The organism is Nonomuraea sp. NPDC003804 (genome assembly GCF_040610675.1).
Taxonomy (GTDB): domain Bacteria; phylum Actinomycetota; class Actinomycetes; order Streptosporangiales; family Streptosporangiaceae; genus Nonomuraea.
The window spans coordinates 1-453,699 of the sequence record NZ_JBEXMT010000001.1; the positions used below are offsets into that span (position 1 = coordinate 1).

The 453,699-nt window shown below is 71.8% G+C and carries 415 protein-coding genes, 1 tRNA gene, 1 other RNA gene and 4 pseudogenes (1 of these 421 only partly in view); 204 read left to right on the forward strand and 217 right to left on the reverse strand.

Annotated elements, in window-relative coordinates; translation table 11 throughout:
• Window positions 1–101 precede the first annotated feature (101 nt).
• Window positions 102–752, forward strand: a complete 651-nt coding sequence (locus tag ABZX22_RS00005; RefSeq protein ID WP_354904190.1) for a thymidine kinase — start codon at window positions 102–104, stop codon at window positions 750–752.
• 118 nt (window positions 753–870) lie between these two features.
• Here ABZX22_RS00005 and ABZX22_RS00010 read toward each other — a convergent pair whose 3' ends face one another.
• Both ABZX22_RS00010 and ABZX22_RS00015 read right to left on the reverse strand, forming a co-directional pair.
• Complete coding sequence (locus tag ABZX22_RS00010; RefSeq protein WP_354904193.1) at window positions 871–2,568, reverse strand: hypothetical protein; 1,698 nt, start codon at window positions 2,566–2,568, stop codon at window positions 871–873.
• Window positions 2,569–2,601: 33 nt separating this feature from the next.
• On the reverse strand, window positions 2,602–3,252 hold the full coding sequence (locus tag ABZX22_RS00015) for a DivIVA domain-containing protein (protein ID WP_354904196.1): 651 nt from the start codon (window positions 3,250–3,252) through the stop codon (window positions 2,602–2,604).
• A gap of 526 nt (window positions 3,253–3,778) precedes the next feature.
• Here ABZX22_RS00015 and ABZX22_RS00020 point away from each other — a divergent pair.
• Window positions 3,779–4,006: a helix-turn-helix transcriptional regulator gene (locus ABZX22_RS00020; RefSeq protein WP_354904198.1), complete on the forward strand. Its 228-nt coding sequence runs from the start codon at window positions 3,779–3,781 to the stop codon at window positions 4,004–4,006.
• A gap of 106 nt (window positions 4,007–4,112) precedes the next feature.
• Here the strand turns inward: ABZX22_RS00020 and ABZX22_RS00025 are convergent, their stop codons facing one another.
• Together ABZX22_RS00025 and ABZX22_RS00030 are read right to left on the reverse strand one after the other, a co-directional pair.
• Window positions 4,113–4,712 carry a DsbA family oxidoreductase gene (locus tag ABZX22_RS00025; protein WP_354904201.1) on the reverse strand — a complete coding sequence of 200 codons (600 nt, stop codon included), beginning with the start codon at window positions 4,710–4,712 and terminating at the stop codon, window positions 4,113–4,115.
• A 15-nt stretch (window positions 4,713–4,727) separates the two neighbouring features.
• On the reverse strand, window positions 4,728–5,624 hold the full coding sequence (locus ABZX22_RS00030) for a hypothetical protein (RefSeq protein WP_354904203.1): 897 nt from the start codon (window positions 5,622–5,624) through the stop codon (window positions 4,728–4,730).
• Window positions 5,625–5,764: 140 nt separating this feature from the next.
• Here ABZX22_RS00030 and ureA point away from each other — a divergent pair, with 140 nt between their 5' ends.
• From ureA to ABZX22_RS00045, 3 genes are read left to right on the forward strand one after another with little or no spacing between them, the layout of a single operon-like run.
• Complete coding sequence (ureA, locus tag ABZX22_RS00035) at window positions 5,765–6,442, forward strand: urease subunit gamma (protein WP_354904206.1); 678 nt, start codon at window positions 5,765–5,767, stop codon at window positions 6,440–6,442.
• On the forward strand, window positions 6,443–8,077 hold the full coding sequence (locus ABZX22_RS00040; RefSeq protein ID WP_354904209.1) for an urease subunit alpha: 1,635 nt from the start codon (window positions 6,443–6,445) through the stop codon (window positions 8,075–8,077).
• Between the two features lie 15 nt (window positions 8,078–8,092).
• Window positions 8,093–9,130, forward strand: coding sequence for an agmatine deiminase family protein (locus ABZX22_RS00045; protein ID WP_354904211.1), 1,038 nt, complete (start codon window positions 8,093–8,095; stop codon window positions 9,128–9,130).
• Window positions 9,131–9,195: 65 nt separating this feature from the next.
• On the opposite strand, the gene ABZX22_RS00050 is transcribed toward ABZX22_RS00045, so the two are convergent.
• From ABZX22_RS00050 to ABZX22_RS00065, 4 genes and pseudogenes are all read right to left on the reverse strand, one after another.
• On the reverse strand, window positions 9,196–9,768 hold the full coding sequence (locus ABZX22_RS00050) for a TetR/AcrR family transcriptional regulator (RefSeq protein ID WP_354904214.1): 573 nt from the start codon (window positions 9,766–9,768) through the stop codon (window positions 9,196–9,198).
• Window positions 9,769–9,825: 57 nt separating this feature from the next.
• Entirely contained in the window at window positions 9,826–10,140 is a 315-nt protein-coding gene (locus tag ABZX22_RS00055) for a metalloregulator ArsR/SmtB family transcription factor (RefSeq protein ID WP_354904216.1), read from the reverse strand.
• Window positions 10,141–10,174: 34 nt separating this feature from the next.
• On the reverse strand, window positions 10,175–10,573 hold the full coding sequence (locus ABZX22_RS00060) for a hypothetical protein (protein WP_354904219.1): 399 nt from the start codon (window positions 10,571–10,573) through the stop codon (window positions 10,175–10,177).
• Between the two features lie 122 nt (window positions 10,574–10,695).
• Window positions 10,696–11,646 (reverse strand): annotated as a pseudogene (locus ABZX22_RS00065) (PLP-dependent aminotransferase family protein); the annotation flags it as partial.
• Between the two features lie 28 nt (window positions 11,647–11,674).
• Between ABZX22_RS00065 and ABZX22_RS00070 the strand changes: the two are divergent.
• Window positions 11,675–12,064, forward strand: coding sequence for a LysE family transporter (locus ABZX22_RS00070; RefSeq protein ID WP_354904222.1), 390 nt, complete (start codon window positions 11,675–11,677; stop codon window positions 12,062–12,064).
• A gap of 8 nt (window positions 12,065–12,072) precedes the next feature.
• Complete coding sequence (locus ABZX22_RS00075) at window positions 12,073–12,738, forward strand: phenylalanine--tRNA ligase beta subunit-related protein (RefSeq protein WP_354904224.1); 666 nt, start codon at window positions 12,073–12,075, stop codon at window positions 12,736–12,738.
• Between the two features lie 10 nt (window positions 12,739–12,748).
• On the opposite strand, the gene ABZX22_RS00080 is transcribed toward ABZX22_RS00075, so the two are convergent.
• Window positions 12,749–13,501 carry a carbon monoxide dehydrogenase subunit G gene (locus tag ABZX22_RS00080; protein ID WP_354904226.1) on the reverse strand — a complete coding sequence of 251 codons (753 nt, stop codon included), beginning with the start codon at window positions 13,499–13,501 and terminating at the stop codon, window positions 12,749–12,751.
• A gap of 502 nt (window positions 13,502–14,003) precedes the next feature.
• Here ABZX22_RS00080 and ABZX22_RS00085 point away from each other — a divergent pair.
• The 3 genes from ABZX22_RS00085 to ABZX22_RS00095 all read left to right on the forward strand — a co-directional run bounded on the left by ABZX22_RS00085 (window position 14,004) and on the right by ABZX22_RS00095 (window position 17,643).
• Complete coding sequence (locus ABZX22_RS00085; RefSeq protein ID WP_354904228.1) at window positions 14,004–15,344, forward strand: cytochrome ubiquinol oxidase subunit I; 1,341 nt, start codon at window positions 14,004–14,006, stop codon at window positions 15,342–15,344.
• Between the two features lie 10 nt (window positions 15,345–15,354).
• A complete protein-coding gene (gene cydB, locus ABZX22_RS00090; RefSeq protein WP_354904230.1) occupies window positions 15,355–16,305 on the forward strand; it encodes a cytochrome d ubiquinol oxidase subunit II in 951 nt (316 codons plus the stop codon).
• 105 nt (window positions 16,306–16,410) lie between these two features.
• Window positions 16,411–17,643 (forward strand): MFS transporter, encoded by a 1,233-nt coding sequence (locus ABZX22_RS00095; protein ID WP_354904233.1) that lies wholly within the window; start codon window positions 16,411–16,413, stop codon window positions 17,641–17,643.
• A gap of 62 nt (window positions 17,644–17,705) precedes the next feature.
• On the opposite strand, the gene ABZX22_RS00100 is transcribed toward ABZX22_RS00095, so the two are convergent.
• The 8 genes from ABZX22_RS00100 to ABZX22_RS00135 all read right to left on the reverse strand — a co-directional run bounded on the left by ABZX22_RS00100 (window position 17,706) and on the right by ABZX22_RS00135 (window position 27,200).
• Window positions 17,706–18,716, reverse strand: a complete 1,011-nt coding sequence (locus ABZX22_RS00100; RefSeq protein WP_354904235.1) for a leucine-rich repeat domain-containing protein — start codon at window positions 18,714–18,716, stop codon at window positions 17,706–17,708.
• Window positions 18,713–21,067, reverse strand: coding sequence for an aerobic carbon-monoxide dehydrogenase large subunit (gene cutA, locus ABZX22_RS00105; RefSeq protein WP_354904238.1), 2,355 nt, complete (start codon window positions 21,065–21,067; stop codon window positions 18,713–18,715). Before cutA ends, ABZX22_RS00100 begins: the two co-directional genes overlap by 4 nt.
• On the reverse strand, window positions 21,064–21,546 hold the full coding sequence (locus tag ABZX22_RS00110) for a (2Fe-2S)-binding protein (RefSeq protein ID WP_354904241.1): 483 nt from the start codon (window positions 21,544–21,546) through the stop codon (window positions 21,064–21,066). Before ABZX22_RS00110 ends, cutA begins: the two co-directional genes overlap by 4 nt.
• Window positions 21,536–22,399 (reverse strand): FAD binding domain-containing protein, encoded by an 864-nt coding sequence (locus tag ABZX22_RS00115; RefSeq protein ID WP_354904244.1) that lies wholly within the window; start codon window positions 22,397–22,399, stop codon window positions 21,536–21,538. Before ABZX22_RS00115 ends, ABZX22_RS00110 begins: the two co-directional genes overlap by 11 nt.
• Window positions 22,396–23,748 (reverse strand): solute carrier family 23 protein, encoded by a 1,353-nt coding sequence (locus ABZX22_RS00120; RefSeq protein ID WP_354904247.1) that lies wholly within the window; start codon window positions 23,746–23,748, stop codon window positions 22,396–22,398. Before ABZX22_RS00120 ends, ABZX22_RS00115 begins: the two co-directional genes overlap by 4 nt.
• A 208-nt stretch (window positions 23,749–23,956) precedes the next feature.
• On the reverse strand, window positions 23,957–25,267 hold the full coding sequence (locus ABZX22_RS00125) for a solute carrier family 23 protein (RefSeq protein WP_354904248.1): 1,311 nt from the start codon (window positions 25,265–25,267) through the stop codon (window positions 23,957–23,959).
• Window positions 25,268–25,348: 81 nt separating this feature from the next.
• Window positions 25,349–25,558 carry an RNA-binding S4 domain-containing protein gene (locus tag ABZX22_RS00130; protein ID WP_354904251.1) on the reverse strand — a complete coding sequence of 70 codons (210 nt, stop codon included), beginning with the start codon at window positions 25,556–25,558 and terminating at the stop codon, window positions 25,349–25,351.
• A gap of 10 nt (window positions 25,559–25,568) precedes the next feature.
• Entirely contained in the window at window positions 25,569–27,200 is a 1,632-nt protein-coding gene (locus ABZX22_RS00135) for a PucR family transcriptional regulator ligand-binding domain-containing protein (protein ID WP_354904253.1), read from the reverse strand.
• Between the two features lie 110 nt (window positions 27,201–27,310).
• On the opposite strand from ABZX22_RS00135, the gene ABZX22_RS00140 reads away from it, so the two are divergent.
• From ABZX22_RS00140 to ABZX22_RS00165, 6 genes are all read left to right on the forward strand, one after another.
• Entirely contained in the window at window positions 27,311–28,174 is an 864-nt protein-coding gene (locus tag ABZX22_RS00140; RefSeq protein ID WP_354904256.1) for a DUF2877 domain-containing protein, read from the forward strand.
• Window positions 28,171–29,523 carry an FdrA family protein gene (locus ABZX22_RS00145; protein WP_354904258.1) on the forward strand — a complete coding sequence of 451 codons (1,353 nt, stop codon included), beginning with the start codon at window positions 28,171–28,173 and terminating at the stop codon, window positions 29,521–29,523. Before ABZX22_RS00140 ends, ABZX22_RS00145 begins: the two co-directional genes overlap by 4 nt.
• On the forward strand, window positions 29,520–30,899 hold the full coding sequence (locus ABZX22_RS00150; RefSeq protein WP_354904261.1) for a DUF1116 domain-containing protein: 1,380 nt from the start codon (window positions 29,520–29,522) through the stop codon (window positions 30,897–30,899). The genes ABZX22_RS00145 and ABZX22_RS00150 overlap by 4 nt, the downstream gene beginning before the upstream one ends.
• Before the next feature lie 153 nt (window positions 30,900–31,052).
• Window positions 31,053–33,746 carry a protein kinase gene (locus tag ABZX22_RS00155; protein ID WP_354904264.1) on the forward strand — a complete coding sequence of 898 codons (2,694 nt, stop codon included), beginning with the start codon at window positions 31,053–31,055 and terminating at the stop codon, window positions 33,744–33,746.
• Between the two features lie 253 nt (window positions 33,747–33,999).
• Window positions 34,000–34,815, forward strand: coding sequence for an MOSC N-terminal beta barrel domain-containing protein (locus tag ABZX22_RS00160; protein ID WP_354904266.1), 816 nt, complete (start codon window positions 34,000–34,002; stop codon window positions 34,813–34,815).
• A 180-nt stretch (window positions 34,816–34,995) separates the two neighbouring features.
• Window positions 34,996–36,243: an MFS transporter gene (locus tag ABZX22_RS00165; RefSeq protein ID WP_354904269.1), complete on the forward strand. Its 1,248-nt coding sequence runs from the start codon at window positions 34,996–34,998 to the stop codon at window positions 36,241–36,243.
• Window positions 36,244–36,247: 4 nt separating this feature from the next.
• Here the strand turns inward: ABZX22_RS00165 and ABZX22_RS00170 are convergent, their stop codons facing one another.
• Both ABZX22_RS00170 and ABZX22_RS00175 read right to left on the reverse strand, forming a co-directional pair.
• A complete protein-coding gene (locus tag ABZX22_RS00170; RefSeq protein ID WP_354904272.1) occupies window positions 36,248–37,843 on the reverse strand; it encodes a bifunctional 3'-5' exonuclease/DNA polymerase in 1,596 nt (531 codons plus the stop codon).
• Between the two features lie 158 nt (window positions 37,844–38,001).
• Window positions 38,002–39,498, reverse strand: coding sequence for a metallophosphoesterase (locus tag ABZX22_RS00175; RefSeq protein ID WP_354904275.1), 1,497 nt, complete (start codon window positions 39,496–39,498; stop codon window positions 38,002–38,004).
• A 95-nt stretch (window positions 39,499–39,593) separates the two neighbouring features.
• Here ABZX22_RS00175 and ABZX22_RS00180 point away from each other — a divergent pair, with 95 nt between their 5' ends.
• Window positions 39,594–39,977 (forward strand): hypothetical protein, encoded by a 384-nt coding sequence (locus ABZX22_RS00180; protein ID WP_354904276.1) that lies wholly within the window; start codon window positions 39,594–39,596, stop codon window positions 39,975–39,977.
• Here ABZX22_RS00180 and ABZX22_RS00185 read toward each other — a convergent pair.
• Window positions 39,946–41,493, reverse strand: a complete 1,548-nt coding sequence (locus ABZX22_RS00185) for an FAD-binding oxidoreductase (RefSeq protein WP_354905214.1) — start codon at window positions 41,491–41,493, stop codon at window positions 39,946–39,948. The genes ABZX22_RS00180 and ABZX22_RS00185 overlap by 32 nt on opposite strands.
• Window positions 41,494–41,525: 32 nt before the next feature.
• Here ABZX22_RS00185 and ABZX22_RS00190 point away from each other — a divergent pair, with 32 nt between their 5' ends.
• From ABZX22_RS00190 to ABZX22_RS00205, 4 genes are all read left to right on the forward strand, one after another.
• Window positions 41,526–42,023: a TetR/AcrR family transcriptional regulator gene (locus ABZX22_RS00190; protein ID WP_354904278.1), complete on the forward strand. Its 498-nt coding sequence runs from the start codon at window positions 41,526–41,528 to the stop codon at window positions 42,021–42,023.
• Entirely contained in the window at window positions 42,020–43,513 is a 1,494-nt protein-coding gene (locus ABZX22_RS00195; RefSeq protein ID WP_354904281.1) for a glycerol-3-phosphate dehydrogenase/oxidase, read from the forward strand. Before ABZX22_RS00190 ends, ABZX22_RS00195 begins: the two co-directional genes overlap by 4 nt.
• 80 nt (window positions 43,514–43,593) lie before the next feature.
• Window positions 43,594–44,508 (forward strand): sucrase ferredoxin, encoded by a 915-nt coding sequence (locus tag ABZX22_RS00200; protein WP_354905216.1) that lies wholly within the window; start codon window positions 43,594–43,596, stop codon window positions 44,506–44,508.
• A 101-nt stretch (window positions 44,509–44,609) separates the two neighbouring features.
• The gene (locus ABZX22_RS00205) at window positions 44,610–44,921 is read left to right on the forward strand and encodes a WhiB family transcriptional regulator (RefSeq protein ID WP_192773819.1); all 312 of its coding nucleotides are present in this window, start codon (window positions 44,610–44,612) and stop codon (window positions 44,919–44,921) included.
• Window positions 44,922–45,110: 189 nt separating this feature from the next.
• Here the strand turns inward: ABZX22_RS00205 and ABZX22_RS00210 are convergent, their stop codons facing one another.
• On the reverse strand, window positions 45,111–45,344 hold the full coding sequence (locus ABZX22_RS00210) for a DUF397 domain-containing protein (protein WP_354904284.1): 234 nt from the start codon (window positions 45,342–45,344) through the stop codon (window positions 45,111–45,113).
• A 63-nt stretch (window positions 45,345–45,407) separates the two neighbouring features.
• Complete coding sequence (locus ABZX22_RS00215) at window positions 45,408–46,298, reverse strand: helix-turn-helix transcriptional regulator (protein WP_354904286.1); 891 nt, start codon at window positions 46,296–46,298, stop codon at window positions 45,408–45,410.
• Window positions 46,299–46,477: 179 nt separating this feature from the next.
• On the opposite strand from ABZX22_RS00215, the gene ABZX22_RS00220 reads away from it, so the two are divergent.
• The gene (locus ABZX22_RS00220; RefSeq protein WP_354904288.1) at window positions 46,478–46,951 is read left to right on the forward strand and encodes an ATP-binding protein; all 474 of its coding nucleotides are present in this window, start codon (window positions 46,478–46,480) and stop codon (window positions 46,949–46,951) included.
• Window positions 46,952–46,962: 11 nt separating this feature from the next.
• Here the strand turns inward: ABZX22_RS00220 and ABZX22_RS00225 are convergent, their stop codons facing one another.
• From ABZX22_RS00225 to ABZX22_RS00250, 6 genes are all read right to left on the reverse strand, one after another.
• Window positions 46,963–47,592 carry a phosphoribosyltransferase family protein gene (locus tag ABZX22_RS00225; RefSeq protein ID WP_354904290.1) on the reverse strand — a complete coding sequence of 210 codons (630 nt, stop codon included), beginning with the start codon at window positions 47,590–47,592 and terminating at the stop codon, window positions 46,963–46,965.
• A 43-nt stretch (window positions 47,593–47,635) separates the two neighbouring features.
• Window positions 47,636–48,736: a ribosome small subunit-dependent GTPase A gene (rsgA, locus tag ABZX22_RS00230; protein WP_354904292.1), complete on the reverse strand. Its 1,101-nt coding sequence runs from the start codon at window positions 48,734–48,736 to the stop codon at window positions 47,636–47,638.
• 175 nt (window positions 48,737–48,911) lie between these two features.
• Window positions 48,912–49,619 (reverse strand): type 1 glutamine amidotransferase, encoded by a 708-nt coding sequence (locus ABZX22_RS00235; protein ID WP_354904294.1) that lies wholly within the window; start codon window positions 49,617–49,619, stop codon window positions 48,912–48,914.
• Window positions 49,616–50,359: an amino acid ABC transporter ATP-binding protein gene (locus tag ABZX22_RS00240; protein ID WP_354904296.1), complete on the reverse strand. Its 744-nt coding sequence runs from the start codon at window positions 50,357–50,359 to the stop codon at window positions 49,616–49,618. The genes ABZX22_RS00235 and ABZX22_RS00240 overlap by 4 nt, the downstream gene beginning before the upstream one ends.
• Window positions 50,359–51,459: an amino acid ABC transporter permease gene (locus ABZX22_RS00245; protein WP_354904299.1), complete on the reverse strand. Its 1,101-nt coding sequence runs from the start codon at window positions 51,457–51,459 to the stop codon at window positions 50,359–50,361. Before ABZX22_RS00245 ends, ABZX22_RS00240 begins: the two co-directional genes overlap by 1 nt.
• Window positions 51,456–52,331: an ABC transporter substrate-binding protein gene (locus tag ABZX22_RS00250; protein WP_354904301.1), complete on the reverse strand. Its 876-nt coding sequence runs from the start codon at window positions 52,329–52,331 to the stop codon at window positions 51,456–51,458. The genes ABZX22_RS00245 and ABZX22_RS00250 overlap by 4 nt, the downstream gene beginning before the upstream one ends.
• 106 nt (window positions 52,332–52,437) lie before the next feature.
• Here ABZX22_RS00250 and ABZX22_RS00255 point away from each other — a divergent pair, with 106 nt between their 5' ends.
• Entirely contained in the window at window positions 52,438–53,430 is a 993-nt protein-coding gene (locus ABZX22_RS00255; RefSeq protein WP_354904303.1) for a LacI family DNA-binding transcriptional regulator, read from the forward strand.
• A gap of 69 nt (window positions 53,431–53,499) precedes the next feature.
• Here ABZX22_RS00255 and glyA read toward each other — a convergent pair whose 3' ends face one another.
• The 4 genes from glyA to ABZX22_RS00275 all read right to left on the reverse strand — a co-directional run bounded on the left by glyA (window position 53,500) and on the right by ABZX22_RS00275 (window position 57,099).
• Window positions 53,500–54,753 carry a serine hydroxymethyltransferase gene (glyA, locus tag ABZX22_RS00260; RefSeq protein ID WP_354904305.1) on the reverse strand — a complete coding sequence of 418 codons (1,254 nt, stop codon included), beginning with the start codon at window positions 54,751–54,753 and terminating at the stop codon, window positions 53,500–53,502.
• A gap of 130 nt (window positions 54,754–54,883) precedes the next feature.
• Window positions 54,884–55,846 carry a YihY/virulence factor BrkB family protein gene (locus ABZX22_RS00265; RefSeq protein ID WP_354904307.1) on the reverse strand — a complete coding sequence of 321 codons (963 nt, stop codon included), beginning with the start codon at window positions 55,844–55,846 and terminating at the stop codon, window positions 54,884–54,886.
• A gap of 66 nt (window positions 55,847–55,912) precedes the next feature.
• Complete coding sequence (locus ABZX22_RS00270; RefSeq protein ID WP_354904310.1) at window positions 55,913–56,284, reverse strand: YccF domain-containing protein; 372 nt, start codon at window positions 56,282–56,284, stop codon at window positions 55,913–55,915.
• A gap of 32 nt (window positions 56,285–56,316) precedes the next feature.
• Complete coding sequence (locus ABZX22_RS00275) at window positions 56,317–57,099, reverse strand: TIGR03084 family metal-binding protein (RefSeq protein WP_354904312.1); 783 nt, start codon at window positions 57,097–57,099, stop codon at window positions 56,317–56,319.
• 1 nt (window position 57,100) lies between these two features.
• Here ABZX22_RS00275 and ABZX22_RS00280 point away from each other — a divergent pair, with 1 nt between their 5' ends.
• The 6 genes from ABZX22_RS00280 to ABZX22_RS00305 all read left to right on the forward strand — a co-directional run bounded on the left by ABZX22_RS00280 (window position 57,101) and on the right by ABZX22_RS00305 (window position 60,839).
• Window positions 57,101–57,241 (forward strand): hypothetical protein, encoded by a 141-nt coding sequence (locus ABZX22_RS00280; protein ID WP_354904315.1) that lies wholly within the window; start codon window positions 57,101–57,103, stop codon window positions 57,239–57,241.
• A 61-nt stretch (window positions 57,242–57,302) separates the two neighbouring features.
• The gene (locus tag ABZX22_RS00285; RefSeq protein WP_354905218.1) at window positions 57,303–57,374 is read left to right on the forward strand and encodes a putative leader peptide; all 72 of its coding nucleotides are present in this window, start codon (window positions 57,303–57,305) and stop codon (window positions 57,372–57,374) included.
• A 123-nt stretch (window positions 57,375–57,497) separates the two neighbouring features.
• Entirely contained in the window at window positions 57,498–59,171 is a 1,674-nt protein-coding gene (locus ABZX22_RS00290; protein ID WP_354904318.1) for a nitrite/sulfite reductase, read from the forward strand.
• Entirely contained in the window at window positions 59,168–59,311 is a 144-nt protein-coding gene (locus ABZX22_RS00295; protein ID WP_354904319.1) for an Insertion element protein, read from the forward strand. The genes ABZX22_RS00290 and ABZX22_RS00295 overlap by 4 nt, the downstream gene beginning before the upstream one ends.
• Entirely contained in the window at window positions 59,308–60,036 is a 729-nt protein-coding gene (locus ABZX22_RS00300) for a phosphoadenylyl-sulfate reductase (protein ID WP_354904321.1), read from the forward strand. The genes ABZX22_RS00295 and ABZX22_RS00300 overlap by 4 nt, the downstream gene beginning before the upstream one ends.
• A gap of 98 nt (window positions 60,037–60,134) precedes the next feature.
• Window positions 60,135–60,839: a CbiX/SirB N-terminal domain-containing protein gene (locus ABZX22_RS00305; RefSeq protein WP_354904323.1), complete on the forward strand. Its 705-nt coding sequence runs from the start codon at window positions 60,135–60,137 to the stop codon at window positions 60,837–60,839.
• A 117-nt stretch (window positions 60,840–60,956) separates the two neighbouring features.
• Here the strand turns inward: ABZX22_RS00305 and ABZX22_RS00310 are convergent, their stop codons facing one another.
• Window positions 60,957–61,619 carry a DUF1707 domain-containing protein gene (locus ABZX22_RS00310; protein ID WP_354904325.1) on the reverse strand — a complete coding sequence of 221 codons (663 nt, stop codon included), beginning with the start codon at window positions 61,617–61,619 and terminating at the stop codon, window positions 60,957–60,959.
• A 94-nt stretch (window positions 61,620–61,713) separates the two neighbouring features.
• Between ABZX22_RS00310 and ABZX22_RS00315 the strand changes: the two genes are divergently transcribed.
• From ABZX22_RS00315 to glgX, 4 genes are all read left to right on the forward strand, one after another.
• Window positions 61,714–63,105, forward strand: a complete 1,392-nt coding sequence (locus ABZX22_RS00315) for an ankyrin repeat domain-containing protein (protein ID WP_354904327.1) — start codon at window positions 61,714–61,716, stop codon at window positions 63,103–63,105.
• Window positions 63,106–63,237: 132 nt separating this feature from the next.
• Window positions 63,238–63,771 carry a peptidase inhibitor family I36 protein gene (locus ABZX22_RS00320; RefSeq protein WP_354904329.1) on the forward strand — a complete coding sequence of 178 codons (534 nt, stop codon included), beginning with the start codon at window positions 63,238–63,240 and terminating at the stop codon, window positions 63,769–63,771.
• Between the two features lie 104 nt (window positions 63,772–63,875).
• Entirely contained in the window at window positions 63,876–64,301 is a 426-nt protein-coding gene (locus tag ABZX22_RS00325) for an OsmC family peroxiredoxin (RefSeq protein ID WP_354904330.1), read from the forward strand.
• A gap of 170 nt (window positions 64,302–64,471) precedes the next feature.
• Window positions 64,472–66,601, forward strand: coding sequence for a glycogen debranching protein GlgX (gene glgX / locus ABZX22_RS00330; protein WP_354904332.1), 2,130 nt, complete (start codon window positions 64,472–64,474; stop codon window positions 66,599–66,601).
• 124 nt (window positions 66,602–66,725) lie between these two features.
• On the opposite strand, the gene ABZX22_RS00335 is transcribed toward glgX, so the two are convergent.
• Window positions 66,726–67,115: a RidA family protein gene (locus ABZX22_RS00335; RefSeq protein WP_354904334.1), complete on the reverse strand. Its 390-nt coding sequence runs from the start codon at window positions 67,113–67,115 to the stop codon at window positions 66,726–66,728.
• Between the two features lie 73 nt (window positions 67,116–67,188).
• Here ABZX22_RS00335 and ABZX22_RS00340 point away from each other — a divergent pair, with 73 nt between their 5' ends.
• The gene (locus tag ABZX22_RS00340; protein ID WP_354904335.1) at window positions 67,189–68,109 is read left to right on the forward strand and encodes a LysR family transcriptional regulator; all 921 of its coding nucleotides are present in this window, start codon (window positions 67,189–67,191) and stop codon (window positions 68,107–68,109) included.
• Between the two features lie 32 nt (window positions 68,110–68,141).
• Here ABZX22_RS00340 and ABZX22_RS00345 read toward each other — a convergent pair whose 3' ends face one another.
• Window positions 68,142–68,540, reverse strand: a complete 399-nt coding sequence (locus ABZX22_RS00345) for a hypothetical protein (protein ID WP_354904337.1) — start codon at window positions 68,538–68,540, stop codon at window positions 68,142–68,144.
• A 130-nt stretch (window positions 68,541–68,670) separates the two neighbouring features.
• Here ABZX22_RS00345 and ABZX22_RS00350 point away from each other — a divergent pair, with 130 nt between their 5' ends.
• The 4 genes from ABZX22_RS00350 to ABZX22_RS00365 are packed head-to-tail and all read left to right on the forward strand — an operon-like array spanning window position 68,671 to window position 72,364.
• Window positions 68,671–69,390, forward strand: coding sequence for a pyrimidine reductase family protein (locus tag ABZX22_RS00350; RefSeq protein ID WP_354904339.1), 720 nt, complete (start codon window positions 68,671–68,673; stop codon window positions 69,388–69,390).
• A gap of 2 nt (window positions 69,391–69,392) precedes the next feature.
• Window positions 69,393–70,517: an ATP-dependent DNA ligase gene (locus ABZX22_RS00355; protein ID WP_354904341.1), complete on the forward strand. Its 1,125-nt coding sequence runs from the start codon at window positions 69,393–69,395 to the stop codon at window positions 70,515–70,517.
• Window positions 70,518–70,543: 26 nt separating this feature from the next.
• Window positions 70,544–70,897: a hypothetical protein gene (locus ABZX22_RS00360; protein ID WP_354904343.1), complete on the forward strand. Its 354-nt coding sequence runs from the start codon at window positions 70,544–70,546 to the stop codon at window positions 70,895–70,897.
• 36 nt (window positions 70,898–70,933) lie between these two features.
• Complete coding sequence (locus ABZX22_RS00365; protein ID WP_354905221.1) at window positions 70,934–72,364, forward strand: aldehyde dehydrogenase family protein; 1,431 nt, start codon at window positions 70,934–70,936, stop codon at window positions 72,362–72,364.
• An 89-nt stretch (window positions 72,365–72,453) separates the two neighbouring features.
• Here the strand turns inward: ABZX22_RS00365 and ABZX22_RS00370 are convergent, their stop codons facing one another.
• The 3 genes from ABZX22_RS00370 to ligD form a co-directional block, all read right to left on the reverse strand.
• Window positions 72,454–73,101, reverse strand: a complete 648-nt coding sequence (locus ABZX22_RS00370) for a class F sortase (protein WP_354904346.1) — start codon at window positions 73,099–73,101, stop codon at window positions 72,454–72,456.
• 34 nt (window positions 73,102–73,135) lie between these two features.
• A complete protein-coding gene (locus ABZX22_RS00375) occupies window positions 73,136–73,669 on the reverse strand; it encodes a hypothetical protein (protein ID WP_354904349.1) in 534 nt (177 codons plus the stop codon).
• 62 nt (window positions 73,670–73,731) lie between these two features.
• Window positions 73,732–74,730, reverse strand: coding sequence for a non-homologous end-joining DNA ligase (gene ligD / locus ABZX22_RS00380; protein WP_354904352.1), 999 nt, complete (start codon window positions 74,728–74,730; stop codon window positions 73,732–73,734).
• 346 nt (window positions 74,731–75,076) lie between these two features.
• On the opposite strand from ligD, the gene msrB reads away from it, so the two are divergent.
• Window positions 75,077–75,478, forward strand: coding sequence for a peptide-methionine (R)-S-oxide reductase MsrB (gene msrB / locus ABZX22_RS00385; RefSeq protein WP_354904354.1), 402 nt, complete (start codon window positions 75,077–75,079; stop codon window positions 75,476–75,478).
• 2 nt (window positions 75,479–75,480) lie between these two features.
• Here the strand turns inward: msrB and ABZX22_RS00390 are convergent, their stop codons facing one another.
• From ABZX22_RS00390 to ABZX22_RS00405, 4 genes are all read right to left on the reverse strand, one after another.
• On the reverse strand, window positions 75,481–76,119 hold the full coding sequence (locus tag ABZX22_RS00390) for a hypothetical protein (protein ID WP_354904356.1): 639 nt from the start codon (window positions 76,117–76,119) through the stop codon (window positions 75,481–75,483).
• 88 nt (window positions 76,120–76,207) lie between these two features.
• A complete protein-coding gene (gene hemQ / locus ABZX22_RS00395; RefSeq protein WP_354904359.1) occupies window positions 76,208–76,912 on the reverse strand; it encodes a hydrogen peroxide-dependent heme synthase in 705 nt (234 codons plus the stop codon).
• A gap of 4 nt (window positions 76,913–76,916) precedes the next feature.
• Complete coding sequence (gene hemG, locus ABZX22_RS00400) at window positions 76,917–78,329, reverse strand: protoporphyrinogen oxidase (protein ID WP_354904362.1); 1,413 nt, start codon at window positions 78,327–78,329, stop codon at window positions 76,917–76,919.
• 19 nt (window positions 78,330–78,348) lie between these two features.
• Window positions 78,349–78,990: a class I SAM-dependent methyltransferase gene (locus tag ABZX22_RS00405; protein WP_354904365.1), complete on the reverse strand. Its 642-nt coding sequence runs from the start codon at window positions 78,988–78,990 to the stop codon at window positions 78,349–78,351.
• 145 nt (window positions 78,991–79,135) lie between these two features.
• On the opposite strand from ABZX22_RS00405, the gene ABZX22_RS00410 reads away from it, so the two are divergent.
• Window positions 79,136–80,245 (forward strand): DUF4349 domain-containing protein, encoded by a 1,110-nt coding sequence (locus tag ABZX22_RS00410; protein WP_354904368.1) that lies wholly within the window; start codon window positions 79,136–79,138, stop codon window positions 80,243–80,245.
• Window positions 80,246–80,365: 120 nt separating this feature from the next.
• Here ABZX22_RS00410 and hemE read toward each other — a convergent pair whose 3' ends face one another.
• Window positions 80,366–81,400 carry a uroporphyrinogen decarboxylase gene (hemE, locus tag ABZX22_RS00415; protein WP_354904371.1) on the reverse strand — a complete coding sequence of 345 codons (1,035 nt, stop codon included), beginning with the start codon at window positions 81,398–81,400 and terminating at the stop codon, window positions 80,366–80,368.
• A gap of 345 nt (window positions 81,401–81,745) precedes the next feature.
• Here hemE and ABZX22_RS00420 point away from each other — a divergent pair, with 345 nt between their 5' ends.
• The 6 genes from ABZX22_RS00420 to ABZX22_RS00445 all read left to right on the forward strand — a co-directional run bounded on the left by ABZX22_RS00420 (window position 81,746) and on the right by ABZX22_RS00445 (window position 87,204).
• Window positions 81,746–81,949 (forward strand): hypothetical protein, encoded by a 204-nt coding sequence (locus tag ABZX22_RS00420; protein ID WP_354904373.1) that lies wholly within the window; start codon window positions 81,746–81,748, stop codon window positions 81,947–81,949.
• A 60-nt stretch (window positions 81,950–82,009) separates the two neighbouring features.
• Window positions 82,010–82,603 (forward strand): DUF3000 domain-containing protein, encoded by a 594-nt coding sequence (locus ABZX22_RS00425; RefSeq protein WP_354904375.1) that lies wholly within the window; start codon window positions 82,010–82,012, stop codon window positions 82,601–82,603.
• Window positions 82,604–82,668: 65 nt separating this feature from the next.
• Window positions 82,669–83,895 carry a ribonuclease D gene (locus ABZX22_RS00430; protein WP_354905223.1) on the forward strand — a complete coding sequence of 409 codons (1,227 nt, stop codon included), beginning with the start codon at window positions 82,669–82,671 and terminating at the stop codon, window positions 83,893–83,895.
• A 176-nt stretch (window positions 83,896–84,071) separates the two neighbouring features.
• Window positions 84,072–85,211, forward strand: a complete 1,140-nt coding sequence (locus ABZX22_RS00435) for a Gfo/Idh/MocA family oxidoreductase (RefSeq protein ID WP_354904378.1) — start codon at window positions 84,072–84,074, stop codon at window positions 85,209–85,211.
• A gap of 29 nt (window positions 85,212–85,240) precedes the next feature.
• Window positions 85,241–86,371 carry a dihydrodipicolinate synthase family protein gene (locus ABZX22_RS00440; RefSeq protein ID WP_354905224.1) on the forward strand — a complete coding sequence of 377 codons (1,131 nt, stop codon included), beginning with the start codon at window positions 85,241–85,243 and terminating at the stop codon, window positions 86,369–86,371.
• On the forward strand, window positions 86,368–87,204 hold the full coding sequence (locus ABZX22_RS00445) for a sugar phosphate isomerase/epimerase (protein ID WP_354904379.1): 837 nt from the start codon (window positions 86,368–86,370) through the stop codon (window positions 87,202–87,204). Before ABZX22_RS00440 ends, ABZX22_RS00445 begins: the two co-directional genes overlap by 4 nt.
• 146 nt (window positions 87,205–87,350) lie before the next feature.
• Here the strand turns inward: ABZX22_RS00445 and ABZX22_RS00450 are convergent, their stop codons facing one another.
• The 7 genes from ABZX22_RS00450 to ABZX22_RS00480 form a co-directional block, all read right to left on the reverse strand.
• On the reverse strand, window positions 87,351–90,005 hold the full coding sequence (locus ABZX22_RS00450; protein WP_354904381.1) for a PEP/pyruvate-binding domain-containing protein: 2,655 nt from the start codon (window positions 90,003–90,005) through the stop codon (window positions 87,351–87,353).
• Between the two features lie 716 nt (window positions 90,006–90,721).
• A complete protein-coding gene (locus ABZX22_RS00455) occupies window positions 90,722–90,937 on the reverse strand; it encodes a hypothetical protein (RefSeq protein WP_354904383.1) in 216 nt (71 codons plus the stop codon).
• Window positions 90,934–91,212 carry a hypothetical protein gene (locus ABZX22_RS00460; protein WP_354904384.1) on the reverse strand — a complete coding sequence of 93 codons (279 nt, stop codon included), beginning with the start codon at window positions 91,210–91,212 and terminating at the stop codon, window positions 90,934–90,936. The genes ABZX22_RS00455 and ABZX22_RS00460 overlap by 4 nt, the downstream gene beginning before the upstream one ends.
• Complete coding sequence (locus ABZX22_RS00465) at window positions 91,209–91,997, reverse strand: sugar phosphate isomerase/epimerase family protein (RefSeq protein ID WP_354904387.1); 789 nt, start codon at window positions 91,995–91,997, stop codon at window positions 91,209–91,211. Before ABZX22_RS00465 ends, ABZX22_RS00460 begins: the two co-directional genes overlap by 4 nt.
• On the reverse strand, window positions 91,994–92,986 hold the full coding sequence (locus ABZX22_RS00470; RefSeq protein WP_354904389.1) for a LacI family DNA-binding transcriptional regulator: 993 nt from the start codon (window positions 92,984–92,986) through the stop codon (window positions 91,994–91,996). The genes ABZX22_RS00465 and ABZX22_RS00470 overlap by 4 nt, the downstream gene beginning before the upstream one ends.
• A 113-nt stretch (window positions 92,987–93,099) precedes the next feature.
• Entirely contained in the window at window positions 93,100–94,014 is a 915-nt protein-coding gene (locus ABZX22_RS00475; RefSeq protein ID WP_354904390.1) for a hypothetical protein, read from the reverse strand.
• 72 nt (window positions 94,015–94,086) lie between these two features.
• Complete coding sequence (locus tag ABZX22_RS00480; RefSeq protein WP_354904392.1) at window positions 94,087–95,472, reverse strand: FAD-dependent monooxygenase; 1,386 nt, start codon at window positions 95,470–95,472, stop codon at window positions 94,087–94,089.
• 157 nt (window positions 95,473–95,629) lie between these two features.
• Here ABZX22_RS00480 and ABZX22_RS00485 point away from each other — a divergent pair, with 157 nt between their 5' ends.
• From ABZX22_RS00485 to ABZX22_RS00500, 4 genes are read left to right on the forward strand one after another with little or no spacing between them, the layout of a single operon-like run.
• Entirely contained in the window at window positions 95,630–95,944 is a 315-nt protein-coding gene (locus ABZX22_RS00485) for a helix-turn-helix domain-containing protein (protein ID WP_354904395.1), read from the forward strand.
• Window positions 95,945–95,979: 35 nt separating this feature from the next.
• The gene (locus ABZX22_RS00490; RefSeq protein ID WP_354904397.1) at window positions 95,980–96,696 is read left to right on the forward strand and encodes a hypothetical protein; all 717 of its coding nucleotides are present in this window, start codon (window positions 95,980–95,982) and stop codon (window positions 96,694–96,696) included.
• 40 nt (window positions 96,697–96,736) lie between these two features.
• Window positions 96,737–97,921 (forward strand): thiolase family protein, encoded by a 1,185-nt coding sequence (locus ABZX22_RS00495; protein ID WP_354904399.1) that lies wholly within the window; start codon window positions 96,737–96,739, stop codon window positions 97,919–97,921.
• The gene (locus tag ABZX22_RS00500; RefSeq protein WP_354904400.1) at window positions 97,918–99,978 is read left to right on the forward strand and encodes a 3-hydroxyacyl-CoA dehydrogenase NAD-binding domain-containing protein; all 2,061 of its coding nucleotides are present in this window, start codon (window positions 97,918–97,920) and stop codon (window positions 99,976–99,978) included. Before ABZX22_RS00495 ends, ABZX22_RS00500 begins: the two co-directional genes overlap by 4 nt.
• A 24-nt stretch (window positions 99,979–100,002) precedes the next feature.
• Here the strand turns inward: ABZX22_RS00500 and ABZX22_RS00505 are convergent, their stop codons facing one another.
• From ABZX22_RS00505 to ABZX22_RS00515, 3 genes are all read right to left on the reverse strand, one after another.
• Complete coding sequence (locus ABZX22_RS00505; RefSeq protein ID WP_354904402.1) at window positions 100,003–100,707, reverse strand: hypothetical protein; 705 nt, start codon at window positions 100,705–100,707, stop codon at window positions 100,003–100,005.
• 101 nt (window positions 100,708–100,808) lie between these two features.
• Window positions 100,809–104,420, reverse strand: a complete 3,612-nt coding sequence (locus tag ABZX22_RS00510) for an NPCBM/NEW2 domain-containing protein (RefSeq protein WP_354904405.1) — start codon at window positions 104,418–104,420, stop codon at window positions 100,809–100,811.
• 130 nt (window positions 104,421–104,550) lie between these two features.
• Entirely contained in the window at window positions 104,551–106,020 is a 1,470-nt protein-coding gene (locus ABZX22_RS00515; protein ID WP_354904408.1) for an amino acid permease, read from the reverse strand.
• 205 nt (window positions 106,021–106,225) lie between these two features.
• Between ABZX22_RS00515 and ABZX22_RS00520 the strand changes: the two genes are divergently transcribed.
• Window positions 106,226–106,867, forward strand: a complete 642-nt coding sequence (locus tag ABZX22_RS00520; RefSeq protein WP_354904411.1) for a VTT domain-containing protein — start codon at window positions 106,226–106,228, stop codon at window positions 106,865–106,867.
• On the opposite strand, the gene dxs is transcribed toward ABZX22_RS00520, so the two are convergent.
• On the reverse strand, window positions 106,809–108,689 hold the full coding sequence (dxs, locus tag ABZX22_RS00525) for a 1-deoxy-D-xylulose-5-phosphate synthase (protein WP_354905227.1): 1,881 nt from the start codon (window positions 108,687–108,689) through the stop codon (window positions 106,809–106,811). The two genes, ABZX22_RS00520 and dxs, sit on opposite strands and share 59 nt — an antisense overlap.
• 190 nt (window positions 108,690–108,879) lie before the next feature.
• On the opposite strand from dxs, the gene ABZX22_RS00530 reads away from it, so the two are divergent.
• Window positions 108,880–109,659, forward strand: coding sequence for a neutral zinc metallopeptidase (locus tag ABZX22_RS00530; protein WP_354905229.1), 780 nt, complete (start codon window positions 108,880–108,882; stop codon window positions 109,657–109,659).
• Between the two features lie 69 nt (window positions 109,660–109,728).
• Window positions 109,729–110,499 carry a neutral zinc metallopeptidase gene (locus tag ABZX22_RS00535; protein ID WP_354904413.1) on the forward strand — a complete coding sequence of 257 codons (771 nt, stop codon included), beginning with the start codon at window positions 109,729–109,731 and terminating at the stop codon, window positions 110,497–110,499.
• A 113-nt stretch (window positions 110,500–110,612) separates the two neighbouring features.
• Here the strand turns inward: ABZX22_RS00535 and ABZX22_RS00540 are convergent, their stop codons facing one another.
• The 5 genes from ABZX22_RS00540 to ABZX22_RS00560 all read right to left on the reverse strand — a co-directional run bounded on the left by ABZX22_RS00540 (window position 110,613) and on the right by ABZX22_RS00560 (window position 116,003).
• Entirely contained in the window at window positions 110,613–111,830 is a 1,218-nt protein-coding gene (locus tag ABZX22_RS00540; protein WP_354904416.1) for an ROK family transcriptional regulator, read from the reverse strand.
• 35 nt (window positions 111,831–111,865) lie between these two features.
• On the reverse strand, window positions 111,866–113,140 hold the full coding sequence (locus ABZX22_RS00545) for an ABC transporter permease (RefSeq protein WP_354904418.1): 1,275 nt from the start codon (window positions 113,138–113,140) through the stop codon (window positions 111,866–111,868).
• A complete protein-coding gene (locus tag ABZX22_RS00550; RefSeq protein ID WP_354904420.1) occupies window positions 113,137–113,901 on the reverse strand; it encodes an ATP-binding cassette domain-containing protein in 765 nt (254 codons plus the stop codon). The genes ABZX22_RS00545 and ABZX22_RS00550 overlap by 4 nt, the downstream gene beginning before the upstream one ends.
• Before the next feature lie 71 nt (window positions 113,902–113,972).
• Entirely contained in the window at window positions 113,973–115,100 is a 1,128-nt protein-coding gene (locus ABZX22_RS00555) for a substrate-binding domain-containing protein (protein WP_354904423.1), read from the reverse strand.
• 177 nt (window positions 115,101–115,277) lie between these two features.
• The gene (locus ABZX22_RS00560; protein WP_354904425.1) at window positions 115,278–116,003 is read right to left on the reverse strand and encodes a sulfite exporter TauE/SafE family protein; all 726 of its coding nucleotides are present in this window, start codon (window positions 116,001–116,003) and stop codon (window positions 115,278–115,280) included.
• 419 nt (window positions 116,004–116,422) lie between these two features.
• Between ABZX22_RS00560 and ABZX22_RS00565 the strand changes: the two genes are divergently transcribed.
• The gene (locus ABZX22_RS00565; RefSeq protein ID WP_354904428.1) at window positions 116,423–117,148 is read left to right on the forward strand and encodes a neutral zinc metallopeptidase; all 726 of its coding nucleotides are present in this window, start codon (window positions 116,423–116,425) and stop codon (window positions 117,146–117,148) included.
• A gap of 444 nt (window positions 117,149–117,592) precedes the next feature.
• Here the strand turns inward: ABZX22_RS00565 and acnA are convergent, their stop codons facing one another.
• Window positions 117,593–120,370, reverse strand: coding sequence for an aconitate hydratase AcnA (gene acnA / locus ABZX22_RS00570; RefSeq protein WP_354905232.1), 2,778 nt, complete (start codon window positions 120,368–120,370; stop codon window positions 117,593–117,595).
• Window positions 120,371–120,516: 146 nt separating this feature from the next.
• Window positions 120,517–121,242 (reverse strand): metal-dependent hydrolase, encoded by a 726-nt coding sequence (locus ABZX22_RS00575; RefSeq protein WP_354904430.1) that lies wholly within the window; start codon window positions 121,240–121,242, stop codon window positions 120,517–120,519.
• A 399-nt stretch (window positions 121,243–121,641) separates the two neighbouring features.
• Here ABZX22_RS00575 and ABZX22_RS00580 point away from each other — a divergent pair, with 399 nt between their 5' ends.
• The 3 genes from ABZX22_RS00580 (at window position 121,642) to ABZX22_RS00590 (ending at window position 124,727) form a co-directional block, all read left to right on the forward strand.
• Window positions 121,642–122,376: a PadR family transcriptional regulator gene (locus ABZX22_RS00580; protein ID WP_354904432.1), complete on the forward strand. Its 735-nt coding sequence runs from the start codon at window positions 121,642–121,644 to the stop codon at window positions 122,374–122,376.
• Window positions 122,377–122,657: 281 nt separating this feature from the next.
• Window positions 122,658–123,254, forward strand: coding sequence for a DUF1707 domain-containing protein (locus tag ABZX22_RS00585; RefSeq protein ID WP_354904435.1), 597 nt, complete (start codon window positions 122,658–122,660; stop codon window positions 123,252–123,254).
• A gap of 276 nt (window positions 123,255–123,530) precedes the next feature.
• The gene (locus ABZX22_RS00590; protein WP_354904436.1) at window positions 123,531–124,727 is read left to right on the forward strand and encodes a cytochrome P450; all 1,197 of its coding nucleotides are present in this window, start codon (window positions 123,531–123,533) and stop codon (window positions 124,725–124,727) included.
• 230 nt (window positions 124,728–124,957) lie between these two features.
• Here ABZX22_RS00590 and ABZX22_RS00595 read toward each other — a convergent pair whose 3' ends face one another.
• The 3 genes from ABZX22_RS00595 to ABZX22_RS00605 are packed head-to-tail and all read right to left on the reverse strand — an operon-like array spanning window position 124,958 to window position 126,766.
• Window positions 124,958–125,581: a DJ-1/PfpI family protein gene (locus ABZX22_RS00595; RefSeq protein WP_354904439.1), complete on the reverse strand. Its 624-nt coding sequence runs from the start codon at window positions 125,579–125,581 to the stop codon at window positions 124,958–124,960.
• Window positions 125,582–125,583: 2 nt separating this feature from the next.
• Complete coding sequence (locus ABZX22_RS00600; RefSeq protein ID WP_354904441.1) at window positions 125,584–126,549, reverse strand: DJ-1/PfpI family protein; 966 nt, start codon at window positions 126,547–126,549, stop codon at window positions 125,584–125,586.
• A gap of 19 nt (window positions 126,550–126,568) precedes the next feature.
• Window positions 126,569–126,766: a hypothetical protein gene (locus ABZX22_RS00605; RefSeq protein ID WP_354904444.1), complete on the reverse strand. Its 198-nt coding sequence runs from the start codon at window positions 126,764–126,766 to the stop codon at window positions 126,569–126,571.
• Between the two features lie 519 nt (window positions 126,767–127,285).
• Between ABZX22_RS00605 and ABZX22_RS00610 the strand changes: the two genes are divergently transcribed.
• Both ABZX22_RS00610 and ABZX22_RS00615 read left to right on the forward strand, forming a co-directional pair.
• The gene (locus ABZX22_RS00610; protein WP_354904446.1) at window positions 127,286–127,633 is read left to right on the forward strand and encodes a hypothetical protein; all 348 of its coding nucleotides are present in this window, start codon (window positions 127,286–127,288) and stop codon (window positions 127,631–127,633) included.
• 360 nt (window positions 127,634–127,993) lie between these two features.
• On the forward strand, window positions 127,994–128,209 hold the full coding sequence (locus tag ABZX22_RS00615) for a hypothetical protein (RefSeq protein WP_354904448.1): 216 nt from the start codon (window positions 127,994–127,996) through the stop codon (window positions 128,207–128,209).
• A 26-nt stretch (window positions 128,210–128,235) separates the two neighbouring features.
• Here ABZX22_RS00615 and ABZX22_RS00620 read toward each other — a convergent pair whose 3' ends face one another.
• From ABZX22_RS00620 to ABZX22_RS00650, 7 genes are all read right to left on the reverse strand, one after another.
• A complete protein-coding gene (locus tag ABZX22_RS00620; protein ID WP_354904450.1) occupies window positions 128,236–128,625 on the reverse strand; it encodes a hypothetical protein in 390 nt (129 codons plus the stop codon).
• A gap of 173 nt (window positions 128,626–128,798) precedes the next feature.
• On the reverse strand, window positions 128,799–129,275 hold the full coding sequence (locus tag ABZX22_RS00625; RefSeq protein WP_354904452.1) for a hypothetical protein: 477 nt from the start codon (window positions 129,273–129,275) through the stop codon (window positions 128,799–128,801).
• Between the two features lie 4 nt (window positions 129,276–129,279).
• Window positions 129,280–129,939, reverse strand: coding sequence for a hypothetical protein (locus ABZX22_RS00630; protein WP_354904454.1), 660 nt, complete (start codon window positions 129,937–129,939; stop codon window positions 129,280–129,282).
• 63 nt (window positions 129,940–130,002) lie between these two features.
• The gene (locus ABZX22_RS00635) at window positions 130,003–131,406 is read right to left on the reverse strand and encodes a sugar porter family MFS transporter (RefSeq protein WP_354904456.1); all 1,404 of its coding nucleotides are present in this window, start codon (window positions 131,404–131,406) and stop codon (window positions 130,003–130,005) included.
• An 80-nt stretch (window positions 131,407–131,486) separates the two neighbouring features.
• Window positions 131,487–133,985 carry a polynucleotide kinase-phosphatase gene (locus ABZX22_RS00640; protein ID WP_354904458.1) on the reverse strand — a complete coding sequence of 833 codons (2,499 nt, stop codon included), beginning with the start codon at window positions 133,983–133,985 and terminating at the stop codon, window positions 131,487–131,489.
• Entirely contained in the window at window positions 133,975–135,378 is a 1,404-nt protein-coding gene (locus ABZX22_RS00645; protein WP_354904461.1) for a 3' terminal RNA ribose 2'-O-methyltransferase Hen1, read from the reverse strand. The genes ABZX22_RS00640 and ABZX22_RS00645 overlap by 11 nt, the downstream gene beginning before the upstream one ends.
• Window positions 135,379–135,463: 85 nt before the next feature.
• Entirely contained in the window at window positions 135,464–136,369 is a 906-nt protein-coding gene (locus ABZX22_RS00650; protein ID WP_354904463.1) for an LLM class F420-dependent oxidoreductase, read from the reverse strand.
• Between the two features lie 78 nt (window positions 136,370–136,447).
• Here ABZX22_RS00650 and ABZX22_RS00655 point away from each other — a divergent pair, with 78 nt between their 5' ends.
• Window positions 136,448–137,464 carry a hypothetical protein gene (locus ABZX22_RS00655; protein WP_354904465.1) on the forward strand — a complete coding sequence of 339 codons (1,017 nt, stop codon included), beginning with the start codon at window positions 136,448–136,450 and terminating at the stop codon, window positions 137,462–137,464.
• Between the two features lie 133 nt (window positions 137,465–137,597).
• Window positions 137,598–139,661, forward strand: a complete 2,064-nt coding sequence (locus ABZX22_RS00660) for a phosphocholine-specific phospholipase C (protein ID WP_354904467.1) — start codon at window positions 137,598–137,600, stop codon at window positions 139,659–139,661.
• Between the two features lie 71 nt (window positions 139,662–139,732).
• Here ABZX22_RS00660 and ABZX22_RS00665 read toward each other — a convergent pair whose 3' ends face one another.
• The 3 genes from ABZX22_RS00665 to ABZX22_RS00675 all read right to left on the reverse strand — a co-directional run bounded on the left by ABZX22_RS00665 (window position 139,733) and on the right by ABZX22_RS00675 (window position 143,625).
• Complete coding sequence (locus tag ABZX22_RS00665) at window positions 139,733–140,032, reverse strand: hypothetical protein (RefSeq protein WP_354904470.1); 300 nt, start codon at window positions 140,030–140,032, stop codon at window positions 139,733–139,735.
• Between the two features lie 304 nt (window positions 140,033–140,336).
• Entirely contained in the window at window positions 140,337–141,575 is a 1,239-nt protein-coding gene (locus ABZX22_RS00670) for a class I SAM-dependent RNA methyltransferase (RefSeq protein WP_354904472.1), read from the reverse strand.
• A gap of 7 nt (window positions 141,576–141,582) precedes the next feature.
• Window positions 141,583–143,625, reverse strand: coding sequence for an APC family permease (locus ABZX22_RS00675; protein ID WP_354904475.1), 2,043 nt, complete (start codon window positions 143,623–143,625; stop codon window positions 141,583–141,585).
• 89 nt (window positions 143,626–143,714) lie between these two features.
• Here ABZX22_RS00675 and ABZX22_RS00680 point away from each other — a divergent pair, with 89 nt between their 5' ends.
• The gene (locus ABZX22_RS00680) at window positions 143,715–144,380 is read left to right on the forward strand and encodes a TrkA family potassium uptake protein (protein ID WP_354904477.1); all 666 of its coding nucleotides are present in this window, start codon (window positions 143,715–143,717) and stop codon (window positions 144,378–144,380) included.
• Window positions 144,380–145,039, forward strand: coding sequence for a TrkA family potassium uptake protein (locus ABZX22_RS00685; protein WP_354904480.1), 660 nt, complete (start codon window positions 144,380–144,382; stop codon window positions 145,037–145,039). The genes ABZX22_RS00680 and ABZX22_RS00685 overlap by 1 nt, the downstream gene beginning before the upstream one ends.
• Before the next feature lie 716 nt (window positions 145,040–145,755).
• Here ABZX22_RS00685 and ABZX22_RS00690 read toward each other — a convergent pair.
• Complete coding sequence (locus tag ABZX22_RS00690; RefSeq protein ID WP_354904483.1) at window positions 145,756–146,148, reverse strand: ricin-type beta-trefoil lectin domain protein; 393 nt, start codon at window positions 146,146–146,148, stop codon at window positions 145,756–145,758.
• Between the two features lie 266 nt (window positions 146,149–146,414).
• Between ABZX22_RS00690 and ABZX22_RS00695 the strand changes: the two genes are divergently transcribed.
• Window positions 146,415–146,957: an RICIN domain-containing protein gene (locus tag ABZX22_RS00695; protein ID WP_354904486.1), complete on the forward strand. Its 543-nt coding sequence runs from the start codon at window positions 146,415–146,417 to the stop codon at window positions 146,955–146,957.
• Window positions 146,958–147,075: 118 nt separating this feature from the next.
• Complete coding sequence (locus ABZX22_RS00700; RefSeq protein WP_354904489.1) at window positions 147,076–148,443, forward strand: ISNCY family transposase; 1,368 nt, start codon at window positions 147,076–147,078, stop codon at window positions 148,441–148,443.
• A 109-nt stretch (window positions 148,444–148,552) separates the two neighbouring features.
• Here ABZX22_RS00700 and ABZX22_RS00705 read toward each other — a convergent pair whose 3' ends face one another.
• Both ABZX22_RS00705 and ABZX22_RS00710 read right to left on the reverse strand, forming a co-directional pair.
• The gene (locus ABZX22_RS00705) at window positions 148,553–151,159 is read right to left on the reverse strand and encodes a protein kinase (RefSeq protein WP_354904491.1); all 2,607 of its coding nucleotides are present in this window, start codon (window positions 151,157–151,159) and stop codon (window positions 148,553–148,555) included.
• A 345-nt stretch (window positions 151,160–151,504) separates the two neighbouring features.
• Entirely contained in the window at window positions 151,505–152,392 is an 888-nt protein-coding gene (locus ABZX22_RS00710; protein WP_354904494.1) for a LysR family transcriptional regulator, read from the reverse strand.
• Between the two features lie 153 nt (window positions 152,393–152,545).
• On the opposite strand from ABZX22_RS00710, the gene ABZX22_RS00715 reads away from it, so the two are divergent.
• A complete protein-coding gene (locus tag ABZX22_RS00715) occupies window positions 152,546–152,908 on the forward strand; it encodes a DoxX family protein (RefSeq protein ID WP_354904496.1) in 363 nt (120 codons plus the stop codon).
• Between the two features lie 173 nt (window positions 152,909–153,081).
• Here ABZX22_RS00715 and ABZX22_RS00720 read toward each other — a convergent pair whose 3' ends face one another.
• From ABZX22_RS00720 to valS, 6 genes are all read right to left on the reverse strand, one after another.
• Window positions 153,082–153,738 carry a DUF3159 domain-containing protein gene (locus ABZX22_RS00720; RefSeq protein WP_354904499.1) on the reverse strand — a complete coding sequence of 219 codons (657 nt, stop codon included), beginning with the start codon at window positions 153,736–153,738 and terminating at the stop codon, window positions 153,082–153,084.
• An 18-nt stretch (window positions 153,739–153,756) separates the two neighbouring features.
• The gene (locus tag ABZX22_RS00725; protein ID WP_354904501.1) at window positions 153,757–154,146 is read right to left on the reverse strand and encodes an OB-fold nucleic acid binding domain-containing protein; all 390 of its coding nucleotides are present in this window, start codon (window positions 154,144–154,146) and stop codon (window positions 153,757–153,759) included.
• A 27-nt stretch (window positions 154,147–154,173) separates the two neighbouring features.
• Window positions 154,174–154,833, reverse strand: coding sequence for a DUF3710 domain-containing protein (locus ABZX22_RS00730; RefSeq protein WP_354904503.1), 660 nt, complete (start codon window positions 154,831–154,833; stop codon window positions 154,174–154,176).
• Window positions 154,834–154,846: 13 nt separating this feature from the next.
• Window positions 154,847–155,284, reverse strand: coding sequence for a dUTP diphosphatase (gene dut, locus ABZX22_RS00735; RefSeq protein WP_354904506.1), 438 nt, complete (start codon window positions 155,282–155,284; stop codon window positions 154,847–154,849).
• Between the two features lie 46 nt (window positions 155,285–155,330).
• A complete protein-coding gene (locus ABZX22_RS00740) occupies window positions 155,331–156,482 on the reverse strand; it encodes an AI-2E family transporter (RefSeq protein ID WP_354904508.1) in 1,152 nt (383 codons plus the stop codon).
• 94 nt (window positions 156,483–156,576) lie between these two features.
• A complete protein-coding gene (gene valS, locus ABZX22_RS00745) occupies window positions 156,577–159,060 on the reverse strand; it encodes a valine--tRNA ligase (protein ID WP_354904510.1) in 2,484 nt (827 codons plus the stop codon).
• Between the two features lie 42 nt (window positions 159,061–159,102).
• On the opposite strand from valS, the gene ABZX22_RS00750 reads away from it, so the two are divergent.
• Complete coding sequence (locus ABZX22_RS00750) at window positions 159,103–159,384, forward strand: DUF4235 domain-containing protein (RefSeq protein ID WP_354904512.1); 282 nt, start codon at window positions 159,103–159,105, stop codon at window positions 159,382–159,384.
• Here the strand turns inward: ABZX22_RS00750 and ABZX22_RS00755 are convergent.
• The 3 genes from ABZX22_RS00755 to paaN form a co-directional block, all read right to left on the reverse strand.
• A complete protein-coding gene (locus tag ABZX22_RS00755) occupies window positions 159,365–160,750 on the reverse strand; it encodes a trehalose-6-phosphate synthase (RefSeq protein ID WP_354904514.1) in 1,386 nt (461 codons plus the stop codon). The two genes, ABZX22_RS00750 and ABZX22_RS00755, sit on opposite strands and share 20 nt — an antisense overlap.
• A 69-nt stretch (window positions 160,751–160,819) precedes the next feature.
• Window positions 160,820–161,653, reverse strand: coding sequence for a 3-hydroxyacyl-CoA dehydrogenase family protein (locus ABZX22_RS00760; protein ID WP_354904516.1), 834 nt, complete (start codon window positions 161,651–161,653; stop codon window positions 160,820–160,822).
• Between the two features lie 14 nt (window positions 161,654–161,667).
• The gene (gene paaN, locus ABZX22_RS00765) at window positions 161,668–163,314 is read right to left on the reverse strand and encodes a phenylacetic acid degradation protein PaaN (RefSeq protein ID WP_354904518.1); all 1,647 of its coding nucleotides are present in this window, start codon (window positions 163,312–163,314) and stop codon (window positions 161,668–161,670) included.
• A gap of 118 nt (window positions 163,315–163,432) precedes the next feature.
• On the opposite strand from paaN, the gene paaK reads away from it, so the two are divergent.
• Window positions 163,433–164,662, forward strand: coding sequence for a phenylacetate--CoA ligase PaaK (gene paaK / locus ABZX22_RS00770; protein WP_354904520.1), 1,230 nt, complete (start codon window positions 163,433–163,435; stop codon window positions 164,660–164,662).
• Between the two features lie 3 nt (window positions 164,663–164,665).
• On the forward strand, window positions 164,666–165,262 hold the full coding sequence (locus ABZX22_RS00775) for a TetR/AcrR family transcriptional regulator (protein ID WP_354904522.1): 597 nt from the start codon (window positions 164,666–164,668) through the stop codon (window positions 165,260–165,262).
• Between the two features lie 50 nt (window positions 165,263–165,312).
• Here ABZX22_RS00775 and ABZX22_RS00780 read toward each other — a convergent pair whose 3' ends face one another.
• The 4 genes from ABZX22_RS00780 to ABZX22_RS00795 all read right to left on the reverse strand — a co-directional run bounded on the left by ABZX22_RS00780 (window position 165,313) and on the right by ABZX22_RS00795 (window position 168,781).
• On the reverse strand, window positions 165,313–166,146 hold the full coding sequence (locus tag ABZX22_RS00780) for a hypothetical protein (RefSeq protein ID WP_354904524.1): 834 nt from the start codon (window positions 166,144–166,146) through the stop codon (window positions 165,313–165,315).
• A gap of 51 nt (window positions 166,147–166,197) precedes the next feature.
• Window positions 166,198–166,497, reverse strand: a complete 300-nt coding sequence (locus ABZX22_RS00785; protein ID WP_354904527.1) for a DUF4193 domain-containing protein — start codon at window positions 166,495–166,497, stop codon at window positions 166,198–166,200.
• A 284-nt stretch (window positions 166,498–166,781) separates the two neighbouring features.
• Window positions 166,782–168,131 (reverse strand): HAMP domain-containing sensor histidine kinase, encoded by a 1,350-nt coding sequence (locus tag ABZX22_RS00790; RefSeq protein ID WP_354904529.1) that lies wholly within the window; start codon window positions 168,129–168,131, stop codon window positions 166,782–166,784.
• Window positions 168,128–168,781 (reverse strand): response regulator transcription factor, encoded by a 654-nt coding sequence (locus ABZX22_RS00795; protein WP_354904531.1) that lies wholly within the window; start codon window positions 168,779–168,781, stop codon window positions 168,128–168,130. The genes ABZX22_RS00790 and ABZX22_RS00795 overlap by 4 nt, the downstream gene beginning before the upstream one ends.
• Window positions 168,782–169,009: 228 nt before the next feature.
• Between ABZX22_RS00795 and ABZX22_RS00800 the strand changes: the two genes are divergently transcribed.
• Window positions 169,010–169,174 (forward strand): hypothetical protein, encoded by a 165-nt coding sequence (locus ABZX22_RS00800; RefSeq protein ID WP_354904533.1) that lies wholly within the window; start codon window positions 169,010–169,012, stop codon window positions 169,172–169,174.
• A 79-nt stretch (window positions 169,175–169,253) separates the two neighbouring features.
• Here the strand turns inward: ABZX22_RS00800 and ABZX22_RS00805 are convergent, their stop codons facing one another.
• Together ABZX22_RS00805 and ABZX22_RS00810 are read right to left on the reverse strand one after the other, a co-directional pair.
• Complete coding sequence (locus ABZX22_RS00805; protein ID WP_354904535.1) at window positions 169,254–170,057, reverse strand: inositol monophosphatase family protein; 804 nt, start codon at window positions 170,055–170,057, stop codon at window positions 169,254–169,256.
• Entirely contained in the window at window positions 170,058–172,037 is a 1,980-nt protein-coding gene (locus ABZX22_RS00810; protein WP_354904537.1) for a S9 family peptidase, read from the reverse strand.
• Between the two features lie 39 nt (window positions 172,038–172,076).
• Here ABZX22_RS00810 and ABZX22_RS00815 point away from each other — a divergent pair, with 39 nt between their 5' ends.
• A complete protein-coding gene (locus ABZX22_RS00815; protein ID WP_354904539.1) occupies window positions 172,077–173,024 on the forward strand; it encodes a ferrochelatase in 948 nt (315 codons plus the stop codon).
• Between the two features lie 31 nt (window positions 173,025–173,055).
• Here the strand turns inward: ABZX22_RS00815 and ABZX22_RS00820 are convergent, their stop codons facing one another.
• The gene (locus ABZX22_RS00820; RefSeq protein ID WP_354904541.1) at window positions 173,056–174,153 is read right to left on the reverse strand and encodes a lytic transglycosylase domain-containing protein; all 1,098 of its coding nucleotides are present in this window, start codon (window positions 174,151–174,153) and stop codon (window positions 173,056–173,058) included.
• A 101-nt stretch (window positions 174,154–174,254) separates the two neighbouring features.
• Between ABZX22_RS00820 and ABZX22_RS00825 the strand changes: the two genes are divergently transcribed.
• The 4 genes from ABZX22_RS00825 (at window position 174,255) to ABZX22_RS00840 (ending at window position 177,819) form a co-directional block, all read left to right on the forward strand.
• The gene (locus ABZX22_RS00825; RefSeq protein WP_354904544.1) at window positions 174,255–175,478 is read left to right on the forward strand and encodes an MFS transporter; all 1,224 of its coding nucleotides are present in this window, start codon (window positions 174,255–174,257) and stop codon (window positions 175,476–175,478) included.
• A gap of 55 nt (window positions 175,479–175,533) precedes the next feature.
• A complete protein-coding gene (locus tag ABZX22_RS00830) occupies window positions 175,534–176,253 on the forward strand; it encodes a polysaccharide deacetylase family protein (protein ID WP_354904546.1) in 720 nt (239 codons plus the stop codon).
• A gap of 43 nt (window positions 176,254–176,296) precedes the next feature.
• Window positions 176,297–177,589, forward strand: a complete 1,293-nt coding sequence (locus ABZX22_RS00835; protein WP_354904548.1) for a D-arabinono-1,4-lactone oxidase — start codon at window positions 176,297–176,299, stop codon at window positions 177,587–177,589.
• A 71-nt stretch (window positions 177,590–177,660) separates the two neighbouring features.
• Entirely contained in the window at window positions 177,661–177,819 is a 159-nt protein-coding gene (locus tag ABZX22_RS00840; protein WP_354904551.1) for a hypothetical protein, read from the forward strand.
• Here the strand turns inward: ABZX22_RS00840 and ABZX22_RS00845 are convergent.
• Entirely contained in the window at window positions 177,816–178,619 is an 804-nt protein-coding gene (locus ABZX22_RS00845; protein ID WP_354904554.1) for a hypothetical protein, read from the reverse strand. The genes ABZX22_RS00840 and ABZX22_RS00845 overlap by 4 nt on opposite strands.
• A 112-nt stretch (window positions 178,620–178,731) precedes the next feature.
• On the opposite strand from ABZX22_RS00845, the gene ABZX22_RS00850 reads away from it, so the two are divergent.
• Both ABZX22_RS00850 and sepH read left to right on the forward strand, forming a co-directional pair.
• Window positions 178,732–179,697, forward strand: coding sequence for a S8 family serine peptidase (locus ABZX22_RS00850; protein ID WP_354904556.1), 966 nt, complete (start codon window positions 178,732–178,734; stop codon window positions 179,695–179,697).
• A 165-nt stretch (window positions 179,698–179,862) separates the two neighbouring features.
• Entirely contained in the window at window positions 179,863–182,856 is a 2,994-nt protein-coding gene (sepH, locus tag ABZX22_RS00855) for a septation protein SepH (RefSeq protein WP_354904558.1), read from the forward strand.
• A gap of 464 nt (window positions 182,857–183,320) precedes the next feature.
• Here sepH and ABZX22_RS00860 read toward each other — a convergent pair whose 3' ends face one another.
• Window positions 183,321–184,829, reverse strand: a complete 1,509-nt coding sequence (locus tag ABZX22_RS00860; protein WP_354904560.1) for a PH domain-containing protein — start codon at window positions 184,827–184,829, stop codon at window positions 183,321–183,323.
• Entirely contained in the window at window positions 184,826–185,356 is a 531-nt protein-coding gene (locus ABZX22_RS00865; protein ID WP_354904562.1) for a PH domain-containing protein, read from the reverse strand. The genes ABZX22_RS00860 and ABZX22_RS00865 overlap by 4 nt, the downstream gene beginning before the upstream one ends.
• A 240-nt stretch (window positions 185,357–185,596) precedes the next feature.
• On the opposite strand from ABZX22_RS00865, the gene ABZX22_RS00870 reads away from it, so the two are divergent.
• The 4 genes from ABZX22_RS00870 to ABZX22_RS00885 all read left to right on the forward strand — a co-directional run bounded on the left by ABZX22_RS00870 (window position 185,597) and on the right by ABZX22_RS00885 (window position 191,213).
• Window positions 185,597–186,160 (forward strand): YbhB/YbcL family Raf kinase inhibitor-like protein, encoded by a 564-nt coding sequence (locus ABZX22_RS00870; RefSeq protein WP_354904565.1) that lies wholly within the window; start codon window positions 185,597–185,599, stop codon window positions 186,158–186,160.
• A 183-nt stretch (window positions 186,161–186,343) separates the two neighbouring features.
• Window positions 186,344–187,870: a hypothetical protein gene (locus ABZX22_RS00875; RefSeq protein ID WP_354904568.1), complete on the forward strand. Its 1,527-nt coding sequence runs from the start codon at window positions 186,344–186,346 to the stop codon at window positions 187,868–187,870.
• Window positions 187,871–187,970: 100 nt separating this feature from the next.
• Complete coding sequence (locus tag ABZX22_RS00880; protein ID WP_354904570.1) at window positions 187,971–190,142, forward strand: bifunctional SulP family inorganic anion transporter/carbonic anhydrase; 2,172 nt, start codon at window positions 187,971–187,973, stop codon at window positions 190,140–190,142.
• 63 nt (window positions 190,143–190,205) lie between these two features.
• Entirely contained in the window at window positions 190,206–191,213 is a 1,008-nt protein-coding gene (locus tag ABZX22_RS00885; protein WP_354904572.1) for an NAD-dependent epimerase/dehydratase family protein, read from the forward strand.
• Between the two features lie 88 nt (window positions 191,214–191,301).
• On the opposite strand, the gene ABZX22_RS00890 is transcribed toward ABZX22_RS00885, so the two are convergent.
• On the reverse strand, window positions 191,302–192,045 hold the full coding sequence (locus ABZX22_RS00890) for a GNAT family N-acetyltransferase (RefSeq protein WP_354904574.1): 744 nt from the start codon (window positions 192,043–192,045) through the stop codon (window positions 191,302–191,304).
• Window positions 192,046–192,187: 142 nt separating this feature from the next.
• On the opposite strand from ABZX22_RS00890, the gene ABZX22_RS00895 reads away from it, so the two are divergent.
• From ABZX22_RS00895 to ABZX22_RS00920, 6 genes are all read left to right on the forward strand, one after another.
• The gene (locus ABZX22_RS00895; RefSeq protein ID WP_354904576.1) at window positions 192,188–192,466 is read left to right on the forward strand and encodes a hypothetical protein; all 279 of its coding nucleotides are present in this window, start codon (window positions 192,188–192,190) and stop codon (window positions 192,464–192,466) included.
• Between the two features lie 254 nt (window positions 192,467–192,720).
• Window positions 192,721–194,115 carry a glutamate decarboxylase gene (locus tag ABZX22_RS00900; protein ID WP_354904578.1) on the forward strand — a complete coding sequence of 465 codons (1,395 nt, stop codon included), beginning with the start codon at window positions 192,721–192,723 and terminating at the stop codon, window positions 194,113–194,115.
• Window positions 194,116–194,196: 81 nt separating this feature from the next.
• Window positions 194,197–195,372 carry a cytochrome P450 gene (locus ABZX22_RS00905; RefSeq protein WP_354904581.1) on the forward strand — a complete coding sequence of 392 codons (1,176 nt, stop codon included), beginning with the start codon at window positions 194,197–194,199 and terminating at the stop codon, window positions 195,370–195,372.
• A 7-nt stretch (window positions 195,373–195,379) separates the two neighbouring features.
• Window positions 195,380–195,781, forward strand: coding sequence for a carboxymuconolactone decarboxylase family protein (locus tag ABZX22_RS00910; protein WP_354904584.1), 402 nt, complete (start codon window positions 195,380–195,382; stop codon window positions 195,779–195,781).
• Window positions 195,782–197,524: 1,743 nt separating this feature from the next.
• On the forward strand, window positions 197,525–198,091 hold the full coding sequence (locus tag ABZX22_RS00915) for a DUF6461 domain-containing protein (RefSeq protein ID WP_354904586.1): 567 nt from the start codon (window positions 197,525–197,527) through the stop codon (window positions 198,089–198,091).
• A gap of 15 nt (window positions 198,092–198,106) precedes the next feature.
• A complete protein-coding gene (locus ABZX22_RS00920) occupies window positions 198,107–198,529 on the forward strand; it encodes a site-specific integrase (RefSeq protein WP_354904589.1) in 423 nt (140 codons plus the stop codon).
• A gap of 33 nt (window positions 198,530–198,562) precedes the next feature.
• Here the strand turns inward: ABZX22_RS00920 and rnpB are convergent.
• The 4 genes from rnpB to ABZX22_RS00940 form a co-directional block, all read right to left on the reverse strand.
• An RNA gene (gene rnpB / locus ABZX22_RS00925) (RNase P RNA component class A) lies at window positions 198,563–198,960 on the reverse strand.
• Between the two features lie 605 nt (window positions 198,961–199,565).
• A complete protein-coding gene (locus tag ABZX22_RS00930; RefSeq protein ID WP_354904592.1) occupies window positions 199,566–200,906 on the reverse strand; it encodes a bifunctional RNase H/acid phosphatase in 1,341 nt (446 codons plus the stop codon).
• A 41-nt stretch (window positions 200,907–200,947) separates the two neighbouring features.
• Window positions 200,948–201,688, reverse strand: coding sequence for a C4-type zinc ribbon domain-containing protein (locus ABZX22_RS00935; protein ID WP_354904595.1), 741 nt, complete (start codon window positions 201,686–201,688; stop codon window positions 200,948–200,950).
• Window positions 201,689–201,690: 2 nt separating this feature from the next.
• A complete protein-coding gene (locus ABZX22_RS00940) occupies window positions 201,691–202,491 on the reverse strand; it encodes a Nif3-like dinuclear metal center hexameric protein (protein WP_354904597.1) in 801 nt (266 codons plus the stop codon).
• An 85-nt stretch (window positions 202,492–202,576) separates the two neighbouring features.
• Here ABZX22_RS00940 and ABZX22_RS00945 point away from each other — a divergent pair, with 85 nt between their 5' ends.
• The 7 genes from ABZX22_RS00945 (at window position 202,577) to ABZX22_RS00975 (ending at window position 211,007) form a co-directional block, all read left to right on the forward strand.
• Window positions 202,577–204,010, forward strand: coding sequence for an NAD(P)/FAD-dependent oxidoreductase (locus ABZX22_RS00945; RefSeq protein WP_354904600.1), 1,434 nt, complete (start codon window positions 202,577–202,579; stop codon window positions 204,008–204,010).
• Window positions 204,007–205,020, forward strand: coding sequence for a membrane dipeptidase (locus ABZX22_RS00950; RefSeq protein WP_354904603.1), 1,014 nt, complete (start codon window positions 204,007–204,009; stop codon window positions 205,018–205,020). Before ABZX22_RS00945 ends, ABZX22_RS00950 begins: the two co-directional genes overlap by 4 nt.
• Window positions 205,017–206,189, forward strand: a complete 1,173-nt coding sequence (locus ABZX22_RS00955; RefSeq protein ID WP_354904605.1) for a M20 family metallopeptidase — start codon at window positions 205,017–205,019, stop codon at window positions 206,187–206,189. Before ABZX22_RS00950 ends, ABZX22_RS00955 begins: the two co-directional genes overlap by 4 nt.
• 109 nt (window positions 206,190–206,298) lie before the next feature.
• A complete protein-coding gene (locus ABZX22_RS00960; RefSeq protein ID WP_354904608.1) occupies window positions 206,299–207,054 on the forward strand; it encodes a GNAT family N-acetyltransferase in 756 nt (251 codons plus the stop codon).
• Window positions 207,055–207,083: 29 nt separating this feature from the next.
• Complete coding sequence (locus ABZX22_RS00965; protein ID WP_354904610.1) at window positions 207,084–208,886, forward strand: zinc-binding dehydrogenase; 1,803 nt, start codon at window positions 207,084–207,086, stop codon at window positions 208,884–208,886.
• A gap of 16 nt (window positions 208,887–208,902) precedes the next feature.
• On the forward strand, window positions 208,903–209,853 hold the full coding sequence (locus ABZX22_RS00970; RefSeq protein ID WP_354904613.1) for a YafY family protein: 951 nt from the start codon (window positions 208,903–208,905) through the stop codon (window positions 209,851–209,853).
• Between the two features lie 35 nt (window positions 209,854–209,888).
• The gene (locus tag ABZX22_RS00975; protein ID WP_354904615.1) at window positions 209,889–211,007 is read left to right on the forward strand and encodes a C45 family peptidase; all 1,119 of its coding nucleotides are present in this window, start codon (window positions 209,889–209,891) and stop codon (window positions 211,005–211,007) included.
• On the opposite strand, the gene ABZX22_RS00980 is transcribed toward ABZX22_RS00975, so the two are convergent.
• Both ABZX22_RS00980 and ABZX22_RS00985 read right to left on the reverse strand, forming a co-directional pair.
• Window positions 210,932–211,630 carry a response regulator transcription factor gene (locus tag ABZX22_RS00980; protein WP_354904618.1) on the reverse strand — a complete coding sequence of 233 codons (699 nt, stop codon included), beginning with the start codon at window positions 211,628–211,630 and terminating at the stop codon, window positions 210,932–210,934. The two genes, ABZX22_RS00975 and ABZX22_RS00980, sit on opposite strands and share 76 nt — an antisense overlap.
• Window positions 211,627–212,736, reverse strand: a complete 1,110-nt coding sequence (locus tag ABZX22_RS00985; RefSeq protein ID WP_354904620.1) for a sensor histidine kinase — start codon at window positions 212,734–212,736, stop codon at window positions 211,627–211,629. Before ABZX22_RS00985 ends, ABZX22_RS00980 begins: the two co-directional genes overlap by 4 nt.
• 99 nt (window positions 212,737–212,835) lie before the next feature.
• Here ABZX22_RS00985 and ABZX22_RS00990 point away from each other — a divergent pair, with 99 nt between their 5' ends.
• Entirely contained in the window at window positions 212,836–213,867 is a 1,032-nt protein-coding gene (locus tag ABZX22_RS00990) for a carboxymuconolactone decarboxylase family protein (protein ID WP_354904623.1), read from the forward strand.
• On the opposite strand, the gene ABZX22_RS00995 is transcribed toward ABZX22_RS00990, so the two are convergent.
• Genes ABZX22_RS00995 through ABZX22_RS01005 form a run of 3 tightly spaced genes read right to left on the reverse strand, consistent with a single transcriptional unit; the run spans window position 213,776 to window position 217,376 of the window.
• Complete coding sequence (locus tag ABZX22_RS00995; RefSeq protein ID WP_354904626.1) at window positions 213,776–215,203, reverse strand: AMP-binding protein; 1,428 nt, start codon at window positions 215,201–215,203, stop codon at window positions 213,776–213,778. The genes ABZX22_RS00990 and ABZX22_RS00995 overlap by 92 nt on opposite strands.
• Window positions 215,203–216,249 carry an acyl-CoA dehydrogenase family protein gene (locus ABZX22_RS01000; RefSeq protein WP_354904629.1) on the reverse strand — a complete coding sequence of 349 codons (1,047 nt, stop codon included), beginning with the start codon at window positions 216,247–216,249 and terminating at the stop codon, window positions 215,203–215,205. The genes ABZX22_RS00995 and ABZX22_RS01000 overlap by 1 nt, the downstream gene beginning before the upstream one ends.
• Window positions 216,246–217,376 (reverse strand): acyl-CoA dehydrogenase family protein, encoded by a 1,131-nt coding sequence (locus ABZX22_RS01005; RefSeq protein ID WP_354904632.1) that lies wholly within the window; start codon window positions 217,374–217,376, stop codon window positions 216,246–216,248. Before ABZX22_RS01005 ends, ABZX22_RS01000 begins: the two co-directional genes overlap by 4 nt.
• 148 nt (window positions 217,377–217,524) lie before the next feature.
• On the opposite strand from ABZX22_RS01005, the gene ABZX22_RS01010 reads away from it, so the two are divergent.
• From ABZX22_RS01010 to ABZX22_RS01035, 6 genes are read left to right on the forward strand one after another with little or no spacing between them, the layout of a single operon-like run.
• Complete coding sequence (locus ABZX22_RS01010) at window positions 217,525–218,868, forward strand: HAMP domain-containing sensor histidine kinase (RefSeq protein ID WP_354904633.1); 1,344 nt, start codon at window positions 217,525–217,527, stop codon at window positions 218,866–218,868.
• 2 nt (window positions 218,869–218,870) lie between these two features.
• The gene (locus ABZX22_RS01015; protein ID WP_354904635.1) at window positions 218,871–220,226 is read left to right on the forward strand and encodes a HAMP domain-containing sensor histidine kinase; all 1,356 of its coding nucleotides are present in this window, start codon (window positions 218,871–218,873) and stop codon (window positions 220,224–220,226) included.
• Window positions 220,227–220,240: 14 nt separating this feature from the next.
• Window positions 220,241–220,843 (forward strand): TetR/AcrR family transcriptional regulator, encoded by a 603-nt coding sequence (locus ABZX22_RS01020; RefSeq protein WP_354904637.1) that lies wholly within the window; start codon window positions 220,241–220,243, stop codon window positions 220,841–220,843.
• Window positions 220,844–220,871: 28 nt separating this feature from the next.
• Entirely contained in the window at window positions 220,872–221,849 is a 978-nt protein-coding gene (locus ABZX22_RS01025) for a diiron oxygenase (RefSeq protein WP_354904640.1), read from the forward strand.
• On the forward strand, window positions 221,846–222,637 hold the full coding sequence (locus ABZX22_RS01030) for an SDR family oxidoreductase (protein ID WP_354904642.1): 792 nt from the start codon (window positions 221,846–221,848) through the stop codon (window positions 222,635–222,637). Before ABZX22_RS01025 ends, ABZX22_RS01030 begins: the two co-directional genes overlap by 4 nt.
• Before the next feature lie 24 nt (window positions 222,638–222,661).
• Window positions 222,662–222,856 carry a hypothetical protein gene (locus ABZX22_RS01035; protein ID WP_354904644.1) on the forward strand — a complete coding sequence of 65 codons (195 nt, stop codon included), beginning with the start codon at window positions 222,662–222,664 and terminating at the stop codon, window positions 222,854–222,856.
• Window positions 222,857–222,946: 90 nt separating this feature from the next.
• On the opposite strand, the gene ABZX22_RS01040 is transcribed toward ABZX22_RS01035, so the two are convergent.
• The 6 genes from ABZX22_RS01040 to ABZX22_RS01065 are packed head-to-tail and all read right to left on the reverse strand — an operon-like array spanning window position 222,947 to window position 228,346.
• Window positions 222,947–223,657 (reverse strand): NAD(P)-dependent oxidoreductase, encoded by a 711-nt coding sequence (locus tag ABZX22_RS01040; RefSeq protein WP_354904646.1) that lies wholly within the window; start codon window positions 223,655–223,657, stop codon window positions 222,947–222,949.
• Window positions 223,654–224,406: a creatininase family protein gene (locus ABZX22_RS01045; RefSeq protein WP_354904649.1), complete on the reverse strand. Its 753-nt coding sequence runs from the start codon at window positions 224,404–224,406 to the stop codon at window positions 223,654–223,656. Before ABZX22_RS01045 ends, ABZX22_RS01040 begins: the two co-directional genes overlap by 4 nt.
• Window positions 224,403–225,365 carry a Gfo/Idh/MocA family oxidoreductase gene (locus ABZX22_RS01050; protein ID WP_354904651.1) on the reverse strand — a complete coding sequence of 321 codons (963 nt, stop codon included), beginning with the start codon at window positions 225,363–225,365 and terminating at the stop codon, window positions 224,403–224,405. The genes ABZX22_RS01045 and ABZX22_RS01050 overlap by 4 nt, the downstream gene beginning before the upstream one ends.
• Window positions 225,362–226,129: an amidohydrolase family protein gene (locus ABZX22_RS01055; protein WP_354904653.1), complete on the reverse strand. Its 768-nt coding sequence runs from the start codon at window positions 226,127–226,129 to the stop codon at window positions 225,362–225,364. Before ABZX22_RS01055 ends, ABZX22_RS01050 begins: the two co-directional genes overlap by 4 nt.
• Window positions 226,126–226,956 carry an NAD(P)-dependent oxidoreductase gene (locus tag ABZX22_RS01060; RefSeq protein WP_354904655.1) on the reverse strand — a complete coding sequence of 277 codons (831 nt, stop codon included), beginning with the start codon at window positions 226,954–226,956 and terminating at the stop codon, window positions 226,126–226,128. The genes ABZX22_RS01055 and ABZX22_RS01060 overlap by 4 nt, the downstream gene beginning before the upstream one ends.
• A gap of 13 nt (window positions 226,957–226,969) precedes the next feature.
• The gene (locus ABZX22_RS01065; protein ID WP_354904658.1) at window positions 226,970–228,346 is read right to left on the reverse strand and encodes an enolase C-terminal domain-like protein; all 1,377 of its coding nucleotides are present in this window, start codon (window positions 228,344–228,346) and stop codon (window positions 226,970–226,972) included.
• Between the two features lie 62 nt (window positions 228,347–228,408).
• Here ABZX22_RS01065 and ABZX22_RS01070 point away from each other — a divergent pair, with 62 nt between their 5' ends.
• Window positions 228,409–229,305, forward strand: a complete 897-nt coding sequence (locus ABZX22_RS01070; RefSeq protein WP_354904661.1) for an alpha/beta hydrolase — start codon at window positions 228,409–228,411, stop codon at window positions 229,303–229,305.
• 356 nt (window positions 229,306–229,661) lie between these two features.
• Here ABZX22_RS01070 and ABZX22_RS01075 read toward each other — a convergent pair.
• Window positions 229,662–229,997, reverse strand: a pseudogene (locus ABZX22_RS01075) (Gfo/Idh/MocA family oxidoreductase); the annotation flags it as partial.
• 130 nt (window positions 229,998–230,127) lie between these two features.
• Between ABZX22_RS01075 and ABZX22_RS01080 the strand changes: the two are divergent.
• Window positions 230,128–231,120, forward strand: coding sequence for a Gfo/Idh/MocA family oxidoreductase (locus tag ABZX22_RS01080; RefSeq protein WP_354904663.1), 993 nt, complete (start codon window positions 230,128–230,130; stop codon window positions 231,118–231,120).
• A 90-nt stretch (window positions 231,121–231,210) separates the two neighbouring features.
• Here the strand turns inward: ABZX22_RS01080 and ABZX22_RS01085 are convergent, their stop codons facing one another.
• Both ABZX22_RS01085 and ABZX22_RS01090 read right to left on the reverse strand, forming a co-directional pair.
• Window positions 231,211–232,230 (reverse strand): hypothetical protein, encoded by a 1,020-nt coding sequence (locus ABZX22_RS01085; protein ID WP_354904665.1) that lies wholly within the window; start codon window positions 232,228–232,230, stop codon window positions 231,211–231,213.
• Window positions 232,227–233,882, reverse strand: coding sequence for a right-handed parallel beta-helix repeat-containing protein (locus tag ABZX22_RS01090; RefSeq protein WP_354904667.1), 1,656 nt, complete (start codon window positions 233,880–233,882; stop codon window positions 232,227–232,229). The genes ABZX22_RS01085 and ABZX22_RS01090 overlap by 4 nt, the downstream gene beginning before the upstream one ends.
• A gap of 168 nt (window positions 233,883–234,050) precedes the next feature.
• Here ABZX22_RS01090 and ABZX22_RS01095 point away from each other — a divergent pair, with 168 nt between their 5' ends.
• Genes ABZX22_RS01095 through ABZX22_RS01110 form a run of 4 tightly spaced genes read left to right on the forward strand, consistent with a single transcriptional unit; the run spans window position 234,051 to window position 238,390 of the window.
• Window positions 234,051–235,319, forward strand: coding sequence for an ABC transporter substrate-binding protein (locus tag ABZX22_RS01095; protein WP_354904669.1), 1,269 nt, complete (start codon window positions 234,051–234,053; stop codon window positions 235,317–235,319).
• Window positions 235,319–236,269 carry a sugar ABC transporter permease gene (locus ABZX22_RS01100; protein WP_354904671.1) on the forward strand — a complete coding sequence of 317 codons (951 nt, stop codon included), beginning with the start codon at window positions 235,319–235,321 and terminating at the stop codon, window positions 236,267–236,269. The genes ABZX22_RS01095 and ABZX22_RS01100 overlap by 1 nt, the downstream gene beginning before the upstream one ends.
• A gap of 8 nt (window positions 236,270–236,277) precedes the next feature.
• Window positions 236,278–237,123, forward strand: a complete 846-nt coding sequence (locus ABZX22_RS01105) for a carbohydrate ABC transporter permease (RefSeq protein ID WP_354904674.1) — start codon at window positions 236,278–236,280, stop codon at window positions 237,121–237,123.
• A 7-nt stretch (window positions 237,124–237,130) separates the two neighbouring features.
• On the forward strand, window positions 237,131–238,390 hold the full coding sequence (locus ABZX22_RS01110; protein ID WP_354904676.1) for a mandelate racemase/muconate lactonizing enzyme family protein: 1,260 nt from the start codon (window positions 237,131–237,133) through the stop codon (window positions 238,388–238,390).
• Window positions 238,391–238,594: 204 nt separating this feature from the next.
• Here the strand turns inward: ABZX22_RS01110 and ABZX22_RS01115 are convergent, their stop codons facing one another.
• Entirely contained in the window at window positions 238,595–239,302 is a 708-nt protein-coding gene (locus tag ABZX22_RS01115; protein WP_354904678.1) for an FCD domain-containing protein, read from the reverse strand.
• A 149-nt stretch (window positions 239,303–239,451) separates the two neighbouring features.
• Here ABZX22_RS01115 and ABZX22_RS01120 point away from each other — a divergent pair, with 149 nt between their 5' ends.
• On the forward strand, window positions 239,452–240,627 hold the full coding sequence (locus ABZX22_RS01120; protein WP_354904680.1) for a mandelate racemase/muconate lactonizing enzyme family protein: 1,176 nt from the start codon (window positions 239,452–239,454) through the stop codon (window positions 240,625–240,627).
• Window positions 240,624–241,559: a dihydrodipicolinate synthase family protein gene (locus ABZX22_RS01125; RefSeq protein ID WP_354904682.1), complete on the forward strand. Its 936-nt coding sequence runs from the start codon at window positions 240,624–240,626 to the stop codon at window positions 241,557–241,559. Before ABZX22_RS01120 ends, ABZX22_RS01125 begins: the two co-directional genes overlap by 4 nt.
• A gap of 79 nt (window positions 241,560–241,638) precedes the next feature.
• On the opposite strand, the gene hisD is transcribed toward ABZX22_RS01125, so the two are convergent.
• Together hisD and ABZX22_RS01135 are read right to left on the reverse strand one after the other, a co-directional pair.
• Window positions 241,639–242,934, reverse strand: coding sequence for a histidinol dehydrogenase (gene hisD / locus ABZX22_RS01130; RefSeq protein ID WP_354904685.1), 1,296 nt, complete (start codon window positions 242,932–242,934; stop codon window positions 241,639–241,641).
• Between the two features lie 121 nt (window positions 242,935–243,055).
• Window positions 243,056–243,592 (reverse strand): helix-turn-helix domain-containing protein, encoded by a 537-nt coding sequence (locus ABZX22_RS01135; RefSeq protein WP_354904688.1) that lies wholly within the window; start codon window positions 243,590–243,592, stop codon window positions 243,056–243,058.
• Between the two features lie 86 nt (window positions 243,593–243,678).
• On the opposite strand from ABZX22_RS01135, the gene ABZX22_RS01140 reads away from it, so the two are divergent.
• Window positions 243,679–244,503 (forward strand): NAD(P)H-binding protein, encoded by an 825-nt coding sequence (locus ABZX22_RS01140; protein ID WP_354904691.1) that lies wholly within the window; start codon window positions 243,679–243,681, stop codon window positions 244,501–244,503.
• Window positions 244,504–244,540: 37 nt separating this feature from the next.
• On the opposite strand, the gene ABZX22_RS01145 is transcribed toward ABZX22_RS01140, so the two are convergent.
• Window positions 244,541–245,785: an MFS transporter gene (locus ABZX22_RS01145; RefSeq protein ID WP_354904693.1), complete on the reverse strand. Its 1,245-nt coding sequence runs from the start codon at window positions 245,783–245,785 to the stop codon at window positions 244,541–244,543.
• Between the two features lie 231 nt (window positions 245,786–246,016).
• Here ABZX22_RS01145 and ABZX22_RS01150 point away from each other — a divergent pair, with 231 nt between their 5' ends.
• Both ABZX22_RS01150 and ABZX22_RS01155 read left to right on the forward strand, forming a co-directional pair.
• A complete protein-coding gene (locus tag ABZX22_RS01150) occupies window positions 246,017–246,766 on the forward strand; it encodes a copper resistance CopC family protein (protein WP_354904696.1) in 750 nt (249 codons plus the stop codon).
• Complete coding sequence (locus ABZX22_RS01155) at window positions 246,763–247,800, forward strand: CopD family protein (protein ID WP_354904698.1); 1,038 nt, start codon at window positions 246,763–246,765, stop codon at window positions 247,798–247,800. Before ABZX22_RS01150 ends, ABZX22_RS01155 begins: the two co-directional genes overlap by 4 nt.
• Here the strand turns inward: ABZX22_RS01155 and ABZX22_RS01160 are convergent.
• On the reverse strand, window positions 247,758–248,882 hold the full coding sequence (locus tag ABZX22_RS01160; RefSeq protein ID WP_354904701.1) for a hypothetical protein: 1,125 nt from the start codon (window positions 248,880–248,882) through the stop codon (window positions 247,758–247,760). The genes ABZX22_RS01155 and ABZX22_RS01160 overlap by 43 nt on opposite strands.
• A gap of 205 nt (window positions 248,883–249,087) precedes the next feature.
• On the opposite strand from ABZX22_RS01160, the gene ABZX22_RS01165 reads away from it, so the two are divergent.
• Complete coding sequence (locus tag ABZX22_RS01165) at window positions 249,088–249,582, forward strand: GNAT family N-acetyltransferase (protein WP_354904702.1); 495 nt, start codon at window positions 249,088–249,090, stop codon at window positions 249,580–249,582.
• Here ABZX22_RS01165 and ABZX22_RS01170 read toward each other — a convergent pair.
• Together ABZX22_RS01170 and ABZX22_RS01175 are read right to left on the reverse strand one after the other, a co-directional pair.
• The gene (locus ABZX22_RS01170; RefSeq protein WP_354904705.1) at window positions 249,555–250,346 is read right to left on the reverse strand and encodes a class I SAM-dependent methyltransferase; all 792 of its coding nucleotides are present in this window, start codon (window positions 250,344–250,346) and stop codon (window positions 249,555–249,557) included. The two genes, ABZX22_RS01165 and ABZX22_RS01170, sit on opposite strands and share 28 nt — an antisense overlap.
• Window positions 250,343–251,596 carry a cytochrome P450 gene (locus ABZX22_RS01175; protein ID WP_354904707.1) on the reverse strand — a complete coding sequence of 418 codons (1,254 nt, stop codon included), beginning with the start codon at window positions 251,594–251,596 and terminating at the stop codon, window positions 250,343–250,345. The genes ABZX22_RS01170 and ABZX22_RS01175 overlap by 4 nt, the downstream gene beginning before the upstream one ends.
• Window positions 251,597–251,620: 24 nt before the next feature.
• Between ABZX22_RS01175 and ABZX22_RS01180 the strand changes: the two genes are divergently transcribed.
• From ABZX22_RS01180 to ABZX22_RS01195, 4 genes are all read left to right on the forward strand, one after another.
• Window positions 251,621–252,028 carry a PaaI family thioesterase gene (locus tag ABZX22_RS01180; RefSeq protein WP_354904709.1) on the forward strand — a complete coding sequence of 136 codons (408 nt, stop codon included), beginning with the start codon at window positions 251,621–251,623 and terminating at the stop codon, window positions 252,026–252,028.
• A 44-nt stretch (window positions 252,029–252,072) separates the two neighbouring features.
• Window positions 252,073–254,880, forward strand: a complete 2,808-nt coding sequence (locus ABZX22_RS01185) for an alpha/beta fold hydrolase (RefSeq protein ID WP_354904712.1) — start codon at window positions 252,073–252,075, stop codon at window positions 254,878–254,880.
• On the forward strand, window positions 254,877–255,734 hold the full coding sequence (locus tag ABZX22_RS01190; protein WP_354904714.1) for an ABC transporter permease subunit: 858 nt from the start codon (window positions 254,877–254,879) through the stop codon (window positions 255,732–255,734). Before ABZX22_RS01185 ends, ABZX22_RS01190 begins: the two co-directional genes overlap by 4 nt.
• Window positions 255,735–256,267: 533 nt before the next feature.
• Entirely contained in the window at window positions 256,268–258,274 is a 2,007-nt protein-coding gene (locus tag ABZX22_RS01195) for an ATPase (protein WP_354904716.1), read from the forward strand.
• On the opposite strand, the gene ABZX22_RS01200 is transcribed toward ABZX22_RS01195, so the two are convergent.
• A complete protein-coding gene (locus ABZX22_RS01200) occupies window positions 258,275–259,141 on the reverse strand; it encodes a hypothetical protein (protein ID WP_354904718.1) in 867 nt (288 codons plus the stop codon).
• Window positions 259,142–259,885: 744 nt separating this feature from the next.
• On the opposite strand from ABZX22_RS01200, the gene ABZX22_RS01205 reads away from it, so the two are divergent.
• Complete coding sequence (locus ABZX22_RS01205; RefSeq protein ID WP_354904721.1) at window positions 259,886–260,791, forward strand: PAC2 family protein; 906 nt, start codon at window positions 259,886–259,888, stop codon at window positions 260,789–260,791.
• On the opposite strand, the gene ABZX22_RS01210 is transcribed toward ABZX22_RS01205, so the two are convergent.
• On the reverse strand, window positions 260,788–261,726 hold the full coding sequence (locus ABZX22_RS01210) for a cation diffusion facilitator family transporter (protein WP_354904723.1): 939 nt from the start codon (window positions 261,724–261,726) through the stop codon (window positions 260,788–260,790). The genes ABZX22_RS01205 and ABZX22_RS01210 overlap by 4 nt on opposite strands.
• 82 nt (window positions 261,727–261,808) lie before the next feature.
• On the opposite strand from ABZX22_RS01210, the gene ABZX22_RS01215 reads away from it, so the two are divergent.
• Together ABZX22_RS01215 and ABZX22_RS01220 are read left to right on the forward strand one after the other, a co-directional pair.
• Window positions 261,809–262,114: a metalloregulator ArsR/SmtB family transcription factor gene (locus ABZX22_RS01215; RefSeq protein WP_354904725.1), complete on the forward strand. Its 306-nt coding sequence runs from the start codon at window positions 261,809–261,811 to the stop codon at window positions 262,112–262,114.
• Window positions 262,115–262,198: 84 nt separating this feature from the next.
• A complete protein-coding gene (locus tag ABZX22_RS01220; protein WP_354904728.1) occupies window positions 262,199–263,239 on the forward strand; it encodes a Gfo/Idh/MocA family oxidoreductase in 1,041 nt (346 codons plus the stop codon).
• A gap of 307 nt (window positions 263,240–263,546) precedes the next feature.
• Here ABZX22_RS01220 and ABZX22_RS01225 read toward each other — a convergent pair whose 3' ends face one another.
• Window positions 263,547–264,323, reverse strand: coding sequence for a tyrosine-protein phosphatase (locus tag ABZX22_RS01225; protein WP_354904730.1), 777 nt, complete (start codon window positions 264,321–264,323; stop codon window positions 263,547–263,549).
• 66 nt (window positions 264,324–264,389) lie between these two features.
• Here ABZX22_RS01225 and ABZX22_RS01230 point away from each other — a divergent pair, with 66 nt between their 5' ends.
• Window positions 264,390–265,262 carry a hypothetical protein gene (locus tag ABZX22_RS01230; RefSeq protein WP_354904732.1) on the forward strand — a complete coding sequence of 291 codons (873 nt, stop codon included), beginning with the start codon at window positions 264,390–264,392 and terminating at the stop codon, window positions 265,260–265,262.
• Here the strand turns inward: ABZX22_RS01230 and ABZX22_RS01235 are convergent.
• Window positions 265,243–267,717 carry a tetratricopeptide repeat protein gene (locus tag ABZX22_RS01235; protein ID WP_354904735.1) on the reverse strand — a complete coding sequence of 825 codons (2,475 nt, stop codon included), beginning with the start codon at window positions 267,715–267,717 and terminating at the stop codon, window positions 265,243–265,245. The genes ABZX22_RS01230 and ABZX22_RS01235 overlap by 20 nt on opposite strands.
• A gap of 125 nt (window positions 267,718–267,842) precedes the next feature.
• Here ABZX22_RS01235 and ABZX22_RS01240 point away from each other — a divergent pair, with 125 nt between their 5' ends.
• A complete protein-coding gene (locus tag ABZX22_RS01240; protein ID WP_354904737.1) occupies window positions 267,843–268,625 on the forward strand; it encodes a hypothetical protein in 783 nt (260 codons plus the stop codon).
• 142 nt (window positions 268,626–268,767) lie between these two features.
• Here ABZX22_RS01240 and ABZX22_RS01245 read toward each other — a convergent pair whose 3' ends face one another.
• Complete coding sequence (locus tag ABZX22_RS01245) at window positions 268,768–270,876, reverse strand: M6 family metalloprotease domain-containing protein (protein WP_354904739.1); 2,109 nt, start codon at window positions 270,874–270,876, stop codon at window positions 268,768–268,770.
• 97 nt (window positions 270,877–270,973) lie between these two features.
• On the opposite strand from ABZX22_RS01245, the gene ABZX22_RS01250 reads away from it, so the two are divergent.
• Both ABZX22_RS01250 and ABZX22_RS01255 read left to right on the forward strand, forming a co-directional pair.
• Window positions 270,974–272,095, forward strand: coding sequence for a helix-turn-helix domain-containing protein (locus ABZX22_RS01250; protein ID WP_354904741.1), 1,122 nt, complete (start codon window positions 270,974–270,976; stop codon window positions 272,093–272,095).
• A gap of 380 nt (window positions 272,096–272,475) precedes the next feature.
• Window positions 272,476–273,549: a hypothetical protein gene (locus tag ABZX22_RS01255; RefSeq protein ID WP_354904744.1), complete on the forward strand. Its 1,074-nt coding sequence runs from the start codon at window positions 272,476–272,478 to the stop codon at window positions 273,547–273,549.
• Window positions 273,550–273,567: 18 nt separating this feature from the next.
• Here ABZX22_RS01255 and ABZX22_RS01260 read toward each other — a convergent pair whose 3' ends face one another.
• Window positions 273,568–273,984, reverse strand: a complete 417-nt coding sequence (locus tag ABZX22_RS01260; protein ID WP_354904746.1) for a MarR family transcriptional regulator — start codon at window positions 273,982–273,984, stop codon at window positions 273,568–273,570.
• A gap of 69 nt (window positions 273,985–274,053) precedes the next feature.
• On the opposite strand from ABZX22_RS01260, the gene ABZX22_RS01265 reads away from it, so the two are divergent.
• From ABZX22_RS01265 to ABZX22_RS01280, 4 genes are all read left to right on the forward strand, one after another.
• Window positions 274,054–275,787: an ABC transporter ATP-binding protein gene (locus ABZX22_RS01265; RefSeq protein WP_354904748.1), complete on the forward strand. Its 1,734-nt coding sequence runs from the start codon at window positions 274,054–274,056 to the stop codon at window positions 275,785–275,787.
• A gap of 84 nt (window positions 275,788–275,871) precedes the next feature.
• A complete protein-coding gene (locus ABZX22_RS01270; protein WP_354904751.1) occupies window positions 275,872–277,089 on the forward strand; it encodes an MFS transporter in 1,218 nt (405 codons plus the stop codon).
• 10 nt (window positions 277,090–277,099) lie between these two features.
• Window positions 277,100–278,662, forward strand: a complete 1,563-nt coding sequence (locus ABZX22_RS01275) for a gamma-glutamyltransferase (RefSeq protein ID WP_354904752.1) — start codon at window positions 277,100–277,102, stop codon at window positions 278,660–278,662.
• Window positions 278,663–278,884: 222 nt separating this feature from the next.
• Window positions 278,885–279,202 carry a DUF5709 domain-containing protein gene (locus ABZX22_RS01280; protein ID WP_354904755.1) on the forward strand — a complete coding sequence of 106 codons (318 nt, stop codon included), beginning with the start codon at window positions 278,885–278,887 and terminating at the stop codon, window positions 279,200–279,202.
• A 56-nt stretch (window positions 279,203–279,258) separates the two neighbouring features.
• Here ABZX22_RS01280 and ABZX22_RS01285 read toward each other — a convergent pair whose 3' ends face one another.
• The 3 genes from ABZX22_RS01285 to ABZX22_RS01295 form a co-directional block, all read right to left on the reverse strand.
• Window positions 279,259–279,921, reverse strand: a complete 663-nt coding sequence (locus tag ABZX22_RS01285; protein WP_354904757.1) for an HAD-IA family hydrolase — start codon at window positions 279,919–279,921, stop codon at window positions 279,259–279,261.
• A gap of 148 nt (window positions 279,922–280,069) precedes the next feature.
• Window positions 280,070–280,480 (reverse strand): DUF5360 family protein, encoded by a 411-nt coding sequence (locus ABZX22_RS01290; RefSeq protein ID WP_354904759.1) that lies wholly within the window; start codon window positions 280,478–280,480, stop codon window positions 280,070–280,072.
• Complete coding sequence (locus tag ABZX22_RS01295; protein WP_354904761.1) at window positions 280,464–281,156, reverse strand: TetR/AcrR family transcriptional regulator; 693 nt, start codon at window positions 281,154–281,156, stop codon at window positions 280,464–280,466. Before ABZX22_RS01295 ends, ABZX22_RS01290 begins: the two co-directional genes overlap by 17 nt.
• A 92-nt stretch (window positions 281,157–281,248) precedes the next feature.
• On the opposite strand from ABZX22_RS01295, the gene ABZX22_RS01300 reads away from it, so the two are divergent.
• A complete protein-coding gene (locus ABZX22_RS01300) occupies window positions 281,249–283,147 on the forward strand; it encodes a Xaa-Pro dipeptidyl-peptidase (protein WP_354904764.1) in 1,899 nt (632 codons plus the stop codon).
• Between the two features lie 37 nt (window positions 283,148–283,184).
• On the opposite strand, the gene ABZX22_RS01305 is transcribed toward ABZX22_RS01300, so the two are convergent.
• Window positions 283,185–283,985 carry a DUF4253 domain-containing protein gene (locus ABZX22_RS01305; protein WP_354904766.1) on the reverse strand — a complete coding sequence of 267 codons (801 nt, stop codon included), beginning with the start codon at window positions 283,983–283,985 and terminating at the stop codon, window positions 283,185–283,187.
• 217 nt (window positions 283,986–284,202) lie between these two features.
• Here ABZX22_RS01305 and ABZX22_RS01310 point away from each other — a divergent pair, with 217 nt between their 5' ends.
• Genes ABZX22_RS01310 through ABZX22_RS01320 form a run of 3 tightly spaced genes read left to right on the forward strand, consistent with a single transcriptional unit; the run spans window position 284,203 to window position 286,360 of the window.
• Entirely contained in the window at window positions 284,203–285,183 is a 981-nt protein-coding gene (locus ABZX22_RS01310) for a histidine kinase (RefSeq protein WP_354904768.1), read from the forward strand.
• Window positions 285,180–285,779, forward strand: coding sequence for a response regulator transcription factor (locus tag ABZX22_RS01315; protein WP_354904772.1), 600 nt, complete (start codon window positions 285,180–285,182; stop codon window positions 285,777–285,779). The genes ABZX22_RS01310 and ABZX22_RS01315 overlap by 4 nt, the downstream gene beginning before the upstream one ends.
• Window positions 285,776–286,360, forward strand: coding sequence for an HAD-IA family hydrolase (locus ABZX22_RS01320; RefSeq protein WP_354904774.1), 585 nt, complete (start codon window positions 285,776–285,778; stop codon window positions 286,358–286,360). The genes ABZX22_RS01315 and ABZX22_RS01320 overlap by 4 nt, the downstream gene beginning before the upstream one ends.
• Window positions 286,361–286,465: 105 nt before the next feature.
• Here ABZX22_RS01320 and ABZX22_RS01325 read toward each other — a convergent pair whose 3' ends face one another.
• Window positions 286,466–287,113, reverse strand: coding sequence for a TenA family protein (locus ABZX22_RS01325; RefSeq protein WP_354904777.1), 648 nt, complete (start codon window positions 287,111–287,113; stop codon window positions 286,466–286,468).
• A 128-nt stretch (window positions 287,114–287,241) separates the two neighbouring features.
• Window positions 287,242–288,402, reverse strand: coding sequence for a TIGR03118 family protein (locus ABZX22_RS01330; RefSeq protein ID WP_354904779.1), 1,161 nt, complete (start codon window positions 288,400–288,402; stop codon window positions 287,242–287,244).
• A gap of 91 nt (window positions 288,403–288,493) precedes the next feature.
• Here ABZX22_RS01330 and ppgK point away from each other — a divergent pair, with 91 nt between their 5' ends.
• Together ppgK and hrpA are read left to right on the forward strand one after the other, a co-directional pair.
• Window positions 288,494–289,237, forward strand: coding sequence for a polyphosphate--glucose phosphotransferase (gene ppgK / locus ABZX22_RS01335; protein WP_354904781.1), 744 nt, complete (start codon window positions 288,494–288,496; stop codon window positions 289,235–289,237).
• Window positions 289,238–289,496: 259 nt separating this feature from the next.
• A complete protein-coding gene (hrpA, locus tag ABZX22_RS01340; protein ID WP_354904783.1) occupies window positions 289,497–293,360 on the forward strand; it encodes an ATP-dependent RNA helicase HrpA in 3,864 nt (1,287 codons plus the stop codon).
• A 119-nt stretch (window positions 293,361–293,479) separates the two neighbouring features.
• Here the strand turns inward: hrpA and ABZX22_RS01345 are convergent, their stop codons facing one another.
• From ABZX22_RS01345 to ABZX22_RS01400, 12 genes are all read right to left on the reverse strand, one after another.
• A complete protein-coding gene (locus ABZX22_RS01345) occupies window positions 293,480–294,628 on the reverse strand; it encodes a hypothetical protein (protein ID WP_354904785.1) in 1,149 nt (382 codons plus the stop codon).
• Window positions 294,629–294,935: 307 nt separating this feature from the next.
• Entirely contained in the window at window positions 294,936–295,235 is a 300-nt protein-coding gene (locus ABZX22_RS01350; protein ID WP_354904787.1) for a helix-turn-helix transcriptional regulator, read from the reverse strand.
• Complete coding sequence (locus ABZX22_RS01355) at window positions 295,232–295,510, reverse strand: type II toxin-antitoxin system RelE/ParE family toxin (protein WP_354904789.1); 279 nt, start codon at window positions 295,508–295,510, stop codon at window positions 295,232–295,234. The genes ABZX22_RS01350 and ABZX22_RS01355 overlap by 4 nt, the downstream gene beginning before the upstream one ends.
• Window positions 295,511–295,979: 469 nt before the next feature.
• The gene (locus ABZX22_RS01360) at window positions 295,980–299,570 is read right to left on the reverse strand and encodes an AAA family ATPase (protein WP_354904792.1); all 3,591 of its coding nucleotides are present in this window, start codon (window positions 299,568–299,570) and stop codon (window positions 295,980–295,982) included.
• Between the two features lie 172 nt (window positions 299,571–299,742).
• Complete coding sequence (locus ABZX22_RS01365; RefSeq protein WP_354904795.1) at window positions 299,743–301,674, reverse strand: endo-1,3-alpha-glucanase family glycosylhydrolase; 1,932 nt, start codon at window positions 301,672–301,674, stop codon at window positions 299,743–299,745.
• Between the two features lie 113 nt (window positions 301,675–301,787).
• A complete protein-coding gene (locus ABZX22_RS01370) occupies window positions 301,788–303,233 on the reverse strand; it encodes an amidohydrolase family protein (protein WP_354904797.1) in 1,446 nt (481 codons plus the stop codon).
• Window positions 303,230–304,018: an ATP-binding cassette domain-containing protein gene (locus tag ABZX22_RS01375; RefSeq protein WP_354904799.1), complete on the reverse strand. Its 789-nt coding sequence runs from the start codon at window positions 304,016–304,018 to the stop codon at window positions 303,230–303,232. Before ABZX22_RS01375 ends, ABZX22_RS01370 begins: the two co-directional genes overlap by 4 nt.
• 64 nt (window positions 304,019–304,082) lie before the next feature.
• Window positions 304,083–305,042 (reverse strand): ABC transporter ATP-binding protein, encoded by a 960-nt coding sequence (locus tag ABZX22_RS01380; RefSeq protein WP_354904802.1) that lies wholly within the window; start codon window positions 305,040–305,042, stop codon window positions 304,083–304,085.
• Window positions 305,039–305,836: an ABC transporter permease gene (locus ABZX22_RS01385; RefSeq protein WP_354904804.1), complete on the reverse strand. Its 798-nt coding sequence runs from the start codon at window positions 305,834–305,836 to the stop codon at window positions 305,039–305,041. Before ABZX22_RS01385 ends, ABZX22_RS01380 begins: the two co-directional genes overlap by 4 nt.
• Window positions 305,833–306,762, reverse strand: a complete 930-nt coding sequence (locus ABZX22_RS01390) for an ABC transporter permease (RefSeq protein WP_354904807.1) — start codon at window positions 306,760–306,762, stop codon at window positions 305,833–305,835. The genes ABZX22_RS01385 and ABZX22_RS01390 overlap by 4 nt, the downstream gene beginning before the upstream one ends.
• Window positions 306,759–308,381 carry an ABC transporter substrate-binding protein gene (locus ABZX22_RS01395; RefSeq protein ID WP_354904810.1) on the reverse strand — a complete coding sequence of 541 codons (1,623 nt, stop codon included), beginning with the start codon at window positions 308,379–308,381 and terminating at the stop codon, window positions 306,759–306,761. Before ABZX22_RS01395 ends, ABZX22_RS01390 begins: the two co-directional genes overlap by 4 nt.
• A complete protein-coding gene (locus tag ABZX22_RS01400; RefSeq protein ID WP_354904813.1) occupies window positions 308,378–309,538 on the reverse strand; it encodes an amidohydrolase in 1,161 nt (386 codons plus the stop codon). The genes ABZX22_RS01395 and ABZX22_RS01400 overlap by 4 nt, the downstream gene beginning before the upstream one ends.
• 76 nt (window positions 309,539–309,614) lie before the next feature.
• Here ABZX22_RS01400 and ABZX22_RS01405 point away from each other — a divergent pair, with 76 nt between their 5' ends.
• Both ABZX22_RS01405 and ABZX22_RS01410 read left to right on the forward strand, forming a co-directional pair.
• On the forward strand, window positions 309,615–310,283 hold the full coding sequence (locus ABZX22_RS01405; protein ID WP_354904816.1) for a FadR/GntR family transcriptional regulator: 669 nt from the start codon (window positions 309,615–309,617) through the stop codon (window positions 310,281–310,283).
• Between the two features lie 88 nt (window positions 310,284–310,371).
• A complete protein-coding gene (locus ABZX22_RS01410) occupies window positions 310,372–310,899 on the forward strand; it encodes a hypothetical protein (protein WP_354904819.1) in 528 nt (175 codons plus the stop codon).
• 141 nt (window positions 310,900–311,040) lie between these two features.
• On the opposite strand, the gene ABZX22_RS01415 is transcribed toward ABZX22_RS01410, so the two are convergent.
• The 3 genes from ABZX22_RS01415 to ABZX22_RS01425 all read right to left on the reverse strand — a co-directional run bounded on the left by ABZX22_RS01415 (window position 311,041) and on the right by ABZX22_RS01425 (window position 313,244).
• Window positions 311,041–312,252, reverse strand: coding sequence for an alpha/beta hydrolase (locus ABZX22_RS01415; protein ID WP_354904821.1), 1,212 nt, complete (start codon window positions 312,250–312,252; stop codon window positions 311,041–311,043).
• Window positions 312,253–312,423: 171 nt separating this feature from the next.
• The gene (locus ABZX22_RS01420; protein WP_354904824.1) at window positions 312,424–312,771 is read right to left on the reverse strand and encodes a transcriptional regulator; all 348 of its coding nucleotides are present in this window, start codon (window positions 312,769–312,771) and stop codon (window positions 312,424–312,426) included.
• Window positions 312,771–313,244 carry a hypothetical protein gene (locus ABZX22_RS01425; RefSeq protein ID WP_354904826.1) on the reverse strand — a complete coding sequence of 158 codons (474 nt, stop codon included), beginning with the start codon at window positions 313,242–313,244 and terminating at the stop codon, window positions 312,771–312,773. The genes ABZX22_RS01420 and ABZX22_RS01425 overlap by 1 nt, the downstream gene beginning before the upstream one ends.
• A 212-nt stretch (window positions 313,245–313,456) precedes the next feature.
• On the opposite strand from ABZX22_RS01425, the gene ABZX22_RS01430 reads away from it, so the two are divergent.
• Window positions 313,457–313,948, forward strand: a complete 492-nt coding sequence (locus ABZX22_RS01430) for a DUF2867 domain-containing protein (protein ID WP_354904828.1) — start codon at window positions 313,457–313,459, stop codon at window positions 313,946–313,948.
• Here ABZX22_RS01430 and ABZX22_RS01435 read toward each other — a convergent pair.
• Complete coding sequence (locus ABZX22_RS01435) at window positions 313,928–314,401, reverse strand: cupin domain-containing protein (RefSeq protein ID WP_354904830.1); 474 nt, start codon at window positions 314,399–314,401, stop codon at window positions 313,928–313,930. The genes ABZX22_RS01430 and ABZX22_RS01435 overlap by 21 nt on opposite strands.
• 890 nt (window positions 314,402–315,291) lie before the next feature.
• On the reverse strand, window positions 315,292–315,795 hold the full coding sequence (locus ABZX22_RS01440) for a heme-binding protein (RefSeq protein ID WP_354904832.1): 504 nt from the start codon (window positions 315,793–315,795) through the stop codon (window positions 315,292–315,294).
• Between the two features lie 271 nt (window positions 315,796–316,066).
• On the opposite strand from ABZX22_RS01440, the gene ABZX22_RS01445 reads away from it, so the two are divergent.
• Complete coding sequence (locus tag ABZX22_RS01445; protein ID WP_354904833.1) at window positions 316,067–316,345, forward strand: DUF4031 domain-containing protein; 279 nt, start codon at window positions 316,067–316,069, stop codon at window positions 316,343–316,345.
• Window positions 316,346–316,645: 300 nt separating this feature from the next.
• Here the strand turns inward: ABZX22_RS01445 and ABZX22_RS01450 are convergent, their stop codons facing one another.
• Together ABZX22_RS01450 and ABZX22_RS01455 are read right to left on the reverse strand one after the other, a co-directional pair.
• Entirely contained in the window at window positions 316,646–317,293 is a 648-nt protein-coding gene (locus ABZX22_RS01450; protein WP_354904836.1) for a metal-dependent phosphohydrolase, read from the reverse strand.
• A gap of 97 nt (window positions 317,294–317,390) precedes the next feature.
• The gene (locus ABZX22_RS01455; protein WP_354904837.1) at window positions 317,391–318,014 is read right to left on the reverse strand and encodes an alpha-ketoglutarate-dependent dioxygenase AlkB; all 624 of its coding nucleotides are present in this window, start codon (window positions 318,012–318,014) and stop codon (window positions 317,391–317,393) included.
• 120 nt (window positions 318,015–318,134) lie between these two features.
• Between ABZX22_RS01455 and ABZX22_RS01460 the strand changes: the two genes are divergently transcribed.
• The 8 genes from ABZX22_RS01460 (at window position 318,135) to ABZX22_RS01495 (ending at window position 326,719) form a co-directional block, all read left to right on the forward strand.
• Window positions 318,135–318,404, forward strand: coding sequence for a PPC domain-containing protein (locus tag ABZX22_RS01460; RefSeq protein ID WP_354904840.1), 270 nt, complete (start codon window positions 318,135–318,137; stop codon window positions 318,402–318,404).
• A 109-nt stretch (window positions 318,405–318,513) separates the two neighbouring features.
• A complete protein-coding gene (locus ABZX22_RS01465) occupies window positions 318,514–319,656 on the forward strand; it encodes an aminotransferase class V-fold PLP-dependent enzyme (RefSeq protein ID WP_354904843.1) in 1,143 nt (380 codons plus the stop codon).
• Between the two features lie 18 nt (window positions 319,657–319,674).
• Entirely contained in the window at window positions 319,675–320,982 is a 1,308-nt protein-coding gene (locus ABZX22_RS01470; RefSeq protein WP_354904845.1) for a sugar ABC transporter substrate-binding protein, read from the forward strand.
• Window positions 320,979–321,881 (forward strand): sugar ABC transporter permease, encoded by a 903-nt coding sequence (locus tag ABZX22_RS01475; RefSeq protein ID WP_354904847.1) that lies wholly within the window; start codon window positions 320,979–320,981, stop codon window positions 321,879–321,881. Before ABZX22_RS01470 ends, ABZX22_RS01475 begins: the two co-directional genes overlap by 4 nt.
• Window positions 321,878–322,687, forward strand: coding sequence for a carbohydrate ABC transporter permease (locus tag ABZX22_RS01480; protein WP_354904849.1), 810 nt, complete (start codon window positions 321,878–321,880; stop codon window positions 322,685–322,687). The genes ABZX22_RS01475 and ABZX22_RS01480 overlap by 4 nt, the downstream gene beginning before the upstream one ends.
• A gap of 2 nt (window positions 322,688–322,689) precedes the next feature.
• Window positions 322,690–324,396, forward strand: coding sequence for a glycoside hydrolase family 36 protein (locus ABZX22_RS01485; protein ID WP_354904851.1), 1,707 nt, complete (start codon window positions 322,690–322,692; stop codon window positions 324,394–324,396).
• Window positions 324,397–325,425 (forward strand): LacI family DNA-binding transcriptional regulator, encoded by a 1,029-nt coding sequence (locus tag ABZX22_RS01490; protein ID WP_354904854.1) that lies wholly within the window; start codon window positions 324,397–324,399, stop codon window positions 325,423–325,425.
• 13 nt (window positions 325,426–325,438) lie between these two features.
• The gene (locus ABZX22_RS01495; protein ID WP_354904857.1) at window positions 325,439–326,719 is read left to right on the forward strand and encodes a hypothetical protein; all 1,281 of its coding nucleotides are present in this window, start codon (window positions 325,439–325,441) and stop codon (window positions 326,717–326,719) included.
• Here the strand turns inward: ABZX22_RS01495 and ABZX22_RS01500 are convergent.
• The 11 genes and pseudogenes from ABZX22_RS01500 to ABZX22_RS01550 form a co-directional block, all read right to left on the reverse strand.
• A pseudogene (locus ABZX22_RS01500) lies at window positions 326,691–327,014 on the reverse strand (ATP-binding cassette domain-containing protein); the annotation flags it as partial. The gene ABZX22_RS01495 and the pseudogene ABZX22_RS01500 sit on opposite strands and share 29 nt — an antisense overlap.
• Window positions 327,015–327,086: 72 nt before the next feature.
• Window positions 327,087–327,431, reverse strand: coding sequence for a cupin domain-containing protein (locus ABZX22_RS01505; protein WP_354904858.1), 345 nt, complete (start codon window positions 327,429–327,431; stop codon window positions 327,087–327,089).
• Window positions 327,431–328,822 (reverse strand): FAD-binding oxidoreductase, encoded by a 1,392-nt coding sequence (locus ABZX22_RS01510; RefSeq protein WP_354904859.1) that lies wholly within the window; start codon window positions 328,820–328,822, stop codon window positions 327,431–327,433. The genes ABZX22_RS01505 and ABZX22_RS01510 overlap by 1 nt, the downstream gene beginning before the upstream one ends.
• Window positions 328,819–329,901, reverse strand: a complete 1,083-nt coding sequence (locus tag ABZX22_RS01515) for an ABC transporter ATP-binding protein (protein WP_354904862.1) — start codon at window positions 329,899–329,901, stop codon at window positions 328,819–328,821. Before ABZX22_RS01515 ends, ABZX22_RS01510 begins: the two co-directional genes overlap by 4 nt.
• Complete coding sequence (locus ABZX22_RS01520; protein WP_354904864.1) at window positions 329,891–330,673, reverse strand: ABC transporter permease; 783 nt, start codon at window positions 330,671–330,673, stop codon at window positions 329,891–329,893. Before ABZX22_RS01520 ends, ABZX22_RS01515 begins: the two co-directional genes overlap by 11 nt.
• Window positions 330,670–331,497 carry an ABC transporter permease gene (locus tag ABZX22_RS01525; protein ID WP_354904867.1) on the reverse strand — a complete coding sequence of 276 codons (828 nt, stop codon included), beginning with the start codon at window positions 331,495–331,497 and terminating at the stop codon, window positions 330,670–330,672. Before ABZX22_RS01525 ends, ABZX22_RS01520 begins: the two co-directional genes overlap by 4 nt.
• Before the next feature lie 7 nt (window positions 331,498–331,504).
• Window positions 331,505–332,623 carry an ABC transporter substrate-binding protein gene (locus tag ABZX22_RS01530; RefSeq protein WP_354904869.1) on the reverse strand — a complete coding sequence of 373 codons (1,119 nt, stop codon included), beginning with the start codon at window positions 332,621–332,623 and terminating at the stop codon, window positions 331,505–331,507.
• A 33-nt stretch (window positions 332,624–332,656) separates the two neighbouring features.
• Window positions 332,657–333,214, reverse strand: a complete 558-nt coding sequence (locus ABZX22_RS01535) for a cupin domain-containing protein (protein ID WP_354904871.1) — start codon at window positions 333,212–333,214, stop codon at window positions 332,657–332,659.
• Between the two features lie 232 nt (window positions 333,215–333,446).
• Window positions 333,447–334,379 (reverse strand): D-2-hydroxyacid dehydrogenase, encoded by a 933-nt coding sequence (locus tag ABZX22_RS01540; RefSeq protein WP_354904874.1) that lies wholly within the window; start codon window positions 334,377–334,379, stop codon window positions 333,447–333,449.
• A gap of 152 nt (window positions 334,380–334,531) precedes the next feature.
• On the reverse strand, window positions 334,532–334,729 hold the full coding sequence (locus ABZX22_RS01545; protein WP_354904877.1) for a hypothetical protein: 198 nt from the start codon (window positions 334,727–334,729) through the stop codon (window positions 334,532–334,534).
• A 51-nt stretch (window positions 334,730–334,780) separates the two neighbouring features.
• Window positions 334,781–335,023 (reverse strand): hypothetical protein, encoded by a 243-nt coding sequence (locus tag ABZX22_RS01550; RefSeq protein WP_354904879.1) that lies wholly within the window; start codon window positions 335,021–335,023, stop codon window positions 334,781–334,783.
• Window positions 335,024–335,218: 195 nt separating this feature from the next.
• Here ABZX22_RS01550 and ABZX22_RS01555 point away from each other — a divergent pair, with 195 nt between their 5' ends.
• Window positions 335,219–335,395 carry a hypothetical protein gene (locus ABZX22_RS01555; RefSeq protein WP_354904881.1) on the forward strand — a complete coding sequence of 59 codons (177 nt, stop codon included), beginning with the start codon at window positions 335,219–335,221 and terminating at the stop codon, window positions 335,393–335,395.
• A gap of 22 nt (window positions 335,396–335,417) precedes the next feature.
• Here the strand turns inward: ABZX22_RS01555 and ABZX22_RS01560 are convergent, their stop codons facing one another.
• Together ABZX22_RS01560 and ABZX22_RS01565 are read right to left on the reverse strand one after the other, a co-directional pair.
• The gene (locus tag ABZX22_RS01560; protein WP_354904883.1) at window positions 335,418–335,711 is read right to left on the reverse strand and encodes a hypothetical protein; all 294 of its coding nucleotides are present in this window, start codon (window positions 335,709–335,711) and stop codon (window positions 335,418–335,420) included.
• A complete protein-coding gene (locus ABZX22_RS01565; protein WP_354904885.1) occupies window positions 335,696–335,818 on the reverse strand; it encodes a hypothetical protein in 123 nt (40 codons plus the stop codon). Before ABZX22_RS01565 ends, ABZX22_RS01560 begins: the two co-directional genes overlap by 16 nt.
• Before the next feature lie 311 nt (window positions 335,819–336,129).
• Here ABZX22_RS01565 and ABZX22_RS01570 point away from each other — a divergent pair, with 311 nt between their 5' ends.
• From ABZX22_RS01570 to blaOXA, 3 genes are all read left to right on the forward strand, one after another.
• A complete protein-coding gene (locus tag ABZX22_RS01570; protein ID WP_354904888.1) occupies window positions 336,130–336,417 on the forward strand; it encodes a hypothetical protein in 288 nt (95 codons plus the stop codon).
• A 1,110-nt stretch (window positions 336,418–337,527) separates the two neighbouring features.
• Window positions 337,528–339,366: an ABC transporter ATP-binding protein gene (locus ABZX22_RS01575; protein ID WP_354904889.1), complete on the forward strand. Its 1,839-nt coding sequence runs from the start codon at window positions 337,528–337,530 to the stop codon at window positions 339,364–339,366.
• A gap of 226 nt (window positions 339,367–339,592) precedes the next feature.
• Window positions 339,593–340,441, forward strand: coding sequence for a class D beta-lactamase (gene blaOXA, locus ABZX22_RS01580; protein ID WP_354904892.1), 849 nt, complete (start codon window positions 339,593–339,595; stop codon window positions 340,439–340,441).
• A 149-nt stretch (window positions 340,442–340,590) separates the two neighbouring features.
• On the opposite strand, the gene ABZX22_RS01585 is transcribed toward blaOXA, so the two are convergent.
• Window positions 340,591–340,755 carry a hypothetical protein gene (locus ABZX22_RS01585; RefSeq protein ID WP_354904894.1) on the reverse strand — a complete coding sequence of 55 codons (165 nt, stop codon included), beginning with the start codon at window positions 340,753–340,755 and terminating at the stop codon, window positions 340,591–340,593.
• A 254-nt stretch (window positions 340,756–341,009) separates the two neighbouring features.
• Here ABZX22_RS01585 and ABZX22_RS01590 point away from each other — a divergent pair, with 254 nt between their 5' ends.
• A complete protein-coding gene (locus ABZX22_RS01590) occupies window positions 341,010–341,330 on the forward strand; it encodes a GYD domain-containing protein (protein ID WP_354904896.1) in 321 nt (106 codons plus the stop codon).
• A 71-nt stretch (window positions 341,331–341,401) separates the two neighbouring features.
• Window positions 341,402–343,498, forward strand: a complete 2,097-nt coding sequence (locus ABZX22_RS01595) for a hypothetical protein (RefSeq protein ID WP_354904898.1) — start codon at window positions 341,402–341,404, stop codon at window positions 343,496–343,498.
• Between the two features lie 322 nt (window positions 343,499–343,820).
• On the opposite strand, the gene ABZX22_RS01600 is transcribed toward ABZX22_RS01595, so the two are convergent.
• Both ABZX22_RS01600 and ABZX22_RS01605 read right to left on the reverse strand, forming a co-directional pair.
• Complete coding sequence (locus tag ABZX22_RS01600) at window positions 343,821–344,489, reverse strand: restriction endonuclease (protein ID WP_354904900.1); 669 nt, start codon at window positions 344,487–344,489, stop codon at window positions 343,821–343,823.
• A gap of 675 nt (window positions 344,490–345,164) precedes the next feature.
• A complete protein-coding gene (locus ABZX22_RS01605) occupies window positions 345,165–345,536 on the reverse strand; it encodes a DUF5997 family protein (RefSeq protein WP_354904903.1) in 372 nt (123 codons plus the stop codon).
• Between the two features lie 55 nt (window positions 345,537–345,591).
• Here ABZX22_RS01605 and ABZX22_RS01610 point away from each other — a divergent pair, with 55 nt between their 5' ends.
• Complete coding sequence (locus ABZX22_RS01610) at window positions 345,592–346,320, forward strand: LysR family substrate-binding domain-containing protein (protein ID WP_354904906.1); 729 nt, start codon at window positions 345,592–345,594, stop codon at window positions 346,318–346,320.
• Window positions 346,321–346,662: 342 nt separating this feature from the next.
• Here the strand turns inward: ABZX22_RS01610 and ABZX22_RS01615 are convergent, their stop codons facing one another.
• The 3 genes from ABZX22_RS01615 to ABZX22_RS01625 all read right to left on the reverse strand — a co-directional run bounded on the left by ABZX22_RS01615 (window position 346,663) and on the right by ABZX22_RS01625 (window position 348,724).
• Window positions 346,663–347,007: a DUF6247 family protein gene (locus ABZX22_RS01615; RefSeq protein WP_354904909.1), complete on the reverse strand. Its 345-nt coding sequence runs from the start codon at window positions 347,005–347,007 to the stop codon at window positions 346,663–346,665.
• Between the two features lie 149 nt (window positions 347,008–347,156).
• Window positions 347,157–347,987 (reverse strand): sugar nucleotide-binding protein, encoded by an 831-nt coding sequence (locus ABZX22_RS01620; RefSeq protein ID WP_354904912.1) that lies wholly within the window; start codon window positions 347,985–347,987, stop codon window positions 347,157–347,159.
• Between the two features lie 254 nt (window positions 347,988–348,241).
• Window positions 348,242–348,724, reverse strand: a complete 483-nt coding sequence (locus ABZX22_RS01625; protein WP_354904914.1) for a CHRD domain-containing protein — start codon at window positions 348,722–348,724, stop codon at window positions 348,242–348,244.
• Window positions 348,725–348,999: 275 nt separating this feature from the next.
• Between ABZX22_RS01625 and ABZX22_RS01630 the strand changes: the two genes are divergently transcribed.
• A complete protein-coding gene (locus tag ABZX22_RS01630; protein WP_354904917.1) occupies window positions 349,000–349,794 on the forward strand; it encodes a class I SAM-dependent methyltransferase in 795 nt (264 codons plus the stop codon).
• Window positions 349,795–350,066: 272 nt separating this feature from the next.
• Here ABZX22_RS01630 and ABZX22_RS01635 read toward each other — a convergent pair whose 3' ends face one another.
• Entirely contained in the window at window positions 350,067–350,213 is a 147-nt protein-coding gene (locus ABZX22_RS01635; protein WP_354904920.1) for a hypothetical protein, read from the reverse strand.
• The gene (locus ABZX22_RS01640) at window positions 350,206–350,874 is read right to left on the reverse strand and encodes a helix-turn-helix domain-containing protein (protein ID WP_354904922.1); all 669 of its coding nucleotides are present in this window, start codon (window positions 350,872–350,874) and stop codon (window positions 350,206–350,208) included. Before ABZX22_RS01640 ends, ABZX22_RS01635 begins: the two co-directional genes overlap by 8 nt.
• Window positions 350,875–350,959: 85 nt before the next feature.
• On the opposite strand from ABZX22_RS01640, the gene ABZX22_RS01645 reads away from it, so the two are divergent.
• The 3 genes from ABZX22_RS01645 (at window position 350,960) to ABZX22_RS01655 (ending at window position 352,395) form a co-directional block, all read left to right on the forward strand.
• Window positions 350,960–351,466, forward strand: a complete 507-nt coding sequence (locus ABZX22_RS01645; RefSeq protein WP_354904925.1) for a DUF1772 domain-containing protein — start codon at window positions 350,960–350,962, stop codon at window positions 351,464–351,466.
• Window positions 351,467–351,598: 132 nt separating this feature from the next.
• Window positions 351,599–352,138, forward strand: coding sequence for a hypothetical protein (locus ABZX22_RS01650; RefSeq protein ID WP_354904928.1), 540 nt, complete (start codon window positions 351,599–351,601; stop codon window positions 352,136–352,138).
• Between the two features lie 110 nt (window positions 352,139–352,248).
• Window positions 352,249–352,395: a hypothetical protein gene (locus tag ABZX22_RS01655; protein ID WP_354904931.1), complete on the forward strand. Its 147-nt coding sequence runs from the start codon at window positions 352,249–352,251 to the stop codon at window positions 352,393–352,395.
• 395 nt (window positions 352,396–352,790) lie between these two features.
• Here ABZX22_RS01655 and ABZX22_RS01660 read toward each other — a convergent pair whose 3' ends face one another.
• Entirely contained in the window at window positions 352,791–353,099 is a 309-nt protein-coding gene (locus ABZX22_RS01660) for a hypothetical protein (protein ID WP_354904933.1), read from the reverse strand.
• Between the two features lie 18 nt (window positions 353,100–353,117).
• Between ABZX22_RS01660 and ABZX22_RS01665 the strand changes: the two genes are divergently transcribed.
• Entirely contained in the window at window positions 353,118–353,723 is a 606-nt protein-coding gene (locus tag ABZX22_RS01665) for a DUF6461 domain-containing protein (RefSeq protein ID WP_354904935.1), read from the forward strand.
• Window positions 353,724–353,830: 107 nt separating this feature from the next.
• On the opposite strand, the gene ABZX22_RS01670 is transcribed toward ABZX22_RS01665, so the two are convergent.
• Window positions 353,831–354,031: a hypothetical protein gene (locus ABZX22_RS01670; protein WP_354904937.1), complete on the reverse strand. Its 201-nt coding sequence runs from the start codon at window positions 354,029–354,031 to the stop codon at window positions 353,831–353,833.
• A 285-nt stretch (window positions 354,032–354,316) separates the two neighbouring features.
• Here ABZX22_RS01670 and ABZX22_RS01675 point away from each other — a divergent pair, with 285 nt between their 5' ends.
• The 4 genes from ABZX22_RS01675 (at window position 354,317) to ABZX22_RS01690 (ending at window position 357,386) form a co-directional block, all read left to right on the forward strand.
• The gene (locus ABZX22_RS01675) at window positions 354,317–354,466 is read left to right on the forward strand and encodes a hypothetical protein (protein ID WP_354904939.1); all 150 of its coding nucleotides are present in this window, start codon (window positions 354,317–354,319) and stop codon (window positions 354,464–354,466) included.
• Window positions 354,463–354,870, forward strand: coding sequence for a hypothetical protein (locus ABZX22_RS01680; RefSeq protein ID WP_354904941.1), 408 nt, complete (start codon window positions 354,463–354,465; stop codon window positions 354,868–354,870). Before ABZX22_RS01675 ends, ABZX22_RS01680 begins: the two co-directional genes overlap by 4 nt.
• Window positions 354,870–355,295: a DUF6193 family natural product biosynthesis protein gene (locus tag ABZX22_RS01685; RefSeq protein ID WP_354904944.1), complete on the forward strand. Its 426-nt coding sequence runs from the start codon at window positions 354,870–354,872 to the stop codon at window positions 355,293–355,295. Before ABZX22_RS01680 ends, ABZX22_RS01685 begins: the two co-directional genes overlap by 1 nt.
• 660 nt (window positions 355,296–355,955) lie before the next feature.
• On the forward strand, window positions 355,956–357,386 hold the full coding sequence (locus ABZX22_RS01690; RefSeq protein WP_354904947.1) for an ATP-binding protein: 1,431 nt from the start codon (window positions 355,956–355,958) through the stop codon (window positions 357,384–357,386).
• A gap of 339 nt (window positions 357,387–357,725) precedes the next feature.
• On the opposite strand, the gene ABZX22_RS01695 is transcribed toward ABZX22_RS01690, so the two are convergent.
• Window positions 357,726–358,247, reverse strand: a complete 522-nt coding sequence (locus tag ABZX22_RS01695) for a UTRA domain-containing protein (RefSeq protein ID WP_354904950.1) — start codon at window positions 358,245–358,247, stop codon at window positions 357,726–357,728.
• A gap of 532 nt (window positions 358,248–358,779) precedes the next feature.
• Here ABZX22_RS01695 and ABZX22_RS01700 point away from each other — a divergent pair.
• Window positions 358,780–359,091 (forward strand): hypothetical protein, encoded by a 312-nt coding sequence (locus ABZX22_RS01700; protein WP_354904952.1) that lies wholly within the window; start codon window positions 358,780–358,782, stop codon window positions 359,089–359,091.
• A 973-nt stretch (window positions 359,092–360,064) separates the two neighbouring features.
• On the opposite strand, the gene ABZX22_RS01705 is transcribed toward ABZX22_RS01700, so the two are convergent.
• On the reverse strand, window positions 360,065–360,979 hold the full coding sequence (locus tag ABZX22_RS01705; RefSeq protein WP_354904955.1) for a GntR family transcriptional regulator: 915 nt from the start codon (window positions 360,977–360,979) through the stop codon (window positions 360,065–360,067).
• 122 nt (window positions 360,980–361,101) lie between these two features.
• Here ABZX22_RS01705 and ABZX22_RS01710 point away from each other — a divergent pair, with 122 nt between their 5' ends.
• From ABZX22_RS01710 to ABZX22_RS01720, 3 genes are read left to right on the forward strand one after another with little or no spacing between them, the layout of a single operon-like run.
• Complete coding sequence (locus tag ABZX22_RS01710) at window positions 361,102–362,559, forward strand: replication initiator (RefSeq protein WP_354904958.1); 1,458 nt, start codon at window positions 361,102–361,104, stop codon at window positions 362,557–362,559.
• Window positions 362,556–362,756, forward strand: coding sequence for a helix-turn-helix domain-containing protein (locus ABZX22_RS01715; protein ID WP_354904961.1), 201 nt, complete (start codon window positions 362,556–362,558; stop codon window positions 362,754–362,756). Before ABZX22_RS01710 ends, ABZX22_RS01715 begins: the two co-directional genes overlap by 4 nt.
• Window positions 362,753–363,937, forward strand: a complete 1,185-nt coding sequence (locus ABZX22_RS01720) for a site-specific integrase (protein ID WP_354904963.1) — start codon at window positions 362,753–362,755, stop codon at window positions 363,935–363,937. Before ABZX22_RS01715 ends, ABZX22_RS01720 begins: the two co-directional genes overlap by 4 nt.
• 59 nt (window positions 363,938–363,996) lie before the next feature.
• Here the strand turns inward: ABZX22_RS01720 and ABZX22_RS01725 are convergent.
• From ABZX22_RS01725 to ABZX22_RS01760, 8 genes are all read right to left on the reverse strand, one after another.
• Window positions 363,997–364,068, reverse strand: a tRNA-Val gene (locus tag ABZX22_RS01725).
• A gap of 17 nt (window positions 364,069–364,085) precedes the next feature.
• Window positions 364,086–365,027 (reverse strand): ROK family protein, encoded by a 942-nt coding sequence (locus ABZX22_RS01730; RefSeq protein WP_354904966.1) that lies wholly within the window; start codon window positions 365,025–365,027, stop codon window positions 364,086–364,088.
• Window positions 365,028–365,081: 54 nt separating this feature from the next.
• Window positions 365,082–365,411: a hypothetical protein gene (locus ABZX22_RS01735; protein WP_354904969.1), complete on the reverse strand. Its 330-nt coding sequence runs from the start codon at window positions 365,409–365,411 to the stop codon at window positions 365,082–365,084.
• Between the two features lie 19 nt (window positions 365,412–365,430).
• On the reverse strand, window positions 365,431–365,859 hold the full coding sequence (locus ABZX22_RS01740) for a peroxiredoxin (RefSeq protein WP_354904971.1): 429 nt from the start codon (window positions 365,857–365,859) through the stop codon (window positions 365,431–365,433).
• Window positions 365,860–365,914: 55 nt separating this feature from the next.
• Window positions 365,915–366,343: a DUF3052 domain-containing protein gene (locus ABZX22_RS01745; protein ID WP_354904973.1), complete on the reverse strand. Its 429-nt coding sequence runs from the start codon at window positions 366,341–366,343 to the stop codon at window positions 365,915–365,917.
• A 101-nt stretch (window positions 366,344–366,444) separates the two neighbouring features.
• Window positions 366,445–366,852: a secondary thiamine-phosphate synthase enzyme YjbQ gene (locus ABZX22_RS01750; RefSeq protein ID WP_354904976.1), complete on the reverse strand. Its 408-nt coding sequence runs from the start codon at window positions 366,850–366,852 to the stop codon at window positions 366,445–366,447.
• 9 nt (window positions 366,853–366,861) lie between these two features.
• Window positions 366,862–367,044, reverse strand: coding sequence for a DUF1918 domain-containing protein (locus ABZX22_RS01755; protein ID WP_354904978.1), 183 nt, complete (start codon window positions 367,042–367,044; stop codon window positions 366,862–366,864).
• 154 nt (window positions 367,045–367,198) lie between these two features.
• Window positions 367,199–368,056 carry an alpha/beta hydrolase gene (locus tag ABZX22_RS01760; protein WP_354904981.1) on the reverse strand — a complete coding sequence of 286 codons (858 nt, stop codon included), beginning with the start codon at window positions 368,054–368,056 and terminating at the stop codon, window positions 367,199–367,201.
• A gap of 55 nt (window positions 368,057–368,111) precedes the next feature.
• On the opposite strand from ABZX22_RS01760, the gene ABZX22_RS01765 reads away from it, so the two are divergent.
• The 3 genes from ABZX22_RS01765 to ABZX22_RS01775 all read left to right on the forward strand — a co-directional run bounded on the left by ABZX22_RS01765 (window position 368,112) and on the right by ABZX22_RS01775 (window position 373,816).
• Window positions 368,112–368,708, forward strand: a complete 597-nt coding sequence (locus ABZX22_RS01765) for a TetR/AcrR family transcriptional regulator (protein ID WP_354904983.1) — start codon at window positions 368,112–368,114, stop codon at window positions 368,706–368,708.
• 557 nt (window positions 368,709–369,265) lie between these two features.
• The gene (gene aceE / locus ABZX22_RS01770) at window positions 369,266–372,013 is read left to right on the forward strand and encodes a pyruvate dehydrogenase (acetyl-transferring), homodimeric type (RefSeq protein ID WP_354904986.1); all 2,748 of its coding nucleotides are present in this window, start codon (window positions 369,266–369,268) and stop codon (window positions 372,011–372,013) included.
• Window positions 372,014–372,298: 285 nt separating this feature from the next.
• Entirely contained in the window at window positions 372,299–373,816 is a 1,518-nt protein-coding gene (locus ABZX22_RS01775) for an alpha/beta fold hydrolase (protein ID WP_354904989.1), read from the forward strand.
• A gap of 275 nt (window positions 373,817–374,091) precedes the next feature.
• On the opposite strand, the gene ABZX22_RS01780 is transcribed toward ABZX22_RS01775, so the two are convergent.
• From ABZX22_RS01780 to ABZX22_RS01820, 9 genes are all read right to left on the reverse strand, one after another.
• A complete protein-coding gene (locus ABZX22_RS01780; RefSeq protein ID WP_354904990.1) occupies window positions 374,092–374,457 on the reverse strand; it encodes a VOC family protein in 366 nt (121 codons plus the stop codon).
• Between the two features lie 95 nt (window positions 374,458–374,552).
• Window positions 374,553–375,278 carry a YafY family protein gene (locus ABZX22_RS01785; protein ID WP_354904993.1) on the reverse strand — a complete coding sequence of 242 codons (726 nt, stop codon included), beginning with the start codon at window positions 375,276–375,278 and terminating at the stop codon, window positions 374,553–374,555.
• A 257-nt stretch (window positions 375,279–375,535) separates the two neighbouring features.
• Window positions 375,536–377,431 carry a hypothetical protein gene (locus ABZX22_RS01790; protein WP_354904995.1) on the reverse strand — a complete coding sequence of 632 codons (1,896 nt, stop codon included), beginning with the start codon at window positions 377,429–377,431 and terminating at the stop codon, window positions 375,536–375,538.
• 67 nt (window positions 377,432–377,498) lie between these two features.
• The gene (locus ABZX22_RS01795; RefSeq protein WP_354904997.1) at window positions 377,499–378,488 is read right to left on the reverse strand and encodes a LacI family DNA-binding transcriptional regulator; all 990 of its coding nucleotides are present in this window, start codon (window positions 378,486–378,488) and stop codon (window positions 377,499–377,501) included.
• Entirely contained in the window at window positions 378,485–380,215 is a 1,731-nt protein-coding gene (locus ABZX22_RS01800; RefSeq protein ID WP_354905000.1) for a glycoside hydrolase family 36 protein, read from the reverse strand. The genes ABZX22_RS01795 and ABZX22_RS01800 overlap by 4 nt, the downstream gene beginning before the upstream one ends.
• The gene (locus tag ABZX22_RS01805; protein ID WP_354905002.1) at window positions 380,212–381,024 is read right to left on the reverse strand and encodes a carbohydrate ABC transporter permease; all 813 of its coding nucleotides are present in this window, start codon (window positions 381,022–381,024) and stop codon (window positions 380,212–380,214) included. Before ABZX22_RS01805 ends, ABZX22_RS01800 begins: the two co-directional genes overlap by 4 nt.
• Entirely contained in the window at window positions 381,021–381,932 is a 912-nt protein-coding gene (locus tag ABZX22_RS01810) for a sugar ABC transporter permease (RefSeq protein WP_354905004.1), read from the reverse strand. Before ABZX22_RS01810 ends, ABZX22_RS01805 begins: the two co-directional genes overlap by 4 nt.
• On the reverse strand, window positions 381,929–383,251 hold the full coding sequence (locus tag ABZX22_RS01815; protein WP_354905007.1) for a sugar ABC transporter substrate-binding protein: 1,323 nt from the start codon (window positions 383,249–383,251) through the stop codon (window positions 381,929–381,931). Before ABZX22_RS01815 ends, ABZX22_RS01810 begins: the two co-directional genes overlap by 4 nt.
• Window positions 383,252–383,391: 140 nt before the next feature.
• Window positions 383,392–384,414, reverse strand: coding sequence for a PHP domain-containing protein (locus ABZX22_RS01820; RefSeq protein ID WP_354905009.1), 1,023 nt, complete (start codon window positions 384,412–384,414; stop codon window positions 383,392–383,394).
• A gap of 83 nt (window positions 384,415–384,497) precedes the next feature.
• Between ABZX22_RS01820 and ABZX22_RS01825 the strand changes: the two genes are divergently transcribed.
• From ABZX22_RS01825 to ABZX22_RS01875, 11 genes are all read left to right on the forward strand, one after another.
• Window positions 384,498–384,869, forward strand: a complete 372-nt coding sequence (locus tag ABZX22_RS01825; RefSeq protein ID WP_354905011.1) for a hypothetical protein — start codon at window positions 384,498–384,500, stop codon at window positions 384,867–384,869.
• A complete protein-coding gene (locus ABZX22_RS01830; RefSeq protein WP_354905014.1) occupies window positions 384,869–385,351 on the forward strand; it encodes a hypothetical protein in 483 nt (160 codons plus the stop codon). The genes ABZX22_RS01825 and ABZX22_RS01830 overlap by 1 nt, the downstream gene beginning before the upstream one ends.
• Window positions 385,351–386,505, forward strand: a complete 1,155-nt coding sequence (locus ABZX22_RS01835) for a glutathionylspermidine synthase family protein (protein WP_354905016.1) — start codon at window positions 385,351–385,353, stop codon at window positions 386,503–386,505. Before ABZX22_RS01830 ends, ABZX22_RS01835 begins: the two co-directional genes overlap by 1 nt.
• 129 nt (window positions 386,506–386,634) lie before the next feature.
• Window positions 386,635–387,066 (forward strand): DUF350 domain-containing protein, encoded by a 432-nt coding sequence (locus ABZX22_RS01840; RefSeq protein ID WP_354905018.1) that lies wholly within the window; start codon window positions 386,635–386,637, stop codon window positions 387,064–387,066.
• A gap of 246 nt (window positions 387,067–387,312) precedes the next feature.
• On the forward strand, window positions 387,313–388,437 hold the full coding sequence (locus ABZX22_RS01845) for a helix-turn-helix domain-containing protein (protein WP_354905235.1): 1,125 nt from the start codon (window positions 387,313–387,315) through the stop codon (window positions 388,435–388,437).
• Between the two features lie 103 nt (window positions 388,438–388,540).
• A complete protein-coding gene (locus ABZX22_RS01850) occupies window positions 388,541–389,437 on the forward strand; it encodes an ACP S-malonyltransferase (protein WP_354905020.1) in 897 nt (298 codons plus the stop codon).
• Entirely contained in the window at window positions 389,434–390,390 is a 957-nt protein-coding gene (locus ABZX22_RS01855) for a beta-ketoacyl-ACP synthase III (protein ID WP_354905022.1), read from the forward strand. Before ABZX22_RS01850 ends, ABZX22_RS01855 begins: the two co-directional genes overlap by 4 nt.
• Before the next feature lie 74 nt (window positions 390,391–390,464).
• The gene (locus ABZX22_RS01860) at window positions 390,465–390,704 is read left to right on the forward strand and encodes an acyl carrier protein (protein WP_183646883.1); all 240 of its coding nucleotides are present in this window, start codon (window positions 390,465–390,467) and stop codon (window positions 390,702–390,704) included.
• Between the two features lie 34 nt (window positions 390,705–390,738).
• Window positions 390,739–391,971 carry a beta-ketoacyl-ACP synthase II gene (fabF, locus tag ABZX22_RS01865; RefSeq protein ID WP_354905024.1) on the forward strand — a complete coding sequence of 411 codons (1,233 nt, stop codon included), beginning with the start codon at window positions 390,739–390,741 and terminating at the stop codon, window positions 391,969–391,971.
• 11 nt (window positions 391,972–391,982) lie between these two features.
• On the forward strand, window positions 391,983–393,407 hold the full coding sequence (locus tag ABZX22_RS01870) for a carboxyl transferase domain-containing protein (RefSeq protein WP_354905027.1): 1,425 nt from the start codon (window positions 391,983–391,985) through the stop codon (window positions 393,405–393,407).
• A 401-nt stretch (window positions 393,408–393,808) separates the two neighbouring features.
• Window positions 393,809–394,513, forward strand: a complete 705-nt coding sequence (locus ABZX22_RS01875; RefSeq protein ID WP_354905029.1) for a sulfotransferase family protein — start codon at window positions 393,809–393,811, stop codon at window positions 394,511–394,513.
• Window positions 394,514–395,045: 532 nt separating this feature from the next.
• Here the strand turns inward: ABZX22_RS01875 and ABZX22_RS01880 are convergent.
• On the reverse strand, window positions 395,046–395,540 hold the full coding sequence (locus ABZX22_RS01880) for a DUF3145 domain-containing protein (RefSeq protein ID WP_354905031.1): 495 nt from the start codon (window positions 395,538–395,540) through the stop codon (window positions 395,046–395,048).
• 175 nt (window positions 395,541–395,715) lie between these two features.
• Here ABZX22_RS01880 and ABZX22_RS01885 point away from each other — a divergent pair, with 175 nt between their 5' ends.
• The 4 genes from ABZX22_RS01885 to ABZX22_RS01900 are packed head-to-tail and all read left to right on the forward strand — an operon-like array spanning window position 395,716 to window position 400,684.
• Entirely contained in the window at window positions 395,716–396,738 is a 1,023-nt protein-coding gene (locus ABZX22_RS01885) for a S8/S53 family peptidase (RefSeq protein ID WP_354905033.1), read from the forward strand.
• Between the two features lie 39 nt (window positions 396,739–396,777).
• On the forward strand, window positions 396,778–397,332 hold the full coding sequence (locus tag ABZX22_RS01890; RefSeq protein WP_354905035.1) for a sigma-70 family RNA polymerase sigma factor: 555 nt from the start codon (window positions 396,778–396,780) through the stop codon (window positions 397,330–397,332).
• Entirely contained in the window at window positions 397,329–397,775 is a 447-nt protein-coding gene (locus ABZX22_RS01895) for a hypothetical protein (RefSeq protein WP_354905037.1), read from the forward strand. Before ABZX22_RS01890 ends, ABZX22_RS01895 begins: the two co-directional genes overlap by 4 nt.
• Window positions 397,772–400,684: a CHAT domain-containing tetratricopeptide repeat protein gene (locus ABZX22_RS01900; protein WP_354905040.1), complete on the forward strand. Its 2,913-nt coding sequence runs from the start codon at window positions 397,772–397,774 to the stop codon at window positions 400,682–400,684. Before ABZX22_RS01895 ends, ABZX22_RS01900 begins: the two co-directional genes overlap by 4 nt.
• A gap of 410 nt (window positions 400,685–401,094) precedes the next feature.
• Here ABZX22_RS01900 and ABZX22_RS01905 read toward each other — a convergent pair whose 3' ends face one another.
• From ABZX22_RS01905 to ABZX22_RS01920, 4 genes are all read right to left on the reverse strand, one after another.
• Window positions 401,095–401,901 carry a sulfurtransferase gene (locus ABZX22_RS01905; protein ID WP_354905042.1) on the reverse strand — a complete coding sequence of 269 codons (807 nt, stop codon included), beginning with the start codon at window positions 401,899–401,901 and terminating at the stop codon, window positions 401,095–401,097.
• Complete coding sequence (locus ABZX22_RS01910; protein WP_354905044.1) at window positions 401,898–403,061, reverse strand: nucleotide pyrophosphatase/phosphodiesterase family protein; 1,164 nt, start codon at window positions 403,059–403,061, stop codon at window positions 401,898–401,900. The genes ABZX22_RS01905 and ABZX22_RS01910 overlap by 4 nt, the downstream gene beginning before the upstream one ends.
• A 249-nt stretch (window positions 403,062–403,310) precedes the next feature.
• Complete coding sequence (locus tag ABZX22_RS01915; protein WP_354905046.1) at window positions 403,311–403,901, reverse strand: DUF5998 family protein; 591 nt, start codon at window positions 403,899–403,901, stop codon at window positions 403,311–403,313.
• Window positions 403,902–404,089: 188 nt separating this feature from the next.
• A complete protein-coding gene (locus ABZX22_RS01920; RefSeq protein ID WP_354905049.1) occupies window positions 404,090–406,786 on the reverse strand; it encodes a GNAT family N-acetyltransferase in 2,697 nt (898 codons plus the stop codon).
• A gap of 158 nt (window positions 406,787–406,944) precedes the next feature.
• Between ABZX22_RS01920 and ABZX22_RS01925 the strand changes: the two genes are divergently transcribed.
• Window positions 406,945–407,838 carry a sugar kinase gene (locus ABZX22_RS01925; protein ID WP_354905051.1) on the forward strand — a complete coding sequence of 298 codons (894 nt, stop codon included), beginning with the start codon at window positions 406,945–406,947 and terminating at the stop codon, window positions 407,836–407,838.
• A gap of 54 nt (window positions 407,839–407,892) precedes the next feature.
• Window positions 407,893–410,772, forward strand: coding sequence for an ABC transporter substrate-binding protein (locus ABZX22_RS01930; RefSeq protein WP_354905054.1), 2,880 nt, complete (start codon window positions 407,893–407,895; stop codon window positions 410,770–410,772).
• A 119-nt stretch (window positions 410,773–410,891) separates the two neighbouring features.
• Here the strand turns inward: ABZX22_RS01930 and ABZX22_RS01935 are convergent, their stop codons facing one another.
• Together ABZX22_RS01935 and ABZX22_RS01940 are read right to left on the reverse strand one after the other, a co-directional pair.
• Window positions 410,892–412,976 carry a RecQ family ATP-dependent DNA helicase gene (locus ABZX22_RS01935; RefSeq protein ID WP_354905056.1) on the reverse strand — a complete coding sequence of 695 codons (2,085 nt, stop codon included), beginning with the start codon at window positions 412,974–412,976 and terminating at the stop codon, window positions 410,892–410,894.
• A gap of 755 nt (window positions 412,977–413,731) precedes the next feature.
• Complete coding sequence (locus tag ABZX22_RS01940) at window positions 413,732–414,556, reverse strand: TauD/TfdA family dioxygenase (protein WP_354905059.1); 825 nt, start codon at window positions 414,554–414,556, stop codon at window positions 413,732–413,734.
• 130 nt (window positions 414,557–414,686) lie between these two features.
• Between ABZX22_RS01940 and ABZX22_RS01945 the strand changes: the two genes are divergently transcribed.
• From ABZX22_RS01945 to ABZX22_RS01960, 4 genes are all read left to right on the forward strand, one after another.
• Complete coding sequence (locus tag ABZX22_RS01945) at window positions 414,687–416,150, forward strand: alpha/beta fold hydrolase (RefSeq protein WP_354905061.1); 1,464 nt, start codon at window positions 414,687–414,689, stop codon at window positions 416,148–416,150.
• 10 nt (window positions 416,151–416,160) lie between these two features.
• Window positions 416,161–416,736, forward strand: a complete 576-nt coding sequence (locus ABZX22_RS01950) for a GNAT family N-acetyltransferase (protein WP_354905063.1) — start codon at window positions 416,161–416,163, stop codon at window positions 416,734–416,736.
• 339 nt (window positions 416,737–417,075) lie between these two features.
• Window positions 417,076–419,577 (forward strand): DNA topoisomerase IV subunit A, encoded by a 2,502-nt coding sequence (locus tag ABZX22_RS01955; RefSeq protein ID WP_354905066.1) that lies wholly within the window; start codon window positions 417,076–417,078, stop codon window positions 419,575–419,577.
• A 210-nt stretch (window positions 419,578–419,787) separates the two neighbouring features.
• Window positions 419,788–422,793 (forward strand): glycoside hydrolase family 3 N-terminal domain-containing protein, encoded by a 3,006-nt coding sequence (locus ABZX22_RS01960; protein WP_354905068.1) that lies wholly within the window; start codon window positions 419,788–419,790, stop codon window positions 422,791–422,793.
• 179 nt (window positions 422,794–422,972) lie between these two features.
• On the opposite strand, the gene ABZX22_RS01965 is transcribed toward ABZX22_RS01960, so the two are convergent.
• Both ABZX22_RS01965 and ABZX22_RS01970 read right to left on the reverse strand, forming a co-directional pair.
• Entirely contained in the window at window positions 422,973–423,353 is a 381-nt protein-coding gene (locus ABZX22_RS01965) for a VOC family protein (protein WP_354905071.1), read from the reverse strand.
• 280 nt (window positions 423,354–423,633) lie between these two features.
• A complete protein-coding gene (locus ABZX22_RS01970) occupies window positions 423,634–423,942 on the reverse strand; it encodes a hypothetical protein (RefSeq protein WP_354905074.1) in 309 nt (102 codons plus the stop codon).
• Between the two features lie 137 nt (window positions 423,943–424,079).
• Here ABZX22_RS01970 and ABZX22_RS01975 point away from each other — a divergent pair, with 137 nt between their 5' ends.
• The 4 genes from ABZX22_RS01975 (at window position 424,080) to ABZX22_RS01990 (ending at window position 426,715) form a co-directional block, all read left to right on the forward strand.
• A complete protein-coding gene (locus ABZX22_RS01975) occupies window positions 424,080–424,577 on the forward strand; it encodes a carbonic anhydrase (protein WP_354905077.1) in 498 nt (165 codons plus the stop codon).
• A 243-nt stretch (window positions 424,578–424,820) separates the two neighbouring features.
• Window positions 424,821–425,225: a hypothetical protein gene (locus ABZX22_RS01980; protein ID WP_354905080.1), complete on the forward strand. Its 405-nt coding sequence runs from the start codon at window positions 424,821–424,823 to the stop codon at window positions 425,223–425,225.
• 358 nt (window positions 425,226–425,583) lie between these two features.
• Window positions 425,584–425,868: an antibiotic biosynthesis monooxygenase family protein gene (locus tag ABZX22_RS01985; RefSeq protein ID WP_354905083.1), complete on the forward strand. Its 285-nt coding sequence runs from the start codon at window positions 425,584–425,586 to the stop codon at window positions 425,866–425,868.
• 220 nt (window positions 425,869–426,088) lie between these two features.
• Window positions 426,089–426,715 carry a hypothetical protein gene (locus ABZX22_RS01990; protein ID WP_354905085.1) on the forward strand — a complete coding sequence of 209 codons (627 nt, stop codon included), beginning with the start codon at window positions 426,089–426,091 and terminating at the stop codon, window positions 426,713–426,715.
• Between the two features lie 24 nt (window positions 426,716–426,739).
• Here ABZX22_RS01990 and ABZX22_RS01995 read toward each other — a convergent pair.
• Window positions 426,740–427,228 (reverse strand): annotated as a pseudogene (locus ABZX22_RS01995) (hypothetical protein).
• Between the two features lie 131 nt (window positions 427,229–427,359).
• Window positions 427,360–429,414, reverse strand: coding sequence for a DNA topoisomerase IV subunit B (locus ABZX22_RS02000; RefSeq protein WP_354905087.1), 2,055 nt, complete (start codon window positions 429,412–429,414; stop codon window positions 427,360–427,362).
• Window positions 429,415–429,660: 246 nt separating this feature from the next.
• On the opposite strand from ABZX22_RS02000, the gene ABZX22_RS02005 reads away from it, so the two are divergent.
• Entirely contained in the window at window positions 429,661–429,891 is a 231-nt protein-coding gene (locus ABZX22_RS02005; RefSeq protein WP_354905090.1) for a hypothetical protein, read from the forward strand.
• A 306-nt stretch (window positions 429,892–430,197) separates the two neighbouring features.
• Here the strand turns inward: ABZX22_RS02005 and ABZX22_RS02010 are convergent, their stop codons facing one another.
• Complete coding sequence (locus ABZX22_RS02010) at window positions 430,198–430,893, reverse strand: GNAT family N-acetyltransferase (protein ID WP_354905092.1); 696 nt, start codon at window positions 430,891–430,893, stop codon at window positions 430,198–430,200.
• A 273-nt stretch (window positions 430,894–431,166) separates the two neighbouring features.
• Here ABZX22_RS02010 and yaaA point away from each other — a divergent pair, with 273 nt between their 5' ends.
• The gene (gene yaaA, locus ABZX22_RS02015) at window positions 431,167–431,883 is read left to right on the forward strand and encodes a peroxide stress protein YaaA (RefSeq protein ID WP_354905094.1); all 717 of its coding nucleotides are present in this window, start codon (window positions 431,167–431,169) and stop codon (window positions 431,881–431,883) included.
• 67 nt (window positions 431,884–431,950) lie between these two features.
• Here the strand turns inward: yaaA and ABZX22_RS02020 are convergent, their stop codons facing one another.
• The 3 genes from ABZX22_RS02020 to ABZX22_RS02030 form a co-directional block, all read right to left on the reverse strand.
• Window positions 431,951–433,576, reverse strand: coding sequence for an RNA polymerase sigma factor (locus ABZX22_RS02020; protein WP_354905097.1), 1,626 nt, complete (start codon window positions 433,574–433,576; stop codon window positions 431,951–431,953).
• Window positions 433,577–433,817: 241 nt separating this feature from the next.
• Window positions 433,818–435,911 (reverse strand): SpoIIE family protein phosphatase, encoded by a 2,094-nt coding sequence (locus ABZX22_RS02025; RefSeq protein WP_354905099.1) that lies wholly within the window; start codon window positions 435,909–435,911, stop codon window positions 433,818–433,820.
• Between the two features lie 194 nt (window positions 435,912–436,105).
• Entirely contained in the window at window positions 436,106–436,675 is a 570-nt protein-coding gene (locus ABZX22_RS02030) for an HhH-GPD-type base excision DNA repair protein (protein ID WP_354905101.1), read from the reverse strand.
• 189 nt (window positions 436,676–436,864) lie between these two features.
• Between ABZX22_RS02030 and ABZX22_RS02035 the strand changes: the two genes are divergently transcribed.
• The 5 genes from ABZX22_RS02035 (at window position 436,865) to ABZX22_RS02055 (ending at window position 440,980) form a co-directional block, all read left to right on the forward strand.
• Window positions 436,865–437,053, forward strand: coding sequence for a hypothetical protein (locus ABZX22_RS02035; protein ID WP_354905103.1), 189 nt, complete (start codon window positions 436,865–436,867; stop codon window positions 437,051–437,053).
• Between the two features lie 168 nt (window positions 437,054–437,221).
• Window positions 437,222–438,739 carry a hypothetical protein gene (locus tag ABZX22_RS02040; protein ID WP_354905238.1) on the forward strand — a complete coding sequence of 506 codons (1,518 nt, stop codon included), beginning with the start codon at window positions 437,222–437,224 and terminating at the stop codon, window positions 438,737–438,739.
• An 11-nt stretch (window positions 438,740–438,750) separates the two neighbouring features.
• The gene (locus ABZX22_RS02045) at window positions 438,751–439,506 is read left to right on the forward strand and encodes a 5-oxoprolinase subunit PxpA (protein WP_354905105.1); all 756 of its coding nucleotides are present in this window, start codon (window positions 438,751–438,753) and stop codon (window positions 439,504–439,506) included.
• Window positions 439,503–440,123, forward strand: coding sequence for an allophanate hydrolase subunit 1 (locus ABZX22_RS02050; protein WP_354905107.1), 621 nt, complete (start codon window positions 439,503–439,505; stop codon window positions 440,121–440,123). Before ABZX22_RS02045 ends, ABZX22_RS02050 begins: the two co-directional genes overlap by 4 nt.
• Complete coding sequence (locus tag ABZX22_RS02055) at window positions 440,120–440,980, forward strand: biotin-dependent carboxyltransferase family protein (protein ID WP_354905109.1); 861 nt, start codon at window positions 440,120–440,122, stop codon at window positions 440,978–440,980. The genes ABZX22_RS02050 and ABZX22_RS02055 overlap by 4 nt, the downstream gene beginning before the upstream one ends.
• Window positions 440,981–441,044: 64 nt before the next feature.
• Here the strand turns inward: ABZX22_RS02055 and ABZX22_RS02060 are convergent, their stop codons facing one another.
• The 4 genes from ABZX22_RS02060 to ABZX22_RS02075 all read right to left on the reverse strand — a co-directional run bounded on the left by ABZX22_RS02060 (window position 441,045) and on the right by ABZX22_RS02075 (window position 448,343).
• Window positions 441,045–442,142, reverse strand: a complete 1,098-nt coding sequence (locus ABZX22_RS02060) for a winged helix DNA-binding domain-containing protein (RefSeq protein WP_354905111.1) — start codon at window positions 442,140–442,142, stop codon at window positions 441,045–441,047.
• A 99-nt stretch (window positions 442,143–442,241) separates the two neighbouring features.
• A complete protein-coding gene (locus ABZX22_RS02065) occupies window positions 442,242–443,942 on the reverse strand; it encodes an ABC transporter family substrate-binding protein (RefSeq protein ID WP_354905114.1) in 1,701 nt (566 codons plus the stop codon).
• Window positions 443,943–444,150: 208 nt separating this feature from the next.
• Complete coding sequence (locus ABZX22_RS02070; RefSeq protein WP_354905117.1) at window positions 444,151–446,490, reverse strand: AAA family ATPase; 2,340 nt, start codon at window positions 446,488–446,490, stop codon at window positions 444,151–444,153.
• Between the two features lie 89 nt (window positions 446,491–446,579).
• Window positions 446,580–448,343: a hypothetical protein gene (locus ABZX22_RS02075; RefSeq protein WP_354905119.1), complete on the reverse strand. Its 1,764-nt coding sequence runs from the start codon at window positions 448,341–448,343 to the stop codon at window positions 446,580–446,582.
• 175 nt (window positions 448,344–448,518) lie between these two features.
• Between ABZX22_RS02075 and ABZX22_RS02080 the strand changes: the two genes are divergently transcribed.
• Together ABZX22_RS02080 and ABZX22_RS02085 are read left to right on the forward strand one after the other, a co-directional pair.
• Window positions 448,519–450,051: an MFS transporter gene (locus ABZX22_RS02080; protein WP_354905122.1), complete on the forward strand. Its 1,533-nt coding sequence runs from the start codon at window positions 448,519–448,521 to the stop codon at window positions 450,049–450,051.
• Window positions 450,052–450,074: 23 nt separating this feature from the next.
• Entirely contained in the window at window positions 450,075–451,016 is a 942-nt protein-coding gene (locus ABZX22_RS02085) for a DoxX family protein (protein ID WP_354905124.1), read from the forward strand.
• Between the two features lie 56 nt (window positions 451,017–451,072).
• Here ABZX22_RS02085 and ABZX22_RS02090 read toward each other — a convergent pair whose 3' ends face one another.
• Window positions 451,073–451,795: a VC0807 family protein gene (locus ABZX22_RS02090; protein ID WP_354905127.1), complete on the reverse strand. Its 723-nt coding sequence runs from the start codon at window positions 451,793–451,795 to the stop codon at window positions 451,073–451,075.
• Between the two features lie 20 nt (window positions 451,796–451,815).
• Here ABZX22_RS02090 and ABZX22_RS02095 point away from each other — a divergent pair, with 20 nt between their 5' ends.
• Window positions 451,816–452,673 carry a hypothetical protein gene (locus tag ABZX22_RS02095; RefSeq protein ID WP_354905129.1) on the forward strand — a complete coding sequence of 286 codons (858 nt, stop codon included), beginning with the start codon at window positions 451,816–451,818 and terminating at the stop codon, window positions 452,671–452,673.
• A gap of 114 nt (window positions 452,674–452,787) precedes the next feature.
• On the opposite strand, the gene ABZX22_RS02100 is transcribed toward ABZX22_RS02095, so the two are convergent.
• Together ABZX22_RS02100 and ABZX22_RS02105 are read right to left on the reverse strand one after the other, a co-directional pair.
• Window positions 452,788–453,174, reverse strand: a complete 387-nt coding sequence (locus tag ABZX22_RS02100) for an enoyl-CoA hydratase-related protein (RefSeq protein WP_354905131.1) — start codon at window positions 453,172–453,174, stop codon at window positions 452,788–452,790.
• 170 nt (window positions 453,175–453,344) lie between these two features.
• Window positions 453,345–453,699, reverse strand: partial view of a DMT family transporter gene (locus ABZX22_RS02105; protein ID WP_354905133.1) — the 3' portion only. The gene runs 626 nt beyond the window's last position; the window shows 355 of its 981 coding nt (coding positions 627–981); its start codon lies off the right edge, out of view; its stop codon occupies window positions 453,345–453,347.

Consider the following 453,699-nt stretch of genomic DNA (forward strand, 5'->3'; position numbering starts at 1 on the left):
CCTGCACATGCTCCAGGTGCTGTTAGCCACCTGGAGCGGCCGATGCCCCACCTGCCATCAACGACCACCATGACGAACTAACAAAGTACTACTAGCGGCCTGTGACCGAATTGTCCGCGCTCTCTCCCGTCCCCTCGGCCGCCCGCGACGCCGTGCTGAAGTTCTACTTCGGCCCCATGGACTGCGGGAAGTCCACGCTGGCGCTGCAGATGAACTACAACCACGGGCGGCAGGGCAGACGCGGGCTGGTGCTGACCAAGCACGACAGGTCGGGCGGGCCCCAGGTCACCAGCAGGATCGGGCTCGGCCTCGACGCGATTGAGGTGGACGACGGGCTCGACCTGGTCGCGCTGGTGGTGGCGCACGACCGGATCGACTACCTGATCTGCGACGAGGCGTGCTTCTACACGGTGGCGCAGATCGAGCAGCTGGCCGACCTGGTCGACCACCACGGGATCGACGTCTACGCCTTCGGCCTGGCCTCCGACTTCCGCTCGCAGATGTTCCCCGCCGCCCAGCGCCTGTTCGAGCTGGCCGACGAGGTGTGCAGGCTGCAGGTGGAGGTGCTGTGCTGGTGCGGGCGCCCGGGCCTGCTGAACGCCCGCGTGGTGGGCGGGACGATGGCCCGCAGCGGCGAGCAGGTGGTGATCGGCGACACCGACGCCTCCCCGGTGCGCTACCAGGTGCTGTGCCGGCGCCACCACCGGTCGGGCCAGCTGGCGATGCCCGAGCCCAGCCTGTCGGCCTCCTGACCGCCGGCGAGAGTTCGTCCCGCCGGCGCGCCCGGCGTTACTGCGACTGCGCCAGAGCCCGCCGGCACACCCGGCGTGCCTGCCACTGCGCCAGAGCGCGCCGACACGCCCGGCGTGCCTACGACTGCGCGAGGGCGCGCAGCAGGTAGCGGCGCTGGCGGGTGGTCAACTCGCCGACGGTGGCGTCCGCGGCGATTCCGCCCCTGCTCAGCAGCCTGCCGACCGGGCGGTCGCGCCACTCCGGCACCGCCCGCAGCAGCCAGCCGACCGGCGTGGCGGCGGTGGTGGCGTCGGTGCGCCGCAGCAGCCCGGCCAGGTCCAGGCGACCGTCCGCCAGCCCCTGCCGCAGCTGCGCGCGGCTGAGAGCGGGCGCCGGTCCCGCGGACGGGGCGGGGAGCGCCTGCGGGGTGAGGAGGGTTCCGCCCGTCCGGCCGCCCGCCCGGCCGGTCGTCGCGTGCCCGGTGGTCTTGCGGGGGGTGCTCGCCTGGCCGGGGGTCGGCTGCTCCGCGGTCGCGCCGGGAGTGGCCGTCTGGACAGCGGCCTGCTGCCCTGTGGCCTCGCCGGGGACGGTCGCGTGCCCGTCCGCCCCGTGCTTCCCGGCCAGGCCGGTCGTCCCCTGCTCCCCGGTCGCCTGACTGGTCGTCCCCTGCTCCCCGGTCGCCTGGCCGGTGCTCTCCTGTCCGGGGCTCTGCCCCATGGTCTCCTGGCCGGTCGTCTCCTGGCCGGCTGTCGTCTGGTCGGTCGTCTCCTGGCCGGTCGTCTCCTGGCCGGTGCTCTCGGCGGAGGTGGCCGCCTGCTCTGCCTCCCTGCCGGTGGTCGTCTGGTCAGTGGTCGCCTGGCCGGTGGTCTGGTGGGGGGTGGTCGTGTGGCCGCTGATGGCGTTGGAGGTGGTGCCGAGGCCCAGGGGTGTGCGGCTGTCGTCGAGCGCGTACTGGGCGGCGACCAGCAGGGTCGTGGTCACCAGGACGGCGGCGCCGGTGATCGCCATGTGGCGGGCCGACAGCCGGCCGCCGCCCGCCGTACGGGCCAGCTTGAGACCGACGACGGCGGTCCGCAGCAGCACGCCGGTGATCATGCCGAGCAGCAGCGGCACGAGCGACGGCGGCAGGGGCGCGAGCACGGCCAGGACCACGCCGACCGCCGGACTCAGGCACGACGCCGCCAGCCAGGGCGTCAGGCGCCGGCGGGCCAGGTCGAGGAGGGCGGTCAGGGCCAGGCCCTCGCTGGCCGAGTGGATCATCAGGGCCGCCACGACCACCACCGAGGCGGCCAGGGCGAGGGTGGCGCCCTCGACGAGGCGGTGCACGGTGAGCGCCGCGGCGGTGCCGACCCCGCCGAACAGCGCGGCGCCGACGGCACGGGTGACGCGGCGGTGCAGGCCGGGGGCGTGCTGTCCGCGCCTGGGTTGGTCGTGGGCGTGGCCGCATCCCTTGCGGGTGAAGTAGGTGATGACCGCGAAGCCGAACACGGCCGACAGGCCGAGCAGCCACAGCGGGGTGCCGGTGTCGCCGGCTTCGTGCCAGGCGTCGGGCAGCAGCTCCACCAGGGCGGTGATGAGCATCAGCGCGGAGGCGACGGCCAGCCATAGCCCGATCCTGCCGATGTTGCGGCGCGCCAGCCACGCCCCGGCCAGCGTCGACAGCGACACCAGCAGCACCGCCAGCCAGGTGCCGGGCGGGGTCGCGGCGAGCCAGGCCGACGACCCGGCGGGTGGCCAGGCCGGTGGCCAGGTGGGGGCGGCCGGCTGGGGAAGGTCGGGTCCGAGGGCGTGGCGCAGGGTCAGGGCGAGTGCGGGCGCCGCTGATGGCACGGGCATGACGCCGCCTTTCTGATGCGGATGGTGAAGCGGTCAGGCGACGGACGAGTGCTGGGGGTGCCCGGCCGGTCCGGTGGCGGGATCGCGTCCCTGCGTGCCGTCCAGCAGGCGGCGCAGCTCGGCGAGATGGCCGGCGAGGCCGTCGGGCAGGTGCCCGCCGTGGGCGGCGGCCAGGCGGGCCAGCTGGTCGAGGTGGAACTCGGCCGACTGCCGGTAGGCGGCGCCGGCCCGCTCCAGGAGTGCGTTCGCGGACTGCTGCGCGCGGTCCTCGACGGTCCTGGCCCGTGCCCTCGCCTCGTCCTCGACCGCCTGCCCGCGTGCCTGCGCCTCGTCCTCGAGAGCACGCGCCCGCGCCCTGGCCTCGTCCTCGACGGCACGCGCCCGCGCCTGAGCCTCGTCCTCGACGGCCAGAGCCCGCGCCTGAGCCTCGACGAGGATCCGGCCGGCCCGCTCGTGGGCGGCGACCGGGCCGGCGGTCAGTTGCTCCCGCAGGCGGGCGTTGTCCTCCCACAGCAGGGCCAGGCCGGCCTCCACCCGCGCCAGGAAGGCGTCGACCTCGGCCAGGTCGTAGCCTTCGCGCAGCCGTACCACGGTGAAGACCTGGTGGTGGACCGCTGCGGGGGTCAGCCGATCGGCGCCCCCGTCCGAGGCCCGGCCGGGGCCGTGAGCGTGCACGTGCTCCATGCTCTCCATACGGAGAGTAATGGAGTCATTGCACTGCGTTTAAACGTGTGGCCAGATGTTCGGAAGTAAAGCCGGGAGGCCCCGGCGGCCAGGAGGTCCGACATGCCCGACCAGCATGCCCTCGCGGCCACGCCGTGAGCGGGTCACCCGGGCGGCCGGTCACGCCGATCGACGGGTGCGCCGCGCGCCTCGTGAACCCTGACAGCGTCGCGGCGACAGCCTCCCGCATACCCGCCGAGCCCGGCCTCGCCGGCACCGCCGACGTCCAACGCGGCCTCCCCGATCCGCTCGCCCGGCAAGCCACCCGAAAGCGACTTGCAACCAGATACCGGTACAAATCTCAGCGACAGCACACAGCGGAAGGGGCGGGGCCGTGGCGGGCCGCGTCCGCATCCGTCACGGGCGGACCGGCAGGCGCCGGCCGCCCACGGTCCCGGCGCGGCACATCAGGCCGCGGCGGCGGCAGATCCATGGCGGAGGAGCACGACGTCTCCTCGGCCGTCGCCGAGTCACCGGAAGAAACGAGATGGTCCTGTTCGTCCGAGGGGCCCGCGGCGGTGAACGCACCAGCCTGTCGCCCCGCGAGGCGGAGACCCTGCGCCACATCGCCGCCGGCTGCACCTACGCGCAGGCGGCGCGGCGCATGGGGGTCAGCATGCACACCATCGACACCTATCTCCGCAGGGTCAGGGCCAAGTTCGGGATCGCCGGCAAGGCCGAGCTCACCCGGCTGGCCGTCGAACTGGGGCTGTGAGGCCGCCGTACGGGATGGCCGGACCGGCCCTACGGGAGGGCCCAGCCCGCCGTAGGGGACGGGCCGCAGGCAGGGACGGGGCGCCGACAGGGACGGGGCGCGCCGTTCAGCCGGCCGTGCGCTGGGCGACCTCCTCCAGCGCGGCCAGGAAGGTGTCCTCCGGCTGCGCGCCCGACACCCCGAACCGCTCCTCGAACAGGAAGAACGGCACGCTGGTGATCCCCAGCTCGCGCGCCCTGGCCAGCTGCTCGCGCACCTGCGCGGCCGCCTCCCCGGTTTCGGTGACGCCCACCTCGGCCGCCAGCTTGGCCAGGACCTCGGGGTCGCCGATGTTGAGCCCGTCGGTGAAGTGCGCGGCGAACAGCCGGTCCGCCATCCGGGCGGCCAGGCCCTGGCCGGCGGCCAGCTCGATCAGCCGGTGCGCCTCGAAGGAGTTCGCGCTGATCGCCTGGCCGAAGCGCAGCTCCAGCCCTTCCTCGGCGCCGACGGCCGCGACGTGCTCGGTCATCTGCGCGGCCGAGCCGCCGAACTTGCGCCCGAGCGCCTCCAGCAGCGGCTCACCCTCGGCGGGGGCGTCGGGGTTGAGCTCGAAGGGGCGGTAGGTCACCTCGACCTCGCCCGCGAAACGCGCCGCGGCCCGGGCGAAGCGCCGGTGTCCGATGTAGCACCAGGGACAGACGACGTCGGAAAAGATCTCAACTTTCACGACATGGCGTAACGCTCAGCCCGCCGCGAGTTCTTCCAGCCTGTGGGGAAGATAACCCGACGCGTCCACCAGCGCCGACGCTCCGCGCCACCAGCCGAACCATTCGGCGCTGCGCCACATCCAGTCGACCCGCTCGATCGCGCCCACCACGTCGCCGACGTTCGACCAGCCCTCGCCGAGCTGCTCGCGTGTCGCGCCGTGGCCCAGCGCCCACCCGCGCAGGATGCGTACCGCGTCGTCGGGCACCGTCCGCGCGTAGGGGTCGGGCTCCTCGCCTGGCAGCGGATGCGGTCCGAGCCCCGCGGCCACGCCCCAGCTCCACTGCGCCTCGGCGGGCCTGGAGTAGCGCAGGGAGGAGAAGTCGAGGTTGGAGCCGAGTTCGCCGTCGGATCGCCTGGTCACCACGGCGTCCAGCCTGCCGCCGGCGTCGAAGTGGACCACGAGCCGGTCGCCCGCCTGGACGCCGCCGGGCAGTTCGACGCGGTCCTCGGCCTGCCACGAGTTGAGGTCGACCTCGGCCACCGGGCGTCCCCACAGCTCGTCGGCGGCGTCGTCGGCGATCCACGCGGCCAGCATCTCCAGCACCGTCAGGTCGGTCCACGGCTCGATCGCCGCGGCGGTGTGCAGCACCTCGACGGGGGCGGGCAGCTTGGCGCCCCGCTCGGACTCCCACCAGACCTCGCCCAGCTCCCGCCCGCCGACCACGAGCGCGGCGACGGCCGACAGCTCGGCCGAACGCCTGGTCAGCGACGCGCCGAGGGCCAGCTCGAGACATCGGGAGGTGCGGTCCTCGCCCAGGGTGGCGCGCGCTTCGGCGATCAGCGCGGCCGCCGTCGGCCGCTCCTGTCCGAGCAGGTTGTTGATGACTCGTCGGGCCTCGTTCCTTGCGTCTTCAGCGTGTGCCTCCCGCATACCAGCCACGCTACGCCGGGAGATCCTTTTCCAACAGCTTGTACGGCGAACCTGTATGACGATACGGTCACCCGCGTCAGCGGTTCCCACCTGCGAATGTTCCACTGTTGCCATCGGGCCATCGAACGAAGGAGGCACTGGTGCGCTTGACGCCGACCGAGCGGGACCGGCTCCTGCTCTTCACCGCCGCGCAGCTGGCCCGCGCCAGGCGGGCCCGTGGCCTGCGCCTGAACGTCCCCGAGGCGACCGCGTTGATCGCCGACACGGTGTGCGAGGCGGCCAGGGACGGGGCCCGGCTGGCCGAGGCCATCGCCGCGGGCCAGAGCGTCCTGGGCCCCGACGACGTGCTGCCGGGGGTGGCCGACATCGTCACCCAGGTGACGGTCGAGGCCGTCTTCGACGACGGCAGCAGGCTGGCGGTGGTCACCGACCCGCTGGGCGGCGGCTCGCTCGGCGCCGCCGCGCCGGGAGCCGTCGTGTCCAGGTCCACGTGGGAGCTGCCGCCGGCGGCCGTGCGCCTCGAGGTGCTCAACACCGCCGAGGTGCCGGTCTCCGTCACCTCCCACTTCCATTTCTTCGAGGCCAACCCGCGCCTGCGCTTTCCCAGGGAGGAGGCGTACGGCATGCGGCTCAACGTGCCCGCGGGCGCGACCGTGCGCTTCGACCCCGGCTCGACGGTGGAGGTGGAGCTGGTCGCGATCGGCGGCGCCCGTACCGCGGTCGGGTTCGCGGGCCTGGTCGACGGGCCGCTGGACGCGCCGGGCGCGAAGGAGGAGGCGCTGCGCCGGGCGCGCGCCTGCGGATACGAGGGGGCATAGGTGGACGACTACATCGGGGTGCACGGGCCGCGCCAGGGCGACCTGGTACGGCTCGGCGACACGGGCCTGGTCGTCGAGGTGGAGCACGACTCGCAGGAGCCGGGAGAGGAGTTCCTGGCCGGGTTCGCCAAGACGGCCCGCGACGGCCTGCACCTGAAGGCCGCCGCCATCCGCGAGACCTGCGACCTGGTCATCAGCAACGTGCTGGTGATCGACGCGCTGCTGGGCGTCAGGAAGGTGTCGATCGGCGTGCGCGGGGGCCGAATTCACGCGATCGGCCGCGCCGGCAACCCCGACACGCTCGACGGTGTGGACGTGGTGGTCGGCACCGGCACCACGATCGTCTCGGGCGAGGGGCTGATCGCCACGGCGGGCGCCATCGACACGCACGTCCACCTGATGTCGCCGCGGATCATGGAGGCGTCGCTGGCGTCGGGCGTGACGACGATCATCGGCCAGGAGTTCGGCCCGGTGTGGGGGGTGGGCGTCAACTCGCCGTGGGCGCTGCGCAACGCCTTCGCCGCGTTCGACGCCTGGCCGGTGAACATCGGCTTCCTGGCCCGAGGCTCGTCGTCGGTGGCCGACCCGCTGGTGGAGGCGCTGGTCGAGGGCGGCGCGTGCGGGTTCAAGGTGCACGAGGACATGGGCGCGCACACCAGGGCGCTCGACACCGCGCTGCGGGTGGCCGAGGAGCACGACGTGCAGGTGGCCCTGCACACCGACGGGCTCAACGAGTGCCTGTCGGTGGAGGACACGCTGGCCGTCCTGGACGGCAGGACCATCCACGCCTTCCACATCGAGGGCTGCGGCGGCGGCCACGTCCCCAACGTGCTGCGCATGGCGGGCGTCGCCAACGTGATCGGCTCGTCCACCAACCCCACGCTGCCCTTCGGCCGCGACGCGCTGGGCGAGCACTACGACATGATCGTGGCGGCGCACGGGCTCAAGCCCGACCTGCCCAGCGACCAGATCATCGCCCGCGAGCGCATCAGGGCGGGCACGATGGGCGCCGAGAACGTGCTGCACGACCTCGGCGTCATCGGCATCACCTCCTCCGACGCGCAGGGCATGGGCCGTGCGGGTGAGACCGTCCGCCGTACCTTCCAGCTGGCCTCCAGGTTCTCCTCGGGCGAGCCGGACAACGCGCGCGTGCTGCGCTACATCGCCAAGCTGACGATCAACCCGGCGATCGCGCACGGACTGTCGCACGAGGTCGGCTCGATCAGCGTCGGCAAGCTGGCCGACATCGTGCTGTGGGACCCGGCCTCGTTCGGCGCCAAGCCGTGGCTGGTGCTGAAGGCGGGCTTTCCCGCCTGGGGTGTCACCGGCGACCCGAACGCCTCCACCGACGGCTGCCAGCCGCTGGTGTACGGCCCGCAGTTCGGCGGGCACGGCGCCACCCCCGCCGAGCTGTCGGTCGCCTTCGTCAGCGGGGTGTCACAGACCCTGCCGACCAGGCGCCGCCAGGTGCCGGTGCGCGGCACGCGCGGGATCGGGCCCGCCTCGATGGTGCGCAACGACCGCCTGGGCGAGGTCAGGGTGGACCCCCGCACCGGGCAGGTCACGCTCGACGGCGAACTCGTCGGCGTCGGGCCCGCCACGTCGGTCCCGCTCAGCCGCCTGTACTTCCTCTAGCCCAAAGGACACGCCATGACTCCAGCCGCCGCCGGTTACCGGATGCCCGCCGAGTGGGAGCCGCACGCCCGCACGTGGATGGCCTTCCCCACCGCCAACCCGACCTTCACCGACCTCGAGGCCGCCCGCAGGGCGTGGGGCCAGGTGGCCGACACGATCGCCAGGTACGAGCCCGTGGTGATGGTCGCCAACACCGGGGAGAGCGCCGACGCCCGCTACTACCTCGACCCCGGCATCACCGTGGTCGAGCGGCCCATCGACGACGCGTGGCTGCGCGACAGCGGGCCGACCTTCCTGGTGGACGGCAAGGGCGGGCTCGCCACGGCGAACTGGGTCTTCAACGGCTGGGGTCAGCAGAGCTTCGCGCGCTGGGACAACGACTCCAAGGTGGGCACGCTCGTCTCGGAGATGGCCGAGGCGGTGCCGTACGCGTCGGAGATGGTCAACGAGGGCGGCGGCATCCACGTGGACGGCGAGGGGACGGTGCTGCTGACCGAGACGGTCCAGCTCGACCCGTTCCGCAACCCCGGCTGGACCCGCGAGCGGGTCGAGGCCGAGCTGAAGGCGTTCATCGGCGCCGAGAAGTGCCTGTGGATGCCGCGCGGCCTCACCGCCGACTACGGCCAGTACGGCACGCGCGGCCACATCGACGTCTTCGCCGCCTTCGCCCGCCCCGGCCTGGTGCTGGCGCACAGCCAGCCCGACCCGTCGCACCCCGACCACGAGGTGTGCCGCGAGAACATCGCCCTGCTGCGCTCGTTCACCGACGCCCGCGGCCGCGCCCTCGAGGTCGTCGAGGTGCTGGCGCCCACGGTGACCGAGGTGGACGGCGAGCCCGTCGACTACTCCTACATCAACCACTACCTGGCCAACGACGCCGTCGTGCTGTGCGCCTTCGACGACCCGCGCGACGAGGAGGCGGCCGCGCTGTTCGCCAAGGTGTTCCCCTCACGGGCGGTCGAGCTGGTGGACGCCAGGCAGATCTTCGCGGGCGGCGGCGGCATCCACTGCATCACCCAGCAGCAGCCCGCCGTCTCCCGCGCGCACGCCTAGCGGGGTCACGCCTAGCGGGGTCACGCCCAGCGGGGTCACGCCCAGCGGGGTCACGCCCAGCGGGGTCAACCCGTCACGGCCAGCAGCCTCCGGAGAGCCCCGGTGAGCACCTCAGGGTCCTTGAGCGCGGGGTCGGCCAGTGCCGAGGGCATGCCGAGGCCGTCGAGCAGCGCGAGCACCTGGCTGGCCAGCAGGACTGGGTCGTCGCCGGCGGCGAAACTGCCGTCGGCGGCACCGTCGGCGATCACCTCGGCCAGCAGTCCGCGCCACGCCTCGTAGTCGCGCAGGAACTCCCCCCGCCATTCGGCGTCACGCAGCGCCCACCGCCACGATTCCACCCAGACGCGCCAGCCGCCGCCCTCCTCGCCCGCCACGTGGCGGGCGATGTGCAGCAGCCGCTCCCAGGGGCTGCCCCGCAGCCCCTGCCTGGCCGTTTCGAGGTCGGTGGCCGCGGCGTGCCGGAAGGCGGCGACGAGCAGGTCCTCGCGGTTGCCGAAGTAGTACTGCAGGGTGCTGATCGGGACCCCCGACGCCTCGGCGACGTCGGCGAACCTGGTCGCCTCCGCGCCCCGCTCGGCGATCACCCGCGCGGCCCCCTCGAGCACGTCCTGCCTGCGCCGCCCGGCCCGTCTGCCCATGTCCCCCTATCTATCACGAGCCCGCACGGCGCGAGCACGCCCGCGGCGCGCGGGCCGTCACTGGCCGGATCTATCACGAGCCCGCATGGGCACGGGCAGCACGGACAGCCGCCCTCGTTCGTAGCGGCCGATCCAGCGGTCGGCGATCTCGTGGATGGGAACAGGGTTGAGGTAGTGCAGCTTCTCCCTGCCATGGCGCACGGTGCTGACCAGGTTGGCGGCCTCCAGCACCGCCAGGTGCTTGCTCACCGCCTGCCTGCTCATGCCGAGCCCCTGGGTCAGCTCGAGCAGCGTCTGCCCGTTGCGCTCGTTGAGGCGGTCGAGCAGCCTGCGGCGGCTCGTGTCGGCCAGCGCCTTGAACACCGCGTCCACACCCGGCAGAATAGGCAACCATATGGTTGCCTGTCTACTCGCGCAGGAGGTCCCCCAGGATCGCCACGCCCTCGCCGATCTCCGCGGCCGTCCGCGCGGCATAGCCCAGCACCAGCCCGGGCCGGCCGGGACGCTGGGCGTGCCACGACAGCGGCTGCACCTTCACCCCGTGGGCCAGCGCCGCCGCGGCCAGCTCCGTGTCGGCGGGCCCCGCCTCGTAGGTGACCGTCAGGTGCAGGCCGGCGGCCGCCCCGTGCACCACCGCCCCCGGCAGGTGCGCGGCGATCGCCTCGACCATGGCGTCCCTGCGCCGCCGGTGACGGGTGCGCACCAGGCGCAGGTGGCGTTCCATCGCCCCGCCGTCCATGAGGGCGGCCAGCACCAGCTGCGGCAGGACGGCGTTGCCGAGGTCGGCGAACCGCTTGGCCTCCACCAGCGCTTCCCGGTATCGCGCGGGCGCCAGCAGCCAGCCCAGGCGCAGGCGGGGGCGAGCAGCTTGGAGACGCTTCCGGCGTAGCAGACCTGCTCGGCCAGCACCGAGCGGACGGCGGGCACCGGGGCGCGGTCGTAGCGGTGCTCGGCGTCGTAGTCGTCCTCGACGATCAGGCCGCCCGCCTTCGCCCAGGCGGCCAGCGCCCGTCGCCGCCGCCCGGCGAGCACCACGCCGGTGGGGAACTGGTGGGCCGGGGTCAGCAGGACGGCGGGCGAGCCGAGGGCGCGCAGCTCGTCCACCCGCACGCCCTCGGCGTCGACGGTGACGGGCGGGGTGCGCACGCCCGCCGCGTTGAGGTGCTGGCGGGCGCCGAGCGAGCCCGGCTCCTCCACCGCCACCTCGTCGATCCCGTCGCCGCCGAGCACGTGGGCCAGCAGGCCGAGCGCCTGGGCGGTCCCCGACACGATCAGGACGTCGCCGGGGTCGGCGCTGATCCCCCTGGTGCGCGCCAGCCAGTGGGCGACGGCCGTGCGCAGGGCGGGCGCGCCCCTGGGATCTCCGTAGCCGAGGTCGGCGGCCGACAGGTGGGCCAGCACCGCCCGCTCGGCCCTCAGCCAGGCCGCGCGGGGAAAGGCGGCCAGGTCGGGCAGGCCGGGCGACAGGTCGATGCGGGCGGGGGCGGCGCGCAGCGCGTCGAAGACGTCGGCCGCCGGCTCGCCCGCGAACGGCACGCCCACCGGGGCCGGACGTGGCGGGCCGGGAGCGGGAGGCGTCGCGGGGACGGCGACGACGACCGTTCCGGCCCTGCCGCGGCCCGCCACGTGGCCCTCCTCCCGCAGCCGCTGGTAGGCCTCGGTGACCACGCCCCGCGAGACGCCCAGCTCGCCCGCCAGCACCCGGGTCGGTGGCAGCCTGCCGCCGACCGGCAGCCGGCCGTCGGCCATGGCCAGCCTGAGCCGCCCGGCCAGCCAGTCGGACAGCCCGCCCGGCGGCGCGTCGCCGGGGTCCAGGTGCTGGAAATCGGAGCCGACGGTTATGGACCTGTCAAAGCCGCCCTCTTTGGACCTGTTCATCAGGCCATTGTGGCGGCAGGGTGGACGGGTGAGTTTCGCGTTCTTGCTGACCACGCTCGTCGTGGTGGCCACACCGGGCACCGGCGTCGTCTATACGCTGTCGGCGGGTCTGTCCCACGGGCGGGGGGCGAGCGTCGTGGCCGCGCTCGGCTGCACGCTCGGCATCGTGCCGCACCTGCTGGCCACGATCACCGGGCTCGCCGCGCTGCTGCACGCCAGCCCGCCGGCCTTCCAGGTGCTGTGGCTGGGCGGGGTGTTCATGCTGGTCACGTTCGTCGTGTTCGCCGCGTACGGCGTGTGCGCCGCCTCGGTGCGCGACCAGGTGACCTCGCGGCCGAGGGTGATGGCCTGGATGGGGCGGGTCTTCGCCGCCTCCTTCGTCGCTCTCGGCGTCCGACTCGCCTTCGCCGACCTCTAGGGATCCTCATGCGTTTCCAGCATTCACCGTCGGTCTGGTCCGACTTCCCCGAGCTCGCGGTGGGAGTGGTCCGCGCCGACGGCATCACGCCCGACGCCGCGCCCGACCTGGACAGGTTCACCGCCGTCGCCAAGGAACGGCTCGCCTCGGGCACCGAGGCCGATCTTCCCGAGATCCAGGCGTGGCGCCGTGCCTTCTCCCGGATGGGGCTGAAGCCGACCCAGTACCGGTGCGCCTCGGAGTCGCTGCTGCGGCGCTTCCGGCGGGAGGGAGCGCTGCCGCGCCTCCACCCGCTGATCGACCTGTGCAACGCGATCTCGCTGGCCTACGCCATCCCCGTCGGGGTCTTCGATCTCGCCCGTGTCGCGGGCGACCTGGAGGTCCGCTACGCCGCCGGCGACGAGAGCTACCTCACCTTCGGCGGCGAGGTGGAGCGGCCCGAACCCGGCGAGGTGATCTTCGCCGACGACGAGGGGCGGGCGCACGCGCGCCGCTGGTCCAACCGGCAGAGTGGCCACTCCGCCGTCAGGGACGGCACGAGCGCCGTCCTGATCGTCGCCGAGGCGATGCACGCCACGGCGCGCGCCGACGTCGAGGACCTGACGGCGGTGCTGGCCGAGGAGCTGCGCCGCTTCTGGCCGGCCGACCCGCGGACCTCGATCAGGAGCCACTAGCGCCCCCGGCTCAGCGGCGGCCCGCGCGGCCCAGGACCCAGCCGATGGCGGCGCTGCCCAGGGCGATGCCCGCGCCCATGCCGAAGGCGGCCAGCATGACCCACGGACGGGTCTGCGCCTGCTCCTTCACCGGCTGCGGCCGTTCGAAGACCTGCCCCGTGGCCGCGGGTGCCGGAGCGGCTGTGAAAGCGGGCGCCGGAGCGGGCGAGCCGCCCCGCTGGCGCGGCAGGTCGAGGGCGGCCGCCGGCACGGCAGGGACCGGATGGCCGGGCGCGGCCACCGATCCGGCGAGGGCGGCCTGACCCGCCGCCACGTGGACCGGCACCCCGGCGACCAGGTGGGACTCGACGGCGCTGAAGAACTCGCTCGCCGTGCGCTTGGCGACCGAGCCCAGCATGCGCTGGCCCACCCCGCCGATCATGCCGCCGACCACGGCCTCGGCGTCGTAGTCGACGCGCGTGCCGCCCTCGACCTCGGCCAGCCGTACCTCCACGGTGGCGTCGACGGTGCCGGGCGCGCCCTGCCCGCGCGCCCGCAGCACGAAACGCTCGGGCGGCAGCGGCTCCGACAGCGCCACCTCCCCCTGGTAGACGCCCTTGATCGAGGCGACGCCGGCGCTGACCGTCATCCGGTAGGTGCCGGGGCCCGTCTCCTCCAGGCGCTCACAGCCCGGGATGGTGCGCACCAGCACCGCCGGGTCCTGGAGCGCGGCCCACACACGATCTCTGCCGATGCCGAGCACCGCACTGCCTGCGACCTTCACACAGGCCACTCTAGGCAGCACCGCGCCCCTTCCTCATGGCAACTCACGCCGAGAATGGCACATGATCCATGGCAGGATGGGGCCCACGGTCACGGGGCGACCGGCGGCAACGTGCCTGGTGCGCGCGCCGGCCGGGATCGCGGCCGGCGAGGTCGCGCCGCCCCCCACCGGGTCGTCGCTCGATCGCACGCGACGCGCGGTGGTCTTCCCGGCCGTCGACGACGACGATCCCGACGTATGTCCCCGGGCGGCGCTCCGCCGGGCGGCGTAGGGGAGGATCAGCCGCACGGGTGACGCGCGGCACCGCCCCGACCGGCCATTGTTGACCTCGGAGGGGGAACTCCAGGGGGCTCTCGAGGGGTGCGAGGTGTGCGGCCTCGCACCCCTCGAGTCATGTCTGTGACGAAGATCGCAGCGCTCCCCCGTCGCATTGCTCTACAAGCCGTAGTACTACTTCTAGTAGAACTACAGCTCGTAGAGCTCCAAGCCCGCTGAGGGGAAGATGGACGCGCTTGACCTGGCACGGTGGCAGTTCGGGGTGACCACCGTCTACCACTTTCTGTTCGTACCGTTGACGATCGGGCTCGGCGTCTTCGTCGCCGGACTCCAGACCGCCTGGCACCGCACCGGCAAGGAGCACTACCTGCGCCTGACGAAGTTCTTCGGGAAGCTGTTCCTGATCAACTTCGCGATGGGCGTGGTGACGGGCATCGTGCAGGAGTTCCAGTTCGGGATGAACTGGAGCGAGTACTCCGTGTTCGTGGGCGACGTGTTCGGCGCCCCCCTGGCCCTGGAGGCGCTGGTCGCCTTCTTCATGGAGTCGACGTTCCTCGGCCTGTGGATCTTCGGCTGGGACAAGCTGCCGAAACGAGTCCATCTGGCGACCATCTGGGCGGCGGTGATCGGCTCGAACATCTCCGCCTACTTCATCCTCGCCGCCAACGCGTGGATGAAGCACCCCGTGGGATACGAGGTGGTGGACGGCAAGGCCAGGATGACCGACCTGTGGGCCGTGCTGACCAACTCCACCGCGCTCGCCCAGGTGCCGCACGTGGTCGCGGCCAGCTTCATCGTCGCCGGCGGGTTCGTGCTGGCGGTCAGCGGCTACCGGCTGCTCAAGGGCGACACGACCTTCCGCGGCCCGCTGCGCGGCGCCCTGGTCATGACCGCGATCGCCGGGGCCGTGGTCGCCGGCACCGGCGACATGTCGGCCAAGCTGATGTACGAGCAGCAGCCGATGAAGCTGGCCGCCGCCGAGGGCCTGACGCACGACACCAAGGGCGCGCCGTTCCACGTCGTGCCGGGCATCGAGATCCCCAAGCTGCTCAGCTTCCTGTCGGCCGGCGACACCGAGGCCGTCGTCCAGGGCACCGAGGACGTCCAGCGCCGCCTGGAGCAGCGGTTCGGCCCCGGCGACTACCGCCCGGACCAGCAGGTCGTCTTCTGGTCCTACCGGGTGATGCTCGGCTTCGGCCTGTCGACCGTGGGCCTGTCGCTGCTCGGCCTGTGGCTGACCCGCAGGCGCAGGCAGGTGCCGTCCTGGTACGCCAGGGCGCTGGTGCTGGCGCTCCCGCTGCCGCTGCTCGCGATCATCGCCGGATGGTTGCTCAGCGAGATCGGGCGGCAGCCATGGACGGTCGCGGGCGAACTGCTGACCGCCTCCAGCGTCTCGCCCGGCGTGTCGCTGGCCGAGGTGGCCACGTCGCTGACGCTGTTCACCCTCTTGTACGGCCTGCTGGCGGTGGCCGAGGGCGTCCTGCTGGTCAGGAACGTCAAGAAGGGTCCCGAACCGCTTCCCGCGCCGGTCCGCGAGCCGGTGCGCGAGCCGTCGCTGATGTACTGAGGAGAGCACCGTGATCGATCTGTGGTTCGTCATCATCGCCTTCCTCTGGACCGGCTACTTCGTCCTCGAGGGCTTCGACTTCGGGGTGGGCATGCTGTCGCCGTTCCTCGGCCGCAACGAGGGGCAGCGCAAGCAGATCCTGCAGACCATCGGCCCGGTGTGGGACGGCAACGAGGTCTGGCTGATCACCGCCGTGGGCGCGATGTTCGCCGCCTTCCCCGCCTGGTACGCGGGCCTGCTCAGCACCTTCTACCTGCCGCTGACGCTGGTCCTGGTCGGGCTGATCGTGCGCGGGGTCGCGCTGGAGTGGCGCGGCAAGCTGGAGCACGCCGCCGACCGGGCGTGGGCCGACGCGGGCATCCTGGCCGGCAGCGCGCTGCCCGCCTTCCTGTGGGGCGCCGTCTTCGCCGACGTGCTGCTGGACAGCGGCGTGGCCGCGCTGATCGGCGGCGCCTTCTCCCTGGCCGTCACCCTGCTGCACGGCGCGGTGTTCCTGGCGCTCAAGACCGAGGGCCGGGTACGGCAGCGCGCCCGCGCCGTCGCGACGGGCGCCACCGTCGCCGTCATCCCGCTGGCGATCGTGGCCCTGTCGTCCATCCCCGGCGAGGGCGACCTGGCGGTGTGGGTCGCCGCGGTGAGCGCGATGGCGCTGCTGGCCGCGGGCGGCTCGCTGATCTGGCGGCGCAGGGAGGGCTGGGCGTTCGCCGCCACGGCGGGAGCGATCGTCCTGACCTCCGCCGCGGTGTTCGGGATGCTGGCGCAGCGGCCGCTGCCCGGGCTGACCCTGGCCGAGGCCGCGTCCGGCCCCTACACGCTGGGCGTGCTGACGTGGATCGGCCTGGCGGTCCTGCCGTTCGTGCTGGGTTACCAGGGCTGGACGTACTGGGTGTTCAGGAAGCGGATCGCAGCCCCCGGGCGCGCCGCCCGGGTGGAGGGCGCCCCGGCGGGTATCGGCCACTAGGCCGCCGCGCCCCGCACGGCGGCCGATACCGCGGCGCCGGTGGCCCACGTCCGCCGACCGGACCGGGCGGGGAGCCTGCCCGCGCGGTCTGGTTGGATACCGCAGATGGGTCTCTTACGGCATCGCGGTTTCCTCCTGCTGTTCGGCGCGGACACCATCAGCCAGGTCGGCACGCAGGTCAGCATGGTGGCGCTGCCACTGGTGGCGGTCGTGGCGCTGCGCGCCTCGCCGTTCGAGATGGGGTTGCTGGTCGCGGCGGAGACCGCGGCGTTCCTGCTCATCGGGCTGCCGGCCGGGGTGTGGGTGGACCGGCTGCGCCGCCGGCCGATCCTGATCACCGGCGACCTGGCGCGGGCGGCCCTGCTGGCCTCGGTGCCGGTGGCGTGGTGGCTGGGCGTGCTGTCAATGCCGCAGCTGTACGTGGTGGGCCTGTGCGTCAGCGTGGCGACGGTCTTCTTCGACGTCGCCTACCAGAGCTACCTGCCGTCGCTGGTCGAGCGCGACCGGATCGTCGAGGGCAACGCCAAGCTGGAGATCGTCCGTTCGGGCGCGCAGGTGGCCGGTCCCGGCGCGGCCGGATGGCTGGTGCATCTCGTCACGGCGCCGGTGGCGATCCTGGTCGACGCGGTCAGCTTCCTGCTGTCGGGACTGCTGCTGGCGGGCATCAAGGGCGACAGCGACACCCCTGCCCGTGACGAGCGGCGCGGCCTGGTGAGGGAGATCGGCGAGGGCCTGGCGTTCGTGCTGCGGCACCCGATCCTGCGGATGATCGCCGCCTGTACGGCCTCGGCCAACCTGGCCAACGCCATGAACAACGCGCTCGCCGTGCTCTTCCTCATCAACGTCGTCGGCGTCAGCCCGGGCGTGATGGGGTTGCTGTTCTCGGCCGCGGGCGTGGGCGGTCTGGCGGGCGCGGCGCTGGTGGGCCCGGTGTCGAGGTGGGCGGGCTCGGCCCGGACGATCTGGCTGTCGGCCCTGCTCACCTCGCCGTTCATGCTGCTGGTGCCGCTCGCGGCGCAGGGGTGGCGGCTGGGCCTGTACGTGCTCGCCTGGTTCGTGGTCAGCGCCGGCATCGTGGTCTACAACGTGTCGCAGCTCAGCTTCCGCCAGGCGATCACCCCCGATCATCTGCTGGGCAGGATGAACGCGACCATGCGCTTCATCGTGTGGGGCACGCTGCCGCTGGGGGCGCTCATCGGCGGTGTGCTCGGCGAGCGCCTGGGCGTGGTGGCGGCGCTGTGGATCGCCTGCGCACTGTCGCCGCTGTCGGTCATCCCGCTGCTGCTGTCGCCGCTGCGGACGATGCGCGACCTGCCGCAGCAGCCGCCCGGCCGCTGATCAGCTCCTGACGCGGTGGTCCTTCAGGTGCGGGTCGCCGCCGCGCCCTCGGCCCGCGCCGTTCAGCGCAGCACGACGCAGCCGCGCGCCCGCAGGTCCCGCAGGACGGCGGTGCCGCCGTCGAGCTTGTTCCACCGCAGGTCCAGCTTCTCCAGCGCGGGCAGCTCGCCCAGCCAGGACGGCACCGCGCGCAGCCGGTTGTTGCGCAGGTCGAGGTGCGTCAGCGCGGCCAGGTTCCCGAGGAAGGGGATCTCGGGGAGATGGTTGTCGCGCAGGTCGAGCAGGCGCAGCCCGGCCGGCAGCGCGGGCAGCCGGGTCAGCCGGTTGCCCCGCAGGTGCAGCTCGCGCAGCTCGCCCAGGCCGCCGACCGTCCCGGGCAGCGTGGCCAGCCTGTTGCCTGACAGCCGCAGCTCCTTGAGCGCCGCCATCCCGCCGATCGTGTCAGGAAGCTCGGCGATGGCGTTGTCGGCCAGGTTGAGGTAGGCCAGGCGGGTCAGCTTGCCCAGCGTCTCGGGCACCGAGGTGAAGGCGTTGTCGCCGAGGTAGAGGTAGTCGGTCAGGTCGAGCTCGCCGATGGCCGGCGGGATCTCGCGCAGCTCGTTGTGGGCCAGGTCCAGCATCCGGAGGCGGCCCAGGCCGCCGATCGCCTCCGGCAGGCGGGTGAGCCGGTTCTCGGCGAGGTTGAGTGATTCGAGACGCTCCAGGCGCCACACCGCGGCGGGCACCTCCGTCAGCCGGTTGCCGCCGGCCGCCAGGTGTCTGAGCGGGCCGAGCTCGGCGGGCAGGCTCGTCAGGGCGTTGCCGTACACGAACAGGGCCTCCAGCGCCGGCGGGCACGCGGGCAGCCGGGTCAGCCGGTTGCCGTCGACGTGCAGCGCCCTGAGCGAGGACGGCAGCGCGGGCAGCGAGGCGAGCCGGTTGCCGTCGAGCCGCAGCTCCTCCAGCAGTGCCAGCTCGCCCACCCGGGCGGGCAGCTCGGTCAGCGCGTTCCAGGCCAGGTCGATCAGCCGGACGTCGGCGGGCACGGCGGGCAGCTCGGTCAGGCCCGCCGCGGGTGCTCGTAGTTCGCTCACCCGCCGGATCTTAGATGGAACAGCTCCGACGGCGAGATCGGCATCCGGTCGACGGCCAGTCCTTCGGCGTCCTCGACCGCGCCGGCGATCACCGCGGCCACCGGGATGACACCCGCCTCGCCTGCGCCCTTGATGCCCAGCGGGTTGAGCGGGGAGGGCGTCTCGAGATGGTCGGTCTCGATGCGCGGGATCTCCGTGGCGTACGGCATGAGGAAGTCCATGAAGGAGGCGTTGAGCAGCTGGCCGTGCGAGTCGTAGACCATCCGCTCGTACAGCGCGCCGCCCACGCCCTGGGCGACGCCGCCGTGGATCTGGCCCTCGACGATCATCGGGTTGATGAGCCTGCCGCAGTCGTGGACGACGGCGTAGCGCAGGATGCGGATCTCGGCGGTGTCCTTGTCGGTCTCGACGATCGCGGCGTGCATGCCGGCGGCGAAGGTGGAGCGCAGCGGCGAGTAGTAGTCGCGGCCCTCCAGCCCCGGCTCGTCGCCCTCGGCGACGGGCGGCTTGTCGAAGGACCCGGTGCCGGAGAACTGCGTCGCCTTGGCGGTCTCGGCGTCGAAGGAGTAGCGCAGCGGGTTGGACAGCACCGCCACCGTCGACAGCGGGATGGCGGCCGTCGGGGCGCCCACGACGTGGACGACGCCGTCGGTGATCTCCAGGTCGCGCGGGTCGGCCTCCAGCGCGTCGGCCGCGATGCGCAGCGCCTTCTCGCGCACCTTCCGGCAGGCCAGGGCGATGGCGTTGCCGCTCATGACGGCCGCCCGGGAGGCGAAGGTGCCCACGGCGTACCCGAACCTGCGGGTGTCGCCGGTGACCACGGACACCCGCTCGATCGGCACGCCGAGTTCGGTGGCGGCGATCTGCGCGAACACCGTCTCGTGGCCCTGCCCCTGCGAGGTGAGGCCGGTCGAGACGTGCACGCGCCCGTCGGAGGTGACCTGCACGTGCCCGCCTTCGTACGGCCCGACGCCGGTGCCCTCGACGTAGCAGCCGACGCCGATGCCGAGGCCCGGCCGCCTCTCGAAGTCGTCCCAGCCGATGAGCCGCTTCAGCATGGCGAGCATGGCGGGGTAGTCGCCGCTGTCGTAGATCAGCGGCCGGCCGTCCTGGAAGATCATGCCCTGGTCGTAGGGGAAGTCCTCGGGCTGGATGAAGTTGGCCGAGCGCACCTCGGTGCGGTCCTTGCCGAGGTACTGGGCGATCTTGTCCATGGTCCGCTCCATGCAGAACACGCCCTGCGGGCGGCCCGCGCCCCGGTACGGCGTGACCTGCACGGTGTTGGTGTAGATCGAGCTGAACGCGACCCGGTAGGCGCCGATCTTGTAGGGGCCGAGCAGCTGCGTCGAGGTGATGATCGGCACGATGATCCCGTACGGCGTGTAGGCGCCGTGGTCGTGCAGGATCGTCACGTCCAGGCCGAGCACCCGGCCCTCGTCGTCGAAGCCGACCCGCACGTGCTGGACCTGGCCGCGCTCGTGCGCCGAGGAGATGAAGTGCTCGCGCCGGTCCTCGGTCCACTTCAGCTCGCGGCCCAGCAGCATCGCCGCCCAGGGCACCAGGATCTCCTCGGGCCACGGGTGCACGATCTTCACGCCGAAGCCGCCGCCGACGTCGGGCGCGATCACCTCGACGTGCGGCAGGGGCAGGCCGAGCTTGGCGGCGATCGCCATCCGCACGCTGGTGGAGGTCTGGGTGGAGGAATGGACGCGCAGGTCGGTGCCGTCCCAGCGGGCGTGGACGCCGCGGCCCTCCAGCGGGATGCTGGCACTGCGCTCGATGTCGAGCCGGAAGGCGAGGGTGTGCGGCGCGGCCTCGATCGCCTCGCGGGCGCTCCTCCCCTCCCTGGAGGGCACCTCCTGCACGAGGTGCGCGCCGATGTTGCCGGGCACGTCGTCGTGGACGAGGGCGGCGCCCTGGGCCGCCTCCTCGATGCCGACGACCGGCTTGAGCAGCTCGTAGTGGACGTGGATGCGGGCGCAGGCGTCCTCGGCCAGGTAGCGGTCCTCGGCGACGACCATGACGACGGGCTCGCCGACGTGCCGGACGAACTCCTTGGCCAGCGGGTAGGCGGTACGGCCGTGGGTGAGCGCGGGGTGCGGGATGAGCAGCGGCAGCGGCTCGGCGACGCGGCCCGGCAGGTCCTCCCAGGTGTAGACGGCGACCAGGCCCTCGACGTCGAGCGCGCCGGAGACGTCGATGTCGAGGATGCGGGCGTGCGCGTGCGGGGAGCGGACGAAGGCGACGGCCAGGGCGTCGCGGCCCAGGTCGTCCAGGAAGCGGCCCTGCCCGGTCAGCAGGCGGGGGTCCTCCTTGCGCTGGATCCGCTCTCCGAACAGCCGCGTCGTCATCTGCTCTCCTCCTCCTCGATCAGCTCGGCCGCCCGGTGGACGGACTTGACGATGTTCTGGTAGCCGGTGCACCTGCACAGGTTCCCGGAGATCCCGTCCACGATCTCCTCGTCGGTGGGCGAAGGGTTCTCCTCCAGCAGCGCGGTGACCGTGCAGAGGAACCCCGGGGTGCAGAAGCCGCACTGCAGCCCGTGGCACTCGGCGAAGGCGCGCTGCACGGGCGAGAGCCCGTCGGGCCCGGCCAGTCCCTCGACGGTGGTGATCCGCCTGCCGTCGACGGTGACCGCGAAGGTCAGGCACGAGCGCACCGGCTCGCCGTCGAGCAGCACCGTGCAGCAGCCGCACACCCCGTGCTCGCAGCCCACGTGGGTGCCGGTCAGCCCGAGGTCGTGGCGCAGGCAGTCGGACAGCAGGCGGCGCGCGGGCACGCTGACCCGCCGGGTGACGCCGTTGACGACCAGCGTGATGTCATGCCGCATTTCTCGCCGCCTCCGTCAGTGCCCGCACGGCCAGCACCCCGACCAGGTGCCTGCGGTACTCGGCGGTCGCGTGGATGTCCGCCTCCGGTTCGGTCCCGTCCTGTACGGCACGCGCCACGCCCGCCCAGTCGACGGTCGAGGCGGGACGGCGCTCGCACTCCTCGCTCACGTCGGCCACCATCGGGACGGGCCCGACGCCGACGCAGGCGACCTTCGCGGTGGCCACCCGCAGGTCGTCGTCGAGCCGGACCAGGGCGGCGACGCCGGCCAGCGCGTAGTCGCCGTGCCGCCTGGCCACCTCGACGAAGGCCGTGCCGGCCCGTTCGGGCAGCGCGGGGAAGTAGGCCGAGACGGCCAGCTCGCCCGCTTCCAGGGCCGATTCGAGCGGCCCGGTGAAGAACTCGCTCGCCGGCACGTCGCGTTCGACGTCGACGCGGGCCAGCCGTACCGTGCCCTCGAGCAGCGCCAGGACGGCGGGCAGCTCGGCGGCGGGGTCGGCGTGCACCAGGCTGCCGACGACGGTGCCGCGGTTGCGGATCACCGGGTGCGCGACCAGCTTGAGCGCCTGGCGCAGCAGCGGCTGCGCCCGCGCGACCTCGGCCGAGCGCTCGACCTGGGAATGGCGGGCCAGCGCGCCGACGCGCACGCCCGCCCCCTCGATCCCGAAGGGTTCGAGGGCGGCGACGCGGTTGATGTCGACCAGCTGCTCGGGCGCGGCCAGGCGCATGTTGAGCAGCGGGATCAGGCTCTGGCCCCCGGCCAGCACCTTGCCGTGCGCCCCCGCCTCGGCCAGGACCGCCATGGCCTCGTCGAGGTCGCGTGGGGCGTGGTAGACGAACGGGGCCGGCTTCACCCGGTGTGCTCCCTCGCCGGTGTCCGGCCCGCTATCACGCGCAGCAGGTGATAGCCGCCCACCACCACGATGGTGCCGAGCGCGATGCCCTCCAGGGTGAAGTCGCTGGTGATCATGTGTTTGACCGGTCCGATCGCCATGATGATGCCCGCCCCGATGGGGACCATGTTGACGGGGTCGGAGAAGTCGACCCTGTTCTCGACCCAGATCTTGGCGCCGAGAAGACCGATCATGCCGTAGAGGATCACGGTGACACCGCCCAGCACGCCGCCCGGCGTGGCGGCCACCAGCGCGCCGAACTTCGGGCACAGCCCGAACAGGATGGCGATGATGCCGGCGATGTAGTAGGCGGCGGTGGAGTAGACGCGGGTGGCGGCCATGACGCCGATGTTCTCGGCGTAGGTGGTGGTGGGCGAGCCGCCGACCGCGCTGGTGACCATCGTGCCGATGCCGTCGGCGGCGACCGCGCGGCCCATGTAGGGGTCGACGTCGGTGCCGGTCATCTGGCCGACCGCCTTGACATGGCCGATGTTCTCGGCGATCAGCGCGATCACCGCGGGCAGCACCAGCAGGGCGGCCGAGAACCTGATGTCGGGCAGGTGCATGTTGGGCAGCCCGATCCAGGGGGCGTCGGCGATGGCGCTCAGGTTGAGCCGGGGATGGGTGTCGATCTTGCTGGTGGCGGCGTTCAAGGCGGTGATGTCGCCGAAGATCCGGTCGGCCGCCCAGGACAGCGCGAACCCCGCGATCAGCCCGATGAGGATGCCGATGCGGCCGATGAACCCCTTGAAGGCGACGATCACCACGAAGGTGATCACCATCGTGATCATCGCGATCCACTGGTCCTGCGGCCAGTAGACGTCGGCGACGACGAACGCCAGCCCGAAGCCGATCAGCATGACCACCCCGCCGGTGACCACCGGCGGGAAGATCTTGTGGATGATCTCCACGCCCAGCACGTGGATCGCCACGCCCGCGAGGAACAGCACGAACCCGGCGACGAGGATGGCGCCGGTCACGATGGCGTCGACGGCCGGCGTGTCGCCGCCGAAGGCCGCCCTGATGGCCAGCACGCCGCCGACGAAGGAGGCGCTGGTGCCGAGGTAGCTGGGGATCTTCCCCTTGACGATCAGCAGGAAGAGGATCGTCGCGACACCGGACATCATGATCGCGACGTTCGGGTCGAGGCCCATGACCAGCGGGAACACGAACGTCGCGCCGAACATCGCGATCACGTGCTGCGCGCCGAACCCCACCATGCGGGGCCAGGAGAGGCGCTCGTCAGGCTTGACGACCTCTCCGGGGCCCAGATGCTTGCCGTCTCCGTGTTTGGTCCAACCCAAAACCATGAGAGCCCCTCTGTTTCGCGCTCCATCGGTTCGGTGGCCGCCCCGCAGGCCGTTGCGGGCACATTAGGACGTCTCCGGCGGGCGTTCACCGGCATGATCTGCCAACGTTCCGGATCTCGTACGGCAAGCCGGGTCATGCGCCGCCGATGACCGACCGCTACCGCACGCCGTACCCCGCGGCACAGACCCCCACCCCCGACCAGGGCGGTCAGTTCCTGTTGACGGCGCGCAGCGCGTGGTAGCCGGCCAGCACGACGACGGTGCCGAGGGCGATGCCGCTGAGGGCGAAGGTGCCGGTCACGGGGAAGGCCACGGGCCCGATCGCGCAGATGACGCCGGCGCCGACCGGCACCAGGTTGACGGGGTCGTCGAGGTCGACCTTGTTCTCGATCCAGATCTTGGCGCCGAGCAGGCCGATCATGCCGTACAGGATGGTCGTCACGCCGCCGAGCACGCCGCCGGGCGTGGCGGCGACCAGCGCGCCGAACTTCGGGCACAGCCCGAACAGGATCGCGATCACCGCCGCGACGTAGTAGGCGGCCGTGGAGTAGACCCTGGTCGCCGCCATGACGCCGATGTTCTCCGCGTAGGTGGTGGTGGCCGGGCCGCCGACCGCGGTCGAGACCACCGTGCCGACGCCGTCGGCCATGACCGCCCGCCCCAGGTAGGGGTCGACGTCGGTGCCGGTCATCTCGCCCACCGCCTTGACGTGGCCGACGTTCTCGGCGATCAGGGCGATGACCACCGGCAGCACCAGCACGATCGCCGACACCTCGAACACGGGGCCGTGCAGCGTCGGCAGCCCGATCCAGTCGGCCGCGGCGACCTGGTCGAAGCTCACCCTGAAGTGCTCGGTGACCTTCCCGTCGCCGCCGGGCGAGGTGATCGGCCCGCCCACGCGGTCCCACACCCAGGACAGGACGAACCCGAAGACCAGCCCGAGCAGCACGCCGATCCGGCCGAGGAAGCCGCGCAGGACGCCGACGAACACGAACGTGGCGATCATCGTGATGAGGGCCACCCACGGGTCCTGCGGCCAGTAGACGTCGGCCGCCACGTAGGCCATGCCGAACCCGATCAGCATGACCACCCCGCCGGTGACGACCGGGGGGAAGACCCTGTTGATGATCCGCACGCCCAGCAGGTGGATCGCCAGGCCCGCCAGCCCGAGCACCACGCCGACCGCCAGCAGCGCGCCGGTCACGGTGCCGTCGCCGCCGCCCGCGGCCCTGATGGCCACCACCGCGCCGACGAACGACGCGCTCGATCCGACGTAGCTCGGGATCCGTCCCTTCACGATCAGCAGGAAGAGGATCGTCGCGACCCCCGACATCATGACGGCGAGGTTCGCGTCCAGGCCCATCACCAGCGGGAAGACGAACGTCGCGCCGAACATCGCGATCACGTGCTGCGCGCCGAACCCCACCATGCGCGGCCACGTCAGCCGCTCGCCCGGCCTGACCACCTCACCGGCCGCCGGCGCCTTCCCCTCGCCGTGCAGCTTCCATCCCAATGCCATCGGACCACTTCCCAACCTGCGGTTACGTCTCCTACGTGATGTCGGAGAGAACCTTAGAGGCAGTGGGAAGCCGGGCGGTCATCAGGCGACGTGGATGCTGAACCCCTCGCCGCTGACCACCTGACCGGGCCTGATCTTGCAGGTCTTGCGGAGCTCCACCTCTCCGTCGACCAACACCATGCCCTCGGCGATCAGGTGCTTGGCCATCCCGCCGGTCTCGGTGACGCCGCAGTACTTCAGCAGGTCGCACAGCGGGATGTAGTCGGAGTTGAGCTCGAAGTCCAGATCCACGCACCCCAGCCTAGATGCCCCGCATGCGCAGCACGTGCAGGGCCAGGGTCAGGTTGAGGCGCAGGTGGGGGTCCTCGGTGAAGTTGCCGAGGAGGCGTTCGAGCTTGCCGATGCGGTAGCGCAGCGTGTTGTAGTGGAAGTGCAGCCGCCTGGCCGTCTCGGCGACGTTCAGGTTCGTCTCCAGCAGCACCTGCAGCGTCCTGCGCAGGTCGGCGTTGTCGCTGTCGTCGTCGGTGGCCAGCGCTCCGAGCGTCTCGCGCACGAAGGCGTGCAGCTCGGCGGTGTCGTTGACCAGCGACAGCAGGCGGTAGACGCCGAGCTGGTCGAAGTGCGCGATCGCGCCGGGGCCGTGCAGCTGGCGGCCGACCCTGGCCGCCTTCAGCGCCTGGCTGTAGGCCTCGGGCAGGCTGTCGGCGCCTGGGCAGGTACGGCTGGTGCCGGTGGAGAAGGTCCCGGCGGAGATGGCGTCGGCGAAGGACGCGGCCGCGTCCCTGGCCACCCGCGCGCTGTCCACGGCGGCGTCGACGACGGCGACCACCTCGTGGGAGAAGCCGGCGACCGCGCCGTTCGGGTCGTGCCGGCGCATGGCGGAGGTCCACGAGGTGACCAGCCGGTCCTGCGCGGTGCGCTCGTCGCCTTCCGGGTCGAGCTCGGCGACCAGGACGGTCACGGGGCGTTCGAGGTCCCAGCCGAAGGCGCGCGACCGGTTGGCGATCCGCTCGGCCGAGCCCGCCCTGCCGGTCAGGACGTCGCGCAGGAAATCGGCGCGGTACTTGCTCTCGACCGCGTTGACCGCGTCCTGCCGGGTGATGACGAGCGCGGCGACGGTGGCGGCACGTTCCAGGATGCCGATGTCGCTGTCGCGGATCACGCCCGCGGGGCTGTGGGCGAGGATCCTGCCGTGGTGGTGGCCGCCCGCCACGACAGGGACGGAGGCGTAGTGGCCGCTACGGCCCGCGGGATCGGCGCCCCTGGCACGGCCCGCCGGATCGTCCCCGGTACGGCCCGCGGGGTCGGACAGCCGGCGCAGGGCGGCCACGTGCTCGGGCGGCCCCGCGGCGGCCAGCAGCCTGCCCGCGCAGTCGACGGCGACCACGGCCACGTCCAGCAGCCCCGCGACCTCGGCGGTGACCTCGCCGAGGCCGCCGCCGGCCAGCACCACCTGCACCAGCGCCCGGTGCGCCTCCTCCGCGCGGACGAGCACGGCCGCCTGCCGGTTGAGGATGTCGGTGAGCACCTGGTTGAGGATGTCGTCGAAGCCGACGTCGTTGGGCAGCAGGATCAGCGGGAAGCCGAGCCTGTCGGCCTGGGCGACCATCTCGTCGGGCAGCTCGTCCAGGTAGCGGCCGAGCTTGATGGCCAGCGCGGCCAGGCCGCGCTCGTCGAGGTCGGCGACCAGGCGGTCGAGCGACTGGGGGGTGTTGCGCAGCGGGTAGCCGGTGGTGAGCAGCAACTCGTGCGGCTTGACCCAGGCCAGGACGTCGGGGACCTCCATCACGTTGAGCCGCTGGACGATCCGGTCGAGGCCCGCCTTCCCCGCGATCAGTCTGGCCTTCGCCAGCGTGGAGACGCCCAGCACCTCGCCCACCGAAACGCCGTGGATGATCGTTCCGGTGCTGGCCAGGCGGACAGGTGGCTCCATGAGGCGATTGTTACCGATGACCCTGTGTGTCAGGAAGAGCCAACCTTTTGATGGAGTGTTGGCACATTTCTCCGTACGGAGGTGTGGGGGGCCGCTCTACCGTCGGGTCCATGACGCTCGGCACGCAGAGACGGGTCCAGCCGCGCATCCACCTCACCGGGGCGGCCAGCGCGGCCGTGCGCCCTGTGCTGGAGTCGGCCAGGATGCCCGCCCGCGTGCTGGCGACGGTGCCGGTGGGGGTGTACCTGGAGGTGCGGACCCAGCTGGAGCCCTCGGTGATCGCGATGGTGACCGGCGAGGCGACCAGGCTGCCGAACGCGGTGGTGCTGGCCGGCGAGCTGCCCCGGGTGAGCGTGGGCGACGAGGCGGTCGTGGGTGACGGGGTCATCGAGGTCGGCCGCTACCGGGTGAAGGCGCGGCGCTGGTGGGATCCGGCGCCTCCGCTGCCGCCCGTGGAGCTCGCACGGCTGGCCGGGGCCGTACCCGCGATGTCGCCGCAGACGGCCAGAAGGCCCGGGCTGGAGGGCAACGCCGCCATCTCCCAGCTGGCGGCCGGCTGCGCGCAGGCGTCGCTGGTGCGCGCGGTCACCGCGGCCGAGCAGCTGGTGGGGCTCGGCCCCGGCCTCACGCCGAGCGGCGACGACGTGCTGGCCGGCCTGCTGGTGGCGCTGCGCCACCTGGGCGCGGCCGCGCGGGTCGGGCGGGCGGTGTGGCTGGCCGACTGGCTGGCCGCCGCCGTCACCTTCGACGCCGGCACCCGTACCACGCCGATCTCGGCGACCCTCCTGCACTGCGCCGCCAGAGGCGAGGCCAGCCCCGAGGTGACGGGCGTCCTGCGCGGCATCGCCGGCCTGCAGCCGATCGAGCCCGCGCTGAGGCGGCTGCTGCGCCTGGGGCACACCTCGGGCGCCGATCTGGCCCAGGGCGTGCGCATCGGCCTGGACGCGGTGCTGGCCCTCGGAGCGGCCCCATGAACACCCTGGTGAAACTGGTCGCCGGCGTCTACCACGACTCGGTGAGCCTGATGCGGGTCAGCCAGTCGCTGTCGGCCATGCCGGGCGTGGACGTGGCCGTCATCGCGATGGCCACACCCCTCAACCTCGACCTGGCCAGGGAGCTGGGCTTCGAGGTTCCCGCCGCCGCGCCGGCCGCGGCCGAGCTGCTGGTGGCGATCAGGGCCCAGGACGTGACGGCCGCGTCAGGCGAGCTCGACCGCCTGCTGACGGAGCTGTCGGGCCGCTTGCCCGCCCACGCCTCCGACGTCCCGCCGCGCACGACCCGCTCGGCGATCAGGGCGGGCGCGGCCGACCTCGTGCTGGTCTCGGTGCCGGGCGAGCACGCCTTCGCCGAGGCGCTCGACGCCGTCGAGGCCGGCGTGCCGGTGATGATCTTCAGCGACAACGTGCCGGCGGAGCAGGAGGTGCTGCTCAAGCGGCTGGCCGAGGAGCGCGGTGGACTGGTCATGGGTCCCGACTGCGGCACCGCGGTGATCGGCGGGGCGGGGCTCGGATTCGCCAACGTGCTGCGCCCCGGGCCCGTCGGCGTCGTGGCCGCCTCCGGCACCGGGGCCCAGCAGGTGACCTCCCTGCTCGATCTGGCGGGCGTGGGCGTCAGCCACGTGCTCGGGGTGGGCAGCCGGGACCTGTCGGCCCAGGTGGGCGGGTTGTCGGCGATGCGGGCGCTGCGCCGGCTGGACGACGATCCGGCCACCGAGCTGATCGTGCTCGTCTCCAAGCCGCCCGCGCCCGAGGTGGCGCGGGCCGTCCAGGAGGTCGTGGAGAAGCTGCGCACGCCCGTCGTCCAGGCGCTGCTGGGCACCTCGGGCGGCGACCTCACCTCGGCCGCGGAGAGCGCGCTGGAGGCGCTCGGCCGCACGCCGCCCGCCTGGCCGTCCTGGAGCAGACCGGTCGCGCGCGGCCCGGTGAGGGGCCTGTACTCCGGCGGCACGCTGTGCACCGAGGCGTCGCTGATCACGCCCGGCGGCTTCGTCGACTACGGCGACGACGTCTTCACGCGGGGCAGGGCGCACCCGATGATCGACCCGACGCTCAGGCTGGAAGCCCTCGCCAAGGTGCGGCCCGGTGAGGTGGCGCTGATGGACGTGGTGCTCGGCCACGGCGCCGACCCCGACCCGGCGCTGCGGCTCGCCCCGGCGATCGAGGCCGCGGTGGGCAGGGGCGTCCAGGTGGTGGTCGCCCTGGTCGGCACCGAGAACGACCCGCAGGGGCTGCTCCGCCAGGCCGCGGCGCTGCACGAGGCGGGCGCGTCGGTCTTCACCTCCAACGCCCACGCCGCCCGGCACGCCGCAGGGAGCGACACGTGAGCCTGCTGCCCGTCGATCCGCACGTCGTCACTGTCGGCGCCGACCTGCTCGGCCAGGCGCTGGACGCCCAGGCCGTGCCCAGGACCGCCGTCGACTGGCGGCCGCCGCTGCCCGGCACCGCCGACGCGCTGGCCAGGGTGCTGGCCGACCCGCGCAGGGCCGCCGCCAACGAGGCGGCCGTCGCCCGCCTGCTGAGCGCCCGCCCCCAGCTGGTCGACGTACGGCCGGCCGCCGACGCGCTGGGCCTGCCCCGCGGGACCTTCCTGCACGCGGGGCCGCCCATCACCTGGGAGCGCGCCTCGGGCCCGCTGCGCGGCGCGCTGATCGGCGCGATGCTCCTGGAGGGCCTGGCCGCCACGGTGGAGGAGGCCGAGCGCAGCCTCGCGGCCGGCGAGGTCACCCTCGACTCCTGCCACCACCACCGCACGGTCGGCCCGATGGCGGGCGTGGTCAGCCCGTCGATGTGGCTGTTCGAGGTGCGTGACGCCGAGCACGGCGGCACCGCCTACTGCTCCCTCAACGAGGGCCTGGGCAAGGTGCTCCGCTACGGCGCCTACGGCCCCGAGGTGCTCGACCGGCTGCGCTGGATGGGCGAGGTGCTCGGCCCCGCCCTGCGCGACGCGCTGCGGATCAGCGGCCCCGTCGACCTGCGCGCGATGATCGCGCAGGCGCTGCAGATGGGCGACGAGCTGCACAACCGCAACCGCGCCGCCACCTCGCTGTTCCTGCGCGAGCTGGCGCCCGCGCTGGTCGAGGCGGCCCCCGCGCGCGCCGCCGAGGTGCTGCGCTTCGCCGCCGGCAACGACCACTTCTTCCTCAACCCGGCCATGGCCGCCGGCAAGGTCAGCACCGACGCCGCCCGCGGCGTGCCCGGCTCGTCGCTGGTGGTGGCCATGGCCCGCAACGGCACCGACTTCGGCGTGCAGGTCTCCGGGCTGGGCGACCGCTGGTTCACCGGGCCCGCGGGCGTCCCCGACGGCCTCTACCTCGGCGCGTACGGCCCCGACGACGCCAACCCCGACATCGGCGACTCGACGATCACCGAGACCTCGGGCCTGGGCGGCTTCGCCATGGCCGCGGCGCCCGCCATCGTCCGGTTCGTCGGCGGCGAGGTGGGCGACGCGATCACGGCCACCCGCTCGATGTACGAGATCACGCTCGCCGAGCATCCCGCCTACCAGATCCCCGGGCTCGGCTTCCGCGGCACGCCCGTCGGCATCGACGTGGTCCTGGTGGCCAGGACCGGGCTGCTGCCCGTCGTCAACACCGGTATCGCCGGCAGGGTCGCGGGAACGGGACAGGTCGGCGCGGGGCTGGTGAGCCCGCCCGCCGAAGCCTTCATTGCCGCGCTCAACGCACTCGCATTCGATAAGTGATCAATTAGCAGTTTCCGTATTCTCGCTGGCCACCCGCCCATTGCCGGCCGTTTGATTACGTTGATCGCGTGTCGACTTCCGTTTACTAATCGCATGCCGATATGGTGGCGAACCTCGCAATTCGGCGTAGGGGAAATAGGTAGGGGGCGGGAGATGTCTGACCGCTTGCTCGGAAAGGTCCCTGCCGAGGGACCTGGTGCGCCGGGGGGCGCCGAGAGCCAGGGTCGTCTCATCGGTCGCAGGTACAAGCTGCTGTCACCCGTGGGCAGAGGCGGCATGGGCATGGTGTGGCACGCGCACGACGTGCTGCTCGACCGGCCCGTCGCGGTGAAGGAGCTGATCCTTCCCTACGGGCTCGACCAGGCCGGCAAGCAGGTGGCGCACCGGCGCATGATGCGCGAGGCCCGCTCGGCCGCGCGGCTCGGCCACCCCGGGATCGTGACCGTCCACGACGTGGTCGAGGAGGACGGCCGGCCGTGGATCGTGATGGAACTGGTCCGCGCGTGGTCGCTGGAGCAGGCCGTACGGCAGAGCGGCCCGCTGCCCGTCGTCCAAGCCGCCGAGATCGGCATCAGGGTGCTCGACGCGCTCCGGCACGCGCACGCGGCCGGGATCCTGCACCGCGACGTCAAACCCGGCAACGTCCTGCTCACCGCCGACCGGGTCGTGCTGACCGACTTCGGCATCGCGGCCATCGAAGGCGACGTGTCCATCACGCAGACCGGCCTGCTCATGGGCTCGCCCGCCTACGTCCCGCCGGAACGGCTGTCGGGACAGCCCATCACGCAGGCGGCCGACCTGTGGTCCTTCGGCGCCACCCTCTACGCGGCCGTGGAGGGGCGGCCGCCGTACGAGGGGCCCGACGCTATCGCCGTGCTCGGCGCGGTGCTGACGCACGAGCCGGTCAAGCCGCAGCGGGCCGGGGCCATGCTGCCGGTCATCGAGGGGCTGCTGCGCAAGAACCCCGCCGAGCGGATGAACGCGGCCCAGGTCGCCGGCCTGCTCGAACGGATCCTGGCCAGTCACGGCGGCGGGGCCGCGCGATCGGCGGGGCCCATCCCGACGCCGTCGGACTCGACTCCCGCGCACCTGCTGCCGCCGCTCGACCCGCCATCGGGGCCGTTGCCCTCGCGGATCGTCGAGACGCCCTCGGGGCCGGTGCGGGTTCCCTACGACCCGGCGGTGGACGGCCCGCCGGGCGGTTCGAGCAGTGGTTCCGATGTGAAGAGTGGTTTTGACTCGATGAGCGGCTACGACTCGACGAGCGGTTTCGATTCGATGGGCGGTTTCGACGCGGCGGGCGGTCAGGGACCGTACGACTCGCCGGGCGGGCCGGGCGGCCACGACTCCCTGGGCGGCCCCTCGGGACCGCACCGGTTCGACACGCAGGGCGGCGCGTCAGGCCCCCACCGGTACGACGCGCTGAGCCACCCTGCAGGGGCGCCCGGGTACGACGCGCTCGGCGGACCTGCGCAGTCACCCGGGTACGACGCGCTCGGCGGACGTGCGGAGTCACCCGGCTACGACGCACTGGGCGGACCTGCAGGGTCGCCCGGATACAGCTCGTCGAACGGGCCCTCGGGGTCGCAGGGGTACGGCTCGTTGGGCGGGCCCTCGGGGTCGGACAGGTACGACTCCCTGGGAGGTGCCTCAGGACCGCACCGGTACGACTCCCTGGGCGGCGCGCCGGGATCGCGGGGGTACGACGCGCCGCGGAGCTCGTCGAACCCCCGCGGCCATGAGGTACCGCGCGGTTCCTCCGATCCCTACCCCACCCCGCCCCCGTCGGGGTCCGGCACGTCGCCCACCCCGGGCTCGGGCGCGCATCAGGCATCGGCGTCCGGCGGCTTCCCCACCTCAGGTTCAGGTGGGTTTCCCATCTCAGGATCAGGCGGCTTCCCCACCTCAGAATCGGGCGGCTTCCCCACCTCAGGATCAGGCGGCTTCCCCACCTCAGGATCAGGCGGCTTCCCCACCTCAGGATCAGGCGGGTTCGCGGTCTCCGGGTCGGGCGGGGCTCCGAACTCGGGGTCGGGCGGGTTTCCGGCGTCGGCCGCTCCGGCGAGCGGTGGCGCGGAGCCGCCGCCGATCCTGCCGCTGACCGACGGCCTGCGCCCCGACTCGGCCGCCCAGGCCCCGTGGCCGCTGTCCCAGGACGAGAAGCCCCGCCCCGGCGCCCGCGACCGCCGCGACCGCCCGGCCACCGGCCGCAGGAGGAGCACCGACGGCGGCGGGTGGATGCGCGGTGGGCGTCCCACCCCGCGCCTGATCCTCACCGTCGTCGCCACCCTCGGCGTCGCCGCGGCCACGGTCTTCTTCCTCACCTCGGGCGGCTCCCCGTCCGAGCCTGGCGTCGCCAATGCCACCCCGGCCGCCTCCGAGCCGGTCAAGCAGCCGATGGCGGCCGTGGCCGTACCCGACGGGTTCAAGGAGCACACCCCCGAGGGCTTCACCGCAGCCGTACCCGAGGCGTGGAAGCTGTCCGCGTCGGGCGGGGAGGCGATCTTCACCGGCCCCAAGGACTCCGGCATGAAGATCGCCGTCGAGCAGGTCTCGCCGCAGGAGGACGGCGGCCTGGCCGAGCTGACCGGCGAGGAGGCCGACGGCGGGGTCGACGGATACATCCAGGTCCAGCTGCAGCAGGTGAAGTACCGCTCGTGGAAGGCGGCCGACTGGGAGTACCAGTACACGCAGGGCAACGGGGTGCCGATGCAGGCGCTGACCCGCTACGTCACGCTGGACGACAGGGACGCCTTCAAGATCACCTTCACCATGCCGCAGCTGCAGTGGGACGACCAGGCCCAGACCCGCAGGATCTTCCTGGACACCTTCCGCCCCACCTCCTGACCCGCCCCCACCCCGGGGGCTGCTGTCCCGACAGACGGCCCCGTGCTCCCGGGCCCGGAGACAGCGGGGCCCGGAGCGAGCAGGGCCCAGGGTGAGCAGGGCCCGGAGTGAGCAGGCCCCCGAGCCGCTGTCCCGGCAGACGGCCCCGCGCTCCCGGGCCCGGAGACAGCGGGGCCTCCCCTGCTGCTGCCCGACCCGCGCAGCGGCAGGGGCGGGCACCGTGGCGCGTCCGCCGGTGCGCTACCGTCACGCCATGAAGCTGGCGAGCATCCATTTCTATCCGGTCAAGTCCACCCGAGGCCACGATGTCACCGAGGCCGAGGTGGAGCCATGGGGTCTGAAGGACGACCGCCGCTACATGGTCGCCACCCCCGACGGAGGGATGTTGACCGCCAGGGAGGAGCCCAGGCTGCTGGCGTGCAGGGCCGAGCTGTCCGGCGGCCGCCTCACGCTCACCGGCCCCCACCGCCCGCCGTTGCTGGTGACCCCCACCGCCGAGCTGAGCGACACGCAGGTGTGGCGCACCCGCGTCAAGCTCACCGACTGCGGCGACGACGCGGCCGCGTGGCTGTCGGCGCTGGTGGACAGGCCCGTGCGGCTCATGTGGCTGGACGATCCGACCCGCCGTCCGGTGAACCCCGAGTACGGCACGCCCGAGGACCGGGTCTCCCTCGCCGACGGCTACCCGTTGCTGCTGGCCTCGATCGCCTCCCTCGGCCAGCTGAACGACTGGATCGCCGAAGGGGCCGTCGAACGCGGCGAGGAGCCGCCCGCGCCGTTGCCCATGACCAGGTTCCGGCCGAACGTGGTCGTCTCGGGTGCCGAGGCGCCGTTCGTCGAGGACGGCTGGAAGCGGGTGCGCATCGGCGAGGTGGACTTCCGCGTGACCAAGCCGTGCGCCAGGTGCGTCCTGACCACGATCGACCCCGACACCATGGAGAAGGGCAAGGAGCCGCTGCGCACGCTCGGTAAGCATCGCAAGATCGACAGGAAGCTGCTGTTCGCGGTCAACCTCATACCCGACGGTCCCGGCACGATCCGCGCCGGCGACCCCGTGACCGCCTCCTGATCGCCTCCCGACCGCCTCCGGACTGCCCGGTCACCTCCCGGCCGACCCGCGGCCGACCACCTCCCGCCCCGCCCGCGGCCGGGCGTCCCGGCCCTCCGCCCCACCAGAGCGTCCGCTTTGGGATGATGTTGGAGGTTATGCGACACTTCACCGGTGACCACCAGCCCGACAAAACCGTCAGTGTCGTCAGTACAGGGCGTGCAGCGCCGTACCCTCGCCGTGCTCTCCGCCGCCCAGATCACCGGAGGCGTCGGCGTGGCCGTCGGGCTGGCGCTCAGCTCGCTCGTCGTCTTCCGGCTGTCGGGCTCCGAGGCGGTCAGCGGACTGGCCGGCACGGCCACCGTCCTCGGCGCGGCGCTGCTGGCGCTTCCGGCGGCGAAGGTGTCGGGCAAGGGCGGGCGCAGGGCCGGGCTCGGCCTCGCGTACCTGGCGGCGCTGACCGGGTGCCTGATCTCGGTGCTGGCGATCACCGTCGGCTCGTGGCCGCTGCTGCTCGCGGGGCTGGTCCTGGTCGGCGGCGGCAGCGCGGGCAACCTCGCCGCCCGCTACTCGGCCACCGACCTTTCACCGCAGGGGCACGCCGCCCGGCACCTGTCGCTGGTGGTGTGGGCCGCGACGATCGGCTCGGTGGCCGGTCCCAACCTGGCCGGGCCGGCCGACTCGATCGGCAGGGACCTGGGGCTGGTGCCCGCGGCAGGGCCGTTCGCGGTCGCCGCGCTCTCCTTCGCCGTGGCGCTGCTGATCGTCGTGGTGGGTCTGCGCCCCGACCCGCTGACGCTCGCCAGGCAGCTGAGCGGCACCGAGACGGCGTCCATGGCGGGATCCAGGACGATCAGGGACGCCTGGGACACCCTGCGCGCCACCCCCACCGCGCGCAGGGCGCTGCTCGCGATCGCCGTCAGCCACACCGCGATGGTGTCGGTGATGTCGATGACGCCCGTCCACCTGGACCACGGGGGCGCCGACCTGGAGGTCATCGGGCTGGTGCTCAGCCTGCACATCGCGGGCATGTTCATGCTGTCGCCGGTGGTCGGCTGGCTCGCCGACCGGCTGGGCAAGGTGCCCGTGCTGGTGCTCGGCATGGCGCTGCTGCTGGCCGCGGCGGCACTCGCCGGTACGGCGGGCCGGCACGGCGTCGGCCAGGTCACCGTGGGGCTCGTCCTGCTGGGGGTGGGCTGGTCGTGCGGGCTGGTGGCGGGCTCGGCCATGCTGTCGGAGTCGGTGGCGATCGAACGCCGTCCGGCCGTGCAGGGCCTGTCGGACCTGCTGATGAACGTCTGCGGCGCGACCGGCACGATCGTCGCGGGCGCGATCGTGGGGGCGCTGTCGTACGGCGTGCTCGGTCTGGTCGTCGGCGTCATGGTCACGATCACGGGCGGCTGGCTGGTGCTGCGCGGACGGCCGGGTCAGGCGGCACCCGCGGCCTGACCGCTCACTTGGCGTCGGCGTAGCAGGAGACGGTCACCGTCTCCATCGGGAAGCGCACCGGCGTCGCCCCGAACAGCAGCCGTGTCGCCTCGGCGGCGGCCGCGGCCACGGCGGCGCTCACCTGCTCGGCCTGGTCGAGCGGGCAGTGCACCATCACCTCGTCGTGCTGGAAGAACACCAGCCTGGCCGGCTCCGGCAGCAGCCCGCGCAGCACCGCCAGCAGGGCCAGCGCCCACTCGGCCGCCGTGGCCTGGACGACGAAGTTGCGGGTGAAGCGCCCCCGGTCGCGGGCCGCCCGCGCCCCGTCTGGCCCCGAGACGAGCTGCTTCCAGCGCTGGGACGGCGGCGGGCTGGTACGGCCCAGCCACGACCTGACGAGCTTGCCCTCCTCCCCCGCCTTGGCCGCGTCCTCCACGAACCGGTAGGCGAGCGGGAAGCGCTCCCGCATCACGGCCAGCAGCTTGGGCGCGTCGCCGCTGGTGCCGCCGTACATGGCGGACAGCATCGCGATCTTGGCGTGGTCGCGCTCGCCGCCGAAGGCCTTGGCCAGCGCGGAGTAGAGGTCGATCTCGCCGGCGGCGGCGGCCAGGCCCCTGTCGCCCGCCATGGCGGCCAGCACCCGCGGCTCCAGCTGGGCGGCGTCGGCCACGATCAGCGCCCACCCCTCGTCGGCCAGCACGACCCTGCGCATCACCTTGGGGATCTGCAGCGCCCCTCCGCCGCTGGTGGCCCAGCGGCCGGAGACCACGCCGCCCACGACGTACTCGGCCCTGAAACGCCCGTCGCGCACCCACTGGTCGGCCCACGCCCAGCCGTGGAAGCTGTGGAGCCTGGCCAGCTCCTTATAGGCCAGCAGCGGCGCGACGGCGGAATGCTCGATCTTCTTGAGCTCCCCCGACCTGGTGGTCTTGACCGCCACGCCCGCCGTCTTGAACGCCTTGACCAGCTGCTGCACGGAGTCGGGGTTGACCGGATGGCCGAAGGCGGCCGACACCTGGTCGGCCAGCGCCTGCAGCTTGGCGGGCCGCATGCCGTGGACGGGCCGCGGGCCGAGCAGTTCGGTGAGCAGGTCGTCGTGCACGTCTCTGCGCCACGGCATGCCGTCGTGGCCGAGCTCGGCGGCGACCAGCGCCCCTGCCGACTCGGCGGCGACCAGCAGCCGGAAGCGGCCGGGGTCGGGCAGCGCCTCGATCCTGGCCAGCTGGTCGTGCAGCACCTCGGCCAGCGCGTCGGCGCCGAGCTCGGCCCGCTCCGGCTCGAACAGGGTGTCCTGCCTGGCCGCGGGCCCGCCGCCGTCGTCGGGCACCGGGAGCCCGTGGAGCCTGGCGTGGGCGGCCTCGGCCGAGCGCGGCTCGCCGTACCTGCCCTCGTGGGCGAGCAGCAGCCCCTCGGTCAGCGCCAGGTCGTGGCAGCGCGCCACCCGCACGCCCGCCGCCAGCAGCGCCGGGTAGACCTGCCGCGCGTCGGCCCAGACCCAGCGGGGGCGGCCCGGCTCCAGCTCGCCGACGGCGGCGGCGAGGTCGGCGACGCGGCGGGCCCGGCCCTCGATCGGGCGCAGCGTCCCGCCGCCCGAGGAGTCAGTGGTCAGGGCGACGTACACGCCTCCAGCCTGCCAGGCCGTACCGACAGTTCTCCCGCGCCTCCCAGGGGGTCACGAGGTCTCGGTCACAAGGCCAGGAGGTCGGGGTCACGGGGTCGCAGAAGGTCACCGGGTCGCGGGGATCATGGGGTCGCGGGGAGTCAGGGGGGTAGTGGGGGTCACGGGGTCAGGGGGATGGTCACCTCGTCCTCCAGCGGCGGGTCGAGCTCCTGCGGCAGGCACCCCGTGGCCGCGAAGCAGCGCAGCGTCAGCGCCTCGGGCGTCACGTCCAGGTGCAGGAAGCTCTTGAAGAACGGCGGGGTGTCCCAGTCGGACAGCTCCGACAGCGACCGGTGGAAGGTCCTGCCCACCGGCAGCCGCAGCGGCATCGGCCAGGCGCCGAGCACGCGCGCCGCCCACCGCATCCGCCGGGTGATCGTCACCTCGGGGCGGATCGGCCTGACCGGGGTGTTCTTGACGCGGTCGGCCATGATGCAGGCCGCCTCGGCCGGGGTCAGGTACAGCCACCGCATGCGCAGCCGCCTGGCGTACAGCTGGCTGTAGAACGACAGCGAGTCGCCCCGCAGCGGGTAGCACCTGAAGTCGTCCTCGTGCACGCCGGCCACGTGCACGCGCTCGATGGTGTGGGTGGCGTGCATGAACGCGCCCGACCCGCCCGCGACGACGTACTGGATCACCCGGTCCCCCACCCTGACCGGGTAGCGCTGGTAGTTGTGCACGTCGCCGCCGATGGCCGCGACGTAGCGGTGCGCGGGGTCGCGGACGATGTCGTCGATCGTCCCGCCGCCTTCCAGCGGCGAGGGCTTGTGGACGTTGCGGGTGTAGATCGGCTTGCCGGTGACCAGGATCTTGGGCCGGGGGTCCAGGGAGGTCCTGCGCAGCCACGCGACCTGGTCCTTGTCGATCAGTCCGCGGATCCCGGTGTCGATCCCGACGATCAGCAGGCTCTCGCTCTCGATCGCCCAGTAGGAGGCCGGCTGGAGGGCCTGCTGCTCCGGCGCGCCGCGCAGCCGGCGGGCCGCGGCCAGCGCCGCCTCGTCGATCGGCTCGGGCTTGCGCCACAGCAGGCCGCGCAGTCCCCGGTCCGGCCGGGGCTTCAGCGGCGGCGCGTCGCAGAAGACGCGCATGAACCCGCCCAGGCCGTCGTACCAGTCGTGGTTGCCGGGAACGGCGTAGACGGGCGCCGGGTAGTCCTTGTAGGGCTGGAAGAACTTGTTGGGGTACTCGTTGCCCGCGCCCGTCGGATAGATCACGTCGCTGGCGATGACGGCGAAGGAGGTGTCCCGGCCGACCTCGAGCATCCCCGGCACCACCGCGTACTGGGAGGCGTCGCCCTCGCCGGGATCACCTAAGAGCAGGAAGCCGAAGCGCCTGCCGAGCCCCGGCCTGATCCTGAGGTCGGCGTCGACGCCCCGCCGCCGCTGCGCCTCGACCCAGCGCCGCCGCACCTCTCCCGAGGGGTCGCCGAACAGGCCGGCGAGGATCTCGTTGCGCGAACGCCAGAGGGTCCGGGGGTTGAGCCAGGAGAAGGTGTCGTTGTCCGGGCGCAGGTCACGGTAGGTTCCGATCTGCTGGCACCGCCATCCGGCGCCCTCCTCCGAGGTGCGGGAGGAGGACCGCTTTCCGCGCTCTGCGGCGACGTCGACCATGGTCATATGTTTACCTGATCTCATGAAGCTGTCATCAGGCGACCACGTGCGGTAGCCTTCACCCCCAAGCAAGCGGTTGTCGATGCTGCGGGGGGCTGGGGATGGCCCGCACCGGTTCAGGGGATGGGATCAGCGCCGACGCCGTCGAGGGCCTGCTCGCCTATGCCGCGACGCAGCGGGGGTTCGGCGGCGCGGCGATGAGGACGACGGAAAGGGCGATCGCGGGCGCGCGCGTACTGGCGGCCCGCGATCCCGTCACGTACACGGGGCTGCTGGTCAGGGCGCTACGGGCGGGCTGCGGGCTGCTGATGTCGCGCGGCCGGCCGGCCAGGGCGCTGCCACTGGCGGAGGAGGCGCTGGAGCTGGCCAGGAGCCTCGGCGGCGCGCCGCTGGTCATGGCGCTGGGCTGCACCGCCGAGGTGCTGACGGCGCTCGGCCGGAAGGAGGAGGCGTTCATCCTGCTGGTCGAGGCGGAGAAGGAATGAGCACGCCGGGGTTCATGATCCCGGCGGGGTCGAGGCGTTCCTTGACCGCGCGCAGGATCTCCACGCCGAGCGGGCCGATCTCCTCCGCGTAGGCCTCCCGGTGGTCCCTGCCGACGCCGTGGTGGTGCGAGATGGTGCCGCCGGCGGCGACGATCGCGGCGTTGACCTCCCGCTTGGCGCTCTCCCATGCGGCCAGGCCGTGGCCGGTCACCACGGTGAAGTACAGCGACGCGCCGGTCTCGTAGACGTGCGAGATGTGGCACATGACCAGCGGCGTGCCGAGCGCGCCGAGCAGCGCCAGCCGTACCGCGTCGTAGAGCCTGGGCAGGTTCGCCCAGAAGGTCGCGGTCTCCAGCGTCTCGACGGTGGCGCCGGCGGCCAGGAGCGAGTCCCGCAGGTACGGCGCGGCGAAGCGGCCGTGCGCCCAGGCCTGCCCCGGCTCGGCGCCCAGGTAGGTGCCGCCCGCCTGGGCCAGCACGGCCGCCGCAGGCTGCCGGTCCTTCTCGTGGCCGGCGATCAGCAGGCAGCCCGCGTCGCCGGAGCCGATGGCCTCGGGCTTGGCCAGGCCGATCATCGTCTCGGTCTCGTCCGACAGCCGCAGCACGGTGGGCAGCGACCCCGCCTGCGCGAGGGCGCGCATCGCCGCCGAGCCGGCGGCGAACGACTCGAACCGCCAGCCCTCGTAGACCGTCTCGGCCGGGATCCTGCGCACCCGCAGCCGCAGCGAGGTGATGACGCCGAAGGCGCCCTCCGAGCCGAGGACCAGCTGGCGCAGGTCGGGGCCCGCGCCGGACTTGGGCGCCCGGCCGAGGTCGAGCGTCCCGGCGGGGGTGGCCACTGTCATGCCCACGACCATGTCGTCGAAGCGCCCGTACCCGGCCGAGGCCTGCCCGCTGGACCTGGCTGCGGCGAAGCCGCCGAGCGTGGCGTACTCGTAGGACTGGGGGAAGTGCCCCAGCGTGAGCCCGTGCTCGCCCAGCAGCCGCTCGGCGTCGGGCGCGCGCAGGCCGGGCTCCAGCTCGGCGACCATCGACTCGGTGTCGACCGACACCAGCCGGTCGAGCCTGGCCAGGTCGAGGGCGATCACGCCGCCGCCCGTCACGTCACTCGTCACGCCGCCGACGACGGAGGTGCCGCCGCCGAAGGGGACGACCGCCACGCCGTGGCGCCCGCACACCTCGAGGACGCGCAGCACCTCCTCGTGCGAGCCAGGCAGGACGACCGCGCCGGGGGCGTCCGAGCCGTCGCCGGCCCGTATGCGCAGCAGGTCGGGGGTGGACTTGCCACGGGTGTGCCGGACCCTGGCCTCGTGGTCGTCGCGCACGTGGGCCGCGCCCACCGCCTCCCGCAGCTCGGCCAGCGCCACGCCGGGCAGCGGGGCGGGCGGGAGCTTCACCTCGTCGATGGCCACGGCGGGCGCGGGCGCGCTCACCCCCATGAGGTCGTGCAGGAGCCTGCGGATCTGGTCGGGCAGCTCGCGGGCCTTGGCGGGGTCGCCCCAGCCGCTCCACAGCATCGGTTCGTTCTCCACGCCTTACACTGTGACACATGACGGCAATTCGTCACAATGACGTCGTACTGGACGCCGCCCGTGCCTGCGTGCTGGCCTACGGGGTGCGGCGCACGACGCTGACCGACGTGGCCCGGCGGGCCGGGGTGTCGCGGATGACCATCTATCGCGGCTGGCCCGACGTGGGCAGCCTGGTGGCGGATCTGATGACCCGCGAGTGGCTGCGCGTGGTGGCCGAGCTTGACCTGAGCGATCCCGTGCCGGCCGTGGTCAAGGGCGTGCGGACGCTGCGGGAGCACCCGCTGTGGCGGAAGATCGTCGAGGTCGACCCCGAACTGCTGCTGCCGTACCTGACCGTGCGCAGGGGCGCCAGCCACGACGCGATCCTCGAGGTCCTGGAGCGGAGCATGAGCCCGGCGCGGGCCCGCGCCGTGCTGCTGACCGCCCAGTCGTTCCTGCTGTCGGCCCACACCATGGGCGACCCCGACGCCCTCGACGCCGAACTGACGACCCTCCTGGAGAGGTATCTGGCATGACACCCGCGACGAACACCTCCCTGACCGCCGCGCGCAGGCTCGCCGAGCTGGAGCGGGTCCGCCACGAGACCGTCGACGTGCTGGTCGTGGGGCTCGGCGCCACGGGGGCGGGCGTGGCGCTCGACGCCGCCTCCCGCGGGCTCACGGTGGCCGCGATCGACGCCCACGACCTGGCCTTCGGCACCTCGAGGTGGAGCTCGAAGATGATCCACGGCGGGCTGCGCTACCTCGCCAAGGGCCAGGTGGCGGTGGCCCGCGAGAGCGCGGTCGAGCGCGGCATCCTGCTCACCCGCACCGCGCCGCATCTGGTCAGGGCCGCGCCGTACCTGCTGCCGCTCACCCCGGCGGTCTCGCGGGCGCAGGCCGCGCTGGTCATGACCGGCTACCGGATGGGCGACGCGCTGCGCGTGGCCGCGCGCACGCCGCGCGGGCTGCTGCCGGGGCCGTCACGGCTGCCCTCCGCCAAGGCGCGGGAGCTGGCGCCGCCCCTGCGCGGCGACGGCCTGCGCGGGGCGCTGCTGTCGTGGGACGGCAGGCTGGTCGACGACGCCCGCCTGGTGGTGGCGATCGCCCGGACGGCGGCCGGCCACGGCGCCCGGATCCTGACCAGGTGCAGGGCCATGGAACTGCACGGCGACGGCGCCGAGGTGCGCGACGAGCTGACCGGCGAGACGTTCACGATCAGGGCCCGCGCGGTGATCAACGCGGCGGGCGTGTGGGCCGGCCTGCTCAACCCCGACCTCAGGCTGCGCCCCTCGCGCGGCACCCATCTGGTGCTGCGCGGCGAGACGCTGCCCGGGCTGCGCGCCGGGCTTCACGTGCCCATACCCGGCGAGAGCAACCGGTTCGCCCTGGTCCTCCCCCAGCACGACGGGCGGGTCTACGTCGGTCTCACCGACGAGCCGGTGGACGGCCCGGTCCCCGACGTGCCGGAGGTGCCCGACGAGGACGTCACGGCACTGCTGAGCGTGCTGAACACGGTCCTGGAGGTCCCCGTGGACCGCGGCGCGGTGGCGGGCGCCTACGCGGGTCTCAGGCCGCTCCTGGAGGCCGAGGGACGCACCGCCGACCTGTCCCGCCGGCACGCGGTGCTGACGTCGGCGGACGGGGTGGTCACCGTCACCGGCGGCAAGCTGACCACCTACCGGCGGATGGCGCAGGACGCCGTGGACCGGGCCGTCTCGCGGCGGGCGCTGCCGGCGGGCCCGTGCGTGTCGGATCGGCTGCCGCTGGTGGGCGCCCGGCTCGCGGGCGGCCCCGCGGACCTCGTCGCCCGGTACGGCGGCGAGGCGCCAGCCGTCCACGAGCTGGTGAAGCGGCATCCCGAGCCGGTGGGCGCGGGCCGTACGCTCGGCGAACTGGTGTGGGCGGTGCGGTACGAGGGCGCACTGGACGAGGCCGACCTGCTCGACCGGCGCACCAGGATCGGGCTGGTCCCCGAGGACCGGGCGGCGGCGCTCGCGGCGGCCCGGCACGCCCTGACCCTCTGAGCGCGTGTCGGCCGCATGCACACTCCCCAAACCGTTAGGTTAGTCTTACCTAAGGAAGAAGGATCAAGGGGAAGGTGGGCATGGCCAAGGGGTGCGACCATCCGGTCGGCTGTCACACGGGCGACGTGCCGACCCTCGCCAGCGCGACGGTCGGCGCCCGCCTGTGGCTGCTCATCGAGCACGAGGGCCCGTGGGCCTCGCACCTGGAAAACTGTGAACTTCCTGAAGAGATCGCGGAACTCGTGCGAAGAGCCGCCGAACGCGGTATCAGACCCCAGCTCATCCGCCGCCCAGGGCGCCGAACCCGGCAGCGGGACCAGCGCATCCGTGTGCTAGTCGGCTATGCGGCAGGCGAGAACCCCTGGCTGGCCAGCGGTGTCATCGCAGGTCCTGACGATCTTGACTTGGACGCCGTGGTGGCCGGAGTGGTCCCAGAGTCCTGCATACTTGAAGACGAGCCGGTATTTCTGGTCTGCACGCACGCCAAGCGCAATGCGTGCTGCGCCCGCATTGGACTACCCCTCGCTCGACGGCTGGCAGAAGTTTTGCCGGACAGAGTGTGGGAAACCTCACATGTTGGCGGCGATCGCTACGCCGCCAACCTCGTGTGCTTGCCACACGGAATTTTCTACGGCAGCATGTCTCAGGCTGCTGCGATCGCAGCAGTCAATGCGTACCGGTCCGGCGAGGTGATTCTCGACCGTTACCGGGGACGCGCAGGCATCCCTGAGCCATTGCAGGCCGCCGAGCATTTCGCCCGTGCCCACACGGGTGAACTGTCGGTCGGCGAAGTGGCCGTGGAATCCTCCAGGTCGGACGGCGACGTCACCGAGGCCCTCGTGCGCTGCGGTGACGTCCGGTTCCAGGTTGTGGTTGAGCCAGCGGTGTTCCCAACACCGTGTGGTACGGCTTGCGCCGAGACGATCACGACCTACCGGCTGGTCTCGCTGGACAGGCTCACGCCTGTGCGGTACGCCACGCCCGCTCTCGCCTGATCACGGGAACATCACGGCACACCCCTGCGTTGGAACAGTGACGCCGAAAGCGTCCAATGCGGCTCAATCACTGAAATACCTCTCACGAAGGTGGTTTTCTCATGTCTCAGGTACGTCGGCAGATCGCCCGCCCGCGCCCCAGCTGGGGTTGGCAGGATGATGCCGCGTGCCGAGGTGAGGACCTCGTGCTCTTCTTCGGTCCCGACGGCGAGCGGCAGCCCGAGCGTGACGTTCGCGAGCGGAAGGCCAAGGCGATCTGCGCCCAGTGCCCCGTTCGCGCCGAGTGCCTTGACTACGCGCTGTCCCGGCCCGAGAAGTACGGCACGTGGGGCGGTCTTAACGAGGACGAGCGCGCCTCCGAGCGCCGCCGTCGCATGCGCCGCGCGGCCAGCGCAGGCATCTCCGCCGCCTGAGGTCCACCCCCGGCAGCGTCCAGCAGCAGCGTGATCACGCAGTTGTCCCGATGACCACCTCGAACCCGGTCGGGACAACTGCCTGATCAAGCACCATCAAGCACCACGGGCGTCGCCGGCAGCACATCCCCCCTTCCAACAGAGGGCGCGCGACTCCCCCCGTCGAGGGCAGCGTGACGATGCCGCGCCTCAGGCGATCAGGTCGTCGAACTCCCCGTCCTTCGCGCCCAGCACGAACGCGGTCATCTCCGCCTTGGTGTAGATGAGCGCGGGATCGTCGGGGAAGCGGGAGTTCCGCACCGCGTACTGGCCCGTCGGCAGGGCGGCCACCTCCACGCAGTTGCCGTTCGGATTACTGCGCCTGCCCTTGCGCCAGGCCACCGCGAGTCTGCTCGCGGCGATGCCGTTGGGAATCTCCCCCATGGTTCCTCCTCGTGCGTGCGAATGCACGTGCATCGGTGCTTGCAGGCCACGAGGATACGCGAACTAGAAGATCTTGCGCAGTCGCTCCAGAAAGCGCCGGCTTTCGGCGGGAGTGTCCGCTTGCACGCTGAGCCGGTCCATGACCTTCATGTAGTGCTCGGACTCACCCAGCTTGTCCAGGTAGAGCGCGCTCGACAGCTGCTCCATGTAGACGACGTCGGGCAGCTCGGGCTCGGGAAAGCGCAGGATGGAGAAGGCGCCGCCGGCCGCCGCGTGCCCGCCCCGCTCGAACGGCATGACCTGCACCGTCACGTTCGGCAGGTCGGCGACCTCGATGAGGTGCCCGATCTGGCCGCGCATGGTCTCGTTCCCGCCCAGCGCGCGGCGCAGCACCGCCTCGTCGAGCACCGCCCACAGCGCGACCGGCCGCTCGCCCCCGAGGCGTTCCTGCCTGGTCATCCGGAGCGTGACGCGGCGCTCCATCTCGCTCTTCGGCGCCCTGTCGTGGGCCAGCGAGATCACCGCCCGCGCGTAGTCGGGCGTCTGCAGCAGGCCGGGGACGAACTGGTTCTCGTAGGTGCGGATGATCGAGGCCGCCCCCTCCAGGCCGATGTAGACCTCGAACCAGTTAGGCAGCAGGTCGTTGTACTTGTGCCACCAGCCCGGCTGGTTGGCCTGCCTGGCCAGGTCGAGCAGGCGCGCCCGGTCGCCGGGGTCGGTCACGCCGTACATGGTGAGCAGGTCGGCGACGTCGCGCTCCTTGAAGCTCACCTGGCCCAGCTCGAGTCGGCTGATCTTGGCGTGCGAGGCCCTGATGGCGTAGCCGGCGTCCTCCCTGGAGATCCCCTTGGCGGTGCGCAGCCTCCTGAGCTGGGCACCGAGCAGGATGCGCAGAACCGTCGGGCCGCCACCCTTGGCAGAGCTCAGGGGTCGCACGTTCTCCGCCGCTTCCACGCGCTGTCTCCTCTCGAGTAAAGATCACAGTGTGACACGGATCCGGGGCGGGCATCACCCTTCACGCACGTGCATTTGCGATTTGCATCGGTAAAACACGGAAAGTCTTGCATCTGTAAGCTCTCGCCGTAAATATGGTCACTTGGACCGCGCGAAGTATCCGAGCCCCGGGGACCTCCATGACCACTTCCGCAGCACCATCAGCACCATGGCACGCCGCCACGGGCACCGCACCGCCCGACTGGCTCAGCACCCTGCTGTCCGGCAGCCCGCCCGGCGACCAGGCGGTGGTGCTCGACTTCGCCATGCCCGCGGACCCGGCCGTCGTGGGGGTGGCCAGGTCGTTCGTGCGCACCACCTTCGCGGGATGGGAGTCCTGTGACGCGGTGTTCGACGCGCAGCTCGTCGTCTCGGAACTGGTGACCAACGCCATCAGGCACGGCGGGGGCGCCAGGTCACTCAGGCTGGTGTGCTCGCAGCGCCGGCTCGGATGCGCGGTCCGCGACTTCAGCGGCGCGGTGCCGATGACCGCGACAACCGGTTTCCTGGCCGAGTTCGGCAGGGGGCTGCCGCTCATCGAGGCGCTCACGACCGCCTGGGGGTGGCTTCATCCGGCCGGCGGCGGCAAGCTCGTCTGGGCCGCGCTCAACTGAGGCGGCCCACGTCACTGCTGGGCCAGCAGCGCCAGCACGTCGGCGTCGGTCAGCTGCTCGAAGCTTCCGTACCACTGCCCGACCGCGTGGAAGTCGGGCGGCGTGGCCAGCACGACCAGCTCGTCGGCCTCGCCGCGCAACGCCCTGACCGTCTGCGGCGCCCCGACCGGCACAGCCAGGGTGAGCCTGCCCGGCTTGGCCGCCTCGACCGCCCTGAGCGCCGCCCTCGCCGTACCGCCGGTGGCGAGCCCGTCGTCGACGACCACCACGTCCCGGCCCGTCAGGTACGGCAGCTTCCGGTCCCCCCGGTAGACCCGCACCCTGCGGCGCAGCTCCTCGCGCTCCCGCTCGACCACCTTCTCCAGGCCGGAGCGGGTCAGGCCGAGACCGGCCATCAGCCGCTCGTCGAAGACCGGCTCCCCGCCCTCGGCGATGGCGCCCACGCCCAGCTCGGGCTGGGCGGGGTAGCCGATCTTCCTGGTGACGAGGATGTCCAGCACGCCGCCGATCCTGCGGACCACGGGCACCGCCACGGCGACCCCGCCGCGTGGCAACGCCAGCACGACAGGGTCCTTCAGCCCGCGCAGGCGCTCGGCCAGCAGGGCACCTGCCTCGGCTCTGTCGGCGAACAGCGGCCCCATGCCCGAGTCATACCCGTACCGGTGCCGCGCATCCCTGCGCCGGCTAGGGCCGATTACGCCCTGACCTGCGCATCTCCTTGTGGATGATCTTCCACTTCTGCTGTTGTTCCTTGCGCAGCCTGGCGTCGGTCCTGCCGGCCATCCACGCGGCCTCCCGCTGGAGCTTGAACCAGCTCTCCAGCCTGCGCTCGGGCAGCAGACCCGAATCCAGGGCCGCCTGCACGGCGCAGTCAGGCTCGCCGTTGTGGGAGCAGTCGCCGAACCTGCACGAGCGGGCCAGGTCCTCGATGTCGGCGAAGACGAGGTCGACCCCGTCGGTCATCTCGTAGAGGCCGACCCGCCTGATGCCGGGCGTGTCGATGATCAGCCCGCCGCCGGGCAGCGGGATGAGCTCCCGGTGCACGGTGGTGTGCCGGCCCCTGCCGTCGGCGGCGCGGACCTGCTGAGTGTCCATCACCCCCTCCTCGGCCAGCGCGTTGACCAGCGTGGACTTGCCCGCTCCCGAAGGACCGAGCACCACGGCCGTGCGCGAGCCGGCGAGATGCTCGCGCACCGGCGCGACACCCTCGCCGAGCAGGGAGGAGACGGCGTGCACCGGCACGCCGGGCGCCGCCGCCGAGACGTCGGCCAGCAGCTGGTCGAGCCCCAGCTCGAACAGGTCGGACTTGGTGATGAGCACGACGGGCGTGCCGCCGCTCTCCCACGCCAGGGCGACCAGCCGCTCGATGCGTCCGAGGTCGGCGAAGTCGGTGGCGTGCATGGACGGCTCGGCCACGAAGACGACGTCGACGTTGGCGGCGAGCACCTGCCCCTGTCCGTCGCCGGACAGTCCCCCGCGCGAGACGCGGCTGACGCCGCCCCTCACGAAGGCGGTACGGCGGGGCAGTACCTCGTCGAGCTCGTAGCGGCCCTCGGGCAGCGCCCGCAGCGCCACCCAGTCGCCCACGCAGGGCAGTGCGACCGGGTCACCGGCCGCGGCCCTGCGCACGCGGGCGCCGTATTTGACGTGGTGATGGCCGTCGGAGGCGATGACCTCCGCGGCTCCGCGGTCGACCCGCGCCACGCGCGCGGGAACGGTGTCCGCGGGAAGCTCGGCGGCCAGCGAGCCGGTCCAGCCGAGCAGGGACAGATCGTGTGTGGTCACGCTTGGGTACCCTTCGGAAGCCAGGCCCCGCGGCGTGAAAGGTCAGGCGGGCACCCGGAGGTTTTCGGACAGCGAGCAGCTCAGAAAGACCCGCATAGTCCTCACCTCCCATGTGTCGTGGCCGTCTGCCAAGCCGAACAGTATCACTCCCGCAGATCACGTGCGTCGTGAGCGGTCACGCGGGCTCGCGGACCAGGGCCAGCCAGCGGTCGGTGATCCCGCCCCACAGGTCGCGCAGCGCCGGCTCGGCCGCGGCGACGCCGTCCAGCATGGCGGGCACGTCCAGGCCGAGCTCGGCCAGCTGCGGCGACTCCCCCGAGGCCCACGCGGTGGCCGAGGCGAGCAGCACCTCGGGATGGAACTGCACACCCCACGCGCGCCGGCCCAGGCGGAAGGCCTGGTGCGGGAAGGCATCGTCGCGCAGGAGGGAGACGGCCCCTGGCGGCAGCTCCGCGATCTCGTCCCAGTGCCACTGGACGGCCTGGCCGTCGGCGGGGAAGCCGGAGAACAGCTCGTCGTCGTCGGCCGCCGGGTAGGCGCCGAGCGGGAAGAGGCCGACCTGGGCGGCGGCGGCGACGGTGACGGTCCCGCCGCAGGCCTGGGCGAGCAGCTGGCCGCCGAGGCAGACCCCCAGGACGGGGACCTCGTCGCGGACCGCCTCCCGCAGCAGCGCCTCCACGGCGGGCAGCCACGGGGCCAGGCCGACGTCGCCGGTTCCCGGGGTGCCGCCGAGCACGACCAGGCCGTCGTGTCCCGACAGGTCGGGGGGCAGGGGTTCGCCCAGGTACGGGTGGCGCAGGTCGAGCTTGTGCCCGGCCCGCTCGATCCGCTCCCCGATCAGGCCGGGGCCGGTGCCGTGTTCGTGCTGGATGCCGAGGATCACAGGCGTCCCGCCTCGATGATGGACTTCAGGAACATGCGCGTACGCTCCTCGTGTGGTTCGGTGAAGATCTGTTCGGGCGGCCCCTCCTCCAGCAGGCAGCCCTGGTGCAGGAAGCACACCCGGCTCGCCACCTCGCGGGCGAAGCCCATCTCGTGGGTGGCCAGCAGCATGGTCAGTCCCTCGGCCGCCAGGTCACGGACGATGCCGAGGACCTCGGCGACGAGCTCGGGGTCGAGCGCCGAGGTGATCTCGTCCAGCAGCAGCACGCGAGGCCCCATGGCGAGGGTCCTGACGATCGCGACCCGCTGCTGCTGCCCGCCGGACAGCCGGTCGGGGTAGGCGTCGGCGCGTTCCTCCAGGCCCACCCTGCGCAGCAGCTCCAGCGCGCGGGCACGGGCCTGCTCACGCGGCAGGCCGCCGAGCCTGACCGGCGCCAGCGTGATGTTGTCCAGCACGCTCATGTGCGGGAACAGGTTGTAGCTCTGGAAGACCATGCCGATGTCTTTGCGCAGCAGGTTGACGTCCACGCCCGCTCCGGAGACCACCTCGCCGTCCAGGCGGACGGTGCCGGCGTCGATGGACTCCAGCGCGTTGACACAGCGCAGCAGGGTGGACTTGCCGCTGCCCGAGGCGCCGATCAGGCAGATCACCTCGTGCCGCTCCACGGACAGGTCGATGCCCTTGAGCACCTCGTGGCCGCCGTAGCTCTTGCGCAGCCCTTCGAGCTCCAGGAAGGCCATCACGTGCTCCGTTCGCGGGTGAGGAGACGGTCGACGAGCCGGGCCTGCGGGATGGTGATGAGGATGAACAGCACCGCCACGACCGTGACCGAGGAGAGGTTGAAGTTGTTGGCGGCCAGGATCTTGGCCTGGTTGAAGGCGTCGATGCTGCCGATGACGTTCACCAGCGCGGTGTCCTTCTGCAGGCTGATGAAGTCGTTCAGCAGCGGCGGGATCACCCGGCGCGTGGCCTGCGGCACCACCACGTGCCGCATGGTCGCCAGGTAGGAGAAGCCGAGCGAGCGCGAGGCCGCGATCTGGCTGGGGTGGATGCTCTCGATGCCGGCGCGGAAGACCTCGGCGACGTAGGCGCCGTAGACCACGGTGAGCGCCAGGATCGCGTACCAGGTCTGGTTGAGCCCGCTGAGCAGCGGAACCTCGGCCAGCGGCAGGCCGAAGCCGATCAGGTAGATCACGATGATCGCGGGAACGGCGCGGACGGCGTCGATGTAGAAGGTCGCCAGCCGCCTGATCGGCCGCCCCGCCCGGCCGGGCGCGAGCCTGGCCAGGGCCAGGACCAGGGCCCAGACCAGCACGAGCGCCTGCGCCACCACGGCGATGACCAGGTTGGTGGCGAAGGCGCGGGCGATGTCGGGGAAGCTCGCCCACATCAGGGCGCCGTCGAGGAAGGTCTTCTGCACCGCCGCGTCGTTGGCGAGCACGAAGACGATCGCGCCCAGCGCGCACAGGACGGCCAGCGCCGCGCCGAGCGCCGTCCAGGCCGACTCGCGCACGCGCGCGGCCAGGCGGCGCGCCGCCACGACGTCGGTCTCCTCCAGCGCGGCGGCGCAGGCACGCGAGGCTCGCCAGGCGTCCCACGCGGGCCGGAACACCGCCAGGACGGCCAGCGCGCCCGCGACCGCGACGGCGCCGAGCGCCCAGCGCCAGGGCCCGGCGGTGGCCGCCCCGACGAGGTCGGCGGCCACGGCCCAGGTGGCGGCGGTGGCGAGCGCCGCTCCCGTCATGCCGGCCGCCGCGAAGCCGCGTGCCGGCGCGGGGACGGGCTGGGCGCGCTCCGGCGCGGCCGAGGCGCCCCCGAGGAGCGTCTGCTGGGCGGTCACGACGCCTGCCAGAGCGGGACGGAGGCCGGGTCGCCGCCGAACACCTTGGCCAGGTGGTCGGCCGACAGCTTGTCGAACGTCCCGTCGGACTTCATCTGCTCGATGATCGCGTCGAGGGTGGCGGCGTTGGGCGAGCCCTTGGGGTAGAGCGCGCCGTACGACTCGCCGGTCGAGTACTGGCCGACGACGGTCAGCGCGCCCTGCGAGTTGGCGGCGGTGCCCAGCATGATGGCCACGTCCTGGAGCCCGGCGTCGATCTGCCCGGCCTTGACGGCGGCGGCCATCTCGGGGTCGTTGGGGAAGACCTTGGGCTGCTGCTCGGGCTTGAGGACGTTGGCCACGAAGTCGGCGCCGGTGGTTCCCTGCTTGACGCCCAGGCGCAGCGTGCGCAGGTTGCCGGCGGTCACGTCGGCGCCCTTCTTGGTCATCACCCCGATGTTGGAGGCGAAGTAGGGCGCCGAGAAGGTCACCACCTTCTTGCGCGCCTCGGTGATGGAGATCTCGGCCAGGGCCAGGTCGAAGTCCTTGGTGTGGCCGGCGACCAGCGCGTCGAAGGGCGCGTTCTCGACGGCCAGCTTGGACAGCCCCGCGCGGTAGGCGATGGTGGCCGCCATGCAGTACTCGAAGCCGTCCTTGATGTCGGCCACCGTGTCGCCGTTCCACCAGCCCTTGGAGGGCAGGTCGCCCTGCACCGTCAGGGTGTCCTCGGTCACGGTCGCGAGCTTGAACTCGCCCCGCTTGCCGGTCACGGTGCAGTTGCCGTAGGCGGTGCCGCTGGCCTCGGTGGTGCTGGAGGTGGAGGATCCGCAACCTGCCGCAAGCAGCAGGACGGTGAGACCGGCGGCGGCGAGGCCGGAGCGGGTTCGGGTCATGGCTCACTCCTGAGTCGTTCTGGGGTACGCCACGGTTGCAAAAACGCTTTGGCTTGGTCAATGGGTGTTGCCAAAACGTTTTCTCAAACGCCGATAGGATCATTCCATGAGCTCACGCGCCGGCATCCGCGACGTCGCCACCGCCACCGGGCTGTCTATCACGACGGTGTCCCACGCCCTCAGCGGCAAGGGCCGCGTCTCCGCCAAGACCAGGGCGATGGTCCTGGCCGCCGCGGAGGAGCTCGGCTACCGGCCCGACCCGATCGCCGCGGGCCTGGCCTCCGGCCGGGTGGGCGTGATCGGCGTGCCCGTCGTCCACCTCGACTCGCGGCACTGGGGCCACACCTACCGGCCCTACTACGCCGCGTTCACGGCCGGCGCCACCATGCTGGCCGTCGAGCGCGAGCACGCCCTGGTCGTCGTGCCGGCCGCACCCGGTTCGGGGATGATCCGCAGGGTCCCGCTGGACGGCGTCATCGTGGTCGACCCCGAGCCGAACGACGCCATCCTGGCCGACTGCCTGCGCAGGGCGATCCCCGTGGTCGCCGACGGGGCGCCCCTCGACCCCGGGCACGCGACCGTCCCCGTCATCCACAGCGACGCCGACGACGTGCTGCGCACGCTGCTCGACCGGCTGCGCGCCACGGGCTCGCGCCGCATCGCGCTGCTGACCGGCACCGAGGCCGACTCCTACACGATCGACACCGACCGCGCCTACCGCGCCTGGTGCGCGGCCACCGGCAACCCGCCGATCGTCGAGGCGCTGCAGCCCGACGAGGTCCCCGAGGTTGCCGCCAAGCGGCTGCTGTCGCGGGCCGACCGGCCCGACGCCGTCCACGGCCTCAACGAGACCTACGGCGAGGCGCTGCTGGCCGCCGCCAGGCGGCTGGGCCTGTCCATCCCCGGCGCCCTGCGCGTGTCGATGATGTGCGAGACCTCGGAGGACAAGCGCTGGGAGGTGCCCCTCACCGTGATCAGCCTGGAGGCCGCCGAGCGCGGCGCGATCGCGGCGGCGGCGCTGATCGACGTTCTGGCCGGGAAAGCGGCCGACCGGCTGCACGTCCCGACCCGCCTGGTCATCCGCGCCTCGACGGGCTGACACGCCGACGGGCTGACACGCCACCGCCCCGCCACGACGTGCGCGGCGGGGCGGGATGGGCTGGACGGTCTAGGACAGGCCCGGCGCGGGGAAGCGCGCGGTCAGCTCGGAGACCTCGTGGTGCACGCGGGTGATCACGTCCTCGGCGTCACCCTTGGCCAGCGCGGTGACGACCTCGTCCATCCACGCGCCGATCTGCCGCATCTCGGCCTCCTTCATGCCGCGCGAGGTGACCGACGGCGTGCCGATGCGGATGCCGGACGGGTCGAACGGCTTGCGGGTGTCGAACGGCACCGTGTTGTAGTTGGTCTCCAGGCCCGCCCGGTCGAGCGCCTGCGCGGCAGGCTTGCCGCCGATGCCCTTGGGCGTCAGGTCGAGCAGGATCAGGTGGTTGTCCGTGCCGCCGGAGACCAGGTCGAAGCCGCGGCTCGACAGTTCCTCGGCCAGCGCCTTGGCGTTGGCGACGACCTGAGCGGCGTACTCGCGGAAGGCCGGCTGGGCCGCCTCGTGCAGGGCCACCGCGATCGCGGCGGTCGTGTGGTTGTGCGGGCCGCCCTGCAGGCCGGGGAAGACGGCCTTGTTCAGCGCCGTGGCGTGCTCGTCGGAGGAGGCCATCAGCATCGCGCCGCGCGGGCCGCGCAGCGTCTTGTGCGTAGTGGTGGAGATCACGTCGGCGTGGCCGACGGGCGAGGGGTGGGCGCCGCCGGCGATGAGGCCGGCGATGTGCGCGATGTCGGCGGCCAGGACCGCGCCGACCTCGCGGGCGATCGAGGCGAAGCCCTCGAAGTCGATCGTGCGCGGGATCGCGGTGCCGCCGCAGAAGATCAGCTTCGGCCGGTGCTCCAGGGCCAGCTCCCTGACCTGGTCGAGGTCGACGCGGCCGGTGTCCTGGCGGACGCCGTAGCGGACCGGGTTGAACCACTTGCCGGTGGCGCTGACCGACCAGCCGTGGGTCAGGTGGCCGCCGAACGGCAGGCCCATGCCCATGACGGTGTCGCCCGGGTTGAGGAAGGCCATGTAGATGGCCAGGTTGGCGGGCGAGCCCGAGTAGGGCTGGACGTTGGCGTGCTCGACCCCGAACACCGCCTTGGCCCGGTCGACGGCCAGCGTCTCGATCTGGTCGATGACCTGCTGGCCCTCGTAGTAGCGCTTGCCCGCGTAACCCTCGGAGTACTTGTTGGTGAGAACGGTGCCGGTGGCCTCGAGGACCGCCTTGGACACGTAGTTCTCGGACGCGATGAGCTTGACGGTGTCGGCCTGACGGCGTTCCTCGGCCTTGATGAGCTCGGCGAGCTGCGGGTCGACGTTGGCGAGAGAACTCATGACTCCCCTGTCATCATTGACATTGCGCGAAGACCCAGGCGCTCGGCCTTCGCCCCTTCCGCTCCCCGGTGGTCAACCACCTAATGCGCCAGTCGCGACGCCCTAGACGATATCGGATGTCCATCGGCTGTCAGCCTGCCGTACGGCCGGCCCTGCCCCCGGTCGTCCCCTCCCCCGGCCACAGCCGGTCGACCTCGGCGTTCAGGATGGCACCGATGAGCACGGCCAGCGCGGTGATGTACAGCCACAGCAGCACGGCGATGGGCGCGGCGAGCGAGCCGTACACCGAGACGGGCGAGAACCAGGAGGCGAGGACCGTGCGCAGCACCATCGCGCACACCAGCCACAGGAACAGCGCCAGGACCGCGCCGGGCAGTTCGCGGAACCACCGGGTCCGCACGGGCACGCTGACGTGGTAGAGCAGGGTCAGGAACAGCACCGAGCCGATGATGACGACGGGCCAGTACAGCACGTCGACCAGCACCGCGTAGTCCTTGATCGCCGATCTGAGCAGGTCGGGCCCGATGAGCATGACCGGCATGACGACGACGCCGATGAGCAGGGCGATGAGGTAGAGGCCGAAGGACATCAGCCGGGTGCGGATGATGCCGCGTTCCTCGCCCAGGCCGTAGGCCACCGAGATGAGGTCCACGTACACGTACAGCGCGCGTGAGCCCGACCAGAGCGCCAGCAGGAAGCCGACCGAGATCAGCGGCACCGTGTTGCCGCTGCTGAGCACGTCGTCCAGCAGGGGCTTGATCACCTGGTCGATGGCGTTGTCGGTGAAGATGAACTGCGCCTGCTTCTCCACCTCGACGCGCACGGTCTGGACGGTGTCGGGGCCCAGCACGAAGCTCAGCTGGGCCAGCACGGCGATGAGCCCGAGCACGAACGGCGGCAGCGACAGCAGGGCGAAGAAGGCGGCCTCGCCGGCCAGACCGGTGACGCGGTAGTTGACGCCGGCGTCCACGGACGCGCGAACGATGGCCCACGACCGGGTGTCCAGCACCCAGCTGAGCCGCTCCCTCGCGCGGCTCATGCTGAGCCGCGGCCCGCGGCGCTTCGCGCCGGGCGGTGCGTCGGTGGACGTCATGGCAACCAAGGTATTCGCTGTCCGAGGTCAGCTTCCCCGCATGACCTGTGACAATCCGATCTCGTGTCAGGTTTCGACGATACGCGCGCCGAGGGGCAGGAGCGAGACGGGGATGAGTTTGATGTTGGCCACCCCCAGCGGGATGCCGATGATCGAGATGAACAGCGGGATCGCGGTGATGATGTGGCCGAGCGCCAGCCACCAGCCCGCGAAGATGATCCAGATGACGTTGCCGATGGTCGACATCGCGCCGGCGTCGGGATCGCGCACGACGGTCCTGCCGAAGGGCCACAGCGCATAGCCGGCGATCCTGAACGAGGCGATGCCGAAGGGGATCGTGATGATCAGGATGCAGCAGATGACGCCGGCGATCACGTAGCCGATCGCCAGCCAGAGGCCGGCCAGGACCAGCCAGATCACGTTCAGAATGGTGCGCATATGTTCAGCTTGTCAGCACATATACCAAACGATCATCCGGAATCGCCCTGAATCACCCCTGACGGGCCCCTGCCCTTCCCCGGCGGGCCCGCGAACGCCTGCGCGACCGCCGTCCACGCCCGCGCCGTCTCGCCCGTCACCTCCAGGCGCAGGTCGTCCAGGTGCCGCCGCTGGGTCACCAGCAGGCAGAAGTCGAGCATCGGCCCGCGCACCACGTCCCGCGCTCCCGCGGGCCCGGCCGTCCACGGCGCGCCGTCCGGCAGCGTCAGCTCCACCCGCACCGGGTCGGCGGGCACCGGCCTGCCCCTGACCGCGAAGCCGTACGGCATGGCCCGCACCCCCAGCGTGGCCACGTGCCTGAGCCTGGCGGTGGGAGTCCTGACCACGCCCAGCGCGTCGGCCACGTCCTGGCCGTGGGCCCAGGTCTCCATCAGCCTGGCGGTGACGAAGGAGGCGGCCGACATGGGCGGGCCGTACCAGGGGACGCGCCGCCTGGGATCGAGCGTGGCGAACACCTCCAGCATGCGGGCGCGGGCCGTACGGAACCACGCGCGCACCTCGGCGGCGGGCAGCGCGCGGGCCTCGGCCACCAGGTCGTCGACGAAGGTCTCGGCCACCTCGCCGGCCCGCAGGGAGCCGGGGTCGGTGACGGCTCTGACCGCCGCCTCGTCGAACCACGCCAGGTGGCCGACCTGGTCGCGGATCAGCCACCCCTCGGCCGGCGTGGGGAGCTCCCAGTCGGCGCCCTCCAGGAGCGACTCGAGGTCGGCGGTCTCGTCGCGCAGGTCGATGAGCAGGGCCGGGAAGAAGTCCACGATGAATAATCAAGTGGTGATCTGCGAGAAGTGCAAGGAGAAGCATCACGAGGAGTGCAGGGGCGGTTCGTGGTGCGACTGCCAGCACCAGAGCGAGGACACGCCCAAGGAGTCGGAACTCGACTGGCCCAGGCAGGGCTGAAGATCGTCCAGACTCTGGACCACTGTTGGACATGGCAGACCGCCAAGGTATGGTCTGAGGTATGCCAGCGGACCCGATGCTCGTCGTGCGACGTCACGTCGACCTTCAGCGTGTCCGCAGCGCCATCTGTTAGCGACGCCCGCTCTCCTTTCCGTTTTCTTTCTGGAACGACGCGCGCGTCGCACACCCCGGTCCCCTGCACTCGACGATGAGGCAGGAGGAGGCCGGCGCGCGCCCATGACTCAAAGGACGCGCTATGACCACCCCTGCCAGCCGGCATCACAAGCGCCCGCGCGGCGAAGGTCAGTGGGCTCTCGGCTACCGCGAGCCGCTGAACAAGAACGAGGAGAACAAGAAGAACGATGACGGGCTGAACGTACGCCAGCGCATCATCGACATCTACTCCAAGCGCGGCTTCGACTCCATCGACCCGGCCGACCTGCGTGGACGCATGCGGTGGTACGGCCTGTACACTCAGCGCAAGCCCGGCATCGACGGCGGCAAGACCGCCGTCCTCGAGCCGGAGGAGCTGGACGACCGCTACTTCATGCTGCGCGTCCGCATCGACGGCGGGCAGCTGAGCGTCGAGCAGCTGCGGGTGCTGGCCGACATCTCCAACCAGTACGGCCGGGGCACCGCCGACGTCACCGACCGGCAGAACATCCAGTACCACTGGATCGAGATCGAGGCGGTGCCCGACATCTGGCAGCGCCTGGAGGCCGTCGGCCTGTCGACGACCGAGGCCTGCGGCGACACGCCGCGCGTCATCCTCGGCTGCCCGCTGGCCGGCATCGACTCCGAGGAGGTGCTCGACGCCACCGAGGCGATCCGCGAGGTGCACGAGCGCTTCATCGGCGACCCGGCCTACTCCAACCTGCCGCGCAAGTTCAAGTCGGCCATCTCCGGCTGCCCGGCCCACTGCACGGTGCACGAGATCAACGACGTGGCCTTCGTCGGGGTCGTCAACGAGCAGGGCGAGAAGGGCTTCGACCTGTGGGTGGGCGGCGGCCTGTCCACCAACCCGATGTTCGGCAAGCGGCTCGGCGTGTTCGTCCGCCCCGACCAGGTGGGCGACGTCTACGGCGGCGTGATCGGTATCTTCCGCGACTACGGCTACCGCAGGCTCAGGCACCGCGCCAGGATCAAGTTCCTGGTCAACGACTGGGGCCCGGAGAAGTTCCGCGAGGTGCTGCAGACGGAGTACCTCAAGGAGGACCTGCCCGACGGCCCCGCGCCCGAGCAGCCGCGCAACAGCCGCCGCGACCACGTGGGCGTCCACCCGCAGCAGGACGGCAACTTCTACGTCGGCTTCGCGCCCAAGGTCGGCCGGCTCGACGGCGACACGCTGCACGTGATCGCCGACCTGGCCGAGCGGCACGGCTCGGCCCGGGTCCGCACCACCGTCGAGCAGAAGATGGTCATCCTCGACGTCGCGCCCGACCAGGTCGACTCGCTGGTGGCGGCGCTGGAGGCGCACGACCTGCAGGTCACGCCCTCCACCTTCCGCCGCCAGACGATGGCTTGCACCGGCATCGAGTACTGCAAGCTGGCCATCGTCGAGACCAAGGCCACCGCCTCCCACCTGATCGACGAGCTGGAGAAGCGGCTGCCGGCCTTCGCCGAGCCGCTGACCATCAACGTCAACGGCTGCCCGAACTCCTGCGCCCGCATCCAGGTCGCCGACATCGGCCTGAAGGGCCAGCTGGTCGTCAACGACAAGGGCGAGCAGGTCGAGGGCTTCCAGATCCACCTCGGCGGCTCGCTCGGCGTCAACGCGGGCTTCGGCCGCAAGGTGCGCGGCCTGAAGACCACGGCCGAGGAGCTGCCCGACTACGTCGAGCGGGTCCTGACCCACTTCGAGGACCAGAAGAAAGAGGGCGAGTCGTTCGCCGACTGGGTCCAGCGAGCGGACGAGGCGGACCTCAGATGAGCGAACGCGCGGTTCCCTTCCACTGCCCGTACTGCGGTGAGGAGGACCTGGAGCCCTACGAGGGCGACGGCGGCTGGTACTGCCGGGCCTGCGCCCGCGCCTTCAAGCTCAAGTTTCTCGGGATCGGAGTGAGGATATGACGCTGGTTGACATCGAGGTGACGTTAAGAGAACAGCGCGGCACGCTCGACCTGCAGTCCATTGTCGAGTCCGCCGCCGTGTTCCTGGAGGGCGCGCCCGCCAGGGAGATCATCCGGTGGGCGGCCGCCACGTTCGGCGACCGGTTGTGCCTGACCTCCTCCATGAGCGACGCCCTGCTGATCGACCTGGTGAGCAGGGTGAAGCCGGGTGTTGACGTCCTCTTCATCGACACGGGCTACCACTTCGCCGAGACGATCGGCACCCGTGACGCGGTACGGCAGGTCTATGACGTCAACGTGATCGATGTGAAGCCGTCGCGGACGGTGGAGGAACAGGAGCGCGACCTCGGTCCGCGGCTGTTCGGCCGCAATCCCGACCTGTGCTGCTACCTGCGCAAGGTGGAGCCGCTCAACCGGGCGCTCGAGCCGTACCTGGCGTGGCTCTCCGGCATCCGCCGCGACGAGTCGCCGACGCGCACGGGCACCAAGGTCGTGGAGTGGGACGCCAAGCGCCAGATGGTCAAGGTCAACCCGATCGCCGCGTGGACCCAGGACGACGTCGACAACTACATGGCCGACAACGGCGTCCTGATCAACCCGCTGCACTACGACAACTACCCGTCCATCGGCTGCGCGCCCTGCACGCGACAGGTGGCCGAGGGCGAGGATCCGCGCAGCGGCCGCTGGGCGGGCATGGGGAAGACCGAATGCGGCATTCACCTCTGAGCCGGGAAGCGCTGACCCAGGAAGCGCTGACGCGGGAAACGCCGGCTCCGGCGGGTGAGGGAGCGCGCCTTGGCAGGGGCGCGATCCCGTTGGTCGCGGTGGCGCACGGGTCACGCGACCCGCGCGCCGCCGCGGCCGTGGAGGCCCTGCTCGACCGGGTCCGCCGGCGGCGGCCCGGCCTGGAGGTCCGCTCGGCCTACCTCGACCACGGCCCGCCGACGCTCGGCCAGGCGCTGCACGGCCTGCGCGAGGCGGTCGTGCTGCCGCTGCTGCTGACCGAGGCCTACCACAGCAGGGTCGACCTGCCGGCCGCGCTGGCTGAGGCGCGCGCCCGTGACGCCCGCCTGCGCGTGCGCTACGGCACGACGCTGGGCCCGCACCCGCTGCTGCTCGACGCCCTCGACCGCCGCCTGGCGGAGGCGGGGGTCGCCACCGGCGATCCCGGCACGGCCGTCGTGCTGGTCTCGGCCGGCTCGAGCGACGCCCGCGCCAACGCCGTCGTCGCGGCTCTGGCCCGCGACTGGGGCCGCCGGTCCGGCTGGTGGGCCGTCACGCCCGCCTACGCCTCCGCGGCCGGGCCCACCCCCGCCGAGGCGGTCGCGGCCCTGCGTGCCGCGGGAGCACCGCGGGTGGCCGTCGCGCCGTACCTGCTGGCGCCCGGCTTCTTCGCCGACAAGGTACGGCGCGGCGCGGGCGCCGACGTCGTGTCGGACGTGCTCGGTCCGGCCCCCGAGCTGGTCGAGGTGCTGCTCGAACGCTACGAGCTCGCGCTGCGGGCCGAACCCGCCGCGGTCCCGGCCTGATCGGGGCGGCCCGGTTCCGCGCGGTCCGAACCCGGCGTGGTCGGCCCGCCTGATCGGGGCGGCCCGATCAGGCCCGGTCCGGGCCCGGCGTGGTCGGCCCGGCCCGGTCCTGCGGGGTCAGTCGCGGTCGAGCTGCCGCCGCTCGCCGCTCCACAGCTGCTCGTGGGACAGGCCGAGGTGCTCGCGCCAGGCGGCCCAGCCTCGCTTGATCGGCTTGGCCCGCGAGTCGCCGATGACCTTCACGTCGCCCATGACCGCGTAGGCGTGCACGCGCACCACGGGCACGTTCATGCCGGGCGCGGCCTCCAGCACGTCGACCTTCTTGTCGCCCATGACGGCCATGCCGTCGAGGTCGACGTCCACGCCGTCCGGAACGATGATCTTCACATCGCCCATCACGGAGACGGCCGTGACGTCGATGGTGTTGGTGCGGACCTCGGCCTCGCGCAGGTCGAGCAGCACGTCGCCCATCACCGCGACGGCGCCGAGCTCCTGGTCGATCCGCCACTTGCCGCGGCGCTTGGAGTCACCCATGATCGCCACGAACCACCGCCGGCGACGTGAGGGCGGCGCGGCGGGCAGGGGTGCCGCGATGCCGGCGGCCGGCAGGTCCTGGGTGATCAGGGCCAGCTGGGCGTGCGTGGTCGCCTGGTAGGCGGCCTCCGTCCGGTCGGTCAGCTCGACCAGCGTCAACCGGCCCTCGACCGAGGCTTCTCGCAGCCGCTCGACGACGGCCTCTCGCTCGGCGTCTGAGGCGCGCAGGTCCCCCGGTTCATTCATAAACGCAACATATCGCGTTTTGACGGGCTTGCGGAGCCCGAGATCGCCGAGCCGCACGAGCCTGGGCCGAGACGGAAGACGCTAGGGTCCTGTCATGCATGAGGAACAGCTCTACAGGGCGGCGTTGACCGGCGACCTGGAGACCGTGGGCGAGCTGCTGGCCGCGGGCGCCGACCCCAAGGTGGTCAGCCAGGGCGAGGAGGAGGGCCTCCCGTTGTGCGCGGCGGCCGCGTGGGACCGCGTGGCCGTGGCACAGGCGCTGCTGGCCGGGGGCGCCGACGTCGACGGCGCCGAGAGCGGCGGCTGGCGGGCGCTGGCGTGGGCGGCGGCCAACGGCCATGCCGAGACCGCCCAGGTGCTCATCGAGGCGGGCGCGGACGTGAACGCGGCCAACGACGACGGCGACACGCCGCTGACGCTGGCCGCCAGGCGTGGCGCGCTCGGCGTGGTCAGGGTGCTGCTCGACGCGGGCGCCGACATCGAGAAGTACGACGCCGACGGCGACACGCCGCTCGACATCGCGGTCGACTGGGTGGGCGTCCACCTGGAGAGCGCGCTGCTCGACCAGATCGAGCAGGAGGGCTGGGAGTACGTCGTGGGCCGCCAGTACGCCAAGGACGGCACCGAGCTGGTCACGGTGGCCGGCCAGTCCCCCGACGGCGAGGAGCGCGAGCAGGTCCAGGCCCAGCGCGGCCACGCGGCGATCGCCACCCTCCTGGAGGAGGCCGACGGCATCCACACCCCCGTCGACCAGCTCGTGGCCAGGGCGGTGGCGCACCGCGACACCGACGAGGACGCCGAGACGTGGTGGATCGTCGCCGACACCCTCGGCAAGCGCGCCGACGAGGAGACCTACGAGGCACTGTCCCGGCTGTGCGTCAGCGAGGACGCCCGCGAGCGGGAGTTCGGCGTCGACGCCATCGCGCAGTTCGGGGTCACCGAGGGCGGCGACAAGCCGTACCGGGAGCGGACCCTGCCGTTGCTGCGCAAGATGGCCACGACCGAGGGCGACCCGCAGGTGCTGCGGTCGGTGCTGGCGGCGCTCGGCCACCAGGGCGACCCGAGGGCGCTGCCCCAGGTGCTCGGCATCATCGGCCGCCCCGGGCACAAGCGCACCATGACGGACGCGATCGCGCTGGCCGACGTGCTGCCGGGCGATGCCGAACAGCTGGGCGGCGAGGAGGGCGGGCTCTGGAGCGAAGGCCTGGCGCTGCTGGTCGAGATGTCGGCCGACGACGAGGACGAGGTCCGCGACTGGGCCACCACGGGTCTGGCCAACCTCGACGCCGACACCCCGCAGATCCGTGAGGCGCTGGCGAACAGGCTGGCCGACAGCGACCTGCGCACCGTCGCCGAGGCCTCCCGCGGGCTCGCGCTGCGCAAGGACGACAGGGCCAGGGCCGGGTTCGAGCGGGTGCTGGCCGGCAGCGACGACGACTACGCCCGCGAGGTGGCCGAGGAGGCCCGCAGGTCCCTGGAGGGCTGAGCGCGCAGGCCGCGTGACTCCCGACGTGCCGCGCGGGAGTCACGCGGCGACTTTGGCGAGAAGGTGGTGTAACACAGCGCAGTCACACGCTAACGTTCCGTTCGTCATCAGCCTCCGACGTTAGGACCGTGCGTGCACATCGGACTCGCCGCCGCGATCACCCTCCTGGCCGCCTGCCTGCCCGCCTCGGCGGGCCATGCCGCCGCCGACCCGACCGACCAGTGCGCGCTCGACAGCGACAGCGCGATAGAGGCGCAGCTGGCCCGCCATCCCGGCGGCACCAGGGTCGACACCAACACCGTCAGCTACGACGACGGCGCGCTGAGCGTCCACGTCTTCCCGTCCACGTGCGCGAGTCTCGACGGGCAGGGCGACTGCGACTCGGGCGTGGCCTGCTTCTGGGAGCGGTCGCGCTACCGCGGCAACCAGTGGGTGCTCAGCGGTAAGGGCAAGTGGGTCGACCTGCGGATCGACCGGTTCGGCTCGGTGCACAACAACCACCGCACCGCCCAGCTGCTGCTGCGCCGCACCCGTGACACCCCCACCGTGAAGGTCTACGGGTCCTACCTGGGCAGCCCCAACACGTTGCCCTCGGGCGCGCGCCGCCAGGCCGGCACGCTCGGCTGGGCCTGCCTGAGCACGCGCGGCTCGGGCGGCTGCGACTGACCGCCCGCCCGCCGTCGACGCGACCCCGCGACCCCGCGGCGGGTGCGGGCGATCATCGACGACCAGCGGGATATGTTGGGGTTTTCCAGCGAAAGGACATCGCCATGGCGACCACCCGTACCGCGACCACGCAGTGGAAGGGCGCGCTCCTCGACGGTTCCGGCCAGGTCTCGCTCGACACCTCGGGCGTCGGCACCTTCGACGTCTCCTGGCCCTCCAGGGCCGAGGCGGCCAACGGCAAGACCTCTCCCGAGGAGCTCATCGCGGCCGCGCACTCCTCGTGCTTCTCGATGGCCCTGTCCCACGGGCTGGCGCAGGCAGGCACCCCGCCGCAGACGATCGAGACCAAGGCCGACGTGACCTTCCAGCCGGGCGAGGGCATCACGGGCATCGTGCTGAGCGTGCGCGCGCAGGTGCCCATCACCGCCGAGCAGTTCCAGGAGGCGGCCGAGACGGCCAAGGCCAACTGCCCGGTGAGCAAGGCGCTGGCGGGCACCATCATTTCGCTCAACGCCGAACTGCTCGGCTGAGGCCCGCCGGTCGGCGCGGGCCCGGCGCCGCCGCTCGACGCGGGGCCCGCGACGCGACATCTTCCCCGCCCCTGACGGGACGGCGACACGCCGCGGGAGCGAGAACCCCTCAAGGGTTCGTACTCTCGTCATAGCGACGGAAAGGCGGACACGTGCGACAATCGGGCCACATGCGAGAGGTCTGGCCGGGTGAGCCCTATCCCCTCGGCGCCACCTGGGATGGCGTAGGCACCAGTTTCGCGGTGTTCTCCGAGGTCGCCGAGCGGGTCGAGCTGTGCCTGTTCGACGACGACGGCGCCGAGGAGCGCATCGAGCTGCCCGAGGTCGACGGCTTCGTCTGGCACGGCTACCTGCCCGGCATCATGCCGGGCCAGCGGTACGGCTACCGCGTGCACGGCCCCTACGACCCGCCGCGCGGCTACCGCTGCAACCCCGCCAAGCTGACGCTCGACCCCTACGCCAAGGCCATCGAGGGCGAGCTGCGGTGGAACGAGGCGGTCTTCTCCTACCACTTCACCGACCCCTCCAAGATCAACACCGTCGACAGCGCCCCCTACATGCCGAAGAGCGTGGTCATCAACCCGTTCTTCGAGTGGGGCAACGACCGGCCGCCGCACACGCCGTACCACCAGACGGTCATCTACGAGGCGCACGTGCGCGGGCTGACCATGCGCCACCCCGCGGTCCCCGAGGAGCAGCGCGGCACCTACGCGGCCATCGGGCACCCGGCGATCATCGACCACCTGCTCTCGCTCGGGGTCACCGCGGTCGAGCTCATGCCGGTGCACCACTTCGTGCCCGAGCACTTCCTGGTCGCCCGCGGGCTGACCAACTACTGGGGCTACAACACGATGGCCTACCTGGCGCCGCACGGCGCCTACTCCAGCGCCGGCCAGCGCGGCGAGCAGGTGCTGGAGTTCAAGGCGATGGTGCGGGCGCTGCACGAGGCGGGCATCGAGGTGATCCTCGACGTCGTCTACAACCACACCGCCGAGGGCGACCACATGGGCCCGACGCTCGGCTTCCGCGGCATCGACAACAGCGCCTACTACCGCCTGCACGACGGCGACCGGCGCTACTACCTCGACTACACCGGCTGCGGAAACAGCCTCAACGTGCGCTCCCCCCACGCGCTGCAGCTCATCATGGACTCCCTGCGCTACTGGGTGCTCGAGATGCACGTCGACGGGTTCCGCTTCGACCTGGCCGCCGCTCTGGCCCGCGAGCTGCACGACGTCGACCGGCTGAGCGCCTTCTTCGACCTCATCCAGCAGGACCCGGTGATCTCCCAGGTCAAGCTGATCGCCGAGCCGTGGGACGTCGGTCCGGGCGGCTACCAGGTCGGCAACTTCCCGCCGCTGTGGACCGAGTGGAACGGCAAGTACCGCGACTCGGTGCGCGACTTCTGGCGCGGCACCGGGTCGGCGCTGCCCGAGTTCGCCTCCCGCCTGGCCGGCTCCGCCGACCTGTACGCCACCTCAGGCCGCCGCCCGGTGGCCTCCATCAACTTCGTCACCTGCCACGACGGCTTCACACTCGCCGACCTGGTCTCCTACAACCGCAAGCACAACGAGGAGAACGGCGAGGACAACCGCGACGGCACCGACGACAACCGCTCGTGGAACTGCGGCGCCGAGGGGCCCGTCGAGGATCCGGAGATCGTCCGGCTGCGGCACCGCCAGCGCCGTAACTTCCTGACCACGCTGTTCCTGTCGCAGGGGGTGCCCATGCTCTCCCACGGCGACGAGCTGGGCCGCACCCAGCGCGGCAACAACAACGCCTACTGCCAGGACAACGAGGTCGCCTGGGTCGACTGGTCGATGGCCCGCACCGAGGAGGGCCTGCTCGACTTCGTCCGCGCGTTGTCGCGGTTGCGCCGCGAGCATCCGGTCTTCCAGCGCCGCCGCTTCTTCCGCGGCCACACCCCGGAGGACGGCAAGCGCGACCTGGTCTGGCTCACCCCCGCGGGGGCGGAGATGACGGCGAGCGACTGGCACACCGGCTACGCCAAGTCGATGTCGGTCTACCTCAACGGCGAGGCCATCACCGAGCCTGGGCCGCGCGGCGAGCGCATCGTGGACGACTCCTTCCTGCTGCTGATCAACGCCCACCACGAGGACATGACGTTCACGCTGCCCGGCGCGGAGTTCGCCGACTCGTGGACCGCCGTGCTGGACACCGACGACGAGACGCCGCGCGAGGAGTCCCTGGACGATCAGCGGTCGCCGGGCGCGCTGGTGCCGGTCGCGGCCCACAGCATGCAGGTCCTGCGCCACGCGCGGCCGGCGTCCCAGCTCTAGACGGGTGCCGAGGTCGCCGGCACCACCGCGAGCCTGCCGCGCGTCCCCGCGCCTTCGAGCAGTGGGCGCGCATGCCGCGTGCCGGCACCGGACGGTGAGCGGCCGTCCGCGGCGCGGTCGGGCGCTAGGCCGCGCACAGGAGGGCGGTGACCTCGATCTCGATGCGCATCCGCGGGTCGGCCAGGCGGCAGGCGATCATCGTGGCGGCCGGCCGTACCCGCGCGAAGGCCGCGCGGAGCACCGGCCAGCAGGGCTCGAAGTCGTCGGGGTCGGGGAGCATGTAGGTGACCCTGACGACGTCGGCGAGTGACGCGCCCGCGCGGTCGAGGGCGTCGCCGATGTTGCGCAGGCACTGGGCGGCCTGCTCGGTCACGTCGTCGGAGATGGTCATCGTCCGGTAGTCGAAGCCGGTCGTGCCGGAGACGAAGACCCAGCCGTCCTGGACGACGGCGCGGGAGTAGCCGATGGCCTCCTCGAAGGTCGACCCGCTGGAGATGAGCGTGCGTGCTGTCATGGCAGGCATCCTCACAGCGGCACGGGCGATATGTCCAAGACGCGGCGCGGACATGCCTGATATCCCTTGAGATATGGAACGCCCGGAGCTGGACCTCAGGCAGCTGCACGCCTTCGTGGTGCTGGCCGAGGAGCTGCACTTCGGGCGGGCCGCCGAGCGCCTCGGCGTCGCGCAGCCGCCGTTCAGCCAGCAGATCAGGCGGCTCGAGGAGCGGGTGGGGCATCCACTGTTCGACCGGGCCGCCCGCGAGCTGACCGCCGTGGGCGCGCAGCTGCTGCCAGCCGCGCGGCGGGCGCTGGAGGAGGTCGCCGACGGCCTGGAGGCCGCCAGGCGGGCCGGGCGAGGAGAGGCGGGACGGCTGCGCGTCGGCTTCGCCGCCTCCCTCGCGCTGACCGTCGTACCCGATCTGATCGCCGCCTTCGGCCGGGCGCGGCCGGCGGTGCGGGTGGAGATGCACGAGATGACCACGACGCGGCAGCTGGCGGCGCTGCGCGACGAGGTGATCGACGTGGGACTGGTGCGCGAGGTGGAGCAGGAGCCGGGGCTCGAACTGCGGCCGCTGCGGGCCGAGGAGGTGGTGGCCGTGCTGCCCTCGGGCCATCGCCTGGCGGCGCGGCGCCGGATCGAGGTGGCCGACCTGGCCGCCGAGCCGTTCGTGTTCTTCCCTCGCGAGCACGGCCCCGGCTTCCACGACCGGCTGCTGGGGCTGGCCAGGGCGGCGGGCTTCGAGCCGCGGATGGCGCAGCGGGCGGTGGAGTGGCAGACGGTGGCGGGCCTGGTCGCGGCCGGACTCGGCGTCAGCCTGGCCCCCGCCGCGGCGGGCATGGTACGGCCGGCGGGCGTGGTCTACCGGCGGCTGGCGGGCGCACCGACGACGAGCGTCGCGCTGGCCTGGCGGGCGGACACCAGGGACCCGCTGGTGGACGCCTTCGCCACCCTGGCCGCCACCCTGGCCGCGACCCTCGCCCCGCCCGCGCCGCGCGGCCGACCCTGAGCCGCGACCACCCGCCCAGCCCGCGCCGCGGCTCAGCTGATCGACGACGCGGACAGCAGGACCAGGACGAAGGTGGTCACGCCCACCACGCCGTGCGCCAGCACCGCCAGCAGCGGGAAGCGCTGCTCGGCGCCCCGCGCGTGGCGTCCGGCGCCGAGCCATCTGGTGAACATCGTGAAGCCCAGCAGCGCCGCCACCGACAGCACCGCGAAGGCCAGCCACGCCAGCGCCCGCTGCCCGGTGACCAGGTATCCCACCCAGCAGGCCAGCGCGGAGCACGCCAGCACCGGATGGGAGAAGATCAGCGCCACGGGGAAGCGGGTGACCTTCGTCGCCTGTTGCCGCAGCCCGCCGCCCGACAGCCACAGGTACAGCAGGTAGCCGCCGATCAGAGCGTTGAGCACCCACGACGCGACCGTGACCACGCCCACCCGGCCTCCTCCGAAGCAGCAGCCCTGCCGCCACGTTATGCACAAACGGCTACGTACGTCTCCTGTTACACCAAACTGCTAATAACGCCCCTCGCCCCGGTTCGTCGGTGCTGTGTGCCAAGGTAGAGGGGTGCGTCGCATCCATCCCGACACAGCAGACGATCCAGACATCCCACAGGCCTACGCCTACCCCGAGCGGCGGCCATGGCTGCGCGTCAACATGGTCGCCAGCGCCGACGGCGGCTCGTGGGTGAAGGGCCTGTCGGGGGGCCTGTCCAGCAAGGGTGACCGGCGGATCTTCGGGGTCCTGCGCGGCCTGGCCGACGTCGTGATGGCGGGCGCGGCCACCGTCAGGACCGAGGGCTACGGCCCGGCCAGACCGAGGCAGTCGTGGCAGCCGCTGCGCGAGGGCCGCCCTCCCGCACCGCCCATCGCCGTGGTGACCCGCCGGCTCGACCTCGACCTGGGCAGCCCGCTGTTCACCGAGGCGGCGCCGTACGCGCGGACGATCGTGATCACCTGCGAGGCCGCGCCGAAGGACCGCCGCGCGGAGGCGGCCGAGCTCGCCGACGTGATCGTGGCGGGCGCCGACCGGGTCGATCTCGGCCTGGCCGTCGAGGCGCTGCACGACCGGGGGCTCGGCGGCATCCTGTGCGAGGGCGGGCCGCGGCTCAACGCCCAGCTGGCCGCCGCCGGGCTGGTCGACGAGCTGTGCCTGTCGATCAGCCCGATGCTGATCGGCGGCGGCGCCGCGCGCATCCTGAACGGCGAGGCGAACCAGACCGGCCTGGGCCTGGCGCACGTGCTGGAGGAGGAGGGCTTCCTCTTCTGCAGATACATCAGGGAGTAGCCATGGACGACGAGCTCGATCCCCAGCTCGACCTGCCGGTACGGCCGCCGGTGGCGCCGATGCTGGCCAAGGCGGTCAAGGGCATGCCCAAGCAGGACGGCACGCTGTTCTACGAGCCGAAGTGGGACGGCTTCCGCTGCATCATCTTCCGTGACGGCGAGCAGGTGTTCCTGGGCAGCCGCAACGAGCGGCCCTTCACGCGCTACTTCCCCGAACTGGTCGAGGCGGTCAGGTCGGAGCTGCCCGACAAGTGCGTGGTCGACGGCGAGATCGTGCTGCGCAGGGGGCAGGAGCTCGACTTCGAGGCGCTGCAGCAGCGCATCCATCCGGCCGCCTCCAGGGTGCGGATGCTCGCCGAGCAGACGCCCGCCTCGTTCGTCGCCTTCGACCTGCTGGCGCTGGGGTCGCGCTCGCTGATGGAGGCGCCGTTCGCCGAGCGGCGGGCGCGGCTGGAGGAGCTCTTCCCCGAGGCCGGCGAGTCGATCAGGCTGACCCCGGTGACCACGAACGACGAGCAGGCGTCGGAGTGGTTCGAGATGTTCGAGGGGGCGGGGCTCGACGGCATCATCGTCAAGCCTGGCGACCAGCCGTACGTCCCCGACAAGCGCACCATGTTCAAGGTCAAGCACGAGCGCACCGCCGACGTGGTGATCGCCGGCTACCGCGAGCACAAGACGGGGCCGATCGTGGGGTCGCTGCTGCTCGGCCTCTACGGCCCCGACGGCAGGCTGCACCATGTCGGGGTGGCCGCCTCCTTCCCCATGGCGCGCAGGGCCGAGCTGGTCGAGGAGCTCAAGCCGTACCTCGCCGGGCTGGGCGAGCATCCCTGGGGCGAGTGGGCCGACCAGGCGCTGCTGCGCGCGGGCCTGCCCGCGGCGACCCCGTCGAGCGGCGGCCAGCGGATGCCGGGCGCGGTGTCGCGCTGGAACGCCAAGAAGGACCTGTCGTTCATCCCGCTCAGGCCGGAGCTGGTGATCGAGGTGGCCTACGACGCCATGGAGGGCGACAGGTTCCGCCACACCGCGCAGTTCCGGCGGTGGCGGCCGGATCGGACGCCCGAATCCTGCACCTATGAGCAGCTGGAAAGGCCGGTTTCGTACAACCTTGATGACATTCTTGCCCGCTGAGCGCAAGATACGTTATATCTCGATCTATGACGTCAACTCCTGGCGATGAACTGCGTGCGGCCGTCGCGGCGCGCCGCGACCTCGGGCCCGACTTCGAGGACTCCCTCGTCGAGTCCTTCCTCGACAAGATCGGCAAGGAGGTCGACCGGCGCGTGGACGAACGCGTGGCCGCCGAGTCGGGCACCGCGTGGCACACGCTGAAGCAGCAGCAGAGCATCACGGGCATGCGGCTGGCGCTGGCGATCGTCTCGCTGGTGATGGGCACGATCGCGACCATCGCGATCACCGTCGGCGACGCGGGGCTGCTCACCTACCTGGTCGTCTGGGGCGGCGTCGTCCTGGTGAACGTCGCCTTCACACTGGGGTCGTCGCGCCGCTAGCCTCGCCGAGCAAGCAAGCATATGCTTGGTTGCGTGATGGAGTATCGCAACCTCATCGGCGGCAGGCTCGTCAGCGCGGCCGACGGCCGCACCCTCGACTCGGTCAACCCGGCCACCGGCGAGGTGTGGGCGCGGATCCCCGCCGGCGGGAAGGCCGACGCCGACGCCGCCGTGGCGGCCGCCCGGGCGGCACTGCCGGCGTGGTCGGCGATGCCCGCCCTGGGCAGGGCCCAGTACCTGCGCAAGGTCGCGGCGGTCTTCGCCGAGCACGCCGAGGAGCTGGCCAGGATCGAGACCCGCGACAACGGCCGCATCCTGCGTGACACCCTGCACAAGGACCTGCCCGGCATGCGCTTCCTCTGGGAGCTGGCCGCGGGCCAGGTGCTCGACGCGGTCAAGGGCGACACCGTCATCCTCGGTCCCGACAGCCTGGGGCTGACCAGGCGGGAGCCGTACGGCGTGGCGCTGGCGATCATCCCGTGGAACTCCCCCGTCTCGACGTTCTCCGCCAAGGCGGCCTTCGCCCTGGCCGCGGGCAACACCGTGATCGTCAAGCCGGCCGAGCAGGCCAGCGCCTCGGTGCTGCGCCTGGGCGAGCTGCTGGCCGAGGTGCTGCCGCCGGGCGTGCTCAACCTCGTCTCCGGCATGGGCGAGGACGTCGGCGAGGCGCTGGTCCGGCACCGCGGGGTCAACAAGATCAGCCTGACCGGCTCCACCCAGACCGGCATCGCGATCACCCAGGCGGCCGGGATCAAGCCGCTCACCTTCGAACTGGGCGGCAAGTCGCCCAACATCGTCTTCCCCGACGCCGACCTCGACGCGGCCACCCAGGGCGTCACGGTGAACTCCGTCTTCACCGGCAACGCCGGCCAGGTCTGCGTGGCCGGCTCGCGCATCCTCATCCACCGCGACATCTGGGACGAGATGCTGGAGCGGATCCGCGCGACCGCGGCCGGCATCGTACTCGGCGACCCGCTCGACCTGGGCACCACGATGGGCCCCATCGTGTCGGCGGGCCAGTACGAGAGGGTCGCCTCCTACCTGGAGATCGCCGAGAAGGAGGGCGCCGAGCTGGTCTTCGGCGGGACGACCGGCGCCGAGGTGGTGCCCGGCCTGCCCGGCGGCTACTGGGTCGCGCCGACGCTCTACACCGCCACCGACAACGCGCTGCGCGTCTGCCAGGAGGAGATCTTCGGGCCGGTCGCGGTGGCTCTGCCGTTCGGCAGTGACGAGGAGGCGCTGGCCATCGCCAACGACTCGGTCTACGGGCTGGCGGCGGGCGTGTGGACGCGCGATCTGGGCCGGGCCCACCGGTTCGTGCGCGACCTGGACAGCGGCGCGGTGTGGGTCAACACCTTCCGGCAGATGCCGCCCGGCCTGCCGTTCGGCGGGGTGAAGGACAGCGGCTACGGTCACGACGCGGTGCTGGAGTACACCAGGGAGAAGGCCGCGATCATCAACCTGTGACGGGCCCCGGCCGGCTGAGCGCGCTCGGCCTTCCCCGCGATCCCTGATCCGGGTCCGCGCCACCCAGGTCCGCGCCGCCCGGGTGCGCGTCAGGACCCGGGGTGGTAGGCGTGGGCGAGGTGCGCGTAGACGATGGTGTTGTCCCGGTAGCTGTGCGCCTTCCTGTCGAAGGCGCCACCGCACGTCACCAGGCGCAGCCCCGCGTACGTCACCTTGCCGAACACCTTCCTGCTCGGGAAGGCGCTCTTGGCCACCTGCTCGACCCGGTCGACCACGAAGATGGCCACCGACCGGTCGGCCCGCATCACCTGCACCTGGTCACCCGCCTTGATGGAGCGGAGGTTGGCGAACACCGCGGGGCCGGTGCGCGTGTCGAGGTGACCGGTGATGACCGCCGCGCCCCGCGCGCCCGGCACCGGCGCGTACCGGTACCAGCCCGCCACGTTGGGATGGTCGAGCGGCGGGTTCTCGATGGCGCCCCTGGCGTCGAGCCCGAGCTCCATGAGCGGGGCCGACACGCCGAGCTTGGGGATGTACACCGCCGTCGGCCTGGCGGTTCTCATGGGCGCGGCCACCCTGCCGACCAGCGCCTCGGGCGGCTCGGTCAGCGCCGGCGCGCCGCCGGCCTCGGGCAGCGCCGTGCCGGTCGTGGCGGACGCCGGCGCGCTCTCGGGCGCGCCTGCCATGCCGGTGATCCCGAACCAGATCAGCGCGAGCCCGGCGAGCGACACCAGCACGGCCCCTACCATGATCGGCTTGTGCCCGGGCGGCTTAGCCACTCCGCCGTTCCGCGGCGCCGCGCCGTACGGCGAAGCCCGCGAGACCCGCGCCGGCCAGCAGGGCGGCGCCGCCCGCGGCGAAGGGCCACATCGGGTCGGCGGGAGCGAGCCCGCCCGCGCCGGTCTGCGGCGGCCCGTCGGGGATGCGGTGCCTTTCCTCGTCCGCCGGCTTCCACGGCGCCTCAGGCCGCGGCGGCTCGGCGGGGCCCGAGGACCAGGTCTCCTGGGGGGCGGGGCCGCTGGACCAGGTGTCCTGCGGCGCGGGCGCGTTCGACCAGGTGTCGCGGGGGACGGGGACGTCGGACCAGACGTCGTCGGGGACCGGCAGGTGCGGCGGCCGCACCTCGGGCTGCCACGGATCTCCCGGGTCGCCACCCTGGACCGGATCGTCCTCGCATGCCAGGACGAGCAGCTTGCAGTCGGCGGCCATGGCGGTGCCCACACCCGCCGCCATGGTCACGCCGCCGACGATGAAGGCCGTCACCGCTCCAGCGGCGGCGAGCCGTCGTGCTGATGCCAGAGCCATAGTCCGAGAGCCTCCCGAACTATTGGACCGGGCGTCAAGTAATGTGATTCAAGTGATACACGTCACTCGCCCCTGGCCTTGCTGGGCTGCACCCGCTTCGGCTCGCCCGGCATCTTGGGATAGTTCGGCGGGTACGGCAGGTCGCCGCGATCGTCCTTGGCGTACCAGTCCAGGAGCGTCTCGATCGAGTGCGCGCGTTCGTCGATGTCGCGGTGCACGTCGCCGATCCGCGCGAAACGCTCGGGCATGGTCCTGATGTCGAAGTCGCCCGGCTCGGCGTCGGCCAGCTCGTCCCAGGTGAGCGGCGCGGAGACGGGCGCGTGCGGCTGGGCGCGCACCGCGTAGGCGCTGACGACGGTCCTGTCCCTGGCGTTCTGGTTGTAGTCGATGAACACCCGCTCGCCGCGCTCCTCCTTCCACCAGGCCGTCGTCACCAGGGCGGGGTCGCGCTCCTCGACCGCCCTGGCCAGCGCGATGCCCGCGTGCCGTACCTCGACGAAGTCCCAGCGGGGCTCGATCCTGACCGCGATGTGCACGCCCCTGTTGCCGGAGGTCTTCACGAAACCGGTCAGGCCGGCCTCCGCCAGCACCTCGCGGGCCAGGAAGGCGGCCCGGCGGGCCGCGTCGAACCCCAGGCCGGGCTGCGGGTCGATGTCGATGCGCAGCTCGTCGGGGTGCTCGACGTCGTCGGCCCGCACCTGCCACGGGTGGAAGTCGATGGTGCCGAGGTTGGCGCAGTAGGCGATCGAGGCCACCTCGGTGACCCTGAGCGCGTCGGCCGTCCGCCCGCTCGGGAAGGTCACGGTGACCGTCCGCAGCCAGTCGGGGCGCTTGGCCGGCATCCGCTTCTGGTAGATGGCCTCGCTCTCGACGCCGTCGGGGTGCCGTTTCAGATGCGTCGGGCGGTCCCTGAGCGCCCGGAGCGCGCCCTCCCCCACGCTGATGTAGTACTCCACCAGTTCTCGCTTGGTGGCCCCGATGCCCGGGAAGTAAACCTTGTCGGGATTGGTGACCTTGATGGTACGGTCCCCGGCCTGCAGCTCGATGAAGGGCGACGCCATGGGGCTGAACCTACCCCGAATCCCCGCATGACGCCCCTGACGGGGCCGATGAGCGAAGGAGTGGGTGGGTTCGTCCCGGAGCGCCGCGGTGGCGGGACCGGGCGCTCGACAGGACGAACCTGACGACCGCCCGCCTTCACGCCGTCCCGGACGCTGGCGCATCGTCCGGCCGGCCTCAACGGGCCGCCGGCGCGCAGTACGGGCATGCTGCGCAGCGGCGACGACCCCAGGCGAGCGGTCTCACCCCTCTAGGGAGGCGAAGTCACCCCCACATCGACAAAGACGCAGAAAGACCCCGGAATGGATGCTTCGCTCGAATGATTCTTCCTCCGCATAAGGTAGAGGGATGAACAAGGTGGTCAAGAGCGAGGCCGAGTGGCGCGCGCAGCTCACCCCCGAGGAGTACCACGTCCTCCGGGAGGCGGGCACCGAGCGTCCGTTCACCGGTGAGTACGTCGACACCAAGACCGAGGGCGTCTACTCCTGCCGCGCCTGCGGCACCGAGCTGTTCAGGTCCGACGCGAAGTTCGAGTCGCACTGCGGCTGGCCGAGCTTCTTCGAGCCGTCCCAGTCGAGCGCGGTCACGCTGATCGAGGACCACAGCCATGGGATGGTCCGCACCGAGGTGCGCTGCGCCACCTGCGACTCCCATCTCGGGCACGTCTTCCACGGCGAGGGCTACCCCACGCCCACGGACGACCGCTACTGCATCAACTCGATCTCGGTACGGCTCGAGCCCAAGGCGTAGCGTCAGCCGGGAGCGGGATGGGTGACGCGGCAGTCGCCGTCGTCGGGGCCGAGGACGTTGGCGAGGACGGGATTGCCGTTCTCCCCGAACTCGGCCTGGACGAAGACCACGGGCCGGTCCTCGCCGATCTCCCGCAGGTACTCCAGCCCCCGCTCGCACAGCGTGATCGCCTGCTTGGAGTTGTGGGCCGACTCCGGCAGGTCGGTGTAGATGCGCAGGTATCCCCCCACGCTGCGGATGTCCTTGAGCCGCTTGGCCGCCTTGTCGCCGCGGCCCCACCGCTTGTCGAAGTACTGGGCCGCCCGCTGGTCGGTGTGCTCGGACCTCTTCCGCCTGTCCGGAGTGGCCGCGGGCGCCGCCCCGGACGAAGGGGCCCGGCTCGTCGGCTCGCCCACCCCTCCCCCCGAGGCCGCCGCGGCGACCGGGGCGGGGGGAGCGACGGTCACCACCGCGCCTCCCGCCCGCTGGGCCCGCTCCCGCCCGAACATCCCGGCGCCGGCCGCCAGCGCGAGCGCCACCACCGCCGCCCCGGCGACCGTGCCCTCCAGCACCCGTAACCCGCGCGCTCTGCCGCGCCGCCGCCCGTGCCTGCCACGCCTGGAGCGTGCCAGGCCGCCGCCTTCAGCCACCCTTTGCCTCACAACGACAGGGGATTTGGCCTGATTATGACAGCGCAGGAGAGATCCGTCTCGGGAGATGGCGGATCCGCCGGGCGAGCGCCTCGACCCGTCAGGGCAGCGTCGCGATGAGCTCGCCCACCGGCTTGCGGACGCCGGTGTAGAACGGCACCTCGATCCGCGTGTGCCGCCTGGCCTCGGCGCCGCGCAGGTGGCGCATGAGGTCGACGATGCGGTGCAGCTCGTCGGCCTCGAAGGCGAGCATCCACTCGAAGTCGTTGAGGGCGAAGCAGGCCACCGTGTTGGACCTGACGTCCGGGTACTCGCGCGCCATCTTGCCGTGCTCGGCCAGCATCGAACGGCGCTCGGCGTCGTCGAGCAGGTACCACTCCAGCGACCGCACGAAGGGATAGACGCAGACGTACCCCCTCGGATCCTCCTCGGCGAGGAAGGCGGGGATGTGCGACTTGTTGAACTCGGCGGGCCGGTGCAGCGCCATCGCCGACCACACCGGCTCGCTCAGCCGGCCCAGCGTGGTGCGGCGGAAGCGCGAGTAGATGTCCTGCAGGTCCTCGGCCGTCGGCGCGTGCCACCAGAGCATGTAGTCGGCGTCGGCGCGGAAGCCGGCCACGTCGTAGCAGCCGCGCGTCACGACGTCCTTGCCGGCGGCCTGCTCGAGCAGTTCGTTGACCTCGTCGGCCATGCCCTCGCGGTTGCCAGGGCACTGCTCGGTGGCCTTGAACACCGACCACATCGTGTAGCGGATCACCTGGTTAAGGTCGCGGGCCTTGGGCCGCTGGGTCGTCCCCTCAGTCATGTCGTCATTCTCCCCTGCCATCCAGGTGGTCCAGAATCCGGGCCGCGGCCGTACGGGCGGTCGAGATGCACGCGGGCACGCCCACCCCGTCGTAGGCGGCGCCGCAGACGGCCAGCCCCGGCTCGACGGTCACGGCCGCGCGGACGCGGGCCACCCGGTCGAGGTGGCCGACGTTGTACTGCGGCAGCGATCCGCCCCACCTGGTCACGCGGGTGTCGAGCGGCAGCCCCCGCACGCCCGCGACCTCGCCCATCTCGGCCGTGGCGAGCGACACCAGCTCGGCGTCGTCACGCTGGAGCAGCTGCTCCTCGCCGATGCGGCCGATGGAGCAGCGCACCACCACCACCGAGGGGTCGGACGCGGCCAGGTGCGGCCACTTGACCGAGCTGAACGTGGCCGCCTTCACGGGACGGCCCTCGACCGGCGGCACCAGGTAGCCGCTGCCGGTGGGCGGTGAGGGGAAGGCGGCCAGCGGGTAGGCGAGGGTGACGATGGCCATGCTGGAGTACTCGATCCTGGACAGCTCGGCGGCGGCCTTCGGCACCTCGTCCTTCAGCAGCCGCGCGGCGGGAGTCGCCGGCGTGGCGAGGATCACCGCGTCCGCCTCGACGATCTCCGGCCGCGGGACCGGGCCCGTGACCAGGCGCCACCCGTCCTGCGTGCGCCGCAGTTCCCTGACGGTCACGCCGGTCCTGATGTCGGCGCCGGAGGCCTTGGCCACGGCCTCCGGCAGGCTGCCGAGCCCGCCGCGCAGGCCGGCGAAGACGGGGCCGGCGTCCTTCGGCGTCTCCTGCACGATGTCCCTGACCGCGCCCAGCAGCGACCGCTCCGAGCGCGCGGCGGCGGCGATGCGCGGCATCGTCGCCTCCAGCGAGAGCATGTCGGACCGGCCCGCGTAGACGCCGCCGAGCAGCGGCTCGATCAGCCGGTCGACGACCTCCGAGCCCATCCGCGCCCGGACGTAGGCGGCGACGGACACGTCGGTGCGCACCAGCGTGGCGGGCAGGACCTGGTCGAGCGGCACCCGCAGCAGCCCGCCGGGCGAGACGATGCCCGACCTGGCCAGCTCGGTCAGGTCGCCGGGCACCCCCATGACCTGGCCCTTGGGCATCGCCCGCAGGACGCCCCTGGAGTAGATGCTCGCCTGGGTGGTGCCGGGGTGGACCAGGTCGGCGCCCAGTCCGACCGCCCGAGCCAGCTCGGTGCCCTCCGGCCGCCTGGCCAGCATCGACTCGGCGCCCTCGTCCACGGCGATGCCCGCCACCTCGGAGGCGTACAGCTTGCCGCCGATCCTGGGGCTGCCCTCGAGCACGGTCACCCTCACCCGGTCGGCGCCGCCCTGGCTGAGGAACCACGCCGCGGCCAGCCCTGAGATGCCGCCGCCGACGATCACTACATGCCGCTGATTCCCTTCCACGTCTCCTGACGGTACCGCCTCACCCCGCCGCCTCGCCGAGCCGGTAGGAGCTGACGGCGAACGGCCGTCCGTTCCCGCTCTCGACGCGCTCGCCGACCTTGCTCAACGCCGGATCCCGGTCGAGGAATCCGTGCAGCCGGCGCGCCTCAGGCCACGGATGCGTGACGACCAGCGTGCCCCTCGGCGCCAGGAAGGAGCGCAGCCGTCCGCAGGCGAGCCGCAGCCGCTCCTCCCTGCCCACGTAGTAGAGCGTCTCCGCGCAGAAGACCAGGTCGAAGCGGCCTCCGGGATCCTGGTTGAGGAAGTCGAGCGCGACGAAGGCGGCTCTGCCCTCCGCCCTGGCCGTGGCCCTCTCGACGGCGCGGTCGGAGACGTCCACGCCGACCACGTCCGCCCCGGGGTAGGCGGCGGCGGCCCGCAGCGTGAAGGTGCCCTCGCTGCAGCCGACGTCCAGGATCCTGCGGAACTCGCCGGCGCCGACGTGCCGGAGGGTGGCGTCGTACTTGGCCGCCTCGTAGGGGTCGACGGCGTGCCGCCACGGATCGGGGTTGCGGTGGAACCAGTCGAAGTAACGCTGCAGGAAACGACCCTGCCCGCGCGCGGGCAACAGCGACATCGTGCGAAAGAAGGTCCTGTGCAGCCTGTCAGGAAGCGTCCGCATGATTCCAGCCTGCGCGACGCGGCGCCGCGATGATCGTCCGCGAGGACGATTTCTCTCTGGTACCGCGGTCGTGCCGTGATCGGGTGGAATGCCGAACGTGACGCCTTCGTGACGGCAGCTCCCGCGCCGGATCCGTCTCACGGATATGAGCAGAATTCGGTACGGCATGGCGTTAACGGCGGCGTGCGCCGTGCTCGTCCTGTCCGGCTGCGGCGGCGGGAACTCCGCCGCCCGCGACGACTCCGGGGGCACGGCGCCGGCGGCCGCGCCTGCCGCGCAGGCCGAGACGGCGGGCACCGGGCGGAGCACGATCTCCGGCGAGCCCGCCAAGAAGGTCACGATCGCGCCCGAGCAGCGCTCGATCATCTACGTGTCGGAGATGACGGTCCGCGCCGGCGACGTCACCAAGGCGGCCGAGCAGGCCAAGCAGCTCGTCACGGCGGCGGGCGGCTACCTGTCCAGCGAGGAGTCCGACGCCTTCGACGGCGGCGACGGCAGTTCCACGCTGGTCTTCAAGATCCCGCCGGCGGCCTACCAGGGGCTGCTCGACCGGATGGGCAAGCTGCTCGGCAAGCGGGAGTCGCTGCGGCAGAACACCACGGACGTGACCGAGGAGGTCGCCGACGTCGCCAGCCGGCTGAAGTCGGCCGAGCAGGCGCTGGCCGCCATGCGCACGCTGCTCACCAGGGCCGACACCGTCGGGCAGGTGATCGAGGTCGAGCGGGAGATCGCCACCCGCGAGGCCGAGCTGGAGTCGCTGCAGGCCAGGCAGAAGGCGCTGGCCGCACAGGTGTCGACGGCGACGCTGACGTTGCGGCTGATCGGGCCCGTGACGCCGGTGGCGGAGCCGTCGGACGAGCCCGCGGGCTTCCTCGGCGGTCTGCGGGCCGGCTGGTCGGCGCTGGTCGGCTTCGTGCAGATCGCGCTGACCGTGGTCGGCGTGCTGCTGCCGTGGCTCGTGGCGATGCTTCCGGTGGCCGTCGTCATCCTGCTCCTGGTACGGCGGGGCCGGGCCCGCCGTCCGGTGTCGCGGACCGGGCCCGCCGCTCCCCCGGGGCCCGCCGCTCCCCCGGGGCCCGCGGCCCACGGCGGGCCCCGCGACCCGCAGGCGTCCGGCGAACGGCCGCACCACCCTCGGCCCGGCGACGACCAGCCCCCGGACCGGCCGGCCCCGGGCGACCCGCGGCCCGACGACGCACCGGCCCAGCCGGACCCGCGGCGTTCCCGGACCGGCGACGCGCCACCCCCGCCCTAGACGGCGCCGCGACCGGGCCCGTGGAGATCGGGCCCGCAACGATCGGCCCCCTTGGCGACCGCGGCCCCTTGGACCGGGCCCTCAGTGATCGGGCCGCCGGTGGCCGGGAGTCCGGTCCGGTCAGGCGGATTCGGGGGTGAAGGAGTGGACCAGGTCGGTGAGCCTGCGCAGCTGGTCGGGGTCGGTCGAGGGCAGCACGCCGTGGCCGAGGTTGAACACGTGGCCCTCGGCGGCCCGCCCGCGCTCCAGGATCTGCCGCGCCTTGCGCTCGACGGCCTCCCACGGGGCCAGCAGGACGGCGGGGTCGAGGTTGCCCTGCAGCGCCTTGCCGGGGCCGACGCGGCGCGCGGCCTCGTCGAGCGGCACCCGCCAGTCGACGCCCACCACGTCGGGCCCGGCCTCGCCGAGCACGCCGAGCAGTTCGCCGGTGCCCACGCCGAAGTGGATGCGCGGCACCTCGGAGACCGCCGCGAAGATCCGCCGGGTGTAGGGCAGGACCAGCTCCCGGTAGTCGTCGGACGCGACCGCGCCCACCCAGGAGTCGAACAGCTGGACCGCGGAGGCGCCCGCCCTGATCTGGATCCGCAGGTGCTCGATGACGATGCCGGTCAGCCGGTCCATGAGCGCGTGCCACAGCGCGGGCTCGCCGTACATCATGGCCTTGGTGTGGTCGTGGTTCTTGGACGGCCCGCCCTCGATCAGGTACGAGGCGAGCGTGAAGGGCGCGCCGGCGAAGCCGATGAGCGGGGTGCCGCCCAGCTCGCCCACCAGGGCCTCGATCGACTCGGTGACGTACGGCACGTCGCCGGGCTCCAGGGGGCGCAGCGCCGCCAGGCCCGCGCGGTCGCGGATGGGGTCGGCGACGACCGGGCCGACGCCGGGCTTGATGTCGAGGTCGACGCCGATGGCCTTGAGCGGGACGACGATGTCGCTGAAGAAGATGGCCGCGTCGACGCCGTAGCGGCGGACCGGCTGCAGGGTGATCTCGACGATCAGGTCGGGACGCGCGCACGCGGTCAGCATCGGCACGCCCTCGCGCACCTTGAGGTATTCGGGCAGGGACCGCCCGGCCTGGCGCATGTACCACACCGGGGTGTGCGGGACGGGCTGGCGGCGGCAGGCGCGCAGGAAGGCGGAGTCGGCGAGATTCACCATTCAAGGGTGCCATGGGCCGGTGGCGGTCGCTCCATCGGCGCTAATCGGAAACATACGCATGCAACCGCTAAAGTCACGATCAGGAGTCGAACATGAGGTTTAGCGCAGTTCATCCCATTAGCGAGGGCCTGCCACCCTCACCCGGCTCCGCCATCGGCGCCACCCCGGTACAGTTCCTGTCACGATCTCCCCTTAATCCCCTCCTGACTGGACCAAATGTTCGCCAATCCACCGCGCGTCATCGAATACCGCCCGACTTTCGTGACACGCCGAGCGCGTTGCGCGGAATTGTCAGCGTGGCATGCCAACGTCGGAGCCACGTCCGCGAAGAAAGGCTCCGTACCGATGACCGCGTTGTGGAGTTCCCCCGAGCGCCGCAGTGAGCACTGCCCGTCCTGCGCACGCGAGCGGCTGTTCGAGCAGCCGCCGTGCCCGGACGGGCATGAGGTGTGCCCGGAGTGGGCCTGCCTGGAGTGCGGTCATGCGCTGCTCGTCGCTCCCTTCGATCTGGCCGTCCCCCACGCGCGCCCGCTGACGGTCGCGGCTTGATCGGCACCGATGAGCACCCCCGTGGTCCCCATGCGACCCTCCTCGACCTACGCTTCGGCTATGACCTTCGGTGACGCGCCGCCGGCCCCCGCCGCCTTCAGCCGGGCGGCCGAGAGCCTGCGCGCGGCCGAGGTCAGGCCGGAGATCGAGCTGGAGGACCTGCCCGCCCCGCAGCGGCTGGCGCCGTACTCCGCGGCCATCGGCGCGTCGGTCTACCGCGAGGACGAGGAACTGGCGGTCGGCAGGCTTATCCTGCTGTACGACCCCGACGGGCAGCGCGGGTGGGAGGGGCAGTTCCGCCTGGTCGCCTACGTCAGGGCCGACATGGAGCCGGAGATCACCTCCGATCCGCTGCTGGGGCCCGTGGTGTGGAGCTGGCTGACCGAGGCGCTCGACGCCCACGCGGCGGGCTACCACGCGGCGGGCGGCACGGTGACCCGCGCGGTCTCCGAGGGTTTCGGCGACAAGGCCGACGCCCCCGTCTCCACGGAGCTGGAGCTGCGGGCGTCGTGGTCGCCCGCCGAGGAGGAGCTCTCCGGCCACGTCGCCGCCTGGTGCGATCTGATGTGCCTGGCGGCCGGCATTCCACCGCTACCACCTGACGTGGCCACGATGCCGCGCCGACGCGAAGATCCGGAGTCCACCAGGCCGTGACCGAACGTAGTGAGGGCACCAGCAGGCGCAGCGAGCAGCCTCCCGAGGCCGCAGGAGGAGACCTCCTGAGCCAGGACAGCACCGTCGTCCCCCTTCTCGAGCCGCGGGAGGGCATCCCGCCCGTCATCGGCTCGGAGGAGGAGCTGGCCAGGGCGGTGGAGGAGTTCGCCAAGGGCAGCGGCCCCGTGGCGGTCGACGCCGAGCGCGCCTCGGGCTACCGCTACGGCGGCCGGGCCTACCTGGTGCAGCTGCGCCGGGCGGGTGCGGGCAGCGCGCTGATCGACCCGATCGCCTGTCCCGACCTGTCGAAGCTCGACGCGGCGGTGGCCGACGCGGAGATCGTGCTGCACGCCGCCTCGCAGGACCTGCCGTGCCTGACCGAGGTCGGGTTCAGGCCGCGGCGGATGTTCGACACCGAGCTGGCGGGGCGGCTGCTCGGCTACGAGCGGGTGGGTCTCGGCACGATGGTCGAGACCGTGCTGGGGCTGCGCCTGGAGAAGGGCCACTCGGCGGCCGACTGGTCGACCAGGCCGCTGCCGGAAGACTGGCTGCGCTACGCGGCGCTGGACGTCGAGGTGCTGGTCGAGCTGCGTGACGTGCTCCACGGCCAGCTCGTCGACAGCGGCAAGCTGGCGTGGGCCGAGGAGGAGTTCGCCGCGGTGCTGGCCACCCCGCCGCCGGCGCCGCGTTCGGACCCGTGGCGGCGCACCTCCGGCATCCACAAGGTGCGCAACGTCAGGGCGCTGGCGATCGTGCGCGAGCTGTGGACCATGCGCGACCGTATCGCCCGTGAGGGTGACATCGCCCCGGGCAGGGTGCTGCCCGACGCGGCCATCGTCACCGCGGCGCTGGAGATGCCGCGCACCAAGAAGGCGCTGACCGACATCACCGCCTTCACCGGCCGGGCCGCCCGCCGCCACATGAGCGACTGGCTCGACGCGGTCCACCGCGCCCGCGCGCTGTCCGATTCGGAGCTGCCGTCGCCCAGCATGCCGGGCGACGGCCCGCCGCCCGCCAACCGCTGGCCCGACCGCGACCCCGCGGCCGCCAAGCGGCTGGCCGCGGCCCGCTCGGTGGTGGCCGCCCTGGCCGACGAGCACCGCATGCCGACGGAGAACCTCCTGCAGCCCGACGCGGTGCGCCGGCTCACCTGGGAGCCGCCGGAGGAGATCAGCGAGCAGGCGGTCGCCGAGCGGCTGCGCTCGTTGGGCGCCCGCGAGTGGCAGGTCGTGCTCGTCTCCCGCCCGCTGGCCAAGGCGCTCGACCGCCTGGCGACCAAGGGCGCCGTGTAAGGCTGGCGACCAAGGGCGCCGTGTAAGCATGGCGACCAAGGGAGCCGTCTGAGCACCTGGCCACCAAGGACGCCGTGCAAGGCGCCTGACGACAAGGACGCGTGCAAGCCGCTTGACGGCCCGGCTCCGGCCGCCGTACGGTCATCTGGAAAGCGCTTTCCCTGAGGAGAGGTCACATGAGCGTGCGCACGATCAGTGTCGCGATGAACGGCGTCACCGGCCGGATGGGCTACCGCCAGCACCTGGTGCGGTCGGTCCTGGCCATCAACGAGCAGGGCGGCGTGACCCTCTCCGACGGCGGCAGGGTCGTGCTGCGGCCGATCCTGGTGGGCCGCAACGAGGCCAAGCTCGCCGACCTGGCCGCCCGGCACGGCATCGCCGACCACACCACCGACCTCGACGCCGCCCTCCGGGAGGCCGACGTCTACTTCGACGCCCAGGTCACACAGGCCCGGGTCAAGTCGGTGCTGAAGGCGATCGAGGCGGGCAAGCACATCTACGCCGAGAAGCCCACCGCCGAGTCCTACGCGGAGGCGGTGGCGCTCGCCGAGGCGGCCGCCGCCAAGGGCGTGAAGAACGGGGTCGTGCAGGACAAGCTGTTCCTGCCGGGCCTGCTCAAGCTGAAGCGGCTGATCGACGGCGGGTTCTTCGGCCGCATCCTGTCGGTGCGCGGCGAGTTCGGCTACTGGGTCTTCGAGGGCGACTGGCAGAGCGCCCAGCGGCCCTCCTGGAACTACCGCGCCCAGGACGGCGGCGGCATCATCCTGGACATGTTCCCGCACTGGAACTACGTGCTGGAGAACCTGTTCGGCACGGTCGAGTCCGTCTACGCCAGAGCGGCCACGCACATCCCGACCCGGGTGGACGAGCGGGGCGAGCCGTACGAGGCGACGGCCGACGACGCCGCCTACGCCGTCTTCGAGCTGGCCGGCGGCGTCATCGCGCAGATCAACTCCTCCTGGACGGTCCGCGTCAACCGCGACGAACTGGTGGAGTTCCAGGTGGACGGCACGCACGGCAGCGCCGTCGCGGGCCTGCGCAACTGCCGCGTCCAGAGCCGCGCCACCACCCCGAAGCCGGTCTGGAATCCCGACCTGCCCGTCACGGCGCGCTTCCGCGACGACTGGCAGGAGGTGCCCGACAACGCCGACTTCGACAACGGCTTCAAGATCCAGTGGGAGCTGTTCGTCCGGCACGTCGTGGAGGACGCGCCCTTCCCCTACGACTTCGCCTCCGGCGCCCGCGGCGTACGGCTGGCCGAGCTCGGGCTGCGCAGCTCGGCCGAGGGCCGCAGGATGGCGGTGGCGGAGCTGTGAGGATCGACCTGCCCGGCGGGAGCCACACGCTGAGCGATCCCGTCACCTGGCCGGCCGTCGACGGGCCCGCCACGAGCCGCGTCGTCTACGCGGCCGCCCACGTGGTCGCCGACCCGCTGGGCGACAACACCCCCGGCTCCCCCGCGGCCGTCGACTGGGAGTCCACGCTGCGCTTCCGGCATCACCTGTGGTCGCACGGCCTGCGCGTCGCCGACGCCATGGACACCGCCCAGCGCAACATGGGCCTGGACTGGGCGGCCACCCGGGAGCTGATCAGGCGCAGCGCCGCCGAGGCCGCCACCGTCGGGGACCCGGCCGAGCTGGTGGCCTGCGGCGCCGGCACCGACCACGCGCCCGCCGCGGCCACCCTGGACGAGGTCGTCGCCGCCTACACCGAGCAGATCGAGACCGTCCAGGCCGCGGGCGCGCGCGTGATCGTGATGGCCTCGCGCCAGCTCGCCCGCCTGGCCACCGGGCCCGCCGACTACCACCGGGTGTACGGCAAGCTGTTCGGCGTGGCCGACCGGCCGGTGATCCTCCACTGGCTGGGCGAGATGTTCGACCCGCAGCTGGCCGGGTACTGGGGCGCGCGCGACGTCGCCGGGGCCACCGCGTCCTTCCTCGAGCTGGTCCACGCGCACGCCGCGATGGTCGACGGGGTCAAGGTGTCGCTGCTGGACGAGGCGCACGAGGTGGCGCTGCGCGCCGCGCTGCCGCCCGGCGTCAAGCTCTACACCGGCGACGACTTCAACTACCCGTCGCTGATCAGGACCGGTTCCCACGCGCTGCTGGGCATCTTCGACGCGATCCCGCCCGCGGCGGCCGCCGCGCTGCAGGTTCTCGACGCCGCCGAGGCCGCCTGCACCGACGAGGCCCGCGACCGGCTGCTGGCGCACTACGACGAGATCCTCGCCCCGACCGTCCCGCTGTCACGCAAGATCTTCGAGACGCCGACGTACCACTACAAGACCGGCATCGTCTTCCTGGCCTGGCTCAACGGTCACCAGGACGCCTTCACCATGGTCAACGGCGCCCAGGCGGCCAGGTCGCTGCCGCACCTGTGCGAGGTGTTCAGGCTGGCCGACCGGGCGGGGCTGCTGGCCGACCAGGAGCTCGCCGTACGGCGGATGCGGGCCCTGCTGGCGGTGAACGGGCTGTGAAGCTCTCTCTCAACCAGTGGACCACCAGGCGGTGGACGGTGGCCGAGGCCGTCGACGGGTGCGTACGGCACGGCGTCGAGGCCATCGGGCTGTGGCGGCAGGAGGTGGCGGCGCAGGGGCTGGCCGAGACGGTCAAGCGGGTCACCGACGCCGGGCTCCGCGTCTCGTCGCTGTGCAGGGGCGGCTTCCTGACCAGCGGCTCGCCGGAATCCCTCGACGACAACCGGCGGGCCGTCGACGAGGCCGCCGAGCTGGGCGCGGCCTGCCTGGTGATGGTCGTCGGCGGCCTGCCGGGCGTTCCCGCCGGCCGGCCGCCCGCCGAGGGGTTCTCCCGCGACCTGGCGGGGGCGCGGCAGCGGGTGGCCGAGGCGCTGTCCGTGCTGGCCCCCTACGCGGGCGAGCGCGGGGTGCGGCTGGCGCTGGAGCCGCTGCACCCGATGTACTGCGCGGACCGGGCGGTGCTGTCCACGCTGGGCCAGGCGCTCGACCTGGCCGAGCCGTACCCGGTGGAGCAGGTGGGGGTGGTGGTCGACACCTTCCACGTGTGGTGGGACCCGGCGGTCTTCGAGCAGATCGCGCGGGCGGGGTCGCGGATCGCCTCCTACCAGGTGTGCGACTTCCTGCAGCCGTTGCCCGCCGACGTGCTGCTCGGCAGGGCGATGATGGGCGACGGGGTGATCGACTTCGCGCCGCTCACCCGGGCGGTGCGGGCGGCCGGCTACACGGGGGACGTGGAGGTGGAGATCTTCAACGCCGACGTCTGGGCGGCCGACCCCGACACGGTGGTGTCCACGATGAAGGAGCGCTTCGCCTCCGTCGTCCTCGCGCCCTGATCGACGGCGGGCACCCTTCCTGACCGGAGGCGGAGGTCCGCCGCGTCCGGCCGGGGAGACCGGGGAGACCGGGGACGGCGGTGATGCCGGGGACGGCGGGGACGGCGGTGATGCCGGGGACACCCGGGAGCCTGGGCAGGCCGGGGTCAGTCGATCGAGATGACGCCCGCCGAGCCGTCCACGGTGATCGTCTGCCCGGTGACGATCCGGTGGGTGGCCTCAGCGACGCCCACCACCGCGGGGATCCCGTACTCCCTGGCCACCACCGCGCCGTGCGACATCGAGCCGCCCATCTCCATCACCAGCCCGCCCGCCGTCAGGAACAGCGGCGTCCACCCCGGGTCGGTGGAGGGGGCGACCAGGATCTCGCCGGGCTCCAGGTGCGCGCCGACCGGGTCGAGCACCACCCTGGCGGGCCCGGTGACCGTGCCGGCCGAGGCGGGGGTGCCGGTCAGCGCGCCCTCCTCGGCGACCGCCGGTACGGCAAGCGCCTCAGGCTCGGTGCCGTCGGACAGCAGCATCCTGGGCACGTGGCGGCGGCGCACCTCCTGCTCGTAGGCGGCCCGCCGCTCGGCCACCAGCGCGGCCCGTGACCCGCCGGCCAGCGCCTGGCGGACCTCGCGGAAGTCGAGGAAGTAGACGTCGTCGGCGGCCTCGAGCACGCCCTTGGCCACCAGTTCCTCCCCCACCACGCGCATGCTGCGCCGTACCGCGGCCAGGACCTCGACCATGTAGTACTTCGGCAGCTCGCGCAGGCCGCCGAACATCCTGGTCCGGCGCAGCCCGGCCGCCGCCAGCCGGCCCCGCAGCCAGCCCTTGGCCGCCGCCATGGACACGATGGCGCGCACGGCGCGCTCGGCCTCCTCCGCTCCCCTGGCGAACATCTCGTCGGGCGCGAGGCCGCCGTCCTCGAGCCGGAGATAGTTGGCCAGCACGCCGAGGATGTGCGCCGGCTCGTCGGACCAGCGGGGCATGCCGAGGTCGATCTCGGCGACGCCGCGCTGGCCGTAGCGGGCCAGGAAGCGTTCGATCGGCCGCTGCGCCTTCAGCTCGCCGCGCGCGAAGCGGGCCGCCAGCTCGCCGACCGGCAGGGTCCGGAACGGCGCGGCCGCCTCGGGGTCGGCGCCGATGCCGGTGGCCAGCCGCCACAGCTCCAGGTCCATCTCGGTGGTCGGGTTGTGCGGCAGGCTGCGCAGGACGGCCTGCAGCTGGTCGCCCTTCGCGCCGGAGAGCCTGCCCGCCAGGCCGAACCCCGCGTAACCCAGGAGTGCCACCGGCATGATCGAGAAGATCATCGGGAACGTGCCGCGCAGGCAGCGCTCGGCGTGGTCGAGCCGCTGCTCGGCGGTGGCGTCGGGGTCGACGCGCAGGCGCGCCTCCAGCGCCTTGCCGAGCCGCCTGGTGTAGGCGAGCGCCGCCTCGGGCCTGGCCAGCGCCAGCGCCACCCGCCGGTGCGCGCCGACGCGCCTGGCCACCCGCAGCGCCGCACGGACGAACGGGAGCGGGGAGGTGGTGGTCACCGACAGCCGTGGATCCTCGGCGACCTGGGCGAAGACCACCCCCGCGCGCGCCTCGCCGAACGCCAGCGCCCTGGGCAGGACGGCCCGTCCCATCCTGCTGCGCACGGCGGCGGTGATGTCGAGGAACATCCGCTGTCCCGCCTCGGCCGCGATCGGCGCCCCGGCCAGCGGGTCGGCGGGCGGGAAGCCCGCCATGGCGGTGGCTCCCCCGCTGATCAGCCTGAACGCGGCCATGCCCATCGGCGTGAAGGGCCGCATCACGCCCTGCGCGACGTTCACGGAGAAGTAGACCCGCAGGCCCTGCCTGGTGGTGGCGGGCAGCGGGTACAGCGTGGTGATGGGCCTGGCCTGGGTGAGCCAGAGGGCGCCAGCGGCGTCGATCGCCCACTCGGTGTCCTGCGGCGCCCCGTAGTGGTCCTCCACCCTGCGCCCGAGCGCGGCCAGGTCGCGCACCTGCCGGTCGGTGAGACACGCCTCCCGCGTGCCGTCCAGGTCGGCGCGCTCGGTGCCGCCGCCGGGCAGCGGGCGGATCGACACCCGCTTGTCGCCGATCCCGCGCTCGGTGATCCGGCCGCCTGCCATGTCGACGACGAACCTGTCGGGGTTGACCGCGCCCGACACCACCGCCTCGCCCAGGCCGGGGGCCGCGTCGATGACCGCCTCGTGGCGGCGGCCCGTCACCGGGTTGGCCGTGAACATCACGCCGGCCACCTCGGCGGCGACCATCCGCTGCAGCACCACCGCGAGCCGGACGGCCGCGTGGTCGATCCCGTTGGCCGCCCGGTAGGCCACCGCCCGGTCCGTCCACAGCGAGGCCCAGCACCGGCGGACCGCGTCGCGCACCGCCTCGGGGCCCACGACGTTGAGGTAGGTGTCCTGCTGGCCGGCGAAGCTGGCGTACGGCAGGTCCTCGGCCGTCGCCGACGACCGCACGGCCACGGGCACCCGGTCGCCGAGGCGCGCGTAGGAGTCGTCGACCGCCTCACGCACCTCCTCGGGAACCGGCGCCTCGAGGAGCAGCGCCCTGGCCCTGCCCGCCAGCTCGGCGAGCCGGGCGGCGTCGGCGGGCTCGGTGGTGGCCAGCTCGGCGATGACGTCCTTCAGCGCGGTGCCCTCCGCGACCCGGTGGTAGGCCTCGGTGGTCAGGCAGCAGCCGGGCGGCACGGGAAGACCAGCGGCGGTCATCTCGCCCAGGTTGGCGGCCTTACCGCCGACCTGGGCCAGCATGCCCGCGTCGATGTCCGCGAACGGGAGGGCGAGTGGTTCGCGTGCGGTCTTCATCCGGTGTTCCCCTTGCGGTCGGCTGTACTTCTCATCCCTGTTTGCCAGCAGTGTGCATCGCGGAGAGCGGCGAGGGAATGCCTTTCTGTGAAAAAATTCATCAAGTGATGAACTTCTCTCTCGGCCGACTACCCTGGGACGGCGAGCCAGAACGTTCCGGACGGCAGACGGGCCCGAGGCGTTCCGGGGTGTACGTCAGGCGAGCCCGAGGCGTTCCGGGGTGTACGTCAGGCGAGCCCGAGGCGTTCCGGGGTGTACGTCAGGCGAGCCCGAAGTCTTCCGGGAGGTACGGCAGGCCGGCCCGAGGCGTTCCAGTGTGTACGGCAGGCGGGACCGGCCGCTGGGCGCCGGGATCGCGGGCAGCGTCGGATGACGCCAGCACGCGACCGACCTGCGGATGGCGATGACTGGGCGGGCGACGACGAGCGATCGGCGGAGAGCAGCCGATCGGAGCAGCCGGCCCAGGCGCGGCCGACCGGGGCGGCTAACCGAGGCACGACCAACCGGGACACGGCCAATCGGGACACGGCCAATCGGGACACGGCCAACCGGGGCGCGGCCAACGGCAAGCGGCTGGCGGCGAGTGGCCGGAGAGCCGACCGAGGCGATGGAGACGACGGGGGCCGCGGACGGGAGACACGGCAGGGCAGCCCGGTGGGAGACGCGACAGGGCGGCCCTGCCCGTGGGAGATGCCTGGGAGCGAGGACGGACGGGGTCAGGGGAGGGGGTGGCCGTCGAGGTTCCAGGCGGGGTCGACGGGGATGCCGAGGCGCGACAGGACCGTCGGGGCGATGTCGACCAGGCGGGGGGCGCGCACCGGCCGCGTCGGGCGGTCGAGCTCGCACAGGACCACGAAGGTGGTGCGCTCCTCGTCGGAGACGCCGCCGTGCCCGCCGGAGTCGACGTGCCCGTGGTCGGTGGTGACGATCACGGTCCACCGTTCGCCCGGGTAGCCCGCGCGGCTCCTGACCGCGGCGAGCAGCCGGCCGAGGAAGGCGTCCTGGCCGTGACGCCCGCCCGGCTGCCGGGCACCACCTCGCCCGGCGATCCGGTGCGCGGCGCGACGGCCTCGCCGTACGGGAGCAGGGCGGTGCCGTGGGTTCCCGCCGCCATCAGCCCGAGCAGCACCGGCGGCCTGGCGGCCGGCACGCGGTCGAACCTGAGCCCGTCCATCCCGACGACGAGCACCTTGGCCGTCGGCGTCACGCCGCGGCCGGGGCGGAGAAGCGGCGCACCCAGTCGGCCGCGCCGGGCAGGACGTCCTGCACCGGGGCGACCTGCGGGTACCAGGTGCGCTCCCACTCCAGCGAGACCCACCCGTCGTAGCCGTGCGCGCGCAGCAGCTCACCGGCCGCGTCGAGCGGCACCGCGCCCGACCACAGCGGGACGGGGGTGGTGTCGGTCGCGGACACGGCGTCCTTCACCTGGACGTAGGCCAGGTACGGCGCCAGCGCCCCGAGCGTCTCGTCGAGGGGTTCGCCGTGGCGCCAGGGATGCAGCAGGTCCCACAGCGCGACCGCGGCGTCGGGCCGTCCCGTGGCCGACAGCAGCGCGGCGACGGCGGCGCCCGTCGGCATCTTGTCGTGCGTCTCGACGAACACGCGCACGCCGAGCGTGGCGGCGGTGTCGGCGACGGCCCGCAGGCGGCGGGCGCCGACGGCGGGGTCGTCGCCGCGCGGGAAGACCCGCACGCCCGGCGCGCCCAGGTCGGCGGCGAGCCGGAGGTCGGCCAGCAGGTCGCCGACGACGGTGTCGTCGGCCGGCGCGGGATCGCAGATGCCGACATATCCCGCCAGGGCGGCGATGGACAGGCCCGCGTCGGCGATCTTCTCGCGCGCCGCGGCACGATCGGCGGGGGGCAGCCCCGCGTGCACGCCCGTGTCGGGGTGCAGCCGCAGCTCCAGCCCTTGACAGCCGCCCGCGGCGGCGACCGCGATCGCCGACTCCAGGCCCTCTCCCGGCATTCCCAGCGTGCTGACCGCCAGCTTCACTCGTGCCTCCGTACGCTCTGTCTGAGAACCACCTCGCCGGCGACCCGCTCCACGCGGGTCCGCTCGCCGGCCTCCAACGCCAGGGTCAGCGCCTTCGCCCCCATGTCGGCCAGCGGCAGCCGTACCGTGGTCAGGGCGGGGACGTGGTCGCGAAGGGTCGTGATGTCGTCGAACCCGGCCACCGACACGTCGTCGGGCACCCGGATCCCGCGCTCGCGGTAGGAGGCGAGCGCGCCGACCGCCATCACGTCGTTGACGGCGAACACGCACGTGGCGTCGCCGGTCTCGCGCGCGGCCGCGTGGCCGCCGTCGCGGTCGAAGGCGCCGTGGATCACCAGGGGCGCGGGCAGGCCGAGGGCGGCCAGCGCGTCGGTGAAGCCCGCGCACCTGTCGGCGGCCGTCAGCAGCCCGGCGGGCCCGGCCAGGACGGCGAAGCGGGTGTGGCCGAGTGCCGCCAGCGAACGGGCCAGGTCGGCGGCGCCCTCCCGGTTGGCGGGCGCGACGGTGTCGACCTCGAGCAGGTCCTGGCCGACGCAGGCCACCCTGCCGCCGCCGGCGCGGTAGCGGGCGACCTCCTCGCGCAGCCGCCGGGTGACATGGGGGTCGTCGACCCGCGAGCCGGCCAGCAGCACCGCCCGCACCCGCTGGGCGTTCAGCGAGGCGACGTAGGCGATCTCCTGTTCCGGGTCGCGGTGCGTGGCGCCGACCATGACCAGCAGTCCCTGGTCGGCGGCCACCCGCATGGCGCCGTCGGCCAGCGCGGCGAAGTAGGGGTCGGTGAGGTCGTGCACGACGATGCCGATGACGTTGCTCGCGCCGCGCGCCAGCGTCTGGGCCGCCAGGTTGGGGCGGTAGCCCAGCTCGACCGCGGCCCGCTCGACCTTCGCGCGCAGGGAGGCGCCGACTTGGCGGGTGCTGCCGTTCAGCACGCGCGAGGCGGTGGCGAGGGAGACGCCCGCCTGCTTGGCGACGTCCTCGAGCGTGACCATGACCCCTCCCGGAAAGCGATTTCCAGTCTGTCAGACCGGCGGCCTTCGCGCGATGGTACGGCAACGACGCCGCGGCCGCCCTCCCCGGGGAAGGCGGCCGCGGTCGAGGGGTCCTAGCCGAACAGCCAGTCCAGGAGCCCCCCGGAACGCCTGTCGTCCGAGGGCGGCTGCTGGACGGGCGCGGGCGCCTCCGTGGCGGGAGCGGGCGCCTCGGTGCCGGTCGCCGGCGGGGCCTGGGTGGTCGGCTCGGCGGTCGGTTCGGTGGCCGGCTCGTTCTTGTTCGTCCGCTCCTTGACGGTCTCGTCGTTGAGCGTGCGGACCGGCCTGGAGCTGGGCTTGGTGGTGGGGGTGCCGAGACGGGTGGCCGTGGGCCTGGGCGTCTGGGGCGCCTTGCTCTGCCGTACGCGCGTGGGCGGCTCGGGGATGGCGCTGACCGTCGCGGACGACTCGGGCGTCTGCGAGGGGTCGGTGACCGGCTCGACGGCGGGCTCGCTCGACGCCGGCTCCTCGACCGGCGACACGGTGACGGCGGGGGCCACCGAGCGGCTGGAGGCGCAGGACCCGCCCGCGCACGCCTCGCCGCCGGAGCCGATCAGCATCCAGCCGCCGGCCGCGCCGACCACCACGACGGCCGCGGCCCCCGCCAGCAGGAGCCTGGTGCGCCTGCGCACCTCCCGCTCGGGCGCGTCGCCGTCCTCGGTCCAGCCGGAGCCGAGGAAGCCGCGGGGGGACGACTCGCCCGCGGAGTCGAAGCCCTGGTCGAGGGGGAGGTACTGGGCCTCGGTCTCGGGCACCTCCATCGCGACCACGGGGGGCGCGTCCAGGACGGTCACCAGGGGCACCTCATCCGCCTCCGCGGCGGGAGCGGGAGCGGGGGCGGGGGCCGGCGCAGCGGCAGGCGCGGGAGCGGGGGGCTTGTCCTCCGCGACGACGGCGGGCTGCTCGTCGGTGTCAGCCGACTCGGGGGTCCAGCGGTCCGACAGCACGTCACCGGTCAAGTCAGGGCTGTCGTTCTCGTCGCGCGCCACGGTGGAACCTCTCTAGTGCTTACGTGATCGCGCACCTTCCTAACAGAAGCCACCACAGTTTGTCTGGATATTTCACAAGAACCAGCGATCCAGTGCTCCACGCAGGGTCTCGTCCCCCGCCTCCGAGGTCCACGCGACGTACCCGTCCGGGCGCACGAGCAGGGCCTGGAAGGGGCTGTCGGCCTTCCCGCTGACCACCCGCGCGCGGGTCCCGACGGCACGCACGAGGTCGCTCCGGCCGTCGAGGTCGAGGAACAACGGGCGGGCCGCCCGCAGCAGCTCGACAAGGGTGACCTGGCCGCGGTCAGTGGTGACGGTCAGGTCGGGGGCCATCCAGCCGGCGCCGGGCACCCCGACGTCGTAGACGGTGTCCACGCCGCTGATCATGCCGCTGAGGTAGGTGTTGACCTCGTCGAAGCGCATCAGCTCGGCGAACAGCTCCCGCAGCGGGTCCATCCGCGGATCGGGATCGGCCAGCGCGTTCTGCGCCCTGACGTTCCACAGCACCCTGGCCGCCACGGGGTGCCGCTCGGCGTGGTAGGTGTCGAGCAGACCGTCCGGCGCCCTGCCCTTCACCTGCGCGGCCAGCTTCCAGCCCAGGTTGACGGCGTCCTCCAGGCCGGTGTTGAGCCCCTGCCCGCCCCACGGGAAGTGCACGTGGGCGGCGTCGCCCGCCAGCAGCACCCGGCCGCTGCGGTAGGCCCGCGCCTGCAGCGCCGCGTCGCCGTACCTGGTCAGGCTGCGCGGGTCGGACATCGGGATCGGGAAGCCCGCGATGTACTCGGCCACCTCCTGAAGCTCCTCCAGGGTGACGGGCGCCTCCCTGTCGGCGTGCGGTCCCCGGAAGTCGTAGGTGGTGATCCGGCCGCCGGGCCAGACGATGAGCCAGCCGCGAGGGGTCCTGTGGTAGCCGCCCGGCAGGCCGGGCGGGAGCCGTACCTCGCCCATGAGGGCGGCCACGCGCGCCCCCGTGCCGTCGAACGGGATGCCCGCGGCCTTGCGGACGGCGCTGCGGGCGCCGTCGGCGCCGACCACGTAGCGGGCCGTCACGCCGTTGGACAGCAGCACGTGGTCGTCGCGCTGGTCCAGCCCGGTGACCTCCTGCCCGCGCATGATCGTCGCGCCGAGCGCCTGCGCCCGCTCGGCGAAGACGTGCTCGGCCCAGGCCTGCGGGCTGCCGACGATGGACGGGCCGCCATGGGTGACCGCGCCCAGGTCGAGGCCGAACATCCCGGAGAAGTGGAATCTGACGCTCCCCCAGGTCGGGTGGCCGACCGCGGTCAGCAGCCCCCGCCGGTCGAGGCTCTGCGCGGTGCGGGCGTGCAGGGTGCCCGCCTTGGACTCGGTGAGCGGTACGGCACGCCGCTCGACCACCACGACGTCGACCTCCTGGAGGGCGAGCTCGGCGGCGAGCAGCATGCCGACGGGTCCGCCCCCGACGACAGCGACATCGAACATGTGGCGACCTTTCGGTAGGGACTGGACGGTGAACACCGGCGAGGGCGCGGAGGTTGCGCCTGGCAGTCCATTCATATGTCCGGGATCAACGAACAGTACGAGATGTTCGTACAGTAGTCTGACCACGTCAAGTTCGACAGGCTCGTACACTGGTCCGATGGTGGCGCTTCATCCCACGCGGGAGCAGATCCAGCTCATCGAGGTCATGGCCGCGCTCGGCCACCCCGTGCGGGCCCAGATCGTCCGCAGGCTCTGGGAGCGGGGGGCGGACGAGGAGATGTTCTGCGGGTCCGTCCTGTCCGACGTGCCCAAGTCCACGCTCACCCACCACTGGCGGGTGCTGCGCGAGGCGGGAGTGATCTGCCAGCGGCCGGAGGGCCGCAAGCTGTTCATCACGCTGCGCCGCGCCGACCTGGACGCCCGCTTCCCCGGCCTTCTCGACCTGGTGGCCCAGGAATCCGGCGCGATGTGAGCGAACCGGGAGCCATCGCCGACGAAGATGGCCCCATGGTCACCCCCCTTCCCGACCCCGCCGCGGGGCCCCTTCCCGGCGCCACCGCGCTCACCGGCCTGCGCGGCCGCGCCAGGTCGGCGCGCCGCTCCGCCCTGGTCGCGCTCACCGTGGCGATCTCCGCGCTGGCCACCACGCAGCTGCTGGCCGAGCGGGCGCCGACGAGGGAGGGCACCCGGCCGCTGGCCTGGCTGGCGCTGGCGGCCTTCGCGCTGGCCGTCCCCGTGCTCGCGGCGACGCAGGCGGTCTGGGCGGCACGGGCCCGGCGGGTGCGGCGGCGCGAGCACGCCCTCTACGGACGCCCTTCGGCCGGTCCGCGCCAGTCGGCCGGCCGGCTCGCCATGGCCGGCGGCTGGGCGGTGACGCTGCTTCTCGGCTTCACGGTGCCGCGGCTGTTCCAGGAGTCGGCGCTGTACGGCCTGGCCGACTCGCTGGCCGGGGCGCTGGAGGTGGCGGCGCCGGCCTGCCTCGCGGCGGGCGTCTGCTTCGCGCTGTGGTGGACGCGTGAGGCGCTGGCCGGCCGTACCGGGTCTCCGCACGACCCGTGGGATCCCGGTCAGGCGAGGGCGGGCAGACCGGCCGCGTGGGCGGGCGCCACGGTGACGACGGCGGCGCTGGTCGCGGCGCGGGCCCACCTGTGGGAACCGGCCGGCTGGCTGGTGTGCGCGCTGATGGCGGCGGCCCTCGTCTCAGTTGTAGTTACTCGCGAGTAGCATGGTGGGCCGAACCAGTCCTGCAACGAGGAGCGAATCCGTGCCTTCCTCTCGTGACGTCGTTTTCGTCGACGGCGTTCGCACGCCGTTCGGCAAGTCGGGGCCGAAGGGCCTGTACGCGGAGACCCGAGCCGACGACCTGGTCGTCCGCGTCATCCGCGAGCTGATGAGGCGCAACCCGGCGCTGCCGCCCGAGCGGGTGGACGAGGTCGCGGTCGCGGCCACCACCCAGATCGGCGACCAGGGCCTGACCATCGGGCGTTCGGCCGCGGTGCTGGCGGGGCTGCCCAAGAGCGTGCCCGGCTACGCCATCGACCGCATGTGCGCGGGCGCGATGACCGCGGTGACCACCGTCGCGGGCGGCATCGCCTTCGGCGCCTACGACGTGGCCATCGCCGGCGGCGTCGAGCACATGGGCCGCCACCCGATGGGTGAGGGCGTCGACCCCAACCCCAGGTTCCTGTCGGAGAAGCTGGTCGACGGCAGCGCGCTGGTCATGGGCATGACCGCCGAGAACCTGCACGACCGCTACCCCACCATCACCAAGGAGCGGGCCGACTCCTACGCCGCGCTCTCACAGGAGAAGGTCGCCAAGGCCTACGCCGACGGCAAGATCCAGCCCGACCTGGTGCCCACGGCCGTCAGGACCGCCGAGAAGGGCTGGGGGCTGGCGGTAACCGATGAGGCGCCGCGACCGGGCACGACCGTCGAGGGCCTGGCCGGGCTGAAGACCCCCTTCCGCGCGCACGGCCGCGTCACCGCGGGCAACTCCTCCGGCATCAACGACGGCGCGACCGGCTGCATCGTGGCCGCCGCCGACGTGGCCGCCGAGCTCGGTCTCGCGCCGAAGATGCGCCTGGTCTCCTACGCCTTCGCCGGCGTCGACCCCGAGGTCATGGGCGTGGGCCCGATCCCCTCGACCGAGCGGGCGCTGCGCCTGGCCGGCCTGTCCATCGAGGACATCGGCCTGTTCGAGATCAACGAGGCGTTCGCCGTCCAGGTGCTGGCCTTCCTGGAGCACTTCGGCATCGCCGACGACGACCCCAGGGTCAACCCGTACGGCGGGGCGATCGCCTTCGGCCACCCGCTGGCCTCCTCGGGCGTCCGGCTGATGACGCAGCTGGCCCGCCAGTTCGGCGAGCGGCCCGACGTTCGGTACGGCATCACCACCATGTGCGTCGGCATGGGCATGGGCGGCACGGTCATTTGGGAGAACCTGGCATGAGCGACCTGTTCAAGGACGAGGTAGTCACCAAGGCGCTGGTGCGCGACGTCGAGCTGCCGCACGGCGCGGGCACGATGGCGCTGATCACCCTGGACAACGGGTTCGACCACACCAAGCCGAACACCTTCGGCCCCGGCGGGCTGACCCTGCTGAACGAGGCCGTCGACGCCATCGCGGCCCGGAGCGACCTGGCGGCCGTCGGCGTCACGGGCAAGCCGTTCATCTTCGCCGTCGGCGCCGACCTCAAGGGCGCGGCCCTGGTGCGCACCCGCGAGGAGGCGCTGGAGATCGGCAGGCTCGGCCACGACGTCTTCCGCCGCCTCGGCGAGCTGGACGTCCCCTCCTTCGCGTTCGTCAACGGCGCGGCCATGGGCGGCGGCCTGGAGATCGCGCTGCACTGCACCTACCGGACGATCTCCTCGGGCGTGCCCGCCGTGGCGCTGCCGGAGTGCTTCCTCGGCCTGGTGCCGGGGTGGGGCGGCACGCAGCTGCTGCCCCGCCTCGTCGGACCGGCCAAGGCGATCAAGCTGATCGTCGAGAACCCGCTGTCGCAGAACCGCATGATCAAGGGCGGCGACGCGTTCGCGCTCGGGGTCGCCGACGCCATGTTCGAGCCGGCCGACTTCCTGGAGGAGTCGCTGCGCTGGGCCGCCCAGGTGCTGACCGGCGCGGTCACGGTCGAGCGGCCCGCGATCGAGGAGGACTGGGACAAGGCCGTGGCCGATGCCCGCTTCCTGGTCGACATGAAGCTGCGCGGCGCGGCGCCGGCCCCCTACCGGGCGCTCGACCTCATCGCCGCGGCCAAGGACGCCAGCCGCGACGCCGGCTTCGCCGCCGAGGACGAGGCGCTGGCCGACCTGCTCATGGGCGACGAGCTGCGCGCCGGGCTCTACGCCTTCGACCTGGTGCAGCGCCGGGCCAAGCGGCCGGCGGGCGCGCCCGACAAGGCGCTGGCCCGCAAGGTCACCAAGGTCGGCGTGGTCGGCGCGGGCCTGATGGCCTCGCAGATGGCGCTGCTGTTCGCCCGCCGGCTCGAGGTGCCGGTCGTGCTGACCGACCTGGACCGGGCGCGCCTGGACAAGGGCGTCGGCTACGTGCACGCCGAGGTGGACAAGCTCCTGTCCAAGGGCCGGGTCAGCCAGGACCAGGCCAACCGGCTCAAGGCCCTGGTCACCGGCTCGCTGACCAAGGACGCCTTCGCCGACGCCGACTTCGTCATCGAGGCCGTCTTCGAGGACATGGGCGTCAAGAAGAAGGTCTTCGCCGAGGTCGAGGAGCACGTCTCGGCCGAGTGCGTGCTGGCCACCAACACCTCCTCACTGTCGCTCAGCGAGATGGGCGCCGAGTTGAGGCACCCGGAGCGGCTGGTCGGCTTCCACTTCTTCAACCCGGTCGCCGTGATGCCGCTGCTGGAGATCATCAAGGGCGCCTCGACCGACGACGCGACGCTGGCGACGGCGTTCACGGTGGCCAGGTCGCTGAAGAAGTCGGCGGTGCTGGTCAAGGACGCGCCCGCGTTCGTGGTCAACCGGCTGCTCACCAGGTTCATGGGCGAGGTCTTCGCCGCCGTCGACGAGGGCACGCCGCTCGAGGTGGCCGAGCACGCACTGGACGATCTGGGCCTGCCGATGACGCCGTTCGCGCTGCTGCAGCTCGTCGGCCCGGCCGTCGGCCACCACGTGTCGGAGACCCTGCACGCGGCCTTCCCTTCGCGCTTCGGCGTGTCCGACAACATGGCCAAGCTGGTCGCCTCGGGCAAGCCGGGCGTCTACGCCGCCGACTTCTCGCTCGACCCGGAGGTCGTGGCCATGTTCGCGGGCGGCACGTCGCCCTCGACGGCCGAGCAGGTCCGCGAGCGGGTGCTGCGGGCGCTGGCCGAGGAGATCCGCATCATGCTCGACGAGGGCGTGGTGGCCGCCGCGCAGGACATCGACCTGTGCATGATCCTCGGCGCGGGCTGGCCCTTCCACCTCGGCGGCGTCACGCCGTACCTGGACAGGGCGGGCGTGTCGGCCCCGCGCTTCCTCGAGCCGGGGGTGGCCTCGGTTCCGGCCTGATGAAGGCGGCGGGCGGGGCCGTCTTCACGCTCTGACGCGCCGCCGCCTGACCACGACGAGGGTCAGGCCCGCCGCGGCGGCCACGCCCAGCCCGAGCCAGTACGGCCACGGCCCGCCGGCCGGGACCGGGCCGGGTTCAGCTCCCGGACGGCCGCCCTGGCCGGTGGCCGGACCGGGAGTGGCAGCGGCGGCCGGAGCTGAAGCGGCGGGCAGCGCCGCCGCGGCGGGTGTGGCCGGCGCGCCCTGCCTGACGAAGCCCGGAGGGCGCACCGCGCCCCACGGGTCCTTGCCGCCGTTCATGGACAGATAGCCGGCGATCATGCGCTTGAGCTCGGGGTCGAGCGGCCTGACCGCCAGGGGGCCGGGCACCGTGAGCGTGCCGACGTCGTAGGGCGCGAACCAGCCCTGGATCGCCTCGACCCGCCAGTGGCCCGCGGGCAGGGCGATCGCGGCGGCGTAGTGGCCCTTCTCCTTCAGCGGCACGCCGGTGAACTCCAGGCTCCTGGCGCCGCTGGTGAACTTCAGGCCCACCGTGCCGAGCTTCCTGGCCACCTCGTAGGGGTGGGTGCCGTGCTGCAGCATCCAGAAGCCGACGGTGTAGGTGGCGTCCGGGGCGAAGGTCGCGGGGACGGGGTCGAGGTAGGTGGCGGCCCAGCCGCCCGCCCGCGCGGGGGCCGCGGTGGCCAGGGCGGGCAGCAGGAGGGCCAGGACCAGCGCGATGCGTCTCATGCTCCCGATACACCGCCCCGCCCCTCGGGGTTCCCGCCCGCGCCCGGCCGGCCCCGCCGGTGTGCTCCGGTGGCGGGTCCGGCCAGGCGCGGGCCGGGCTGTCAGGGGGCGCAGGTGAACGCGGCCGAGGCCCAGTCGGCGTGGTCGGCCCCGTTGCCGTCACCGGCGTCGCCCACGACCAGGTCGACGTAGGTGGCGCCCTTGATGTCGGCCGCGATCTCCAGCGGTTGCGCCGCCCCCGTCAGGGTGGGCGACCGGTAGACCTCCTTCCCGTCGGCCAGCACCGCGAAGGTGACCGACCCGGCCTGCACCTCGTCGTCCACGCCCACCGTGGCGGTGAACGCCGAGCACGCGCCGCCCGTGTGGTAGGAGATCCTGGAGGGGGCGTGCGCTCCGAGCCCCTTGGCGTGGACGGTCCCGCCGAGCGTGATCGGCCGGCCGTCGCCGGCGCCGCTCTCGCCGTTGCTGCGGTCCTTCTCCACCGGCCCCCAGCCGTTGTCGGCCGACAGCCAGGTCACCTCCGACGCCCACGCCTGGCCCTTGGGCGGGTCGGGCAGCTTCGTGGTCGCCACCGTGGCGGCGAAGACATGGACGGCGGCGTTGTCGGGCAGCGTGACCGCGACGATCTTCTTGGCCGGGTTCACCCTGACCTGGTTGTAGAAGACGCGGTAGTCGACGGTCGGGAACTGGTTCGCACCCGCGGGCAGGTTCTTGCCCTTGTGCGAGAAGGCGGGCTTGGAGCCGTGCGAGCCCGGGTCGACGCAGCACCAGTTGGCGAAGCCGAGCGTGCCGGTGTCGCTGGTGCCGTCGTCGTAGTGGACGGTCAGCGGGCCCCTGGCCTGCGTGCTGGTGCCGGTGCCGAGGAAGGCCAGGGTGTTGCCCTGCCCCTGCAGCGCGATCGTCTGGGCGGCCGCCGCCACGTTGTCGGGCTGCCCCGGCCGGATGGAGGGCCAGGTGAACGGCACGCCCTGCACGGTCAGCGACGCGCCGGGGGTGACGCCCGCCGCGGCCAGGCGCTGGTAGGAGAAGCTGCCGCCGCCCCCGTCGATGTTGCCCTTGCCCGGGTCGGCGTCGTCGGTGACGCCGATGTTGGCGAAGGCGGCCGCGAGCGAGGCGTGCGGCACCTTGGCCGCGGTCGCCGCCGTGGCGGTGTAGCGCTCCTGGTGCGCCCGGTAGGCGGCGGTGACGGTGAGGGTGACCGTACCGGCCTTGGCGTCGGCGGGGACGGCGACGGCGACGGTCTTGTCCACGCGCCGGCCGTCGGCGACGCTTCCCGCCGGGACGGGAGCCGGCGCGCTCCAGCCCTCGGGCACGCGGACGCCGAGCTCGACGTCGCGGATCGTGCCGCCGGTGGTGTTGGTGACGGAGACGGGCACCTCGACCGTCGCGCCGGGAGTCAGCATGGCGGGCAGCTCGGCGGCGACGGCGACGTCGGTGTCGCCGGGGTGCCTGCCGCCGAGCACGGTGGCGCCGGTCAGCATGAGCTCCGCGCTCCCGGCGGTGGACAGGGCCGGGACGCGCGCCCTGACGGTGGCGCCGTCGGCGTACCAGCCGCTCTCGCCTGCCGCGTACCGCTCGGCGGTGATCTCGGGCAGCTTCTGCTTGCCGTAGCGCACCTGGTGGGGTGCGCCGCCGAGGTGCACGACCAGCTCGTACGGCCGGGCGGCGGGCTTGCCGGCGTACTCGCCCTCGAGCGCGCCGATCCCCACGGTGATCACGCCCGAGCCGTCCCGCGGCGCCTTGACGGTGAAGGTCTGGGTGGCCGACCGGCCGGCGGCGAACGCGCGGGTCCTGCCGTCGTCGGCGTACATGGCGAAGGTCGACTCGCCGCTCGGGTAGAGGTCCAGCGTCAGCGGGTCGGCCGGCCGGTGCTCGGCGTGGTTGTTGACGCCCTCACGGTACATGGGCACGATCGCGCCGGCCCGGACGAACAGCGGCAGCCGGTCCAGCGGCGCGCTGTAGCCGCCGAGCGTCTTGGGGCCGTTGTGCACCTCGCCGCTCCAGTAGTCGACCCAGCGGCCCTCGGGCAGGTAGATGCCGGTGCGGACGTCCCCCGCGGTGTGGACGGGCGCGACCAGGAAGTCCCAGCCCGCCAGGAACTCGTCCTTGACCTGCCAGGCGGTCTCGTCGCGCGGATACTCCATCACCAGCGCCCGGCTGACGGGGACGCCGGTGCGGTGCGCCTCGGCGGCGTGGGTGTACAGGTAGGGCAGCAGCCGTTCGCGCAGCTTGAGGTACTTGCGGTTGATGGAGGTGTACGGCTCGCCGCGCGTCCACGGCTGCTTGTCATGGGAGGCCCAGCCCGACATCGACATCAGCACCGGCGTGAACGCCTTCCACTGCAGGTCACGCACGTACGACTCGCCGCTGCCGCCGAAGATGCCGTCGATGTCGCCCGCCGTGAACGGCATGCCGGACAGGCCGGCGCCGGTGATGGCCGGGACCTGCCAGCGGATGGCGTCGAGCGTGCCGTAGTGGTCGCCGGTCCACTGCACGGCGCAGCGCTGCGAACCCGCCCAGCCCTCGACCATCCAGACGAAGCGGCGGGCGTCGGAGTACCTCTCGATGCCGCCGGCGGCTTCCTCGCACCCGGTCAGCGCGTGCCGGTAGCCCGCGCCGACCCAGGCGACGTCCAGCTTGCGGACCCGCACGCCCGCGTCCCTGACCTCGGACTCCTGGTCGGTCAGCGCGCGCTCGGTCCACAGGCCCAGTTCGACGCCGCGCTGGCGCAGCAGCCGGCCCGCCTCCGGCAGGTCGGTGTACTCGCAGCCGTAGCCGTCGTTGACCAGCATCCAGCCGCGCGGCATGTCGTTGTCGACGTAGCCCTGCGCGACCGTGGCGGCGCTGGGTGTCGTCCACTTCTTCGGGTTCTTGCCGCCGGTGTAGGTCGGGCTGGAGTGGTTGTAGCAGTCGGCGTCGCCCATCTCCAGGCCGTAGATCGGCGGCATCAGCGGCCGTCCGGTCAGCTCGGTGTAGCGGTCGAGCGGCGTCTTCAGGTCGTACGGCCGGCCGACGAAGTAGTAGGCGTCGAAGCGCTGCTCCTTGTGGGTGGCGACCAGCGGCTGCTTGAAGGCGTAGCTGCCGGGCGCGAAGGTGTCGCGCAGCACGCCGTACCCGGCGGTGCTGGCGTAGTACGGCACCGCGTTCGGGTAACCCTCGTCGTCCCAGTCGTGGTTGGCGGCGACGTTGACGACCTGGCCGGTGTGGTTGAGGCGGCCGTTCTGCATGCCGCCGCCGAAGAACTGCTCCTTGGCGACGGGGGCGAGGGTCTGCCGGGTGCCGGCGGCGTCCCAGGACAGCGGGGCGCTCTCGGCGAGCACCTGGCTGCCGTCGGCGCGGAAGACGCTGACCAGCGCCGGGCTCTTGCCGATCTTGACGGTCAGCGCGCCTGTGCTGATCTCGTAGCGGTCGGCGAGCTCCTTCCACGTGGAGGGCACCGCCGGGTAGTCGGTCTTGACGACGATCTTCGCGTCCTGGCCGGTGTTGGCGGGGTCGGTGAAGGTGCCGTCAGGGGCGAGTTCGAGGCGGAAGACGTCGTCCCGCTGGAAGGTGACGCGGAGCCTGGCGGCGCCCGCCTGCGCGGTGTAGACGCCGTTGTCGGCGGCGAGCTCGGTGATCGGTTCGAGGGTGTCGGCGTGCGCGGTGGCGGGTGTCGCCACCACGCCGAGGGTGACGAGCGCGGCGGTCGCTAACCAGCACGTGATGCTGCGCATGGGCATGAGCCTCCGGGGGGTCTGCGCAATTCTGCGCACACCGTAAGCTCCTTATGCAGCTTTCTGCAAGATGCTCATGCGTGCGAACCCGCGCGCGCCCGGCGGGGACGCGCGCCCGGCCGTCCCGGGGTTACCGGGGTGCGCCGCTGCGGAAGCGGGCGACCATGCTGTGGCGGTAGCTGTACAGGAAGTAGATCACCGCACCGATGATCAGCCAGGCGAAGAACCGCAGCCACGTCTCCACCGGCAGGTTCAGCATCAGGTAGAAGCAGGCCAGCACGGACAGGATCGGCAGCAGCGGCACCATCGGCGCGCGGAAGGCACGGTGCAGGTCCGGCCGGGTCCGCCGCAGGATGATCACTCCCACCGACACCACGACGAAGGCGAACAGGGTGCCGATGTTGACCAGTTCGGCCAGCGCGCTCAGCGAGATCAGTCCCGCCAGCACCATGGTGACGAAGCCGACGATGACGGTGATGCGCGCGGGCGTGCCGTATTTCGGGTGGACCTTCGACAGCACGCGCGGCAGCAGCCCGTCACGGCACATGGCGAACAGCACCCGGGTTTGGCCGAGCATGAGGATCATGACCACGGTGGTGAGGCCCGCGATGGCGCCGATGCTGATCAGGCCGGCGATCCACGGCTGGCCGACCGCGCGGAAGGCGTCGGCTAGCGGGGCGTCCACGCTGAGCCGGCTGTAGGGCTGCATGCCGACCACGACGAGGGAGACGGCGACGTAGAGGAAGGTGCAGATGGCCAGCGAGCCGATGATGCCGCGCGGCAGGTCGCGCTGCGGGTTGACGGTCTCCTCCGCGGCCGTGGCCACGATGTCGAAGCCGATGAAGGCGAAGAAGACGATCGCGGCGGCGGAGAAGATGCCGATCACGCCGTAGGCGACGGGCGTGATGCCGAACAGCACCTGGATCAGCGGCGCGCCGAGCCCCTGGACGGCCGGGCTGGACTTGGGGGCCGGGATGAACGGCGTGTAGTTCTGGGCGGTGACGTAGAACAGGCCGGCGACGATCACCAGCAGGATCACCGCCACCTTGATGATCACGATCACGAGGTTCACCCGGGACGACAGCTTGATGCCCAGCACCAGGATCACGGTCAGGAGCGCGACGATCGCCATGGCCGGATAGTTGACCTCGAGGCCGAACACCGTGAGCGTGGGGAGATGCACGCCGACGGTGTTCAGCAGCGAGGTGAAGTAGCCTGACCAGCCGACCGCCACCACCGCCCCGGCCAGCGCCATCTCGAGCATCAGGTCCCAGCCGATGATCCAGGCGGGGAACTCGCCCAGCGTGGCGAAGGAGAAGGTGTAGGCCGAGCCCGCGACGGGGATCGTCGAGGCGAACTCGGCGTAGCACAGTGCGGCCAGGGCGCACACGACGCCCGCGACCACGAACGACAGTGCGACGGCCGGGCCTGCCGTGTCCCTCGCCACCTGTCCGGTCAGCACGAAGATGCCGGTGCCGACGATCACGCCGATGCCGAAGACGGTCAGATCGACGGCCGACAAACGCTTCTTGAGCTGGTGCTCGGGTTCCTCGGTGTCTCTGATCGACTGTTCGACACTCTTGGTGCGGAAGATCTCCATTTTGTGAGTTTTCCCACACGACCGGTGACCATTCGCAGGTCAGCGACCCCGGTCCCGCGCCACGGTCGTTTTCCCCGATGAGCGGGGCCCGACGGGACCCGGCCGGAAGGGCGGCGGCCCCTCCTCCGAGTGGCCGGACGACCTCCGGGTCGGCCCGGGGTCGGGCCCCGATGGGTGCCGGCCGGCCCGCCGCCAGGCTGGGGGCATGTTCGGGGACCTGCTCGACGCGCTCGCCGCCCAGGATCTGCTCCTGGTGTGGCCCCTCATGCTGACCTTCCTCACCCTGGACGCCTCCGTCGGCGTCGGCCTCGTCGTCCCCGGCGACGCGCTGCTCATCGTCGCGGGCACGACCGCCGACACACCGGCCGAGGCCGCCGCGCTCGTCGCGGCCGGCGTGCTGGCCTGCCTGACGGGCGCCTCCGGCGGCCACTGGACGGGCAGGACGTTCGGCTTCCGCCTGCGCCACGGTCGCCTGGGCCGCCGGGTGGGCGAGGAACGCTGGCAGCGCGCCGAGGAACTGTTCGAGCGCAGCGGGTGGGCGCTGGCCCTGGCCTACTTCCTGCCGGTGGTGCACGCGCTCACCCCTGCGGTGGCCGGGGCGCTCGGCGTGCCGTACCGGAGGTTCATGCCGTGGGCGCTGATCGGCGGCACCGCGTGGGTGAGCGCCTACGTGACGGTCGGCGCGCTCGCGGGCGGGGTCGTCCGCGAGCACGCCGAACTGCTGCTGCCGGTGGCGGCCGTGGCGGCGCTCGTCATCGTGACGCTGTCCGCCGTGGTGCGCCGGGCGGTCACTGCTGGGCGGGCTGCCGCTCCAGAGCCGAGCCGCGCTTCGCGACCGCCTCGGTGATGTCGCGGGCGAGGTCCTGGCCGGTCAGGCCCGCGTAGCCGAGGATCTTGGGCCGCTTGGCGTGGTCGAGGAAGCGCTGCGGGATGCCGAACGTGCGCACCGGCACGTCGACGTCGTTGTCGCGCAGCAGCCGGGCGACCGCGTCGCCGACGCCGCCGACCCTGCCGTTGTCCTCGACGACCGCCACGAGCTTGTGCGCGGCGGCGGCCGGCACCAGCGCCTCGTCGAGCGGCTTGACCCAGCGCGGGTCGACGACGGTGGCGGAGATGCCCTGCGCGTCGAGGAGCACGGCGGCCTCCAGCGCGGCGTGGGCCATGGGGCCGACGGCGACCAGGAGCACGTCGGGCTCGCCCGCGCGCAGCACGTCCATCTCGCCGAGCTTGCCGATCGCCTCGACGGTCTCGGCGACGGGCCCCTTGGGGAAGCGCAGCACGGTCGGCGCGTCGTCGACGGCGACAGCCTCGCGCAGCAGCTCGGTCAGCCGCTCGCCGTCGCGCGGCACCGCGATCCGCAGCTCGGGCACGACCTGCAGGATCGACAGGTCCCACATGCCGTTGTGGCTGGCGCCGTCGTCACCGGTGACGCCCGCCCGGTCGAGGACGACGGTGACGGGCAGCTTGTGCAGGGCGACGTCCATCAGCAGCTGGTCGAAGGCCCGGTTGAGGAAGGTGGCGTAGACGGCGACGACGGGGTGCAGCCCGCCGAGCGCGAGCCCGGCCGCGCTGGTCAGCGCGTGCTGCTCGGCGATGCCGACGTCGTAGGTGCGGTCGGGGAAGGCGTCGGCGAAGGCGTTGAGCCCGGTCGGGTGCAGCATGGCCGCGGTGATGGCGACCAGGTCGTCGCGCTCCTTGCCGAGCTCGACCAGTTCCTCGCTGAACACGTTGGTCCAGATGCGGCCCTTGGGCTTCTCCACGCCGGTGTCCCTGTCGAAGGCGCCGGGCGAGTGGAACTGGTCCTCGTCGTGGTTCTCGGCGGGCGCGTAGCCGCGGCCCTTCTGGGTGAGGACGTGGACGATGACGGGGCCGCCGAAGCCGCGCGCCTTGCGCAGGGCCTCCTCCACGGCCTGCTCGTCATGGCCGTCGATGGGGCCGACGTACTTCAGGCCGAGGTCCTCGAACATCACCTGCGGCGCCAGGACGTCCTTGACGCCCTTCTTGATGCCGTGGAGGGCGTCGTAGACGACGGGCACGTTGCCGATCTTGTTCTTGACGAACTCGAGCAGGTCCTCGTAGCGGCGGTCGACCCTGAGCTTGGCCAGGTGCGTGGCCAGGCCGCCGATGGTCGGCGAGTAGGAGCGCCCGTTGTCGTTGACCACGATCACGCACGGCAGGTCCTTGACGGCCGCGATGTTGTTGAGCGCCTCCCACGCCATGCCGCCGGTCAGCGCGCCGTCGCCGATGACCGCGACCGCCACCCGCTCGCGCTCGCCGCGCAGCTTGAACGCCTTGGCCAGGCCGTCGGCGTAGGACAGCGCGGTCGAGGCGTGGGAGTTCTCCACGAAGTCGTGCGGGGACTCGGCCTGGCTCGGGTAGCCGGACAGCCCGCCCTCCTGCTTGAGCGCGTCGAAGCCGCCCGCCCGGCCGGTGAGCATCTTGTGCACGTAGGACTGGTGGCCGGTGTCCCAGATGATCGGATCACTCGGCGAGTCGAACACCCGGTGGAGCGCGATGGTCAACTCGACGACGCCCAGGTTGGGGCCGAGGTGCCCGCCGTTCCTCGCGCAGGACTCGACGAGGAGGTCGCGAACCTCCTGGGCGAGCCGCGGCAACTCCTCCACCGCAAGCCGTTTGACGTCGTGCGGTCCCTTGATCGAGGCCAGCAGCCCGCTCACGGAATCATCCCCTCATCCACTCGCCAACGGATCGAAGTCTAGTTCGTGAAGCAGAAGATGACTCCATGGAGTCAAATGCACCCTGATTTGTCCGATCTTGGCCTAGGGTTGACCCACTATGAACACTGTCCCCCTTAGGAAACTCTCGTCACTTGTGTCGGCTGGGCTGGTTCTTGCCCTGATGGGCGTGGGTACGGCAGGCGTCGCGGAGGCGTCGACCGCGACCACCCAGGAGGCCGCGGCCGCCCAGGCGGCGCCTCCGAGAGGGAAGGCCGCGGCGACGAGCAGCCCGCTGTACAAGACCGGGACGCTCGCCCGCTCCAACTGCGCGCCGGGAGAGATCCAGCGTGGCAGCACGGCGGCCTACAAGCACTTCCTCCAGGCGTTCACCAATTGTCTCAACCGCGCGTGGGCATCGGAGTTCAAGCAGGCCAGGCTGCCGTTCGCCAAGCCCAGGTTGCGGATCATCACCTCCAAGCGCAACACCGCCTGTGGCAGGTGGCTGACGGGCGCCTCCGGCGTCTACTGCTCCGCCGACAGGACCATGTACATGCTGATCACCAAGACGGAGCTGCGTAACCCGTCGCCGGTCGGCATCGGCCGGCTGATGGCCCACGAGTACGGCCACCACGTGCAGCAGATCGCCGGCATCATGCCCTGGTACGCCCAGGCCAGCTGGCGCGCGAGCAGGTCCGCCAAGCTCGCCTACTCCCGCCGCCTCGAGCTGCAGGCCGAGTGCATGTCGGCGGTCTTCATGAAGTCGGTGAAGGACACGCTGCCGGTCGACGAGGCCTACTACCAGCAGATCATCGACTGGTTCGGTGAGAAGGGCGCCTCCATCTGGCCGCAGAACGACCACGGCTCCAGCGCCAACCAGGCCCGCTGGATGCAGCGCGGGTGGGACTACGGGGCCCCCGCCGCGTGCAACACCTGGACCTCTCCCGCCAGGTACGTCTCGTAGTTCATGATCTCCGGACACGACGGCCGCGCCTTCCGGCGCGGCCGTTGTGTGGTCTAAAGTCCTGTGACTATGCGTTCCCCCTTATTCGCCGTGCTTTCCGGCGTTCTGGCGAGCCTGTTGTTCGCCGGTACGGCCGCCGCAGGAACCACCGGCTTCCCGCGGGTCCTGACCGACAACAGGGTCTACAAGACCGGGGCGATGGAGCTCAAGGAGTGTGAGGAGCAGCCGGTCCAGCGTGACTCGCTCGACGGGGCCAAGGTCTACCTGGAGTTCGTGCTCGACTGTCTCAACGACTCGTGGAGCCGCCAGCTGGCCAAGGCGAAGATCCCCTTCGTCAAGCCGAAGTTCGGCGTCGTGAGCAAGCCCGGCCAGCCGGTGGGCAAGTGCGGCAAGTTCCCCCTGGGCGCGCAGGCGCTCTACTGCCCGCCCGAGCGCAAGATGACGGTCCTGCTGGACCCCGCCATCCTGTCCGAGCCGACCGAGCTGTTCCTGATGGAGGTCGTGGCCCACGAGTACGGTCACCACATCCAGGAGCTGACCGGCATGATCGACGTCGTCGACCGGGTCAAGGGCAAGAGCAAGAAGCGCATCTACGACGAGGCCCGCAGGATCGAACTGCAGGCCGAGTGCTTCTCCGGCGCCTTCATCGGCAGCGTGTGGCACTCGCTCGGCCGGCGTGACTTCGACTTCAAGTACATCCTGAAGGTCGCCCAGGCCGGGTTCGACGACGGCATCCACGGCAAGCCCGCCAACATCGCCTACTGGCTCAAGCGCGGCTTCGACGCCGAGTCGCCGAACGCCTGCAACACCTTCGGCGCCCCCAAGGCGCGCGTTTCCTGACGTCCTGTCCCGCTACCCCACCTACCCCACGGTGTCCGCGATCGCTCCGATCGCGGACACCGTCGTTTTTTGGGCCCCTTGTGGGGGACGGCCTGCCGGGCGCGGGGTTCGCCTCAGCCGCCCGCTCGGGCCAGTGCCTCCAGCGGATCGGCCAGCACGTTCGCGAAGGCCAGCTCGGCCGCGCCGACCAGCGTGGCGTCGTCGCCCAGCGCCGAGGTGCGCAGGCGCAGCTTCTCCCGGTGGGCGGGCAGCGCGTCGACGGCCAGGCGGCTGCGCACCTGGGCGGCCGCGCCGAGGTAGATCTCGCGCAGCATCCCGCCGAACACGACCATCTCCGGGTTGAAGATGTTGACCAGGTTGGCCACGCCCAGGCCGAGCCAGTCGCCCACGCGGCTGAGCGCGTCCTGCGCGACGATGTCGCCCCGGTCGGCGGCGTCGACGACGGCCCTGACCGCGTCGCGGCCCAGCGGCCCCTCGACGCGGCCTGCCGGCGCCCGGCCCGCCGCCTCCAGCAGCGCCCGCTCCCCCACCTCCGCCTCGAGGCAGCCGTGGGAGCCGCACCCGCACAGGCGGCCACCCGGGTGGACGACCATGTGGCCGAGCTCGCCGCCGAAGCCGTCGTGCCCGCCGAGCAGGTGGCCGCCGGCGATGACGCCGCCGCCCACGCCGACGTCGCCGTGCAGGTAGATGAGGTCCCGCACGGCGGCGCCCACGCCACGGGTGTGCTCGGCCAGCGCCCCCAGGTTGGCGTCGTTGCCGACGCTGACCGGCAGGCCGAGAGCCAGCTTCCGGCTCAGCGCCTCGCCGAACGGCACGTCCTCGGCGAGCAGGTTGGGCGCGTACTTGAGGACGCCGTCGCTCCTGCGCACCCCGCCGGCGACCGCGGCCGCCGCGCCGACGCAGACGGTGTCGGCGCGGGTCTTGCGGTGCATCTGCCTGGCGAAGCCGGCCAGCGCGCCGACGACCTCGTCCAGGTCGAAGGCGCCGCGCCGCCGTACCGTCTCGCGCCGGTCGAGGATCACCCCGCCGAGGCCGACGCGGGCCACGACCAGCCGGTCGGGGCCCAGGTCGAAGGCGAAGACGTAGACCCGCGACGACTCCGGCCGCACCACCAGGGAGGGCCGCCCCGCGCGGCCGGTCTCGCGCGGAAGTTCCTCGCGCACCAGGCCCGCCGCGGTCAGGTCGGAGGTCAGGGCCATGATCGTGCTGCGGTTCAGGCCCATCCTGGAGGTCAGCTCGGCCCGCGAGGTGGGCCCGCCGAGATGGACGTGACGAAGCAGCGCGCCCAGGTTGTGGCGCCTGATCTCCTCCTGGGACGGGCCCGCTCGCATCGTTCGTGGATCCTTTGAAGTGCCGAATTCGCTGATCACCTTAGACCAGCGGCCGCTGCCCTACGACGGGCGAGGGCGTCCACGCCCGCCGCCAGCAGCAGCACCGATCCGGTCACCATGAACTTCTCGCTGGAGGCGAAGCCCAGCAGGCCCATGCCGTTGTCGATGACCGCGATGACGGCTCCGCCGAGGACGGCGTCCAGCACCCTGCCCTTGCCGCCGAACAGGCTCGTCCCGCCGATGACGGCCGCGCCCACGGCGTAGAGCAGGACCTGGCTGCCGCCGGTGTTCGGGTCGACGGACGCGCCGCGCGAGGCGGCGATGATCCCGCCGACGGCGGCGATCGCCGAGCAGATGACGAAGGCGCTCACCTTGATCCGGTCGACGTTGATGCCCGCCCGGCGCGAAGCCTCGGCGTTGCCGCCGACCGCGTAGAGGTGGCGGCCGAAGCGGGTCCTGCCGAGCACGAACGTCCAGACGACCAGCAGGGCCAGCACGATCGGGATGACGACGGGCACGCCGCTCAGCGACGCCACCGCGGGGTTGCGGCTGCGCTCCAGGTTGAGCACGAAGACGGCCACACCCGTGAGCACGGCCAGCGTGCCGACCCTCGCGGCGATCAGCGAGAACGGATCGGCGACCAGGCCGCGCCCGCTCCGCTTGACCGACCTGGTGATCTGGACGGCCGCGTAGCCGCCGACGCCGACCAGCCACAGCGCCCAGCCCAGCGCGGCGGGCAGGTTCTTGTTGGCGATGGCGAGGATGGTCTCGTCGCGGATGGAGATGTTGGTGCCCTCCTCGAGGATCGCCAGCAGGACGCCCTGGAAGGCGAGGAAACCGGCGAGCGTGACGATGAAGGAGGGGATGCCGAGCTTGGCCACCAGCACGCCGAGCACGAGGCCGATGACGACGCCGGTGAGGATGGCCGCCAGGACGCACACGTACCAGGGCAGGCCCATGCCGGTCAGCGTGACCGCCAGCACGGCCGCGCACAGGCCGCTGGCGAAACCCGCCGACAGGTCGATCTCGCCGATCAGCAGGACGAAGACCAGCCCCATCGCGATGACGGTGACCTGCCCGCCCTGCTGGAAGAGGTTGGCGAAGTTGACCGGGGTCAGGAACACCGGCTTGAGCACGGCGAACACCGTGCACAGGACGACCAGGCCGAGCACGGCGGGCAGCGCGCCCATGTCGCCGCCGCGGACCCGCTCCAGGTAGGCGCGGGCGCTGTTGCCGACCGAGGGCCGGCGGGCCGCGGTGACGATCGCCCCGTCCTCTGCGGGGTCGCTGGTGAGAATCCTGCCGCTCATGCCGAGACCCCGTTCCTGAGACCCAGGTCTCCGCTGCGCCCCGCGGTGATCAGTTCGACGACCTGCGCGTGGGTCACGTCGGAGGTCTTGACCTGGGCGGCCATCCGCCCGAGGTAGAGGGCCGCGATCCGGTCGGAGACGGCGAAGACGTCGTTCATGTTGTGCGAGATCAGCACGACCGCGAGGCCCTTGTCGGCCAGCCTGCGGACCAGTTCGAGCACCTGACCGGTCTGCGCGACGCCGAGCGCGGCGGTGGGCTCGTCGAGGATGACGACCTTGCTGTTCCACAGCACGGCCTTGGCGATGGCGACGGTCTGCCGCTGGCCGCCGGACAGGCTGGAGACCTTCTGCCTGATGGACTTGACGGTCCTGACCGACAGGCCGGAGAGCGTCTGCTGGGCCATCTCCTCCATCGTGGCCTCGTCGAGCACCAGGCCGCTCCTGCGCTCCCTGCCCAGGAACATGTTCTGGACGATGTCGAGGTTGTCGCAGAGCGCGAGGTCCTGGTAGACGATCTCGATGCCCAGCTCGCCCGCGTCGCGGGGCCCGTTGACCTGGACCTGCCTGCCGTCGAAGAAGTAGTCGCCGGCGTCGATCGGGTGGATGCCGCCGATACACTTGACCAGGGTGGACTTTCCTGCGCCGTTGTCGCCGACCAGCGCGGTCACCTCGCCCGCGTAGGCGGAGAAGGCGACGTCGTGCAGGACCTGCACGGGACCGAAACTCTTGTCGATCCCTCGGACTTCAAGAACGGGGTTCATATGCTGCGTCCTCCACCGGGGGCACGGCTGCCGCCAGCCGTACCCCCGGCCGCGATCACGGGATTCCCGGCCTACTGGATTCCGGCTTCGGTGCACTTGGCGGCGAACTCGCCCGTGCACAGCTCTTCCTTGGCGACGAAGCCGTCGGCCACGACGTCCTTGACGCTGTCGAAGAAGATCGCCTGGGGGTCGAGCAGGACGGCGGGCACGTCCTGGCCGCTCTCGGTGTCCTTGACGCTGCCGGTGGCCGCGGGCTTCTCGCCCTTGGCCAGCGCGACCGCCAGCGCGGAGGCCGCGTCGGCCTCCTTCTTGATCGCCTTGTAGACGGTCATGCACTGGTCGCCGGCGAGGATGTTCTGCAGGCCCTGGACGGTCGCGTCCTGGCCGGTGACCGGCACCTTGCCGTTGAGGTTGTTCTTCTTCAGCACGGTGATGGCGGCGTTGCCGAGGCCGTCGTTGGCCGCGAGCACGCCGGCGATCTTCGACTCGCCGGTGAGCATCTGCTCGAAGATCGTGCCGGCCTTGGCGTTGTCCCACTCGGGAACCGACTCGTCCGGGCCCTTCACGAACTCGCCGGAGTCGAACTTCGGCTTGAGCACGCCGTCGTAGCCCTGCTTGAACAGCGTGGCGTTGTTGTCGGTCGGCGAGCCGTTGAGGTAGGCGACGATGGGCTTGGCGGCCTTCTTGTCGGCCAGGCACCTGGCCAGGCCCTCGCCCTGCAGGGTGCCGACCTTGGTGTTGTCGAAGCTGACGTAGTAGGCCGCGCCGCCGCCCAGCGTGAGCCGGTCGTAGTCGATCGTGGCCACGCCCTGCGACTTGGCCTTGCTCAGCACGGCCTTGCCGGTGCCGGAGTCCAGGTTCACGATCATCAGCACGGTCGCGCCGTTGGTGATCATCTGGTCGGCGATGGTCTGGAAGGCGTTCTTGTCGCCCTGGGCGTTCTGGATGTCGTAGGCGACGCCCGCGGCCTTGAACGCCTCCTCGAGGTACTTGCGGTCGGCGGTCTCCCACCTGGCCGAGGACTTGCTGTCGGGAAGGATGACGCCGATCTTGCCCGTGGCGGCCGCGCTGGAGGCGGGCGCCGCGCTGGACTGGGCAGTGCCGGCCTGGGTGGTGCCACCGCTGTCGCCCCCGCACGCGGTGAGACCGAGGGTCGTCGCCGCTGCCACGGCGGTCAGGCTGAGGATCCCCTTGCGCATGGTGCAAGGTCCTTTCTGGGGGATGGACGGGGGGTGGGGGTTCCACCGGTCGTACGGCGGCGCCTTGCCGTACGCGGTGAATGTTGTCTGCGGCAACGTATTCCGCCGCGGCCTGCTTTGGAAGACCCTCATCCGGCTGAGTTTGTTGTGGCGGGTAACAATCCAGAAACACCCCGCTCAACCGATCACGCTCTGCGTGATCAGCGCCAGCGCCGAGAACACGGCCACCGTGAGGACCGCGCCCCTCACCCCCTTGCCGTCGAGATGGCGCCGCAGCGGCCCGGAGGCGAGAAAGCCGCCGATCAGGAACGGCACGAGCAGCCCTCCCGTCGCCAACGCCCTGGCGGGCAGGCGGTCGACGAACCAGAGAATGAGCAGCGACTGGGAGGCGCTGAGGAAGAAGAAGGCCGCCAGCGTGGCGCGGATCTGCGGCCCCTTGGCGCTCTGGTAGACCAGCGCGACCGGCGGACCGCCGATGCCGGTGGCAGTACCGGTGATGCCGGAGGCGAAACCCGCCGTCGTGGTCGTCCACCCGTTCCTGGGGACGGCGACGGCCCGGGCGGTCAGCGCGACGGCGACCAGGACCATGACGCCGACGAACACGCCGAGCGTCTGAGTGGAGACATGGACGACGACGAGAGCCCCGACCGCGCTGCCCGGCAACCGGCCGACCACGGCGAACCCGAGACCGCGCCAGTCGATCCTGCGCCACTCGGCGGCCAGCGTGAACAGCGGCAGGGTGGCGTTGACCACCTGGATGGCGCCGGGCATGAGAGTGGGGTCGAGCAACGTCACGACCGGGGCGGCGACCAGGCCGAGCCCGAAGCCGACGCCGCCTTGGACGATCGCGCCGACCAGCACCGCCGAACCTGCCAATATCACGATCAACGCCTCGGAAGTCATGGGCTCTATGCTGCAGGACCGTGCGACTCCCCCTTCTCTCCATCCCCACGTGCGCCGCGATCGTCCTCCTCCCGGCCACCACGCCCGCGGCCCAGGCGGCCCCCGCCGACCCGCTCTTCCGCGGGCCGCTCTCCTTCGCGTCACACTCGTCGGCGTCGCCCGCCCCCGGGCTGCCCTCTCCGGCCTCCCCCTCCCCCGGCCGCCCCTCTGCCGCCTCGCCCTCTCCTGGACGGCCCTCTGCCACCTCGCCCTCCCCTGAACGGCCCTCTGCAGCCTCCCCTGGGCGGACCTCTCCCTCACCCTCCCCCGAACCGTCCATGGCCTGGTCGGCGCCCTCTGGCATGCGCTCCCCCACCACACCCACACCCGGACCGCCCTCCCCCGCCTCGCCCTCCCCTGGGCTGGCCTTCGCCGGGTCAGTGCCCTCTGGCATGCTGCCGGGCTGGGCATCCGGTGTGCGGGGGACGCCGGGGGCGCTCTACAAAACGGGCAGGCTGCCCGTCGCCTCCTGTCCGGAGCCGCCGCTCGTCTCGGGCGGGATTCCGCGCTCGAAGGAGTACCTGTCCGCGATCATGACCTGCCTGAACCGGGGATGGTCAGCGCATTTCACCAAGGCGAAGCTGCCCTTCCGGCGGCCGAAGGTCCGCTACGTCGATGCGCCCACCGAGCGGATCTGCGGTGTGCGGTGGCCGGGCGGGGCCGCGGCGTTCTACTGCACCGGCCAGGCCACCCTCGTCTTCCCCCTCGAAGGACAGTGGATCGAGGGACGCACCGACCTGTACCCGCTGAAGGTCGCCGCGCACGAGTACGGTCACCACGTCCAGCAGCAGGCAGGCATCAGGGCCGCCTACGAGAAGCTGGTGCGCGCCCGCACGGGCGACCAGGCGGAGCTGGGCCGCCGCTACGAGTTGCAGGCCGACTGCCTGGCCGGGGTCTTCGCGGGCAGCGTCTGGCGCTCGCTCGGCCGCTCGGCGGAGCACTGGACGGCGCTGCTCGACGTGGTCAAAGCCAGTGGGGACGAGCCGGACGGGCGGCGCAGCCACGGGTCGGGGGCCAGCCGCGTGTCGTGGCTCAAGCGGGGCTACGCGGCGGTGTCGCCGTCGGCGTGCGACACATGGTCGGCACCGGCGTCGAAGGTGTCCTGAGGCACCCGCGCCCCTCAACACCACCTGACGGCCTGCTCAGGGGCGTTCCCAGGCCGCCCGTCCGCCTGGATCCGTCCGGGGTGGCCGCAGGTGGAATCCCGTGTGCGGGCTGGGGGACGGCGTAGCGGCGGGGACCGGAGTCCCGCTGGAGTATGCGTGATGGACGGGCGGGCGCCGGTGACCACGGTGGTCTGGGGACGCTTGCCGTACGGGAAGGACCGACACCGCCCCACAGCAGGCGTGACGTGGGCGGAGGGGCCCTGGAATGGCGCCGCCGCCCGGCGCGGGGTGGTGCGACGGGCGGCGGTCAGGTCGGGTGGTTCCCCCGAGATGGGCGCGTTCAGGGTCGCGCCCGCCCGGCCGGTGGCCGGGCTCCCGCCGCCCGCGGCCCGGCGGATGGCCGGGTCGCGGGTGCGGGACGTTCGTGCCTGCTTGGCAGGCGGACTACTTGGCCAGCAGCGACCGCAGCACGTACTGCATGATGCCGCCGTGCCGGTAGTAGTCGGCCTCGCCCGGCGTGTCGATGCGGACCACCGCGTCGAACTCGACGTCGCCCGCCTTCACGTGGACGGTGCCGGGGATGGTGCCCTGGTTGAGCTCCTCGACGCCGGTGATGTCGAAGGTCTCCTCGCCGGTCAGCCCAAGCGAGGCGGTGCTCTGCCCCTCGGGGAACTGCAGCGGCAGGACGCCCATGCCGATCAGGTTGGAGCGGTGGATGCGCTCGTAGGACTCGGCGATGACGGCCTTGACGCCCAGCAGCGCCGTGCCCTTGGCCGCCCAGTCGCGCGAGGAGCCGGAGCCGTACTCCTTGCCCGCCAGGACGACCAGCGGCGTGCCGGCCGCGGCGTAGTTGACCGAGGCGTCGTAGATGAACGACACGGGCCCGTCGGGCTGGGTGAAGTCGCGGGTGTAGCCGCCTTCGGTGCCCGGCGCGATCTGGTTGCGCAGGCGGATGTTGGCGAACGTGCCGCGGATCATCACCTCGTGGTTGCCGCGCCGCGAGCCGTAGGAGTTGAAGTCCTTGACCTCGACGCCGTTGGCCTGCAGGTACTGCGCGGCGGGCGTGCCGACCTTGATGGAACTGGCGGGCGAGATGTGGTCGGTGGTGACGGAGTCGCCGACCTTGACCAGGACGCGGGCGCCGGCGATGTCGGTGACGGGCTCCGGCTTCTCCGGCATGCCGTCGAAGTAGGGGGCCTTGCGCACGTAGGTGGAGGCGGGGTCCCACTCGAAGGTGTCGCCGGTCGGGATCGGCAGCGACTGCCAGGTCTCGTCGCCCTTGAAGACGTCGGCGTAGTCGCGCTCGAACATCTCGCGGCCGATCGAGGAGCTGACGACCTCGGCGACCTCGTCGGGTGAGGGCCAGATGTCCTTGAGGAACACCGGCTGCCCGTCGGCGCCCTCGCCGAGCGGCTCGGTGTCGAGGTCGATGTCCATCGTGCCGGCCAGCGCGTAGGCGACCACCAGCGGCGGCGAGGCCAGGTAGTTCATCTTCACGTCGGGGTTGATGCGGCCCTCGAAGTTGCGGTTGCCGGACAGGACCGCGGTGACGGCCAGGTCGTTCTCCTGGATGGCGGCCGAGATCTCCTCGGGCAGCGGGCCCGAGTTGCCGATGCAGGTGGTGCAGCCGTAGCCGACCAGGTTGAACCCGATCTTGTCCAGGTACGGCTGGAGCCCCGAGCGCTCGAAGTAGCCGGTGACGACCTGGGAGCCGGGCGCCAGCGACGTCTTGACCCACGGCTTGCGGGTCAGGCCCTTCTCCACCGCGTTGCGCGCCAGCAGGGCGGCGCCCAGCATGACGTAGGGGTTGGAGGTGTTGGTGCACGAGGTGATCGCGGCGATGGTGACCACGCCGTGGTCGATCTCGAAGCTGGTGCCGTCGGCCAGGGTGACGGGCACCTTCTTGTGCGGCCGCTCGCCGTTGAGCGCGGGCGTGTGCGGCTGGTCGCGGTCGCCGTCATGGTCGACGGCGGGCGCGTCGGAGGCGGGGAAGGACTCGGCCCCGGCCTCGTCGACCGGCCCGAAGTCCTCCTCGGCGGCGTAGTCCTTGACGGCTGCGCGCCAGGCCCGCTTGGCGTCGTTGAGCGCGATGCGGTCCTGCGGGCGCTTGGGGCCGGCGATCGACGGGACGACGGTGGCCAGGTCGAGCTCGATGTACTCGGAGAAGACCGGCTCGGGCGCCGACGGGTCGAGCCAGAGGCCCTGCTCCTTGGCGTACGCCTCGACGAGCGCGACCTGCTCCTCGGAGCGGCCGGTCAGGCGCAGGTAGTCGACGGTCTGGCCGTCGATCGGGAAGATCGCGCAGGTGGAGCCGAACTCGGGGCTCATGTTGCCGATCGTGGCCCGGTTGGCCAGCGGCACCGAGGAGACGCCCTCGCCGTAGAACTCGACGAACTTGCCGACCACGCCGTGCTTGCGCAGCATCTCGGTGATGGTCAGCACCAGGTCGGTGGCGGTCGCGCCGGCCGGGAGCTTGCCCGTCAGCTTGAAGCCGACCACGCGCGGGATCAGCATCGAGATGGGCTGGCCGAGCATCGCGGCCTCGGCCTCGATGCCGCCGACGCCCCAGCCGAGCACGCCGATGCCGTTCTCCATCGTGGTGTGGGAGTCGGTGCCGACGCAGGTGTCGGGGTAGGCCTTGCCGTCGCGGATCATGACGACGCGGGCCAGGTGCTCGATGTTGACCTGGTGGACGATGCCGGTGCCGGGCGGCACCACCTTGAACTCGTCGAAGGCCGTCTGGCCCCAGCGCAGGAACTGGTAGCGCTCTCGGTTGCGCTCGTACTCCCGCTCCACGTTGCGCTGGAAGGCGTCGGGGTGGCCGAAGTAGTCGACGATGACCGAGTGGTCGATGACCATCTCGGCGGGCGCCAGCGGGTTGATGCGGGCGGGGTCGCCGCCGAGGTCGCGTACGGCCTCGCGCATGGTGGCCAGGTCGACCACGCACGGCACACCGGTGAAGTCCTGCATGATGACGCGGGCGGGGGTGAACTGGATCTCGACGCCAGGGGCGGCGTTCGGGTCCCACTGGCCCAGCGCGCGGATGTGGTCGGCGGTGATGTTGGCGCCGTCCTCGGTGCGCAGGAGGTTCTCCAGCAGGATCTTCAGGCTGTACGGGAGGCGGGCAGCGCCCTCGACTGCATCCAGCCGGAAGATCTCGTAAGACGCGTCGCCGACGCGTAGCGTGTCACGGCTGCCGAAGCTGTTCGCGGACACGGTGATTCGCCTCCTCGTTAGACAAGTTCTCCGTCACAGATCCTGCCGCACTTCAGCACCTGTCACGACGTTAGGTCACCCTAACTCGCAGGTGGCGGCAGGTCTCTCGACGTCAAGATATCTCGGAAAGTATCTCGACATCAAGTTACCGGCTAGTAGGCAAGTCTCCAGTACAGCAGGCCGATAATCGCGACAGAAAGTACCGGCGCGAGAATCTTCTGCTCGAACTTCTTGCCGGTCTTGATGCCGATCTTCCAAGGCAGCATGAACTTGTAGGCCATCGGCCACAGCACCGGGCAGCCGCGTTCGGTCATGCAGTCGCCCACCACGTGGATGAGACAGCCGAGCGCGACCGCCAGGCCCAGCCAGGCGTAGCCCACCTCCAGCGACCTGAAGACCACGTACAGGCCGGCGGTCAGGCCGATGTTGACCATCGCCGAGCCCAGCTTGTTGCCGGGGATGCCGATGCCTATCGCGCGTAACGCCAGCCCGATGAGCAGCACCACCACGACGTCCCTGCCGATCGGGTAGCTGCCGGCCAGCCAGTGCGTCCCGAACCCGGCCGCCACCGCGAAGGCCAGGGAGTGCGTCGCCCCCCTGTGCCCGCCCGCCAGCCATGAGACCCCCTTGCCGAGCAGCCAGGTGACGGGCCCGAAGGTCTGCGCGATCGTGGCGCTCGGGTGGTCGAGGTCGGGCAGCATCGCCGCGCCCGCGCACACCAGCGCTCCCGCGATGATCTCGGCGGGGGTCAGCGCGCCCGCCATGATGCCGGTCTCGATGAACCTGCTCGACTCGTTCAGCAGCGGGAGCATGGCCAGCGGGGGCGCGAGGCCCAGCCAGGCGGCGGCTCCCGACATCGCGTGCGTGTGCCCCATCATGTCAAGATCACGCTACGTCATCGTACGGCAAAGCGCGCACCAAGCCCTCGTATGGGCGTTCCGCCACGCCCGCCGGACATCCGCACGCGAGCGGCGCCCGGTTCCAGGGAGCGCAGGGGGCCGCGGCCCGGACGGCAGGGCCCGCAAACGAAGACGAGGCCGTTACCCCGGCGACAGCACCCCCCAGCCCTGCCGACGCGGAACGACCTCGTCTGCTCTAGTTAACGGCCTCCATCCCCATGCATGTTCCCGATTTCCGCGACTTTTTCGTGATCTAGCTCACTCTGTCGCTCATCTCAGGATTGATCGCGCAAGATCGGTTGCTATCGACACGTTACCGATATATCGTCGAAGCATCGAGAACGATCGAAGGTCGATCGTGAACAAGAAGGAGAAGACATGACTTCCGCACAGGCGGCGAGCGGCGGCCAGTGGGCCGACGCCAGGGAGATGAAGCGAGCCGCGCGCGAGGCGTTCCGGACGATGGCCGAGGCGTGGCAGCAGCACGGCGGGCATCACCACCACAGGCGCGGCCCCCAGCCCGAGGGCGGCCCGCACGATCACAGGCAGCGCGGCAGGGGCCGGCCGGGGCCGTTCCCCTTCGACTTCGGCAGGGGCCCATGGGGCGGCCCCGGGGGGCCCTTCGGCCGCCACGGGTTCGGCGGCAGGGGACGCAAGGCCAAGCGGGGCGACGTCCGCGCCGCGATCCTCGCGCTGCTCGCCGAGGAGCCGCGCAACGGCTACCAGATCATCCAGGAGATCGCCGAGCGCAGCGAGGGCGGCTGGAAGCCCAGCCCCGGCGCCGTCTACCCGGCGTTGCAGCAGCTCACCGACGAGGGCCTGGTCATCTCGGAGGAGAGCGAGGGCCGCAAGACCTTCCGCCTCACCGAGGTCGGCCGCGCCTACATCACCGAGCACGCCGACGAGGTGCGGGCGCCCTGGGACGAGATGCGTCCCGACATCGACGACAACTCGGCCGAGCTGATGGACATCGCCAAGCAGTCGGCGTTCGCGATGATGCAGATCCTGCACAGCGGCACCGAGGCGCAGGTCCGCGAGGCCCGCAAGGCGCTCATCGAGACGCGCCGCAAGCTCTACCAGATCCTGGCCGACGGCGACCCCGAGGAGGAGTGACCCCCGGCATGCCCGGCACCCCCCGCGGCACGCCATCCGCCCTCCCCGAGAGTGCCCGGATGGCGAACCCGACCCGCTTCCCCATGGGTGCCCGGATCGTGTACCCGACCCGCTTCCCCGTGGGGTGCCCGGATGGCGTACCCCACCCGCTTTCCCCGTGGGCGCCCGATGGCGTACCCGACCCTCACGCGGTCGCCGCACGGCGCGCCGCGGCCCCTGACCCGATCACGACAGAGCGCAGGCCGGGAGCCCTGGACGGGGCTCCCGAGAGGAGCCACGCAATGAGCACCGACGACCAGCTGCGCATCGGCGACGCCGAGCGCGACGAGACGATGGCGGCGCTGCGCGAGCACTTCGCGCAGGGCCGGCTGACCCGCGAGGAGCTCGACGAGCGGCTCGACCTCGCGCTGTCGGCCCGTACGGCCGGCGACCTGGCCCACGTCCACGCCGACCTGCCGGGCCCCGGCCACTCCCCCACGCGGGACGCCGCCGTCTGGCACGGGCCGGGCGCCTGGCCGGACGCCTGGCGGGAGCGGGCCCCGTGGCCGGAAGCCCGGCGCGGGCAGGACGCGTGGCCGGGCGGCTGGCCGGAGGCCGCCTGGGCGGGAGCGGGCCGGTGGGCCGAGGAGTACGGGCACGGCGGGTCGAGAAGGGCCCGGCACCTGCGGCGCATGCACGCGCACCGGATGCGCCACGCCCACCTGGGGCGCCGCCACCGGGGCCCGGGGCCATTCGCCCCCGTCCTGCTCGTGGCGCTGGTCATCGGCCTGGCGGTGAGCGGGTTCTCGGTGCTGAAGGTGCTGTTCTTCGTGTGGGTGGCCGCGATGGTGTTCGGGTTCGCGCACCGCCGGGCACACCTGGCCCGCCTCGGCCGCTGACCCGCAGACCGGTGACACGACGCCGAGGGAGGGCCGCCGACCCGCAGGCCGGTGACACGACGCCGAGGAAGGGCCGCTGACCCGCAGGCCGGTGACACGCGGCCGAGGGCCCGCCGCTGACCCGCGACACCGGACCGAGGGCCGCAGCAGCCCCGCAGGCCCATGACACCGGAACGAGGCACGGCCACAGGCCCGCGGACCCGGGCACCGGGGTGAGGGATGCGGGGCCGTACTGAGGGCTAGGCAGCCCGCGGATCGCTGGGTACCGTCCGAACCATGGCCGAACTCGAAAGTTTTCCCTTCCTGACCGGCCCCCGTGGATGCCCGCACGAGCGCTACGCCCAACGGCGCGACAGCGATCCGCTCGGCCGGGTCAGGCTGCCCAGCGGCGACGTGGTCACGCTGGCCACCAGGTACGACGACGTCGTCGCGGTGCTGAGCGACCCCCGGTTCAGCCGGAACCTGCACTACCCCGGCGCGCCACGGATGTTCGAGGGCTACAACATCGCCGACTCCCCCGGCAGCCTGATGAACACCGACCCGCCCGAGCACACCAGGCTGCGCAGGCTGCTGTCGGGCACCTTCACCCCGCGCCAGGTCTCCACCTGGCGGCCGCGGCTGCGCGCGCTCACGCACGAGCTGATCGACCGGCTGCCCGCCACCTTCGACCTCGTCGCCGACCTGGCCTTCCCGCTGCCGGTCCAGATGATCTGCGACGTGATGGGCGTGGCGGGCATCGACACCGAGCGCGTGCGCGGCTGGTCGGACGCGATGCTGTCGACGTCGAGCCTCACCTCGGAGGAGAAGCTCGCGGCGGCCACCGAGTTCTACCACTACGCCGCCGACCTCATCGCCGCCCACCGCGAGGACCCGGGTGACGGCCTGCTCGCGGCGATGATCGAGGCGAGGGACGAAGGCGACCGGCTGAGCCAGGACGAGCTCGTCCGGATGACCGTGGGGCTCTTCCTGGCCGGGCACGAGACGACGGGCTCCGTGCTGGCCAGGTCGATGCTCAGGCTGCTCGATCCGCGGGAGAGCTACGAGCGGCTCGTCGCCGCGCCCGAGCTGATCCCCACGGCCGTCGAGGAGCTGCTGCGGCTGGAGACGCCGGGCGAGGGCACGATGATCAGAGTGGCCACCGAGGACATCGAGCTGCCCTCGGGCACGGTCGGCAAGGGGGAAGGGATCATCGCCGCCTTCGTCGGCGCGAACAACGACCCGTCCGTCTTCCCCGAGCCGCGCACCATGGTCCTGGACAGGAAGGGGCCGCAGCACATCACGTTCGGCCGCGGCGCGCACTTCTGCCTCGGCGCGAACCTGGCCAGGATGGAGCTGCAGGAGATCCTGGGCGTCCTGGTCGACCGGCTGCCGGGGCTGACGCTCACCGAACCCGCCGACACCCTGCCGTGGACCACGGGGAACCTGGTCCACCGCCCCGTGCGGCTGCCCGTCCGCAAGACCGGCGGGACCTGACGGGGCAGGCGCGGCGGGCCCCCTGCGATCCCCTCTCCGCGGACGCCGTCAGCCGCGCCGTACCCCCGGGGACCTCCGCCTGCCGTACTCCGGAGACCTCCGCCATCCAGGTGCGGAGACGGTGGAGAACCCGAGCACCCGCTCCCCCGGGCGGGCGTCGAGCGCGCGCCAGGCGGTCGAGCAGCGGCCGGTAGTGCCGGGACGCCGGGCCGACCTGCGGCAGTACGCTGCTAGGTGAGCAGCGCCAGCGTCCGCTCCGCCAGTCCCTTGGGCGCGGTCTTCGGCGAGCCCGCGTTGAAGGGCGGCTGCGGGTCGTACTCGATGGCAAGCTGTACGGCCTGCGCGGTCTCCACGTCGATGGCGCCGGCCAGCAGGGTGAGCGCCATGTCGATCCCGGCCGACACGCCCGCCGCCGTCACGATCTTGCCCTGCGTGACCACCCGCTCGCTCACCGGCTCGGCGCCGTACTGGGCCAGCATGTCGAGGATGGCCCAGTGCGTGGTGGCCTTCGTGCCCCGCAGCAGCCCCGCGGCGCCCAGCAGGAGCGATCCGCTGCAGACCGACGTCGTCCACCGGGTGTGGGCGTGCGCTTCGGCGATCCAGTCGACGAGGGCCTGGTCGTGCAGCGCGTCGAAGGTCCCCGCGCCCCCGGGCACGATGACCACGTCGGGACGGGGAAGGTCGGCGTAGCCCGCCGTGGCCTGCAAAGTGAGGCTGCCGCGGTCGTCGGTGACGGGGCCCGGCTCGGCGGCGACGAACGTGACGGTGCACCCGGGCGCGAAGGCCATCACGGTGTAGGGGCCGACGGCGTCGAGCGCGGTGAAGCGCCGGTAGAGCGGGATGGCGACCTGCATGGTCAGTGCTCCTTCTTCTGGAAGCGGCGACGGTAGTCGCCGGGTGAGATCCGCCAGTGGCGGTGGAAGACGCGGTGGAGGGTCTCCGGTGTGCCCAGCCCCGCCTCCCTGGCCACCCGCTCGAGCGGGTGGTCGGTGAGCTCCAGCAGCCGCCGCGCGGCGTCGGCCCTGCTGCGCTCGACGTACCGGCCGGGTGACAGGCCGGCCTGCGCGGTGAAGACGCGGGAGAAGTGCCGCTCACTCATCCCCGCGTGGCGGGCCAGGGCGGGCACGCTCAGGTCGCCTGCGGGATTGGCGTCGATGTACGTCTGGAGCTCGCGCAACGGCTCGCTGCGCGGAGTCAGCGCGCTCATCGGCGTGCTGAACTGGCTCTGCCCGCCGGGCCGTTGCAGGTAGACCACCAGCCCGCAGGCCACGTCCCTGGCCAGGGCGTGCCCGTGGTCCTCGGCCACCAGCGCGAGCGCGAGGTCGATGCCCGCCGTCACGCCCGCCGAGGTCCACACGGTGCCGTCCTTGATGTAGATCGGATCGGCGTCCACCTCGACCAGCGGGTACCTGGCGCGCAGCGCGTCGGCGGCCAGCCAGTGGGTGGTCGCCCGCCTGCCGTCCAGCAGGCCCGCCTCGGCCAGGAGCAGCGCGCCGCCGCACACCGAGGTGACCCTGCGCGACATCCCGGCCAGGCGCGTGATGCCGTCGATCAGCTCCCGGTCCGGCAGGAAGTCCAAGGTGGTCAGCCCGCCGGCGACCACCAGCGTGTCGACCGGCCCGTCGACGTCCGCCAGCGGGGTCCGCACGACCGTCGCGACCCCGTTGAGGGCGGCCACGTCGCCGGCGCGGACGGCGGTCACCTCCACCTGGTAACCGCCTTCGCCGGCCAGCATGCCCGCCAGGGCGAACACGTCGGCGGGACCGGCCATGTCGAGCAGTTGGAACCCCTCGAAGACCACGATCACGACGCGCCGCTGCATGCTTTCATGCTGGTCAGCGTCACACGATGGCGTCAATGACAGGAAGATTGCATATCCTGCCACGCCGCCCGAGGTCGAGGCCCAGGTGCCCGTACCCGCCTCTGCCGGCGATCCTGAACATCCCGCCGCCACCTGGGCCGACGAAGGTGGCCGGGCGAAGCTCGTCCCGCTGCTCGGCTACCGGGTCACGGTCCTTGAAGGCCGTGGCGAACAGCACCGTGTCCTGGGTGTCGGGGTGGCGGGCGATCCGGCCCCGGCCAGGACGCCTTCTCGCGCACCGCGCCCTGCGGGTCGGCGTGCTCGCTGATGACGTACGGCCGGTCAGCGTCGAGGGGGCGTGCCGTACGGAAGGGCAGCCCCGTCCCTTCGAGGGCCCGCTTCTCGCAGGACACGGATCGCCGTGCACGGTCGGGGGCCGTGCCGTGCGGCGAACGGCGGGTGCACGCACAGCCAGCATGGGCGATATGTCCGAATTTATACCGATTAGCGGGGGTTTGGGAAAAATGGCCATTCACCCCCGTTATAACGGCCCAAATCGGGCTATATCGACTGATAGATCTTTAAGTAGAGCAATAGCAACGTTAATGTACAGCAAAATGGGGCGATGTCCCGTTTGTCTGGCATGCGGCCCGGCAATCAAGAGAATGCAGGGATGGTCGCTCGTGACCATAGAGAACATTTCAACCACCCTGAATTCGTCATTCACGGGCAGTCAATCCTTTCAGGAGGAAACCCAATGACCAGCTTCAAGCGAGTCATCGCAGGCCTCGCACTCACCACCGCCGTGAGCGGCGGCTTCGTCGCCGTCGGCGCCACCACCACCGCGGCATCCGCCGCCACCACTGCTTCGGCCGTCACGACGGGCTGGGGCGGCTGGGGCTGCGGTGGCTTCCGTCGCTGCGGCTTCAGGGGCTGGGGCGGCTGGGGCGGCGGCTGGGGCCGTCGCTGCCACAACCGGGGCGGCCACGGCCGTCTCAGGATCCACATCAACAACCACGTCAACACGAACAACACGAACACCAACAACAACAACAACGAGGCCGAGGTCGAGCGCGACAGGCACTGGGACGGTGCGAACACCTGAGTCCTGACCTGATGGCGCGGGCCGGCTTTGCCGGCCCGCGCTCACGCGAGCCGAACACGAACCGCAAGGGGTTTATCGCCGCCCAATAAATTGAACCTTCAGAACGACAGAGTTTTTTCGCGGGTCGATTATTCAACGCTTTCCGAGGACGGCGGGTCGATCCGATTCCCGTGAAGTGCGCCGCGGGTTCGTCGCGGTACGACCGATGAATTGTCCAGTGATTCGTCGGGCCGCGACGAACCCGCGTGCTTTGCATTGAACCCGGCATGCCCCACATTCGAAAGCACAGCCCCTGCGGGCACCGATTGACGAGCCCCCAGGGCGGGAGGCGACCAGATCTACTTCCGCAACGGCCGCCTCGTGACGGCCTGGGCGCGGGTCCACGACCGCATCATCGCCCGCGACGCCCGCGGTCTGGCCTACCTCGCGGTCATCCTGCCCGACGCCGGGCGCGCCGAGGTCGCCCGGCACCTGCCGGACCTGCGCAGGGACCTGCGTGAGGCCGCCGCCCGCCGGGCGAGGGAGCGCCGGTCGCTCGGCCTGGGCGGCGCCGGGAAAGTCTGGACTCCTCGTTGATCTCTAGTCTCGTACTTCAGCGATCTTCAGTTCGGCTGGAGAGGGCTCTTCGGGGCCCGGTGGAACTCGACGCCGACGAAGTGACCGTCGGTGAAGCCGAGGCGCACGCCATCGCAGTGTGCGAACGGCGTCCCCCATGTGTCGTGCGAGGCATCCGGCAAACACGCCACCAACGCCAGCTCGATCGCCCCTCCGTGCCCGATCAGCAGCGCCGACCCGCCCTCGGGGACACCAGCCACCGTGTCCGCCCAGATCGCGCGATGGGTCTGGGCCACCGCCGCCGCGGCATGACCCTTCCGGATGACGTCCGCGAGTCGCCGGTACGGCTGCGCCCAGTTCCACTGGGCATGCCGGGGGATCTCTCCGGATACGTAGCCGGACGGCATCTCCATGGTGTCGTCGACGGCGAAACCCATCGCGACGGCGGTCTCGACCGCCCGAGGGAGCTGTGCCGGCGCACGTCCAGCCAACGCATGGGGCGTCCTCCTTCACAGGGCGGTGTGGCGGGCAGGCAGAACACCTGCGACCACCGCGATCATCCAGCAACGACAATCATGCGGTGGCCGCCAGCCACCGCATCACCACCGCATCACCACCGCGGCTGTAACCCGGCACGCCGGCGGGATCGCCGCGCGGCTGGAGTAGGAGCGTGGCCGCCGAAGGTGTCCGGCAGGACGAACCGCGTCACCTCGGGCGGGTTCGCCCTCGGCACGGTCACCGCGCCGGAGGGGACGGACAGTCGGGAGATGTCGAGTTCCTCCAGGGCGGTGAGCCGGCCGACACCGGCCGGCAGGGTGAACCCGACCGCGTTGCCGGCGACCCGCAGCACTCCTAGCGCGGCCAGGTCGCCGATCGACTCGGGCAGGGCGGTCAGCCCGCACTCGCGCACCGACAGGTGCTCCAGCCGGGTGAGCGCCCCGAGCGTCTCGGGCAGCTCGTCGATCAGGTTGCCGTCCAGGATCAGGGTGCGCAGCCACGGCATCCGGAGCACCTCGGCGGGGAACGCCTGGAGTTTGCGCCCGGTCAGGTCGAGGTGCTCTGCCCGGTCGGCCAGAGCCCGGGACACGTGATCACTCGCCGACTCGGCCGCCGTCCAGTGCTCCGGGCCGCAGGACCGGCAGCCCGGCCCGCAACCGGTCCAGGAACTCGTCGACGTCCAGGCAGCGGTCCTCCGCGTCGACGACCTCGGGCACGAACGCCTCGACGATGCTGTCCCCGACGGCGAAGTCGGCGTCGTCGTCATCGTCGTCGTAATTGTTCACCCAGCGCCCGCCGGGGGCGTACACGTCCATGGCGTGGTCGTAGTCGATCACCCAAGGGGTATCGACGATCCCGGTCCGCAAAGAGCCGTGGTTGTACCAGCCGTAGACCAGGTGGGTGAAGGCGCCGTCGTGGATGTAGATCTCCGCTTCGCCGCCTTCCATGGTCTCGGCCTTGGTGTGACCGCCGACGTACAGGCCGGGCCGGTCCTCATAGAGCGCGATCGGGCCGTTGACCGTCAGATCGCCGGTGACCACGATCAACTCGACGTTGCCCTCGGCGTCGCCGCCGCGCAGTTCGTTGATGGCGTCCAGGAAATTCCCGTCGAGGGTGAGGTCGCCGTCGAAGAACAGCACCTCGTCGTAGCCGGGCGAGGCTCCCGCACCCTCGAACACGGCGGACAATGCGCCGCACAGGCGGGCATCGGCATCGGCATAGGACAGGGACGCGGGGATGGCGGATATCGGCATGGGGAAGAGCGTAGGTCCGTGTACCGACAATCCGGCGCGCGACAGGGTTCTGAAAACACGGCCCTAGCCCATCTCCTCCAGCTTGCGGCCCCGCGTCTCCTTGATCCACCTGGTGACGAAGACGAACGACAGCGCCGCGAAGCACGCGTACATGACGTAGGTGAGCGGCAGGTTCCACTCCGCCAGGCTGGGGAACGTCACGGTGATCGCCCAGTTGGCCAGCCACTGGGCGGCCGCGGCGACCGACAGGGCGACGGCGCGGATGCGGTTGGGGAACATCTCGCCCAGCAGGACCCACACCACCACACCCCATGACAGGGCGAAGAACAGCACGAACGTGTGGGCCGCGATCAGCGCGACGGCGCCCTGCGGGTCGGGCATCGTGACCGTCTGGCCGGCGTACTCGGCGGCGCTGAACGCCCACGCGGCGGTGCCCAGCGAGATCGCCATACCGGCCGAGCCGATCAGCAGCAACGGCTTGCGGCCGAGCTTGTCGACCAGGGCGATGGCGATGAACGTGCCGATGATGTTGATCACCGAGCTGGAGAAGCTGATCAGCAGCGAGTTGCTCTGGGTGACGCCGACCGACTGCCACAGCACGGAGGAGTAGTAGAAGATCACGTTGATGCCGACGAACTGCTGGAAGACCGACAGCACGATGCCGATCCACACGATCGGCAGCAGCCCCAGCGCGGGGCCGCGCAGGTCGCGCAGGTGCGTGCGTTCCTCCGTCCGCAGCACGCTGCGGATCTCCTCCAGCCGGGTGTCCAGGTCGGCGCTCTCTCCCTCGACCTCCGCCAGCACCCGCTTGGCCGCCTCGGTACGGCCGACGGCGACCAGGAAGCGCGGCGACTCGGGGATCACCGAGGCGAACAGCAGGTACAGCAGGGCCGGCACGACGCACGCGCCGAGCATCCACTGCCAGGCCTGCAGACCCCACAGCTCGTTGTTGACGTTGCCGCCGGCCAGGCGCGCGATCATGTAGTTGACCAGCTGGGAGACCGCGATGCCGAGCACGATGGCCAGCTGCTGGAAGGAGCCCAGCCGGCCGCGGTAGGCGGGCGGGGCCACCTCGGCGATGTAGGCGGGGCCGATCACGGAGGCCATGCCGATGGCCACGCCGGCGAGCACCCGCCAGAAGGCCAGGTCCCAGAGGGCGAAGGGCAGCATCTGGCCGATCGAGCTGACCGCGAACAGTCCCGCGGCCAGCTGCATGGTCCTGACGCGCCCCCACCGGTCGGCCACCCCGCCGGCCAGCCACGCGCCCGCCGCCGACCCCAGCAGGGCGATGGCCACGACGAAGCCCGTCTCGACCGCGCCCACCTGGAAGTGGTGCCGGATGCCGGTGACCGCGCCGTTGATCACCGAGCTGTCGTAGCCGAACAGGAAGCCGCCGATGGCGGCGGCCGCCGTGATGAAGACGACATGACCGATGTTTTCCTGTCGCACATGCTCAGAGCGCGCCATGTCGCGCCCACTACCCACGGTCGCGCCCACTACCCACGGCAGGCCTGGCTACGGCTCCGCCCGGGGTCGAGATCCGGCGATCACAACCGCGGGTCGACCGGCTCCGACTCCATCGCCAGCACGGCGAAGACGGGCTCGTGCACCCGCCACAGTGAGTCGCCGTCGGCCAGCCGGGCCAGCGCCTCCAGGCCGAGCGCGTGCTCGCGCAGCGCCATGGAGCGCTTCTTGCCGAGGAAGCGGCGGCGCAGCGTGTCGAGCGACTCGGTGTAGTCGGGCCCGTAGATGATCCGCAGGTACTCGCGCCCGCGCACCTTCACACCCGGCTGGACGCGGCCCTCGGGGTGGACGGCGGGCTTGACGACCATGCCCTCACCACCCTCGGCCGTCAGCGCCAGCCACCACTCCACCGCCCGCTCCCGCGACTCGGCGGAGGTCAGGTCGACGAACAGGTGCCGGGTGGGCGTGATGATCGGGTCGTCGAGGAGGGCGAGCCGCTCCAGGTGCCAGGCGTGCGGTTCGAGCGCGGTGTTGCGCCCCTCGGCCGCCAGGATCTGGAACGGCGCCAGCCGTATCCCCTCGAGTCCGTCGACCGGCCAGCAGTAGCGCGCATAGGCGTCGCGAAAACGGGCAGCGTTGTCCTCGCGACGCCGGGTGCGGGCCAACAACTCGCCCACATCCAGCCCGCGCTCGGCCGCCGCGTTCAGGGCGCCGACCGCTGCCGGCAGCGCGGCCCGCGCGGCCGCGCCCACGGAGGCGTACTGCGTGCGGATCAGCTCTCCGGCCTTGGCCGACCACGGCAGCAGCTCGCAGTCGAGCACCACCCAGTCGGAGCCGAGCGCGCTCCACAGCGGCTCGCACGCTCGCCGCAGCCGGTCGACCAGCGGCGCCAGGTCGTCGAAGAACGGCCGGCCGGTGCGGGTGTAGACCACGCCGGTGGTGCCGTCGCTCACGCCGAACCGCTCGGCCGCGACCTCGGCGGTCCTGGCCAGGACCGCGACCGCCCGCGAGCCCATGTGCTTCTCCTCGCACACGACCTCGCGCACCCCGTGGGCGGCGAACTCCTCGAACGCCTCGTGCGGGTGCTCCAGGTAGCCGTCCAGGCGGGAGGTCTCCGGCGGGGCCATCGTCGGCGGCAGGTAGACCAGCCAGCGCGGGTCGACGGCGAAGCGGCTCATCACCTCCAGGGCGGCCGCCGCGTTCTCCTCCATGATCTTGACCTTGGCGCCGAAGCGCGTCTCGACGTACCGGGTGCCCCGCACGTCGTCGATGTCGAGGGTGACGGCGTCGCGGTGCCCGGGGGCGCCGAGCGGCTTGACCGGCTCGTACCAGACGGTCTCCGCCGGCACCGAGACGATCTCGCGCGAGGGGTAGCGCAGCGCGGTCAGCCGGCCGCCGAACACGCAGCCGGTGTCGAGGCAGATCGTGTTGTTGATCCACTCGGGCCTGGTCGTGGGGGTGTGGCCGTAGACGACCATGGCGCGGCCCCGGTACTGCTGCGCCCACGGGTAGCGCACGGGCAGGCCGTACTCGTCGGTCTCGCCGGTGGTGTCGCCGTACAGCGCGAAGGAGCGGACCCTGCCGGAGGCGCGGCCGTGGTAGGCCTCCTTCAACCCGGCGTGCGCGACCACCAGGCGGCCCTCGTCGAGCTGGTAGTGGCTGATGAGCCCGTCGAGGAACGCGCTCGCCTCGCGGGTGAACTCCTCGCTCTCGGCGGCGAACTGCTCGAGCGAGCGCTCCAGGCCGTGGGCCACCCGCACCTTGCGGCCCTTGAGCGCCTTGACCAGCTTGTCCTCGTGGTTGCCCCGCACGCAGAGGGCAGTGCCGGCCGCGACCATGCCCATGACCAGGCGGACCACCCCGGGCGAGTCGGGGCCGCGGTCGACGAGGTCGCCGACGAACACCGCGGTGCGACCCTCAGGGTGCGTGGCGCCCACCGCCCTGCCGTCGACGCGGGTCAGCTCCCAGCCCAGCTCGGTGAGCAGCGACTCCAGCTCGGCCCGGCAGCCGTGGACGTCGCCGATGAGGTCGAAGGGCCCCGTGAGGTCCTTCCTGTCGCTCCAGGCCCTGTCGTAGGCGATCGTGGCGTTGTCGATCTCGTCCACGCCGCGCAGCACGTGGACCTTGCGGAAGCCGTCCCGGTGGATCGCGCCGAGCGAGCGGCGCAGGTCCTTGCGCTGCCTCAGCACCACACCGGCGCCGAAGTCGCGGTCGGGACGGGACGCGTTGCGCTCGATCGCCACCTCCTCCGGCACGTCGAGCACGATCGCGTCACACAGCACGTCGTGCTTCCTGGCCAGCGCGATGAGGTTCTGGCGGGCGCCGTACTGCACGCTGGTGGCGTCGACCACGGTCAGCAGGCCGCGCGAGAGCCGGGTCGCGACGATGTGGTCGAGCAGCTCGAAGGCGGCGTGGGTGGCGCTCTGGTCGTTCTCGTCGTCGGAGACCAGGCCACGGCAGAAGTCGGAGGAGATGACCTGGGTGGGCTTGAAGTGGCGGGCGGCGAACGTCGACTTCCCGCTGCCCGAGACGCCGACGAGCACCACGAGGGACAGCTCGGGGATGCGGATCTCAGTGCTCACGGGTGAAGACTCCCATCTGGGTCGGCGCGCCCCTGACGGGGTCCTCGTCGCCGACGGGCTTGAAGCCGACGGTGTAGTGGTGCTCCCCTGCCACGCGGGTGGCCCAGTCCTGGAACTCGGCGCGGGTCCACTCGAAGCGGTGGTCGGGGTGGCGCATCCCGGTCAGGAACTCGTAGTTGACGTTGTACTCGGAATTGGGCGTGGTGACGATCACGTGCCGGGGCGCGGCCTGGCCGAACACCACCCGCTCCAGCGCCGCCAGCCGTGGCGGGTCGACGTGCTCGATCACCTCCATCAGCACGGCGGCGTCGTATCCGGCGAAGCGCGGGTCGGTATAGGTGAGCGCACCCTGGAACAGGGTGAGCCTGGCCCGCTTGGCGTCGGGCATCCGGTCGAGCTTCAGCTTGCGCGCGGCGATGGCCAGCGCGAGCGTCGAGACGTCCACGCCGGTGACCCTGGCGAACCTCGGCAGGGCCAGCAGCGCGCCGACCAGCTGGCCGGAGCCGCAGCCCAGGTCGATGACGGAGGCGGCGCCCAGTTCCTCCAGCGTCCTGACGACCTCCTCGCGCCGCCGCGTGTTCAGCGGGACGGCCTTGTCCTCCAGCGGTCCGCCCTTGTCCTCCTCGATGCGCGGCTCGAGCGCCTCCTCGGTCTCGTCGCCCAGCTCGGCGAGCCTGGCGAAGGCCGTACGCTCCAGGGCTCTGCGCCGTCCGAGGTAGCGGCGGGTGATCAGGGTCCGCTCGGGATGCGGCGCCAGCCAGCCCTCGCCCGCGCGGATCAGCTTGTCGACCTCGTCGGGCGCGATCCAGTAGTGCTTGCCGTCGTCGAGCACCGGCAGCAGCACGTACAGGTGGTTGAGCGCGTCGGCCAGCCGCAGCCGCCCGCGCAGCCGCAGCCGCACGTACCGGGACTCGCCCCACGCGGGAAAGGCCTCGTCCAGCGGGACGGCCTGCGCGTCGGTCGCCCAGCCGAGCGGCTCGAACAGCCTGCGCGCCAGGTCGGGGCCGCCCCTGCAGGGCAGCGCCGGCAGTGTGATCTCCAGCGGCAGCGGCGCCGCGGCCAGCTCGGGCCTGGCGTTGCAGCGCCCGCTCCGCGCGGTGCGGAAGACGTCGCCGATCGCCACCGCCATGAGGGAGGAGGCCGCGTACGGCCGGTCGTTGACGTACTGCGACAGGCTGAAGTCGGGCGAGGTGCGGCCCTTGGAACGGACCAGCGCGACGGGGTCGACGTCGAGCAGCAGCGCCGCGGTGCACCGCGCCTCGCCCGCCTCCGGGTAGAACACCGTGGCCGTCCCGAAGGACTGGGCGAACTCCTGCACCCTGTCGGGATGCTTGTGCAGGAGAAAGCCCAGGTCGGTGGCCGGTGCGGCGGTGGTCGAGATCGTCAGCAGCACGGCTCAAGTGTGCCGTAGCCCGGTTTGTCATGCCATCGCATATCCCGGTGGGACCCGTCCTGGGATGTCGCCGGGACGGGCCGCGTCACACGTGGGGCAGTACCTCAGCCGCGATCAGCTCCAGGTGCTCCAGGTCGGACAGGTCCAGGACCTGCAGGTAGATCCGCTCGGCGCCGGCCTCGGCGAAACGGCCGATCTTGTCGAGCACCTCGGCGGGAGTGCCCGCCAGGCCCTCCTGGCGCAGCCGGGCCGGGGTGTTGCCGATGGCCGCCGCCCGCCGCTCCACCTCGGCCTCGTCGGCGCCGACGCAGACGGTCTGCGCGGCCGAGTAGGTCATCGGACGTTCGGCCAGCAGCCGGACCCGCTCGAAGGCCGCTCTCGTCTCCTCCACGGAGTGGAAGGGCACGTTGTACTCGTCGGCGAACCTGGCCGCCATGCGCGGGGTCCGCTTGGCCCCGATCCCGCCGATGATGATCGGCGGGCCGGGACGCTGGGCGGGCTTGGGCAGCGCGGGCGAGTCGGCCACGCGGTAGTAGGCGCCCTCGAAGGAGTAGCCCTCCTCGGCCGCCCACAGCCCCGTGATGATCTCCAACTGCTCCTCCCACCTGGCGAACCGCTCGCCGAGCGGCGGGAAGGGGATGCCGTAGGCGGTGTGCTCGCCGTCGAACCAGCCGGTGCCGAAGCCCAGTTCCACCCTGCCGCCGCTCATCTGGTCGACCTGGGCGACGCTGATGGCCAGCGGGCCCGGCAGGCGGAAGGTCGCGGGGGTCACCAGCGTGCCCAGCCTGATCGCCGAGGTCTCCCTCGCCAGCCCCGCCAGGGTGATCCACGCGTCGGTCGAGCCGGGGCCGGGGTCGCCGGGCCCGATGCGCTGGTAGTGGTCGGAGCGGAAGAACGCGTCGAACCCGAGCCGCTCGGTGGCCTTCGCCACGGCCAGCAGATCGTCGTAGGTGGCACCCTGCTGGGGCTCGGTGAAGATCCTTAGCTTCATGCGGCCATTATCAGGTCACCCCGGCGCCGCTGCTGCTAGCGTTCACCATCGGTCATCGGCATGACACGGTAGGTGAGCATGGCGCGTCACAGAGAGCCGGGCACCCCGCCGCGCGCCCTCGTGGTGCTGGCCGGGCTCGTCCTGGTGGGGGTGACCGGCGTGGCGATCTGGTTCCTGCCCGCCCAGGCCACGCCCGAGTGGTCCTCGCCCCTCACCGCCGCGAGCCCGCCGGCCGCGGCCTTCCCCTCGACCACGGCCACGCCCTCGGCGGGCGCCACCGCGAGTCCTTCCGGCTATGTCGCCTTCGTCGACACCGCCGAGAACCCGCGCTTCGACCCGGCCGATGCCGCCCGCCGTACCGGGGTGCGGTGGTTCCTGCTGGGCCGGGTGACGGCGGGACCGAGCGGCTGCGCGCCCCGGTGGGGCGGCACGCTCGAGCCCGGCCTCGATCTCGTCGCCAACCGGATCCCGTCGCTGCGCGCGGCCGGCGGCCAGGCCGGTCTCGCCTTCGGCGGGCCCGCGGGCACGGAACTGGCCGGCGCCTGCGTCGCCCAGGACGCGCTCACCTCCGCCTACCGCAGGATGATCGGCGCCTTCGGCGCCTCGTTCGTGGAGTTCGACGTCCGCGACGGCGGCGACCTGCCGGCCGTACGGCGCAGGGCCCGCGCGCTGGCCGACCTGCAACGCGACCAGGACCTCGCGGTCATCTACAGCCTGCCGCTGGGCCCGGCCGGCCTCGCGCCGTCCGACGTGGAGATGCTGCGCCAGACCAGGGCCGCGGGCGCGGAGCTGGGCACGGTCAACCTGCTGGCCCCGATCGAGCCGCTCACCGCTCCGGAGGGCCGCATGCGGCGCCTGGCCGCCGCCGTGCGGGCCGCGCACGGCCAGGTGCGCGAGGCGCTCAGGATCGACGAGGCGACGGCGTGGGGGCGGATCGCGCTCACCGCCGTGCTGGCCGGCTCCGGCGACCTCGGCCTGCTCGACGCCCGCAAGCTGTCGTCGTACGCCGCCCGCCACCACCTGGCCTGGCTTTCGGCCCGTGGCGCCCCGCCGTCCGCGGCCGTCGTCAGGGCGCTGCGCGGCCCGCGCGGCTGAGCCAGGCGGACATCCGTCGATGGAGCCCATAGTAAATACCCCCGACGCCGTCATCTGTTCGACACCCGGCGGTAAAGGTATGGTTCCCATCCATTGATTTCCTTCCTCCGTTCCCCCTTGGAAGGAAAGATCCATGTCCCACGGCCACTCTCGCCGCCGGTTCCTCACGGTCGGCGCCGGCGTCCTGGCGAGCTCGCTGCTGCCGCCCTCGGTACACCGCGCGATGGCGATGCCGGTGCCGGCAGGCGGCCTGTCCGCCATCAAGCACGTCGTGTTCCTGATGCAGGAGAACCGCTCGTTCGACCACTACTTCGGGACGCTGCGCGGGGTGCGCGGATACGGCGACCGCAACGCCGTCAGGCTGCCGGACGGCAAGCCGGTCTTCGAGCAGCCCTCGGCGTCCGGCCGGGTGCTTCCCTTCTCGGTACGCGAGGCGGCCGGCCTGGTCGGCAAGGACCTGCAGTGGATCTCGGATCTGGCCCACGGCTGGAACGACGGCCAGGCCGCGGCGGCCAAGGGCTGGCACAACGGCTGGATCCCGGCCAAGTCACCGGCCACGATGGCCTACTACGAGCGCCAGGACATCCCGCTCCAGTACGAGCTGGCCGACACCTTCACCCTCTGCGACCACTACTTCTGCTCGGTGCTCTCCTCCACCAGCCCGAACCGCAACTACCACGTCAGCGGGCACACCGGCTTCGAGCCGGGCACGACCAAGCGGGCCATCGACAACTCCGCCTACAGCGAGAACACCCACGCCGGCTACACCTGGTCCAACGCCGGGGAGATCCTGGAGGCCGCAGGCCGGTCCTGGCAGGTCTACCACGAGTGGGACAACTACCAGGACAACAACCTGGAGTTCTTCGCCCGCTTCCGGCAGATCGCCCGCAAGGCGCTGCTCGGCGACTACAAGAGCATGGACTCCTTCTACGACGCGGTCCAGTCGGCGGCCCCGGCCAAGCGGGAGCAGCTGCTGGCCCGCCTGGAGGAGGGAGTGGCGCAGCTGACGCCGCAGGAGCGCTCGCTGTTCGACCGCGCGCTGCGCCGCGTGCCGTCCAAGACGCTGGCCCAGACCTTCCGCGCCGACGTCGAGGCGGGCAGGCTGCCCGAGGTGAGCTACATCGTGCCGTCGGCGGCCGACTCCGAGCACCCCTCGGCCTCGTCCCCCGCCCAGAGCGCGCGGATCACCTACGACATCCTCGACGCGATCGCCTCCACCCCCGAGGTGTGGCAGTCGACCGCGCTGTTCATCACCTACGACGAGAACGACGGCTTCTTCGACCACATGCCGCCGCCGCTGCCGCCCGCCGAGCTGACCGACGAGTTCTACAACGGCAACCCGATCGGGCTGGGCATCCGGGTCCCCATGACGGTCGTCTCGCCGTGGACCGTCGGCGGCTACACCTGCTCGCAGATCTTCGACCACTCCTCGACCGTGCGGTTCCTGGAGACGTGGCTGGGCGTGCGCTTCCCCGACGTCTCCCCCTGGCGGCGCACCGTCTCCGGCGACCTGACCTCGGCCTTCGACTTCACCTCCGCCGGCCCCCGGCCGACCCCGACCGCGCCCGCCCAGGTCCCGGCCTTCACCGGCCGCTGGCGCCCGGCTCCCCCGGCCGAGCAGCGCATGCCGGTGCAGGAGCCCGGGATCCGTCCCGCGCGGCCGCTGCCGTACCAGATCAACGCCTGGGCCCGGCTGCTGGGCGGCGACCTGGAGCTGACCCTGGCCAACGCCGGCAGCGACAGCGCGCACCTGACCCTCTACCCCTACGCCGGCGAGTTCGAGCGCCCGCTCCACCTCGACGTGCTCGGCGTCGCCACCCGGACCGTCGCGGTCAAGGACCGCTACGACCTGGTCCTGACCGGGCCGAACGGCTTCCGCCGGGAGTTCGCCGGCGAGCTCGGCGGCCGCGCCGCGCGCGTGCAGGTGCAGCAGGTGATCGATGTCGATCCGCGCAAGGTCCGCATCGAGATCACCAACCTCGGCGACCACCGCGTGACCCTCACGGTGCGTGCCAACGCCTACGGCATCAAGGAGCAGGCGGTGCCGTTGCGACCGGGTCAGTACCGCCAGGTCGTCTGGCCCGTCGAGGAGTCCCACGGCTGGTACGACGTGCAGATCAGCTGCGCGGAGGACCCCTCCTACGCTCGCCGCCTGATGGGCCACGTCGAGAACGGCCGCGCCAGCGTCACCGGCTGACGCCCTGAACGCGGGCGGACGCCCGGCCGGGGCATCCCGGCCGGGCGTCCGCTGCCGTGCCGCCGGTCAGGTCAGCACAGGTTCGCGCCGTCGAACGAGCGGACGCCGCGGGACACCTGCGTGCTGATGGTCTGCCCCGGGCGCACGCTGCGGCACGGGCCGTCCGTGCCCCGAGCCCAGACGATCTTCAGGTTCAGCGTGGAGCGGCAGTCGTTGCGCGCGTAGCCGGTCTTGGTGATCCGCCCGACGTGCTCCCAGACGGTGACGCAGGACGGCGCGTTGCCGGTCGGGACGGCCGCGGCCGCCGGACCGGGAAGGCACAGCAGGCCGGCGGTGAGCAGGGTGGACGCGGCGAGGGCGATGAGGCGCATGGTCGCGGATCCTTTCATGGAGAACCTGACCATCCGTTATTACACGACCACCCTCCGTCAGGTCAGCCTCTTTGCCGAGCGAACGCGCCTCGCGTGCCACACGGGGGAGCCCCTCGCCGTCGACGTCCAGTGGTGGCCCGGTCGGCGGATCGGCCGCCCGGGGTTCCACCCTGCGGTGGATCAGCGCTGCGCGATGACGCGCCAGACCTGCGAGTAGTTCGGGCCGCCCCACATGCGGTTGAGTCCGACGAGCTGGTCGTTGACCTGGGCGTGGGTGGCAGGCCGCGACGTCAGCGACACGCGATCAGCTGACCAGCAGCGCGACGCACTCCACGTGATGGGTCATCGGGAAGGCGTCGAACGCGCGCAGGTCCGCGAGGCTGTAGCCCAGCTCCGCGAACCACGCCAGGTCGCGCGCCAGCGTCGCCGGATCGCACGAGACGTACACCACCCGCGTCGCCTCCAGCGCCGCGATGCGGTCGACCACCTGGCGGCCGAGCCCCGACCGTGGCGGGTCGACGACGACCAGGTCGGCGCGCTCGATCTCGTAGCGGTCCAGCGCGTCCTCCACCCGGCCGCGCTCCACCCGCGCCCACGGCAGGTCGCGCAGGTTGAGCCGGGCGTCGCGGACGGCGGCCGCCTCGCTCTCCACCCCGAACACCGCCCCGGACGGCCCGACGGCCTCGGCCAGCCCCGCCGCGAACAGGCCCACGCCGCAGTAGAGGTCGAGGGCCCACTCGCCGGGCTCGGGGGCGGCGTAGCTGAGCACGGCGTCGAGCAGGGTCTCGGCGGCGCCGGGGTGGACCTGCCAGAAGCCGCTGCCCGTCACCTGGAACTCGCGGTCGCCGACCCGCTCGTGCAGCATCCCGGAGCCGTGCCGCGGCTCGGTACGGCCCCTGCCCTGGTTGACCAGGATGGAGGCGGGCGCCTCGAGCACGGGCACGGCGACGGAGCGGCGCGGTTTGGGGGCGATGACGACGGCGTGGTCGCCGCTCGAGGAGGCGATGACCTCGACCGCCGACGCCCCCTCCCAGGTGCGGGACTCGACGCCGACGGCCTCGACCTCGGGATGGGCGATGAGGCAGGCGGCGACGGGCTCGATGTCGTGGGAGCGGTGCCTGCGGAAGCCGACCGTCCCGTCACGGGTGACGGCGAACTGGACACGGGTGCGCCAGCCGAGGCCGTCCTTGGCGCCCGGCACCTCCTCGACCACCACCTCGCGGGTGATGCCCGCGAGCCTGCGCAGCTGCTCGGCCACGACGTCGGCCTTGAGCGCGCGCTGCGCCTCCAGGCTCGCGTGCTGCCAGTCGCAGCCGCCGCACCTGCCGGGCCCCGCGTAGGGGCAGGGCGGCGTCACGCGGTCGGGCGAGGGCTCCAGGATCTGGACGGCGTCGGCGCGCAGGAAGCGCGTGGTCTCCTCGGTCACCTCCGCGATGACGCGCTCGCCTGGCAGCGCGTGCCGTACGAAGACGACGCGCCCCTCGTGTCGCGCCACACACCAACCACCATGGGCCACCGGCCCTACTTCGAGTTCCACCTGCACAGGTTACTCAGGCCTTGGCCTTCTCGTCGTCGCCCTCGATCTCGTGCCACGGGCGGCGCACCGCGCCCGGCGCGTACGGCTCGCGGCGGGCCCGCAGCCGGTCGGAGGAGTGGAGCTGCCACGGCACGCTGGTCACCATCACCCCGGGCTTGAACAGCAGCCGCGCCTTGAGCCGCAGCGCGCTCTGGTTGTGCAGCAGGTGCTCCCACCAGCGGCCGACCACGTACTCGGGGATGAAGACGGTCACGACGTCGCGCGGCGAACGGCGGCGCAGCGTCTTGACGTAGTCGAGGATGGGCTGGGTGATCTCCCTGTACGGCGAGTCGAGCATCTTGAGCGGCACCGGGATGCCCCTGCGCTCCCACTCCTCCTGCAGGTTGGCGGCCTCTTCGCCCTCGACGCCCACGGTGACGGCCTCGATGGTGGAGGGCCTGGTGGCGCGGGCGTAGGCGAGCGCCCGCAGCGTGGGCTTGTGGAGCTTGGAGACGAGCACGATCGCGTGGTTGCGCGCGGGCAGCATGGTCTCGTCGGGGTCCTCGGTGACGGCCAGCTCGGCGGCGACCTTGTCGTAGTGGTGGCGGATGCCCTTCATCATCAGGAACAGCACCGGCATCGCGATGCAGACGATCCAGGCGCCCACCAGGAACTTGGTCAGCAGCACGACGACCAGCACCAGCGCGGTCATGACGCCGCCGAAGAAGTTGATGACCCTGGAGCGCTGCATCTGGAAGCGGACGCGCGGGTCGGTCTCGGTCTTCAGGTGGCGGGTCCAGTGGAGGACCATGCCGGTCTGGCTGAGGGTGAAGGAGACGAAGACGCCGACGATGTAGAGGTTCAGCAGGCGGCTGACGTCCGCCTGGAACCCCCACAGCAGCAGGCAGGCCCCCAGCGCCAGGATGACGATGCCGTTGGAGAAGGCCAGCCGGTCGCCGCGGGTGTGCAGCTGGCGGGGCAGGTAGCGGTCCTGGGCGAGGATGGAGCCGAGCACGGGGAAGCCGTTGAAGGCGGTGTTGGCGGCCAGGAACAGGATGAGCGCGGTGACGGCGGAGATGACGACGAACATCAGCGAGCCGCTGCCGAAGACCGCGTCGGCCACCTGGGAGATGATCGGCTGCTGGTAGTAGTCGGGACCGACCGGGGTGCCGTCGGGACGCAGCAGGTCCTGCGCGACGTGCTGCGGCTCGGCCACGGTGACGCCCGAGACCAGCCCCAGGGCGATGATGCCGGAGAACATGGTGACGGCGATCAGGCCCATCATGAGCAGCGTGGTCGCCGCGTTCTTGCTCTTGGGTTTGCGGAAGGCCGGCACGCCGTTGCTGATGGCCTCGACACCGGTCAGCGCCGCGCAGCCGGAGGAGAAGGCGCGCAGGACGAGGAAGGCGGCGGCGAAGGAGGTCAGGTCCGTCATCTCGGGCACGACCTGGAAGCCCGCGGTGGGCGCCTGCAGGTCCTCGCCCAGGACCAGCAGCCGGAAGCCGCCCCATGTGACCATGCCGAGCACCGCGATCATGAAGGCGTAGGTGGGGACGGCGAAGGCGACGCCCGACTCGCGGATGCCGCGCAGGTTCACGATCGTGAGGAGGATGACGATGACGATGGCGACGGTCGGCTTGTGCTCGGCGACGAAGGGGACCGTGGCGCCCACGTAGTCGACGCCGTTGGCCACCGACACCGCCACTGTGAGCACGTAGTCGACGAGGAGGGCGCTGGCGACGGTGAGCCCCGCGTTCTTGCCGAGGTTGACGGTGGCGACCTCGTAGTCGCCGCCGCCGCTGGGGTAGGCGTGGACGTTCTGCCGGTAGGAGGCGACCACGGTGAGCATGACGATGACGACCGCGGCGGCGACCCACGGGCTGTAGCGGTAGAACGAGACGCCGGCAAGGGAGAGGATGACGAGGATCTCCTGCGGCGCGTACGCCACGGAGGAGAGCGCGTCGCTCGCGAAAACGGGCAACGCAACCCGTTTGGGCAGCAGCTGTTCATGAAGCTGCCCGCTACGGAGCGCGCGTCCTACCAGGAGACGCTTGACAAGATCTGTCACCTTCGCCACGTGAAGATGCTAGTCGCCCTTCCCCTCCCCACCGACATGGCGCTCCCCCCGCGCGCCATACTGAGGAGAAGGCAACCCGTGGGGAGCACATGCATATCGTGATCATGGGATGCGGGCGGGTCGGGTCGACCATCGCCCACATCCTGGAGGACAACGGCCATTCGGTCGCGATCATTGATCGTGACCCGCAGGCGTTCAGGCGACTGAGGGCCGGGTTCAGGGGCCGCCGGGTCACCGGCATCGGATTCGACCGCGACGTGCTTCAGGAGGCGGGCATCGAGTCGGCGGCCGCCTACGTGGCCGTCAGCAGCGGCGACAACTCCAACATCATCTCCGCCCGGGTGGCGCGGGAGACGTTCGGCGTCGACAACGTCGTGGCGCGCATCTACGACTCCCGGCGAGCCGAGGTCTACCAGCGGCTCGGCATCCCCACGGTGGCCACCGTCCGGTGGACCGCCGACCAGATCCTGCGGCGCATCCTGCCCGAGGGCGCCGAGCCGCTGTGGCGCGACCCCACGGGCACGGTCGTGCTGGCCGAGGTCGCCACCAACCCCGCGTGGATCGGCACCAAGGTCACCACGCTGGAGGACGTCGCCGGCATCAGGGTCGCCTTCGTCAACCGGATGGGCGAGGCGCTGGTCACCCGGCACGACACGGTGGTGCAGGAAGGCGACGTCCTGCACGTGATCGCCGCCGAGAACGACATGGACCGGATCAACAAGGTGCTGGCCGCCGCACCGGAAGGGGAGCACTGATGCGCATCGCGATCGCCGGCGCCGGCGCGGTCGGCCGTTCCATCGCCGCCGAGCTCCTGGAAAACGGTCACGAGGTCCTGCTGATCGACAGCGACCCCAAGGCGATCAAGATCGACGCGGTGCCGCGCGCCGAATGGTTGCTCGCCGACGCGTGCGAGATCTCCTCCCTCGACGAGGCCGGGCTCAACAACTGCCATGTCGTGGTGGCCGCCAGCGGCGACGACAAGGTCAACCTGGTGGTCTCCCTGCTGGCCAAGACCGAGTACGGCGTGCCACGCGTGGTCGCCCGCATCAACCACCCCAACAACGAGTGGCTGTTCAACGAGTCGTGGGGCGTCGACGTCGCGGTCTCCACCCCGCGCCTGCTGTCGGCCCTGGTCGAGGAGGCGGTCAGCGTCGGCGACCTGGTCCGCCTGATGACCTTCCGCCAGGGGCAGGCCAACCTGGTCGAGCTGACCCTGCCCGAGGACGCGCCCGTCGTGGGCCAGCGCGCCGGCTCGGTGCCGTGGCCGGTCGACTCGGCGCTGGTGGCGATCCTGCGCGAGGGACGCGTGCTGGTGCCCTCCGCCGACGACCCGCTGGAGGCCGGTGACGAGCTGATGTTCGTCGCCAGCCAGGAGGTCGAGGAGGAGCTGGCCCAGCTCCTGTCCCCCCACTAGCTACTTACTCCTGAAGAAGTCCTCGAGGTAAGCACTTCTGACCTCGGCAATCACAGCGCTGGGAGGCTCGGCGGCCGCAGGCACACCGGCGGCTGGCGTGACCGTCCACGCCATTGCCCTGGCCGCTCCCTGAGCGCCCAGGTCGGGCCGGGGTGGTTGGCTGGCACCGGCACAGCGTGACGTGGTCAGCCCCCATCCCACCGTCGACCCGGCCAGGCGCCCGGGCGCATTCCGAGCGTACGGTGCCGGCAAGTTCGCCGCGGCCGGCTGAGCGGACGCGTCAGATCGTCCCACCTGGCCAGGGCAGCGGTGACATGCTGGGACGATGCTGATCGCCCCCCTGCCGGGTGCTGACCGCGAAAACGTGCGTTAGCCCCTGAAGCACGTGTGGAGCCAAACGATCAACACGTAGAACTTGTCGGTCGAGCCTGACGAGCTGGGCCTGCAGTACCTCCGGTGGTCTGTGGAAGCCGCCACCCATCTCCGCGGCCAGATCAGCGCCCGCGATATCGATCGGTGCCGCCATCAGGAAGTCCATGCGGCCGTTGATGCGCGCCCACGCGCGCTCGTCCCCGGCGGGGTGCCGGAGGAGGACACGCTGGAGGGCATGTGCTCTCAAGAAGTCGGGTCGCCCGGGGAATCTCTCCCGGGCGACCCGACTTCTGATCGCGCGGCCCGCCCGTCCACCGTGATGAGGACCGACGGCCGCCGCGATCTCATCCCGCGGGACGGTTCCAGAGTTGCGAGATGTTGCCATCACAGAACCGCAACTCCATCGGCAGGCCGTCCTGCGCTCCCGGTGTCGCGATGCAGTGGCTGAAGGTGTTGGAGACTCCTGACGACAGCAGGTTGTTGGTGATACCGAAGCTCCAGTTCTCGTTGCTGATGGTGTTGCAGGGCCACTGGATGATGGGCGTTCCGTTGGCGGCCCCACCGAAGGCGTCCATGCAGAACTGGCTGGCCCTGTTGCGCAGGTGGACCCTTGTCGAGTTGACGGATTCGACCGTCCATTGCTGAACGGTGGAGCCCTTGCAGGACATCTGGATGACCGCGGCCCCCTGGTTGAGGGAGGCGGGCTGCAGGCACTCGTTGGGGAACTGGACGCTCACGAGCTTGACGATCGGGCTGGCGGCCTGGGCCGGCGATGCGGCCGTCAGTCCGGCGGCAGTCGTTATCGCCGCGGCGGAGAACAAGGCGGCTAGTCGGCGTTTGCGCAAGGTGCGATTCCTTTCACAGATCGGGGCTTTCGATCAGTTAGGCGTTCCAAGCCGTTCCACAGGAGATGGACCCGGTGGAACACGGTGGAACACCTACCTGATGGGCGGCCACCAGGGCCGGCCCGGAAAAGTCGCAACGGCAGCAAATGGAGAAGACGATGAAATTCCGCCGCAGGTCGGCCTCTCTGCTCATCATCGGCGCGGCCGCCACGCTTCTGGCGGGGACCCAGCCCTCGTCGGCCGCAACCGCCGTGGGCATACCCATCCTGAACTACCTGTCGTCTCCCTCTCTCAAATGCCTCCAGCCGGTGGGCGCGTCGCTTGAGCAGGGCGCGGCGATCGTTCAGGAGATCTGCGATTTTAGGAACCCTGCCCAGCAGTGGGAGCCGATGCCGATCCTCCTGCCGCTGGGCGGGAAAATGTTCCGCTACCGCAACATCAACAGCGGCCTGTGCCTGGACGCCCTTGGCGGTGCCACGAACGGAACGCCGATAGTGCAATGGACCTGCAACACCATCAGTAACGAGCTGTGGGAACACCCGGTTGGGGAGGGCCCCGACGACCTTGACGGGCCGTTGATCTCACGAGTCTCCGGAACCCGCAGCCACTGCCTCGACGTCCCGGGTGGCTCGACGGCGGCGGGCCTCGCGATGCAGCTCTACCGGTGCAACGGCACATCTGCCCAGATCTGGGGCATCTAGCTACTTACTCCTGAAGAAGTCCTCGAGGTAAGCACTTCTGACCTCGGCAATCACAGCGCTGGGAGGCTCGGCGGGTTGAGAATGACGTTGGTGTCATTTCCGCCGAAGGTGGTAGCCGGTGCTTCGGGTCTCGGGACAACAGATCGCGTTGTGGGAGACGCTGCTGCCAGAGGAGGTGACGCGACTGCCGCAGGAGTTGGCCCGGATCGACGTCTACCTCGATGATGAGCGGTTCATCGCGCCGTGGCGGAGCATGTTCCACGCCCAGCTGGGCCGCCCGTCGGTGCCTGTCTCCTGCCTGGTGCGGATGTTGTACCTCAAACACCGCTATCAGCTGGGCTATGAGGTGCTGTGCCGGGAGGTCGCCGATTCCATCAGCTGGCGTCGCTTCTGCCGCATTCCGCTGGACGGGCGGGTGCCGCATTCCACCACATTGATCAAACTGGTACGGCGGGCGGGGCCGGAGGTGTTCGAGCAGCTCAACACCGCGCTGGTGGGCAAGCTCGCCGAGGACAAGCTGCTGCGAGGACGCAAGCTGCGCATCGACACCACCGTGGTCGAGGCCGATATCGACCATCCCACCGATGCCGACCTGCTGGAGCACGGGGTCCGCAAGCTGGGTGGGTTGGTGCGGCGCGTCAAGGCGGCGGGCGCGGCGATTCGGACCCCGTTTCGCAACCGGAGCCGGTCTGCGGGGCGGCGGCTGAAGCAGATCAGCCGCACGCTGCGGCGGCGCACAGGCCAGGCGATGGGGGAAATCGATCGGCTCACCGGTGAGGTCGCCGACATCGCGGCCACGACGCTGGCGCAGGTGGCACCGGTGATCCGCAATGCCCGCCGCGCCTTATCGCGGTGTCCTTCCCCGCGTCTCGCCCGCCTGATCGACGACCTTGAGCAGACGGTGTCGGGCACCGAGCGGTTGCTGGCCCAGACCGGGCAACGCCTGGCCGGCAACCGCACCATCCCCGACCGGATGGTGTCGCTGGCCGACCCCGATGCCCGCCCGATCCGCAAGGGCAAGCCCCAGCACCCGACCCAGTTCGGCTACACCCTGCTGGTGGCCGAAGACGAACGCGGCTTCATCTGCTTCCACAGGCTGAACCAGGGCAATCCTGGTGATGCTCCCCAGCTGGTCCCGGCTGTCGAGCAGGTCATCGAGCGGACCGGCCGGGTCCCGACCACCGTGGTCGGCGATCGCGGATTCGGTACCGCGGCAGCCGACAAGGCCCTGGCCGACCTGGGTGTGCAGCACATCGGCCTGCAACGCGGCGGCACCCTCAGCAAGACGCGGCGCGAGCACGAGCACACCCGCAGCTTCCGGCGGATGCGCAACTGGAGAGTGGGGGTCGAAGCCCGGATCAGCCACCTCAAACGGCAATTCGGACTCCGACGGACCCGGCTGCGCCGCATCCAAGGCGCCCAGATCTGGGCCGGGCTGGGGATCTTCGCCTACAACCTGCAGCGGATGGCCGCGATCGGCGGCTGACTGCCAGCTGCCACCCCTGGCGGACCCGACCACCAGTCAACCCGATCAAGCCTGGACCGATGGCAAGATCCCGCCCGAACCTCAAAACCCCTTTTTCAGGAGCAAGTAGCTAGCCGGTACGGCGGGCCGCCCACCACCCCCACAGGGTGGCCGCCATCCAGGCGGCCAGCGTGACCTCGTCCGTCATCGCGTGGATCGGCACTGCAGGACCGGCCGGCGCCGCCAGGTCGGTCCAGAGCCGCGTCACCGCCAGGACCGCGAAGCAGACCACCGCGGCGGCCGCCACGACCGCCGCGGGTCTCGACCACGGCCAGGTGCGGACCGCCGTCACAGCCGTCCACGCGCACATCAGCGCGTAGACCATGGCCATGGTCACCGCCGATCCGCCGCCGCTCTGGTAGCCGCCCAGGTATCCGGCGAACGCGACGAACGGCAGCGCCCTGGTCACGGTCGCCGCCGTGGCGCCGCCGGGCAGCAGCGACCCGGGCAGCACGGCGGCCAGCAGCGCGAAGGCGGCGAACAGCACCAGCAGCGCGGTGGCCGGCCCGGCGAAGGACGCGGCCGTCCAGGACAGCGCGTAGGCGGCCGTCCCGGCGGTGGCCGCGATCATCGCCACGACCCTGAGCCCCGCCGCCACCCGCCTGCCCGCCCGTACGGCGGCGCCGTCCCGCGGCGCGCCGCCCACGCCCTGGGCACGCTCCTGCGGCACCTCGGCCGAACCAGCGCTCGCCTCACGACCGGCCGCCCCCGCTCCTGACCCGGCGGAGAGATCGGACGCGGCAGAGCCACCGGGCCCCGCGACGTGACCCGACCCTCCGGACCGATCCGGCCTGGCGGAGCGATCCGACCCGGCGGAGCGACCGGACCCCGCCGAGCGATCCGACCCCCCGGACCGATCCGACCCGGCGGCTTCACCGGAGTCCACCGACCTGCCTCGACCTGCCACCCCGGCGGGACCACTGGCCGCTTCGTCCGGCGAGGCACCAGCCGCCCCCGCCCCGGCACCCACAGGACCGGAAGCCTGACCGCCTCCGATAGCCCCACCAGGGCCGACAGCCCCGGCCGCCTCGGAAGACCTGGCATCACCGGCGGACCCGAGAGACCCGTCAGACCCGGCTCCGGCCGGGCCCGTAGACCCAACGAGACCGGCAGTCCCCGAAGACGTGCCGCCTTCGGCAGGTCCCGCAGGACCCGAAGGCCTCGCGGGTCCTGCGGGCCCAGAAGCATCGGCCGAACCAGCGGGACCGGCAGGGTCCTCAGCACCAGAAGGACCAGCAGACCTGACCGGCCCGACGGGGTCGGCGGGAGCGGCGGGAGCGGCGGAACCGGCGGGTGTGGCAGGACCCCAGGACCTGCTCGGGCTGTCGTCGTCCGCTGACCCCACGGGCCCGGCGGAGCCGCCGTCCCCCGCCGAGCCCGTGGACCCGGCCGGGGAGGCGAGACCCGACGCGGCGGAACCCGACGCAGTGGGCCCCGACGCAGTGGGACCCGACGCGGTGGGACCTGGGACGGCGGGGCCTGGCATGGTGGAACCCGGGACGGCGGGGCCCGGCATGGTGGGACTCGACGCGGCGGAACCCGGGACGACCGTGCCCGAGCCGGTAGAGCCCGACGCGGCGGAACCCGGAACGGGCGTACCTGCGGCAGCGGAGTCCGAGGCAGCGGAGTCGGGGGCAGCGGAGTCCGGGGCGGCGGGGCGTGGGGCGACGGAACCCGGGAGGGGCGTACCCGAGGCGGCGGAGTCGGGGGCAGCGGAGTCCGGGGCGGCGGGGCGTGGGGCGGTGGGGCCGGGGGTGGTCGGGGCGTCGGGATGAGGACCGGCGGCGTCCGGGTCCCGGACCAGCGCCGCCAGCGCCCGCGAGCCCCGCCGCCGGCGCCCCTCCTCTCCCGGCGGTCGCGCCGCCACCCGGCGCAGGGCCGCGGCGGCCGGCTCGTGTGACAGCCGCTCGGCGGGATTCTTGCGCATGAGCCCCAGCACGACCCCCTCCAGCCGGTCGGCGCGCCGCATCGGCCGCGGCTCCCGCATGAGGATGGCGGCCATGATCGCGACGGGGCTGTCCATCGGGTACGGCGGGACGCCCTCCACCGCCGTGTACAGCGTCGCCCCCAGCGCCCACAGGTCGCTCGCCTCGGTGGCGGGCGCGCCTTCGAGCCGTTCGGGCGCCATGTACGCGGGCGACCCCATGAGCATGCCGGTCGCGGTGAGCGTCGGGGAGTCGGCGACGTGCGCGATGCCGAAGTCGGTCAGCACCACTCCCCCGTCGTCGAGCAGGAGGACGTTGGCCGGCTTGACGTCCCGGTGGGTGATTCCCGCGGTGTGGGCGGTGCGCAGGGCGTCCAGGACCTTGACGCCGATGTCGGCGGCGACCTGCTCCGGCAGCGGGCCGGTCCGCGCCACCGCCTGGGCCAGGGAGGAGGCGGCGAGCAGTTCCATGACGATCCACGGATGGCCCTCGTCCATGACCACGTCGTGGATGGTGATCACATAGGGGTTGCGCAGCCGCGCCGCCGCCCTGGCCTCGCGCAGCACCCGGGCGAACGCGCGCTCCCTGTCCTTGTCGGCCATCCAGCCGGGGACCAGCACCTGCTTGAGCGCCACGGGCCGGTCGAGCACCTGGTCGTGGGCTCGCCACACGACGCCCATCCCGCCACGCCCCAGTTCGTCGGACAGCAGGTACCTGCCGCCGACCAGCCGTATCCCGGAGGGCTCACCCACGCTCCGCTTCCACCCCTGTCGCCGTTCTCATCCCGTTACGTCAACACTCGCATGAGATGCCCCGTTCTCGAACCCTGGGCTCGGACCGGAACCGGGATGGCAGGCCGTCCGGACGGCAGCGCCCACATCCTGACCGACAAGGCCCGCACCGTCAGCAGACGCCCCACCACACCGGCCCGGCCCACCGACAACCCGGCGACCGGCCGTCCCGGCAGGAGCGGACGACCTCCTGAACGATCAGACCGTCAACGCCGTGGCCGGAGCCGATGCCCCCCCGGCTGACCAGCCAGCAGCCGACGACCTCTGAACGATCAGATGAGCAGCGCCGGAGCCGACGCCCCCGGCTCACCGGCTGGCCAGACAGCAGCCGACGAAGTCCTGGACGATCGGGTTGGCGTCGTCGGCCGGGGCCCAGGCGACGCCGACCTCGCTGGGGCCGACACCGCTGACCGGCCGGTAGGTGACGCCGGGTCGCGCGTAGAACCGGGCGGCCGATTCGGGGGCCAGGGCGATGCCGTACCCGTTGGCGATCGCGCTGAGCCAGTCGTCCGGCTGGTCGGTGACGGCGCCGATGCGGACCGGGTGGCCGTCACGCTCGTCGACCGCCAGCCAGTAGTCCCGCCAGGGGCCGGGTTCGGGCGGGGCCGCCACGAACGGCTCGTCCCACAGGTCCCGGAAGGGGATCAGCTCCCGTGTGGCGAGCGGGTGCGCCGAGGGCAGCGCGACCCAGCGGGGCTCGGTGAACAGCACCTCGACGCGCAGGGCGTCCTGGCCGGGAAAGGGCAGGCGCAGCAGGGCGACGTCGACCTCTCCGTCGGCGAGTCCGGCCGCCGGGTCCGACCATGCCGCCTGGCGCATGTCGACCCGCCAGCCCGGCCGCCGCCGGGCGAAGGCCGCGATGATGTCCTGGGTGGCCTCGTTGGCGGCGCTGGCCAGGAAGCCGACCCGCAGCACGCGGGCCGCCCGGCCGGCCACGCGTCTGGTCTCCCGCAGCACCCGGTCCCAGTCGTCCAGCAGGGCGGGGACCTGCTCCGCCAGGGCCTGGCCCGGTTCGGTGAGAGCCATGCCGGCTCGGGAACGGGTGAACAGCCGTACGCCGAGCTGCGATTCGAGCTGCCTGATCTGCTTGGTCAGCGCCGGTTGCGACACGAACAGCCGTTCCGCGGCCCGGGTGAGGCTGCCGTCCTCCGCCACGGCGACGAAGTATCGCAGCAACCGGATGTCGACATCCATGCCGTCAGGTTATAGATGCAGGTATTGGACGTCCAAGCCGGCGCTCGACGAGGCTTGGTACAGGTGGCTCGGACGGTCCGCGGTGGTGGAGACACCCCGGCCACCCGACCTCGCCGACACTTGCCGCATCCCGGCCGAACGGAGGCCCTCCGCATGTCCATCGCCTATGTCCTGGTCACCCTCGTCACGATCGTGGTGAACGCCGGGGCCGCTTCCGCCGACTTCGCTCGGGCCCGGTTCGTCCTGGCCAACTCGGCTGAGCTGGGCATCTCGCACTCGTGGATCCCGCTGCTGGCCGCCCTGAAAGCCGCCGGCGCCGCCGGGCTCCTGCTCGGGCTCCTGGGTGTTCCGTTCATCGGGATCGCCGCCGCGATCGGACTCGTCCTGTTCTTCGTCGGCGCCGTCGCCCTCCACGTGCGCACGCGGGTGTTCCACAACATCGCCTTCCCCGGCGGTTTCCTCGCGCTGGCCGTCGCGTCACTCGTCCTGTCCACCGCGTCGGGCGCCACCGCCTGACCAGGGGTTCGCCCACCCACCCGCCGGCGATCACGACGTGACCGCGGGCTCTCAGAGCGCCGGACAGACGTGACGGCGGGCTCTCAGGGCGCCGGGAATGCCGAGCCGGGAATGACGAAAGGCCACCGGTGACCCCGGTGGCCTCTTCTGCGCCTGCCGTACCGGCGAAGCGCTCAGACCGCGGCGGCGATGGGGGTGCGGCCGCGGCTGAGGATCCAGGCCATCGCGGCCAGGCTGGCGACCTGCAGCGGCCAGCCCATCAGCACCTTGGCGATGCCCAGCGCGGCGATCGCCTCGTCGCCGCCGCCGAACAGGTAGATCGGCAGTTGCACCGCCACCCGCACCACGCACGGCAGCATGAGCAGCCATGTCAGCCTGGTGCACAGCTTCACGACGCTCGGCTCCTTGTGCCACCCGGTGGGATCGCCGGTGACCGAGCCGATGATGAAGCCGACGACCGGCCATCGGGCCAGGATGGAGACCAGCATGGCCGCGGCGTATCCGGCGTTGTACAGGATGCCCGGCAGGTAGACGTCGCGCGCGTCACCGGTGCGGGAGGCGAAGAACCAGCCGATGCCGATGCCGATCAGGCTGTTGATCACGAACTGTGGCGTGGAGCGCTGCGCGAGGCGCGCCACCAGCAGCACGCCCGCGATGGACGCGCTGATGATGAGCGACTTGTTGAGCTGCCCGGTCACCAGCCACGACACGGTGAAGGCGATGGTCGGCACCGCGGCCTCCACGATGCCGCGGATGCCGCCGAGCGCCTTCGACAGCTGCGCCCTGATGGCCGCCTCAACGGTCTGGTGTGCCGTAGCCTGCTCTGTCACGTGTTCGCTAGCTCCCTGTCAGGCGCCTGGGCGCAGTTCGTAGCGCGGGTTGAACATCACCTTGCGCCCGTCTTGCATGCTGACCAGGCCCTCGGCTTTGACGGCGCGGCCCGGCTCGATGCCGGCGATCTTGCGTCGGCCCAGCCACACCAGGTCGATCACGTCGGAGCCGTCGTAGAGCTCGGCCTCCAGCGCGGGGGCGCCGCCCCGGGGCCGCAACGTCACCGTTCGTAGCGTACCCGCTACGCAGAAGCGCCGCCTGCCTCCGCAGGAGACGATCGGCGTGGCGCCCGCCTGGTCGGCGTCTTCCCGCAGCTCCTCGGCCTCCAGCTCGGCCTGCGTGGAGGCCAGTCTGCTGAAGAATCCGCGCAATCCCCCGCGTTTGGAGGGCTCTGCCGTACTAGTCATGATGACCCAGCTTATGCGATGCGGCGCTCAACGGGTCTCGGTGATTTCCGGCCCTCTCGTGAACGGGTCGAGACCGGCTTCCTGGGTGCCAGGCGCGGCGTGCCGGTCGCCGGGAATGCGCAGCAGGATGGGCTCTTCGGGAGCCATGGGCTCCTCGCCGCGGACCACGACGACGTCGCGGATGACGGTCTCGAACGGCCCGGCCGCGGCGGCGTCGACGGCGGCCTTGCCGTTGATCACCGCGCGCAGGAACCAGCGCGGGCCGTCGATGCCCACGTAGCGGACCGGCTGGGCGCCGCCTTCGGCGGGGATGGTGCCGACGAGCTCGGGGCCGAACGGGCCCTCGGTCGTCTCGACCGCGCCGCCCGCCTCCTTCACGCTGGCGGCCAGCTTGGTCCTGACCTCCTCCCACAGCCCGCCCCGCTTGGGCGCGGCGAAGGCGTGCAGTTGCAGGGCGCTGTCGCCCTGGATGACCACCACGCCGATCGGCTGGTCGCCGGCCACCGCGATCTGCACGTCGAAGCCAGAGCCGATGTTGACGCGCATGCCGCCGAGATCGACGCGGTCGGCCTCGGGGTGCGGCTCGTCGGCGTCCCACGGGCCCGATTCGCGTATGTCCTGCGGCTGCTGGACGGCCGCCTCGGCGGCAGCCTGCTCGGGCTGCTCACGCCTGCGACGTCGGAACACTGTCGATCACTCCCTATCTGCCCGTGGAACCGAAGCCGTTGTCCCCGCGCACGGAGCCGGGCAGCCGCTCGACCTCGTAGAAGGTGGCCCGCTCGACCCGCTGGACGACCAGCTGGGCGATGCGGTCGCCGCGGCGCAGCCGGACCGGCTCCTTGGTGTCGGTGTTGAGAAGCGTCACCTTGATCTCGCCCCGGTAGCCGGCGTCGACGGTGCCCGGCGCGTTGACGAGCGTGACGCCGTGCCTGGCGGCCAGACCGGACCGTGGGTGCACGAAGGCGGCGTAGCCGTCGGGCAGCGCGATCGCCACGCCGGTGCCGACCAGTGCCCGCTCGCCCGGCAGCAGCTCGACGTCCGCCGCGGCCACCAGATCCGCCCCCGCGTCGCCCGGGTGGGCGTAGCTCGGCGCCGGCAGGTCGGGGTCGAGGCGGTGAATGAGCACCTCTACGGTCATGCGGTCTCCTCGCTACACCCCAACGTACGCGTCATGAGGCATGAGACTACCCCTTGGACTGCTCGGATTCCTTCTCCGCGGGCGGCTGCGGCGATGGTGGCGTCTCCGCCGTCGGGGGCGGCGGCTTCTCCGCCGGTGGCAGCGCGCGGGTCTCGTGCCGGAGCTCGGGGAGCGCCCGGTAGATGACCGCCGCGACGGGTACGGCCACGGCCGCCCCCGCGATGCCGCCGAGGATGCCGCCCACGGCCAGCACGATGATGATCGCCAGAGGGTGGAAGTTGAGCGCCCGCCCCACGATGAGCGGCTGCAGCACGTGGTTTTCCAGCTGCTGCTCGACGATGAGCACCGCCAGGAAGATCAGCGCCTTGAGCGGGCTGGTGGTGCCGAGAGTGACCAGCGTGGCCACCGTGCCGGCGATGAAGATGCCGATGATGGGGATGAAGCTGGCCAGGAAGATGAGGATGGCCAGCGGCGCCCACAGCGGCACGCCGAGCCCGGCCAGCACGATGCCCATGAGCAGGCCGTGGACGGCGGCGACGGCCACCGTGCCCTGCACGTAGTGGGAGACGGTGGTCCACGCGGCCCGGCCCGCCCGGTCGACGCGCGAGGACATCCCGCCGAAGCCCTTGAGGAACCACGACCAGATCCGGTCGCCGTCCTTGAGCAGGAAGAAGGTCACGAACAGCATGAGCACGATCGAGGCGAGCACCTCGATGGCGACCTGCCCCGCGGTCAGCACGGTGTTGGTGAGGGCGGCCTGCGAGGTCTTCAGCTGGTTGGTGATGGTCTGGACCCAGTCGTCGAGCTGCTTGGTGTCGAGGTGGATGGGTCCGGTCACCAGCCAGTCGCGCAGCTCGTTGATCGATTTCTGCACCTGGTCGACCACGGTCGGGAACTCGTCGCTGGCCCTGGCCCCGATGAGCCAGCCCGCGCCGACCAGGACGGCGAGCGCGATCAGCAGCGTGATCCAGGTGGCGTAGATGGGCCGCAGACCCGCACGGGTCAGCCTGCTGGTCAGCGGAAAGAGCAGCGCGGTCAGCAACAGCGCGATCGCCACCGGCAGTGCCACGAAGCTGAGCCTGGCCACTATCGAGGCGAAGACGTAGACGACCACGCCGACGACGATCAGACACGCACTCCAGGCGGCCATCTTGGCCACGACGGGAGGTACCAGCTGGGTTGGGCGGTCGGAGAACACATGTTCAAGACTGGCATGTCACCGGCCCGAACGCGCGCGGTTATCGCCGTCGACGAAAGATCCGGGGGTACGGCGCGGGCCGTACCCCCGCAAATCACGCCAGTTCGACGGAGACGGTCAGCTCCTCGGCCGGCTCCAGCACGAACTCGTCGACGTTGCCGGAGCCGCACAGGTCGTCGGCGCCCTGGCGGACCAGCCCGGCCTGCGGCGTGCCGACGGTGAGCCTGGCGATCTCGGCGCGCATCGACACCTTGGCCTCTGACTTGGCCTTGCGGACCTGCCGCAGCACCTCCGACACCTCCGCCAGCAGCGCGGGGTCGCCCTGGCCTGGCTCGGCCACGGGCCACGAGGCGCGGTGGACCGACCCGTCACGCCACCACGACCACACCTCTTCGGTGACGAACGGCAGGAACGGCGCGAACAGCCGCAGCTGCACGTCGAGCGCCTGCCTGAGCGCGGCGTGCGCGGAGGAGGCCGCCGCGTCGCCGTCGTAGGCGCGGGCCTTGACCAGCTCGAGGTAGTCGTCGCAGAAGGACCAGAAGAAGCGCTCGGCCACCTCCAGGGCCCGCGCGTAGTCGTAGCCCTCGAAGGCGTCGGTGGCCTCACGCACCGTCTGCGCCAGCGCGGCCAGCATCGACAGGTCGAGCGGCTCGGTGACCCGGTCTCCCTCGGGGAAGCCGAGCACGAACTTCGACGCGTTGAGGATCTTGATCGCCAGCCGGCGGCCGATCTTCATCTGGCCGGTGTCGAAGGCGGTGTCGGTGCCGGGACGGCCGCCCGCCGCCCAGTAGCGGACGGCGTCGGAGCCGTACTCCTCCAGCATCGCCATGGGCGTGGTGGCGTTGCCCTTGGACTTCGACATCTTCTTGCGGTCGGGATCGAGGATCCAGCCCGAGATCGCCACGTTCCTGAACGGCAGCGAGTCGAACTCCTGGTGGGCGCGGACCACCGTGGAGAACAGCCAGGTGCGGATGATCTCGTGGGCCTGGGGCCGCAGGTCCATCGGGAAGACCCGCGCGAACAGGTCGGGGTCCTGCTCCCAGCCGCCGACGATCTCCGGCGACAGCGACGAGGTGGCCCAGGTGTCCATGACGTCGGTGTCGCCGACGAACCCGCCCGGCACGCCGCGCTGGTCCTCGGTGTAGCCGGGCGGCACGTCGGAGGAGGGGTCGACGGGCAGCGTGTCCTCGGCCGGCAGGATCAGCGCCCCGGTGTCGACCTCGTACCAGACGGGGAACGGCACGCCGAAGAAACGCTGGCGGGAGATCAGCCAGTCGCCCGCCAGGCCCTTGACCCAGTTGTCGTAGCGCACCCGCATGTGCGGCGGGTGCCAGACCAGCTCGGCGCCCCTGGCCAGCAGCCGCTCGCGCAGCTCGGCGTCGCGCCCGCCGTTGCGGATGTACCACTGGCGGGTGGTGACGATCTCGAGGGGCTTGTCGCCCTTCTCGTAGAACTTCACCGGGCGGCTGACGGGGCGGGGCTCGCCGGCGAGGTCGCCGGAGGCGCGCAGCATCTCGACGATCCGCTCGCGGGCGCTGTGGACGGTCTTGCCCGCCAGCTCCTTGTACGGCTCGGCCTCCACGCCGTCCGGCGGCTCGGGCAGCAGCCTGCCGTCCCAGCCGATGACGGGCCTGGTGGGCAGGTTGAGCTCGCGCCACCAGGTGACGTCGGTGACGTCGCCGAAGGTGCAGATCATCGCGATGCCGGAGCCCTTGTCGGGCTCGGCCAGGTGGTGGGCCAGGACCGGCACCTCGGCGCCGAACAGCGGCGACAGCACGCTGGTGCCGAACAGGCGCTGGTAGCGCTCGTCGTCGGGGTGGGCGACGAGGGCGACGCAGGCCGGGATCAGCTCGGGCCTGGTGGTCTCGATCCAGACCGGGCCCTGGTCACCGTAGAAGGAGACGCGGTGGAAGGCGCCCGGCCACTCCCTGTCCTCCAGCTCGGCCTGGGCGACGGCGGTGCGGAAGGTGACGTCCCACAGCGTCGGCGCCTCGGCCTGGTAGGCCTCGCCCCTGGCCAGGTTGCGCAGGAAGGCGCGCTGGGAGGCGGCGCGGGAGGCGCCGTCGATGGTGGCGTAGGTCAGGCTCCAGTCGACCGACAGGCCCAGCCGCCGCCACAGGTGCTCGAAGGCCTTCTCGTCCTCCAGGGTGAGCCGCTCGCACAGCTCGACGAAGTTGCGCCGGGAGATGCTGATCTGCTGCTTGCCCGGCTTGTCGGGCGGCCGGAAGGAGGGGTCGTAGGGCACGGAGGCGTCGCAGCGCACCCCGAAGTGGTTCTGCACCCTGCGCTCGGTCGGCAGGCCGTTATCGTCCCACCCCATGGGGTAGAAGACCTCGCGCCCGCGCATCCGCTGGTAACGGGCGATGGTGTCGGTGTGGGTGTAGGAGAAGACGTGTCCGACGTGGAGCGAGCCGGAGACGGTCGGCGGCGGGGTGTCGATGGAGTAGATCTGTTCCCGCGTCTTCGACCGGTCGAAGCGGTAGACGCCGTCGGAGTCCCAGCGCTCTACCCATACCTGCTCCAGGCCGTCGAGAGTGGGTTTCTCGGGCATGGGCACAGGGCGTGATCGCTGAGTCATGCCTCCAAATGGTACGCGGCGAAGGCGAATAGGGTTGCACACATGAAGACAGAGGAGAAGCCCGACCTGGCGTGGCGGGTGATCGGCGGCCTGGTGGGTCTAGCCACCGCCTGGGCGGCCAAGAAGCTGCTCGGCTACGCCTGGGTGAAGGTGACCGGCAAGCAGCCGCCCGTCGACACCGAGTCCGACGAGGTCGGCATGGCCGAGGCGATCGGCTACGCGGTGGTGATGGGCGTGGGCATGCAGGTCGCCCAGATCGTGGTCAACAAGACCGCGAAGAAGCGCTACCTGGCCTGGAAGTCGCTCAAGACTCCAGAGCAGTGAGGAACTCGCTCGCCCAGCGGTCGACGTCGTAGGTAGACACCCGCCGGCGCAGCGCGCGCATCCGACGGGCCACCTCGTGCGGGGTGGCCCGCATGGCGGTCATCATCGTCCGCTTGAGCCCCTCGACGTCGTAGGGGTTGACCAGGTAGGCCTGCCGCAGCTCGTCGGCGGCGCCGGCGAACTCGCTCAGCACCAGCGCCCCGCGCAGGTCGTGGTGGCAGGAGACGTACTCCTTGGCCACCAGGTTCATCCCGTCGCGCAGCGGCGTCACGACCATCACGTCGGCCGCCAGGTAGAGGGCGGCCAGCTCGTCGCGGTCGTGCGACTGGTGGAAGTACTGGATCGGCTGGTGGCCGAGCAGGGAGTGCTCGCCGTTGATCCTGCCCACCTGCAGCTCGATGTCGTCGCGGAGCCTGCGGTACTCCTCAACACGTTCCCTGCTCGGTGTGGCGATCTGGACGAACACCGCCTCGCCCGGGCTGACCTGGCCCTCGCCCAGCAGCTCGCCGAAGGCCTCCAGGCGCTGGCCGATGCCCTTGGTGTAGTCGAGCCGGTCGACGCCCAGCAGCACGTGCTCGGGGTCGCCGAGTTCGGCGCGGATCTCCTTGGCGCGCTGCACGATGTGCTGCTCGCGGACCAGGACGTCGAGTTCGGAGAAGTCGACCGAGATGGGGAAGGCCTGCGCGGTGACGACGCGGTCGCCGACGTAGACCTCGTTGCTCTTGTACGACAGCCCGAGCAGGCGGCGGCACAGCCTGATGAAGTTGGAGGCGCCGCCCGGCAGCTGGAAGCCGACCAGGTCGGCGCCGAGCAGGCCCTCCAGCAGTTCGGTACGCCACGGCAGGCGCCAGAACAACTCGACCGGCGGGAAGGGGATGTGCAGGAAGAAGCCGATGCGCAGGTCGGGCCGGCGCTCACGGAGCATGGCGGGTACGAGCTGCAGCTGGTAGTCCTGGATCCAGACGACCGCCCCCTCCGCCGCGGTCGCGGCGGCCGCGTCGGCGAAGCGCTCGTTGACCCGCCGGTAGGCCTCCCACATGGGGCGCTCGAAGACGGGTGTGGCGACCACGTCGTGGTAGAGAGGCCAGAGGGTGGCGTTGGAGAAGCCCTCGTAGTAGAGCTCGACCTCCTCGGCCGACAGCGGGACCGGGATCAGGCTCATGCCTTCGTGCTCGAACGGCCGCAGGTGCTCGTCCGGCGCGCCGTGCCAGCCGAGCCAGGCGCCCTGGCGGCGCTGCATGACGGGCGCGATGGCCGTGACGAGCCCGCCGGGGCTCCGGCGCCATGAGGCCGTGCCGTCGGGTTCCGTCGTCCTGTCCACCGGCAACCGGTTGGCGACGATCAGGAACGAGCTGCGGCCGGTCACGCATGTCCTCCTGGGAGTCGAGGGTCCGCAGACCCATACCCCGGACGTGCACAAAGAAACACAAATCGGTCAACTGTCCCAGATGTAAAATCCTTTCCCCGTCTTGCGGCCCAGCTCCCCTCTGGCCACCATCGCCCGCAGCAGGGCGGGCGGCTCGAAGCGGGCACCGAGCCTGGCGTGCAGGTACACGGCGATGGCCAGCCGTACGTCGAGGCCGACCAGATCGCCGAGCCGGAGCGGGCCCATGGGGTGGTTGTAGCCGAGGGTCATGGCGGTGTCGATGTCCTCGGCGCCGGCGACGCCCTCCTCGACCATGCGGATGGCCTCCAGGCCGAGAAGCACGCCGAGGCGGCTGGTGGCGAAGCCGGGCGAGTCGTTGACCACCACGCCCGTCTTGCCCAGCGCCTCGACGTGCCGCCGGGCCGCGGCCAGCACCGCGGGCGGCGTGTGCGGGGTGACGACGATCTCGACCAGGCGCTGGACCGGGACGGGGTTGAAGAAGTGCAGGCCGATCAGCCGGTGCGGGTCGCGCAGCGCGGCCGACAGCTCACTGACGGACAGCGAGCTGGTGTTGGTGGCCAGCAGCGCCTGCGGCCCGACGCGCGCCTCGGCCTCGGCCAGGACCTCGGCCTTGAGCTTCGGGTCCTCCGGCACCGCCTCGATCACCAGGTCGGCCGTCTCGGGCACCGGGCCGAGAGACAGCCGCCGCAGCGCCTCGGCGGCGCGCACGTCCAGCTGCCGGGACTCGGCCGTCCGCAGCCCCTTGGCGATGCGCTCGGCGGCCGCCCCTGCCGCGCGGTCGTCGGCCTCCTGGACGGTCACCAGCGCGCCGGTGGCGAGGAAGACCTGGGCGATGCCGGCGCCCATGCGACCGCCGCCGATCACCGCGACCCGCACACTCATCTCACGCCGCCGGGTCAGGCGTGCCGACGCGACTGGACGACGAAGAACCGGCCCGCCACGTACCCCGGATCGGTGAGCGAGGCGGTGGCGGCCGGATTGGCCCCGGTGCCGTGGTAGTCGCTGAAGGCCGCCGACTGGTTGACGAACACCCCGCCGGTCAGGTTGCACGACAGGTTGACCCCCGCGTCGAGCGCCGCCCGCTCGGCCGCCTCGAGCACCTGAGCGGAGGTGGAGTACACCGAGGCGGTCAGCGCGCCGCGGGCCGAGATCGTCCGCCGCAGCACGGCCAGGGACTCCTCGGTGGACCCCGTGGCGATGACGAAGGCGATCGGGCCGAAGTGCTCGCGCCCGTAGATCTCCTCGTCGGCCTGGGAGAGCTTGACGATCACCGGGGTGCGCACGGTCGCCTCGGGGAAGGACGGGTGGGTCACCGCCCTGGACTCCAGGACGACCTCGCCGAGGGAGGGCGCCGCCTCCAGCCTGCCCAGCACGCCCGCGTTGACGATCGCGCCGGTGAACTCGACGGCCCTGGTGTCGTCGCCGAGCAGCCGCGTGACGGCGCCGGCCAGGTCGGCGGCCACCTCGGCGAAGCTCTTGTGACCCGCCTCGGTCTCGATGCCGCCGGAGGGGATGAGGATGTTCTGCGGCGCCGTGCACATCTGGCCGCTGTAGAGCGACAGCGAGAAGGCGATGTTGCCGAGCATGCCCCGGTAGGAGTCGGTGGAGTCGACGACGATCGGGTTGACCCCGGCCTTCTCGGTGTGCACGAGCGCCTGGGTGGCGTTGCGCTCCAGCCAGTCGCCGTACTCGGTGGAGCCGGTGAAGTCGACGATCCGCACGTCGGGATGAGTGGCGAGCTGGGTGGCCAGGCCCTGACCCTCCTCGGCGGCGAGCGTGACGAGGTTGGGGTCGAAGCCGGCCTCCTCCAGCACCTGCCTGGCGACGGCCACGGTGATGGCCAGCGGCAGGATCGCGCCAGGGTGCGGCTTGACGATGACCGGGTTGCCGGTGACCAGCGAGGCGAACAGCCCCGGGTAGGCGTTCCAGGTGGGGAAGGTGTTGCAGCCGATGACCAGGCTGACGCCGCGCGGCACGACGGTGAACGTCTTGTCCATGACCAGCGGATCACCCTTGCCGGGCTTCTCCCACCGCGCGTGGGGCCGGGCGGCGGTCATGGCGGCCAGGCCGTAGGCGACGGCCTCGAGCCCGCGGTCCTGCGCGTGGGGCCCGCCGGCCTGGAAGGCCATGACGAACGCCTGCCCGGTGGTGTGCTGGACGGCGTTGGCGATCTCGAAGCTGCGCTGGTTGATCCGGTGCAGGATTTCGGCGCAGACCTGCGCGCGCACCTGCGGGCCCGCGTCGCGCCAGGCGGGCATCGCGGCTCCGGCGACGTCGACGAGCTGCTCGGGCGACGGCTCCGGATAGGTCACCCCCAGCTCCATCCCGTACGGCGAGCGCTCGGCGCCGATCCACAGGCCGGTGCCCGGCTGGTCGAGCGGGAAGGGCTTGCCCAGGTAGGACTCGAAGGCCTCCTTGCCCCGCTCGGCCGCGTCCTCGCCGTAGACCCGGGGGCTCGGCGACTCGGGGTAGGCGCTCCAGTAGCCCCGCTCGGCGATGGCCTCCATGGCCCGGCTGAGCGTCTGCCTGTGCTGGTCGAACATGGTCGCCCCTCCCTTGACAGGACCTGCGGACGATGATGTGTTTACCGAACATTCGGTCAGCTGACAAGGGAGACATCCGTGTCGCGCCGGCGTGTCCGCGCCTGCGGGAGGAGGAGCCATGATCTCGTCGGACGAGCTGGCCGCGCTGCAGCTGGAGCGGCTGCGATGGACCCTCGACCACGCCTACCGCAACGTCGCGCTGTACCGGGAGAAGTTCGACGCGGCGGGGGTCCATCCGGCTGACTGCAAGAAGCTGGACGACCTGGCCATGTTCCCCTTCACCACCAAGGACGACCTTCGGTCCCGCTACCCGTTCGGCATGTTCGCGGTGCCGCGCGAGCAGGTGGCGCGCATCCACGCCTCCAGCGGCACGACCGGAAGGCCCACCGTGGTGGGCTACACCAGGCGCGACATCGACACCTGGGCCGACGTCATGGCCAGGTCGCTCAGGGCGGCCGGCGGCAGGCCCGGCGACATCGTGCACGTCGCCTACGGCTACGGGCTGTTCACCGGCGGGCTCGGCGCGCACTACGGCGCCGAGCGGCTCGGCTGCACGGTGGTGCCGGTCTCCGGGGGCATGACGCCCCGCCAGGTCCAGCTCATCACCGACTTCCGGCCCGACGTCATCATGGTGACGCCGTCGTACATGCTGGCGCTGCTGGAGGAGTTCGAGGCGCAGGGGCTCGACCCGCGCGCGACCTCGCTGCGGGTCGGCCTGTTCGGCGCCGAGCCGTGGACGGAGGAGATGCGCGCCGAGATCGAGGACGCCTTCGGCCTGGACGCCGTCGACATCTACGGCCTGTCGGAGGTCATCGGCCCCGGCGTGGCCCAGGAGTGCGTGGAGACCAAGGACGGCCTGCACATCTGGGAGGACCACTTCTATCCCGAGATCGTCGACACGGACGCCTCCGGCAGGGGCGAGCTGGTCTTCACCTCGCTCACCAAGGAGGCCATGCCCGTCATCCGCTACCGCACCCACGACCTGACCCGCCTGCTGCCCGGTACGGCGATGCCCGCCTTCCGGCGGATGGAGAAGGTGCGGGGCCGTACCGACGACATGATCATCCTGCGCGGCGTCAACGTCTTCCCCACGCAGATCGAGGAGATCGTGCTGCGCACGCCGGGCCTGTCGCCGCACTTCCTGATCGAGCTGAGCAGGCCTGGCCGCCTCGACGTGATGACGGTCCGGGTGGAGGCCGCCCCGGGAGCCGGGGGCGCCGGCGAGGCGCTCGCCAGGACGGTCAAGGACACCGTCGGCGTGACGATCGCGGTCGAGCTCGTGGCGCAGGGGACGCTGGCCAGGTCGGCGGGAAAGCTCCAGCGCGTAGTGGACCTTCGGGATAATTAGCCCATGACCACCACTCCGACCCGTCAGCGCGGGCGCGGGCACGACCCCGAGTCCGTCCTGCACACGGCCGTGACGGTGTTCAACGAGCGCGGCTACGACGGCACCAGCATGGAGGACCTCGCCCGCGCCCTCGGGATGACCAAGTCGGCGATCTACTACCACGTGCCGGGCAAGGAGCAGCTGCTCGCCCGGGCCCTCGACCGGGCGCTGGACGGCCTGTTCACGATGATCGCCGACCCCATGGCCACCTCGGGCCCCGCGATCGCGCGGCTGGAGTGGGTGGTCCGGCGCAGCGTGTCGATCCTCGTCGAACGCCTGCCGTACGTGACACTGTTGCTGAGGGTGCGCGGCAACAGCGCCACCGAGCAGCAGGCGCTCGAGTGGCGGAGGAAGTTCGACAGGTTCGTCAGCCACCTGGTGAAGGAGGCCGCGGCGGAGGGGCACATCAGACCGGACGTGGATCCCGCGCTGGTGACACGGCTGCTGTTCGGCACGGTCAACTCGATCACCGAGTGGTACCAGCCGTCACGCGGCGGATCGGCCGACGAGCTGGCCGAGGCGATCCTGACGATCGCCTTCGACGGGTTGCGCACCCGCTGACGCGGACCCAGGGGCGCGACGGGGGAAGGGCCACGCCACCTGGGCGCGGATCAGCTCTCGAGCTCGGCGTCGGCGGCGGGCCGCGGCAGGGCCGACCCCTTGATGCGCAGGTCGGCGCGGATCGCCGCGCCGAGTCGCCTGGTCGCGGCCCGGTTGAGCGCGCCACCGGCCACGGCTCCGGTCAGGAACGGGCCGAACGTCGTCAGGTGCCGTCCGAGGGTCCGCATCAGCCTGTTGCGGAGCGCCGTCTTCGCGGCCCCGCCCAGCGCGAGCGTGACCGAGGCGGGGGCGAGGGGGTCGATGCCGCGTTGCTTGGACCACGCCACGGTGAAGGCGACGGCCCGCTGGGTGCCCGTGCCCGGCACCTCGACGCCGTAGACCTGGTGGAGCTCGGCCAGCAGCTTGACCTCGATCGCGGCCACCAGGATGGTCTCGGCGACCAGCTGGGCGGGCGCCGACAGCAGCAGCGGGGGCGCGGCGAACTCGGCGGCGGCCAGTGCCCCGCCGATCGCGCCGATCGTCATCGTCGCCTTCTGCGCGGTGCGGACGAGATCGTCGGCCAGTTGTTCGCCGGTGAGGCCGTGGTGGTGGTCGGACAGGGTCGCGAGGTCTCGGATGGGGATGCGCGGTGCGATCTTCAGGAAGACCTCGGCCAGCCACCTGCCCCGGCCGACGCCCGAGGCCTGCGCCTTCCTGGCTCCCTCGGACAGTGCCGCGCCGAGGCGGCCGAGCAGCCTGCGCCGCTCGGCGCTCTTCAGCTCACCGGGCCGCACCAGGCGGCCGACGAGCTCGCCTACCTCGTTGTCGAGGTCCGCGGCCTCGTGTTCGCGATCCTCGTCCACGGTGGAGGCAGCGGACGACTCTGCGACCGTCGGGTCGTTCACAGGGTCGTCCCGCTCCTCATTCCTGGATGACACGATGAGGTGCCCTCTCCGTCAGGCGGCGCACTCCTTGCAGACCTGCTGCCCGTTCCTCTCGGAGGCCAGCTGGCTGCGGTGGTGCACAAGGAAGCACCGCGAGCAGGTGAACTCGTCGGCCTGGCGAGGGATCACCCGCAGGGACAGCTCCTCGTTCGACAGGTCAGCACCGGGCAGCTCCAGCGACTCGGCGAGGTCGGTCTCGTCGATGTCGATGCTGCCGGACGACTTGTCAGTGCGCCGCGCCTGGAGTTCCTGGAGGCTGTCCTCCCCCAGGTCGTCGTCGGTCTTGCGCGGGCTGTCGTAGTCGGTTGCCATTGTGCTCGCTCCATCCCCCTCATCTATGGTCTCGCGCTCGTCGCGCGTGTCTAACGTCCGAGAGGCCCATCTTGTGCCCGATTCCTCCGGGAGATTTGTGCATCGGTACCCCGAAGGAACGGCTGCTGAACCTCCCGACACGTTGGGGCGTGCTACCAACGGCCCGTGGTTAGCCAAATATGGCGAAACACACAGCATTGGCGGCATGCACCACCGTGTTCGACGGCACATCCAACCACATGTACGGCGCGAACGAGACTCCCCCGTCAGATCAACACGCCGGACTAGCGCCCGGGAAGTCGAATGGTCACGACAAGTCCTCCGCCGTCGCGCGGCACCGCGGCCACGTTTCCGCCGTGCGCCTGCACGACCGCGCGGACGATGGACAGGCCGAGACCCGAGCCTTTCGCCGAGTCCACGCGGTCGGCGTGGAGCCGTCTGAAGGGCTCGAACAGGCTGTTGACCTCGTACGCCGGGACATGCTGTCCCGTGTTGGCCACCTGAACAACCAGTGCCCCGTCCACCATTCCCGTCCGGATCCAGACTTTTCCGTTTTCTGGGATGTTGTATTTGACGGCGTTCTCGAGCAGGTTGCTGATGGAGCGTTCTAGCAGGACGGGGTCGCCCAGCGTCGGCGCGGCCGACAGCTCGGTGGTGACGGTGACGCCGTGCTCGGCCGCGAAGGGCGCCAGCTGCTCCACGGCCGTCGTCGCGACCTCCTTGACGTCGACCGGCTTGCGCACGCGCAGCTCGCGCTCGCTCCTGGCCAGCAGCAGCAGGCCCTCGATCAGCTTCTCGTTGCGGGCGTTGACCTCCAGGAGGGTACGGCCCAGCGCCTTGAGGTCCTCGGACGCCTCGGGGTCGGACAGCGCGATCTCCAGCACCGTCCTGTTGATGGTCAGCGGCGTGCGCAGCTCGTGCGAGGCGTTGGCGACGAACCTGCGCTGGGTGTCGAAGGCGATGTTGAGCCTGGTCAGCATCGCGTCGAAGGTGTCGGCCAGCTCCTTCAGCTCGTCCTGCGGACCCTTGAGGTCGATGCGCTGGTGGGCGAGGTTGCTCTCGGACAGCTTCTTGGCCGTCGCGGTCATCTGCGTCACGGGACGCAGCGCCCGGTCGGCCACGAAGTAGCCGAGGATCAGCGCCAGGATGCCGACCCCGATCAACACCATGATCGACTGCCTGATCAGGTTCTCCAGGATCAGGTTGATGTTGTTGTTCATCAACAGCTGGGACTGGTCGTTCAGGGACTCGGCCAGCCCTTCCGGCGCCCACTGCGGCAGCTTCAGGGTGAAGGAGAAGCCCTGGTGCAGCACCGCGCTGACGATCAGGTACATCACCGCGAGCAGGAAGGCGCCCGCGGCGAAGAACAGCGCGCTGTAGGTGAGGGTGAGCCGCCAGCGGATGCTCACCCTGTCGCGCATCACCCTGATGCGCTCGGCCATCGTCTCCTCGGCCGCCGGCTGGATGGGCGGCGGGCCGTCCCACGCCTCCTCCTGCGGCGGCCGCTGCCCGTCCCTGTCCCCGTCCCCCTGGCCCAGCTGCTCCACCCGCGTCCGTGTCATGCTCGCCCGCTCCGAGTGCGGGCTGATCATCGGATGGGTGGGGACCGCCGGGCGGTCCTGCTCGTCGCTCACAACTTGTATCCCACTCCCGGGACGGTCTCGATCACCTGCGGCTCACCGAGCTTCTTGCGCAGCGTCATCATGGTGACGCGCACGACGTTGGTGAACGGGTCGATGTTCTCGTCCCACGCCTTGTCCAGCAGGTCCTCCTGGCTGACCACGGCGCCGTCGGCGCGCAGCAGCTCCTCCAGGACCGCGAACTCCTTCTTCGTCAGCTGGATCTCCCTGCCGTCGCGCTCCACCAGGCGCTTGCCGGGGTCCAGCCGTACCCCCGAACGTTCCAGCACCGGCGGCAGGGCGGGCGCCGACCTGCGGCCGAGGGCACGCACCCGGGCCACCAGCTCGATGAACACGAACGGCTTGGCCAGGTAGTCGTCGGCGCCGAGGCCGAGGCCCTCCACCTTGTCGTCGACGTCGCCCGCGGCGGTCAGCATGAGGATGCGGGAGGCGCTGCGGTCGGCGACCAGCCGGCGGGCCACCTCGTCGCCGTGGACCACCGGCAGGTCCCTGTCCAGCACGATCACGTCGTAGTCGATGTAGGAGGTCTTCTCCAGCGCCGTTCCGCCGTCGTAGGCCACGTCCACGGCCATGGCCTCACGACGCAACCCCGTCGCGATCGCGTCGGCGAGCACCCGCTCGTCCTCCACCACAAGCACCCGCACGGCTGCCGGCCCCTCTCCCTGCTCCTCGATGTGGCTTCATTGTCCCCACATCCCTGATAAACGCACGGTAAGCCATGTTCGGCGGCAGCGTGACGCAGGGCACACGCGATCGGAGGTTTCGGACCGCGGCCGGGGTGGGTACACCCGGCAGACACTCATCGCCGCGTGCCGTGGAACCCCCATGACCGCACGCGCCGCCCCCGAGATGCATGTGAGAGAGAAGGTGAGATGGGCGAGTTCACGATCACGATCGAACGCCGCCTCTGCCAGGCCTACAAGGGTCTCGACGAGGCGAGGTCCGTCGGCGACGACTACCTCGCCGACACCCTCACCGCGGAGATCGAGGACCTGCGCCGCCTGGCCGACGACCACGGCGTCCCCTTGCCGCGCTGAACCCCACCCGCACGCGTGACGGCCGGAGCCCGTAGGCTCCGGCCGTCGTCGTGTCCCGGGGTGCGCCGCACCCCACCGGTCAGGCGTCGCGCTCGGGATCGAGCGGCACGAGCAGGTCGTGCAGTTCCTCGAACAGCCCCTGCGCGGCGCAGATCGTGAGCTCGCCGCCGGCCGGCCTGCCGTGCAGGCCGCCGACCCTGGCCCCCGCCTCGGTGGCGATCAGCCCGGCCGCGGCGTGGTCCCAGTAGTTGATGCCGCGCTCGTAGTAGGCGTCCACCCGGCCCGCCGCCACCGAGCACAGGTCGATCGCGCACGAACCGCCCCGCCTGATGTCGCGTACGGCGGGCAGCACGGCCGCCACGATCTGCCCCTGCACCCTGCGCCGTGCGGCGTCGTAGCCGAACCCGGTCGCCACCAGCGCCCGCGCCAGCGGCACCCCGCTGTTGCAGCGCAGCCGCTCCTGCGCGAGCCCGTCCTTGTGCAGGACGGCCCCGCCGCCGAGGGAGGCGCTGAACAGCTCGCCGCGCGGCGCCACGTTGACGGCTCCCGCGACGATCCTGCCGTCCACCTCGACGGCGATGGAGACCGCCCACTCGGGCAGGCCGTACAGGAAGTTGACGGTGCCGTCGATGGGATCGACGACCCACCGCACGCCGCTGGAGCCCGGGGTGTCGCCGCCCTCCTCCCCGAGGATCATGTCGTCGGGCCTGGCCTGCCTGATCCTGGCCCTGATGAGTTCCTCCGAGGCCCGGTCGAGCGCGGTGACCACGTCGGTGGGGCTCGACTTGGTCTGCACGACCTCGGGGTTGCTCGGCCGCTTGACCAGCAGCATGTCGCCCGCCTCGCGGGCGATGTCCGTGGCCAGTGCCGCGAAGTCGGTCATCTACGCCACCGACTCGGGGCGCTTCCACTCCTGGCCGAGCACGTGCTGAGCGAGGAAGGCGAGCACCGTCTCGTACCAGGCGACGGCGTTCCCTGGCTTGAGGATCCAGTGGTTCTCATCGGGGAAGTAGAGGAACTTCGACTCGACGTCGCTGCGCTGCAGGTCCCACCACAGGCGCAGCGCCTCGCCGATCGGCACCCGGTAGTCCCTGTCGCCGTGGACGACCAGCATCGGCGTGCTGATCCGGTCGAGGGCCACGTGCGGGGACAGCTTGCCGTACCGCTCGGAGCCGGGCGCGCCGAACTCCCGCTGCCAGTACATGGAGGCGTCGGTGGTGCCGGCGAACTGGTCGAGGTTCCACAGCGAGGCGTGGGTGACGATCGCGCGGTAGCGGTCGGAGTGCCCGGCCACCCAGTTGGCCATGTAGCCGCCGAAGGAGCCGCCCATCGCGCCCAGTCGGGTCTCGTCGATCTCGGGCAGCTTGAGCGCCTCGTCGACGATGGAGTCGAGGTCGGCCAGCGTGCGCGGGCCCCAGTCGCCCCAGCCGCGGTCGATCATGTGCTGGCCGTAGCCGGTGGACAGGGCGGGGTCGGGCATGAGGACGGCGTAGCCGTGCTCGGCCATGATCCACGGGTTCCACCGCCACGACCAGTCGTTCCAGGAGGCGACCGGGCCGCCGTGGATCCACAGCAGGAACGGGGCCGGGTTCTCGGCCGAGGCGTCCCTGGGCAGCACCAGCCAGCCGCGGATCTCCTGCCCGTCGTCGGCCACGGCCGTCAGCTCGGTGAGCGTGCCGGGCAGCTCCAACGCGGGGGCGGGCGAGGGCAGCTCGACGACCTCGCCGGTGGCGGTGTCGATCCTGGCCGGGGTGGCGGGGGCGTGGTAGCCGCTGCGCAGGACGTACAGGAAGCGGCCGTCCGCGGAGGCGTTGAGCGCCAGGTAGGCGGCGTCGTCGGCGGTGAGCCGCGTGACGGCGCCGTCGAGGGAGACGCGGAAGACCGGGCGGCGGCCCTGGTGGTCGGCCGCGAGGTAGACGGCCGTGGAGTCGGCCGCCCACGCCAGGTCGGTGGGGAACAGGTCGTCGGCGTGGACCCTGCCCTCGCCCGTGGCGATCTCGCCGATCCACAGCTCGGAGCGGGCCGAGACGTCGAGCGCGGTGTGGCGGCTGCGCGAGCAGGCCACGCGGGCGCCGTCGGGCGAGATCCGCAGCGGCCCCTCGAAGTCGTGGTCGTCGGCGGCGAACAGGGTGCGCCGCTCGCCGGTGGCCACGTCGATCGCGACCACCTCGATCCGCTGCTGGCCCGCGCCGGTCGGCACCGCCCAGGTGCTCAGGACCGTGGCGCCGTCGGGGGTGAGGGCGAAGTCCAGGTGGTCGCCGAGGGAACTGCCGGAGTCGGGGGTCAGATCCCGCACGTCCTCCAGCCGGTCGGCGCCGAGCCTGCCGGCGAACAGGCGGGTACGGCCGGGGCCGAGGTCGTGGTCCCAGTAGCGGACGGGGTATCCCTCGTGCAGGATCGCGCTGATCCCTGCGTCCTTGCGGGCCTTGCGCCGCTCCTCGTCGGCGGCCTCGTCGCCGGGCAGCACGTCGGAGGCGAAGACGACCACGTCGCCCGCCGTCCTGGCCGCGGCGATACCGCCGGGGCGGGCGGCCACCTGGCGGGCCTCGCCGCCGGCGCGCGGCAGCAGCCAGAGGGCGGGCACCTCCTCGTCGGCGTCCTTGACGGTCGGATCGGGACGGCGTGAGGTGAACAGCACGTCACCCGCCGAGGTGAACTCGGTGCCGGTCTCTCCCTTGGCGCTCCTGGTGAGACGGTACGGCTCGCCGTCCACGGGGATGGCCCACAGCGCGGTGCCGTACGACTTGCCGTCGGGATTGAGCGACTGGACGGCGCTGACGAGCCGGGATCCGTCCGGCGACAGCTTCAGCGAGAGAACTCGGGGGATGGCAACGTAGTCTCGAATATCCTTGAATGAGCTCACGTCACGAACCTACATCGTGGTCCGCCTAGGCTTACCGGCGTGGGGAACTACGACGCGCTGCTGCTGCTGTCCTTCGGCGGTCCCGAGGGGCCCGACGACGTGATGCCGTTCCTGGAGAACGTCGTGCGGGGCCGGGGGGTGCCGCGCGAGCGGCTGCTCGAGGTGGCCGAGCACTACCAGTCCTTCGGCGGGGTCAGCCCGATCAACCAGCAGAACCGCGACCTGATGGCGGCCCTGCGCCCGGAGCTGGACGTGCCGGTCTACTGGGGCAACCGCAACTGGCGGCCGTTCGGCGAGGACACGGTCAAGCAGATGAAGGCCGACGGGGTCAGGAAGGCGGCGGTCTTCGCCACCTCGGCCTTCGCCGGCTACTCCAGTTGCCGGCAGTACTACGAGGACATCCGGCGCATCTCCCTCGAGGGCGGGCCCGAGCTGGTCAAGATGCGCCACTTCGGCGACCATCCGGGGTTCGTGGCCGCGCTGGCCGACCACACCAGGCAGGCGCTCGACCGGCTGGGCCGCGACGACGCCAGGCTGGTGTTCACCGCGCACAGCATCCCCGTCTCCATGGCCGAGACGGCGGGCCCCTCCGGCGGGCTCTACGAGGCGCAGCTGCGCAGGTCGGCCGAGCTGGTCAACCAGGCGCTCGGCCGCGACGAGCCGTGGGATCTGGTGTGGCAGTCGCGCAGCGGCCCGCCGCAGGTGCCGTGGCTGGAGCCGGACGTGCTCGACCACCTGCGCAAGACGAACGCGCCCGCCGTGGTGCTGGTGCCGATCGGTTTCGTCTCCGACCACATGGAGGTCGTCTTCGACCTCGACGTCGAGGCCCGGCAGCTGGCCGCCGATCTGGGGCTGCCGCTGGAGCGGGCGGCGACGGCGGGCACGCATCCGCGTTTCGTACGCATGGTGCGCGAACTGATGGACGAGCCGGAGCCGGTGGCGTGCCCGCTGACCTGCTGCCCGGCGCCCGTGCGGCGCCCCTCGTAGACCGGGGCCGGCGGGGTCAGGCGGGGCGGGGTCAGGTGTAGGCGCGGGCGTAGGCGTCGGCCAGGCCGAGGACCTTGTTCACGTAGTCCCAGGAGTGGTTGTAGAACCACACCGCCTTGCGCAGCTTCTGCCCGCCCTGGCCGGCGCCGTTGGCGCACAGGTAGTTGGCCGCGCCCGGCACCGCGTCGTAGGGGCTCCAGATGTCCCTGCGGCCGTCGCCGTCGCCGTCGACGCCGTAGGCCTTCCAGGTGGCGGGCATGAACTGCATCGGGCCGAGGGCGCCGGCGCTCGACGGGCCGTTGTTGCGCCCGTGGGAGCTCTCCACCTGGCCGATGGCGGCCAGCACGGTCCACGACAGGCCGGGGCAGCGGGTGGCGGCCGACTTGTAGAGGTCCAGGTAGCTGCCCTGCCGTACCACCTGCTTCTGCGGCCGGGGCCGGGCGGGGGCGCGGCCGATGGTGACCACCTGGGTGTCCTTGCCCAGCAGCCGGCGCACGCCCGCCTCGCGGATCTTGCCCTCCTTGCCGTGCAGGAGGACGGCCACGCCCTGCATGAGGCCGAGGCTGCGGCCGACCTCGGCGCTGACGACGCCGTCCACGCCGGGCAGGCCGAGCGTGGCGGAGGCGGCCACGCGCAGTCTCGGGCCGCCGTCGATCTGGTAGGTGGCGCCGAGGACCAGGCCGAACCTGCGGGCGGCGGAGGTGTCGGCGACCAGCTCGCCCCTGGCCAGCGCGCTCCACACCTCCGGCTGGTCGGCGACCGCCTGCGGGGTCCACGAGCGGTACTCGGCGGGGTCGACGGCCAGGAGGTTGACGCCGGTGCCGGAGATCCTGACCGAGCCCGCGTCCACCACGATCACCTTCTGCACGTGCTTGAGGCCGCCGAGGGCCAGGCGGGTGTCCTTGGGCACCGTGGCCCGGGCGATGCCCAGCACGCGCGGCGGCGTGACCGAGACCCCCGGGCCGCCCTGCCCGAACTCCTTGACCGGCACCAGCTGGTCGAGCCGCGGGGTCTCCTCCTTGAGGACGACGGGCGGGGCGGGATCGGCGCCCTTCTTCTTCTCCTCGCTCATCGTGAACGCGAACGCGCCCGCGGCGCCCACCGACACCACGACGGCGAGAACGATCATGAGTCCCCGGACAGAGGGAAGAGCAGACACCTGCGCCACGTTAGACGATCAGGCGAAAAATCACTTGCTGTCCGGACACACGGTGCGCAAAGGTTGAACGCTTGAAGAGTAGGGGGACGCAAGTGGTCGGGCCGTACCGGGGGCTGTTCAACATGCCCGGCGTGAAGGGTTTCGTCGTCGCGGGATTCATCGGCAGGATGCCGATGTCGATGCTGGGAATCGGCATCGTCCTGCTCATCTCCTTCATCACCGGCTCGTACGCCACGGCAGGCGCCGTCGCCGCCGTCACCAACCTCTCCTACGCCATCGCCGCCCCGCTGTCGGGCCGCCTGGTCGACAGGTTCGGCCAGGGCCGGGTCATCACGCCGCTCGCCCTGGTCAACGGCGCGGCCATGGCGGCGCTCATGCTATGCGCGGCCCTCGGCCTGCCCGGCTGGACGCTCTATGTCTCCGGCTTCGTGGTCGGCGCCAGCTCGGTCTCCCTCGGGTCGCTGGTCCGGGCGCGCTGGTCCCACCTGCTGGGCGGCTCGGCACGGCTGCACACCGCCTTCGCGTTCGAGTCGGTGGCCGACGAGGTGATCTTCGTTACCGGGCCCGCGACGGTGACCGTCCTGGCGACCATGGTCAACCCGTTCGCGGGGCTGATCGTGGCGCTGGTGCTCATGCTGGTGGGCACGCTCGCGTTCGCGATGCAGCGCCGTACCGAGCCTCCCGTCGCCCTGGTACGGCACGTCGGCGGCAGCCCGATCACCATCCCCGGCATCGCCCTGCTGTCGTGCGTCTACCTCGCGCTGGGGGCGGTCTTCGGCTCGGTCGACCTGATCACGGTGGCCTTCGCCGACGAGCACGGCGTCAAGGGCATGGCCGGCTTCCTGCTGGCGGCCTTCGCGGGCGGCTCGATGGTGTCGGGCCTGTGGTTCGGCTCGCGGGCGTGGAAGGTGTCGCTGCGGGCCAGGTTCGTCAGGGCGCTGGCGGTCTTCGCGGTCGGCCTGCTGCCGATCGCCTTCATCGGCAGCGCGCCGGTCATGGCGATCGCGTTGTTCATCGCGGGCCTGGCGATCTCGCCGACGCTCATCACCGGCTTCTCGCTCACCGAGCGGCTGGTGCCGCCGTCGCTGCTCACCGAGGGCATGGCGTGGATCTCCACCTCGATCGGGTTCGGCGTGGCGGTCGGCGCGTGGGCGGGCGGGCGGCTCACCGAGGCGTTCGGCGCCTCCAACGCCTACGGCTTCTCGCTGACGTGTGCGCTGCTGGCGGCCGTCGTCGGCATCGGAGGTTCGGGTTTGCTGAGACTTCCTGAGGCTCCTTCACCCGCCAAAGGATGATCCGCTACGGTCGGGAGATCCCCTCAGACACCCCCTCAACCTACGAAAGTCTGCTATGTCCCGACATCTCCTTTCACTTCTGGCCATCGCCGCGGTAACGGTCGCATCGACCCCCGCCGCCGCGACAGCCGCACCCGCCCCCAAAGAGGTCGACTGCACCCAGGTCAAGTGCCTGGCGCTGACCTTCGACGACGGCCCCGGCCAGTACGCGGGCCAGTTGCTCGACACGTTGAAGAAGTACAACGCCAAGGCCACGTTCTTCCTCGAAGGCCAGTACGTGACGAGCCGTCCTGCCTTCGTCAAGCGCATGGCCGCCGAAGGGCACGAGCTGGGCAACCACAGCTACAAGCACCCCAACTTCACCACGCTCGAGCCGGGGGCCATCCGGAACGAGATCAAGAAGACCCAGGACGCCGTCAAGCAGGCCGCCGGCGTGGAGCCCAAGCTGCTGCGCCCGCCGTACGGGCTGGCCGACCTGCAGGTCTCCGAGATCGCGGCGGAGTTCGGGATGCCGATGATCCTGTGGACCGGCGGCTCGCGCGACTGGGAGTCCAAGAACGAGGCGGCCATCAAGAAGCAGACGCTCGCGGTGGCCAAGCAGGACGGCATCATCCTCATGCACGACTGGGTGAAGCAGACCGTGGACTCGATGCCGGCGCTCATCAAGACGTTGCAGGGCAAGGGCTACCATCTCGTGACGGTCTCCGAGGTCGTCAAGAGCCAGAACCTGCAGCCGGGCGACATCTTCCCCGTTCCCGAAGGATGGGAAAAGTGAGTATCGTTCGCGTTTAACCGAACGTTGCTCCGGAGGGGTGCGCATGGTCTTCACGAACTGGGCAGGCAACCAGTCAGCCACGCCCGCCGAGGTGCGCACCCCATCCTCCGTGCAGGACGTGGCGCGGGCCGTCCAGGACGCCGCCGCGAGCGGGCGCCGCGTCCGCATGGTCGGCACGGGCCACTCCTTCACCGGGGTGGCCCTCACCGACGGCATCATGCTCAGGCCGCACAAGCTGACCGGCATCCGGTCAGTCACCAGGGACAACGGCTCCAGCTCGGTGTGCGTGCTGGCGGGCACCCCGCTCAGCGTGCTCAACGAGGAGCTCGCCAAGCGCGGCCTGGCGCTGGCCAACATGGGCGACATCACCGCGCAGACGGTCGCCGGCGCCATCCAGACCGGCACCCACGGCACCGGACGCGACACCGGCGGACTGGCCGACCAGGTGGTCAAGCTCGAGATGGTGCTGGCCGACGGCTCCGTGGCCACGGCCGTCCCCGGTGACGACCTGTTCGACGCCGCCAGGGTCGGGCTCGGCGCGCTGGGCGTGCTCACCGCCGTCACCTTCCGGGTCGAGCCCTCCTTCCTGCTGCACAACCGGCGCAGGGCGATGCCGCTGAGCGACATCCTGGACGGCCTCGACGCGATGACGGCCGACAACGAGCACCTCGACTTCTTCTGGCTCCCCCACACCGACGCCTGCCTGGTCAAGACCAACAACCGGCACCCGGGCCCGGCCAGCCCGCCCGGCGCCGTCAAGCACTGGCTGGACAACGTGTTCCTGGAGAACACCCTCTTCGGGGCGCTGTGCGGCATCGGCGGGCGCTTCCCCGCCGCGATCCCCCGGCTCAACGTGCTGTCGGCGGCTTTCCTCGGCGACTCCGAATCGGTGAACACCAGTTACAAGGTCTTCACCTCCGTGCGTGACGTGCGCTTCCTGGAGATGGAGTACGCCGTCCCCCGCGAACGGCTCGGCCAGGCGCTGCGCGAGACCAGGGACCTGGTCGAGCGGATGGACTGGAAGATCACCTTCCCGATCGAGGTGCGCGTCACGCCGCCGAGCGACGCCTGGCTGTCCACCGCGTACGGCAGGCCGTCGGCCTACATCGCCTGCCACATCTACCGGCCGACCCCGAACCCCGCCTACTTCGAGGGCGTCGAGGAGATCATGACGCGCCTCGACGGGCGGCCGCACTGGGGCAAGCTCCACACCAGGGACGCCGCCTACCTGCGCGGGGTGTATCCGCGGTTCGCCGACTTCGTGGCGCTGCGCGACCGCCTCGACCCCGGCAGGGTGTTCGCCAATCCCTACCTGGACACCGTCCTGGGCGCCTGAGGGCCGGGGCCGCGCTCCAGGTGGATGCGCACCGGCGCTTCGGGAACCCTTCAGCACTGCCCCATGAGGTGGTGCTCGAGACGCTGGAGCGGGCGCTGGGCGACCGCTCGCTGGAGGCCGCCGCGGCGGATGCTCTGGTCGGTACCGCGTTGCACGAGGACGGACGGGCGCTCGACGGCCTCGACGACATCCGAAGCTTCCTGCGTCGCGATGAGGCCGGAAAGCGCTAGGACTGGCCGGGCGGTTGCTCGAGACGGTCTTCGGCGGGCGCGTCCTGGTCCGGCTCGGTGCCCCTGTCGCCCTGCGTCTCGGCGGGCGTGGGCGCCTCGGTGGCCGAGCCGGTGGGCTCCGGCGTGGGCTCGGTCGCGGGTGGCGTGGGCGTGGGCGTGGCGGCGGGCGTCCGGGTGGGCGTCGGGCTGGGGGTCGGCGTCGGCGTCGGCGTGGGAGACGGGGTGGGCGTGGTCGCCGGCTCCCGCGACTGCGGCGCCTCGGACGACGGCGGCGCCACCGGCTCCTCCCGCTCGCGCTTCGGCTCCTTCTTCTGCTGGACGACGCTGGACCTGCCGGTCACCGTCTCGTGCACAGTCTCGTGGGCCAGCGCCTGGTAGGCGAGGATGACCCCGGTGCTGATCGCGAACACCAGCGCCGCGGCCGCCAGCAGCTTGGGCCACGGCAGCCGTCGCTTCGGCGCCACCGGGGCCATCACCAGCGTGGGCGCGGACTCGCCCTCCTCCCGCACGGTGGCCTGCACCGCCGTGGCCAGCTCCCCCGCTCCCTCGACGCGGGCCGGCGGCTCGGACCGGTCGCGCCAGGCGACGACCGTATGCTGCTTGATCTGCTCGTTGGCGCGTTTCAGGTAGTGCGTGTAGACAGCGCCGCCGATCGTGCTGGCGACACTCGCCACGGCCGCGCCGACGAAGGTCCCCGCCACCCCGAGGTACGACGCCGCGACAGCCGCGGTCACCGCGGCCAGCGCTCCCCCTGCGATCTGCGGCACGCTCAGCTCGAACTTCTGCTGCTCGCCGCTCATCCCCCGGATCAGTCCCCTCTTGTCACGCGTTCGGTAAAGAGCTTCTTCGTAACTAGACGCGACCGCGTGTCCTGTTGTTCCTGTGACCTGCGTGACAGCAGATTGGACCCTCGTGCCCCGCCGATTCGGACTGCCCTCCGTCTATGCCGCCGCGGCCGTGGCGACGGCGGTCACCACAGCGGCCCCCGTAGTGGCCTCTGTCGTGACACCCGCCGCCACGCTCACCGTGCCCGACGAGCCGCCCCGCCCCTCCATCGTCACCGCCGTCGGCAAAGCCGAGGCCCGGGCACTGGTCGGCGACGCGCGCTGGCGGGTACGCCGCTACTACGCCGCCGCGCTGCCCGGCTTCGCCACCGTGCTGACTCCGGCGGAGGCGGCCGAGCTGCGCGCCGACGCCCGGGTGAGCGCGGTGGAACCCGACAGCAGGGTCCGGGCGCTCCGACTCGGCGGCCGCGCGGGTGATCTCGGGAGCCGCGTGGGCGAGCCGGGGCCGGGCCACGCGCTCGGCCTGGCGTCGGCCGGGCCGTACCGCTCACCCTCGACCGGCAGGGGCGTCACCGTCTACGTGCTCGGCACCGGCGTCGACGTCACCCGTCCCGACTTCGGCGGCCGGGCCTGGCACGCCTTCGACGCCACGGGCGCGCACGGCCGCTTCTGCGGCTCGCACGGCACCCGCGCCGCCGCCATCGCGGCCGGCAGCCCGTACGGCAGGGCGCCCGGCGCCCACGTCGGCTCGGTCAAGGTGCTCGGCTGCGACGGCTCCGGCCGCCTGTCCGACGTGATCGCGGGACTCGACTGGGTGCGCAGGCACGCCCACCGCCCCGCCGTGGCCACCCTGCCCGTCGACTCCGGCGACTCCCCCGCCCTCGCCACCGCCGTACGTCGGCTCAGCGAGGCCGGAGTGGCCGTGGTGACCTCCCCGCGCGCGGCGGGCGTCCTCGCCCGCCACCTGGAGCCCCGACCGTCCGGCGACCCGCCAGATCAGGCCACTTGGCCGAAGTTCACGGCGACGCGTGACGCGATTCGCCAGAATCCCTCGGGGACGCCTAACCTCCTGCTGCACGGTGGCGGGCTGTAATTCCGGATGGAAACATCAAATGTGACCGGCGTCACATCGAACAGGGCCCGTCCCATGAAGGCGATGTTCGGACATGCCGGGTACGGTGCTGGCAGGCAACCGGCACACGCGAGAGACTCAAGGGTCCGGGGGAAGATTGAGCACGACGCTGACGAAGGGACTCGCATGCAGGAGCTCCGACTCGTCGCGGTGAGCGAGGACGGCACCTATCTCGTGCTGGCGACGGCCGGGAGAGGGACCCGCTTCACGCTTCCCGTGGACGACCGGCTCCGCGCTGCCGTCCGCGGAAACTTCTCCCGTCTCGGCCAGTACGAGATCGAAGTGGAGAGTCCGTTGCGCCCCAAGGAGATCCAGGCCCGCATCCGAGCCGGGGAGACCGCGGAGGAGATCGCCGCGACCGCGGGAATCCCCGTCGAGCGGGTCCGCTGGTTCGAGGGCCCCGTGCTCCAGGAGAGGGAGTACGTCGCCCAGCAGGCGCAGCGCGTGTCCGTGCGCATGCCTGGGGAGTCGGCCCCCGGCCCCACGCTCGGTGACCTGGTCGCCGAGCGGCTCACCCGGCGTGGCGTGCCGTCCGACGAGATCGACTGGGACTCCGCCAAGCGCGACGACGGCATGTGGCGGGTCAAGCTCGGCTACGTGTGGAACGGTCACACCCGGCACGCCGAGTGGCTGTTCGACCCGCGCCGCCGCCACGTCACCCCGCACGACGACGAGGCCATGCGGCTGTCGTCGGCCGACTTCGACCCGAACCCGCAGGTCGAGGACACCACCGTCACCCCGTTCGCGCCGCGTGTGGCCAAGCTGCAGCCGGTGCCGCCGCTGGCCGCCGAGCCGCTGATGCAGCCGCCCGTGCCGTTCCCGACAGTGGCCCGCCACGAACCGCCGGCCCCGGTGGCCCGCCACGAACCCCCCGCCCCGGTTGTCCGCCACGAGCCGCCGGCCGCCTTGATCCACCACGACGCGCCCGCGCCGGCGGCCAGGCAGGAGCCGCCCGCTCCGGCGGCGTTCCAGGACCCGACGAGCTTCCCGCCGCCGGTGGCACGCCAGGATCCGACGGCCTTCCCGCCGCCGGTGGCGCATCCCGCCGTTGCCGAGCCGCCCGCGGCGTGGACGCCGAGCCTTTCGCGTACGGCCGAGGCCGGGGGGCGCGGCGCCGCCCGGGAGCCGGAATCGATCTACGCACCCGCGGTGCGCGAACCCGCACCGTCGCCGTCGCCCGAAGCGCCCACAGGCCCCGCGCACGGCTCTGCGGGTTCCGCCGTCGGCCGGCCCGTGCTCGACGGAGCCGAGGCCGTCCCGGCTCCCGCAGCCACGGGCGACGCCGCGCCCGGTGAGGCGCCGGTCACGGCCGCTCCGCTGGTCGAGGACACGATTGGGGCCGTCGCGCCCGCGCCTGCCTCCGCCGCCCCTGCTTCTCCGGAGGCCCCCGCGTCTCTGGAGGCCACCGCGACCGTGCAGGCCACCGCGACCGTGCAGGCCGCCACCGCCGTGGAGTCACCAGGGACCGCTGACACCGCGCGGCCCCCTTCCGACGCCGAGCTGCCCTCTTCCGGCACCGCGCAGCCTGCTTCTGACGCCGCGACCGCACCGGCACCCGCCGACGTGGCCGCTGTTCAGGGATCCGCCGCGGTGAAGGAGGTCGGGGAGGTGTCCCCGCCTGTCGACGGCGCCGTCGAGACCGCGCAAGCCGTCCCCACGACCCCGGAGACCACCGCGCAGGACACTGTGGCCACCGCGCAGGACGCATCGACCACCGCGCAGGACAGCCCTGCCACTGCGGAGGACGCATCGACCGCCGTGCAGGACGGCCCTGCCGCCGCGCGGGACGCTTCGACCGCTGCGCAGGACGGCCCTGCCGCCGCGCGGGACGCTTCGACCGCTGCGCAGGATGGCCCTGGTGCCGCGCAGGTCGCCCCTGCCGGGCCGGAGGTCGTCTCTGCGGCCGCGCAGATTGCTACCGCCGAGCCGGAGGCCGCTCAGCCCGCGACCACTCCAGCCGAGGCTTCCCAGGGGGTCGACGCGGACCTCGCCGGGCAGCCGCAGGCGGCCGACGGGCCGGCGGAGGCAGCCGACGCGTCCGTGCAAGAGCAGAAGGCCGTCGAGTCGCCGCAAGCCGCCGAAACTCCCGGGGCCGCCGCGACTCAGCAGGCGGTCGAGACTCTCGAAGCAACCCCGCAGGCCGCGGACACCCCCGGGGCAGCCGCCACGCAGCAGGCCGCAGGAACTTCCGAAGCCGCCACGCGGCAGGCCGCCGAGGCGCCGAAGCCAGCGGAAAGCGCCGAGGCCACCGAGGCTCCCAAGCCCGCCACGACCGCGCCAGCCACCGAGACGCCGAAGCCCGACGTGAGCGCCGAAACGCCCAAGCCCGATGTGACCGCCCAGGCCACCGAGGCGCCAAAGGCCGACGTGACCGAGCAGAGCACCGGCACACCGACCGCGACCGCGGGAACGACCGACCCGGGCGCCGGAAGTCCGGCGGCGAACGCGACCGACCAGACCAGGCAGGCCGACCCAGCCGGACAGACCGACCCGACCGGACAGATCGACCAGACCAGGCAGACCGACCAGGCCGGGAAAGCTGACCAGGCCGGGCAGGTTCCCAAGGCCGGACAGGGTCACCAGACAGCGCAGCCCGGGAAGGCCGCTGAGGGCGGACGGGGTCACCAGGTCGGCGAGGTCGGTGAGGTCTCGAAGGGGGCGGAGGCCGAGCGAGGCGCCGAGGACCTCAAGGTCACCGAGTCCGGGCAGAGCGCCGACGCCGTGGAGGCGGCCCAGGCCGACAGGGACGCGGAGACGCCCAAGGCGCCCCAGGCCGAGGAAGCCGTCCAGAGCTCGGCGGCAGCCGCGGCCGGACAGAGCACCGAGGCCGGGCAGGGCGCCGAGGCGGTGAAGGCGGCGGGGCAGGCCGTACCCGAGGAGAAGGCCCAGGTGCCCGCCGCGCGCCCGAGCACCGACGAGGGCGCCAAGGAGAGCAGGCCGGTCCCGGACAAGCCGCCGGTGCCCAAGCCGCCCGTCCCCAAGAAGCCGGGGGACGCGGGGCCCGTGCCGTCACCGCCGCCGGCGCCCGCCGCGCGCCAGCCCAAGAAGGGCTCCAGGGGCCGCCGCGCCTCGGTGCCCACCTGGGACGAGATCATGTTCGGCGCCCGCCGCCAGGACTGACGCGAGCAGCCGACACGAGGGGTGGTCCCACGGGACCGCCCCTCGTTCGCGTCATCGGGGGCGCACGCGCCGCCCGGCGCCCTCCCCGCATCCGCACCTGGAGCGCGCGACCCGACCCAACAACGCCAGCCACCCCGGCCTGAGCCCCACGAGCAACCCAGCCCGAACCGCGCCGGCAGCCCTGCCTGGCGGGAGCAGCACGGCCTGAGCCCCGCGAGCAACCCCGGCGCGAACCAACCACGCCTGAGCCGTGCGAGCGGACCCGCCCAGGACGTGCAGACCCGGCCCGAACCGACGAGCAGGCCCGCCCGAGAGAGCAGGCCCGGTCAGGACCCTGCCAGCAGGCCGGACCAAAAGGGCGGGCTCGGCCGGGGAGCGCTCCGGCGGAACCCACCTAGCAGACCGCCGAGCTCTCAGGCGGATCCCGGACAGGCAGCCAGGAGCGGTCGGGCGGCGGGGAGCGGTCAGGGGTGGCGGCTGTCCGGGGTGCGCAGGAACGGAGCCATCCATTCGGGCGTGACCTCGGCGGGGAATCCGACCGCCTGCGCGGCGGAGACGTCCACCGCCTCGTAGCCGCCCTTGCCCGCGCCCACCCCCGCGATGAGGGTGAACACTCCAGCCCGCCGCTGGAACCACGTCTGCCGCAGCCGCCACCCGACGACCGCCCGCCGTTCGAAGACCGCCTGGGCGCGCCGCAGCGAACCCGAGCGGACCGACAGCAGCCGGCCGTCGTAGCCGTGGCCGAGCGACCGGTAGCGGTCGTCGCCGAGGGGAAGGCCGAGACCGGCCAGCACCAGCGCCAGGCCGGCCACGAGCCACCACAGCCCCGTCCCGGTCGCCAGGGCCAGAACGGCGAAGGCGGCCGCCACGGCGAGCCAGGGGGCGATCGCCCTGAACAGGCGGCGGTTGCGGGCGATGGGCGGGTGCGGGCGCAGCGACGCGGTGAACGGCCCCACGGCCCGGGCGGCGACCTCCAGCGCCATGGGGCGGGGGACGTCGGGCAGCAACTGCCCCCGGGTCTCGGAGTCGCCGAGGCCGGTGACGATCGCCCACATCCTGACGACGCCCGCCTTGCGCTCGGCCAGGGCGTCGACGATCTCGTAGCCCCTGGTACGGCGGGCCTCGAGGGAGACGCTGCGCCTGGTGATCAGGCCGCGTTCGGCGACCAGGTAGCCCTCGCGCTCGGTCAGCGTGAAGTCCCAGTTGAAGACGGCGTACATGACCGCCGCGACGAACGGCATGGCCAGCACCAGCAGCACGACGGCGGCCACGATGAGCAGGGGGTGCCGCCACAGCCACTCGCCCGCGTACCAGGCGACGTCGCGCAGGCCGAGGTCGTTGCCCCACTGGAGGACCAGGCCGATGGCACCGCCGGCAAGGGCGAAGGGGGTGAGCAGGTAGGCGCCCGACAGCGGGCCGTACAGCAGCCACGCGCGGGGCACCTTGACGATCACCCGCTCCTCGGGCGGCGCGGGAGGCGCCTCGGTGAGTGTGTCTCCCGGCTGTCGCGCCTCCTCGGCCCTGACCGCTCTGGCGCGGCGCAGCAGGACGCTCTTGAGCCTCTCGGCCTCCGCGACGGTCACCCCGTCGAGCTCGCCCTCCTGCTCGCCGCCTCCGCTGGCGCCCGTGTCGATCTTGACGACGGCCAGCCCCAGCAGCCGGTGCATGGGCGGGGTGCTGACGTCCACGCCCCTGATGCGTTCCAGCGGGATCGTCCGCACCGACCTGCTGATGAGCGACCGCCTGATCTCCAGCCGGTCGCCGGCGAGGCGGTAGCTGAACGTCGCCCAGCGCACGACGGCGAAGACGACGGCGCCGACCACGCCGACGGCGGCCCACCCGAACGAGCGCGGCGAGAAGCCGCCCACGAACAGCACGCCGACCAGCGGCACGAGCAGCGAGGGCAGCATGCGCACGGGATCGATGAGCAGCACCTTGGGGCTCAGCTTCGTGCCGGGGGCCTCCTCGCTCATGTCGCGTCGTCCCTGAGCTCCTCGGCCCTGCGCGCCAGCCGTTCGGCGAGGCCGGCGGCGACCGCCTGGTCGAGACCCTGGATGCTGGACGACCCGGCGTGTGAGGCGGTGCGGATCTCGAGCGTGGCCAGCCCCAGCATCCGCTCGAACCACCCTTGCGCCTTGTCGACCGTCTGGATGCGGCTGACGGGCACGAACACCCACTCCCTGGTCAGGAAGCCGGACCTGGCGTAGACGACGTCGCCGGACAGTTCCCAGCGATGTACGGCATAGCGCACGAAAGGCTCCAGCAGGAGCAGCGGCGTGCCGGGCACCAGCACCAGCACGGGCACCAGCCAGGAGTTGCCCGACAGCCACTCCGGCAGCCATGACCAGCTCGGGATCCAGGCGGCGAGCCCGAACGAGCCCCCCGCGAAGATCACGAAGGCGACCACGGCCTCCAGCAGCCACAGGCGCACGGCCTTGGGCGAGACGCGATGCTCGGGGTCGCGCAGGGGACCCGCGACGGGGTCGGGCTGCTCACTCACACTGCCCAGCTTAGAAGGGCCCACCCGGTTTCCCTCCGTCTCGGCCGTATCGATCGATCAAGGGTCACCGGACGGCTGAAACGGCTGGCCGGCGCGGCGCGGAACTGACCGCGACGGTCAGGGTTGTGTCCAAGGTCACCCTTCGATGCCCTGATTATGGTGGATTTCCGTGGCTTTCCTCGCGACCGAACCTCCCGAACCGGTCGGCGCACCACCGGCAGGCGCGTAGCATCTTCCGGCATGGGGCAGGCGAACACGTCCACGCGCGTACGGCGCGTCACCGTCATGGGGATGGTGGCCGCGCTGACGCTCGGCGTGTCCGGCTGCGGCATCCTGAACGGTCCCGCGAGGGAGATCAGGGAGATCAACGTCAGCAGTTCGCGACTGCGTGACCACACTCCCCTGCCGTCGGAATATTCCTGTCACGGCACCCGGAAGAGCCCGCCGCTGCGCTGGTCGAGCGATGTGCTCTCCCGTGCCAAGTCGATCGCGATCGTGGTCGACGAAACCACCTCCCCCAGCCCCGCCGTGCACTGGGTGGTCTACAACATCGACCCCCGCACGACCGAGCTCGGCGAGGACGCCGCCTCCGACCTGCCGAAGGAGGCCGCCCAAGCGGCGGTGACCAGCACGAAGGTCGGCTACGAGCCGCCCTGCGAGAAGACCGGAAGCTATCGATTCAGCGTCTACGCGTTGAGCGGGCGGCTGCAGGACCCGGTGGGCGCCTCCCTCCCCGAGATCCTGAAGATGATCGCCGACCACACCATCGCGCGTGGGCGCCTGACGGCGGTGCACATCGAGTGATGACCTAAACGCTGCCGGTAGTGATGGTTACCAATTCTTCACTTTGGGTGTGACAACGCTCATAGTGGTCCGACACAATCAGATCCGTTCGCTGTGCGTTGGTGATCAAAGGGGGCAGATCGCGTCGATGGCCGCGCGATCTCACCGGCGCTGCTGGCAGGCCATGGCCTTGAGGGTGGTGCAATGACCGCGGTCGTACTGGTTCTCGTCGCCGTCGTGCTCCTCGTGCTCGTAGTCGTGGCACTGGGCATGCGTTCGATGAACAAGCGTGAGAGCTCGCTCCCTCCGGAGCGGCTGAAGGCGATGGCCGAGAAAGAGGAGATGACCCAGGCTCGGTCGACGGACGAGTTCGCCGCCCACGAGCCGCGCATGTCCAACTTCAGCCCCGACTTCAGCCCCATCGACCAGGAGAAGCAGCCCAAACCCGTGCGTACGGGCCAGCGCGGCAGGCGTGGTGTCGACGAGTGGGGCAACGGCGCGGCCGAGGACGACGACGAGGAGTTCTGGGCCAACATCCGCAACGAGGCCACCGAGGGCGGCTTCGGCGCCGGCGGCACGGTGAAGGCGCGCATGGCGGCCAGCAGGCCCGTCGAGCCGGAGCGCCCGGCGGCCGACCCTTCGAGCGAGCGGACCGTCCAGCTTCCCCTGCCGCCGCGGCCCGCCGCCGCCGCGGCCGCCCCCCCGGCGCCCGCCGCGGCCGCTCCCACCGCTCCGGCCGCCTCCGCACCACCCGCGCCCGCCGCCAGGCCGGCCCGCTCCACCCGGTCGAGCAGGGCCGCTGCCCGCGCCGCCGCGGCGGCCGCCGCCGCCGCCGAGCGACCGCTGGCCGACCTGGTCGAGCCGGCACCGGCGGCCGAGCCGCGCCCCGCCGTCTCCGCCTCCGACCTGGCCGACCAGCGCACGGTGACGTTCGCCGCCCCGACGCCCGACGTGATGAGCATCCTGGGCGCGGGCGCCAAGCCGGTGCCGCCGCCGCAGCCCGAGCCGCAGCAGAACAGCGGCTCCTTCTCCGCGTTCGGCAGCAACTCGTTCCCCGCCGTCAACAGCGGCTCCTTCCCCTCGGTGCCGGCCGCTCCGGTTCACGGGGCGCCGACGAGCGACCCGTTCCCCGCCTACGGCGCGGCCGACACCGAGACGACCTGGCAGTCGGCGCAGCAGCCGGCACGGCGGTCGGCACAACAGCCGGCGCAGCAGCCGGCACGGCAGTCGGCACAACAGCCGGCGCAGCAGCCCGCCGCGGGGCAGAACTCCGGCTCGTGGCCGGCTCCTCCCGCCCATGACGTGCTCGACGCCGCCGCCCCCGCCTCGTCATGGCCCGCGTTCGAGACCTACACCCAGCCCGCCGCCGCCTTCCCCAACTCCTACGAGGTGCGCTCCGGCTGGGCCGCGCCCGACGACGACGCGCTGGTCACCGGGCCGACGCCCGCGGCCACCACGCCCACCGCGCCGGGCCGCGCGGTCTCGCCGTACGACGACGTGCTGGGCGGCGGCGCGCAGCACGCCTCCGGTTACGAGCCGCAGGCGCAGACGCAGGCCACCCCGTACGCGCCGCCGGCCACGCCCGCCGCCTGGCCCGAGCCCGCCGCGGGCGGCAGCTGGCCCTCCTACGGCGAGATGTACGGCCAGGAGGAGCCCGAGTCGGCCCCGCAGGGGCGCCGGGGCAACCACCACCGCGCCCCAGACCAGGACTATCCCGACTATTACCGCTGATCGTAAAGGTCCCTCGTAACAGGCGTTTCACCGGACCGCCAGCAGTTACAGTCTGTCGGTGGACACTCAGAGTAATCGCCTGACTGCCCTTAGACACGATGTGCCCGCGTCGCTGGTGGTGTTCCTCGTCGCGGTCCCGCTGTCGCTCGGCATCGCCGTCGCCTCCGACGCCCCGCTGGCCGCAGGGCTGACCGCCGCGGTCGTGGGCGGCGTGGTGGCGGGGCTGTTCGGCGGCTCGGCCGTCCAGGTGAGCGGGCCCGCCGCCGGCCTGTCACTGGTGGTGGCCGAGCTCGTGCACACCTATGGCTGGCGGGCCACCTGCATGATCACGCTGCTGGCCGGTGTGGTGCAGCTGCTGCTCGGCGTCTTCAAGGCGGCCCGTGCGGCGCTGGCCGTCTCCCCCGCCGTCATCCACGGCATGCTGGCGGGCGTGGGCGTGGTGATCGCGCTGTCGCAGCTGCACGTGGTGCTGGGCGGCAGCCCGCAGTCCTCGGCCGTCGACAACCTGCTGGAGCTGCCCGCGCAGGTCGCCGACCTGCACGACCACGCGGCCGCGGTCGGGCTGATCACGATCGGCGTGCTGCTGGTGTGGAAGTGGCTGCCCCGCCGGGTCCGCCTGGTCCCCGGACCGCTGGCGGCGCTGCTGATCGCCTCGGTCGCGGCGGCGGCGTTCAGCCTGGACGTCACCCGGGTGGACCTGCCGGAGAACCTCCTGCAGTGGGTGCCCCCCGTGCTGCCCGCAGGCGACTGGCACGGCATCCTCGCCGCGGTGCTGCTGGTGGCGCTGCTGGCGGGCGTGGAGTCGCTGCTGTGCTCGGTGGCCGTCGACAGCCAGCACGACGGCCCGCGCACCGACCTGGACAGGGAACTACGCGGGCAGGGCATCGCCAACATCGTCTCGGGCGCGCTCGGCGGGCTGCCGACGGCCGGCGTGATCGTGCGCAGCACCACCAACGTCCAGGCGGGCGCCCGCAGCCGCTGGTCGACCGTGCTGCACGGCGTGTGGGTGCTGGTCTTCGTCCTGTGCTTCGGCTGGGCCATCCGGCTGATCCCGCTGGAGGCGCTGGCGGCGCTGCTGGCCTTCATCGGCCTGCAGATGTTCAACCTGGGTCATGTGCGCAAGGTCCACGGCCACGGCGAGGTGCCCGTCTACCTCGTCACGCTGGCAGGCGTGGTCGTCCTCGGCCTGGCCGAGGGAGTGCTGTTCGGGCTGGCGCTGGCCGTCCTGCTCGCGTTGCGGCGGCTGACGTGGGTCTCGGCGCACGTACGACAGGAACAGGACGGGCGCCGGCACGTGACGATCTCGGGATCGCTCACCTTCCTCGGCGTGCCGCGCCTCACCGACGAGCTGCGCGCCATCCCGCCGGGCGTGCCCGTCGACCTCGATCTCAACATCGACTTCATGGACAACGCCGCCTTCGAGGCGCTGCACTCGTGGCGGCTCATGCACGAGCGCTCCGGCGGCAGCGTCGACATCGACGAGCTGCACGACGAGTGGTACAGCCTGGCCGCCGCCGGCCACCGCATGTTCCCCGCCAAGACGCCGGCCAAGGCGCACGAGCACGGGTGGCTGCCGTGGGCGCACCGCCGCAGGCGCAAGACGGCGACGGTGCCCGAGCAGGGCGGTCCGGCCGAGTGCGAGCTGACCGTGGGGGCGCGCGAGTTCCACCGGCGGGCGGCGCCGCAGATGCGGCCCATCTTCACCGAGCTGGCGCGCCGGCAGCAGCCGACGCACCTGTTCATCACCTGCGCCGACTCCCGCATCGTGCCCACGCTCATCACCGCCAGCGGTCCAGGCGACCTGTTCGTGGTGCGCAACATCGGCAACATGGTCCCCCGGTACGGCGCCGAGCCGCACGACGACTCGATGGCGGCGGCGATCGAGTACGCGACGCAGGTGCTGGGCGTGCGGACGATCACGGTGTGCGGCCATTCGGGGTGCGGGGCGATGGCCGGGCTGCTGTCGGGCGGGGAGAAGGCGGGCAGCCTGCCCGGGCTGCGGCGGTGGCTGCGGCACGGCAACCACAGCCTGGCCCGGTTCATCCTCGGCGACAGCGACGGCAGCGACAGCGGGCCGCTGGACCGGCTGTGCAGGGTGAACGTGACGCAGCAGCTGGAGAACCTGCGCACGCACCGGAAGGTCGCCGAGCAGGTGGCCGCCGGGTCGCTGGAGCTGGTGGGGCTCTACTTCGACATCGCCTCGGCCAGGGTGCACATCCTGCCCTCCCCCGAGGTGCCCGTGCCGGCCGGTGAGGAGGAAGCCGTCTCGTGAGCCCGCCTACGCTCTCGGTGAAGCCGCGGCGTGAATCGCGTGCCGTACCCGAAGAATGCTCGTATGAGAGTTCTGGTCATCGGAGGTTCAGCGTTCCTCGGCCGCGCGATCGTGTCCGAGGCGCTCGGGCGCGGTCACGAGGTCACGACCTTCAACAGGGGGCAGAGCTACCCTGACGTGCCTGGCGTGGAGGCCGTCCGCGGCGACAGGGAGTCGGCGGCGGACCTCGAACGCCTGGTGGACGGGCGGCAGTGGGACATCGTCGTGGACACCTCGGCGTTCGTGCCGCGCGTGGCCGGGCAGTCCGCGCGGCTGCTGTCCGGCCACGCCGGCACCTACGCCTTCGTCTCGTCGGTGTCGGCCGTGCGCGGCTTCCCGGCCGAGCCGGCGACCGACGAGTCCGGGCTGTGGGACTGTGCGCCCGACGCCGGTCCCGACGCCGGCGACTACGGCGTGCTCAAGGCGGGCTGCGAGCGCGCGGTCGAGCATGGCTTCGACGGCAACACGCTGATCATCCAGCCCGGGCTCATCCTCGGCCCGCACGAGAACGTCGCGAGGCTGCCGTGGTGGCTGACCAGGATCGAGCGCGGGGGCCAGGTTCTGGCTCCCGGCGACCCCTCGGTGGCCATGCAGCTCATCGACGCCCGCGACATCGCGATCTTCACCCTCGACCAGGCGGAGAAGGGCGTCCGCGACCGCTTCATGGTCACCGGGCCGGCGGGCAACACCACCTACGGCGAGTGGCTGGAGCTGTGCAGGCAGGTCACCGGCTCCGACGCGGAGTTCGTGTGGGTGGACGACCATTTCCTCCTCGACCACGAGGCCGGCGCCTGGATGGAGCTGCCGCTCTGGGCGCCGCGCAATCCCGAGACGGCCAACTTCTGGACGATCTCCACGGCGAAGGCGGAGGCGGCGGGGCTGCGCTGCCGTAGCGTGGCCGAGACGGTCCGCGACACCTGGGAGTGGCTGCGGGAGATCCCGGTCGCCGAGCGGGTGTTCGGCCGGAGGAACGTCCACGGCATCGCCCCCGAGAAGGAGGCGGCGATCCTGGCCGCCTGGGCGGCACGCTAGCGGACGACCGCACGCCGCGCCCCGGGCCGGGGGACATCCCGGCCCGGTCGGGCGGTCGCGGGGCTCGTCGCTCGTCAGCAGGTGCGGGTCAGGGGGACGACCACCAGGTCGACTGCGTGACGGTGGTGAAGCCGAGCGAGTCGTAGAGCGGCTTGCCCGCGCTGGCCGCCGTCAGCGTGACCGGCAGGTCCTTCAGCAGGCCGCCGAGCACCGCGTGCATGAGCGCCCGCCCGACGCCGAGCGAGCGGAAGCCGGGCAGCGTGGTCACCCAGTACACCCCGCCCACCGTGCCGTCGGCGACCGTCACGCACGCCCCCGCGGGCTCGCCGTCCTTCTCCGCGACGAAAAGATCGACGCCCTCGTGGCCCAGCAGCGCCGCCGGGAAGGCCTGGCCGGCGAGGTGCGGCTGGAAACGGGACAGCGGGAAGCCCTCGACGACGATCCGCTCGGCCGTCTCCAGCTGCTCCGCACGCTCCACCCTGACGATCTCGACGGCCGGGGGCGGCAGGGCCGTACCGGGTCTGCGGATCATGACGGGCATGCGGCGCGGGGTCAGCCCGATCGCGGTCATGTCGACGACGCCGTAGGAGTCCTCGACCAGCGCGGGGCCGCGGGTCCAGCCCTCGGCCAGCGCGGTCAGCTCGGCGACGTCGGACGTGTCGGGCGAGGAGGACTGCAGGATGATCCGCAACCCCGCCCGCTCGTCGCCGGCCACGGCGACGAAGCCGGGCCGCTCGACCACGTCGTGGCCACGCGCGCCGGCCAGCGCCTTCCACAACGCCGTCGCGTTCGTGGTGGCCAGGCGGAGCTCGGCCAGGTCGGTGATGGTCATGGAAGGGACCCTACAAGAGCTCCCCCGGACCTACGGCGACCGGATCGGCCTGCCCGACGGCCGATCCGGGATCTGGGTGACATGCCGCCCCTCGGCGCCCTTGTGGCATCCTGAGAGGCCCGCGATCACGAGGAGATCAGTGATGGCCCACCCTCCCGGCACGCAGCCCGCGCCCCGGCGCACCCCTCTCAGCGCGGAGGAGAAGGTCCGCGCCGAGGCGAACTTCGTGCCCCTCGTCGCCGAGCAGCTCGCCGCCGGCGGCCGGTTCCGGGTGAGCGCCGACACTCCGGAGCTGGCGGAGCTGTTCCAGGGGGTCGCCCGCAGGGTGGGTGACCTGCTCCAGCGCCCTGTGATCAGCTACGCCAACGGCAGGTACATCGTGATCGAGTTCGGCCGGGAGGAGGCGGGTCTCACCGCCTGAGGTCTCTGCTCGGCGCATGCCGTCCGCCCTGACACACGATCCAGGTCACGGGGACGTTCCGTCATCACGGACGGTCACCGTCCCCTTGCAAAACTCCTGCTGAGCAGGCCTCGCACCCCCGTCGGCCGAACATCACGAAGTACCCCCGTCCTGATTGCCTTGCCTCCCGTCGGCGCTGAGGGTGGGAAATTGTCGGTGGCGATCTCAGCACGACAGGCCGCGGCTCGAACTGCACTCAGGACGGGAGACCGACCATGTCGAACCTGCACAAGAGGGCTGGCGCCGATCGTTCCGCCGCCGCCCTGCACGTGAACCCGCTCTACAGCGGGCTGATTGCCGAAGGCGGGGTGCCGCGCTACCGGCTCCCCGACGGCCCCATGCACCCCGACGCCGCGCTGGCGATCATCCGCGACGAGCTGATGCTGGACGGCAACGCCCGCCTCAACCTCGCCACGTTCAGCACGACCTGGATGGAGCCGCAGGCCAAGGAGCTGATCGGCGAGTGCCTCGACCGGAACATGGTCGACCGCGAGGAGTACCCGCAGATCGCCGACCTGGAGGGGCGCTGCGTCAACATGCTCACCGAGCTGTGGCACGACCCCGGCCACGGCATCGGCTGCTCGACGGCGGGATCCAGCGAGGCGGCCATGCTCGGCGGCCTGGCGATGAAGTTCGCCTGGCGCCGGCGCGGCCACGCGGGCGATCGGCCCAACCTCGTCATCGGCACCAACAGCCACGTGTGCTGGCCGAAGTTCTGCCGCTACTGGGACGTCGAGGCCCGCTGGGTGCCGATCCGCCACCAGGGCGGCCCCTTCGACCTGCGGCTCGACCCCGAGGACGTGGTGAGCCGCTGCGACGAGAACACGATCGGCGTCGTCGCCGTGCTCGGCTCCACCCAGACCGGCGCGTACGACCCCGTCGCGCAGATCGCCGCCGCATTGGACCGGCTGGAGGCCGAGCGGGGCATCGACGTGCCGCTGCACGTGGACGCGGCCGGTGGCGGCTTCGTCGCGCCCTTCCTCCAGCCCGGCCTGGTGTGGGACTTCCGGCTGCCGCGGGTGCGCTCGATCAACACCTCCGGCCACAAGTTCGGGCTGGTCTACCCGGCGGTCGGCTGGGTGGTCTGGCAGGACGCCGCCGACCTGCCCGACGACCTGGTGCTCCACACCGACGTGCTGGGCGGCCCGCAGGAGACGTTCACCCTCAACTTCTCCCGGTCGGGCGCCCCGATCGCGGCCCAGTACTACAACTTCCTGCGCCTGGGCTTCGACGGGTACCGCGCCGTCCAGCAGACCTGCCAGGACGTGGCCCGGCACCTGGTGGCCGGCATCGCCGGGCTCGGCGGTCTCGAACCGCTCACCGACGGGAGCGAGCTGCCGGCGTTCGCCGTCAGGACCGCGGACGATCTGGGCTGCACCGCGCACGAGCTGTCCGACCGGCTGCGCCGCCGCGGCTGGCAGGTGCCCGCCTACCACCTGCCGCCCGCGCTGGAGGAGATCCCGGTCCTGCGTTTCGTGATCCGCAACGGATTCAGCTTCGACACCGCCGACAAGCTGCTCGCGGACCTGCGGGAGGTACTGCGCGACGTGCGCGCGCCGGGCGGCCCCGAGCCCCGGCCACGGCACCCGCTCACCGCCCTCACCCACTGAGCCCTACCGAACCTCACCGGGCCTTACCGAGCCTTACCGGGCCTTACCTGGCTCCTGACGGGACTGAGAGGACCTTTCGCCATGAGCACTTTCGCCGAGAGCATCACGCTCGACCAGCTCAACGAGGATCCGTACCCGATCTACACCCGGCTGCGGAAGGAGGAGCCGGTCGCCTTCCTGCCCGCGATCAACCAGTGGATGGTGACCCGCTGGGACGACGTCGTGACGGTGGTCAGCCGCCCGCAGTCCTTCACCACCCACTTCCCCCAGTCCCTCGTGGCGCGGGTGTGCGGGCAGGGCAACATGCTGGGCACCGAGGGAGACGCCCACGCCGAGCTGCGCGCCTGCGTGGACGTGGACTACTCGACCGAGACCGTGCACCGCTTCTTCGCCGACGACGTCCGGCGGCTGGCCGAGAAGTACGTCGAGACCATCGCCGGCCGTGGCGAGGCCGAGCTGAAGCGCGACTACCTCGGCCCCATCGCCGTCCTGTCCGAGGCCAAGGTGCTCGGCCTGGACCAGGTGGACCCGGAGATCTTCCTGCGCTGGTCGCGCGGGCTGAACACCGGCATCACCAACTTCGAGGGCGACCCCGCCAAGCAGAGGCTGGGCGAGGACACGGCCGCCGAGATCAACCTGGCCCTGACGCCGACCGTCGAGCGGTACACCAAGAGCCCCAACCAGTCGACGCTCTCCAACCTCATCCACGCGGGCCGGCCGCCCGAGAACCCGCGCACGCTGGAGGAGGTGCTGCCGACGCTGCGACTGGTGATGAGCGCCATCGAGGAGCCGTCGATCGCGGCCGGCTACGTGCTGCTGGGGCTGTTCGGCAACCCGGAGCAGTACGCGGCGGTCAAGGCCGACCTCTCGCTGCTGCCGCTGGCCGTGCACGAAGCGCTGCGGTGGATCTCGCCCGTGGGCGCGCTCATGCGCTCAGCGCCCGGCGAGGTCACGCTGGCCGGGGTGACGCTGCCGGCGGGCGCGCCGGTCGCGGCCATCGTCGCCTCCGCCAACCGCGACGAGAGCGTGTTCGACGACCCCGACAGCTTCGACCTCCACCGGCCGCTGCACCCGCACGTCTCGCTGGGCTACGCCCGGCACCGCTGCCTGGCCATCGACTTCGTGCCCGAGATCGTCCGCATCAGCCTGGAGGTACTGCTGGAACGCCTGCCCGGCCTGCGGGCCGACGCGGACCGCCCGCCCGCCTTCCACGGCTGGCGCTACCGGCACCCCGACAGCCTCCACGTCCGCTGGTGAGGAAGACATGACGACAGAACGCCGCAAGCACGGCGAAGCCATCCTGGACCGCCTGGACGGCACCGCCCGCGCACACCTCACCGCCACCCTCGACGACATCTCGCCTGACCTCGCCGACCAGGTGATCTCCTGGGCCTTCGGCGAAATCTACGACCGGCCCGCGCTGCCGCCGCGCGACCGCCAGCTCGTCATCCTGGGCATCCTCACCACGCTGGGGAACTGCGAGCCGCAGCTCAAGATGCACCTCAGGATCGCGCTCAACGCGGGACTGACCCCGGACCAGATCACCGAGGCCCTGCTGCAGGCGGCCGTCTACTGCGGGATGCCGCGGGCGCTGGTCGCCACCTCGATCGCCAAGCAGGTCTTCGCCGAGCGCGGCCTGCTGCCCGTCCCCCCGGCCGGGCCGTAAGCCCGCCCAGGGCCAACGGGGCCCCGACGGGGTGAGCCGAGACCCGACGGGGAGCCAACGCGGTGACGCGGCGGGATGACGCGGCGGGATGACGCGGCGGCCCGCTCATCGCGGGCCGCCGCCTTCCCGGCGCGCGCCCCAATCGTCCGCCGTGACCGATTCCCCCTCCTCCCTGTTCCCCCTCCTGCCTGCGAGCCACCGCGCAGGCCTACGACGTCATCGCCGTCCGTTACGCCGAGCACCCGACGCGAGGCTCACGCAGGTGCCACTGGATCGTGCGGTGCTCGCGACGTTCGCCGAACCCGCGCGGGTCGACGATGCCGGGCCCGTGGCCGGACTGCGGAGAAAGGAACCGGAACAAGAAGAAAGCATGAACAGCCCCCGGTCAGAGGGGTGTGTGACGAGCCGGCATGATCGTGACCTGTGGCTGATCGCGCGATCACGGCGTTGAGCTGGAAAACGCTGCCGTCCGTTGACACTGGTTGATACCGGCTTCCGACGCGATGTGCCCTGAGTCGTCGCACCGGATCTTCCCCGCCACCTCTCCCCACATCAATGCAGCAGAAGGAGCGGCCGACAGTCGCTGCTGTCAGTAACTATCGCTCCATCGATACCACGGACCTTGTATGTGCTGGAAAGACGACGTTGCCGAGTCGTCGGGATCATCACTTGGCGGGCGCTGCGGACTCCAGACGTAGCCGTAAGGGTCCACCCCGGATGAATCTCCAAGCTTGAAGTACACCCGGCCTCGGTCGCGAAAGACATCGTCGAAGACGAACAACCCGATCTCGTGGGGCGTTTCCTTTCCCGGGTCACCAGGCCCTGCGGTCCGTGCCACCGTCACCATGCTCTCGACGGACCTTTGGAAGCGTTCCTCGTCGGTGACTCCACAGGACGACACCATTGCCAGTACGGCGCATGCCAGCAACGTCGTAATCCATCGCCTGCATGACCCCCACAGGGCGGGCGTGTCGTTCACTCCCAGACCACCTCCGGCCCGATCTTCCCGTCTGCCTCGTCCATATGCAATGCAGCGGATCAGGGCCAGAGAGCCAAGATGGAGCGGCCTGCTGGACGAACGACCTTGGCTCTCTGGCCTTGAGTCGATCACCCGACCGTGGACCTGTACGGCCGCCTGGTTCCGGAAGCCTCCGCGAAGGCCAGAGAGGCGCTCGGCAAGGCGTTCCGGTCGGCGCCAGATATGCCCCGAGTATGCCTCGATCTTGGAGCATGCCGATCCCTCCCAGGTCAGAGAGAGATCGGGTGACGAGCCGGCCTGTAGGCCGGGTCCTGTTCTAGCGATTCGCTGACCATGGGTTGCTTCGCGGTTTGGCTTCTGAGCTGCGGAAATACGTTTCAGTAGTTGCCACTAGCTTCCGGCGTCTCTTGGGTTGTGGCGGAACAGGGACGGAACAAGATCTTTACTGAGGCGGGCCGCTCAGAACAGGCGGGGTCTTGTGTTGAGTCCAGCCAGGCCCCGCGATAGGACTCGAACCAGCTTCCCGCCGTTTGGGTCAGTCCACTCTGATCCACACCCAAGGTCCGGCGGTTCAAGGACGTTCACCCCGGTCCACTCTCGTCCGTCTCGTGTGGCTCCCGATTTGGCTCCTCTTAAGGCTCTCCGCCTATCGCGCCTTTCGTCTCCGAGCACGTTCGGCGGCGGGCAGTGAGTTCGTCGGCGACCACTCCAAGAATGCGCAGGCGACAACCATATCTGTCGGAGTCGGCTGGCATCATGACGACATGACCATGCAGCCTCTCGATATCTCGTGGCTCTGCGGCGAATACGCCGAAGAATGCTACAGCTTCATCTATGTCCGTGCCACACCTGAACAGGTGGTTGCACGTCTCGGTGGTCGATGGGAGGACTTCACGTCGGGGCCCTTCCCCGACAACGCCGATCACTACTCAAGGGGACCTCTCGGCGTCACCTCCGTCGGCGATTGGACGTTCGTTTTCGATCCCGACTGGCTCGGCACTGACGAAGACGTGATCACTAGACTCTCCGAGGGCACCCGCCTCATCTCCCAAGCGGCACTCGGCATCAAGTGCATGGACTACTTCTATTGGTGTGAGGACGGCGAGATCAGATTCGCCTGGGGAGGCGATGAGGGATACCTGACGGAGATTCCGGACGAACTCGTAGACACGATGACAGAGATCGACAGGCTCTTCCCATCGTCTCCCCGGCTCTACGAGGGACCAGCCTTCCTACTCGTAGAGCACCTGACCGGGATCAGAGCGACGGAAAACCTCCTGAAGGGCTCCACGTTCATCTGGGGCGTCGTCCCCAAACCAACCAAGTCGTAGTCCCCTTACGGGAAGTTGGTCGAGCTCAAGACCAGAGCATCACGACGCACTCTGCCGGTCGATGACCTCATTCTCGCCAGGCTCACAGAGCACCAAGAGCGTTACTCGGCCGGCCCGGAGGGTTCGCTCATCACCAACCGATGTGGCCGGATCGCGCAACGCAAGTCGTTCAACGAGTGTTGGCGCGAGGCCGTGGAAAAGGCCGGCCTTCCCAAGGGCACCCGATTTCATGATCTACGGCACTTCTACGCCTCCGGACTGATCAAGGCGAACCTCAACCCCAAGGTGATCCAGACCCGTCTCGGTCACGCCACCATCGCGGAGACGATGGACACCTACGGCCATCTCTTCCCGGACCAAGACGATCTCGGACGTGGGGCGATCGACGCACTCCTGTCTCCGATGCTCACGGAACAGGGACGGAACAGACAATCTTGAACAGTGACCCGCCCCTGGTCAGAGAGGCGGAGAGAGACGAGCCGGCCTGTAGGCCGGGTTCTGTCCTTCGCGAACGAAGGGGCGACCATCCATCTAGGACCGCCGTTGCCGACGGTCTCAAGCGGTCTACCCGCGCGACTCGGACGGGCAGTCCTCGAACGCCGCGCGCGGGACGCTCCTGCTGGGGCGTCCCTTCTTGACCTTGCTCCGGGTGGGGTTTACCTAGCCGCTCACGTCACCGCGAGCGCTGGTGGTCTCTTACACCACCCTTTCACCCTTACCTCCCGGATGTCCGGGAGGCGGTCTGCTCTCTGTGGCACTGTCCCGCGGGTCACCCCGGGTCGGGGTTACCGACCACCCTGCCCTGCGGAGCCCGGACCTTCCTCGGCGAGCCCCGAAAAGGGGCTCGACGCGGTCGCCCGGCCGGCTCGTCTGCAGGGAGGTTATCAAACTCCCAGCCACCTCCAATCCATCCGCAAGAGCCCCGTGATGTCCTGGGGTGGTCATCGTCTGAGGGGGACGGTGCCCACGGCTCGGTCGTGCCGGGTGAAACCTCGCGGCATCCGGCCCGACCGGGCCGTGACCGGACGACGGTCACGCCTCGGCCCACACGCTGCTGGGATGCCTGGGCGGCTCCCGAGGGCGCGGGCTCCCTCGTGCCGGCCGACCCACGGAGCGGGCGAACCTGACTGGACCCTCCTGGCTCGCCGGACTGCCGCGTCCGCAGGCGGGTGTTCACCCAGGGCACGGCGGGCGGGGTGGGAACGCGGGCGGGGTTCCGCCCGCCTCCAGGGCCACGGGAGCGGGAACCCGACGCGGCCCCGACGCAGGCGTTCTGCCCTTGGTCCGGCGGGCCGGGGTTCTGTCCGGACCCCGTTCTGCAGCCGACGGGCCGAGGTCCACCCGAGTCAGCGGCCGAGGCGCTCCTGGCGGCAGCGGTCCGGGGTGCAACCAGCGGGGCTGTGGGTCGCGGCACTGCCCCGCAGGCCGAGGGACCGCCCGAAGACAGCGGGTCGGCAGGTGGGTCGGGGGTGGGTCAGTGCAAGTGGCTGATGTCGTTGAACGCCTTCACGACGGCGGGCCCGTCGGCGTAGAAGTCGATCAGGGACAGGCACGCCACGTCGAGATGCATGCGGTACAGCGCCTCGGGCGGCGCGAGCAGCGCGAGCCTGAGGAGCGTCTTGATCGGCGTGACGTGGGAGACGACCAGCACGGTCTTGCCTTCGTACTGCTCGACCAGCCGGTCCCTGGTCGCCTCGACGCGTCGGGCGACCTGGGTGAAGCTCTCCCCTCTGGGTGGCGCGACGGCGGGGTCGGCCAGCCAGGCGGCCAGCTCGTCCGGCCACTCGCGTTGGATCTCGGTGAAGGTGCGCCCCTCCCAGGCGCCGAAGTCGGTCTCCCTGAGGCCTTCGTCCACCTCGACGTCCACGCCGACGAGCCGCGCCACCATCTCGGCGGTCTGGCGGGCCCGCTTGAGCGGGGAGCTGACGATCACGTCGATCCGGTACGGCGGCGCCGCCAGCCTGCGCGCGGCGGCGCCGGCCTGGGCCAGGCCGTTCGCGGTGAGTTCGGCGTCGCCGAGCCCCGAGAAGCGGCGTTCGGCCGACAGCGGGGTCTCGCCGTGGCGCAGCAGGAGGAGCGAGGTGGCGACCCTGGTGGCGGGGCCCCAGCCGGTGCCCTTGGCGGCCTGCCGGGTGACCAGCGAGGCGGTCGGCGCCGACAGGTCGAGCAGGTCGGTCTGCCCGCCGGTCTTCGGCGCCGAGGGTGCCTCCCGTCCGGCCCCGGCGGGCGGCGTCTCCGGGACGCCCCCGGTCTCGGGGATCGCGCGACCGCCCGGCGAGCCCGCCCCGGCAGCCTCCCGCGAGCCCGGCTCCGAAGCGCCGCGCGAGCCGGCCGCCGAAGCACCGCGCCCGCCCGCCTCCGGTACGGCGGTGCCGCCCGCCTGCCACGCCAGTCCCTTGGCCGCGGCGTCCATCGCCTCGTTGGCCAGCCGGTCGGCGTGCTTGTTGCGCTCGCGGGGGATCCACGTCCACCCGGTGATCCGCAGCCGCCTGGCCAGGCCCTGCGCCTCGAGGGCGAGCGGCCTGAGCCCCTCGTTCTTGATCTTCCAGCGGCCGGCCATCTGCTCGATGACGAGCTTGGAGTCCATGCGGACCTCGACCTCGGCGCCTTCACCGCCGAGGTCGAGCACGGCGGCGAGCCCCGCGACCAGGCCGCGGTACTCGGCGACGTTGTTGGTGGTGACGCCGATCGCCTCGGCCCGCTCGGCGAGGACCTGGCGGTCGCGGGCGTCCATCACGACGGCCCCGTAGCCGGCGGGGCCGGGATTGCCTCTCGACCCGCCGTCGGCCTCGACGAGGTACGGGGTCGTGCTCATGGAAGCTCCTTGATCGCTGCCGGCCGGTTCGGCGGCCTGGGTCAGATGCCGGACTCGGGGGTGCGGACGAGGATGCGGCGGCATTCCTCGCAGCGCAGCACCTCGTCGTGGGGGGCGGCCTTGATGCGGTTCATGTCGGCGATCGACAGCGTCACCTTGCATCCCATGCAGCGGCCGCCGTGCAGCATCGCGGCGCCCACGCCGTACTGGCCACGCAGCTTCTCGTACAGGGCGAGCAGGTCGGCGGGGATGTCGGGGAGCACGCCCGCGCGGCGGCCCTCGACGTCGGCCGTCTCCTTGTCGATCTCGGCCAGGGCGGCGTCGCGGCGGTCCTCGGCGGCGGCCCTGGTGGTCGCGACCTCGTCGCGCCTGGCGATCAGGTCGGTGACCTTGGAGTCGGCGGCCTCGCGGCGCTCCATGATCTCCAGGACGACCTCCTCGAGGTCGCCCTGGCGGCGGTGCAGCGAGGCGATCTCGGACTGCAGGCTGGACAGGTCCTTGGGCGAGGTGACCATGCCGGAGTCGAGGCGCTTCTGGTCGCGGTCGGCGCGGGTGCGCACGGTCTCGACGTCGCTTTCCGCCTTGGTCTGTTCGCGGGACAGGTCACCGGCCTCGGTCTCGGCGGCGATCACCTGGGTGGCCAGCTGGGCCAGCTGCTTCGACTGCTCGTCGATCTCGGCCAGCTCGGGCAGGGTACGGCGGCGGTGCGCCAGGCGGTCGGCAGCGGAGTCAAGCTCGGCCAGGTCGAGCAGTCGCTTCTGAGCGGCAGGGGCTGCTTTCATGATCAATATCCTTTTGTCCAAGCATCGGTGACCGTGGCGGAGACGCGCGTCTCAACGTTAACGCCACTGGAGCTCAGGATGGACGCCGCGCTGTCGAGCCATGGCCACTCGGTGGCCCAGTGGGCGGCGTCGATCAGGGCGGGACCGCCGGCCTCGACGAACTCGCTGGCGGGGTGGTGACGCAGGTCGGCGGTGAGGAAGACGTCGACGCCGGCGGCGCGTGCCGTACCGAGGAGGGAGTCTCCTGACCCGCCGCTGACGGCCACGCGCGTGACGGGCCTGGACGGGTCGCCCGCGACGCGCAGGCCCCATGAGGTCTTCGGCAGCCCGGCAGCGGCCTGCTCGGCGAACGCGCCGAGCGTCATCGTGCGGGGCAGGTCGCCGACGCGGCCGAGGCCGCGCCAGGGGTCGTCGGGGAACGGCTGCAGCGGCACCAGGTCGCCGACCAGGCCGACGGTGCGCGCCAGGGCGTCGGAGACGCCGGGGTTGGCGACGTCGGCGTTGGTGTGGGCGGTGTAGAGGGCGACGTCGTTGCGGATCAGGTCGTGGATCAGCCTGCCCTTGTAGGTGGTCGCGGCGACGCTGGTGGTGCCGCGCAGGTAGAGCGGGTGGTGGACGACGATCAGGTCGGCGCCCCAGTCGAGCGCCTCCTCGGCCACGACGGGCACGGGATCGACCGCGAACAGCACCCGCCGCACCGCCTGGCCGGGGTCTCCGCAGACCAGGCCCACGGCGTCCCACGACTCGGCCCTGCCAGGCGGATAGGCGGCCTCGAACACGTTGATCACATCAGCCAGCGTCACCTGCGCAGACTACCGGTTCGGCCACCTCGACACGTGAGCGAGCGCCGCCTAGCGTAAGTGGATCCTGACATCTGTGGAGGGGCGCATGAGGGTCGCGATCATCGGTGCGGGGTTCGGCGGGCTGTGCATGGCGATCAGGCTCGAGCAGGCGGGCATCGGCTCCTACACGGTCTTCGAGAAGGCGGACGGCCTCGGCGGCACGTGGCGCGACAACACCTATCCGGGAGCGGGCTGCGACATCCCCTCCCAGCTGTATTCGTACTCGTTCGAGAAGGACTCGAGCTGGACGCGCCGCTACCCCGGGCAGCCGGAGATCCTCGCCTACCTGGACAGGTGCGCCGACAAGTACGGCGTCCGGCCGAAGATCCGCTTCGGCGCCGAGGTCGTCGCGGCGGACTTCGACGGTCGGCGCTGGCGGGTCACCACGGGCGAGGGGAGCGAGGAGTTCGACGTCGTGGTGTCGTGCGTGGGCCAGCTGACCCGTCCCGCGTACCCGCCGATCCCTGGACGGGAGAGCTTCGCGGGCGTCGCCTTCCACAGCGCCCGCTGGAACCACGACCACGACCTGACCGGCCGCCGGGTGGCGGTGATCGGCAACGGCTCGTCCGCCGCGCAGTTCATCCCCCGCATCCAGCCGCTGGCCGCCCGTCTCGACGTCTTCCAGCGCACCCCCAACTGGGTCATCCCCAAGCCCGACGCGACGTTCGGGCCGGCGGCGCGGCTCGCCCTGCGCCTGGTCCCCGGCCTGCGGCGGGCCTACCGCGAGTGGATCTACCGGTACGCCGAGGGCACCCTCTACCCCGCCCTCGCCCGCGGCTGGAGCGCCGGCCTGCTGAGGAAACGGGCGCTCGGCCACCTGCACGCCCAGGTCGCCGATCCGGTCCTGCGGGCCAAGCTCACCCCCCGCTTCCCGGTCGGCTGCAAGCGGGTGGTCATCGACAGCGCGTTCTACCCGGCGCTCACCCGGCCCAACGTGGAGGTCGTCACGGACCCGATCGTCAGGGTCACGCCGGAGGGGGTGCAGACCACCGAGGGCGTGCGCGCGGCCGACACGATCATCTACGCCACGGGCTTCCGCACCACCGAGTTCCTGCAGCCGATCGCGTTCACCGGGCTGGGCGGGGTGTCGCTGGCCGACCAGTGGAAGGACGGCGCCGAGGCGTATCTCGGCATCGCGGTGCCGAACTTCCCCAACCTGTTCCTGGTCTACGGGCCGAACACCAACCTCGGCCACAACTCCATCGTCTTCATGATCGAGTGCCAGGTGCGGCACGTCATGGCGTGCCTGCCGTACCTGGAGAGGAACGGGCCGATGGAGGTCAGGCCCGAGGCCATGGCGGCCTGGCGGCGGCAGCTGGCGGCGGCGATGGAGCGGATGGTGTGGGGCGGCGGCTGCCGGAGCTGGTACAAGACCGCCGACGGGCGCGTCGTCAACAACTGGCCGGGACGCGCGGGCCTGTACCGCAGGCTCACCGCTCTCCCGCCGCTCGACGCCTACCGGATAACGTCATCGGCATGACGTCGCATGTGGTGGCTGACACGCACAACGATCTCCTCATGGCGGTCTCGGCGAGACCGCCCGACCGGTGGGCGGACTTCTTCCGCGCCCAATGGCTTCCCCAGCTGCGCGCAGGCCGGGTGAACCTCCAGGTCCTGCCGGTGTTCATCTCCTCGGAGTACCGTCCGGAGGGATCACTCAGGCAGACGTTGCGCATGATCGAGTGCGCGCACGTGATCGCCGAGGGCAACCCGGACGAGGTCGCGCTGTGCACGGACGCCGCGCAGATCGACGCGGCCATCGACGCCGGCAGGATCGCGCTGGTGCTGGCGATGGAGAGCATGCCCGGCATCGACGCCAGCGTGGAGCTGGTCCCGACGATGCACCGCCTCGGCGTGCGGATCGCCTCGATCGCGCACTGGGGCCGCACCCCGCTGGCCGACGGCAGCGGCGAGGACGCCACCGGCAGCGGCCTCACCTCCCACGGCGTCGAGGCGCTGAAGGAGATGGAGCGGCTGGGCATCCTGTTCGACGTCTCCCACCTGGGCGCCTCGGGCGTCGCGCACGTGCTGGAGCTGGCGACCAAGCCGGTGATGGCGACCCACTCCTCGGCGCGCGCCCTGCGCGACCATCACCGCAACCTGACCGACGAGCAGCTCAGGGGCGTGGCAGGGACCGGCGGCGTGGTCTGCGTGAACTTCCTGGCCGCCTTCCTCACCGAGAACGCCCGCGAGGCCACGCTCGACCACGTGCTCGACCACATCGAGTACATCGCGGGCGTCGTGGGGATCGACCACGTGGGCCTCGGGCCCGACTTCATGGACGAGGTCAGGCGCGACCTCACGCCTCCGTGCTGCGAGAGCGTCACCTCCACCGGTCTCGACGTCGCCGCCGCCGTACCGGGGCTCGAGGGACCCCGCGGCCTGCCACTGGTCACCGAGGGGCTGCTGGCGCGGGGGCTGCCGGAGACCGACGTGCACAAGATCGTCGGCGGGAACGTGCACCGGTTCTTCGGAAAGGCGCTGGCATGATCGAGGACCTGGAGGAACTGGTCGGCTGCGAGTCCTTCTCCAGCGATCTGGAGGCGGTGGCGCGCAGCGCGAAGGTCGTCGCGGCGATGGGCGCGCGCCATCTGGGCGCGCAGCCGGAGACGATCGTCGTCGACGGTGTCACGCACCTGCGGTGGACCTTCGGCGAGCCGAAGGTGCTGCTGCTCGGGCACCACGACACCGTCTGGCCGATCGGCACGCTGGCCACCCACCCGTGGTCGGTGGTGGACGGCATCGCGCGCGGCCCCGGCGTCTTCGACATGAAGGCGGGGCTGGTGCAGATGTTCCACGCGCTGGCCGGGCTGGAGACGCTCGATGGCGTCAGCGTGCTGGTGACGGGTGACGAGGAGGCCGGCTCCATCACCTCGCGCGCGCTGATCGAGGACTCCGCGCGCGGTCTCGCGGCCGCGTTCGTGCTGGAGGCCAGCGCGGACGGCGGCGCGCTCAAGACCGCCCGCAAGGGCACCTCCGACTACACGCTCACCGTGCACGGCAAGGCGGCGCACGCCGGGCTGGAGCCGTGGAAGGGGGCCAACGCGGGGATCGAGCTCGCCCACCAGATCCTCACGATCGCGGGGATGGCGGCGGTGGTGGACTCGGACGAGCCGGGCGGCGCGGGCGGCCAGGGTGGCCCGGGCGGTCCGGGCGGCTCCGGGGACGCGGCGGCGCCGGCAGGCTCCGGCGGGCCGGTCGCGGGCACGACGGTGACGCCGACGGTCCTGTCCGGCGGGACCACGGTGAACACGGTGCCCGCCCTGGCGCACGTGGGGGTGGACGTGCGGGTGCCGACCCTGGCCGCCCAGGCCAAGGTGGACACGCTCATGCGGGCGCTGTCGCCGCGGCTGGAGGGCATCCGGCTGGAGGTGCGCGGCGGGCCGAACCGGCCGCCGATGGAGGCGGCGCAGTCGGCCCGGCTGTTCGCGCTGGCGCAGCGGCTGGCGGAGGGGCTGGGGCTCGGGGCGCTGACGTCGGCCTCGGTGGGCGGCGCCTCGGACGGGAACTTCACCGCCGGCCTGGGCGTGCCGACGCTCGACGGGCTCGGCGCGGTCGGCGGTGGCGCGCACGCGGACCACGAGCACGTCGTGGTGGCGGAGCTGCCGCGCCGGATGGAGCTGCTCAGAGCGCTGGTCCGCGCGGTGCTGGCCGCCTGACCCCTGAGGCCGCGCGGGGCGCCGCCGCTGCGGGGCCCCGCCGGCAACACCCTGCCGGCGAGGGTCCGCCGCGCGGGGTGAGAGCGGCCGGCTCGGATAGATTCCCTGGGTGACGACTGTCCAGGTGGAAGTGCGCGAGCTGCACCGGATCGACGAGTTCGCCGACGTGTTCAGGCTGTTCGACGAGATCTGGCACCCCGACCCGGCCAACCCGCCCGTCACCGTCGAGCTGATGCGGGTCCTGTCCCACACGGGAAGCTACGTCGCCGGCGCCTACGAGGGCGACCGCCTGGTGGGCGCCTCGGTGGGCATTCTCGCCGCGGGCAACACCCTGCACTCGCACGTCACGGGCGCCGCCCAGGGCGGCAGGGGCATCGGCCAGGCGCTGAAGGCGCACCAGCGCGACTGGTGCGCCCGGCGCGGCATCGACCGCATCACCTGGACCTTCGACCCGCTCGTGCGCCGCAACGCCTACTTCAACCTCGCCAAGCTCGGCGCCCGCCCCGTGGAGTACGTGGAGAACTTCTACGGCCCGATGGCGGACGCGATCAACGAGGGTGACGAGTCCGACCGGCTGGTGGTCGAGTGGCCGGTGAAGGAGCGGGCCCCGGCGCGGGAGCCGTACGAGGGGGTGGTGGCGCTGGAGGAGGAGGACCGGCTGCCGGTCAGGGGGGCGGTGAAGGGACCGGTGGCGCTGGTCGGGACGCCCGCCGACATCGAGGCGCTGCGCCGCGAAGACCCCTCGGCGGCCGTGGCCTGGCGCCTGGCGATGCGCGAGGTGCTGGGCGGGCTGATGGCCGAGGGCGGGCAGGTCGTGGCCTTCACCGGGAACGGTGAATACGTCGTGCTGGCCAGGTTGACCTGAAGCTTGCTTGAGGTTCAAGACTGACTGGTATGAGAGTTGTCGAGGTGACGCGGTTCGGCGGTCCCGAGGTGCTGCGGGCGCGCGAGGTCGGCGATCCGGTGGCGGGTCCGGGACAGGTCGTGGTGCGCGTGGCGGCGGCCGACGTCCTCGCGGTCGAGGCGCAGCTGCGCACGGGCTGGGGCGTCGAGTGGTCCGGGACGCGCCCGCCGTTCGTGCCGGGGACCGGTGTGGCGGGGCACGTGCTGTCGGTCGGCGAGGGGGTGGATCCGGCGTGGCGGGGCCGCAGGGTGGCCGCGATGGTCAGCGGTGGCTACGCCGAGCAGGCGCTGGCCGGGGTGGAGGCACTGGTGCCGGTGCCCGACGACCTGCCGTTGCCCGAGGCGGCGGCGTTGCTGCAGGTGGGTCCGGCCGCACTCAGCCTGATCGACGCGGCCGAGCTGAAGCCCGGTACGCGGGTGCTGGTCACCGGCGCGGGCGGCGGGCTCGGCCTGGTGCTGGTCGAGCTGGCCGCGGCGGCGGGCGCCGAGGTCACCGCCGCGGCCACCGCCCCTGACAAGCGGCGCAGGGCCGAGCTGCTCGGCGCGGCGCACACCGAGGTGGCCGGCCCGTTCGAGGTGGTCTTCGACGGCGTGGGCGGCGAGCAGGGTGCCAGGGCGGCCGAGCTGACCGTGCGGGGCGGCAGGTTCTTCGCCTACGGCGTCGCGGCGGGCGGGCCCGCCCCGGTCGACGCCGCCGAGGCCGAACGGCGCGGGATCACCGTCGTCGGCATGGAGCAGGTGCAGTTCGCGCCTGAGGAGTTCGGGCGGCTGGCCGGGCGGGCCTTCGCGGCGGGGATCACGCCGACGATCGGGCTGGCCGTCCCGCTGGACCGGGCGGCCGAGGCGCACACCGCGATCGAGCGGCGCACGCTCGTGGGCAAGGCGGTCCTGCTGGCCACCTCGCGCGCCGTCCGCTACCGCGAGTACGGCGAGGCGGACGTGCTGACCGTCGACGAGGTGCCCATCCCGGCGCCCGGCCCCGGCCAGGTGCGGGTGGCGGTGCGGGCGGCCGGTGTGAACGCCCTCGACTGGAAGTTCCGCAGGGGCTACATGGTGGTCCCGCTGGAGGAGCCGGCCGGCACGGGGATCGAGGTCTCCGGCACGATCGACGCGCTCGGCGAGGGCGTCGAGGGCTGGTCGGTGGGCCGGCCGGTGTTCGGCAGGGTCGCGACCGGCGGCCTGGCCGACCACGTGCTCGCCGACCCCGCGCAGCTGCTGCCGAAACCGGACCACCTGTCCTACGAGGAGGCCGCGGCGCTGCCCGTGGCCGCGGAGACCGCCGCGCGGACGCTGGCGGAGCTGGACGTCGAGCCCGGCCGGCGGCTGCTGATCCACGCGGTGGCGGGCGGTGTCGGCCTGGTCGCCGCCCAGCTGGCCCGCGCCAGGGGCGTCGAGGTCGTCGGGACGGCCGGCGAGGGCCATCACGCGTTCCTGCGCGACCTCGGCGTCACCCCCGTCACCTACGGCGACGGCTGGGCGGAGCGGGCCGGTCCGGTCGACGCCGTGCTGGACGCCTCCGGCAGGGGCGTGCTGGCCGACTCGGTGCGGCTGACCGGCGACGCGGGCAAGGTGGTCACGATCGCCGATCCGCGGGCGGGCGAGTTCGGCGTGCGCTTCTCGCAGGGCGGCCCGGACCCGGAGCCGGTCCGGCAGGTCGTCGAGTCGGGCGCCGTGCGCATGCCGATCGCCCGGGTGTTCCCGCTGGAACAGGCCGCCGACGCGCACCGGCTGAGCGAGGACGGTCACCTGCTCGGCAAGATCGTCGTGATCACGGAAGCGGACGTTCCGCGATAGGCGGCACACTGGGGGCATGCTCGAAACCTCGGCTCGCCTGCTCAAGCTCCTCTCGCTGCTGCAGGCGCACAGGGAGTGGTCCGGCCCGGAGCTGGCCACCCGCCTGGGCGTCACGACCAGGACGGTGCGCAACGACGTGGAGCGCCTGCGCACCCTCGGCTATCCGGTGCACGCCACCCCGGGCGTGGCGGGCGGCTACCGCCTCGGGGCGGGCGCCGCCCTGCCCCCGCTGCTGCTCGACGACGAGGAGGCGGTGGCGGTCGCGGTCGGCCTCGGCCGGGCGGCCGGCGGCGGGGTGGCGGGCATCGAGGAGAGCTCGGTGCGGGCGCTGGCCAAGCTGGAGCAGGTCCTGCCGGCCAAGCTGCGGCACAGGGTCAGCGCGCTCAACGCCTACACCGTGCAGATCCCCGGCGCGGCGCCCGCGGTGCCGCCGGAGGTGCTGACCACGATCGCCAACGCCGCGCGCGACCACGAGCGGCTGCGCTTCGACTACACCGGTCATGACGGCGCCACCGGCACGCGCGAGGCCGAGCCGTACCGGCTGGTGCACCGGCGCGGGCGCTGGTACCTGGTGGCCTGGGACGTCGAGCGGCGCGACTGGCGGACGTTCAGGGTCGACAGGATCACCACCCGCACCCCGAACGGCCCCCGCTTCACCCCCCGCGAGCTGCCGTTCGACGTGGCCGAGCACGTGGAGCGGGGGGTCAGCACCGCGATGTGGCGCTACCGGGCCAAGGTGCTGGTGCACGCGCCCGCCGACCGGATGGCCGGACTGCCGACCGGGCTCGACTTCGAGCCGGTCGACGAGCACACCTCGATCGCGCACCTCGGCGGCGACGACCTCACCGGGATCGCGGTCTGGATCGGCATGCTCGACGTCGACTTCGAGGTGATCGAGCCGCCGGAGCTGGCCGAGGTGGTCAGCCGGCTGGCGGAGCGCTACCGCAGGGCGGTCAGCGAGCGGTAGGCGGACGGTCAGCGCCCGGGCCGAGGCTCGGTGGCATGACCATTGTCAAGCGAATCGCCGGCGGCGAGGACGACTTCCAGCTCGTGCGGCACCTGACCGTGCGCGGCAGCCAGTTCGAGATCGGTAAGGCGCTGGCGCAGGAGGCGCGCACCCGCTCGGGCTGGGCGCCGGGTCCCGCCGACCAGACGGTGAACAGGGCGCGCATGACCTGGTTCGAGCACTTCTGGCCGCAGCACCACGAACGGCTGGACGGCGTGGCGGCGGCCTTCGACCTCGACCCCGACCGTGACGACCTCATCATGGACGGGCTGAACGCGCTGCCCATGGGCTCGGGCTGCTCGGCGCTGTGGTGCCCGCCCTCGGCCGCGGCCGACGGGCACGGCAGGATCGCCCGCAACTACGATTTCTTCACCCTCACCACCAGCGAGATCATGGGCGGGGCCGCGAAACCGGGCGAGCTGCCCATGGCCTCCCGCCCTTACGTGATCACCACGATCCCCGACGAGGGCCTGGCCTCCACCGTCATCACGATGAACGAGCTCGACGGCTGCATGGACGGCGTCAACGCGGCGGGTCTCGCGGTCGTGCTGCTCATCGCGGACGTCGCCCATGCCGCGCCGCCCGAGTCGGCCGACCCGCGGGTGGGGCTCAGCTCGGTGCAGCTGCCCAGGTTCGTGCTGGACACCTGCGAGAACGTCGAGCAGGCCAAGCGGGCGCTGCTGATGGCCAAGCACTACGACCACGGCCTGCCCCTGCACTACCTGATCGCCGACGCCGCGGGGAAGGCGTTCGTGTGGGAGGGCGAGCGCATCATCGACGCGGGCGACGCGCCGATGTGCGTGACCAACCACCCGCTGCACCGCCACCCCGACCCCATGGCGCTGCCCGACGACGACGAGACCACGATGGACACCTTCGGCCGGTTGCGCAGGCTGCACGAGCGGAGCAGGGACGTGCCGCTGTCGGCCGAGCGCCTGTCGGGCGCGCTGGGCGAGGTCGCCGCCGGAGCGGACAAGCCGTGGCGCACCACGTGGACGAGCGTGCTCGACACCCGGGACAGGACGCTGACCGCCCGCTTCTACCTCGGCGACGCCCCGGAGGGCGGCACCAGGTTCACCGAGGAGCTGCGCTTCGAGATCAGGCCCGACTCGTAGGCGATGACCACCAGCTGGGCGCGGTCGCGCGCGCCCAGCTTCACCATGGCCCTGCTGACGTGGGTCTTGGCGGTGAACGGGCTGATCACCATGTGGGCGGCGATCTCGTCGTTGGACAGGCCGCGCCCGACCAGCGCCAGCACCTCCCGCTCGCGCCTGGTCAGCGAGCCGAGGTCGGTCACCTGCCGCACGGGGGCGCGCTGGACGAACTCGTCCATCAGCCGGCGCGTGATCGCGGGCGACAGCAGCGCGTCTCCCCTGGCCGCCACCCTGATGCCGGACAGCAGGTCGGCCGGGTCGGTGTCCTTGAGCAGGAAGCCGGCCGCGCCCGCGCGCAGCGCGTCGAGCACGTACTCGTCGACGCCGTAGTTCGTCAGCATCACCACGTGCACGCCGGCCAGGCGCTCGTCGGAGGCGATGCGCCTGGTGGCCTCGATGCCGTCCATGACGGGCATCTGGATGTCGAGGAGCGCGACGTGCGGCTGGTGCCGTACGGCCAGCTCGACGGCCTGGCGGCCGTCGGCCGCCTCGCCGACCACCCGCAGGTCGTCCTCGGCGTCCAGCAGCGCCCGGAACCCGGCCCTGATCAGCGCCTGGTCGTCGGCGAGCAGCACGTTGATCATGACTGCGCCGCCGGGAGCTCGGCCCTGACGGTGAAGCCGCCCTCGGGTCGCGGTCCGGTGCGCAGCCGGCCGCCGAGCGCGGTGACGCGCTCGCGCATGCCCGTCAGGCCGACACCCGGCTGGTGTCCGTGTTCCGGTACGGCGGTGCCGTCGTCGTCGATCTGCACGACCACCTCGTCAGGCAGGTATCCGATGCGCACGGAGGCGGAGGCGGGCCCCGCGTGCCTGGTGATGTTGGTCAGCGCCTCCTGGACGATGCGGTAGGCGGCCCTGCCGACCTCGGCGGGCACCGGCCGCGGCGATCCGCTGACCTCGACGTTGGCGGGCAGCCCCGCCGCGCGGGCCCGTTCGACCAGGTCGGGCACCTGCTCGAGGCCGCTGCCGTCGGGCGCGCGCAGCACTTCCAGCGTGGCGCGCAGCTCGCGCATCGCGTCGGCGCTGGCCTCCTGGATGGCGGTCAGCGCGGCGGGCACCTCCTCGCCCCGCTTGCGGGCCAGGTGCGCGGCCACGCCGGCCTGCACCTTGATGATCGAGATGCTGTGGGTGAGGGAGTCGTGCAGCTCGCGGGCGATGCGCAGCCGTTCCTCTCCCGCGCGGCGCAGGGCGGTCTCCTCGCGGGTCCGCTCGGCCTCCGTCGCACGCTGCTCGACCTGCTCCAGGTAGTGGCTCCAGGCGCGCTTGGCCTCGCCGATCACCGCGGCCGCCACGAGCCAGCCCACCAGCAGCACCCTGCCCTCGATGGCCGCTCTGGGCGGCAGCGCCGTCGTCGAGTCCTGCCCGAAGGCGAACATGCCGGTCAGGAAGACCACGATGCCGGCCAGGGCGGCCGGGTGCCGGCCGCCCTGTCTGACCGTGGTGTAGACGGCGATGAGGACGGGGAAGACGGCCGCCGCGCCGGGGTGGGCGCGGGCGCTGTAGGCCAGCATGCAGGCGACGGTGACGGCCAGCACCGCGACGGGGTGGCGGCGCCGGAGCGCGAGCACGAGCGTGCCGCCCAGCAGCAGCGCGTAGTCCAGCGGGGCCAAGCCCGGCGAGAGCAGCAGCTCACCGCCCACCTGCGCCGCAGCCACCACCACGGCGAGCAGCGCGTCCCGATCGAGCCTCATACCGGCACAATAGAGGCTGCCGCCGGGCCGGACGTCGTACGCAGGGAGTACTTCGTGCGCGTGACGACAGCCGGGCCGTGCCCCCGTCAGTGTGGCGGCATGACCCGATACGTCACTCCCGTGGGCAAGAACGTCCGCACCGGTCCCGTCGGCCCGATCTACGCCCAGCTCAAGACGGACTTCGGGTTCGTCGGCGAGATGTTCATGAGCCTCTCCCCCGCGCCCGAGGTGCTGGCCGCCACCTGGGCGCTGCTGCGCGAGTCGCTGCTGGCCGGCCCCTCGTCCAGGACCGACAAGGAGGTCATCGCGCTCGGCGTCTCGCTGGCCAACCGGTGCCCGTTCTGCGTCGACGCGCACACCGTGCTCCTGCACGCCACGGGCGACCACGCGCTGGGCGAGGCGATCGCGCGCGGCGAGCGGCCCGCCGACCCGCACCACGCGACACTGCTGGCGTGGGCGCGGCGCGAGCGCCCGGCCGCGCTGCCGGCCGACCACGTGGGCACGGCACTGGCCTTCCACTTCATCAACAGGATGGTGTCGGCGCTGGTGGGCGAGAACCTGTTCCCCGCCGGCACAGCCTCCTCGCCGGTGGTACGGCGGGCGGCCGGCACGGCGATGGCCCGCGTCGTGCGCCGGCGGCTCGTGGCGGGCGAGAGCCTGCCGCTGCTGGCGCTCGGCCGCCGGCCGGCGGGCCCGGAGCCCGCGTGGGCGGACGGCTCCCCCGTCGGCACGGCGTACGCGGCCCTCCGGCAGGCCGCGGAGGGCCGGGTCCTCGGCGAGCACGCGAGGGCGGTCGTCAGGGCGGCCGTCGAGGAGCACGACGCCACGCATCCGCCGCTCGGCACCGCGTGGCTGGACGGCCCGCTGGCGGAGCTGCCTGCCGACGAGCGGCCGGCGGTCAGGCTGGCGTTGCTGGGGGCGCTGGCGCCGTACCGGATCACCGAGGCGGACGTGGCGGCGTGGCCGGCGCCCGACGCCGACCTGGTGCGGCTGCTGGCCTTCGGCGCGTTCGCCGCCGTCGAGCACGTGGAGCGGGAGATCATCCGGGGGGTGCCAGGTACTCCTCCCGCACCTTCGAGCGCGACAGCTTCCCCGTCGGCGTCCGCGGCAGCTCCGTCCGGAACTCGATGACCTTGGGGTGCTTGAACCTGGCGATCCGCGGCTCCAGGTGGGCGCGCAGCTCCTCCTCCGTGACCGGCGCGTGCGGCTGCACCAACGCCACGACGTTGTGGCCCCACTCCTCGTCGGGCACGCCGATGACGGCGGCGTCGGCGACCGAGGGGTGTTCGAGCAGCGCGGCCTCGATCTCGGCGGGGTAGATGTTGACCCCGCCCGAGATGATCAGGTCGGTGCGCCGGTCGCACAGGAACAGGTAGCCGTCCTCGTCGAGGTAGCCGATGTCACCCGGGGCGTACCACTCGCCGCGCATGCTGGCGGCGGTCTTGGCCGGGTCCTTGCGGTACTCGAAGGTGCCGAGGCCGGACTTGACGTGGATCATGCCGGGCTCGCCCGGGGGCAGCTCCTCGCCGCGCTCGTCGAGGATCTTCGCCTCGAAGGTGGGCGCGGGCCTGCCGACCGTGCCCGGCCGGGCCAGCCATTCGTGCGGCTTGACCGAGAAGGCGATGGTCGACTCGGTCGAGCCGTAGTACTCGTAGAGCACCGGCCCCCACCAGTCCATGATCGCCTTCTTGACGGCCACGGGGCAGGCCGCGGCGGTGTGGATCACCTGCCGGAGCGAGGACACGTCGTACCTCTTCCTGACCTCCTCGGGCAGCAGGAGCATCCGGTGGAACATCGTGGGCACCATCATCGCGTTGGTGACCCGGTACCTGTCGATCAGCTCCAGGATCGGCTCGGGGTCGAAGCGCGGCGCGATGACCAGCGTGTGGCCGAGGTGCAGCGCGAACTGCGTGTGCGCGCACGGCGCGGAGTGGTACATGGGCGAGGTGACCAGGTGCACGCCGTCGCCGGCCCGCAGGTCGACCACCTCGCCGAGGAACCACGCGTACAGCGGCAGGACGGCCTCCGGCGCGGCCCCCGGCAGCGGGCGCTGCACGCCCTTCGGGAAGCCCGTGGTGCCCGAGGTGTACCACATGACCGCGCCCGCGGTGCGGTCGCCGGGGGCGCCGGACGGCATGCCCTCGGCCAGCGCGGCCACGTCCTCGGGCCCGGTGACGACCACCTTGGCGTCGCAGTCGCCGAGGATGTAGTCGATCTCGGCCTGGGCGAGATGCCAGTTGACCGGCACGTAGTAGAGGCCGATCTGGCCGGTGGCCATGATCATGACGACCGGGTCGACGCCGTTGCGCAGCACGCCCGCCACGACGTCGCCGGTGACCAGGCCGCGGGCGCGCAGGCCGTGGGAGACCTGGTTGACGCGGGCGAGCAGCTCTCCGTAGGTGGTGCGCGGCTCGGCCACCGCCAGGCGTCCCGGGTCGGCGGCGGCCGTCTCGTAGAACCCGTTCATCACAGCTCCAGCAGGTGGGCCAGCCGCTCGCGGTGCGTGCGGGGCGGGCCGAGCAGGACCTCGTCGGTCTTGGCCCGCTTGTAGTACAGGTGGGCGTCGTGCTCCCAGGTGAAGCCGATGCCGCCGTGCAGGAGCAGGTGGTCGCGGGCCACCTCGAAGCAGGCCCTGCCGACGTAGGCCTGGGCGAGGGCGGCGGCCTCCGGCAGCTCGCCGGGCGCCGCGTCGGCCGCCCACGCCGCGTAGCGGACGATCGACTCGGCCTGCTCGAGCTTGGCGTGCATGTCGGCGAGCTTGTGCTTGACGCCCTGGTAGGAGCCGATGTACCGGCCGAAGGCGACGCGGATCTTGGCGTAGGCCACGATGGCGTCGAGGCAGGCCCGCATGACGCCCAGCTGCTCGGCGGCGAGGGCGACCGAGAACAGGCTCCGTGCCTGCTCCAGCGCGGCCCCGTCGTCGGGCGCGCCGAGCACCCTGGCTGGCGCGCCCGCGAGCACGACCTCGGCCATGCTCCTGGTCTGGTCGAGGGGGGTCAGCGGCAGGCGGGTGACGCCCTGGCCGTCGAGTTCGATCGCGGCCAGCGTGACGCCGTCGTGGCGGGTGACCGGCACCAGCAGCACGTCGGCCTCGGCGGCGTCGAGCACCTGCGGCAGCCGGCCGTCCACCAGCGCCCGGCCGTCGCGGAGGGCGGCCACCGGCTCGCCGCCCGCCGCCAGCGGCGCGACCGTGGCCGTGAGACGTCCCTCCGCGATGGCGGTGAGCAGTTCCTTGTCGGGCAGGCGGGTCAGGGTGAGGGTGGCCAGCGTGGTGGCGAGGAAGGGGCCGGGCAGCAGCGCCGCGCCCGTCTCCTCCAGCACGACGGCGAGTTCGGTCATGCCGGCGCCGGCTCCGCCGTACTCCTCGGGGATGATCAGGCCGGACAGGCCGAGCTCCCCGTTGAGCCGGGCGTAGACGGCGGGCGAGTGTCCCTCGCGCGGTGAGACGGTCCACAGGAAGGAGCCGACCGTCGCGCGCAGCTCCTGCTGTTCCTTGCCGAGTACGAGCTTCACCCCTGCGTCCCCACCTTCAGGTCCTTGAACGGCACGGTCTTGTCCACGCGCGGCTCGGGTGGCAGGCCGAGCACGCGTTCGCCGACGATGTTGCGCATGATCTCGTTCGTGCCGCCGCCCAGGGCCATGGCGGGCGCCAGGCACAGGGCGTGCGACAGGCGCTCGTCGACCACGGCCTCGGGTCCGACCAGCGACGTGGCGAGGTCGGCCTGGAACAGCGTGAGCTCGGCCAGCAGCAGCTTGGCCGCGCTGCCCCGCGCGCCGGGGAAGATCCCCGCCCGGGTCTCCTGGGCCAGCCGCTGGTTGAACAGCGACAGCGCACGGGTGCGGATGTGCAGCTCGACGAGCTGGTCGCGGACGTAAGGGTCGCCGGTGTCGACGACCTGGCGCAGCTCGGCCAGCCAATCGACGCCGCCGCCCATGCCGACTCCCGCGGAGATCGACAGCCGCTCGTGCAGCAGCGTCGTCACCGCCACGCTCCAGCCGTCGTCGACCTCGCCGATCCGGTGGGCGTCGGGGATGGTCACGTCGTCGAAGAAGACCTCGTTGAAGTGCGCCCGCCCGGTCATGTCCTTGAGCGGCCTGACGGTGACGCCGGGGTGGTGCATGTCGACGGCGAACATCGTCAGCCCCTTGTGCTTGGGCACCTCGACGTCCGTCCTGGCCAGCAGCAGGCCCCAGTCGGCCTCCTGGGCGACCGAGGTCCAGACCTTCTGCCCGTTGACGACCCAGCCGTCACCGTCGCGTACGGCCCGCGTCTGCAGGCTGGCCACGTCGCTGCCGGCGCCCGGCTCGGAGAACAGCTGGCACCAGACCTCCTCGCCGCGCAGCAGGGGCCTGATGAAGCGCTCGCGCTGGGCGTCGCTGCCCCGGTCGAGGATCGTCGGCCCGCACATGCCGAGGCCGATGGAGAAGATGTAGGTGGGCAGCGTGTAGGCGCGGGCCTCGGCGGTGAAGGCGCGCTCCTCCGCCTGGGTGAGTCCCTGGCCGCCCCACCGCCGCGGCCAGGTGATGCCCGAGTAGCCGGCGTCGTGCAGCCTGGCCATGAACTCCCTGGCGTCGCCGGTGCGGCCGGCGTTCTCGGCCAGCCAGCTCCTGGCGGCGCTCCGATACTCCTCAAGGTTCACGGGCCCTCCTCGGTATCAGTGCTCACTTACTCTAATCAGCCCGCCTCCACCCGCCTAGTGCAGAGATTTGTCCTGATTTGTTAATGAATCTCCGTTAATTAGAGCCGAGGGCACCTAGTGTGATCATCTGATTACCAGGGGGAGAGGTGTGATCGCACGGTACGCAGGTTCGGTCCGTTCACGGCTGACGCTGATCGCGACGGTCGGCGTGGCCGCGCTCTGCGTCCTGGTCAACAGCCTCGTCCTCGTCGGCCTGCACAAGGCCGCGGTGGACTACCGGACCCAGGAGGTCACCAGCGCGGCCCTGCGCGTGGTCCACCTGGTCAAGCGCGGCGACCTGACCTCCGTGATCGTCACCGACGTCGAGGGCATCCAAGTGATCAACCTCGACGGCGAGGTGGTGGCCTCCACGGCCAACCTGATGGGCAAGGACCGGCTGCTCACCCTCATGCCGGACGAGGACAGCGCCAGCCGTACGGAGGTGGTGTGCGGGCTGACGGTGTTCGATCCGCCGTGCCAGGTCGTCACCGTCTTCAGGGTCTACGAGATCGAGGGCGACTGGCTGGTGTACGCCTTCGGCGACACCGTGCCCTGGTACGTGCATCCGTGGGTGCTGGCGTTCCTGATCGGCATCTCGGCGGCGCTCACCGTGCTGACCTGGTTCGGCACCTCCCGCACGGTCGAGCGGACCCTCGCGCCCGTCGAGGCGATCAGGCAGAAGCTGGACGAGATCACCGCCACCGACCTCGGCCAGCGGGTGCCGGTCCCACCCAACCCCGACGAGCTGCACGCTCTGGCCAGGACCGCCAACAGGACGCTCGACCGGCTGGAGGCGGCGGTGGAGCAGCAGCGCAGGTTCGCCTCCGACGCCTCCCACGACCTGCGCAGCCCCATCACCGCCATGCGCGCGCAGGTGGAGGAGGCACTGCTGCACCCCGGCGACGCCGACTGGGAGGAGATCGCCCGCGCGCTGCTGGCCAGCCTCGACCGGCTGCAGGCCATCGTGACCGACCTGCTCACCCTCGCCCGGCTGGACGCCGGTGAGCCCCAGACGGTCGAGACGGTGGACCTGGCGCAGCTGGTGACCGACGAGCTGCGCGGCCGGGCCCACGGCAAGGAGGTCAAGCTCGACCTGCGTCCCGACGTGGTCGTGGACGGCGACCGGCTCAGACTCGCCCGCCTGCTCACCAACCTGCTGGACAACGCCGAACGCCACGCCGAGACCGCGCTCACCGTCTCGGTCTACAACGAGGGCTCCGACGCGGTGCTGGAGGTCCTCGACGACGGCGCCGGCATCCCGCCGGACCAGCGGGAGTTCGTCTTCCGCCGCTTCACCAGACTCGACGCCTCCCGCAACCGCGACGCCGGAGGCACCGGGCTCGGCCTGGCCATCGCGCGCGAGATCGCCCAGACCCACGGCGGCTCGCTGGGACTTGCCGACTCCGACACCGGCGCGCGCTTCGTACTCCGGCTGCCCGCGAAGGCGGGCTGAGCATGCTGACCACCTGGTCGGTACGGCGCCGGCTGACCCTCCTGGCCGGGATCACCGCCCTGGCCGGCTGTCTGGTCACCGCCGTCCTGGTCACCATGCTGACCCATGTGGTCCTGCACGACTACCGGACCGAGCAGGCCGCCGCGGCCAGCCGCAGGGTCGCCTTCAACGTGGAGTCCTTCGCGCCCGACCGCCTCAAGCCGCTGACCCCCACCGAGGAGATCGACCTCATCCAGGTGGCCGACGACCACGGCATCGTCCGCCAGGCCAGCGCCCGCCTGACGGGCAAGCCGCTGCTGGTCGACGTGAACGCCACCGGCGACGACGGCAGGGTGGACACGACCATCTGCACGCGCCTGGTGCCGCGCGAGCGCTGCCTGATCGCCGTGACCTACCGGGCCAAGGTGGGCGACGGCTACTGGATGGTCAACTCCTACGCCCCGGTGGTCCCCTGGTACATCCACCCCCTGTACCTGCTGGGGGTCGGGCTGGCCGTGGTGGTCCTGACCGGGCTGGCCACGGCCGGCGCGTGGGTCACCGTGCGCAGGGCCCTGGCCCCGGTCAAGACCATCAAGAACGAACTGGCCGAGATCACCGCCACGGACCTGGGCCGCAGGGTCCCGCCCTCGCGCCACGAGGACGAGATCTCCGACCTGGCCGAGACCGTCAACCAGACGCTCGACCGACTGGAGGCGGCGGTGGAGCAGCAGCGCAGGTTCGCCTCCGACGCCTCCCACGACCTGCGCAGCCCCATCACCGCCATGCGGACGCAGGTCGAGGAGGCCATGCTGCATCCGGACGACACCGACTGGACCCAGACCAGCAAGGCCCTGCTGTCCAGCATCGACCGGCTGCAGGCGATCGTGGCCGACCTGCTCACGCTGACCAAGCTCGACTCGGGCGCGCCGGGCGCGAGGGAGCCCGTCGATCTGGGCGTGCTGGTGGCCGAGGAACTGGCCCGGCAATCGAGGGGCAAGACGATCATCCGCCATCTGGAGCGGGGCGTGGTGGTGACCGGCGACCGGCTGCGGCTGGCCAGGCTGCTCACCAACCTGCTCGACAACGCCGAGCGCCACGCCGAGACCAGCATCCAGGTGTCGGTGGCCGCGGGCCGCGACGCGATGCTCGAGGTGCTGGACGACGGCGCGGGCATCGCACCCGACCAGCGCGAGATCGTCTTCCGCCGCTTCACCAGGCTCGACGCCTCCCGCAACCGCGACGCCGGGGGCACGGGCCTGGGCCTGCCGATCGCCAGGGAGATCGCCAGAGCGCACGGCGGTACGCTCAAGATCGCCGACTCCCTCGTAGGCGCCCGCTTTGTCCTACATCTTCCTCTACGCAACGGTTACCACGGGTAATACAGTTTCCCCCTGTGACACGTGGTTTCAGCCGATTGCGGCGAGAAGACTTACTCAAGAGCGCCTGCGAGGTCATCGCGGCACAGGGCTTCGGGCACACCAGGACGCTCGACATCGCGCGGGCGGCGGGCGTCAGCCAGGCGTTGCTCTTCTACCACTTCGAGACCAAGGACAAACTCTTCGCGCAGGCCTTCGCCTACGCGGCCAGGCGGGACCTCGACGCGCTCGCGCGGCTGGAGCGCTCCGGCGGCACCGCGGTGGAGCGGCTGCGCACGCTGCTCAAGATCTACTCCCCCACGGGCTCGGCCAAGATGTGGCGCGTGTGGATCGACGCCTGGGCGGAGTCGATGCGCAGCGACGACCTGGAGGAGACCTCGCGCCGCCTGGACCTGCGCTGGAAGGAGTCCTTCCGGACGATCGTGGAGGAGGGCGTGGCCTCGGGGGCGTTTGTCTGCGCCGACCCGGAGGCGGCCACCTGGCGCATCCTGTCGCTCGTGGACGGTCTGGCCGTCCAGGTGACCGTCCACCGCAAGGTGCTGTCGCGGCGCAGGATCGCCGAACTGGTGCGCACGGCCGCGGCCGCCGAGCTCTGCATCGCGGCGGAGGACCTTTCGTAGTTATTGGATTCTCCGTACAATTACGGCCATGACAGCTGCACCGAGCTCAACCGCCGCCAGGGAACGCGACGAGTCGGTCGCGGAGAAGCGCGCTTACGAGGCAGTCATCGAGCGCCTGTCGAAGGCATCGGTCGACAAGCACTGGGAGCCCTACGTCGACATCCCATGGGACGACCCCGACTTCCTCATCGACCCCGCCGACCCCCGGTGGGAACTGCCGCCGGTCGACAAGCTCGGCCGGCATCCCTGGTACCGGAGCCGCTCGCCGGAGACCAGGGCGCGCATCGGGCTGTGGCGGGTGGCGACGGCCATGAAGATCGGCCTGCAGTTCGAGAACCTGCTCAAGCGGGGGCTGCTCAACTACGCCTACCGGCTGCCCAACGGCTCGCCCGAGTTCCGCTACGTCTACCACGAGACCATCGAAGAGGGACATCACGGGATGATGTTCCAGGAGTTCGTCAACCGTACGAAGCTCCCGATCCGCGGCATGCCGGGGCCGCTGTCGCTGCTGGCCCAGGTGGCGCCGTGGATCCCGCTGATCTCCACCGAGCTGTTCTTCGTCTTCGTGCTCGGCGGCGAGGATCCGATCGACCACGTGCAGCGCAAGGTGCTCAAGGACGGCTACCAGCACCACCCGCTCGAAGAGACCATCATGCGCATCCACATCGCCGAGGAGGCCAGGCACATCTCCTTCGCGCGCCACTACCTGCGCCGCCGCGTGCCCCGGATGCCCCGCCACCGCCGCTTCGCGCTCGGCGTGCTGTCCCCCGTGATCCTCGGCTTCATGGCCAGGATCATGCTCTCCCCTCCCGGGCCGATGATCCGCGCCTTCAAGATCCCGCCCCAGGTGGTGGAGGAGGTCTACACGGGCAACCAGGAGTTCAAGGCGGAGATCCGCGACTCGGTGGGCAAGACCCGCGCGCTCTGCGCCGAGCTGGGCCTGGTCAACCCGGTGACCAGGCGGATCTGGCAGGTCATGGGGATCTGGGCGGAGCCGCGCCGGTGAAGACGGCGTTCGTCACCGGCGGCGCCTCCGGCATCGGCAGGGCGCTCGCCCAGGCGCTCACGGCGCGGGGCGTGGCCGTCACCGTCGCCGACCTGGCCGCGCCCGACCTTCCCGCCGTGGACCACGCCGAGGTCGACGTCACCTCCGCCGCCGCCGTCAGCGCCGCGGTCCAGGAGGTCAGACGCCGCCACGGCAGGCTCGACTTCGTCTTCAACAACGCGGGGATCGCGGTCGGCGGGCACGCCGAGGAGCTCACCCTCGACCACTGGAACAAGACGATCGACGTCAACCTGCGCGGGGTCGTGCACGGCGTGCACGCCGCCTATCCGATCATGATCGAGCAGGGGTTCGGCCACATCGTCAACACCGCCTCGCTGGCCGGGCTGGTGCCCGCGCCTCTCATGCTCCCCTACACGGCCACCAAGCACGCCGTCGTCGGGCTCTCGACCGCGCTGCGCGCCGAGGCGGCGGCGCACGGGGTCAGGGTGAGCGTGGTCTGCCCAGGGTTCACCGACACGCCGCTGCTGGACAACGCCAATCCGGGCCTGCCGTACACGGAGACGGGCGCCCAGGCGCGCAGCGCCGCGGTCAGGGCGCAGGGGCGGCTGTATCCCGTGGAATCGCTGGCGGCCGACATCATGCGCGGCGTCGCCCGCAACCAGGCGATCATCGTCGCCCCCGCCTCGGGGCGGGCGGCCTGGCGCGGCGCCCGGCTCTGGCCTGCCGGCGCGATCAGGGCGGCGGCGCTGGCCATCAGCCGCGTTTCGCCCTCCCAGAAACGGACATAACTCGCATATCGGGGAGGTGGTGGTGTGAGTTCCAAGTCGCGGCAGACCCGCGAGCAGCACGCCCTGCGTGGCGAGTCCGAGACACCGGACGTCCAGCAGCCCTCGAAGGCGACGCGCCAGTCGTCGGCATGGACCAGGCGGACGGCGGGCGGCGGGGCACTCTCGCACCGGCTGGCCAAGTCCTCGCTCCCGTTGCGACGCGGCCAGCGTTCGAGCTAGCGGGTGCAATCCTGATGCCGGTCCCGTCACTCCCGTGCGGGACCGGCACGCGCGTGCCCTGGCGCCCCCGCCGCGGCGGGCGCGCGCGGGTCACCGGCGGCGGGCGCGCGGCCACCAGCCCAGGTCGTGCAGCGCCGGGGTCCAGTCCAGCCGGCTCCTCCTGTAGTCGCCGGTGATCGTGTAGGCGGCGAAACCAGGACCGCGCCGTTCCAGCGCGGCGACGAACGCCGCGGCCGCGTCGCCGGCCGCCGTCACCAGGTCGGGATGATCTCCGGCGTAGGCCTGCCACTCCTCGTCCGGCATGGGGTGGACCAGGCGCAGCGCCGTGACGGTCAGATCGTGCTCGCGGGCCGCGGCCTCGCAGATCTGCTCGCCCAGGCGCTTGGTGAGGCCGTAGGCGTCGACGGCGTCGGGCTCGGGCCGTCTGACGTAGTCGCGCGTGGCGTACCCCTCGAACACCGACATGCTGCTGGCGTGGACGGCCACCCGCGCCCCCGCCTGCGCGCAGGCCCGCAGCGTGACGTACAGGCCCGTGACGTTGACCGCGAAGTGGCTGTCGACCCACGCGTCACCTTCGCGCCAGCCCTCCTTCCTGCCCATGGCCAGGTAGACGAGCGCGTCGTGGCCCTCGGCCGCGCGCCGTACGTCGTCGTGGTCGGTGACGCTGCCCCGCACGTACGGCACGCCCGCGGCGGGCGGCCGCAGATCCATGACGGTCACGTCGTGGCGGGCGGCCAGCTCGGGCACGACCAGCGCGCCGACCGCGCCGGAACCGCCCGCGACGAGGACGCGCACCCTCACACCTCCTCGTCGGCGAACGCCTTGGCGAACTCCAGGGCCCGGCTGTAGGCGACGGCGACGATCGCCTTCCCCAGCTCCGCCGAGGCGTGCCTGGCGTCGCCGAGCGCGCCCGAGCCCGACAGCAAGTGGTACTGCAACGCCAGGTCGACGCGGGGCGCGGGCGGCGCGGCGTGCGGAGGGACGGGCAGCGGGCGGCCCGGCTCGCCGATCCTGTCGTGCCGCACCACCTCCGGCGCCAGCACCATGCCGACCGAGGTCTCGGCCTCGCACGCGTGGCCGTACCGCTCGCTGCCGACCTCGCGGGCGATCACGTCGGCGGCCAGGCCGGCCCACATGAGGTGCGCCATGACGATGCCGTGGTCGCGGCGCAGGCCCCGCGCGGCCAGCCGGACGGCGTCGACGTTGCCGCCGTGCCCGTTGACCACCACGATCCTGCGCGGCCCGGACTGGGCGATCGACTCGGCCACATCGCGCAGGAAGCCGAGCAGCGTCTCCGGGCGCAGGGTGAGCGTTCCGGGGAAGCCCAGATGGTGCTCCGACAGCCCGTACGGCAGGCCGGGGCACAGCACCGCCGTCTGCCCGAGGTCTTCGGCCAGCCGCCGGGCGAACGCCACGGCGATCGCGTAGTCGGTGTCGTAGGTCAGGTGGTGGCCGTGCTGCTCGGTGGAGCCGATCGGCAGCAGCGCGATCCTCGCTCCGGCCATCGCGGTGGCCGCCTCGTCGGTGACCATACGGGCGATCTCGTTCACTGACTCCTCCATCTGTCGAGTACCCGCATCGCGGGCAGCACGTCGGCGACCACGCACCGCGGGCGGCGGCCCTCGGTGACGGCCGTGAGAAAGTCGCGGTCCTGCCGGTACAGGCCCTCGCGTTCCATCCGGTCGGCGTCGCCGCAGTCGACCAGCACGCCTGCGGTGCCGTACAGGCGGCCGCCGCTCAGGCGCAGGGTCCGGTCCTCGGCGATCACCACGATGTCCCTGTCGGGCAGCCGCGCGTGGTACGACAGGGCGATCGTGGCCAGCGCCCCGTCCGGGGCGCGCAGCACGGCCGCGGCGTCCATCGGCCTGCCGCTGCCCTGCCACGGCTCGCCGCGCGCCGCCCGCACCGAGACCTCGCCGGCGCCCAGGAACCACAGCGCCGCGTCGACGGTGTGGGCTCCGTGGTGCCACAGGACGTCGTCGGTCCAGTCGCGGGGGCGCCCGTTCATGCCGGTGTCGCGCTGGCGCAGCATCAGCGTGCGGGCCACGACGTGCGTCACGCGCAGCCCCTCCTCGATCCGCTCCCGCACGGCGAGGTACGGCGCGCAGTGGCGCAGCGTGTGCGCGACCGCCAGGTACCTGCCCGTCTCGGCGGACGTCCTGGCCAGCGACTCGGCCTCGCGCAGGCCGAGCGCGACGGGGATCTCGCACAGGGTGTGCAGCCCGGCGCGCAGCGCGGCCTCGGCCTGGGCGGCGTGGCAGGCGTGCGGGGAGGCGATGACGACGGCGTCCAGGCCAGGCTGGGCGTAGAGGTCGTCGGCGGTCGGGTGGACGGCGGGCGGGCCGTAGCCGGGGGTGGCGTGCGCGACGGCGAACGCCCTGGCCCGTTCCCTGTCCGGCCCCGCGACGCCGGCCAGGACCGCGCCCGCCCGCGCCAGCGCGGCGGCGTGCCGTTCGGCGATGCCGCCGGGGCCGACGATCCCCACCCGAAGGCCCGCGCTCCGGGTCACGGCGCCAGCCCGAACAGCTCGCGGGCGGTGCCGCCGAGGATGAGCCGGTGGTCGTCCTCGGCGAGGTAGGGCCGCTCGAGGACGTGCCTGACGGCGGCGGCGTAGTCGCCGGGGCCGGGGTCGGGGCGGTTCCAGTCGCCGCTCCAGGTGATGCGGCGCGCGCCGTAGGCGGCGACCGTTTCGCGCAGGTAGGCGTCGGCGTCCGCGTGCGGGTACGGCGTGCCGCTGTTGGCGTGGAAGCCGGCCCACATCGTGTAGGTGAGCGGGCGCTCGGCCAGGGCCAGGAAGCGGTCGAAGGCGCGGCGGTCGGCGTCGGGGTAGGTGGTGAAGCCGACGTGCTCCAGCCGTACGCGCAGGCCCGGCAGCTCGGCCAGCAGGCCGGCGAAGCCGGGGTGGGCGATGTCGGCCAGCGGGCCCCTGACGCTGGCCACCAGCCCCACCGCCGCGATCGCGCGCCAGAGCGCCAGCGGATCGGGGCCGGGCGACCTGGTCGAGGCCCACAGCCGGACGCCCCTGACGTGGCCGGTGGCGGCCAGCCTGGCGACGTGCGCGGGCGCCCCGTGGGTGTCGGTGTCGACCATCGCCACCGCAGCGAACCTGGCGGGATCGGCCGCGACGCAGCGGGTGAGGTAGGCGTTGTCGGTGTTGCCGACGAACTGGACGAGCACGGCGGCGGCCACCCCCGCCTGCGCCATGGCCGGCAGGTACTCCTCCAGGGGCGGGTACTTCCACCTGCCGACGTGCACGTGGGAGTCGACGATCACCGCTCGGCCACCTTGACCAGGACCTGGGTGCCGCGCTCGCCGCCGTACACGGCGCGGATCCGCTCGGCCAGCTCGCCGGCCCGCTCCGTCGCCGGCATCGGCAGCTCGCCGGCCGCCTCGTGCACCAGGCGCAGATCCTTCAGCAGGTGGTCGAGCTTGAAGCCGGGCTCCAGATCGGCGGCGGCCAGCCGCGACCACAGGAAGTCCAGCAGCGGCGAGCCCGCCACGCCCAGCCCGACCGACGCGAGCACCTTGGCGATGTCGAGGCCGCCGTGGACGGCCAGCGCGTAGGCCTCGCACGCCGCCAGCGTCGCGCCCGCCACGACGGTCTGGTTGACCAGCTTGGCCAGCTGGCCGGAGCCGGGCGGGCCGTGGTGGACGACCGTCGTGCCCAGGGTCTCCAGCAGCGGCCTGACCCGGGCGAAGGCCGACGCGTCGCCGCCCACCATGATCGACAGCGTGCCCGCCTTCGCTCCCGCGGGGCCGCCGCTGACGGGCGCGTCGAGAACGGTCACGCCGCGCCGCTCCCCCTCCTCGGCCCAGTGCCTGGCCAGGTCGGGCGCCGATGTGGAGCAGTCGACGACGACCGTCCCGGGGACGGCGTTCGCCAGGACGTCGTCCATCACCTCGCGGGGCGCCGGCAGCATCGTGATCACCACCTCCCCGCCGGCGGCCGCGACCGTGGGCGCCGCGCGGGCGCCCAGCTCGACCAGCCGAGCCGTACGGCCCGCCGTCCTGTTGTGCACGATCAGCGCGTGCCCGGCCGCGAGGAGGCGGCCGGCCATCGGCTCGCCCATCGTTCCGGTACCGATCCATCCCACCTGCATGGTCACTCCTGGGTCAGTGGATGCCGGGCCGCGCAGGTCCCGGGACGACGTGCCCCTGCCGGACCCGGACGAGCTCGGCGGGCAGGTCGCCGTTGGCGCGGGGCGCGTACTGGCGGCTGTTGTACTCGAAGGCCTGCCAGTCCAGCGGCAGGGCGGCGGCGAGCCTGGCGGAGTGGACCAGCGCCAGGCCGACGGCGGTGAGGTCCTGGAGCGCGACGCGCATGCCGTGCGCGCGGGCGTGGGCGAGGCTGCGCATGGCCAGGCTCTGCCCGCGGGCGGCCTTGATGACCGGGCCGCTCCAGCCGGCCGCGGCGAGGCGCGCGAGGTCCGTCTCGGTGGCCAGGCTCTCGTCGGCGAGGACGGGCAGCCGGGCGCCGATCGCCCGCATGCCGCCGGGGTCGGGCGGCGCGTCCCGCGGGACGGGCTGTTCCAGGTAGGTGAGGGCGTCCCACGCCGGGCTCCCGTCGAGGGCGTCGAGGAGTTCGAGGACGGCGGCGGGCTCCTGGTAGCCCTCGTTGGGGTCGAGGGAGACGGTGTGCCGGTCGCCGGCGCTCTCCCGCAGCACGCGGTGCACCTCGATGACGCGGCGGGCGTCGGCGGCGGGGTCCCGTCCCGAGAGTTTGATCTTGACGTGGGCGATGCCCTCGGCGCGCAGCCACTCCCGCAGCGGACGGACAGCCGCCCGGCGCGGGGGCGCGACGTCATCCCGGCCGGGCGGGCCCGATTCGACCGCGTCCGGTTCGCGAGAACCTGGTTCGAGGAGGCCGGATTCGCGGGGGTCCGGCTCGCGGGGGTGTTCGAGGGGGTCTGGTTCGAGGGGGTCTGGTTCGAGGGGGTCTGGTTCGAGGGGGTCGTCGAGCCCGACGACGTGCTGGACCGGCAGCCGGCCGCGGGCCGGGCCGAGGTCGAGGCCCTCGTAGAGCGAGGTGGCCGGGGCTCCCGCGGCCCGCGCCCATCCGTCGTGGACGGCGTTGTCCACGGCCCCGAGAGCGAGGGCGGCGGCCAGCTCGGGCACCGGCTCGGGGCCGCCGGCCGCTTCCGCCCCGTCGCGCCGCGCGCACGCGGCGGCCTCGGACAGCTCCCGGTGGATCGCGAACGGGTCGCCGGACCCCACCTCGGTCGCGGCGGCGGCCAGCCGCTCGGTCAACCGGCGTAAGACGAGGTCGCGTACGGTCCACGACAGCCCCGACACCGGCCACGACCACGGCACGGACAGCACGCTCGCCCCCTCGCCCCAGGCCACGCGACCCGCGCGGTCCTCGACCGTCACCCGCACCACGGCGAGGGTGAACCTGTCGACCGTCGCGCCGGACAGGCGCAACGGGTGGTCGAGCCGGACGTCGTGGAAGGCGGCGGCCGCCTCGCGGACCGAGACGTCTGTCGAACGCATCTCACCAACCTAGGACCTAGGATCTACCTGCTGGCTCATTTCATCACATCCTGGGGGCTGCCGTGAAGATCGTGACCCTGCCCTACGACACCGCGCCGCCCGCGGACGGCCACCAACCGGCGGCGCGCCGCTCCCAGCCCGACGAGCGGCGCCGGCTCGACCTGCTGGAGCCCAACCACGTGCGCGCGCCGTACGCCCTCTGCTTCGTCCACGGCGGCGGCTGGCGGGCGGGCGACCGCGCGCAGTGGCACGAGCAGATGCGCGCCGCGGCCGGTCGCGGCGTGACGAGCGCCTCGCTCGGCTACCGCGTCGGCGGGCGGCTGGCGGAGATGACGGCCGACGTCGCCGACGGCTACCGCACACTGCGGCGACGGCTCGGCGATCGGCCCGTCGCGCTGGTCGGCAGCTCGGCCGGCGCGCACCTGGCCACGCTGTTCGCCCTGTCCGGCCATGGTGCCGACCATCAGGACGGGCACCAGGACGGCCCTCGGGGCGGCCACCCGGACGGCGAGGCGCCGCTGGCGTGCGTGAGCCTCAACGGCCCCGGCACGCCGTTCCCGTGGGAGGGCATGCATCCCGAGATCGCCCCCGCGGTCGAAGATCTGGCCGCGGAGGGCGGGCGCGCGGCCGACCCCGGCACGCTCGCGCACGCGGGCGCGCCGCCGTTCCTGTTCGTCGTCGTGGGCAGGGAGCGCTACTTCCCGCACGCGCACGTCCACGCGCTGGCCGCGCTCCTGCCCTCGGCGAAGGTCGTGACGCTCCCCGGCGCCGAGCACGGCTTCTTCTACCGGACGGCGGCCGAGGGCGCGGCCGCCGCTCAGGCCGAGATCGACGCGTTCCTGACCGCGGCGCTGACCGCCTCCAGCACGCGCACGGGGGCGAGCAGTTCCTCGGCCGACAGCGGCCACTCGCCGGTGCGCACCATGTCGGCGAAGCGCCGCAGCGACGGCAGCGTGTAGTCCGGGCCCAGCGCGAGCCGCTCGGCCGCCACCGCCTTGGTGCCGGCCACCTGCAGATGGAAGGGCACAGCCGTGTGAGCGTCGCGCTCGACCAGGGTGACGACGGCGTGGGCGTCCCCCGCGGCGACGGTCACCAGGACCACTCCCGGCAGGACCTGGACGGACGGCGCCGCGGTGGGGACGGGCAGCAGGTGCAGGGCCACCTCCACCGCGTGCACGCCGTAGAAGCCGATGCCGCCGAACGGGCTGTCGCGTTGCACGGGTCCGGTGGCGACGACCGCCCGCACCTCGCCGAGCTCGGCGGGCGCCGACACGGCGGGGTGCCAGCGCAGCGCGCTGTAGGAGGTGACGGGCACGCCGCCCGCCGCGGCCGCCGCGATGACCGCCTCGGCGTCGGCGACCGTGGTGGCCAGCGGCTTGTCGACGAACACCGGGATGCCCGCCTTGAGCAGCGGCTCGGCGTGCCGGCGGTGCAGGGAGCCGTCCCTGTCCATGACGATCGCCGCGTCCACCAGGCCGATCAGCTCCTCGGGGTGCCGCACGTGCGTGGTGACGCCGAGCCGTTCCGCCTGCTCGCCCGTGCCGCCCTGGACGGCCACGACCCGGGCGGGTCCCAGCGCGTGCTCCTTGTTCAGGTGCCGGACGGCGTGGTCGGCGTGGGTGTTGTCGATGCCGATGAGGCCCAGTCGCATCCGCTGCTCCGATCGCTCGATGTGCCCGCGAGCTTATGACATAGGACCTCTCTTGGCCATGAATCCGGACTTATTGACCTATGGAAGGCGGAAAACTAGAGTCCTAGGTCAGATCTTTGAAGGGAGAACCGTGCGATTCGGGATCGTGGGGTGCGGGGTCATCGGAGCCCTGCACGCGAGGCTCATCGCCTCCATGGAGGGTACGGCGGAGCTGGCCGCCGTCGCGGACACCGACCGGGAACGGGCCACGCGCCTCGCCGCCGAACACGGCGTGGACGCGCACGGCGACCCGGCCGAGCTGTACGCCAGGGACGACATCGAGGCCGTGGTCGTCTGCCTGCCCAGCGGCCTGCACGCCGACGCCGCCGTCCCCGCGCTGCGGGCGGGCAAGCACGTGGTCATCGAGAAGCCGATCGACATCACGCTGGAGGCGGCCGACCGGATCATCGCGGCCGAGCGCGAGTCGGGCAGGACCGTCACGGTGATCAGCCAGCGCCGTTTCGAGCCGTCGTTCCGCCAGGTGGGGGCCGCGGTGGCGGCGGGCGAGCTCGGCCGCCTCACGTCCGGAACGGCGGAGGTGACGTTGTGGCGACCGCAGTCCTACTACGACTCGGGCGGCTGGCGCGGCACGTGGGCGCTGGACGGCGGAGGCGCGCTGATGAACCAGGGCGTGCACGTCGTCGACCTGATGTTGGCGCTGCTCGGCCCGGCCCAGGAGGTGTCGGCGTACGCGGGACTGCTGGCGCACGAGGGCATCGAGGTGGAGGACACCGCGGCGGCCGTGGTCCGCTTCGCGGGCGGCGCGCTGGGCAGGCTGTTCGCCACGACGGCCGCGCACGGCGGTAACAGCGTGCGCGTCTCGGTGCACGGCGACGCCGGGCACGCGGTCGTGGAGAACGAGGTGATCACCGCCTTCAGGGTCGGCGAGGACGACCGCGCCGAGCCGGAGCCGCCGGCCAGACTCGGGGCGGCGGCCCACCGCCTGCAGCTGGAGGACTTCGTCGCGGCGGTGCGCGAGGGCCGGGCCCCCGAGGTCACCTCGGCCGACGGAAGGGCGGCGCTGGCCCTGGTCCTGGCGGTCTACGAGTCGGCCCGCACCGGGGTCTCGGTCAAGCCGGGCTGATCCCCGGGCGTTTCGGATGACTTGCCGCCCGTCCCGCACGAGTACGCGAGGGCACCCGTGCGGGGCGGGCGGCGGAGCGGGGCAGGCTGATCAGGCGGGGCAGGCGAAGCGGTAGGTGGCGTCGAGCCGCCAGGTCGCGCCTTCCGCCACGTCCTCCAGCTGTCCCGGGTAGACGCGGGTGGGGTAGGCCTTGTTGTAGCCCGGCTGGTCGGTCTTGACCCAGATCCCCGAGCCGCTCGCGTGGGCGTATCCCGCCTGGAAGTCGGGAGTCAGCTCCACCGAGAGCGCCAGGCCGTTGCTCCTGTTGTACATCTGCACGCCGTAGGCGTCGGCGCGCGGCCGTCCGGGAACGGTGAGGTCGTGCTCGCGCGCCTCGCCCATGAACCTGCACCTGGTCGAGACGGCGGCGTTCTTGTCGGCCGGAAGCATCGCGCCGTAGGCGTTCGCGACCGTCCGCGCCTGCCGCCAGGTCAGGCTCCAGCGCAGCCGCAGCCCGCCGGATGTGACCAGGTGGCGCACCCGCAGGTCGCCGACCACGCTTCTGTCGCCGCGGGAGAGCAGGTCGTTCTCCTGGGCCAGCTCGAACTCGGCCGCGGAGGCGTACTCGGGGAGCTCGTCGACGGGCATGGCACGCCCGTCCAGCACCACCAGCGACCCCCGCGAGAGCTCGAAGCCGTGCATGCCGCCGATATGGCTCTCCCCCTGCAGCGAGAGGGCGTACTCGTAGTTGGCGGGCGTCGCGAGCCGCGCCGGGTTCGTCTCGACGACGCCGGGACCCGGGACGTCGGCCGACAGGTCGACCGCGAACACCTCCTGCAGGCGCCAGGCGTCGAGACTGATCCCCGTCGCGGTGAACCGCTGCAGGTCGTAGCGGATCCACCGGTGCCCTTCGCGCCTGGTCCAGAGGCGCAGTCTGGTTTCCCGCCGCACGTACTGCGCGTACACCGCGGACACTCCCGCGGGCGCCGCCGAGGAGGCCGCCGCGGCGGGGACGGCCGCGGAGACGGCGACGGTGGCCGCCGCGCCCGCCACCGTCAGCGCGCCGCCGCTCAGCAGGGATCGCCGGCGCAGGAGGGTCCTCGGGTGCGCCGCGTCCGGTGCACCCGTCACGCGAGGTCCCCGACCTTGCGCCAGTCGGCCGCCGAGGCCGTGCCCTTGGCCACGTACAGCGCGTTGTTCGCCAGGGCCAGCTGTCCGGCGTAGGCGGGAGCCGCGGTGATCACCGCCGGGACGTCCAGCGCCGCCTCGGGCCGCCACGTCCCCGGGGTGCCCGCCACCGTGCAGATCCACCGGGACGGCTGGCCCGGGGCCGGGTTGCGCAGCTGGACGACCATGTTCTTGTCCCACCAGCCCGTGGTCGGCAGGGCGTCGAGGGTGACGACGAAGGAGAAGGTGATGTCCTCGGCCGACTTGGTCTTGAACAGGCCCGTCTTGTTGCCGGTGAGGGTGTTGGCCCCGATGTCCACGCCCCTCGTGCGCGGGTGGATGAAGATGCCGAAGTCCTGGGTCTTGGTCGCCTGGTCGTCGAAGCTGCGGTTGCCGACGATGACGATGTTCTCCGACTTCTTGCCGTCCCTCGCGTAGGTCCTGATGCCGCCGCGGTCCTCGGCTTTGAGGTGCCCGTCGAAGTTCTGGTAGTTGTTGTAGACCACGTTGCCGACGACGGTGCAGTCGACGGCCTCCCAGACGTTGATCCCGACCGTGTTGCAGTGGCCGACGATGTTGTTGGCGATCACGAGCTTGCGGCAGCGGTCGGTGGACAGGCCCGCGTCGCCGCCGCCGAAGATCACGTTGCGGTCGAAGAAGCCGTCGTGGATGTCGTAGACGGCTAGCATGTCGGCGTTTCCGCCGAAAAAGAAGGCCTTGAAGTTGCCGATGAGGGTGTTGTCGGTCGCCCTGACGAAGCGGTGCTTCTGCGCCCCCGGATGGATGGTGCCGCCGGAGGTGATGTAGATCGGGGTGCCGGAGAATTCGGGGTGCGGCCCGCCGCCGATGCGCTCGACGCGGCAGCGGCTGATGGTGAGGTGCTCGGTGTGGGAGTCGACCGTGCCGTGGACGTGCATGCCGAACTGGGACAGGTCGTGCACGTCGCAGTCGTCGATCAGGATGTGCGTGGAGTTGCCGACGACGTTGAGCCCGATGTAGCCCTTGGTCAGGCGGCAGCCCACCACCTGAACCCGGTGGGAGTCCCCGATCCGCACCAGCGCGGTGGAACCCACGCCGGAGGGACGGTCGTAGGCCCCGGCCGTGAGGCCCTCGACGTGCAGGTTGTCGAGGATCACGTCGGTGCTCGCGGTGACGTGCACGCCGGCCAGGAGCGGGCGCCGCTCGCCGCAGTCCAGCTTGAGGTTGCGCAGCGTCACCACCGAGACGTCCTTGACGGCGAGCACGTGCGGATCGGCGTAGCCGCTGGTGAGGACCAGCGTGGCGCGGGCGCGGTCGGAGGCGAGCGCGACGCCCGTCTTGAGCTGGAGCGACTTGCCGAGCAGGTACTGCTTGCCGGCCCGCAGCACCACCGTGCCGCCACCGGCCGCGGCGGCGGCGTCGATCGCCCGCTGCAGCGCCGCGGAGTCGTCGGCCACGCCGTCGGCGACCGCGCCGTAGGCGTCGGCAGGGTAGAGGTTGATGCTGTTGACGGCGGCGGCGTTCTCGGGGGTGGCCGCCTGGGCGGGCGGCGCCACGGCCACCATGGGGGCGGCCGCCGCGGCGGCGAGCCCGAGCCCGGCCAAGACCGAACGGCGGGAGGTCTCCTGATGCGTCACGGCGATCCTTCCTAGGACCTAGGACTGAAGTATTGGCCCGGAATGTAACCGTCGCTCCACGGTCCGTCAAGGAATCGGCCGCGCTGGAATGCCTCTTGACCCTGGGCGGATGCGCTGTACGGTGGGCACACACATCTGTCCTATGTCTTAATTGAGAGGGCGGTCCCCATGAAGGTCGGAGCCGCGATCGTCGCCGTCTGCCTGTTAACCGCCTGCGGCGGCCAGGCCTCGGGCGGCGGCGACAGGGAGATCACCGTCTGGAGCATGTGGTCGGAGGGCGAGCCCAACCAGAAGGTGCTGGCCGAGGCCGCCGCCGACTTCGAGAAGGAGACGGGCGTCAAGGTCAGGACCCAGTGGAAGGGCCGCACCGCGGTCAAGACGTTCCTGCCCAGCCTGAACACCGACCACGTGCCCGCCGACCTGGTGGAGGGCAACAACAGGGAGCTGACCAGGCAGTTCGCCGCGACCAAGGCCGCCCTCGACCTGTCCGACGTCTACCAGGCCAAGGTCCACGGCGAGCAGGCCACCGTCGCCGAGACCGTCGGCGAGGCCTACCGGCGGATGGCCACCTCGGCCGACGGGGTGGTCACCCAGGTCCCCTACCAGGTCTCCACCTACGGCTGGTTCTTCAACGGCAAGGCCTTCCCCGAACTGGTCACCGCGCCCCCCAAGACGTGGGAGGAGTTCACCGCCCTGCTGGAGGCGCAGAAGGCCAAGGGCCGCAAGCCGCTCGGGCAGGACGGCAGCATCCCGAACTACAACGCCCGCTACCTGGAGCACTTCGCCCGCGCGATCATGGGCGACGAGGGCTGGCACGCGCTCGCGCCCGACCGCACGGGGCGCGGCTGGCTCAAGCCGGAGGTGCTCCAGGCGGCCACGATGGTGGAGAAGCTGGCCAAGGGCGGCTACTTCCCCGACGGCTTCAACGCCACCAAGTTCCCCGCCATGCAGCAGAAATGGGCAGGCGGGGAGTCCGACTTCCTCTACCAGGGCACCTACCTGCCCAAGGAGGTCGCGCCGTACGCCGCGCCCGGCTTCGAGTTCCGCGCCTTCCGCTTCCCGGCCGTGGCCGGGAAGACACCGACGTTGAACGTGACGACCACCGGGTTCGGCATCCCCAAGAAGGCGCGCAACGCCGCCGACGCCAAGCGCTTCGTCGCCTTCTTCCTGCAGCGCAAGTACCAGGAGAAGGTCTCCACCGTGGCGCTGGAGATGTCGGTGCGCAAGGACGTGCCCGCCGCGCCGCAAATCGCCGACCTGAAGAAGGCGCTGGACAGCGGTGAGATCAACAAGGCCGACGTGGTCGACTCCGGCGACTTCACCAGCAAGGTACTGCTGCCGCTGAGCGACCAGCTGCTCTTCGGGAAGATCAGCGCGGCCGAGTTCACCACGAGGATGGCCGAGCAGGCCGCCGCCTACTGGAAGTCGAAGGGCTGATGGCGGTACGCCTGCTGGAGCGCACGCCGGCGCGGCCTGCCGTACGGAGGGAGGGTGTGGGGCCCTTCGAGGCGGCCAGGCGCCGGATGATCGGCCCGTTCCTGCTTCCCGCGCTGGTCTGCTACACGCTCGTCATGATCGTGCCGAGCGTCTTCACCGTCTGGATCAGCTTCAACGACTGGGCCGGGGCCGGCCCCATGGAGTGGGCGGGGCTCGGCAACTACACCGAGATGGTCGCCGACCCTGTCTTCGGCCGGTCGTTCGCGAACACCATGAAGATCCTGTTCGGCGTGGGCGCGGCCGTCTTCGTCATCGCCTTCGTGCTGACCATGCTGCTGCAGGACATGGCCGGCCGGAAGTTCGTGCGGGCCGTGGTGTTCTTCCCCAGCCTGGTGCCGGGGCTGGTGATCGCCATCCTGTGGGGGTTCCTGCTGGACCCCGACGGGCTGGCCACCTCGGTCCTGAAGTCGCTGGGGGTGCCCGACCCGCCGCTGTGGCTGGCGCCGGAGAACATGTTCACCACCGTCATGGCCGGCATGACGTGGCTGGCGGCCGGGACGTACACGGTGATCTTCATGGCGGCGGCCGACCGCATCCCGCGCACCTTCTACGAGGCCGCCGAGCTGGACGGCGCCTCGGCCGCGCGCCGGTTCTGGCACATCACGGTGCCGCTGACGTGGGACGTCATCGGGGTGTGCGCGGTGCTGTGGGCGATCGGCGCGCTCAAGACCTTCGAGTTCGTGCTGGTCTTCGCGGGAGCGGCGGGCAGCCTGCCGCCCACCGACCTGTGGACGTTCTCCGTCTACGCCTACGCGGGGGCCTTCCCCTCCGACGGTGTGCCGAGGTACGGCATCGCCTCGGCCGCCGCCGTCCTCACCATGGTCCTCACCGTCGTGCTGACCCTCCTGGTCCGCAGGGTGATGGGCCGCCGCGAGCGCACCGACTACTGAGGAGCCGCATGACCACCCGCACCGTACGGCGCAGCCGCGGCCCCCTGTTCCTGCTGGCGATGCCGCTGGCCTGGTCGCTGGCCGTCTTCGACCTGTTCGTGGTCGGCTGGATGGCGCTGTCGTCGCTGAAGACCACCAGGGAGGTCGTTCACGACCCGTGGGGGCTGCCCGCCCAGCTCCAGTGGGGCAACTACGCCGAGGCGTGGACCTCGGCCGCCTTCGGCGAGGGCGTGCTCAACTCGCTGCTGCTGGTGACGGGCAGCGGCCTCGGCACGATCCTGCTGGCCGCGCCCGCGGCCTACGTGCTGTCGCGCTTCCGCTGGCGGCTGTCGGGCCCCGTCACCGTGCTGTTCGCGATGGGACTGGGCATCCCGGGCCCCGCCATCATGATCCCGATCTACCTGGGCCTGGACCGGATGGGCCTGATCGACTCGCTGACCGGTCTGCTGATCGTCTACATCGCCACCAACCTGCCGTTCTCCGTCTTCTTCCTGACCGCCTTCTTCGCATCGCTCCCCCGGGAGCTGGAGGAGGCGGCGGCGCTGGACGGGTCGGGGCCCTACCACACCTACTGGCGCGTCATGCTGCCGCTGACCAGATCGGGGCTGATCGCGCTGTTCATCCTTCAGGCGATCGGCGACTGGGGCGAGACCTTCTTCGCCCTGTCGTTCCTGCGCGAGCAGAAGACGATCTCGCTGACGCTGCTGAACTTCGTCCAGACCATGCAGTACACCGGCGCGCGCTGGTCGGTGCTGTTCGCCGGGATCTGCATCGTCGTGATCCCACTGCTGCTGCTCTACCTGTGGATGAGCAGCCGCCTCATCGAGGGCATCGCCGCCGGGTACGGGAAGTGAGGAGCCCATGAGCCTGCGCGTCACCGCGGTGGAGCGCGTCACCCTGCATGTCCCCTTCCGCGAGCGCTCCCGCCCGTGGAACGAAATCCTCGTCGCCGAGTTCGCGGTGGTCGAGGTCGTGCGGGTCCGCACCAACGCCGCCGACCTCGTGGGGTACGGCGAGAGCCTGCCCCACTACACCTGGGCCAGGACCACCGACGAGACCGTCGCCCGGGTCGTGGGCCGCCATCCCGCCGAGGTGATGGCCGACGACACGCTGGGCGCCGGGCTGCAGATGGCGCTGTACGACGTGGCGGGCAAGGCGCTCGGCGTGCCCGTCCACGCGCTGTTCGGCCAGCCGGTGGTGCGGCGCTGGTGCCCGCTGGCGTGGTGGAGCACCAAGATGCCGCCCGAGGTGCTGGCCGAGGAGGCCAAGGACGCCCTGGCGGAGGGCTACCTCGCCCACAAGCTGAAGGCCAGGCCCTGGTTCGACGTGCACGAGCAGGTCGCGGCGATCTCGGCGGTGACCCCCGAGCACTACGAGCTGGACCTCGACTGGAACGGCATGCTGCGCACCCCCGGCGAGGCGATCGAGGTGCTGCGGCGGCTGGACCGGCAGCCGAGGGTGCGGATGTACGAGTCGCCTGTGCTGCAGTCGGACGTGGCCGCGCAGCGGGCGGTCAGGGCGCGGGCCGGCCGGCCGGTCGTCGAGCACTACAACGCGGCGCTGTTCCCCGAGTGGATGCGGCAGGACGCGATCGACGGCTTCGTCTCCTGCAACGCGGGCGTGTCGGGCACGATCGCGCAGGGCCTGCGGGCCGCCGCGTTCAACAAGGACCTCTTCCTGCAGATCGTCGGCCCTGGGCTGACCACCGCCTGGACGCTGCACCTGGGCGCCGTGCTCACCCACGCCCGCTGGCCCGCGGTGACGTGCCTCAACGTCTACGCCGACGACCTGCTGACCGAGCCGATCGAGATGCGCGGCGGGTACGGCAGGCTGCCCGAGGGCCCCGGCCTCGGCGTGACCTTCGACGAGGCGGCGCTGGAGCGGTGGCGCGTGCCCGACGGGTTCACGCCCGTGCTGCCCAGACGGCTGCTGAGCTTCCACCTCGGCGACGGCAGGGTGCGGCACTACGCGGGGATCAAGCAGCTGTTCGAGGAGTGCAGGTACGTGGGCAACCTGCCGGTCCAGCCGAGCGGGGCGAGCCTCGGGGTGCGCGACGACGACGGCTCGGCCGCGTTCGACGCGCTGTACCGGAGGGCGCAGGCCGCGCCGGTCTGGGAATGAGACCGGACCGGCTCCCGGCGCTCCGGTCCTCGCCGGGAGCCGGTCCTTTCCCGCAGTACTCCCGCGAGCGGTCCACCCGCACGCAGGCCTTCCGCACGCGGTCCACCCGCACGCGGGCCTTCCGCACGCGGTCCACCCGCACGCGTGCCTTACGCGAGCGCCGGCGCCGTCGCCGTGGAAGGCGCGCTGGACCCGATGGATCCGTCAGTGGTCGGCGCGGAAGGCGCGCTGGACGCGCTGCAGGTGGGCGCGCATCTGCTGTTCGGCCAGGGCCGCGTCGCCGGTGCCGAGCCCGAGCAGCAGGGCGCGGTGCTCGGCGTCGCTCTCGGCGTGCCCCTCCCCCAGCGCCTCCGTCAGCTCCTTGCCCCGCTCCCGCTCGGTGGTCAACGCGTCGGACAGCGCCTCGATCACGCCGCTGAAGAAGCGGTTGCGGGCCGCCTTGACCACCCCGATGTGGAAGGCGAGGTCGAGCTCCACCCGCCTGCGCAGGTCGTCGCCCACGTGCTCCACCTCGTCGAGCAACGCCCGCAGCGCGTCGAGCTCGGCCTCGGTGATGCGTGTGGCGGCCAGGCCGGCCGCCTTGGTCTCCAGCGCGAGGCGCAACTCGACCAGCTCGTCGAGGGCCGCGGCGTCGGCCTCCATCGCCAGGCGGAAGTAACTGTGCACGGCCACAGGGCGCAGCTCGCTCACGACGGCCCGCTTGCCCTGCCGGGTGCGGATCACGCCCTGCTGGGCGAGGGAGCGGAAGGCGTCGCGCACGACGCGCTGGCTCACGCCGTACTCGTCGGCCAGCTGGGCCTCCGAGGGCAGCTCATCGCCCTCGGACAGGCCCCTGGCGCGGATGTGCTCGGTGATCAGTCCGGCGATCCTCGTGCCGAGGAGGGCGCGGTCGCGCGGCATCGTCCCGGCCACTGAGTGCCTCCTTCACCAAAGACCTATGTTCGAGGAAAGCGTAGACCATGGCGGGTTTCCGGGGAAACCGCTGTGCTCAGGCACACTATTGACTTAGGTCCTAAGTGCGCTGAGGATGGGATCCATCCCCTCCCCGAAGGAGCCAGCGCATGCGCGTGACCGCTGTCCGCCAGTGGATCGCCGAGTTCGGTTACTACAACGCCATCTACGTCAAAATCGAGACCGACGACGGTGTCGAGGGGTACGCCGAGGTCGCCATGCGCCGCCGTACCAGGACGGTGTCCGCGCTGGTGGAGGAGCTCGGCGAGTATCTCGTCGGCAAGGACCCGACCAGGGTGGAGCAGCACTTCGAGCGGATGTACCGCGACTCCTTCCTCGGCGGCACGCTGCTGACGATCGGGATCTCGGCGATCGACGTGGCGCTGTGGGACCTCAACGCGCGCGCGCTCGGCGTGCCCGTGCACCGGCTGCTCGGCGGCAGGTTCAGGGACACGGTGCCGGTCTACACCCACGCCAGGGCCACCGAGACGCCCGAGCAGTTCGCGGCCGAGGTGGCCGACAGGATCGCCCGAGGCTTCACCGCCATCAAGACCACGCTGCCCGGCTTCTACACCAAGGTGTCGAGCGTCCACCACGAGACGCCCGCGGCGATCCCGGCCCGGCACACCGAGACCGAACTGCTGCCGAACTGGATCTGGCCGCTGGTGACCGAGTACTTCACCGCGGCGCGCGAGGTGGCCGGGCCCGACGTGCGCCTGATGCTCGACTGCCACGGCCGGCTGAACGTGGCCGACGCGGTGCGGCTGTGCGAGGTGCTGGAGCCGTTCCGGCTGACCTTCATCGAGGAGCCGGTGCCGCCGGAGCGGCCGGAGTGGCTGGCCGAGGTCTCCAGGCGGTCGACGACGCCGATCGCGGCCGGCGAGCGCTGGGCCGGCCCGTACGCGGCGGCCCCGTTCCTGGAGCAGCGGGCACTGGCGGTCGCGCAGCCTGACGTGATCTTCTGCGGCGGCCTGACGGCGGCCAAGCGGATCGCCACGATGGCCGAGGCCAACGCCATTTCCATGGCCTTCCACAACCCGTTCGGCCCGCTGGCCAGCGCCGCCACCTGGCAGCTGGCCGCGACGCTGCCCAACCTGCTGATCTCCGAGTCGATGCTGACGCCCGAGCAGCTCGTCTACTGGGACCGCTACACCGAGAACCCGCCCGAGGTGCGCGACGGCGAGTGGATCGTCTCCGACGCCCCCGGGCTCGGGCCGGTCCCGCGGATCGAGGAGATCGTCAAGCACCCCTTCCGGCCCGAGTACGACCGGGGCGGCACCCGATGAGAGGGGTCTGGCCGGCGGCGCTGACCATGTTCGCCGCCGACGGGAGCCTGGACGAGCGGGGCACGGCCGAGCACCTCGACTGGCTGGTCGGGCAGGGCGCGCACGGCCTGGTCGTGGGCGGCACCAGCGGCGAGTTCGTGGCGATGTCGGGGGCCGAGCGGCGCCGGCTGCTGGAGGTGGCGCTGGACGCGGTCGGGGACCGGGTGCCCGTGCTGGCCGGGACCGGCGCCTACGCCACGGCCGAGACCATCGCGCTGACCCGGCACGCCGAGCGGATGGGGGCGGCGGCCGCGCTGGTGGTCCTGCCGTACTTCCAGCGGCCCAGCCTGCGGGAGATCCTCGGCCACTACCGCGCGGTGGCGGCGGCCTGCGGGCTGCCGCTGTGGGTCTACAACATCCCGGCCAACGCGGCCGTCCCTCCCCTGCCGGTCGCCGAGCTGGCCAGGCTCCACCAGGAGGGCGTGGCGCACGGGGTCAAGAGCACGCTGCCGACCGTGCACGAGGTGCACGAGCTGCGCACGGCGACGGGTGAGGGCTTCGCGGTCTTCTACGGCGGGTTCACCGCGCCGCTCGAGGCCATGGCGGGCGGGGCGCACGGCTGGATCAGCGGGCTGCTCAACGTCGCCACGGCGGAGGGCACCGGCCTGTGGCGGGCGGTCCAGGCGGGCGACCTGCCGGACGCCCGCGCCAGGTGGGGCCGCCTGCTCCCGCTGCGCCGCCTGGTCACCGACGCCGTCGTGCCCGGGGCCGGCGACCTGGCGGTCTACCGCGGGCTGCTGCGCGTCTGGGGCCGGCCTGCCGGGTACTGCCGGGCGCCGCTGCGCGACCTGGACCGCGAGGAGCTGGCGATCCTGGAGCGGGCCTGGCGGGCTGTCGAGGACCGGGCCGAGCCGCCACCCGCCGCATCCGGCCCACCAGCCGCCGCTCCCTAGCCACCAGCCGCCGATCCTGGCCCGCCGGCCGCTGCTCCCGGCTCGCCGTCCGCGCGGTACGGCACGGCCCGCGACGGACTCAGTTCTGCCGGACGGTGACCGTGGCGGCGTGGGCGGGGAAGTCCTCGTGCTCGGCCAGCGCGATGATCGTCGGCGCGAGCCGCCAGAACGCGTCCTTGTCGAGCTGGGCGACGGGGATCCTGGTCAGGTAGGTGTGCACCGACACCCCGCTGGTCACCTTCGCGAAGCCGGTCGTGGGCAGCGTGGCGGGCGTGCCGATGGCGAAGTTCGACGCGGCGGGCGTGGTCCACTGGCCGAGCAGGACCGCGCCCGCGTGCCGTACCAGGGGCAGCCAGGCCTCCGGCTCGGCGACGGCCAGCTGCAGGTGTTCGGGCGCGTAGGCGTTGGCGACGGCCATGGCCTCCTCGGCCGATCCCACCAGGACGATGCCGCCGTTTCCGCGCACCGACTTCTCGGCGTAGTCGCGGCGCGGCCCGGGCAGCTCGTCGATCTGGGCGGCCAGCTCGGCGGCGGCGCGCTCCAGCACCTGCCGGTCGGTGCCGACCAGGACGGCGGCCGAGTCGAAGCCGTACTCGGCCTCGTTCAGCAGGTCGGCGGCCAGCAGGCGGGGGTCGGCCGATCCGTCGCAGACGATCATGAGGTCGGTGGGCCCGAAGCCGGTCTCAACCACGCAGCCGAGCCGCTGGGCCGCCGCCATCGCCACGCTCACCGCCGGGCTGCCGGGGCCGACGAGCTTGCGGACGGCCGGGATCGTGGCGGTCCCGCAGGCCAGGGCGGCGATGCCGGCGGGCCCGTTGCTGCGGTAGACCTCGGTGAGGCCCAGCTCGTGCGCGGCGAACAGCACCGCCGGGTCCACCCGGCCGTCCACGCACGGCGGCACGACCAGCGCGATCCTGCCCACGCCCGCGACGAGCGCCGGGGTGGCGAGCATGATCAGGACCGAGGGGAAGGAGCCCTTGCCGCACGGGACGTAGAGGCCGGCGCTCTCGATCGGGCGGACCAGCTCGCCGACGGTGACTCCGTCGCGCTCCACCCGCCAGTGCGAGCGGGCGAGCGCCGTCTCGTTGAACGCTCTGACCTGGGCGATCGACATCCTGACCGCCTCCTTGAGCGTGTCGTCCAGCTCGCCGCCGGCCGCCTCCAGCTCCGCCGCGCCGACCCTGAGGCCGGCCTTGACGCAGTGGAAACGGTCGAGCGCCTCGGCCAGTGCCTCGTCGCCGCGCAGCCGTACCCGCTGGACCAGGTCGGTCACCGACTTCACCAGTTCGGGGTCCGGCGCGGCCGTGCCTCCCCTGGCCAGCAGCCGGCGCCGCTCCATCTCCCCCGCCAGCCGCCACTCGATGATCGCCGCCATGCCGCCTCGCTCTCCGCACCGGAACCCTGACGACGGCTTGCCCGCGTCAGGGGAGGTATCCGGTCAGACCCCCGTCAAGTTCAGGTCAGAGAGACGGCGCCGCGACGCGCGGACGCCCGAGTCAGCCGGTGGCGATGCCGTCCAGCATGACGCGCAGGTAGTGCTCGCCGCGGGGCGTCGGGTGGCAGGTGAAGATGTTCAGCAACGTCATCAGGTCGTCGGCGCCCACGTCGGCCCGCATCTCCCCGCGTTCCTGAGCCGCGGCCACGAGCGCCTCGAGGCGCTCGACCATGTTCGCCCTGACCGTGACGAACTCCCGCATCTCCTCGAACAGCTCCTGCGGCAGGTCGGCCAGCGCCGCCGCCAGGGCGCCCCTGCCCTGGTCGCCGCACCACAGCACGAACGACCTGACGGCCGCCCACGCCCCCCGCTCCGACTCCTCCGCCTTGGTGAGCGCGTCGGCGATCTCGTGGATGTACTGCTCGGCCATGGCCGCGATCAGCGCGTGGCGGTCGGGAAAGCGCCGGTAGACGGTGCCGACGCCGACCCCGGCACGGCGCGCGATGAGCTCCATCGGCGCCTCGATCCCCCGCTCGGCCACCACGGCGCGCGCCGCCTCCACGATCCGGTCCCTGTTGCGGCGGGCGTCAGCGCGCACCTTCACTCCTAACTGGACGACGATCTTCCGCTTAGTGTACCGTCCCGACAGAAGCGGAATCCGATCGTCCACTTATGGAGGTTTCGATGATCGTGGTGACAGGCGCGACCGGTTCGATCGGCCGCGCGCTGGTGTCCCGGCTGCGCGAGTCGGGGGCCGACGTCCTGGCCCTGGTGCGCCGGCCCGAGCAGGGCGAGGCGCTCGGCGTGGAGTACGCGGTCGGCGACTTCGAACGGCCGTCGTCCGTGCCCATGGGCGAGCGGCTCTTCCTGAACACCGCGCCGTGGCCGAACTTCGCCCGGCGGCACAAGGAGGTCATCGACCGCGCCGCGGCCGCGGGCGTCTCCCAGGTGGTGAGCGTCTCGGTGCTCGGCGCGCGACCCGGCGCCCCGCTCAGCGGCGGGCCGCACGGCGAGGCCGACGCCCATCTGCGCGCGTCGGGGCTGCCCCACACCATCCTGCAACCCGTGGGCTTCATGCAGAGCCTGCCCGGCGAGGTCGCCGACGGGCGCTTCCACGGCTCCTACGGCACCGGACGCACCGGCTACATCGACACGCGCGACATCGCGGACGTGGCTTTCGCCCTGCTCACCGCGCCCGTCGGCGAGAGCGCGACGCACGTCCTGACCGGTCCGGAGGCGCTGACCCAGCAGGAGGTGGCCGCCCAGCTCAGCGCGGCGCTCGGCCGTACCGTCACCTACGTGGATCTGAGCATCGAGGAGATGACCGAGCATGCCCGGCGGCGGTGGGGGCTGCCCGAGGCGACCGCCCGCGAGCTGGCCGAGATGATGGCCGCGGTCCCGGACAGCGACTGGTCGAAGACCACCGGCACGGTGGCGGACCTGGCGGGGCACCCGCCGCGCTCGCTGGCCGACTACCTCGCCGACCACGCGGCCGACTTCGCCGGGTGACCCTCTCAGGACCTCCCCGGGACGTCCGGGGGACGGATCACGGCACGCCGCGGATCTTCCACACCAGCGCCGCGCCCAGCAGCGCCAGCACGGCGGAGGTCAGGTAGAGCACGGTGTAGCCGCCGAGCCCCGCGACGATCGGGCCGGCGATCACCGGGCCGAGCACCTGGGGGCCGGAGTTGGCGATGTTGATGACGCCCAGGTCCTTCGCCCTGCCGCCGGCGCTCGGCAGGACCTGGGTGACCAGCGCGTTGTCGACCGACAGGTAGGCGCCGAACCCCGCGCCGAGGACGGCGGCGGCGGCCACGACCACGGGCCACTGCGGCCAGCAGGCCATCATGACGGCGGGGATGACGCTGACCAGGCCCGAGCAGGTCACCAGCGCCTTGCGGCGGCCCAACCGGTCGGAGACGACGCCCGCCACCACCGTGGTGAGGACGACCGTGACGGTGTAGACGAGTATCAGGACCAGCAGGCCGTCGGTCGCCTTCTCGCCCGGGAAGAGCTGCTCGTAGCCCACCTCGTCGGTCAGGAAGTACAGCAGGTAGAGGGTGGCGATGGCGTTGCCGAGCATCATCAGGAACCGGGTGATCCACGCCCAGAAGAAGTCGGGATGCCTGACCCACAGTTGCTTCGGGTCGAACGGCGGGCGCTCGGCCAGCCGGGGATCCCTCGTGGTCAGCACGAACGGCAGCACCAGCAGCGCGACCACCGCTCCGACGAGCAGATACCCCGACGTGGTCGTGGTGGCCACGACGGTCACCAGCACCACGCCGAGCACCACGCCCACCGACTGCGGGACGCCGATCCATCCCGACACCTCGCCGCGCTGTTCGACCGGCACGTGGTCGGGCACGCCGGCGCTGAGAGCGGCCTGGGTGGCGTTGAGCGCGGCCTGGGCCAGGCACCAGCCGAGCGCGATGCCCAGCACGCTGGTCTGGAAGGCCATGAACACCATCGCCAGGCCGCCCGCCAGCGCGCCCGCGAGCGTCCACGGGTGCCGGCGGCCCCACCTGCCGGTCGTGCGGTCCGACAGGGCGCCGGCGATCGGGTTGGCCAGCATCGCCACCAGCGCGCCCGCGCCGGTCACCCAGGCCAGCGCGCTCTCCTTGCCGGCGGGGTCGGCGGCGGCGACCTGCTCGGGCAGCAGGACCTGCAGCGGGGCGAAGTAGCCGACGAACAGCGCCAGGTTGGCGAGCGCGATGCCCGCCACCCACCAGGGGCCCACCCTGCGCACGGGTTCGGCCAGCGCGCCGGAGGGCGGCGGGGACAGGCTGCTCATCGGGGCCTCCGCGCGGTGAAGGTCGGGGGGAACCCGGGGAAGCCTCGAGAAACCGGGGAGCCCGGGGAAACGCGGGGAAAGCAGGAAAGGGGGGAAAGCGAGGAAACGTCGGGAAACGCGGTGGCGGCATGCTACGCCGTATCCGATCATCACGGCTACACCCGCGCGCGGCCGGTGACGACCAGTGGGACCATGTCTTGGTCAAGACAGCTCTACGGAAGGTCGAGATCGGTGAGGCGGCTACTCACGGTCCTGCTGCTGGCGTGCGCCGCGCTGGGCGTCGCGGTCGCGCCCGCGCAGGCGCACAACGTGCTGACGGGAAGCGACCCAGCGGAGGGCGCCCGGCTGGCCTCCGCGCCCGAGCAGGTCACGCTGGAGTTCGACCAGCCGGCCCGGCAGGGCTTCACGCAGGTCACCGTGACCGGCCCGGACGGCGGCAGGTGGGAGGCCGGGCAGGCCGCCGTCAGCGCGAAGAAGGTCACCGCGCGGCTCAGGCCGCTCGGGCCGGCGGGCGACTACGTGATCGGCTACCGGATCCTGTCGGCCGACGGGCACCCGATCTCGGGCAAGGTGACCTTCACCCTGACCGTCGCAGGAACCGGCGTCCCCGCGTCGCAGGCCCCGGCCGCCGAGGGGGCGCAGGGCACGACGCCAGGCACGGTTTCAGGCACGGATTCGGGCACGGCGCGGGGCGCGGAAGGCGGCGCCCCGGGCGTGCCGCCCGCCGACCTCAGCGCGCAGGCGGCCGAGGCGGCGGCCAACGGCGGCGCGGGCATGGCGATCGTGTGGGTGGTCGGCGCTCTCGTCCTGCTCGCCGGCGGCACGATCGTCGCCCTCCGCCGCGCCGCGCCCGCCGGCGGACCCGCCGCCGTCGCCGAGGGGCCCCGCGAGCGCCCCGGTCCCGACGCCCCCGCGGACGAGGACCCCGCGCCCGCCCACCCCGGCCAGCCGGTCCCCGGCGCAGGGAAGGGCGAGGCATGACCGTCACCGGAGTACGGCCCCGCGCCCTCGCCGGGCCGTCGGCGGGCATCCGGCTGGCGGCGGGCCTGGTCCTGGCCGCCGTCTGCGCCGCCGTCGTCGCCGGCACGCTGACCGCTGAGGACCCCGTCCCCGGCATCCCGCTCCCCGGCCCGGCCGTGGAGTACGGCCTGCCCATCGTCAGGGCCCTGCTCGACCTGGCCGCCACCACGGTGGTCGGGCTCAGCCTGCTGCCCAAGCTGCTCGGCTTCGACGATCCCGACGCCACCGAGCCGGTCATGCGCCGGGTCAGGGCCCACGCCGTCACCGCCGCGTGGATCTGGGCGATCACCGCTCTGGTGACGATCGTGCTCTACACCGCGGAGCTGAACCCCGGCGCGGTCCCGACCCTCGGCATGATCGCCACCTACATCGGCTCGGTGGGCGCCGGCCAGGGCCTGCTGTTCAGCACGGCGTGCGCGCTCGGCTACGCGGGCATCGGGCTGCTGGCCGTACGGTTCGGCGAGAAGGTCCCCGCCGAGCTGCGGATCGTCATCGCGTTGTTCGGGCTGTTGCCGGTGCCGGTGACGGGGCACGCGGTCGACTCGGTCTGGCACGACCCCATCATGATCTCGATGGAGCTCCACGTGATGGGCTCCGCCGTCTGGACCGGCGGCCTGCTGGCGGTCGCCGCCACGCTCGCCACGCGCGGCGACCTGCTGGCCGTCGCGCTGCCGAGGTTCTCCAGGGCCGCCACGGTCGCGCTGGCCCTGGTGTCGCTGTCGGGCCTGGTCAGCGGCCTGTCCACGATGGCGCTGACCACGGGTGTGGAGCTGCCGGTCGATCTCGTCGCCTCCGAGTACGGCCTGCTGCTGCTGGCCAAGGTGGCGCTGGTCGGCCTCCTGCTCCCCCTCGCGGCGAACATCAGGTGGCGGCTCATGCCCGGCATCGCCAGGAAGCAGAAGAGCTCCATCGCCGCGTGGGCGGCGACGGAGCTCGTGGTGATGGGCCTGGCCTACGGGGTGGCCGTGGCACTCACCCGCGCCCCGATCGGCTGATCGGCGGCGCGCAGCCCGAACCTGGTGACGAACCACTCCATGACCAGCCAGGCCACGGCCAGGCCGGCCGCCGCCCACACCGCCGAGGAGGTGGCCAGGGGCGGCGCGGCCAGCAGGGAGTGCTGGGCGATCAGCGTGCCGTACACGGCGGCGGTCGCCAGCACCGCCCCCAGCACCGCCCTCAGGTACGGCAGGCGCACCAGGAACGCCACGTCGACCGCCAGCGCGGCGACGACCAGGAAGAACGGCACCGCGGACTCGGGGAAGCCGGCGACGCTGAGCAGCGGCCAGATGGCCGCGCGGTAGGCGACGAGCGCGGCGGCGACCAGCGTCGCCGTGCCGAACCTGCCGATCATCATCCGCGCGACGGCCAGCACGATCAGGCCCGCGACGGTGAAGTAGACGGGGTAGAGGAAGTCGGGCACCGGCAGGGAGAAGGCGACCATCATGTCACGGTCCACCGGCCGGCCCATCTGGTCGGCGGCGAACTGCATGAGGATCGGCTCGGCCGCCGGCGCTCCCCTGTCCCAGGCGGCGATGGAGAACACGCCGTACTCCTGGTGCTGGGCGGGGAAGAGCACGTTCTCCAGGAAGTAGACGAACAGCGCGGCGAGCACGGGCTTGCCGCCCCCGCCGATGTACCAGCCGCGGATCACGCCGGCGATCATGAAGAAGGTGCCCAGGTACAGCAGGATGTGGGAGGGGCTCCACGAGGTGATGTCGAGCCCGTTGATCCGGTGGTTGATCAGGTCGAGCGGCACCGCGACCAGGAAGACGCCGGTACCCCACTGGATCAGCCGCAGAGCGGTCCTGTCCACGCCGTACCCGGTGTAGCCGTGGATGATCGTGAGCGCGAGGACGATCGCCGTTCCCGCCGAGTTGAGCAGGTGCGGCGGCGCGAGATCGTCACGCAGCCACTTGAAATGCCAGGAGACGTCCCAGGAGGAACCCAGCACTTTCAGGGCGAAGGCCAGCAGCCATCCGTAGTAGAGGACCTTGAAAAGCTCTGGCGGCGTCTCACGCCCGGCCGGCCCGCGTGTCCAGTAGGGCAGGGCCCAATCGATGGCCGCTCGTATTCTCACGCCTGGACATCTTGCCTGGCCTTTACCTTCTCCGCAATCAGAGACCGGACGGGCGGGGCTTCCGTGGCCCGGGCGGGGTCAATACCCCACACCTGCCACAAAACGGTCAAGTCAGGGTCACGCCCGTCGGCGACTCCACCAGTCGTGACGAACGGTCCCGGGGTCGGCGGGCTCGGACTGACCGTAGCCGGGATGATTGCGCCTTATGAGAACTGAGATACGCCCCGCGACCCCCGACGACGCTCCCGGCATCGAGGCCGTCCGGATCCAGACGTGGAAGTACGCCTACCGGGGCGCGATGCCCGACGCCTTCCTCGACGACCTGGCCGTCACCGAGGAGAACGTGCGCCTGCGCCGGCAGGCGCTCGACTCCGGCCGCACCCGCGCCATCGTCGGCGAGACCGCCGGCGCGCTGGCGGGTTTCAGCATGTACGGCGACAGCCGCGACGACCGCGCCGACACCGAGGTCTATGCGATCTACGTGCTGCCGGCCCACCTGTCGACCGGCCTCGGCCGCGCCCTGATGACGGCCACGGTCGAGGCGATACCCGCCGAGCGCACGGTCGGCCTGTGGGTGCTGGCGGCCAATCCGCGCGCCCGCCGCTTCTACGAGAGGTTCGGGTTCGTGGAGACCGGAGGCGCCAAGGTCGAGGACGGCCTGCGGCAGGTCCACTACATCCTGGCCGCGCGTAGCGAGTAGAGGAGCGGCACGCCGGGGCGTCCCTCGGGGAAGCGGTAGAGCCCGCCGTGGCGTTCGAGCGACTCGAAGCGGGGGAAGAGCGTGAAGTCGTGCTCGTGCAGGAACTCCACGCGCATCCCCGCCCCGGCCAGGGCGGTCACGATCTCGCCGAGGCCGTGCGCGAACTGGACGGAGGTGGCGTTCCGCAGCACCTCGGTGCCGGTGTAGGTGTGCGGGTAGTCCTCCACCTGGGGCCGGCGGTCGAAGTAGTCGAAGGCCACCCTGGAGCCGTCCTCGAAGTCGAGGATGTCGCCGAAGGGGTGGAACTCGGCCAGGTAGAGGAAACCGCCCGGCTTGAGCAGCGAGGCGACGACCTGCGCCCACCTGACCATGTCGGGCAGCCAGACCAGCGCGCCGATGCCGGTGTAGACGATGTCGTAGCCGTCGCCCGCCACCTCGGCGGCGTCGTAGACGTCGGCCTCCAGAAAGCGGGCCTCGATGCCGCACTCGGCCGCGATCGCGCGGGCCGCCTCGACCGCCTTGCCGGAGAGGTCGACACCGGTGACCTCGGCGCCCAGCCGTGCCCACGCCATCGTGTCGAGCCCGAAGTGGCACTGCAGGTGGATCAGCCGCCTGCCGCGCACGTCGCCCATCTCGGCCAGTTCGAAGGGGCGCAGCGGCTGCCCGCCCGCCTTGAACCCTTCGACGTCGTAGAAGTCGCTGCCCAGGTGGATGCCCACGCGTTCGTCCCAGTTGGCCCTGTTGACAGCAAGATAGTCGGTCATGATCTTGACTCTAGGAGGACGGGCAAATGCTTTAATCCGTTCTGGAAGTTCGAGATCAGCCTGACCGGCTGGCCGGCGAGCCGTACGTCCCACTTCAGCAGCTCGGCGAAGAACGCGCGCATCTGCGTCCTGGCCAGGTGGGCGCCGAGGCAGACGTGCGGGCCGAAACCGAAGCTGACGTGGTCGTTCGGGGTGCGGGTGATGTCGAACCTGTCGGGGTCGGCGAAGACCGTCTCGTCCCTGTTGGCGGAGGCGTGGTAGACGACGACCTTCTCGCCCGCGCCGATCCGCTGCCCGCCCAGCTCGAGGTCGCGCGTCGCCGTACGGCGGAAGTTCATGACGGGCGGCCAGAAGCGCAGCATCTCCTCCACCGCGGAGGGCAGCAGCTCGGGCCTGGCCCGCAGCAGGTCCATGGCGCCGGGATGCTCCAGCAGACACAGCAGGCCGCCGGGGATGCCGTTGCGCAGCGTCTCGTTGCCGGCCACCGCGAACAGGAAGAACATGTTCTCGAACTCGGCCTCGGTCAGGCCACCGCCGAGCATGGCCGCCATCACGTCGTCGCCGCCGCCGGGGCGGGCGGCCAGCGCGTGCGCGTAGGCGAACATGTCCGCCAGCGCCGCCCTCGACCTGGGGTTGACGCCGGGGCGCCGGGCGGGCGGCCGGGCCGCCAGCGCGATCCTGCCGAGCGGGCTGAGATCGTCGGCCGTGGCCAGGTCCGCGTACTCCTCGTCCTGGTAGCCGATCACCCGCGACGCCCAGTCGTACAGCAGGCGGCGGTCCTGCTCGGGCACGCCCATGACATGCGCCAGCGTCCACACCGGCAGATCGGCGGCCACCTCGACGACGTCGCAGGCGCCCCGCGCGAACAGCCGCGCGGCCCGCGCCGCGATCGTCTCCTCGAGGGCGCGGACGGCCCGCGGGGTGAAGGCGGCCGAGACGATCCTGCGCAGCCGCGCGTGTTCCGGCGGGTCGGTGTTGAGCATCATCGCCTGGACGAACGCCAGGTCGGCCGGGGTGTCGGGGTCGCGGATCTGCGTCGCGCCCAGGTGGGAGGAGAAATCGGCGGGGGTGCGCAGCACGTGTTTCACGTCCGCGTGCGCGAACACGCCCCAGAAGCCGGGCCCGGCCCGCCACGGCCCGAACGCGGGCTCGGGGATCCGGCGGACGGGCGACTCGCGCCGCAGCGTCGCGAACAACTCGTACGGCACGCCCACGCCGTACGTCGAGGGCAGGAAGACCTCCTCAAGCATGGCTCCAGCGTGCATGATGACGGCGTGACTCCTGAAGAAGGCGACGCCATACTCAAGGACAACTTCGCCCCGTGGGTCCTCGACCTGGGGCTGAGCGTGGAGGAGGTCGGTCAGAGCCACGCGCTGCTGCGCCTGCCGTGGTCCGACCGGCTGGCCAGGCAGGGCGGCGGGATCAGCGGCCAGGCGCTCATGGCCGCCGCCGACACCGCGACCGTCATCGCGATCTCCTCGGCCAGGGGTGGTTTCGTGCCGATGACCACGGTCCAGCAGTCCACGACGTTCCAGCGGCCGGTGACAGGGGCCGACGTCCTGATCGAGGCGCGGGTCACCAAGCTGGGCCGCACGCTCGCCTTCGCCGACATCACGCTGAGCGCCGAAGGGGGTCCCGGGCCGGCCGCCCGGGCCAGCACCGTCTACGCCCTGCTGGGCTGAGATCGTCTCAGCTGCCTCTCAGGACCGGTCAGTACGCTCGCCACATGAAGAGAGCAGCCGCGCTGGTCGCGGCGCTGGCCGTGCTCGCGGCGGCGGTCTGGCTGGTGTGGCCGTCCGCGCCTGCGGTGCGCGGCCAGGAGCAGCGGATCGCCGTCGTCGACGGCCCGGGAGACGACCAGCGGGTCGAGCTCGACACGACGTACTTCCCGCCGGCCGGAGAGGGCAGGGCGCCCGCCGTGCTGCTCGCCCACGGCTTCGGCGGCAGCAAGGACAGCGTCAGGGCCCAGGCCGTACGGCTGGCGCGGCAGGGTTACGCGGTGCTGACCTGGTCGGCGCGCGGCTTCGGCCGCTCCACCGGGCAGATCGCGCTCAACTCGCCGGACTACGAGGTCAAGGACGTCGAGCAGCTCATCGACTGGCTGGCCAAGCGGCCCGAGGTTCGGCTCGACGCCGCGGGCGACCCGCGCGTGGGCATCGCGGGCGGCTCGTACGGCGGCGCCATCGCGCTCATGACCGCCGCCCACGACGCCAGGGTCGACGCGATCGTCCCGATGATCACCTGGAGTGACCTGTCGGAGGCGCTGTTCCCCAACGGCGTGTTCAAGAAGATGTGGGCGGGACTGTTCTTCAGCAGGGGCGCTCCCGCCGCCGGCGCCGAGGGGCTGCGCGCGCTGACCGCGCCGCCGCGGCCGCTGTCGGCCGAGGAGGCCAGGTGCGGCCGGTTCCTGCCCGCGGTGTGCGAGATGTACCAGCGGGTCGCGGCCACCGGCAGGCCGACGCCCGAGGCGGTCGAGATGCTGCGCGCCTCGAGCCCGGTGACGGTGGCCGGGCGGATCAAGGCGCCCACCCTGCTGATCCAGGGGCAGCGCGACTCGCTGTTCACGCTCGCGCAGGCCGACGCGAACGCCAAGGCGATCGCGGCGGCGGGGACGCCGGTCGAGGTGATGTGGTTCGACGGCGGGCACGACGGCGGCAACGGCGAGGTGGACTGGCTGGACGAGCGGCTGCTCGACTGGTTCGACCGCCACCTGCGTGCGGCGGCCGGGCCAGGCACCGCCGTGGTCTCCCCTGGAACGGGCACCGCGGGAAGAGGCACAACGGAAACGGGCAGCGCGGGGACAGGAACAGCGGGCACGGGCAGCGCGGAGACGGGCTCCGTGGGGACGGGCTCCCCGGGGACCGTGCAGGGGTTCACCATCACGCGTGACGGGGGCCGCGACCCCGGCACCCGCCAGCGCATCCGCCTGCACCCCGGCACCGACCGCTACCCCGGCCTGACCGGCACCGCCGCCACGCCGATCCAGCTCGCCGGGCCCGACCAGAACGTCGCCAACCCGCCGGGCGGCAACCCCGCCTCCATCTCGGCCGTGCCGGGGATCGGCGGCCTGCTCGGCGGTGGCGGCGCGCAGGGCGGCAACCCGGGCGTCTCCCTCGACATGCCGGGCCAGAGCGCGGTCTTCGAGTCCGCGCCGCTGGCCGAGCCGCTGCAGCTCACCGGCACCGCGACCGTGAAGATCAGGGTGCGGGCGCCGGGCGAGGCGACGCTGTTCGCCAAGCTCTACGACGTGGCCGACGCCGTCACCCCGCCGACGCTGCCCGCCGGTCTGGTGACGCCCGTACGGGTGCCCGCCGGAGCCGGCGAGGTGACGGTCACGCTGCCCGCCGTCGACCACCGCTTCGCGGCCGGTCATCGGCTGCGGCTGGCGCTGACCACGACCGACATGGGCTACGCGACGCCCGCCGAGCCCGCCGGCTACGTGGTGGGCCTGGCCGCGCCGACGCTGACCGTGCCGACGGTGCCCGAACTGGCCGCGCCGCCGAGCGGCCCGGTGTGGTGGACGTGGGCGCTGCCGCTGGCGGCCGTCGCGGTCGCCGCCCTCGTCCTGGCGACGGGCCGCCGGACGGCCGCCCCCTCCGGGCGCTCCGTCAAGGGGGACAGGACAAGCCCGAACGCCGCAGGCACGAACGGCACCGGCACGCACGGCACGGGCGCGAACACCGCAGGCCCGAACGGCGCGGGCCCGAACGGCGCGGGCCCGAACGGCGCGGGCCCGAACGGCGCGGGCCTGAACGGCGCGGGCGCGAACGGCGCCGCGGCACCGGGCGCGGGCGGCGCCGAGGTGCCGCTGGAGATCGCCGGGCTGACGAAGGCCTATCGGAACGGCGAGAAGGCCGTGGACGGGCTGTCGTTCCGGGTGGAGAAGGGCCAGGTGCTCGGCCTGCTCGGCCCGAACGGCGCGGGCAAGACCACCACGATGCGGATGATGATGGGGCTCATCCACCCCGACGCCGGCCAGATCAGGATCTTCGGTGATCCGGTGACGCCCGGGGCGCCGGTCCTGTCCAGGCTGGGCTCGTTCGTCGAAGGTCCCGGATTCCTGCCGCACCTGTCCGGACGCGACAACCTGACCCTGTACTGGCAGGCCACGGGCCGCCCGCCGCAGGACGCCCACATGGCCGAGGCGTTGGAGATCGCCGGGCTCGGCTCGGCGCTGGAGCGGGCCGTGCGCACCTACTCCCAGGGCATGCGGCAGCGCCTGGCCATCGCCCAGGCGATGCTCGGCCTGCCGGACCTGCTGGTTCTCGACGAACCCACCAACGGGCTCGACCCACCGCAGATCAGGGAGATGCGCGAGGTCCTCAAGCGCTACGCCCGCGACGGCCGTACCGTGATCGTCTCCAGCCATCTGCTGGCGGAGGTGGAGCAGACGTGCAGCCACGTGGTGGTCATGCACCGCGGCCGCCTGGTGAGCGCCGGCCCGGTGTCCGACCTGCTCGACACGGCCAGGCACAACGGCCACGGGCCGCGTCTCGAGGACGTCTTCCTCGACCTGATCGGAGACAAGTCATGACCGTTCACAGCGGCGGGGCCCCGGGCTATGCCGCGCGCCGTACGCTGCCGCTGCGGGTGGAGATCGTCAGGCAGTTCAAGCGGCGGCGCACGCTGGTGATGTTCGGGCTGCTGCTGGCCCTGCCATGGATCCTGGTCATCGCCTTCCAGCTCGGCCCGCAGAACACCGGCCAGCAGAACGCCCTGCGCCTGTCCGACCTGGCCACGCAGAGCGGGCTGAACTTCGCCGCGTTCGCGCTGTCGGTGTCGGCGAGCTTCCTGCTGGTCGTGGCGGTGGCGCTGTTCTGCGGCGACACCGTCGCCAGCGAGGCGAGCTGGTCGTCGCTGCGCTATCTGCTGGCCGCCCCCGTGCCGCGCGACCGGTTGCTGCGGCAGAAGCTCGTCGTGGCGCTCGGCTACTCGGCGGCGGCGGTGATCTGCCTGCCGGTGATGGCTCTGGTGGCGGGAACGCTGGTATTCGGCTGGAACGACATCCAGGTGCCGGGGACGGGCGAGACGATCCCTGCCTTCGACGTGCTGCCGCGGTTCGGGATCGTCATCGGGTACGCGCTGGTGAGCCAGCTGACAGTGGCGGCGCTGGCGTTCCTGCTCTCGACGGTCACCGACTCGCCGCTGGGCGCGGTGGGCGGCGCGGTGGGGCTGGTCATCGTCAGCACGATCCTGCAGGCGGTGGAGGCGCTGGGGTCGTTGCGGGAATTCCTACCCACGTTCTGGAACACCGCGTGGATGGACGCGCTGGCGCCGACGCTGGACTGGGGCGGGATGACCAAGGGGGCGGCGGTGTCGGTCAGCTACGCCGCGATCCTGATCGCGGTCGCCTTCCGCCGCTTCCGCCGCAGGGACGTGGTCAGCTGATCCGCCCGTGAACGGCGGCCGCTGCGCGGGGAACGCGCACGGCCGTGGAGGGGGGCCGATGGGCCGGGGCTCGCGAGGGCGCCGGTCCATCGGTCGTCATGGGCCCGGTCAGCGATGGGACAAAAGTGGCAAATCGTACGGCTGAGCGCCAGGGTTACAGAAGTTCGTCCTCCGCGACAGGCCGTGTCAGCCCCAGTGCGGTGGCCTGTTGTCGAGGTAGAAAGCGTCCGGATCCTCGTCCGGAATTTCGCCCCACCCCAGGTCGGTGTCATCCGTGGTTTGCTCAGGCAGGAATTCGGTCACGACGTCAATGCTATCCGGAGGAAGAAACGTCACCCCGGCACAGGTAAGCCACAAGGGACAGTAAAGGCTCCTCGGGGTACAGTTGGTCCCGCGCGTGAGAAGGTGTCCGGCTACCCCCCGTGAGGCTGCCCATGGCCACCCCGACAGGTTGGCGTCGAGAAGGCAATTTGCCGGCGGAGCTCACGAGCTTCGTCGGGCGGACGAGGCTGCTTGCCAACCTCAAACGCCACTTGTCCGAGTCCAATCTCGTGACCGTCACCGGCATCGGCGGCGTGGGCAAGTCGCGGACGGTGCTGCGGCTGGCCCATCAGGTCCGCTCGCAGTTCGCCGACGGCGTGTGGTTCGCCGACCTGGCGCGACTGCAGGACGCGGGCATGGTGAAGAACACGATCGCCTCGGCCTTCGGCGTGGCCGACCAGTCGGCGCGCGGCGAGTCGGAGTCGCTGTCGGAGTGGGTCGGCGACCGCAACATGCTGCTCATCCTCGACACGTGCGAGCACCTGATCGAGGGCTGCGCCGAGCTGATCGACGAGCTGCTGCAGGCCAACCCGCGGCTGAAGATCCTGGCCACCAGCCGCCAGTCGCTGCACCTGGCGTACGAGCACGTGGTGCCGGTGCCGCCGCTGGCGGTGCCGGGCGACAACGCCGACGAGAACCCGTTCACCAACGAGTCGGTGCAGCTGTTCGCGGCCAGGGCCGGCGCGGTCGTGCCCGACTTCGTGCTGGACGAGCAGAACATCGGCTCGGTGGCCGAGCTGTGCCGCCGCCTCGACGGCATCCCGCTGGCGATCGAGCTGGCCGCGGTGCGGCTGCGGGCGCTGTCGGTCGACCAGATCCTGGGCCTGCTGACCGACCGCTTCAGCCTGCTGGCCGGGGCCAGCCGTACGGCGCTGCCCCGCCACCAGACGCTGCGCGCGGCCATCGGCTGGAGCCACGAGCTGTGCGAACCCGCCGAGCGGCTGCTGTGGGCGCGCCTTTCGGTGTTCGCGGGCGACTTCGAGCTCGACGCGGCCAGGTTCGTCTGCTCCGACGACCGGCTGCCCGCCGAGGACATCACCGACCTGGTGACCGGGCTGGTGGAGAAATCGATCCTGCTGATCAAGAGCGACCACGCGGGCGTGCGCTACAAGCTCATCGACACGCTGGCCGAGTACGGCGAGGAGTGGCTGGAGAAGCTCGGCGAGTCCGAGAGCCTGCGCCACCAGCACCTGGCCTACTACCTGAGCCTGGCCCGCAGGAGCGAGGACGCCTGGTCGGGGCCGCGGCAGATCTACTGGTTCGTACGCATGCGCCAGGAGCACGACAACGTCAGGCTCGCGCTCGAGCACGCCCTGCGCACGCCGGGCGACAGCCTCCTGGCGCTGGAGCTGCTGTCATCGCTGTGGTTCATGTGGATCTGCTGCGGGTTCGTCCGCGAGGGGCGCATCTACCTGGAGCGGGCGCTGCGCGCCAACCCCGATCCCAGCAAGGAACGCTGCAAGGCGCTGTGGGTGCTGTCCTACGTGCGCAGCGCCCAGGGCGACAGCGTGGGCGCGCTGGAGGCGGCCGAGCAGTGCAGCAGCGAGGCGGTGCTGGTCGGCGACTCCCGCGCGGTCATCCTGGCCTCCAAGATGCAGGGGACGGCGGCGCTGCTCCAGGGCGACCTGCAGAAGGCCAGCGCTCTGCTGGGCATGGCGATCGAGTTCAACACCGGCAACAAGGAGCTCAACCCGGGCCTGCTGCAGGCCATCGTCGAGCTGTCGATCGTGCTGACGACGCAGGGCGAGGTGTACGAGGCCGAATCGCTCCTGGTCGACGTGCTGCAGGTGTGCAAGGAGCGGGGCGAGCTGTGGGTCAGCTCCTACGCCAGCTGGGCGCTGTCACTTCCGCTGCTGGCGATGGGCCGGCCGGAGGCGGCCCTGACCACGGCCCAGGAGGGCCTGCGCATCAAGCGCTACTTCCACGACACGCTGGGCACTCTGGTCGCGTTGGAGACGACGGCGCGGACCTTCGCCATGCTCGAGCAGGCCGAGTTGGCCGCTCATCTGCTGGGCGCGCTGAAGGCCAACTGGACGACGTCGGGGCTGCCGATGATGGGCGCGCCGTTCCTGACCAACGAGCACGAGAAGTGCGTGAAGGAGTGCCAGAAGCTGCTGGGCGAGGCGGCCTACAACTCGGCGTTCGAAAGCGGGGCGCGCCTCGATCTGGATGAGGCGTCCACGTTGGCGCTGGGCGAGGTGGACGCCCCGCCATCCTGATCAGCCGGCCTTGCTCCAGGTGGTGCCGGTCGGCCATGCGTGGATGTAACGGGCACTGCCGAGGGAGAACTCGATGTGCCCCCGGACCCAGTGCTCCAGTCCACGCACGTATCTGCGTACCGGCAGCGATGCCCATCGCTCGAGATGGGCGCGGCGTTCGATGAACGCGGCGACGGCGTCGTTGTGCATGTTCGACACCTCGTCGAGAGCCTTCTGCAGGCTGAGAGACCTGTGTGTGGCCAGCACCGTGACCAGGTTGTGCCGGGCCTTGTCGTTGTCGCGCTCCTTGGCGTACGACAGCAGGTCGTTGTCCCAGCCGATGAGGTCGCAGGCAAGGTCGGACAACACACGGACGTCCGGATGGTGCCATTCCTCCGCTTCGAGGCGATAGCCGCCGCCTACGTCGATGAGAGCCAGGCAGGTGTAGGTCGCCCCGGTGATGCGGCGCATGAGCACGTAGTCCTCGACGCTGGGGATGAGGTCCACCTCCCGGTTGGCCGCCTCCCAGATCTGCGCGAACAGGTACTCCTTGACCGTTGTACGCCAGCGTTCGACCTGGGCGGGCGTCGCCGTTTCCGTGATGCGCAGTTGCAGTTCGCGCAGAGTCAGGCCGAAGGGATCGTCCGATGCGGGTTGCCGACGGCCGTCGAGGATCTCGAGGAGCGGCGGCAGGGCGTGAGCCAGTGCTGAGGCCCGGTGCCCGATGAGGGCTCCCTCGCAGAAAGCGTCGTCGAAGGCGAACAACCAGTTGTACCAGTCGTTGAGCAGTCTCAAACTTTCGCGAGGTACTAATGGGTTGGTGCGAGCCGCCAGCACCCCGATCTTGGAGCGTCTGAAGTGTTCGACGGCCTTGTCGTCGCCGAGCATGCCAGAGGTCGCCAGCCATCGGTGACTCTCGGCGTCCACCTCTTCCGAATGGACGTTGATCTCGTTGGGGAAAGGACACGGAAGTGCGGGGATGCGGAGTGGTCGCCTACTGAAGGCCTGCGCAGAGGGGATCGTAGTTGCCACCCCCCTAGCATGACGATGGACCGTTCAAAAAGCCACACTGACGATATATGGCGATATTCCACCCTATTCTTTAGGGCACCGACGGCGAAATTGTTGGCTGGAAAACATCTGCCCTGTGTCAACTGCTGATGGGATGCCCGCCCGCGGGTCGGCTCCGCCCATCCGGCGAAGTCCTGACCATGCCTGATTCTTTCCTGAAGACCGCGCGGGCCGTAGAGGTCACGCCTCTGTCGTTGGCCCGGTCGGAGGCGGTCCACATCTCCGTGCGTGCCTTCATCGTGTCGGCGTGACCGTGATATGCCGTCGGCATCAGCAAGATGTCACCCTTCTGGTTGGCGAGGGCCGCCGGGACACCTGCTCGACGTCGGCGGCAGCGTGACCGTGTCGCCCGCCCTGGCCAGGTCGAACATCCTGGTGACGAACCCCTTGAGCGCGCTCACGGGAGCATTGTGCCGGTGCGGGAGCGTCCGCCCTTCAGGCGATGGATGGTGTGACCCGGGGGTTCCATGCTGATTTCTCATCGATATGGTGCCGTGCACGGAATCGTTCCGGCTCGCCGCAGGTTGCTGGAGAGAGTACCGAGGGAAAGGCTGATCAACCGTGTTCGACCCGACGGATCTCTACCGGCTGGCGGAGGAGACCCCCGAGCTCACCGATCCCGTGCTGGTGTACCACTTCGACGGGTTCGTCGACGCGGGCAGCACCGGACGGCTCGCGCTGGGCCACCTGCTGGCCGAGCTTGAGCACAGCGTCGTGGCGACCTTCGACGTCGACCGCCTGATCGACTACCGGTCGCGGCGGCCGACGATGACGTTCGACACCGACAGGTGGGTCGACTACGAGGCCCCCGAGCTGGCCCTCTACCACGCGCGTGACCTGACGGGCACGCCGTTCCTGCTGCTGACCGGGCCCGAGCCCGACCGGGAGTGGGAGCTGTTCGTCGCCGCGGTGGGCCGGCTGGTCGAACGGCTCGGCGTGAGCAGGCTGGTGACCGTGCACGGCATCCCGATGGCCGTCCCCCACACCAGGCCGCTCGGCGTCACGGCCCACGCGAGCCGGCCCGAGCTGATCAACTCGCAGGTGAGCGCGTTCGGCCGGGTGCAGGTGCCGGGAAGCGTCGCCGCGCTGCTGGAGTTCCGCCTGGGCGGGCAGGGGCGCGACGCGCTCGGCTACGCCGTCCATGTGCCGCACTACCTGTCGCAGGCGGAGTATCCACAGGCCGCGGTCACGGCGCTGGAGGCGATCACGAAGGGGACCGGGCTGGTGTTCCCGATGGACAGCCTGCACGACGCGGCGGACCGGACGACGTCCGAGATCGAGGAGCAGATCCGCGCCTCGAGCGAGCTGTCGTCGGCGATCCAGGGTCTTGAGCAGCAGTACGACGCCTTCGCCGGTGGCCAGGAGCGGCAGAACCTGATGGCCGAGGCCACCCCGATGCCGACGGGTGACGAGCTGGCGGCCCAGTTCGAGGCCTTCCTGGCCGAGCGGGACGACCGCGACAGCTAACCGGTGGCGCCCGGCCGGCTGTCGCCGGGCCAGAGGTGCCGGGCGCCCTCGTGGTCGACGTGGCCGGCGGGTTCGAGCTGCAGCGTGGAGTGCTCCACGTCGAAGTGACCCGCCAGGCACTCGTGCAGCCGGTCGAGCAGCGGGCCGCACTGGCTGAAGGTCTCGACGTCCACGACCACGTGGGCGGACATGACGGGCACGCCCGAGGTGATCGTCCACGCGTGCAGGTCGTGGACGTCGGTGACGCCGGGCGTCTCCAGCAGGTGCTCGCGCACCTCGGCCAGGTCGACGCCCTTGGGAGTGGCCTCGAGGAGGATGTCCACGGCCTCCTTGAGCAGCTTCCACGTGCGGGGCAGGATGAGCAGCGCGATGATCACCGAGATGACCGCGTCGGCGGGGTACCAGCCGGTGAGCTGGATGACGATGGCGCCGGCGATGACGGCCACCGAGCCGAGCAGGTCGCCGAGGACCTCCAGGTAGGCGCCCCTGAGGTTGAGGCTGTCCTGCTGGCCCTCGCGCAGCAGCCACAGCGCGATCCCGTTGGCGATCAGGCCGGCCACGGCGGCGACCAGCATGACGGTGGTGCCGACCGGCTCGGGGTTGGCGAACCTGCGCACGGCCTCGATGAGGATGTAGCCGCTCAGGCCGAGCAGCACCACGGCGTTGACGGCGGCGGCCAGGATCTCGGCCCGCTGGTAGCCGAAGGTCCGGCGGGAGCTGGCGGGCTTGCCGGCGATCCAGATCGCGAACAGCGCGAGCGCGACGCCCGCGGCGTCGGTCGCCATGTGGCCGGCGTCGGCGAGCAGGGCGAGGCTTCCCGACAGCAGCGCCCCGACGACCTGCACGACCAGGACACTCAGCGTGAGCGGCAGCACGATCATCAACCGTTTGCGGTGAACCGCGCCGGCCGTCGCGTGGCCGTGCCCGTGTCCCATGTGCCGCCTCCTCGCTCTATACAGTCAACCATGTATATACAGCAGGAACTGTATATACAGCAAATCGTGTACCCTGATTATCGTGTTCACTGTGGAGACCCGGCTCGACGCGATGGCCAGAATCGGCAGAGCCCTCGCCGACCCGAACCGCTGCCGCCTGCTCATCGCCCTGCTCCAGGGGCCCTCCTACCCCGCCCGGCTGGCCGACGAACTGGGGCTCACCAGGCAGAACGTCTCCAACCACCTGGCCTGCCTGCGCGGCTGCGGCTTGGTCGTCGCGGTGCCCGAAGGACGGCAGACGCGCTACGAGATCGCCGACGGGCGCCTGGCGCACGCGATCGAGGACCTCATCCACGTCGCCCTCGCCGTCGACCCCGACCACATCTGACCGGCCGCCGCGGTGAGCGGGCCGTGCGCGCGGGTCGCGTCGCCGTTCACCTGGCCATGATCGGGTGACGGTTATCGTGGGGTGATGAGCGAGATCCAAGTGGGCCTGGTCGGGTACGGCACGGCGGGGGCCGTCTTCCACGCCCCGCTCATCCACGCGACGCCCGGCCTGAGACTGGCCGCCGTGGTGACCCGCGATCCCGGCAGGGCCGCCGAGGTCTCCACCAGGTACGGCGCGACAGCGGTGAAGGACGCCGACGACCTGTGGCCGCGCTGCGACCTGGCGGTGATCGCCTCGCCCAACAGGACCCACATCCCCCTCGCCACCGCCGCGCTGGAGGCGGGGCGTCCCGTCGTCGTCGACAAGCCTCTCGCGAGAACCGCCCAGGAGGCCCGCGACCTGGTCGAACTGGCCGCCAAGAAGCGCCTGATGCTGACCGTGTTCCAGAACCGCCGGTGGGACGGCGACTTCCTGACCCTGCGCCGCCTGGTGGCCGAGGGCGCGCTCGGAGACGTCCACCGGTTCGAGTCGCGCTTCGAGCGCTGGCGGCCGGTGCCCAAGGGCGGCTGGCGGGAGAGCGGCGGCGCCGACGAGGTCGGCGGGCTCCTCTACGACCTGGGCAGCCACCTGGTCGACCAGGCGCTGCAACTGCTCGGGCCGGTGCGCGAGGTCTACGCCGAGAGCGACATCCGCAGGGCCGGCGTGGGCGCGGACGACGACTCCTTCCTGGCGCTCACCCACGACAGCGGGGCCCGCTCCCACCTGTGGGTGAGCGCGGTGGCCGCCCTGCTCGGGCCGCGGTTCAGGGTGCTCGGCTCGTCGGCGGCGTACGAGAAGCACGGCCTCGACGTGCAGGAGGAGCGGCTGCGGGCGGGGATGACGCCGGACGCCCCCGGGTTCGGGGCGGATCCGGAGGAGCAGTGGGGCACGCTCGGCACGATCGGGTCGGCCGCACGCGTGCACACCGAGCCGGGCTCCTACCTGGACTTCTACCTGGGGGTCGCGGCCTGCCTCCGGACCGGGTCGGCGCCCCCTGTCGACCCTCGGGACGTGGTCGACGCCCTCGCCGTCATCGAGGCCGCTCGCCGTTCCGCCGACGAACGCACGGTGGTGCGCATCCCCTGACCCTTCAGAGGCGGACGGACCGCGGACGGGCGCCGGCCGACGCCCTTCAAGGGAGCGGCGCGTCGGCGGCCGGTGGGCGTTCCCCAGAGGGACGGGCCACTCCCTGGCCGCCGGCGCACCCGGGCGTTCAGCCGGTGGGCGTTCCCCGGAGGGACGGGCCATCGCCTGGCCGCCGGCGCACCCGGGCGTTCTTCGCGACGTGCGGGACGCCCACACGCCCCGGACGCCCCGCAGGACCGGGACGTCCAGGCGCCTCCGCCGATGCGCACGCGCGGCGGCGGCCGTACGGACGGCAGGGTCGGGAGGATCAGTCGCGGAGGCGGGAGCGGAGGGCGCGGGTGTCGGTCTCGGTCCAGCCGTGCGCGTGCAGCCAGGGCAGCGGCCCGCCGAACCGGTCGTCGAGCACGCCGAGGAACTGCAGCATGTACTTCGCCCGCGGCCGGTGGTCGTCGGCGGGGCGGGAGTCGAGGTCGTCGCGGTAGGTGTCGCTGGCGCGCAGCCGGGCCAGCACCTGCTCAAGGCGTTCGCCGGTCGCCTCGTAGTCGGCGACGATGGCCTCGCGGGTGGCCCCGGCGACCTCGAGCGCGAGCGCGCACAGCACGCCGGTGCGGTCCTTGCCCGCCGCGCAGTGCACGATGGACGCGCCGTCGTCCTTCGCCATGACGCGCAGGGCGGAGACGACCGAGTCGGGGCGGTCGCGCAGGTAGCCGTAGTAGAACCCGGTCACGCGCAGGTCGTCGTCGGCGCCGCGTTCCTGCCACGGCAGGGCCCGGTCGGCGTCGACGTCGGTGTGGCGGCCGCCCTCGGCGAAGAGGGTCAGGTGGTGGATGGTGACCTCGGGGACTGTGGTGAGGGGTCCTGGACCTTCGAGGGTGACCTCCGGGCCGGAGCGGAGGTCGACGACGTGCCTGATCTTGTGCGAGCCCACGAGCAGCTCGATGTCGGCGTCGGTCAGTCCCTGCAGGTTGTCGGATCTGAGAATGCGGCCTGAGCGCGTGGTCGCGCCGTCAGTGGTGGGGAGTCCGCCCAGGTCACGAACGTTGGCGGCGCCTTCGAGCTCTATCCATCGCGTGAAGTCGTTCATCGAGATGGAGCCTATATGTCGGGATAAGGCTGTGCGGATTCGCGATTTGTAACGCAGCATGAAGAGATGGATCCGCGTGCATTTCCCCCGCGTCCGGTGCTCGATCCTTCTCTACCCGAGGAGGTCGCGGCACAGCTCAGAGCGGGCCCCCACGCGATGCACATGGCGAGAGCGGGCAAGCAGCACGAGCCCGCGCGCAACACGGCCCTGCTGTTCGTCCTGCCCGGCTTCCTGCTGCTGATCTGGATGCTGACCAGCACGGCCGGGATGATCGTCGCCCTGGTGGGCGTGTCGCTGGTGGCGCTGATGCGCTGGATGGCGACGGACGAGGGCAACAGGGTGGCGCGCCGCCGGCTCAAGCTGGCCTACGAGCACGCCGACCGCTACGTCCTGGCCGAGGATCTGGACTATCCCTGCCAGGTGCTGCTGCGCAGGGCGCAGGACGCGGCCGACACCATTCTCGCCTCCGAGGTGCACAAGGCGGGGTTGATCGACTCCATCGACAACAGGGTGACGCTGCCCGACGAGGTATGGCAGATCGCCAGGCGGCTGGCCAAACTCTCGCGCATGCACGACGAGCACCGCAGGATCGTGCCGACCGACCTGCCGAGGAACCTCAGGGCGGCGTTCGCGCCGTACGCCACGGCGCTCGACCAGGCCTGGACCTCGCTGTCGCAGCGGGTGCGCAACCTGGAGGAGTACGCCGTGCAGGTGCTGCGGGCCGACGACGTCTACCGCGCCCACCGGCGGCTGGAGATGCTGGCCGCCCGCACCTCCGACTACCAGCACCTGCTGGCCGAGACGGTGCGCGACGACCTGGCGCTGCCGCACATCCAGCAGCTGGCCGACCAGGCCCGCCACGTGCGGGAGCTGTTCGAGCAGTCGATCCAGGACGCCCGCAGGGCGGCCGGCCACCTGATCAGAACTCCGCTCTCCTGAGCAGTTCGAGGGTCCTGCGCATCCCCGCCTCGTTGCCGAGGCTGCGGTAGATCTCGCGGGCCTGCTCCAGCGGCGGTACGGCGGCGCGCCGGTCCCGCGCTTCGAGGTGCGTCTCCCCGAGATAGCGCAGGCTGCGCGCCATCCACCACTGGTCGCCGAGCTCCTCGAAGGCGGCGACGGCGCGTTTGAGCTCCTTCTCCGCCTCGGCCATCCGGCCCAGCCTGGCCAGCGACCTGCCTGACGACAGGTGGGTGCGGGCCACACCCCAGGAGTCGCCGAGCGCGATGAGGATCTCCTCGGCCCGCCGTACCGAGTCGAGCTCGCGCAGGCCGTTGACGGGGTCGCCGACCTCGCCCATGGCGCGCATGCAGCGCGCCTCCTCCCACAGCTCGCCCCTGCTGCTGAACATCTCGGCCGCCCGGTCAAGGCTGAAGCCCGCCTTGGTGAACAGGTCGGCGGCGGCCTTGGCCTCCCCCTCCCGGTGGAGCCCGCGCGCCTGGGCGGCCAGCACCTCGCCGTAGGCGCGCAGCGTCTGCGCCTCGGAGTAGCGGTTGCCGTCCCGTTTGAAGACCGCGAGGGCGTCCTCCAGCAGGTCACGTGCCTCTTCGGAGCGCCGTTCGGCCAGGCGGAGCTCGGCGAGGTTGCGCTGGGTGCGCGCCATCCACCAGTAGTCCTCTTCGGCGTCGAAGGCGGCGATCGCGTCGACGAGGTAGCCCTGGGCGCGGTCGAGGTTGCCGCCGGTGAACAGCCGCATGCCGATCGTGCGCATGGCCCTGGCCGCCCACCACGACTCGCCGAGCTCGGTGAAGATCCGCAGTGCCTCCTCGGCCGTCTCGCCGCCGCCGAGGACGGCAGCGCGGTCGAGCAGGGCGATGCCGAGCGCTCGCCGGTCACCCATCCGGCGGGCGGCCTCCACGGTGATCTCGGCGATCTCGCCCCAGTCGCTCCAGTAGGCGCGCAGGGAGTGGCAGATCGAGCAGAAGGCCCTGCCGAGGCCGAAGACCAGCTCCCACAGCTCCATCGACCTGGCCAGGTGGATCATCGCCATCAGGCTGAGGCGTTCGGCGTTGAGCCAGTCGCTGGCGTGGGCCTGCCCGCCGGCGTCGCCGACGCGTCCGGTGCGGCCCCAGTCCTGGGGCCACCTGGCCTGGGCGGCGGCCTCGGCGCGGCGGCGGTAGCCGTACAGGACGCGTTCGATGGCCGCCTCGCGCCGGTCGTCCTCCAGCTCGGCGGCGAACAGCCGGACCAGGTCGTGCAGGCGGTAGCGCATGGCGCCGGTCTGGTCGGTGCCCGAGCTCTCGGCCAGCTGCACGTCGACCAGCGCCTCCAGCTGGTCGGCGCCGTCGAGCTCGGAGATGTCCAGCAGCTCGCCGGCCACCCAGCCGGGCACGTCGGGCGAGGTCAGCGAGGACAGCAGGCGCAGCAGCCGGCGCTGGATGCCGGTGCAGTCGTCGTAGCTGAGCTGCACCGAGGCGCGGACGCTCTTGTCGATCGTGGGGGCCAGCTCCAGCTGGTCCAGGATGCGGCGCTCGAGCCGGTTGGCCAGCTCGCGCAGCGACCAGCCGGACCTGGTGGCCAGGCGCGCGCCGCAGATGTTGATCGCCAGGGGCAGGTAGTCACAGATCCTGACGATCTCCTTGGCGGCGGCCAGGTCGTCGACGATCCGCTCGCCGCCGGCCAGCCTGGCCAGCAGTTCCACGCCCTGCGCCTCGCTGAAGACGCTCAGCTGGGTGTCGTAGGCGTTCATCAGGAACAGCGGCTGGCGCGAGGTGACCACGACCGCGCAGCCGGGCTCGGCGGGGATGAGCGCCTTGACCTGCTCGGCGTCGTCGACGTTGTCGAGGCCGATGAGGATCCGGCGGCCCTTCGTCCAGGTCAGCCACAGCTTGCGCAGTTCCTCCAGCCCTCCGGGGTCGGTCGTGAGCCGCACCCCGAGCGCACGCAGGAAACCGATCAGGACTTCGTCAGGTCTGATGCCGCGCAGGCTCGCGTAGAGGCGGCCGTCGGGGAACCAGTCGGCGATCTCCTGCCCGAACCTGGCCATGAGCGCCGACTTGCCGACGCCGCCCCTGCCGTACAGGGAGACGACCAGCGGCGGTCCGAGCTCGTCGGACCTGCGCCTGGCGGTGAAGACCGCGCGCAGTTCGGCCAGGGCCTCCGAGCGGCCGGTGAAGTGCTCGGGGGACGGCGGCCACTGGTCGGGCGGCCGCCACGCCTGGTCCTCCGGCGACGGCTGCGGCTCTTTCCTGGTGGTGGCGGTGGTGGCCCAGGTGGTCACGCCCACCAGCAGCGCCGCGAGCGCGGTCACGCCGATCTTGGCCACGGGCGGGATCTCCCACTCCAGCGACGCGGCCAGGATGCTGGCCGCTCCCGCGGCCGCACCCGCCGCGACGGGCGCCAGCCAGTGCCGCCGCCTGCGCCGGGGCCGGGAAACCTCCTCCGGCAGTCGCAACACACACCCCCTTCAGAGGTGATTCAAGCCGATCACGTACGGCCCGCGCCACCCCTGATCGCGGAACCGCCGAGCCCGTGCGTCCGTTGTCCCTTCAACCACACCGCGCCTCCACGGAAGGGGCTCCTTTGGCGCGTGCCGCAGACGTCTCCGCCTTACGAATCATCCGCGTCCTGCTCGTGATCGCTGTCCTGGTCGGCACCTCGGCCTGTTCCGACACCCAGGTGAAGGGCAGCTTCCGTCCCGCGTTCGTCCCCGTCAGCCTCGAGTGGGGGCCCGGCGGGCTCAAGGTGAGCGGGCAGAGCTCGCTCGTCACCCCCGTGGGGGTCTTCTCGATCGGCGCGGAGTACGCGCTGCCGGACAGCGAGGACGACGCCCTCTACGTGATCGTCCGCAACGCCACCGAGGTCCCGCCGGGGCAGACCGAGGTCGGGTTCGACCACATCTACAAGGTCAGGACCGGCCAGGGCGAGTTCACCGCCGTCGTGAACGGCACCACGAGGATCCAGGTGGTCGACCGCACGGTGCTCATCGACGTCACCGACGGTCAGGTACGGACCATCACCTTCGCGCAGGCCGAGGTCACGGTCAAGGAACACGTCCCGGGTCCCGTGGAGCGGTGGAACACCTACTGGGCCGGCTCGTTCTACTCGCCCTTCGCGCTGTCGCGGTGGGCCTACGACGACTCGACGATGTCGCGGTGGTTCGGCCTCGGGTTCGTGCTCTTCCTGCTCAGGCTGGTCGTGGCGATCATCCTGGGCGTGGTCGACGTGGTCCTGCTGGTGTGCTGCGTCGTCGCGGCGGTCGCCTACGTGCTGTTCGGCCAGACGGGCACGAACATCGCCTATGGAGTGGAGGTGCTGCTCGGGCTGCTGTTCGCGCTCGGGCTGGCCGGCCTCTGGCTGGAGTGACCGATGGGGTACGGCCGGGCCGTACCCCATCAGCCGGTTAGCCGGGCACCTCGCGGTAACCCTGTCATCCGGTTATCCGAGCCCTTCGCGGTAACCCTATCATGCGGTTACCCGGGCGCCGGGCGGCGACCCCGTCAGGCGGTTACAGGCCGACCACGTGGCAGGTGGCGCTCACCGTCTTGGACGGGTCCGACTCGGACGTGGCGGTCAGCGTCACCTTGGCCAGGTGGCTGCCGCCTTCGGCACGCACGGCGTTGACCGTGACGGCCTCCTGCTGCCCGTTGCCGACCGCGGCCAGGGCGTTGGGCAGCTGGGCGGTCCAGCCCTGCCCCGCGACCGACGCCTTCAGGCGGTAGACGTCGCCGCCGAGGTAGGCGGAGACGTCCTCGGGGTGCGCGGCCGTCGTGGCGCGCGTCCTGCCGGTGTTGAACAGCGGGAACCTGCAGGTGGAGACCCCCTTGCCGGCCGGGACGCCGGCGGCGGGCAGCAGCCTGACGCCGCGCTGGTGCGGCCCCGCGCCGTCCAGCGAGCGGACCGCGACGGTGTAGGAGAGCGTGCCCTTGCGGTCGCGGTGCACGTCGGTGACGTAGAAGTGCAGGCGGTTGGCCTGGTCGACGTACTCGTACTCGCTGCCGGAGTCGGTCCCGGCGTGGAAGAGCGCGTCGGACAGCTGGCGGTAGTCACCGATGGTGATCGGGACCTTGGTGCCGTCCGGCAGGACGTAGTCGGTCATGTTGATGTCCTGCGGGTTGGCGTCGATCACCCACTCGAACGGCGCCCGGTCCTGGTTCTTGGTCTTGGCCAGCAGCACGCCGGCGTCGGGCGTGAAGGAGTCGGTGCCCATCCGGTCGACGACCTCGACGGTGTAGTTCTCGTAGCCGCCGCCGTCGCACAGCGGGTCGGTCTGCCACTGGCAGGCGGGCGACTTGTCGCCGGAGTCGAACTGGATGTTGAGACCCATCAGCCCGTCAGGACCCGGCTGGACGGCGCGGGCGGTGACCCTGGCGGTGACCAGGCCCGACTCGTCGAGCGCGTCGCGCGACAGGCGCAGCACGTTCTTCTCGTCGACCATGTTGAGCTTGATCTTGTTGCGCAGCATGTGCTGGGCGCCCATCGAGGCGCCCGAGGTGGGCGGGATCAGCCAGCGGCTGTGCGGGCCGCCGGGGCCGTTGAAGCTGCCTCTGCTGAGCATCTCCCACACGCCGGTGTAGGCGCGGCGGACCGGGTTGGCGTACGGGTTGTTGTAGTTGTCGAGCACGCCGAGGATGTGGCTCAGCTCGTGCGCGTAGACGGCCATGCCCGAGCTCTCGGCCTGCACGGAGTTGACGCCGATCTCGGCGTTGGGCCAGAAGTTGGAGCCGGCCTGCCAGGAGGTCCAGTCGACGTAGCGGGTCCTGACCCAGTTGGGGAGGCTGGGGTCCTCAGGGCCCCACTCGTCGGTCACGGCCTCCTTGTTCGGGAACTTCATCATCCCGAACTCCTGCCAGGTGCTCGACTCGTCCTGGCCGGCGCTGAGGTAGAAGATGAAGTCGAACTTCTTGGCCTCCTCCTCGCCGATGGCGCCGACCCACAGCGCCTTGCCCTCGGTGCGCAGGTTCTTGTTGCAGTTGTCGCCGGCGGGGCAGCCGGTGCCGCCCTGGAACTCCATGGCGTACTCGTGGTCCTTGCCCGACAGCGTGTAGGGCCCGAACCCGGACAGCTCCACGCCGTAGCGACCGCCGGAGTCCTCCATCCAGTACTCGTGGATGGTGTGGCCGCGGTTGAGCGCGTTGGGGGTGTTGAGGAAGTTCTGGTAGAACGTGGCGACCTGGTCGCGCGGCACGTCGTGCGCCTCGGCGCTGGGGTTGCGGTAGATCGTCGAACCCTTGGGCTGGGTGACCACGAACGGCTGGTTGGGGTAGTCGAGCAGCACCAGCGCGCCCTTGAAGGTGCGGACGGAGCCCTTGGCGTCCGGGTCGGCCCAGTTGGTGTCCGGCACCTTCTTGTAGTCCGCCCACGTCATGTGGTCGGGGTTCTTCCAGTTCTGCGGGTCGATCGGGCCGATCGGGGCCGAGGGGCGGCCGCGCAGCGCCTGCTCGCCCGGCTCGGGCTGGTCGCGTTGCCACGGCTGGGTCTGCGGCCAGTGGTCCTGCCGCCAGGGGATCTCGGGGTCCTTGGGAGGGTCGGCGGAAGCGGGGGTGGCCGCAAGGCCGATGGGGGCCAGCACGAGGGCCGCCAGCAGGCCTTTCAGCAGCTTCTTCGGGAGATTCACGATCTAGGACGGTATAGACGCTCTTGACGGAGATCACCGTTCAGTTGTAGGGAAGAGCCCACCCGCCAGTTCCGACATTTGCTGAAAAGGCCAGGCAGTGCTGCAGCGCAGCGTCGACGACTTAGCCATCCGTCTCGGACGGCCCCTGTTGCTGGAGGACCGCCTCCAGCGCGTCATCGCCTACTCCGAGCAGGACGGCGCGATGGACGACATCAGGCGCGACTCGATCCTGCGCCGCCACACCACACCCGAGGTGCGCGGCTTCCTGAACGCCGCGGGCATCCTGGAGGCCACCGGGCCGCTGCGCACGCCCGGCGCGCCCACGCTCGGCCTGCTGCCGCGGGTCTGCGTCCCCGTACGGCACGACGGCGCGCTGATGGGCTTCCTGTGGTTCATCGACACCGCCCCCGCCATGACGGCCGCCGAGATCGACGAGGCCGTGGCCGCCGCCGGCACGCTGGCGCTGGCGCTCTTCCACGAGAGCCTGGCCACCGGTCTCGCCTCGCACCGCGAGCTGGAGGCCGTCACCGGGGTGCTGTCCGGCGACCGCGACGCCGCCCGCACCCTGGTCGAGGCGGGCTTCCCGCAGGCCCTGCCGGTCACCGCGCTGGTCGCCGCGCCGCTGACCGCCGAGCCGTCCGAGCGGTCCCGGCTGGCGCTGGAGCAGGGCATGCTCACCGTACGGCGCCGCCTCGGCGGGCTGCACCTGGTGCGCTACGACCACGCCACGCTCCTCACCACGGCCGCGCCGCCCGCCGAGGAGGTGCACGCGGCGATGGCGCTTCCCGTCGTGGTCGGCATCGGCCGGCCCCGGCCGGCCCTCGCGGAGGCCGGCGAGTCGTACGCCGAGGCCCTGCACGCGGCGCAGGTGGCGGCCAGGGTGCAGGGCCTCGGCAGGTCGGTGGAGTGGACCAGGCTCGGCGTCTACCGGATGCTGGCCAACGTCCCGCAGGCGGACCTGCATCCGGGGCTGGAACGGCTGCTGGCCGACCCCCAGCACCTGCCACTGCTGGAGACGCTGGAGACCTACCTCGACCTGGCCGGCAGTGCGGTGTCCACCGCCAGGCGGCTGCGGCTGCACCGGACGTCGCTGTACTACCGGCTGCAGCGGGTGGAGGAGTTGGCGGAGACGGATCTCAAGGACGGCGGGGAACGGCTCAGCCTGCATCTCAGCCTCAAGCTCGCCCGCCTGTCCGGCCGCTACCGCCCCCGCAGCTGACCACACCCGCCACTGCACCCGCCGCACCCGCCACCGCGCCCGCCGGGCCTGCGGAGCGGTACCACGGAGCGGTTCCACGGAGCGGTTCCACGGAGCGGCTCCACGGAGCGGTTCCACGCACGGCCCACCGGGAGCCGGCAGGGTCTTCCGGGGAACGGCTCACCCGAGGAGGAGAAGGAGCGCGCCGGACCTGCCGGGGCCATCACCTGTCCGCAACCGGACAGGTCTTCCCCGGGAGAGCCGGCGTCGGGTCAGGGGCGGGAAGAGCCGCCGTCGGTGCCGGGTGGGGCCCTCGCGAGAGGGACCGGCGGGAGGCGGGTGCGGCCGGAAACCTGGCGAGCGTGATTGATTTGCCAGCACTCGTGCCTTTTAATCACACAATGGGAGCGTTGACGCGGGGGTTCGGCCTCCGCACCCCCGCGCCCGTCGTACTCCACTCGGCCCCCTGCGTGCTGCCCGTCTGTGCCCCGCCCGTCCGCGACGGTGGCGTCGCGATCAGAGGCGAGCGCGTGCTGCAGGTGGGCTCGCGGGCCGACCTGCTGGCCTACTTCCCCGTCGAGGACGAGATCCGCTGGCCGGGGCTGATCAGTCCCGGGCTGGTGGACGCCTGCCGTACCGGACCGCCGGTGCCCGGGGTGACGAGCGCGGCCGATCTCGGGGACCGCCGCGGCCCCGGGGGTGTCACCTATCTGGAGGTCGAAGGTGCCGGCGAGCAGGTGTGGGAGGACAGCGAGCGGGACGCGCTGATCACCGCGATCCGCGAGCATCCCGGCACGGTGGGCGTGGCGGCGTACGCGTCCGACCCGCTGGTGCTGGAGGATCTGGCGGTGCTCGCGCGGACGTTCGGGCTGCGGCTCATGGCCGACCTCGGCCGCCACTCCCCCGCCGAGCTGGACGAGGCCGGCGTGCTGGGGCAGCACTGCCACGTCACGGGCGAGGCGCCGCTCGGGCCCGGCGAGCGCAAGCTGCTGCGGCTGCGCGGCACCACGCTGGCGCTGTTCGGCGGGGACGCCTCGGCGCTGGTGGAGGAGGGCTGCGCGATCGCGTTCGGCGGTCCGCCGCTGGCGACGGCGCGGGCCGTACGGCAGGCCACGCGGATGCGCCGCCTGGAGCGGGTGCTGGTGGAGGCGGCGACCCTCGGCGGCGCGCGGGCCCTGGGGATGGCCGACGGTCCCGGCCGGATCGGCACGCTGGGCCCCGGCAGCCGCGCCGACCTGGCGGTCTTCGACACGCGCGGCGGGCGCGACCCGTACGCGGCGCTCCTGGAGCAACCGCCGTGCCTGGCCACGGTGGTCCGCGGCGTGCCGGTCACGCGCGCGGGGGGCCGGGCAGGCCGGACCGAGCCGGGCCGGGCAGGCCAGGCCACACCCGGCAGGACAGACCAGGCCACGCCCCGCAGGACAGACCAGGCCACGCCCGGCAGGGTGCATCCCGAGCAGGAGCAGGCGGGCTGAGGCCCGCCGCCGGACGGTCTATTCGCCCTCGACCTCGCGCAGCAGTTCCCTCAGCCGCTCGCGCTGCTCCGGCGACAGCCCGCCGAACAGGTCCCTGGCGACCTCCCTGCGGGCCTGGCGCGCCCGCTCGTAGACCTCGCCGCCGCGCGGGGTGATCAGCACCAGCGTGGATCGCCGGTTGACCGGGTCGATCTCCCTGCGCACCAGCCCCGCCTCCTCCAGCGCGTCGACGACGGGCGTGAGGGAGCGCGGCACGATGCGCAGCGCCTCGGCGAGCTGGACCATCCGCAGCGGCCGGTCCGCCTCGATGAGCTCGCGCAGCGCCCGCGCCTGGCCGGGGCTCAGCCCCAGCGGCTCCAGACGGTTCCGGTAGCCGTGCCTGGACAGACGGCTGATCCTGTGCACGAGTTCCAGCAGCTCGGAGGCGGTGTCCACGATCAGGAGCCTACCGGTGGAAGAATTGTGAGCTAACCTCTGTTTGAGAGAACATCTGAAAGGAGTTCTATGACAGAGGAACCACGCGCGCCCTTGCGGCGCATCATCAGGCTGTTCCGGCCCTACCGCGGCCGCCTGGCCACCGTCCTGGCCCTCATCGCCCTGTCCTCGCTGGTCTCCCTCGCCTCGCCGTTCCTGCTGCGCGAGATCCTCGACGTCGCCATCCCCGCACGCGACGTGGCGCTGCTGAGCCTGCTGGCGCTCGGCATGGTCGCCGTCGCCGTCACCACCAGCGTGTTCGACGTGATGCAGACCTTCATCTCGACCACCGTGGGCCAGCGGGTCATGCACGACCTGCGCGCCGCCGTGTACGGCCACCTGCAGCGCATGTCGCTGGCCTTCTTCACCCGCACCCGCACCGGCGAGGTGCAGTCGCGCCTGGCCAACGACATCGGCGGCATGCAGCAGGTCGTCACCTCGACCGCGACCTCGATCGTCTCCAACCTCACCACCGTGGTGGCCAGCGTCATCGCGATGCTCCTCCTGGAGTGGCGGCTGACGGCGGTGTCGCTGGCGCTGCTGCCGCTGTTCGTGTGGATCAGCCGCAAGGTCGGCGTGGAGCGCAGGCGCATCACGGCCGAGCGGCAGCGCAAACTGGCCGCCATGTCGTCGATGGTGCAGGAGTCGCTGTCGGTCAGCGGCGTCCTGCTCGGCCGGACGCTGGGCCGCTCCACCGAGCTGACGCGCAGGTTCACCACCGCCTCCGACGAGCTGGCCGAGCTGGGCGTGCGGGCGAGCATGGCGGGACGCTGGCGGCAGTCGTCCATCCAGATCATCATGGCCGCGATGCCCGCCATGATCTACTGGGCCGCCGGCATGACCTCGCTGGTGTCGGTCGGCACGGTCGTCGCCTTCACCACCCTCCAGGCGGCACTGTTCAGGCCCGCGGTCTCGCTCATGCGGACCGGGGTGGAGGTGCAGAGCTCGCTGGCGCTGTTCGGCCGCATCTTCGAGTACCTCGACCTGCCGGTCGACATCACGCCGGGCACGCGGGAGCTGAGCGCGCCGCGCGGCGCGGTCCGCTTCGAGCGCGTCGACTTCTCCTACGGCGAGCGCCCCACCCTGACCGGCGTCGATCTCGACGTCCCCGCCGGGACCAGCCTGGCCGTCGTCGGGGAGACCGGCTCGGGCAAGACCACGCTCAGCTATCTCATCCCCCGCCTCTACGACGTCACGGGCGGCCGGGTCACGATCGACGGGGTGGACGTGCGCGAGCTGAGCTTCGAGACCCTGGCCGCCACCGTGGGCGTGGTCTCGCAGGAGACCTACCTCTTCCACGCCTCGATCGCCGAGAACCTGCGCTTCGCCAGGCCCGGAGCCGGCGACGAGGAACTGGTGGCCGCGGCCCGCGCCGCCAGGATCCACGACCACGTCGCCGCCCTGCCCGACGGGTACGACACGGTGGTGGGCGAACGCGGCTACCGCTTCTCCGGCGGCGAGAAGCAGCGCCTGGCCATCGCCCGCACGCTGCTGCGCGACCCGCCGGTGCTGGTGCTCGACGAGGCGACCAGCGCGCTGGACAACCAGACCGAGCGCGCCGTCCAGGAGGCGCTCGACACGCTGGCCGACGGCCGTACCACGATCACCATCGCCCACCGGCTGTCGACCGTGCGCGCGGCCGACCAGATCGTCGTGCTGGACGGCGGCGCGATCGCCGAGCGGGGGACGCACGAGGAGCTCATGGCTCTCGACGGCCGGTACGCGGCTCTCGTCCGGCGCGAAGAACCTCTCATTACCCTTTAAACGTGATAAACAGCACATTCGGAAATCGAGGCAGGTAAAGGGGCGTTCAAGTCTCTCGGTATACCCCCAAGAGATGGTCTCGCCTTGCTCTTCGCTTCCCTCAAGCACCGTAATTACCGCCTATGGGCCGCTGCCGACCTGGTCTCCGTGACCGGCACCTGGATGCAGGTGCTGGGCGTCAACTGGCTCATCCTGTCCGCCACGGGCTCGGCCACCAGCGTCGGCGTGAGCCTGGTCCTGCAGGCGCTGCCCACGCTGGCCTTCGGCCTGTGGGGCGGTGCGCTCGCCGACCGGCTGCGCGCCCGCCCCGTCGTCGTGGCCTCCCAGATCGCGCAGGGCCTGCTCGCCGTGGTGCTCGCCGTCGTAGCCGGCTCCGGGGTGACCTCCGTCCTTCCCGTGTACGGCGTGGCGCTGGCCGGCGGGCTGGTCACCGCGCTCGGCGGCCCCGCGCTCGGCCGGTTCGGCGCGGAGGTCGTCCCGCCCGCCGACCTGCCGAACGCCATGGCGCTCGGCTCGGTCGTCAACTCCGCCGGCCGCATCCTCGGCATGAGCCTGGCGGGCGTGCTGATCCCCCTCACCGGGCCCGCCGGCCTCTTCGTGCTCAACGCGATCAGCTTCCTCGCCGTGATCGCCGCCATCGCCGCGATGCGCGCCGGTGAGATGCACCGGCTGGCCCAGGCCCCCGCCGGCGCCGCCGGCATCCGCGAGGGCCTGCGGTACGTCCTGCGCACCCGCTGGCTGCTGGTGATCCTCGCGCTCTCCCTGGTCCTCGGCAGCATGGGCCGCAACTACCAGGTGACGATGGCCGCGATGGCGGCCGGGCCGCTCGGCGCGGGCGCCGGCGGCTACGGCCTGCTGTCCACGGTCTTCGCCGTCGGCACCGTGGTGGGCGGCGTCTTCGCGGCGGGCCGGCCGCGCCTGACGATGCGCCTGCTGCTGGTCACGGCCTTCCTGTCCAGCGTGGCGCAGGCACTCAGCGGCCTGATGCCCGAGCTGTGGAGCTTCGCCGCGCTGCTGCTGCCGATCGCCGCGGGCGCCGTGGTCATCGACACCACGATCGGGGCGCGCGCCCAGCTCGGCAGCCCCGACGAGCTGCGCGGCCGGGTGATCGCGGTGCTGGGCCTGGTGAGCGCGGCGGCGGGCGCGCTGGGCGGTCCGCTGCTCGGCTGGCTCAGCGACACCCTCGGCCCGCAGGCGGCGCTGCAGATCGGCGGCGTCAGCACCACGGCCGCCACGCTGCTGGCCGCGCTGGCACTGGCCAAGGTCACGGGGGTACGGATCCTGCGACCCAGGACCGCGTAAGGTCACTTCCGTGCAGAACACCCGATACGCCCGATCCGGCATGGTGTGCAGCGTCGACCACCTCGCCTCCGCCGCCGGCCTGACCATGCTCGACCGCGGCGGCTCGGCCGCCGACGCCGCCATCGCCACCAACGCGGTCCTCACGGTCACCGCCCCCCACATGTGCGGCCTCGGCGGCGACCTGTTCGCCCTCGTCCACGAGGGCGGCGGCGGGCAGGCTCCCGGCGGCGCGGGGAGCAGGGTCAGCGCGCTCAACGCCTCGGGCCGCGCCGGGTCGGGCGCGGATCCCGACCGGCTCAGGGCCGAGGGCCACACCCGCATGCCGCACCATCACGACATCAGGTCGGTGCCGGTGCCCGGCTGCGTCGACGGCTGGCTCGCGCTGCACTCCCGGTACGGCAGGCTGCCGCTGGGCACGGTGCTCGCCCCCGCCGTCGAACTGGCCGCCGGCGGCTTCCCCGTCTCGCCGCTGCTGGCGCCCATCGCCTCGACGGTCGGCCACCCCGACTTCGCCGGCGGCTTCACCCCGGGCCAGGTCATGACCAGACGGGGCGTGGCCCGCACGCTGGAGGCGATCGCCGGCTCCGGACGGGAGGGCTTCTACCAGGGCGAGTTCGGCCAGGGCCTGCTGAAGCTGGGCGCGGGCGAGTACACGGACGACGACCTGGCCGAGCCGCTGGCCGACTGGGTGGAGCCGCTGCGCGTACCGGCCTTCGGCCACCAGGTGTGGTCGATGCCGCCGAACTCCCAGGGCTACCTGCTGCTGCTGTCGCTCGGCATCGTGGACGGGCTCGACCTGCCCGCCGCGCCCGACGACCCCCTCTGGGCGCACCTGCTGGGCGAGGCGGCCAGGATCGCCGGCCACGACCGGCTCGCGCTCCTGCACGAGCACGCGGAAGACCTGGTGTCGACGGCCGAGATCGAGCGGCGCCGCGCGCTGGTCGATCCCGCCGCCCGGCTGACGGTGCCCGGCCTGACCGCCGAGGGCGACACGACGTACCTGTGCGCGGTCGACGGCGACGGCATGGGCGTGTCGCTCATCCAGTCGAACGCCTCGGGCTTCGGCAGCCTACTGGTCGAGCCGAGCACCGGGATCAACCTGCACAACCGCGGCATCGGCTTCTCGCTGACCCCCGGACACCCCGCCGAGTACGGCCCCGGCCGGCGTCCCCCGCACACGCTCACACCGGCCCTGGTCACCAGGCCGGACGGCTCCCTCCGCGCGGTCGTGGGGACGATGGGCGGCGACGCGCAGCCGCAGATCCTGCTGCAGGTCATCACCAGGCTGCTCCGGCACGGCCAGACGCCGGGCGAGGCCATCGGCGCGCCCCGCTGGCGGCTGGCGACCGGCGGCACCGGCTTCGACACGTGGGACGCGCCCGACACGACCGTCATGGAGTTGGAGGAGGGCGCCGGCTGGGCCGACGGGCTCGCTACGCTCGGCCATCCGGTGGCGGGCAGGCCGTACGGGACGGGGTTCGGGCACGCGCACCTCATCGACGTGCTGCCCGGAGGCGGCCTCGCGGGCGCGGCCGACCCGCGGGCCCTGATCGGCGCCGCGATCGGCCGCTGAGCCCCTGCGGTGGGGACGCGATGGGGGCGCGGCGGGGGGCGCGATGGGGCGCGATGGGGCGCGATGGGCGGCGCGGTGTGATGCGCCGGCCGCCTCGTCAGGCGATGCGCCGGGGTCCACGTGCGCCGGCCTCCTCGTCGGGCACGATGCGCCGACCGCCTCGTCGGGCGTGATGCGCCTGGCAGGAGGGTTCCCCGCCGGAGGAGGGGTAGGGCACCAGGCATGAGCCAACAACCACCAGACCGCTACGGACTCAGCGACGAGCAGGAGATAGAGGTCGAGGGCTGGACCGAGGACCTCGGCAGGGAGCACGTCATCGAGGAGGACGACCCCCGGCACCAGGACACCGTGGCCGAGCGGATGTGGCGCGAGGCGCCCGAGCGGGATCGCACGCCGCGCGAGGAGCACCGGCTGGTGGCGCCCGACGAGGGGCTGGCCCCCGACGTGGAGAGCGAGGAGGTCGCCGAGGAGGTGGGGGCCGACTCCGGTGACCTGTCCGCCGAGGAGCGGGCGATCCGCATCGAGCGAGATCTGCCCTAGCCAGCCGGGATCCGCCCAAGCCGGTCGGAATCCGCCCAAACCGAGCGCGATCCGCCCTAGTCGGTGCCGAGCCGTCGCAGGGCGGGCAGCACGCCGTGCAGGTCGTCGATGACGGCGTCGGCGGCGCTCGCCTCCGCCCTGTCGGCGTGCAGGTAGCCCCAAGGGCCCCGGCGCAGGAGCGCGGTCCGCATGCCCGCCCTGCCCGCGGGCAGCACGTCGTTGTCGAGCCGGTCGCCGACGTACAGGATCTCCTCGGGGCGCCGGCCGGCCACGGCGGCCACCTTGGCGAAGAAGGCGGGGGCGGGCTTGGCCACGCCCCAGCCGTCGGAGGTGTGGATGGAGTCGACCGGCAGGTCCATGGCGACGAGCGCGTCGTAGGCCCTGGTGGGCTGGTTGCCGGCGATGATCACCTGAACTCCCGCCGCGCGCAGCTCGACGAGGGCGGGCCGTACGTCGGGGTACAGGTCGTCGGCGTCGAAGTGGTTGCGCAGGCTGCCGGGCTCGTCCTTCTCCCATGCGGCGATCTCGGCCTCGACGTCGAGGCCGGGGCGGATGATCTCGAAGGCGTCGCGGTGGGAGCGGTCGAGCGCGGCGGTGCCGCCGAGGACGCCCATGAACGCGAAGCCGGGCACACCCAGCCGGTCGGCCCAGCGCGACCAGATGCGCGTCTCGTCGATCAACGTCTCGCCGACGTCGAACACCACTGCCTTGATCACCATGAATCTCCTTCGTCCGCCCCAACTCTACGGACTCCCCCGCGGCGCCCCGCGTACGGGAGCCCGCCCCCGCGCTCAGCCGGACGCTGGAGCGGCCCGGCCGAGCCCGCCAGTCAGCCGGACGCCGATGCGGCCAGGCCGGACCCGCCGGTCAGCCGGACGCCGATGCGGCCAGGCGGGGTCCGCCGGTCAGCCGGATGACGGCGGGCAGCGGGAACAGCAGCAGGTACAGGTTCGGGATCCACCAGGCCGGGGAGAAGTCGCCCCGCAGCGTCCAGAACGCCACGGCCATGAGCCCCGACGCCATGGTGAGCACCAGCGACACCAGCATGAGCGGCTCCCCTTGCCGCCGCCCGCCGCGCAGCAGCCACAGGCTGGCCAGCCCGGTCGCGCTTGCCGCCAGGTCGATCCAGAGGAACGACCAGTTCCAGTCGGCCATCAACGGGTTGGCGTAGTCGGCGAAGGCCCACTCGGCGGGGATCAGCCCCAGACCGGTCACCGTGAAGTACACGACGAACCCGACGTCCGTCACCAGCATGAGGGCCTTAGTCGTTCGCAGCACGGTCGATCATCTCCAGGAGGTGGCGGCGGGTGCGCTCGTGCAGTTCAGGGTCGGGCTCGCCGAGGCCGAACAGCCTGGCCGCCCACCAGCCGTCCACGGCCAGCCGTACGGTCGTGGCCACGGCGGGGTCGATGCCGTCGCCGGTCAGCCGCGTCTGCCAGGCGGCGAACCTCTCCCGCAGCGGCGCGAGCCCGGCGGGGTCGACGATGACGGCGGCCAGCAGCGCCGCCGTCACCTGGTCGGCGGGAGCCGCCGCCGGCACCTGGCCGGCATGAGGCTCCCCCGGCACCTGGCCGGCATGAGGCTCCCCCGGAACCTGGCCGGCATGAGGCTCCCCCGGCACCTGGTCGGCATGAGCCTGCGCCGGCGGCTTGCCGGCATGAGCCGCCGTGCGGGACTCCGGAACACTCGGGGGGATGGTGGCCTCGACGTAGGCGCGCAGGAAGTCGCCCGGCCGGTCGCCTGCGACGGCCAGCGCGGCGTCGAAGGCGGTGGTGAGCCGGCCGACCATGGCGGCCACCAGGGCCTGTTTGGTCGGGAAGTGATAGAACAGGCCGCCCTTCGACACGCCCGCGCGCTGGGCCACGGCCTCCAGGGTCAGCGCTTCGGCCCCGTCGCCGATCAGCACCTCGGCGGCGGCGTCGAGCAGCCGCTCTCTCGAACTCGGTCTCGGCATGGCCTGAAACTATACCGGCCAGCCGGTGCACTATAAAAGGTGATCGGCACGCCCGATCATGGTCAGTCCCCCCACCCCCAGGAGGACCTCGCGTGTCACGCTTACGGGCGACCCTCATCGCGCTGACCCTCGTCGCGACCACCGCGCCCCCCGCGCGGGCCGCCGTCGCCATCACCGTCGAGAACGACCGCTCCCAACCCGTCTTCTCCTACGCCGACGCCATCCGCGAGCACGTCTACGTCGAGGCCCCGATCGACAGCGACGCCGACGGCCGCCTCGACCGGGTGCGGGTGGACATCATCCGGCCCCGGGAGTCCGGCCCCTCGCTCAAGGTGCCGGTGATCATCGACGAGAGCCCCTACTACGACAACTCGGGCCGCGGCAACGAGGCCGAGCGCAAGGTCTACGACACCGCGGGCGACCTGGCGAAGTTCCCGCTCTTCTACGACAACTACTTCGTCCCGCGCGGCTACGCCGTCCTCAACGTGGACATGCTGGGCACCACCAGGTCGGACGGCTGTCCGGACACTGGCGGGCAGGCCGACGTCCTCGGCGGTAAGACCGTCATCGACTGGCTGAACGGCAGGGCGAAGGCCTACCGCGCCGACGGCTCCCCCGCCGAGGCGACGTGGACCACCGGCAAGGCCGCCATGATCGGCAAGTCGTACGACGGGACGCTGGCCAACGCCGTGGCCGCCACGGGCGTCGAAGGCCTGGAGACGATCGTCCCGATCTCGGCGATCAGCTCCTGGTACCGCTATCAGCGCTCCAACGGCGTCGTCTACAACTACAACTACGCCTCGTGGCTGGCCAACGTCGTCGACACCGACCCCGACGCCAAGTGCGCCGCCGTACGGGCCGGGATGGACGCCGAGGACGGCGACGACACGGGCGACTACAACGCCTTCTGGCGGCTGCGCGACTACGAGAAGGACGTCGCCAACGTCAGGGCCAGCGTGTTCGTCGTCCACACCGGCAACGACCTGAACGTCAAGCCCGACAACTTCTCCGCCTGGTGGGCGGCGCTGGGCCGGCGCGGCGTGCCGCGCAAGATCTGGGTCGGCCAGTACCAGCACGTCGACCCGTTCGACTTCGAGGGCAGGCGCGACCTGTGGGTCGACACGCTGCACCGGTGGTTCGACCACTGGCTCCTCGGCGTGCCCAACGGGATCATGCGCGAGCCGGTCGCCGACGTCCAGGTGGGCCCGGCGCAATGGATCACCCAGCGCGACTGGCCGGCGCGCGGGGCGGTGCGGGTGCCGCTGCGCCCCGCCGCCGACGGCGGGCTCGGGCTGCTGCCGGCGCGCAGGGGGACGACGGCGACGTTCACCGACCTGCGGATGCCGGAGACGGAGATGGTCGCCGACGTCGGCACCGCCAAGCCGGGCCGGCTCGCCTACACCACCGGGCCGCTCCCCCTCGACCTGCGCCTTTCCGGCACGCCCCTGGTCGACCTGCGGGTGGCGCTGGACCGGCCGACCGCCAACCTGACCGCGCTGCTCGTCGACTTCGGCGAGACCACCCGCGTCGACTGGCGGCGCGGCCAGGGCATCACCACGCTTGCCGAGGAGGACTGCCACGGCGAGGCGACCGCCGCCGACGACGGTTGCTACCGGAAGGTGTCCACCAACCTGGCCACCCGTCCCCTGGAGATCGTCGCCCGCGGCTGGATCGACGTGCAGAACCGCGACTCGCTGTCGTCACCCAGCCCGCTGCCCGCCGGCGAGTACGGCAGGGTCGCCTGGGAGACGCTCCCGCACGACTACGTCTTCAGGAAGGGCCACCGCCTCGGCCTGGTGCTCGCCGGCACCGACGCCACCTACAGCGGTGAGACGGGCACGGGCGCGACCGTGACCGTCGACCTGGCCGGCAGCACGATCAGCGTGCCGTTCGTGCTCAGCCGGCCGCTGACCGAGGTGCCCGCCGACCGGACCAGGTGGTACGGCCCGCAGGACGTCGAGCTGCCCACGCCCGAGATCGACTTCCGCTAGGCGGCGGGCGGCCGCCCCCGCGGGCTCAGTCCGCCGGTCAGTCCCACCAGAAGGACCAGAAGTACTGGCCGGCGATCTGCTCGGCGTAGCCGTACAGGTCGCCGGCCCCCTGCACCACGTTGTCGGGGCAGAACGCCCAGTGCTCGGCCGCCACGTGCAGCGCGTGCTCGCGGGTGACCGGCGGCGCGGCCACGCTCAGCTCCAGCGTGTTGAACCCCATCGCGACCAGGCGGGCGCCGAATCGCTCTTCCCAGCTGCGCACGACGGCGGCCAGCGGCACCATCCACTCGTTGTGGTGCAGGGCGCCCTGCCAGCCCATCACGGCCAGCGTGTCGGCACCCCTGCGGGCGGCGGCCAGCCCGAGCGGCATGCCGCGCTCGGCCAGTATCCCCGCGTACCAGTCGGCCACCTGGCCGGGGTCGCCGCGCAGCTTCCCCGGCGCGGCCAGGCCGGGACAGATCGGCCCGAACGGCTCGATCTCCACCAGGGAGTCGGCGGGCACCTGCGCCACCCAGTCCTGCCACACCTCGGCCATGAAACCGGCCGCGGTGAAGGTGTCGATGAGGTCCGGCGAGTCGGGCATCACCTGCGCCGACGACCAGGGCTGCGCCGACTCGTCGAGCAGCACCGGCCACAGCCCCGAGTGAGGGTGCTCGGCCCGCATCGCCGCCCACAGCCCGCCGGGCGCGGGCTCCTCGCTCATCCAGAAAGCCGGACGTCTGGCCGGCTGATCCGGCCACACGAGCTCGCCCGCGGGCAACCCGAAGGACAGCGACCGCCCGCGGCCGCCGTCCTCGAACAGCCGGCAAAGACTCGCCGGTAGCTGGTGCGTTTTCATGTCTCGGACGATCGTAGTGCCCCGGGACTTTCGTCCTGGTGAACACCGGATCGATGATTCTTCGGCGGATCCGGGCGATCCGCAACCCTGGAGGCATGAGGATTCCACTCGTTCCGGCGTTCCCGCTGGCAGGATGCGCGGCCGTGGACGTGCCGGCCGGACGCCGATGAGGCGCCCGGCACGCCGTCGGGCACAATCTGGCGTACTGGAGGTGAGGATGCGCCCGTTCTACGCCTGGGTCGCGGTGGCCTACTTTCCCGCCTACACGCTGGTCAGCGCGCCGACGTGGGGCGGAGCGCTGGGCCTGTCGCTCGTGGTGGCGGCCTACCTGCTGTCGGTCAGGACCGCGTCACTGCCGCCCCTGGCCGTGCTCGCCGTGACGGCGCTCGCGCTCGGCCTCGCCTACGGCGGCGCGTGGCTGTACCTGCTGCCGCTGGTGTCCATCGCGTGCGGGATCGTGGTGCGGGGGCGGGCGCTGCCGTACGCGCTGGCGGTCGTCACGCTCGCCTCGATGCTGGTGACGTGGCGGGCGGGCGGCGGCACGGACGGGGTGGCGGCCGTCGCCTGGGGCACGTTCATGGCGGGCGTCGTCGTGCACCTCACGCTGAAGCTGTCGGCGGCCAGGGAGGAGCTTGCCAGGGCCGCGGTCGCGCGGGAGCGCGAGCGCTTCTCCCGCGACCTGCACGACCTGCTGGGCCACACGCTGTCGCTGGTGGTGGTCAAGGCCGAGGCGGTGCGCAGGCTGGCGCCGCGCGACGCGGGCGCGGCGGCGGCCCAGGCGGCCGACATCGAGGAGATCGGGCGCAGGGCGCTGGGCGAGGTCCGCGCCGCGGTCGCGGGCTACCGGGGGCGCGGCATGGCCGACGAACTGGCGGCCGCCCGGCTGGCGCTGGAGGAGGCGGGCGTGCGGGCCGAGGTCGAGCCGGTGGAGGTACGGCTGCCGCCGGAGGCCGACGTGCTGCTCGGGTGGGCGGTCAGGGAAGGAGTGACGAACGTGATCAGGCACGCCAGGGCGAGCACGTGCGCCATCACGGTGCGCGACGCGGGCGGCAGGGTGGTTCTGGAGATCGTCAACGACGGCGCGCCCGGCTCGTTCGTCCGGGGGAACGGGCTGAAGGGACTGGCCGAACGGGGCGCCGAGGTGGCCGCGGCGGTCGAGGGCGAGCGGTTCACGCTCAGGGTGGCGGTGCCGGTGTGATCAGGGTGCTGATCGCCGAGGACCAGGGCATGATGCGCGACGCGCTCGCCCTGCTGCTCGGCATGGAGGACGACCTGGAGGTGGTCGCCCAGGTCGCCGACGGCGCGGCGATCGCCGCCACCGCCCGCCAGGCGCGGCCCGACGTGGCGCTGCTCGACATCGAACTGCCGCGCCGCAGCGGTCTGGACGCCGCCGCCGAGCTGCACGAGGCGGGGGTCGTCGTGCTGATCCTGACCACGTTCGGCAGGCCCGGCTACCTGCGCAGGGCGATGGAGGCGGGCGCGGCGGGGTTCCTGGTGAAGGACGCGCCGGTCGAGGAGCTGGCGCAGGCCATCAGGAGAGCCGTGGCGGGCGAGCGGATCGTCGACCCCACGCTGGCCGCCGCCGCCCTGCACGCGGGCGCCAACCCCCTCACCGACAGGGAGCGCGAGGTGCTGGCCGCCGCGCTCGACGGATCCACGATCGCCGACCTGGCCGCCAGGCTGCACCTGTCGGAGAGCACGGTGCGCAACCACCTGTCGGCGGCCATCGGCAAGACGCACACCAGGAACAGGATCGAGGCGGCCCGGCTGGCCCGGCACAATGGGTGGCTGTGACCTCCTCCTACGACGCTGTTCTCAGCGACCTCGACGGCGTGCTGCGCCAGTTCGACCACGCCGTCCAGGCCAACATCGAGGCCCGCTACGGCCTGCCGCTGATCAAGACGGCCTTCGCGCCCGACCGCATCCAGCCCGCCGTCCTCGGCCACATCACCGAGGCGCAGTGGGTCGAGTCGATCGCCGAGGCGCTGGGCGGCGACGAGCGGGCCCGCCAGGCGGCGGCCGAGTTCGCCCAGGTGCCGTTCTGGGTCGACGAGGAGGTCAGGGCGCTGCTGGCCGAGGCGCAGCAGCGGGTGCCGGTGATCCTGGTGACCAACGCCATGGACACGCTGGAGGCGCACCTCGACCTGCTGGGCCTGACCCACTTCGCCGACGCCGTGGTCAGCAGCGCCCGGGTCGGCCTGGCCAAGCCCGACCCGCGCATCTACGAGCTGGCGGCCGAGATCGCGGGCGTCGCGCCGGAGCGCTGCCTGTTCGTCGACGACCGTCCGGAGAACGTGGCGGCCGCCCGCGCGCTGGGCATGATCGGCGTGCACTTCACCGCGCCCGACGACCTGGCCGACGCGCTCGGCCGGTAGCGGCGCCCTCCGGGGCTCTTCCGCCTGGCCGCCGGGGTCGGCCGGCGGCCGTCACCTTGGCCGGAGGTCGTCACCCCCGGCCGGCGGCCGTGCGCATGGCCGCCGTCAGCCGGCGGCCATGTCGAAGAAGCGCTTCTCCAGCTCCACCGCCCGCCGGAAGACGCTCAGCACCTCCTGCCTGCGGTCCTCGCCGAGGGCGGGGCCGAGCCGGTCGAGCTCGCCGCGCAGGAAGTCCACCCACTGCCGGAACGCCGGCCCTTCGTGCAGCTCGATCCACTCCCTGTACACGAAGCTGTCCGGGTACGGCTGGGCGGCGCGCGAGGCCCAGCCCAGGTAGGTCCACTCCGCCACGCACAGCACCGCCACGATCAGCGGATAGTCCTGGCTGGTTCTGGCCTCGTCCATCAGGGTGCGGAAGTCCTCGGTGACCGGTTCGAGCACCGCGGGCCCCGTGCCGGCGCCGAGAGCCTCGAGCGCGCGATGGAAGTAGGTCTTCTCCTCGGTGGTGGCCACCTGCCCGAGGAACTGCCCGTACGGCACGCGCGCCTCGAAGCTGTCGGCGCAGGCCACCGCCGCCCCGAGCAGCGCCGTGAAGGTGTCGACGAACTGGAAGTCCTGGACGAGATAGCGCCGCATGTCGTCGTCGGCCACCTCGCCGGTGGAGATCGCCGCCGCGAACGGATGGGTGACGACCTCGGTCCACGTGGGCTCGCACTGCGCCCGCAGCCACTCGCTGAAGTTTCCCTCGCTCACGTCCGCACTTTATCGACATCATGGTGACCATGACGGCGTTGGCCGGCGTGCCGCATCTCAAGATCTGGTGAGCGATCCGGCAGCCGGCCGGGCGTGGCACGAGAAGGTCTTCGGCGCCGGGCGGGTGCTCAGTAGCCGTAGCCCGAGCCGGGGGTGGAGGCGGCCGGTGAGGGGGCCGGGGTCGAGGACGGCGGCGGCACCGGCGCGGACGACGACGGCGGGGCCGTGTGCGGGGCGCGGGCGCCCGCCGGCCGGATCAGGCCGAGCAGCCCGTGCCGGGCGCCGTCGATGCCCGCGGCGAACCACAGCGCGTTGTCGCCGCCGTTGGCGGCCGTGCCCGGCTCCAGGTCCCACAGGCCGGGCAGCACGATCGGGCGGCCGTCGCCGTCGCGCAGCGGGCCGAGGTGGCGGCCGTTCCTGAACGCGTGGATCCAGCCGTCACCGAAGTTCCCGACCAGGATCGCGCCCGCGTACTGCCCGAAGCCGCGCGGCGCGACGGTCACCGCCCACGGGGCGTTGAGCGGGCCGCGGGCGGCCAGCCGTCCGGTGAAGCGGCCGGCGGCGTCGAAGCGGCTGACGAACCCCTTGCCCTTGCCGGCCACGGACCTGCCGGTCCGGGCGTCGCGGAGGGCGTAGGAGACCCAGACCGCGCCGCGGGCCACCGAGACGTTGAACGGGGCGTACCCCTCGGGCACGAACGGGTCGGCGAACCGGCGGCGCTGCAGCCGTACCCGGTTGAAGTCGGAGTCGAAGACGTGGACGCGGCCGCCGGCGAAGTCGGCGGCCAGCAGGAACGCGCCCTTCTCCGTCTTCATCAGGGCAAGGCCCTTGTAGTCGGCGCCGCGGGTGAAGGCGGCGATGACGGCGTTCTTGGGGTCGGCCTCGGCGTTCCAGCCGGTGATGGCGCCGCTCGGGCTGGCGAAGACGAACGTGGCCGGTCTGCCCTTGACGGTGAAGCCGTCGGTGGGGTTGACGACCTGGCCCGTGGGCGCCCCGCCGGGCACGCTGACCTCGGTGGCCTCCTTCCTGCCCGTGCCGGAGTAGACGGTGGCGACGCCGGTGCCGGTGGCCGAGACCCACAGCGTCCTGCCCATGGCCAGGCCCCACGGGTTGACCAGCTTGGGATCGGTGACCGGCGCCTTGCCCCTGATGTCGGAGACCAGGTTGACGACGTCGAACCTGGTCCTGGTCCGACCCGAGACGAGACCGGCCGACGCCGGGGCGGCGGTGCCGAGGATCATGCCGAGGATCAGCGCCGCTGCGCAGAGTGTGACGATGCGTGGCCGCATCCCTGCCTCCTTGGTATGTGCGCTTGTGCCGCGAGATACGTGGGAGGATGACGCCGGGTTCATCGCGACTTTTCGGGGCAAGGACACGGACATGGATGTTCTCGGCATCGATATCGGCGGCTCCGGCATCAAGGGCGCGCCGGTGGACGTGAAAGAGGGCACGCTCGCTGCCGAGCGGCTGCGCATCCCGACCCCCCAGCCCGCCAAGCCCGAAGGCGTGACCGAGGTGGTCTCGCAGATCGTCGAGCACTTCTCGTGGAAGGGGCCCGTCGGCGTGACCTTCCCCGGCGTGGTCGTCAACGGCGTCGTGCGGACCGCGGCCAACGTGCACCGTTCGTGGGTGGGCGTCGACGCCGGCAAGCTGTTCGGCGGGGCGCGGGTGCTCAACGACGCCGACGCGGCCGGTCTGGCCGAGGCGACCTTCGGCGAGGGCCGGGGCCGCGACGGTGTCGTGATCATGCTGACCTTCGGCACCGGCATCGGCAGCGCGGTGTTCACCGACGGCAGGCTGGTGCCCAACACCGAGCTCGGCCACCTGGAGCTGAACGGCAAGGACGCCGAGCGCAGGGCCTCCGACAAGGCCCGCGAGGACCACGAGCTGTCCTGGGACAAGTGGGCCGAGCGGGTCGAGGAGTATCTCAAGCACGTGGAGATGCTGTTCTCCCCCTCGCTGTTCATCATCGGCGGCGGGGTGAGCAAGAAGGCCGACAAGTTCCTGCCGCACGTGCGGATCGACACCCCGGTGGTCCCCGCCAGGCTGCAGAACGAGGCGGGCATCATCGGCGCCGCGCTGATGGCCGCGCCCGCGCAGGCGGGCGCCGTCCCCGCCCGGTAGCGGCCGGGCCTCCGCCCGGCCCGCGCGGGCGCGCGAATTCCGGCCCGCGCGGGCGCCGCCGCGGCATCCCGGCCGCTCGGGCGGGCGGCATCCCGGCCGCTCGGGCGGGCGGCATCCCGGCCGCTCGGGCGGGCGGCATCCCGGTCGCTCGGGCGGGCGGCATCCCGGTCGCTCGGAGGGCGGGAGTAATTGGGATGCGAGCGCGGGAATGAGTCCGGCACGATGAGCGGTTGATCCGCACGCATATCCTGATAGCAGTATGGGAACGCCTTCCTTGATCTCCTCGCTCACCGACCTCCAGTCACGCCTGCCCGCGTTGATGCCGCGCGACCAGCGGCGCCTTCGGCGCAGGCTCGACGGCGCGCGCCGGGTACGCTCCCGCGAAGCGCAACAGAAGATCGCCGCGGAGATCCTCGCCGACGTGGAACGTGCCGAGCAGCGCGTGACCCGCCGCCGCGAGGTGGTCCCCACGATCCGGTACCCGGACAACCTGCCCGTCTCGCAGCACAAGGACGACATCCTGGAGGCGATCCGCGACAACCAGGTCGTGATCATCGCCGGTGAGACGGGTTCGGGGAAGACGACCCAGATCCCGAAGATCTGCCTGGAGCTGGGCCGCGGCGTGCGCGGTGTCATCGGCCACACCCAGCCGCGCCGGATCGCCGCCCGTACGGTCGCCGAGCGCATCGCCGAGGAGCTCGACACCCAGCTCGGCGACGTCGTCGGCTACAAGGTGCGCTTCACCGACAAGGCGAGCGACAACACGCTCGTCAAGCTGATGACCGACGGCATCCTGCTGGCCGAGCTGCAGAACGACCGGCTGCTCGAGCAGTACGACACGCTGATCATCGACGAGGCCCACGAGCGCAGCCTCAACATCGACTTCATCCTCGGCTACGTCAAGCAGCTGCTGCCCAGGCGACCGGATCTCAAGGTCGTCATCACCAGCGCCACGATCGACCCCGAGCGTTTCTCCCGCCACTTCGACGACGCGCCGATCATCGAGGTGTCGGGCCGGACCTACCCGGTCGAGGTGCGCTACCGGCCGCTGTCCGAGGACGACGACCAGACCCAGGGCATCGTCCACGCCTGCAAGGAGCTGGTGCTCGAGGGGCAGGGCGACATCCTGGTGTTCCTGTCCGGCGAGCGGGAGATCCGCGACGCCTTCGACGCGCTGTCCAAGGCCGACTTCCGCAACACCGAGATCCTCCCGCTGTACGCGCGGCTGTCGGCCGCCGAGCAGCACCGGGTCTTCCAGTCGCACACCGGCCGCAGGATCGTGCTGGCCACCAACGTGGCCGAGACGTCGCTGACCGTGCCCGGCATCAAGTACGTCGTGGACCCCGGCTACGCCCGCATCTCCCGCTACAGCCACCGCACCAAGGTGCAGCGCCTGCCGATCGAGGCGATCTCGCAGGCCTCCGCCAACCAGCGCAAGGGCCGCTGCGGCCGTACCTCCGACGGCATCTGCATCCGTCTCTACGAGGAGGAGGACTTCCTCGCCAGGCCCGAGTTCACCGACCCGGAGATCCTGCGCACGAACCTGGCCAGCGTCATCCTGCAGATGACCACGATCGGCCTCGGCGACATCGCCGCCTTTCCCTTCGTGGAGCCGCCGGACCAGCGGCAGGTGCGCGACGGCGTCAACCTGCTGCAGGAGCTGGGCGCCTTCGACGCCGCGGGTGGCCTGACCCCGATGGGGCGCAGGCTGGCCACGCTGCCGGTCGACCCGCGTCTGGCCCGCATGGTGCTCGAGGCGGACAAGAACGGCTGCGTGCGCGAGGTCATGGTGATCGCCGCCGCGCTGTCGATCCAGGACCCGCGCGAGCGCCCCTCCGACAAGCAGCAGCAGGCCGACGAGAAGCACCGCCGCTTCGCCGACCCCGAGTCCGACTTCCTGTCCTACCTCAACCTGTGGAACTACCTGCGGGAGAAGCAGAAGGAGCTGTCCTCCAGCGCGTTCCGGCGGCTGTGCAAGACCGAGTACCTCAACTACCTGCGGGTGCGCGAGTGGCAGGACATCTACAGCCAGCTACGGCAGGCGCTCGGCGCCCATCCCAACGGCCAGGACGCCTCGCCGTACCAGATCCACGTCTCGCTGCTGGTCGGGCTGCTGTCGCACCTGGGCGTCAAGGACGTCGTCGACAAGAAGTCCGGTGACGGACGCAGGCCCCTCCAGGAGTACATCGGGGCGCGCAACGCGCGCTTCGCCATCTTCCCCGGCTCGGCGCTGGCGAGGAAGCAGCCCGCGTGGGTGATGTCGGCCGAGCTGGTGGAGACCAGCCGGCTGTGGGCGCGGGTCAACGCCAAGATCGAGCCCGACTGGGTCGAGCCGCTGGCCCAGCACCTGGTCAAGCGCACCTACTCCGAGCCGCACTGGGAGAAGAAGCAGGGCGCGGTCGTCGCCCTGGAGAAGGTCACCCTGTACGGCGTGCCGCTCGTGGTCGGCCGCAAGGTCGGCTACGGGAAGATCGATCCGGAGCTGTCGCGTGAGCTGTTCATCAGGCACGCGCTCGTCGAGGGCGACTGGGACACCCACCACGCCTTCCTGCGCGAGAACCGGCGGCTGCTGGAGGAGGTCGAGGAGCTGGAGAACCGCGCCCGCCGCCGCGACATCATGGTCGACGACGAGGCGCTGTTCGACTTCTACGACCAGCGGGTGCCCGCCGACGTGGTCTCGGCCGGGCACTTCGACGCCTGGTGGAAGAAGCAGCAGGACAAGTCGCTGCTGACCTTCTCCCCCGAGATGTTGGTCAACGAGGGCGCGGACGTCAGCGCCCGCGACTACCCCGACAGCTGGCGGCAGCTCGGCCAGCGGATGAAGCTGACCTACCAGTTCGAGCCGGGCACCGAGGCCGACGGCGTCACCGTGCACGTCCCGCTGCAGGTGCTCAACCAGGTCAGCGCCGACGGCTTCGACTGGCAGATCCCTGGCCTGCGCGAGGAGCTCGTCACCGCGCTCATCAGGTCGCTGCCCAAGAACATCAGGCGCAACTTCGTGCCCGCGCCCAACTACGCCAAGCAGGTGCTCCAGCACGTCAAGGCCGGTGGCGAGCCGCTGCTGGAGGCGCTGGAGCGGGAGCTGCTGCGGCTGACGGGGGTACGGGTGCCGCGCGAGGCGTGGCAGATCGACCAGCTGCCCGACCACCTGCGCGTCACCTACCGGGTGGTCGACGAGCGCAAGCGGACCATCGCCGAGGACAAGGACCTCGACGCGCTGAAGAAACGCTTGGCCCCCAGGCTGCGGCAGACGCTGTCGGCGGCCGGCGACGACCTGGAACGTACGGGGCTGACCACCTGGAGCATCGCGACGCTGCCGAAGGTGTTCGAGCAGGGCCGGATGAAGGGCTATCCCGCGCTGCTCGACGCGGGCGCCTCGGTCTCGGTGAAGATCTTCGAGACGGAGGCCGAGCAGCGCAGGGCGATGTGGCTGGGCACCAGGCGGCTGCTGCTGCTGAACATGACCTCGCCCGCCAAGGCGCTGCTCGGGGGCCTGTCCAACCAGGCGAAGCTGGCGCTGTCGCGCTCGCCGCACGGCGGGGCGGTGGCGCTGTTCGAGGACGTGGTCAACGCCGCCGTGGACAAGCTGATGCGCGACGTCGGCGGGCCCGCGTGGGACCCGGTCTCCTTCGACCGGCTCTACCAGCACGTGCGGGCCGAGCTGTACGACACCGCGGCCGAGATCCTGGCGAAGGTCGAGCAGATCCTGGCCGCCTGGCACGACGTCAACCTGAGGCTGGGGGCGCTGCGCTCGTCCGCCTCGACGGAGGACGTGCGCGAGCAGTTGGGCAAACTGGTCCATCCCGGCTTCATCACGGCGACCGGCGCCGCCCGCCTCACCGACATTTCCCGATATATCCGGGCAATCGACCGGCGGCTGGCCAAGCTGCCGGAGGAGCCGTGGCGCGACGTCGAGTGGATGGACAAGGTGCACCGGGTCGAGGACGACTACCTCGACGTGCTCGACAAGCTGCCGCCCGCCCGACGGGGCGACGCCGACGTGCTGGAGATCCGGTGGATGATCGAGGAGCTGCGGGTCAGCTTCTTCGCCCAGACCCTCGGCACCCCGACGCCGGTCTCGGAGAAACGCATCGGCAAGTCCCTGGACAAACTGCTCCCCTGACGGCACGGTCCGTCCCGGTGGGCCGCCCGAGAGGCGCTCCACCGGACCGGTCACCGTCGGGGGCGGTCACGGTCGGGGACCGTCAGGAGCGGTCACCGTGCGGTCACCGTCGGGGGCGGTCACCGTCGGTCTTCGGTGAGCTCGCGCCCTCTCCGGCGGAGGAAGGCGAACTGCAGCAGCAGCAGAGCGGTGGCGCGCGGCAGCGGGGCGTGGACGAAGGACGGCAGCGAGCGCATCACGTTCTGGCCCTTCGCGACCATGAGCAGCTGCCCCGAGTCCCGGTAGGCGGGCGGACGGACGCCGAGCGACCTCAGCACCCGGCTGGCCGCCTCCCAGTCCGGGGAGTAGTCGCGCGCGCCCTGCATGGTCGCCGGCATCACGAAGACGCACTTGTCCAGCAGCCGGTTCGCGTGCAGCCACCTGATCTCCCACACCGTCCCGGCGAAGGCCAGCGGGACGATCACGATCAGCTCGGCCTGCCTGGCGAGCAGCTTGACCTTGTCCTGCCAGTCGCTCTCCGTGCACGCCACCTTGCCGGTACCGGGGATGTCCCAGGTGTGGTTGATCGGCCAGGTCTGCACCCCTTCGGGGTGAGTGGGTAGTAGGGCGCCTGGCACGCCGAGCGCGATCAGCGGCCGGTGGGCGGGAAAGGCGGCGGCCAGGATCGCCTCGAAGTCGGCCTGGATGTTGCCGGGCTGCTCACTGGCGCTTGCCTGCACGCCCACGGAGTTGCTGGCCAGGCGGCCCGTGGTCGCGAACGGCCGCAGGTAGAGCGAGAAACGCGGCGGCGGCCCCCCGGTGGGATCCGCGACGAGGGTCATGACGCGGGCGGCCCGCCGGTCGCGGGAGGACTGCCGGCCACGGCTCTCCAGCTCGACGAGCGCGAACAACGGGGCGAGCACGAGCGCGACCTGGAGGAATCCGCCCACGGTGCCGATCACCAGGACGAGGACGAGGTAGATCAGGTAGCCGGGGATCCGCAGGAAGATCGACGGAAACGCGCCGACGAACTCCAGGCCGTCGACGAACGTGGTCGCCATCCATGCGTAGAGGTCGAGCGCGGCCGACCATAACGGCGACAGCAGGACCACCACGATCACCGTCCGCAGGACCGCCCCCGTGTGGACGGGTCGCAGCGCCACGCAGGCCAGCACCGCCCCGGCCACCAGGAGCGGATGGTGGCCGAACAGCAGACCCGCGGTGACCGCCGCCGCGCCCGGCAGCGCCCAGTGGATCGCGAAGAACACCCTCAGCGATGCATGCCCCACATGCTCACTGTGCCCGCTGAGCACGGCATGACAAGACCAGACCGCAGAACTTGGTGCGGGGCCATGACGTTTCCCCTGTTCACGGCCGACGGCCCGCGACGCCGCATGGCCGCCATCGTCATATCCGCGCCACGCACGAAGTGCGGTCAATGCCCTCGGCCGTGCCCGATGGATCACACGGCGATCAGGGGAGCAGCCCGATACCCGCCCCTCGTGCGGTGACGCAAGTCGCGGCGGCACGGCCGCCGAGACCGTCAAGCGCACGCCTCGGTCGGCGAGGCCGGTCGTCATACGGACGCGGAGGCCGTCAGGCAGCCGGCGCCTTGGGCGTCAGGCGGACCTCGACATCCGCGTCCAAGGCGCGTGCCAAGCGCTCCAGGACCGGCAACGTGGGGATGGTTCCGCCCGCTTCGAACCGCGCCACCGCCGATTGGGTCATGCCCGCCTCGCGGGCCAGCTCGTTCTGGCTCCAGCCCCGCCCCTCGCGCATCGCCCGGACCGTCCTGCCCAGGTCGTAGGCCAGGCGCGCGGCCTCGTACGCCTCGGCTGCGCCCGGCTCGGCCATCCGGCGTTCCCTGAGCTCTCGCCAGCTTCCCTGCTCGCTCATGCCGCTCCTCCCTCCTCGTCGACGGTGTGCGCCGACTCAACGCAACGGCGCATCGCCCGCCGAGCCCGCTCGACCTCCCTACGTTCCCGAACCCGCGTCTTGTGGAACACGGCCAAGAGCACGATCCGGCGACCAGGCGCGATCCAGTAGGTGATGCGCACCGCGAACTCGTCGAGATGGATCCGAAGCTCACGTAGCTTGCCGTCAAGCTGCTTCGTGTAGGGCTCTCCTAGCAGCGGCCCCTCCGCCGCAAGCAGATCGACGTAGAAGGCCACCCGCGCGAATGACGCCGCCGCAGGTCTTCAAGCCATTTGCGAACCTCTAGTTCCAGCTCCACCCCCAGTTCATAGCAACGATGCTATAAACCTCGCTCCGGTCACATCTCGCGCTTTAGTGAACGCGCTAAGTGATCGAAACCCTGCAGCCCGAGGCCGATCCTGGTCGTCGCGTCGTCACTTCTCCCAGACAGGGACCGGGGGCAGGCTCTCCCTGATCGCCCGAAGACGACGGCCCCAGCCCCCCGGTGCGCAGCCGACCACCGGGACGCGCTCACCAGGTCCCGCTTCAGCCGATCTCCATGGTAGCGACCGACCCGCTGGTGAGACGGCCGTGCCATACGGACGGCGGGGGTGGAGGAACAGCCGGGGCAAAGAGACGATCGGGGCCGAGGAGACGGCCCGGCCCGAGGACAGGCAGGGCGGAGAGGAGGGACGGAGAGGTGGGCCAGACTGAGGATGCGTGCCGTCACAGGTACTGGCCGGTGCCCGCGTCGCCGGTCGCGGGCGTCGGGCCGGACGGGATGTCCCCGGGGAGCAGGATCCTGATGTCCTCGGCCGTCGGGTCCTGCCCCGCCATGACGCGTTCGGCCTGCAGCGCCATCGCCCGCTCCAGCAGGTTGCGGACGACCCGGCCGTTGCCGAACGACTCGCCGCGCGGGACGCTCCGCAGCGCGTGGCGGACCTGCTCGCGCACCCCGGCCTCCAGGACGAGCCCGGCGCCGGCCGCCATGCTCTCGAAGATCGCGACCAGCTCGTCCTCGCTGTAGTCGGGAAAGCGGACCGTGGTCGGAAAGCGGGAAGCCAGCCCGGGATTGGCGGCCAGGAACTCCGCCATCCTGCCGTCGTAGCCGGCGGCGATGACGACCAGGTCGTCCCTGTGTTCCTCCATCAGGCGCAGCAGTTCGGCGATCGCCTCCGGGCCGTAGGAGTTGTGCGAGCCGCCGGGCGTCAACGCGTACGCCTCGTCGATGAACAGCACGCCGCCGATCGCGCTCTCGACCGCGGCCCTGACCTTCGGCGCGGTCTGGCCGATGTACTCGGCGATCAGGTCGGCGTGGGAGACCTCGACCAGATGGCCGGACGACAGCACGCCCAGCCGCGCGTACGCGGCGGCGACCAGCCTGGCGACCGTCGTCTTGGCGGTGCCGGGGTTGCCGGCGAACACCAGGTGCCGGGCGGGCGAGACGATCGGCAGGCCCGCCTGCCTGCGGAGCCGGTCCGCCGCGGCCTCGGCCGTCAGCAACCGCACCTCGCGCTTGACCGGCTCCAGGCCGACCAGCGCGTCGATGGCCGCCATCGGGTCACCCGCCGGGCCGGCCGGGGCGGCCGGAGCGCCGTTGACCCAGCCCGCCCCGGTGCCGTCCCCGGTGATGTCCGTCGTGCCCGTCACCGTGGCGTCCACGGCGTTGGACGGCACGTCCTCGACCAGGATCTCGTGCAGCGACCCGCCCCCGCCGAGCGCGCCGCCCGCCATCACCCGCCGCGACTGCCGGGCCACCGTACGCTCCAGCAGCCGCAGCGCGAGCCGGGCGCCCGCCGCGTCGGGACGTGCCGACCTGACGATCCGCAGCACACTGGCCGCGACCCCCTCGCCGAGCGTGAACCCGGCCGCGGCCGCCCTGCTCTCGTAGAGGGACACGGCCTGCTCGGCGGTGAGGTCGGGGAAGCGGACCACCCTGGGGAAGTGCTCGGCCAGCTCGGCCGAGGACCTGAGCAGCCCGTTGACGGCCCCGTCGGGCCCGCACAGGACCACCACCAGGTCGTCGGGGTGGGCGCTGAGCGCCGCGACCAGCGCGTCGACGACGTCGCGGCTGCGCGCCCTGTCGCTGTCCGTGCCGGGGCCGGCCAGGTCGCCCGCGTTCTCGACGCACAGCACGCCGCCGAGCGCGCGGTCGACGGCCCGCCGGACGCCGGCCGCGGCGTCGCCGCCGTGCCTGCCCGCCAGGTCGGCGCGGCCGATGCTGACCAGATGGCCGGACGACAGCAGTCCGAGCTCTCCGAGCATGCGGCCGAGCAGTGCCGCCACCATCGTCTTGCCGGTGCCGGGACGTCCGGTGAACGCCAGGTGCGACGGCCTGGCCAGGCCCGGCGCGCCGGCCTCGCGCCGCAGCCTGGCGGCCCGCGCCTCGGCCACGACCAGCGCGATCTCGGCCTTGACCGGTTCGAGCCCCAGGCAGCCGTCCAGGCTCGCGCGCGGGCCGCCGGGGGCGGCGGGCAGGTCGGCGATGGTGACGCTCGCCGAGCCGCGCCCGCGGGCGACCCGTACCGCGTGCGCGGCCAGCCGGTCCGTGAGGCGGGCGCCACGCAGGTTCTGCGATCCCGCGCCCGCGAGCTCGGCCGCGGCCTCGGCGGCGTCGCCGCTCGCCGTCGCGCCGCGCCTGGCGACCGCCCGGTGGAACAGCTCGGCCCGCTCCTCGTGGGTGAACTCGCGGGTGCGGGCGACCCGGAACTCGTGGTGCAGCGCCGGATTGGCCCGCGCGATCCGCTCGTCCCCGCCCGGCGCGCACGTGGCGACGACGTGGACACCCGCACTCCTGCGCAGCGCCCTGCGGAGTTCCTCGAGGGCGACCGCGCCGCACCGGCCGTACTCGCCGATCCGGTCGAGGCCCTGCACGACCAGCAGGTCGCCGGCGCCGAGCTCCCGGGTGCGCGACATCACGTACAGCGCGGCCTCTCCGGCGCTCATGCCGGAGAAGACCAGGTCGGAGATGTGGACGACCTCGGCGGGCCCGTCGGCGGTCGCCAGCGAGCGCCGCAGCAGGTCGGCCGCCGTCATGCGGCCCGTGCTCTCGGGCCCGGCGAGCAGCAGCCGCGCCGGGCGCCTGTCGCCGTGCCATCCGGCGGAGACGGCGTCGCCGATCGCCTCGGCCAGCTCCGGCTGGCCGACCAGTTCCCCGGCGCGGCCGGGCTGTCCGGTACGGCCCGCGGCGAACGTGGCCACCAGCGGGTTGACCGCCCTGCGCGGCGCGCACAGCACGCGCACGTCCCGCTGGAAGGCGCCGACGGGGATGGAGCTCGTCGGGTTCACCGCCGGCCCCGGCAGCCCCTGGACCGAGCCGGTCACCCTGATGGCCATGTCGAGCCAGGCGCGGCAGGCCTCCGTCTCGCCCGCCAGCACCCCGCGAGCCAGCCACGAGCGCACCAGCGCGTGCCAGCCGTCGGCGTCGAAGTTCTCGCGCAGCCGCGAGAACAGCGCCTGGACCTCGGTGAAGCGCGCCAGCCCGAGGGTGACGGCGAGCTCGGCCGGCACCTCGGGCACCTCGGCCTGCGCCAGCAGGCACGCCAGTGTCACCTCGTGCTCGAAGGCGAACGGGGAGCCGGGCAGCGGTCCGGAGCTCGTCGCCCCCGGCACGTTCTCGATGAGCCGGGTGTGCGCGGCCAGCAGGCCGGAGCAGGCCCAGTCGAGGTGCCCGGCGGGCCCGAGAAGCTCGGGCAGGACGGCCAGCTGACGCGCCTCCGCGCGCGCGGCCCACCGCCTCGGCAGCTCCTCCACGGGTGCGAGCAGGTCCTCCTTGGCCAGCGCCGGGTCGGCGGCGCGCAGGTCGTGCAGCTCGACGAGCGCCCTGCGCCGCGGTTCGAGCGGCTCGATGCCGGCGAAGACGTCAAGGCAGCGGCGCGCCACCCCGAAGGCCAGCTCGCGCAGTTCGGGGTCGTCGCCGGTGCCGTCCATCAGCCAGTACGCCGGGGGCAGGAAGGGCGTGTCGGCCGACGACCACGTCCAGCCGCGGTTGGGCCGTCGCGGCTCGGCGACGAAGTCGCTCATCGTCTCGTAGGCCAGGTCGCACGCCGACCCGGCGCACACGGCCACCGACCCGACGAGGTACTGCAGCAGGTACCACAGTTCGGCGCCGATGACCGTGGTGCCCTCGGCCAGGAACGCCGGCAGCTCGACCGCGAGCGCCTCGGCGGCGGGGTCGTCGTTCAGCTCGGCCGCCCGCGCCCGTACCTGCTCGTACAGGCCGTCGGGGACCCGCCAGGGACCGTAGGAGTACAGGTCGAGGACGGGCTCGTCGGACAGCAGCAGCTTGAGGCTTTCGGGCAGGTTCGGGCGATCCATGGCAGCGGATCTTACGGGGGGCGAGGGCGAAGGCCGTCGTCGGCGCCCAGAGCAGGCCCGCGCCCGGAGCGAGCAGGCGCGGCCGGTCCAAGCGACCAGGCGCGGGCCGGTCACCCGACCAGGCGCGGGCCGGGAAGGGGTGCGGGCCCCTCGCGGAGGCCCGCACCGGGGGTCACTTCCGGCCGCTGCTGACCGCGTGGTACTGCAGGTCCTGGACGGCGAAGTCCTTCTTGACCTGCCACGGGGAGGTGACGGTCACGGCGCCGACCGACGCCTTGTTCGTCCCGTACGCCAGGGGGAACGTCTTGGCCTGGACGCCGGCCTGGGCCGCGTACGTCTTGTCGGCCCCGCCGATGCTCGCCTTGACGGTGGCGGCGCGGGTGAGGAAGGACAGCACCTCGACCGTGTCGCGCGGGGCGCTGGTGCCGGCGCGCGGGGCCATGAACCTGGTCTGCGTGCCCGAGGTCGGCCTGGCCGCGGCGAACTGCGTGCGGTGGGTCAGGTAGAGGGTGTCGCGGACGATCGCCGGGGCCTTGCCGGTCTTGAACCAGGTCAGGTAGTAGGAGGAGATGTCCAGGTAGGCGCCGCCGTTGTGCACCGACGGGGTGAACTGGGTGCCTTCGGAGAAGTCGTTCCAGGTGGTGAGCTGGATCCAGTCGGCCTCCTCGGAGATGGACTTCTCCCAGGTGAGACGCAGGTTCTCGGTGTTGTTGGCCTCGTCGTAGATCGCCTGGTTGGGCCGCTCGTCCTGGACCGACACCGGCTGCATCCAGATCTTGTCGAGGCCGTGGGCCTTGGCGATGTTGGCGGCCAGGCCGCTCTGCCCGCTCGGGCTGCGGTTGCCCCAGTTGGAGAAGCCGTAGCTGATGGGCGCGAAGGCGGCGGCGTTGGAGGGGAAGTTGAGGAACACCGGGACGAAGGCGACCGAGATGCCGTGCGAGCTCTTCATGATCTTCATGAAGTTCTGCCACCACGCGGCCGTCTGGGCCTCGGCCTTGAACGGCGAGATCACCAGGCGCTTGTCGGCCAGGCGGTAGACGGACGTGGAGCCGGCCAGCTTGGCCATGGCGGCGGCGAGGGTGGCGGCGTCGGTCTTCAGCGCGGTCATGTCGGGCATCAGGACGATCTTGAAGCCGGGGTCGACCGCCTCGGCCGCCTTGATCAGGGCCTGCAGCCGGTCCCAGTGGGCGCTGGTGAGGGAGAGGATGTCCACGGTGAAGCCGTCCAGGCCGGCCGCGGCGGCGGTCTGGACCTCCTTCTTCATGTCCTGGACCTGCCAGTCGCCGGACAGGACGCCGCGGGGCAGCGGGCGGTCCCTGAGCAGGCCACCGTAGGCGGCGTGCTTGCCGCTCTCACCGTCGGGGTTCAGGTAGTGCTTGGTGTAGTAGTCGTCCGCGCCGGCCTTGTTGTTCAGGGAGAGCGGGTACGGCGTGAAGTAGTGGGCGAAGACCTTGCGCTCGGAGGAGCGCAGCGTCGCCAGCGAGGGCATGGCGAACGGCAGCGGGCCGGCGGGCGTGGCCGCCTCGGTGTCGTAGCTGATCGACAGCTTGGGGCCCTGGCCGGAGGTGGCACGCGAGGAGTGGAGCACGCCGTGGGCGCCGGACGGCGAGGTCAGCGCGAAGTCGTAGGTGCGGTTGCCGGCGAAGGCGGAGGACACGTCCAGCTTCGCCGTGCCGCCGGCGGTCAGGCCCTGCTGGGTGGCGATCACCTCGCCGACGCTCGGGCGGTTGTCGAAGGTGAGCGTCTCGGCCGACCACTGGCCGGTGACCGGGCGCGCCTCGAGGGTGGTGTCGGTGGTCCTGACAGACTGGACGTCGAGCGTCATCTTGACGTTGACCGCGTTGTCGGGCACGTCCTTGACGTCGAAGCGGATGAAGGCGCCGCGTTCGGAGGCCTTCGCGCCGTCGCACGACGTGGTGCAGACCGACAGCCAGGTGACGGTGTCGTGCGTCTTCGCCGGGCCGGCCTCGCTGACGTAGCTGTCCTGCGTGGACGCGAACGTGACGGATTTCTGCGCGGTCGCCGCGGCGGTCGGCGCGCCGGCCGCCGCGGCGCCTCCCAGGGCGACCAATAACAGGGTGATCGCCCGTAGTCGGATACTCATCGTGCCCTCCATATAGCCATATGTCCTGACATATTGCTTTACAGCGGGCATGATCATAGACGCCTGAACGGTTGACTCGTCGGCGATTACCCGTAAATGACGATTACAACTACTCAGAGCACGCGGAACGACGGCGGGAACAGCTCCTCGACCGGCCGGCGCAGGTGGTCGCGCACCGGGTAGGCGGCCTTCATCCGCTCGAAGTACGCCTGCGCCCGCCGCCTGAACGCCTCCTCGTCCACGCCGGGGATGACCCCGTCCCGCATCACGACCCGCCCGTCGATCACGACGGTGGAGACGTCGGCGCCCGAGCAGTTCATCAGCAGCGTCCTGATCGGGTCGTCGACGGGCCCGGTCCTCGGTCCCGACAGGTCGACCACGATCAGGTCCGCCTTCGCGCCCGGCGCCAGCCTGCCCAGGTCCGTACGGCCCAGCGCCCTGGCCCCGTTCAGCGTCGCCGCCCGGTAGTAGTCGGCCGCCGACCCCGCCTCCAGCCGCCCCGTGACCAGCTTGGCCAGGTTGGTGCCGTAGTCCATGTTGCGGATCATGTCCGGCGGGAAGGAGTCGGTGCCCAGCGCCACGTTCACCCCGGCCGCCCGGTAGCGGTCGAAGTCGCGCAGCGCGTCGCCGTACCTGGCCATGGTCAGCGGGCAGTGCACGATGCCCGCCGGTGACGCCAGCCGCTCAGGCGAGCCCTCGAACGGCGCGTCGGGCGTGCCGGTGTAGAGCGCGTGCGGGATGAGCAGGCGCGGGCCGAGCAGCCCGACCTCGTCCAGCACGTCGAGCGGGTGCCTGCCGTGCCAGTCCCGCAGCAGCCGCAGCTCCGTCAGGCTCTGCATGCAGTGCAGCCGCATCAGGCAGTCGAGCTCCTCGGCCGCCCGCGCGGTGGCGCGCATCAGGTCGAGGGTGAGGGTCTCGATGCGGCACGGCAGCAGCGCGCCGCGCAGCCGCCCGCCGTAGGTGCCGTCGACGTCGCGCGCGAACCTGACCGCGTCGGCCAGCCCCTTCTCGCCCAGGTCCGGCTCCCAGTGGACGTCGCGCCGGCCGCCGGCCAGGACGGGCACGCCGGAGCGGTAGCTCGGGCCGAGGTACATGCGCAGGCCGAGCCGTCCGGCGATCTCGGCGATGCCCGCGAACTCCTCGTAGGACTCCGCCCACGCGCTGTGTGTCTCGGCGGCGATCGGCATCGCGGTGGTGATGCCGTTGCGGATGAGCTGGGTGAGCGCGTACTCCCGCATGAACAGCGTCTCCTCCAGGGGGAAGACCGCCGCTCTGCGGGTGGTGGCGTAGTCGAGGGACCAGGTCAGCCCGTCGGAGGCGGCGTGCCAGGTGTCGAGGATCGCGTGGTCGATGTCGGACAGCGCGTCGAGGTCGATGAAGCCGGGCCCGACGATCGCCTCCCCCGCGTCGATCACCTCGTCGACGGGCCCCTCGTAGGCGGCTCCGACGTGGACGATCGAGTCGCCCGCGTAGACGACGCAGCCGTCGCGGTGGATGACGTGGTCGCTACCGTCGAAGCCGACGACGTACGACGCGGTGACGAGAGTGGTGGTGCTCACGGTGTCCTGTTTCTCCGGGTCGGTTTCCAGCCGGGACGGGGGACGGCGGCCAGCAGGGCCCTGGTGTAGTCCTCCCGAGGGTCGCGCAGAAGGTCCGCGGTGGGACCGCGCTCCACGACCGCGCCCTTGTGCATCACGATGGCCGTGTCGCTGATCTGGTTGACGACGGCCAGGTCGTGCGAGATGAAGACGTAGCTGATCTCGCCCCGCTCGCGGATGTCGGCCAGCAGGTTGAGGATCTGGGCCTGGATCGAGACGTCGAGCGCGGCGACCGCCTCGTCCAGCACCAGGACGCGCGGCTCGACGGCGATGGCCCTGGCGATGGCCACGCGCTGCCGCTGACCGCCCGACAGCTGCCTGGGCAGCATGGCGGCGTGCCGTTCGGCCAGGCCGACCGACTCCAGCAGTTCCAGGGTGCGCCTGCGCAGCTCGGCGGGGGTGAGCGGGAAGTGCAGCGACAGGCTGGTGGCGATGACGTCGCCGATCCGCTGCAGCTTGTCCAGCGAGGAGTAGGGGTCCTGGAAGACGATCTGGATCTCCCTGGCCCGCCTGCGCCGCTCCTTCGACGAGACCCTTCCCGGCGGGCGCGGCCGTCCGCAGACGGTGATCGTCCCGCTGGTGGGCGTCTCCAGGCCGAGCAGCATCCTGGCGACCGTGGTCTTGCCCGATCCCGACTCGCCGACGATGGCCAGCGACTGGCCCTCCTCGACGGTGAACGACACCTCCTGGACGGCGACCGCCTCGCCGTACACCTTGCGCAGCCCTTCGGCGCTGATCACCGTCATGAGTCCTCCTTCGCCGGCCTCATGACCGAGGTGCGCTGTCTCCTGGTGGCCTCGGCGAGCCCGGTCATGACTCTCCCTGAAGGGTCAGCTCGGCCGCGCGGGAGCAGGCGACCGTGCCGTCGAAGGCGGGCCTTTCCGCGCCGCACGAGGACAGCGCGTGCTCGCAGCGCGGCGCGAACGCGCATCCCCGGTCGGCCTCGAAGGCGGCCACGGGCCGTCCAGGGATGACCGGCAGCCGCCGCGCGACCCGCTCCAGGCTGGGGCGGGAGCGGAGCAGGCCGATGGTGTAGGGGTGCAGGGGCGTGGCGGTGAGCGCGTCGGCGGGCCGGGCCTCGACGATCCGGCCGGCGTACATGACCGCGAGCCGGTCGCAGGTGGCGGCGGCCAACTCCAGGTCGTGCGTGATCAGCAGCATCGCCATGCCGCGTTCGCGCCGCAGCTCGTCCAGGATCGCCATGACCTCCGACTGGGTGGTCACGTCGAGCGCGGTCGTGGGCTCGTCGGCCAGGATCAGGTCGGGTTCCGCGGCCAGCACCGAGGCGATCATCACCCGTTGCAGCAGCCCGCCCGACAGCTCGTGCGGGTACTGCCGCAGCCGCCGCGCCCCGTCGCCGATGCCGACCTCCTCGAGCAGCCGTACGGCACGCGCGCCCGCCTCCCTGGCGGGGACGCCCAGGTTGGTCACCATGGCCTCGGTCAGGAAGTCGCCGACGCTGCGCACCGGGTTGATGTGCGCCCGCGGGTCCTGGAAGATCATCGCGACCCGCCGGGCCCGCAGCTCGCGCAGCGCCCTGCCGGAGGGCACCGGCACGCCGTCGAAGAGGATCTTCCCGGTGATCCTGGCGCCCGGCGGGGTGAGCCCGATGACGGCGCGGGCGGTCATCGACTTGCCCGAGCCCGACTCCCCGACCAGGCCGACGGCCTCGCCGCGGCCGATCGTCAGGTCGACCTCCTCCACCAGCGTCTTCCACTCGCCTCCGGCCGGAACGGCCAGTGCCAGCTTCTCGATCGACAGCAGGCTCATCGCCGCCTCCCCAGCCGGTCGCCCAGCATGTTCACGGCGGCGACGACCAGCGCGATCATCACGCCTGCCGCGATCGCCTCCAGCGGCTGGCCGCGCTGCGCGCTGTCCAGCCCGCTCTTGACCATCAACCCCCAGTCGGCGGTCGGCGGCTGGACGCCGAGCCCCAGGAAGGAGACGGCGGCCACGTCGATCACCGCGAAGCCCAGCGCCGACACCGACTGGGCCACGATGATGGGCCGCAGGTTCGGCAGCAGGTGGCGGGTGCAGATGGCGAAGGCGGAGCGGCCCTGCACCCACGCCGCCGCCACGTACGGCAGGCTCCGCTCGCGCAGCGCCGCCGACCGGACCACCCTGGCCACGTACGGCGTGTACGCCACCGCCAGCCCGGTGACCACGCCTGGGATGCCGGGACCGAGGACGGCCACCGTGACCAGGGCGAAGACGATGCCGGGCACCGCGAACAGGATGTCGAGCAGCCGGGAGATCACCGCGTCGACCCGGCCGCCCGCCCACGCCGCGGTGATCGCCAGCGCGGTGCCGGCCACCGTGGAGACGCAGATGATCAGAAGGGGGCCGATGAGCGTGGTCCGCGCGCCGTACATGAGCCTGGACAGCACGTCACGGCCGAGCGCGTCGGCGCCCAGCGGGTGCGCGGCCGTGCTGCCGCTCAGCGCGTTCATCAGGTCGGGGAAGTCGGGGTCGTAGGGCGCCAGGAGCGGCGCCAGCAGGGTCGTCGCCGCCACGGCGGCCAGCAGGACGGCGGACGCCGTACCCAGGCCGCCCAGGCGGGTCACCGCGACAGGCGCGGATCGAGAGCTGAGTAGCACAGGTCCACCAGGAGGTTGATCAGGACGAAGGCGGTCACGAGCACGAGCACCACCGCCTGGACGATGGCGAAGTCGCGCTGCAGGATCGCCCGGACGAACAGCGAGCCGAGCCCGTCGAGGGCGAAGATGTTCTCCACGACGACCGAGCCGGCGATCAGGCCGGCGACGTTGAGCCCGGTCACGGTCACGACCGGGATCGAGGCGTTGCGCAGCACGTGCCGCCGGACGATGTGCCGCTCGGCGAAGCCGCGGGCGCGGGCCGTCTCGACGTGCTCGCGGCCCAGCTCCTCCCGGACGGAGGCGCGGGTGATGCGGGCCAGGAAGGCGGCGCTGGCCAGGCTCAGCGTGATCGCCGGCAGGGTCAGGTGGTAGAGGCGGTCGAGCAGGCCGTCGCCCGCCCCGAAGACGGGGAACCAGCCGAGGCCGAGCGCGAAGACGATCACCAGGAGCACGCCGACCACGAACGGCGGCGTGGCCAGCAGGACGGAGGTCAGCACGCCGACGGCGCTCTCCACCCGGCCGCCGCGCAGGCCCGCCAGCAGGCCCATCGCGACGCCGCCGACGGAGATCAGCACGGTCGCGTAGACCACCAGCAGGATGGTGGTGGCCACGCGCGAGCCGATCAGCGCCGAGACCTCCTGCCGGTAGACCAGCGAGCTGCCGAGGTCGCCGGTCAGCGCGTCGCGCAGCCACGAGACGTAGCGCACGAGGAACGGGTCGTCGAGGTGGTACTGGGCCCGGATGGCGGCGATCTGCTCGGGGGTGCCGCTCCGGTTGCCGAGCAGGAAGGCCATCGGGCCGCCCGGCACCAGGTACAGCAGGCCGTAGACGAGGAAGGAGGCGGCCAGCAGGACCACGACGAGCCCTGCCAGCCGCTTCAACGCGAATCTCACTTGGCGCCCAGCCCGGCGGCCCACGGGTAGTACAGGTAGGGGAAGGACGCGACCGCGCCCGTGACCCTGTTGTTCATGTAGAGGATCACCGGCAGGTTGTTCAGCGGCATCCACGCCACGTCGCGGGTGACCTTGTCCTGGATGCCGGTGACCAGCGCGGCGCGGGCGACCGGGTCGTACTCCGCCCTGGCCTTCTTGATGTCGGCGTCGACCGCGGGGTAGTCGTTGAAGTTCGTCCTGCCGCCCGCCAGGAAGACCGTGTAGATGTCGAGCGGGTCGGGCACGTTGCCGTACCAGGTGGAGAAGAAGGCGTCGATGCCCTCGCGCGCCTTGGGGTCGCTGTAGAGGTTGCCGTACTGCTCGACCGGGATGACCTTGATGTCGATCTTCAGGCCGAGCGCCTCGCCCGTGGCCTTGATGAGATTGGCGGTCTGCTCGTGGGTGGCGGCGCTGCCCTGGATGCCGATGGTGATCGGCTGGGTCGGCGTGCCCGCCTCGGTCAGCAGCTGCTTGGCCTTGGCCAGGTCCTGGGTCTCCGGCGGCAGGGCGTCGTAGGCCTGCTTGAAGGTGTTCTGCTCGTAGCCCCAGTACTCCGCGCCGGCCAGCGCGCGCTGCGGGGCGGCGGTCCCCTGGAAGACGACCTTGGAGATGGCGGCCCTGTCGAGGGCGAGCGAGAGCGCCTGGCGGACCTTGGGGTCGGCGTAGGGGCCGGACTTGGCGGCGCTGAGCAGCGTCCAGAACGTCAGCGACCTGCCCAGCGTCACCGACCCCGTCGTGGACTCGCGCAGCTGGGCCAGGCCGGCGGGCGGCAGGTAGAAGTACTGGCCGTCCACCTCGCCCGAGCGCAGCGCGTTGACCGCGGTGGTCTCGTCGGCGATGAAGCGGAAGACCAGTTCCTTCGACTTGGCGGCGAGCGTGGTGTCCCAGTAGGAGTCGTTGCGGGTGAGCGTGAGCGAGTCGCCCGGCTTCCAGCCCTTGAAGGCGAACGGCCCGGTGCACATGACACCGGTGGTGGGCGAGCCCAGGTCCTTCTTCGCGGCGAACTCCGCCGACACGACGGCGCCCGCCGCCGTGGCCATGGCCTGGTTGAACAGCACGTCAGGCTGCTTCAGCGTCACCGTGACCTGCATCGGCCCGGTGGCCTCGACCGACTCGACGGTGTGGAAGTAGTCGCCCCACCAGGTGCCGAGCGCCGGGTCGAGATGCCGCTTCAGGCTGGCGGCCACGTCCTTGGCGGTCAGCTCCTTGCCGTCCCAGAACTTCACGCCCTTCCTGATCGTGTAGACCCAGGTCGTCGGCGTGGGATTGTCCGCCTTCTCCGCCAGGCCAGGCTTGATCTCGAAGTCGGGCGTGAGCCGCAGCAGGCTCTCGCACATGTTGGCCAGCGCGGTGTTCTCCGCGTAGTTGAACGACCGGATCGGGTCGATCGTCTGCGGCTCGTAGGGCAGGTTCCACGTCACCTTGTCCAGGCCCTTGGCGGCCGCGGTGGTGGAGGTCTTCAGGTCGAGGGCGGCGGGCCTGTCCTGCGCCGGCGCCTGCTGCTGCTGCTGCTGCGGAGCGCCGCCGCAGGCGGCGAGGGCCAGGACGAGCCCGGCGACAGGTACGGCACGACGGATCATTGCGGGGACCTTTCGAGGAGACGTCCGTCCTGGGCGATCACGACACCGCCGCGGACGACGAACTGGGGAACGGGCCGGTCCACGACGACCTCGGCGAGCGAGCCGGCCTGTACCAGCAGGAAGTCGGCGGGGTCGCCGACCTGGAGATCGACCCGCTCCAGACCGAGGAGCGCGGCGCCCCCGTGCGCGGCGACCGCGTAGCAGGCGGCCAGCTCCTCGTCGGTACGGGCGTCGGTGCGATAGGCGAGCAGGTGCGCCCGCGCGATCATGTCGCCGTCGCCGAAGGGCGTCCACGGGTCACGGACGCCGTCGGAGCCCGCGGCCAGCAGCACGCCCGCCCTGGTGAGCGGGCCGACGGGCAGCACCGGGTCGGCGCCGAGCGCGCAGGTGGCCAGCGCGACGCCGGAACGCGCGAGCAGCTCGTCGGTCGCCCTGCTGTCGGCCGTGTCCTCGCCGAGGCAGAAGGCGTGGCTGATGGTGACGGGATGGCCGGCCGCGCGGCGGGCGATCTCCCTGACCTGGGCCAGGCCCTGCTCGCCGCGGTCGTGCAGGTGGATGTCGATCGGCGCGCCCGTGCGCTCGGCGATGCCGAACAGCACGTCGAGGTGGCCGTGCAGGTCGCCGTCGATGCCGATGGGGTCCAGGCCGCCGATCACGTCGGCGCCCTCGGTGAGGGAGCGTTCGATCAGCTCGGCCGTGCCCGGCCTGGTGAGCAGGCCGAGCTGGGGGAAGGCGACGATCTGGACGTCGAGCAGGTCCTTGCGGGCCTGCGCGGCCTCGTACACGCCGTGCACGTTGGCCAGGCCGTGGACGGGGGCCACGTCCACGTGGGCGCGCCAGGCCCGGGTCCCGCGGGCGATGGCGGCGTCCATCAGCGCCCCGGCCCGCTCGGCCACCGACGCGGTCATGGCCGCGCGGGCGCGCACGTCGCCCTCGATGAGGTCCATGAGGGTCTCGGCGTGGGCACGGCTCAGCCAGGGCTGGCCCCACGTCGTCTTGTCGGGATGGATGTGCGCGTCGACGGGGCTGGGCAGCGCGAGGGCGCCCTTGCCGTCCACGATCATGGTGTTCTCTGGAGCGGTCGCGGGGTCGGCGATGCGGCCGTCGACGACCAGCAGGTCATGGGGATGGATATGGGTGAACAGCACGGAACTCATGGGAGGTGATCCCCTTACTCTGAGGAGAACTCCGCACTAGAGTTATCAGACATCAGATGTTTAGAGAAGAGGACTGATGCGGAACGTGGGCCGGATCTCGCTTGTCGACGCCGCCATCGCCGAGCTTCGACAGGAGATCGCGAGCGGGGCCTGGCCAGTCGGCGGCAAGATCCCGTCGGAGAGCCAGCTGGCCGCCTCTTTGGGAGTGAGCAGGCTGTCGGTGCGCGAGGCCGTACGGGTGCTCGTGCACGCGGGGTTGCTGACGACCAGGCAGGGCGACGGCACGTACGTGACGGCCAGCGACGAGTCGCAGGTGGCTTTGCGCCGGCGCCTGGACAGGGCGGCCGCCATGGACATCATCGACGTGCGGCGCGGCCTGGACCTGGTGGCGGCGCGGCTGGCGGCCACCAAGCGGACGGACGAGGATCTCGAGCTGATGCGGCAGGCCCTGGCCCGCCGGGCCGAGGCCGGCCGCTCGGTGAACCTGGACGCCTTCGCCGACGCCGACGTCGACTTCCACCTGCTGGTGGCTCAGGCGGCGCACAACCCGGTGCTGGGCGACCTGTACCGGAGCATGAGCGACGCGCTGCGGGACAGCGTGCGCAGCGACCACTGCATGGAGCGGGCGGTGCTGGGCTCGGACACCTCGCACGAGCGGCTGCTGGCGGCGATCGAGGCGGAGGACGCCGCCACGGCGGTGTCGGTGGCCCTGTCCATCCTCGACCAGCAGGAGAAGGACCTGTAGGCCACTCGACGCGCTCCCCCGCGCGGGGGAGCGTTTTCCCTCCGCCGTGGGAGGCCGCCGGTTGGCTTCCCGGCGGAGAGTGGACCGCATGTCCACCCTTGTCGACCGGTACATGCCCGCCCCCGAACACGCCGAGCGGCACTCGATCGTCATCCACGCCTCCCGGGAGCGGGTCTGGGCCGCCCTCCACGACCTGAAGCCGGGCGACATCAGGGCCGCCCGGCCGCTGTTCGCCGCCCGCGACCTCCTCTCCCGCCTGCTCCACGGGCATCCGCAGCGGGACCTGCCGGTGTTCGACGTGCTCGACGAGGTGCCGGGCAGCGAGATCGTGCACGGTGTGGTCGGCCAGTGGTGGCGGCTCGGCGCGGCCGGCACCGTCCCCGTCGCCGACTTCGCCGCCTTCGACCGTCCCGGCTACGCCAAGGCGGTCGTCGGCTTCCACCTGTCCGACCTCGGCCGTGGCCGGATCCTGCTGACGACCGAGACCCGGATGATCACCACCAGCCCCGACGCCCGCCGGGCGATGGCCCGCTACTGGGCGGTGATCAGGCTGGGCAGCGGCTTCGTGCGCCGCGTCATGCTGGCCGCGCTCAAGCGGCGGGCGACGGGCCGATGACCGCGACACGCCGAGCTCGGGCCGGCTGACTCCCGCGCCGGACACCCCCACGCCTGCTCGCCGGGAACCACGCCGGCCGGCGGCGGTCCGGGGCGACGGCCGCGCCCGGTGCCGGTGGTGTGCTGGGCGCCCGGCAGGACGTCAGCGCCAGAACCTCACCTCGGGATAGCGCCGGGAGGGCCGGTCGAGCAGCGGCTGGTGCCGTCCGCCGAGGTGCAGGTCGAAGAAGGCGCCGACGTACCTTCGGGTGATCTCCGCCGCGCGGGCCCCGGACAGCGGCGTGCCGAGGTCGATGCCGCCCTGCTCCAGGAGCAGCGGATAGTCGGTGAAGGACCCGTGGTCGCCACCGTCCACGGTGAGCCAGCGCTTCCAGCCCGTCATGCGCTTCCAGTCACGTCCCCACGTGAAGTCCTGCCCGCCGGGCTCGTGGACCTTCCCCGCGCCCATCATCAGGAACGGGCGGTCGAGCCCCTCGCCGGGGGCCGGGACGAAGAACGGTCCGTCCATGTTGACGCCGGCCCGCACCCGGGAGTCGTTGAGCACGGTCCATGCGGCGCTGCTGCCGCCCAGGGAGTGCCCCGCCACCCCGATCCTGGAGCGGTCGATCAGCTCGCCACCCTTCCAGGCGGGTCGTGGCCCGGTCAGCCGGTCGAGCACGAAGGCGATGTCGGCCTGGCGGCCCCTGGTGGCCTTGTCCCCGAACGTCCAGGCCTCCTTCTCCTGCTCCGCGCAGGCGACGCAGGTCGCGGTGCGGCCGTCGGGAAGGCTCGTGCCGTAGGACTCGTAGGTGTGGTCGATCCCCGCCACGACGTACCCCTTGCTCGCCAGGTCCTCCGCCAGGATCGTCAGCGAGGAGCGGGGCATGGTGAACCCCGGCGACAGCACGACGAGGGGCAGGCTCCGCCGGCGGCCGACCGGCGCGGCGTCGGCGATCGCGTTGGTCCTGGTCCTGCTCAACGTGTCTCCGGGCACGCCGGTGATCTTCTGCCCCTTCAGCAGCAGCGCCGACTCCTCCGCCGTCATGTACGGCGCCCGCCGTCCGGTGGACGTCTTCGCCGGGTACCACAGCGACACCATGAGCCGGCGCGCCTTCTCCTCGGGCACCCACGGGTCCGGGCGGGAGTCGTCCACCAGGTGCAGCGTGGTGGCGCCCACCGCGCGGGGGCCGCTCGGCCTGGGCAGGACACCCGGCGAAGCGGGGGACGGCGAAGCCGGCGAAGCAGACGGCGAGGCAGGGGACGGCGAGGGCGGTTCGGCGGCGCGGGCGAACGCGGTGGCCGTCATGGGGGTCGCCGTGAACGCGAGCAGCGCGATGCCGGCGGCCAGCGCGCCGCGGATGGTCGTCTTTGACATGGTGACCATGCTGGTGGCGGGCGACCGGGGAGCGCCTCGGCCCAAAGATCCATTGTCGGATGCGACTTTGGGAGCGGGCCACCGCGGCGCATCCGCCCCGGATCGGAGGGGTCCCGACCCAGCCCCCACGCCCTGGACCGGTTCTCCCCCGATGTCCCGCCCTACGGGCTCTCAACCCCCGGCTGTGCCGGCGTGGCGTTGGTCGTCCCCCGGGTGCTGTTCCGCCGGCGTCCTGGCGAGTTCGACGATTCGTTCCAGTGCCGCCGCGTGCCGCCGGAAGGCGTGCCGTCCTTCGGAGGTGAGCTGCACGAAGGTGCGCCGCGCCCGCTTGTCCTGCCCCTTGCGGACCGCGACGTACCCGGCGGCGGCCAGCGCGGAGACCTGCTTGGACAGCGCCGAGTCGCTGGTTTCGACCGCGTCCCTGAGGAAACCGAAGTCCACCCAGTCGGCCGGCGCCAGCACCGCGACGATCGACAACCGCGCGGGAACGTGCAGGAACTCGTCGAACAGCGGGTCCATCAGCCGCGCCTACCGTCCTGCACGACGATCCTCTTCATGATCCGGCGAGCCAGGGGAATGATCGCCACGTACGTCACGGCTGACGCGGCACCGGCGACGGTGGCCTGGGACGGCAGTCCATGCGCCGGCACGCCGAACACGAAGAAGGCGACGATCCTGGTGACGGCGAAGACGAGCAGGAGGCCGACCGTCAACGCCACATAGATTCCCACCTCCTCGCTGGTGGCCTTCCTGCGGACGGAGGCCCAGTGCGCGTACACGATGCCGATGCCCGCGTACAGGCCGAACCCGAGCAGAGTGCCGGCGATGGACCACGGGCGAGGGAGGTCGATCGCCGCGAACCCGGCGAAGATGCCGAGCGCCGAGACGACCACATAGGGCAGCGGGAACATCTGGCGGACGATCGCGTCGCGGGTCTTGTCCTGGAGGCGCCGGATGTCGTCGAGCGAGGACTGGGCGTTCTGAGGGTCCATGGGCCTTCCCTGATGTCGACTGTTTTCCTCTCAGGAAAGTAGCACCTGTTTTCCTCATAGGAAAGTAGTCAGCGGCTGTGCGCCTGGCGATCCTCCGCAGGGCCTACTCGGTGGCCACCCGCCCGCCGTACCGGCCCGAGCCGCCCGCCCGAACGGGCCACCAGCCCGGATGTAACATAATTCTAGAGGACACTCTCTAAAAAGGAGGATGCATGGGCACCGACTTCGCCGCCTTGCGCGCCCTGACCGACTCCGGCGACTTCACCGACACGCTGCCGGTCCCCGCCCGGGGGAACCTGCGCGAGTTCGTCGCGGGCGCGCTCGGATGGGAACCCGGCGGGCTGCGGCTCCTGTACCGGATGCGGGGCGTGTTCGCGCGGATGCTGCGCACGGCCCACCCGGACGTCCAGCCGGGATCGGGCGGCATGCGGCCCGAGGACATCCCGTTCACGCCGGGCCGCAGGATCGGGTTCTTCCGAGTCGTCGAAGGCGTCGAGGACCGGCACCTGCTGCTGGAGGCGAGCGACTCGCACCTGGCCGCCTACCTGGCGATCGTCTCCGACGGAGACGACCGCTTCCGGATGGTGACCGTGATCAGGTATCTGCACTGGACCGGCCGGCTCTACTTCGCCGTCATCCGGCCCTTCCACTGGATCGTGGTACGCGGCATGGCGCGGGCGGGCTCAGCCGTCCAGGGGCGGTAACGGGCCGAGCGTGGTCACACCGTACGTCGCGTCGAGGGCGCGCATGCTCTCCTCCGGGAGGTCACCCGCCTCGGCACGACGGTGGATGTCGCGGAAGAACCCCTCGGTGCCACCGGGCACGAAGATCGTCAGCTTGCGGCCTCCCGAGGGGCCCGCACGCAGGCCGTGCGGGCATCCCGGTGGCACGAACACCACCGCGCCCGCCTCGGCCGACAACCACCGCCCCGCCACGTGATAGTCGTAGTGCCCCTCCAGGATGTACCAGAGCTCCGCGACCTCGTGGGTGTGCAGCACGGTCGAGAAGCCGGGCGGATCCGTGCTCTCCAGCATGCCCATCGCGCCCCCCGTGAGCTCGCTGGACGCCTTGATCCGCATGGGCGTGAGCTGCGGGGTGGCGGCGGCCTCGCCCTCTCCTGCGGACAGCAGGTACGGCTGCGCGAGATCGCCCGTCATGACGCGACCGGACGCTCGTGCGGGCCGCCCGCGACCGCATCGCGGCTCCGGCACGCCCCGGCATGATCCGCCGCCCGGAAATCCGCCATCGGCCGGGAATTCGACATCGACCGGGAATTCGACATCGACCGGGAATCCACCATCGGCCGAGGGCCCGCCGCCGGCCGGGAATCCGCCATCGGCCGGGAGTTCGACATCGGCCAGGGATCCGCCGACCAGGAATCCGCCGATTGAGGATTCACCGCCGGCCAGGGATCCGCCGGTCGGGGATACAGGAACCTACGGAGCGTGGCCGTCGGCCGGGTCCGCGACTCCACGCGGGCCGGCGACAAGGGGGAATCGCGGCGCGACGGCCCATCGCATGAGAAAACGTGCATCAGGTGACCTCCGGCCCCCCACGATTCCCGACAGGACGATCCGGCGGCCTCCCTCGCACGGGATTTCGCTGGTGATCTTCATCACCCTCCTGCGGCATGTCGTGCGGCCGCCCCGGCAACAGGAACACGCGGCCGAACAGACCGACCCATCTCCGTGCGGCCTGGATTCAGGGGTGGTCCCGACGCCGGTCTCGGCGCGGCCGGATCCGAGGCTGGCTCCGACGATCGTCACGGCGTGACCCGGTCCGAGGTCGTTCCCGATTCCGATCTCGCCGGGGCCGGGGTCGAGGGTTGGCCCCGAGTCGCGTGCCGGGGCGCCGTTACGAGCCCGGGCCACGCGCGATCGAGGAGCGTATCCCTGGACAGCACCAGCCCCGCGCCCTCGGGTGGCGCGGGGGACGGCGTGCCGTACCGGATGGTCGGCCGCACCCGCTGACCTGAGGAGCGGGGGCCACCCCAGGTCAGCGGGTCGGGTCAGTGGGTCGGCGGGTCGGCGGGCAGCAGTGGAGCGGGTCAGCCGAGGCCCTGGACGGCCTTGAGGCCGGCCTGGGCGAGGGCCTCGTCGATGTCGCCGGAGGGTGCGCCGCCGACGCCGATGCCCGCGATCGGGGCGCCGTCGACCGCCACGGGGATGCCGCCGCCGAGGAGGAGCGTGCCGGGGATGGCCGCCAGCGCCTGGTTCTTCGACAGCGCGCTGGTCGCCTGGCCGAAGCTCACCGCGGTGAACGCCTTGCGCCTGGCCGACTCCTCCGTCTGCGGACCGGCGCCGTCACCCTTGAGGATCAGGCGGGTGGCGCCGGAGCGGTCCACGATCGCGACGGTCACGCGCTGCTTCTGCTTGGCCGCCTCCTTCTGCACCGCGTCGGCGATCTTCAGGGCGGCGTCGGCGGACAGCACCTTGGTCTCGACGACGGCCGGGTCCGCGGCCGCGGCCCGCGCGACCTGGGTGGTGGCCAGGCCGCTGGTGAGAGCGATGGCGGCGACGGCTCCAGCGACCAGGCGGGTACGGATCTTCATGGTGTCGGTTCTCCAGGTCGGAACGGCTTGACGTGTTCCAGGTTGCCGTCGCGGCCTGCCGGGGCCATCAGGGGTCTGGATGAACCTCCCATCAACCGATCGGTTGATGCCATCGCCCGCGGAGCGGCCCACCGCCTGATCCGCGGTGGGTGGGTCTCCTGCCGCGGGGTGGGGCCGGCGCGCGGTTCGAGCTGGTCCAGCCCCAAGGACTGGCGGAAGTGCCGCGGTTTCGGGGCGCCGCCTCACGGCGGGTGGCTTTACGCTTGACGGCGTGACGGTGCTGATCGATCCCCCGAACTGGCCCGGCCCCCGGGGGCTGCTGTGGTCCCATCTGGTCAGCGACCGCTCGCTGGAGGAACTGCACGAGTTCGCGGAGCTGCTGGGGGTGCCGGCGCGGGCCTTCGACAGGGACCACTACGACGTGCCGGAGACCGTGCACTCGCGGGCCGTCGCGCTGGGCGCCGAGCCGGTCAGCTCCAGGGAACTGCTGGCCCGCCTCATCGCCGCCGGCCTGCGCCACCGCAGGCGCCGCTCCCCGGAACCCCGCTAACTCAGGACGATACACGCGACAAGCCGGGCCCGCCGACGCCACTGACCACAGGACGACGGCACACCCCACGCGAGACCAGCGAGGGTACGCCGACGCCGCTGACCGCGGGACAACAGCACTCACTGCGCGAGACCAGCCAGGCCCGCCGACGCCGCTGACCGCAGGACGACGGCACACCCTTCACGAGACCAGCCGGGGCACGCGAAGCCGCCTGATCGCGGGGCGGTGGCGGCCCGGGCGGCTGGGATCCGTCCGTGACTGCGTTGACCGCAGGGTGGCGCACGAGAAGACCGGCGGGGCTCAGGCTTCGAGGGTGGCGAGTTCGGCGGTCATGTTGGCGCGGGCCCTCGCCTCCCACAGGTCGTGGGCGAGCGGCGTGCGGTAGAGCCGGGGCGCGTCCATCAGCCTGCGCAGCACCTGGGCCCGGCCGGGCCGGAACAGTTCGTCGGGCACGTGCGCGTACTCCTGCCTGACGGCCCGCGCGTATGCCGCGTAGTCGTCGCCGGCGAGGACGGCGAGGTCGGCGTCGCACAGCACCGCCCCGTTCGCGTCCCGGCCGCGCCCAGGCGAGGAGGGGGGCTCGGTGGTGTAGTCGGGGTCGTGCGTGGCGGTGAGGCGGACGAGCCTGGCCACCTCGGCCACCCGAGCCTGCGGCAGACCGCATCTCGGCAGCCGGGACTGGGCCAGCTGGGCGCTGCGTTCCTCGTCCGAGCCGGCCTTGCCCTCGTACACCGCGTCGTGGAACCACGCGGCCAGCCGTACCGCGTCGGCGTCGCCGGCAAGGTGCGCCAGCGTGTCGACGGCGCGCAGGACCGCCCGCAGGTGGTCGAGGGTGTGGTACCGGCGATGCGGCTCGGCCCATCGGGCGACCAGCTCGGCGCCCGTGGCCGCGGCGGCGGGCGACGGCCCCACGAGCGTGATCCAACCTGCGGTCAGGGTATGTGGCACGAGCCGAGCGTACTGATCGGGCGCGAGGTCGGCGGACGCCCCGGGGCCGGAACCGGATGCCGGCGCACGAGCCGACCTGACTGGTCCGGCGCGAAGGTCAGCGGACGCCCCGGGGGCGGAACTGGATGCTGACGCGCGGCCCGACCGGGCGGGCCGTCTTCGGGATCGCGTGCTCCCAGGTGCGCTGGCAGCTGCCGCCCATCACCAGGAGATCGCCGTGGCCGAGCTCGTGCCGCACGGTCGCGCCGCCACCACCGCGGGGCCGCAGCATGAGGGCCCGCGGGGCGCCGACGGAGACGATGGCCACCATGGTGTCCTCGGTGCTGCCCCGCCCGATGGTGTCGCCGTGCCAGGCCACGCTGTCGCGGCCGTCGCGGTAGAAGCACAGGCCCGCCGTGGCGAACGGCTCGCCGAGCTCGGCGCCGTAGTGGGCGTCGAGCGCTGCCCTGGCCTCGTCCAGCACCGGGTCGGGCAGCTCCTGCCCCTCCTCGTAGAAGGCCAGCAGGCGGGGCACGTCGACCACCCGGTCGTACATGTGGCGCCGCTCGGCGCGCCATCGCACTCCGGTGATCAGCCGGTCGAGCAGGGCGTCGGCGCCGCCGATCCAGCCGGGCCTGAGGTCGATCCAGGCACCGTGGCCCAGGTCGACGCGCCTGACCGTGGATCCGAGCGGCCCGGGGCCTTCGGCGGCGAACAGGTCGAGCAGCGAAGCCTGAAACATGTGTTCGAGTATAGGTTGTGACCGCCCTTCCCGCGCTCCACCCCCCAGGAGTGGCGATGAGAATCGCGCGAACCCTGTCGAAGGCGACCGTGGTCGCCCTGACGCTCAGCCTGGCGACCGGTGCACACCAACCAGAACCACGCCTACTTCTACCTGTGGATCGCGGCGGGCGTGAGCAGGCTGAAGGTCACCTCCTCCGGCGGCACCGGCAACGCCGACCTGTACGTCAGGCGGAGCGGGTGGGCGACCACCTCTTCCTATGACGCGAGGTCGACCGGCTCCGGCACGGCCGAGAGCCTGGTGGCCGACGTCCAGCCGAACAGCTGGAACCACGTCAGCCTCTACGGCGTGACGGACTTCAGCGGTGTCACGCTGACCACCGAGTACTGAGAAAGCATCGGGCGCGCACGGGGCCTTCCCGGCGCGCCCGAAATACCCTATATTGAACGCTCATATCCACCCCCCACCCCCGGAGTCCCCCATGGCACGCCTTGTTGATATGAACGTTCAACTCGCGCGCTACCTGGGTCGATTCGACGAGCTGCCCGGCTATCTCGACTTCGCCAGGGTCGGCCCGATCTCACACGACGTCGCCATGACCCTGGTCGAGGCGGCCCGCGCGAGCAGGGGCGAGCGGGCGGTGGACACGCTGGCCGCCCGGCTCGAGGAGGCGCGGCGGAACACCGCCGGCTTCCTGCGGGCCGCGCCGCACGAGGTCGCCTTCGTCTCCTCGACCAGCCACGCGCTGTTCGCGGCGGCAGCCGCCCTCCAGGGCGGCACGGTGCTGGTGCGCCGCGGCGAGTTCCCCGCCAACGTCTATCCGTGGCTGCGCCTGCAGGATCGCGGCGGGCCACGCGTGCGGTGGATCGACGCCCCCCGGGTGACCCCCGAGGTCGTGGCCGCCCACCTCACCGCCGACGTCAGGGCGCTGGCGGTCAGCGCCGTGGACGCGCTGACCGGCCATCGGCCCCCGCTCGGCGCGCTCAAGGAGGTCCTCGGCCGCGACCGGGTCCTGGTCGTGGACGCCATCCAGGGCCTGGGCGCCTTTCCCCTGGAGGTCGAGGCGGCCGACGTCCTGGCCTCCGGCGGCCAGAAATGGCTCAGGGCGGGGTGGGGCGCCGCCGCCCTGCTCGTCCGCGACCGGGTCTCGGGCCACCTCTCCCCCGGCATCGGCGGCTGGTCCGGCGTCCGCGAACCCCTGGCGGAACAGGCCCCCGCACCCGCCCCGGACGGCACGAGCGGCCATCCACGCGAGCCGCTCCCCGGCGCGGCGGCGCACACCATGACCAACCCCGACTACCCGGCCGTCGCCGCGTTCGGCGTCGCCCTCGATCTCGTCACCACCGTAGGCGTCGATGCCATCGCCACCAGGCTCGCCGACACCCTCGACGCCCTCCTGGACACCGCCAGAGCCGCAGGTGCGGAGATCCCGCACGACGACCTGCCCCCTGAGGAGCGCGGCGGCATCGCCTGCTTCCGCCTCCCCGGGCACGATCCCGCGGACGTCCATGCCGCCCTCACGCGAGCAGGGCTCACCACCACCCTGCGCGGCCCATGGATCCGGCTGTCCCCCCACGCCACCACCCCCAGCCAGGCCGTGGACCGCCTGGCCGAGGGACTGCGTACCACACGCAGGCCCTGACCCCCCGAAAGGAAAGAAATGATCAACCGTCGCGCGGCCCTGGCCGTCGTCCTCACCGGAGCACTCGCCGCGGCCTGCGGCTCCTCCCCCGACGCGGCGCAGAACGGCCCCGTCACGATCACCGTCTGGTCGTGGAAGCCCGCCAGTGAGGGCTTGGCCGCCGTGGCCAAGGACTTCGAGAAGGCCAACCCGAACATCAAGGTCAACGTCCAGGCGATCGGCAACCCCGCCATCTGGGACAAGATCACCGTCGGCATGGCCTCCGGCGGCAAGGGCCTGGGAGACGTGCTGCACATCGGCATCGACTACCTGCCCGGCTACATGGACAAGTTCCCCGGCGGCCTCGCCGACCTGCGCAAGCTGGGCGCCGACAAGTACAAGGACGCCTTCGCCAAGGGGCTGTGGCCGACGGTGACCGGCAAGGACGGCGGCGTCTACGCGATGCCGTGGGAGGTCAACCCGGTCGGCTTCTTCTACCGCAAGGACCTGTTCGACAAGGCGGGCCTCGACGCGGAGAAGATCACCACGTGGGACGAGGCGATCGAGGCGGGCAAGAAGCTGAAGGAGAAGACCGGCGCCTTCCTCCTCGGCCTCAACAAGCCGGCCGCCGGCAACGTCGACATGGACCTGTACCAGTCGCTGCTCCAGCAGCAGGGCGCCTTCTACTTCAACCGGGAGGGCGAGGTCACGCTCGGCTCCGCGCCCGCCGTCCAAGCCATGACCCTGCTCAAGAAGATGAACGACGCGGGGATCATCGCCGACACCTCCGGCGAGGGCACGGCCAAGCAGATGATCAGCGACGGCAAGCTGGCCGTGCTGCCCTGGGCGGCCTGGGCCGTCAGCTACATCCCCGAGATGCGTCCCGAGCAGAAGGGCCTGTGGCGGGTCATGCAGCCGCCGGCCGTGACGCCGGGCGGCAAGCGCGCCGCGATCGTCAACTCCACTCACCTGTCGGTGTCGGGCACCAGCACGCACCAGAAGGAGGCGTACGCGTTCGTCGAGTACGCGCTGACCAAGCCCGAGGTGATCAACAAGGTCTTCACGGAGGGCGGCGTGTTCCCGGCGCTGACCGCGGCCTACTCCGACCCCAGGTTCACCGCGCCCCAGCCGTACTTCGGCGACCAGCCCGCGCTCAAGACGTTCGTCGACGCGCTCACCGAGGGCGCCGACGCCACCTACTACTCCGGCGACTACGCCAGGGCGCTGAAGCTCGCCAGTGACGCGCAGACGAAGGTGCTGCTCAAGGGCGCCGACCCGGCCGCGGCGCTGACCGAGGCCGCCACGCAGCTGGCCCAGCAGACCAACAGGAAGCCGGCCGCCGGATGACGCTCACCCTGTCCAGGCCGCGGGAGCGGGCACGGAGCAGGCGGTCGTTCGTCACCCGGCGCAACGTTCCCTACCTGCTGATCGTGCCCGCGCTCGCCGGCTTCCTGGTCTTCAAGGCGTATCCGATCCTCGCCGCGATGTACATCAGCCTGACCACCGGCGCGGGCGCGGCCCGCACCTTCGTCGGGCTCGACAACTACGTCCGGCTGGTGAACGACCCGCTGTTCTGGACCGCGCTCTGGAACACCGGGCTGATCCTGGTCGTCCAGGTGCCGATCATGCTGTTCCTCGCGCTGCTGCTGGCGCTCGGACTCAACTCCGCCTCCGTCCGGCTCCGCGGCCTGTGGCGGCTCGGCGTCTTCATGCCGAGCCTGACCGGACTGGTCGCCTACGGCGTGATGTTCTCGGTGATCCTGCGCAAGGACGCGGGCCTGCTCAACTGGCTGCTCAGCTTCTTCGGCGTGACGCCCATCGACTGGCTGGGCAGCCCCTTCTGGGCCCGCATCTCCATCGTCATCGCCCTGACCTGGCACTACACCGGGTACAACGCGGTGATCTACCTGGCCGGGCTGCAGAGCATCTCCAAGGACCTGTACGAGGCGGCGATGGTGGACGGCGCGGGCCCGGTCCGCCGGTTCTGGTCGATCACGGTGCCGCAGCTGCGGCCGATCCTGGCGCTGACCGTGGTGCTGTCGACGATCGGGACGCTGCAGCTGTTCGACGAGCCGCTCGTGCTGACCGGCGGAGGGCCCGACAACTCCACGCTGACGATCTCCCTTTACCTGTACCTGAACGGCTTCCGCTACTTCGACTTCGGTTACGCCGCGGCGATCGCCTACGCCCTGACGTTGATCGTGGCCGCGTTCGGCATCGCACAGATGAGGTTGCAGAAGACATGAAAGGCTGGACGCTGACTTTCGTGCTGGCCGTGGTGTTCGGGCTGTGCGTCGGCCCGTTCTACTGGCTGGCCATGGCCGCCACCCACGCCAACGCCGACATCTTCTCCTGGCCGCCGAAGTTCTACCCGGGCGACCAGCTCATGGCGAACACGGCCAAGCTGGAGGAGTCGATCGGGCTGGTCACCGTGCTGGGCAACACCCTGTACGTGGCGGTGGTGCAGACCGCGGGCGCGATCGTGGTGTCGCTGCTGGCGGGTTACGCCTTCGCCAAGTTCACCTTCAAGGGCCGCAACCTGCTGTTCGTGCTGCTGCTGTCGACGCTCGTCATTCCCAGCGGCGTCACCATCATCCCGATCTTCGAGATGATGAACGACATCGGCCTGATCGACAGCTATCCGGCGCTGATCCTGCCCAGCCTGTCGGTGCCGTTCGGCATCTTCCTGACGCGTCAGTCGCTGCTGGCCATACCGGACGAGCTGCTGGACGCCGCCCGGATCGACGGCGCGGGCGAGCTGCGGGTGCTGTGGCGGGTGGTGGTCCCGGTGATGCGGCCGGTCCTGGCGGCGCTGGCGGTCTTCCTGTTCCTCGGCGCGTGGAACGACTTCCTGTGGCCGCTGATCGCGATGCGCACGCCCGAGATGTACACCCTGCCCGTGGCCCTCGCCAGCCTGCTGGGGCTGGCCCAGACCGACTTCGGCCAAATCATGGTGGGCACGGCGATCTCCTCGCTGCCCATGATGATCCTCTTCCTGATTCTCCAAAGACAGTTCATCTCCGGCCTGCTGGCCGGTGCCACGAAGGGATAGACATGCAGATCTGGGGGCCGCACGCGCTCGACGAGACGACCGTGGTTCACGCGGGCGGGGTCGAGGTGGCGGTGGCGGGGACCACCGGCGTCACCGTGACGCCGCTCGGCGAGGGGGTGTGGCTGATCGACGCCCCCGAGGCGACGGCGGCGCAGTGGAGGGTGCCGTGCGTGAGCACGGCCGCCTTCTGGACGCCGGGCAGCGGCACCCGCTGGGTGCCGCCGATCTGGGCCGCGCCGCTGACGGCCAGGCTGACCACGGGCTCCCCGGTCGTGAGCCTGGTCGGTACGGCATGCGCCAACGTGTGCACGGCGGCGCTGGCCGAGACGGTGGCGCAGGTCAGCTTCACCGGCGGGCTGATCGAGGAGACCGGCGAGTTCGTCTTCACCCTCCAGGGCGACGGGCTGCGGATCAGGCTCGACGTGTCGGAGCGGCCCTACTCGGCCGCGCTGGCCGACGTGGCGGCCTGGTGGCAGGAAGGCCGCGAGCTGCCGCCGACGCCCCTCCAGGCGCGGCTGCCTGCCTACTCGACGTGGTACAGCATGCACCAGGAGGTCACCGAGGAGACGGTGGAGGTGCAGGCGCGGCTGGCCAGGCGGATCGGCTGCGAGACGATCATCGTGGACGACGGCTGGCAGACCGCCGACCGGGCGCGCGGCTACGCCTTCTGCGGTGACTGGGAGCCCAACCCGGCCGCCTTCCCCGACATCGCGGGCCATGTGCGCAGGGTGCGCGACAACGGCATGGCCTACCTGCTGTGGTACGCGCTGCCGTTCGTCGGCAAGCACAACGCGGCCTTCGAGCACTTCGAGGGCAGGTTCCTGCGCTACCTGGACCACATGGACGCGGCCGTGCTCGACCCGCGCCACCCCGAGGTGCGCGAGTTCCTCATCGGCAGGCTCGCCCAGGCGGTCGAGCGGTGGGGCATGGACGGGCTGAAGATCGACTTCGTGGACCGGTTCGCCACGCCGGGCGGCGATCCCGCCCCGAGTGACGGCGCCGACTGCGTGGAGGTCGACGAGGGGGTGCGGCGGCTGCTGCACGACCTCGACGCGCGGCTCCGCCGGACGCGGCCGGACGTGCTGATCGAGCACCGCCAGCCGTACACGGGGCCGGGCCTGTGGCCGTACGCGAACATGGTGCGCGCGATGGACTGCCCGCTCAGCCCGCAGGAGAACCGGCAGCGCACGGTCGACCTGCGGCTGATCGCCGGACCTGTCGCCGTGCACTCGGACATGATCCTGTGGCACCCGGACGAGCCGGCCGAGCAGGTGGCCGTGCACCTGATCAACGCGCTGTTCTCGGTGCCGCAGGTGTCGGTCGACCTGGCCGCCCAGCGGCCCGACCAGCTGGCCGCCGTCGAGTTCTGGCTGGGCGTCTTCCGCACCCACCTGGACACCCTGCAACTCGGCGCCCTGGAGCCGGCGCAGCCCGAGCACGGCTACCCCCTCGTGCGGGCCTACGATGGGGACACCACGATCATCGCCCGCTACGCCGCGCTCCCCGTGGACGTTCCGGCCACGGGTGAGGTGCTGGTCGCCAACGCCGACTCCGACCCCCGGGTGGTCCTCTACGGCGAGGGCGAGGCGAGCGCCGAGGTCTTCGACTGCGGCGGCACGCTCGTCAGCGCCGACAGGCTGCGGTTCGACGCGGGTGCGAGGCTGGTCGAGGTGCCCATGGGCGGTCTGCTCAAGCTGAGGAGAGACTGAGTGGCGACACGTCGGCCGCGCGAGCGCGGGGTCACCATCGAGGACGTCGCGCGCGCGGCCGGCGTGTCGCGTCAGACGATCTCCAACGCGCTCAACGCCCCGCACCGGCTGAAGGCGGAGACGCTGGAGCGGGTGACCGCGCTGATCGAGGAGCTCGGCTACCGTCCGGACCAGTCGGCGCGCAGCCTCAAGTCGGGCACCAGGCGGATCATCGCCTACCCGACGCCGGTCGACGACCCGGCCAACCCCAACCCGCTGATGGGCGGCTTCCTCGAGGCCGTCGTGTCCGCGGCGGGCGAGTCCGGCTACCGGATCCTTCTGGTACGGCCGCGCCCGGACCAGAGCCAGGAGCAGGCGCTGGACGAGCTGCTCGCCGCGCGGACCGTGGACGGCTTCCTGCTGTCCGACATACTGCGCGATGACCCCCGGGTCGCCTACCTGACCGCCGAGGGCTTCCCCTTCGCGGCCTTCGGCAGGACCGAGCCCGGGCAGCCGCAGGCGTGGGTGGACGTCGACAGCGTCCAGGCGGTGGTCGACCTGGTCGGCCTGCTGGCGGACAGGGGGCATGGCGAGGTCGCCTTCCTGGCCTCCTCCAGCGGGCAGCCGTGGATGGACGACCGGCGCGACGGCTTCCGCGCCGGCGTGCGGCGCCACGGCCTGCGGGGCCGGGAGTTCGCCGTGCCGGGTGACGAGCCCGCGCGGGTCGTCGCGGCCACCCGCGAGCTGCTGGCGGGCGCCGACCGCCCGACCGCGATCGTGGCCGGGGGCGACTGGCTCGCGCTCGGCGTCTACGCCGCCGCCAGGGCCGAGGGTATGGAGATCGGCCGCGACGTGGCCCTCGTCGCCTTCGACGACCTGCCGGTGACCGCGTTCCTGCAGCCGGCGCTGACCACGGTGCGGCTGCCGCTGCGGCGGATCGCCGAGGCGCTGGTCAGCCGGCTGCTGCGGATCATCGAGGACGGCGTCACTCCCCCGTCCGGGCTCCTGCTCCCCGGCGAGCTGGTGGTCCGGCCCAGTCTCGGACCCTGATCGGAAGGCTTTCATGCGTATCGACTCCTCGAACGAGGAGCTGGTGGCGATGTTCGAGTGGGCGTGCGACCGGGCGCTGCGCTGGGCGCACCCGGCCGGATCGCGCGGCCCGGTCGACGTGGACGAGCGGCGGCCGGAAGGCACCGGCGAGGGCGTCTACCTGGCCTCGTACTGGGCGGGCTACGCCCACCGCAGCGGCTTCTACCTGCGCGACTTCGTCCACCAGCTCCCCGGCGCCCACCTGCTCGGCCTGCACGAGGCCAACCTCACGATGCTGCGCCTGTTCGCCGCCTCGGCCACCGAGGAGCACGGCCGCCGCCCGGTGTGGGCGTTCAACTTCGACGGTTCCTACCTGGCGATCGACTATCGCGGGCCCGGCGACTTCGTCAGGGAGGTCCCCGCGGTGTACGAGCTGGTGGAGGCGGGCGCCGTCGGCCACCGCTGGACGGGCGAGCGGGCCTACGTCGACGACCCGGTGCTGTGGGACTACTACCGGCACGCGATCGAGCTGCCGCCCACCGCGATGGGCACCAGCATCTTCGAGGGCACCGCCTCCTACAACGAGCTGGAGGGCGAGCCGCTGGCGGTGGCGGGTGACGGGGTGGCCGCGCGGTACGCGGCCTTCCTGGCCATGGCCGAGCTGTCGCGGGCGCGCGGGCTGGACGGCGACGACTACCTGCGGCGGGCCGCCGAGCTGCGCGACTGGTTCGCCGCCGAGTGGACGGACGTGCGCGGCTTCACCGCCGACGGCCGCCCCGTCACCGGCTGGGGCAGGGAGAGCAGCTGGTTCCCCGCGCTGAAGGGCCTGTCCGCCGACACCGGGCTCCTCGACACGATCGAGGCCCAGGCCGGCGGCCCTGGCAGGCCCCACAACATCGAGGCGTGGACCTACCTGCCTGACACGTTCTTCCGCGCCGGCAGGCCGGAGACCGCCTGGCGGTGGATGCGGGAGATCTATGCCGCCCGCGAGGAGGAGCACGTCGCGGGCGGGCGCAACGGCGACTACCCGGAGGTGTCGTTCACGCTGGTCAGCCAGGTGGTCGAGGGCCTGCTCGGCGTGCGGCCGAACGGCGCGGCCATCGCCACGGAGCCGGCGCTGCCCGCGGGGATCGACTGGCTGTCGGTCTCGGGCATCCCCGTCGGCGGCGGCAGCGTGGCGGTGCGCCACGAGGGCGGCACCACCACGCTCAGCAACCTGTCGGACCACGTGACCTACACCTGGACGGCAGGCGGGCAGGTCCAGCGGGTGCCGCCGGGCGCCACGCTCACAGCACGTCCGACAGGAACTGCTTGAGCCGGGGGCTGACCGGCGCCTCGAAGATCCGCGCCGGCGGCCCCGCCTCCACCGACACCCCCTCGTCGAGGAAGAGCACGGTGTCGGCCGCCTCGCGGGCGAAGCCCATCTCGTGGGTGACGACCACCATGGTCATGCCCTCGCGCGACAACTCGGCCATCAGCCCCAGCACGCCCTTGACCAGTTCGGGGTCGAGGGCGGAGGTGGCCTCGTCGAAGAGCATCACCTCCGGCTCCATCGCCAGCGCCCTGGCGATGGCGGCCCGCTGCTGCTGGCCGCCCGACAGGTGCCCGGGGCGCGCGTCCGAAGCAGGAAATATGCCGGAAAGACGGCCCGCCACGCGGCGGGCCGTCCGGTAATCTACTAATCAGGTAGGATTAGTGTCAATTGTGACGTAGATCTTGCGCATGGTCTCGTGCACCACCCACGTGCCCTTCCACCCGTCGTTCAGCACCACGGTGGAGCCGGGGACGAGCTCGGTCACCTGGCCGTCGTCCGCAGTCAGCGTGGCCCTGCCGGTCAGGATCTGGCAGATCTCGTGGAAGCCGTCGCGGACGGCGGTGAAGGTGCCGGGCTCGCACTCCCACACGCCGGTCTCCGCGCCGCCGTCACGCCACAGCTCCAGCGTCGACTCGCGCTGGCCGGTCAGGCTGGTGGGCTTGGGCACGGCCGGCGGCATCGCCACGGACAAGGCGTCGCTCAGATGCGTCATCAGCGCCCCGCGATCAGGTTGGCCAGGCGGGCGTATCCGGAGGTGGAGGTGCCCCTGTCGTTCTCCCGCCGGTCGGCGGCACGGAACAGCGTGTAGATGAGCTGCACGCCGGCGTAGCGCAGCGGCTCGGGCTCCCACTGGCGGACCTGGCGGCCCACCCACGGCAGCGCGGTCAGCTCGGTGTCCCGCCGCAGCACCAGGTCGCGCAGGGTGCGACCGGCCAGATTGGTGGTGGTGACGCCGCTGCCGACGTAGCCGCCCGCCCAGCCGAGCCCCGTCGCGTGGTCGAGGTGGACCGTCGAGCACCAGTCACGCGGCACGCCGAGCACACCGCACCAGGAGTGCTGGATGCGCGCGTCGGCCGCGGCAGGGAACAGCTTGACCAGCATGCGCCACAGCGACTCGACGGTCCAGCGCTGCGTGGCGCCGCGGTCGTCGGTGCGGGAGCCGTACCGGTACGGCACGCCGCGCCCGCCGATGGCGATCCGGTCGTCCGCGGTGCGCTGGGCGTAGATGTAGGCGTGCGCCTCGTCGCCGAGCAGCTCGCGGTCCTCCCAGCCGAGGTGCTTCCACACGTCGGCGGGCAGCGGCTCGGTGACGATCATCGAACTGTTCATCGGCAGCCACTGGCGGCGCTGGCCCTCGATCCCCGCGGTGAAGCCCTCGGTGGCGCGGATGACGTACTCCGCCTTCACCACCCCCCTGGTGGTGATCGCCTGCCTGGGCCTGATCGCGGTGACCGTGGTGCCCTCGAAGATGTCGACGCCGAGCGCCTCGACCACCCTGGCCAGGCCCACGGCCAGCTTGGCCGGCTGGATGCGGGCGCAGTGCGGGCTGAAGGTGGCGTCGAGCGCGCCGGCCACGCGCAGCCGCGACTCGCGCTCGTCGCGTTCGAGCAGGCGCAGGTCCTGCTCGCCGTAACCCCACGCGCGCAGCTCGTCGAGCTCCTCGTGCAGGCGGCGGCGCTGGGCCGGGTTGGTGGCGGTGTGGATGAGCCCGCCCTTGTGGATGTCGGCGTCGATGCCCTCCTCGCCCGCGATGCGAATGACCTCGTCGACCGACGCGAACATGGCGTGCTGCAGGTCGATCATCGCCTGGCGGCCGCGCGCCTTGGCGTGCCGCTCGCGCGAGCCGGCGAACTCGGCCGACAGCCAGCCGCCGTTGCGGCCGGAGGCGCCGAATCCGGCGAACTCCTTCTCCAGGATCGCGATCCGCAGGTCGGGCTGGGCCTTCTTCAGGTAGTAGGCGGTCCAGAGGCCGGTGTAGCCGCCGCCCACGATGGCGACGTCGTAGTCGCGCGAGCCGGGCAGGGCCGCCCTGCGGTCGGGGATGCCGATCTGCCGGTACCAGAAGGAGACTCCTCCGTTGGCGAAGTCCTTGGTGAGGTTCACGTGAGCACAGCCTCCGCGTCGCTTTCGTCGGGTAGAAGGACGGAGTCGGCGACGCGCCAGGTCAGCGTCACCTCGTCGCCCGCACGGGCCTCGCTCAGGCCGCCGGCCTGCTCGCGGACCAGCGCGGGACTGCCGTCCGGCAGTTTCAGCTCCAGCTTGCGGCTGGAGCCCAGGTAGATCTCGCCCGTGACGGTCGCGGGCAGGGCGTTCCAGCCGGGCTCGGCCTCGTGTCCCGGCTTGCGAACGGCCAGCCGTTCCGGCCGCACCACCAGGGCGCCGTCCTTGCCGTCGATGCCGCCGCGCACGTCCAGCAGGCGCGCGCACACCCCGATGCCCTGGCCGGAGACGGGCCCGCGCAGGACCGTCGACTCGCCGAGGAACTTGGCCACGAACAACGTCTTCGGCCGCTCGTACAGCTCTGCGGCGGGGCCCACCTGCTCGATGCGGCCCTTGTTGAACACCGCGATCCTGTCCGACAGCACCAGCGCCTCGTCCTGGTCGTGCGTGACGTAGACGAACGTGGTGCCGAGCTCGGCGTGGATGCGCTTGATCTCGAGCTGGAGCCAGTCGCGCAGCTTCTTGTCCAGCGCGCCGAGCGGCTCGTCCATCAGCAGCACCCGGGGGTTGTAGACGATGGCGCGGGCGACGGCGACGCGCTGCTGCTGGCCGCCGGACAGCTCGCGCGGGTAGCGGTGGCCGAAGTCGCCGAGGTGGACGGTGGCCAGGGCGGCCGCCACCAGTTCGGCGCGCTTGGCCTTGGGCACCTTGCGCTGCTTGAGCGGGAAGGCGATGTTCTCCGCGACCGTCATGTGCGGGAACAGAGCGTAGTGCTGGAAGACCATGCCCATGTCGCGCCGGTGCGGCGGGGTGGCGCTGATGGAGGTGCCGTCAACGGTCAGCTCGCCGCTGGTCTGCCTGACGAACCCGGCGATGATGTTGAGCGTCGTGGTCTTGCCCGAGCCGCTGGGCCCCAGCAGGGTCATGAACTCGCCGGGCTCGATCGTCAGCGACACGTCGTCGACCGCGACGAAGTCGTGGTAGGTCTTGGTGAGGCCGGTGAGCTGGATGCTACTTGGCACGGGTCCTCCTGGCGACGAAGAAGGTGGCGACGAGGACGAGCGTCGTGGTGAGCGCGATGATCATCGTGGCCGCGGCGGCGATGGTCGGATCGGTCTCCCTGGTGACGCTGGCGTACATCTTCACCGGCAGGGTCTGCAGGTACGGGCTCTGGATGAACAGCGAGACGACCACCTCGTCGAAGCTGGTGACGAAGGCGAACAGCGCCCCCGAGGCCACGCCGGGCGCGACCAGGGGCAGCGTCACGCTGCGGAAGGCGGTCCACCTGCTCGCCCCGAGGCTGGCGGCCGCGTCCTCCAGCCGCCGGTCGAAGCCACGCAGCGAAGCGGTGACCGGGATGATGACGAACGGCAGGGCCAGCACGGTGTGCGCCATGACGAACCCGGCGAGCGTGCCCACGAGCTGCAGTTTGAGGAACACCGCGTACGTGCCGATGGCCAGCACGACGCCCGGCACGATCATCGGCGCCAGCATGGATCCCTGGGCCAGGGCAAGACCCTTGATCTTCGCCCTGGTCAGGCCGAGCGCGGCGGCCGTGCCGAGCGTCGTGGCCACGACCGTGACCAGCAGCGCCACCTGCACGGAGGTGCCGAGCGCGGACATCCACGCCGCGTCGCCGAAGAAGTTCTCGTACCACCGGGTGGAGTAGCCGTCCGGCGGGAACTTCAGCGACGGCTTGTCGGTGAAGCTCAGCGGCACCACGATCAGCGCCGGGACGACCAGCCACACGCCCGTCAGCGCGCAGAAGGCCCAGAGCGGCCAGCGGGCCCTCATCCCGTCACCTTCTTCCCGGTACGGCGCAGCGTCAGCCCCAGCAGCGCGATCATGGCGAGCGTCAGCCCGAGCAGCACGACGCCCATCGCGCCGCCGCGGCCCCACTTGAGCAGGCCGTTCACCTGGGTGAAGATCTGCTGCGAGATCAGCGCGTCGGTCGGCGAGCCCAGCAGCGCGGGCGTCACGTAGAAGCCGAGCGCGCTGATGAACACCGTCAGGCACCCGGCCGAGACGCCGGGCAGCGACAGCGGCACGTACACCTTGACGAACGCCGTGACCGGGTGCGCGCCCAGGCTGGTGGCCGCTGGCAGCAGCCGCCGGTCGATGCCGCTCATGACCGCGTAGAGCGGCAGCACCATGAACGGCATCAGCAGCTGCACCATGCCGATGACCACGCCGGTCTGGGTGCGGATGAGGCTGAAGGGCCCCATCCCGAGCGCGCCCAGCGCCTTGTTGATCACACCGGTGTCCTGGAGCAGGATCACCCAGGCGAACGTGCGCACCATGAGGCTGGTCCAGAACGGCACCAGCACCAGCAGCGTCAGGATCGCCCTGGCCCGCGCCCCCACGATCGTCATCGCGTAGGCGTAGGGATAGGACAGCGCCAGCGCGACCAGCGTCACCCACAGCGCGGTGCTGAACGTCCTGCCGAGCACCTGCATGTTGGCCTGCTCACCGAAGAACCAGGCGAAGTTGCGCAGGCCGGGCTCCGGGTCGGTGAAGGCGCTGACCAGCATCGACCCCAACGGGTAGAGGAAGAAGACGCCGAGCGCGATGAGCGCGGGCAGCAGAAGGAGCGCGGGCCCCGCCGTTCTCTCTTTCACGGCGCGCTCAGCCTCCGAGCCAGGCGGACCACTTCTCGATCATCTCGGGCTGGTTCTTCGCCCACCACGCGCCGTCCACCTTGAGGCTCTTGTCCACGATCTCGGGGCGGGTGGTCAGGAAGGAGGTGCCGAGCTCGTCGAGCTTGGGCTGGGCGTCGGTGTGGATGGGCGAGTAGGAGGTCAGCTCGGTGAGCTTGGCCTGCTGCTGGGCGCCCAGGTAGTAGTTGATCATCGCCATGGCCGCCTTGGGGTTCCTGGCGTTCTTGGGAACGCTCAGCGAGTCCATGATCGGCATCCACTCGTTCCACTGGACGTCGAACGTCGCGCCGTTCTTGATGCCGGCGTAGGCGCGGCCGCTCCACATCATGACCATGTCGACCTCGCCCGACTCCAGCAGCTGCTGCGACTCGGCGCCGGTCTTCCAGAAGACCAGGTCGCCGCGGACGGCGTCGAGCTTCTTGGTGGCCCTGGCGACGTCGAGCGGGTAGAGCTTGTCGGCGGCCACGCCGTCGGCCACCAGCGCGGCCTCGTACGGGCCGGGCGCCGCGTCGCCCGGGATGCCGGGGACGGCGCGCTTGCCGGGGAACTTCGCGGTGTCGAAGAAGTCCGCCCAGCCCTGCGGCGGATTGGCGCCGAACTTGTCCTTGTTGTAGGCGAGGACCATGCCGTACTGCATCGCGGGGACGCTGCACTCCGTGGCCAGGCCTGCCGGCACCTTCGACTTGTCGATGATCGTGTAGTCGAGCGGCTGGAGCAGCTTGCCGCACTGGGCCTCGGCCCAGATCGAGTCGGTGTCGACGACGTCCCAGGTGACGTTGGAGGAGTCGACCTGCGCCTTGATCTTGGCGTAGTCGGTCGGGCCGTCCTGGAGCACCTGGGCGCCCGATTCCTTGGCGAAGGGGTCGATGGCCGCGTCCTGCTGACCCTTCTGGTAGACGCCGCCGTAGGAGACGAAGGTCATGTTGACGCCCTTCAGGGCGTCCTTCTTCACGGCTCCGGACTGTGCGGGTCCCGAGCCGAGGTCGATGTCCGCGGGCGCGGCGGCGCTGCCGCCGCAGGCCGCGACCAGGAGGAGGGAGGCCGTGGCGATGGCCGTACCGGCCAGTCGCTTGGGTCGGATGAGCATGGGGTTGCCCCCTCGTAGAGCGTGATGTGGGGTTCAGTCGGGGGTGGGGGGGCCGATGATCCAGAGGACCTCGGCCTCCTCGTCGCCGTCGTTGACGACGCGGTGGGGGATGGAAGTGCGGTACTCGACGCTGTCGCCGGGACCCATCGGGGGCAGTTCCCTGTCCCCCAGATGGACGGTGACGGTGCCGCGCAGGACGAGCAGGATCTCCTGCGAGTCGCCGTGGGTGTACTGCTCCTCGCCGGTGGATGCGCCCGGGTCGAACTCGCCGCTGTACACCTCCAGGTTCTGGAGTGGTCGCTGCGAGATCAGGTACTTGCGCGATCCGCGTCCCGCGTGCAGTTCGGGGCGCTCGGACCGCCTGACGATGCGGTGGCCGTCCACCGCGTCCTCGCTGAACAGATCGGCCACCGTGATGCCGAGCGCGACGGCGACCCGCCGCAGCATCCCGACGCTGGCACTGGTCTGGCCGCGCTCCAACTGGCTGATGAAGCTGGCGCTGGCCTGTGCCTGTGCCGCCAGACCCCTGACGGTCATCTGGCGCATAAGACGGTAGGCACGGATCCGGTCGCCCAAGGGCTCAGCTGCCATCGAACGTCTCGATTCTCTGCACTGAACAAGTTGTTAAGTGGCAATGAAGGGACCGTACAAACGGCCCAACCGCCCCAGCAAGGGGGCGACTGGTCACAAATCGGTGACGTGTGATCACGCTCACAGCACACAGCACGCGAAACCCCAGGTCAGCGCCCTGCCTGCGGGAAAGGTAAACTCTCGACCGCCGCCTGGCGGGAGAGCACGGGCGATCCTGCCGCCCGGCCGGTGCTCAGAACCCGCGCGACCACTGCACGACGTTGCGCAGCGGCCGGCCCGCGACGAACCTGCGCCAGTTGTCCTCGAAGATCTCGAGGATCTGCTCCGACTCCCGGTCGGAGCCGCCCGCCGTGTGCTGGGTGAGCAGCGTGTTCGGGCAGCTCCACAATGGGTGCCCGGGCGGCAGCGGCTCCGTGGCCGTCACGTCGAGGACCGCACCGCCGAGCCGTCCCTCGCGCAGCGCCGCCACCAGCGCCGCCTCGTCGACCAGGGAGCCGCGCCCGGCGTTGACGAAGATCGCGCCGGGCGGCAGCAGCGCCAGCCGGGTCGCGTCGAGCAGGCCGGCCGTCTCAGGCGTGCCGGGCAGCAGCCCCACCAGCACGTCGGTCCCCGGCAGCAGGGTGTCGAGCTCGGCCGGGGTCATCCTGCGGGAGTAGAGCGTGACGCGGCAGCCGAAGGGGGCCAGCAGCTCGGCCAGCCGCCGCGCGATCGTACCGGCCCCGAGGACGACCACCGAGGCCCCGGTCAGCAGCCGCAGCCCCGGCCGGAGCGGCCGGTCCGACCAGGTCCGCCGCTCCCCCAGCCGGACCAGCTCGTCGACCCCCCGGTACAGCGCGAGGATGCCCGCCAGACAGGTCTGGGCGACAGGGTCGGCGAACGCGCCCGACACGTTCGTGACGGTGATCCGCCGCCCGAGCGTGGCCCAGTCGAGCCCCACGTACCGGTCGACGCCCATGGACGACAGCTGGAGCCACCGCAGGTGGTGCGCCGCCGGCAGCCATTCGGGCGGACAGTTGCCGACCGCGACCCGCGCCCCGGCGAAGGCCTCGGCGTCGCGGGCGGTGTGCTCCTTGGGACGGGCGAACCACACCGGCACGTCGCCGGCCAGCGCGCGGACCCGCTCCCGCTCGGCGGCGGTCAGCGCCAGCTCGACGTACAGGCGCATGCCTTCATCCGGGCCGGCCGACGCGGTCCTGGAGGCGGCTGGGGTATTGGAAGCCGCCGGGGTCCTGGAGGCGGCTGGGGTCTTGGAAGCCGCCGGGGTCCTGGAGGCGGCCGGGGTCTTGGAAGCCGCCGGGGTCCTGGAGGCGGCCGGGGTCACGGCCGGTCGGCTCCGCAGAGGATCCCGGCGGCCATGCCGGTGGGCGGGGTCTCGGTGGCCAGCTCACGCAGCCGGTCGGCGAGCGCCAGCGCCTGTTCGCGCGTCATGCGCGGCTCCGTGCCGGTGTAGAACACCACGATGTCGCCCGAGGGCGAGCGCACGGGAGTGAAGGGAAGCGAAGGGGAGATCACCATGATGGCATCAGTCTTTCGTACCTGACCGACAATTTCGCGGTTCAGCGGGTGTCACTCGGCGATCCGGTCGACCAGCCTGGTCCAGAAGGCGATCAGCTCGTTGCCGGTGTAGCGGATGAAGTGGATGCGGTCGTGGCCCCGGTAGACGGCCACCTCCGTCAGCGGGGCGCCGCCCTCCTCGAAGCTGGTGTACAGGGAGGTCCAGTCGTCGGGTCCGGGCACCCAGTCGGGAAAGGCCAGGCGGGCGGCCTGGTCACGGAGTGCGGAAACCCAGCGCTCCCCCGAGGAGTCCATACTTCACGGTGCCAGGAGACGCCCCAAGAGGCGGCAAAAGGGCCACCTCGTCGGCTGTGCCCCCGGCCGTCCCCGGCACCGCGAGCCGTCCCGCGCGGCCGTGATCCCGTTGACGAACACAGCCCCGTGCTTGACGGGCCATTGCCACCGGAATCGATAGCGTGCCGGGCAAGGATCTTCAAGGGGGAACAGAACATGAAGCGCTTCGCGATCACGACCGCCGGCGTCGTCCTGGCGCTGGGCATGGCAACGGGCCCGGCCGCCGCGGCGGCCTGGGAGGTGCCGAGCCGAGGCAACACCGACCAGATCACCGACCTGCTCGGCAAGCTGCTGGAAGGCACCAGCCTGCTCAACGGCGTGAACGGCGTGTAGGAGCGGGCCGTCGACCCGGACGTCAGGACCTCAGCGACCCGCCGACCGCCATCGGCAACCAGGCGTCCAGACCGGCGACGTCGAGCACGTCGCCGTCCTCTGGATCGCCGATCGGGTGACCGGTGGCGGTCGTCGCGGACACGACCGTCCTGGCGTCCGGGCGGATCCGGGCGGCCAGGCGTCCCCAGCGGGTCCTCCCCCACGGCTTGCAGATCGACAGGACGGCCACCGCGGCCAGCAGGGCGACCCACCTGCGATAGACGGCCAATGCCTGACTCGGGTGCGAGCCGGGGGCCGTGCTTACCGGGTCAGCCACCAGACGGCCACCACGACGGCGGCCACGAGCAGGGCGACGGCGTAGCCGAGCAGCGCCCGGCCCAGACGGCGGCGGACGTAGCCGGGGCGGTGGCGATCAGCGGTCACAGGGTCTCCTCCTGCGGGACAGCCGGCGGCTCGGACGGCGAGCGGGCCAGACGGACTACGGGTGACGGACTACGGGCGTCGAACTACGGGTGACGGACAGACAGCGGATCAGACGGGCTACAGGTCGGACAGACGGTAGGCCAGGCGGACCGCGGGTCGAGCGGACCGCGGGCCGAGCGGACCGCGGGCCGGACAGTGGAGCGGCCATCCCGTGCGGGCAGGGCCGGCACCGGATGCCAATTCTTTGTGTCCCACGCCGGGTTTCCGTCCGATGGGAAGGGCAGGTTCCCCACGACAAGGGGGGATCTTAGATGATCAAGAAGTTGCACGCCATGGGCCTCAGGTCCAGCCACATGTACGCCGCGGGGTTCGCCGCCATCGGCGCGTCCATCATCTCCTGGATGGCCTCCAGGACCGCCGAGAACATCGACAGGGCCGACCGGTGGGGGATCTTCATCGGCGAGTGGGCGCCGACGTGCTTCGCGCTCGGAGTGGCCCTGCGCATGGAGGAGACGCACAAGGACATGGAGGAGACCCCGGAGACGACGACGTTCGACCGGTCGATGGCCGGCAGCAGCCGCGCCCGCGCGGGGGTGTGACCACCGGAGGCGCAGGCCGCGGCCCACCGGCCGACCTGCGCCTCACCGCTCCCGCCCGACGCCCCCCTGCGCCCCCGTCCCGCAGCCCGCCCCACTCCCCCACAACCCCCTGTCCCCACGCCCCAGCCCACTCCCCGCAACCTCCGGTCCCCACGCCCCACCCACTCCCCGCAGCCCCCATCCCCTCGTCCCACCACGCTCCCTCGCGGCCGTAGTCCTCCCTCGCACCCCGCCCACTCCCCGCGCCGGCGTCGGTCCTGCGTCGCCGGACCCCATGACCCCGGCGGTCCACCGACCTCCCCGTCCCTTCCGCAGACCCCAGACTTCCCGTCCAGTCCCGCGCTTCCGTCCTGGCACTCATGGCCCGCGACGCGCCTGCGCGCACGTCTGGCCGCCACGCGTCTCCCGGCTGCGCACTGTTCAGCGCTCCTCCCGGCCCCGGCCCACTCCTGGCCGCCGCGCATCTTCCGGCTGCACACGGTTCAGCGCCGCTCCCGGCCCCGCACCACCTCCCGACCGACGGCCCCTCCGGCTCCCCCTCTCCCAGCCGTCACTCCATGCCCTCGTGGGGGCCCGGCGCGAGGATGCGGGCGGCTTGCGCGCGGTCCTCCGCCTCGCCGTACGGGATCGCCGGAACCCTCCCGACCCCCACCGAGGGGCCGCAAGCAGACGACGCGGCAGGCATAACCCTGGCGACACGCCGTCAAATCACCATCTTTATGCCGAAACATCCGCATCCCCGGCTGGAATTTGGCGCCCGATTTGTTGCACGAACTTCCTTGCCCGTACAACGAAACAAGGTCGCGACTTTCGCGCGCTGACACCCGTACAGCATCAGCTTGACGTCGCGTTTGCCCAGGTCCGGCTAGGTATCGCAAACCTGTGAAGGGTTTAACGTGCATTTACATAAATAGGCCAGCCGATCTCCCTGAGATCCTGCCGCAAAGAGATGTTCAATATGCGCGATAATTGATGATTCATCCCGATTTGGGTGCTAGTGTTCTGAATTGAAACGAGAGCCACTTCACGGGGAGGAACGATGACTCTCACACGGATCTACCCGACCTCTCAGAACGGCTGGGGCTGGGGCGGAGGCTGCTGGCGTCGCCGGTGCGGTTGCGGCGGCGGCTGGGGCTGGCGCCGGCGCTGGTGGGGATGGTGGTAGTTAGTTCTCGTGAGAGCCGATGGATCATCCGTCGGCTCTCATTTAATGCTCGTGACAGCTCCCCCCTCGCCCCGGCTGTCACCATCCGCAGGACGTTCAAGGAGTTCTGGCCCGACACCCGTGGCCTCCGGAAGCTGTTCGCCGTCGGCGGCGTCCTCGCCCTCCTGGCCGCGCTGTGTGAAGTGGCGGGGATCGCGCTGTTCGGCTACATCACCGACGAGGTGCTCAGCTCCGGCAACCTCGCCGCGTTCTGGAGCCCCGCGGCGGTCTGGCTGGGCGTAGCCGTGATCGCGGGCCTGTTCTCCTTCGGCGCCACCTATGTCACGGCGCTCGGCGCCGAACGTTTCCTGCTCAAGCTGAGGGACAGGATCTTCGCGCACCTGGAGACCCTCACCCCCGACTTCTTCGACAACCGCAAGCTGGGCGACCTGATGGCCAGGCTCACCGACGACGTGGCGGCCATCGAGGAACTGGTCGGGTCAGGGCTTGTCAAGGTGTTGACCACCGTCGCCAGCGTGGTGTTCTTCGCGGGTGCCGCCTTCTACATCCGGTGGGACCTGGCCCTGGTGACGATGGCGCTCGTCCCCGCGTTCCTGCTGGTGTCCAAGCTGTTCGCCGGCAGGTTCAGGACGGCGGCGGCCCGCGAGCGGCTCAGCAACGGGGCGATGAACAGCGTCATCGAGGAGAGCCTGTCCAACCAGTCACTCGTCCAGGCGTACAACCGCCAGGAGTCGGAGTCGCGCCACCTGCACAGGGAGGGGCGCACCTGGCTGAGGGCGAACATGACGCAGGCCTGGCTGTCCGGCGCGTACGGCCCTGCCGTCCAGGTGCTGGAGACGCTCTGCCTGATCGTCATCATCGGCTTCGGCGCCTGGGAGATCGCCTCGGGACGCCTCACCATCGGTGGCCTGCTGGCGTTCGCCGCCTACCTGGCCTACCTGTATCCGTCCGTGCAGCAGCTCGGCGAGATCGCGCTGACGGTCTCGGAGGCGGCGGCCGGCTCCGACAGGGTCATGGAGGTGCTGAAGGCCCGTCCCGCGGTCGCCGACAAGGCCTCCGCCGTACCGCTGGCCACGCGCAGCCGGGGGTACATCGAGTTCGCCCACGTCTCCTTCACCTATCCGCAGCGCCGCCGGCCGACGCTCCAGAACGTGTCGTTCACCGTGTCGCCCGGCGAGCTGGTGGTGGTGACGGGGCCGAGCGGCGCGGGCAAGTCGACGCTGGCCAAGCTGCTGCTGCGCTTCTACGACCCGCTGGCGGGAAGCGTCCTGCTCGACGGCACCGACATCCGCGACGTCACCATGGCCTCTCTCCGCGACAACATCACGCTGCTCCACCAGGAGAGCCTGCTGTTCTCGGGGACCGTACGGGACAACATCGCGTACGGCAGGCCGGACGCGACGCTCGACGAGGTCGTGGAGGCGGCGGTGCTCGCCGGGGTGCACGACTTCGTCAACGCCCTGCCCCAGCGGTACGACACACCGATCGGGCAGCGGGGACGGCTGATGTCGGGCGGGCAGCGCCAGCGCATCGCGATCGCCAGGGCCATCCTGCGCGACGCGCCCGTGCTGGTGCTGGACGAGCCGATGACCGGCCTCGACGAGGCCACCGCGGCGCGGATCATGGAGCCTCTGGCGCGGTTGATGGAGGGACGCACGACCATCATGATCACGCACGACCTACGCCATGTTCCGGCAACGGCCCGCACGATCACGCTCGAACCGGCGCGACGCTCGAACCGGATCACGCTGAAGCACCGCACGCCCCGTAACGCACCCGCGTGACGGATCGTCAACTGCCGCGTCATGATCCGGCCTGACGGCTTCCTGCAGAAAGCTGTCGCCGTTTTTCGGAAGTTTCCAGCAAGAAGATGACGCCCCTCGGGCCCGGCCTTCCCGCGAAGGCCGGGCCCTCTCATGGCGTCTGCCAGGCGTGATATCGGAATCTCCATAGATCTGGCGCGATATCACTATTGGACATGTCGTTCGCGGTGCTGATCTGATCTCCGGCATGAAACGTCCCCAGATGATGGTCGGCGCCGCCCTCGTGGCGGTCTCCGCGCTGCTCGGCGGAACCGCCCACGCCACCCTTTCCACCACCCCCGTCCAGGTCACCATCCAGCCGGGGCCGATCGTGCGCGATGACCTGCGAGCGCTGTTCGACCAGGCAGGCGTCCGCGGCGCCTTCGCCCTCCTCGACGTCTCGAGCGGCCGCGTCACGGTCGTCGACCGGGCCAGGGCCGAACGCCGCCTGATCCCCGCGTCCACCTTCAAGATCCCGCACGCCCTCGTCGCGCTGGAGACCGGCGCCGTCAAGGACGACAAGGAGGTCATCCCGTACGGCGGTAAGCCGCAGCGCTTCCCCGAGTGGGAGAAGGACATGAACCTCGGCGACGCGATCAGGGCTTCCAACGTGCCCGTCTTCCAGACGATCGCCCGCCGTATCGGGCTGAAGCGGGAACAGCAGTGGCTCCACCGGCTCGGCTACGGCAACCGCGAGGTCGGCGGCGTGGTGGACACGTTCTGGCTGGAAGGGCCGCTGGAGATCTCGGCGGTCGAGCAGACGCGTTTCCTGTCCAGGTTCGCCCGTCAGCAGTTGCCCGCGTCGGTGAAGAACCAGCGCCTGGTCGCCGACATGCTCAAGATCGAGGAGAAGGACGGCTACACCCTGTACGGCAAGACCGGCTGGGCCTTCGACGTCACGCCGAGCGTCGGCTGGTGGGTGGGCTGGGTCGAGCGCGGCGGCCGCCTGTACACCTTCGCGCTCAACATCGACGTGGTCCAGGACGGCGACACGGGCAAGCGCATCCCGCTGGCCCGCGACCTGCTGAAGCGCCTGAACGTCCTGCCCGCCCGGTGACCCGGTCCCGGCGCTCCTGACCGAGCGACCCGTGCGTCGCGGGCGCCACCGCCCGCCCCTCCCGCCGGACGGCACCGACGTCCGGGGAAGGCCTTGCGAACAGAAGCTGATCGCGGCGGGCGCCCGCGGCGATCGGCTCGCCCGGGATGTCAGGACTCCGGTTCGCCGTCATGCCGGTTGTGGGTCGAGAGGATCTCGGCGAGCTGATGCTGCTGATCGGGCGTCAGCCGTACCGGCCACACGGCGGGCAGCACGAGGACATCGCCGTTCGGCATGGCGACCAGGTCGAGAGGGAACGCTGGGGAAGCAATCACAGTGCGACCACTTTCGCACGTCAGAATGCTTTGCGAGAGGTCTTCACGTCTACCTTCGGTCTTGGTACTCCAAGAACTTGCGAAGTCACGCCGGGTCCGCCCCCGCCGGACCGCCGGGCCGGGCGGCCCCCATCGTGCAGGCGCAAACCACACCGGCGCCTGGGATTAGCGTCACCCGAAGCCGAGAACCCCGTCCAGGTGACCGCAGGCACGGCCGTTCCCACGGGAGCGGTGGCACGGAAAGGGGTCGACCCATGCCCAAGTACCTCATCCAGCTGAACTACACCGCGGACGGCATCAAGGGCGTGCTCCAGGACGGCGGCACCGCACGCCGCCAGGCGGCCGAACGCATGGCCGAGAGCGTCGGCGGCCGGATCGAGCAGATGTACTTCGCCTTCGGCGAGATGGACCTGTACGCCATCGCCGACATGCCGGACAACGTGAGCATGGCCGCCGTGGGCCTCGCGATATCGGCGTCCGGCGCGGCCCGGACCAGGACGGTCGTCCTGCTGACACCCGAGGAGATCGACGAGGCGACGAGGCAGGAGGTGCAGTACCGCGCCCCAGGCACCTGACGGCCCGTGGAGGCCGCAGGCGTCGCTATTTCGGTGGCGATCCCCACATGTCCACCCTCTATCGTTCCTCCGTGGAAGATCTCATCATTGCCCGGCGCCTGCGTGTTCCCGTCGGCGCCGCGGGGGACGGCACGCCCGGCTGGGGGGAGGCGGCCGCCCGGCAGCTCGACGCGGCGCTGCTCAGCGTCGGCTTCACCTGCTCGCCGCCGTTGCTCGACCGCCTGGCGGGGCTGCCCGGAGAGCAGGTGATCGACCTGGGCGTGCGTGTCCTCGCCGCGGTCCGCCGCCTGGTCGGCGACCACGTCGAGCACAACGCCTACTTCATCGACTTCCCCAGGAACGTCCCGGACACCCTGGAGTTCTGGGCCGGGCTGCTGCGCGAGGCCATGCTCGACCCGGTCGCCGCCACCCGGCTGCGGCCGGACGTCCTCAACCTGCTTGACCTGCCGCGATACGGCGGCTACCAGCACACCTACGCCGACCTGCTGGCCGCGCACGCCGAGCTGGTCCCCCTGGCCCGCGACCGGGTGACCGTGCTGGAGCTGGGCGGCAGCCTGCGCGACGAAGCGCGAGACCTCTACCTCTCGCTGGCCGGCTCCGAGGTCCCGCTCGCCGCCGAGGACCTGGCCGCCCTGCGCGAGCTGGCCGCCTTCTGCGCCGACGAGCGGCCCGAGCGCGTCCCGGTACGCGAGAACCGGGCCGTCATCAACGAGGTACGGCTGGCGGCCGGGCAGCCGCTGCTCGTCGACACCGTGACAGACGTGCTCCGGCTGGCCTGCGCCTGCTCCGGCGGCGACGTCACCCTGGCCACCCCCACCCGCCTGCGCTCCTTCCGCCGTGCCGAACGCCGCATCCTGCTGGCCGCCCTGGACACCGTCCCGACGGCCAAGCACGGGGACGTGCAGCGCCACCGGGAGCAGTGGAAGCGGCTCGGCGAGCGGCTGCACCCCCACGAGTACCCGCAGTTCCCCCGGGCGGCCCAGGTCTTCGAGGTGGCCAGGGGTGCGCGCAAGGCGGCGGGTTTCGACAGCCGGGTCGAGGCCGCGCTGGCCGCGGGCCGTACCGAGGAGGCCCTCTCGCTGCTGGAGAACACGCCCGGCGCGCTGCTGCGCCGCCTCGACCACCTGCTGCGCGTGAGCGGCGGCACAACCGTCCTGGAGGCAGCGCGGCGGTCGGCCGCACGCGCCTCCGGCCGCGTGCTGCTCTCCCTGCGCGAGCACCTGCAGAACCGGCTCGCCCCCGCGGACCGGGTCTTCACCAACCGGTACGGCAGGGCCTGGACGACCCCCGACGTCCGCCCCCCGCTCGACGAGGAGGTCCTCGGTCAGCTGCTCGCCCTCCTGGACGAAGAGATCTCCAGCCGCCTGCCCGACCCCGGCGAGCTGATCGTCGACCCGGCCGTGCTCCACGTGGCGCTGCCCCTGTCGGGCAAGGCCGTCAGCCCCGGGCTCGGCATGCTGCCGCGCGGTTCGCTGTCACCCGTGGACGGCGAGCTGCTCCGGTTCTTCGTGCACTGGCGCCAGGCCGAACGGCGTACCGACTACGACCTGTCCGCGCTCATGCTCGACGCCACCTACGACAACCCGACGCACATCTCGTGGACGGCCTACGCCAACGGCTACGCGACCTACTCGGGCGATCTCACCGACGCCACCGACGGCGCCTCGGAGTTCATCGACATCCGCCTGTCCGACGCCACCCAGCCGATCATCATCCCCCAGGTCAACATCTACGCGGGCGAGCGGTTCGACGAGGCGGCCGAGGCGTTCTTCGGCTACATGACCAGGGACGCCGCGCAGGAAGGCAGACCGTTCGAGCCGCGCACCGTGCGGATGAAGTCCGACCTGCGCGGCTCCGGCCGTATCGCGCTGCCCCTGGCCTTCCTGCGCGGCGACGACGGCGCGTGGCGGGTGAAGTGGCTGCACCTGTCCATGTCCGGCCACCCGGCGTTCAACCAGGTCGAGGGCAACCGGGTCACCGCGTCGCTGCTCGTGCGCTCGATCGTGGAGCGCGACCAGCTCCGGGTCGGCTACCTGGCCGGCCTGCTGCGGGCCAAGGCCTCCCAGGGCGGACACACCACGTACATCGGGCTGGAGGCGCCCGCCGACCTCCCGGCCGGGGCGCGGGTCTACACGCCCGCCACGCTGCACGAGCTCATCCCGGCCTGATACCGTGGCGACCGCAAGGCCATGGGAGAGCTTCCTTCTCACCTCATTGGAACCGGTCAGCCCGCACGGGCGCCGGTCTGGATCTAGCTCTCCCGCCTTCCTTGCGCTCCGGCGGGTGCGGCCATTCGTGGGCTTCCTTCTCTCCTGGTTCGATTCCAGGGAGGCCCCAGTGGGCCTTCTGGCATATCTAGCTCCCGAGCACTCCGCACCCGCGGGGGCAGGCGAACCGGTCCGCTTCGGTCACGGCTGAGCAGTCAAGCTCGGCATCCTGGGCGGATCGGCCGCCGGTCGGCAGGGGTCGCGAGCGGATCGGCAGCGACCCTCAGCCCACGAGTTCGTCCCCCTCGACCAGCCGCCCCGTGGGTCGTACCGGCAGCAGCGAGATCGTCCCCAGTAACCAGTCCGCCAGCCGGTCGCGCTCGACCAGGATCAGCGGCTGCCTGGCCGCCAGCGCCTCCTGGCGGGCCTGCCGGGTGAGCCGGCCGGAAGTGATCAGGACGCCGGTGTGTCCGGCGAAGGTGTTGGCCAGCGCCCCGAGGAAGTTGCGAACCTCCGGCGCGCCGACGGTCTTGCTGTAGCGCTTGCACTGGACGGCGTAGCGCCCATGCCCCAGGGCCACGGCGGTGATGTCCACCCCGCCGTCACCGCTGCGGCCCCGCTCACGGACCTGGCGGAAACCGTCGATGATCATCCGTTCGGCGACCAGGTGCTCGAACTGGGTGCCGGTCATCCGGTCGACCTTCTCCAACTCGGCGTTCGCCGCCAGGAACCGCACGCGTGCCGCCTGGATGATCCGGTAGCGGAGCACGAGGCCGCCGCCGAAGAGCACCGACAGCAGGCCGGCCAGCGCCACTGCCCAACCCGGGTGGGCACGGGCGAACTGGACCACCAGCGCGACCACCACGACCGCGGCGATCAGTCCTAAGATCCACAGATCGCCGATGCCGCGTCGCCTGCCCTTGCCCCTGCCTCGCCTGGATCCCCTCGCCATGGGTTCCTCCCTGATGGACGGTTGTGGAGACGAGTGTGCGCAACGGCTACGACAGAACCGGCCCGTGCCTGTCGCGTTCTGGTACGGCTGACGCCTTCTGGGGCTTCTGAGACGGAAGTTCCGACCGGAGAGCCGGAACCGGAGGACCGGATACCACCCTTCTGCCCGGACTGAACCCCGACAGCCCGCCTCCGGCCGACACCGGAAACAGCCACGGCCGGTGCCGTGGCGCGGAGCGGCGCCCAGATGGAACAGAGCGTCGCCAGCACGCTCCGGCATCCCATTGACCGCCTTCAGCGCAGGCCGGGCGGCATCGCCCGCTTCAGCGCAGGCCCGGCCGCGTCGCCCGCTTCAGCGCAGGCCGGGCGGCATCGCCCGCTCGGCCCCGGTGTGGTCGGCGACCGGGACCGTCTACCGGCACCAGATCCATCCGGTCGGTGTACGGAGTTCGCCGGCCGGGCGCGTCACAGCGTATCGGCTGACGGCATCGGCTCCAGCGGAAGCGCCCCAGCAAGGTCACCGCACGGGAAACCGCACATCATCGGCGAACAGCCCTCCTCTCGTCCGGCCGGTGGCACGTGAACGCACCAGGGCACCGCGCGGGGAGTCACCGTCGCCGATGATCAAGGATGTCCGGGCTCGTCTCGGGTCGGAGACGAGCGGGATCTCAGCTGTCTAGCGTTGCTTGAGGCGGAGTGCTTCTTTGCGGGTCTCGGCCTGGATGGACCGCTCGCGCTCCAGCCACGCCGGGTTCTCTTCCTTCAGCGCGTCGATCTCAGCGGTGGTGAGCGGCCCGGTGATCCCGCCTCTGGTCAGGCCGGAAATGGAGACCCCGAGCTTCGCGGCGACGACCTGCTTGGGGTGCGGACCGTTGCGGCGCAGGTCAGCGAGCCAGGCGGGTGGCGTCGACTGCAACTCGTTCAGCTCGTCCCTGGAGACGACACCCGCCTGGAAATCGGCGGGAGTGGCCGAGAAGAGGACACCCAGCTTCTTGGCCGCCGTCTCCGGCTTCATCGTCTGGATGGTCTTCCGTTTGGGCGAGGTCATGGCGTCAAGAGTAGTCAGTCGGAAGGGGTTCCCCTGACGTCGGTACCCTGAGGAAGTGACTGATGGGGAGAGCGGCAGGGCGTTCCGGCTGGCGTACGTGCCCGGGGTGACACCCGCGAAATGGGTCAACACCTGGACCGAGAGGATGCCCGGTGTGCCGATCACCCTGGTCGCGGTCCCCGTCGCCGAGGCGGTGGGACTCCTGCGGGACGGCGGCGCCGACGTCGGATTCGTCAGGCTGCCGGTCGACCGTGATGGGCTCAGCGTGATTCCGCTCTACGTGGAGACCACGGTGGTCGTGGTGCCCAAGGACCACGCGGTGGCCGCCGTCGACGAGGTGGCCATCGCCGACCTGACCGACGACGAGGTGTTCCATCCTCTGGACGACACCATCGAGTGGACGGTCCGGCCCGGGCTGCCCGCGTTCACCCGTCCGGACACGACGGCGGACGCGGTCACCCTGGTGGCGGCCGGCACCGGGCTTCTCCTGGTGCCGCAGTCGCTGGCACGCCTCCACCACCGCAGGGATCTCACCTACCGGCCGGTGCTGGACGCGCCGCAGTCCCAGGTCGCGCTGGCCTGGCCCACGGACGCGACCACTGACCTGGTGGAAGAGTTCATCGGCATCGTCCGCGGCCGGACAGTGAACAGCTCGCGCGGCCGTACCCCCGCCCCTCCTGCGGAGAAACCCGCACGGCGGCAGGCACCGAAACCCGCCCAGAACGGCTCCGGCCGCCGGGCCGTACCGGCCAGCCGTAAGAGGAAGGGCCACCGCCCCCGGTGACCCGCAGCCTGCTCTGATCCGGGCATATCTTCCCGTCCGGATTCGTCCATGGCCGTTGTCATCCGGATAGGCACTCAGCGCCCAGGCGGCAGAGCAGACGTCTCGCAGGCGAACTAGATCCACTGCACCCGGATGATGTACACCTCGCGGTGGGGCTCCAGAACCAGACAGGTCACGAGCCCACGCTCTCCGACGGCATGACCCGCATATTGCCATCGGGCTTGGCGGGCGTTTGCGGTCCTCCGGCCCAGGGCTGCAACTCGATCAAATCCAGCACTCCAGCCAGATATCGCAAGGCATCCTCGGGAAGTGCCGCGGTCTGGGCTCAACGATCGCATACACCTACCGCTCGACCCCGCGCTCAGCCAGCAGTTGACGCCATGTCTTGTCTCCCCGAGGGATCTGCTTGCCGACATCTGCCAGTTCCTGGACACGGGCAGCCCGCTCGTACAGCTCTCTCCGGCCCTGCGGATCTTTGATCGAGTCGCAGGCGATAAGCCACCAGGTGTGGATGAACTCGTTCAGTCTGCCGAGGTCCAAACTGGCGCGGACCTCAGCCAAGACGACGTCAAGACCTGCGTCGAACCCATCTCGGTCCTGCCTCACGACCAACGCTCTACGGATGGCGCGCAGATTCTTCTCCGGCGGGGAGCCTTCAGGGGTGAACTCGTGCGGTTGCGCGCTCATGCCGCCAGTGTATGGACAGGTACTGGCGCGGCCCAGCCACATCGCACGACGTGAGAAGGTGATGCGACTTGCGGACCGACGAAGCAGTCCAGGAGATAACCGACTCACCCCGCAGGCCGGCTGCCCTGCTTTTCAGACTGGGGTCGCGATCATCGCCGGCCGTCGCCGAGAAATCGGCGCGCGCCGCGCAACGTGGTCCGAAGCCGCCGCTGAGTCATGGCACAGTCCAAGCGCACGTCTGCCGGACCGGTCAAGCCGGTGTCCGCCCGCCGGCCTGCAGGCAAACGGTCCGCGTCGAGGCCGTCGCGGCGGGCGATGAGCAGCCCGAGCTCGTATCGGCTCACGGCATCGGCTCCGGCGACATGGTGGACACCCCGGTACTCGGAGGCGGCAAGTTCCAGAAGCGCCGCAGCGAGATCAGCCTTGTGCACGGGACACCGCACGTCATCGGTGAACAGCGCTCCTTTCGACCTACCGGTGGCAAGTGCGTGCACCAGGGCCTCGTGCGAGGAGTCGCCGTCGCCGATGATCAAGGACGTCCGGGCTGTCACCGCAGCGGGCACGATCGCGTTCACCGCTGTCTCGGCGGCGGCTTTGGCCGCGCCGTACGGGCTGATCGGGTCAGGGACGCACGTCTCGTCATAGCGAATCGCGGCGCCCGAGAAGACCGCGTCGCTCGAGACATGGACGAGGCGTCCACCTTCCCTGGAGACAGCCAGAGCCACGTTCGCCGCGCCGATCGCCGTGGTCGTCCAATCCGTCTGCCGAAAAGCAGCGTTGATGACCGCCTCTGGCCGGAATGCGCCGATCAGCACATCGACGTCCTCCCGCCGGCGCACGTCGAGCGGCAGCCACTCAAGACCGGCGGTCTCCCCAGGCCGGGTCAGATAGGTGGCAGCCACCTCGTGCCCGGCGAGCAAACACTGTCGAACGAGTTCGCGGCCGAGAAAGCCACTGCCGCCGACGATGAGGGTCCTCATGGCCGGTCACCATAGACCAGCCGCTCCGAGACATGGCGCTCATGCTCATCGACATGTCGAACCCAGTTGATCGCCACTGGTGCCCGAACGGCGCACAGATGGTGCCGCTTCACGGGCACGAAGCCCGTGAAGCGGTCACTTGACGTCATCAGGCACCCGCTGGACGGTGCCCGTACGGCCGGCGCCCGTACGGCCGGCCGCGTGGGGCGGGTGACCGAAGGATCCCTCCCCGGACACCGCGGGGCCAGGATTCGTCAGACGGCTTCGGTGAGCTGGCCGCGGATGGCGCCATCCGGGAACTCCGCGTTGTGGACGTTGGTGTAGAACTGGCTCGGGTTCTGGAGGATGGCATGCAGTTCGTCGCGGGTCAGCGTGGTGGCGGCGTTGTCGGCCGTCTGGTGCTTCACGGCGCGAATGCAGTCGCTCGCGAAGCCCCGGGTGGGCGCCTGCAACGTCACCACGATCGGACCCGCCACACCCACCCTTCCTTCATGGATGTGCGCTGCGGTCGCGGGCTGGATGTTGTGGGCGGTGATGACGTAGCAGAGCGACCGTCCGCTCACCCTCCAGGCGAAGATCCCCACGCCGTCCGGATCGCCGGGACCGGGAACCTCCTGGGCGCCGGTCATCTCGACGAACTGGTAGGGCGACGGGTCGTGTGCGGTCGCGCCGGCCGTACCGGAGAAGACGGCCGCTACCGCGGCGAGTGCCGGAATCAGGATAAGTGACTTGATCATGACAAGCCTCCTTTGATAACTATGAGTAGCGATGAATCACTTTGCGTAGTGTTTCCGGGCTCTGTCGGATCGAAACCGCGCTGTCACGACGGGCATCGTCAAGGAGGCGCCATGACCGACGACGACCCGGTGCCGGCCTGGAGGCGAGATCAGCCGTGGGCTCGAAGGCAGTACGGCCGGTGATGCGGCAAGGACACCTGGCAGTCGAACGGGCCGCGGAACGGCTGGGGAGTAACTCGTTTGCCCGCGGTGCACGGCTCACGACATGATCAAGTATGAGGGTGACACGCGAGCTGCTCGCCTACTACGGACAGGACAGGGAGCACGGTCGGCTTCGCGCAGGGCGTGACCGGTTGGAGTTCTGGCGGACACAAGATGTGCTGCGCCGGTTGCTGCGGCCCGCTCCGGCCCGGGTGCTGGACGTGGGTGGCGGCACCGGGGTGCACGCCGAGTGGCTGGTCGCCGACGGCTACCAGGTCGAGCTGCTGGATCCGGTCCCGCTGCACGTGGAGCGGGCCGCGGAGCTGGCCGGGGTGACGGCGCGGCTGGGCGACGCACGGGAGCTTCCGGTGCCGGACGCGAGCGCGGACGCCGTCCTGCTGCTGGGCCCGCTCTACCACCTGGCCGAGCGCGCCGACCGGGTGCGGGCGCTGGCCGAGGCTCGGCGTGCCGTACGGCCCGGCGGGCTGGTGGCCGCCGCGACCATCAACCGATTCGCAGCCGTGCACGACACGGTCTACATGGGCTCGTACACCGAGGAGCGGCAGCGGGAGACGGCGCACGCGGCGGCGAAGGACGGGATCATGCTCTCCCCAGGAGGTGGATTCCCCGCCTACTTTCACGACCCTGACGAGGTCTCGGGCGAGTTCGCCGACGCAGGCCTTCCCGGCGCCGAGCGGTACGGGCTCGAGGGCGCCTTCTGGCTCTACGGCGACATCGACGACTGGCTAGACGACCCGGAACGCCGCACGCTGCTGCTCGATGCCCAGCGCTCGATGGAGTCCGTCCCGTCACTGCTGGGAGTGAGCGGCCACCTGCTCACCGTCGCCTGGCGGCCCGGCCCGCACTAAATGTACCGACTTGGTCAGCAGCGGAACGAGCGCGTCCCATGAGCGGGTCGACGCGGCGAGCCCGTGGACCAGTACGAGTGCGGGGGCATCGGGAGGGCCGTCCTGGCCACGTAGATGTTCCCGCCGTCGAGGGGCAGGGTCGGATTCCCGCTGGCCTCGATGCCCTCCCGCGTCACCACCACCGCGTTCACGAGAAGCAGTCCTACACGACGACGAAGAGGACGGCCGAGGCGATCAGGAGGCGCCGCCGGCGCCGTGCCACGCTGCTCACGTCAGCCACCGGTGCGGAAACCGCAGATCGGCGGCGTGGAAACAGCGGGGTCGTCGAACTCCAGCAAAATAATCACGGGCCTACTGTCGCCGCCGGTGCGCGCCGGCGGCTTGTACGAATGTTCCGGCCAACCGAGCCGTTCAACCATGCGGGTGTTCGAGGAGGGCCGCCGCGAGCATGGCGGCGAGCCACTCCTCGTACTCGGCTTCACTCCATGCGCACACCTCGGTCAGCTTCTCGAAGTTCTCCGTCGAGGTGAGGACATAGATCCGCTCGGCCGCTCTGGCCGCGGGGAGGCCCTGGCGCAACGCGCCGAGAGCATGCAGATGTTCGGCCGGTCCGCGGCTTCCCATCAGCCTTTCGCGTTCGATGCCGGCCAGGACGTCCTGGAGCCCCGTGTCGGTCGGAGAGGCGGCGGCCGCCGCGCGCAGGACCCGGTGCACGGGCTGGACGCGCCGGAGGACCGCGGTGGCCATGGCGGCGTACCGGGCCAGCTTGCGTACGGGATCCGGCTCGTCGATGATCGCCTGGACTTCGGGGCGGGCGCTCTGCGGCAGGGGCCGGGCGTCCCCGGCCAGCGTGATGTCGTAGACGAGCTTCGCCAGTGCGGGCTTGCCGCCGGGGCAGGACGTGTACAACGTCTGGACGGCCACGCCGGCTTCACGCGCCACTTCGGCCATCGTGGTGTCGGCGTAGCCCTTGCCGATCATCAGTTTCCGCGCCGCCGTCGCGATCTTCCGCCGCGTGGCCTGCGCGTGCTCCTGGCGCAGGGCGCTGGAGTAGGCGCGTCGCTTCTTCTGCTCAGTCATCGGTAGCCATGATTTCATTGACTAGAGACTCTTCTAATGAAAAAGTGCAATTCTAATTGAATCTCCGCCGGGGGAAGGACGCACCGTGTCCCTGGTTCTCACCGCGTCCAGGATGGTCGCGCTGTTACTGGTCGGCCTGTACGCAGGCGGTGTCTTCTTCGTGGTGATCGCCCCGTCCGTGACCCGGATGCCGGGGCCCGCGTACGTCAGGTACTGGCAGGCGCTCAACGTCGACTACGGCCGTGGCATGCCACCGCTCCTTCTGGCCGGCATCGCGGCGATGTTCGTCGTGTCGGTCCTGTCGTGGCGCCGCGGATGGCTCGTCTTCGGCGTCAGCTCGGCCGTCCTGATCCTGGTGATCCTCGCGGTCTGCCTCACCCTGGCAGGCATGGAACCTCTCAACCAGATCGCGAACAGCTGGGATCCCGACCGGTTGCCCGCCGACTGGCACGAGAGCCGACAACGGTGGGTCAACCTGCACCTCGTCCGAACGGCACTCGCCCTCGCGGCGTTCGCGTGCCTGATCATCGGCCAAGGCGTCGACCGCGCCGGGCCAGAGCACCTTGTTGCGCCCGGGCAGGCTGAGCGTTGATCGCGTCGCATCGCCGAAGGCAGGCTCGCGATCCGTTCCCCCGCCCTTCCGAAGACCGAGAAGGGAAATCCACATGGCACGATCCGCCCCATTGACCACGTCGGCGCTCTCACCGAGAACGGCGACCAGGTGATGGCCAGGTCGCTCGTTGCCGGTGTCGCCCTGGCCGCGGCCCTGCTCGCCGCTTGCGGGTCGCCGTCCACCGATGCGGTGGGCGAAGCGGCCGCCGACCGGCCGCAACCGGCGGCGGACGGATGCCCGCTCACGCCCGAGGCCCTCACCGAGGCCACCTCCTTACGGTGGGAACTGAAGGAGAGGCGCGCCGCCTACCCGCTGGAGGCAGCAGAGTCGATCAAGGCGACGGTCTGCCTCTTCACCTCGGCCGACGCCCCGCAGGAAGGCTCCGATCCGCTGACGATGCGGGTCGACCTGGTGGAGGGCACGGACTCCGCCACCGTCAGGAAGAGCTTCACAGGCACCTGCACCGAGAACGGCGGCAGCGTTCGGGACTCGTCCGGGGCGCTGGTCTGCGACAGGAACGGCTCAGTCGTGGAAGGACTCGCCGGCGCCGGAGACCGGGCGATCAACGTCTACTGGGTCAATGCCGACACGTCCACCGCGGCCAAGTTCACCCCCGTCTTCGGCCGGATCCTCGCCGCACTCGCCGACTAGGCCCAACCGCGATCTTCGATCAAAAGGCTCTAACGGCACCGCGCGGCTCGACGCCAAGGTGGTCAGCCTGGATGGCGACGACGCCTGGTCGATGTGGGCACGGTTGCCGGATGAGGACCGCGCCGTGCTCGGCGAGCCGCGGTTTCGTCAAGAACCTGCCCGTGCGATTCCGGACGTACCGCTGGCTCGCCGACGACCGGCTCGACCCCGACCTGTTCGACCTGGTCAAGCACATTTCGCCGAGTAAGCACTGCTGAGCCGCATCGGCGCGGACCACCGATCACCTGAGCCCTTGTCACGATCATCCCGGAGCCGAGGCCCCCGCCGGAGGCACAAGACCTTGACCAGCCCCGCAGCGGCGGAGACTGTGGTTGGAGCGATCACGATGGAAGGGCGGATGCGTGCTGGGATTGGGCTGGTACGAAGTCCTGTCTGTCTCGGCCCTGGTGTTGACTGTCATAGTCACCATCGTTCTCCTACGGCGCCGGCACCGTTGACGCGAGCGGTATCCGCTGCGCGGCGCCGAGGTCGGCGGGCTGCTTGGGACGGCGTGCCCGCCGATCGGCGTGGCGGCCGCGCGCTGCCGCCGACCAGGACCGGCCCCCAGGCCGCATGCTCGGGCGGCGGACAAGCGCCGGGCCGCATCTGCAACTTACGTCGGCAGCGTGCGGCCATGCTCCAGGTACAGGGTTCGCCCGATGTTGTGGGCGGTGATGGCGGAAGAGACCCGGCTGGCCAGTCGCTCGATCAGGCTGGGCTTGCCCGGCCAGGCTCCATACGGCTCTGAGCTGCGGCGATAATCCACAGCCGTCCACTGTCGTCCGGCCCCGTCTGTGGCCGTTGTCATCCGGTTCGTCACCCAGAAGGCATCCCCTGGGGACAGGGCCGACACCCGACGCTCGTTCACCGACCGGGTCTCCGGATCCGTTTTGTCGGCGACTAATGCGATCATGCCGCTCACGCCATCAGAGGAGTGACCATGACCGAGATCCCCGAAGAATTCTCCTGCTTCCCCGGCTACGAAACACTAGGTGAAATCTACTGCGTGTCCTTCGTCCGAGATCTCTCCCCCGAGGAAGTCCTCCGCCGGTTCGGCGTGGACGAGACCACCATGGAGGAGGTGGCATTCGATGAGCTGGACGAGCGCTCGGCGGAGAGCATGAGGGACGACGCGGCCGGATACATCGGCGCCGCCAAGGTTGGCGACTGGGCCGTGGTTGTCGAACCGGGGGGATGGCAGATCGCCGTCGACCCCGAGACATACGCCCGGGTCTCGCAGGGAACCGAGGTCGTGTCGGTCTGCTGCCACAACTACGCCTCGGACACCTTCGCCTACATCGTCGACGGCACGCCGGTCGTCTGGTTCGACCCGATGCTCCCGGACGCACGGTCGGGCAGTGATCCAGACCGCTTCGTCGAGGAGATGCGCGAGCTCGGACTGGATCCCGACCATGACATCGACGGCCCGGGCATCGACTACCCGATTGAGAGGTCGTTCGCCCTGGCGAGCAGGATCACCGGCCTTCTCTTCTCCCCGGACATACTGAACCTGCGGTTCCTCGGCGCAGAACCCCTTGAGGAATGATCGGCAGGAGGGGACGGGCTGTCGGCGGGCTTGCGCCGACCTCGACAGGCAACTCCACCCGACCTGCTGCCGTCTGCACAGCCACAGTCCGATCCTAGGATCGCCTCTCAGAACTCGTCGTGCCCGGAGACCTGCCCGATCGGGAAGATGTGCCGGTTGGCGGCGCAGATCGTCCCCTGGACGTGGATGGGCGTGCCCTCGGTGGAGTAGCTCGCCCGGAGCACCTGGACGATCCACTCGCCGGGCTCAAGCTCCAGGACGTCAGCCCGTGATCCAGGCGTCTTCGGGGTGCAGCGGCCGACGCGCATGCGAAGCACCCCGCAGGGGCCGCGTAGCGGTGGGGCCGGCGGCGGAACGGCTCTGAGCCACACCGCCCTCATGCACGAAGACGACGGAGATGCACGAGAGCGAAGGGTCTTCGGCTGTCCAGAGAGCCTCGCCCGGGGACTCTGATCATGGACCTGGTCGCCGTTGATCGGCACTCTTAGGAGCGGAGGCGGTGCGCGCCGGGACCGGCTGCTGGACGACGCCGTCAGCATCATGCAGAACATCCGTGCCATGGTCGCCACCTTCACCGCACGGGGTGAGGCCACATGACACTGGCTCACTTCCTCGATGGGCTCCGGTGCTCGGTCTGCCGCACCCTCAACGCGCTGTGGCTCGACCCGGCCCGCGCTCTGGTCGAGTGCCGCGAATGCGGCCAGTCCGCGCACGTGACCGCCGACGACGGGAGGACTGCATGACCGAACGTTGCCTTCCCCGCGCCGTCCACCAGGCCATGCCGGTGGCCCGTGAGGTGGCCGTGGAGGTGGCCAAGCAGTACGGCGTGTGCATCCGGCCCATCCCCTCAAGCGGCTCGACGTCCACACGGGCCGCTGGGAGGTCGCGGACGTCCCCTGCGTGGCAAGATCGGCTTCCCGGCCTGCACTTCCATGATCTCCGGCACACCGGAAACACGATCGCCGCCAGTTCGGGAGCGAGCCTCAAAGACCTCGTGCAGCGCATGGGACATGACTCAGTCCGGGCCGCGCTGATCTGCCAGAACAGCACGGCGGAGACCGACCGGAAGATCGCCGACGCCATGAAGTCCAAGATCGCACAGAACATCGTCGATGGGTCTTCGGCTAGGCCCTCCGGCGCCGGCTAATGGCACGGCAATGGCACAGCGGCATACATCATGTGACCATAAACGCGCCCCGATCTGGCACGGACATCGTCGAATCCGGTTGGCGGTACGTTCGCACTGATGGACGTGTATGCCTCGAGCTGTTGGACGAAGCCTATGCCGAGCCACGCTTGAGGCAGTTGTTTCCCTGGACGGGCATGGGAGAACTCCACTTCAGCCGCTGCACGGGTTCTCGATGGACATGGGATATCCCATACATCGCACCCGCCGCGGGAGACGGCTACATGGTGTTGGGCCCTCGCCGCGGCGAGAAGGTGGGACCTGCCGCAACGCCGGCACGGGCCGTCGCGATGGTGGTGGAACGTCTTCCGCTTGATTGTGGCCCTGCCTTCGTGGGCACCCCTGACGAACTCGCTGCTCACGAGCGATCAACCGCCGATTCGTGAGGCATACAACTTCGCACGCTCCCCGCTGATCCATCAGCACGGCAGGGCCGACGCCGACCGGAGCATCGCCGACGCGATGAACACCAAGATCACCAGGAACGCACAAGACCTCCGGCAGAGGACCGCTGCATCAGCTAATGGCACGCTAATGACACGAAGCCCCGTTTCCATGATCGGAAACGGGGGATGTCGCAGGTGGGCGGTACTGCGTTCGAACCAGTGACCCCTCGCTTGTAAGGCATGCCAGGAGAAGGCGGGATCTTGGGTGACGCGGGTTCTCGCCTCGGCAAACGTTCCGCCCAAATCCTCGGCTGTCCACGCTCGCCTCTGGCCGTTGTCACTCAGATAGGCACTCAGCGGGACGACGTGGCCGTGTTCCAGATGGGCCGTCCCCCGGCGAACGGGCGGCGGCGGCTTTGAGAGGACTGACAAGGCGCTCGATCAGGAGGATGGCGACGTCGGCGGCGCCGGATGGAGCGCCTCGGCATCACGTCGATCGGGAACTCGTCAGGCCGCGCGATGCTTGGACGGTCGGCTCCGGAATGCCGGACTCTCTGGGCAGCTACGGGTCTGGGGCGCCGGATCGGAACAGGATGAAATATAACCAGAATCCGAGTAAACGTAACCAGTCCATGGTTACATTTACCTATGAGCCGGCACGTGCACGAGTTGGTCGCACGTCTCCGCACGACCGGGGGCGACTACGACGATGTCGAGGTCAAGTCGGCGGCAGGAGGGCTGCCGCAGTCGCTCGCCTCAACTCTGAGCGCGCTCGCAAACCATCCAGGCGGCGGGACGATCATCCTCGGGCTCGACGAGGCCACCGGCTTTCGTCCGGTCCAGCTGTCAGATCCGCAAGCTCTCAAGCAGGGCCTCGCTCACAAGGCTCGCTCGTTCTCGCCGCCTGTTCAGCTCACGATCAGCGACGCAGAAGTGGATGGGGCGCCGGTCATCGTCGCCAGAGTGCATGAATGCGATCCGTCAGCCAAGCCGTGTCGGATCATGGCGTCGGGCACGGCATACATGCGGGGGTATGACGGGGACTTCCCACTGTCGGATTTGGAAGAGCAGGCATTCCTTGCCGCCCGTAAGCCACCGCTCTTCGACCGGCAACCCGTGACAGGAGCCACCCGCGAGGACCTGGACGGCGACCTTGTCGCAGCATTCCTACGTTCGGTGCGCGAACGGGATCCCCACGGCCTCGGCCGTTTCCCTGACGATGTCGAGTTGCTCCGGCGTGCTGGAGTGACTCTGCCCGACGGCACTCCGACCGTTGCAGGTCTGTTGGCTTTGGGGGTCCATCCACAGGAGTGGTTTCCGCGCTTCGTCATCCAGGCTACGGCGGAGCCATTGCCGACCGATCCCGCAGGATCGCGAGCTCGGAATCAGACGACGATCACTGGGGCCATTCCGCGGATGCTGGAAGACGCCCTGCGCTGGGCGCGGCGAACCTTTGACACCAGCGTCGTGTCGGCTCCGGACGGAACCGTTCGTGATCAGCCCGCTTATCCATACATCGCCTTCCGCGAGATCATCGCGAACGCTCTTATCCATCGCGACCTCGATCATTGGTCGGCTGGCATGGCCGTAGAGGTTCGGCTCCGCCGTGACCGGTTGATCGTCTCCAACCCGGGCGGTCTGTACGGCATCACGGTCGATCGGCTCGGCCGGGATGCCGTCACCTCCGCACGCAATGCGCGACTCGTTGCGATCTGCCAACACGCTCGCACGCCAGAAACAGGCGCGCGAGTGATCGAGGCGCTGGCAACCGGCATTCCGATCGTGGCCAACGCCCTGGCAGAGGCCGAGCTCCCACCTGCGCATTACATCGACGCCGCCATCCGATTCACTGTCGTTCTACGGCAGCAGGCAGTTCCCGTCATCCGCCCGGGCTCCGACCTGAACGAGACGGAGCTACGCGTCTACGACGCCTTGGCGGCCGGGACACGCAGTGTCGCTGACCTCAAGCAGGAACTGAACCTGTCCGCACCCAACATCCGCAAGGCACTCCGCGAACTGAGATCGAGAGGACTCGTCGAGCAACTGGGGGGCCAAGGACGGTCAACAACCTACCGGAGACTCTCGGAATAGGGGATGCTGATGTCCTTGCACGCCGGTTCGCCCAGCCGGACAAGACAGGCCTGATGCCCAGGAGTTGGCCAGTTGGGCGACGACTGATCAGGCCAATTTCGCCGATGACGGCGAAACCCGCTTGCGCGGACAAATGACCCGACAGCCCCGAAGGGTGATCGCCACGGGGTTTCTGATGCAGGTGGGCGGTACTGGGTTCGAACCAGTGACCCCTCGCTTGTAAGGCACCTCCGACGATCGCGGGATCACCTCGGATTCCTACGCTCACCTGGGGATACGGTCCAGGGCGATCCTCCCTGGTCCATGGTCGTCCGAGGCGGTTGTCACCCAGTTAGTCACTCAGAATTCGTCGTACCCGGAGACCTGTCCGATCGGGAAGATGTGCCGGTTGGCGGCGCAGATCGTCTCCAGGACGTGGATGGGCGTGCCCTCGGTGGAGTAGCTCGCCCGGAGCACCTGGACGATCCACTCGCTGGGCTCCAGCTCCAGCGTCTCCCGCTCGAAGGGTGTCGGCGGCCTGGCGGTGAGGTTCTCCTCCGCGTGGCCGAACGTGTAGCCCAGGGCGGTCAAGGCGGACTGCAACGACGGCTGCACGAACTCGGGCTCGGCCAGCCTGGTGTCGCCGAACAGGTCGGCGCGAAAGTAGCTGGTCGCGATTCTCACCGGCACGTCGTTGGCCAACATCATCTTGCGTCTCGCGACGATCTCCGCGCCCGGTTCGGCACGGAGGCAAGCCGCTACATGATCACTGGCGGGCTCCAGCCCGACGTACAGCATCCGCCGGTCGGCCTTGAGCCCCTGCCGTTCCGCCTCCGCGAGGAAGAGCGACTTCGAGCCGCGTACGGCTGGCTCGGTCGGCAACGCTCGCTGGACCAGCACCCTGGGTGCCGGAGATGCTGGCCCTTCTGGCGCGCGGGCCGCTGGCCCTCTCCTCATCTGCGAGATGCGGCCAGGAGATACGCCCAAGCGCCCGGCGATCTCTTCCAAACTCATGCCGGACTCGCGTGCCTCGGCGATCGCCTGGCGTCGCATCTTCGCCGCTTCGGTGACCAAGCCCTGCTCCTCGGTCATGAGGCGACTGAGGATGCGGGCTCGTTCCACGGGGTCGCTCATCAGGGCGACTTCCCTCAGCGTCTTCAGATCCATCCGGGCAATGCCTCCTCAGCGACTGACGCGAGCCGGTTTTAGCCCCCCTATTGCGAGGGCTAAGGCCAGGTTCTACCCTCGACTTTAGCCCCCCTAAAGTGGGGGACTAAGTAGGACCCCCGCCATGGGAGCACGGTGCTGGAACACCGCCCACAACGGGGGTCCAGAACGCATCGAGAGCTTTGGGGCGTCAACGATGCAGAACCAGATTACTGCCGTGCCCAGGAACGGCAAGGAGTCACAAGCAGTGCTATCGGCAGACATACTGCGCGACGCACTGCTGCGAGAGCACGACATACCGGCGGACACGCATGACGGGTACGGCATGGTGCTCGTCTCCGTCTGGGTCGGGCTGGTGGTGTGGTGCGACGGCGAGTGGTTCTGGTGGCGGTCGGGGTGGGACGAGCGGCGCAAGCGTGCCGTGTACGCCCGTCATCCGGCCATCGATCCATCACGGGCCGCCCGACGAATCGCCTTCCGCTACGCCGACCTTCGGGAGAAACGACCGCTGTCGGCCGTATCTGATGACGTGGGGACAGCGAGCAAGGCACCGGGGTGACGTCGCCTCGGCACATGCCAGGGGTGCGGGCCAAGATCGTGGACTTGCTGCACAGTCCGGCTCGAACCCGTGCCTCTGGCGCGTGGCTGATCGGTCAGCGTGGAACTGTGGTCATGGTCCTGCGCAACGGCACTCTGGCCTTGTTCGAGCTCGACGACGCGGCCGACGATCTACCGGGCGGCGTTCGGCGTTGGCCGGTTCACTGGGACGACCTGCTCGTGTATGGCACGGAATCGGGGTCGGACCATCCCTGCGAGGCCTACCGGCTCGGGCTGTCCGGCACTGGACGGCAAGCGGTGCAGCACGCCGTACCAGTCAACACGAAGATCAGCTTGTGCGGGGAACCGGTGTATCCATTGCCGGTGTGCGGCTGGTCGATACCGTTCTCGCCCACAGCGGACCGGGCTTGCCCAAAGTGCATTCACCTGGCAGCGCTCCCATGAGCATCGCCATCGAACGAGCTGGACTGTCGCGCCGTTGGTCGTGGGTCGGTGCTTCCCACGGCCCACTCCCCCCCCCCGCCCCCGATAGCTGCCAGATTGTGTGGCCCGACCGAGGTGTCCACTCCGTCTTCGGATGCCGTTCTCACGCGGCTTCCACGCGACCTTCGCCCATGGCGCGCAGACGGAGTTGACGCCGACCGAGGGACACGAACAATGCGGTGTCGGGGGCGGGGGTACGGACCTCAGCCATTGCCCATGAGTCTTCGGAGTGCAGCGGCCGGCGCGCATGCGAAGCACCCCGTAGGGGCCGCGTAGCGGTGGGGGCCGGTGGCGGAACGGCCATCAGGTGGCTTGCTGGACTCAGCAGTCGGAATGGTCTGTGCTTGTTGGTCGTCACGCCGCCAGGAGCGGGGGCGGTGCGCGCCGGGACCGGCCCCCAGGCCGCACGCCCGGCGCGCAGGCCGCCCGGAGCGGGCGGCGGCGTGGCGAGCGGAGCGAGCCCTTGACCCAGTAAAGAAACTCTGAGCCACCTACAGCGCCAGCACGATCGGGCCGTCCGGGCTCATCTCCGGCCATCCGGTCCGCTCGCCGGTCGAAGTCTGGGTGTGAGTGTGGTCGATGGCGGCTTCGCTGATGGTGGTGGTCTCGAACTCTTCGGCTGCGGCTTTGATCTCGGTGGCTTCCAGCGGCTGGCCGTCGCGGCTGAGCATTATGCGGCGGATCAGCAGGATGGGCGCTCCGACTTCGAGTCGCAGGCGCAGGCGTTCGGTCTCGTAGGGCATGCGGGCGGTGACAGTGGTGAACCACTCGATCGGACCCCGGTCGGCCTGGATGAGCTCGTAGAACGGTTCGTGTCTGGGTTGGACGCGGCTGTTCTTCTTCTTGGGCGGGGGGATGACGTCGGCGTTGGTGTAGGAGTTGACCTCGATGAAGCGCTTCTTGACGTGCATCCACAGGTTGAGCCGGTGGATGACCCTGTGGCCGAGGCGGGTGCCGAGCATGGCGGCGATCTCGCGGTTGGCGGGGATGGTGATGGAGCGGCCGTAGATCTCGCCGCCTTGGCCGTCGTCTTCGCCGGGGATGGGCAGGCGGAGCCAGCCCCAGGACTGGTTGATCTCGTTGAAGCGCAGGTCGACCAGGTCGGGTCGGGGTTCCAGGCCGAGCAGGATCAGGAACCGGTCGGGGATGGTGCGGACGAAGGTGCCCCGTCCGCGCACGATGGTGACCAGTCCTTCGAGGACGAGGGTCTTGAGTGCCTGGCGGACGGTGGGGCGGGAGACGCTGTAGCGGCTGGCGAGCTGGGTCTCGCTCGGGAGCGGGCTGCCCGGGGCGTAGTGGCCGTCCAGGATGTCGGCGCGCAGGGCTGAGGCGATGACGCGCCAGATCGAGTCGTCGGTGGGGCCGGGCGGCTCGTCGGGGATGTCGGGAGTGTCGTCGAATTCCATGCACTTTCCTTCCACTCATCACTCCACTTGTACTACAGGCTGACGTACGATGTCAGCATGACACAACTTGTACTACATGCTGAAGCACTGGAGCGGCCTAGACGAGAGGACGGTGATGCGCCATGACAGCCCCACAACCCGACTGGATGTCCGACTTAGCACGCCTGATCAACGACCCCGCATACGCCCGATGGCAACGCATGGTCGCCGCGACCGGCGGCTGCGCCCGGCCCGTCCACCTGACCGGCGGCTCGGCCATCATCGATGCCGACACCGGCGAGATCCTGCACGACTACCAGACCGCCGACGAACCCGGCGGCCACCTACTCAAAGCCTGCGGCAACCGCCGCGCCTCCGTCTGCCCGGCCTGCTCCGAGGTCTACCAGGCCGACACCTTCCACCTCATCCGCGCGGGCCTGTCCGGCGGCAAAGGCGTCCCCGAGACCGTGAGCGCTCACCCCCGGGCGTTCGTCACCCTGACCGCCCCCTCCTTCGGTCCCGTTCACTCTCACCGCGAGGGCCGCGCCTGCCGACCCCGTAAGCCCGGCACCGTGTGCGAGCACGGGCGGCCGGTCGGCTGCCACACCCACCACCACCCGCAGGATGACCGGCTCGGGCAGCCGATCTGCCCCGACTGCTACGACTACCGAGGGGCGGTGCTGTGGCAGGCGCACGCGGGCGCGCTGTGGCAACGCTTCACCCTGACTCTGCGCCAACAGCTCGCGACCGAGACGGGGATGAGCCGTCGCGCCTTCGCCCAGCACGTCAAGCTGTCCTTCGCCAAGGTCGCCGAGTACCAGCGGCGCGGCCTGGTTCACTTCCACGCCATCATCCGCCTCGACGGCTCAGACGGACCCGGCCAGCAGCCGCCGGACTGGGCCGATCACCACCTGCTGGTCCGGGCGATCCCCGCCGCCGCCCGAGCCGTCGAATTCCTCTCCCCCGCCAGCGACCTGGGCCGGTGGACCCTCGCCTGGGGTGACCAGCTCGACATCCGCCCCATCCTCCTCGACCCCCGCGCCGACGGACTGAGCGAACGCACGGTGGCGGGCTACATCTCCAAGTACGCCACCAAAGGTGCCGAAGCCTCCGGCACCATCGACCACCGACTGTCCTGCCCCGCCTGCCGTGGACGGGGCCGGATCAGCCTGACGGCCACCTGCGCGTTATGCCACGGCACCGGCCTCAAGCCCGGTCTGCACCTGGACGCTCTCCCTGTCAGCGAGCACGCCCGATCCATGATCCGCACCTGCTGGGACCTGGGCGCACGCCCCGAATACCGCGCCCTGCGCCTGCGGCCGTGGGCGCACATGCTCGGCTTTCGCGGCCACTTCTCCAGCAAGAGCCGCGCCTACTCCCTCAACCTCGGCGACCTTCGAGGCGCACGCACCCGTCACCGCGCCGCCCAAGCCCGCCAGCAGCACGACCTACCCGCCCTCGACGACACCACCACCCTCATCCTGGGCCACTGGCGCTTCGCCGGAATCGGCCACACCCCCGGCGAAGCGATCATCGCCGAACACATCCGCCAGCGCGTTCAGACCGCACGCAAGATCGCCGCAGAGCGGGAGGAGCGATGACCGCGCCCATCCTGATCCACTCGCGGCGGCTCTACCGCGTGTGCGACGCCATGCGCCTGCTCAGCCTGAGCCGCAGCGTGATCTACGAACTCATCCGATCGGGCCGCCTGCGCTCGGTCACCCAGGGCCGTACCCGGCTCATCCCGGCATCGGCCATCGACGACTACATCGCCCTACTCGAACGGGAGGCATCATGACCACGCGACGCAGCAGAGGAGACGGCGGCCTGCACTGGGACGAGCAACGCCAGCGCTGGATCGCCTCGGTGACGGTCGGCTACACCCCGGCCGGAAAGCGCATCGTCAAGAGGGCCAGCGGCAAGACCAAGACCGAAGCCAAGGCCAAGCTCAAAGAGATCATCCGCGACTACGAAGACGGCCTGGCCATCGCCCCGGGCAACTACACGGTGGCCAACGCGGTCCGCTACTGGCTGGAGCACGGTCTGAGCGGCCGATCCCCGGCCACGGTCACGATGTACCACACGTACGCCGACAAGCATGTGTTCCCGGCGCTCGGTGCTCGCAAGCTTCGTGACCTGTCCGTGGAGGACGTCGATCGCTGGCTGGCGAGCAAGACCGACGAGTTGGGCACCCGGTCGCTCAAGCTGATCCACGGCATCCTCAACCGCTCCGTCAAGAGCGCCATGCGGCGGGACATGGTGAAGCGGAACGTGGTCGATCTCTGCGACATCCCGGACGGTCGCGCGGGCCGACCTTCCAAAGCACTCACCCTCACTCAAGCCCTGGCCGTCCTGGCGGAGGCGGAGAAGAGCGGCGAGCGCATCAGGGCGTACATCGTCCTGTCGCTGCTGATCGGCGCGCGTACCGAGGAACTGCGTGCGCTGCTCTGGTCTCACGTCGTCGCGTACGACGCAGAGCGTGGGGCGTGGTTACCAGTGGCAGACGCGGGATGGGACCACGAGGAGTTCGCGATTTACGTCTGGCGCTCCGTCCGGCAGAAGGGCGACACAAAGACCGTGAAGTCCCGGCGCTCGCTCAAGCTACCCCGCCGCTGTGTGGAGGCGCTTCGCCTGCTCTGGGACATGCAGCAAGCCGCACGCGAGAAGGCGGGCGAGCGATGGCAGGACACCGACCTCGTCTTCTGCACGAGGACGGGAACGCCGGTCACCGCGCACAACGTACGACGCGACTTCCGCAAGGTGGTCGAGGCGGCGGGACTCACCGGACGGGAGTGGTCTCCGCGCGAGCTGCGGCACAGCTTCGTGTCGGTGCTGTCGGACTCCGGCGTCCCCATTGAGGACATCTCACGCCTGGTCGGCCACTCCAACACCGTGGTGACCGAGACGGTCTACCGGCACCAGATCCGGCCGGTGATCATGCAGGGAGCTGCGGCGATGGACAAGATCTTTGGGAGTTAGTCACTCACTTAGTCACTCAGGCCCCGTTTCCGCAGTCGGAGACGGGGCCTTTTCGCAGGTGGGCGGTACTGGTATCGAACCAGTGACCCCTCGCTTGTAAGGCGAGTGCTCTACCGCTGAGCTAACCGCCCCTGATCGGCACTACACCTTACGACACCGCGGGCGCCGATCGCACATCCATTGTCCATTCCCGCCCGGCCGAAGGGCGCCCGGCCGCGGTCCAGCCCAGCAGGGCCGCGCCGAGCATGCCCGCGTTGACGCCCAGGGCCGCAGGCACCAGCGGCGGCGCGTCGCGGAAGGCGAGGCGCTTGACCAGCCGGGTTCGTACCGGGTCGAACAGGGCGGGACCGGCCTCGGCCAGCCCGCCGCCCAGGACGATCACGGACGGGTCGAGCAGGAGCGTGTACGTGGCCAGCGCGAGGGACAGGGCTTCGACGGCCTCGTCCCAGACCTCGATGGCCACCGGGTCGTCGGAGGCGACGACTTCCTCGGCCTTGACCCCGGGGATGCCGGAGCGCTCGCTGTAGCGCCGTCCGACGGAGGCGGCGGAGGCGTAGGTCTCCAGGCAGCCGAGCTGCCCGCAGGCGCAGGGCTCGCCGTCCGGGAAGACGGGGATGTGGCCGATCTCGCCGCCCCAGCCGACCGCTCCGCCGTACGGCTGGCCGGACAGGATCATGGCGCCGGCGATGCCGGTGCCGATGGGCAGGAACAGGAAGTCGGACACGCCGCGGCCGGCGCCGAGGACGCTCTCGGCGAGCCCGCCGGTGCGGACGTCGTGGCCCAGCATGACGGGGACGTCCATGTCGACGAAGGCCCGCGCGGGCACGTCGCGCCAGCCGAGGTTGGCGGCGTAGAGCGCGCTGGAGGCCGTCACGAGCCCCGGTACGGCCAGGCCGACCCCGGCCAGCCCGGGACCGCCACGCGCGGCCAGGTCGGCGATGAACTCGCGGATGGTGGTGACGACGGCGTCCGGACCCTCGGCGCGCGGCGTGGCGCGCCGGTCGGTGACCAGCACCTGGCCGTTCTCGCTGACGAGGCCGCCCTTCATGGACGTGCCGCCGACATCGAGCGCGACAACGTAGGAACTCATAGCGGTCATCCTGAGAGGCGGAGGCAGGTCAACGGCTATGAACGATAGCGCACCCTATTGTCGGGAAAGACCGAGCACTCTGGCGAGAGCCGCCTCGACCTCGTCGGCCAGGCCTGGAGGCGGCTCGGAACCCATCGGCTCGGAACCGGCCGGCTCGCTGATCCGCGCGAGCCGTACCGAACCGCAGGAGCGGCACTCGACTTCGCCGAGCCGGCAGATGAGCGACGTGGAGCCGCAGGATTCGCACAGGTCGAGGTCGAGGTCGTGGGAGCGCTGGCAGTCGGGGCAGATGAGCACCTGCGCCTCGCGGCGCACTCCACGCCGCCACGGGCTCGCTCCGCGAACCGGGTCGGTCTGCCGGGCCCCGCACCGGTAGCAGGGCATGATGGCCTCCGATGGACAGTCAGGACAACGCTTGGAGATAGTCGGCGACGTCACGCGCCGAGGAGATCGGGTTGACGACCGACCACCTGATCACGCCCTCGCCGTCGATGAGGAAGGTGCCGCGCTTGGCGAGCCCTTTCGCCTCGTCGAACACACCGTACGCCTGCGCGACCTGTCCGTGTGGCCAGAAGTCGGATAGCAGGGGGAACTCGTACCCCTGCTGATCCGCCCACGCGCGGTGGGTGAACATGGAGTCGACGGAGACCGAGAGCACCGTGACGTCGGCGGGCAGGCGCGGGATGAGTTCGTCGCGCACCTGGCCGAGTTCGCTCTGGCACACCCCGCTGAAGGCCAGCGGGTAGAAGATCAACAGCACCCGCCCGCCCCGCAGGCTCGAGAGCCTGACCGGGGTGCCGTGCTGGTCTGGCAGTTCGAAGTCGGGAGCCATGCCGTTCATCCTGCCGTACGACCAGGTCGGTCGTACGGCAGGCCTCAACGTCTGACTAGCGACGGCCCTTGGGCGCCACGAGCCTGGTCCCCGACCAATCGGGTGCTGCGGAGATGCTGCTGGTCTGCGAGAGGCCCGCGGTGGCGGCGTCCTCCCCGATGTCGCTCGGCTCCACGTGGCCATCTCTGCCGGCCTTGGGAGTCAGCAGCCAGATCTGGCCCGCCTCGGCCAGAGATCGCATCGCATCGCTGAGAGCGTCGAAGAGGTCGCCGTCGCCGTCGCGCCACCACAGCAGCACCACGTCGGCGACTTCGTCGGTTTCCTCGTCCAACAGCTCGGTGCCGGTCAGGTTCTCGATGGACTCGCGAAGCTCTTCGTCGCAGTCCTCGTCCCAGCCGATCTCCTGCACCACCTGACCCGGCTTGAGGCCGAGTCGTTCGGCCAGGCTGCGCTCGCCCTGCGCCTGACCCGCGGTCGCGCTCACTTGTATCCCTCCTGATATGCGGTCATCGCTTCGGGACAGTCCACACGCTGTGACCCTCAGTCGTCAACGGTCGCCACGATGACGGCCGTACTCCACACGAATTAATCCGACAAAAACGACAGTCGAACCTGCCGTTCACGGTTGTCGACGTTCAGGTCGACGACGGCGATCGACTGCCATGTGCCCAGCTCCAGCCGCCCGCCGAGCACGGGGACGGTGGCGTGGGGCGGGACCAGGGCCGGCATCACGTGCGACCTGCCGTGGCCACGAGAGCCGTGGGCGTGTCGCCACCGGTCGTCGGCGGGCAGCAGGTCGGCCAGGGTGGCGAGCAGGTCGTCGTCACTGCCGGAGCCGAGCTCGAGCAGCGCCACTCCGGCCGTCGCGTGCGGCACGAACACGTGCAGCAGCCCGTCGCCGCCCACCGATCGTACGAAGTCCTCGCACTCACCTGTGATGTCGTGCACCGTCTCGCGCGACCCGGTGGTCACCGAGATGATCTGGGATTTCACATGGAAATCCTATGTGTGCTCGACGATCGCGTCCGGACCGGGAAACACCAGGCCGGTGTGCCCGTCGTCGAACCTGACCATATACGGAGGCCCGCCGTCGGCACCCCGCACTTCGATGATCTCGCCGTGCCGGTCTGCCTCTCCAACGGTGTTGCCGTGCACGAGGAGCCGGTCTCCTACCGTCGCGTTCATACCTCCCACCTTCGTACGGCGGGGCCGATCCGAAAAGCCCCTTGACCGAGGTAGAAGGGCAAAAGATAAGCGAAACGTTACGGTCCGCCCGCACAGCGTCGACCCCTCGCGTACCCGCCTGCCGTACCCGGTTCGAGGCCCTCGACCCGAGAGGTCAGGCCGGCGTTCGTCCCGTGTCGGTCTCGCGCACGAACTCCGCGATCGTGCGGGCGAGCAGCGCGGGCCGGTCCTCCGGGATGAGGGTGTAGCTGTCCTCGATCTCCACCAGCCTGGCGTCCTTGAACAGCGCCGCGAGCCGGGGACCGTGCTCGCGCGGCATCAGCCTGTCCTCCACCGCCCACGCCACCAGCACCGGCCCGGCGAAGGCGCGCAGCCCCTCGGCCCATTCCAGCAACACCCGGCGTGGCGGCACGGACCGCGTGTAGGCCGCCAGATCCCGCCTGATCGCCGAGCTGGCCCGCGCCGGCGCGAACCACCCGTCCATCACCGCGTCGGGCACGGGTCGCTTGCTCATCCAGCCCCATCCGCCCGGGGCCCTGCGGAAGGACCGTAGCCCGAGCAGCCGCATGACGAGCCACAGCCCGCCGGGGATCCGCGCCGCGAGCTCGATCATGCGGCCCGGCAGCCCCGGAGGGTAGTTGTCGAACGCCTCGCACGAGGTCAGGACCAGCCTGCCGACGCGCTCGGCCCGGCCGAGCGGCACCAGCAGCTGCCCGCCGCCCCAGTCGTTGAGCACCAGGGTCACCTCGCGCAGGTCGAGCCGGTCGAGGAACTCCGCCACCAGCAGGGCAATGCCGGTGAGCGACAGGTCGGCGCCCGGCCGCATGGGACGGCGGTGCGCGCCCAGCGGAAGCGTCGGGCACACGCACCGGTGGTCGTGGCGCAGGTCGGCCACGACGTTGCGCCACACGGAGCCGTCGATCGTGACTCCGTGCAGGAACACCAGGACGGGCCCCTCGCCGCCGGTGTCCTCGTAGTCGATCGTCCCGGCTGACAACTCGATCTCCGGCACAGCGGCCTCCGATTTGATAGATCGCTCTAGCGAGACCTTAGGGTAGGCTCCGATCGTGGGCAACACCAAGGAACGCATCCTGGACGCGAGCGCCGAGCTGTTCCGCCGCAACGGCTACACGGGCACCGGCCTCAAGCAGATCGTCGCCGCGGCCGGCGCGCCGTTCGGCTCGATCTACCACTTCTTCCCCGGCGGCAAGGAGCAGCTGGGCGAGGAGGTCATCCGCTCGTCGGGGATGATGTACGTCCAGCTCTTCGACGCCCTCATCGCGCCCGCGCCGGACCCGGTCAGCGGCATCGAGGCGTTCTTCGCCGCGGCGGCCGAGACGCTGGTGGAGACCGGTTACGCCGACGCCTGCCCGATCGCCACGGTGGCGCTCGAAGTGGCCAGCACCAACGAGGCGCTGCGCGGGGCGACCGCCGACGTCTTCACGGCGTGGATCGCGGCGGGCACCGAGGGGTTCGCCAGGTTCGGGCTGGCACCCGAGGCGGCGCGCAGGCTCACCATCTCCTTGGTGACCAGCCTCGAAGGGGCGTTCGTGCTGTGCAGGTCGCTGCGCGACACCGAGGCGCTCAGGGTGGCGGGCGAGGTCGTGGCCGCCACCGCCCGCGCCGAACTCGCCGCCGCCTCCCCCGGTGGCGCGACCCCTTAGAACGGCACGCCGGCGGCACGGCTGACGCGGCATCCGCGCAACCGGCTCCTGCCCAGCCTGAGAGTCACCGGGACGACGTCGCGCAGGGCAGGCCTCGCCGCGCCTCAGCCGACCCTCGGACGGCACGGAGCGGCCCCACGGGCGAGGCTGGACGAGGCGATCGGCCCAGCTGTCCGCCGGTTGGGAGTGGGCCGCCGCGGTGCCGTACGGGAGGGGCCGCTAGGATCCCGCGGGCGGACCGGAGGCAGGGTGACGCCCGGCGGCCGAGGGCGCCGAGACCGTTCCTATACTGCGGGGCGAGTGCCGCCCCAGCGCCTCTTCACAGGGCCGACCCCATAAGCGAAATTTCGTCTCTTTTCTGGTCTTGATAAATCCGGCCCTCGATGTAACCTTTGGTGTCGATTCGTCCTACCATCGGTGGTCTAGGCCACCATCCATTCCCTGCCAGCAGGGACGGTCTGGTTACCGGTCAGTAGAGATGCACTTTCCGGAGTTAGCGACCAGGATGGAAGGCGACCCAGACCAGACATCAGTCGATCCTCGGAAGGCGAGACCCAGTGGCTTCCGGACGCCAGCGTTTCTCGATCATCAGCGACGGCCTACCCAGCCAGCTGCCTGATGTCGACCCCAGCGAGACCAACGAGTGGCTCGAGTCCCTCGACAACGTCATCAAGACCGAGGGTCGCACGCGCGCCCGCTACCTGATGCTCCGCCTGCTGGAGCGGGCCCGCGAGCACCAGGTCGGCGTGCCCGGCCTGCGCAGCACCGACTACATCAACACGATCCCGCCGGAGCGCGAGCCGTGGTTCCCGGGTGACGAGCATGTCGAGCGGCGCATCAGGGCCTACATCAGGTGGAACGCCGCGGTGATGGTCTCGCGCGCCAACGCGCGCACCAACGTCGGCGGCCACATCGCCACCTACGCCTCCGCCGCCTCGCTGTACGAGGTCGGCTTCAACCACTTCTTCCGCGGCAAGGACCACGGCGAGTCGGGCGACCAGGTCTACTTCCAGGGCCACGCCGCGCCGGGCATCTACGCCCGCGCCTTCCTCGAGGGCCGGCTCAACGAGGCCCAGCTCGACGCCTTCCGCCAGGAGCTGTCGCACGGCTTCCACGGCCTGCCCTCCTACCCGCACCCCCGGCTCATGCCGGACTTCTGGGAGTTCCCGACGGTGTCGATGGGCCTCGGCCCGATCAGCGCGATCTACCAGGCGCGGTTCAACCGCTACCTGCTGAACCGCCAGATCAAGGACACCTCCAGGAGCCACGTCTGGGCCTTCCTCGGCGACGGCGAGATGGACGAGCCCGAGTCGCTCGGCGCGATCGGCCTGGCCGCCCGCGAGGAGCTCGACAACCTCACGTTCGTCATCAACTGCAACCTGCAGCGGCTCGACGGCCCCGTCCGCGGCAACGGCAAGATCATTCAGGAGCTGGAGTCGTACTTCCGCGGCGCCGGCTGGAACGTCATCAAGGTCGTATGGGGCCGCGACTGGGACCCGCTGCTGGCCGCCGACGTCGACGGTGTCCTGGTCAACCAGATGAACACCACGCCTGACGGGCAGTTCCAGACCTACTCGGTCGAGTCGGGCGGCTACATCCGCGACAACTTCTTCGGCAGCGACCCGCGCCTGCGCAAGATGGTCGAGCACCTGACCGACGACGACATCCGCAAGCTGTCGCGCGGCGGCCACGACTACCGCAAGGTCTACGCGGCGTTCAAGGCGGCCCGCGAGCACGTCGGCCAGCCGACGGTCATCCTCGCCCAGACCATCAAGGGCTGGACGCTGGGCAAGGACTTCGAGGCGCGCAACGCGACGCACCAGATGAAGAAGATGACCAAGGCCGAGCTGAAGGAGTTCCGCGACCGGCTCTACCTGCCGATCCCCGACTCCGCGCTCGAGGGCGACCTGCCGCCGTACTTCCACCCGGGCGAGAACGACGAAGAGATCGCCTACATGAAGGAGCGCCGCGCGGCGCTGGGCGGCGTACTGCCCAGGCGCTCGGTCCGCGCCAAGGCGCTCAAGCTGCCCGGCGACGAGGTCTACAAGCAGTTCGCCAAGGGTTCGGGCAAGCAGCAGGTGGCCACCACCATGGCCTTCGTGCGCCTGCTGAAGGACCTGATGCGCGACAAGGAGATCGGCAAGCGGTTCGTGCCGATCATCCCCGACGAGGCGCGCACCTTCGGTCTCGACGCGATGTTCCCGACGGCGAAGATCTACAGCCCGCACGGCCAGACCTACGAGGCCGTCGACAGGGACCTGCTGCTGTCGTACAAGGAGTCGACCGAGGGCCAGATCCTGCACGAGGGCATCAACGAGGCGGGCTCCATGGCCTCGATGACCGCGGTCGGCACCTCCTACGCCACGCACGGCGAGCACATGATCCCGATCTACATCTTCTACTCGATGTTCGGGTGGCAGCGCACCGGCGACCAGATGTGGCAGCTCGGCGACCAGATGGGCAGGGGCTTCCTGCTCGGCGCGACCGCGGGCCGCACGACCCTGAACGGCGAGGGCCTGCAGCACGAGGACGGCCACACCCCGCTGATCGCCTCGACGAACCCGGCGGCCGTCGCCTACGACCCCTCGTGGGCCTACGAGACCGCCTACATCGTCAAGGACGGGCTCCGGAGGATGTACGGCGACCAGCCGGAGAACATCTTCTACTACCTGACCGTCTACAACGAGCCCTACGTTCAGCCCGCCGAGCCCGCCGACCTCGACGTGGACGGCCTGCTGAAGGGTCTGTACAAGTTCGCCGACTCGCCGCTGGCGCAGGGGCCGAAGGCCAACATCCTCGCCTCGGGCGTCGCGGGCCCGTGGGCGGTGGAGGCCCAGCGCATGCTGGCCGAGGACTGGGGCGTCTCGGCCGACGTCTGGTCGGCCACGTCGTGGTCGGAGCTGCGGCGCGAGGCGCTGGCCTGCGAGGAGCACAACCTGCTCAACCCCGACTCCGAGCAGCGCGTGCCGTACGTCACGCGGGCGCTGGGGGGCGCGCAGGGTCCCTTCGTGGGTGTCAGTGACTACATGAAGGCGGTCCAGGACCAGATCGCGCAGTGGGTGCCGGGCGACTGGAGCTCGCTGGGCACCGACGGGTTCGGCCTGTCCGACACCCGTTCGGCGCTGCGCCGCCACTTCCACGTCGACGCCGCGTCGATCACGCTGGCGGTGCTCACCCAGCTGGTCAAGCGGGGCGAGCTCGACGGCGAGGTGCTGCGCGAGGCGATCGCCCGCTACCACCTGAAGAACGGCGTCACCGAGGCCGGCGGCGCCGAGAGCAACGACACCCAGTCCATGGGCGTCTGACGCTTCGCCGAGCAGAGCCCGCGCCCGACGGCGCGGGCTCTTTCTTTTTCTCCGGCTTTGGCGTCATGGACGGCCCGTCGTGCTGTCCTGTCGCGCTGTCCTTTCGCGTCATGGACGGCCCGGCGCGCTCTACTGGAGGGGTGCGGCGGCGTGTTCGGGAGGGGAGCGCGCCGCCTCGTCGCGGTGACGATCTACCGGAAGCCGCACGGCGCGCGCGGCGCACGCGACCATCCGGCAAGGCATGTGAAAGGATTTTCCCTGGTATTCGATATCGGGGGATATTCCATGCGCCGCGCACACACCACCGTCGCCGCGACGGCAGGGCTCACCATCGCGCTCGCCGCCTGCGGCCTTTCCACCGGCAGCACCGGTGGCCCGTCGCCCACCGGCTCGGCGGCGGCCGAGAAGATCGCCTGGGGCGCCTGCACCGACCTGGCCGTGCCCGAGGGCGCGGCACCCGCCACGCCCAACGCCGCGCTCCAGTGCGGCAAACTGCGCGTCCCGCTCGACTACACCAAACCCGGCGGCGAGACCGTCGACCTGGCGATGATCAGAATTCCGGCCACGGGACCCGGCGAGCGGATCGGGTCGCTGGTGTTCAACTTCGGCGGGCCCGGCGCCTCGGGCGTCGACACGATGGCGCGGGCGGTCAAGGCGTTCACCACCCTCAACACCCGCTACGACCTGGTCAGCTTCGACCCGCGTGGTGTCGAGCGCAGCCGCGGTGTCAGGTGCGGCGACGGCAAGGACATGGAGGCGTACGTCTCGCTCAACTCGCTGCCGTCCAACGAGCAGACCAGGGAGAAGACCCAGGCGGTCACCGAGCAGTTCACCAAGCTGTGCGAGAAGGACTCGGGGCCGGTCCTGCCGTACGTGGGCACCGTCAACGCCGCCCGCGACATGGACAAGATGCGCGTCGCCCTCGGCGACGCCAAGCTCAACTACTTCGGCATGTCGTACGGCACGCACCTCGGCGCCGTCTACGCCACCCTGTTCCCCAAGAACGTGGGCCGCATGGTCCTCGACGCCCCGCTCGACCCGAGCGTGACGTTCGAGCAGCGCACGATCGCCCAGACCAAGGGCTTCCAGCAGGCCTACGAGAGCTTCCTCAAGGACTGCGTCGAGCAGGGCTGCGAGCTCGGCAAGAGCGTCGAGGCGGCCGACAAGAAGATCACGAACCTGATGTACCAGCTGGTCGAGTCGCCGCTGAAGGTCGGTGACCGGGAGCTGACGCAGGGCCTGGCCGGCACCGCCGTGGCGGCCGCGCTCTACTCGCGGCTGAGCTGGCCGTTCCTGGAGAGCGCGCTGGCGTCGGCGCTGAAGGGCGACGGCGGGGCGTTGATGTACCTGGCCGACACCTACACCGGGCGCAGGCCGGACGGCACCTACTCCACCGAGATGTCCAGCTTCCCCGCCGTCACCTGTGTGGACACCGCCGAGCGGCCCAGCGAGCAGGAGCTGGTGCGCACGGAGGAGGCGGCGCTGAAGATCTCCCCGCTGTTCGGCAGCGTGGGCGCCGGATCCATCTGCCGGGTGTGGCCCGTGCCGGGCAGCGACGAGGCCAAGAAGGTGGATGCCACGGGGTCGGGGCCGATCCTGGTGGTGGCGGGCAAGGGTGACCCGGCCACGCCGTACCAGTGGGGGCCCAAGCTGACCAAGCAGCTGAAGACCGCGACCCTGCTCACCTACGAGGGTGAGGGGCACGGCGCCTACCTGTCGGGCAGCAAGTGCATCGCCGGGGCCGTCAACGCCTACCTGCTCCAGGGCAAGATGCCCGAGGAGGGCGCTTCCTGCCCCTCCTGACGGAGACGCGGCCGAACACGGGCCGGCGCGGCCCGTGTTCGGCGGATGCCCTGCGGTCGCCGCCGGGGAGTGGATGCCCTGGGCGCGCCGCCGCTCGGCGGTTGGCGGCGTGCCCAGGGAGGATGGACCGCCGAAGGCGGTCGGTGCCCCTGCCGCGCGGTCCGTGACCCGGGTCGCGCGAGCGGGGGCTGCGCCATGTCCGCGCGGCGGGGAAGGCGCCGGTCAGGGCGGCGGCGGGAAGGGCTCGCCGGCCTTCAGCGGACGGGTGACGCGAGTCAGCCGGCCGGTGGGGTGAAGATCCCGAACAGGTTGCCGGACACGTCGTGCAGGTAGGCGAAGCTGGTGCCGCCCGGGTCGGCGACGACCTTGCGCACCACCTTGCCACCAAGGCTCTCGACCTTCGCGCACGTCGCCGCCACGTCCTCGACCAGCACGCAGAAGGTGGCGTGGTTGGGCACCTCGCCCCCGGTGCCGTACAGGCCGCCCCCGGGCTGCTCCTCGCCGGTGGCGTGGATCATCCGGTAGTCCATCGGGGCGTCCGGGTCGGGGGTGAACGTCCAGCCGAAAAGGTCGCCGTAGAACCGCTGCGCCGCCTCGGGATCGTCGCTGGCGACTTCGAACCAGGCCACGGTGTTGACCATGTGCACTCCAGGTCGTCAAGTTTCTCGAACACGACAACGATAAGACGCGATGGCGACAACCCTATGTCGGTGTTTTCGAATGATTGATCGAGCGCCTAGTCGAGCACCGTGCCACTGACGATCATGTCGGGCACGTCGGTGACGTACCCCTCCAGCGGCCGGTCGGGGCAGCGCTCCTCGCTCACCGACGCGGCGGCGATCCGGTCGAGCCGGAAGACCCGCACGTCGTCGCGCAGGCGGCACCAGGCCACGAGATACCAGAAGCCGCCGCGCCCGCCCAGGAACACCCCCGGCTCGACGTCGCGCGAGGTGAGGGCGCCCTTCCTGTCGGCGTACTCCAGGTGGAGGACGCGCCGGCGCAGCAGGGCGTCCTCGATGGCCCGCGAGACGCCCGCGCGGCCCAGCGGCTGGATCTCCTCGCCGGTCTCCTGGGGGGCGACGAGCTGGACGCGCCGGGCCAGCTCCCTGGCCAGGTCGCCCTCGGAGCCCGGCATCGCGGCGACGACCTTGCGCAGCGCACTGCGCGCCTGGCGGCCGAACGGCTGGTCGCCCGCCCTGCTGAGCGCGATCGCGATGGCGACCGCCTCGGCGGGGGTGAAGTTGAGCGGGGGCAGGGAGTGGTTCTTGTCGATCGCGTAACCGCCGCTGCGGCCGGGCTCGGCGTAGATGGGCACGCCGGACTCCTGGAGCGCGGCGATGTCACGCTCGATGGTCCTGACACTGACCTCGAAGCGCTTGGCGAGCTGGCGCGCTGACCGGCATCTGGGGGAGATCGCGCGCAGGTCCTCGACGAGCGCGTAGAGCCGATCGGTACGGTTCACAACCGGAACGCTACGCGCCGCCGCCGACAATTCCGCCGCCGTGGCAGGCGATGGTGAGAACAGTGTCGCCCGCCCGTCACCATCGGTGGCCACGCGAGAGGCCCGCCGCGCGCACGCACGGCGGGCCCGACGCGGCGGCCTCCCGTCACGCGGTACGGCACCGCGCGCCCGCGGGGCGGGCCGGCATGACCACCGGCAGCCCGCCCAGCGCCACTACGGCACCGCACGCCGCGGGGCGGGCCCCTGCCTGGGACGGCCTACGAGGCGATCTTGGCGGTCGCCGTCCCGCCCGCGCGGACGGGCACCTTGGCCACCGTGTACGTCACCCCGTCGATCACCTTCGGGATCCCGGGGAAGCGGTGCCCGTTGACCTCCAGCCACCGGTGCTCGCCGGCGAAGCGGGCCTCCCAGAACACCGGCCCGTCGCCCTTGTTGGTGAAGGTGCTGGAGTCGGTTCCGTCGTGCCGTACGGTCACCTTGCCGGAGCCGACGGGCACGTCGGCCACCTCCAGCCAGCCGATGTCCGCGGGCAGGCGGGACTGGGTGGCCACGGTCCTGCGCGGGGCGTCGGGCTGGATCCCCATGAGGCCCTCGACCGTCTGGCTGACCAGCGTGAACGGCACCTCGGGGTAGTCGCCGTTCAGCCCCTGGCGGGAGCTGACGTGCCGCTCCTCGCGCCTGTCGTAGACGTCCTGCATCCACTTCCACGCCGTGCCGGCCCGGTTGTGCCGGAAGAAGGTGTCCGGCAGGTAGGTGATCGCCTCGATGTTGCTCGGCCGTCCCGCCCCCGAGGCCTCGGCGTCGACGAAGTCGAGGTAGGCGTCGTTGCGCGGCCCCGCGTCGATGATGCCCTTCATCGGCATGAACCAGCTGTTCTCCTTGCCGAAGCCGGTCAGCGGCGTGCCGTCGACGGTGTAGGCCCTGACGAACTCGCCGCTGCCCTGCTTCACGCTCCACGTGGTGTTGAAGTACTCCTTCACCGCGCGTGCCCGCTTCTCCTGGGCCCGGGACAGCGTGCGGTCGCCCTTGTCGCGGGCGAGCGCGGCCAGGGCCTTGTGGGCCTGGTACTGCGATCCGATGGCGTCGCCCGCCTCGGCCAGCGGCTCGCCGCCGACCTCGTTGTAGCTGGCGGTGCCCTGGAAGATGCCCCTGCCGGTGCCCTCGGCGATGCCGTTGGGCAGCTGGCCGTCGTGCAGGGTGACGAAGTCGGCGGTGGCGCGCCGGTAGTAGTCCCAGAAGACCGGGTCGTCGAGGTAGGCGCGGTCGCCGGTCCACCTGAAGGCCTGGTTGGCCTTCTCGACCAGCTCGAAGGTGGCGGGGACCTCGCGGACGAAGTCGGTGGGCGAGCGGTAGTCGATGGACAGGTAGGTGGAGGCGTCGAAGTTCAGCGCCCACACCGGGTAGAACTTGTGCTCCTCGGTCGCCGACCGGGCGAAGGAGCGCAGCATGTTCTTGTTCTGCTCGGCGAGCCCGAGGATGTGGGCTCCGGCCAGTTGGTGGGCGAAGTCACGCGAGTAGTAGCCGCTGCGGTGGGCGTAGCCGGCCCAGTAGGAGGAGGTGTAGACGCCCTCGCCCGTGCCGCCCGGTTGGCGCTCGTCCACGTTGAGCGGGCCGGGCACGCCGTTCTGGTGCACCCAGGAGCCTGCCTTGGCCTTGGCCCACCCGAACATCTCGACGATCTTGGGGTTGGAGGAGCGTACCGCGGGCGAGGCCGTGGCCCCTGGCGAGATCATGACGTCGTCGACGTTCACCCAGCCGGAGCCCGAGCCGAAGACGATGCCGAGCCGGTCGCCCTCGGCGAAGGCGACGTCGGAGATCGTGTAGCGGGTGTAGGTGCTGCGCGAGGGCAGCGTGACGGTCTCCACGGGGGTGCCGCCGCGCAGGACGGTGAACGTGCCGCCGGCCCCGCCCGTGGCGATCCACGCCGACACCGAGTAGGTGCCCGCCGTGGGCACGGTGATCGTCTGGCTGACGCTCTTGCCGGACCCGGCGTCGAGGTAGACGAGCTTGGCGCCACCGTGGGGGCGGTTGGTCGCCACGCCGGTGCCGGCGGTGAAGGTCCACCCTTCGGTGTCCTTCTCGAAGCCGGGGTTGACGACGACGACAGGGCCGGCGACCAGGACGGAGCTGAGCAGGACAGGTAACACCAACATGGATACTCCCGATGATCGGATGAATCGGCTGGGCAGAGTCTGCTGGGGGAAGGACGCTCAGGAAGGACTAGCGCGGCGCCGCCGTCGAGCCGCGGACGACCAGCTCGGGGCCGAACATCAGCTCGCCGCTCGGCACGCCCCGCCCGCTCACCAGCGCGACGACGCTGCGCGCCACCTCCTTGGCCAGCCGGTCGATCGGCTGGCGGACGGTCGTGAGCGGCGGGTCGACGAACTCCATGATCATGGAGCCGTCGTAGCCGACCACGGAGACGTCCTCGGGCACCGACAGGCCGGCGCGCCTGACGGCTCTGATCGCGCCCAGCGCCATGAAGTCGCTGGCTGCCACGACCGCCGTGGCGCCCCGGGACAGGAGCGTCGTGGTCGCCGTCTGCCCGCCCTCGATCGTGTAGTACTGCCGCATCACCAGGGACTCAGGGTCCGCCACCCCCCGCCGGGTCATGGCGGTCACGAACCCCTCGACCCTCCGGTCGGCGGGCCGGTTGGCGGCGGGCCCCGAGGCCATCCCTATCGCGCGGTGCCCCAGGCGCCACAGGTGGTCGACGGCCAGCTCGGCGGCCATGACGTCGTCGGTGGACAGCACGGGCATCGAGTGGCCGGCGAACCCGCCGTTGACGCCGACGAAGGGGATCCGCCGCGCGGCCAGGATGTTGCAGGTCTCCGGGTCGGGGTCGTCGAGGGTGTTGCTGGCCGACAGGAACACCACCGCGGCCACGCCGTGGTCGGCCAGCGCGGAGACGAACTCGCGCTCCTGTATGCCGCCGGGCAGCGCCGGGCACAGCACGCCCTTCAGCCCGTGCGGGGCGAGCGCCGCCTCGATCAGCTCGGCGACCTCGGCGAACCAGGGGTTGGACACCCACGGCGTGATCACCGCGACGATCTGGCCGCGGGTCGAGCGCTCGTAGCCGAGCTCGGCCATGGCCCGCTCGACCGCCTCGCGGGTCCTGGCGGACACGCCCGCCCGCCGGTTGATCACTCTGCTGACCGTGGCCTCGCTGACCTCCGCGCGCGCGGCGACCTCGGTGATGCCGATCTTCACCGTTCCTCCTCCAGGAGCGCCTCACCCGAGGTCTTCAGGACCACCAGCCCCGAAGCAGGTACGGCCAGCGAGACCAGCCCCGCGCCCAGCCGCCGTACCTCAGGCTCGATCCTAGAGCCGTCGGGCCCGTGCAGGCGTGCCACGTGGGCGCCGGGCCCGCGCACCTCCAGCACCAGCCGCTCCCCGCCCGTCCCGTTGACCAGCGTGATCTCCCGGTGGGCCGCGGTGTCGACCGGTACCACCCGTTCGGCGCTCACCGAGATCACGCACTCCTCGCCGAGCGCGGCCGTCACCACGGGATACAGCTCGTCGGGCCGTCCCGGCTCCACGTGGCCGTCGAGCAGGACGTCGCGCAGGCGCCGCCATTCCGCCAGCCAGAACGCGACCATCCGCAGATGTCCCTCGGGCAGGCCGGCCAGCCGCGCCGAGATCTGCGGGACGGCGTGCAGCGAGCCGATGAGCTGCCGGGCCGCGCTGTGCGCGCCGCCCCGCGGGTCCCACATCAGCATGTCGCCGTGCACGACGCCGGCCACGGCCAGGAATCCGGTGTCGATGGTCCTGACCCGGTTCGCGATCGCGTCGGCCGGGCAGTCGTCGGCCCGCAGCAGGTCGGCCTGCCCGGCGATCCCGGGCCCCACGTACGGCTGGCGGAACTCGAGCAGCGCCCGCTCCCCCACCGCACGCCGGACGTCGGCCACCAGCATCCGCATGGCCGTGCCGACGTCGTGGACGTCGGCGCCGTGGGGTGGCGTGCCCGCGTAGACCATCGCCTCGTCGAGGAAGTCGATCTTGAGCCCGTCGATCCCGTGCTCCATCAGCCGGGCGCACAGCGCGACGACATGCCGCCTGACCTCGGGGCGCCGGGGGTCGAGCACCCTGGCGCCGGGTACTCCCGCCATGGCGGGCGCGTAGGGCTCGAGCTCGTCGAAGCAGGCCGCGTCGGGCCCGAGCAGCAGCGGCGCGACCCACACCAGGTATCGCAGGCCGAGGCCCTGCACCCGCGCGACATGCCCCGCGAAGTCCGGAAATTTCTCGCTGTCCGGCTGCCAGTCGCCGACGCCCCGATATCCACGGCCGTGCCCCAGCTGCTGCCACCCGTCGTCGACGATGAGCGTGCCGCATCCCGCCGACACCGCCAGCGCCGCCTCCTGCTCGACGCCCTCGGCCGAGACGTCCTGCGCGAAGCCGTACCAGGTGGAGTAGACCGGCTCGCGAGCCCCCTCCGCCGGCCGGCGGGCGCCCGCCCCCAGCGCGCGCCGCAGTTCGCGCATCGCCGTCGCCACCGTGGGCGCGCTCCCCGCGAGGCGGATCCGGTACGGCCCCGCCGGCACGGCCAGGTGCACGACGAAGGTCTTGGTCTCCTCCGACACCCCGAACCGCATCGTCACCTCGGGCACGGCGTCCTCGGCGGCGAAGGCGAGCAGCGTGCGGCCCCTGCTGTCGTACAGGCACCCGGCCGCCGCCCCCCTCACCAGGGAGGTCCGCTCGAACCCGGCCCAGTCGGCGACCAGCGTGCGCCGCCAGTCGCAGGCCGGATGCCAGAACCCGACGGCGTCGCCGAGCGGCACCGACAGCCGGATCTCCAGCTCCTCGTGGGAGCCGATCTCCAGCACGTCGCCGTCCAGCCGCCAGGCGGTCGGCGCGCCACGGGTCAGCACGGCCAGCCGTACGTCGTCCAGCAGGTGCTCGGTCGGCGCGGGCGCCAGGCCCGCGGTCGTGACGCTCACTCTTTCACCGCTCCAGCGAGGAGTCCGGACACGAAGTGTCGTTGGAGGAGGAGGAACAGGACGGCCATCGGCAGCGCGGCGACCGCCGTGCCGGCGAGGATCTGGCCGTAGTCGGTCTCGGTGGCGCCCCGAAGGGCGGCGATCGCGAGGGGGATCGTGTAGGCGTCCCTGGTGCGCAGCGCGATCAACGGCCACACGAAGTCGTTCCACTGGTAGAGGAACAGGTAGATGCCCAGCGCGGCCAGCGCGGGCCTGATCGGCGGCAGCACGACCTTGAAGAACAGCCGCAGCTCGCCGCAGCCGTCCACTCGGCCCGCCGACAGCAGCTCGGAGGGCAGCGCGGACATCGACTGGCGCATGAGGAAGATCCCGAAGGGCAGCGCCAGGTTCGGCAGGATGACGGCCTGGTAGGTGTTGAGCCACTCCAGCGCCAGCATCATCTTGAACAGCGGCACGAGCGTGACCTGGCTGGGGATGACCAGGCCCAGCATGAGCAGCCCGAACAGCACCTCCTTGCCGCGGAAGTCGTACTTGGCGAAGCCGTAGCCCGCCATCGTGCAGACCAGCCCGGCCAGCAGCGTGTAGACGGTGGCGATGAACAGCGAGTTGCCGACGACGCGGCTGAAGCCGAGGCCGGCCTCGAGACCGGCGAGGTTGTCCAGCAGGTGGCCGCCGGGCAGCAGCGGCGGCGGGCTGCCGAAGACCTCGGCGGTGCTGTGCGTGGCGGCCACGACCAGCCAGTAGAACGGCACCAGCACCACGGCGACCGCGACCAGCAGGGCGGAGGTCAGCATGATCTGCCGGCTCATGACCGATCCCCCAGCACGCGGAACTGCACGATCCCGAGGATCCCGATGATGACGGCGAGCGCGTAGGCGATGGCCGAGGCGTAGCCGAAGTCGAGGTACTTGAAGCCGGTGTTGTACAGGTACAGGCCGACGGTGACCGTGCTGTTGTCGGGCCCGCCGCCGGTCAGCACGTACGGCTCGTCGAACAGCTGGAGCGTGCCGATCGTGGACATCACCAGCGTGAGCAGGACGACCGGCCGCAGCCCCGGCAGGGTCACGTGCCTGAAGCGGTGCCATGCGCCCGCCCCGTCCACCGACGCCGCGTCGTAGAGGTCCTGGGGCAGCGCCTGCAGCCGGGAAAGGAAGATCACCGCGTTGTATCCGGTGTAGTGCCACGTCAGCGCCAGCCCGAGGGAGACACGGGCCCAGAGCGTGTCGGTCAGCCACGGCACCGGCGGGACGCCCACCAGGCCCAGCGCCCAGTTGACGAGCCCGGACTGCGGGTTGAGCAGGACCGCGAACAGCAGGCCGTAGGCCACCAGCCCGGTGATCATCGGCAGGAAGAAGCCGAGCCTGATGAAAGCCTTGAACCGCAGCAGCGACGAGTTGAAGGCCACCGCGAGCGCCAGCGCGATGGCCAGCATCAGCGGCACCTGGACGAGGAGGATCACCACGGTGTTGCGCAGGGCCGTCCAGAACAGCGGGTCGTCGGCCAGGCGCGTGTAGTTGGCGGCGCCGGCGAAGGTCTGCAGCGCGCCGTCGGTCTTGAACAGGCTGAGCCAGAACGACCAGGCGATCGGGTAGAGCTTGAAGAGCGCGAAGAGCACGAGGGCCGGCAGCACCCACAGGTAGGGCGCCACCCGCAGCGCGGACAACCGCCGCAGGCCCGCCGGCCGCACCGCGGGGGCGCGCTCGGCCAGGGCCGTCACCGCAGCGCCTTCCTGCCGGTCTGCTGGGCGACCAGGTCGGCCGCCTCCTTCAGCACCGTGGCCGGGTCGGCGCCCTTGAGCAGGACCTTGCTCTGCGCGTCGGTCACGGCCTTGAGCGCGCGGGGGTAGTCGGCGGAGTAGTTGGTGACGTAGGACGGCTGCCTGAGCGCCTCGAGGAAGACCTCGCCCTTCTTCTGGCCGCTGAAGAACTCCGACGGGGCGTGGAAGACGGGGTCGTCGTAGGCCTTCATCAGGGCGGGCGCGATGCCCTTGCCCTTGTAGATCGCCACCTGGTTCTCCGGCCTGGTCAGCACGAACTCGGCGAAGGCGTAGGCGGCGGCCTGGTCCTTGCTGGTCCCGGCGACGGCCAGGTGGGTGGAGTTGACGGTCGCGGCGACCTTGCCGCCGGGGGTGACGGCCGGCGGCAGCCGTACCTTCCACTTGCCCTTCTCCCCCGGCACGTTCTCCTCGATGATGCCGCCGAACCAGGTCGGCATGGCCTGGACCGCCACCGCGCCCTTCTTCATCGCGCTGATCATCGTGTTCCAGCCGCCGGCCAGGTCGGCGACCAGGCCGGCGTCGTTGAGCTTCTTGATGACGGTGAGCGCGGTGACGGCCTGCGGGGTGTCGAGCGTGATGTTGCCCTGCATGTCGAAGTAGAAGCTGTCCTGCAGCTGCAGCAGCATCTCGAAGAGGTTGGCCGAGTCGGCCTGGGAGGCGGGCTTGTCGATGCCGAGGAGCTGGACGCCGGTCTTCTCCTTGAGCTTGACGCCGGCCTCGATGACCTCGTCCCAGGTCTGCAGCGACTCGACGTCGACGCCCGCCTTCTCGAACAGGTCGGCGCGGTAGTAGAAGCCGGCCGAGTTGGCCTCCCACGGCAGCGCGTAGACCTTGCCGTCGCGGCTGACGGTCTCCCACATGCCCTGGGCGAAGGCCGCCTTGTGCTTGCCCGCGCCGAGCGGCGTCAGGTCGGCCAGCCCGCCGGGGAACTTCTCGATGTAGGCGGGCAGGTAGTCCACGCCGATGTGGAGCACGTCGCCGAGTCCCTGGCCGCCTGCCGAGAGCCCGGCGGTGATCTTGTCCCAGATGGCCGGGTTGCCGATGTCCTGGACGTCTACCTTGACCGCGGGGAACTGCTTCTCGAAGGCCGGGACCAGCTGCTTCATCATCGCGGCCGGGCCCTGCCAGCTCCAGACGGTGATCTTGCCCGTGCCTCCCGCCGAGGCGCCCGGGGTGCCGCCGCCGCAGGCGCTCAACGCGCCTCCCGCGGCGGCCAGCGCGCTGAGCTGGAGGAAACGGCGGCGGTCGAGGTGGGCCATGGGGGGTCTCCAGAGGGTGCAGAGAGTGGCCTGACGCGCCCAGACGCTACCTCCGCGTTTCGGTGACTTGCAAGACTGCAACGAAAACTTTCAGCGAATCAGGCATGGCGGCAGGCATGCGAAAGCCACGGGGACCGCCGCTACGCGGCTGTCCACTCCAGCAGCCGCTCCACCGGCCAGGTGTTGACCACCCGCTCGGCCGCCACCCCGCACATCGCGGCCCGCTCGCAGCCGAAACGCTGCCAGTCCAGCTGGCCGGGGGCGTGCGCGTCGGAGTCGACGGCGAACACGCATCCCATCTCGTAGGCCAGCCGCAACAGCCGCTTCGGCGGGTCCAGCCGGTCGGGCCTGGAGTTGATCTCCACGGCGACCCCGAACCTGCGGCACGCCTCGAAGACGAGCTCGGCGTCGAAGTCCGACTCCGGCCGCAGGCCGCCGCGCCTGCCGCCGCCCTTCACGATCCGTCCGGTGCAGTGGCCCAGCACGTCGACGTGGGGGTCGGCGATCGCCGTCACCATCCTGCGCGTCATCTCCTCGGCGTCCATGCGCAGCTTGGAGTGGACGCTGGCCACCACCACGTCCAGGCGGGCGAGGAGGGCGGGATCCTGGTCCAGGGAGCCGTCGGCGTTGATGTCCACCTCGATGCCGGTGAGGATCCTGAACGGCGCCAGCCGCTCGTTCAACCCGGCGACCACGTCGAGCTGCTCGCGCAACCGCTCGGCCGACAGGCCGCGGGCGACCGTCAGGCGCGGCGAGTGGTCGGTCAGCGCGCAGTACTCGTGACCGAGCGCCCTGGCCGAGGCGGCCATCTCCTCGATCGGCGAGCCGCCGTCCGACCAGTCGGAGTGGGTGTGCAGGTCGCCCTTCAGCGCGGCCCGCAACGCGGCGCTCTCCTCGTCGAGGTCGGCGCCCGCGGTGGCCTGGAGCCTGCGCAGGTAGGTCGGCACCTTTCCGTCGAGAGCCTCGGTGACGGCCAGCGCGGTGACCTTGCCGATGCCCGGCAGCTCGGCCAGGGCGTTCCCCCTCGCCAGCCGGACGAGCTCGGCCCGCGGCAGCTCCTCCACCGTCGCCGCGGCCCTCCTGAAGGCCCGTACCCGGTAGGTGGGCTCGCCCGCGCGCTCCAGCAGGAACGCGATGTCACGCAGTGCCTGGACCGGCTCCATGCCGGCATACCTACCCAAAGGGAACCCCATTCTCGGCGACAACGTTGTTGCGGATATAAACCCCCGATAAGCTCTGGAGCCCCATGGCAGAAACCCGCTCCCGCAAGTCGACCAAGGTGATCACGCTGACGGCGCTCGGCGTGGTCTCCTTGATGGTTGTCGGGTTCTGCTCGGCACAGGACGACTACGAGGAGGTCGGCGCCGACTGCGTCGACCTCAACACCCAGCTCCCCGACGGCTCCTACCTGGTCGTCGACGACGACTACTGCGACGACGACGACGGCGGCGGGCACTCCTCCCACCGCGCCTACGGCTGGTACTACGGCGGCGTCAGGTCGGGCGTGCGCGTGCTCAAGGGCACCACGGTACGGCCCGCCGAGGCGCGCATCACCAGCAGGACCGGCCACGTCGTCCAGCGCGGCGGCTTCGGCGGCAGGGGCGGAGGCGGCAGCTGATGGCCCGCAGGCTCTCCTCCGGCGCCGTGACGCTCGGGGCCGTGGTGACCGTCTCGTCCGTCGTCCTGTCGGGCTGCGCCTCGGGCGGCTCCACCTACGTGGGCTCCGAACAGGTCGCGACCGACTCCTTCACCGAGGAGGACACCTCCGCCGAGGACGACCTCGCCGAGGAAGCCGAGGAAGCCGAGGAAGCTGGAGAAGACGAGGAAGAAGAGGACGAGGTCGTCGCCCGCTGCGTCAGGCGCGACAGCGAGAGCGACGACGGCTACGTGATCGTGTCCGACGACCGCTGCGACGGCGCGGGCAGGCACAGCGCCTTCCTCTGGTACTACGGCGGCACCAAGGTCAAGAACCGCCTCGTCAAGGGCACGACCATACGCCCGCGCGGGGCGTACATCGTCACGAAGGGCGGCGACGAGATCACCCGGACAGGCAAGATCTCCAGGAGCGGCTTCGGCAACCGCACCTCCACGGGGTCCTGATGCGGCGCGAGCACGCCTCCCCCCGCGACGGCTGGGAGAAGATCGTCGAGGGCCACGGCCTGGCCTTCCACCGCTCGGTGCAGGCCGCGCACCTGCCCCGCCCCTACTGGGACGAGTCCGTCCACTACGTCTTCTCCATGGACCAGGTGCTCGACCTCGAGGCGCAGGTCGAGGAGCTGCACCGGATGTGCCTGGCCGCGGTCGAGCACGTCATCGCCGAACGGCGTTTCGCCGACTTCGCGCTGCCCGAGTGGACGTGGCAGGAGATCGCCCACTCGTGGGAGCGCCGCGACCCGCACCTCTACGGCCGCTTCGACCTGCGCTACGACGGCGTCTCCCCGCCGAAGCTGCTGGAGTACAACGCCGACACGCCCACCTCGCTGGTGGAGTCGAGCGTCGTGCAGTGGTACTGGCTGCGAGACCGCTTCCCGGCCGACGACCAGTGGAACTCCCTCCACGAGCGGCTGATCGACAGGTGGCGCGCGCTGGTGCTGCCGACCGGGCCGACCCACTTCGCCTGGACCAGCATGGACGAGACCGGCGAGGAGGCGATGACCGTCGCCTACCTGCAGGAGACCGCCGACCAGGCCGGGCTCGTCACGGTGGCCATCGCGATGGAGGACATCGGCTGGGACCCGCTCAACCGGCGCTTCGTCGACGTCGAGGGCCGGGTGATCCGCTCGGCGTTCAAGCTGTACCCGTGGGAGTGGATGCTGGCCGACGACTTCGGCGCGCACGCCGTACGGAACGCCGCCTCGACCACGTGGATCGAGCCGCTGTGGAAGGCTCTGCTGTCGAACAAGGCGCTGCTGGCCGTGCTGTGGGAGCTCTATCCCGGCCACCCCAACCTGCTGCCCGCCTACCTCGACGGCCCCCGCGAGCTGACCTCCTACATCGTCAAGCCGCTGCTGGGCAGGGAGGGCGCCGCGATGCGGATCGTCACGCCTTCGGAGACGCTGGAGACCCCCGGCTCCTACGGCGCCGAGGGCCACGTCTACCAGGGCTTCGCCCCCCTTCCCTCGTTCGACGGGCAGCGGCCCGTGCTCGGCGCGTGGATGGTCGCCGACGAGTCGGCCGGGCTCGGCATCCGCGAGACCGCGGGGCTGATCACCGACGACACCTCGTCCTTCGTCCCCCACAGGATCGAGCTGTGACCGCCGCCGCCCACGCCTCCTCCCCGGCCTGTCCGCCCCGCCCGCCCGGCCTTCCCCCGGCGGGCACGACCCGACCCCCATGCCCCCCGGCGCCCGTGCCAGGCGCTCGACGGCGAAGAAAGAGTCACCGTGAACCTCATCGACCACCTGGCCAACGGCGCGCTGGCCATCGCCGCCTACGCCGTCCTCGGCGTGATCCTGCTGATCGTCGGCTTCTACGTCATCGACCTGGCCACGCCGGGCAAGCTCAGCGCGGTCATCAAGCATGAGCGCAACCCCAACGCCACCCTGCTGACCTCCTCGGGTCTGGCCGCCGTCGGCCTCATCGTCGCCGCCTCGATCTGGTCGTCCGGCGGGGCGCTGCACGAGGGCTTGCTCGTCACCGCCGTCTTCGGACTGGTCGGCATCGCGGTGCAGACGGTGGCGATGCTGCTGTTCGACCTGGTCGCGGGCGTCTCGGTGCGCGAGCTGGTCAAGGAGAGCGAGTTGCAGCCCGGCGCCCGCCTGCTGGCCGTCACCCACCTGGTCATCGGCCTGATCACCGCCGTCGCCGTCATCTAGTAGCCGGCACGGGCTCGCCCGGGAGCGGCCCGCCCCCGCTCCCGGGCGGGCCCGTGCCCGGACCGGACCGGCGGGGTCCGACCGGGCAACCGGCGCACTCCCCGCACCCGGCCGCGCCGGACCGGACCGCTCCCGCGCACGTGGCCGGGCCGGACCGGCGCACTCCCGGGGACCTGGCACTCTAGAGGCGTGACAGACCACGAGGACCGGACGCGCGAGGACACGACCCGGCGTCTCGAGCGCAACATGGGCACCCTGGGCACCGCGGCCATGGCGCGCATGGACGAGCGGTTGCCGTGGTTCCGGGCGCTTTCCGCCGAGGACCGCTCCTGGGTCGGCCTGGTCGCCCAGGCCGGCATCGCCGCCTTCGTGGAGTGGTTCGCCCACGCGGGCGAGGGCCGCCCCACCCCGAGCATCGAGTTCTTCGGCACCGCGCCGCGCGAGCTGAAGCGTTCCATCTCCCTGCAGCAGACGGTCGACATCGTCCGCATCGTCGTCGAGGTCGTCGAGACGATGGCCGACGAACTGGCCGCTCCGGGCGGCGCCGACCAGCTGGAGCAGGCGATGCTCCGCTACACCCGCGACGTCGCCTTCGCCGCCGCGCAGGTCTACGCCCGCGAGGCGGAGGCGCGCGGCGCGTGGGACGCCAGGCTCGAGGCGCTGATCGTCGACGCGCTGGTGCGCGGCGAGGTCGACGACGGCCTGCACTCGTGGGCGGCCGCGCTCGGCTGGACGTCCGCGCCGGTCGTGGTGATCGCCGGGCACGCGCCCGACGACGATCCGCGCGCGGTCATCGACAGCCTGCGGGAGAAGGGCCGACGGATCGGCATGGACCTGCTGGCGGGGGTCCAGGCCGACCGGCTGATCGTGATCGTGGGCGGCGCCCAGAGCGTGGAGCAGGCCTCCAGGCAGGTGGTGCCGCGCTTCGGTCCCGGCCCGATCGTCATCGGGCCCGAGGTGCCCGACCTGCACGCGGCCGCAAGCTCGGCGCGGGCCGCCATCGCGGGGCTGAAGGCCTCCGCCGGCTGGCCCGACGCGCCGCGGCCGGTGCACGCCGAGGAACTGCTGGCCGAGCGGGCCCTCGACGGCGACGAGGACGCCAGGGAGCAGCTGGTGGAGAGCGTCTACCTGCCGCTGGCCGGCACCCCGCTGCTCGACACCCTGGCCACCTACCTGGAGCAGGGCACCTCGCTGGAGGCCACCGCCAGGCTGCTGTTCGTGCACCCGAACACGGTCAGGTACCGGCTGAAGAAGATCACCGAGCTGACCGGCTACCAGCCGACCGAGGGCAGATCGGCCTTCACCCTGCAGGTCGGGCTGATTTTGGGACGGCTGTCGGAGAGCGCCGTAACCTGGCGTGCACTAACGTAACCTGGCCGAAACCCTCACTGTAGGGTTCCTACAAATCCCCCTGGACAAAGTTCGTGCGGATCTCCATCCGCGTGTCAAACCTCTACAGGGCATCGTGGGTCTCGTGTTCGTACTCGTCGCTCCGGGCCAAGGCGCCCAGACTCCAGGCTTCCTTTCTCCCTGGCTAGAGCTGCCCGGCCTCGCCGACAGGCTTTCGGCATGGTCAGAGGTCGTCGGGCTCGACCTGATCGCCTACGGCACCACCGCTGACGCCGACGAGATCCGTGACACCGCCGTCGCCCAGCCCCTGCTGGTGGCCGCCGCGCTGGCCGCCGCCGAGGCGCTCGGCGCCACCCCCGACCTGCTGGCCGGTCACAGCGTCGGCGAGTTCGCCGCCGCCGCGCTGGCCGGCGTGCTCACCCCCGAGCAGTCGCTGGCGCTGATCCGCGAGCGCGGCCAGGCCATGGCCAAGGCCGCCGCGGTCACCGAGACCGGCATGACCGCCGTGCTCGGCGGCGTCGAGGCCGACGTGCTGGCCGCCATCGACAAGCACGGCCTGACCCCCGCCAACATCAACGGCGCCGGCCAGATCGTCGCGGCGGGCACGCTGGAGCAGCTGGCCGCCTTCAAGGAGGAGCCGCCCGCCCGCGCGAGGCTCATCCCGCTGCAGGTCGCGGGAGCGTTCCACACCGTCCACATGGCCCCCGCCGTGGAGCACCTGCGCGCGGCCGCCGCGAGCATCACGCCGGGCGACCCGCACACCAAGCTGCTGTCCAACGCCCACGGCCAGGTCGTCGGCAGCGGCACGGAGTTCGTGAGGCTGCTGGTCGACCAGGTCAGCAACCCCGTCCGCTGGGACTCCTGCATGGAGACCATGGCCGCGCTCGGCGTCACCACGATGGTCGAGCTGCTGCCCGGCGGCACGCTGACCGGCCTGGCCAAGCGCGCTCTGCGCGGCGTGCAGAGCGTCGCGCTCAAGACCCCCGACGACCTCGACGCGGCCAGGGAGCTGATCAAATGAGGATTCCCGACGTCGCCCCAGGGGCGAGGATCCTGGCCTTCGGCCACTACCAGCCGACCAACATCGTCACCAACGACGATCTGGCCAAGACGATGGACACCAACGACGAGTGGATCCAGTCGCGGGTCGGGATCAAGGAGCGCAGGATCGCGCCCGCCAACGAGTCCGAGATCGACATGGCCGTCCAGGCCGGCGGCAAGGCGCTGGCCGGCTCGGGTCTCGCCGCCGCCGACATCGACCTGGTGATCGTGGCCACCTGCACGCTGGAGTCGCAGATCCCCAACGCCGCCGCGCGGGTGGCCAGCCGCCTGGGCATCGCGGCCCCCGGAGCCTTCGACGTCAACGCCGCGTGCGCGGGCTTCTGCTACGCGCTCGGCGCGGCCAGCGCCGCCGTACGGTCGGGGCAGGCCACCAACGTCCTGGTCGTCGGCACCGAGAAGCTGTCGCAGTGGATCGACTGGACCGACAGGGCGACGGCGGTCATCTTCGCCGACGGCGCCGGCGCCGCCGTGGTCACGGCCTCCGACACGCCCGGCATCGGCCCGGTGGTGTGGGGCAGCGCGGGCGACAAGTACGACGCCATCATCATCAAGGACCGCGACTCCTTCCTGCACCAGGAAGGTCAGACGGTCTTCCGCTGGGCCACCACCGCGCTTCACCCCGTGGCCAGGGAGGCCTGCGAGCGTGCCGGGGTGGACCCCGCCGACCTGGCGGCCTTCGTGCCCCACCAGGCCAACCTCCGCATCATCGAGGCCATCGCCCGCAAGATCGGCGCTGTCAACGCCGTCATCGCACGCGATATCGTGCTGGCGGGCAACACGTCGGCTGCCTCCGTCCCGCTCGCGCTGTCCCGCATGATCGAGCGCGGCGAGGTGCAGTCGGGCCAGCTGGCCCTCCTTCTCGGCTTCGGTGCCGGTCTGACCTACGCCGGCCAGGTCGTCGAGATCCCATGACTTGTACGGCGCGCCGCGCCCGGCGCGGCCGGCCGTACAACACCCAAGAAGAATCCCAAAGGAGAACTACCGACATGGCAGTCAGCGAGCAGGAGATCCTCGAGGGCCTCGGCAAGATCGTCAACGAGATCACTGGGATCCCGGCGTCCGAGGTCACCCCGGAGAAGAGCTTCGTGGACGACCTCGACATCGACTCCCTGTCCATGGTCGAGATCGCCGTGGCCGCGCAGGACGAGTTCGGCGTCGAGATTCCCGACGACCAGCTCAAGAACCTGAAGACGGTCAAGGACGTCCTCAACTTCATCCAGGCCTGAACCTTCCCTTCTGATCAGCAAGGAGCGTAACCACGTGAGTGCGAACCGGGCACGAGTCGTCGTCACCGGGCTCGGCGCGACGACGCCCCTCGGTGGAGACGTCACCTCGACCTGGTCGGCGCTCCTCGCCGGTCAGTCTGGTGTGCGGACCCTCACCGAGGACTGGGTCGACAGCGTCCCCGTGAAGTTCGCGGGCGTCGCCGCCGTCGACCCGTCCGAGGTGTTGCCGAGGCCGGAGGCCCGTCGGCTCGACCGCAGTGAGCAGCTGGCCCTGGTGGCCGCGCGCGAGGCCTGGCAGGACGCGGGCGCGCCGCAGGTGGCCGCCGAGCGTCTCGGCGTGGTCGTCTCGAGCGGCATCGGCGGCATCACCACGACGCTGTCGGCCTACGACACCTTCAAGGAGAAGGGCTGGAGCCGCCTGTCGCCCTTCACCGTGCCGATGCTGATGCCCAACGGCCCCGCGGCCTGGATCGGGCTCGACCTGGGCGCGATGGCAGGGGTCCACGCGACCGTCTCCGCCTGCGCCTCCGGCGCCGAGGCGATCGGCTACGCGATGGACATGATCAGGGCGGGCCGCGCCGACATCGTCGTGGCCGGTGGCACCGAGGCCGCCATCCACCCGCTCAACATCGCCGCCTTCGCGGCCGCGCGGGCCATGTCGACCCGCAACGACGACCCGCAGGGCGCCTCGCGTCCGTGGGACCGCGACCGCGACGGTTTCGTGCTCGGCGAGGGCGCGGGCATCGTCGTGCTGGAGTCGGAGGAGCACGCCAAGGCGCGCGGCGCCCGGATCTACGCCTACGCCGCGGGCGTCGGCTACTCGGCCGACTCCCACCACATCACCCAGCCCGAGCCCGAGGGCAGGGGCATCATCATGGCGATGACCCAGGCGCTCACCGACGCGGGCGTGACCGGCCAGGACATCAAGCACATCAACGCGCACGGCACCTCCACGCCGGCCGGCGACGTCATCGAGGTGCAGTCGGTGGCCAAGGCCATCGGCACCCACCCGCTGGTCACCTCCACCAAGTCCATGACCGGCCATCTGCTGGGCGGCGCGGGCGGCATCGAGTCGGTCTTCACGGTGAAGGCACTCGAGGGCCGCATCGTGCCCGCGACCATCAACCTGGCCAACCCTGACGACGGCATCGAGGTGGACATCGTCCACGGCGAGTCCCGCACGCTGCCGGAAGGCGACATCGCCGCGGTGAACAACTCGTTCGGGTTCGGCGGCCACAACGTGACCGTCGTCTTCACCAGCCACTGAGGGAGCACCGGATGACCGTGCTCGACAACGGTGCGGTGACCGGCGCCTCCGACGAGACGCCCGCCGATCCTCGCGACCCGGTCGTCCGCCTGACCGCGCTGCTCGACGAGGGCTCGCTGCGTCCGATCACTCCCCAGGACAAGAGCGGCGTCCTCGCCGCCATGGGCCGTGTCGAGGGTGTCCCCGTCGTCGCGTTCTGCAGTGACGCCCGCTTCCAGGGCGGCGCGATGGGCAGCGAGGGCTGCGAGCACATCGTGCACGCCTACGACGTGGCCGTCCGTGAGCGGGTGCCGGTCATCGGCGTCTGGCACTCCGGCGGTGCGCGACTCGCCGAAGGCGTCGAGTCGCTGCACGCCGTCGGCCGGGTCTTCGCCGCGATGACCAAGGCGTCGGGCATCGTGCCGCAGCTGTCGGTCGTCGTCGGCCCTGCCGCGGGCGGCGCCGCCTACGGCCCCGCCCTCACCGACATCGTGATCCTCGCCGAACAGGGCCGCATCTTCGTGACCGGGCCCGACGTCGTACGCAGCGTCACCGGCGAAGACGTCGACAGCGCCGCGCTCGGCGGCCCCGAGCCGCACAGCAAGCGCAGCGGCGTCGTCCACGTCGTCACCAAGACCGAGGCCGAGGCGCTGCTGACGGCGCGCCGGCTGGCCGTCCTGCTCGGCCACCAGGGCAGGGTGCGCACCTCCTCGGTCGAGGAGGTCGACTTCTCCCCCCTTCTTCCCGAGTCGGCCAGGCGCGCCTACGACGTCAAGCCGCTCGTCAACGGCCTGCTCGACGAGCAGGGCGTCGAGCTGCACCCCAAGTGGGCGCCCAACATCGTCACCACGCTCGGCCGCCTGGGCGGCAGGACCGTCGGCGTCATCGCCAACAACCCGCTGCGGTTGGGCGGCTGCCTCGACGCCACGTCCGCCGAGAAGGCCGCTCGCTTCGTTCGCATGTGTGACGCGTTCGGCGTGCCGTTGGTTGTCCTGGTGGACGTTCCCGGTTACCTGCCGGGCGTCGGCCAGGAGCACGACGGCGTGGTCCGCCGCGGCGCCAAGCTCCTGCACGCCTTCGCCGAGGCCTCCGTGCCGCGCGTCACGCTCGTCACCAGGAAGGCGTACGGCGGCGCGTACATCGCGATGAACTCCCGCGCGCTCGGCGCGACCAGGGTCTTCGCCTGGCCGACCACCCAGGTCGCCGTCATGGGCGCCGTCGCGGCCGTCCGCGTCCTCAAGCGCCGCGAGCTCGCGGCCGCTCCCGAGGAGGAGCGGGCCGAGCTGGAGCAGCGCCTGGCCGAGGAGCACGAGAAGCTCGCCGGCGGGTTGCGGCGGGCGCAGGAGCTCGGCGTGATCGACGAGGTCGTCGAGCCGGCCGCCACCCGTGGCGCCATCGCCAGGGTCCTCGCCGCGGCCACCCCGGCCAGGGGCGCCCACGGCAACATCCCGCTGTAGCCGTTCCAACGACCGGTGCCCCTCCACCCGCCCGGGTGGCGGGGCACCGGCGTTTCGCGGGGTGGCGGCGTTCGGGGGTTGGGGTTTCGCGGGGGTACCACCTCTCGGGGGTGGCGGCGTCTCATGGGTGGCGGGGTTTCGTGGGTGGCGGGGTTTCGCTGGTCGCCGCGTTTCGCGGGTGGCGGCCTCTCGCGGGTGGCTGTTCATGCTCTTTCCTCGGGGCGGGGTTGGCGGTCGCGATCTTTGCGTGCATCCTGGGAGCGACAGGAACGTCTCGGTGTGACATTTCCTGACAGGCGATGTCACACCGCGCCGCGCGCAGGGCGTGCTCCGGAATGCGAACCACCCGGCGGGAGAGCCACGCGCGCGGGTTTCCGGATCCACCCCACCGGAGGTATGACGTGTTGCGTGTGATCGGCGCGGGTTTCCCGCGTACCGGGACCAGCTCGATGAAGGCCGCGCTCGAGCGGCTGGGACTCGGCCCCTGCTACCACATGTTCGAAGTCCTGACCAACCCCGACCACGTCGACAGGTGGCTGCCGCTCGCCTCGGGCGGCCCCGTCGACTGGGAGACGGTCCTCGACGGCTACCGGTCCACGATGGACTGGCCGGCCAGCCACTTCTGGCGCGAACAGGCGGCCGCCTATCCGGACGCGAAGGTCGTCCTGACCGTCCGCGACCCGCACCGCTGGTACCGCAGCATGACGGAGCTGATCGCCAACGGGCCCGGCAGGGAACTGCCGGCCGACCTGCCGGAGCCGGCCGTGACGGTGTTCCGGTCGATGGAGCGGCTCGGTCCCGTCATGGAGCACATCGTGGGCTCCACGTTCGGCGCCGGCTACTCCCTCAGGACCGGCCTGCCCGACGAGGACACCGCCGTGGCCGCCTTCCACCGGCACGTGGCCGAGGTGAAGGAGAGCCTGCCCGCCGAGCGGCTGCTGGTCTTCGACGTCCGGGAGGGCTGGGCGCCGCTGTGCGACTTCCTGGAGGTGCCGGTACCCGAGGGCGAGCCGTTCCCCCATCTCAACGACTCCGAGGCGATGAAGAAGAATCTGGGACGCCTGGTGAGTGGGGAAGGCTTCATCTCGCCGTTCAGCCCCTCATGACCCCCTGAAGCCGGCCCTCGCGTCCCGCCTGCCGTACGGCGGAGCCCGCCCGCCGTACGGCCGGCCCCCCGGCACCTCGCCGCGGCATCTCCATCCGGGGTCCCCCGACCGGCTCCCTGGACCGGCTCCCTGGACCGGGTCCCCGGCCCGAGTCGTCGGGCGGAGCCTTCGGACGAGACCTCCGGGCATCTCGCCGCGGCGTCTCCGGGCGGCGTCTCCGGGAGCTGCCAGGGTCTCCGGGCGGTACCTCCCGATCGGGGCCTCACTGCGGCGTCTCCGGGCGGGACCTCCAAGGGGTCCGCGGGACCTCCAAGGGGTCCGCGGGACCTCCAAGGGGTCCGCGGGGTCTCCGGGGGTCTCTGGGCGGGACCTCCGGGGGTCTACGGGCGGGACCTCCGGGCGGGACCTCGCCGCGGCGTCTCCGGGCAGGGTCTTTGCGAGGGGTCTTCGCGAGAGGTCTTCGGGCGGCGACGGGCATGACGAAGCCCGTGAGCCTGAGCGGCCCACGGGCGGGAGGAGGAGGCGGCGCGGGTCAGACGGCGGCGTGCAGCCAGCGGACGGGGGCGCCGTCGCCGGCGTAGCGGAAGGGCTCGAGCTCCTCGTCCCACGGCTTGCCGAGCATCTTGTCCAGCTCGTCCTCCAGGACGCAGCGGCCCTGGGCGGACATGAGCATGACCGCGCGCAGGCGGTCCTCGGGGATCATGATGTCTCCCGACGCCCCGATCACCGCGGAGAAGGCGCCGAGTGTCGGCGTGTAGGCATGCCTGGACCCGTCGACGCCGGGCGAGGCGTCCTCGGTGATCTCGAAGCGGATGCGCTGCCAGCCCATGAGCGAGGAGGTGATGGCCGCGGCGATGCCCGGGCGCCCTTCCCACTCGGCCTGGGCGCGCACGACGTTCGGCGCGGCCGGTTGCGGCGTCCACGTCAGGTCTACGGGTACGCCAAGAACACCCGCGACTGCCCATTCGATATGAGGGCACAGCGCGGGCTGAGCCGAGTGGACGTACAGCACGCCACGAGCAGACACCGGACCTCCCGTTTCGGTACGAGGTGCGCCTTCCCCAACGGCCTCGTCCTGGGATGATCACAAGTGACTAGGGAGAGACTACCGTCGGTCGCCCCTGGGTGCTAGAGGGGGGCTATACCAAGATGTTGCGGCTGTGGCACGTGACACTTGCCCGGCCACGGAAAGATACCGGTTCATGGACATCCAAGCGGTCGGCTCCGCGCTCATCCGCCCAGGCCAGGTCCTGACCGAGCGGGGCGCGCTGTCAGTCGCCGAGCAATGGACACAGGCGGTCTCCGAGGCCGACGGCGTCTTCCGCATCAGGTTGACGCCCGGCGAGGATCCGTGCGAGATAGCGCTGCGGCTGCGGGAGGAGGGCTTCCTGGCCTCGCCCAACCACGTCCTGGTGGGGCAGCCGCTGTGGTTCGGCGGTCCGGCGTCCAGGCCGTTCCCGGCCGCGCCGCTGACCGCGCCGTCGGGCAAGGGATCGCCTGTGACGGTCGGCGTGCTCGACACCGGGGTGGCGGCCCACCCCTGGTGGGCCGGCAGCCGCTGGTACGGCCGCGTCGGCTCCGAGGTCGCCGACCGTCCTCGGGACAACGGCGAAGGCGAAGACGAGAGCGGGCTCGCGGCGCAGGCAGGGCACGGCACCTTCATCGCGGGCCTGATCCTGCGCCGCGCCCCCGGCAGCGAGCTGCGGGTCGGCAGGGTGCTCGGCGCGGACGGCATCGGCGACGAGGCGGGCCTGCTGCGCGCGCTCTACCGGCTGCGCGAGAACCCGCCGCAGGTGCTGAACCTCTCGCTCGGCTGCCACACCTTCGACGACCAGCCCTCCCGGCTGGTGATCGAGGCGCTCGGCGCGCTGCGCGACACGGTGACGGTGGCCTGCGCCGGCAACACCGCCTCCGACCGGCCCTTCTGGCCCGCCGCGCTCCCGGGGGTGGTCGGCGTCGGCGGCCTCGACGCCCGGGAGGAGGGCCGGGCGCCGTTCTCCGCCTTCGGCCCGTGGGTGGACGCCTGGGCCCGAGCCGACTGGCTGACCAGCACGTTCCTGGAGTGGGGCGAGTTCGGCGGCTACGCGCACTGGAGCGGCACGTCGTTCGCCGCCGCGCTGGTGTCGGGCGCCTTCGCGGGGGCGCCGGCGGCGCGCAAGGCCGCCGACCTCCCGGGGTCACGGGAAATTCGTGATCTGGGAGTTGCCGTCCCCTCGGGTCTGTAGAGTTTACGCTCAGTCCTCGTCTCATTACGAGGAGGCAACGTGGGCGAATTCCGACCCCCTGAGGAGCTGCTGCGAGCGGCTGCCGACGGGGACCCTTCCGCATGGACCGGGCTGGAGGAACGGTTCGGTCAGCGGATGTGGTCGGTCGCCCGCGCGTGCGGGCTCAACGAAGCCGACACCGCTGATGCCGTGCAGGGTGCATGGTTGCGGCTTCTCGAGCACCTTCACTCGATCAGGGATCCAGCGAGCGTCGGCGCCTGGCTGGCCACGGCGGCCAGGCGCGAGGCGCTCCAGATCATCCGAAGAGGGACGGGCCGCCACCCGCACCTCTGCCTTCCTGAAGGCGGTCCCTTCGATCCCGACCCGGCCTCGGCGATCCTCGAGGCCGATGAGGGACGCCTGCTCTGGCAGGCGGTGTCCGACCTGGACGAACCATGCCGAACCCTGCTCCGCCTGATGGCCACCGTTCCGGACGCGGGAACGCACCAGATGGCGGTACGGCTGGGCGTGCCGGTCGGCAGCGTAGGCCCCACCCGTCTGCGCTGTCTCCACAAACTGCGCACCCGAATCTCACTAGAGGAAAAGGTGCCATGATCAACGACGAGTATCTCCTGGCCGCGCTCCGCATCGCCGCGGGGCACGACCCGATACCCGCCCACGTCTCGGCCGCCGCCCGTGACGCGTACTCCCTCCGGCTGGCCGAGGTGGTCACCGCCGGGCCCGTGGAGTGCGCGCCCACGCGTGGCACACGTGACGCGGACGGGGCGCGCATGGTCAGGTTCGCCACGGCGGACCTCTCCTTCGATCTGGAGGTGACCATCGGGGACGGTCTCATCGATGTGGCGGGGCGGGTGTCACCGCATCCAGGTGACGGGGCCACGGTGGACATCCGCACCCCCCATCTCACGGTCTCGCGTGACCTGCGGGAGACCGGCCAGTTCGCGGCGACGGGCTTGCCGCCGGGCTGGTTCAGCGTGGTCTGCCACCGGCCGGGGCACCACCCGGTCGCCACCGGTTGGGTGCGGATCCGTCCGTGACGAACAGGCTGGTCGCGATGGCGGAGGACGCGGTCCTCCAGTCAGGCATCGATCCGGTGCGGGCGCTGGCCAGCGCCCGCGCCATCCATGCCGCCGCCTCCGGAATGGGGGCCGTCGAACCAGCCGTCGTCGCGCTTCGCGCCATGGCGCTCGCCTCCAGGGAGCTTGGGGACCTGGAGGCCGCCGAACTACACCTGCGCCAGGCGATCGCCACGGGAGACGCACCCGCCGATCGCCTGGCGCAGGCGCGCCTGTCGCTGGTGACCGTGCGCACCCAGCGCGGTCATCCGCTTCAGGCGCTGCGCATCGCCGCGATGGCGTGGGCCTACCTGTCGCCGCTCGACCGCGCCAAGCTCGACACCCAGCGGGCGGTGGCGCTGGCCCACCTGGGCCGCTACCAGGAGGCCGTCGCCTCCTGCGACCGGGCCGTCGCCGTGCTGGCGCAGGCGCCCGGCACCGTCGACGACCAGCGCTTCCTGGCGGGCGGACTGCTCAACAGAGGCCTGGTGCACGCCTACCAGAGCCGCTGGAGGCAGGCCACCGCCGACATCGCCGCGTGCCTGCGGCTGTCGCAGAGCGCGGGCCTGGCCCACCTGGCCCGCCTCGCCGCCGCCAACCTCCCTTTCCTGGCGGTACGGCAGGGCGACGTGGCCGCGGCCTTCGCCCACTACCGAGCCTGTGAAGACACGCTGTTCGGCTTCCCCGAACGGCTGGCCACGATGCGCGCCGACTTCGCCGGAGCGCTGCTGGCCGCCCAGCTGCCCGGCGAGGCGAGGGCCATGCTCAGCCTCGCCGTACCCGAACTCGAAGCCGCGGGCGCGCAGGCCGCGCTGGCGGAGGCCAGGCTGCTGCTGGCCCAGGTGGAGCTGCTGACCGGGGACGCCCGCCAGGCGCTGGCCGTCGCCGCCAGGGCGGCCGCCGAGCTGCGCGCCCATGGCCGCGAGAGCGCCGCGCCGCTGGCCGCCGAGGTCGCGTTACGCGCCAGGATCGTGCTCGAACCGCCCTCCCCCGGCCTGCTGGCCGAGCTGCTGGAGTGCGCGCGGGAACTGGCCGCCACCTCCTGTGCCGCGGGCGCGGCCGCGCTCCGGCTCGCCGCGGCCGAGCTGGCCCTCGCGCTGGACGACACCGGCACGGCCACGACCCAGCTCGCCCTCCTCGACCCCCGCGCGGCCGCGCACACGACGGAGCCACGCCGGCTCCCGCTCATGATCGACGCACCCACGCTGGCCATGCGGCGGATGACGCGGCTGGCCTCGCCGCTGCAGGCCGAGCACCTGGCCGGTGCCGACGACGACCCCGACGAGGTGCCACCGCTGGTGCGCTGGCATGCTGCGGCCCTGCTGGCCCGGATCAACGACGACCGCACGGCCGCCTTCAGCGCGGTGCTGCGCGGGCTGCGCGACCTCGGCGCCGACGCCGAACGCTTCGACGACCCCTCGCTGCGGGCCCACCGGGTGCGGGCGGGGGCGCGCCTGGCCTCCTTCGGGCTCAGCCTGGCGATCGAGCGCGGCGGCCCGGAGGCCGTCTTCGGATGGGCCGAACGCTGGCGGTCGGTCTGCGGCGGCCGACCCATCGCGCCCGCGCTCGACAGCGTGACGTCGGCGCTGGGCGAGGCGGCGCTGGTGGAGTTCCTGTGCCATGACGGGGCGCTGCTGGTGCTGGTGGTCACCGCGGCGGGGTGCGAGCTGCGCCGCCTCGGCGACGTCACCAGCGTGGCCGAGGCCGTCATCAGGCTCCGGTACGGCCTGCGCCGGGCGAGCCTCGGCGACGGCGCCCACGCCTCCGACGATCCGCGGCGGGATCCGGTCGCGGTCGAGGCGGCCGCGCTGGAGGGGACGTTGTTCGGGCCGATCGCCGACCTGGTGGCGCAACGCCCGCTGGTGGTCGTGCCGGCGGGGCCGCTGCACACGCTGCCGTGGTCGGTGCTGCCGGTGCTGCGCGGGCGGCCGGTGAGCGTCACGCCCAGTGCCGCCGCCTGGCTGTCCGCCCGCACCCGCCGCACCGCCCCGCCGGACCGCACCACCCCGCCGGACGGCTCCGCCCCGCCGGACCGATCTGTCCCGCCGGGCAGGGCCGCGCCGGGCTTGGCCGCTCCGCTGGATGCGGTTCTCTCGCCCCCTGCGACTTCACGCGATCGCACCGCCCTGCGGGATGACGCCGTATCGGGCGCTGGCTCGGTCCTGAGTCGCGCGCTCGCGGGCGATGGTGCGGTTCTGGGTGGCGCGGTCGCGGGCGGTGGCTCGGTCGCGGGCGGTGGTGCCGTTCCGTCTGATGGCGGCGTCCGGCCCGGGGGTGTCGTGCCGATCAGTGGTGCTTCGGCTCGGGGCGGCGAGCCGCTCGTGGTGGCGGCGGCCGGGCCCGGGCTGGAGCACGCCGAGGAGGAGGTGCGGCGGGTGGTGGGCGCGCACCGGCGTGCCGAGCAGGTGCCCGCCCGCGCCGATGACGTGATCGCCGCCCTCGGCCGGGCCGACGTGCTGCACCTGGCCGCCCACGGCACCTTCCACTCCCGCAGCCCGCTGTTGTCGAGCATCGAGCTGGAGGACCGGCCGCTGATGGCCTACGACCTGCTGCCCCTGTCGATGCCACCGGGCCTGGTCGTGCTGTCGGCCTGCGACTCGGGGATGGCCAGGGTACCGGCCGAGGGGGCACCGCTCGGCCTGGCGGGCACATTCCTCGCGCAGGGCGCCTCTTGTGTGGTGGGCGGGCTCATCCCGGTGCCGGACGAGGAGGCGCTGGCGCTGATGACGGCCTTTCACGACCTGCTCGCCGCCGGTACGGCTCCCGCCGTGGCGTTGGCGCAGGCGGGGAGCAGGACGGGCGTGCTCGGCTTCACCTGCTTCGGCGCCGGCGAGCTCCCCGTCACCGCGCTGCGCGACACCCGACCCACCGCACCGGACCCCGGCCCCTGAGAACCGACCGCACCCTGCCCAACCCAGAGCCACCCGGCCGGCGGCACCTGGCCGTCAGTCCAGAGACGCCCGCCCCGCCACCCGGCCGTCAAGCCCTCGCTCCACGGCCTTGACGAGACGCCCGCCCGGCGCTCCGGCCGTCGAGCCCTCGTCCCGCGGTACCTGACCGTCGGTCGAGGGACGGCTGCCCCGCAGGACCCGGCCGCCGGAGCTGACATGGCCGCCGCACCCCGGCCCCTCACGTGATGTCGGTCCAGGGCGGATAGGACTGCCGGGCTCCCCCGGGGCGTGTGCCTGTGGCCGGCAAGGTGCCGAGGCGGGCCGTCGAGCGCCGCGGCGCGCGTGCGGCCGTGCCGCAGCGCCGGACGGGGCGGTACGGCCCTGGCTGTCCTGCGGGTGTGGCGGTGAGGTCAGTCGGTGGCGATCGGGCGGGACGGGTCGCTGATCCAGTGGGACCACGAGCCGACGTAGAGCGCCGCGGGGACGCCCGCCAGCTCCAGCGCCAGCACCTCGTGCGCCGCGGTGACGCCCGACCCGCAGTAGGCGCCCACCCGCGCCCCCTCCAGCGCGCCCAGCGCGGCGAAACGGTCGCGCAGCGCGGCGGGGGCCAGGAAGCGGCCGTCCGGCCCGACGTTCTGGTCGGTCGGCGCGCTGACGGCGCCCGGGATGTGGCCGGCGACCGGGTCGATCGGCTCGACCTCGCCGCGGTAGCGTTCGGCGGCGCGGGCGTCCATGAGCACGCCGGAGCCGGCGAGCTCGGCCGCCTGTTCGGCGGTCAGCATGGGCATGCCGCCGGGCCTGGCCGTGAAGTCGCCGGACACGTGCGGCTCCTCCTTGGAGACCGGCAGCCCCGCCTCGGTCCACGCGCGGAACCCGCCGTCGAGGACCCTGACGTCCTCGTGACCGAAGTAGCGCAGCGTCCACCATGCCCTTGCCGCGGCCATGGAGTCGGCGTCGTCGTAGACGACGACGGGACGGGAGCCGCTGACGCCGAGCCTGCGCATGGCGGCGGTGAACGCCTCGGCCGAGGGCAGCGGGTGCCGGCCGCCGCCGTTGGGCGGCGCGGCCAGGTCGGCGTCGAGGTCGCAGTAGACGGCGCCCGGCACGTGCCCCTCGGCGTACGACTCGCGCCCGGACGGGCCGCCTCGCCGGTAACGCACGTCGAGCACGCTGGCTTGCTCCATCGCGGCCAGCTCCGCCGGGTTGATCAGGGTCATCGGGTGGATACCTCCAGGAGTGGGACGTGCTGTTCCGCGGCGGTGAGCGAGCCGTGGTAGCCGGTGAAGAGCGCCTCGATCGGATGCGTCTCAGAGGCGAGGATGGCACAGTCGGCGTACGGCACGGCGACGACGTCACCGATCCTGTCCAGCCATTCCCTGCGCACGTCGGGCCCGAACCACCCGGATTCCACCGCTTCCTGGCGTGAGACGACCCACGCCTTGCCGTCGAGCAGGTCCCGCCAGGCCTCCAGGACGGCGGGAGCGGCGCCCGGCTCGGTGTAGAGGTGCCTGGCCCTGGCCTCCCCGCCGAACATCGCCACGCCCGCGCGCAGTTCGGGTGTGGCCTGGGCGTCGATCTTCTCCTCGGCGTTGACCATGCCGTGGTCGGCCGTGACGTACAGGGCCGAGCCGGGCGGCAGCGCCGCGGCCAGCCGTTCGGCCATCCTGTCGACGATCTCGAGCTGGTCGCGCCACTCGGGGCTGCCCCAGCCGGTCAGGTGGCCGGTGGCGTCGAGGTCGCCGTAGTAGACGGTCACGTAGGCGCGCGGCGCGCTCAGCGCGGCCGCCACGCCGGCCACCCGCTCGTCGACGGTGTCGGCGGGCACGTAGCGGACACCGCGGTAGACGGCGTCGGTCAGTCCCGTCCCCTCGAACGCGGCCGGCGCCACGTAGGAGGTCTCGACGCCCGCTCGGGCGGCGCGCTGGTAGACGGTCTCGGCCGGTTGCCAGCGGCGCGGGTCCATGGGCGGCAGGCCCTTGGGCAGGCTCCAGCGCAGGCAGTTGAACAGGTGGTTGCGGCCGGGCACAGCCAGCGTCATGCCCATCATGCCGTGCTCGCCGGGCGGCAGGCCGGTGCCGAGCGTGCACAGGCTGGTGACGGTGGTGGCGGGGAAGCCGGCGGTGAGGGCGGCGCGCGCCGTGGCGGCGGCCAGGAACGGGGCCCGGTCGGCGTGGGCCTCGAGGAGCCTGGCGCCGAGCCCGTCGACCACGAACACGCACACCCGGTCGGCCGGCTCCAGCCCCAGCACGTTGCCGTCGGCCGTAGTGGCCGCGCCGAGCGCGCTCAGCAGGGAGCCCGGCAGGTCGGCCAGGGAGGCGCCGCCGTAGGCGGGGATCAGCGGAACCCGGTCGTACGGCGTGGCCGGGACGTCGTCCATCAAGCACCTCGCTCGCCTCGCGTGGATGTCAGGAACCGTTCTAGCGGGCGCCGGCCATCTCGCGATAGGGCCTCGGACACCGCCGTCCGCCTGAGTGTCCCGGCTCACGGTGGGGAACCCGGGACGGGGAACCCCTGCCCGCCCGGCGGCGGGGCATGCCGGGCCGGTCCACCGAGATGTCGCGTGGTCCCGGTCCGGCATGCGCCGGCGAGAAGGCGCGGAGGGGGCGTTACGCGGGGAGCGGACGCGTCAGGCGGCGGCGCGGGCCGTGGCCTCGGACAGGGCCTTGGCGAAGGCGAGCACGTGGCCCACCGCCTCGGGGCCGTCGGCGGCCTCGCTGACGCGCAGCGACAGGTCGTCGGCGGTGATCGCGCCGGTGTAGCCGTGGTCGGCCTCGCAGTTCTCGTCGCCGCAGGTGGCGGGTTCGAGGTCGACGTGGGAGATGGCGCCCCAGCCGATCGTGAGCGTCACCTCGGTCGGCGGCACGCCGGGGACGTAGGAGGCGGGATCGGGCACGACCCTGGTCACCGCGACCGACTGGACGCGGGCCAGCCGTACCGCCTCGGTGGTGGTGGAGGCGTGCGAGGCCGAGACCCCCTCGGCGGGCGGGTGCTCGTCGGTGTGGCAGACCAGCAGCCGTGTGCCCGTCAGGACCAGGACGGTGACGTGCCTGCGCACCTCCATGGCCGGGTCGAACGTGGCCTCGTGGTGCACCACGTAGGCGGTCACCGCTTCCTTTCCCAGCGCGGATTCGACCGCATCGGTGACGAGGTCGGGGTAGTAGCCGCTGCGCTCGATCGCTTCACGCAGGCCCGCGGCTGAGACTCGGGTTTCCCTCATGCATCCATCCTGCCAGCCCCCGAGCACCGCTCACACTCGTCGTTCCGGACCTGGACGGGCGGCCGCGCAGGCCCTCGACGCTCGGCGCCGCGGCCCGGCAGGCCAGGCGGCACGAACCGCGCAGGCAGGGGACGACCGCGGTCAGGCGAGGCGGCACGAACCCGGCGCACACAGGGGGGCGACCAAGGTCAGGCGAGGCGGCGGGGGCCGCCGTCGCGCCGCGGACCCTCAGGACTCCTGAGGACGGCACGCGCGCCCAGGACGACGACCTCCGACTCCCCCACGAGCACCGGGTCGAGGTCGAGCCTGGACACCTCCGGCAGGTCGTTGGCCAGGCGGCCCACCCTGACCAGCAGTTCCTCCAGGGCGCCGACCGCGACGGGCGGGTAACCGTACTCGCCGAACAGCAGCGGCGCGGCCCGCGGCGAGCGCACCAGCCCCGCGGCGTCCTCGCCGGTCAGCGGGGCGAGGCGGTGGCCGCGGTCCTGCAGCAGCCTGGCGGTCACCTCGCCGAGGCCGAAGGAGACGACCGGGCCGAAGGCGGGGTCCTCCCGGACGTTCACGACGGTAGGGACCGCGGGTTGCGGGGCCATCCGCTGCACGGCGAGGACCACGTCGGCGCCGAGCTGGCCGGCCAGGTCCGCGTAGGCCTGGCGGACGGCGGCGGCCGAGGTGAGCCCCAGGCGGACGGTGCCCGCCCGCTTGGCGGCCTCGGGGTCGGCGGCCTTCAGCACGACCGGCCAGCCCAGGCGTTCGGCGGCGGCGACGGCCGCGTCGGGGGTGGCGACGACCTCGGCCGGCCAGACGGTGAGGCCGTAGCAGGCCAGCAGCCCGGTGGCGTCGATCTCGACGGGGCCGGCGTCAAGGCGGTCGGCGGAGGGTTCCGGCGTGTCCTGCCCCGCCGGTTCGGGCTCGGGCGAGCGGCTGGTGAGCGCGTCCGTCACGAGGGCGCGGGCGGCCGCGGTGTCGAGGTGGTCGAGCTCGGGCGGCGCCCCCTGGGGCTGTTTGCGCCACAGCGCGTACCTGACGACGTGGGCGAGGGCCCTGACCGCCTCCTCCGGCGCCGCGTAGGAGGGCACCGAGCCGCGCTCGGGCAGGGTCGAGGGGTCGGTGCGCAGCTCGGGCGGCATGCCGAGCTGCCCTTCGAAGGTGGCCAGCACGGGCTTGCCCACCTCGCGCGACACCCGCACCAGCTCGGCCGCCACCGACGTGGCGTCGCCGGGGATGGGCGGCATGTAGATCACGACGGCGGCGTCGACGTCGGGATCGGCCAGCACGCCCGCCAGTGCCGTGCCGAACTCGGCGGCACCGGCGGCGGCGCCCAGGTTGACCGGCGGCCGGGGCTCCAGCTCGGCGCTGACGCAGGCGTCGACGGCCAGCAGGCCCAGCGCGTCGGAGTTGGTGACGAGCCCGACGCGCGGCCCCGCGGGCAGCGGCTGGCAGGCCAGCAACTGCCCGACGTCGAACAGCTGGATGAGGTCGTCGACCCTGATCACGCCCGCCTGCTCGAACAGGGAGCTGAGCGCGCTGTCCTGCAGGCGCAGCGCCGAGGCGGAGTGGCCGATGGGCACGCCCTGGGTGGTGCCGCCGCTCTTGACCGCCACGATCGGCTTGCTGCGGGAGATGCGCCTGGCCAGGCGGGTGAACTTGCGCGGATTGCCCAGCGACTCCAGGTACAGCAGGATGACCTCGGTCGCCTCGTCCTCCTCCCAGTACTGCAGCAGGTCGTTGCCCGACACGTCGGCCCTGTTGCCGGCCGAGACGAAGCTCGAGATGCCGATGCCGCGCTGGGCCACCCGCTGCAGCAGGGCGGTGCCGAGCGCGCCCGACTGGCTGAAGAAGCCGACCCTGCCCCTGCCGGGGACCGTCGCCGCGAGCGTGGCGTTCAGCCGTACGGAGGGGTCGGTGTTGGCGATGCCGAGGCAGTTGGGCCCGACCACGCGCAGGCCGTACGCGCGGGCGATCCTGGCCAGCTCGTCCTGGCGCGCCCGGCCTTTCGGCCCGGTCTCGCCGAAGCCGGACGAGACGACGACCAGCCCGCGCACGCCCTTCTCCGCGCACTCCTTGACCACGTCGATCACGCTGTCGGCCGGTACGGCGAGCACCGCGAGGTCGACCTCGCCGTCGATGTCCTTGACGCTCGGGTAGGCCCGCACGCCCGCCACCGCCCGTACCTCGCGGTGGACCGGGTACACGGGTCCGGTGAAGTCGGCGGCCAGCAGGTTGCGCAGCACGGTCTGGCCGACGCCGCCGGGCTCGCGGGAGGCTCCGATGACGGCGACCGAGCCGGGCGTGAGGAGCCTGGCGATCGAGCGGGCCTCGGCCCGGTGCTCGCGGGAGGCGGTGACCTCCGCCGAGGTCTCGGTGGGGGTCAGGTCGAGCGTCATGCGGACCACGCCGTCGGCGAAGCGGCTCTGCGCGGTGTACCCGACCTGGCGCAGGAGGCCCGTCATCCGCATGTTGGCGGGCAGCACGTCGGCGATGAACGTCTCGATGCCGCGCTCGCGGGCGGTGGCGGCCAGGTGTTCGAGCATGACCGAGGCCACCCCCCTGCCCTGGTGGGCGTCCTCGACGAGGAAGGCCACCTCCGCCTCGGCGGGGCCGACCCTGTCGTAGCGGACGACGGCCACCATCTCGGTGCCGATCGTGGCGATGAGGGCGACCCTGTCGACGTAGTCGACGTTGGTGAAGAAGGCGACTTCCCTGTCCGACAGCTTGGGCCGCGGACCGAAGTAGCGGAAGTAGATCGACTCGGCCGACAGCCGGGAGTAGAACGCGCGAAGCCGGTCGGCGTCGGCGGGCCTGATCGGGCGCACGTGCGCGGTGCCCCCGTCGGCCAGGACGACGTCCGCCTCCCAATGGGAGGGATACTGGGTTGCCTCCACAGTCCCGAGCGTAGACCCGCGCCCCACGTGCGGCGTCCGTTGGGCAACGCTTGTGCATCGACTATGAACGGGTGTCCGGTGTATGCCCCACGAGCAGGCCTGAAGCTGTTAAGTTTTTCGGCGTCAGGCGCGAAGGATTGCAGCAAGGCGGTGACATCATGACGCGGGTCGTGGTGGTGGGCGATCTCATGACCGATGCGGTCGCGCGCGCCCGCTACGCGCTGGCCAGGGCGAGCGACACTCCGGCGATCGTGACCATGCACGGTGGCGGTTCCGGAGCCAACATCGCCTCCTGGATGGCGGTCGAGGGTGCCGAGGTCGCCTTCATCGGCCGTCGCGGCGCCGACATCACCGGGCGCAACCGCGACATGGAGCTCATGGGCTACGGCGTCGACGCCCGGCTCGTCATGGACCCCGAGCGGCCCACCGGCACCTGCGTGGTGCTCGTCACGCACAAGGGCGAGCGCACCATGCTGTCCGACCCGGGCGCCAACGCCGCGCTGTCGCCCGAGGACCTGCCGCGCGACCTGTTCAACTCCGGCGGCCACCTCCACCTGTCCGGCTACACGCTGATCAACGAGGGGTCCCGCGAGGCCGGTCAGGCCGCCCTCGACATGGCCCGCAGGTCGGGCATGTCGATCTCGGTCGACTGCTCCTCCTCCGCGCCGCTGGAGCGCACCGGCGCCGAGCCGTTCCTCGAGTGGACCAACGGCGCCAAGCTGCTGTTCGCCAACGCCGACCAGGCCAAGATCCTGACCGGCCGCGACGACCCCGAGGCGGCGGCCAAGGTGCTCACCGCCTGGTTCCCGCAGGTCGTCATCAAGATGAACGCCGAAGGCGCGCTCTGGTACACCAACGGCCGGCCCGAGCCGGTCCAGGTGCCCGCCGAGCCGGTCGACCGGGTGGTCGACGGCACCGGCGCCGGCGACGCGTTCGCCGCCGGGTTCCTGCCCGCGTGGCTGGCCGGCAAGCCGCCCGCCGAGGCGCTGACGGCGGGCTGCCGCCTGGCCGCCAAGGCGATCTCTCACCTCGGGGCTCGCCCCCGCCTCTAGCGCGGCCTATGGTGGATACTCCCCGATGTCCTGACAAGGGAGTGAAGAGCCCGCGTGCGTCCGTTACGGCCAGGCGATCCCCGTGTCGTCGGCGTCTACGAGGTCACCGGGTTTCTCGGTGAAGGCGGTCAGGGCAGCGTCTACCGCGGCGTCGCCCCGTCCGGCGAACCCGTCGCGATCAAGATGCTGCACGCCAGGTTCGCCGACGACGCCTCGGCGGTGCGGCGCTTCAGGCGCGAGGCCGAGGCGGCGCGCAGGGTGGCCGAGTTCTGCACGGCCAGGGTGCTGGAGGTCGGCGCGCTCGACGACCAGCCGTACATCGTCAGCGAGTACGTCGCCGGCCCGTCGCTGCAGCGGCAGGTGGCCGAGTCCGGGCCGCTGACCGGCTCCTCCCTGGTACGGCTGGCGGTCGCGACCGCGACCGCGCTGGCGGCGATCCACCGCGCCGGGGTCGTCCACCGCGACCTCAAGCCGAGCAACGTGCTGCTGGCCCCGGACGGGCCCCGTGTGATCGACTTCGGCATCGCGCGGGCGCTGGACGTGAGCCAGAGCCTGACGACGAGCGTGGTGGGCACGCCCGCCTACATGGCGCCCGAGCACTTCCACGGCGACGCCTCCCCGGCGAGCGACGTCTTCTCGTGGGCGGGCACGATGGTCTACGCGGCCACGGGGCGCGGGGCGTTCGGGTTCGGGCCGCTGCCGGTGGTGATGCATCGGATCCTGGTCATGGAACCCGACCTGTCGGGGGTGGAGGCGCCGCTGCGGGAGCTGCTGGGGGCGTCGCTGGGCAAGGACCCGGCGGCGCGCCCGACGGCCGAGCAACTGCTGCGGGAGCTGATCAGGGCGGGCTCGGGCCCGCAGGCGCCGCCGTACGGCACCGCACCACCACCGGCCCCCGCTTCCGCGCCGCCGTACGGCACCGCGCCACCACCCGCTCCCGTTTCCGCGCCGCCGTACGGCATGCCGGCACCTGCAGGTCCCTCCTCCGCGCCGCCCTACGGCACGTCGGCGCCCCCGGTGTCGGTCTCCTCCCCCTACGGCACGTCGGCGCCCCCGGTGTCGGTCTCCTCCCCCTACGGCGGCGGTCCCGGGCCGCACGCTCCCGGGTGGACGCGGCCGTCGCAGGGCGCGACGACGCCGGTCACCGCCGCGCCGTACCCGGGGGGTGGGCAGGCGCCGGGGACCCTGTCCACGTATCCCGTCTCCGGGGCGGTGGGCAGACCGTCCGGCCGGGCGTGGAAGGTGCTGCTGCCGGTCGGGGCGGCGGCGATGACCGTCGTCCTGGGCGTCGCGGTGTGGGCATGGCCGCGCCTGGGCCAGAACAGCGGCACGGGCGGCGAGGTGACGGCGACGCCCAGCCCGACCCGGACCGCCGCCGTCTTCAACGCGGCCCTGACCGGCGTGGTCAACCCGTCGGCCAGGAAGGGCGGCACGCTGCGCATCGGCATGACCAACAGCCTGGACAACCTCGACCCGGCCGGCACCTTCTACACCGAGATGTGGAACTACGCCCGTCTCTACGGGCGCGCGCTGACCATGTACCGGCCCGCGCCGGGCACGGCCGGCACCGAGGTGGTGCCCGACCTGGCGGCGAAGCTCGGCGAGACCACCGACAACGGCAGGACCTGGACCTTCACCCTCCGCGAGGGGCTGCGCTTCGAGGACGGCACGCCGATCACCTCGCGCGACGTGAAGTACGCCGTCGTGCGCTCGGGCGACAGGAGGCTGCTGCCCAACGGCCCCGACCCGCTGGCGCGGCTGCTCGACATGCCCGGCCGCTACACCGCCGCCGACGCCGACAAGGCGATCAGCACCCCCGACGACAGGACCATCGTCTTCAGGCTCAAGAAGCCGATGTCCACCTTCAACCAGATCGCGACGCTGCCCGTGACGATGCCGGTACGCAAGGGCGCGGCCAAGCTCCTGTCGTCCGGCCCGTACAAGCTGGACATCCAGGCGGGGAAGACCGCCACCTTCGTCCGCAATCCCGCCTGGAACCAGGCCACCGACCCGAACCGCACCGCCCTGCCGGACCGGGTCGAGCTCACCTGGGGCATGGACGGCGAGGAGGCCGACCGGAAGCTCCTGTCCGGCGAGCTGGACCTGCACGCCGGACCGCTGCCGGCCACCCTCGCCACGGTGCGGGCCGACCAGCGGCTCAACGCGCGGGCCGACGCGCCGTCCCTGGACCACCTGCGCTACCTGGCCGTCAACACGCGGGTCGCGCCGCTGGACCAGCCCGCGTGCCGCAGGGCCGTCCTCGCCGCCATCGACAAGAGCGTTCTCCACCGCCTGTACGGCGACGGCCCCTTCGGCACCGAGATCGCCACCCGCCTGCAGCCGCCGCCTCTTCCCGGCAGGGGCGAGCTGGACGGCCCCTCCCCCACCGCGACGGCCGCGCCCTCTCCCGCCTCGTGCGGCCGGGACCCGTTCACGCTGCTGGTCAGGAACGGCCCGACGGACGTGGCGGCCGGGAACGCCATCCGCGACAACCTCACGGCGGCGGGCTTCCACGTCACGGTGAAGAACGTGGACGTGCTGCACGAGTTCGACAAGCTGGGCAACCCGGCGGCGCTCACCAAGGAGAAGATCGGGCTGGTGATGCGGCGGTGGTCCGGGGACTGGCCGGACCCCGACCCGCTGCTGTCGCAGCTGATCGACAGCAGGGAGATCGTCGACAGCGGGTTCTCCGCCAACGTGGGCGTGCGGCTGCCCGAGGTCGACGCGCTGATCGACGAGTCACGGCGGACGCTCGACCCGCAGGCTCGCTTCCGGCTGTGGCGGGAGGCGGAACGGCGGGTGCTGGAGGAAGGACTGATGGTGCCGCTGCTGTGGAGCAAAGCGGGGTTGATCAGGGGCAAGCGGGTCACGAACGCCCACGTCAGCAGCGTCTACCAGCACTACGACGTGACCACGATCGGCGTCACCGGCTGAGGCGTGGTCACCCGGTCCTCCGCCGGAGAACCGGAGGACCGGGTGACCGGCGAGCCCGCCCCGGCTACGGCCCCGCATCGCGGGACCGGCGGCGGGCCGCGGGCGACCCGGGCGCGGCGTCAGGAGGTGGTGGCGAGGGCGAGGGGCATGACGGCGGGCGCGCCCGCGTGGCGGATCAGGGCCGCGGCCAGTGTCATCGTCCACCCGGTGTCCACCCGGTCGTCGACCAGCAGCACCGGCCCGCCGCACCGCGCGATCTCCGCGCCGAGCTCCCGCGGCATGGCCAGCGTCGCCCTGATCGCCTGCACCCGCTTGGCGCTGTTGAACTGCTGCCCCGGCGCGCCCGCCCGGTAGCCCAGCTCGCCCAGGTAGGTGAGCCTGCCGACCTGCGCCAGCCGCTCGGCGAACCCTCTGACCAGCACCGGACGCGACGCCGACGGCACGTTCACCACGGCGACGGGCCGCTGCCGCCACTCCCACGCCGCCAGCACCTGGACGACCGCCTTGAACATGTCGTCGGGGACCGGCCCGTCGGGTCCGTTGAACAGCTCCCGCAGCCGGTTGCCCCATCCGATGTCGGTCAGCCTGCCCAGCGCCCTGCCCGGCTCGGCGCCCAGGTCGGGCTTGATGCGTCCGGACAGGTCGGCCAGGCCGGTGGGCCACTGCCGGCGCGCCTCCACCTCGACCCCCGGCCTCTCGAGCGTCTGCCGGGCGCGCTCCACCGCCGCCGCCGCGATCTCCGGCGAGCGGTGCGTGCCCGTGCAGTTGTCACACCGCCCGCACGGGGCCGCGGCCTCGTCGTCGAGCCGCCTGCGCAGGTACTCCTCCCTGCACTCGGACGTGGTCAGGTAGCCGAGCATGGCCTCCTGCTCGGCCTTGCGCTCGGCGGCGATGCGGGCGTAACGCTCGGCGTCGTAGGCCCACTCCTCGCCGGTCGCCGTCCAGCCGCCCTTGACCCTGCGGACGGCGCCGTCGACGTCGAGGACCTTGAGCATCATCTCCAGACGGCTGCGGCTGAGGTCGACGACGTTCTCGAGGGCCTGGGTGGACAGCACGCCGCCCTGCTCCAGCGCCTGGAGCGTGGCCCGCACGACCGGCTCGGGCGGGAAGGCGAGCGAGGCGAAGTACGCCCAGATGTCGCGGTCCTCCGTGCCGGGCAGCAGGATGACCTCGGCCCGCTCGACACCGCGGCCCGCGCGGCCGACCTGCTGGTAGTAGGCGACGGGCGACTGCGGCGCGCCGACGTGGATGACGAAGCCCAGGTCGGGCTTGTCGAAGCCCATGCCGAGCGCGCTGGTCGCCACGAGCGCCTTGATCTTGTTGTTGAGCAGGGCCTCCTCGGCGGCCAGACGTTCGGCGGGATCGGTCTGGCCGGAGTAGGCGGCGACCTCGTGCCCCTGCTCGCGCAGGTAGGTGGCGATCTCGTGGGCCGCGGCGACCGTGAGGGTGTAGACGATGCCGGAGCCCGGCAGCTCGTGGAGCGTCTGGGCCAGCCAGGCCAGCCGCTGCTCGGCGCTCCCCAGCCGGACGACCGACAGGTGCAGGCTGTCGCGCTCCAGCGGCCCGCGCAGAACCAGCGTGTCGTCGCCCCCGAGCTGCTCGGCCACGTCGCGGGTGACGCGCGCGTTGGCGGTCGCGGTCGTGGCCAGCACGGGGATGCCGGGCGGCAGCTCCTCGAACAGCGTGGCGAGCCTGCGGTAGTCGGGCCGGAAGTCGTGACCCCAGTCGGAGATGCAGTGGGCCTCGTCGACCACCACCAGCCCCGCGCTCTCGGCCAGCTCGGGCAGGACGTTGTCGCGGAAGTCGGGGTTGTTGAGCCGCTCAGGACTGACCAGCAGCACGTCGACCAGGCCCTCGGCCACGCGGCCGTAGATCTCCTCCCACTCCTCGGGGTTGGCGGAGTTGATCGTGACGGCGCGGATCCCGGCCCGCTCGGCGGCGGCGATCTGGTTGCGCATCAGGGCCAGCAGCGGGGACACGATGACGGTCGGGCCCTCGCCGAGCTCCCGCAGCAACGCGGTGGCGACGAAGTAGACGGCCGACTTGCCCCAGCCGGTGCGCTGCACCACCAGAACCCGGCGGCGGTCGACCACGAGCGCCTCGATCGCCGACCACTGGTCGTCACGCAGCCGGGCGTGATCGCCCGCCAGCGCGCGAAGGTGGGCTTCGGCTTCTTCCCGCATCATCGCGACCGCATCAGTCATGTGGTCCTTGTTACCAGGTCCGGGCGACGAATTCGTCCGCCTGCGCCACGCCGCATCCCCGATCCGCAGCCGGACCCGGCCCCCACTCCCCGATAGATCCCCTGTAGGGCCCCCTATCCGCCCCTCCTGTACGGCCTCTGCCGCCCCTCCTGTACGGCCCCTGCCCGCTCCTCCTGTAGGGCCCCCTGCCCGGCCCCTCTGGTACGGCCCCCTGCCCGGCCCCTCTGGTACGGCCCCCTGCCCGGCCCCTCCGGTACGGCAGGCCCGGTCACGCCCACCGTGGGTGCGGGGCCGGGGTCTGTCCTCCACGCCACTCCAGCGGGACTCCGGCGGGCCGCCGTCACATCGCCCATGGCCTGTGGGAGTAGTCGAGCGCCTGGACAGGCGGAGTAAGCGGCTGGACCGGCGGGGGTGAGCGGCTGGGCGGGGTGTCCGTGACGGCGGCCCGCCACGTGCGCTCGGTGACGCGTGACCCTGGACAGGCGTCAGCCGGTGACCGGGGTGGCGCGTGGGACGGCTTGCCGTACGGGCCGGACGACCGGTCGGACGGCGCGCCGGTGACCACGGATGGGACGTCCCAAGGCCTGGCCGGGTGGCGCGCCGGGAGAGGGCGGTGCGCGCATCGGCGGGCCAGGCGGACCGGCGCCGGACAGCACGCACCGTTCGGGAGACGCCGCGCCAGGATGCCGCGAGGCGCCGGTGCCGCGGGGTCCCGCGCGCCCGCCGGTGCGGGCCCGCCGGGCGCGGGAGACCGGTCAGGCGGGGTCGGCGTGTTCGGGGAAGGCGTTGATGGTGACGCGGTGCATGCGGCGGCGTTCGGTGTAGTCGGCGACGGCGTAGTGCTGGGTGGAGCGGTTGTCCCAGAAGGCGAGCGTGCCGGGACGCCATCGCAGCCGCACCTGGTACTCGGGCGAGCGGATGTGGTCGATCAGCAGGGGCAGCAGCGCCTCGTTCTCCCTGTCGCCGAGTTCGACGAGCCGGGTGGTGGACGAGCGGTTGACGAACAGCGCCTTGCGTCCCGTCTCGGCGTGGGTGCGGACGACCGGGCGCACCAGCGGCGGCCACGCGGCCTGGACTTCGGCCAGGTCGAAGGGGTGTCCCTTGGAGATGGCCTTCGTCATGGAGCCGGTGATGTCGTGGACCGCGGTCAGCTCGTCGCACAGGCGCTGAAGCGGCGGCGAGAGCGTCTCGTAGGCGAGGTAGGTGTTGGCCCACAGCGTGTCGCCGCCGACGCTCGGCAGCTGGACGCAGCGCAGCAGGGAGCCCATCGGCGGGGTCGGCTCGAAGGTGTTGTCGCTGTGCCACTCGTCGCCGCCCTCGCCCTTGGGGTCGGTCTGGTCGAGCACGTGGATGGGGCTGGCCCCGTCCTTCTTGAAGGCGGGGTGGTTGAGCGTGCCGAAGTTGAGGGCGAACTGCAGGTGCTGGTCGTCGTCGATGTGCTGGTCGCGGAAGAAGAGCACGAGGTGGTCGAGCCAGCCCTGCCTGATGGTGGCGACCTCCTCGGGCGAGAGGGGTTTGCGCAGGTCGACGCCGGTCACCTCGGCGCCGATGTGCTTGGTCACCGGATGGAACTCGATCATGACGCCTCCAGGGGATCTCCTCCCCGGGACCGTACTTGCCAAGCAATTGCTTGGTCAAGTGAGTGAGGGGTGAGGATGTCAGACCCTGGTCCGATGTGCCGGGCCGCGATGCTCCGGCAGCGTGTCGCGCATGATCACACGTGCTCTGGTGAGCCTTGCCCTGCTCGGCTCCGCCACCCTCACCGCCTCCCCACCCGCGGGCGCCGCGCCGTACCCGCCTGCCGCCGGTCCGTCCGCCGCCGTGCGCCTGACGGCGGGCACGCCGACCCAGGACCCGTCCACCAGGGCGAACCCGACGGGGAGCGCTCCGCCCACCGGGCCGGCCGAGCGGATGGAGCGGTTGGATGTGTCCGTCCCCGTGGACTGGTCCAAGCCCGACGGGCGCACGCTCACCCTCAAGGTCGGCAGGTTCCGCGCCACGGGCCGGTCGGCAGGGGCGGTCCTCATCGCGTACGGCGGGCCGGGCGCGCCGGGGATCAAGCTGACGGAGTCCATGCCCCAGCTGTTGTCCGAGTTGCGCGCGCGGATGGACATCGTCACCTGGGACACCCGTGGCTACGGCGAGCAGTTCGAGGGCACCAGCACGGGCCTGCCGTGCGTGTGGACGCGCGTCCCGATCCCCGCCTTCCCCGAGGACGACGCCGAGTTCGCCAGGATGTCCGACACCAACCGCGGCATCGCCGAGGCGTGCCGCAACCGCGACCCCGAGCTGTTCGCGAACATGAGCTCGGCCGACCACGCCAGGGACATGGAGGCCATCAGGAAGGCGCTCGGCGAACCCCGGCTGACCTACTACGGCGCCTCCTACGCCGGCTTCTACGGCCAGGCCTACGCCCGGCTGTTCCCCGGCAAGGTCAGGGCGATGGTCCTGGACGGCACGTGGAACCACAGCACCGCCGACTGGGCGGCCGAGCTGGAGGCGACCGCCCGGCAGAACGAGCAGGCCATGGGCAGGTTCTTCGCCTCGTGCGAGGAGCGGGCGTGCACGCCGTCGTTCTGGCGCCGGCTCGTCGCCAGGGCCGACCGCTCGCCCGTCCCCGCCGGGGCCGGGGTGGCCTACGACGGTCGAGACCTGCAGGGTCTGGCCATGGCGTTCGTCCGGCAGGGACCGCAGGGCTGGCCTGCCCTGTCGGCGGCGATCGAGAGGGCCGCGCGGGGCGACGCGTCGGGGTTCCTGCCCGCCCGCGGCCTGCGCTATCCGGACGCGGCGACCGGCGTGACCGAGTGCGCCGACTGGCCGCGCTTCGCCGACCGCCGGGAGATGGCCGCGACCGTGGCCAGGCTGAACAGGATCGCGCCCGGCACGGGCACCGCCAACACGCTGGCGACGGCGACCCTGACCTGCGTGGGCTGGCCGGTGAAGGTGACCAACCCGCCGAGCCCGCTGCCGAAGGGCCTGCCGCCGCTCGTCGGCGCGGGCGCCTGGGGCGAGTCGGACGCCGTGGCGCGGGTGCTGGCCCAGGTGCCGGGCAGCGGCCTGGTGCGGCACGACGGTCCCGGCCACACGCTCTATCTGGGCAACGCGTGCGCCAGAGCCCACCTCAACCGCTACCTGGCCGACCTCGTTGTCCCCGCCAAGGGGACGACGTGCTGAAATATCGGGCGTGGATGTCATCACCTGGTATCTGGAACAGCGCTCACCCGAGGCGCTGATCCCCGCCAAACCGCCCAGGCTGCCGGTCGAGGTGGTGCGCGCCGAGGTGCCGTCGCCCGAGTTCAGCAGGTTCCTCTACACGGCGGTCGGCGGCGACTGGCAGTGGACCGACCGGCTCGGCTGGACCTACGACGAGTGGATGGCCTATCTGACCAGGCCCGGCCTCGAGACCTGGGTCGCCTGGCACCGCGGCACACCCGCCGGTTACCTCGAGCTCGACCCGCAGCCGGGCGCCCAGGTGGAGATCGCCTACTTCGGGCTGCTGCCGTTCGCGATGGGCGAGGGTGTGAGCGGGCACCTGCTCTCCGTCGGTACGGCACGCGCGTGGGACCTCGCCTCGCGCTGGCCCGACCTGCCCGCCACCGAACGCGTGTGGATGCACACCTGCACGCTCGACGGCCCTGCGGCGCTGGCGAACTATCGGGCGCGGGGGTTCGAGGTGTATGACGAGCGGCTGAACGAGCCGGGCGACGAGGACGAGGGCGAGACGCCTGGACCGTGGCCGGGCGCCCGCCGTCCCACCTGAGCCGCCGGCCCTGCCTGGCGAACCCCTCGGCGCCGACGGCCGGGCGGCGAAGCAGTCCGGCCACCTCTTCGCCGGCCGGCGAAGCAGTCCGACCGCCTCCCCCACCGGCCGGCTCGGCCGCGGACCGCCGCACGGGCCCGGCGGCAGCGCATGGGCTTCCGCGGCCCGCTTCAGGGCGGGTAGGGCTCCCGCGGTCCGTTCCAGGGCGCGTGGGAGAGGGGGCTGACCGGAGTGTCATAAGGGCCCGCGCGCCTGGGGCCAGGCGACTTTCGCCAGCAAGCCGGACAAACCCATCGCGCGAGTCGCGGGCACCCAAGATTCTTCGGCACAATGTTCGACATGGCCCGACGGACGACCACACCCCCGCCTGACGAGGACTTCGAGGAGCGGATCGTCGACATCGACGTGTCCGCGGAGATGCGCACGAGCTTCCTCGAGTACGCCTACTCGGTGATCTACCAGCGTGCGCTGCCCGACGCGCGCGACGGGCTCAAGCCCGTCCAGCGCCGCATCCTCTACTCGATGAGCGAGATGGGCCTGCGCCCAGACCGCGGCCACGTGAAGTCCTCGCGGGTCGTCGGCGACGTCATGGGCAAGCTCCACCCCCACGGCGACACCGCCATCTACGACGCGCTGGTGCGCTGCGCCCAGCCGTTCTCGATGCGCATCCCGCTGGTCGACGGCCACGGCAACTTCGGCTCGCCCGACGACCTGCCGGCGGCCATGCGCTACACCGAGGCCAGGCTCGCCCCCGCGGCCATGCTGATGGTGCAGTCGATCGACGAGGACACCGTCGACTTCAAGCCCAACTACGACGGCCAGGAGACCGAGCCCACGGTCCTGCCCTCGGCCTTCCCGAACCTGCTGGTCAACGGCACGACCGGCATCGCGGTCGGCATGGCGACCAACATGGCGCCGCACAACCTCGTCGAGGTCGTCGCGGCCGCCCGCCACCTGATCAAGAAGCCGGAGGCGACGCTCGACGAGCTGATGAAGTTCGTGCCGGGGCCCGACCTGCCGACCGGCGGCATGATCATCGGGCTGCAGGGTGTGCGCGACGCCTACGAGAGCGGGCGCGGCACCTTCCGCATGCGCGCCACGTGCGCGGTCGAGCAGATCACCCCGCGCCGCAAGGGCATCGTCGTCACCGAGCTGCCGTTCAACGTCGGCCCCGAGCGGGTGATCGGCAAGATCAAGGAGCTGGTCAACGCCAAGAAGCTCCAGGGCATCGCCGACCTGAAGGACCTCACCGACCGGCACAAGGGCCTGCGCCTGGTCATCGAGATCAAGAACGGGTTCATCCCCGAGGCGGTGCTGGAGGAGCTCTACCGGCTCACGCCGATGGAGGAGACCTTCGGCATCAACAACGTCGCGCTCGTCGACGGCGAGCCGCGCACGCTCGGCCTGCGCGAGCTGCTCAAGGTCTATGTCGAGCACCGGCTCGAGGTCGTCCGGCGCCGCTCGGAGCACCGCAGGCGCAAGCGCGAGGAGCGCCTGCACCTGGTCGACGGCCTGATCGTCGCGCTGCTCAACATCGACGAGGTCATCCAGGTCATCCGTGCCAGCGACGACTCCGCGCAGGCCCGCGCCCGCCTGATGGAGGTCTTCGACCTGTCGGAGATCCAGGCCGGCTACATCCTCGACACCCCGCTGCGCCGCCTGACCCGCTTCGACAAGCTGGAGCTCGACCGGGAGAAGGAGACGCTGTCGGAGGAGATCGCCGACCTCACCGACATCCTGTCCTCCGACGCCCGGCTGCGCCAGGTGGTCTCGGGCGAGCTGGCCGACGTGGCGAAGAAGTACGGCACGCCGCGCCGTACGGTGCTGCTGGAGTCGTCGGGCCTGACCCGCACGGCCGCGGTGACGCTGCAGGTGGCCGACGACCCCTGCCTGGTGCTGCTGTCGTCGACCGGGCTGCTGGCCCGCACCGGCGACGCCGCGCCGCTGGCGGGCGGCGGCGAGCGCTCGGCTCACGACGTGCTGGTCTCGGCGGTGCGCAGCACGGTCAGGGGCCAGGTCGGCGTGGTGACCTCGCAGGGGCGCATGATCCGCGTCAACGTGGTCGACCTGCCGACGTTGCCGCCCTCGGCCAACCCGCCCTCGCTGTCGGGAGGCCACCCGATCGCCGAGTACGTCGCGCTCGAACCCGACGAGGTCGTGGTCGGGCTGGGCTCGCTCGATCCCGACAGTCCCGGTCTGGCGCTGGGCACCGCGCAGGGCGTGGTGAAGCGGGTGGTGCCCGACTATCCGGGCAACCGCGACGACTTCGAGGTCATCGGGCTGAAGGACGGCGACACCGTCGTCGGCGCGGTGGAGCTCGACTCCGAGGATCACGACCTGGTGTTCATCAGCTCCGACGCGCAGCTGCTGCGTTTCCCGGCCTCGACAGTCCGCCCGCAGGGGCGCCCGGCGGGCGGCATGGCGGGCATCAGGCTCGACAGCGGGGCCAAGGTCGTCTGGTTCGGCGTGGTCGACCCGGCCGTGCCGGCGCAGGTGGTGACGATCGCGGGTTCGGCCACGGCGCTGCCCGGCACGCAGGTGGGCGGCGGCAAGGTGTCCGACTACGCCGACTTCCCGCCGAAGGGCAGGGCGACCGGCGGCGTGCGGGCGCAGCGCTTCCTCAAGGGGGAGGACGTGCTGTTGATGGCCTGGGCGGGGCCCGCTCCGGCCAAGGCGGTGTCGGCGGTCGGCAAGCCGGTGCCGCTGCCTGAGGAGATCGGCAGGCGCGACGGGTCGGGGCTGCGGCTGACCCACACGATCGCCGCCATCGGTGGAGCGCTGCGGTCGGGTCCCGAGGCGGAGCCGCCGGCACCGGCGGACGAGGCACCTCCGACCGCATAACCCTCGCGACGCCCCCGGACACCCGCTTGCCGAGCGGGAGTCCGGGGGCGTTCGCGTGCCGTGGCGACCAGCCGGCGGGCCGGACCCGGGCAGGCACTCGATACGGAGCAGGCCGGACGAACCGACCGGTCACCTTGACGCGCCCTTCCTTCACGCCTTGAATTCAGGACTGTGCGCTCAAGAGAGCGCTCTCTCATGCCAGGAGGCGCAGTGACCCCCCGACGCATCGGCGCCCTCAGCGCGATCGCCCTGCTCTTATCCACCTGCCTCGTCCCCGCCGCCGCCCAGGCGGCCGCCCCGCTGACCGTCACCGACTTCGAGAGCGACACCCTCCCGCCCGGTGTCGTCGCCTGGGGCAACGACGCGGCGTCCACGCCCACCCTCAGCATCGAGACCGACACCAGCCGCGTGCTGAAGACCGTCTACGACGTCGGCCAGTGGGGCGGATGGTCACACGACCTGTCCGCCGCGCAGGACTGGACGCCCTACGAGGGCTTCGCCTTCTCGGTGAAGGGCACGGGCTCGGGTCAGCGGATCTTCTTCGAGATCAAGGACGGCGGCGGCGGACCCGGCAGCTCGGAGCTGTTCGAGTCGTCGTTCACCGACACCGAGGCGGGCTGGCGGCGGGTCGAGGTGAAGTTCGCCGACTTCGTCAGGCGCGGCGACTACCAGCCGGGCGGCGCCCCCACCGACGGACAGCTCGACCTGGAGCGCATGTGGGGCTACTCGATGCGCCTCCCGGCCGCCTCCTCCGGCACCCTGCTGTGGGACGACGTCCAGGTGTACGGCACCGCGCCGCCGCGCCCGGTGCGCCTGACGACGAGCGCGCCCGTCTACCCGGTCAAGGAGAAGGGCGCGGCCCAGGTGGGCGTCGCCATCTCCGCGGTGCCCGCGACGGATCTGACCGTCCGCTACGCGACCGGATCGGGCACGGCCACACCCGGATCGGACTACACGCCCGTGGAGGGGACGCTGGTGTTCCCCGCGGGCTCGCCCGCCGGGACCACGAAGACCTTCACCGTCGCCACGAAGGCCGACGCCGACCCCGAGGCGGCCGAGACCATCCCGATCGTGCTGTCCGGCGAGGGCGTCTCACCGCCCGCCGACGACGCCGTCGTGGTGATCGACGCGCACGGCCTGCCGTACCTCGACGCCCGCAGACCCGTCAGGCAGCGCGTCGCCGACCTGATGGGGCGCATGACGCTCGCCGAGAAGGTCGGCCAGATGACCCAGGCCGAGCGCGGCGCGCTCACCAAGCAGGACGACATCGCCACGTACCTGCTCGGCTCGCTGCTGTCGGGCGGCGGCTCCGCGCCCGCCACCAACACCCCCGAGGGCTGGGCCGACATGGTGGACGGCTACCAGCTGCGCGCCCGGCAGACCAGGCTGCAGATCCCGCTGATCTACGGCGTCGACGCCGTCCACGGCCACAACAACGTGGTCGGCGCCACGATCTTCCCGCACAACGCCGGTCTGGGCGCCACCCGTGATCCGGCGCTCGTCGAGAGGACGGGCGCGATCACGGCCGAGGAGGTGAAGGCGACCGGCATCCCGTGGGACTTCGCGCCGTGCCTGTGCGTCTCCCGCGACGACCGCTGGGGCAGGGCCTACGAGTCCTTCGGCGAGGACCCCGCGCTGGTCTCGCGCATGGCCGCGATCGTGACGGGCCTGCGGAAGAAGGGCGTGCTGGCCACCGCCAAGCACTACGTGGGCGACGGCGGCACCGCCTACGGCTCCTCGACCACCGCCGACTACACCATCGACCAGGGGGTCTACACCGGCGACCGGGCCGAGCTCGAGGCCGTCCATCTGGCGCCGTTCGCCGAGGCGGTCAGGCGCGGCGTGGGCAGCGTCATGCCGTCCTTCTCCAGCGTCGGCGCCACCAAGATGCACGCCCACCAGGAGCTGATCACCGGGGTGCTCAAGGGGCGGCTCGGCTTCAAGGGCTTCGTGGTCAGCGACTGGCAGGCCATCGACCAGATCCCCGGTGACCAGGCGAGCGACGTACGCACCTCCGTCAACGCCGGCCTCGACATGATCATGGTGCCGTACGCCTACACCGCCTTCGTCGAGGCGCTGACCGCCGAGGTGACCGCGGGCCGGGTGGCGCGGTCGCGGATCGACGACGCGGTCGCGCGCATCCTCACCCAGAAGTTCGAGCTGGGCCTGTTCGAACGCCCCTACGCCGACAGGGACGGCCTGCCCGAGGTCGGCTCGGCCGCCCACCGCGCCGTGGCACGCACGGCCGCCGCCGCCTCGCAGGTGCTGCTCAAGAACGACGACGGTCTCCTCCCGCTGCGGCCCTCGGCGAAGGTCTACGTCGCCGGCTCCAACGCCGACGACCTCGGCAACCAGATGGGCGGCTGGACGATCAGCTGGCAGGGTTCGCCGGGGCCGATCACCCAGGGCACCACGATCCTGCAGGGCATCCGCGCCCGTGCCGCCGCCGTCACCCACTCCGCCGACGCCTCCGCGCCGCTGGAGGGACACGACGTGGGCGTGGTCGTCGTGGGCGAGCGGCCGTACGCCGAGGGCTTCGGCGACGTCGGCCGCCAGGGCCGCACGCTCGACCTGTCGCCCGCCGACCGGGCGGCCGTCGACAAGGTCTGCGGGGCGCTGAAGTGCGTCGTGCTCGTCGTGTCGGGACGGCCGCTGGCGCTGGGCGAGCTGTCCGGCGTGGAAGCGCTCGTCGCCTCCTGGCTGCCGGGCTCCGAGGGCGCGGGCGTGAGCGACCCGCTGTTCGGGGCCGTGCCGTACACCGGCAGGCTGCCCTTCACCTGGTTCCGTACGGCGGGGCAACTGCCGATCAACGTGGGTGACGCCGCCTACGACCCGCTCTTCCCCTACGGCTGGGGACTGCGGACCGACCCGGCCCGGCCCAGGCTCAAGGCGGTGCGGGACGAGCTGGCCAGGGGTGACGGCGGCTCCCGCGCGGCCGCCACGGCGCTCGGCGTGGCGCTGGGCTCCCGCCACTGGAACGCCGACGGCAGCGTGCGAGAGGCACGCGTGGTGCTGGCCTCGCTCGGCGTGGCGGCGACGCTGCTCGAACGGTCGAGGAGCGACACGTTCGCGCAGGACGACGCGGTGGTGTCGGTGGCCAGGGACGTGGCTCAGGCCGGCGGTCGCCGTACGGACCTGCAGGCGCAGGCCGACCACGAGCTGGCGGCGGGGAACCTGCGGAAGGCGGTGGACCTCCTGACCCAGGCGGCCCGCTGACCGGCCCCAGGTGGCTCTGACCGCACCGCCGGTCGCCCGACCGGCCCCAGGACGCTCCCGCCTCCGGTCACTGACCGGGCCCACGGCGGTCGCGTCCTGGCTGCCGGTCTCCTGACCTGCTCCGGGCGACCGCAGATGGACCGCCGGTCGCCTGACCGGTGGGGGCCGGGCGGGTTGGTTCAGCCGTCGTCGGCCACGCACAGGCAGAACGGGTGCCCGGCCGGGTCGAGGAAGACGCGGAAGTCGTCCTCCTCGCTCGGCTGGTACTCGTGCTTGGTCGCTCCCAGCGCGAGGACCTGCGCCTCGGCCTTGTCCATGTCGTCGACGGTGACGTCGATGTGGAACTGCTGCGGCATCTCGGCGCCCGGCCAGGCCGGCGGACGGTGGTCGTCGACCTGCTGGAAGGCGAGCCGGGGGAAGCGCCCGCCGTCGCTGACGACGACCCAGTCGCCGTCGTCACCGGTGATCTCCCAGCCGATCAGCTGAGCGTAGAAGGCAGCCAGAGCCCGAGGGTCGGCGCAGTCGATGACGGTCGAGCGCATCCGTGCGATTCCTGCCATGCGACTTCCCTGCCCGGCCGGCCGGTTCTCATGCGGCGGCCCGACGGCGACGCCGAGCCCGGGGCCGACGGCAGGCGGCATGGGCTGGAGAAGAGGTGCATCCCACGCTGAGAGCAGGCGACACAGACCTCCTCGTCGCCCGACCCGGGCACAGGAGGGGCGCCCGGGGCTCCACCCTGACGGCGGAGGGGTGTGCCCGGGGCTGAGGGCAGGGCGGCACGAGCTGAAGAAGGGGTGCCCGTGCCGGCGCGTGGATCAGGCGCGACCCTCAGCCCCGGAGTCAGGCGGAGGCGACGGCGGGCAGGGCCAGCAGGAGCTCATAGGGCTCGCTGCCCGCCCACTCGCGGATGAAGCGAGCCCCCTCCTCTCCAGGAGAGAACTCGTCGAACCCCAGCGGCCCGAAACATCCGGCCTTCTCCAGCATCTCGATGAGTGGATCGTCCTCGGGCAGGCTCCCCACGTAGGCGGCCGCGTCGAGCAGCGCGAGCGCGCATCTGGCGTTGCGCCCGTCGTCGGACACCTCGACCCGGTCCAGCCGCCGTCGCCCCTGATCGCGCAGGTACGCGGCGAGTGATTCGGTCCTACTCACGTCACCCTCTTAGATCACACACGGTGGGCTACAACATCATCACGCAAAGTGAGCAATGATGGTGGGGCGTTCGCCAACTTGCTCGCCAACCAGGACCCGGAAACCTTCACGAAACGGTCATGCGGAATCATCGAGACATGACTGCGTTCGATGACCTGCTCGCGGCGAACGAGACGTACGCGCGGACGTTCGCCTATTCCGGCCTCACCGGTACGGCAGCGCGCGGCCTGGCCGTGGTGACGTGTATGGACTCCCGCATCGACCCCCTTGGGCTGCTCGGCCTGCGCGCCGGAGATGCCAAGATCCTTCGCAACGCGGGCGCCAGAGTGACCGACGACGTCCTGCGCACCCTCGTCCTCGCGGTGTACCTCCTGGGGGTGGAGCGGGTGCTGGTCATGCCGCACACCGACTGCGGCATGGCGAAGGTCACCGACACCGACGTGCACAGCCTGACCGCCGCACGCGGTGTCGACACCAGGAGCCTGGAGTTCCACACGGTCCCCGACCAGGACGCGGCGCTCCGCCACGACCTGACCAGGATCAGGACCAGCCCGTTCCTGCCCGCCGGCATGCCGATCGGCGGCGCCATCTACGACGTCCACACCGGCAAACTGATGCCGGTCGAACTTCCCTAGCGGGAACTACCGGGCCAGCCGATCGGGCAGACTCGGAGCCTGTAGCCACTGGTGAGTGAGCACTCCCACCCTCCGGACCTTGAGTCCCAGGGTCAGACCGTGCCCTCACCGGTGGGCAGGGGTCTTGATCGCCGATGGGATGTCGTCGGCAGGCCCGACCCCCGCCACGCGGTGCCCTCCCGCACGCATGCGCAGGTACTCGAGGCGCGGTGGATCAGGTGGTCGGCAGGGTATGGCGCAGCTATGGCCGACCAGGTTGAAGAACGCGTCGAAGCTTCACGTGAGCGGGCTCGGCAACTTCGCGAGCGGGCTCGGCAGGCCGGTGAGCGCGCCGAGCAGATCGCCCAACGCCTGCAGGAGCTGGAGCGGAATCCGGTCGGCGGATGGGCGCACGGATCCACGGAACGGCAGGCCCGCGAGGCGGCAGCGCGCACCGTACAGGCCGCCTACCACGCCGCATGCGCCGAGGCGGCGGCTCAGGAGGGATATCGCCAGGCCGCCCGCGCCCACCGCCGCACCGCCGACCTGCACGACATGCTGGCCGCCGCACACATCGGCGACGCCGAATGGCATCACTACCGCGCCGAGCAACTTCGCCGAGAGGCCTGCGAGGACGACGAGCAGAGCGGTCTCTCCCACGCCGGTTGACCAGCAGGACACGCTCCCCACGCCGGATGACGAGCAGGTGTCCGTGGGGTCGCCGAGGCGGACTGCCCGACGGCGGACGACCAGCCTGGCCATCCGGTGACGGCCGGGCCGTTGCGCGGGCGCAGCCCGGCGGCCTGGTGGTGGCGTCCAGCCCTCTGGGCGACGGCTGACCAATCCCCCGGCGCAAAACCGGCGGCCTGGTCCGGGCGATCGGCGGTGCGGGCGACAGGACCTCCGGCGCGCCGGAGACCGTTCCCCCGAGGATCGCACCGGCTGAAGGGTCAGGGGCCGCCCCTCAGGAAGGGCACCGGCTCACGAGAAACCCGAACAGCTGCCCAGAGAAGGCGAGGAGAACATCGTGGTCATCATCTCCGGCAAGCTCTACGTGGCCGCCGACGCCCGCGACGCATACCTGGCCGACTGCCGCGAGGTGATGGAGCAGGCCAGGTCGGCCCCCGGCTGCTTCGACTTCGCCCTGTCGCCCGACCTGCTCGAACCCGACCGGATCAACGTCTACGAGCGCTGGGAGACCGACGAGGACCTCGAACGCTTCCGAGGGGAAGGCCCCAGCGGCGCCCAGACGGCACAGATCCGCGCGGCCAAGGTCAGCAGGTACCGTATCTCGGCCATCGAACCGGCTTAGAGGCCACGCGGATTGGTGCGAATGGAGGGTGTCTGCGGGCTGGGTCAGGACTTGCCCACCCGGGCTGCCGGGGTTCTCGAACGTGACGCTGCGTAATTGGACACATCATCGCCTTGTGTAGTTCTACGTCCCGCCGACCGCTGTCATCGGCCACGATCAGGCACCTACAGTTGTCGAGCCACGCCCACGTAGCCGTACGATCACCCGATCAAGGACCACGATGTCGATACACGAGAATCTGGCAATCCTTCGCCGCGCCGCCGAATCCGGAACGGTCATCATCACGGCGTCGGAGCCCGCCTCCGCCGAAGCCGTCCGCGACCGCGAGACAGGGCTGAAGCCCCATTTCGGAACCGTCGACTGGACGGCTCCGCCCAGCTACCGGGCTTTCCTCGCCGAGCACAACACCTTTGCCGGTAAGCGCTGGGACGTCTCATCCAACAGGTACATCGAGTTCGTCGTCGTCGGTGACGATGCCATCGTTGCGCTGAACTCCGATCTCGTGCATATGCCCGAGCAGGTGGACCGCGGCGACGGCCGGTGGCTGTCCACCAACCATCTGGTCGGCTTCGCCCTCGCCGACGCAGACAACGAGGCGGTCTGGTGCTTCGATGTCACCCAGCCGGACGCAGACGGCGAATACCCGGTCTACTACCACCACTACGACGATCAGGAAGGGCGCGCACGCTACGTTGAGGGCGGGGACTGGGAGGACCTGGCCAACTCCACTCCGGACTTCCCCACGTTCGCCGCCTGGCTGGACGCGATGGCCAACGCGTTCACCGCGCCTGAGCCACCGAGCTGGTTCGAGCAGCTGGGCTCTCCGGGCTTCTACCCGGGGCGGTAGGAGGCCGTACGGGTAGGGGTGCGATCATGGTCGGCGATTCGGGCGTCCGCCCCAGCGGTGAATCATCCATGCCTGCCGGATCAGACCGCGCACGGTGATGATCGTGTCGGCGAGGTCGAAGAACGCGCCGACGACGTCGGCTGGCGACGCCCTGCGACCTCGCCGCCGCCTGGTGCTTGGGTGATGGAGCCGTCGACGGCGATCTGGTCGAGGACGAGGCCGACGATCCGGTCGTAGGACTCCAGCGCGCTTGGGTTCGGCGAAGACGCCGAGCCGGATCCACTCGTCGCGACGGTTGCGGATCGTGGTGGCCGAGCAGGTCGTGTCGGCGATCGCCTGGCAGGAGCAGCCGAATCGCCGGAGCTGCGGCATCTTGTCGAAGACGATCCGGTCGGTGATGCGTGGGCGGTGGCAGCCCAGCGGATGGGTCGCCGCGCACGTCGGCCGCTCGGGCAACAGAGCGGCGAATCGGCCCGAGAGTGGTTCGGCCAGCCATGATGGACGTACAGGCACAGGTCTCCCCGGTGGTCACAGAGCGTCGCAACTCCATGATCGCCAGGACCTGTGCCTGTCTTACTGCCGGAGTAGCACCAGCACGCCTATCTGCGCGACCTCTTAGCCGCAGCCGGCCGGTCCGATGCGGCTCAGGCGTCGATGTGGTCGCGGTCGACCTCGGCGGCGCTGCTCACGATGAACTCCCTGCGCGGCGCCACATCGCTGCCCATCAGCAGGTCGAAGATACGCTCGCCCGCCTCGGCGTCCTCGATGCGCACCCGGCGAAGGATGCGGTGGCGCGGGTCCATCGTGGTCTCGGCCAGCTGGTCGGCGTCCATCTCGCCCAAACCCTTGTAGCGCTGCACCGGATCCTTCCAGCGCTTGCCGCGCCGTTCGAGATCGCGCAGCACCTTGTGCAGCTCGGCGTCGGAGTAGCAGTAGATGTACTTGTCCTGCCCGCGCCCCGGGTTGGTCAGCTCGATGCGGTGCAGCGGCGGCACCGCGGCGAAGACCCGCCCCGCCTCGACCATCGGCCGCATGTAGCGGTGGAAGAGGGTCAGCAGCAGGCAGCGGATGTGCGCGCCGTCGACATCGGCGTCGGCCATCAGGATGATCTTGCCGTAGCGGGCCGCGTCGAGGTCGAAGCTGCGCCCCGAGCCCGCGCCGACCACCTGGATGATCGCGGCGCACTCGGCGTTCTTCAGCATGTCGGCCACGGAGGCCTTCTGCACGTTGAGGATCTTGCCGCGGATCGGCAGCAGCGCCTGGAACTCCGAGTCGCGGGCCAGCTTGGCCGTGCCGAGCGCGGAGTCTCCCTCGACGATGAACAGCTCGCTGCGGTCGACGTCGTCGCTGCGGCAGTCGACCAGCTTGGCGGGCAGCGCGGAGTTCTCCAGCACGCTCTTGCGGCGCTGGTTGTCGCGGTGCTCGCGGGCGGCGATGCGCGCCTTGGCAGCGGCGACGATCTTCTCCAGTACGGCCCGCAACTGCTGCTTGGCCCGCCGCGGCGGGTTGGCGAACAGCTCCCTGAGCTCACGCGAGACGACATGGGAGACGATGCGGGTGGCGGCCGAGGTGCCGAGGACCTCCTTGGTCTGCCCCTCGAACTGCGGCTCGGGCACGCGAACGGTGACCACGCCGGTCAGGCCCTCGAGGATGTCCTCCTTGGTGACCGGGTCGTCGCCGTTCTTCAGCAGCCTGGTCTCGCGCAGCAGCTCGTTGAGTGTGCGGACCAGGCCGCGCTCGAACCCGGTGATGTGGGTGCCGCCCTTGGGGGTGGCGATGACGTTGACGAAGGAGCGGACGGTGGAGTCGTAGCCCTTGCCCCAGCGGATCGCCACGTCGACGGACAGCTCCCGCTGCACCTCCGTGGGCGTCATGTGGCCCTGGTCGTCGAGGACGGGCACGGTCTCGTGGAAGTGGCCGACGCCCTGCATCCGCAGGACCTCGCAGACCGCCTCGTCGCGGGCGAGGAACTCGGTGAACTCGGAGATGCCGCCGTCGAAGCGGAACTCCTCGGTCTTGCCCTCGTGGATGAGGACGAGCGTGAGGCCCGGCACGAGGAAGGCGGTCTGGCGCAGCCGTACGTGGATCTCGTCGATCGAGACCTCGGCGTCGGGCAGGAAGATCTGCTTGTCGGCCCAGAAGCGGACGCGGGTGCCGGTGGCGTCGGCGCGCAGCTTGCCGCCGTCGCGCAGGCCGGACTTCTTCTTGAACTTGGCGGTGGGCCCCGGACCGTCGAACACGCCGGGCACACCGCGCCTGAAGCTGATCAGGTGGATCTGGCCGCCGCGGTCGACCTCGACGTCGAGCCGGGACGACAGCGCGTTGACCACGGAGGCGCCCACGCCGTGCAGGCCGCCCGAGGCGGCGTAGGAGCCGCCGCCGAACTTGCCGCCCGCGTGGAGCTTGGTGTAGACGAGCTCGACGCCGGGGAGCCCCGACTTGGGCTCGATGTCGACCGGGATGCCGCGGCCGTTGTCGCGGACCTCGATGGAGCCGTCGTCGTGGAGCTCGACCTCGATGCGGGTGCAGTGGCCGGCCAGCGCCTCGTCGACGCCGTTGTCCACGATCTCCCAGAGGCAGTGCATGAGACCGCGGCTGTCGGTGGACCCGATGTACATCCCAGGGCGCTTGCGGACCGCCTCGAGGCCCTCAAGCACCGACAGGTGACGAGCTGTGTAACCCGCCTCCGCTACCGTCACTCCAGCTCCTCTGGTCATGCATCGAACACGTGTGCGTAGCTTACCGTTCTTCCCGCCTGTGCGCGTACAAGCTTGCCATCAGGCGACGTTTGGCGTTACCAACGGCGCGTCAGACGTTACCTTGGGCCATATTCCGCTCTGGGCGTAGCGACGCCGTGATTGGGAACGTCCAGGTCCGGTTAGATGTTGTCTCAAGTGACTGACGCCAGATCCTCGCTTCGGCGGGGGTGACCCGAAAGGCGATACGTGACTGGAGCTCTCGCCCCCGTTAAGCCGCTGACGGCCCTCGACCGTTGCGACCGTTGCGGCGCCCAGGCCTACATTCGCGCGACCCTGCCTGTCGGCGGGGAGCTGCTGTTCTGCGCCCACCACGGGCGTCAGCACGTGGCCGTGTTGCGTGAGAAGGGCGCCGAAATCCTGGACGAGTCGGCTCGGCTCAGCGCAACCCCCACATCCGCATCTCCCGACGAACGCTGACCAGGCATTCGTCTGCTGACATAACCACATACGGCATGAAGCGCAGGCGGCGGCCCGGTGTTCCGGGTCCGTCGCCTGCGCCTTCTCACGGGTGACCCCGCCCGCGGCAAGAGACCGGCATCCGCCCCCTGGCAAGCGCCCCGCTCCTCACGGCTCGCCCGCCAGGCCACCGCCGGTGACCCGCCAGGACGCCGGCACCCACACGCCACCCCGCCGGCACCCCACCGAACGGCCGGCATCCTACGGCGCGACCTGCCGAGCGGCCGGCGTCTTGCCGTGTGCCTCACACGACCGGGAACGTGTGCCTCACCGGACCCGGTAGTGGTAGCCGCCGTGGATCTCGAACCCCTCGCCGCGGTAGAACGCCGACGCCGCCTCGTTGGCGGCCGTGACCACCAGGTAGGCCGTAGCCGACCCCGCGTGCCGCACCAGCGCCCTGAGCACGCTGCGCGCCAGCCCGCGACGGCGGGCCCGCGGAAGCGTGGCCATGCAGTAGACGCCCAGCGTGTCGCCCTGCGGCACGCCGCGGCCGACCGCCAGCGCCACGCCGTCCTCCTCCACCGCCGCGTACCAGGCGGGCACGCCCGCGCAGATCTTCGCGGCCGCCTCCAGCCCGTCGCCGTAGCGGCCGTCGACCGCCCACCACGACTCCAGCCAGCCCTGCCATGGGGCGCTCTCGACGCGCACCTCGTGGGCGGGAGCGCCGAGCGGCGTGCGGGCGACCATGCTGTGCACGGGGTCGACCACGCGGTAGCCGCGTTCCTCCAGCACGGCGTCGAGATCCGCCGCCCGCGCCCCGATCGAGAAGACGGCGGGCAGGCCGCGGCAGGCGTAGAAGGCCTCCGTGGTCTCGAGGGCACCGCCGAGGTCGGCGGGCATGCCCGTGACCAGCACCGAGTTGGCGCGCTTGGTCACCCCTTCGGCGTGGCGGAGGGTCCAGCCGTCCAGCTCGACGCGCTCGAGCGCGGGCCACGCCCGGTCCATCAGCAGGTCGAGATCCATCCCGGCAGCCTAGCGGCGCCCCTCCGGTACGGCACGCGCGCCCGGCCCCGCCGCGGTCACCGCCGCCCTCCCGCCCGGACACGCCTCTCCAGCCGACCCACTCCAGCCGACTCGGGCCGACTCCAGCCCACTCCAACCAGGTCCAGCCCGCTCCAGCCCGCGTGAAATCGGTTCCGGCATACTCAGCCGGCGTCCAACGTTCCGGCAGACTCCGGCAGGCCCCCTCTGGGTGCGACGTCGCACGTCAGCCGCCCAGGTGGTAAACCCGTACCCGTGCTCATTCTGCTCCCGCCGTCCGAGGGCAAGGCCGCCCACGGCACCGGTCCCGCCGTCGGCGACCTGTCCTTCCCCAGCCTCGCCAGGCCGCGCACCCGCGTGACGAACGCCCTCATCAAGGCCGCCAAGCGCCGCGACGCCCTCGACGTTCTGGGCCTCAGCCAGGGCCAGGCCGCCGAGCTGGACAAGAACCTCGCGCTGAAGACGGCGGCCACGCTGCCGGCCGCCGAGCTCTACACCGGCGTCCTCTACGACAATCTCGGCCTGGCCACGCTGGACGCCGAGGCCAGGGCCAGGGCGGAGCGGGCTGTGGTGATCTTCTCGGGGCTGTGGGGCGTGCTGCGGATCACCGACCGCGTGCCGCCGTACCGGCTGTCCATGGGGGTCAGCCTGCCGCCGCTGGGCGCCCTGGCGACGTTCTGGCGGCCGCTGGTGAGCAAGGAGCTGGACCGGCTGGACGGGCTGGCCGTCGACATGCGCTCGGCCACGTACGCGGGCGCGTGGAAGGCGGGGGCGCGCGGGGTCGCGGTGCGGGTGCTGCGGGACGGCAAGGTCGTCAGCCACATGGCCAAGGCGACCCGCGGCGAGATCGCCCGGCGGCTGCTGGAGAGCGCCGCCGACCCGGCGACGCCCGATGAGCTGGCGAAGGTGCTGACCGACCTGGGTTACGCCGTGCGGCTCTCCCCCGGCCGGATCGACGTGGACGTCACCTGACGGACTTCGCCGGACAAGCGGAAGGGGGTACGGCCCGCAAGGACCGTACCCCCTTCTCGCGCGACACCTAATCCAGGTAGTCGCGCAGAACCTGTGAACGCGACGGGTGACGAAGCTTGGACATCGTCTTCGACTCGATCTGCCGGATGCGCTCGCGCGTCACCCCGTAGACCTTGCCGATCTCGTCCAGCGTCTTCGGCTGCCCGTCGGTGAGGCCGAACCGCATCGACACGACGCCCGCCTCCCGCTCCGACAGCGTGTCGAGAACGGAGTGGAGCTGCTCCTGCAGCAGCGTGAAGCTGACGGCGTCGGCCGGGACGATGGCCTCGGAGTCCTCGATGAGGTCACCGAACTCGCTGTCGCCCTCCTCACCGAGGGGGGTGTGCAGCGAGATGGGCTCGCGGCCGTACTTCTGGACCTCGACGACCTTCTCGGGCGTCATGTCCAGCTCACGGGCCAGTTCCTCGGGCGTGGGCTCGCGACCGAGGTCCTGCAGCATCTGCCGCTGGACCCTGGCCAGCTTGTTGATCACTTCGACCATGTGGACCGGGATGCGGATGGTCCGCGCCTGGTCGGCCATGGCGCGGGTGATCGCCTGGCGGATCCACCACGTGGCGTAGGTGGAGAACTTGTAACCCTTGGTGTAGTCGAACTTCTCCACCGCGCGGATCAGGCCCAGGTTGCCCTCCTGGATCAGGTCCAGGAACAGCATGCCGCGCCCGGTGTAGCGCTTGGCCAGCGAGACCACCAGCCGGAGGTTGGCCTCCAGGAGGTGGTTCTTGGCCCTGCGGCCGTCCTCGGCGATCCACTCGAGCTCGGCCCTGACGTCGACGGGCAGCTGGTCGACCTCGCCGCCACCGAGCTGCTCCTCGGCGAACAGGCCCGCCTCGATGCGCTTGGCCAGCTCGACCTCCTGCTCGGCGTTGAGCAGGGGGACCTTGCCGATCTGCTTGAGGTAGTCCTTGACGGGGTCGGCGGTGGCGCCGGCGGCGGCGACCTGCGCCACGGGGGCGTCATCGTCGTCGTCGGAGAGGATCAGCACCTCGTCGTCGCTGGTGGCGACGGTCTCGGGCTTGGGCTCCTCCTCGGGCTCCTCGTCGGCCTCGACTTCGACCTCGACCTCGACCTCGTCGACCTCCAGGTCTTCGAGGTCCTCGAGCTCGACGTCGCCCTCGAGGTCGATGTCGTCCTCGTCGACGCCCTCGGGCGACTTCGGCTTGGTCGGTGCGGGCCCGTTGGCGGGCGCCTCGGCCTTGCCTTCCTTCTTGGCAGGCGCTGCCGCCTTGCGGGCCGCAGGGGCGGCCTTCTTGGCGGGCTCGGCCTTCTTCGCGGCGGGCCGCTCAGCGGAGGCTGCCTCAGCGGCGACGACCGCGGTCACGGTCTCCGGCTGCTGCTCCTTTGCGGCCGCTGCGGTTCTCGTCTTGACGGGGGCAGCGGTACGGCGCTTTGCTGGACCACGAGACTTCTTCGGAGCCGCCGAGTCAGCGGCGGTCAGCCGGACGACGACGCCCTCTTTGCTGAGCGTCCGCAGGACCCCCGCGGCTTGCGACATGGGGATGTCCGCCTCCTCGAAGGCCTGACGGACATCCTCGGACTCGAGGAACCCCTGCGAGCGCCCACGCTCGAGCAGTCGCTGAATGACGGGCTCGTTCAGCTCTGATGGCTTCGAGCGAGTCGAACTTGCAGGCGACACGAACACCTCTCGAACGAACGCGTGGCGACAATGGACCCAGATGCCCGCTGGGGGGCTATGCCTCTCTAGGAGATCGGTGCGGCCGTGCGGAGCGCAAACGGACCATCCAGCATTCTGGCACGACCCGGCACTCCATACGGCCACCTCCCGGCGGTTGACCTCCACCCTAGGCCGACCGGAACAGTAGTGCGTACGGAAGCGGTGCACTGATACCCGAAAGCAACCCTTATGACTGTTTCATTCAGTCACTCTTCGTGGCTGCGGGAACGTGAATCGCGAGCGCCGTGACGTCATCGTCCTGTTCGTAGCCGGACAACATGCGATCTACAAGGAAATCAAGCAGCATGTGCGGATTGTTTACGACTTCGTGTGGCGCTTCGGTCACAACCGAGCAAAGCTCCGCGAGTCCCGCGTCCAGCCCCCGCTTGCGGTTCTCCACCATGCCGTCGGAGTAGAGCACGGCGGTGTGCCCCGGCGGCACCACGAACCGGAACTGCCGGCGCGAGGTGGGCCAGCCGAGCGGCGTGCCGGGCTCGGCGTCGCACAGGATGGCGCTGCCCTGCGGCGAGATGAGCACGGGTGGCGGGTGGCCGGCCAGCGCCAGCGTGCCCTCGCCGGTGCCGGGCTCCACGACCATGTAGGCCAGCGTGGTGACCTGCTCCTCCTCCTCGGTGGCGTCGAAGACCCTGTCGAGCCCCGTCAGCACGGCCGCGGGCGGCGGGTTGGTCAGCGCCAGGGCACGCATCGCGTTGCGGATGCGGCCCATGCCCGCGGCCGCCTTGACGCCCTTGCCCATGACGTCGCCGACGACCGCGGCGACCCTGCCGTCCTGCAGCACGAACGCGTCGTACCAGTCGCCGCCGACCTGCACGTGGCGGCTGCCGGAACGGAACCGCTGGGCCAGCACCAGGCCCTTGACCACCGGCAGCCGGTCGGGCAGGAGGCTGCGCTGCAGCGTCTCGGCGGTGCGGTGCTCGCGCTCGAACAGCGTGGCCCGCTCGACCGCCAGCGCGCACTGACCGGCCAGCGCCTCGAGGAAGACGCCGTCCTCCTGGGAGATCTTCTGCGGCCTGGTGAAGGAGAAGCGCAGCGCGCCCAGGGCGCGCCCGGCGGCCAGCAGGGGCAGTCCGACCCAGGCCCGCTCGTCGCTGTGGGCCAGGAAGGCCGTCAGGACGTCCTCGTCGCCTCCGGCGTCCAGCAGCTGGGCCTTGAGGCTCTCGGGCGACTCGGCGAAGACCGGGCGCCTGCTGTTGACGGCCATGGTCAGGACGCTGGAGTGCGACAGCGGCACGTCCTCGCCGGTGGCGCCCGGCACCTCGGGCACGCCGCCGCCGTTGACCAGCTTGAGCACGGCCCTGTCGAGGTCGAGCAGCGCCACCGCCGAGCGGTCGGCGGCCAGTGCCGTACGGCCGACGTCGATGATGACCTGCACCACCTGCTCGACCGTCAGCGCCTCGGCCAGCATCGCCGTGGCGCCCTGCAGCCTGGCCGTGCGCAGCGCGGCGGCGCCGAGCTGGTCGGTCAGCCTGCCGCGCATCTCCTCGGCCTCGCGCTGCGGCGTGACGTCGGTGTTGGCGCCCACCCACTCCACGACGCGGCCGTGCCGGATGATCGGCACGGCCCGCACCTCGAAGTGGCGGTAGCCGCTGGCTCTCGTGCGGACGCGGTAGTTCCACTCGAACATGGTGCGGCCGCGCAGCGCCTCCTTCCACACCTCCTCGGTGTGCTGGCGCTCGTCGGGATGGACGGCCTCCAGCCAGCCGTGCGCCAGGTACTCCTCCAGCCCCTGGCCGGTGATGGCGCGCCACTGCGGCGCGTCCTCGACCACCGCGCCCGTGGGCGAGGTGATCCACACCAGTTGCGACTGCGCCTCGACGAGGGAGCGGTAGCGCTCCTCGCTGCGCCGCAGGTCCTCCTCGGTCTGACGGCTCTCGGTGACGTCGGCGCCGATGAGCGCGACGGCGCGCAGCTCACCCTGCTCGTCGTGGACCGGCGAGAACGACAGCGACCAGTGCCTGGTGTCGCCCTCACCCGAGCGCACCCGCACGCGGCCCTCGGCGACCGGAGCGTCGCTCTCCACCACGCCCTGCACGGCGTGGGTGATCAGCCGGCTGAGGTCGGCGGTGAGGGTCTCGGCGGGTGTACGGCCCGGCAACCGGTCCGCGGGCACGCCGACGACATCGCTGAACACCTCGTTGACCCGGTCGAAGCGCCCCTCGGGGTCGAAGAAGGCGAAGGCGAACTCCGCCTCGGACATCAGGCCCTTGAACAGGCCGGAGTCTGAGATGTCCACACCCGACTCCCGGGGACGGGGCACGGAGGTCTCGGCGCTCATGGTCGGCACCTCCGTCGCGTGCCAGGGTCTCCCACGCGGCACATCTCCATAACTGTGTATCGGTGTAGCGCAGCTCCGGGCGACCGGATTCTGCTGTACATCATCGGCGATGGGCATGCACGGACGGAAGCCCCGGCCGCCATACGGTCAACGCATCCTGTCAAAGTCGCTCCACTGTGCGCAGCAAGATCAGGCTACTTGCCCTTGGCCGCCTTCTTGGCCTCCTGTTTGGTGGCCCGCACCTTCTCCAGGCTCTCGCCGTCGACGACGTCGGCCACGGAGCGGAACGACCCCTCCTCACCGTAGAGTCCCGCGGCCTCGCGCCAGCCGTCGGGCTGGACGCCGAGCTGCTTGCCCAGCAGGGCCAGGAAGATCTGGGCCTTCTGCTTGCCGTACCCGGGCAGGTCCTGCAGCCGCCTGAGAAGCTCCTTGCCGTCGCTGACGTCCGCCCACAGCAGCTCGGGCCTGCCGTCGTAGTGCTCGACGAGGTAGGCGGCCAGCCGCTGCACCCGTTCGGCCATGGACTTGGGGTAGCGGTGGACAGCCGGCTTCTCGGCGAGCACCGCCGCGAACGCCTCTGGATCATAGGCCGCCACCTCCTCGGCCGTCAGCTCGTGGCCCAATCTCTGCGAGATCGTGAAGGGGCCGGAGAAGGCCCACTCCATCGGGATCTGCTGATCGAGCAGCATGCCGACGAGCAGGGCGAGCGGACTGCGGCCGAGCAGTTCGTCGGCCTCCGTCCGCTGGGCGAGCTGGATGCGCATGGAACCAGCTTCGCATGAAAGGAACTTCCAAGAAGCGAACACAGGCGCCACAGAGGGTTGACAGCTGCCCGAGAACCGGTGGAATGGGAACGCACTCCCCAGCTTGACCGTTCTTGGGGTTTTGCCCCGTGGCTCCAGAGGAATCTCACTCCTATGCTCGCACTGGCCACTCGACTCATACGGGAACCGGTGAGCCTGCGCCTGGCCGCCGAATTCCTGACCGTGCCCATCGAGACCGTCGACCGCTGCGTCGCCGACGCTCTCGCCTGCGTCGAGCACCTCGGCATCGAGGCCACGCCCGACATCGTCGAGCGGATAGCCCGCGAGCACCTGCTCGCCATCGTCAACTCCGCGCCGCCGCCGCGCCCGCCCCGATAACATCAAGACCCGGCCTGCTTTCGTCTGGCGGACGGCGACGGCCGGTCAAGCCTGGTTTCTCATTGGTAAACGCACCGTTTCCGCCTGGAATGCGAGAGAGTGGAGGGCGTGCGCCGACACCGACGAGACCCCAGGGAGAGCACTCCGCCTGACGACGTGTTCGCCGAGATGGTGCAGGCGGCCCGCGAGCTGCTGGCCGTCCGCAGTCCCCTCGACGCCGAACTCATGGTCTCCGACATGGTCGGCGCCTGGTGGGGCCGCAGGGTGCGCGGGGGCGACGTCGAGCAGGTCCTGGGCGAGGGGCTGGTCGACTACGCGGCCAAGGCGGGCACGCCCGCGTCGCTGACGCTGCTGATCTGCCTGGCCTACCTGGGCACGGCCCGCCAGGGCGCCAAGGCCGAGGGCGCGGCGCTGGCGATGATGGAGTCGGGGGTGGCCAGGCCGGGATGGGCCGACAGGGTCGGCGCGGTGAAGCCGACCGGGTGCTACGTCTCGCGCGACGCCTACGGCGACCAGGACACCGTGATCTGCACCTTCGGCTACCGGTGGAGCGAGGAGCGGACCGAGGGCGCCCACGCCGCGGCCGCCCACCCGCAGGACCGCCACGCGCTCGTGATGGTCGTCGACTACAACATGTCGGGCATGGCCCGCGACGCGTGGGTCTCCACCCACGTCGACAAGCTGCTCGACGAGGCCCGGGCGGAGGCGGAGGCCAACCCGATGCTGCTGTTCGAGGAGGTCGAGCCGCAGCAGGCCAGGGCACTGCTGGAGTCGGCGATGCGGGCCACCCGCGAGCCGAAGAACCCGCCGCCGGTCAGCGACAGCTACAGCGCCTACCACGCCTTCGCCAGGTCCAGGCTGAAGGCGCTGCCGCCGGGACGCAGGCGGCCCGCCCCGCTGCACAGCGAGGCGCCCTACAGCAGGGAACGCAGGGCGATGCTGGCCGCCGAGTTCCTGGCCTCCGACGCGGCCGAGCACCTGTCCGACCCGTCGGCCGCCTCACGCTGCGCCGACCACATCATCGACTACGGCTGCGAGCAGGACTTCGACCGCCCGCTGCGGGTCAGCCCCACCAAGTGCGAGACGTTCCTGCTCGACTGGCTGCCGCGCAAGGTCATGCTCAGCCACGCCGAGCAGGAGGCGATGCCGCACGTGCTGGCGGCGTGGGTGCGGTTCGCCGCCCGCCGTACCGGGCTGCCCGAGCAGGGGATCGCGGCCACGCTCGACGGGGTGTGGGAGGCCACCGCCCGCTTCCCCGACGCCTACCGCGATCCGGCCTCCTTCGGGCTCGACATGGCGCTGATGGAGCGGCTGCTGCCGGACGGCGACCTGTCGGCGCTGGCCAGGCGGGTGTTCGCGTTCCCGATCCTGCAGGGCAGGCACGGCGACATCGACCTCGACACGCTCAACCCCGCCGACGAGGCCGACCGGCGCATCCTGCTGGAGATCGACCACGTCGGCGAGATCGACGAGCAGCACCTGGCCTGGCACGAGGAGATCGCCACGCGGCTGTGGGAGGGCGATCCGCCGCAGCTGTGGGAGGCGGCGCAGCGGCTGCTCGACCTGGGCCACGACCGGCACGAAGTGCTCCACGTCCTCATCGAGATCGTCGAGCGCATCGGCGCCGACCCCGAGGAGCTCGCGTCCGCGCTGGATGACATCGCGGACATCCCCGACGGCCTGTAGCGTCATGACCTATGGTGATCGACCTCAACGCTGACCTCGGAGAGGGCTTCGGCATCTGGCGGCTCGGTGACGATCTCGCCCTGCTCGACATCGTCACCTCGGCCAACGTCGCCTGCGGCTTCCACGCGGGCGACCCCGTGACGATCAGGCGCACCTGCGCCGCGGCCGTCGACAGGGGGGTGACCATCGGGGCGCAGGTGTCCTACCGTGACCTGGCCGGTTTCGGGCGCAGGGAGATGGACGTCGAGCCGGAGGAGCTGTGCGCCGAGGTGCTGTATCAGCTGGCCGCCGTCGACGGGATCGCCCGGGCGATGGGCGGCCGGGTCGCCTACGTCAAGCCGCACGGCGCCCTCTACAACCGGGTCGTGCGTGACCCCGTGCAGGCCGCCGCGCTGGTCGACGCGGTGCTCGACTACGACGCCGGCCTGCCCGTGCTGACCCTGCCCGGTTCGGTGGTCCACACGGCGGCGGCCGAGGCGGGGGTCCCGACGGTCACCGAGGCGTTCGCGGACCGCGCCTACACGCCGGCGGGCACGCTGGTCTCGCGCCGCGAGGAGGGCGCGGTGATCCACGACCCCGGCGAGGTGGCGGCGCGGGCGGTGCGCATGGCCGTGGACGGCACGGTGACCGCGATCGACGGCTCGGAGGTGTCCGTCAAGGCGCGGTCGGTGTGCGTCCACGGCGACACCCCCGACGCGGTACGGCTGGCGCGTGCCGTACGGGACGGCCTCCTGGAGGCCGGGGTGGCCATCCAGTCCTTCGCATGAGCCTGGTCAGGCCCGCCGGAGAGCACGGACTGCTGGTGGAGACGGGGTCGCTGGCGGCCTCCCACCGGCTGGACGCGCTGCTGCGCGCCGAACGGCCGGCCGAGGTCGAGGAGATCGTGCCAGGGCCCGAGACGGTGCTGGTGGTGGCCAGGGGCGGGGGCCAGTCGCGGCTGCGCGCCCGGCTGGCCGAGCTGGCCGATCTCGCCTCGGCCGGCGGCGATTCGCCGGCGCTGTCCGAGAAGGTGGTGACGATTCCCGTCGTCTACGACGGGGCGGACCTGCCGTCGGTCGCCGCCGAGACGGGCCTGACCGTGCCCGAGGTGATCGCCAGGCACACGGGCACCGAGCTGGTGGCCGGCTGGCTGGGCTTCGCGCCGGGCTTCGCCTATCTGACGGGGCTGGACCCCGTGCTGCACGTGCCCCGCCTGACCACGCCGCGCACGTCGGTGCCCGCGGGCTCGGTGGCGATCGCCGGTCCCTACGCGGCGGTCTACCCCACGGCCTCGCCCGGCGGGTGGCGGCTGCTCGGCCGCACGTCGCTGCGGGTGTGGGACGTCCACGCCGACCCGCCGTCGCTGCTGCCGCCCGGCACCCGGGTACGCTTCGAGGCGACATGATCGAGGTGCTCGCTCCCGGGCCTTACGCGACGGTGCAGGACCTGGGCCGGCCCGGCTACGCGCACCTGGGCGTGCCCCGCTCCGGGGCCGCCGACGCCGCAGGCCTGCGCCTGGCCAACCGCCTGGTCGGCAACCCCGAGGGCAGCGCGGGCCTGGAGCTGACCTTCGGCGGCGCCAGGCTCCGCTTCCTGAGCGGCGCGTGGATCGCGGTGACAGGGGCGGCCTGCCCGCTGACGGTGGTCTCAGGGACAGGGGCGCACGGGATGGCGGTGCCCTTCTGGCTGCCGCCGGGCGCCGAACTGCGGGTCGGCGCGCCCGCCGCGGGGCTGCGGACGTACGTGGCCGTGCGCGGCGGCATCGACGTGGAGCCCGTGCTCGGCAGCCGCTCGACCGACTCGCTGTCGGGGCTCGGGCCCGAGCCGCTCCGGGCGGGCACGCGGCTGCCCGTGGGCGCCACCGGCGCGCTCGCGCCGATCCGCGCCGACCACGCGTCCGCGGGGGCGCTGCCGCCGCCGGTGCTGCGCGTGCTGGCCGGGCCGCGCGACGACTGGTTCGCGCCCGGCGCGCTGGCCGGGCTGTGCGCCCGGCCCTACGAGGTCACCCAGGACAGCAACCGGGTCGGCGTACGGCTGCGCGGCACCGCCCTGGAGTGGGCCCGCCGGGGCGAGCTGCCGAGTGAGGGCGTGGTGACGGGGGCGATACAGGTGCCGCCGAGCGGGCAGCCGATCGTCTTCCTGGCCGACCATCCGCCGACCGGCGGGTACCCGGTGATCGGCGTCGTGCTGGACGCCGATCTGCCGGTCGCCGCCCAGGCCCGTCCCGGCGACGCGCTCACCTTCAGGCTCGTGCGGCGCTGACCCGGCCGGGGCCGCGGACCAGGGCCCCTTCGGCGCGCCGCCCCTTCCCCGATGGCTGGGTTCGTCAGGCGCCGGGATCCTGCGCGGTGGCGGCCCGCAGCCTGGCGACGGCCGCGGTGAGCGGCTGCTCGGGGACCGGTTCGAAGAGCTCGAGAACCGGCTCGCCGTCCTTGCTCTCCCAGACGCCCGCCACGCGGCCCTGGTAAACCACGACCGGCGAGATCCACCCCGCCGCCCGGCTCACCTTCGACTTGACGCCGGCGGGGATGAGCGGCTCCAGGGAGCGGGGTGCGCCCAGGATGTACTGATCGAAACCGGGCAACAGGTGCACGGCCTGCGAAGGCTCGGTGGCCGCCAGGTCGTCGAGGTGCTCGGTGAGCGCCAGCAGCGGAGTGCCCTCCACGTCGACCTCGGTGAGCTCGGGAGCCAGGTCGCGGAACCAGCCCTTGAGCACGCCCTTCCTGGCCACGCCGCCGAACAGCCAGGTGTCGAAGGCCTCCGGCGAGGCGGGGCCGTGGGCGGCGAGGAACGCGCGCGCCAGCCGTACGCCCGCCTCCTCGAAGGAGGGCAGCGCGGCGGGCCATGACGGCAGCCACGCGCGCGGGGCGGTGAACGTCACCCTGCCCTCGCGCGGCGGGCCGTAGCAGAGCTCGCCGAGGCGGGCCAGCGGCTTGAGGAGCACGCCCCAGCCCGAGGTCAGGGCCTCGCGGAGGTGGTCGTCGCCGGTGCGGTCGACGACGGCCTCGACCAGTTCGTCGCGGGTCAGGGGGGCGCCGCCGAGAACCCGGGGGACGGCGTCGATGATCGCCTCGGTCTCCGCCGCGGTGACGCCGTGGCCGCGCTGCCACGACCCCTTCTCCCAGAAGCGCAGGGTGCTGAGGGCCGCGCAGTAGTCGGGCAGGTCCTCGGCGGGGACGAGGTGGAGGGTGCCGCGCATGATCCAGGTCTTGACCAGGGTGCGGTCCTGCCAGAGGGCGTGGTCGAGCTGCCCGGGGTCGGGGGTGGCGCTGCGGACGGCGACGGCCTGCCGGGTGGAGGAGGCGACCTGGTTCTGCAGGCCGCAGAGCCTGCGGGCGATCTCCACCGCGCCGGGGCCGTCGGCGGCGGCGACGAACTGGCGGCGCAGCCGCCAGGAGAGGACTTGGGGCCAGGTCAGTTTCACGGATCCACTTCTACACGGCGCCACCGACACAACCGCCGGCCGGTACGGCAGGCCGCCGGACGCCCGCCCAGGCAAGGGCGGGGCGCCAGGCGCGGCGGGTCAGGAGGTGAAGCCGATGTCCTGGTATCTCAGGTCGTAGAACCCTCGCGCCCCCATGTTGGCGAGCGCCGCCTTCGTCGCCACGATCTGCGGCCGCTGGTAGAGGGGCAGGACGTTGACCTCGTCCCAGATCAGCCGGTCGGCCAGGATGGTGGCCTGGCGGGCCTTGCCGGCGTCCAGTTCCTCCGTGGCCCGCTGCATGGCCAGGTCGATCTCGGGTGATCCGATGCGGGCCACGTTCGCGTTCCACTGCCGGGCGCCCTTGGCGTCGGTCGTCGCGTCGGCGTACGTGCCGTACCCGCTGGAAACCGGATACGGCGTCCCGAGATACGAAAAAGCCGTTATGTCGTAATTGCCGGGAATGATGTACTTCGGGAAGTAGTCGTCGGCCGGCACCGCCTGCAGCGTCACCTTCACCCCCAGCCGGATCAGCATGTGCTGCACCAGCTCGCCCTCCGACTTGGTCAGCTGCGAGCCCGCCGGCATGACGAAGCGCAGGTTCAGTTCCTTGCCGTCCTTGACGCGCGTCTGCCCCTTGAGCTTCCACCCCGCCGCGTCGAGGGCCGCCCTGGCCCGCTCCGGGTCGTGGTCGCCCACCCGTCCCGCGCCGCCCTCGTAGCCCTCGTGGGTGTTCATGAGGAAGTGGTTGTCCAGCAGCGTGACCGGCCAGTCGAGGCCCCGCAGGTCCGACTCGGCGATCGCGCGGCGGTTGATCGCCATGGCGATGGCCTGGCGCACGCCGGCGTCGGCGAGCACGGCGCTCTGGCCGTTCATCGTGATGTGGCGGAAGTCGGGACCGGCGGCCCGCCGTACGACGGCGCCCCGGGTGGCCTTCGACCGGGCGTAGCCGGGTGCGGACGGGCCGATGTCGAAGGTGTCGATCTCGCCGTTGGCGAAGGCGCCGACCAGCGCGTCGGCGTCCATGGCGCGGAAGACGATCCGGTCGAGCTTGGCGCGCTCGCCCCACCACGCCGGGTCGCGCACGAGGGTGACGGTCTTGGCGGTCCTGTCGAGCGCCTGGAACCTGAACGGCCCCGCGGTGACCGGGATGCGGTTCACCCACCCGCGGTTGAAGGTCTCCGCCGAGCCGTTGGTGGACCTCGGATAGAGCGGGGTGAACAGCGACTGCCAGTCGCCGAAGCGGTTGGCGAAGGTGATGACGACCTCGAAGTCGTCCTTGCCCCTGGCGACGGACGCGATGTCGCGGTAGCCGGTGGTCGAGCCGGCGCGGAAGCCGTCGGCGGCGCCGTTCATCGCCTTCCACTGGGCCTGGTAGTCCTGCCAGGTGATGGCCCTGCCGTCGGACCAGTGGGCCTTGGGGTTGAGGGTCAGCGTGACGACCTGCCGGGGGGTGGTGGCGGTGACCTCGGCGCCGAGGAGGTAGTCGGGGTTGGCGCTGACGACCGCCTTCTCGTCGCTGCGGAAAGGGGTGGGCATGAGGGCGTCGACGACGTTCTTGGCGTCGATGAGGCCGCCGTCGACGTGGTGGACGTTCCACTGGGCCGGGTACTGGCCGATCCCCCAGTGCAGCGTGCCGCCGTCCTTGACGCGGGCGCGGTCGACGGGGTTGATGTCGAAGGCCTTGACCGCGGCCGCCCTGTGCCCTGGTGGCCCTCCGGCGGCCGGTTCGCCGCCCGAGCAGGCCGCCAGGGTCACCGCGCCTGCCACGGCCATGAGCGCGACGAGCCGGGATGTTCTCACTGTTCCTCCTGGATCGCCTCGGGCGCGGCGGCGTGGTGGCGGGCGGCACCGGAGGCGGGAGGGCCGTCCCCGGCGGCGCGCTACGCCGCCTGGAACGTTCCCGCCCCAGGCCGGCGGACCAGATGGACGCGGGGGCCCGAGACATGAGCCCCGCCATCATCACCGATCGTAGCCAAACAGATACATGCTGCGATCGATATGGAGGAGGTCAGCGTCCCGCGAGCTCGTCGACGGCGGCGCGCACGTCGTCGCTGGTGATGGTGGTCAGCTCCGACTCGCTGGCGGCCTGGCCCAGCGCGGCCAGCCGTACGTCGCGGCGCATGGCGGCCCGCTCGAACAGGGAACGGGCGAAGCGGCCGTTGCCCAGGCCGTCGATGAGGCGCTCACCGCAGACCCAGGTGAAGACCTCGTCCAGGTCGGTGCGGGCCGCTTCGTCGAAGTGGTCGCCCGAGCGCTCGGCCAGCAGCACGGCGATCTCGGACAGCTCGCGCGGCGAGTAGCTGGGGAAGGCGACCTTCTGGTTGAAGCGGCTGGCCAGGCCGGGGTTGGTGGCCAGGAAGCGGTCCATCTCCCGCTCGTAACCGGCCAGGACGACGACCAGCCTGTCGCGGTCGTCCTCGGCCCGCTTGAGCAGCGTCTGGACGGCCTCCGCGCCGAAGGCGTCACCGCCCGCGTAGCCGGGGTTGACCAGGCCGTAGGCCTCGTCGACGAACAGCACCCCGCCCAGCGCCCGGTCGACCAGCTCGTTGGTCTTGATCGCGGTCGCGCCGAGGTGCTGGCCGACCAGGTCGGCGCGCTGCGCCTCGACCACGTCGGGCCGGGCCAGCAGGCCGAGCGCGGCGAAGATGCGGCCGATGACGCGCGCGACGGTGGTCTTGCCCGTACCGGGCGGGCCGACGAAGACGAAGTGCCGCATCTGCGGCGGCGTGGGCAGCCCCCGCTCCTGCCGCATGCGGGACACCTGGAGCTGGGCGGCGATGGCGTGGACCTGCCGCTTGACGGGTTCGAGGCCGGCCATGCGGTCGAGGTCGGCCAGCGCCTCCTCCAGCGTCGGCGTGGCGGTGTAGCCGCGGAAGCGGGCGGTCAGCTCGTTGAAGGCCTTGGTGACGTCGGCGACCGTCGTGGTCGTGAGGTCCTCGGTGCTCGGCGTGCCGCCCGCCCCGACCACGCGCACGTCGCGGGCCTGCGCGGCGGCCTCGACCAGGCTGCGCACGAAGCGCGCGTTGCCGAGCTCGTCGACCAGGCCGCGGCGCTGGACGTCCTCGAACAGGCCGAGCAGCGCGGGCCTGGCCTCGGCGGCCAGCCGGTCGCCGCGCCGCTTCTGCAGCAGGTCGGTGATCTCCAGCAGCTCGGCGGGCGAGTAGCTGGGAAAGCGGACCCTGGTGGCGAACCGCGACGACAGCCCCGGGTTGGAGGCCAGGAAGGAGGTCATCTCCTGCTCGTAGCCCGCCAGGATGATGATCAGGTGCCCGCGGTCGTCCTCGGCCCGCTTCAGCAGGGTCTGTACGGCTTCCGCGCCGAACCTGTCGGGCTGTCCCTCCGAGGAGTTGATGAGGCTGTAGGCCTCGTCGATGAACAGCACCCCGCCCAGCGCCCGGTCGACCAGCTCGTTGGTCTTGATCGCCGTCGCGCCGAGGAACTCCCCCACCAGGTCGGCCCGCTGCGCCTCGACCACGTAGGGCGTCTCGAGGAGGCCGAACGCGTAGAAGATCTTGGCGACCGAGCGGGCGACGCTGGTCTTGCCCGTGCCCGGCGGCCCGACGAAGACGAAGTGCCTGGTCGGCCGGTCGGCGGGATATCCGGCCTCGGCGCGCAGCCTGGATGCCTCGATGGAGGCGGCGATGGAGCGGACCTGCTCCTTCACCGGGGCCAGGCCGACCATGCCCTCCAACTCGGCCAGCGCGTCCTCCACCGAGATCGGCGGCGGCGGCGCGGCCCTGTCGGCGTGCTGCGGGTGGCCCGGCTGCGCCTCGCGCGCCCTGACCCGGACGGGCTCCTCCGCCACCAGGTCGGCACGGGCCTTGCGGGCCAGGACGAAGCGGTGCACGAGGACGGCGGCGGCCGCGCCGTACGCCGCCCAGACCGCGATGCCGTCGGAGACGGGAGACAGCGCGGCGGCCAGCGCGCCCGCGGGAAGCAGCGCCATCAGCGCCGTCACCCAGGGCGGCACCCAGCGGATCAGGTGCGCGCCGGCCGCGACGGGCAGCGCGAGCACCATGAGAAGGGTGGGCGCCATGGACGGCGCGGGGAACAGCATCACGAACACCGGCAGCAGGCAGCCCCATCCCAGCAGCACGAGCGCGGTGGCGGCGGCGCGGGGGAAGCGCAGGGTGAGCGCGACGAAACCGAGCAGGACGAGCGTGACGAGGAAGGTCTTGAACAGGTCCCAGCCCATGGCGGCCGCCAGACCGACCGCGCCGACCAGGACGCCGACGTGCATCACCCTGCGTATGGCGGGAGGAAGGCGGAAATAGCGCAGCCGTACCTGTTCAAACAGATCCCGCGCCGCGGCCCGCCCCGCAGAGCGAGTCCTGTCGGAGTCCCGCATCACGCCTCCCCGGTTCGACCCCGGTTATACCGCACAGGCGTCGCCGCCGCGCTATACGGCGCGCGTGAACGCGGCGATTCGGAGTGCCGCTACCGGCGCTGGTGCCGTCCGGGGAACTCGCCCACGAGGACCTGCTGGGGCGTCACGCGCAGCACGTCGGATTCGGGGTCGGGCAGGGCGACGCCGCGGATCTCCGCCCAGAGGCGGCGGTGCGCCGCGTCGGCGGCGAACAGGGCGACGCGCGGGTCGCGCTCGACCGCCTCCCACGCCTCGGCTCCGGCGATCAGCCGCAGCTCGCCCGAGGCGGTGACGGAGGTGACGGCGCCGACAGCCAGCGCGCGGGGGCCGAGGGGGTCGGCGCAGGCCAGCACGATCTCACGGGAGGACGTGACGGCCTTCATCGTCTCCGGGGTGAGCCGCACGGGCGGGCCCGCCCCCTCCATGACCGGCTCGGCCATGATCAGGGCGGCCCGCCACGGGCCCGGCGCGCCGCGCCACCAGGCGCGTGCCGCGCGCAGCCCGAACACCGCGGCCGCCGCGGCCAGCGCGCCGAGCACCAGGCGCCACGCCCACGCGCCCACCTGCTCGCCGCCGGGCACGAGCAGGGGCATCAGGCTCGCCGCTCCCCCGGCCGCACAGGCCAGCGCGGCGGTCAGCGTGAGCGCGACCGCCGCCACCAGCCACCTGTCGGCGCCCGAGGCGCCCAGGCCGGCCAGCCCTCCGCGCCGCCTGACCCGTGCCAGCAGGTACGGCAGGGCGAGCGCGGCCAGCCCCGCCGCGGGCTGGGCCACCATGGCGGCCGCCGCCAGCGCCGCCAGCGCGGACCAGGACCTGACCAGCACGATCCAGAGCGCGACGGCGACGTCCCGGCGCGCGGCGCGCTCGCCGTAGGCGGCCGACAGCTGGGCCAGGGCGAGCACCGGCCTGCCGCGCCAGGCCTCCGACAGCACGCGCAGGACGGCCAGCACGGGCGCGTTGAGCAGCACGATTCCCGCCAGCCCCGCCCAGAGCGGGTCGGCGAGGGGCACGAGCAGGGAGGCGGCGTAGGCGAGGACGGCGATGCCTGCCGTCGCCACCGACAGGCCGAACCACCGGTCGCGGCCCAGCATGACGGGGACGACGGACCAGATCCGCACCCTGCGGGCCTGGCGGACGCTGGCCGCGCCCACCAGGACGAGGGCGATGATGCCGACCAGTCCCAGCGGCGCGGCCGGGACCGGACCCGTGACCACCAGCAGGCCCGAGGCGGCGGTGGCGACGGCGGGCAGCAGGCGGGCCTGGCGCGACCAGACCTCGAGGGCGCGCCTGGCCCGGCCGGTCTCGCGGGGGTCGATGGTCCAGGCGGGGTCGTGGTGGGCGCGCGGCGGGTCCCAGCGCAGGAGGGCCAGCCCGTGGTTCACGCGGGCGGGGGCGTGCGCGCCGTTCCTGCGCAGCGCGGCCAGGTAGGCGGCCGCCGCGCGTCGATGGTCGCCGCGCAGCAGCGCCAGGTCGCCGGCCATGGCATGGGGTTCGGGCGCCTCCGGGGCGAACCGGGCCGCCGCCGCGGCGCTGTCGGCGGCCTCGCGCCAGCGCCCGGGGACGCGGCGCAGGGCGGCGCCGAGCCGCAGCCGCGCCTGCCACGAGCCTGGCGCCAGCCGCACGGCGCGCTCCGCCTCCCGTACGGCCTCGGCGTCGCCGCCGAGCCGTTCGAGGGCGAGGCTGGCCAGGCGGTGCGGCCACTCGTCGGCGGGCTCGAGGGCGACGGCTCGCCGCGCGGCCTCCAGCGCGGCCTCGGGGCGCTCGGCGGTCAGGTGGGCGAGAGCGACGGCGCACCATCCGGCAGCGGAATCCGGTTCCTCGCCGTCGCTCCCCACCGCTCCATGATCCGTTCGTGCAGGTCGTTGCGATAGATCAGGACATATGGCTGTATCTCACTAGAGAGGTGGAAGCACTCCATGTGATCAGTCGATCCGGGTGTGCCACGTGCCGGACATCGCCTAAGCTGCCACGCATGTTCCATGACCGAGGCGAACCTGTCATGGACGTCGCATGACGATCCTGCAGAGCGCGCCAGGTGTGCGGCGGGCCGAAACGGCGCGCGGGACCAACCGTTGGTCAATTCTGGTCCTGCTCTGCCTCAGCCTGCTCCTCATCACCGTGGACGCCACGGTGCTGCACATCGCCGTCCCCGCGTTGACGGCGGCCCTGGAGCCGTCCTCCGTCGAGCTGTTGTGGATCATCGACGCGTACTCGCTGGTCGTGGCCCCCCTGCTGATCATGTTCGGCACGCTCGGCGACCGCTACGGCCGAAAACGCCTGGTCCTGTGGGGATACGTGGTGTTCGGCCTGGCCTCCGCGGGCGCCGCGTTCGCGCCGACCCCGCTGACGCTCATCCTCGCGCGAGCCCTGCTCGGGGTCGGCGGCGCGATGATCATGCCGGCCACCCTGTCCATCATCCGCCAGGTCTTCACCGACCGGCGCGAGCGGGCGATCGCCCTCGGGGTCTGGAGCGCGGTGGCCGCCGCGGGCGCGGCCATCGGCCCGCTGATCGGCGGGCTGCTGGTCGAGCACTCCTGGTGGGGCGCCGTCTTCCTGATCAACGTGCCCATCCTGCTGGCCCTGCTGCCCGCCGCCCATCTCCTGCTGCCCGAGTCACGGGAGCGCACGGGCCGTCCGTGGGACGCCACCAGCGCGGTCCTGTCCGTGCTGGGCATCCTGGCCGTCGCCTTCGGCATCAAGGAGGCGGGCTCCGGCCACCCGGGCGCCGTCGCCGTGCTGCTGGCGGGCGCGGCGCTGCTCGCGTGGTTCGTACGGCGGCAGCGGCGCCTGCCGTATCCCCTGCTCGACGTCGGCCTCTTCAGGGACAGGGCGTTCGCCGCCGGCGTGGCGGGCGTGCTGCTCGGCGTCTTCTCCCTGGTCGGACTGCAGCTCATGCTCGCCCAGTACCTGCAACTGGTCCTCGGCGACAGCCCGCTGCGCGCGGCGCTCAGGATGCTGCCGCTGGTGCTGTCGGCGATCGCCGGAGGGCTGGCCGCCGCGGCGGTGCTGCGCAGGATCGGCATGCGCGCCACGATGAGCGGCGGTCTCGCGCTGGTGGCGGTGTCGCTGACGCCGACCCTGGCGTGGGGCGTGGAGCCCCACTCGTTCCTGCTGGCGGTCTGCTTCGTCGGCATCGGCTTCGGACTGCAGGTGGCGCTGCTGGCCGCCTCCGACACGATCATGTCGGCCGCGCCGGAGTCCAGGGCGGGCGGCGCCGCCGCCATCGAGGAGACCGCCTACGAGCTCGGCGCCGGGCTCGGCGTCGCCGTCCTCGGCACGATCACCGCGGTGGTCTACGCGCCGGGCGTGCCCACCGTGGCAGGGATACCCGCGCAGGCCATGGAGCAGGCGCGCCAGTCGATGGCCGCCGCGGCGCACGTGGCCAGGCAGACGGGCGGCGAGGCGGGAGCCGCGCTGATCGAGGCGGCGCGGTGGGCGTTCGTCCACGCCCTGCACACGACGATCATCGTCTCCGTGGTCCTGCTCACCGTCACCTCGGCCGCCGTGGCCGTGCTCATCCGGCGTGACCGAGGTTTGGAATGACCCGCTCAGGTCACAGGAATACCGTGAGACGGACCCTCCACGATCTCGCCACGCTCGCCGCCAGATTAGGGGTCGGCGGGCTCTTCTTCGCCAACGGCTGGCACAAGCTCGAAGTGGGCCTGACCGCCACCGGCGCCCAGTTCGCCGCCCAGGGCGCCCCCGCGCCGGGCGCATGGGCGGCGATCACCATGCTCACCGAGCTGATCGGCGGCGCGCTGCTGGTGGCCGGACTGTTCACGCCGGTGCTGGGGCTGCTGCTGTTCGCCGAGACGCTGGCCGTCTTCCTGGTCGCCCGGCCGCTGAACCCGGTCGACACCAACCTGGTCGTGGCGCTGGGCGCGGCGGCCGTCCTGCTGGCGGTGACGGGAGCGGGGCGGATCTCGGTGGACCACATGGTGGTGATCAGACGCCGGGAGGCCCAGGCGGCCGACGAGTTCGCGGCTGACAACGAGGCCGACTCCGTCATCGACGCCCTGCGCGAGCCCGGCACCTCCCGTGACCGCGAGACCGCCCGGGACGGCGAGTCCGCCCACGACCGCGAGGTGATCGGTGACCACGAGATCGTGCGTGACCGGGCGGAGGCCCGTGACCAGCGTGATCGTGCGGGGGACCGTGACCGCGAGGGTTCGGGCGGTTCCGAGACCTTTCGCGAGCACGGCGTGAGCGCGGCGGGCGCGAGCGGGCCCGCGGCCGTGGCGCCGGGACGGGCATCCAGGTCCGCCGCGCCCGCGGCGCCGTCCCCGGTGTCATCCCCGGCGTCATCCCCACCGGCGTCTCTGGCGGCGGGTGGGGACGGCGGGGCCGGCGAGGACACCGCGCCACATCCGCGACCGGGCCGCTCCTCCGGGTCCGAAGCCGCCGAGCCGCCGCTGCCGGGCGACACACTCGTGGCGGGCCGGAAGGCCACCGACGGCGCCAAGGGCGGGCGCGGCCGGTCACGGAAGCCCGTCGACCCGGCCGGGTAAACGGTCCCGGCCGCCCACCGCCCGCCATCACAGCTGGACGACCGCGATCCGTCGGGTCAGCCCTCGGCCGACCGGGGTCCGGCGGGCATCGGGGCCGTGCTTTGCTGCTTCTCGATCGTCATGGCCGCCGTCGCGGCGGCCGAGCGAGCACGGCCCCGTTTCGCCATGAAGATCGTCCATGTCACCAACGCCGCCACCACCACGATCGGCAGCACGTTGTTGACCAGGAGCATCGTCGCGGTCGGCAGCATATAGGTCAGCGGGATGCGCACGATCGCCTCCAGCAGGAAGCTCACCCCCCACACCGTCGTCATCAGGTACTGGGTGCGGCGGAAGCCGGGGTACTGCCACAGGCCGTTCCAGGCGGCGAGACCCTCGGGCGTGCCGTCGGTGCCGAACTTGCGGCCCAGATAGAACATGATCGGCCGGCGCAGGGCCAGGCTGCCCAGGAACGTCAGCCCCAGCAGCCCGGTGATCGCCGAGTCCTTGACGAAGAACAGCTCGGTCGTGTTGTAGGCGACCGCGCTCAGCGCGCCGAGCAGGAGCAGGACCAGCATCATCAGTCCGAATTCGTCCACCCGCCGTTTGACCGCCAGGTACAGGACCAGATCCCCGACCGGCCACAGCGAGGCCAGCAGCAGCGCGGTGACCGGGGCGAAGCCACGGTCGGTCAGCATCCCGTAGGTCACGAACGGCAGGACCACGCCGAACAGGATCGAGGGGACGAGATTCACCAGCACCGCCCCACCTCTGCCGCCCTGCGCCTTTTTCTGTGTCATCTCGATCCCCACTTCGTCATATGTCGACTAAGCTCACGAACGTGAGCAAAAGCGTAACAGGTCAGCAGGGTCCGGCAAATGTCTCACGCGGTGCCAACGTTGGAGTTGTCCCGTTCCTCTATGGGGTGGCGGGCCGAGAGGAGCTACCCGGAACCGTCCTGACACGGCTCCTCACCGACGTGGGACTGACCGAGGGCGCGGCGCGTTCGCTGATCGCCCGGATGCGGCGTGACGGCCTGCTCGCCGCCACGCCGCGCGGCCGGGGGGCCGACTACCACCTGGCCGGGAACTTCCTGACCGACTTCCGGCGGGCCCGGGACCGGCGAGCCGGGCCGCCGCCGGTCTGGGACGGCTACTTCCACGCGGTCTTCTACACCGTCCCCGAGTCCCAGCGCGCCTACCGCGACCGGCTGCGCCGCGCCGCCACTCTCGCCCGTTACGGGCTCATGCAGCCAGGCGTGTTGATCTCACCGGCCGACCGCCGCGCCCACCTCCTGGAGGAACTGGGCGGCCAGCCGCCCGCGGGGACCGTCTACTACGGACGCGTCGGGCTGTCGACGGCGGACGCGGCCGACGTCGCCTATCGCGCCTGGGAACTGGGCGAACTGAACAGCCGCTTCCACGAGCACGCCGTTCGGCTGCGGGCCGCCGCCCGGGAGCCGATGACACCTGTCGAGCCGAACGGCGCAGCGCTGGCGGCCTACATCCGGTTGTTCGGGGGCGCGTTGGTGGACACCCTGCGGACGCCCCCGCTACCGCAGGAGTTGTTGCCTGACGACTGGGGGCTGCCTGCCCTGCACGCCGCGATCGGCGAGGTGTTCGCCCGCTTCGGGCCACCGTCGCAGGAGTACGTGGCGCGCGTCCTCGCCGGGTCCTGACACGACCGTCACTCGCATGACGCCGGCCGTTCGGCCGTCGCCGCGCCGTGCCCGCGCGACGTCCCCGGGACAGTCGCGGAACGCGGTCGCCGCGGGTGTGGCTCTCCCGACGGGCTAGCCGGACACGGCGGAGCGGTCGAGGAACCGGCGCAGCCCGGTCCGTACGCCGTCGGTGGGCACGGTCACGGCGAAGCAGGCCGCCTCGACCGCGAGCCCTTCGTCGATCGGCAGGTTGACGCCCCGGGTGACCGCGCGCAGGCAGGCCGCCACGGCGGTCGGCGCGTGCCGGACGATCCGGGCGGCCAGGTTCCGTGCGGCGTCGAGGAGGTCGTCGGCGGGTACGACGGCGTTGACGAGGCCGATCTCGGCGGCGCGGGCGGCCGGGATCGGGTCGCCGGTCAGGATCATCTCCAGGCCGCGCTTGCGTCCGACGTGGCGCGGCAGCCGCTGGAGCCGCCGAACGGCACGCCACCGCTGGGCGAGCTCGGGCCGGCGTTGCACCCCTGCGGGACGCTATCGAGGCGATCCCGCCGTAACCGCCGTCGGGGCGGATACCGCCCGGACCAGGTCCTCCTCCTTCGCCGTCCATGCGCCCAGGTGCTGCGACCACGACGGCGCCCGGCCGCTCAAGGAACCCATGGGTCGTTTCCCGTCGCGGCCGGTGCACGCCGTCACGTCCTGGAGGGGATCGTGGGTTCGAGTTCGAGTTCGGGTTCGGGTTCGGGTTCGGTCCGGGGCGCCACGGCGGCCGGGGTACGGCCGAGGCGGACCATCCCCTGGGTCATCGCGATGGCCAGCAGGATCACCACCGCGCCCACCGGCTGGTTCCAGGTGAGGCCCTCCCCCAGCACGAGCACCCCCGACACGACCGCGAACACCGGCAGCAGGTAGGTCACCGTCGAGGTGGTGGTCACCCCCGCCCTGGCCTGCACGCCGTACAGCAGCAGGTAGGCGACGCCGGTGCCGAGCCCGCCGAGGCCGAGCATGCTCCACCAGACCGCGGGCGGCGCGGACAGGTCGACCAGC

Coding starts and splice junctions, on each gene's coding strand:
- ABZX22_RS00010 (WP_354904193.1), bottom strand. CDS start 2,568: ATGCCCGTGCCATCAGCGGCGCCCGCACTCGCCCTGACCCTGCGCCAC.
- ABZX22_RS00015 (WP_354904196.1), bottom strand. CDS start 3,252: ATGGAGCACGTGCACGCTCACGGCCCCGGCCGGGCCTCGGACGGGGGC.
- ABZX22_RS00020 (WP_354904198.1), top strand. CDS start 3,779: ATGGTCCTGTTCGTCCGAGGGGCCCGCGGCGGTGAACGCACCAGCCTG.
- ABZX22_RS00030 (WP_354904203.1), bottom strand. CDS start 5,624: ATGCGGGAGGCACACGCTGAAGACGCAAGGAACGAGGCCCGACGAGTC.
- ABZX22_RS00045 (WP_354904211.1), top strand. CDS start 8,093: ATGACTCCAGCCGCCGCCGGTTACCGGATGCCCGCCGAGTGGGAGCCG.
- ABZX22_RS00050 (WP_354904214.1), bottom strand. CDS start 9,768: ATGGGCAGACGGGCCGGGCGGCGCAGGCAGGACGTGCTCGAGGGGGCC.
- ABZX22_RS00075 (WP_354904224.1), top strand. CDS start 12,073: ATGCGTTTCCAGCATTCACCGTCGGTCTGGTCCGACTTCCCCGAGCTC.
- ABZX22_RS00085 (WP_354904228.1), top strand. CDS start 14,004: ATGGACGCGCTTGACCTGGCACGGTGGCAGTTCGGGGTGACCACCGTC.
- ABZX22_RS00095 (WP_354904233.1), top strand. CDS start 16,411: ATGGGTCTCTTACGGCATCGCGGTTTCCTCCTGCTGTTCGGCGCGGAC.
- cutA (WP_354904238.1), bottom strand. CDS start 21,067: ATGACGACGCGGCTGTTCGGAGAGCGGATCCAGCGCAAGGAGGACCCC.
- ABZX22_RS00110 (WP_354904241.1), bottom strand. CDS start 21,546: ATGCGGCATGACATCACGCTGGTCGTCAACGGCGTCACCCGGCGGGTC.
- ABZX22_RS00120 (WP_354904247.1), bottom strand. CDS start 23,748: ATGGTTTTGGGTTGGACCAAACACGGAGACGGCAAGCATCTGGGCCCC.
- ABZX22_RS00125 (WP_354904248.1), bottom strand. CDS start 25,267: ATGGCATTGGGATGGAAGCTGCACGGCGAGGGGAAGGCGCCGGCGGCC.
- ABZX22_RS00135 (WP_354904253.1), bottom strand. CDS start 27,200: ATGGAGCCACCTGTCCGCCTGGCCAGCACCGGAACGATCATCCACGGC.
- ABZX22_RS00140 (WP_354904256.1), top strand. CDS start 27,311: ATGACGCTCGGCACGCAGAGACGGGTCCAGCCGCGCATCCACCTCACC.
- ABZX22_RS00145 (WP_354904258.1), top strand. CDS start 28,171: ATGAACACCCTGGTGAAACTGGTCGCCGGCGTCTACCACGACTCGGTG.
- ABZX22_RS00155 (WP_354904264.1), top strand. CDS start 31,053: ATGTCTGACCGCTTGCTCGGAAAGGTCCCTGCCGAGGGACCTGGTGCG.
- ABZX22_RS00160 (WP_354904266.1), top strand. CDS start 34,000: ATGAAGCTGGCGAGCATCCATTTCTATCCGGTCAAGTCCACCCGAGGC.
- ABZX22_RS00175 (WP_354904275.1), bottom strand. CDS start 39,498: ATGACCATGGTCGACGTCGCCGCAGAGCGCGGAAAGCGGTCCTCCTCC.
- ABZX22_RS00180 (WP_354904276.1), top strand. CDS start 39,594: ATGGCCCGCACCGGTTCAGGGGATGGGATCAGCGCCGACGCCGTCGAG.
- ABZX22_RS00185 (WP_354905214.1), bottom strand. CDS start 41,493: ATGCTGTGGAGCGGCTGGGGCGACCCCGCCAAGGCCCGCGAGCTGCCC.
- ABZX22_RS00190 (WP_354904278.1), top strand. CDS start 41,526: ATGACGGCAATTCGTCACAATGACGTCGTACTGGACGCCGCCCGTGCC.
- ABZX22_RS00195 (WP_354904281.1), top strand. CDS start 42,020: ATGACACCCGCGACGAACACCTCCCTGACCGCCGCGCGCAGGCTCGCC.
- ABZX22_RS00200 (WP_354905216.1), top strand. CDS start 43,594: ATGGCCAAGGGGTGCGACCATCCGGTCGGCTGTCACACGGGCGACGTG.
- ABZX22_RS00205 (WP_192773819.1), top strand. CDS start 44,610: ATGTCTCAGGTACGTCGGCAGATCGCCCGCCCGCGCCCCAGCTGGGGT.
- ABZX22_RS00210 (WP_354904284.1), bottom strand. CDS start 45,344: ATGGGGGAGATTCCCAACGGCATCGCCGCGAGCAGACTCGCGGTGGCC.
- ABZX22_RS00220 (WP_354904288.1), top strand. CDS start 46,478: ATGACCACTTCCGCAGCACCATCAGCACCATGGCACGCCGCCACGGGC.
- ABZX22_RS00225 (WP_354904290.1), bottom strand. CDS start 47,592: ATGGGGCCGCTGTTCGCCGACAGAGCCGAGGCAGGTGCCCTGCTGGCC.
- ABZX22_RS00240 (WP_354904296.1), bottom strand. CDS start 50,359: ATGGCCTTCCTGGAGCTCGAAGGGCTGCGCAAGAGCTACGGCGGCCAC.
- ABZX22_RS00250 (WP_354904301.1), bottom strand. CDS start 52,331: ATGACCCGAACCCGCTCCGGCCTCGCCGCCGCCGGTCTCACCGTCCTG.
- ABZX22_RS00255 (WP_354904303.1), top strand. CDS start 52,438: ATGAGCTCACGCGCCGGCATCCGCGACGTCGCCACCGCCACCGGGCTG.
- glyA (WP_354904305.1), bottom strand. CDS start 54,753: ATGAGTTCTCTCGCCAACGTCGACCCGCAGCTCGCCGAGCTCATCAAG.
- ABZX22_RS00265 (WP_354904307.1), bottom strand. CDS start 55,846: ATGACGTCCACCGACGCACCGCCCGGCGCGAAGCGCCGCGGGCCGCGG.
- ABZX22_RS00270 (WP_354904310.1), bottom strand. CDS start 56,284: ATGCGCACCATTCTGAACGTGATCTGGCTGGTCCTGGCCGGCCTCTGG.
- ABZX22_RS00280 (WP_354904315.1), top strand. CDS start 57,101: ATGAATAATCAAGTGGTGATCTGCGAGAAGTGCAAGGAGAAGCATCAC.
- ABZX22_RS00290 (WP_354904318.1), top strand. CDS start 57,498: ATGACCACCCCTGCCAGCCGGCATCACAAGCGCCCGCGCGGCGAAGGT.
- ABZX22_RS00295 (WP_354904319.1), top strand. CDS start 59,168: ATGAGCGAACGCGCGGTTCCCTTCCACTGCCCGTACTGCGGTGAGGAG.
- ABZX22_RS00300 (WP_354904321.1), top strand. CDS start 59,308: ATGACGCTGGTTGACATCGAGGTGACGTTAAGAGAACAGCGCGGCACG.
- ABZX22_RS00310 (WP_354904325.1), bottom strand. CDS start 61,619: ATGAATGAACCGGGGGACCTGCGCGCCTCAGACGCCGAGCGAGAGGCC.
- ABZX22_RS00315 (WP_354904327.1), top strand. CDS start 61,714: ATGCATGAGGAACAGCTCTACAGGGCGGCGTTGACCGGCGACCTGGAG.
- ABZX22_RS00325 (WP_354904330.1), top strand. CDS start 63,876: ATGGCGACCACCCGTACCGCGACCACGCAGTGGAAGGGCGCGCTCCTC.
- glgX (WP_354904332.1), top strand. CDS start 64,472: ATGCGAGAGGTCTGGCCGGGTGAGCCCTATCCCCTCGGCGCCACCTGG.
- ABZX22_RS00335 (WP_354904334.1), bottom strand. CDS start 67,115: ATGACAGCACGCACGCTCATCTCCAGCGGGTCGACCTTCGAGGAGGCC.
- ABZX22_RS00340 (WP_354904335.1), top strand. CDS start 67,189: ATGGAACGCCCGGAGCTGGACCTCAGGCAGCTGCACGCCTTCGTGGTG.
- ABZX22_RS00355 (WP_354904341.1), top strand. CDS start 69,393: ATGGACGACGAGCTCGATCCCCAGCTCGACCTGCCGGTACGGCCGCCG.
- ABZX22_RS00360 (WP_354904343.1), top strand. CDS start 70,544: ATGACGTCAACTCCTGGCGATGAACTGCGTGCGGCCGTCGCGGCGCGC.
- ABZX22_RS00365 (WP_354905221.1), top strand. CDS start 70,934: ATGGAGTATCGCAACCTCATCGGCGGCAGGCTCGTCAGCGCGGCCGAC.
- ABZX22_RS00375 (WP_354904349.1), bottom strand. CDS start 73,669: ATGGCTCTGGCATCAGCACGACGGCTCGCCGCCGCTGGAGCGGTGACG.
- ligD (WP_354904352.1), bottom strand. CDS start 74,730: ATGGCGTCGCCCTTCATCGAGCTGCAGGCCGGGGACCGTACCATCAAG.
- msrB (WP_354904354.1), top strand. CDS start 75,077: ATGAACAAGGTGGTCAAGAGCGAGGCCGAGTGGCGCGCGCAGCTCACC.
- hemQ (WP_354904359.1), bottom strand. CDS start 76,912: ATGACTGAGGGGACGACCCAGCGGCCCAAGGCCCGCGACCTTAACCAG.
- ABZX22_RS00405 (WP_354904365.1), bottom strand. CDS start 78,990: ATGCGGACGCTTCCTGACAGGCTGCACAGGACCTTCTTTCGCACGATG.
- ABZX22_RS00410 (WP_354904368.1), top strand. CDS start 79,136: ATGAGCAGAATTCGGTACGGCATGGCGTTAACGGCGGCGTGCGCCGTG.
- hemE (WP_354904371.1), bottom strand. CDS start 81,400: ATGGTGAATCTCGCCGACTCCGCCTTCCTGCGCGCCTGCCGCCGCCAG.
- ABZX22_RS00420 (WP_354904373.1), top strand. CDS start 81,746: ATGACCGCGTTGTGGAGTTCCCCCGAGCGCCGCAGTGAGCACTGCCCG.
- ABZX22_RS00425 (WP_354904375.1), top strand. CDS start 82,010: ATGACCTTCGGTGACGCGCCGCCGGCCCCCGCCGCCTTCAGCCGGGCG.
- ABZX22_RS00435 (WP_354904378.1), top strand. CDS start 84,072: ATGAGCGTGCGCACGATCAGTGTCGCGATGAACGGCGTCACCGGCCGG.
- ABZX22_RS00450 (WP_354904381.1), bottom strand. CDS start 90,005: ATGAAGACCGCACGCGAACCACTCGCCCTCCCGTTCGCGGACATCGAC.
- ABZX22_RS00470 (WP_354904389.1), bottom strand. CDS start 92,986: ATGGTCACGCTCGAGGACGTCGCCAAGCAGGCGGGCGTCTCCCTCGCC.
- ABZX22_RS00480 (WP_354904392.1), bottom strand. CDS start 95,472: ATGTTCGATGTCGCTGTCGTCGGGGGCGGACCCGTCGGCATGCTGCTC.
- ABZX22_RS00485 (WP_354904395.1), top strand. CDS start 95,630: ATGGTGGCGCTTCATCCCACGCGGGAGCAGATCCAGCTCATCGAGGTC.
- ABZX22_RS00490 (WP_354904397.1), top strand. CDS start 95,980: ATGGTCACCCCCCTTCCCGACCCCGCCGCGGGGCCCCTTCCCGGCGCC.
- ABZX22_RS00500 (WP_354904400.1), top strand. CDS start 97,918: ATGAGCGACCTGTTCAAGGACGAGGTAGTCACCAAGGCGCTGGTGCGC.
- ABZX22_RS00505 (WP_354904402.1), bottom strand. CDS start 100,707: ATGAGACGCATCGCGCTGGTCCTGGCCCTCCTGCTGCCCGCCCTGGCC.
- ABZX22_RS00510 (WP_354904405.1), bottom strand. CDS start 104,420: ATGCGCAGCATCACGTGCTGGTTAGCGACCGCCGCGCTCGTCACCCTC.
- ABZX22_RS00515 (WP_354904408.1), bottom strand. CDS start 106,020: ATGGAGATCTTCCGCACCAAGAGTGTCGAACAGTCGATCAGAGACACC.
- ABZX22_RS00520 (WP_354904411.1), top strand. CDS start 106,226: ATGTTCGGGGACCTGCTCGACGCGCTCGCCGCCCAGGATCTGCTCCTG.
- ABZX22_RS00530 (WP_354905229.1), top strand. CDS start 108,880: ATGGGCGTGGGTACGGCAGGCGTCGCGGAGGCGTCGACCGCGACCACC.
- ABZX22_RS00535 (WP_354904413.1), top strand. CDS start 109,729: ATGCGTTCCCCCTTATTCGCCGTGCTTTCCGGCGTTCTGGCGAGCCTG.
- ABZX22_RS00540 (WP_354904416.1), bottom strand. CDS start 111,830: ATGCGAGCGGGCCCGTCCCAGGAGGAGATCAGGCGCCACAACCTGGGC.
- ABZX22_RS00545 (WP_354904418.1), bottom strand. CDS start 113,140: ATGAGCGGCAGGATTCTCACCAGCGACCCCGCAGAGGACGGGGCGATC.
- ABZX22_RS00550 (WP_354904420.1), bottom strand. CDS start 113,901: ATGAACCCCGTTCTTGAAGTCCGAGGGATCGACAAGAGTTTCGGTCCC.
- ABZX22_RS00555 (WP_354904423.1), bottom strand. CDS start 115,100: ATGCGCAAGGGGATCCTCAGCCTGACCGCCGTGGCAGCGGCGACGACC.
- ABZX22_RS00560 (WP_354904425.1), bottom strand. CDS start 116,003: ATGACTTCCGAGGCGTTGATCGTGATATTGGCAGGTTCGGCGGTGCTG.
- ABZX22_RS00575 (WP_354904430.1), bottom strand. CDS start 121,242: ATGATGGGGCACACGCACGCGATGTCGGGAGCCGCCGCCTGGCTGGGC.
- ABZX22_RS00580 (WP_354904432.1), top strand. CDS start 121,642: ATGACTTCCGCACAGGCGGCGAGCGGCGGCCAGTGGGCCGACGCCAGG.
- ABZX22_RS00585 (WP_354904435.1), top strand. CDS start 122,658: ATGAGCACCGACGACCAGCTGCGCATCGGCGACGCCGAGCGCGACGAG.
- ABZX22_RS00590 (WP_354904436.1), top strand. CDS start 123,531: ATGGCCGAACTCGAAAGTTTTCCCTTCCTGACCGGCCCCCGTGGATGC.
- ABZX22_RS00595 (WP_354904439.1), bottom strand. CDS start 125,581: ATGCAGGTCGCCATCCCGCTCTACCGGCGCTTCACCGCGCTCGACGCC.
- ABZX22_RS00600 (WP_354904441.1), bottom strand. CDS start 126,549: ATGCAGCGGCGCGTCGTGATCGTGGTCTTCGAGGGGTTCCAACTGCTC.
- ABZX22_RS00610 (WP_354904446.1), top strand. CDS start 127,286: ATGACCAGCTTCAAGCGAGTCATCGCAGGCCTCGCACTCACCACCGCC.
- ABZX22_RS00620 (WP_354904450.1), bottom strand. CDS start 128,625: ATGGGTTTCGCCGTCGACGACACCATGGAGATGCCGTCCGGCTACGTA.
- ABZX22_RS00630 (WP_354904454.1), bottom strand. CDS start 129,939: ATGCCGATATCCGCCATCCCCGCGTCCCTGTCCTATGCCGATGCCGAT.
- ABZX22_RS00635 (WP_354904456.1), bottom strand. CDS start 131,406: ATGGCGCGCTCTGAGCATGTGCGACAGGAAAACATCGGTCATGTCGTC.
- ABZX22_RS00650 (WP_354904463.1), bottom strand. CDS start 136,369: ATGAAGCTAAGGATCTTCACCGAGCCCCAGCAGGGTGCCACCTACGAC.
- ABZX22_RS00655 (WP_354904465.1), top strand. CDS start 136,448: ATGGCGCGTCACAGAGAGCCGGGCACCCCGCCGCGCGCCCTCGTGGTG.
- ABZX22_RS00660 (WP_354904467.1), top strand. CDS start 137,598: ATGTCCCACGGCCACTCTCGCCGCCGGTTCCTCACGGTCGGCGCCGGC.
- ABZX22_RS00665 (WP_354904470.1), bottom strand. CDS start 140,032: ATGCGCCTCATCGCCCTCGCCGCGTCCACCCTGCTCACCGCCGGCCTG.
- ABZX22_RS00680 (WP_354904477.1), top strand. CDS start 143,715: ATGCATATCGTGATCATGGGATGCGGGCGGGTCGGGTCGACCATCGCC.
- ABZX22_RS00685 (WP_354904480.1), top strand. CDS start 144,380: ATGCGCATCGCGATCGCCGGCGCCGGCGCGGTCGGCCGTTCCATCGCC.
- ABZX22_RS00695 (WP_354904486.1), top strand. CDS start 146,415: ATGAAATTCCGCCGCAGGTCGGCCTCTCTGCTCATCATCGGCGCGGCC.
- ABZX22_RS00710 (WP_354904494.1), bottom strand. CDS start 152,392: ATGGATGTCGACATCCGGTTGCTGCGATACTTCGTCGCCGTGGCGGAG.
- ABZX22_RS00715 (WP_354904496.1), top strand. CDS start 152,546: ATGTCCATCGCCTATGTCCTGGTCACCCTCGTCACGATCGTGGTGAAC.
- ABZX22_RS00725 (WP_354904501.1), bottom strand. CDS start 154,146: ATGACTAGTACGGCAGAGCCCTCCAAACGCGGGGGATTGCGCGGATTC.
- dut (WP_354904506.1), bottom strand. CDS start 155,284: ATGACCGTAGAGGTGCTCATTCACCGCCTCGACCCCGACCTGCCGGCG.
- valS (WP_354904510.1), bottom strand. CDS start 159,060: ATGACTCAGCGATCACGCCCTGTGCCCATGCCCGAGAAACCCACTCTC.
- ABZX22_RS00750 (WP_354904512.1), top strand. CDS start 159,103: ATGAAGACAGAGGAGAAGCCCGACCTGGCGTGGCGGGTGATCGGCGGC.
- ABZX22_RS00760 (WP_354904516.1), bottom strand. CDS start 161,653: ATGAGTGTGCGGGTCGCGGTGATCGGCGGCGGTCGCATGGGCGCCGGC.
- paaN (WP_354904518.1), bottom strand. CDS start 163,314: ATGTTCGACCAGCACAGGCAGACGCTCAGCCGGGCCATGGAGGCCATC.
- paaK (WP_354904520.1), top strand. CDS start 163,433: ATGATCTCGTCGGACGAGCTGGCCGCGCTGCAGCTGGAGCGGCTGCGA.
- ABZX22_RS00775 (WP_354904522.1), top strand. CDS start 164,666: ATGACCACCACTCCGACCCGTCAGCGCGGGCGCGGGCACGACCCCGAG.
- ABZX22_RS00785 (WP_354904527.1), bottom strand. CDS start 166,497: ATGGCAACCGACTACGACAGCCCGCGCAAGACCGACGACGACCTGGGG.
- ABZX22_RS00800 (WP_354904533.1), top strand. CDS start 169,010: ATGGGCGAGTTCACGATCACGATCGAACGCCGCCTCTGCCAGGCCTAC.
- ABZX22_RS00805 (WP_354904535.1), bottom strand. CDS start 170,057: ATGACCGACTTCGCGGCACTGGCCACGGACATCGCCCGCGAGGCGGGC.
- ABZX22_RS00820 (WP_354904541.1), bottom strand. CDS start 174,153: ATGATCGTTCTCGCCGTCGTGGTGTCGGTGGGCGCCGCGGGCGCGTTC.
- ABZX22_RS00830 (WP_354904546.1), top strand. CDS start 175,534: ATGTCCCGACATCTCCTTTCACTTCTGGCCATCGCCGCGGTAACGGTC.
- ABZX22_RS00835 (WP_354904548.1), top strand. CDS start 176,297: ATGGTCTTCACGAACTGGGCAGGCAACCAGTCAGCCACGCCCGCCGAG.
- ABZX22_RS00845 (WP_354904554.1), bottom strand. CDS start 178,619: ATGAGCGGCGAGCAGCAGAAGTTCGAGCTGAGCGTGCCGCAGATCGCA.
- sepH (WP_354904558.1), top strand. CDS start 179,863: ATGCAGGAGCTCCGACTCGTCGCGGTGAGCGAGGACGGCACCTATCTC.
- ABZX22_RS00860 (WP_354904560.1), bottom strand. CDS start 184,829: ATGAGCGAGGAGGCCCCCGGCACGAAGCTGAGCCCCAAGGTGCTGCTC.
- ABZX22_RS00870 (WP_354904565.1), top strand. CDS start 185,597: ATGGGGCAGGCGAACACGTCCACGCGCGTACGGCGCGTCACCGTCATG.
- ABZX22_RS00875 (WP_354904568.1), top strand. CDS start 186,344: ATGACCGCGGTCGTACTGGTTCTCGTCGCCGTCGTGCTCCTCGTGCTC.
- ABZX22_RS00885 (WP_354904572.1), top strand. CDS start 190,206: ATGAGAGTTCTGGTCATCGGAGGTTCAGCGTTCCTCGGCCGCGCGATC.
- ABZX22_RS00890 (WP_354904574.1), bottom strand. CDS start 192,045: ATGACCATCACCGACCTGGCCGAGCTCCGCCTGGCCACCACGAACGCG.
- ABZX22_RS00895 (WP_354904576.1), top strand. CDS start 192,188: ATGGCCCACCCTCCCGGCACGCAGCCCGCGCCCCGGCGCACCCCTCTC.
- ABZX22_RS00900 (WP_354904578.1), top strand. CDS start 192,721: ATGTCGAACCTGCACAAGAGGGCTGGCGCCGATCGTTCCGCCGCCGCC.
- ABZX22_RS00905 (WP_354904581.1), top strand. CDS start 194,197: ATGAGCACTTTCGCCGAGAGCATCACGCTCGACCAGCTCAACGAGGAT.
- ABZX22_RS00910 (WP_354904584.1), top strand. CDS start 195,380: ATGACGACAGAACGCCGCAAGCACGGCGAAGCCATCCTGGACCGCCTG.
- ABZX22_RS00915 (WP_354904586.1), top strand. CDS start 197,525: ATGACCATGCAGCCTCTCGATATCTCGTGGCTCTGCGGCGAATACGCC.
- ABZX22_RS00930 (WP_354904592.1), bottom strand. CDS start 200,906: ATGAGCACGACCCCGTACCTCGTCGAGGCCGACGGCGGGTCGAGAGGC.
- ABZX22_RS00935 (WP_354904595.1), bottom strand. CDS start 201,688: ATGAAAGCAGCCCCTGCCGCTCAGAAGCGACTGCTCGACCTGGCCGAG.
- ABZX22_RS00945 (WP_354904600.1), top strand. CDS start 202,577: ATGAGGGTCGCGATCATCGGTGCGGGGTTCGGCGGGCTGTGCATGGCG.
- ABZX22_RS00950 (WP_354904603.1), top strand. CDS start 204,007: ATGACGTCGCATGTGGTGGCTGACACGCACAACGATCTCCTCATGGCG.
- ABZX22_RS00955 (WP_354904605.1), top strand. CDS start 205,017: ATGATCGAGGACCTGGAGGAACTGGTCGGCTGCGAGTCCTTCTCCAGC.
- ABZX22_RS00965 (WP_354904610.1), top strand. CDS start 207,084: ATGAGAGTTGTCGAGGTGACGCGGTTCGGCGGTCCCGAGGTGCTGCGG.
- ABZX22_RS00970 (WP_354904613.1), top strand. CDS start 208,903: ATGCTCGAAACCTCGGCTCGCCTGCTCAAGCTCCTCTCGCTGCTGCAG.
- ABZX22_RS00975 (WP_354904615.1), top strand. CDS start 209,889: ATGACCATTGTCAAGCGAATCGCCGGCGGCGAGGACGACTTCCAGCTC.
- ABZX22_RS00980 (WP_354904618.1), bottom strand. CDS start 211,630: ATGATCAACGTGCTGCTCGCCGACGACCAGGCGCTGATCAGGGCCGGG.
- ABZX22_RS00985 (WP_354904620.1), bottom strand. CDS start 212,736: ATGAGGCTCGATCGGGACGCGCTGCTCGCCGTGGTGGTGGCTGCGGCG.
- ABZX22_RS00990 (WP_354904623.1), top strand. CDS start 212,836: ATGACCCGATACGTCACTCCCGTGGGCAAGAACGTCCGCACCGGTCCC.
- ABZX22_RS00995 (WP_354904626.1), bottom strand. CDS start 215,203: ATGAACGGGTTCTACGAGACGGCCGCCGCCGACCCGGGACGCCTGGCG.
- ABZX22_RS01015 (WP_354904635.1), top strand. CDS start 218,871: ATGCTGACCACCTGGTCGGTACGGCGCCGGCTGACCCTCCTGGCCGGG.
- ABZX22_RS01025 (WP_354904640.1), top strand. CDS start 220,872: ATGACAGCTGCACCGAGCTCAACCGCCGCCAGGGAACGCGACGAGTCG.
- ABZX22_RS01060 (WP_354904655.1), bottom strand. CDS start 226,956: ATGCAGGTGGGATGGATCGGTACCGGAACGATGGGCGAGCCGATGGCC.
- ABZX22_RS01065 (WP_354904658.1), bottom strand. CDS start 228,346: ATGCGTTCGACAGACGTCTCGGTCCGCGAGGCGGCCGCCGCCTTCCAC.
- ABZX22_RS01095 (WP_354904669.1), top strand. CDS start 234,051: ATGAAGGTCGGAGCCGCGATCGTCGCCGTCTGCCTGTTAACCGCCTGC.
- ABZX22_RS01100 (WP_354904671.1), top strand. CDS start 235,319: ATGGCGGTACGCCTGCTGGAGCGCACGCCGGCGCGGCCTGCCGTACGG.
- ABZX22_RS01105 (WP_354904674.1), top strand. CDS start 236,278: ATGACCACCCGCACCGTACGGCGCAGCCGCGGCCCCCTGTTCCTGCTG.
- ABZX22_RS01110 (WP_354904676.1), top strand. CDS start 237,131: ATGAGCCTGCGCGTCACCGCGGTGGAGCGCGTCACCCTGCATGTCCCC.
- ABZX22_RS01120 (WP_354904680.1), top strand. CDS start 239,452: ATGCGCGTGACCGCTGTCCGCCAGTGGATCGCCGAGTTCGGTTACTAC.
- ABZX22_RS01125 (WP_354904682.1), top strand. CDS start 240,624: ATGAGAGGGGTCTGGCCGGCGGCGCTGACCATGTTCGCCGCCGACGGG.
- hisD (WP_354904685.1), bottom strand. CDS start 242,934: ATGGCGGCGATCATCGAGTGGCGGCTGGCGGGGGAGATGGAGCGGCGC.
- ABZX22_RS01140 (WP_354904691.1), top strand. CDS start 243,679: ATGATCGTGGTGACAGGCGCGACCGGTTCGATCGGCCGCGCGCTGGTG.
- ABZX22_RS01145 (WP_354904693.1), bottom strand. CDS start 245,785: ATGAGCAGCCTGTCCCCGCCGCCCTCCGGCGCGCTGGCCGAACCCGTG.
- ABZX22_RS01155 (WP_354904698.1), top strand. CDS start 246,763: ATGACCGTCACCGGAGTACGGCCCCGCGCCCTCGCCGGGCCGTCGGCG.
- ABZX22_RS01165 (WP_354904702.1), top strand. CDS start 249,088: ATGAGAACTGAGATACGCCCCGCGACCCCCGACGACGCTCCCGGCATC.
- ABZX22_RS01170 (WP_354904705.1), bottom strand. CDS start 250,346: ATGACCGACTATCTTGCTGTCAACAGGGCCAACTGGGACGAACGCGTG.
- ABZX22_RS01175 (WP_354904707.1), bottom strand. CDS start 251,596: ATGCTTGAGGAGGTCTTCCTGCCCTCGACGTACGGCGTGGGCGTGCCG.
- ABZX22_RS01185 (WP_354904712.1), top strand. CDS start 252,073: ATGAAGAGAGCAGCCGCGCTGGTCGCGGCGCTGGCCGTGCTCGCGGCG.
- ABZX22_RS01190 (WP_354904714.1), top strand. CDS start 254,877: ATGACCGTTCACAGCGGCGGGGCCCCGGGCTATGCCGCGCGCCGTACG.
- ABZX22_RS01200 (WP_354904718.1), bottom strand. CDS start 259,141: ATGCTCGGCGACGACAAGGCCGTCGAACACTTCAGACGCTCCAAGATC.
- ABZX22_RS01210 (WP_354904723.1), bottom strand. CDS start 261,726: ATGGGACACGGGCACGGCCACGCGACGGCCGGCGCGGTTCACCGCAAA.
- ABZX22_RS01220 (WP_354904728.1), top strand. CDS start 262,199: ATGAGCGAGATCCAAGTGGGCCTGGTCGGGTACGGCACGGCGGGGGCC.
- ABZX22_RS01225 (WP_354904730.1), bottom strand. CDS start 264,323: ATGAACGACTTCACGCGATGGATAGAGCTCGAAGGCGCCGCCAACGTT.
- ABZX22_RS01230 (WP_354904732.1), top strand. CDS start 264,390: ATGGATCCGCGTGCATTTCCCCCGCGTCCGGTGCTCGATCCTTCTCTA.
- ABZX22_RS01255 (WP_354904744.1), top strand. CDS start 272,476: ATGGGAGCGTTGACGCGGGGGTTCGGCCTCCGCACCCCCGCGCCCGTC.
- ABZX22_RS01265 (WP_354904748.1), top strand. CDS start 274,054: ATGACAGAGGAACCACGCGCGCCCTTGCGGCGCATCATCAGGCTGTTC.
- ABZX22_RS01280 (WP_354904755.1), top strand. CDS start 278,885: ATGAGCCAACAACCACCAGACCGCTACGGACTCAGCGACGAGCAGGAG.
- ABZX22_RS01285 (WP_354904757.1), bottom strand. CDS start 279,921: ATGGTGATCAAGGCAGTGGTGTTCGACGTCGGCGAGACGTTGATCGAC.
- ABZX22_RS01295 (WP_354904761.1), bottom strand. CDS start 281,156: ATGCCGAGACCGAGTTCGAGAGAGCGGCTGCTCGACGCCGCCGCCGAG.
- ABZX22_RS01305 (WP_354904766.1), bottom strand. CDS start 283,985: ATGAAAACGCACCAGCTACCGGCGAGTCTTTGCCGGCTGTTCGAGGAC.
- ABZX22_RS01310 (WP_354904768.1), top strand. CDS start 284,203: ATGCGCCCGTTCTACGCCTGGGTCGCGGTGGCCTACTTTCCCGCCTAC.
- ABZX22_RS01330 (WP_354904779.1), bottom strand. CDS start 288,402: ATGCGGCCACGCATCGTCACACTCTGCGCAGCGGCGCTGATCCTCGGC.
- ppgK (WP_354904781.1), top strand. CDS start 288,494: ATGGATGTTCTCGGCATCGATATCGGCGGCTCCGGCATCAAGGGCGCG.
- hrpA (WP_354904783.1), top strand. CDS start 289,497: ATGGGAACGCCTTCCTTGATCTCCTCGCTCACCGACCTCCAGTCACGC.
- ABZX22_RS01350 (WP_354904787.1), bottom strand. CDS start 295,235: ATGAGCGAGCAGGGAAGCTGGCGAGAGCTCAGGGAACGCCGGATGGCC.
- ABZX22_RS01360 (WP_354904792.1), bottom strand. CDS start 299,570: ATGGATCGCCCGAACCTGCCCGAAAGCCTCAAGCTGCTGCTGTCCGAC.
- ABZX22_RS01365 (WP_354904795.1), bottom strand. CDS start 301,674: ATGAGTATCCGACTACGGGCGATCACCCTGTTATTGGTCGCCCTGGGA.
- ABZX22_RS01375 (WP_354904799.1), bottom strand. CDS start 304,018: ATGACGGTGATCAGCGCCGAAGGGCTGCGCAAGGTGTACGGCGAGGCG.
- ABZX22_RS01380 (WP_354904802.1), bottom strand. CDS start 305,042: ATGAGCCTGCTGTCGATCGAGAAGCTGGCACTGGCCGTTCCGGCCGGA.
- ABZX22_RS01395 (WP_354904810.1), bottom strand. CDS start 308,381: ATGATCCGTCGTGCCGTACCTGTCGCCGGGCTCGTCCTGGCCCTCGCC.
- ABZX22_RS01400 (WP_354904813.1), bottom strand. CDS start 309,538: ATGAGTTCCGTGCTGTTCACCCATATCCATCCCCATGACCTGCTGGTC.
- ABZX22_RS01405 (WP_354904816.1), top strand. CDS start 309,615: ATGCGGAACGTGGGCCGGATCTCGCTTGTCGACGCCGCCATCGCCGAG.
- ABZX22_RS01410 (WP_354904819.1), top strand. CDS start 310,372: ATGTCCACCCTTGTCGACCGGTACATGCCCGCCCCCGAACACGCCGAG.
- ABZX22_RS01415 (WP_354904821.1), bottom strand. CDS start 312,252: ATGTCAAAGACGACCATCCGCGGCGCGCTGGCCGCCGGCATCGCGCTG.
- ABZX22_RS01420 (WP_354904824.1), bottom strand. CDS start 312,771: ATGGACCCGCTGTTCGACGAGTTCCTGCACGTTCCCGCGCGGTTGTCG.
- ABZX22_RS01425 (WP_354904826.1), bottom strand. CDS start 313,244: ATGGACCCTCAGAACGCCCAGTCCTCGCTCGACGACATCCGGCGCCTC.
- ABZX22_RS01430 (WP_354904828.1), top strand. CDS start 313,457: ATGGGCACCGACTTCGCCGCCTTGCGCGCCCTGACCGACTCCGGCGAC.
- ABZX22_RS01435 (WP_354904830.1), bottom strand. CDS start 314,401: ATGACGGGCGATCTCGCGCAGCCGTACCTGCTGTCCGCAGGAGAGGGC.
- ABZX22_RS01440 (WP_354904832.1), bottom strand. CDS start 315,795: ATGAAGATCCGTACCCGCCTGGTCGCTGGAGCCGTCGCCGCCATCGCT.
- ABZX22_RS01455 (WP_354904837.1), bottom strand. CDS start 318,014: ATGTTTCAGGCTTCGCTGCTCGACCTGTTCGCCGCCGAAGGCCCCGGG.
- ABZX22_RS01465 (WP_354904843.1), top strand. CDS start 318,514: ATGAACGTTCAACTCGCGCGCTACCTGGGTCGATTCGACGAGCTGCCC.
- ABZX22_RS01470 (WP_354904845.1), top strand. CDS start 319,675: ATGATCAACCGTCGCGCGGCCCTGGCCGTCGTCCTCACCGGAGCACTC.
- ABZX22_RS01475 (WP_354904847.1), top strand. CDS start 320,979: ATGACGCTCACCCTGTCCAGGCCGCGGGAGCGGGCACGGAGCAGGCGG.
- ABZX22_RS01480 (WP_354904849.1), top strand. CDS start 321,878: ATGAAAGGCTGGACGCTGACTTTCGTGCTGGCCGTGGTGTTCGGGCTG.
- ABZX22_RS01485 (WP_354904851.1), top strand. CDS start 322,690: ATGCAGATCTGGGGGCCGCACGCGCTCGACGAGACGACCGTGGTTCAC.
- ABZX22_RS01495 (WP_354904857.1), top strand. CDS start 325,439: ATGCGTATCGACTCCTCGAACGAGGAGCTGGTGGCGATGTTCGAGTGG.
- ABZX22_RS01505 (WP_354904858.1), bottom strand. CDS start 327,431: ATGACGCATCTGAGCGACGCCTTGTCCGTGGCGATGCCGCCGGCCGTG.
- ABZX22_RS01520 (WP_354904864.1), bottom strand. CDS start 330,673: ATGAGGGCCCGCTGGCCGCTCTGGGCCTTCTGCGCGCTGACGGGCGTG.
- ABZX22_RS01530 (WP_354904869.1), bottom strand. CDS start 332,623: ATGCTCATCCGACCCAAGCGACTGGCCGGTACGGCCATCGCCACGGCC.
- ABZX22_RS01535 (WP_354904871.1), bottom strand. CDS start 333,214: ATGGCAGCTGAGCCCTTGGGCGACCGGATCCGTGCCTACCGTCTTATG.
- ABZX22_RS01540 (WP_354904874.1), bottom strand. CDS start 334,379: ATGCGCCTGTACGTCGAGCTGGCGCTGACCGCCGCCGAGCGGGAGCGG.
- ABZX22_RS01545 (WP_354904877.1), bottom strand. CDS start 334,729: ATGGTGATCTCCCCTTCGCTTCCCTTCACTCCCGTGCGCTCGCCCTCG.
- ABZX22_RS01550 (WP_354904879.1), bottom strand. CDS start 335,023: ATGGACTCCTCGGGGGAGCGCTGGGTTTCCGCACTCCGTGACCAGGCC.
- ABZX22_RS01555 (WP_354904881.1), top strand. CDS start 335,219: ATGAAGCGCTTCGCGATCACGACCGCCGGCGTCGTCCTGGCGCTGGGC.
- ABZX22_RS01570 (WP_354904888.1), top strand. CDS start 336,130: ATGATCAAGAAGTTGCACGCCATGGGCCTCAGGTCCAGCCACATGTAC.
- blaOXA (WP_354904892.1), top strand. CDS start 339,593: ATGAAACGTCCCCAGATGATGGTCGGCGCCGCCCTCGTGGCGGTCTCC.
- ABZX22_RS01590 (WP_354904896.1), top strand. CDS start 341,010: ATGCCCAAGTACCTCATCCAGCTGAACTACACCGCGGACGGCATCAAG.
- ABZX22_RS01600 (WP_354904900.1), bottom strand. CDS start 344,489: ATGGCGAGGGGATCCAGGCGAGGCAGGGGCAAGGGCAGGCGACGCGGC.
- ABZX22_RS01605 (WP_354904903.1), bottom strand. CDS start 345,536: ATGACCTCGCCCAAACGGAAGACCATCCAGACGATGAAGCCGGAGACG.
- ABZX22_RS01615 (WP_354904909.1), bottom strand. CDS start 347,007: ATGAGCGCGCAACCGCACGAGTTCACCCCTGAAGGCTCCCCGCCGGAG.
- ABZX22_RS01620 (WP_354904912.1), bottom strand. CDS start 347,987: ATGAGGACCCTCATCGTCGGCGGCAGTGGCTTTCTCGGCCGCGAACTC.
- ABZX22_RS01625 (WP_354904914.1), bottom strand. CDS start 348,724: ATGATCAAGTCACTTATCCTGATTCCGGCACTCGCCGCGGTAGCGGCC.
- ABZX22_RS01630 (WP_354904917.1), top strand. CDS start 349,000: ATGAGGGTGACACGCGAGCTGCTCGCCTACTACGGACAGGACAGGGAG.
- ABZX22_RS01635 (WP_354904920.1), bottom strand. CDS start 350,213: ATGGTTGAACGGCTCGGTTGGCCGGAACATTCGTACAAGCCGCCGGCG.
- ABZX22_RS01640 (WP_354904922.1), bottom strand. CDS start 350,874: ATGACTGAGCAGAAGAAGCGACGCGCCTACTCCAGCGCCCTGCGCCAG.
- ABZX22_RS01650 (WP_354904928.1), top strand. CDS start 351,599: ATGGCCAGGTCGCTCGTTGCCGGTGTCGCCCTGGCCGCGGCCCTGCTC.
- ABZX22_RS01655 (WP_354904931.1), top strand. CDS start 352,249: ATGAGGACCGCGCCGTGCTCGGCGAGCCGCGGTTTCGTCAAGAACCTG.
- ABZX22_RS01665 (WP_354904935.1), top strand. CDS start 353,118: ATGACCGAGATCCCCGAAGAATTCTCCTGCTTCCCCGGCTACGAAACA.
- ABZX22_RS01670 (WP_354904937.1), bottom strand. CDS start 354,031: ATGCGCGTCGGCCGCTGCACCCCGAAGACGCCTGGATCACGGGCTGAC.
- ABZX22_RS01675 (WP_354904939.1), top strand. CDS start 354,317: ATGACACTGGCTCACTTCCTCGATGGGCTCCGGTGCTCGGTCTGCCGC.
- ABZX22_RS01680 (WP_354904941.1), top strand. CDS start 354,463: ATGACCGAACGTTGCCTTCCCCGCGCCGTCCACCAGGCCATGCCGGTG.
- ABZX22_RS01685 (WP_354904944.1), top strand. CDS start 354,870: ATGGCACGGCAATGGCACAGCGGCATACATCATGTGACCATAAACGCG.
- ABZX22_RS01705 (WP_354904955.1), bottom strand. CDS start 360,979: ATGGAATTCGACGACACTCCCGACATCCCCGACGAGCCGCCCGGCCCC.
- ABZX22_RS01710 (WP_354904958.1), top strand. CDS start 361,102: ATGACAGCCCCACAACCCGACTGGATGTCCGACTTAGCACGCCTGATC.
- ABZX22_RS01715 (WP_354904961.1), top strand. CDS start 362,556: ATGACCGCGCCCATCCTGATCCACTCGCGGCGGCTCTACCGCGTGTGC.
- ABZX22_RS01720 (WP_354904963.1), top strand. CDS start 362,753: ATGACCACGCGACGCAGCAGAGGAGACGGCGGCCTGCACTGGGACGAG.
- ABZX22_RS01730 (WP_354904966.1), bottom strand. CDS start 365,027: ATGAGTTCCTACGTTGTCGCGCTCGATGTCGGCGGCACGTCCATGAAG.
- ABZX22_RS01735 (WP_354904969.1), bottom strand. CDS start 365,411: ATGCCCTGCTACCGGTGCGGGGCCCGGCAGACCGACCCGGTTCGCGGA.
- ABZX22_RS01740 (WP_354904971.1), bottom strand. CDS start 365,859: ATGGCTCCCGACTTCGAACTGCCAGACCAGCACGGCACCCCGGTCAGG.
- ABZX22_RS01755 (WP_354904978.1), bottom strand. CDS start 367,044: ATGAACGCGACGGTAGGAGACCGGCTCCTCGTGCACGGCAACACCGTT.
- ABZX22_RS01775 (WP_354904989.1), top strand. CDS start 372,299: ATGCGCCGCGCACACACCACCGTCGCCGCGACGGCAGGGCTCACCATC.
- ABZX22_RS01780 (WP_354904990.1), bottom strand. CDS start 374,457: ATGGTCAACACCGTGGCCTGGTTCGAAGTCGCCAGCGACGATCCCGAG.
- ABZX22_RS01790 (WP_354904995.1), bottom strand. CDS start 377,431: ATGTTGGTGTTACCTGTCCTGCTCAGCTCCGTCCTGGTCGCCGGCCCT.
- ABZX22_RS01805 (WP_354905002.1), bottom strand. CDS start 381,024: ATGAGCCGGCAGATCATGCTGACCTCCGCCCTGCTGGTCGCGGTCGCC.
- ABZX22_RS01815 (WP_354905007.1), bottom strand. CDS start 383,251: ATGGCCCACCTCGACCGCCGCCGTTTCCTCCAGCTCAGCGCGCTGGCC.
- ABZX22_RS01820 (WP_354905009.1), bottom strand. CDS start 384,414: ATGGAGCCGGTCCAGGCACTGCGTGACATCGCGTTCCTGCTGGAGCGC.
- ABZX22_RS01825 (WP_354905011.1), top strand. CDS start 384,498: ATGGCAGAAACCCGCTCCCGCAAGTCGACCAAGGTGATCACGCTGACG.
- ABZX22_RS01830 (WP_354905014.1), top strand. CDS start 384,869: ATGGCCCGCAGGCTCTCCTCCGGCGCCGTGACGCTCGGGGCCGTGGTG.
- ABZX22_RS01835 (WP_354905016.1), top strand. CDS start 385,351: ATGCGGCGCGAGCACGCCTCCCCCCGCGACGGCTGGGAGAAGATCGTC.
- ABZX22_RS01845 (WP_354905235.1), top strand. CDS start 387,313: ATGGGCACCCTGGGCACCGCGGCCATGGCGCGCATGGACGAGCGGTTG.
- ABZX22_RS01855 (WP_354905022.1), top strand. CDS start 389,434: ATGAGGATTCCCGACGTCGCCCCAGGGGCGAGGATCCTGGCCTTCGGC.
- ABZX22_RS01860 (WP_183646883.1), top strand. CDS start 390,465: ATGGCAGTCAGCGAGCAGGAGATCCTCGAGGGCCTCGGCAAGATCGTC.
- ABZX22_RS01870 (WP_354905027.1), top strand. CDS start 391,983: ATGACCGTGCTCGACAACGGTGCGGTGACCGGCGCCTCCGACGAGACG.
- ABZX22_RS01885 (WP_354905033.1), top strand. CDS start 395,716: ATGGACATCCAAGCGGTCGGCTCCGCGCTCATCCGCCCAGGCCAGGTC.
- ABZX22_RS01895 (WP_354905037.1), top strand. CDS start 397,329: ATGATCAACGACGAGTATCTCCTGGCCGCGCTCCGCATCGCCGCGGGG.
- ABZX22_RS01905 (WP_354905042.1), bottom strand. CDS start 401,901: ATGACCCTGATCAACCCGGCGGAGCTGGCCGCGATGGAGCAAGCCAGC.
- ABZX22_RS01910 (WP_354905044.1), bottom strand. CDS start 403,061: ATGGACGACGTCCCGGCCACGCCGTACGACCGGGTTCCGCTGATCCCC.
- ABZX22_RS01915 (WP_354905046.1), bottom strand. CDS start 403,901: ATGAGGGAAACCCGAGTCTCAGCCGCGGGCCTGCGTGAAGCGATCGAG.
- ABZX22_RS01925 (WP_354905051.1), top strand. CDS start 406,945: ATGACGCGGGTCGTGGTGGTGGGCGATCTCATGACCGATGCGGTCGCG.
- ABZX22_RS01935 (WP_354905056.1), bottom strand. CDS start 412,976: ATGACTGATGCGGTCGCGATGATGCGGGAAGAAGCCGAAGCCCACCTT.
- ABZX22_RS01940 (WP_354905059.1), bottom strand. CDS start 414,556: ATGATCGAGTTCCATCCGGTGACCAAGCACATCGGCGCCGAGGTGACC.
- ABZX22_RS01945 (WP_354905061.1), top strand. CDS start 414,687: ATGATCACACGTGCTCTGGTGAGCCTTGCCCTGCTCGGCTCCGCCACC.
- ABZX22_RS01955 (WP_354905066.1), top strand. CDS start 417,076: ATGGCCCGACGGACGACCACACCCCCGCCTGACGAGGACTTCGAGGAG.
- ABZX22_RS01965 (WP_354905071.1), bottom strand. CDS start 423,353: ATGGCAGGAATCGCACGGATGCGCTCGACCGTCATCGACTGCGCCGAC.
- ABZX22_RS01975 (WP_354905077.1), top strand. CDS start 424,080: ATGACTGCGTTCGATGACCTGCTCGCGGCGAACGAGACGTACGCGCGG.
- ABZX22_RS01980 (WP_354905080.1), top strand. CDS start 424,821: ATGGCCGACCAGGTTGAAGAACGCGTCGAAGCTTCACGTGAGCGGGCT.
- ABZX22_RS01990 (WP_354905085.1), top strand. CDS start 426,089: ATGTCGATACACGAGAATCTGGCAATCCTTCGCCGCGCCGCCGAATCC.
- ABZX22_RS02010 (WP_354905092.1), bottom strand. CDS start 430,893: ATGGATCTCGACCTGCTGATGGACCGGGCGTGGCCCGCGCTCGAGCGC.
- ABZX22_RS02025 (WP_354905099.1), bottom strand. CDS start 435,911: ATGAGCGCCGAGACCTCCGTGCCCCGTCCCCGGGAGTCGGGTGTGGAC.
- ABZX22_RS02030 (WP_354905101.1), bottom strand. CDS start 436,675: ATGCGCATCCAGCTCGCCCAGCGGACGGAGGCCGACGAACTGCTCGGC.
- ABZX22_RS02040 (WP_354905238.1), top strand. CDS start 437,222: ATGGTGCAGGCGGCCCGCGAGCTGCTGGCCGTCCGCAGTCCCCTCGAC.
- ABZX22_RS02045 (WP_354905105.1), top strand. CDS start 438,751: ATGGTGATCGACCTCAACGCTGACCTCGGAGAGGGCTTCGGCATCTGG.
- ABZX22_RS02050 (WP_354905107.1), top strand. CDS start 439,503: ATGAGCCTGGTCAGGCCCGCCGGAGAGCACGGACTGCTGGTGGAGACG.
- ABZX22_RS02055 (WP_354905109.1), top strand. CDS start 440,120: ATGATCGAGGTGCTCGCTCCCGGGCCTTACGCGACGGTGCAGGACCTG.
- ABZX22_RS02070 (WP_354905117.1), bottom strand. CDS start 446,490: ATGCGGGACTCCGACAGGACTCGCTCTGCGGGGCGGGCCGCGGCGCGG.
- ABZX22_RS02080 (WP_354905122.1), top strand. CDS start 448,519: ATGACGATCCTGCAGAGCGCGCCAGGTGTGCGGCGGGCCGAAACGGCG.
- ABZX22_RS02090 (WP_354905127.1), bottom strand. CDS start 451,795: ATGACACAGAAAAAGGCGCAGGGCGGCAGAGGTGGGGCGGTGCTGGTG.
- ABZX22_RS02095 (WP_354905129.1), top strand. CDS start 451,816: ATGTCGACTAAGCTCACGAACGTGAGCAAAAGCGTAACAGGTCAGCAG.